The following is a 406,485-nucleotide window of genomic DNA, read 5'->3' on the forward strand; positions in this document are numbered from 1 at the left end:
TGCGGAACGAGGTATTGCCGCGACTTCCGGAAAGCTCGGAAAGTGACGTGGAAAGCAGCCTGGCGGCGGATTCGAAGCAAGCGCTGCTGGCGATGCTGCGAACCCTGCAGACCGTTTGGCTGCCGGAAAGTGGCAGTGGTGGCCTGGCTGACCTGTTACTCGACCGTCCTCAGGCCGAAGCCCTCGCTCAGGCGTTTGCCGAGCTGGAAGCGCGCTTGCTGAAGATGGAAGATCCCTTCGAGCTGGCCGCGCCCGCGGAACTGCAGCGCAGCCGCCAGCAGGTGGAGGTGATGATCGGGCTGATATCCGGGGAAACCCGGGTGCCAGCACAGGAGCAGGATATGACGCCGGTCAGCCTGAACAGCTCCGCGGAATAGTTTTGTTCGCAGTGGAAAGCCACAAAAAAACCCGGGCATTGCCCGGGTTTTTTTGTGCTTGGCTCGCGCCGTCTTACCAGCGGCGAACCGGGCCGGTGTCGACGTGTACGAAGTTGCTCTTCGGGTAGTAGCCTACACCACCAGCCTTGAGCTCCAGCGCCGCCTGGCGCAGTTTGGACAGCGGGACGCCCGGCATGCGGATATCCAGGGCCATGCCGCGAGTGTGGTAGCTGCGGCGGGCCACACCGCGGCCTGCGGCGCGCAGCTTGGCGTTGGTCTTGGCTGAACGGTAGCCGGAGATGATCTCGACTTCGCCGTTGTAGTTCAGCTTTTCCTTCAGTTTGTACACAATGTCGAACAGCTTCGGATCCATGCGCGTCACTTCGTTGGCGCGGTGGTCGCGCAGCAGTCGGTTGAACTGCTTGAGGCCGCTGCCTACGTAGTCGCCATCCGCCCAGTAGGCTGTGCTCAGGCGCTCACCGGTGTGGAGGTTGCGCATTTTCAGCGTGCGCGATTTACCTACCTTCGCCAGTGCCGGGCCGGCTGAAACCGCCGCCGCGGTTGCTGCAGAAACTGCTAAGAACCTGCGTCTGGAAACTTCTTTCATACCCTGTTACCGCCTCTACTAGTTGTGTTGAGTGATGCCTTTCTTGAGTTGCCTCCGGTGCCACTCGGTATGGGCAAACTGTACAAAAAATAATCTTTGGTTACAAACTGATCAGGGGTAATGACGAATTGATTGGAAGAATGGCTGGCGAAATTAATCCTTTGGCGCTAGCGAAAGAGAATTTTTGTTGCTTTCTGTTCACAGAATCCCCAGAAAAGTTCATGACAACGTTGTCACTTGGAAAACAAAATTCTTTTCTGACTACTTGGTTTTGACCGTTTGTCCTGTGGCGAGGCGGCGAGCAAAGAGTGATGGCTATTGGCAAAAGCGCTTAATTTAGGGGCCTGAGGCTTAGTTATTTGGCCTCAGTAGGATCAGATCCCTAACACCGAGTGCCGGACGTTCGTTGTTGCAGTCTTATGATGGCGGCAACATTCGCCTTCCTATATTGGCGCCAGGAGGTAGTCAGTCTTTTGTCGGCTCGCGCTGTGGCTGCACCGGACTCCCTCCCTGACTCTGGCGGGCCCTGACTGCTGCCTATAGAAGAAGGGGGGGTTGGCTCCGGGGCACTGGCGTTATGCCAGCGGCCGGCAGGCGCTGTCTCGACTCAGTGATCGTCCAGGTGATAGATATCCGGGCGAAACTGTAGCTGACCGTGAGGATCCACCCAGGCCGTGAAGTAGGTAATGAAGAGCGGTGGGGGATTATCCACTTTGATGGAGAGGGATTCATCGCCAGTGGTGATCTGGGCGATGCGGGTTCTGTCCCATCCCTGGTGTCCCAGCAGCGCATAGGCCAGCTCTTCCGGCTGCTGCAGGCGGATACAACCGTGGCTGAAGGCGCGATGGCGGTGTTCGAACAGGCTCTGGGCCTGGGTGTCGTGCAGATAGATCGCCTTCTTGTTCGGCATGACGAATTTGACCCGTCCCAGGGTGTTGCCGGGCCCGGCGATCTGGCGCAGGGTGGCCTTGCCCCGCGCCGCACTCTCGATCCCCGCGTCGGAGATCGGCTTGGTGCTGTTGGTGCCGTATTTCACCACCCGATAGCCCCGTTTGTGCATGGCCTCGGGATTGTTGCGCGCTTTCGGCAGCAGGTCGGTCAGGAGAATACTGCGCGGTACCGTCCAGGTGGGGTTGAACACTACCGAGGTGACTTTTGTGGTCATTTGTGGGGTTCGCTTGCTGCTTTTCCCCACCACGGTTTTCATGGCCAGGGTAACTTTCCGGTTTTCAACCAGCTGCAGCCGGTAGTCTGGAATGTTGACGAGGATATAGCGCGCGCCCGGAGTGGGAGGAAGCTTGTCCCAGCGATCGGCATTGAGTTCCATCAGGCGGGCCAGTTCGCCGGGCGGACGGGCGAGCGCCGCCAGTGTCGGCTTGTCAGCCTGGCCGGTAACCTCGAGACCGTGGCGGCGCTGGTAGGATTCGACAGCCAGCTGTAAACCGGCATCGAAGCGCTTTGGATCAGCGCCGCTGACCTGCAGCGGGCCGGGGTGACCGTTATAGTCGCCATATTGGCGCAACAGGGATCGCAGCTGTGCCACGCGCGAAGTCCTCTGCCCGGGATAAAGGGGGGCTCCAGCTTCCATGGGACGCCAGCTTTTCGCCAGATTGCGATATTGCTGGGCGTGCTGACGCAACTGGATGCCGGCCGACGCGAAATCCACTGCCTCTGCCATCGGTGGCCTGGCTGCAGTCGACTCTGAAAGCAGGGGGGCAACGCTGAGGGTAACGGCCGCGAGCAGAATGGGCCATTGTCGCCAGATTCGCAGGTTCGGCAATCGCAGCATCATGGCGGACTCCTTACTCCTGTGGCCCCGATTTTGCCAGTGACGATTGGCTGTCGCGGCCGTAGACATCCGGGCGGAAATTCAACAGTCCTTCCTCGTCGACCCAGGCTGTCCAGTAAGTGATGTAGACCGGAATGGGGCGCTCCAGCGCGACCCCGCGGGTACGGCTGCTGCCAGTGGTCATCCTGGCCAGCTTTTCCTCTGTCCAATTGCCCTGACTGGCGAGAACGATCTGCGCCAGCTCCTGGGGTTTCTCCAGGCGGATACAGCCGTGGCTGAAGGCGCGCTGGTTGCGGCTGAAAAGGTTTTTCTTGTTGGTGTCGTGGAGAAAAATCGCCTGGCGATTGGGTATCACGAATTTGAAGCGGCCGAGCGCATTGCCATCGCCGCCGCGCTGCTGGAGCGCCACGCTGCCGAGGCGCAGCGCGCGCAGGTTGCTGCCGCTAAAGGGCACAGATTTGCCGCGGTTGTTGACCAGTCGGTACCCTCCTGCAACCAGATTGGCACTGCCTTTCGGCAGCAGCTCGCGCAGGGCAATATTGCGCGGTACCGTCCAGGTCGGGTTGAACACCACGCGGGTCAAGCGGGTGCTCAATTGGGGTGTTTCGTGCTCGGCTTTGCCCACTACGACCCGCATGCGGTACTGCTCCTCCTCGCCGTGCATCAGTCGCAGAGTGAAGTCCGGGATGTTGACCAGGATGTAACGCTGGCCGAGGTCTTTGGGCATCTGGCGCCAGCGCTCCAGATTGGCCTCCAGAATTTCCAGACGCTTGTCGGGCGGCGTGTTCAGGTTAGAGAGGGTGGTGCTATCGACTACGCCGTCGGTGCGGAGCCCATGGCGACGCTGAAACCGCAGCACGGCCGCGCGCAGTGCCTCGTCGTACTGGTCGGGCTCGGTGGCCTTGTCGCTCTTCAACCTGCCGGCGCCCATATCCCCGCTGACGGGGTAGTCTCCATATTGCATGAGCAGTGAGCGCAATGCCTTGATGCGTTCATCGCGCATACCGGGTGCCAGGGACTGTCCCTTGGGCAGGGGTTGCCATATGTCCCCCTGCGCCAATGCGCGATAGCGTGCCAGCTCCTCCCGCATCAGCGCATATTGCCGCCCATATGGCGTGAACGGGCTGTAGTCGAGGGCATCCCCCGGCCGGGTGGTCTGCTGGCCCGGTGCCAGTTCGATGGCATCGCTTGTGGTGTTTCCGTGCTGTGGCTGACGGTCGCTTTCCGCAGCCTGGGCGGACAGTGACAAAAAGACCGCGGCGAGCGCGGCACGATTGAGAAGCGGATTGGCGGTGTGGTTGGCGCCCTTGAAACCCATGGCTGTACCCCTGAACCCGAACATCTGAAAGCCCCGAATATTAAAACGCCGTCCGGAACGGTAACCGGATCAGGCGACACAGCCGCGAGCGGCGGTGTTTATGTTCCTAATTGGTAACTTGTGACCGGGGTGGTGCCAAATTCGATTGGGGTATTCGCTGGGGAACTTTCCGTTGGATTCGGAATAAACGCCGGGCGGAGGGGCCGCCCGGCAGAAGGGTAAGGGATGAAAAGTTGAGGTTAGTCGAACTGGTTGGCGGCGAGGCCGTCCCGGCCGTAGATGTCCGGGCGGAAATGCATGCGCCCTTCGCCGTCGACCCAGGCGGTCCAGTAAGTGACATAGACCTTCACGTTCTGGCTCATTTTGACCTCGGTGGTTTCGTCACCGGTTGTCAGTTGCTCGATGCGGTAGCGGCTCCAGTCGCCGGGTTCGCTGCGCAGCAGGGCCTCTGCCAGTTGCCGGGGTTTCTCCAGGCGCACACAGCCGTGGCTGTAGTCGCGATCGGTGAGTGAGAACAGGCTCTTGGCGCGGGTATCGTGCAGGTAGATGTCGTCTGAGTTGGGGATCTCAAACTTGATCCGGCCGAGAATGTTCTGCTCGCCGCCTTTCTGGCGCATCAGGAACCCGCCGCTGGCTGCGGTGCGCAGGTTTTGCGGCGTCAGGGGGAGGTAGTCGCCGCTGCCGTTGACCACCCGGTACCCCATGTTTTCCATGCCGCCGGGGTTGGCGCGGGCCTTGGGCAGGATCTCGCTGACGAGAATGCTGCGGGGAACTGTCCAGGTCGGGTTGAACACCACTCGGGACACGCGGGTATTGATCTCCGGGGTCTCGTGGATCTTCTTGCCGACCACCACGTTCATCGACAGCTTAACGCGGTCGCTTTCCACATAGTGGAGGCGGTACTCCGGTACATTCACCTGGATGAAGCGCTCGCCCAGCTTGGAGGGCAGTTTCTCGCGGCGGCGGATATTCGCCTCGATGATGTGCGCGCGGGCGCTCGGGGAGATGTTCAGGCGCTCGCGCGTGGCTTTACCCACGATGCCGTCAGGGCGCAGGCCGTGGCGTATCTGGAAGCGCACTACGGCGTCGTGCAGCCGCTGGTCGAACTTGTTGCTGTTGGGTTCACTGCCATAGCTGTAGTAGTCCCCGTACAGAGACAGCATGTTCCGCAACAGCGCGACATTCTGGTGCTTGGCGCCGAGGGTCATGGCCGGACCGGCGGGCAGGGGGCGCCAGCGCCCGCTGGAGGCGATATTGCGGTAGAACGCCAGTTGCTCACGCAGGGCCTGGGCGTCACTGCCGTAAGGGGTATTTTCCTCGACCCACATGCCCTCGCCATGTGCGGGTGCCAGTCCGTCACTGCCGTCCTGCAGGCTGCGGAAGCGCGGCATGGAGCGGGGGTAGGACTGCGGGTAGGACTGTGGATAACTGCGCGTACTGTAGCGGGCGGAATGGCTGCTGCCATAGGTGGATGGGCGCGATTGGCGCTGGGTGTAGTAGCGCGAGCGATCGACAGACTGACTGCCCCGGTTATAACCGCGGAAGTACTGGCGGCCAGTATCATTGGCCCTTGGGGTAACGCGGGCGCTGGCCATCTGGAAGCCGCCCTCGGTCAGGTTGACCGGGGTCATGTTCCGCTGGCGCAGTGGCCGGTGCTTTCTCGGGCTCTCAGGCTTGAGCTTGTCGAGCTGGGTGTCCTGGGCATAGGAAATAAAAGCGTCGGTTAGCAGGACATCCAGTACGGCGGCCATCTGCAGTCGCTGCGGGGTGTCGCGCAGGGTGCGGTCGAAATAACCCAGGTGATAGCGGTAGTCCACCATGCTGCTGGGGTTACCGGAGCTCGAGGCGGTGAGTTGCTTGAGCAGGTCGTTGGCCGTGTCGCTCAGGCTGTAGTTGTCGAACCACAGCAGGCGGTAATCGGTGCGGCGGTAAATACGGCGCACGGCGACCGGATTGAAGATTGGGTCCTGTGCCGGCCAGGCGTCCGGATTATCCTCCAGCCAATTGAGCAGGTGGGGCCGCACGGCATTTTCCGGTAGTACGGGCACCGTTTTCTGGTTTGCAGTGTAGGCGTAATAGAGGGCAAACATACACAGACTGCCCAGTATCAACATGGGCAGTGGCGACTTGCGTTTGCGACGCTCTGGAATGAAATATGACATGGTACCTCAGCGATACAGCAGGGCGCCGGTTTACAGTGCGGAAGCCGGTGCCCGATCGTTCATACCTTCCCAACCCCGGCGCGCCTGTCCCCATGTGATCGACAGGATATTCCTGGCGACGGCGTGCCTGCGTCGAGCATCCCGCGCGACCTTCCTTTTATAGCGGCATCCGTAGAGCCCGCATTGCGCGAAACTCAACATCAGCCGGCCTGTGAAATTAAGTATGGCAACAAATGCAAAATTTGCTTGGCGCTGGAATCTTTTCACCTTAGGCGCGCACCCCGGCCGGGGTTAAAAAGAGTACTGAGGGGGCTGTGCAAGGGGCTGAAGGGGGTAGGGTAAGGAGTCGCGGGGCACAGAGAGCATAGGCCGCCAGGTGGATCTGAAGGCTCGCACGCCCTCAAGGCTCGCAAACGTAGTGCCGGATCGGGTCACTCAGGCGCCCCTCAACATAGGTCTGCTCCCACAATTGTGTGCGCCCGAGGCGGTCTACCGCGACCAGGGTGCTTGCTCTGGTGCCATAACCCGCGGTCAGGGGCTGGTCGCTTGCATCGGCACTGCTGATATCACCTTCGCGGATACGGACAAAAATTGAGGACAGCGCCTGCTCCAGCGCGGTACCTACGCCGGTGTCAGGCAGTTGGGCGACGGGCGCGCGGGTCTCATCCGCCAGTATTGCCAGCGCGGGTGCGACAAAGTTGTCGTCGCGGAGGTCAGCGTCAGGGGTACTCTGTAGTCGGGTGACCAAGCGCTCAAGGGCACTGCATCCGGCGTTCACCTTCGGCCATGGCGCATCCGGCGCCCCGTTGGAAATGCCGTGGAAGCCGGGTGAGAGTTCAAAGGGGCTGTGGCGATTACCGGCGCAGACAAGCTGCGGGCGCTCGGCGTGTGCGTACAGGAGTGCGTTGAAACCGCGGTAGCGGGGGGCCGGCAACACGCCGGCAAAGTCTTGTGGTGGCAGGCTGCTGGTGAGGAACTGTACCGGTATTTCACCCCGGGACAGCACGTCAGCCGGAGTGGGCGCGCCGGGCTCGCGCATATTGGTCACTGCGGCCACCCGGCCACCGGGTGCTATACCCATCCAGGTGCCGCCGGCCTCCAGGTCGCGCCCGGCGATCACAGCCAGATCCTGCCAGGGCTTGGCGGTGGCGGTAGGCCGGTGGTAGAACTCATCCCGGTTGGCCAGCAGAAGCAGCGGGTAGTCCCGATGCTGGCGATAGGCGATCAGAAGCAGGCACATGTTGTCTCGCATTCGTCAATTGCAAAGTGCCATAATAACGCCCACTTCGAATAACTGCGGTTTGAGCATGCTGACGTATCCCGAAATAGATCCCGTTGCTGTGGCTATTGGCCCTCTCAAGGTTCACTGGTATGGCCTGATGTACCTGGCCGGTTTTGCCGCCGCCTGGTGGCTGGCGATGCGCCGTGCCAGCAAGCCCTGGTCGCCGGTGATCAAGTCAGAAGTCGAGGACCTGATCCTGTTCTGTGCGATCGGTGTGGTGGTTGGCGGTCGCCTTGGCTACATGTTCTTTTACAATTTTGGCGAGTTGGTCGCCCATCCGCTCAGCCTGTTCAAGGTGTGGGAAGGCGGAATGAGTTTTCATGGCGGCCTTGTGGGGGTGATGCTGGCGGCGACCATCTACGCGCGCAGGATCGGTACAACCTTCCCCGATTTGATCGACTTCGTCGCGCCGCTGGTGCCCATTGGCCTGGGCCTTGGCCGCATCGGCAACTTCATTGGCCAGGAACTGTGGGGGCGCGAGACCGATGCCCCTTGGGGCATGGTGTTTCCACGGGATCCGGAAATGCTCGTGCGTCACCCATCGCAGCTGTACCAGGCCTTCCTGGAAGGGCTGGTACTGTTTGTGGTGTTGTGGATATTTTCGAGCAAGCCGCGCCCGCGTCTCGCGGTCGGTGGGTTGTTCCTTCTTTTATATGGCTGTTTCCGTTTCCTGGTGGAATTTGTCCGCGAGCCGGACGGCCACATCGGTTTTGACCTGTTCGGCTGGATGACTCGGGGGCAGCTGTTGAGCCTGCCAATGATTGCCACGGGTATCCTGCTGCTGGTGTGGAGCTACCGTACCCAGTCTGTACCTGAGGGACGCAGCGAAAGTAATGAAAACCTGAAAACCACAGCCAAGAGTGGCGCCAAGTAATGAAGCAGTACCTAGATTTGATGCGCTACGTGCGCGATAACGGCACCCTGAAAAGTGACCGCACCGGAACCGGCACCCGCAGTGTGTTTGGCTACCAGATGCGCTTTAACCTGGCCGAAGGCTTTCCCCTGATCACCACCAAAAAGTGCCACCTGCGTTCCATCATTCACGAACTGCTGTGGTTCCTGAAAGGCGATACCAATATCGCCTATCTGAAGGAGCACGGTGTGCGGATCTGGGACGAATGGGCGACCGAAGACGGTGACCTGGGGCCGGTGTATGGCTATCAGTGGCGCTCCTGGCCGACGCCGGATGGCCGCCATATCGACCAGATCAGCGAACTGGTGCAGCAGATCAAGACCCGCCCGGATTCCCGTCGCCTGATCATCAGTGCCTGGAACCCGGCGGACTTGCCCGACGAAGGCGTTTCGCCCAGCGATAATGCGCGCGCAGGCAAAATGGCGCTGGCTCCATGTCACGCCCTGTTCCAGTTTTACGTGGCTGACGGCAAACTGTCGTGCCAGCTGTACCAGCGCAGCGCGGACATTTTCCTCGGGGTGCCGTTCAATATTGCCTCCTACAGCTTGCTGACCCTGATGCTGGCTCAGGTTTGTGGTCTGCAGCCGGGGGAGTTCATCCACACCTTTGGTGATGCCCACCTGTATTCCAACCACGCCGAGCAGGTCGAGGAGCAGTTGTCGCGGGAGCCGTTGCCGCTGCCGCAAATGGTGCTCAATCCCGAGGTGACCGACCTGTTTGAGTTCCGCTTTGAGGACTTCGAACTGCGCGGTTACGAAGCACACCCGCACATTCCAGCTCCGGTGGCGGTGTGATGGCTGCGGCAATTGATACCCCATTGGCGATGATCGTGGCCATGGCGCGCAATCGTGCGATCGGCCGTGAGAATGCCCTGCCGTGGCGGATTTCCGGCGACCTGCAGTTTTTCAAGCGCACTACGCTGGGGAAGCCGGTGGTGATGGGGCGTAAAACCTTCGAATCCATTGGGCGGCCACTGCCCGGGCGGGAGAATATTGTTATCACCCGCAATCCTGAATGGAAAACGGACGGTGTCACGATTGCGCCCGACTTGGAACAGGCTTTGCAGGTGGCGGATACGGTCGCCAAAAGGGATGGCGCCGGGGAGATCATGGTGATCGGCGGCGCACAGGTTTACCGGCAGGCCATGAGTCTCGCTGCTCGCCTGTATATTACCGAGGTCGCTGCGGAAGTTGACGGGGACGCTTTCTTTCCTGAAGTCGACAGCAACTGGCAGGAAGCCAGCCGGGAATGTTACCCCGCCTCGGAGCGGGATGAATTTGCGTACTGCTTAGTTCAGTACGACAGGTTGAAATAAAAACAACTTGATCAATCCTTATTCTTTCGGGTAGGTTTGGTCAATGTTTGCACAGTAAGCGCCGCTGCAAATGTGTGCAGGCAACCCGGGGGTGTTACCTTGGTGTTACCTTGCTACCCAGGCGGAGCGACTCAGTCACTCGGCATTTGAATAATCAAATCGGCTGTTTACAATGTGCGGCTCTTAGCTGTCTTCAAACCAAAAAACTACCGCGTTGTGGCAGCTAACTCATCGCGACCATGTTGTGAAATATTGAACCCACTGGGGGGTCTAATGAAAACCAAGCGATTCATGGCTGTGGCGCTGACCACTGCGCTGTCTGCCGGCGCACTGTACGGTAGCGTAGCCACTGCGGATACACTCGATACCGTTCTCAAGGTCGGCGAGCAGAAAACTGCTGCTGCTACCGCATCTCAAAAGCGCATCGACAAGATTGCTCAGGAAACTTCCGATCTGCTCCAGCAGTTCAAGGTTGTTAATAAAGAAATCGACGGTCTGCGTGTGTACAACCGTCAGCTCGAAAAGCAGCTGGCTAACCAGTTGTCCGTGATCAAGGATCTCGACGAGTCTATCGACCAGGTTACCGTGATCGAGCGCCAGATCCAGCCGCTGATCCTGCGTATGCTGGAAGGCCTGGAACAGTTCATCGAACTGGACGCTCCGTTCAAGCTGGCCGAGCGTAAAGCCAACCTCGAAGGCGTTAAGAACGCTATGGACCGTTCCGATATCACTGTAGCGGAGAAATTCCGTCAGGTGCTGGAACTGTACAAGTTCGAATCCGAATACGCGCGTAAGATCGACACCTACGGCGATACCCTGAACGTAAATGGTCAGGATCGCGAAGTGAGCGTGCTGCAGATCGGCCGTATTGCACTGGTAGCTCAGACTACTGACTCCAAAATCTCCCTGGCTTATGACAAAGAGCAGAAAGCATGGGTTGAGATTGACGATGGTGAATACCGTCGCGCCATCATGCAGGGTCTGAAAATCGCCAAGAAACAGGCTACTACCGACATCATGACTATGCCGATCCCGGCTCCGGAGGCTGCGCAATGAAAACCTCTATCGCCAAACGCGTCCTTGCAGTAGCAGCGGCTGGCCTGTTCAGCGTTTCTGCTGTAGCCCAGGACAAAGCTACTTCCCTGGATCAACTGTTGAAGATGGTTCAGAGCTCCAAGATCGCTGAATCTGCTGAGCACAAAAAGCGCGAAGCGGATTTCCGTCGCCAGAAAGCCAACCAGGCTTCCCTGCTGACTCAAGCGGAAAATACCCGTACCTCCGAAGAAGCCCGCTCTGCGGCGCTGGAGAAGAAGTACGAAGAACAGGAACTGCTGGTTCAGCAGAAGCGTCAGCAGCTGGACGAGCGCCTCGGCTCTCTGAAAGAACTGTTTGGCCACCTGACCTCTACCGCTGGTGACCTGCGTGCAAACCTGGACACCTCCCTGGTTTCCGCCCAGTACCCGGGCCGCGCCCAGTTCCTCGATCAGCTGATCGACAAAATGAACTCCGCGACCAAACTGCCGACCATTCAGGAAATCGAGCGTCTGTGGTACGAACTGCAGCGTGAAACTGTTGAATCCGGCAAAGTTGTTAAGTTCAACAGCACTGTAATCCTGCCCGACGGCGAGCAGGTTGAGCAGGAAGTTGTACGTGTTGGTAACTTCAACGTTGTTTCCAACGGCAAATACCTGGAAATGAACGACAAGCAGAAACTGGCCGAGCTGATCCGTCAGCCTGATGGCAAGTACCTGAGCATGGCTTCTGACCTGCAGGCAGCGACCAGCGGCTTCAGCGCCTTCGGTGTTGACCCCACCGGTCCTACTGGCGGTTCTTACCTGAAAGCCATGATCGCTAGCCCGAGCATCGTTGAGCGCTGGCATCAGGGCGGCATCGTTGGCTACATCATCTCTGCTGTGGGTGTGGTTGCGGTACTGCTGGCTCTGTGGCGTCTGCTGGTTCTGTCTGGCGTAAACGCGAAAGTTAACGCGCAGCTGCGTTCCTCTACTCCGAACACCAACAACCCGCTGGGTCGTGTTCTGTCCGTAGCAGAAGAGAACAAAGGTGTAGACGGCGAGACCCTGGAACTGAAGATGGAAGAAGCGGTGCTGAAAGAGCGTCCGGCCATCGAATCCGGTCTGAACCTGCTGAAGATCATCGCCATGGTTGCCCCGCTGCTGGGTCTGCTGGGTACCGTTACCGGTATGATCATCACCTTCCAGGCAATCACCATCTTCGGTGCTGGCGATCCTAAAGCAATGGCTGGCGGTATCTCCTCTGCACTGGTAACCACCGTTCTGGGTCTGGTAGTAGCTATCCCGACTGTACTGCTGCACACCATCGTGAACGGCCGTGCCAAGCGCATCCTGCACATCCTGGACGAACAGAGTGCCGGTATCGTTGCAGAAAACGCCGAGCGTAAATAAGAGGAGGCGGCAACATGCACGCATTAAATGACGCATGGGCCGCCGTCAACGCCTTTATGGCGTCGGGCGGGCCAGTACTACTTCTGATCGCCGGCCTGACCTTCTTCATGTGGACGCTGATTTTTGAGCGGGTCTTTTACTTCAACGGCGGCCTGAAGCGCGATGTTCAGGGCGCCGTGGACACCTGGGAGGCGCGCCCCGAGCGCAAATCCTGGGGTGCACACCAGATCCGCTACGCGCTGATTTCCCGGGTATCCGAGAAGATCCAGAGCAATATGGACATGATCCAGACCTGCGTAGCCCTCGCGCCGTTGTTCGGCCTGCTGGGTACCGTATGGGGCATGATCAACGTGTTCGAAGTGCTCGCGATCACCGGCGGTGGTGATGCCAAGCAAATGGCCAGTGGTGTATCCATGGCCACCATCCCGACAATGGCGGGCATGGTGACCGCACTGTCTGGTGTATTTGCCAATACCTACATCACCCGTACCGCTGAGCGTGAAACCCAGCTGCTGGAAGACCATCTGACGATGGATCACTGACGGCACCACAGTCAAAGTGCCAGGTTCCGGCGACTGCGCCGGGCCAGTCACTGAGAAGGTTTAGCCAATTCATGAGGCTTTCACTACCACCTGGTGCGTAGTGGAGGCTTCCAAGGCCAAATCTCGCTAATAGCATTTTCGCTAAAGAGAGTTGCAATGAGCAGAAAAAAGACTACGGCGGAAGAAGAGGGACAGGCGATCGACCTTACGCCCATGCTGGACGTAGTGTTCATCATGCTGATCTTCTTCATCGTCACCGCGACCTTTATCAAGGAGCCGGGCGTCGATGTTGTTAAGCCGGAAGCGACCACCGCTGACCTCAAAGCCGCCTCTATTCTGGTAGCGATTAACGACAACGACGAAATCTGGATTGCCAAAGAGCAGGTGGACGACCGCCAGGTGAAAAACACCCTGGAGCGTCTCTACGCGGAGAACCCGAAAGGGTGGTTGGTAATTCAGCCCGATAAAAAAGCGAGTATCGAGAAGGTTGCCCTGATCGCTGATGCGGCCAGGATAATTGGTATCGAGAAAGTGTCGGTCGCTACAGAGAAGAGTTAACAACTATGAACCCGGTAAGATTAGTTGGGGCGGGTGCGCTGGCGATAGCCACCACTTTTGCCCTGATCTTCACCATGCATGCGCTGATCGAAGCGAACTTGGGTGCTCCGAAGGAAGAAGAGCAGATCAAGGTAGCCGACGTTGTCATGCCGGAAACGAAGATCGAAACCCAATACGATACCAGCAAGCCGGAAAAGCCTGACGAGCCTGAGCAGCCGCCGCCCGAAATGCCGGAGCCGGAGTTTGACCAGCCTGACGTAGACAATGCGCTGAGCATGTCTGCACCAGCGGCCAACGCCGACCTGAACGTAGGTAAGCTCGGTGGTTTCGCGAGTGAGGGTGACTACCTTCCAATTGTGAAGGTTCAGCCTCAGTATCCGCGTCGTGCCCTGCAGCGTGGCATTGAGGGCTGGGTAATTGTTGAGTACACCGTAACCAAGAACGGCTCTGTACGGGATCCGCGTGTGGTGGAAGCGTTCACCCTGGACGGTAACCCCACGACAATCTTCAACAGTGCGGCGATCAAGTCTGCGTTGAAGTACAAGTACAAGCCTCGGGTTGTTGACGGCGAGCCGATTGAAGTGCCTGGTGTAAAAACCAAGATCAGCTTCAATATGGCCAAGAACTAATAGGGGACGCATATGAATATGACGACCGTGACGAAAGGACTTTCCAAATTCGTCCTGCGCACGTCAGTGGCGCTGCCCCTGGTACTTGCTCCCGCTGTAAGCGTTACTGTTCTGGAAGCTGTTGGCGTTTCCGCTCCTTTTGCCCAGGCGCAAGCTGCTGAGCAGAAGACCCGCAAGACACCGGCAATGCGCGAAAGCGCGTTCAAGTACCTGGGTAAAGCGCAGGAAGCTGCCGATGCCCAGAACTGGCCGGCGGCACTGGCGGCGCTGAAGGAAATGGAAGCCGGCAAGAGCAAGCTGAACGGTTACGAAGCCGCGCAGATGTACTACTTCTACGGCTTCGTTTACTACAGCATGGAGAAGTATCCGCAGGCGATTACCTACTACAAACAGGTGCTGCAGCAGGGTGAAGAAAACCTGCCGGTGGCTCTGGAGGTAGGTACACTGCAGACCATTGCACAGTTGTACTTCGTAACTGAAGACTACAAGCAGGCGGTGAACTACCTGAACAAGTGGTTCGCGGCATCCGACACCGTGACTGCTGACTCGTACGCGTTGCGTGGCCAAGCTTATTACCAGATGGGCGACAACAACGACAAGGCACTGGCCGATATGAATCAGGCCGTGTCAATGTACGAGAAAGAAGGCAAGGTGCCCAAGGAAAACTGGTACAGCCTGCAGCGTTTTCTCTACTACGAGAAAAACGATTACAAGCAGGTTACCAATATCCTCGAGAAGCTTGTGAAGCACTACCCGAAAGGCGAGTACTACAAGCAGCTGGCGGGCATGTACGGCGAACTCAAACGTGAAGACGATATGCTTCACATGATGGAAGCCGCCTACGTTGCCGGTGCCCTGGAGAAAGAGAAAGAGCTGTTGAACATGGCTTATCTCTTCATGGGTGCGGAAATGCCTTACAAAGGGGCGAAGGTGATCGAAAAGGGCATCAAAGAGAAGAAGATTGCCCGCAACTCCAAGAATCTGGAAACCCTGGCTCAGGCATACCAGATGGCACAGGAGCTGCAAAAGTCGATTCCGGAGCTGGAAGCTGCGGCAAGCATGTCTGACAAAGGCGATCTCTATTCCCGTCTGGCCGGTATCTACCTGGATCTGGACAAGAATAAAGAAGCCGTCAGCATGGGCGCCAAGGCTCTCAAGAAAGGCGATATCAAGCGTGTAGACCAGCTATATATCGTTCTGGGCATGGCGAATGCCAACCTGAAGAACTACGACGACTCGTTGAAGTACTTCAAGAAGGCACTGGATGACAAACGTTCCGAGAAGTTTGCCAAGCAGTGGATTACCTTTGTTCAAAATGAGAAAGAACGGGAAGCGCAACTGGCCATGTAAGTCAGTGTTTTCCGGAGTTTTCGAGGCCGCACATTGTGCGGCCTTTTTTTTGGCGAATTTTTGCGCGCTATACAGAAAATAAATGCGATTTATTTGCAACTACGCGTATTCCAACTAAATACTGTAAGTAGCTGATCAGCTTTTCCAACCACATGGCCCTGCCGTGTGATCACTAAACACCTGAAAATAATTAGGAGGGGTGTTATGGAACAGGCTTATCCGCGTAGTACCATTTCTGCATTGGCCAGTCCCCCATTTTCACTGTCTTTCAAAACTGTCGAGCTGTTGCGCAGCGGCGCCTTTGCGCTGGGGGTAACCGGCCTGCTACTTGTGGGTATGACACAGCTTATCGCTACGGACTATCGCGCGCCGCCGGATGAAGAATCCCCCAAAGTTGCGTCAATCCACATGCCGCCGGCAACGGTCACCGTGATCAAAAGCGAGCCGCCCTTAAAGCCCCAGGAAATACCGCCGCCGCTGCCCCGGGTTTCGGTAGATCCGAAAGTGGAGCCCGGTGATTTGCCGGCGATCATTGATCGGCCGACCCTGACTGACGAGGAGCAGGGGCCGGTTGTGCTGAACTCTGACCCGCTACCCATTTACAAACCCGCGCCTCGCTACCCGCGGCGGGCGCTGGCGAGAGGCCTTGAGGGCTACGTGGTGGTTGAGTTCACGATTGCGAGCAACGGCAGTGTTCGCAATCCGAGTGTCGTCGGCGGGTTCGATATGAGTGGTGTACCTACGGATGTATTCAACAGTGCCGCCCTGAACGCTGTGGCGCGATTCAAATATCGGCCGCCGCTGGTCGACGGCGAGCCGGTTGAGCAACACGGCGTGCGCAACCGGATAACCTTCCGCATGGCCGAATAGATCCCCGGACTTTTCTGAATAAACAGGAGAAATAAAAAAGCGAGCCGAAAGGCTCGCTTTTTTATGTGTGAAGGAGAAGGAGCTCTCGCTCAATCGATTTCCCGCACGGCTCCCCGGTCTGCGCTGGTAGCGAGCAATGCGTAGGCTTTGAGTGCACGGCTTACCTTGCGCGGGCGGTGTTTGACCGGCTTCCAGCCGTCCGCCCCTTTGTCGTTCATGGCCTGGCGGCGGCGCTCCAGCTCCGCTTCAGGGATATCCACCTCGATCAGACGCGCGGGAATATCGATACGCACCAGATCGCCGTTCTGCACGAGTCCGATATTGCCGCCGCTGGCGGCTTCGGGAGACACGTGGCCTATGGATAGACCTGAAGTTCCCCCGGAGAAGCGACCGTCGGTAATCAGGGCACAGGATTTACCCAGCCCCTTGGATTTGAGGTAGCTTGTGGGGTACAGCATCTCCTGCATTCCCGGCCCACCTTTGGGGCCTTCATAGCGCACGATCACCGCTTCGCCTTCTTTCACCCGGCCTTCGAGAATATTCGCCACCGCGTCTTCCTGGCTTTCCACAATGTGTGCGGGGCCTTCGAACTGCCACAGTTCTTCCTCCACCCCGGAGGTTTTTACCACGCAGCCGTTGGGCGCGAGATTGCCAAACAGCACGGCAAGCCCGCCCTCGGCGGAATAAGCGTGTTCAGCCGAGCGGATGCAGCCGTGTTCGCGGTCGCCATCGAGATTGTTCCAGCGGCACTCCTGACTGAAAGCCTGCTGGGTGGGGATCCCGGCCGGACCTGCGCGGAAGAATTTGTGCACCTCGGGATCGTCCGTGCGCCGGATATCCCATTGCTCAAGCGCTTCACGGAGGGTGCTGCTGTGCACGGTGGGCTGGCTGGAATCCAGCAGGCCTGCCGCGTCGAGCTCACCGAGAATCGCCATAACGCCACCGGCGCGGTGTACGTCCTCGATATGGTATTTCTGCGTGTTGGGCGCGACCTTGCACAGCTGCGGGATCTTGCGCGACAGGTGGTCGATATCTGCAAGGGTGAAGTCCACTTCGCCTTCCTCTGCTGCTGCCAGCAGGTGCAGGATGGTATTGGTGGATCCGCCCATCGCGATATCCAGCGCCATGGCATTGCCGAAGGCTGCGCGGTTGGCGATGGAGCGCGGCAGTGCAGAAAGATCGTCTTCTTCGTAGTAGCGCTTGGCCAGCGCCACAATCTCGCGCCCCGCGCGCAGGAACAGCTGTTCGCGATCCGCGTGGGTGGCCAGCATGGTGCCATTGCCCGGCAGCGAGAGACCCAGCGCTTCGGTCAGGCAGTTCATGGAGTTGGCCGTGAACATGCCGGAACAGGAGCCACAGGTAGGGCAGGCTGAGCGCTCGTACTCGGCGACCTGTTCGTCGCTGGCGTCGTCGGTGGCTGCGATCACCATCGCATCGACCAGGTCGAGCTTGTGATCCGCCAGCTTGGTCTTACCTGCTTCCATCGGGCCGCCGGAAACAAAAATGACAGGAATGTTGAGGCGCAATGCGGCCATCAGCATTCCGGGGGTGATTTTGTCGCAGTTGGAAATACACACCAGGGCGTCGGCGCAGTGGGCGTTGACCATGTACTCCACGGAGTCGGCAATGATCTCGCGGCTGGGCAGGCTGTAGAGCATGCCGTCGTGCCCCATGGCGATGCCATCGTCCACCGCGATGGTGTTGAATTCCTTCGCTACGCCGCCGGCCTTCTCGATCTCCCGCGCTACCAGCTGGCCCATATCTTTCAGGTGTACGTGGCCGGGAACGAACTGGGTGAACGAGTTGGCCACGGCAATGATGGGCTTGTGAAAATCCTCATCTTTCATGCCAGTGGCACGCCAGAGCGCGCGGGCGCCGGCCATATTACGGCCGGCAGTGGAGGTGCGGGAGCGGTACTGGGGCATAGGGACTCTTACTAATTGATTTCAGATCGCAATCGAATACATGGTATGCCTGGTCGTCAGGCGGGGCGGCGAGCCGCCCACTGGCGCGAAAGAGTAGCAAAATGGGAGGAGTTTTGCGCGTTTGGCAATTTCGAGCGAGAACGCCGAAATATACATCCGCACAGACTGTGCGACGACGCAAAACTATTGCGGGACTACCCGCTTGCGCAAAATACGCGAATTACGCTGGATGTTGTACAGGGATTGCCGGCTGCTGGGCAGGTCGCTGACGTCGACCTGGGTAAAGCCGCGTTCGATAAACCAGTGCTCGGTCTGGGTCGTGAGCACAAAAATCTCGGGTAATTCCAGTGTGCGTGCCTGGCGTTCCAGGTGTTGCAGCAGTTTGGCGCCGCGGCCGCCCCCGCGAAAATCCGGATGAATGGCGACGCAGGCAATCTCCGCGGCCACCGTATCGCCCTGATCGTCGAGAATCGGATAGAGCGCCGCGCAGGCTACCGGCGTGCCATCGACTTCCACTAGGGTGAAGTGGTCAATTTCTGCCTCGAGCTTTTCCCGCGAGCGCCGCACCAGTACACCCTGCTTCTCAAGCGGACGTATCAGGCCCAGGATGCCGCCGACATCGTTAATGCGGGCGCGGCGAATGACTTCATAGCTGTCGCGGTAGATCATGGTGCCGGCGCCTTCCCGGCTAAACAGCTCCTGCAGGAGTACGCCGTTTTCCGCATAACTGAGCAGGTGAACCCGCTGGGTACCGCTGTTACAGGCGGCGATCGCGTAGTTGAGTGTCTCGCTGTCGAGGGTTTCCGCCACCTCCTCAGCCTGGTTGATGCTCAGGTCGTATACCGGGGCGCCGTTTACCTCCAGCTGGGGTGCATCCCGGAACAGGATCAGTTTTTCCGCACCGAGGGCTTTGGCGGCCTCGGCAGCCAGATCCAGATAATTGAGGTTGAACAGCTCGCCGGTCAGCGAGGTTCCGATGGGGGACAGCAGCACCAGGGCGTTTTCCTCCAGTGCACGGCGCATGGCCGCGGACTCCATTCTCCGTACGCGACCGGTCCAGCGCATGTCCATGCCATCGATGATGCCGACCGGGCGCGCGGTGACGAAGTTTCCGGAAATCACCTTGAGTGACGAGCCCGCCATCGGCGAGTCGGGCAGCCCCTGGGAGAAAGCCGCTTCGATTTCGAAGCGCAGCTTGCCCAGGGCGCCCTTGATGACCTCGAGTGTTTCACGATCGGTAATGCGCGTATTGCCGTGAAAGCGGTTTTCGATACCGGCCTGTGCCAGTGCCTGGTTCACTTGCGCGCGCGCCCCGTGCACCAGTACCAGGCGCACGCCGAGGCTGATCAACAGGGCGAGGTCGTGTACCAGGTTGCGGAAGTTTTCGTGCTCGAAGCCTTCCCCGGGAATGGCAACCACCAGGGTTCGCCCGCGCAGGTCATTGATATAGGGCGCGGCGTTACGGAACCAGTTGAGGGTGGTGTTATCAGTATTCACAGCATTCTACTTGTGCAGATAAATCAGGAAACGGCGAATATACCGCATTTGATGCGGTTTATGTGGCTCAATTAAATAGATTCTTGCAGGCAGAGCCGGCCGATCATGCCGCGGAGGACTTCAACCATGGGGTTGATCCGCTCGAGTCCCAGGTATTCATCCGGCTGGTGCGCCTGATCGATATCGCCCGGGCCGAGTACGATGGTCTGCATGCCCAGCTGCTGCAGAAAAGGCGCTTCGGTGGCGAAGGCCACGCTTTCCGCACTGTGTCCGGTCAGTGTTTCTGCAACCTTCACCAGTTCCGATTGCGCGGGCTCTTCGTAAGCGTCCACGTCGCCGATCAGTGGTTCCAGGGTGAAGGAAATCTTTTCCCCATGGATCGCCTTGTTCAGTCGCTGGTGCAGCTCACCGCGCAATTCATCCATGGGCATCCCCGGCAGGGGGCGCAGGTCGAATTGCAGTTCGGTGTGGCCACAGATGCGGTTGGGGTTGTCGCCGCCATGAATACAGCCGAGATTCAGGGTAGGCACCGGCACCGCAAAACCGGGGTTTTGATAGCGCTGCTGCCACTCGCTGCGCAATGCCAGGATTTCTCCTACGGCGCCGTGCATGGCCTCCAGTGCACTGGCCCCATAGTTGGGGTCAGACGAGTGGCCCGCCTGCCCGGTGATGCGCAGTGCGTGCATGGTCATGCCCTTGTGCATGCGAATCGGTTTGAGGCCGGTGGGCTCGCCGATGACTGCATAGCGCGCCTTGGGCCTGCCTGCCTTGACCAGCGCGCGGGCGCCAGCCATGGACGTTTCCTCGTCGGCGGTGGCCAGAATAATCAGGGGGTGCTGCAGCGGCTTGTCGACGAACGCTTTGGCCGCTTCGATGGCGATGGGAAAAAAGCCCTTCATGTCTGTGCTGCCGAGACCGTACAAGCGGTTGTCGCGCTCGCTCAGCTTGAACGGGTCGGACTGCCAGCGGTTGTCGTCGTAGGGCACGGTATCCGTGTGGCCCGCGAGTACCAGGCCGCCATCGCCACTGCCGAGGGTGGCGATCAGGTTCGCCTTGTGCGGCTGGCCTTCGATGGGCATGATTTCCACCCTGAACCCGAGGGTTTCCAGCCAGGCCGCCAGCAGGTCGATTACGCCGCGGTTGCCCATGTCCAGTTTCGGGTTGGTGGCACTGACGCTGGGGCTTGCCACCAGCTGGTGCAATTGCTGCTGCAGACTGGGCAGGGTGCGCGCATTCATAGTCAAAATCCTTATGGGCTGTCGCGATGTTTTCCGTTGCGGGCTCTACTGTGCCATTCACTCAACACGACCGCCAGAACAATGATCACTCCTCCGGTCGCCAGCCGCACAAGGTTGGCGTCGCGATTCCAGATCATCAGGTTTACCAGTAATCCGGCGGGGATCAGCGCATTGTTCATCGCGGCCAGGGTTCCGGCAGAAACCTGGGTGGCGCCCTTGTTCCAGAGAAAATAGCCGAGTCCTGAAGCGACTGCCCCCAACCACAGTAAAATACCCCACTGCACGCCGGTGCCCGGAAACTGCGGCTTGCCCAGTATCAGCCAGGCAGTCGTGGCGACGAGGCTGGCACCAATGAAAAACCAGCCAAAGGTCTGGCGCGGTGCCAATGTCTGGCCACGGCCGTAGGCGGATTGCATAAACTGCTTGTAGGCCACCTGACCCGTGGCGAAACACAGGTTAGCGCCCTGGACGACGAAAAAGCCCAGCCAGTAATCACCACTGAGGGTGTCCCAGCGGATGATGGCGGCGCCGGCCACGGCCGTCGCGGCGACCAGCAGATTCCAGATTGAGAACCTGCGCGCCAGCAGGTCGTAGATCAGGGCAATGTACACCGGGGTGAAAATGGTGAACAGCAGGACTTCCGGCACGCTCAGCAACAGAAATGACTGGTAGTAAAACAGGTACATCAGCCCGAGCTGCACCGCGCCAATGGCCATCAGGGTAAATGCCGTTCGCGGTGGCGTGCGCCAGTTCAGGAATGGCAGAAAAACCAGCGTGGCGAGCAGCACGCGGGTAAGCACGGAGAAATAGCTGTCCACCTGGCCGGCGAGATAAACGCCGATCAGGCTGAAAGAAAATGCCCACAGCAGGGTGACTAAAATCAACAGAATCATGGGGAATAAGGTGTGTCAGTGAGTATGCCTACAGATTACAAACGGCTGGAGGCGCTGGCGCAACTCTGTGAGCGATTGAAGAAAGTGCGCGCGTTCAGTTTTTCCGCGAGCAACGGCCCGGGATCCAAAACCAATTGGCGGGGGCATGGTCGTGGGGAGGTTGCGGTTACCTGTCAGGGTGCGCATATCGAGTTTGCCGAAGTGGCGCAGTTTACTGACGCGGACGGCCACAAAGTCGAGCTGCAAAACCGCTACCGCTGGATCCGTTGCCTGGATTCCGTGCGGCTCGAGCACCTGCGTCGGGAAGAGCCGGTATTGCTGTTCAATCTGGTACCGGTCACCGAGCACGGCTTCCGACACCAGGCGCCACACCTGTGTGGTGAGGATACCTATACCGCTGAACTGTTGATGCACGACGATGAAATTGAGCTGATCTGGCAGATTCATGGGCCGCGTAAAAATGAGCGGCTGCATTACCATTACTGGTAGCCCCTCTTTCCATTCCTCGAGTCCTCCGACGTTTCCTTCCGCTGCCGATATCGCTCCACTGCTTTTCTCTTGAAAACGGGTTACTCTCAATCCTTTTTTAATTTGGCGCGTTTTTCTGCGTCAATCAAACAGTCAGCCCAGCCGCTGTCCACTGAACGCGGGGAGAAATCGCCATGCCGACCAAACGCCAATTATTGAAAGCCGCCGCACTGCTCGCGGTTACCCCGGGATTACCGCTGCGCGCAGCGGCTGAGTCTAACGTCTCGGGCGAGGCCAAAAAGCCTGAATCCCAGCTTGCGGGTATTCAGCCGATCAGTGTCGCCGAGCGTCAGGCCCGGGTCGCGCGCGCCCAGGAGCTGATGCAGAAATCCGGTATCGACGCCATCGTGCTCGAGCCGGGTGCTGCGATGCTGTATTTCACGGGTATCCGCTGGTGGCGCTCCGAGCGACTGACCTGCGTGGTCATCCCAAGGCGTGGCGAGCTGGCGGTGGTAACGCCGTTTTTCGAAGAACCCTCTGTGCGCGAGTCCATGACCTTTGGCGAAGACGTGCGCACCTGGAACGAGCACGAGAGCCCGTTCGAGCGCGTGGCGGGGGTGATGAAGGATCGCGGTTTCAAGTCCGGTGTGATCGGCCTGGAAGCCTCTGTGCGCTGGTTTGTGGCTGACGGTATCCGCGGCGCACTGCCGGCCTTCAGGCTGGAAAGCGCGGATCCGGTGACCCGCGGTTGCCGGATGATCAAAAGTCCGGCGGAACTCGCCCTGATGAAAAAGGCCAACGAAATCACCCTGGCGGCCTACGGCAAGGTATACGAACAGTTGCGCCCGGGAATGACACCGGCAGACGTCAATGGCCTGATGCGTGAAGCGCAGACGGCTCTGGGCGGGCAGGGTGTCTGGACCATGGCGCTGTTTGGCGAGGCTAGTGCCTACCCCCATGGTACGGATCAGCCACAGCAGATCCGCGAGGGGCAGATCGTCCTGATGGATTGCGGGTGCAGTGTGGAAGGCTATCAGTCGGATATTTCCCGTACCTTCGTTTATGGCGAGCCAAGCAAGAAACAGCGCAAAGTCTGGCAGCTGGTGCGCGAGGGACAGGACGTGGCGTTTGCCGCGGCAAAACTGGGCGCTCCGGCGGGCAGTGTTGACGATGCCGTGCGGGCCTTTTATCTCAAGAATGGCTTCGGTCCCGACTATCGCTTGCCGGGCCTCTCCCACCGCACCGGCCACGGCATTGGTATGGAAGGGCATGAACCGGTGAATTTTGTGCGCGGTGAAAACACCAAGCTGGTGCCGGGAATGTGTTTCTCGAATGAACCGGGCCTGTACCTGCCGGGCGAGTTTGGGGTGCGCCTCGAAGACTGCCTGTATATGACCGAAGACGGGCCGGCCTGGTTTACCGTGCCCCCGGAAAGTATCGCCAAGCCTCTGGGGCGCTTGGCTTGAATGAAGGCGGTGCAGGCGGGTAACGCCTGCACCGCAACAGTTAAAGGGAGATTTCACCGCGCAGGTAGGTTACCGCCCGCCCGCGCATCAGTACCCGCTCACCGGATAACTCGCAGTCGAGCTCGCCGCCGCGAGGGGAGATCTGTTTGGCGTTGAGGCGGGTTTTATCCAATCTGTCGGCCCAGAAAGGCACCAGCCGGGTATGCGCGGAGCCGGTTACCGGGTCTTCATCGATACCGATGGCGGGAGCGAAAAAACGGCTGACAAAGTCGCAGTCATATCCATCGCCCGGCGCGGTACAGATCAGCCCCTTGTAGGGCAGCTTCAGCAGTGCGCGCATATCTGGTTCCAGGCTTGCCACTTCAGCAGCACTGGCAAATTCCAGCAGCAACTGATCATCGGAACCTGGAACCTCCAGCGCCAATATTGGCTGTGCGCCAAGTGCCTGTGCGTATTCAGGGTTAAGGGGAATTTCCTGGCTGCGCTGCGCAGGGAAGTCCAGGGGCAACAGGATGCCTTCCTTACGAACGATCAGTTCACCGCTGCGGGTATGGAAGTGAATTTCCGCTTCACTGAATCCCAGTTCAGTCCACAGCAGGTGTGCGGTTACCAGGGTGGCGTGGCCGCACATGGGAACCTCCTCACCGGGAGTAAACCAGCGCAGCTCGAAGCCGCTGCCCTTGGGTACCGTAAACGCCGTTTCCGCAAGGTTGTTCTCCGCGGCAATTTCCAGCATCAGCTCATCCTCCAGCCACTCAGTCAGTGGAACGTAGGCGGCCGGGTTGCCTTTAAACAATTCGGAGGTGAAGGCGTCAGCCTGGTAGATGGGCAATTGCATCGGAGTTTCCTTCTCACATGGGCAAAAAAACAAATAAAAAAGGGAGCGCAAGGCTCCCTTTTTAACAGCTGCGGACAGCCGGTTCCATGGTCAGGCGATGCTTACCACCCAAACACGCCCTTGAAGAAGAAGAAGAACAGGATCGCCAGACCGGCGCCGGCGGGCAGGGTGACTACCCAGGACGCGACGATGGTGGTGATCATGCGCAGGTTCAGGGCGCCAATGCCGCGGGCCAGGCCTACGCCGAGTACCGCACCCACCAGCGTGTGCGTGGTGGAAATCGGCAGGCCGGTACCGGAAGCCACAACCACGGTGGAGGCCGCACCCAGCTCGGCGGCGAAGCCACGGCTGGGGGTAAGCTCGGTGATCTTGCGGCCGATGGTGGCCATGACCTTGAAGCCGTAGGTAGCCAGGCCCACAACGATACCCGCGCCCCCGAGCAGCAGAATCCAGGAAGGCATGGAGGCCTTTGCGGTTACTGCACCCATCTGTACGGTGTTGACCACTGCAGCCAGCGGGCCTACCGCATTCGCCACGTCGTTGGAGCCGTGGGCGAAGGCCATGGCACAGGCGGTGAATACCATCAGGATCGCGAACACTCGCTCCACGTTGGCAAAACGGTTTTCGCGCTCGCGCTCCGGATCCCGCTTGATACGCTTCAGCATGGCGATACCCACGCCCATCACGACCAGGCCTGCGAGGCCGGCGATCAGCGCGTCCTGCCAGAAGCTCAGGGAAATATTGGCATCCTTGAGCACGTGCTTGAGGCCCTTGGTCAGGGTCACCATGGCGATCATCCAGCCCACCGCAAACATGTAGAACGGGATGTAGCGCTTGGCGTTGGTGAAGGGATCCTCGGTGTTGAGGATCAGGCGCTGCACGCTGCGGAACAACATGAAAGAGATGGTGCCGGCGAGCACGGGTGAGACCACCCAGCTGGCGACGATACTGCCCACCTTGCTCCAAGCCACAGCATCCGCCGAGATGCCCACAGCGGAAAAGCCGACGATGGCGCCCACAATCGAGTGGGTGGTGGAAACCGGCCAGCCCAGGATACTGGCAATCATCAGCCAGGTACCGGCGGCCAGCAGTGCCGAAAGCATGCCGTACACCAGCAACTCCGGGCTGTCAGTGAAGACATCCGGCGAAATAATGCCTTTGCGGATGGTGGCGGTAACCTCGCCACCGGCGAGATAGGCACCGGCAAACTCGAAGATCATGGCGATGATAATCGCCTGCTTGATCGTCAGTGCGCGGGAGCCCACCGAGGTGCCCATGGCGTTGGCGACGTCATTTGCGCCCACACCCCAAGCCATGAAGAAACCGAAGACACAGGCCAGAATCAGGAAAATGTGGCCGTACTGGTTAATTATTTCCATCGTGCTTTCCTCTTTAACGCGCTAGCAGCAGCTGCAGGCGGTTACCTACTGCGTGGGCGCGATCTGCGAGGTCGCCGACCCATTCGATGACACGGTAGAGGAAGATCACGTCCACCGGTGGCAGTGTTTTCTCAATCTGGAACAGCGCAGAGCGGATTTCCACTTCGAGCTTGTCGGATTTGCGCTCGAGTTCGTCGAGCTCTTCGGTCATGCGCTGGGCAATGTCCACTTCGCGGCCGGCAAAGCCACTTTCCAGCAGCTCGTCGAGTTCGTTGATGGCGGTCAGCGCCTGGGCGGAAGCGGCTACGGCGCTCTCAACGAAAATCTGCATCTGCTCCCGCATTGAGTCCGGCACCTGCATCTGGCGGCCGATGGCGAGACCGGCGATGTCCTGTGCAGTATTTGCGACTTCATCCTGGGCATGCAGCAGTTCCAGCAGGTCAGTGCGGGAGACTGGCATGAACAGGCTGTCTGGCAGGTGCAGGCGCAAGTCCCGCTTGATGTCGTCCGCGCGGTTCTCGCTCGCGGAAATGCGTTGCTGGAGGGTTTTGGCCGTGCTGAAGTCGCCCTTCATAAGGGCGTCAAAGAAGGGCACCAGATCCGCTGACGCTTTGTGGGCAGTCGCCATGTGTTCCTTGATCGGCTTGATCGGCGAGCGGCCGAACAGGTTGGCGATGTTGGACAGGGGCATGGTCTGTTCCTTTTTCCGGTCCTGACAGGTTGAAAATTGACCGCTGGGGCGGCCGGGTGGCGGCATGGTACCCCAAGCTGTGCAAAGGTCACAGTGACCTGTTGGTTCAGCCGTTAATCCTGCACTTTTTCCGCTGGCTAATAGAGCTACAATGCGCCTTCACACTAAGCCTAGACGGCGAATCAAGACTGCAGCATAAACGGGGATAGCGTATGGCGAGCAGACTGGCGGATCGGGTACTCGACCTGCACGGGCTATTGGAAGATCTGGTCGGCCAGGGGTTCGTAAGCCGGCAGGATGCCAACCGCCTGATCGGCACCCCGCGCACGGCGGAGCAGGCGCAGATGCACCCGCTCACCTATATCGCCAGTTGCGAGCTGGAAAACCAGAAAGCGCCGGGCAAGCTTCTCGAGGCTGGCGCGCTGACCCAGTGGCTGGCGGAGTCTTCCTCCCACGGCCTGTACCATATCGATCCGCTCAAGGTGAATGTGGCGGCGGTCACCGAGGTGATGAGTTTCCAGTTTGCCAAGCGCCACCAGATCCTGTGCGTGGAAGCGAGCAAGGACTCCCTGCTGGTGGCGACGGCACAGCCCTATACCCATGGCTGGGAGGAGCAGCTGGAGCACACCAGCGGCCGCTCTGTGCGGCGGGTGGTGGCGGATCCGGCCGATATCAAGCGCTATGCCACCGAGTTCTATTCGCTGGCCAACTCCATTTCCGGTGCCAGTGGCCTGAAGGGCAGTTCAGGCGCCAACAACTTCGAACAGTTGCTGGAGCTGGGCAATCTCAAGGACCCGGAAGCCAATGACCAGCATATCGTCAACATCGTCGACTGGTTGCTGCAGCACGCGTTTGATCAGCGTGCCAGTGATATCCATATTGAGCCGCGGCGGGATATCGGGCGTATCCGCTTCCGTATCGACGGGGTGCTGCACCCGATCCACGAGCTGCCGGACCAGGTCAACGCTGCGGTCACCAGCCGCCTGAAGATCCTCGGGCGCATGAACGTGGCGGAAAAGCGCAAACCCCAGGATGGCCGTATCAAGACCAAGCGCCCGGATGGCAGCGAGGTTGAACTGCGTCTGTCGACGCTGCCCACGGCGTTCGGTGAGAAGCTGGTGATGCGGATTTTCGATCCGGAGGTGCTGGCGCGCTCCTACCACGACCTCGGCCTCGGCGGCGAAGACCTGGCGCGCTGGCAGAAAATGCTCGGTCGCCCCAACGGTATCGTGCTGGTCACTGGCCCCACCGGCTCCGGTAAAACCACCACTCTGTATACCGCGCTCAAACAGCTGGCCTCCAGTGAGGTCAATGTGTCCACCATCGAGGATCCGATCGAGATGGTGGAGGAGAGCTTCAACCAGACCCAGGTGCATCACAGCATCGGGCTGGATTTTGCCGCCGGTATTCGCACCCTGATGCGCCAGGACCCGGACATCATCATGGTGGGCGAGATCCGCGACCTGGAAACCGCGCAGATGGCGGTACAGGCGGCGCTTACGGGGCATCTGGTGATCTCGACCCTGCACACCAACGACGCGCCCACCGCCGTGACCCGCCTGCTGGACCTGGGTTTGCCACACTACCTGTTGAAGTCCTCTGTGCTCGGCGTCATGGCCCAGCGCCTGGTGCGGACACTGTGCCCCAGCTGCAAGCGCAAGGCGGACATAAGCGATGAAGACTGGCAGGCACTGGTGAAGCCCTGGAAGGCGCCCAAGCCGGAGGTGGTGTACCAGCCGGACGGGTGCCTCGACTGTCGCAACACCGGCTATCGCGGCCGCCAGGGTATCTACGAGATATTGCCGTTTACCGAGGCGGTTCAGGCTCTGGTCACTCACGACTGCGACCTGCAGCTGGTGCGCCGCCAGGGGATGCGCGAGGGCATGAACAGCCTGCGCTTGTCGGGTGCGCGCAAGGTTGCGGCGGGCATCACCACTGTGCAGGAAGTGCTCAGGGTGGCGCCGCCCCCGGATATCGCGTTCTGAACGGGTTGTCCGTGGAATAAAAAACCCGCGCAGAGCGCGGGTTTTTTATTGGCAGGCGACTTTCGGTCAACTCTGGGCGCCATCGTCGGCTACCGCCTCCGATTCACCCTCCGCGGTCTGCTCGCTGTCTTTCCGCTCCACCAGCACCAGGTCTGCAAATCGCTGTGGAACCACGCGATCAAAATCGTGCTTGGTGATTTCAAATACCTGTGCGCGGTCACTGCGGCGCACGAAGTATTTGTCATCGGCCTGGGCGAAATAATAGCGAAGCTCGCCAGAACCGGACTGCACCAGGATTTCCGTTTCCTCCACCTGCGGCGCTTCCGGCACCGGCGCAGTGATACGCAGTGTTTCCAGTGCCGCGGCCAGGCTGCGCACCTTGCCGGAATCCACGGCCGGCGCTTGCTGTTCACTGCCGTTTCCGGTGCCGGCCTCAATGCTGGTTTTGGCAAAGCGCCAGCCGTCGTCGCCCTTTTCCAGGGCGTAGTCCGGGCCCTGGATTCGCTCGAGCGCTCCCGCGGCCAGCAGGGAGGTATCCAGCCAGCTGTCTGCCTTGGCGGGCAGGTCGAAGCTGTTTAACTCCACCGCGTAGATGGCATCGTCATCCGCGCGGCGCAGGTGCACTTTGCGGAATCCGGGCGAGGTTCCGAGGTAGAGCTCGAGTGCCGGCTCACTGTCCTCACCGGTATAAAGCTTGAGGCGTTTGCGGAACTTCTCTTCCGCCACCTCAAAGCGCTCGCGAGCGCTGCTGCTGGTGGCCACCGGCCAGATGCCCTTGAGTGCGTTGAGCTTGTCCAGCAGGGTGTCGAGCTTTTCGCCGTTCACTGGCAGGTCGAGCAATCCCGGCAGCTGCCACTGGCCATCCACTCGGGCTAGGGTCACGCTGTCATCGTCGCCGGTGATCTCCAGCCGTTGCAGTTGCTCCGGTTCTGTCTGCACCAGGAGCGCCGGTTGCGCGGCGGCCTGTTGCTGCGCACTGGCGTCCCAGAACAGGCCGGCTGCCAGCACCAGCTGCAGGGCCAGTACGCCACTCAAAGCTTTTTGCAGATTCTTCACGGTTCAGTTCCTCCTCAGCCGGCCAGCAGCTGTTGATAGCGCTGCTGGCGGGCGCGGTTGCGCATTGTCTGGATCAGGGCCACCAGGCCCAGCGCCAGCAGTGCGCAGATGTAGTTCAGGGTTTCCCAGAACAGGCGGCTGTCCTGCTCCATCGGTGGCAGGGTGCGGTTGAAGTGGCTGCGGGCGCGGATGCTCAGCAGGCCCGCGTCCTCCAGAGACCAGTCCACACTGTTGGCCGCCAGCTGCAGGGTGTTGAGGTAGTCGCCGCCAGCGGCCGCACCGCTCATGCGCACTACCTGGTCGCGCAGGAAGTCGTTGGATGCGAACAGGATGATGCGTGCGGATTCCGGAGAGCGGGTGATCTGGCCGGGCAGGTTTTCCAGTTTGTGGCCACTGTCCGGGCTGTCGGAGTCATCATCTTTTACCTCCTCCTGCGGCTGCTGTACGAGGGGGGACGGCTTGCCGGCAAAGTAGGAGTCAAAGCGCCCGGTACTCGCCACGCCGAGGAGGCGCGACTCCCGTTCGCCCTCCGGGGTGAAGGCACTGATCCGTCCGTCCACATAGCGCGGCATCACATTGGTACTGCTGGACTGCCAGGATTCTGCAGAGCTCTGCAGCAGCGGGGTGACGCTGCGCTCGGCAGACTTTTCCGCATTCACACGAATCGGCGATGCCCAGCTCAGGGTGGCCTGGGGCAGGTTGGCGGTGATGGGGTTGTCGCCATTCAGGCCCGCGCCACGCACATCGATAAAGTAGGGGTAATCCAGCATGCGCAGCTCCTGCAGCTGGAAGCCCCCAACGTTGCGGGTGACCGGCACCGGGAAGGCGCTGTTCTGCGGATCCAGTACCAGCGTGTCGTCGATCTCGAGGCCCATGTGCGCGAGCCATTGCTCAAGGCCGCTGTTGACCCGGTTCAGGCTGAGGCTGCGGTTCGACAGGTTGGCGCTGTAGGGTGAGGTGGCGGCGATCACGGTGCCGCCCTGCATCAGGAACTGATCCACCGCATAGAGGGCTTTCTCGCTCAGGTTGCGCGGCGACAGCAGCATCAGGATATCGGCGTTGCCGGAGACGCGCCCATCACTCAGATCCTCGCGCTCCACATTGAGCTCAGTGCCGAGCAGGGTTTCCAGCTGGCTGAAGCGGGCGCCGCCGCCCATGCCGTGGCTGAAGTCGTCGGCCGGGGTCACCAGCGCCACGGTTTTGGTGAAACCGCTGGCAAAGCGCTTGATGCCCGCTTCCAGATTGCGTTCGAAGGTGTCCGCGCTCAGGTCATCCAGCGGAATCTGTACCACCTGCTCGTCCCGCGCCAGGGTCAGGTAAAAATAAAATGGGCGCCCGACCAGGCTCGCAGCCATGGGCTGGAAACCGTAGTCCTCGGCGATCTGCCGGGCGATCTTGCCACCGTCCGCTTCCGGGTCGATGAACTCGGCGCTCAGGCGCTCCCCCGAACTGGCCTGCATGTTTTCCACGGTTGCGCGAATGGACTGCTTGAACTCGGCCAGCTGCTGCGGCAGCTGTTCGTCGGCGGAGACATAGGCGGTGAATGCCAGCTTGCCCTGTACCGTGTCGAACAGGTTGCCCTGGCTCTGGTAGCTCTGCAGCACTTTTCGGATCGCGCGGGTGAGGTCGTATTCCGGATTGCGCAGCTGCACATCGATATCAGTTTCGCGCTCCGCGTTGACTTCGATCAGGTCGCGGAAGCCGAGCACTTCGTATTCATCCCCGTACTGCACCAGCACGTCGAAGTAGGAGCTGACGATGGCGGCCTGATAGCGATCCGCCACCTGGAAGGGCACAGGGGCGATACCGTATTTCCGGTTGGCCTCTTCTTCCAGCTCTGGTTCCCGGGTGGGATCGATAATTTCAACCCGCACGCGACCGTCACCCGCCACTTCGTATTCGCGCAGCAGGTCGCGCATCTGCGGAACCAGCGGCGCCAGCAGGGGGTGAGTTTTTCCACTGAAATAACCGCGGATCAGCAGCGGCTCCTGCAATTGTTTCAGGTATTGCTCGGTAGCCGGGGAAATGGAATAGAGGTTGCCCTCGGTGACATCCGCGCGCAGGGTTTTCAGCTGCCCGAGCCACAGGTTGGCACCGAGCGCGTTGATCACCAACAGGGCGGTGACTGTGTGCCAGGCCTGGCGGTGCTTGCGGTCGCCGCCAATGGCCCAGCGTTCGCGCTCCAGTACCAGCGTGTTGAAGGACAGGAATACCGCGCACAGGCTCAGGTAGTAATACAGGTCCGGCAGGTCGATCACGCCGCGGGTGATCGCGTCAAAGCGTGCGCTGGTACTCAGGCTGCGCAGCCATTCGCCGGTGCTGTTGCCGAAGAAGTCGGTGAGCAGCGGTGTGCCGAACAGATAAAACACCCCACACAGGGCAGAGGCTGCGATCAGGCTGACGATCTGGTTGCTGGCGCGGGCCGACACGAACAGGCCGATGCTGATATAGGCGGCCCCAAGCAGGAAGGTGGCGAGGTAGCCGGCCCACACCGGCCCCCAGTCCAGTTCGCCAATCAGCGCCACGGTGACCGGCAGCGGAATCGTGATGGCGAGCGCAACGCCCAGCAGTGCCAGGCAGGCGACAAACTTGCCCACGACAAACTGCCACAGCGGTGCGGGCTGGGTAAGGATGTGTTCCAGCGTGCCCTTGGCGCGCTCCTCACTCCACAGGCGCATGGTGAGTGCGCTGCAGAGGAAAATCAGCAACAGCGGCATCCACTCAAACAGTGGGCGCACGTCGGCTATATTGCGCGCGAAAAACGCTTCGCCCCAGAAAAACACGAACAGGCTGATGGCGGCGAAGGTGGCGAGAAACAGGTACGCCACCGGCGAGGCGAAAAACAGGGTGAGTTCTTTTCCGGCCACGCGCTGTACCCGTTTTTTTCCGCTGACCGGCATTGTGTGTTCAGGCCGCATGGTTCACTGCCTCCGATTGTTTTTGTTGTTGATCCCGGGTGTTGTCCATGACCTGGCGGAACAGGCTTTCCAGGTCTCGCTGCTCCGGCTGCAGGCGATAGAGTTCACCGCCTGCGGCAATCAGGGTGCGGGCGATGACCGCGCTGGCACTGCGCAGGTTGGTACCTTCGCTGAGTGCGATGCGGAATTGTCCGGCGGTGTGCATCGGCTCGATGCTATCGAGTCCCTCATCCCTGCCCAGGCGACCGAGGACTTCGCGGGCGTCGGTGGCGGACGTTTCGAGCAGGATGCTGTTGGTGCGGCGCAGGCGTTCGAGCTTTTCGTCTACTGCGAGGTGACCGCCGTGAATAATCAGCACCCGGTCACACAGGGCTTCCACCTCCTGCATGATGTGGGTGGAGAGAATGACGGTGGCTTCGCGCGCGATATCTTTGATGAGGGCGCGCATCTGTCTTGTCTGGGTGGGGTCGAGCCCGTTGGTGGGCTCGTCGAGAATCAGCAGGCGCGGGCGGCCGAGAATGGCTTGTGCGACGCCGACGCGCTGCTTGTAGCCCCGCGATAGCGTCTGGATCCGCGTGTGCAGTTTTTCAGTGAGCGCGGTTGCCTTGATGGCACGGCGGATTTCGTCGATTTTCTCCCGGCCTTCGAGGCCCTTCAGGGAGGCCGCATAGTCGAGGTAGTCGGCTACGGACATCTCTCCATATACGGGCAGGCTTTCAGGCAGATAGCCCAGTTGCCGCTGCAGGGTCTTGGGCTTGTCGGCCATGCTGATGCCATCAATTTTTACGCTGCCGGTGTCCGGTTCCAGGTAGCCGGACAGCATTTTCATGATGGTGGTTTTACCGGCGCCGTTGTGGCCGAGCAGGCCGACAATTTCGCCTTTGCCGATTGTGAAGCTGACGTCGTCTACGGCCTTGAAGTCGCCATAGCAACGACTGAGGTGGGTGACTTCCAGCACCTTGTCCTCCTTTTGCTTTGGTTGTCAGGGGTTGGACTGCTTAACGGTTTCCTTGTTAGTGCCGCAGCCGGGTGCCCGGGCAGATTCTGCAGGGGCAAAACCTGCCCGGGGGCTGTAAGAGAACGCCCCGTTACTGTGGAATCAAAGCGCGGTACCCGGCAGCGGTTCTGGCGTTGAGCACGAAAAAAGAACGCCAACTAGCTGGTTGGTGGCGGACGCGAAACAGGCAGGTAGATGGGCAGGCGTCGCAAGGCGCGACGATAGGTCGTCGCGAGCTGGGGGTGCTTTGTGTAATCAGTCGAAATATTCATTGCTTGTAAAACGGATTGGCCCGCAATAAAAACAAGTTTCAGACGAAAGATCGCTTGGTATTTATCGTCGCTTAGATAGGGACGTGTAGTGAAAAGTTCAAGGGGCGGGGCGGCACCGGGTGAAGAATGGGGTGGCCGCCGGTGTACACTTGGGTTCTGCTCTCTTTAAACTGGCTTTGCTGTAGGGAATTTTGATGGAGTCGCCAATGTCGTTGATGGAAAACTGCCCGCCAAAACACCAGGAGATTTTTGCCCAGAGATGGGGTACTTGGTGTGCCGCTGTGGGGCCGGAGCAGGTGGCAGCGGTAGAGGCACTGCTGGGGGATGCGCAATCTGCGCAGGCGCTGGTGCGAACTTTTGTTGGCTCCGATTTTTTTGTGCAGCAGAGTTGCCGCCAGCCGGGTTTACTGGCGCAGTTGCTCGAGCAGGCGGATTGTGGACTGGCTGTACTGGAACTGTCCGAGCTGGAAACCGAGGATCAGTTGGAGCGCGCACTGCGCCAGTTGCGCAACCGGGTCAATTGCGAGGCCATCTGGCGGGACTTTGCCGGCCAGTGGGATATCCCCGGCGCGTGTGCGCGGCTGACGGCGCTGGCGGAAGTCACCATTCAGGGCGCACTGGACTGGCATCGGCAAAAAATGGTGGAGCGCCACGGTGAGCCGCGCAGCCGCACGGGTGAAATCCAGCCGATGATCGTGCTCGGCATGGGCAAGCTGGGTGCGCGCGAGCTGAACCTGTCTTCGGATATCGACCTGATCTTTGCCTACCCGGAGCCCGGGCAATCGGATGGGGACAAGCCCCTGGAAAACCAGGCGTATTTCCAGCGCCTGGGCCAGCGCCTGATCAAGTCCCTCGATGCAGTCACCGCGGATGGATTCGTTTTCCGGGTAGACATGCGCCTGCGCCCCTATGGCGACAGTGGCCCGCTGGTGAGCCACTACGCTGCGCTGGAGGATTACTACCAGACGCAAGGCCGGGAGTGGGAGCGCTATGCGATGATCAAGGCGCGCCCGGTGGCCATGGCCGGCGAGGGCGCCGCGGAAGCCGCGGAAGAGTTGATGGAGCTGCTGCGGCCATTTACCTACCGTCGCTACATCGATTTCAGTGTGATTGAGGCGCTGCGGGAAATGAAAATCCTGATCCAGCGTCAGGTACGCGCGCGCGGTCTGATCGACAATATCAAACTGGGGCGTGGTGGAATCCGCGAGGTGGAATTTATCGCCCAGGCGTTTCAGCTGATCCGCGGGGGACGCGAACCGGCGCTGCGAGAGCGCAATATCCTGAACATATTGCCGCAGCTGGAAGAGGGTGGACACTTGCCGGAGGGAGCTGCAGCGGAACTGCGCGGAGCCTACCTGCTGTTGCGGCGGGTAGAGCATGGCCTGCAAGCGGAGCGCGACCAGCAGACCCAGACCCTGCCGCCGGAAATGGAGCGCCGCGAGCGCCTGGCCTTTGCCCTGGGTTACCGCGACTGGCCTGCACTGGAAAGCGAACTGATTGCTGCGCGCACGGTGGTTGAGCGGGAGTTCGATGAGGTCATCGCGCCGCCGGAAGAGAGCACGGAAATTTCCGCCACTGATCGCTGGCAGCTGCTGTGGGCCGGTTGCGAGCGCGAGGAAGAGCGCGACAGCTGGCTGGAGCAGTTGCACGAAGGCGGCTTCCAGCCTGCCGCCAAGGCACTGGAAGCGCTGGTCAATTTGCGCAGTGACCGCATTGTGAACGCACTGCCGGCATCCGGGCGCGCGCGTCTGGATCAGACCATGCCGTTATTGCTGGCCGCCGCTTCCGATGTTGGCGAGCCCTTACTCGCGCTTGAAAGGGTGACCCCGCTATTGCGTTCCATTTTGCGCCGCAGTGCCTATCTGGTACTGATCAATGAAAACCCCCCGGTACTGGCCCAGCTGTTGCGGCTCTGCAGTGCCTCTCCTTGGATTGCCGAGCAGCTGGCGCGCCACCCGATACTGCTCGACGAGATGCTCGACCAGCGTCGCCTGCTGGAGCCCTCCACCGCCCAGGACATCGCCGACGACCTGCGCCAGGAAATGTTGCGGGTGGATGAAGACGACCTGGAAGCGCAGATGGAAGCCCTGCGCCTGTTCAAGCAGGGGCAGAGCCTGCGTATTGCCGCTCAGGAAGTCACCGGTGCCCTGCCGCTGATGAAGGTCAGCGACTCGCTGACCTGGCTGGCCGAGGCGATCCTGCAGCAGTCGCTGGTGCTGGCCTGGCAGCAGGTCACGGAAAAGCACGGTGCGCCGGCTGGCACCAGTGCGGACGACATGCGTTTTGCCATTGTCGCTTACGGCAAGCTTGGTGGGCTGGAGCTGGGGCACGGCTCCGATCTCGATATCGTCTTTGTCCACGACGCCGAATCCCAGCAGTACACCGACGGTGAGCGCGCCATCGACAACCTGAGTTTTTACACCCGCCTCGCCCAGCGCCTGATTCATATCCTGCAGACCCGAACCCTGAGCGGGCCACTGTATGAAGTGGATACGCGGCTGCGCCCCTCGGGTAATTCCGGGCTGCTGGTGACGTCACTGACCGCGTTTGAAAAATACCAGCGGGAAAGTGCATGGACCTGGGAGCACCAGGCGCTGGTGCGCACGCGCACCGTGGCTGGCAGCGAGCGCCTTGGCAAAGACTTTGAAGCGCTCCGGCTTAAATTGCTTTGCGAGCCGCGAGACGAGCAGAAATTGCGTGAAGAAGTGGTTGCGATGCGCGATAAAATGCGTGCGCAACTGGATAAGAGCAATGATCAGCAATTCGACCTGAAGCACGGACCGGGCGGTATTGTCGATATTGAATTTTTGGTTCAATATGCAGCTCTGGCCTGGGCGCAACGCGCGCCATCCATCGTGCGATATACCGATAATATTCGCATCCTTGAGAGCCTCACCGAGGCAGGCCTGATGCCGGCCCACCAAGCCGGGCATTTGATCGACGCCTACAAAGCCTACCGATCTGAAGGTCATCGCCTGGCATTACAACAGCAGCCAGGGGTTGTATCCGGTGACCAATTCGACGCGGAAAGAAAGACCGTTGTAACAACTTGGCAGCAGATACTGGGTTGAGCCACCTGCCGGATGGCTGTTGCTCCCCGGATATGTTCCGCTGCCCGATTAAACTGTTTTTCATCAGGCTCTGTGCTGTAGGAGCCTGCCTGCAGGCGAAAAGGTTCGATCCGGCATTGACCGTTCCACCCCTTCCCCAGGCCGCTCCTACAGAGTGCAAAATAGAATTCTTGTAGGAGTTTCCCATGTCTTTTGCCGATCGAGACGGCGTTATCTGGTTTGATGGTGAGCTGGTTCCGTGGCGCGATGCCCGGGTGCATGTACTCACCCACACACTGCACTATGGAATGGGCGTGTTCGAAGGCGTACGCGCCTACGAGACGGCGGATGGCGGCACCAGTATTTTCCGCCTGCAGGATCACACCCGCCGCTTGTTCCGTTCTGCCAAGATCATGAATATGCCGATGCCGTTCGACGCTGAACAGCTGAATGAGGCGCATCGCCTGGTGGTGCGTGAAAATGGTCTCAAGGAAGCCTACCTGCGTCCGATGGTGTTTTACGGATCTGAAGGTATGGGACTGCGCGCTGACAAATTGCAGTCCCACGTCATCGTGGCGGCCTGGGAGTGGCCGAGCTACATGAGCCCGGAAGCCCGTGAACTTGGCATCAAGGTGAATACGTCGTCCTACACCCGCCACCACGTCAATATCGCCATGTGCAAGGCGAAGGCGAACGGCAACTACATCAATTCCATGCTGGCGCTGCAGGAAGCGATCCGCAATGGCTGCGAGGAAGCACTGCTGCTGGATCCTGAAGGCTATGTGGCTGAGGGCAGTGGTGAGAACTTTTTCCTGGTCAGCGACGGTGTCATCTACACCCCGGAACTGACTTCCTGTCTCGACGGTATCACCCGCAAGTCCGTCATCCAGCTGGCGGAAGAGTGCGGTTACAAGGTTGTGGAAAAACGGATTACCCGCGACGAAGTCTATATTGCCGACGAGGCCTTCTTTACCGGCACCGCGGCGGAAGTGCTGCCAATCCGCATGCTGGATGGACGCACCATCGGTGCGGGCCGTCGCGGCCCGATCACCAAGCGCCTGCAGCAAATGTACTTTGATGCGGTACAGGGCAAGAGCTCCGCGCATATGGGCTGGCTGAGTGATGTGCATGAAACCTGCGCGCCGGTTCAGGCCGCCTCCGCCTGACATTCTGCTGACCCTATAAAAAAGGCGGAAACCGCAAGGTTTCCGCCTTTTTTTGTTCCGGGAATACCGGTCGGCTCTGGGCAGGTAACGCTTACTGGGGGCGTACCACTTGCGGGCGGCCAACGCAGTAATAGTCGAAACCCGCTTCCGCCATGTCCAGTGGGTGGTACAGGTTGCGGCCGTCAAACACGACGGGCTCACTCAGCGCATCGCGCACGGTGCCGAAATCGAGGGTTTTGAACAGCTGCCACTCGGTGGCGATGATCAATGCATCCGCACCGGCCAGGGCGCTGTCGCGGGTGCCGCACAGTTGCAGGTCATCGCGGCTGCCGTAGATGCGCTCGCACTCCTGCATGGCTTCCGGGTCGAAGGCGCGCACCTTGGCCCCCATCTGCCACAGGTTTTCCATCAGTACCCGGCTGGGTGCCTCGCGCATATCGTCAGTATTCGGCTTGAACGACAGGCCCCACAGTGCAAACGTCTTGCCGCTGAGGTCGCTGCCGTAGCGCTGCACAATCTTGTCCAGCAGGTAGAGCTTCTGGCTGGCATTGCGGTTTTCCACTGCATTGAGTACCTGCGGCTCGATGCCCAGCTGCGCGGCAGTGGTTTTCAGGGCCTGTACGTCTTTCGGGAAACAGGAGCCGCCGTAGCCGATACCCGGGTAAATAAAGTGATAGCCGATGCGTGGATCGGAGCCGATACCCTGGCGCACCGCCTCGATGTCGGCACCGACGCGATCGGCGATCACGGCCATTTCATTCATGAAGCTGATTTTGGTGGCCAGCATGCAGTTGGCTGCATACTTGGCCAGCTCCGCACTGCGCACGTCCATGACAATCACCTTGTCGTGGTTGCGGTTAAACGGGGCGTAGAGCTGGCGCATCTTCTGCTCGGATGCGTTCTCCGAGGTGCCGATAATGATGCGATCAGGCTTCATGCAGTCGGCTACCGCAGAGCCTTCCTTGAGGAATTCCGGGTTGGAGATCACATCAAATTCCAGGTTCAGCGCATTGCGCTCCGCCAGGGTGCGGGTCACTTCTTCGCGCACCTTGTCTGCGGTGCCAACCGGAACCGTGGATTTGTTGATGATGTATTTCTTGCCGTTCATATGCTCGGCAATAGTGCGGGCCACGGTGAGCACATAGCGCAAATCCGCGGATCCGTCTTCATCCGGTGGGGTACCGACCGCAATGAAAATCAGCTCACCGTGGGCCACGCCGGCGGCGGCATCAGTGGAAAATGCCAGGTTCCCGGATTCATTGTTGCGCTTGACGATCGGCTCGAGCCCCGGCTCGAAAATGGGGATATGTCCCTGCTTCAGGCGCTCAATCTTGTTCTCATCGATATCGATGCAGGTTACACGGTGGCCCGCTTCCGCAAGTACTGCGGCCTGTACAAGTCCGACGTATCCGGTTCCAAACACGGTCACGTTCATGGGTTGTGTTCTCCATTTTCTGGCCGCCTATGTGCCGCTGACCTGGCATATAAAAGCGTATTTCAAAGGGTAATTATGACAGCTGCCTCAAGCACAAGGCGAGCCTGTTGTGCGCCGGGCGTGGATTACCGTGGCGCCCATACATAATCGTGGGTAAAGGGTACTTCCGTAGCTGCCTCGACGATGTACTGGGCGTACAGGGTATTGTTGATTTCCCGGTGGAAAAATGCCCGGCAATTGGAAGCCCAGTGCTGGCGCTTCGCATCGTCGCAGTGAAATTCGGCTACCAGTTGCTGCAGCTCCGACTCATCGCGGAAGTAGACCAGTGTTTCACTGGGCATGAACTCGTCAAATCGGGCGGCAGCGTGGGTAAATACCAATAATCCATTGCCGGCCATTTGCGCGATGCGCGCCGAGGAATACCACTGATAGCCTTCCTGGCGATTGAGGTTCAGCCCCATTTTACTGTGTGCCAGTTTGCGTTCGTAATCCCGCCCCCACAGCGTGGGCTGGTCGAACATGCCGGGGGTATGGAAGCGAAACCCCTCCGGCAGGGAGTTTTGCAAATTGGATACCAATTGCCCCCGCTGTGTATGCTGTTGCGATTTGCTGCAGAACAGCAGGTCTGCTTCCAGGGCCGGGTCATCGGTGGGCAACCGGCTGGTATCCGCACTATCGATGCTGGGATCCACCGGATTTGGCATGTGCCAGAGGCTGGCCCGCTTGCCTGCGAAGATGTCCAGCGCCTCGGGGCCGGTCGACACGAACATGGCATCGGCGACTTCGCAGCGGGCGTCGATATTGGCCGCATTCCTGGGCACGAACAGAGGATCGTTATTGCAGGCGGCGAGGACAATATCCGGGTGGCGCCGGCGGATTTCGGCAAAAGTGCTGTTCTCTATCAGATCGCAATGACCAAAGATGATCAGCTCCGGCTCAAAGGCTTCTACGGTTTGCAGTAACCGCAGGTTGGTTTTCTTCTTGCCGAGCTCGCGAATGCCGAGTGGCGCCTCGAAAGCGGCTACGTCCCGGTCGCTGAAGGCCAGAACATTGTGACCGGCCCGTATCAAGCCTGTATAGAGCTTGAGTGCCCAGCTGACCCTGATGTGCCCATACTTGCGTTGCTGGTGGTTGTCGATGTGAAGAATGCGCATAGGTATAGGTTCGAAAGGCCAGCAGTACCGGTATGCCTTATCGGCGGGAAGGTGTATCGGGCGAAGTTGGTCAGTTGTCGGGCATTATACCGGCGGTCCCCCGCGGTTCAATTGTGCCGGCACGAACCGGTGGCCCAATCGCTGTATTAGCACCGATAGCTGGGGTAGCATGCCCGCTTTCATACCGGGTGGGGACACGGGAGGCCGGCGGTGCTTACAATCTGGCGTTTTCTGGACGGCAATCGCGCGCACGAAAAGCAAAGTGCCGCCCTGGTCAGCGGGCTTCGCAGTTGCCTGGGCCCGGAGCGGGTGGATTGCCGGGATCTGTCCTGCAGCGAGATTCAGGTTCCCCTGTGGGGGAGGTTACCCGAGACGCTGCACCGCCTGCCAAAGCCGGATTTCATCCTGGGTGCCGGCCATCGCAGCCACTGGGCGGTACTGCGGGCCCGTCGCTGCTTTGGCGGCCGCAGTGTCGTGATTATGGCCCCCAGCCTGCCGATTGACTGGTTTGATTTTGCCATTATCCCGGAACATGACCGCCCGCCTTCCGTCGAGAATGTGATCCTGACCCAGGGCGCGTTGACCGAGCCTCTGCCGGACTTTCCTGTCGAGCCGAACCGCGGACTTTTGCTGTTTGGTGGCCCGAGCAAGCATTTTCACTGGGATGCCCAGAAAGTGCTGGCGCACGCCGAGCGGTTGTTGCAGCAGCCCTTGCAGTGGGTGGTTGCAGACAGTCGTCGCACCCCGGAAGGGACACTCGACCACTTTGCGGACAGTGGTGCAGGGCTCTACCCCTGGCAGCAGTGCCCGCCGGGCTGGCTGGCGGAGCAGATGGCGCGTGCCGGCCATATCTGGGTCACAGGAGACAGTGTTTCGATGATTTTCGAAGCGCTGCAGAGCCGGGCGCGGGTTGGCATCATCAGCTTGCCCAGTCGCAATCCCCGCAACAAAATCCGCAGTGCGGTTCAGCGCCTTATTGATCAGGGGCTGGTAACCGAGGACATCGCTCTGGAACCAGCGTTATTGCCGACACGCAAGCCTTTTAACCAGCAGGTAAGCTGCGCCCGGGCACTGTTGCTGCGGTCGGGCTTTTCCGTGGCCGGGGATAAGTTCAGTGCGTGAGCACGTGACCCATTTGCGCGCTGATGGCCGCGTGACGCCGGAGGGCAATACCGCGGAGCGTCCGGTGCTGAGAATCTGCCACCTGTTTTCCAGCCAGGAAGTGGGCGGGCTGGAGAAACATGTGCAGGAGCAGTGCAGCTGGCAGCTGCACAATACCACTGCTGAAGTTTATGTGATTGCACATCCCCGTTATCGGGCGATGTTTCCCGCTGGCGTTCACTTTCTGGCGTTGAATACTGATCGCAGCCGCCGCAATCCGTTGCTCAGTTTGCAGTTATTGCGGCTACTGCGCCGTCACCAATTCGACCTGGTGCACACCCACGGTGGCAAACCCGCGAACCTGATGCGGGATTTGCAGCGGTGGATCCGCGGGAAAGTGGTGATAACCCGGCACAATATCCCGCACCCCAGAGACAGCCTGGCAAAGCACTTCCCGCACCGCATCGCAGTGAGCCACCGCGCAATATCCGATTCAGCGCTGGAATGGCGGGTGATCCCGAATGGCACCACGCTGCCACTACCGGGGACAAGTTATCGCGAGCATTTGGATGCGGGCCGGGCCGCGGTGATCTCCGTTGCGCGCTTGGTGCCCGCCAAAGGGCTGGATACCTTGCTGCGTGCCTGGGCGATGGCGCAGGTAGGGGATGCTGTGCTCTACCTTCTGGGCGATGGGCCTCTTAAAGGCGCGTTACAGCAGCTCGCAGACGAATTGAAACTCGGTGACCGCGTACGCTTTGTCGGCTATCAACCGCAGGTTGCCGACTGGTACTCAGCGGCAGACCTGATGGTGATCGCCTCCCGCTATGAAGGTGGACCCTACACGGTGGCAGAGGCGTTATTGGCCGGTTGTCCGGTGGTGTCCACGGATGTGGGTTACGTGGCGGAAAACATCCCTGCGCAATACCTGGCCGGGATTGATGACGTGCAGGGGCTGGCCGTGTCATTGACGGCTGCACTTGGGGATCGGGAAGCTTTGCGGGATAACTACAGCCCTTACTTCGCGCGCGCCCGCGCGCGCCTGACCCTGGACGCGATGGCAAAAGAGACCTGGCAGGTGTACCTGGAGGCTTTAGGGCAGTCCGGCATTAACGCCGGCGGCTGAGCTTTTCCGCCTGTTTCCAGGTCAATGCCCGATCCGACACTTCCCACTCCACTCGCGCCCACATCCGCTGGATGCGACGTTCGATATAGCGGGCGCCGGAGCGATCAAGCAGCAGTGCGGACGGCAGGAAGGTGCCGCGCCCCAGGCCGTCGATCAGTACCAGTTGCAGCTGATCTCCCGACTCGCGAATGACCAGGTTGTGGGGCAGGATGTTTTTCGTCATCACCCTGGTGGCTCTCAGCCATTGGGCGAAGCGATCCAGCGCGCCGCGGATGGGTTCGTCCAGCCCGTGTTCCTGCAGGTAGTGTTCGAGGGTGATGGCAGGGTTTGCATCGCTCCCGAGGATTAGCTCGGATACCGCGCCCGGCCCTTCCGTGGTTTCTTCCATCCCATACCAGCGCGGCAAATGCTGCCAGACTGGACTGTCCGCGGGCACATTGTGCAGGGCCGGCTGGCTGTACCCCTCAACTTCGCGCACATTGTCGTCAAACTGGGCGTCACTAAAAAACGTTTTGTACCAGGGGGCACGTTTGCGCAGGCGCGCAATCCGGCCCGGGAGCATGACTTTCACACAGCGATCCGGAAAGTGCGGGTGGCGATAGCAGTGGCGGTTGCCTCCGGATGCGAATGGCAGTGACTTGCTCAGGTCGATCAATTGCATGCTCCGTTTCCAGCGCGATTCTCCGCGAGCATTTTCTCGTACAGCGCGATGGTGCGTCCGGCCTGCTCGGCAAAGGTAAAAGCGGGGGCGAGTACTGGTTTTTCATCGCTTTCCAGCAATCGATGGCTGGTCTCGAGCAATGCTTTCAGGTTGCCGTTTTCCACCAGACCAGCGGGGAAACAGCCGCGGAGGGATTCGGCGGGGCCGCCGATGTCGTAACCAATGATTGGCGTGCCCATGGCGGCGGCTTCAATCACTGTGCGCCCGAAAGGTTCCGGTTTCTTGGACAGGTTGTACACCAGCGCGGCGTGGCGGTACCACTCGCGGATGTCACTGCGGTGACCGACAAAAGAAACGCGGTGTGCCACCCCGAGCCTGTGGGCAAGTACCTGCAGTTCTTCGGCAAAGTGCTCTTTGTTCTTTTCCGCCCCGCCGAGCACAACACCGTGAATATCGCTGCGGCTTTTTGCCAGCTCGGCAACCAGCTGAATAAAGTCTTCCTGCCCTTTCCAGCGCGTCAGTCTTCCGGGCAGCAGCAGCCAGCGCTTGCTGCGCAATGCGGGGAACGCTTCCAGCGTGGTATCGAGCCAGCCCGCTGGCGAGGGGATGTCGGGGGAAAACTCGCTGGTGTCGACGCCGCGGTAAATGGTTTCGGGTTCCGCGTGCAGGTAATCGCGATAGTTATCGAGCAGGTAGTTCTTTACGCAGTCGGAAATGGCGATGACCTGTTCGGCTTTTGCCATGATGGCGCTGTAGCGATTGATGGAATACAGGCCGTGCGCGGTACTTACCAGGCGCGGCCTGGATTTATGCGACAGCTTTTTCCAGGCGAGGTACGTAAGCCAGGCGGGCACCCGGGAGCGCACATGCAGGATATCCGGTTGCAGCTCCTGTATCAGCCGGCGCAGGGGGCGCACCTGGCGCAAACTGGTCAGGGACTTTTTGTGCACTGGCAACGCGATGTGCCGGCTGCCTTCGCGTTCCAGTTGTGCCACCAGACGGCCGCCGCTGGATACGACGATAGACTCGTGTCCAGCGCTCACCAGAGCGCGAGCCAGATCCAGGGTGCCGCGTTCAACCCCGCCGGAATTTAACGCAGGCAATAACTGGATTACTTTCACAGAATACTTCCCCGCCGTGGTATGAGTTTCAGGCGCGGATTATAGGGGAACATGCCAGTTCAGTCCGTGTTGGGGGCACACCTGGCCCCGCTTGCCGCGGCCGCCAGCTGGCGCTTGGCTGCCCATAGCTGGGTCAGCAGTCCCCCGCCAACAATCGCCAGCAGCAGCCTGCCACTGTCGAAGAACAGGTACGATTCGAAGCAGTTGATAATGGCGAACAAGACTGCAAACGAGAAGGCGAATGTGAGGTTGCTACCGGACAGCAGTCCCGCGCGGTAATAGCGGATGCAGCGACTGGCGAACCAGTAAGCCATGGCGGCCAGCAGCAGTAACCCGAGCAAACCGAAACTGACCAGTAGATCCAGGTAGCTGTTGTGCAGGTGGCCAAATCGCTGCTTGATCTCCGGCGGCAGGTTTTCGGAATGCTCGAAGATCAGGCTGCGCCCGTTCCCGCCCCAGCCGACAATCGGGTGCCGGGCTATCCAGTGGGTGGCCTCGACCCAAGTGTGAAGGCGAATGCCGGTGCTGCTGAAGGGAACCTTCTCCAGGTCGCCCTCCTGCATGAGTTCCAACGTCTCCTGTTCGGCTTCCAGGCGATGGGTGACGATATCCCCAAGGGATAAATAGCCCGCGAGGAGTGCAGCACAGCCGGCGGCCGCGATTGCAGTGGCGAAATAGCCGCGATGGCGCTTGAAATGCTTGTTCAGGGCAACTGCACTGGCACCGAGCAAAACAAGCAGTGCTGCCAGGAAGCCGGCCCATACCCCTCGGGTCTGGGTGAGGATTACTGCACTGATACTGATGGCGAGGGCGAGAAACCATCCCAGCCGAACCAGCCATGCGTATTTGCGCCGGCGTAAAATCGCCGGGGCAAATGCGAGCAGCCCGAGTGCGGCGGTGGCAAACAACATCGCTGTGTGCTGGGCATTGTGCAGGCCGAAGTCGATGCGCGAACCAGCAAAACCCTGTTGCCACTCCTCCAGGCCACCCCCGGAAATCCACGGCGATAGAAGCAGGCCGGCGAGCGCTACTGCCCACAGGATATGGGCATTGCGCGACTGCCCGCCGAGAATGACGGCAACGGGAATCATGGCGAACCAGGCCGTAAGCCGATGTACCTTGAAGGAGGACTCGGCCCATTGTGGATGCCACAGCCTGGAGGCTATCCATGAGACGAGCGCGATGCCTATGGCGGTCAGGGCCAGCCAGACAATGGCCGATCTGCGCAGGGATACGCCGTCAACCGGCTTGCCGTAAATGGCCAGCATCGCGAGCCCGCAGAGGTTGGCAAGTATGGCGGCTTTCTCTGGAACCGAATCGAGGCTGATTCCAAAAAAGGCAAATACGAGCAACGCGAGAACCCCGGTGGCTTGCAACCAGGGCCGCGATGCCATCAGCTGGTTTGGCTGCCAGCCGGACTTGCCGAGCCAGTGGTGGTGCCATGGCGAATACACGGCAGGCGCCGGGTTGTTGTCGAGGGTTTCAGGACTCGGGTTCATAGACAAATCTTCTGATAGTGCTGGAGCACCTGTTCTGCTACGTGTTGCCAGGTAAATTCAGCGGCGACCCTCTCCAGGGCGCGCTGCCCCATGGCCTCGCAGTCATCCGGCCGCTTCAGCAGCCGCTCAATGGCATTCTGGAGTTGCTGGGGCGACTCGGCGTCTACCAGCAGTCCGGTGGACTCGTGGCGGATGATATAGGGGATACCGCCTACATCCGAGCCGATCAGTGGCAGGCCACAGGCCATGGCCTCGAGGCCTGCAATACTGGTCGCTTCCATGAGTGATGGCAGCACACTGGCGTTGGCTGCGCGATAGATATCCGGCATCTGCGCATTGTCCACTGCGCCCAGCATGTGAACCAGACCGTTCTGGATCTTGTGCTGCAGTGTTTGCTCGATCTCCGCCCGCTCGTTACCGTCCCCGGCGATCACCAGGTGCAGGCGAGGATCGGCTATTTCCGCCACGGCCTGGGCGAGGTAGCGAACCCCTTTTACCGGAACCAGCCGGCAGGCAATCGCAATGACAAATGCATCTTCGGGAATCCCCTGCTGCTTCCTGAAATCTGATGGGCCGGGGCTGAACAGGGCGTTGTCGACCCCGTTGGGGATAAAGGTGATTGGGCCGGCGTAGCCGACGGCGCGGGTTTTTTCCGCAAGTATCTCGCTGGGTGTCAGCACACTGGCGACAGGTTTAAGGAGTCTGGACATCTTGTCGCGCGTGCGCTGGCTATGTTCGGCCCTGCGCACAAACGAGGACGTATGATTGGTGAACAGTGTCGGCACTTTCTGTCTCGCGCAGGCCCGCAATGGGCGCATGCCGTGGACATGGGTGAGTTCGAATCCTTCCTGCTCGATCAACTGTCTCAGTCGTCGCCCGAGGCGCCAGTCGTAGATCAGGTGGTTGTCGGGCAGGGAAAGTCGCTCAACCTCAATGCCCTGCAGTTGCTCGCTGGCGGGTGTCGAGTTATCGCGCCGGCGGCAAAGTACCCGAACCCGGTGCCCAAGTTGCACCAGTGCGCGGGAGAGTTCGAATACATGGGTCTGCACCCCGCCAACACTGGGCGGGAACTCATTGCTGACCATCAATATATTCATTGGACAATTGGCTCATTTACAGCAGAAACGGTACTGCGGGAAGTAGATCGCACCAGCATGGCGCGGAGATGGAGTAGAATGCTACCAAACGCTCGGGGTATTTCCACGGAAATCGTTCCCCGGTAGAAAGTCAACAAAATCTCGTTTCAAATTTGATGCGCCACCTTTACACCTGGTTGTTCAGGCTCTCCCTCCCGTTCATGTTGTTGCACCTGTGGTGGCGCGGCCGGGCTGATCCTGCCTACCGCAAGCGCTGGAGTGAGCGCTTTGGCATGGTACCTTCAAGGCCTGGAGGGCGGCGCCGCTGGCGTGAGCGTTTCGGTGTGGTGCCTGATCGCGCGAGCCGCGCCCCCCTGATCTGGATTCACTCGGTCTCCGTGGGTGAAACCCTCGCGGCCATCCCTTTGATCAAGGAGCTTGCCGCCCGCCACCCCCGCTGGCAGTGGCTGGTGACGACTACAACCCCCACCGGTTCCCAGAGTGTGCACGACGCGCTGGAACCTATCCTCAACGGTCGGCTGCTGCATTATTACCTGCCGTTTGATTTGCCCGAATGCCTGATGCCCTTTATGCGGGCGTTGCGGCCCAATATTCTGGTCACTATGGAAACGGAACTGTGGCCGAACCTTCTGGCCGCATGCGCCGGTCGGGGGATCCCCGCGGTACTGGTCAACGGTCGTCTCAGTACCAAGTCCGCCAAGGGCTATGGGCGGATCTCCCGCCTGAGTCGGGATATGTTCAGCCATCTTACCAAGGTGGTCGCACAGTACCCCGCCGATGCGGCCCGGTTTGTCGAGCTGGGCATGCCAAAAGAAAAAGTCGTGGCGGCAGGCAGTATCAAGTTTGACCTGCATATTGGCGCCGGGTTGGTGAGTGAAGCCCAGGCCCTGTCCCATCAGTGGCGCGGGAGCCGCCGCCGACCGGTGTTGCTGGCGGCGAGCACGCACGCTGGTGAAGATGAGGTAGTGCTCGACGCATACAAATTGTTGCGCGAACAGTTCCCGGATTTGCTGCTCGTACTGGTGCCCAGGCATCCGATCCGCTTCGATGGCGTAGCGAGAATGTGCAGAGAGCGGAAGCTCAACGTGGCTCGGCGCAGTGATGGGGTAGCGCCAGCGGCCACGGATCAGGTTTTGCTAGGGGATACCATGGGTGAATTGTTGCGGTTTTACGGCGCTTGCGATGTAGCCTTTGTGGGCGGCAGCCTGGTTCCCGTGGGTGGACACAATATGATTGAGCCGGCGGCCTGGGGTGTGCCGGTCGTCTGCGGGCCGTACCTGCATAATTTCAGCGTGGTTTCTGATCTGCTCAAGGAGGCAGGTGGTCTTGCCGTGGTGGACTCTGCGGAGCAGATGGCCCAGCAGGTGGGAGCATGGCTGGCGGATGATGACAGCCGTGCGGCCGCAGGGTCCCGTGCGCGGGAAGTGGCTGCGCAAAACACCGGGGCCCTGGCGCGTACTGTGAGGGAAGTCGAAGCCGTGATGCAGGGTTAAGTACCGGGATTGATTGCGTACTAACGCCTAAAACCACAAAAAGCCTGGCATTCCAAATGCCAGGCTTTTTCATTGCTGAGTGAATGCTGCCGCCGGCTCAGTGCTTGTCTGTGGCCTTGCGCACATTACTGCGGATCTGGGTACTCAGCTTGCTGCCTGTATAACGGCCTTTGCTGACATGGCGGATGCGGTAAACACCTGGGATCTCCAGGGGGACGCCCTGGGAGCCCAGCAACCAGCGGAAAGCGCGGTCTTCATGGGCTTTGCACCAGCCTGCTGCGGGTTTCTGGTAATAGGCCAGGCTGTTGCAGTAGCCGCCGGCGCGGGCGATATCGCCGTGGGCGATCTGCAGCGGGCCGGTGGCGCGATCCCGGGTCTGCTCGATGAAGCGGGAGTCATCGATATCAATGACTCGCAGATCCTTGGGGTCAAAGTTCAGCATCGGGTCGTCGTCCGCCAGCAGTGAGGTTATCCGCTCACGGGAAGGGAACACGAGGCTGTCGGTACGCCCCTGCAGCAGCTCTGCGAGCTGGTCGATACAGTTTTCCCGGAACATCAGGTCACAGTCGGTAAACCAGATCCAGTCGGCCTTGGTGGCCAGTGCCGCTTCATTGCGGCCGATTGCGCGCCGGAACAGGCTGTTTTTCGGGAGCTCGCGCCAGTTCCAGGTTACCCCGTGTACCTGTTGCTTGCCAAAGAAGTCCAGTACAGCTGCTGTGCGCGTATCTTCACTGTTGTAGTACACGGTCATGGTCACTGTGGCTTTGGTGGGCGGGTACAGCGCCAGTGAACTCAGTTGGTAAATCAGGAAGTGGGAGTACTGCCAGCAGTGGCTGACAATTTCTATGTCCAGCTTGCCGGTACGTGCAGCGCGGGCCTCTTTTGCGGGCAGTGGTTTCTGGAACAGCGATGCGGGTACCCAGCCGCTGGCGGCTGCACGCAGAAACAGTTCGACGATCGAGTCGGACCAGTGCTTTTGGGGAGTTTTGCTAGTCATATTTTGTTTGGTTTTGTAGAACGCTAGTCGGGCCTAAGTGGCTTGAACGACGTGTTTACTCCGGCCGGTAACCGCTTTCGGTCAGCTGGCGGATGCCCTGCGGGGTTTCGATGATACCCTCACGCGCCACGCGCAGGCGCATCGCCTTGTTGCGGGCGACAATCTCCCGGTCGGCATAGCCGCGGGGGTGATCCAGGTGGATACAGATTGCATCGAAGCGCACATGGCGTGGCTTGATACCGGCATTTTCCAGGCGGACGCCAAATTCGCGATCCAGCCCGCCCCAGGCCATCCGTTCTTCGAAACCGTTTACCGTCAGTATGTCGCTCAGCCATGCGGAGGCATTGGAACCCTTCAGGTTGCAGGCCGTGAGCGTGAGCCGGTTCAGCAGCGGCGCCCAGCGTTCGCCGGCGCGAATTTTCATGGTCTTGCGTTTGGTTTTGAGGCCGTTCTCCCGGAGCCAGGCGTAGTCGAAACAGCGCCCGGAGAGGATGTCGTCCTTGGTGATGGCTTCACTGGTGCTCATCGGCAGCTTGAAGTAGCTGCCGGACAGAAAGTACCCCGGCTCGGCGCGGCGTTTGTGCACCGCCAGGAAATCTGCGCGCGGAATGCAGTCGCCGTCGGTGAACACCACGTAGTCACCACGCGCGTGCAAAATGGCCTTGTTAAGAATCCGGCACTTGCGAAAGCCGTCATCTTTCTGCCAGACATGGCGGATATCAAGGCCCGTTTCTTCGCGCATGCGGGCCACCAGCTCAGCGGTTTCGCTGGTAGAGCCGTCGTCGGCAACAATGACTTCCAGTGGCTGCTCAGTCTGGCAGCTGTATCCCCACAGAACCTTCTCGAGCCAGGTCGGGGAATTGTAGGTTGTCATGATAACGGACAATTTCATGGGCATTCTGCGGTTGGCTGTGTGCATAGCGGGTTTTGGAGTCGGGGGAGGATATACCAAGCCTTAGGGTAAAGCGAACCCGCCGGCGACCGGCGGTTCAGAGTTGATATCCGTAATATCCGGCAGCGTCTTCGAGCTCTTTGCGGAGAGAACTTGATAGCAGTTCGAGGGTAATGTCTTCGCGCTTTTGCCCGCGGGTATTTACATTGCATGGGAGGGCTTCGAAGGCCTGCCGTAACTGCTTTCCATCGTGTGCAAAGCCCACCTGATCCAGAATGTTCTGCAGCAGGTGAAGGTCAAGCTCTTCGATGCGATAACGCTGGTAACGCTTGCCCCCTGCCCGTAATTCCACCATCGCGTTCCAGTCTATCCAGAAACGGGCCAGCCACGCCGCCTGTTCTGCGAGTGGCAACGCCGCGAAGCTGGTTTTACTCATACGCGGAATATTGGGAAGGTGGCGGCTGCGGAAGCGCCCGTGCACCCAGCCTTTTTTCTGGCGCGAACGAATGAAGGCCAGTGGATGGCGCAGCTGGTGGAAGACCAGTGTGTCATCCGGGAGGTGCGGCAACCAGGGGGCAGCCTCCCATGCGGCCTCTCCGATGACTGCTGATTCCCAGTTGAGTTGGCGCAGGCCGCTGCGAGCCATCAGTGTCTGCAGCGCACTAGGCCTGCTTCCAGTGAAAAATTGCTCGTGGGTACAGTGGCAGCCTACCTGGCTCAGTATTTTGGCCGTGTAGGTAGTGCCAGAGCGGCCGCAGCCGGTGATAACGAATCGCTTGGTCATGCTGGTCTCGGTGTTATTAATATGCCGAGTCCATGGCGTGATGCTTAAACAGTCTATGGAGTTTGCCGATCAGAGTTAAATGTTCGACTCCAGAATGGCCGTTCTGTTCACCAGATTGCGACGTTGTTCACTGGTTTGCGACTGAATAACGGGGTTCTGGTATGCTGCGCCAAAATTTTTGGACAGAGAAAAATGCACATTTTTGTCTTTTCGTATAATCGGGGCCCGTTTCTCGAGAACTGCATTCAGTCCATCGAAACCTGCGCGCCGCACTGCCGGTTGACGGTGATTGACGACGGCAGCGATGACCCGGACACCCGCCGTGTACTGGCGCAGATTGCCACTCGCCACCAGGTTATCGACAAAACAGCAGAATCCGGTCACAAGTTGGGCGGGCTCTATGCGAATATGCAGGCCGCCTACGAAATGGCCAGCGACGACGAGCTGATCTGTTTCCTGCAGGACGACACGCAAATGGTGCGCCACCTGAGCGAAGCGGACATCCTGGAGTTGCGCGAGCGTTTCGAGCAGCAGCCGGATCTGGGATTTATCTCTCCGGCATTCGTGCGTGGTTTCTCACTGAAAAAGCCGGCCAATCGCGATTTCCGCTTTGATAAAGAGCGTGATTTCTGGTTCTGGTACCCGGGCAAGCGCTCCACCGGCACCTGGTTTTCCGCGCTGCTGATTGCGAATACAGCGCGGTTGCGCCAGGTCGGCTGGCAGTTTGAGGTCGGTGAGTCGGTGAATAATCGCAAGGCAGCGAAAATCTTCTGCCGCATGGCGCGGATGCGCGTACCTTTTTCCATGTGGTTGCCCAATGGCCGGGCGTATCGTGGAAAGCAGAAGTCACTGGCGTTGCGCTTTGGGGAGTGGTCCCGTCGCTGTGGCCTTTACCCGCTGGAAATCATGACAGTTGATGAAGTGACTGCGTTGCAGGCCCAGGAGCCACCCAAATTGCCTGTGGCCGAGGATTACCTGAAGGTTCGCGGTGAGCACCAGTTGAAGTCGCCCTGGGCGTACGACCCCATGCAGGGGGCGGGGTGGCTTAAGGTGCTGGACCGTATCGAGCGCAAAATACGCGGCCTTTTTTCCTGAGGCTGTGGCTTTTCCTGAGGTTATGGCGCGGACGTTTGCGCGCTTGAATATTCTTAATCCAAGAGTTTGTGCAGCGCTGGTTGGCGCATGGGAGGGGAGTCCTCGTGGGGTACCGACAATTCAGGAGTAAACTGGCGAGAGTAATCTACGATGATGAAATCGTCGGCGCCGACTGCGAGAAGCTGTTTAACCGCGAGTGGCTGCAGGCCAACAGTGCGTGTGCCCAGGTCGAACGCGGCAAGGCGGTCATGTTCGAGTACAAAGGCGTAGAACTGGTATTCAAGCAGTATCACCGCGGCGGCCTCGCAGGGCGACTGGTGGAAAAGTCCTATCTGTACAGTCGGCTGGCCAATACCCGGGTGTGGCGGGAGTTCAATATACTTCGCGAAATGCGCAAGCTGGGCCTGCCGGTGCCGCGCCCGGTGGCGGCGCGCTGTGTCAGTGTCCCGCCACTGGCGTATCGCGGAGCGCTCATTACAGAGCGGGTGCCGGACTCTGAAAATCTCACGGAAAGGCTGTGCCGCGAGCCCCTGGATAACGCACTGTGGAGCAAGCTCGGTGCGTTGGTTGCGCTTTTCCATCAGCACAATATCTATCACCCGGATCTCAACGCCAGCAATATTCTCCTGACGGAAAACGGCGATTTTTACCTGATTGACTTTGATAAGGGGGCTATCCGGAACGCGCCCTCAAATCAGGAGGCGGAGGCCAATATTGCGCGCTTCCGTCGCTCCCTGGACAAGCTGATGGGGCGCCATCCGGTGTTTCATTTTGACGATCGCAACTGGGCGGCCCTGGAAGAAGGTTACCGCAGGGCAATGGCAGGCTGAGCCGGCCGTTGCCTGCCGGCACAGAACAGAGGGGCTTCACACTGAGTAGTAGCTTCGGTACCAGTCCACGAATTTTTGTACACCTTCCCTGACCCCGGTTCCCGGTTTGTAGCCAATCGCCTGTTGCAGCCTGGTGGTATCGGCGTGGGTATCGGGGATGTCCCCTTTCTGCATGGGCAGCAAATCCTTGATGGCCTTTTTCCCCAGAGACTCCTCCAGTGCTTCGATATACTCAGACAGCTGAGCCGGGTCGCCGTTGCCGATATTGAAAACGCGGTAGGGCGCGTTACTGGTTGAGGGGTTCGGGTCAGCACTGGACCAGTTGCCGTCTTCACTAGCGATCTGGTCACTGGACTTGATAACACCCTCAACGATGTCGTCGATATAAGTGAAATCCCGGCTGTGGTGACCGTGATTGAATACGGGGATCGCCTTCTCCTCGAGGATCAGTCGGGTGAATTTAAACAGTGCCATATCCGGCCTGCCCCACGGGCCATAGACGGTAAAAAAGCGCAGGCCAGTGGTCGGCAGCTTGAACAGGTGGCTATAGCTGTGCGCCATCAGTTCGTTGGCGCGCTTGGTGGCGGCGTAAAACTGCAGTGGGTGGTCGGCGCTGTGATCCTCGCTGAATGGCATGGTGGTATTGCCACCATAAACGCTGCTGGTGCTGGCGTAGGTCAGGTGCGGGCTGGAAGCGTGGCGGCAGGCTTCCAGCAGGTTGGCGAAACCGATCAGGTTACTCTCTACATAGGCTTCCGGGTGCTCGATCGAGTGGCGAACGCCGGCCTGTGCTGCGAGATGAATTACGCGGTCGAACTGGTGCTCGCTAAAGCATTGGTCGAGAAAGCTTTTGTCGGCGATATTGCCGCGGTAGAACCGGTATTCGACATCGGTGCCTTGCTGGCCGGCGACATTGTCCAGCTCCCGCAACCGGCTTTCCTTGAGGCTGGTGTCGTAATAGTCGTTTACATTGTCGATGCCGATAACGGAATCGCCGCGTTCAAGCAGGGTTTTGGCGACATGGAAACCGATAAAGCCTGCGTTTCCGGTTACAAGACACTTCATGGACGACCTTTGGTCACTACTGAATAGATGGCTGAATAGGGCTGGCGGTTCGGGCCGCCGGGGGCCCGGCAAAGCGTTCCAACATTGTAGCCCGCGGTTGATCGGGCACCTTGCGCAACACGGCCCTCACAAAAAAGGCCGGCACTATAGCAGTGCCGGCCTTTTTTTTCTGCGGTATCAGTAGCGGTTATTTACTGAATGGAACCGCGCCGGTATCCAGAATGTGCGCACGGGATACGGGGTCGCCGGGGTTCAGGCTGCTGTCCAGCTCCTGCAGGTCCTGCGGCGCCAGCAGGCCGGCCACCAGTTTCAGGTTCAGGGTGTTCAGGACATAGTCGTACAGGGCGTTGGCATAGTCGGTCTGCGACTGGGCCAGGGTGCGCTGGGCCAGCAATACGTCGACAATGTTGCGGGTGCCCACTTCGTAGCCGGCCTGGGTGGCATCCAGTGCGCTTTTGGCGGAAATAACCGCCTGTTCGCGCGCTTCTACACGGGATGCGTCGGTAGTAACGGCCCGGTGCAGGGTGCGGGTGTCCTGAATGGTGTTGCGCTCGGTCAGGTTGCGCACGTCCTCGGCGCGGAAGGCCAGGTTGCGGGCTTCACGACGGCTGGCGCTGAGGCGGCCGCCGGTGTAGAGCGGCATGTTCAGCGTAATCGCGGCAATCCTGGTTTCGATGTCGTCGTCCACCGGAATAGAGGTACCAAAGGCATCGGTATCGCCTTCACTGGTGGCCTTGCGGTAGCTGAGCGATCCGCTCAGGGTCGGCAGGTGATCGGCTGCCGAGGCGCGGGCGCCCAGGCGCGCTGCATCAGAGTTCAGGCGCGCCGCTTTGAGACTGAAGTTGTTCGCCAGGGCAAAGTTGACCCAGGATGCGCGATCGGCCGGATTTGGCGGCGCGACCGAGAAGCTCTCCACCAGCGGGGCCACGGTATCGTGGTGCTTGCCGGTCAGCACAGACAGGGCGTCAAAATTGCTCAGCAAATCGTCCTGGGCGGTGAGACGGCGGGCACGGGCGCTGTCGTAGGCGGAGCGGGAATCGTACACGTCGGTAATGGCGGTGAGGCCAACTTCAAAGCGCTGCTGGGTTTGTTCCAGCTGCTTGGCCAGGGCTTCTTCTTCCGCGCGGGCCGCTTCGAGCACGTCGTGGGCACGCAGTACGTCAAAGTAGGCGCTGGCGACCCGCACCATCATGTCCTGCTGGTTGGCACTGAATTCTGCTGCAGCCTGCTCGCTGACCTTTTTGCCCTGCTTGTAGCCAAACCACGCGGGCAGGTCGAACAGTGCCTGGCTCAGGCTCGCGGAGTAGGTCTTGTCATCAGTATCGGAGCTGGTCGAGATTGGGAAATTGATCAGCTGGGAAGTGGTATTGCCGGTTACTTCGTCAACGACTTCCTGAAGCTGGGTGCGAACAGTGGATGCGTCGGTTTCGACCCTGGCTACTTCCGCGGAAGCATTGACCTGCGGTAGCAGGGCAGAGCGCCCGAGGTTTTCGGCTTCGAGGCCGGCGCGGTAGGCGGCGCGATCCGCGGCCAGCTGCGGGTCGTTGTCCAGTGCCTGCAGGTAGATTTCCCACAGGGTGTCGGCCTGGGCCTGCATGGCGCCAAAACCCATCAATGCGGCGGCGAGCAGGGATTTAAGCGGGCGCAGAGTGCGCTGTTTAGCACTTCTTGTCATTACTATTGAGTTCCTGTGACGGCTACGGTCTTCAAGTTTCCGGCGCTGCGGCCGGGTCGGGTGGCGCGGGCCACCGCAGGCGGCTGCCTGCTTTTCCTGTAAACCATGGTGCCAGTCTGTATTGGTGCTCTTAAGGCGGTGCTGGCTTGGCCCCGGTTTGTGATTCTTTACTTATGCGTTGAACGCAACAGGGCCGACGGTCGCGAAAGTGTACCTCCCGGCTGCGGGAGCGTCGAGGCGACGGGCACTGCATTTTGGTATATCTTCGTTAAATCGACGCGATTAAGCGTTCAGTAGCAATTTATCAGCCGCCGCCCACCATCGTCGCAACTTAACGGTATTCCGGCGTCGAATGCCTTTTTTGCCTCGGGTACCATCTGGCATTGCCCCGAATATCGAAACAGACGCCGCGAATCGTCGAATCAGATGCGGGGCAGGCTCATTTTGGGGCCGAAATCAGGAGTTGGGTGTGGGCCATGCTGGAAATCATCAGTACAGAGGCGATCCATGGCCCCGTTGTTACAACCTTCACCGCATGGCGCAGGCAACTCGTTACATTGCTGGCGGCGGGCCTGCCATCAGTGTGACCTTTTACTGACAACACTCACGGCTCCCCGGGGCTGCAAGCTGGTGTGCCCGCGCTGTGGTGCGACCCAGCACCGCAATATGGAGCGCAGTATCGCGCACACCCTATCGCTCAGCATTAGCGGAATCCTGTTGTTTATCCCTACCGCGACTTTGCCGCTGCTGGAGTTTTCCCTGTTTACCTTTGGCGCCGAAAACACTTTGATGAACGGTGTTGAAGCGCTGTTTGCGGCAGGTTATCTCTGGTTGGCGTCGATTGTTTTGTTTTGCAGCGTGATTGCCCCACTGGGAAAGTTTGTGATGCTGACGTACATCTGCCTGGGCAGTGCCTGGGGGCGGCTGCGGAAGTCCGTGGCCCGCACGTTGCGCTGGTATGAGCACTTGCAGGAGTGGGGCATGCTCGATGTCTATATGCTGGGCATACTGGTGGCGTTGGTGAAGATGTCGGATCTGGGCAAGATGGAGGTCAAACCCGGCCTCTATTGTTTTGTCGCCATGATGGTGGCGGCGAGCGCCGCACAGGTCTCGTTTGACGCGGAGACTGTGTGGGAGCGCCTCGCCCGTCGGCAACGGCAGTCTCGGCCCTCCGGTGATCACGCCCCCGAGGTTGGTCAATGAACCGGCCGGCACGTGCCCTGTCGGAAGGGTTGTGGGTCTGTCTCGGGTGTCGGCTGTTGCTTGCGCCACCAAAAGGCGCCGCAAGCTGTCTGTGCCCTCGTTGTGGGGCGCGGGTACACGCCAGGATCGAACGCAGCCTGATGTTGACCTGGGCACTGTCGATTACCGGGGCCCTGCTGCTGATACCGGCGAATATTCTGCCGGTGATGACGGTGATCTATCTTGGTTCCGGGGAGCCCAGTACGATCATCGGTGGTGCGCTGGAGCTTTATGATGCCGGGCTGTGGGGAATCGCGCTGATAGTGTTTGTCGCCAGTATCGCGGTACCGGTGATGAAACTGGTGGGGCTGGCGATGCTCTGCCTGATTGTGCAGTGGCGGCTGGATGTCTCGCCCCGGCAGGCCATGCGGGTGTATCGGGTGGTCAACGCGATCGGGCGCTGGTCATTGCTGGATCTGTTTATGATTTCGATCCTGGTCGCGCTGGTGGACATGGGGGCGATTGCCGAGGTGCAGGCTGGTCCCGGCAGCACGGCATTTGCCACGGTCGTGGTGGTCACCATGTTTGCCGTGCGGGCGTTCGACCCGCGCCTGATCTGGGACATGTACGAGGAGCGCGAGCTCGAAGTGGAACGAGCCCGGCGAGAGGCTGTCCAGAACAGCGACCAAAATAATGGCCAGAATTGCGATAGGGAGAATGGATGAGCGAGCCACAAGCGGAGTACCAGGCGCAGCCCGAGGGGCTGGCGCGGCGCAGCCGCGGCCTGTCTCTGGTATGGCTGTTGCCTCTGGTGGCCGCGATTATTGCTGCCTGGCTGCTCTATCGGGATTTTACCGAGGGGGATATCAAGGCCACCATTCTGTTTCCCACCGGCGATGGCCTGGTGAAGGGCAAAACCGCCGTAAAATACTCCGGCGTCGATATCGGCGTGGTGGAGAATTTCCGCTTGATGCCCAATGCCAAGGATCTGAATGGCGCAGATGGGGTTCTTGCCGAAGTCAGTTTTAACCGCAGCGCGGCTTTCCTGCTCACCAAGGGCAGCAAATTCTGGCTGGTAAAGCCCCAGGTCTCACTTACCGGTGTGCGCGGGCTGGAAACCCTGGTGTCCGGTAACTATATCGCCGTCGATCCGGGCAGCGGTGAGCCGCAAAGGCACTTTGTTGCGGCGCCTGAGCCACCGGTTTATGTGCGTGGTGACGGATTGCGGGTAACGCTGACGTCGTCGCGTCTCGGCTCCCTGAACCGGGGGTCACCGGTGTATTACCGCCAACTGGAGGTGGGCCAGGTAGAAAATTACCGGCTCTCGGAAGATACCAGAAAGGTTGAAATAGAGCTGTTTATCCGCCGCGAGCACGCAGACCTGGTGCACCGCGGCAGTCGGTTCTGGAATGCCTCCGGCCTCTCCGTGCAGGGCGGGATCAGCGGTGTGAATGTCGAGCTGGAGTCTCTCGCCTCGCTGATTGCGGGCGGTGTCAGCTTCTACACGCCGGAATCCCAGCTGCAGTCACCCCTGGCGACAGATGGCACCGAATTCAAGCTGTACAAGAGTTTCGCCGCAGCGGATGCCGGTATCCCGGTGACGTTGCAATTCGACCGCGGGGTGAGTCTCACCGCCGGCAGTACCCAGGTGGTGTACCAGGGAATCCAGGTAGGGGAGGTGAGCCGGGTCAAGGCCAATCGGACGATCGATGGCATGGAGGTCGAAGTGCTGATGGATCCCAGCACTGACGACCTGCTGAGTGAGAACACCCGCTTTTGGCTGGCGCCGCCGACACTGGACTTCTCTTCCGGGGTCAACGACCTGTTGCAGGGCAACCGGATCGAAGTGGACCTGCGCCGGGGAGAGCGCTCCCTGCGCACCTACAGCGCAAAATCCAAGCCACCGGCAAAAGATCCCAGGGCGCCTGGCTTGCACCTGAAGCTGACGGCCAGAAACACCGGCTCCTTGCAGCGCGGTGCCTCGGTTTACTATCGGCGGGTGCCGGTAGGGCGGGTGCAGGGGATGGAATTGAAAGGTGACGGAACCGGTGTCGAGGTGTATGTGGTGATCGAGCCCGAGTATGCGCACCTGGTCAATTCGGAGAGTCGCTTCTGGAATGTGAGCGGCCTGCGCGCCAATGCCAGTCTGCAGGGCATTGAAGTGGAAGCAGACTCTTTGCTGTCGATCGTGCGCGGTGGCATCGCGTTCGGCAGTGGTCCCAGAGCCTCCAAGATTGCCACCCCCGCGCAAAATGGCGAAAGTTTTCGCCTGTACGCGAGCCTTGAAGATGCGATGGAAGAGGGAATCACCATCTATATCGCGCTGAGCGGCAACGAGGGCCTGAAGGAGGGCGCGCCGCTGCGATACCGGGGTATTCAGGTGGGCGAAATTACGCGTATGTACCTGAACCGGGAGCTGGATGGAGTCCGTGCCCGTGCGAGGCTGTTCACGCGCGCGGAGCAATTCGCCCGCGGTGGAACCCGCTTCTGGATCGTGGGGCCCAAAATTGGCCTGGGTGGTGTGGACAATCTCGAGACCCTGATCACCGGTCCATACCTCGAGTTGGAGCCCGGTGAAGGCGAGCCACAGGTGGAGTTCAGGGCATTGCCGGCAAAGCCGGAGTTGGATCTGGCGGATTACATGATGAAACCGGGACTGGCGCTGATCCTGGACGCGCCGCGCCGCGGTTCCCTCAAACGTGGCAGCCCTGTGTATTATCGGCAGGTACAGGTCGGCCAGGTCACCGGCTATCAGCTGGGGGAACTGGCGGACCGGGTTTATATCTATGTGTATATTGAGCCCGAATTTCGCACCCTGGTGCGTGAGCACACGGTATTCTGGAATGCCAGTGGCGTGGAGGTGAATTTTGGACTGAAGACCGGGCTGGATGTGCATACCGAGTCCACTCAGGCACTGCTGGCCGGTGGCATCGCGTTCGCAACGCCGAACAATGCAGAAATGGGACTTGAAGTGGAGTCCGGGAGCCACTATCCCCTGTATGGCAAGGCCAAGCCCGAGTGGCTGCTGTGGAGCCCAAAAATAGAGTTGTACCCGAATATCGAGGATGGCTTTAAATAGAGCCGTCTAAACCTCAGTGAACACACATAACTCCAACTGCGGAAAGGGAGAACGGATGCGTATTCCATTTGCCGGCCTGATGGCCGCACTGCTGGCTCTGGCTGGCCTCACGGGTTGCTCGCCAACCCAAGTCGAAAAAATCCAACCACGCAGTGCACCTGTTGCCTTTTCGACCTACGCCTGGGGTACGGAAGCACTGAGCGCTACGTCCGGCTCGTCCGCACAGCTGGTGGAGCTCGATGCAGAGCTGCGTCAGGTGGTCGGGGCCCTGATGGCCGCACGGGGCTATCGTCAGCTGGACAATCCAGCTAATGCCGATATGGTGGTTGATTATCAGGTAGCGATTATTGAAGAAGAGTTCGCGGGTGACCCGCAAAATGAAAGCTGGGACGCCCAGTTTGACAGCAATGCGCAAGCCAATGTAGTAGAACTGCCAACACGCACTGGTGCTCCCAGGGTGACCCTCGGGGTTGGCATCGGCCCGGCAAATGGCGCCGCGATCTGGGGCGGCAGGGCGACCAAACTCATCACGCGCCCCGAAGACAAGGCCGAGCGGCAGCGGATTCTGGATCGGGCTGTCGCGGAAATCCTGGAAGATTTGCCTCCTGCCCGCTAAGGACTGCGGCTAACGGCTATAGCTGAGTTTTAGCCTGGTATTAATTCCAAGTGTATTCGGCAGGGACGCCGGTACTCTCAATGCATCTGTGGGAGAACTTATGGCTTCACTGCTAAGAACTATCGGTATCGTGCTGCTGGGCCTGTGGCTCGGCGGTTGTACAACCCCCAACCCGGTCGCCGTGGATTACGACCCCGGGTTCAAATTCGCCAACCTGCGCAGCTACTACCTGCTCGATCCACTCGCCACCGGAACCGTATCCCCCTTCGAGATCAAGCGTGCCGGCCAGGCTGTGGATAATCAGTTGCGCGGACGCTATAGCAAGGCCGAGAGTCCGGAAACCGCGGACTTTCTGGTGCGTGTACAGCTGCTCAGCAATGACAAGGTCGCGGTGTATGAAGACCCGTTCAGTATCTATGGCGGCTACCGCTATTTTGGTTTTGGCTGGCGGGCGCCACTGCGGGTGCGGCAGTATCAGGAGTCCAATCTGATTGTTGATGTCCTCGCGCCGGATAACGCGCCTTTGTGGCGTGGCAGCCTGCCCTCCAGCGCGGCGCGTCACGATGAGCCGGAACACCAGATGCAGCAGCTGAACAAAGAGGCGGGACTGATCATTGGCCGCTTTCCTCCATACAATGACGTAGGTTATGACTGAGCGATACGCTTGGTGAATGGTCGCCTGGAGCTTTATGAGCAGTAACGAAACGGATCTGAAACCGCCTTTTACCCGCGGTGCGGTCGATGTGATTTCACGTAAGGTGGCCTATGACGGCTTCTTCAAAATGCACAAGCTGCGCCTGCGCCACCGCTTGTTTCGCGGTGGCTGGAGCGCCGAAATGGATCGCGAGCTGTTCGTGCGAGGAAACGCAGTGGGGGTGCTGTTGTATGACCCGGAGCGCGAAACCGTAGCCCTCGTCGAGCAATTTCGTGTTGGAGCCCTGGAGCGGGATCAGGGCCCCTGGTGCCTGGAGCTGGTTGCCGGCATGGTGGAAGAGGGGGAGTCCCTCGAAGAGGTCGCGCGTCGCGAGCTGCAGGAAGAAGCCGGGCTGGAGGTGGCTAAGCTGCACTTTATTTGCAGTTACCTGCCCAGTCCGGGAGGCTCCAGCGAGCGCATGCACCTTTTTTGTGCGGCAGTTAACCTGAACGGTGCTGGTGGTCACTTCGGTCTGGCCGACGAGCATGAGGATATCCGCTTGCGGGTTATCCGTTTGCAGACCGTGCTGGCGGCGCTGGATGATGGCTCGGCAGTCATTGATAACGCAGCCTCGATAATCGCCCTGCAGTGGTTACAATTGCACCGTGAAAAACTGCACGAAGGGCAATAGATTTTCCCTAATGGCAATCACCAAAGGGTAGTGCCACCCTTGGGGACGCGATAGGCCGCTCGCTATATGCGATGAATGTGCGCGACCCTGCAAGCAAACTGAGAGATCAATCACGGCGCGAACTCAACAGGAGTGTCGATAATGGCGGTACCGGTAAACACGAACCGGAAAGCAGTTTCGGTGTCCCCGCGAGGGGGCTCGAGTGCGATGTGCCGGAGGGGCAAACCACGTTATCAGGTGGATCTGCCCAACTATCATGCCGACTGCGATGCCAATTATCTGCGCCTGTGCAAGTTGATGCCGGAGTTGGCGAGTAACCACAGTTGGCGTTACCGGATGCCTGAGTGCACTCTGGAAGTTTCGGTAGTCGAGCGCAGTAGGTATACCACGGAAGTAAGCTTACTGGCGTGTTCCGGCAGCGAAGGCGCTAAACAATGGCTTACCCCGCCCCCGATCACCGTGCGCCTCTATCACGATGCGCGTATGGCTGAAGTGGTATCGGTGGACGGGCAGGGGCCGGTGGGTGGTGACGGTCTGAATTTCCGTTACCCGAACCCGGCCATGCACAATGAAGACGAGCGCCAGCAGGTCAATCGCTATTTGAGTGAATGGCTGGCGCACTGCCTGGCAAATGGTCGCGCTGAAGCTGAAATTCAATTGGGAGGTCAGCGCTTCTGAGTGCCCCGGGCGCACAGGGACGTATCGGCAAGGTGAAACAGTGACTTCTGAGGCAATCACATCCAAACACAGGTTGATCCAGATTACCGACCCCCATATTGGCGGCCGGCAGGATTATCAGTTGCTGGGTTTGGATACCGGCCACACTTTTGACGAAGTACTTAATTCGGTGGCGGCGGAGCCGCACAAGGCCGAATTGATGATCGTGACGGGCGATGTGTCGGCCAATGGGTCTGAAGATGCTTACCGCCGCTACCTGCGCAAAATCCAGGCCTTTCCCATCCCCTGGTTCTGGCTGCCGGGAAACCACGATAATCCTGCGCGAATGGATCAACTGGCTCCGCGCCGCCGGCCGGAAGTAGCCAGCATCGGCAACTGGCGGCTGCTGTTGCTCGATACCAGCGTGCGCGGGCAGATTTGCGGCGGCTTTGACGAGGGTGAGTTGGCGCGTATCGAAGTGCTGCTTGAGCAGTATGCCGATCACCCGCTGATGCTCATGATGCACCACCAGCCAGTGCCGGTGGGCAGCAACTGGATTGACGGGCACATGCTGCGTGAAGGCCGCGATCGCTTTATCGAGCTGGTCACGGCCGCCAAGCAGGTTCGCGCAATTGCCTGGGGGCATGTGCATCAGCAATTTGATGAAAGTCTTGGGGATATTGGCCTGCACGCCACCCCATCCACCTCCGTGCAATTTACCCCCGGCAGCGGCCCCTTCTCTGTCGACAGTGAAATGCCGGGCTATCGGTGGTTTGAGCTGAATGACGACGGCAGTTATGAAACCGGCGTTGAGCGGGTTCATATTAGCGAATACAGCGTGGATCTTGCCTCTTCAGGGTACTGACAGCTTGGGCTGCCCGCACGCTCACATTGACTGGGTTTGTCCTGCACTCATCGCAGCCACATTGCGATAATTTCCCCCGCCCCACTTTTATTTATGACTCAGCGTTCTAGAATGGTGCCGGAGTTACGCTCGCGCTGACAAAAATCCACGTATATGCTGGAAAGGGAAGGCTGAGGGTCATTATGAAAAGTCGCAAGTTCAATAAATTCCTGATGTTCCTGCTGTTACCACTCGCGCTGGTTGCGGGCTGCGCGCAGCAGGGATCGGTGGATGGCATCGATGCACAGTCTGTGGACGATGGCCTGTTGCCAAGAAAAACTGGCCTCGACAGTGTCAGTGCCGCTTATGCGTTTGATCTGGGTGGGGCCAAGGTGTTTCTTGAGCCGGTCAACATCGAGTATCGCAAGCGTTACCACAGTATCGGCTCCCCGCTCAGGGACAAGGATTATGAGCTGGAAGACAAGGATCTTGCCAGGCTGCAGGAACTGATGGGAGAGACTCTGGCGGAGGCATTCCTCGCGCCCCGACGCAGCGAGCTGGTAGAAAACAGAGCCGATGCCGACTACGTACTGCAACTGGATCTGAAACGCTTCGCACTGGCGGCACCGCTGGATCCTTCGGCGTGGATTACGCGCGTCTACGCTGACAATAGCGCGGACGGCACGCTGGTCGGTGAACTGAAAGACAGCGAGGGCAACCCCGTTATGCGCTTCAGCGACCGCCGCGAGATTGGTGATAATCTCGGCGCTTTCGGCACCATGAACCGCTATGAACGCTTTAATCGCGTCACTTTCTGGTCCGATATGAAAATCGATATGCGCCGTGCCTTCTCCAGTCTGGACAAGTCGCTGCGATAGCCATATTGCAGTGCTGCCGGTACATCTGCCGGCAGCATCGCTATAATCCCGCCCATGCCAGATATCACTCAATTACCCGATCAGCGCCCATTGCTGATTTACCTGCATGGTTTCCTTTCGTCACCGCAGTCCTTCAAGTGTCAGCTACTCAAGGACTGGCTGCGGGATAACCATCCGGAAATCATTTTTTATGCCCCGCTGGTCTCGCCCTATCCGGGTGAGGCATCCGCGGCGCTCGGTGGTATGCTCGAAGCGTTGTTGAGTACACATCAAGGCCCCATCGGGCTTGTCGGCAGTTCCATGGGCGGGTTCTGGTGTACCTGGCTTGCCGAGCAGCACAAGTTGCCGGCGGTGCTGGTAAACCCTGCCGTTCGACCTGCGCGGTTTATGCCCAAATATATCGGGCAGGATCTCCTGCCCTATAGTGGAGAGCCGCAGACCTATCGCCTGCAGGCGGCAGATGTGGATACTATGCAGCGGCTGGAACAAACAATCCCTGAAGACTTGCAGGGGCGCTACTGGCTGTTGGCCCAGCGGGGGGATGAAACCCTCGATTGCCGAGAGGCTGAAGCGTTTTATATGGGGCAGCGCCAGACCGTGGAGGAAGGCGGGGATCACAGTTTCCAGGGATTTGCCCGCTACAGTGCGGCACTGGTAGATTTCCTGTTTACGAATAACAACATCTAAATAAATTGCAGTAGGCGCCGGCGCACGGCGAACAGATGCTATGGCCAATTATTCCGCAGAAGATATTGAAGTACTGACGGGCCTGGATCCGGTGCGAAAGCGCCCGGGCATGTATACCGATACCACCCGTCCGAACCACCTGGCTCAGGAAGTGATCGACAACAGTGTCGACGAAGCTTTGGCGGGCCATGCAAAGAAAATCGAAGTGGTACTGCACAAGGATCACTCACTGAGTGTGAGTGACGATGGGCGCGGTATGCCAGTCGACGTACACCCGGAGCAGGGGCGGCCCGGGGTTGAGGTTATCCTGTCGACGCTGCACGCGGGCGGCAAGTTCTCCAACAAAAATTACCAGTTCTCCGGTGGCCTGCACGGCGTTGGCATCTCTGTGGTCAATGCGCTTTCCAAAGTAGTTGAGGTCACTATCCAGCGCGATGGCAAAGTGCATCGCATAGGCTTCCAGAACGGCGAAAAAGCATCAGACCTGGAAGTGATCGGTGAGTGCGGCAAACGTACCACTGGTACCAGTGTGCGCTTCCTGCCAGACCCGCAATATTTTGATTCCGCCAAGTTTTCAGTGCCGCGCCTGCGCCACCTGCTGCGGGCAAAGGCTGTGCTTTGTCCGGGCCTGACCGTTACCTTTATCAATGAACACGACGGAGAGTCCGACCAGTGGTTTTATGAAGACGGCCTGAAAGATTACCTGGCCGCTGCCAACCAGGGTTGGGAAGTCCTGCCGGCAGAACCCTTTGTCGGCAATTTTTCGGCCCAGACTGAAGCTGCAGACTGGGCGGTACAGTGGTTGCCGGAAGGCGGTGAGGTAACGGCCGAATCCTATGTAAACCTGATCCCGACCGCCCAGGGCGGTACCCATGTCAATGGACTGCGAGCAGGCCTGCTGGATGCCATGCGTGAATACTGTGAGATCCGCAACCTGCTCCCCCGCGGCGTCAAGCTTGGGCCGGAAGATATCTGGGGCCAGTGTTCATACGTCCTGTCTGCGAAGCTGGCGGATCCGCAGTTTTCCGGGCAGACCAAGGAGCGCCTGAGCTCCCGTGAGGCCACCGCGTTTATCTCGGGCGTGGCCAAAGACGCCTTCGGCCTGTGGCTGAACCAGCACACCGAAGAGGGCGACAAACTCGCCGAACTTTGCATCAGCAATGCGCAGAAACGCCTGCGCTCGGCCAAAAAAGTCGCGCGTAAAAAAGTCACCCAGGGCCCGGCGCTGCCCGGCAAACTGGCGGACTGTTCCAGCGGCGACACTTCCCGCTCGGAGCTGTTCCTGGTGGAGGGGGACTCGGCCGGTGGTTCCGCCAAGCAGGCCCGCGACCGCGAGTTTCAGGCCATCATGCCGCTGCGAGGCAAGATCCTGAACACCTGGGAAGTGGATTCCAACGAGATTCTGGCCAGTCAGGAAGTGCACGATATTGCGGTGGCACTCGGCGTGGATCCCGGTAGTGATAACCTGGAAGGGCTGCGCTACAACAAGATCTGTATTCTCGCGGACGCGGACTCCGACGGTTTGCACATTGCCACGCTGTTGTGCGCACTGTTCCTGCGCCATTTCCGTCCGCTGGTCACCAATGGCCACGTCTACGTCGCCATGCCACCCCTGTTCCGCATCGACATCGGCAAAGACGTGTATTACGCGCTCGACGACGCTGAACGCCAGGGCATCATGGATCGCATCGCGGCGGAGAAAAAGAAAGGCAAGATCCAAGTCACCCGATTCAAAGGACTGGGTGAAATGAACCCGCTCCAGTTGCGGGAAACCACCATGGATCCGAACACCCGCCGCCTGGTGCAGCTGTACATTGACGCCGGTGATGACAGCAACCAGCTGCTGGATATGCTGCTCGCCAAGAAGCGTGCCGGCGACCGCAAACAGTGGCTTGAGAGCAAGGGTAACCTGGCTGAAGTTAGCTGATAAAAGCCCCGCAATGCGGGGCTTTTTTCTGGCGTGATGATCGCATGTTATAGCGAGGTCGGTTTTTCGGCTGCCGTCCCGCTGTGACCCATACGTAAGCTCAAATCATGGAAATCTACCGATACAACGTATTTGGCAGGGACCTCCTGGTACAGAAAGATGCCGCCGGCTGGTCGACGTTTTATCCGGGTGCTGAGGGGAAGCGCAGGCGCGCCGGCATCGTTATACCCGTGGAAATTAGCGCTGCGGAGCTTACGCAGTACTTGTCTGATCTGTGCCATGAGTGGGCCTCGGAAAAACACCCGGAAGTAGTGTGTCTTGAACAGAAGTGATTTTTCCCGGTGTGTTCACGAGTTTTGGGGCTTCTTTGCTCTCAAGCAGGCATAAGCCTGTATTTATGGTGGCTTTCTGCTGGCCGTAATGCTGGTCACCAAAGTCTGGTATCCCCTCGAAACTAATCACCGCTACGACGTCATCCCTGTCGCTGTGGCACTTTGTTGACCAGTTGGTCACGGCTTTCTACGCCCCGCCCGGGGAGGATGGCCTCCCTTGCCGCTGTTGCGAAAATGCGTGCATGACCAGAGTGCCCTATCCACGTATGGCCTCGCCTTATGCATACAATAACCAGAGCGGTCCCAGCGATGAAAAAACAGCCCAAACTCCCCTTCTGGCAGGTGTGGAATGTCAGTCTCGGCTTTCTTGGTGTGCAGTTCGGCTTCGCCCTGCAGAACGCCAATGCCAGCCGGATCCTGTCTGACCTGGGGGCGGATCTGCACTCCCTGTCCCTGTTCTGGATCGTGGCGCCGTTGATGGGGCTGATTGTGCAGCCGATCGTCGGCTCTGCGTCAGACCGTACCTGGGGCCGCTTTGGCCGTCGCAACCCCTATATCCTGTTCGGCGCCATCGCGGCAGCGGTGGGTATGGCGTTCATGCCCAATGCCGGGATCGCAGTGGCCTTTATCGCCCCGATCCTGTTTGGCGGGGTGATGCTGGCGCTGATGGATGCGGCGTTTAATGTGACCATGCAGCCGTTCCGGGCGCTGGTATCCGACATGGTGCCTTCCGAACAGCGCACAGTGGGTTATGCCGTGCAATCGCTGCTGATCAATATCGGCGCGGTCATGGGCTCCATGCTGCCGTTTATCCTGACCAATGTGATCGGGCTGGAGAACACCTCGCGCGGCGGCGAAGTGGCGCCCTCGGTAATCTGGGCCTTCTATATCGGTGCCTCGGTATTGCTGGGCTCGGTGCTGTGGACTGTGTTCCGCACCAAGGAGTACGCGCCAGAAGAGTACAACGCCTACAAGGGTATTGATGCCGAGGCGGTTGCACGCGAGCTGGCAGAGCGCAAGTCCCTGCCGCAGCGCCTTGCCGGCTTCTTCAAGCTGCTGGTGACCATGCCCAAGACCATGCGCCAGCTGGCGGTGGTTCAGTTCTTCTCCTGGTTCTCCCTGTTCATCATGTGGGTTTACACCACCCCGGCCATCACCCAGCACGTGTGGGGCGTGGAAGCCAAATGGTTTGACTCTCACTACCTTGAGACGGTGGGTGAAATCCCTGCGCATATTGCTGCCGCCAAGGGCGCTGCCGGTGATTGGGTGGGTATCATCTTTGCGGCCTACTCCCTGTTTGCGGCCATCTTCTCGATGGTACTGGCGCGGGTCGCCAGCGTGCTTGGCCGCAAGTTGACCTACTCGCTGTCCCTGTTGCTGGGCGGCCTGGGGTATATGAGCTTTTCCCTGTTCCAGGGTGGTGCCCCTACCGAGGTGAACCTGCTGATCACCGAGGTTACCGTGCCCGCGGGCGCACTGGGATTGCTGTTGCCCATGATCGGGGTTGGTATTGCCTGGGCGGCGATTCTGGCGATGCCGTACGCCATCCTGTCCGATACACTGCCGGCCACAAAAACCGGCGTATATATGGGGATCTTCAACTTCACTATCGCGGCACCGCAGATCCTGTCCGCGCTGGTGGCGGGACCGATTCTGGCGGGGTTGTTCGACAACCAGGCCATTTACATCATCATGCTGGCCGGTGCTTTTATGGTGCTCGGTGCCATCTCCGTGTTCTTTGTGCAGGAAGAGTCGACTCTGGCCGTGCCGGCGGATCCTGTTTCAGCCTGACTTCCTTCGATTCACAAAAAAGCTCCTCTCCGCAGGAGCTTTTTTGTGCGTGCTAGCGCGGGATAATTCTGCCGACAACGCACTATTCCCGCTTCAGCAAACCGCCGTCAGGTGGTTCATTCGCAGGAACCGCCTTCCTTGAAAGTGGAAAGCACAAGTTGCCGGGAAACTGAACCTGCAGGCAAACTTTTCCAGAGGTAAGGTGACCGGCAATCGTTTGAGATTTTTGCCCGCTTGCGCGAGTATGACGCATTCATTCTTTCGGGCTCTGCATTAATTCCATGTCATTTATCGAAACCATCGATGTCTTTCTAGCAACTTTTGTGTACTACGCCTGGGGCAAGCCATTGCTGATCCTGCTGGTTGGCGGTGGCCTGTTCCTGCTGATCAGCTCGCGCGCGCGGCCCTATCGCCACCTTGGGCACAGCATTGACCTGCTGCGCGGCAAATACGATGACCCCAATGATCCGGGCCAGGTACCGCACCGCCAGGCACTGTCTACCGCGCTGTCCGGCACGCTCGGGCTGGGGAATATCGCCGGCGTGGCGCTCGCCATCAGTACCGGCGGTCCAGGGGCGATCCTGTGGATGTGGGTTACCGCGTTGGTGGGGGTCGCGACCAAATTTTTCACCGCGACATTGGCGGTGATGTATCGCGGCCGCGACGCCGCCGGAGAATTACAGGGCGGCCCGATGTATGTGATTCGGGAAGGGCTCGGCAAGAAATGGTTGCCGCTGGCTTACCTGTTCGCCATTGCCGGGCTGTGTGGGCTGCTGCCGGTATTCCAGTCCAACCAGACCGTGCAGTTGTTGCGTGAATCGTTCGCGTTACCGCTGGGCTGGGTGGGAGCGGACAACGCGCTCTCGTTCGACCTCACCGTGGGCGTTATTCTGGCGATTGCCGCGATGGCGGTTATCGTCGGGCGCATTCAGCGAATTGGCCGCTTCGCGGTGCGCATTGTGCCGGCAATGGTGGTGTTTTACCTGGCATTGACGCTGATCGTCATCGGCTATTTCTGGGATCAGGTTCCTGCCGCGTTTGCGCTGATTTTTACCGATGCCTTTACCGGCAATGCGGTGGTGGGCGGCACTCTCGGAACTGTGGTTGCCACGGGAATCAGCCGGGGTGCCTTCTCCAATGAAGCCGGTATCGGCTCGGAATCGCTGGCTCATGGAGCGGCCAAGACCACTGAACCGGTGCGCGAGGGCGTGGTGGCGATGGTGGGGCCGATTGTGGATACGCTGGTAGTGTGTACCTGCACCGCACTGGTAATTCTTCTCACCGGTGCCTGGCAGCATGGCGAAGGTGTGGAGGGGGTTTCCCTGACTGCCAGCGCGTTTTCTCAGGTGTTCGGGCACTGGGGGCCGTTGCTGTTGCTGGTGATGGTGGTACCCCTGGCGTTCAGCACCATCGTCACTTACTGGTACTACGGGGTAAAGTGTTTCAATTTTCTGTTTGGCCCGCGTTGGCAGTGGCTGTATTCCGCGCTTTATATCGTGTTGATCGTACTTGGTGCGGTGGCATCGCTGAACATTGTGAATAACGTCATTATCGGGATGTACGCGGTCATGGCGGTGCCAACGATGGTGTCGACACTGATTCTTTCCGGAAAGGTCAACCGTGCGGCGGATCGCTATTTCGCCAGTTTTGACCCGAATAAAAACAAGGCTTAATTCAATCCCGCTGCCCCGTTCCACTCCATGCTGCACAGTTGCAGTGCAGCATGGATTTGCTGTCGCATTTCTTTGTTGCCGATTCTGCGCACAAACTTGAACCAGTACAAAGCCGGGTAAATTGACTGCTTTTTATCCGCCCCTCCCAATTTCGGCCTTAGCCCCTTTTGGCTATTTGTGATAGTTCTCACAAACCTGGCGTGTTTATTTTAGATTTCACGTTTTTGCTATGGGAACGTTTTAGGAAAAAAGCTAAAAACGCTAGCTCGAAAAAAAACAATATCCTACTACGGTTACTTTTAGGTGGAATAATGGCCAACCCTCTCGACCCGAAGCCAGAAGCCAATCTGGAATCCAACTCTTTCCTGTCCGGTATGAACGACACTGGTGCGAGCCAGCGCCCCTTCGCTGACAAGCTGGAATCCACTATGGCCAAGGATCGTTCCGTAATCGGCAAGAACATCAAGTTTCGCGGTGAACTGATCGGTACCGAAGACCTGCACATCGAGGGCACCATCGAAGGCACCGTGATCATGGAAGGCCACGACCTTTCCATCGGCCGTGAAGGTGAGATCAACGCAAATATTCACGCACAGAATATTGTGATTAATGGCACCCTGACCGGTGATGCGCTGGCAGACGAGCTGATCGAAATCCGCAACACAGCAGTAGTAAAGGGCAACCTGATTGCTCCGCGTATCCAGTTGGACGACGGCGGTAAGTTCCGCGGTTCCATGGATATGGTGGATACCGACGATGAGATGCGTGCGCGTCACAGTGAATTCAAGGAAAAACTGGTGCACCCCAACCTGCCGCCAAAAGACGGCATGGCTGCAAGTGCGCCGGCGCCGGCGAAGAAATCCTTCGCAGCCAAAGACAGCGCCAAGGATGCGGCCAAAGAAGTGGAGCTGGCTGACAGCTGATAACCCTGCCGGGGCGGAGCCTTACCTGACTCCGCCTCATTTCATCCCTGGCAATTGCCCCAATATTTGCGATCACCGATGCAACACCGTTCTTTTGGCCTCGCTGCGTTAACGACCGAGATGGTCAAAAGCGGGGACAGAATTCTTGATCTCGGCCCACTCTCCTCCGGAACTACCCAGGCCTTTCTTCAGCTTAACTGCCAGTGTCATATCGAAGACCTGATTGAATACCTGGCTGAAAACCAGAGTGCCGAAGATCCCCTGGCCGCGCTGGAAGACCATCTGCTGCCCAAGCCGGCAGGTCTCAAGTTCGATGTCATTTTATGTTGGGATATCCTTAACTTCCTCGAGCTGGATGTCATCCGCCATTTGGTTCGCCTTCTGCAGCCGCACCTGAAACAGGGAACCATCCTGCATACCATGCGCTATACCGGGCGCAACCAGCCGCGGAAACCCCGGCGCTTCCGCCTGCTGGATAATTTCTGTTACGAATATATCGATGACCCGGAATATCCAACGGTGCCCTCCAAAGGGCACTCCACGGTAACGCTGCTCAAGTGTATGGATCGGTTCAGCCTGTTCAATTCACTGATGAAGCGCGAGGGGATGGATCAGAACGTTACCGAGCATTTCCTCGAGTACGACAGCGTTACCTCGCGCAACCAGGTTCGCAGCGGGGGTGCTTCGGATGTCAGTGCTTATTTTCGCAGCGTGCGTGACGATGAGCGCATCGAGATGCCCGGAGTGGAAAAAGCGCTTGCAACGATCAGTGAAAGTTCAGGGGCGCCCACAATGCTCGAGTGCGGCCGGAAGAATGGTCGCAATATTGATGCATTAAAGAAAAAAGTGGCTGCGCTCTATGTTGAAGACCTGCACGCATCACTTGCCTGGCAGAAGAAGCTGCACGGCGAGGAAACCGGATTCAGTACCTCCATATTCAGCCTTGATCCCGGCACACGTCTCGATGGTGTATTCCTGTGGGACCTGCTGAATTATTACAGCGGTGCGCAGATCCAGCAGCTCGGTGAGTTGCTCGGGCAGCGTATGACGCCCGGCGCGACGCTACATTTTGTGATGTACAAATCGGCACAAATCCCCGAGCGCCCATCCACATTTGAAGTGCTGGATGACAACCGGGTAGCGGTTACCGGGATCTCTGCGGGGAAGCGCCTGCGGACACTCAACAGTACAGCGGATCTCATGCGACTTCTGCCCGGGTACCGCCTGTATGGCCACCATATCGGAAAGCTGCCGACTGGCGAGGCTTTCCAGGAATTTGTTCTGCAACTCAAACCCTGAGAACTTTCCCAAATGTCTGAATTTTTGCGAAACGTATTTCTTGCCCTCAGTCCGGAAGCGGTTACCGAGGGTTTCCTGTGGGGCATGCTTGCGGTATTCGCGCTGGCCCTGAGCGCACGCCTGCTGTCCCGCGGGGTGGAATTTGTGGATCAGGCACCTGGCCTGCTGACCTCGCTCGGTATTCTAGGCACCTTTACCGGCGTGATTATCGGGCTGTTTGAATTCCAGCTTGCGGATATCGACAACAGTATCGAAACCCTGCTCGACGGATTGAAAACTGCATTTATCACCAGTGTGTGTGGTATCGGCCTGTCGATACTGCTGCGCGCTTTGACGCGCTTTGTCGCGTTGCCGGGCAAAGCCGAAGCCAAGCCTGTCGAGCTGGCCGATATCCAGCAGTCTCTTGAATCGCTGCAGCATACCCTGGCGCAGGGGCAGGAGCGTCAGCTGGAACAGAACGCGGAACTGATGCGTAACTTTGCCGCAGACTGCACCAGTGCGCTGGTCGGGGAAATGGAAAAGGTAGTTGCCAATTTCAATGCGCGGGTTGAGTCCCAGTTCGGTGACAACATGGCTCGCTTTGGGGAAAACTTCGCGCAGTTTGATGAAATGGTCGCAACCCTGAGCAAAGAGTACAAAGCGCACGAAGAGCGTGTGGAGTACTGGTCGGAGCACTGCGACACCACCGTGGTGGGGCTGGTCCAGGTAGCTCGTGATCTGCAGCAGGTACACACTCAGCTGGCTGAAATTCCCCAGTTCCTGTCAGGGATGCAGGAATTTGGCAATGAAGCCCGTGAGCAGATCGTTGCACTGAATGCGCAGCTGGACAGCTACCGCGAGGTGAGCGAACAGGTGCGTGTGGTGATGCCGCAACTTGGCGAACGCATCGAGCAGTTCGTGCGTGGCCTGGATGTGGTTCAGCAGGTGTTGGACAGCGACATGAAGCAGTCGCTGGTGAGCATCAGCAAACAGAGTGAACTGCTGGGCGCGCAGATCGAAGCGGTATCCGGAGCCTTCGAAAAAATGTCGAGCCTGGATGCGGACTTTATCCAGTCGCTGGTGCAGGAAACCATCACCACCCACCGCAATGGTATGCAGGAGCTTGCGCTGCAGCAGGCGCGCACGCACAAGGAAATGACCGATGCCCTGAGCCATTTGATCCGCAAGAGCATTGGTGATTCCGAGGCTTCCATTGGCAAGCAATACCAGCTGGTGGAGCGCCGCATGGAGGAAGAGATTGACGGCGTCATCGCCGCAATGGGCCAGGCACTGGCCGCGATCAGCGGGCAGTTTACCCGGGATTACCGCCAGCTGATCGCACAGATGCAGCGTATCACCGACGCTGGTGCAACGGCGGCTGAACGTGCCGAGCAGAGGGAAATGGCTTGATGGCGGGGCGTCATGGCCTCGGCTCGCGGAACGAAGACGAGGCATCCTGGATCAGCGTTTCCGACCTGATGGCAGGACTGATGATGGTGTTTCTGTGTATCGCTGTGGCGATGATGCGCTCGGTGATGATCGAGCGCGAGAAAATCCGCACCATTGCCATGTCCTACAAGGAAAACCAGCTGGCGATTTACGAGTCCCTGCAGCGCGAGTTCCGCGATGACCTGGGGCGTTGGGGGGCGGTGATTGACCGCGATACATTGACCGTGGCCTTTATCAATTCCGATGCGATGTTCGATACCGGTGCCGCCCATCTGAACCAGCACTATCAGGTTGTGTTTGAGGAGTTCTTCCCCCGCTACATGAATGTGCTGGCCCCGTTTAAATCCTCGGTGGAAGCCGTGCGGATTGAGGGACATACCAGCTCCGGCTGGGGGTTGATGAGCAGCGACGCCGATGCCAGTTATTTCAATAATTTGCGTTTGTCGCAGGATCGGGCGCGTTCGGTGTTGCGGTTTGTATACACCCTGGACTCGGTTGCCGCGCACCACCAGTGGATGATGCAGAATGTGGCGGCGGTCGGATACTCGTCTTCCAGGCCGATATACAATGCCGACGGCAGTGAAAATATCGATCAATCCAAGCGGGTAGCGTTTCGCGTGATTACCAACTCTGAAATGAAAATCCACAGCATTCTCGAGGAATCCTTCTGATGCGTGCCTGGAGCCGGCATCTGGAAGCGCTCACTCGCGCCATCTCGCCGCTGAAGGCGGAAGAAGCGCACGAAACGGCTGCTGCTGGGGAAGCTGAGATTACGGCTGTCGGTGAACCAGAGCTGGCGGAAGCGGTGGCACCGGACTCCGTCGAACAGGCGCTGGTGCGCGGGATGCAGGTATCCCTCGGTGACCTGGAGCCCACACGCAATGGCTGGTTGTATCGCGGCCAGCCGGTGATGGTGTTTGCCGTGGATGTGCCTGCGGTGTCGGATCGCAATGTGCGCCGCGAATTCCTCCATCGAATCCATGTGAGTGCCTGTTGTGGTGCGCTGGAAGATCCAGCACAGCCGGTGTGGATCGGTACGGCACGGGATCAGTTGGCGGCTCCGGATCTGGAGCAGGCACCGCACGCCTGCGAGTACTGTCTCGCCAAAGTGAACCACCAGGGTTTTCGCAACCTGCCCGTCCGGGAGCGCAGCCGCACCGCGGGCAATTTCAATTTTTTCTGGCATGTGAGCCAGTACGCCAGCGAGTACTTTCCTGCGGATGTTGCGACCTTCTGGACGCCGGGGCTGGCGCCCGAGGTCATCGAGCCAGTCGCCGCGAGTGAAGCGCAGAGTTGCCGTCACTGTGACTGGCAGTCCTCTGCACAAGAGCCCTGGATGATTTCCGCCGACGATGTGCCGGTGTTGGGCATTGACGGCGATTGCTGTGTGATCTGCGCCCAGCAGCAGGCCCGCGGAATTCTGGCGTTGCCGGAATCTCTGGCGCTGGCTGCGAGCCGCGCGCGTTATGTGGCATTTTCCCTGGCTAAAAAAGAGAGCGGTGAAGAGGAATCGGATTTACCGGGTTCGTGGGGCGAAGTTCGCCGCTGGTTGCCCCTGTCGTGGCACCCGCTAACGCTACAGCTTGAGAGCCGCCTGGGGCCGCCGCAACTGTTTCAGCGTTTTACCGGCTATGAAGGCGTGGCGGTGCTGGCGTGGCCGGATTACCGACGAGGAATCATCACCGACGAGTCCGCCAGGGCGGCGCTGCCCGAAGGGTGGGATTTCTGGCCGAGGGATCAGGTGGTGCAAAGCCTTGGGTGAACAAACTCGGAAGTAATATTTTCATAATAAAAAGGGCGACATCAGTCGCCCTTTTTAATTGGGGTTTGCCCGTTAAGGAGGGAATGGGTGCCGCGCGATTTCGGGATTCGCTGTGCCATACTTTTCGCAGGCGGTTGAATTTTCGCATTGATTTCGACGACTCAAACGGCCGCCAGCTGCGCAGATACAGAGCGCATGGAGTTGTACTGACGCCTTGATCACGGCGTCGAGAGGAAGGGAAGTGAGCTCATGGAAGGCACGACTAGCCGCAGCCGCGCAGGCCTGATTTTCTGGACTGTCGTTGTTTGCATATTTGGTTCTCTGGCATTGATGGCGGAACCAGCCAGCACTGCGCCGAGTAAACCGTGCACACCAGTATCCGAAAAGACCGAGGAGGCTTAAGCCTCCTCGATTTTTTACGCTAAATTATTGGCGAATCGTCACTTTGGTGCCCATCGGCGCATTCTCGTAAAAGATTTTCGCCATATGCCACGGTAGCCGAATACAGCCGTGAGACTCCGGACGTCCGGTAACCTTGCCGGCATGCATGCCCACCGCGCCATTTACCCGCATGAAAAAGTCCATGGACGCTCCCTTGAATACTGTGCCCGGAGGGCGTTTGTCGACACGCACATCGACGCTGCTTTTGCGCACGTAGCCCATTCGATCGACATAGTGTCCAAACAGGTTGGAGCGGTGGTCAATGTTTTTCTCGCTCACGCGAAAAGTGCCGGTAGGAGTTCGATAGCCGGCGATACCAGTGGCAACCGGAGAGATGCCTGCGAGGCGTTCCCCCTTGTAAAAATAGGCGCGCTGCTCGCTGAGGTCGATGATGATATGGGGCGTACCGCCGACCACGTCCCGGCGCCACCAGGCACTACCGTCGTGCATGGATCTGTGCTGCTGGTAAGGGTATGGATAGTCGCCAGCCTGTGCTACCGGGGCCAGCATCGCGGTTGCCGCAAGGATCAGGCTGCTGCCCAGAAGGAGTTTTTTAAGGAAAGTAGATTGATGTGTTGAACGGCGTTGCATGCGTACCTCATCTGCTCTTGCGAGCCAGTTGCAGGTTCCGGTGCACAACGGTTTCGGGCGGCGACAAGTCAATGACGGTCGGAATGCGGGGTGAAGAAACCCCTGCGCCCGATGTGCGCATACTGAACCTGTGTATTTCCCCAATGCGGCGCTCCGGTGTGTCCCGGTTTGGCCGCGGGATGAGCTTGCCCAAAGCCGATACGGCGCAGGGACAAGTGAGAGGCATGGTAGGGTCGGGGTTTGGCGCCTATTACATTTAAATGAAATAAAGGCCACTGGGCTTATTGCGCGATTTATTCTGGTGGCGGGCGGCGGATTCGGGGCAAAAAAAAGCCGGCTGGTTAGCCGGCTAGAACCAATCCAGAAATCTGGAAGGCGTGCTTTGACGAGAGAGCAACACAGTTTGACGATCTTATTGAGAGGTGCATCTTTGAGTGCCGGATGCGCCCCGGGTTCAGCAGAACCCGGCTAAGTGCGCGCCAATATCTCAACAAGCGTCGAATTTAATGAACAGGATCCGCTGATCAGCGGGTTTGTACGCGGAAAACCCGCGCGCCGGCGACCGGCAAATGGATTTCCGCGCCGTCCAGTTCACCGGCGAACAGTGCCGGGGTGATGTCATCGGCGCCGGCAAATTTCTCCGGCAGTGGCAGGCTTGCCGCTTCGCCGCCGAGGTTCAGGGCGACAAAGTAACTTTCCCCTTCCGCGGTGCGCTCGAACACCAGCAGGTCATTGCCAGTGTCGGCGATTGCCTGCTGTGCGGTGGCCAGTGCCGGTGACAGATCCGCGTGCCATTTCAGCAGGGTGCGGAAGCTGTTCAGCATGGAGTGTTCGTCGTCTTCCTGAACCGATGCCGCCAGGTGGTAGTGGGGCTCGGCAACCGGCAGCCACGGCTTGACCTTGGAGAAGCCAGCGTTGATCTCGCCGCCATTGAACCAGGGCATCGGGGTACGGCAGCCGTCGCGGCCCTTGAACTCGGGCCACAGGTTGATGCCGTAGGGATCCTGCAGGTCTTCGAAGGCCACATCGGCTTCCGGCAGGCCCAGCTCTTCGCCCTGATACAGGCACACACTGCCGCGCAGCATCAGTTGCATCAGCAGGAACAGCGGCGCGCGGGCCATGGCAGTTTCGGCGTCGAAGCCCTTGTTCCAGCGCGTGAACGAGCGCGGTACGTCATGGTTGGAGATGGACCAGCAGGGCCAGCCTTCTTCAATCACGCGGCGGTTTTTCTCCAGCGTGTCGCGCAGGAACTGCGCGCTGCACTCTTCCGACAGCAGGTCGAAGGAGTACGCCATATGCAGGCGGTGCTCGGTGGTGTAATCCGCCATGATCTTGTGGGTATTGTCGTCACCCACCTCACCGACGGTCACGCTGTTCGGGTACTGGTCCATAAGCGCACGCACGCGCTGCAGGAAGACCAGGTTCTCCGGCTGAGACTTGTCGTGGATGTGCCACTGGTATTCGTAGCTGTTCACCGGCGGCAGGCCGTCTTTGTTCAGCTTAACCGGGCGCGCGGGGTTGTCCTGCAGCGACTGGTTGTGGAACGCGTGGTTGATGGCATCCAGGCGGAAGCCGTCGACCCCGCGGTCGAGCCAGAACTTGAGGTCGGCCAGCAGCTGTTCCTGGACATCCGGGTTGTGCAGATTGAGATCCGGCTGTTCCTTCAGGAAATTGGTCAGGTAGTACTGGCGGCGACGGGTACACCAGCGCCAGGCGCTGCCGCCGAAATTGGACATCCAGTTGTTCGGTGCAGAGCCATCTGGTTTGGCGTCGGCCCATACGTACCAGTCAGCCTTGGGGTTGTCGCGGCTCTGGCGGCTCTCTTCGAACCAGGGGTGCTGGTCGGAGGTATGGCTGAGGATCTGGTCGATGATGACCTTGAGGCCCAGCGCATGGGCTTTCTCGATCACCTGGTCAAAATCGCCCAGGTTGCCGAACAGCGGGTCAACGTCGCGGTAGTCGGACACGTCGTAGCCGAAGTCAGCCATGGGTGACTTGAAGAACGGCGAGATCCAGATGGCGTCCACGCCAAGGGACTTCACGTAATCGAGCTTCTGGCAGATGCCAGGCAGGTCGCCGATGCCATCGCCGTTGGCATCGCAAAAGCTGCGGGGATAGATCTGGTAGATAACGCTGTTGCGCCACCATTCCCCACTGTTCTCGATGATAGTGTTACCGCTCATACCTTGAGTCCGCTGGGTTGCTGATTATTAGGGTAGGGTGAGTATGGCGATGGCAGCGGTGGCTGACCTCCTCCCTTTGAGGGGGGGGAGGGGTGCCAGGGCGCCGCGGAGATCCCCCCCTGCTGCGCTCCGGCCTGAATTGACGGGATCAGGGCTTGTCCTGCACCGACCGCAACAACTGCTCCGCGAGCGCAATGGCCTGCTGGCGGTCTTTCACGTCCAGCTTCTGGTACAGGCTGCGGATATGGGTCTTGATGGTACTCGGGGCGACTTTGAAATGGCGGGCGATGCGCTCGTTGGACAGGCCAGAGTGAATGGCATTCAGTACCTGCCACTCCCGCGGGGTCAGCGGGGAGTGGCGCAGGAAATCCGGCACCGCGTCGCTGGCGAGAATCTCGCGCACGATGGTCTCGTCCAGCTCGATACGGATGCCGCCGCCCAGCTCCGGTTGCTGCTGGGCCAGCTTGATCAGCTGCTGTGCCTTCTCGGCCCGGGCCTCGTCCAGGGCCTTGTCCCCGGTTTCCTCCAGCGCGGCTTTCAAGATCACGATCAGCGGCTTGCCGATTTGCAGGGCGCTGGCGGTGAGGTCGCTTTCCAGCAGGATCGTCAGCGCGGCCCTGATGTGCTCAAGGGCCGGTTCGCGGCGCTCGCGTAGCCAGGCCAGGTGGGCAGCGAGTACCCGGTTGCGCAGCTGGTCGGTGACCAGCCCGCAGTCTTCGGCCACCTGCTGCAGGCGGCTCAGCAGTCGGTTGGCGTCGGACCAGCGATGCATGGAGATCAGGGCGCGCACATGGTTGCGGCCGTGGCACTGCTCGAAGTGGTTGCTGGGGCGGTCTGCTACCGGCACCGCCTGTTCCTGCCAGCTGGCGATGGCATCGATATTTTCCAGCGCACGCCACACGCGCATCCGCGCGGCGTCGGCATTGGCTACCCAGTCGCGGTGGTAGTGTTCACCCGCCAGCAGTTGGTCGACCCGCTCGAGCCACTCCAGGCTCTCGTCCTTGTCGCCCCGCGCCAGTGCCACCTTCAGCAGCAGCGTATATTCCGGGAGTAACCAGCGTTCGCCCATCTTGCGATTGATCTGCATGCCGCGGCGGGCGGACTCCGCTGCGCCGTCCAGGTCGCAGGCCTCCCACTGCAGCTGCCCCTGCAGGCGACAAATAAACTCGGAGATTGGCAGGCCGATCAGGTGGTGCTCTTCCACCAGGCGCTGGGCGCGGGCCTGCAGTGCCGCGGCTTTCTTGAGTAATCCCTTGGCAAAGGCGATCTCGGTTTGCTGGCACATGGCCCAGGCGGCGCTCGGGATGTCCTGGCGGGCGAGGGTGGCCTGCTCGACCATTTCCATATTGTGCATCGCCTGATCCAGCTCGCCGAGGCAGAAGCTGGTCTCGCCGATGACCAGCTGGGCGGCGATACGCTCGCTGTCTTTCTCCACCGGCAGCAGGTCGAGGGCCTCGGTGGCGTATTCCTTGGCCTTGAGGATCTGCCCGCGGGCGACGGCTACCTGAGCGCGCATCGCCGCAAAGGCACCCTCGAAGGCGTCCCACTGTTCCGGGTCTTCCCGCTGCAGCCAGCTTTCGGCAGCAGCCAGCAGCTTGTTGCAGCGCTCGTAGTCAAAGCTGTCGCGGGCCAGCCGCGCGGCCAACAGGGTGAAGGGCGCGTGGCGTTTGAGCTGGTCTTCGCCGAGCCAGCTGAGGCTGTCATTCAATACCCGGAACTGGCCCTCGCGCAGGAACTGCTCGCCCTGCTCGTCGAGCAGCTTGCGCACCCGCTCGCGATCCTCGGCTACCAGGGCGTGGCGCAATGCCTCCAGGGGCTGGCCCAGTTCCTGCCAGGTGTCGCTGGCGATCTGGTGTTGCTGTACCAGCTGCCCGCGATCCGACAGCTGGCGCTGCAGGAAGCGCGCAAATACCGGGTGAAAGCGGAACCACTGGCGGCTGGAGTCCATCGCCTGCAGGAAGAGCCCGCGGCTGGCGGCCAGTTCCAGCTGCTGCTGGCCGCCGCTCTGGCCACTCAGACGCTCGGCCAGCAGACCGTTGACACGGGTGAGAATGGAGGCGTTTGACAGCAGCTGGCGCAGCTCCGGCTCCAGCCGCTCCAGCACTTCTTCGGCCAGGTAGTCGAGGATATGCCCGTGTCCCTGTTCCAGCTCTCCCAGGTAGCGGTCAACTTCCTCCTGGTTGCGCACGGAGAGGGCGAACATCTGCACTGCCGGTGGCCAGCCCTCGGAGAGCTGGTGGAGCTGGGCAATGCGATCACTGCCGAGTGCAAACGGCAGGCGCTGGGCCAGCAGTTGCGTGGTTTCTTCCAGGGTGAGGGCCAGGTCTTCGCTGCCCAGTTCCAGCAGCCGTCCCTGCAAGCGCAGTGAGGCGAGGCCCAGCGGCGGCTGGCTGCGGCTGGTAATCACCACACCGATGCCGGCGGGCGCATGCCGGAGCAGGAAGCGGGTGGTGTCGTGGATTTCGGGGTTGTCGATCTGGTGGTAATCGTCGAGAACGATGCGCAATTCGCTGGGCAGGTGGCGCAGTTCCGCAAGCAGTTGACTGATAACCAGCGCCGGATCTGGCATCTGCGGGGCCGCGAGCATTTTCCTGCTCTCGGGAACCCCGTTGCCGGTAGCGCGATGCACGCTCTCCACCAGGTAGCGACAGAACTGTCCGGGTTCGTTGTCGCCGCCGTCCAGTGAGTACCAGGCGACCGGGCTGTCCTGCTCCGCCGCCCAGGAGGCGACCAGGGTTGTTTTACCGTAGCCGGCGGGGGCGGTGACCAGTAACAGCTGGTCACTCTGACTTTCTTCCAGCAGTGTCAGCAGGCGCTGGCGCTGCAGGGTGTGCTCGGGGCAGTCGGGGAGGCTGTACTTTGAAGCTAGAAGCATGGTCTCGACGGTTTCCACGGGCTTTCAGGTAGGCGCAATTGTACTACGTTAGTGTGCCCTGCAGAGGTTGCCCCTGCCTCCCCCCTGCGGGGGGAGTATGGCGTTGATTCCTGGCCATGCGTATTGCGCCTAGCTGTCGCGGCCGGTCAGTACGCGCTGGATGAACTGAATCATATCGTCCAGCGCTGCCGGGGCATCCTCATCGAAGCAATTGCCCAGGTATTCATTGCAGCCGCTCTCGAGGAATGCATGGTTTTTACCCGGATAGACTTTGTATTCCACGTCCTGTCCCGCAGAGCGCAACTTATCCACAAACTGCTCCACCGCCTGCGGTGGCGTGGTGGTGTCCTTGCTGCCGACGTGGGCGAACACCGGAGGCAATTTGTATTCGGTGGCTTTCGGCACCAGGTACACCGGCGATACGGCTTTGTAGAGTTCTGGGTTTTGCTGCGCATTGTATTCCGCACCAAACATCCCCCGCGCCTTGGCACCGCCCATTTGCCAGAAGAAGTTGTCCGGACTTTCAAACCCTTCCAACGCCGCACTGTAGAGGTCAAAGGCGCCATAACTCAACACCGCGGCCTGCACCGCGAGGGCGTCGTGCTCCGCGATGTCTTCCGGCGTCTTGCCACCGGGTAAATAAGTGGGGGTGAACGCGAGACTTTCCGGTGAAAAACCCGCGCTGCTGAGGTTGCGTGCCGCGAGTAATACCATGGCGCTCAGGTGCCCGCCGGCGCTGTCTCCGGTGACCGCAATGCGCGAGGGGTCGCCGCCATAGCGGGCGATGTTTTCCTTTACCCAGAGCAATCCGCCGAGCGCATCTTCGACGATGTCATCCATATTGGTGGAGTTGGCGTTATCCCCCAGCAAGCGATAGTTCATGTTGGCCACCACAAAATCACCGTGGCTGGCGATATAGCGCGCAGCGGAATCCATGATGCGATTGCTGTTAATCAGCCAGCCGCCACCGTGGTAGATCACCACCACTGGTCGGGGCTCGGGGGCGTTTTCCAGCGGGGTGAAAATATCGCTAGTGAGTGCCCTGCCGTTAACTTCTGCCCAGGGGATGTCGCGGTGGATGGTGAGCGCCGCGGGCATTTCCGTGGCGCTGGCACTTTGTGGTGGAACCAGCGCGGCAAACAGGATTAACCACAGGGTGCGGTGCAACCGCAGGAAATGGCGCTTTCCGGACATCGGTATGCCTCACAATATTGACTGTGAGGCATACTCTATTTGTCGCGGAGACGAATTGCCACCGTGGAGTCAATTACTGTCAGGCGCTCGCTGCCATACTTTCATCGACTGCTTTTTTGTACAGGGATTTTTTCGGCTGTGCGAATACGCGCTTGAGCATTGGCTCGAAAAATTCCAGTGGCAATACCTCGGCTTCCGGATTGAACGCCGGCGCGTCGTATTTCTCGATAAATTCCAGCGTGCGCGCAAAGTGTTCGTGGTCGCGGTACTGGTCGCGCAGATTTCTTTCCATGCCCAGGTAGTGGAAGAAGTAATAGCCCTGGAAGATGGCGTGGTGCTTGATCATCCAGTGATTGGCTTCGCTGACGAAGGGCTCCAGCAGCACAGCGGCCACGTCGGCATGGTTGTATGTGCCCAGGGTGTCGCCGATGTCATGTAGCAGGGCGCACACGACATACTCTTCGTCCTTGCCATCCCGGTAGGCAAACGTTGCCGTCTGCAGGCAGTGGGTAAGGCGGTCTACCGGGAAACCACCGAAGTCACCATCAAGCAGTTTCAGGTGCGCAATAATGCGCTCCGGCAGCTTTTGCGCAAACGGGCCGAAGGCATCGGCAATACACTTCCAGTCTTCGGCGGTGCCGTCTTCCATTTGGGAAAACTGTGCGCGTTTTTCGTTGGTATTTTCCATTATTTTTTTCTCTCTCAATGTTTAAAACGGCCGGGCAATATCAGCGGCGGTAGCTGGGATCCATGCGGTCGAGTTTACGCAGCAGCGCAGGCCAGGCGATTTTCCCGCCCTGGTTGCTGGTGACCTTGTTCCCTTCCCCAATGATCTTGTCGATGATCGGTTGTGGCACCGGTGTCAGTGGGCGGTTACCGGCCAGTGCGGCGACCTGGATTTCGCAGGACTTTTGCAGGATGAACATTGCGAGGAAGGCATCAGCTACGGTTGCGCCGCAGGTGAGCAGGCCGTGGTTGCGCAAAATCATGTAATTAGCGGTGCCGAGATCCCGAACCAGGCGGACTTTCTCGTCTTCGCGGACGGCAATGCCCTCGTAGTCGTGGTAAGCAAGGTTTGACAGCGGGAACAGGGACTGCTGGGACAATGGCAGCAGTCCTTCACTGTGCGCTGCCACGGCTACGCCCTCGGTGGTGTGGGTGTGCATCACACACTGGGCGTCTTCACGGGCCTCGTGAATGGCACTGTGGATGGTGAAGCCGGCCGGGTTGACCGGGAAGGGACTGTCGTCGACCTTCTCACCGTTGACGTCGATCTTAACCAGGCTCGACGCGGTAATTTCTTCAAACAGGGCACCGAAGGGATTGATCAGGAAGTGGTGCTCCGGGCCCGGTATGCGCACCGAGAGGTGGGTGAATACGATTTCGTCCCAGCCATAGTGGGCGACCAGGCGATAGGCGGCGGCGAGGTCGACGCGCAACTGCCACTCTTCCGCGCTGACTTTGCCTTCGAGAGACGGAATGGAGTCAAAGTTCGGTTGCATGGTGTTCTCTCTGGTTATCTGGCTATTAGGTTTTTTTTAGCTCTACAGGCGCATTCTAGAAATGCCCCCGGGCCTGTGACTGTCAATTCGTTTACACTTTGCTTCCAATTTTCTGCCCGGTTTTCAGTTTGACCCTATGCGTGACCTGCTGACGATCATAGATACTTGCCCGCTCTTGGCGGGACTGAGCGAGAAGGCGCGGGCGACACTGTTGCCGCTCTGCCGCATTCGTACCTATTCGGCGGGCGAAATCATTTACCCCCCGGGCTCCATGCAGAGCAATCTGTGCATCATTGCTGAGGGCCGTGTACGTATTTGTTCCAGCAATGCCAAGGGACGCGAAGCAATGCTGGCGATTCTGGACGTTGGCGCCTGGTTTGGGGATACAGTATTTTCTCCGGGCATGCCGCGGGTATTTGGCGCCACTGCCCACGATGACTGTCGGGTTGCCGAAGTTTCCGGGGAGGGATTGCGGGAATTGCTGCAGCGCTTTCCCGAGGCCTATCCGGTGGTGCTGGATCAGGTGAGCCGCCGGCTGTGGTCTGCGATGTCGGTCATCCAGGATGATGTACTGCGGGGTACCGAGGCGCGGATTGGCCGACGCCTGCTGTTTTTGGCGCATATGCACAACCGTGTGGACGACAGCAGTGCCGGGGTGAGTTTTGCGCTTACCCGGGAGCTGCTGGCGAATATGATGGGGATGACCCGCCAGGGGGTGCACCGGGTGCTGAAAAACATTGAGGCGCAGGGGCTGATTGAGTTCGAGTACGGGCGCGTGACCATTGCGGATCCCGCGCGCCTGGAAAAATATGTCGACGGGCTGGAATGAAAACGCCAGCCCGTGTTTGCTGTAGTTAGGCTTCGCCCACCGCCTGGGTTTTCCCCGCGGTGTTATCTTCGATGTCATTTTTGCCGATGACGCGGCGGCCGTACGCGGCCAGCAGGAAGCCGATCGGGAACATAATCACCCCATAGATGGCCGACGGCACTGACATCTCACTGGATTGCATCAGTGTCAGGGTAACCATCAGCCCCAGGGTGCCATTCTTGATCCCAAGCTCCGTGGCCACCGCCAGTCCTTCGCGCTTGCTCAAGCCGGCCAGTTTTGCACACAGCAGCCCCAGGCCAATACCCAGCACGTTAAGCGCAATGGCCGCAGGGCCGGACTGGATCAGCAGGTCGAGGAAGCGGTCGCGAATGCCGTAGACAACGGCAACGATCAGTACTCCCATCACCAGGGCGCCGAAAAGGCTCACGAGACTTTCCGCACGAGCCGCCAGCGCCGGTTTGGTCGCCTTGATGACCATGCCGATGGCAACAGGCAGCAACACGATGACCGATAGCATCAACACCGTTTTCAAAAATGGCAGCGCGATTTCCTGTTGCGTGTCGTAGTAGGTTTGCAGCGCGTAGTTGGCGAAGAACGGCAGCGACATGATGGTGATCAGACTCGCGGAAACCGTCAGTACAATCGATAGCGCCACATTGCCGCGCGCCAGCAGGGTAAACAGGTTGGAGGTGGTGCCGCCCGGGCAGGCGGCAATGATCACAAGGCCAACGGCCATCGCCGGTGACAGTTGCAGCGCCCAGGCGATGGCAAAGGCGGCCAATGGCATGAGCAATATCTGGGTTAGTGTACCGATGATCAACCCGGTGGGCTTGACGGTTACCTGGTGGAAGTCACGTGCGGTAAGGGTCATGCCAATACCGATCATGATAATAAACAGCGAGATCGGCAGGCCAATCGAGGTCAGTGGGCCGGATTCCATAGGGTACTCCACACTTTTATTATTGGATTGAATTGTTATAGACCAGTGAAACTGGTTTGCATCGCTCCTGGCATTGTAGGAGGTCTACTGCGACCCAGAATGTAAATTATTTGACAGTCTGTCACGTGGCTGGCCGTGAGCGCACACAGCCGGTATATATGGCGAGAGCGGCAGCGTCTACTGCCGCAGTGAATGTTGACTCGTGTTGGGGGTTACTCGCGCAGGTGCAGGCTGTATCTGACCATGGTGTAGTCGCGCGGATCCGCGTGGCAGTCGAAGCCGAGCTCCCGGGCTACGTGGTCAATGGCATTGTTGCCGGCGGATTCAATGGAATAGATTTCTTCAAGGCCGTCGTCGCGGGCCGCCTCCACCAGTTCGTGCAGCAGGTGTTTGCCCAAGCCGGCGTTCTGCCATTCGTCCGCAACCATCACCGCACACTCACAGGAGCGGCCATCCGGGTCGCAGGCAAAGTTGGCGACACCAACGGCGCGCTCGTTACCGGCCTCGTCTTTGGCTAGGGCAATGAAGGCTTCATGCTGCGGGTCATTGTCGGTAAGGATTTTCATCAGCTGCTTGCTGATCTGGCCAATACCTCCGAGAAAGCGCATGCGGCTGGAGTCTGCGGAAAGGCCGCTGACCAGATCGCGTTCGAGATCTCCGTCTGAGGCGCGCACAGGGCGAATGAGCACCTGTCGGCCGTCCCTGAGCGTGTAGCGCGTACTGTAAAGATCTCCGTTGGCGTGCTTGTTCGTCGAGCCGGTCATTGCCGAATACCTCCCCGTTAACCACGGTTGAAACACCGTAACGTGCAGCGTGCTCAATCGGTGGTTCACTATTTTTCCGGTTACCGATTGTTGCGGCCAAATCAGGCCGGTCATGACTGAAGGGTACGGTGACCGGATATGCCTCCCAAGTGACTCGCGGGATTTAACCGGAAGATGCGGCCAATTAGCGTTGCGGTTGCGATCGGCAAAATAAAACTAGGTAGTCTGCAGCCTTGTGTTATAGTGCCGCGGCTGGCCATACCGCCAGCTGCGTCATCTGTAGGCCGGACTGTTTCCCGGCTCTGTTTCGGAACAATATTTCTCTTATTGTATCCGACCCTCTTCTACTGAATGCCGCAAAGCGCCAGAGAGGAATTTCTGGCTAACGCCCGCGGCGGCGTGCCCGGTGATGGTTCTGCAAAATGCGCACGGCGCACTGATACCAGCCTCGCACCTCCTGTGAATTTTCTGTCCGCGCAGACGACTTTTCCCACTATCGGAATCAGTGTACTGCGGGGCGCCCACAATCTATATCAAGCAGATTTATGTTATTTGAAGATCTCGGCCTTGCGCCGGAATTGGCCCGCGCCGTAGCGGAGCAGGGCTATACCCAACCGACCCCGATTCAGTCTCAGGCCATTCCGGTGGTTATGCGCGGCGGCGATGTGATGGCCGCGGCCCAAACCGGTACCGGTAAAACCGCCGGTTTTACCCTGCCTCTGCTGCACCGCCTCAGCGCCGGCGAGCGCGCGCGCAACAATCAGGTGCGCGCACTGGTGCTGACGCCGACCCGCGAACTTGCGGCTCAGGTGTTCGACAATGTGCAGAGCTACAGCCAGTATCTGCCGATGCGTCACTCGGTGGTATTTGGCGGGGTGAAAATCAACCCGCAAATGATGCGCCTGCGCGGCGGTGCCGACATTCTGGTCGCCACACCGGGGCGCTTGCTCGACCTGTATAACCAGCGCGCGATCAAGTTTGATCAACTGGAAGCCCTGGTTCTGGATGAAGCGGACCGCATGCTCGACATGGGCTTTATCCACGACATCAAGAAAATTCTGCGCGTCCTGCCGGCCAAGCGTCAGAACCTGCTGTTCTCCGCCACCTTCTCTCCGGAAATCCGCGCACTGGCCAAGGGGCTGGTGAACGATCCGGTTGAGATCGATGTGAGCCCGCGCAATACGACGACGGAAACCGTGCGCCAGAAGCTGCACCCGGTGGACAAGGCGCGCAAGCCGGCATTGCTGTGCCACCTGATTCGCGAGAACAACTGGCATCAGGCGCTGGTATTCAGCCGTACCAAGCACGGCGCCAACCGACTGGTGAAGCAGCTTGAGAGCAGCAAAATCAGTGCGGCGGCGATTCACGGCAACAAGAGCCAGAATGCGCGTACCAAGGCCCTCGCCGACTTCAAGTCTGGCAAGGTGCAGATTCTGGTGGCCACCGATATCGCCGCGCGCGGTATCGATATTGACCAGCTGCCACAGGTGGTCAACTTTGACTTGCCGAATGTGCCGGAAGATTACGTACACCGTATTGGCCGCACCGGTCGCGCCGGCGCGCGCGGCCAGGCGGTGTCTCTGGTTTCGGCGGATGAGATCAAGCAGCTGCGCGATATTGAAAAGCTGATCAACAAGCAGATCGAGCGCGAAGAAATCGACGGCTTTGAACCGGATCACCAGCTGCCGGAGTCCGGCGGCAAGATGGCGCGTGGAGCCCAGGTTCGTCGCGATGGCCCAGCCCGCAATAAGCCGGCTGCGCGTCGCAATGGATCCGGCGGTAATGGCTCCGGCAACCGTTCCGGCAATGGCGAGGGCCGCCAGGGCAACCGCGCCGATGGTCGCGGCAACCAGCCCCGCGGCGAGCGCGCGGAAAAAGGGGCCCGCTCCTCTGGTAATGGTGCCGGTAACGGCAATCGCAGTCGCCAGGACGGTGCGCGCAGTGGTAATGGCGGTAATGGCGAGCGCGGCAATCGCGCAGGCGGCGCTGAGCAGCGCAACCGTCCGCGCCGCCCACGGCGCACTGAGACCGCGTGAAGCAAACGCGCGGTTGGAAATATTTTATATTTAAGCGGGCCTTGAGCCCGCTTTTTTGTGAGCTGTCACTTACAGGGAAAAGTGTACCGACGCTGGCCCCTTACCTGTAGAAAATTCCCTCCCCCAAAGATCCTGATGGCAGAACCTGTCTTTCGTGACTTTATATCGTATGACTTCTGTGACCGCGGAGTATTAATATTTTTTACGCCAATGACAGCGTTGTCATTGGCGGTTCCGGTGTGACCTGTTTTGCCGGGTCACAAGCCGGCATTTTGAGCGTTCCCGCAGAGGGGCGTGAATGCAGTACTGGGGATCGCGGGCGATCCCGTATTTGGGGTAGAGTTATGTATCGATCTTTTCGTGCCAGTGCGTCCGCGCTGGCCCTGGCGGTTGCCGCCACATGTTCATTTTCCGTTTCCGCACAGTCCGTCCAGGTGAGCTGCACTGGGGTTTCCGATTGGGATCCCGCGAGCGCCTACTCCACCGGTACTCAGGTGACCGAGGGCGCTCAGCGCTACACCGCGAACTGGTGGAACCAGAATACCCTGCCTTCCACCCACAGCGGTGAGTGGGGCGAATGGTCGCTCGACGGTGACTGCCTGCCCGAATTCCATGAAGTCGTCATCGAGAAAGAGCTGATGATCCGTGATCTGTCGGTGGTGGACTCCGAGCATGCGATCAGCGGCGCCCTGTCGTGGAAGCATTTGATTGAACAGATGATGCCGCAGGAAAACCCTACTGATGCGGAAAAAGAGGCCTTTGTCCTGCACTGGCTCAACAGCTTTCTCAACCAGCAGGTGATCAACGAAGATGTGGTGCCTGCGCGCCCGGATATCGGGCCGCTGTTTATCGAACCCTGGCGTGGCGTCAGCCTCAGCATGAGCGAGGGCACCAGTGACGCGCTCAATTTTGATATCGACCTGTTTCGCCTGCTGGCCATTGTCTACCGCCCGGATCTGCACCAGCGCGACGCGGATGGCAATGTCATCAGTGGCGGGGAAGCCCGCTTTATCTACAGTTTCAACCAGCCCGCGAGCGGCGGGTCTCTGCCCGCCAAAGTGATTTTCGAATATGGGCTGGAAGCCAGCTCGGAAGAGGAATTGCTGGCCTGGGCTGAAGCCTTCCATGCGCTCGGCGCATTGGAGTTCGGCGAGCAGTTCAATCAGCAACTGATCGAGCTTACCGGCCGTTTTACCGGCAAAAACGCGGTGCCCCACAAGCCCAATGGCAGCGCGCTGAACCAGTTGCGCACCAACGAACTGCCGTTTGATGCACCCTGGCAGTTGCGCGAGTTCAAGCTGAGCGCGGAAACCGGTTTGCTGGAACCCGCCACTGTGGCCCAGACCCCGGCGGGCTCGCTGAACGGTACCCAGTTGTTTGCGGACTATGTAAACAGCGCAGAAGCCGAGATCCTCGATGGTAGCTATATCGTACCGCTGACGTTTGCCGGCCAACCGTTGCTGGGTGGTTTTTCTGATGTGGAGTTCGGTGCATTTGCAGCACCGGTTTCCGATTGGGACGGCCCGGGCATCGTCAATAACGAAGCGCGGCATATTGTCAGCCTGAACACCTGTAATGGCTGTCACGGTACTGAAACCAACACGTCTTTTAGTCACGTAGTCGAGCGTGAACAGGGTCAAGTGGCAGAGCTGTCTCCGTTCATGACCGGCGTCGTGCGCAATTTTGCGACCGGTGAAGACGACCCCTTCTTTGTTCAAGATCCGGTCACCGGAGAGCTGCGTCAGTTCCAGGAACTGGCAGATCGCGAATTTATCCTGAGTTGCCTGCTTGAAGCCTGCATGAATAGTGCTGCGGTACAGCCGAGGGCATTGCGCAGCTTCTCGCCCGTAATCAATAGCGACGCAGCGCGATACAAAGAGTTGATGCATTCGCGTCGCGCGCGCGCGCACTGATTTGTGTGAAGGCGCGAACAATCGGCCAGGGTAAACAGCCGATTGATGCGTTAGCCAAAAAAAACCGGAAGGCCCCTGTGCTTTCCGGTTTTTTATTTGTACCTGGTGATTGCTGGTTCAACGTCAGCCGGACAGCGCATCCAGCAACACCTTGGCGGTGCCTTCAGATGAGGCCGGGTTTTGGCCAGTGATCAGAAGGCCGTCGCGCACCACGTGGCTTTGCCAGTCGTCCGCTTTGGAGTAGTGGCCGCCATTTTTCTGCAGCATGTCTTCCACCAGGAATGGCACCACATCCGTGAGCCCCACGGCCTCTTCCTCGCTATTGCTAAACCCGGTGACCTTCTTGCCGGCCACCAGTGAAATGCCATTTTCGGCGCGTACATGACGGAACACCGCGGGGGCATGGCACACCGCCGCCACCGGTTTCTGTGCAGCAAAAAACTGTTCGATCAGTTCGATGGAGCGCTCGTCCTCGGCCAGATCCCACAATGGGCCGTGCCCGCCGGGATAGAACACCGCATCGAACGCATCCGCATCAACGTCTGCCAGGGGCAGGGTGTTGGCGAGCTGAGCCTTGCTGTCCGCGTCTTCGGCAAACCGGCGGGTCGCGTCAGTCTGCGCATCCGGGTCATCGCTTTTCGGATCCAGCGGCGGTTGGCCGCCCTTGGGAGATGCCAGGGTGATGTTGGCCCCGGCATCTTTGAACACGTAGTAGGGCGCGGCAAATTCCTCGAGCCAGAAGCCGGTTTTATTGCCGGTATCTCCCAGCTGGTCGTGGGATGTCAGCACCATCAGAATTTTCATAGGTCTACCTGCTTTACTTTATTTCAAGTTGGTATGTATTTTCGCGGTTGCCTCAGTCGTCGTCACCCACCCGGATGACCAGCTTGCCGAAGTTCTTGCCCTCGAGCAATCCGGCAAGGGCTTCGGGGGCCTGCTCCAGGTTGTCGACAACCTGCTCGCGATATTTGATTTTGCCCTCCGCATACCAGCGCGACATATCCTGGTAAAACTCATCGTAGCGGTGGCCGTAGTCATCGAAAATGATAAAGCCCTGTACCCTCAGGCGCTTGGTCAGGATCAGCCCCATCAACAGCCCGAGGCGGTCTGGCCCTTCCGGCAGGTTGGTGGCGTTGTACTGGGAAATCAGGCCGCATACCGGGATGCGCGCGCCGGTATTCAGAAGTGGCAAAACGCCGTCCAGTACCTTGCCGCCGACATTCTCGTAGTAGACGTCAATGCCGCTTGGGCAGGCCGCGGACAGCTGCGCGGCGAAATCATCTGCGTAGTGATCGACACAGGCATCAAAACCCAGCTCGTCCACCGCAAAGCGACATTTCTCCGCGCCACCGGCAACGCCGATTACACGACAGCCTTTCAGTTTGCCGATCTGGCCTACGGTGGCGCCCACCGGCCCAGTGGCTGCGGCAACGACCAGCGTTTCACCTTCCTTGGGCGCGCCGATATCCAGCAGGCCCATGTAGGCAGTAAAGCCGGGCATGCCGAGTACACCCAGTGCGAGCGACGGCTGTGCGGGACTTTTGCCTAGATTGATCAGCATGGTGCCATCCGACAGGGCGTAGTCCTGCCAGCCACAGGTATAGGAGAGCACCCAGTCCCCTGCCTCAAAGCCATCGAGGCGGGAATCCACAACCCGGTTTACGGTGCCGCCCACCATCACCTCACCGATGCCCACCGGTTCAGCGTAAGACGGCGCATCGCTCATCCGCCCGCGCATGTAAGGATCCAGAGAGAGGAAAACCGTGCGCAGGAGTACCTGGCCATCCGCCGGCTGCGGGATATCGGTCTGTTCGAGGCGGAAATTATCCGGGCCCGGTGCTCCGACCGGGCGCGAAGCGAGTACAAGGCGGCGATTGTGATCTTTGGACTGGTTCAGGCTCATGGGCGGTCTCCATTGCTGGTCTTAGTTGTAGTCGGAATTTTGTCGATTCCGTTCCATTCGGGTGTACTTCTAAAAGTTTTTGGCTATTAGAAAAGTGCTGAAGGTGCTGGAAATACTCATAAGTCAGTTCAATCGCGGCAGCACAGTATTGAGCAATGCCGACTGGCGGGCACTTTCCAAGGGGTGTTTTGCAGGAATATGCAATGTAGTTCACCCAGCTACTGGGAGGCTGTTGGCAGATCTTTTAATCGGACTGAGGAGTCTACTATCCCGGTTTTTGGGGCTCTGCTAATGTGGATTTTCCCGCCAAAGCGTGGGTTATGTTTTTTGAAATCAATTGATTCACCAGAATACAAATAATAAGGAATTAGCATTGAGAAATTTATTCAACGAGTACCGACGTATTTTTACGGCTGTGTTTGCACTGGCCAGCCTGGTGCTCCTGTCGCCGGTGGTGCAAGCCGCCAAGCTCAAGAATCAAAACCTGACCCAACTCATTCAAGCCTCGGAGTCGATAGTGGCCGGTGAAGTTGCCGGGGTACGTGACGGTTTTACCGAGCAGGGAATTCCCTATACCGAAGTGACGATTAACGTAGGCACGGCGGCAAAAGGTAACCACAAGGAAGGCAGCGAATACAGATTTCGCCAGTTTGGACTGCTGCAACATCGCACGCTGCCCAACGGCCACAAAATGCTTGCGATCACGCCAGAGGGATTTCCCCGCTGGACGAAAGGTGAATACGTGCTGGCGTTTATGCACGAAAAAGCCAGGCACACCGGGCTGCAGACCACCGCCGGCATGGCGCAGGGAAAGCTCAGTTTGACCAATGGCAAATTGAGTAATGAATTCAATAATGCCGGTTTATTCGATGGCGTCGAAATCAATTCATCCCTGCTCAGCCCGGAACAGCGCAACATGCTGTCTCAGACTGGTGCCGTTGATACGGCGGCGTTTATGGATTTGGTGCATACAGCGGTAGCCGAAGACTGGATTGGTAAAGGAGAGATGAAATAATGAAATTATCCAAAATTTCCCTTTGCCTCGGCCTCGCAATGGCCAGCAGCAGTACGCTCGCCGCAGGTCCCCTTTACACCACGGATAGCCGATCTCCTGTACCTCTGAAGTGGGATACCAGCGCCGGCCCCATTCCTGTGTATACCGATGGTGGCCCAGGCTTTACCGTGGCTGCTGACGGCCAGGTTCGGATCACCATCGACCGGGCCAACGAATTGACCGCTCTGGGCTTCAAGAGCTGGAGTGATGTACCAACATCCACTTTTTCCGCCAACGTACAAGGCACCATTGAGGAAAAACTGGGGATCGCCGATGTTACCGGAGACAATGCGTACCAGCTTTACGGACAGGAAAACGGCTACGGTTTCTGGGTGCTGTACGATACCGATGGCAGTATTCTGGAGGATGTCTTCGGGGTGCCTAAAGAGTCCATTCTTGGTATCGCCTTCCCGGAAATCAGTGATGGCAACGGCAATATTATTGAAGCCACTGCGGTGATGAATGGCTGGGCGGTTGCCCCAAATGACGACGGCAGCCAGATTGCCGGGGTTTTCACCCATGAATTTGGCCATGCAATCAACCTCTCCCACACCCAGGTCAATGGACAGCTCGCGTACCTGAGTTCTTTCCTGAATAAACTTTACCCCGGTGTTCCAGGTTGTGGTGTAAACCCGATTGCCGGTGGCGATCCGGCGATGATCGAGACCATGTATCCCTTCATCGATCACTACAGTGCCGGCGCAGCCCACCAGAGCACTGTTGAGCATCCAGACGATGTAGCAGCCATCTCTAACTTATACCCGAGCGCCGACTACGCCAGCTCCACCGGAACCATTACCGGCGTGCTGCGCCTCAAGGACGGTAGAACGGAGTACAGTGGCATCAACGTGGTTGCACGTAACGTCAATAATCCACTGTTCGACGCAGTGTCGGATATGTCCGGTTCCTCCACCCAGGGCAAGGTGGGCCCCGATGGTCGGTATACCATTCGCAACCTTACGCCCGGTGAGCAGTACGTGCTGTATATCGAGCCAATCGAGGCCGGCGGCTTCCCGACAATGCCGCAACCTTTACTTTCGACGGCGGAATACTGGAACGAGCGTGAAAGTAGTGATCCCCTCGCCGACGATGTGTGTGCGCGCACACCAATCACGGCGGAAGCCGGTGTTACCAAGGAAGCCGACTTTACCCTTAACGGGTATATGAAGGGCGTACAGGTGACGCCGCTCTCTTCGGTTACTTTCTCTGATATGTCCAAAAGCGGCCGCAAGGCCGTGGGCACCGCCGGCTTGAATGCCGTGATCTGGGATACCGACCAGGGCTTCGAAATTCTCCCCAGCCGCTATGTCGGCGCCGAGTCGCGCCTGAGCCGCAATGGCCAGCATGTGCTGGTGCAGCATGACCAGGATGGCAATGGCATCATGGAGCCCACGGTCTGGTCCGCGCAGCGTGACCTCTCTGTAGGTTACCTTGGTGACAGCCAGTGCCGGGTATCGACGTCATTCAGCGGGGTGAAAATCAGTGCACTCGGCTCTGCCATGGACGACTCGGGTTCGACTGTTGCGGGCCTGGCATACCGGGACCTGAACGGAAACGGCAACTGCCAGGAATACTTCAGCGGCGAAATGGCGCCCTTTATCTGGGATGAGAAGGGTGGTATCCGTGAGTTGGATACGAGCAGCGTCAACTGGAACCGCACCCTTTATGCCTTTGCCCATGGGTTGTCTGGCAACGGCAAGGTGGCACTGGGGCAGGTGAATTACAGCCAGGCGGTTGCCTGGGTAAATGAAGGGCCATTGCTGGATCTTACCTCTGCGTTCGGCGCCAAGCAGGCCAAGGTCGCCAATTTCGATGGCAGCCGCGTTGCCTTGACGAGTAACTTCGGGGTCAAACTCTGGGATGCGCGCAAGGGGCTCGCCGAAGACGCGGTCACCAATATCGGGTCGCTGCCCTGGTGTGAGGAAATCCAATACATCTTCTATTCCTGGAACCTGTGTGAATTGTTGACGCCGGAAGAACTCACCCAGTCCTACGGTGCCGTGCCGATGTCAGTCAGGGACATCAGCGATGATGGTCGCGTGGCGATTGGGCAGGCCGGTGGCAGCCGCTTCGGTTACTTTGGCGCCCTGTGGGTCGAAGATATTGGCTGGCTGGAACTGAGCCGTTTCCTGCGGGAACAGGGTGCTGCGGAACTCGGAAAGCTGGCCATGAGCAATCCGATTGCCCTGAGCGGCAGCGGCAGCCAGATACTGGGCGTCAGCGGTGGTCAGTCGTGGCACATGGATCTCAGTCAGGTCTATGTGTGCGAAAATAGCGAATCGGTTCTGGCCGGTTTTCCCGGTGGACTGCGTGAAGCTGTAGCCAATGGTGCAGAGATTGGCCGTTGTGAAATGATTCAGTAAACGGCTATCAGAAAAAAGCGGGGCTATTGCCCCGCTTTTTTTTGCGCTGAACTGGCAATGCGCAGCGGCGGATTATGCCGCTGCACGCATCAAAGCGCTTCATGCATTACTGCTGCTTGCTGGCCATATAATCCAGGGTGAGCTGGGTGAGCGCTTTAGTACCTACACTGAGGGCGCTTTCATCGACATAAAAACGCGGTGAATGGTTGCTGGCCGCGGTCGCTGGATCTGTGCCCTTGGGGGTGATCCCGAGAAAGTAATAGAAGCCCGGAACTTCATTGGCGAAGAACGAAAAGTCTTCCGCACCGGTTACCTTGGGAACCACGATTACCTTGTCCTCACCGGCGGCAGTCTTGAGCACCGGAACCGCCATTTCCGTGAGGCCGGGATTGTTACTGGTCACCGGGTAGCCTTCCAGGATTTCGACTTCAGCGATGGCGCCACTACTTTCCGCAAGCTTTTCCGCGGTCACTTTAAGGCGTTTGAAGATTTCCTGGCGGTTATCCATATCGAAATTGCGAATGGTGCCGTTGAGGAAAACGCTATCGGGAATGATGTTGTTGCGCACACCGCCGTCAATTTTCCCGAAGGAGACCACGGCGGGTTCCTTGGTGATGTCGATCTGGCGGCTGACGATGGTCTGGGTACCCATAACGATCTGTGCTGCGGCAGTGATCGGGTCTACGCCACCCCATGGACGTGATCCGTGCGTCTGGCGCCCTTTGACGTTGATACGGAACTCGTCAGAACTGGCCATCAGCGGCCCGGAGCGGTAGCCGATAACGCCGCTGGGCAGGCTCGAAGAGACATGCTGTCCAAAGGCCACTTCCGGCTTGTACTTCTTGAACAGGCCTTCTTTCAGCATCAGCTCCGCACCGCCTTCTTCACCGTCTGGTGCGCCTTCTTCGGCGGGCTGGAAGATAAACAGCACATTGCCGGCAAGTTCATCGCGCATCGCCGACAGCACCTGCGCCGCCCCCATCAGCATGGCCACGTGGGTATCGTGGCCACAGGCGTGCATTACCCCAACTTCTTCGCCGTTGTACTGGGTTTTTGCTTTGGAAGCGAAAGGCACATCCACCTGCTCGGTCACCGGAAGCGCATCCATATCCGCGCGCAGCGCTACGGTAGGGCCGGGCTTGCCGCCCTTGAGCAGACCGACTACGCCGGTATGGGCGACTCCGGTCTCCACTTCAATGCCAAGGGATTTGAGGTGAGCAGTAATGTACTTGGCGGTCTCGAACTCCCGATTCCCTAGTTCCGGGTTCTGGTGCAGGTGTCGGCGCCACTCGATGACATTATCTTCAGCCTGAGCAAGCAGGGTAGCCGGGTTCGCTACTTGGGCTTGAACGCCTGTGGAGGAGGCGAGGGCCAGGGCAAGGGGAAGCAGAGCCTTTGTCACAGTAATTACCTGTTTTTACGGTTATTTTTTGTTATGGCTATAGATGGGCCGCCGTCGTAGCTGCAAAAGTATCACGCGAAATACGCATTTCGCCAGTATGCCACCTATGACTTTTCCGATCATAGAGCGTTTGTTCGTGTAGTTACAGGCTGAGTTGGGCTCATGACTCAGAATGATATCGCGACCACTTGCGGTCTCGAGAAAAGCTCTAGAACAGAGATAACATGCAGGTAATCATCCTGAGATGTCTAAAACTTCGTGGAGGAAAATATGCGGGTGCGCTGGCGTTCAGAAATGCTGACTGGAAATCCGCGCTCGCAAGCGTAACGCGGATTCCAGGACGACCAACTTTGGAAAAGCGACATCAAGCCGGTATGGCGACTTTGGTTTAAACTTGTCGCAGCAAAAACCGCATACCGGCGTTTTTCTCCAGGCGGTCAATCAGATTGTTGCCGAAAGCAGACGCAGGAGTGTGAATACCCGGCGAGATGTTGTCACGGTTTTCCATAAGGCAAAGGGTGGACTCGGTAACCATTTTTGCGGTGGAGTGATACCCGGGGTCAAAGTCGCTTTCGACAGAGGTTATGACTCGGTTATTATTAGAATCTTCACCAATAAACTGGATCTTGTAGTAACCATCCGCGCTATCGTCATTGATATTATTGTTTTTTGCCATATCTTTGTCGGAGGCGATCGCCTTAGCTGTAGCTTCTCCACGTGTTCCTGGGCCGGTCATCCACATCTCATCGTAAATAAAAGCGTTTCCGTAAGGATATCCAAGGAGATAGTTGGAGCGGTGCACATTTTTTGTATTGATTACAGCCATCATGAACGGCGCCACCCAGGAATCAATGTCCTCCTCATATTTTGGAACCACACCCGAGGGTTGTCTGGGGCCGTTATTTCCCTCGCAGAGTGCGAACGGGTTTAATAACTGTTTTAGTAAATCTGGATCCTCGTGGCCGGATCTTACAGTTGCTGCAAGGCTCTGCGTAGTACCATCTGAAAAATTACCGACCATTTTTTCAATTCTTGCTCGCACCCTGGGTACAGGTTTTCCCAAATGTTTTATAGCTACATTTTGCAAATGGTGAACGCCAATATCTGAAGGTATTGAGTCAAATCCACAGCTGAATATGATTCTTGAGCCATTTTTTTTGGCAGCATCTGAGTGGCTCGAGATCATTTTATACATCCAGCCTGGTTCTCCGCATAAGTCAATGTAATCTATGCCTTCGCGAATGCACGCTGATATCACATAGTTGCCGAGGTCGCTGTAAGGGCCGACAGCGTTAATGATCAAACTGGAAGACTTGGCCAGCTTCCTCAGGGAAGATGGGTTTCTGACGTCCACTAAATGAATATCGACTTTTGATCCGTACTTGGACTGTGCAGCCAAGTTCTTAAGCTTATTTTCATCTCTTCCTGCAATCGCCAATGAAGTTTCATTTGTTACGGATCTGGAAAGATTTTTAAAGATTAAACTTCCAGTGACACCGGTCGCGCCGATAAGAACTATGTCGTTACGATTCATGAATCCTTCCAGAGAAATACAGCACAAAACTGAGATGATGAGTGCGCCAAAAGGAAAAAGGCGCTTTACTTGAGTGACGTTCAATTCATTAAATCACGTTTTTTATTTCCGGGTAAACGTGTGCGCAAAATTTGTGTTTCACCCGCGACGTTTTTAGCACGATCGTATCATCGGTGTGAGGCAAAAGGTCCTCGATTGGAAAAGTGTCACATGCTTTGTGTTAGAAATTATTGCGAATCTATTCTTTAAGTTTTCTGAATTAAGTTTTATTTGAGTTTATTTGCCATGAAACAGGATGTTGAAGGGATAAGCGTTGTAGTACCAACGTACAACTACAGGGATCTTCTGAGGAAAACACTGGATTCCCTATGTGACCAAAGCCTGGATAAGTCACTCTATGAGGTTATCGTGGTAGACGATGGCTCGTCGGATAATACGTTTGAGGTGATACATGCTTATAAAGATAAGATAAATATTCTGTATCTTTACCAGCCGGATTTCGGGTTCCGAGTCGCCGCGGCGAGGAATCTTGGGATTGTGCAGGCGAAGTATGAAATCGTTCTTTTTTTTGATTCGGGAATGATTGCTTCTAGGTATCTTCTTGAAGAGCACCTAAAAGTGCATTCGGACGCGCAACCGGCGGCCGTTATCGGCTTATCGTATGGGGTAAATGAGTTTTGTTCGAGCAATTTCAAAAAGCTGAGTGAAATTTTGCAGGAACCCAAAGATACGATCTTTCAATTGCTGAGCATTTCTCCAGAACTTTACGACTGTCGCTTTGAAATTTTCAGTAATCTGGAAGGCGGAAATTTGGAAGGTCACAGTGCGTGGGTCACATTCTGGACTGGAAACGCTTCAGTGAGGCGAGCAGATTTAATAAAGATAAATGGGTTTGATGAGTGGTTTAGATCCTGGGGCGGCGAAGATGTTGAGCTGGGAATCCGTCTGCAAAAAGCTGGCTGCGCATTCAAATTATTGCCGGGGATGGAAGCTGTGCATGCCCCCCATGAAAAGGACTCGGAGCAGAAGGTTCGAGATTCAAGAAATAATATTCAATACATCTGCAAAAAACACCCTGAGCGCGAGTATCAAACATTAAAAACTCTGGCTTGGCAGGAAATAATCGAAACCGGGTTTAATCACTCCTACGTAAATGCAGAGTCGTCATTAGCTTAAATAAATGGATTTGGATTTTGTCATGAAAGACAGCGCTGTCAAAAGTTCTGATATAGCAATTATTGGTCTCTCCTGCCGTTTACCTGGTGGGAACAACTCTCCTGAAGAGTTTTATGAATTTCTGTTAAACGGCGGCGATGGAATCATCGATGTACCTGCGGATCGCTGGGAAAACGATGCGTTTTACGATCCGGATCGAGAAAAGACCGGAAAAATGTTTGTTAACCAGGGCGGGTTCATAACAGGACTCGATCAGTTCGATCCTCAGTTTTTCGGCATATCCCCCAAAGAGGCGCCACATATAGATCCCCAGCATCGCTGGTTATTGGAACTTACCCAGGAGCTGATTGAGAACGCTGGCATCAAGGCAGCGGATTTGAAGGGTAGCGACACCGCGGTATATATCGGTCAGTTCATGCACGATTATGAGCAAATTCAGCTCGATCCTATGGCCCATGAAAATATCAGCAGTCACTCGGCTACCGGGCCTTCCATGACCCTGACATCAAATCGTATTTCCTATGCATACGATTTCACCGGGCCGAGTGTCACATTGGATACGGCGTGTTCCTCCTCGCTTGTTGCTCTTGATCTTGCCTGCAAGGCGATCCTAAATGGCGATAGCCGCTACGCTATTGCTGGTGGTGTGAACATCTTGTTGCGGCCCGAGCTTACGGTGTCGATCTGCAAGGCCTCCATGTTATCCCCTGACTGCCGCTGCAAGAGCTTTGACGCATCAGCCAATGGCTACGTCCGCAGCGAGGGTGCGGGCCTCGTCATGGTCAAGCGCTTGCAAGACGCCATTTCAGATAATGACAACATACTTGCGGTGATCAAAGCGAGCGGTGCTAACCAGGACGGACATACTGTCGGGATCACCGTCCCTAATGGTGAATCGCAAAAAAAACTGCTTGCCAAAACATTATCCTTTGCGCAAGCGCCTGCTCATACCATTCAGTACGCTGAGGCGCACGGCACGGGGACTGCCGTAGGCGATCCCATCGAGGTTAACGCATTGGGAAGTATGCTGGGGCAGCCTGAAGTACGACGGGGGCGTTGTGCTGTGGGGTCTGTCAAAAGCAATATTGGCCATACCGAAGCTGCAGCAGGCGTTGCCGGTTTGATCAAAACGGTAATGGCCATGAAGCATGGCGTTATTCCGGGCAATATCCATTTCAATGAAGTCAACCCGGAGATTGATCCGGAAAAGCTCAACATTGATATCGTTTCGAAGAACATGCCGTGGCCGGATGTGGATGGCCAGCGCCGCCGCGCAATCGTGAATTCCTTTGGTTTTGGTGGTACCAATGCGAATGTGGTTATCGAGCAGGCCCCCCCCAAGCCCGAAGAATTGTCCCCCCAGGCACCATTGTTCAATAGCGAATTCACGCTATTACCTGTCAGCGCAAAAACTGAAAATGCGCTGAAAGACCAGGCGGAGAAATGGGTTGATTTCCTGCTGGATAGTGAGGATCAGGAAAGCAGTGCCGATCTCCATAACATCTGCTATACAGCCGCCACCAAGCGTGAGCATTTTAAATACCGGCTTATTGTAAGTGGTCAGAACAAGCAGGAGCTGGTTATGGCTCTTGAAGATTATCTGGCCGGATCCGCGAGCGCCAATTACGCCGCAGGCTCTGTGAATACCGATGATGGCAAGCGGATTTGTTTTGTGTTCTCTGGGATGGGAACCACATGGGCAAAAATGGGCTTGGAACTCTACCGGCGCGAGCCTGTGTATAAAGCGGCGATTGATCGATGTAGCGAAGCGCTTCAGGAATACTCGGGATGGAGCCTGGTCGCTGAGCTATTTGAGGTGGATGACACTGATCGTATTCATACCACATTTATTGCTCAGCCGGCGATATTTGCCTGTCAGTATGCCCTGGCTGAGCTGATGGCGAGCTGGGGCATCAAACCGGATGCAGTGGTCGGGCATAGCGCGGGAGAAGTCGCCGCCGCTTATGTGGCTGGTGCTCTGAGCTTTGATGATGCAATCAAGGTCATCTACCACCGCAGTTCTTTGCAGCATACCACCGAAGGTCTTGGCAAGATGCTTGCTGTGGCCCTGACCGAAGACGAGCTAAAACCGCTCCTGGCCGGCATTGAAGACAGGGTGTCGATTGCTGCGATCAACAGTGACGACGCGCTGACGCTGGCCGGCGATGAGGGTGAACTGGCGAAAATTGCAGAAAAGCTTGATGAGGAAGGTATCTTCGCCCGTTTCCTCAGGGTGGAGGTGCCGTACCATAGTCCGGTCATGGATCGTCTCAAGGCACCGTTGACTGAGGCATTGCAAAGCATTACGCCGATGCTTCCCCACACACCTCTGTATTCGACAGTAACCGGCGAGCGGGCAAAGGCTGGAGATTTCGGCTGCGATTACTGGCCTGAAAATGTGCGCGAACCGGTTTTGTTCAAGCGGGCCATCGAGCGCATCGCGAAAGATGGCTTTGGAACCTTCCTGGAGATGGCGCCACATGCTGCTCTGGCCAGCTCCATCGCCAAAAATATTGAACGCAATATGAATAGTGGTGGCGTCGTTACGACCCTCAAGCGCGATCAGGATGACGTGCTTATGGCCATTATGGCGATTGCCGGTTTACAGGCTGTAGGTTATGACATTGACTGGAATCTTTTGTATCCACAGGGCGGTAAAACTGTACCCATCCCTAATTATGCGTGGCAGCACGCTCGCTATTGGCATGAAACTGAAGATGTCGCGGCATCGCGCCTGAAGAACGTCCGTAAGCAGGGCGGATTTCTGGAGCCGGTTCACGAGCTGTTGGGGGCTCCGCTCAACTCCACAGCTCTGATCTGGCACAACGCTGTCGATTTGAAACAGCTAACTTACCTGCGCGGTCACAAGGTAGAGGGTGAAGTTGTATTTCCTGGAGCTGCCTATATCGAAATGGCACTGCAAGCTGCCAAGAGCCAATCGACCGCTGATGCAGTCAGTTTGAATCACGTGGAATTCAAGCGCGCTCTATTTTTGAATGACAGCGCTATCACACTCGCCGAGACGCAACTGGACAGTCAATCCGGCCATTTTGCTATCCGGGTGCAGGACAACACGGATCGCCAATGGCGTATTTTCAGTGAGGGCCATACGCTGACTTCGGGTTCTGTTATGGAACCGCCTGCGCTTGACTTATCCGCGCTTAAAAGCAGTCTGGATAATGAATACGGCAAGGAGGCGTTTTACCAGCATTGCCGGAAGCTGGGGCTCCACTATGAAGAGGAGTTTCAGGCGGTTCAGCATTGCTGGTTCAGTGAAGACTGCTCGCTGGTTGAGATATTGGTCAGTGATGCTGTCGAAAAGTCTGTCGAAAACTATCTCCTGCACCCCTGTGTGCTTGATAGCGCCTTTCAGGGGCTGTTCCCGACGATCGAGTCCGGCTATCTGCCAACAGCGATAGAGCGCCTGAATTATCTTAAAAAGCCGGTCGGCCGCTGTTACGGCCATCTCACCTCCCGCAGTCGCAGTGCATCCGAAATCGTTGGCGACGTGACTCTACTCGATGAGGCCGGTAACACGCTTGCGCAGGTGCTGGGAATCACTTTGAAAGCCAGCAATATGCAAGATGGCCCTCAGGTGGGTGCCGAGCTCTGCTATGACTACGAGTGGCAGGCGCTCGATATCCAGAACGTCGAAACCTCTGGGGCTGCAAATTGGCTGGTGCTGCGCGGTAGCTCTGATCGCGCTATAGAAATCGAGAAGGCGCTGGCATTGCATTGGCCAAACGTATCGACACTTGTACTGGATCCCAGTGCTGTCGAAGCGGGGCTGGAACGGCTCTCCGGCTTCACCAAGGACACGAGCCATATCTTGAACCTGGTCGCGCTGGACTTTGCCGAAGTCGCTGACGACTACCAGCAAGTTCTGGCGCTAAATGAAGTCACGCTTAAAGTGGGGCAGGCGCTTGCAAGCGTCGATTGGCGTCATCAAGCGGCGCTGATATTCGTGACTGAAAATGCTCAGCGTGCAGTTGCATCTGATCACATGGTCGCGCCGGAGCAGGCGTCAGTGTGGGGCTTTGCACGGGTATTTGGGTCAGAATTTCCTGATTTCAAGCTAACATTGCTCGACCTCGACAAAACACCTGTCAACGACTCGTTCGTTACTTTATCGCAGTGGCTGGCGAGTGAAGGATATGAGCAGGAAGTCGCGCTGCGAAGTGGGGCCGCGTACTGCAACCGCCTGCGCCAGTTAAATACCTCGATTATGCAGCAACGTTGTGAATCGACAACGGCGCTTCGCGATGGTGAGCAATTTAGCCTGCTTGCCAACGAAGGCTCAGGATCCTTATTGGTGGTGCGTGAAGCAGCGAGACAAGCCGGTGATGGGGATGTGGTTATCCAGGTGGAAAGTTTCGCAACAGATCCAGCGATCGGAGGGCGGGCAGCCTATGGTGTCGTTGGTCAGGTAGTTGATGCGCTCGATACCGCGCAAATAGGATCGCGTGTATATACCATTACTGAACAGCCGCCGTGCTCACAGCTGGCTGTACAAGTCGACCGGATCATCCCTTGGACGCGAGATGCGATACAAAGCGTCGGTCTTACTTCCAGCTTGCTTGCGGCCCATGTGATTGGCCTGGCTCGCCCGGATACCGGTGGTGAGGGTATTTTCATTACCGGTTACTGGGACAGTTTTACAGCGGCGTTACACCGGGTTGCTTGCGAATTTGGAATAAACATCTGCTTTGGAAGTGATCGCCCTGAGGAGCTTGAGCGGGCAAGAGCGCAAAATGCAGCAACGGTCGCAGCGGATAGTGTGAATCTGGTTGGAGCCGCACGGCGAGCCAATGGCGATAAGCATTACGCAGCCATTGTCTACCGAGGCTGCTTTGATGTTCGCGAAAAAGCCTTGGATCTTCTGGTTGACGGCGGGCGCTGGCTCGATTTGTCAGATGAGCCGTCTCAGCTGCCAGGGCCATTGTTCGCTGCATTGTGTGATAAGTCTGCGATTTACCAACCGCTTTCTGTGCGAGCTGTCAGTCAGAAACCTGTTGAAAATATTAGATCCCAGATCGATTACCTGTTGTCTACGCCCGCCAGCCAGCCGGCCGACGCAATTGAACAGCTATCGGTCACCGAAGCGCTAAATCGCGGTCGACTACCCGATGGAATTCTCATGTTTACGGATCGACCGGGCACTGCAGCCGATCGGGTAAACGAGCAGGTAGTTCGCGCTGGCGTCAGCTATCTGGTAACGGGTGGGCTCGGTGGCCTTGGTCTCGAGATCATGCGTTGGCTTGCAGCCCACGGGGCGAGTTCGATTGTGCTGATAGGCCGTAGTTCACCAAACCCCGATGCACAGGCGCAGATCGAGCAGGTGCGGTCTAAGGGAGTGGTTGTCACGGTTATCAAGGCGGACGTTTGTGTAATTGAAGACATCGAGCGTGTCGTCGCGCATATCGGTGATGAGCTTCCCAGGTTGGCGGGGGTGATTCATTCCGCTGGCGTTCTGGCCGACGGCACTATACCGCAACAATCTTCTGACCAATTTGACCGCGTGTTAAAGCCCAAAGTACTTGGTAGCTATAACCTGCACCGTGCCACACAACACCTGAGTCTGGACATGTTTGTGTGCTTTTCCTCGATTGCGGCAATAGTTGGGTGGGCCGGTCAGTGTAACTATGCGGCTGCCAACGCCTATATGGACAGTTTCTGTCACTGGCGCCAGCAGCAGGGACTGGCCGCGTTGGCCGTAAACTGGGGGCCCTGGGCAAACGCGGGGATGGCTGCGAGCCTGGACGCCAGAGATATCCAACGGATGGAGGATGCTGGCATGTCTGCCCTGACTACAGAGCAGGGGATGGGCGCTATGGAAAAGCTGCTTCGGTACCGGCTGCCACAGGGCGGGGTTTTCAATCTCGACTGGAGCAAAATTCTCAAACAATTCCCGGATCCGGCTAAGAAGACAGTTTTCGCTGACTTCTTTAATCCGGAAGATGCGCAGAATAGTGTCGATTATACGCAACTTCTTGCCAGTGTAAGCCCGGATGAAAAAGTCCAACTGCTTATTCAACTGAGTCGAGAAATATTTTCTGACGTGCTTGGTCTGGATACACCGGAAGCAATTGAGCCAGCGGGTAACGTATTTGAGTATGGCCTGAATTCCCTGATGGCTATGGAATTCAAAAATCGATTGCAGGGGGCTCTGGGACTGAAGTTGCCTGGTACGCTGGTAGCCAAGTATCCATCAGCAAAAGCACTGGCGAATTATGTGGTCGATGAGTTCTTGAGCGGTCAGTCTGAGCCGGATATTGACGAAACTGGGCAGCTTGGGGAGTTGCCGTGGCTGCCAAGCCGTTACAGTGTCTACCATAATTTGCTGGATGGATGTGAAAAATCCGAGCTTAACCATTGGACGAAAAGTTTTGTGCGTCCATTGCACAATGATTTTTCCATTGAGGTGTTTAGCCAGGCATTCGACGACGTCCTTGCGGCAAACGATGGACTGCGAGTCGTTAATGATATCGAGCATCAATATGGCACGGCGAGAATTGTTGAAATGAAAGCCAAAGCCTGTATTGAATCGATAAGTGTGGAAGATATTCGAAATCCGCAACAATACGCCGCATGGATCAAGGAGATAAATCTAAATTCCTCTCCTCTAAGGGTGAAAATTATCCGATCGGAATCATCCGGCGAAATCATCCTGCTGCTTATGTTCCATCAGCTGTTGATGGACGGTCTGAGTGCCATGCAATTCCTTGCTCAAATTGTGGATAGTTACGAAGCGAGAATGAAAGGGAATTCCGCCCGATTATTCAGCGGATCGATGTTTGATTATTCCCATCAACTCGATGCATATGCGAATAGTGACGCCTGCAAGCAGAAGATGGATGGCTTGATGTCGTCAAGTTGGCGGGAAGTCGACTTAATATCGACAGATTATGATCTTCACTCGGAAAACAACCGCTATGGAAACAGTAAAACCGAGCTGCTAAAAGTTAAGCGAGTAAAAGGCCATCACATTGACGAAAGCCGATACGCAATTATAGCCATTGCGCGAGCTATTAGCGGATGGTCCGGGATCCGCCACCTGCAGTTTGACCTGCAGCACCATGGTAGACGCCAAAATGACGCCCTTCCTGAAGTGACAAGCACCATTGGATACTTTACAGAGGATTATCCGATCCTGCTGGATACTCACCGCGACGACTGTGTAGAGCAGCTTCAGCGGGGTATGGTGCAGAATTCGGAGTTTGGTTTGCTTAAATATTTGTGTCGCGACGAGGTGATTCGTGAGCAGATTGAGAACATAAAGCCATCCCAGGTAGCAATCAATATCGTCCCCTCAACCAGTGATAGTCACCTTGGAAAGGCGAATACCCTATTTGCGAACAGCGCTGAACATCGGGCCGTTAGTGAATGGTACGAGGATCAGGTCGCCGGAGAATACTGGGCAAGTGAAGCGCTGAACAGGCAGGTTCTGTTCTACTTCGAAGTGTATATCAAAGACGATTCCTATCATGTACATATGAACTATAACCGGGAGGTCTACAAGCCGGACTCAATAGGTCTATTGAAAGATGCCATATTACTCAGCCTGGGCGGTGAACTCAGCGAAGCTGATATCGAATCCGCTTTTGAGGGGGCGTAAGCAATGGATTATCCATACCTAACCGGGAACACAAATGTTATTGCTCTACATCGTGTTCTTGAAGAAGCTGATCTGGCGAGAAATCTGGTGGAAGTCCCATCAATGGAGCTGTCTTCGCGAAAGCTTCGCGATTTCATTTTAAGACTCAGGGAATCTGGCTACCAGTTTGTGAGTCTCGATGAGGCGATTTTCCTGGATGCCCCGAAAGGGGCAAAGAGGATCGCTTTGACCTTTGATGATGGATACATCGATTTTTTTGAAGTCATCTTCCCTTTGCTCAAGGAACTCGAGGTGCCCGCCTGTTTATACCTGGTGACCGGTTATCCGGATAAGGCATGCTTCCACTGCTTTGGTATCCTTGAGGATTTCGTGCGCAGAGTTGAATCTGTTGAATTTTCCTGGATGGGTAAGGGCTATCGCCTGGCGTGCCGGGATCAAAGCGAAAAACGCGAAACACTTTTATGGCTCGACCGATTCGTTGAGTCACAGGTAAATGGTGTTGCCGAAGTGCGTAAGCTATTCGACGCAATCGGGGTTGAAGACGATGATGTGGATAAGATAAGGGCACTGGATTGGGAGAAAACTATCCAGTTGCACCAGGATCCGCTGATCACCATCGGGTCTCACACGCTGTCACATCCGCGCCTGAGTCAGATGTCGACCGATAAAGCGAAGAGGGAAATTGTCCAGTCGAAATTGCGCCTGGAAGAGAAACTAGGTGCAAGGGTAGACCACTTTTCATATCCCTATGGTGACTACGACCGCAATGTGGCGAAGTGTGTGGAGGATGCGGGTTATCTTTCAGCCACTACCGTTCAGTCCGGCTCTTACGATGGAGGGGATCGTTTCTCCATAAAGCGTCACTGGTTGGATGCAGAATTGAATCCGGTTGGATAGTGCAATGCCCAAGTCTTTTCTGGTTTTCTGGCTGTCCACGGCTGTCGCCTCCATCGGTGGTTTTTTTACCGTTGTAGCGATTCCATGGCTGACATTGTCGTTCACTGATAGCGCACTGGTACTCAGTAGTGTTATCGCGTGTATGTCGCTGCCGCATAGCGTATTCATTTTGTTCGGAGGGGCGCTATCAGATATCTATAGGCCAATTCACGTATTGTTGTTTGCACGCCTGTTGTTAAAGGCAACACTGATTGTTTTGTGTGCGCTTATTTTCAGCGGGGAACTGGTCTTGTGGCACCTCTATCCCGTTGCCATTCTCCTTGGATGTTCGGGGTCTATCGCTGCTTCTGCGGCCCAGGCAACGCCGCCGTTTCTTGTTCAATCTCATAAGCTTCAGTTGTGTAATGGTATCTTGATGGGGACAAATCAGGCGGCCCAAGTCGTCGGTCCCGCACTGGCAGCCTGGTTGATTTACTTTTCCCGGGAAAACCTGAGTGTCGGCACGGATAACCCGGATCGCACTGCCGTAGGGTATGCGCTGCTGGTGGACGTTTTCGGGTTGGCGGTTTCAATTCTGTTGGTTGCCAGGGTGCGACTGGATACATGGGTGAGGAGTGCAGATAGCAGAGTCGTTGAATCGTTAAAGAAAGGGATTCGCTGGTGTATTAAGGATCAGGCAATGTGTCTGGTACTGTGTTACCTGGCACTGGCCTCGTTGTTTATTCATGGGCCCCTCGCCATAGCGCTACCGTTGTTGGCCAAGTCTCATTTTTCAAATGATGTGACTGATTTCGGCCAGCTCTATTCATTTTTGGGTGGCGGCGCACTAATTGGCTCTATTGTCGCCATTAAATTAACGATTCCCGCGAGGCTGCTTAGCCTTGCGGTAATTGCTGGCGATTTGATTTCGGGAACCATGCTACTAGGCGTGGCCAATGCCCAGTATTTATGGGTGGCATCAGTAAATATATTTCTTATCGGATTTTCCCTGGGAATGATATCCGTATCGGGGATTACATGGTTCCAGCAGCGAACCCCGGGTGTGTACATGGGGCGCGTAATGAGCCTGCTTTTATTTGCAGTGTTCGGCTTGACCCCGCTGTCGACAGCCTTGTCCGGCGTGTTTGCTGACTTTTTCTCAATCCAAATTTTGCTAAAAGGGTCTGCGGTAATATTGATTGCTTTAGCTCTTGCCGGGCTGTCAATTCCCAAGTTTCGCCAAGCGGGAAATTTTCCTGCACAAACTGTATAAATAAGGATTAACAATGATTAAGCAGTTGATCATGATTTCGGTAATGCTGGCGTTGCCAAGCGCTGTATTTGCCGGGAAGATCGAAGGGATTCCCAGATTGGATAATTTTTACAATTATCCTTTCTTGTATGACAGGTTGCAGGTTCCATTTTCTGATATGCAGAATCTGACGTCGCACCCGGTTTTCAAAAGCGCCCAGACCGATGCTGGTTCCTATCCGGAAAATAGCATGCAGGGTTTTCCGGTCACTGCTGCGACTGAGTTAGGCAATTTTGAAAAAATTGCACTGCAGGCCTACCTAAATAACCCTTCAGATGCCCGGTTGAGCAAGATTCTGGCGCTATACAGCTTGTCCAGTTCGATATTGAACAAGCCTGTAAGCGGGGAGTCCATCAGGTACACGATATTTTCCCAATACTTCCTGGAGCGTTCGTTAAACCTGGACTCGGCTTCCAGCAAATGGGTGTCTCATGCCCATAAACTGGTCGACCAGGCACTGCATAATCACAGTGCCTCTGAAGCGGTATATCAGCAAGAAACTAATTCCCATAAAGCGTTTCTATTCGCGTTCAATCATGAGGAAGGTCAGCGTATTCAAATCGTTGATCAGCTGCTTGAAGACTACAGTCGTCATCCTGGTAATGCGTTGACGAGCGCATATTTGACAGCAGCAAATATTTGGGTGGGCGGCGAAGCTGAATTTTCGGATCCATCCGTTTTGTACAGCTTTGTTTTGAGTAGCTACTTTTCTGTGCGCAGTGTTGCGATGTCGGAGCGTCTTGAAAAGTTGTGGCTGCAGGATCCAGAAAGTTACCAGCGGGTCAGGTTGGCGCCGATTCTCGGCGGGTGGACAGTCCCGGCCAGGCGTTGGCTTGCGCAGTTGCACGGTGATTCGGCAGCAGTCGAAACGCTCGATGCTGAACATGATGAATGGTTTAAACACTATCCGGCATTTCATGCCGCCAGTATCGGCCTAATGTACTTCAATGAGCCAGAACATCTCATGCAAGGCTGGGATGCCTGGTGGGCGGGATTTGGGCACTGCATACAGGTTCCTACTATTCGCGCCTGTTTGGATCGGCCGCGGTTTTCGTTCAACAATCTGTCGTATTTCCTGGGTGCTGTGGATTACATGGTGAAACTTGGCGAACTTGAAATGGCCACGCAGTTTCTCTCCTTTAATCAAAACCCTGCTTTTGGCTGGAGCAGCTGGGATTACGGCCGAGATGCATGGGAATATCGTCAGGCTAATCTTGAGGAGATCTTCCAGCTATACCGCAATGATGATCCAAGTGATGACCCAACCAATTTTCTTTTAAAGCAGCATCAATGGGGGCCGGATACGATCACCTGTCAGTATTGTCATCAAGTTCAGTCGCGTCAGTGGGCAGAAGAAGATGTGAACACCGTCTATTTGCCCGATGAAAGTATCGCCACACTCTACGACTGGCCAGAAGTGACCACAACCTGGTTCGGAGGCTCTCAGGCTTCAGCCGGAGACTGCTCAGGTATCGAGGCCTGGTCGCAGGGCACGACGTATGGCGCCAACGACACTGTGCGTTGGAATGGCGCTAAATACACGGCGAAATGGTGGAATGTAAATCAGGAGCCCAGGAATCCTGACGTCTGGGATGTCTGGAACTTTGATGCCTCTTGTTACGCTGGTGCTCAATAACATCTGGAATTTTTCACAATGATCATTCGTAAATTAAAGTGCGCGCTGGCTGCGCTTGTTTTTGTGGGCGCCTATCCCGCTTTGGCCTCAGTGCCTGGTATGCCGCTCAGTGAAGTCACAGATTTCATTGATAGTGACGATCAGAGAGAACTTTCGGCCTATGAAACCCAGCTACCGGATACAGCCTGGAATTTTATCCCCGAAGGTGAGCGGCGCCTGCTGATTCGCTACCTGGAGAATCCGGGAAGCGCCCGTTTCGCAAGGTTAAATGCGCTTTTGCATATCGAGAAATCCAATATTTTTGATTCAAATGATGCTTTGGGTAGTGTTGAGAAGGCCGATCTACTGGATCACTCTATTTATGCCCTGTACTTTGTCTCCCGAAGCTGGCTCCTGGGGGCCGAGGATACATGGCTCAAAGAGGCGCAGATTCGTCTGCGTCACAGGCTGGAGTCATGGTTGCCGGCCGTCGATCAGGTCGATACTTCAGAGGGAAGGCAGTCTCATGATGACTTCTTTTTGGCATTTAACTACAAGGAGAATGACCGCTATAAAGCTGAGCGGTCATTGATGCTGGATGTACTGGAAAATCCAGAAAATATCACTTCCAATTTGTATCTGGCGGCAGTTAATCAGTGGATAGGTGGGGAGTCTGACTATAACGATCCTGGAACGCTGTATGCCTTTCTGAAGGCAAGTTATTTCGCAAAGCGCACTACGGAAATGGCGCAGAAGCACCAGTCGAATTGGGAGTCCGACCCGCAGAATACTTCGCTTTATCGCTTGGCGCCGGCGGTAGGCGGGTTCAGTGTGCCTACACGGCGATGGATTGCAAAATTTCACGGCGATGTCGAGGCTGTTGCTTCACTGGATCGCGAAGTTGGTGAGTGGTTCTCCATGTATCCACAGTTTTACCTGTTTCCAGCCAGTATTTTTTCTTTTAATGAGCCGGAAAATTTCGACCGCGGCTATCAATATTTTCTTGACGGCCAGACTGCGTGTTTCGAAAACAATAACATTTTTTGTGAGGATCACCCTAGGGCGACGTACAACATAATATCTTTCGCCACCCTTGGTTTTGATTATATGGCCAAGGCGGGCGACCTCGACGGCGCGTTGAATTATCTGAGCTACAAATACGTACCATTTTTCAACTATGAGAGCTGGAATATTGGGCACGATATGTGGCGGCACAGGGAACAAAATGCGAGTGATATTTATGCCTTGTATCATAACGGCTCTTCGCAGGATGATCCGGTAAATGGTTTTTTGAAACGGCACAAGTGGGGCCCTGAATCATCAACCTGTCAGCTTTGCCATCAGGTGCAGGGAGCTAGCTGGAGTGACGAAGAGAAAGCAGAGGTTAAAAGCTTGCCTCATGATCAGCTTTACGTGAAACACTGGCCGGATTTTCAGGTGGACTGGGAAGGGAGCGTTGGCGCCGGGTTGGTCGATTGTGATGGCTATGTGGAATGGTCCGGTGGTCGGGTTTCCAGGCAGGACGCCAACGTTGTACATCATCGGCAACTTTATCGTGCGAATTGGTGGACAGGAAGTGAACCTCAGGTGCGCCCCGGTAAATGGGATGACTGGTCCCTGGTGGGGCGTTGTAAGCAGCGCAACTAACACAGTCAACGACTGAGTTTCTAACTGTATTGCGGGCTGGGATTGGGGATGGAGTTGCACCATCCCCATTTCTCGTCGCCAATAAATGTATTCCACGGACGTCTTGGGCACCGGGCATTGAGAAATGAATGATTGGCTGTTAATTCCAAAACTGAAACCTGAATCTTCCCATCGCCTTGTTTGCTTTCCCTATGCCGGCGGTACCGCGGCAACTTATATTCGCTGGGCTGACTGGCTGCCTGATTCTGTCGAGTTGATTGCGGTTCAGCCTCCCGGCCGGTCAAGCCATATCCATGTGCCGCCATGCCTGACCATGAACGCGTTGGTAAGAGGGGCGCACAAAGCGCTTGAAAGCTATCTCTCCGATAAACCCTACTCGATTTTTGGGCACAGTCTTGGCGCCCGGGTGGCATTTGAGCTTGTTAAGCGCCTTGAGCGAACAGGGTGTGCCCTGCCCAGCCACCTGTATGTTTCCGCCAGCAGGGCGCCCCACCTGACGACACTCAGGAACCCCTCGTTTACGCTTCCAGATGAAATGTTCCTGGATAAAATGCGGCGTATGGGAGGTATGCCCGACTCGATATTGCGTGATCCCGAGCAGTTAGCGTTATATCTTCCCTCGCTCAGGGCTGACTTTCGGATTGTGGATACTTATAGGGGTAAAGTGAGTCAGGTGCCGGTACCGATTCATTGCTTCTACAGCCGCGACGACGAGCATATCGATGTCGAAGATGCGCTGGCGTGGATCGACTATTCCCGCTGTGGCTTCAGCAGTGAAGAAGTCGGCGGTGGACATTTTTACGTCAATGACTGTGCGGAGTTTTGGCGAGCGTTTACAAATACGCTGGAACAGAGAATTCGTGAGGCTGGCTCTTGCCCGAGCAGCGGGCGGGCGAGGAACGAGGTGAAAAGTGCTACTGGCGCCGTGCGCCCGTAGCACTGCTGCAGGGTCAAAACTTGTAGCCGAGTCCTACCGAGTACACCCAGGGGTCGATATCCACATCGGTCTCGATACGCACCCAGTTGTTGTCGCGGTCACGGAAGTCGACCCTGGCATCTGTATCTATGTCCAGGTACCACACCGCGGCATTGAACAGCCAGTTGCTGTCGCGGCCGAAGGCGATGTCTACCCCCAGTTCACCGGCCAGCCCCCAGGAATCGTCCAGCCTCAGCCCCGCATTGCTGAGTGCGCCGAGTACATCCTCGAAGTACTCCTGGGCGACGTCGCTGATGTCTTCATCCATAAAAGTGGTGAAGTTCACGCCCAGGCCCACATAGGGCTGCACCCAGGATTCCTTGCATACCGGGAACCACTGTACTGTGAGGGTGGGTGGGAGGTGCTCGATGCTGCCCAGCGGGACTTTGCCCAGAGCCGGAGCGCCGATAGGATCCACCGGATCCGGCAGGCCGCTGACGTCCAGGTCGTGCTCGAAAGGGGTGGCTACCAGCAGGCCAAGCCCAAAGTGGTCTGCAAACAGCCAGGTGCCGGTAAAGGTCGCGGCGTCGCCATCATCCACATAGACGCGGGTTTCCGGCAGGATTACGGTGTCATCGATCAGCAGCCTGTCGGAGTCATCCTCCGGCTGCACGGTGCCCCAACCAACGCGGACGATGAAATCACCCTGTTCGTAATCGGCCAGGCACTGGCCTGCACCCAGCGAGGCGGCCAATAATGTGGTGATGAGACTGAAGACTTTCATGTGAGATCGCTCCTTGAACTGCGGAAAGGGCCAACAGCAATGGTTTCAGTCTAGTTGCGGGGGAAGCTTCGCAATGTTTTTACGTTTGATCAGATGACGCCACGGGTGCAAAACCTGTGTCATAATGGAAAAATGTGATCACAAATATACTGTGTCTGAGAATTGGTGGTACTAATAATGAAGATTGGTGTACTAAAGACGGATGATGTGCGTCCACAGCTGGTAGGGGAATTTGGTGAGTATCCAGAGATGTTTGCCGATCTGCTGCGCAGCGAGGATCCTTCACTGGAGTTTCAAACCTATGAAGTGCAGCGCGGCGAGTATCCACAGGATCTGGACGAAGTGGATGCCTACCTGATTACCGGCAGCAAGACAGGGGTATACGACGACCAACCCTGGATTCCGCCATTGATGACTTTCGTGCAGGAGCTGCATGAACGCAAGAAACCCACTCTGGGTATTTGCTTCGGCCATCAGCTGATTGCTCACGCTCTGGGTGGTGAAACGAGGAAGTCCGAGAAAGGTTGGGGCGTCGGGGTTCACAGCTACGAGATCCAGGAAACCCCGGCGTGGATGGGGGAGCCCCAGGAATCGTTCAGCTTGTTGGTCAGTCACCAGGACCAGGTGGTTACGCCAGCGCCGGGCACCAAGGTGATAGCGTCCAGTGATTTCTGCCCCTATGCACTGCTACAGGTTGGTGAGCACATGCTTACCATGCAGGCACACCCGGAGTTCACCAAGCCTTATTCGAAAAGCCTGATGGAGTTGCGCAAGGAGGTGTTCGGCGCGGATATGGTTGAGAAGGGTAAAGAATCCCTGCAAAACGACATCCACACCAGCGCAGTGGCCCGCTGGATGCTGGCGTTTTTGAAGAGCGCTGTATAAGCCGCCGAGGTAACCGGGGGTAAATTCAGGTGAGGTGTGGCGGGTGAAGATTGTTATGAGTGCCACAGCTGGCGGCAATGTTCGCCCGGCCCGCCGCTTGCCCCCGAGTTGCCGTTGGCGCTTGGAGGAAATTCCCGCACGGGGTCATTGTGTGTCCAGCACGCTCATATAGGCTTCGTCCTGGTAAAAGCCGTATTCCTCCAGCGCGCTGTAAGCCAGCTTGATAACGTGGTCATCCTCACTGCCAAGGGCCTGGCTCTTCAGTGCTTGCTGTCGTTCGCTGATTGGTTCTAGTGCCTTTTGTTCCTCGCGCGTGGTCAGATCCTTGGGGCCGGTACTTAAATAAGCGATTACCAGCCCCTGCCAGAAAAAGCGCAAAGCCAGCTCCGGCTGCTGGCAGTGGGGAAGTATCAAGCGCAGTGCGTGGCAGCCGGTAACACCGTGCAGGAGGGTGAAGTCTCCAGTGCTCAGGTAGGCATTGAGGGCCACGTGCGCTATGTCTTGCAGGCTCAGGTGCTTTGGTTGGACCGGCGTATCGAGCCAGCCGGGTTGGCGTGTCACGCACTGCATGTGATCGGCAATGTTGCCCGGCGCGAGGGCGACGTCGGGAAAGGTTTTTGCCACCCGGGTCAGAACCGCTTCCGCGGTTTCCGAAGTTTCCTCATTGCTGCCGGGGAGGGCGTGGTACTCCTGGTTCCAGTAAGCCAGTCCCATGGCGATTTCTTCCAGATGGCCGGCATCGATTCCGTAGGCGGTGCGAATTAGCCCGTGAAACGCGGCGGTGGCGATGGAGGGGAGAAGCGGTGGCAATTCCTGGTGCAGGCACTGGGCAATGCCGAGTTGTCGCAATTGCTGCTCATAATAATGCAGCGCCGAGGGAAACAGGTCGTCGCGATTGCGGCAACTGCGAATATCGCGGATCTCCATTACCGGGCTGCCGGGGCGAAGTTGCAAATGCGGGGTAGAGCGGTCGAACGCGTGTCGGAGCTGCGCGGGAGTCGCGCCCAGTTTATCCAGCGCGATCAATACCATCGGCAGGTGATTGGCGAGGCGATCACCATACTGCACATGATAGCGACTGCCCGCTTCCAGCAACTGCGCACAATTCCGGGTTATGCCCATTAAGCCTCCGTTTGTCGCCGTAAGTGGCTATTCCGCCCGAACTTTATCTCCCAAGTGTATGCTCATGGCCTTATCGATGCCAAAAGCAGGCGTCAGGTTCATGCCAAAGTAAATTTGGCCATCTTTTTCGCTGCGGCGGTATTGAGCAAGCGTGCGCAGCGGTTCTTTCTGTGCGCGGCCGGTAAATGGATGCAGCCCCGGAATGGCGCAGCGAGCGCAGGGGTGCGTACACTCGAGTATGAGGGGGCCGTCACTGGTATAAATGGTCAGGGTTTTCCACTGGTCTTCAGCGAAGGGCTCGCAGCCGCTGACGACGAGGTTGGGGCGGAAACGCAGCATGGAAACCGGATCCGTCAGGCGGCTGTTCAGGTCATCAAGGGACGCCTGGCTGATGACCAGCAGTGGTGCCGCATCGGCAAACCCCACCTGGCGATCTGCGCGCGGGGCCTGCAACGGGCGCCGGAATTCCTCCCCCATCGCGACCAGCCGCACCGCTGTCTGCAACTGGTCACTGAGCCAGCTGGCCGCATCATCACCGGCATCCCGCGCGATGACATCGTCGTTCCAAACGCGCACGGTCCTGAGACTGGCTTCAGATCCGGGGTGGTGAATATGGATCGAGGTACCCTCAGGATTTTCCAGTTTCACGCCCTGGGGGGTAACCGTTGCCTTGAGCTGGGCCATGGCGCGCAGTCGACGCTGAGTGAGGAACTGGTTGTTCTCATCAACCAGCATCCAGCGCCGGTCGTTTACCGCTCCAAATACATCCATTGCCAGCGCTTTGCCTTTGTGACCTTGGAGTGATTTTACCGGGAAGTGGTACAGCGCGGAGATGTGCACGGATTGCTCCAGATACTGAAAAAATGAGAGCGCTAGAGTAAAGCCTGCCGCCCTGACAAAAAAGGGGCATATCCACTGCGCTTCCACCGAAATAATCGAATTGGAATGAATGGCAAAAATTGAAGCGCGTGCGCCGATATGATTATCGATATGCCAGTTGTCGGAGAGACCGCGCGGGAATAAATCGCATCGTCAGTCGTCGCGGCGGGTAAATAGATTGCGGCACAGGAGATAGATGATAACCTGTTAGGCCGCATATCCGGCCGGTTCATGCGGTAAACGGCGATCACTTTGGCAGGCTTGGCGGCATGTTATTTGCTTGGCGATAGGGACAGGACGTTAAACAGAGGGGCTCATGTTAGAAGTTCAGCGAATCGACGGGATTGAAGTGGGCAATACGCTCGGTGAGAGTGTGCTGTGGAATTCCCGGGAGCACAGTGTCTGGTGGACAGACATCGAAGCGTGCAAGTTATACCGGCTGAGCTGGCCTGGGCGCGAACTGGAAGTGTTTGAAACCCCCGAGCGCCTGTGCGCCTTTGCGTTCACTGACCGTGATGATTGTATCGTGGCGGCGTTTGAGAGCGGTTTTGCACTGTTTGATTACCGCCAGGGAAAGGTGCTGTGGCAGAAGACGTTACTGGAGAAAGGCTCGGGACTTCGTTTCAATGACGGCAAGGTAGACCGTGAAGGGCGCTTCTGGGTGGGCACCATGGTGACCGCTGCGACGGATGAACCAGCGGGGGTGCTTTATTGCCTGGAGCCAAGTGGTGTTGTCAGTGAACATGCCAGAGATATTTTTATCTCGAATGGGTGTTGCTGGGATTTGAATTCCAGTCACTTTTATTTCGCCGATTCGAAACGGCGGATTATCTATCGCTATAAGTTTGATGCGCGCCGTGGTGATATCAGTCAGCGGGAAGTATTTGCGCGCACCATGATCGGCCGTTACCCGGATGGCGCCACGGTGGACAGTGAAGGCTATCTCTGGTCGGCCCAGTGGGGTGGGGCCCGTATCCAGCGCTATGCGCCGGATGGGCATTTGGCGGGTGCCATCCCGGTGCCGGTAAGCCAGCCCACCAGTGTTACCTTCGGTGGGCCGGATATGAACCTGATGTTTGTGACTTCGGCCAAACAGGGGCTGAACGAATGGAACCTCGCTCGGGAGTGGCAGGCCGGCCACCTGTTTGTGTTGGAAACACCTTTTAAGGGCGCGCTCGGGTTCCGCTTCAGTACCACTCAGTTGCTGGAAAAAACCGCATGTCAGGAGCCCACGTGACGCCTGGCCAGGGGCCTCGGCAAAGAGGCAGGCCGCAACAGCCGGTTTGCTTCTTTTGTATGTACCTTCACTGTTTTCCATTTACCGGTAACGACTGAAACCGAATCTCGCTTTCCTGGCATCCAGTTCAGCGGAATCTCAGTAGTCGGTGATGTAACCAATAATGCCTAGCCTGTGGCACTCCAGAACCCTGTCTTATTTATTTCCGCACTTGCCGCTGTTCTCATCACCTTTTGCCGGTACAAGATTGAGCTGGTCAACATGGCCATTTCGAGCCCCGTTGTGTTTATTTTTGTCGGTATTGACCGGTAATCGCGGACTGGCTGTTGAGAGTTGAGGGAAAAAAGAATCCTGTCGCGCTTGGTGCTGTGAAATCGCATAACTCTGGTGTGGTAATATGCGCCGTTAACTGAATAAAAAATACATGCTGGGAGCTTGGGTATCGCGATGACTGTCGCTCGCTGGATCTGGATAGCGCTGCTGTGCACCCTGTCATCCGTGATTTGGGCTGCGCCCATGGTCGTTGAGCCAAATCAGCCCCCGGCTGCGCTCACCGCATATCTGTCACTTCTGGAGGATGACCTGGGCGAGTTGAGCCTGCGTGACATACGCTCACCGGTACATCAGCAACGCCTGCAGCCAATCGCCGGCCACCAAACCAATTTTGGATTTACCCGAGCCGCTTACTGGGTTGCATTCACATTGCATAACCCGACGTCATCCCCGATGGGACTGGTGATTCGCCAGGACTACCCCCTGATTGATCAACTGGATTTCTGGTTTCAGGATGCCGAAGGCCGATGGCAGCAGGTGGCCACCGGGGATCGGCGTACGTTTGACTCACGCCCTCTGGATCTCAGGGATTATGTATTTCCGGTTTCGTTGCCAGCAAATAGCAGCCGTACCTATTATCTGCGCTATGCGACACAGGGGTCGATGAATATCGGCCTCAGCGTCAGTAGTGAAACCGCATTTTTGCCCAAGCTCGCGCAGGAACAGTTGCTGCTGGGAATTTACTACGGTGGCTTCCTGGTTCTCGTGGTATACAACCTGTTCCTGTTCCTGGCTGTGCGTGATCGGGCCTATGCCTTTTATATGGGCTATGCGATCTGTTACGGGCTGTATTTTGGTGTCCACAACGGTCTCTCCTTCCAATACGTGTGGCCGGGGAACCCATGGCTGGCCAACCAGAGCCTGGTGATACTCCTCGGGTTCACGTTGATCTTTTCCATACAGTTTGTCCGGGCGATTTGTAACGGCCCGCAACTGGCGCCGCGCACCGATAAATGCGCGCGCGGGTTGCTGTATGCGGTAATCCCGTTAACCGCAATTGCGCCGCTGGTCAGCTATGGGCCGATGATCTTGAGCATGGCATCCCTGACCTTGCTCATCACGCTGCTGTTTATGGTGATGGGGGTGATAAGCCTGTTGCGAGGCTCCATTTTTGCCCGGTATTTCCTTCTGGGGTGGACCACATTGCTGGTCAGCGTTGTGGTTTATATGCTGAAAACATTCGGTCTGCTGCCGCACAACAGCTTTACCCACAATGCCTTTCAGGTCGGCGCACTGGTGGAAATGGTGCTTCTGTCGCTGGCACTGGGGGCCAGGATGAGCGAGATCCAGAAGCGTGGCTATATCGATGAGCTTACCGGCCTGTACAACCGGCGCTATTTCGATGAGCAGCTGCCGCGGGAATTCAATCTCGCTGCTCGGAGCACGCACCCGCTGGCACTGTTGATTCTCGACCTGGATCATTTCAAAAGTATTAATGACCGTTACGGACATGCTCGCGGTGATGCCGTTCTGAGCGCTGTGGGCCTGCTGGTCAGCAAGCAGGTACGCAAGCCGGTATTGGCCTGTCGTTATGGTGGTGAGGAGTTTGCCATTCTTCTGCCCCGTACGAGCCTCTCGCAGGCCTCTGTCATCGCCCAGCGTCTGGTCAGCCTGGTGGCGGAGCTTGAGCTGGATGATATGCCGCTGAGCGTGAGTATCGGTGTTGCCGGATTTGAACAGGGTAATTACGCGTCGGCAGTGCAGCTGTTTGAAGCCGCTGACGCCGCGCTCTACCGGGCAAAACAGGCCGGCCGCAACCGGTTTGAGATCGAAGTCACCGGTCTGGTTGCCGGTGGAGAGACCTCGCCGGCGATTGTTGCCCCGTAAACAGGTCGCCATCGATTGGCGAATCAATCAGTAAAAGTGAGTTGATCCTTATGAACACTGCCATACGGCTGTTACTCGTTTGCCTTTTTTCACCGGTTGCATTGTCTGCAGAATTCACCAAGGGGCCAGTGATTAAAAACTATGGCGGCGTGGCCGAGGTGATACAGAGCAGTCCGCTCACGGGAGAAGAGCGCTTCAAGGTGGCGTTTGATGTGGCGGAGCAGGGCGAAAGCGGCAAGGCGAATCGACGCTTCGAAAGCCTGGCCCGCTTTCTGAATATGCAGGCCCGCGCGGGTGTTCCACCTGAGCAGGTCGAACTGGCGCTGGTCGTCCATGGCAAGGCTGGCTTCGATCTGCTTGCCAGCCGGCATTACCGCGAGAAATTTGGTGGCGATAATCCCAACGCACCGCTCCTCGCGGCGCTGCAGAAATACAATGTGCGTGTCTATCTGTGTGGGCAATCTGCGGCCTATCACGGAATTGAAAACGCGCAGCTGCTACCCGGTGTGAATATGGCTCTCTCCGCCATGACGGCCCATGCGCTATTGCAACAGCAGGGATACACGCTAAATCCATTCTGACCGACAGCGCCATCGCCCGCGCACGATTACCGGCAACCGGGGACGCGCGCGTACCCAGGGGAGATTTCGCAGGCTTAACGCAGCAGCAGCTCGTTTTCGATGGGAATGAATTCGCTGGCTGCGTTAATCAGCGTGTCTGCAGTAAGCGCCGCGACACCGTAGACTTCCACCTTCTTGCCGCGATCGATTCTCAGCTTTTCCACCAGCAGATCAAAATCACCATCCCCGGATACCAGGATGATGCAGTCGGCGTCTTCTCCGTATTCCAAGGCATCTATGGTGATCCCCACATCCCAGTCTCCTTTGGATGAACCGTCGGATCGCTGGATATAGGGCTTCAGTTTGACCTCGAAGCCGATGGCCCTGAGTATGTTCTGGAACTCCTGCTGCTTGCGATCACCGCGGTCGATCGCATAGGCAATGGCCTTGGTGACCTGTCGATCTTTGCCGGCCTTTGCCCAGAAGCGGTTGTAGTCAAAATTGCAATTGAAGGCTTGCCGCGTGGTGTAATACACATTTTGAACATCAACAAATATCGCGACTTTAGGTATGGCAGGTATGGTAGGCATTACGGTTGAACCTTCGACAGCGAGACAGGCGGGCTTGGCGTGCCCGGCTACTATAGCACCCGGGCGTTTTGCCCACTCTTATGTGTCGCCTGCAGGAAAAGTTGGGGGTATCTGTTCCCTTAAGCGAGCCTGCTCATGAAATTGGTGGATTTCTGTGCGGTGGATTGGCTCAGTCTATAAGGGTAATACCCAAGAGCTATCAGAATCCATTTTTAGATTGTGGTTATTAATGAGGGCGATAACAACGTCTAATTTCAACGTGATTGCGTGACCCTATAGGCTTCTCTCGTCCGATTGATGAGACTATAAGGAACGCAATCCCATGCTCAAGAAAGCCCTCCCCCTGGCGGTGGCCCTGGCGACCGCCATCTCCGTCAACGTAAACGCCGCTCCGGCGAATGACGCCATGTCCAACCAGGACTGGTGGCCGAACCGAATCGACCTGCAGCCGCTGCGCATGAACGCGGAAAAGTCCAACCCGATGGGTGCCGACTTCGACTACGCCGAAGCCTTCAGCAAGCTGGATCTGGACGCGGTCAAAAAAGACCTCGAGCAAGTCCTTACCACTTCCCAGGACTGGTGGCCGGCTGACTACGGTCACTACGGCCCATTCTTTATCCGTATGGCCTGGCACAGTGCTGGCACCTACCGTGTATACGACGGTCGCGGTGGCGCCGGTGGCGGCCAGCAGCGTTTCGAGCCGCAGAACAGCTGGCCGGATAACGTGAGTCTCGACAAGGCCCGTCGCCTGTTGTGGCCGGTGAAGCAGAAATACGGCAACAGTATTTCCTGGGCAGACCTGATGGTACTCGCCGGGAACGTATCCCTCGAGTCCATGGGTTTCAAAACCTTCGGTTTCGCCGGTGGCCGTGAAGACGACTGGGAAGCAGACATTGTGTACTGGGGTTCCGAGCGCGAGTGGGTTGCCAACGACAAGCGCTTCAATGGCGATGTTCTGGAAAAGCCGCTGGCAGCGGACCACATGGGCCTGATCTACGTAAACCCGGAAGGCCCGAACGGCAACCCGGATCCTCTGGCTGCCGGTCACCGTATTCGTGATACCTTCGCCCGCATGGCGATGAGCGACGAAGAGACCGTTGCCCTGATCGCCGGTGGTCACACCTTCGGTAAAGCCCACGGTGCGCACAAGCCGCAGGAATGTGTTGGCGCAGCGCCGGGCGGCGCCCCGATCGAACAGCAGGGCTTCGGCTGGGAAAACAAGTGTGGCAAGGGCCACTCTGAAGACACCATCACCTCCGGCCTGGAGGGCGCCTGGTCTGCCAATCCGATTGCCTGGAGCTCCCAGTTCCTGGACAACCTGTTCGGTTTCGAGTGGGTGAAAACCAAGAGCCCGGCCGGCCACACCCAGTGGGAACCGAAAAATGCCGAGCAGGTGAAGTTCGTTCCGGATGCGCACGTTGAAGGCAAGCGCCACGCGCCGATGATGTTCACCACCGACCTGTCCATGCGCTTCGACCCGAAGTACAAGGAAATCGCTGAGCGCTTCCACAAGAACCCGGAAGAGTTCCAGCAGGCTTTCGCCAAAGCCTGGTTCAAGCTGACTCACCGCGACCTGGGTCCGCGCGCGCGCTACCTGGGTGACGAAGTACCGGCGGAAGTGCTGAGCTGGCAGGACCCGATCCCTGAAGTGGATTTCAAACTGATCAGCGATCGCGACGTGAAAAACCTCAAAGCCAAGGTTCTGGACAGCGGACTGACCGTTCCCGAACTGGTGCGTACTGCCTGGGCTTCCGCGTCCTCTTTCCGCATTACCGATATGCGCGGTGGTGCCAACGGCGCACGTATCCGCCTCGCTCCGCAGAAAGACTGGGCGGTGAACAACCCACAGGAGCTGGACAAGGTTCTGGGCCAGCTGGAGAAAATCCAGCAGGAATTCAACAGCAAAGCCTGGGGTAACAAGAAGGTGTCCATGGCGGACCTGATCGTTCTCGGCGGTGCCGCTGCGATCGAGCAGGCGGCCAAGCAAGCCGGTTACGAGGTTACCGTGCCGTTCAAGCCAGGTCGCAACGATGCCACCCAGGAAATGACCGACGTTCAGTCCTTCGGTTACCTGGAGCGCAAAGCGGATGGCTTCCGTAACTACTACAGCAGCGACGCACACATGATGCCGGTGGATATGCTGATCGACAGCGCCAACCTGCTGGATCTGAGCGTGCCGGAAATGACTGTGCTGGTCGGTGGTATGCGTACCCTGGGGGCGAACTACGACGACTCCAGGCACGGCGTTTTCACCGACAAGCCGGGCACCCTGAGCAACGACTTCTTCGTAAACCTGCTGGATATGGACACCAAGTGGTCCAAGTCCTTCAAGGAAGATGGCCTGTACGAAGGTAAGGATCGCGAGACTGGCGAAGTGAAGTGGACGGCCACTCCGGTGGACCTGATTTTCGGTTCCAACTCGGAGCTGCGTGCGCTGTCTGAGTTGTACGCCACCAACGACAATGGCGAGAAGTTCGTAAACGACTTCGTCGCTGCGTGGACCAAGGTGATGACACTGGATCGTTTTGACCTGAAGTAATCCGATCCTGCGCAGTAGGGAAGATTGCCACATTCACGTTGTGGTACTTAGCGGCACTTAAAAGGGGCGACCTTCGGGGAGCCCCTTTTTTTATTTCTCCATTGGATTCAGTTGCCAGAGGAAGCTCTGAAATTTCCTGATATTAGACTGTGGTATCATTTGTACGCATTATATTTTTGGAGATAACGCTGATCAGCTGGGGGAAGGCGACCGGTTTGGTCAGGTAGTCGTCCATCCCTGCACTCAAGGCAGCGCTTTGCTGTTCACTAAAGGCGGCAGCTGAAAGTCCGATGATCGGAATATTACGAATCTCCGGTATCTGCCGAATTTTTTTTGTGATTTCGATGCCGGTAATTCCAGGTAAATGTACGTCCATCAAAATGATATCGGGGCGAATTTCCAGAGCTCTTTCTATCCCTGTCGAGCCATCGGTGACGAACGTGACATTCACGTTCTGGTCGTCGCAGAATGCGTTCATTAACGCTCTGTTAACCGCGTTATCCTCAAAAATCAGCAGGTGGATGCCATCTAGAGTCTTGAGAGTTCCCCCTTTATCTGCAGGTTTCTGATCTTCCGGATCTCCCTCTGCCAGCGGAAGCTCCACCCTGAAACGTGTGCCGATATTTTCAGTACTTTGCATACTGATGCTTCCACCGAGTAGCTCTACCAGACTGCGGGCAATTGGCAGGCCCAGTCCGGTTCCTCTGGATTGGCCGTCAGGGGATTTATCCACTTGTTCGAACGGCTCAAAGATAGTCGCTTGCTGTTCAAGCGGGATCCCAATGCCGTGATCGATAACCTCCAGATACATCCTTTCGCTATCGAGATATTGCAGCCTGAGATCGATGGCGGTATTTTCATGAGAAAATTTAATCGCGTTGCCAATCAGATTGATCAAGATCTGCGAGAGCTTGCCGCGGTCTATTCGAATAGTCTCAGGGAGGCGAAGATCGATATTGCTATTGAGTCTGAGATTTTTACTGACCGCCTGGGGCTCACAGGAAACCAGAATACTTTTGACCAGACTTGGTAGATGAACATTTTCATCCACGGCTTCTATTTTCCCAGCTTCGATGCGTGAAATATCCAGTACGCCGTTCACCAGTTCCGCCAGCCTCTGGCCACTAATGGCTATTTTTTCCAGGCGCTCCTTAAATTCCTGTGGCAGGTTGATAAGTCCGCTGCGATTCAGTAATAGCTGGCTGAATCCGACGATGGCGTTGAGCGGTGTGCGTATTTCGTGGCTCATGTTGGTCAGGAACTGGGTTTTGGAGCGGCTGTAAAACTCGGCTTTTTCCTTTGCCTGAACCAGTTGCCGCTCCAGCGCCTTGCGCTCGGTGATATCGAGAATCACACCGATCAGGCCGCCCAGTTGACCGTCTTTTGTTTCGTAGGCTGCCTTATTGAAGATGACGTCGTGCAGACTGCCATCGGCATAGACTACGGATGATTCGTAAACCTGATGGCCTCTCTGGTGCATCAGTTCCATATCTTTCTCGTGATAAACACGGGCTTGGGGGCCGGGAGAAACACCGTAGACAGAGCGGCCAACAATCTCCTCCCGAGGTTTGCCCAAAAAAGCTTCAAATGCACGGTTGCAGCCACTGTAGATACCTTCCGCATCCTTATAAAAAATGGGGGCGGGAATGGCGTCGATGAGTATCTGTAGAAATTGCAGCTGGTTGGAGAGCGCCTGTTCGGTTGTTTCGTGCTCGCCAAGCTGCTGTTGATAGGTTTTGTTAAGGTCTTCCTGGTGGGCAAGCTGCGCGATTAACTGCTCGATCCGGTAATGGTACTTGCAGTACAGGAGGTAGGTGATGACGGCAAATGCGGATGAGGCCAGGAGAATGCGTAGGATTGAGCCAAGCAGTAGCGCATCTTGAAACCATCTTGTAATCATCCATTCACAAATGCCCATTAAGAGCAGAATGGCAAGAGAGTTCGCTGCAGCATGGCGAGAAAGTGGCAACTGCAATCCAGATGAAAGCGGCATGGCATGATCGTTGTTAGCGTTGGTATTGAATCAAACACTACTCAAACTATTGAATGCCGGCAATATTTCCGGTCTTGTCCCTCAAGATGGCATAGCGCATACAAAAAAGCCCGCAACATGTGCGGGCTTTTCGCGTTCAGACCAATCAGGTCTTGAGCTTTTTGTACTGCATGCGGTGTGGCGTGGCATTCTCACCGTTGCGCGCCACGAAGTCCTCGTGGTACTCGGTGTAGTTGCCCTCAAAGAACACCACGTTGCTGTCGCCCTCGTAGGCGAGGATGTGGGTTGCCACGCGGTCGAGGAACCAGCGATCGTGCGAGATCACCATGGCGCAGCCCGGGAAGCTCAGCAGGGCTTCTTCCAGCGCGCGCAGGGTTTCGATGTCCAGGTCGTTGGATGGTTCGTCCAGCAGCAGTACGTTGGCGCCCTGCTTCAGGGTGTAGGCCAGGTGCAGGCGGCCGCGCTCACCACCGGAAAGCTCGCCCACGCGCTTCTGCTGATCGCTGCCCTTGAAGTTGAAACGGCCGATATAGTTGCGCGAGCCCACTTCGTAGTTGTTGATCTTCAGAATGTCCTGACCATCGGAAACGGCTTCCCATACGGTCTTGCTGTCGTCGAGGTTTTCGCGGCTCTGGTCGACGCTGGCGATCTTCACGGTTTCACCGATCTTGATCTCGCCGGAATCCGGCTTCTCGGTGCCGTTGATCATGCGGAACAGGGTGGACTTACCAGCGCCGTTACCGCCGACGATACCGACGATGGCACCCTTGGGTACGCGGAACGACAGGTTGTCGATCAGCACGCGGTCGCCGAACGACTTGCTCACATTCACCAGCTCGATCACGTTGTCACCCAGGCGCTCGCCCGGTGGAATGTAGATCTCGTTGGTCTCGTTACGGGCCTGGAACTCCTGCGACTGCATTTCTTCCAGGCGGGACAGACGGGCCTTGTTCTTGGACTGGCGGCCTTTCGGGTTCTGGCGGGCCCACTCCAGTTCTTTCTGCATGGCCTTGGCGCGGGCCTGCTCACCTTTCTGTTCCTGCTCCAGGCGCTTCTCTTTCTGTTCCAGCCAGGTGGTGTAGTTACCTTCCCAGGGAATACCGTGGCCGCGGTCGAGTTCCAGAATCCAGCCGGCGACGTTGTCGAGGAAGTAGCGGTCGTGGGTAATGGCGACCACGGTGCCGTCGAAGTCGTGCAGGAAGCGCTCGAGCCAGAATACGGATTCGGCGTCCAGGTGGTTGGTCGGTTCGTCGAGCAGCAGCATGTCGGGGCGGGACAGCAGCAGGCGGCACAGGGCCACACGGCGCTTTTCACCACCGGACAGGTTGTTTACGTCCGCATCCCACGGCGGCAGGCGCAGGGCGTCGGCGGCCACTTCGAGACGGTGCTCCAGGTTGTGGGCGTCCCAGGCCTGGATAATGTCTTCGAACTTTTGCTGTTTCTTGGCCAGGGCGTCGAAATCTGCGTCAGGCTCGGCGTAGTCGGCGTAGACCTGTTCCAGACCGGCGAGGGCGTCGATGGCTTCACGCACGCCGTCTTCCACGTTGCCGCGTACATTCTTGGCGGGATCCAGCTGTGGCTCCTGGGGCAGGTAGCCGACCTTGATGCCGGGCATGGCACGAGCTTCACCGTTATAGTCCTGATCGACGCCGGCCATGATGCGCAGCAGGGTGGACTTACCGGCGCCGTTCAGACCCAGTACGCCGATTTTGGCGCCGGGGAAGAAGGACAGGGAAATATCTTTCAGAATTTCACGCTTGGGCGGAACAACTTTGCCCACGCGGTTCATTGTGTATACGTATTCAGCCATTAGAGCTCGATTCCAGTCGGTCAGAATTTGCGCGCAAGTTATCAGTTTGTTGGAAAACTTCAACCCGCTGTTTGGCAGAGTTCAAAGGGGATGTCCCACGATGATATTCGGGTACCTCAGAGGCGGCGCTGCTACCGGCAAAACCTATGCGAGACACACCGTGAACCCATCCATGGGGGCTCTTCTAAAACATCCCTGTTTTAGAAGGTCTCGCATAGGTTTTGCCGGTATCAGCACCTTCGCATCACGCGCATTGCTTTCGATTAGCTTCATGCTGTCAGGCTACGAAGAGCGAGGCTCTGAAATGAAGGTGGAGTGGCGGGTGAAAGGTTTCAAAAGCGTCGGCGCCATGGGCCGAAGGCGCCGTGAATACATGGAGCGGCCGGGCCACGGCGCCGACGCAGCTTACAGGGATGTATTTACAGGGGGGCGCCTAGCCCGGTTTTGAAACCTTTCACCCGATGCTTTACCGCCACAGGGCTCGCGCTAGCGGGAACCACCGGGCCAGAAGTGCTCAACACTCGTCCTAAACCATATGAGGGAGTTGGTGCCACTCGCTCTCATCTATGTTTAACTTTGTCCCAAATAAGTAAACAGCCGGGACCCAGTATGACCCAGGACTCTCCAATCATCGTTGAGCGCCAAGGCCCGATCGGTAAATTGACGCTGAATCTGCCCAAAGCCCTCAATGCCCTCAACCTGGACATGATCGACATCATGGCCGCACAGCTCAGCGAATGGGAACAGGACGACAGCGTCGCCTGTATCTGGATTGAAGGTGCCGGAGACAAGGCCCTGTGTGCCGGCGGCGATGTGGTCGCGCTGCACCGTACATCTGGCAGCTATGGCGAGCAGGGGGCCAGTCAGTTCGTGCAGGACTTCTTCACCCGCGAATACCGCCTCGACTACCGTATCCACACTTACCCCAAGCCGATCATCGTCTGGGGCAGTGGCATTGTCATGGGCGGCGGCATCGGCATCATGAGTGGCGCCAGCCACCGCATCGTCACCGAAACCACCCGCTTGGCCATGCCGGAAATCACCATCGGCCTGTTCCCGGATGTGGGCGGCAGCTGGTTCCTGAACCGCATGCCTGGCCGCACCGGGCTGTTCCTCGGCCTGACCGGCGCTCAGTTCAACGGTACCGACGCCCTCTACTGCGGTATGGCCGATCGCCTGCTGCCCGCCGCCGGTAAAGACGACCTGCTGGCGGGGCTGGCCGGCCTCGATTTCACAACCGACTCAGGGCACAACCATGTCCTCGTCAGCAAGGTCGTCCAATCCCTTGAAATGGCCGCCAGCGAGCAGCCTGCCCCCAACCTGCGCACCCACTACGACGTCATCCAGGAGCTCACCGATGGCGCGACCCTGCCTGAGGTCTATCAGGCCATTGTCAGCTACAGTGGCGATGATCCGTGGCTGCAGCGCGCCGCCAAGACCCTGTCTGCCGGGTGCCCGCTGACCGCCTGGGTGGTGTGGGAGCAGTTGCGCCGTGCGCGGCATATGTCGCTGGCGGAGGTATTGCGTATGGAACTGGCCCTGGCCGTCAACATGTGCAGTAACGGTCAGGTTAAAGAAGGTGTGCGTGCACTGCTGATTGATAAAGACCGCAACCCACAGTGGCAGCCGGCCACCTTGCAGGACGTGACTTCAGCGCATGTGGCAGCCTGCTTCGGATCACCGTGGGAAGGGCAAAGCCCACTGTCAGACCTTCGCTGACCTGGACTGCATTAGGTCAACACCAGAACCACAACACCAGAGCCAGAAAGGGCTTGTCGCAAAAGAATAAACGGCCCGGATTGAGTCGGGTACAAATAATCGATACGTACGGATCACGTAAGGAAGCGATCAATGAATGAGAATAATAAAAACATAGCCTTTATCGGCCTTGGCAATATGGGCGGTCCTATGGCCGCGAACCTCGTGCGGGCCGGATTTACCGTGGTTGCATATGATCTGTCGGAAGCAATGCTGCGGCGCGCGGCCGATGCCGGCTGCCGGCGGGTGGCCTCGGCCCATGAAGCCGTAGAGGGGGCGGATGTTGTGGTCTCCATGCTGCCCAATGGCGAGGCCGTGCGCACACTTTATCTGGGCGCGCGCGGACTGCTGCAGACCATGGGGCCAGAGACGCTGCTGATTGAATGCTCCACCATTGCTGCCAGCGATGCCCGCCAGATTATTGCCGCGGCATCGCAGCGCAATATCGCCGCGCTGGATGCGCCGGTCTCCGGGGGAACCGCCGCGGCAGCCGCCGGCACACTGTCCTTTATGTGTGGCGGCGACGCGCAAGCACTGGAGCGAGCGCGGCCGGTGCTGGCGGCGATGGGAGCCAATATCTTCCACGCCGGCCCGGCGGGTAGCGGGCAGGTGGCCAAAATCTGCAACAACATGCTGCTCGCGATCCACATGATTGGCACCGCCGAGGCACTGCAGATGGGGGTGGACAACGGGCTGGATCCGAAAGTGCTGTCCGAGATCATGTGTGCCAGTTCCGGTGGCAACTGGTCGCTGGAAAAATACAATCCCTATCCGGGGGTAATGGAAAACGTGCCCGCTTCTCACGACTATGAAGGCGGATTTTCCGTGGCACTGATGCTGAAAGACCTGGGGCTGGCCATGGATACGGCGGCCGGCAGCGCGTCCTCCACGCCGCTGGGTGCGCTGGCGAAAAACCTGTATCAGCTGCACGGTGGTGACCCGGTGAATCGCCAGTTGGATTTTTCCAGTATCCAGAACCTGTTCCGCCGCCCGGTCGGCAACTGAATCGCTCGCTTTTAAAAACTTCCCATCCAGATCAATTTTTCGGGGCGCGTGTCGCCCCGAAAACTTTTCGCTGATTTACTTCTGCTGCTTTCTCCATAAAGCTTAAGCCTCAATATTTTATTTCCGATTTTGCACGCAAAACCTACCGTGTTTTTTACGTGGTGATCGTTTGATTTGAATCAAGAGCGCGCTGGCCCCCGCTGGTTAATCTGCACCTGCCTCGATGGAACGCCATACCTATAACGCTAAATCGCCTGTCCACGAGCTGCATAGCAAGGATTCAAACATTGGAGATAAACATGAAGAGAATGGCGTTTGGTATCGCTCTGGCCACATTGGTTTCCGGTTCCGCTGTGGCTTACGATGGTGGTGATTTTATTCTGCGCAGTGGCGTTGCCACGGTGAGCCCGGATGTCAGCTCCAGTGCACTGGCACTCGGTGGGACACAGTTGGATGGCACGGCTGCCGCTGTGGAAGACGGCTCCGCGCTGAGCCTGATCGGCACTTACATGCTGAGTGATCGCTGGGGGGTTGAAGTGGTTGCGGCAACACCTTTCAGCCATGACCTGCAAGTGTCGGGGTTGGGGGAAACATTCGACCTGGGCGAAACCAAACACCTGCCGCCTACCGTGTTATTGCAGTACTACCCGCTGGCACCGGCTTCCGCCGTGCAGCCCTATCTCGGCCTCGGTCTTAACTACACCGCCTTCTTCGATGAAAAGGTCAGTGGTACCGCGAATGATATTTTCGCGACCCTTGGGGCTACCGGTGACGCAAAACTTTCCTTGAAAAATTCCTCCGGGGTTGCCGCCGAAGCCGGCGTGGATGTCGCGTTCGGTGCGGATCAGCGCTGGTTGTTCAACCTGGCCGTGTGGTGGATGGATATCGACACCCGGGCCAGAGTGGATGTGCCTGGCGTAGGCAAGGTGACTGCCAATGTGGAACTGGACCCGCTGGTCTATACCGCCGGATTTGGCTACCGCTTCTGAAGCACAGCATAGATTCCCCCGGATCCCGGGAAGTCGTCACTGAAAGCTGCCGGCGTTTGATCGAGATCAAGCGCCGGCAGCGCTTCTGCAGGTAATTTCCCCCCGATCCACTTACCCAGACCAGAATTCAGAACCCGAGGTTCTCCGCAGATGGCCAATTCTTGCGATAGCGCAATGCCCGCTTCGACCAAACCCGACGCGCCGGGGCTCTCTCCGGAGCTACTGGCACGCTACGCCGGCCCCTGCCCGCGATATACCTCCTATCCCACGGCGGACCGCTTTGGCCCGCTGGAAGGCGACGAGCCCTGGGCCGCGTTGCAGCAGGTGAAAACGCTGTCGCTGTATGTGCATATCCCGTTCTGTCGTTCGCTCTGCTATTTCTGCGCCTGTAACAAGGTAATTACCCAGCAGTACGGCCTGGCCTCCAGCTATCTGGAAAATGTGTTGCGCGAGGCCCAGTGGTACCGCGACCGTGTAGCCAGGGCGCCGGTTGTGCAGTTGCATCTCGGTGGCGGCACGCCCACTTTCCTGAGTGATTCGGACTTGCAGCGATTGGTCAGTGGTCTCGGCGAGATCTTTGACCTGCGCCCCGGCGAGGATGTGGAGTACAGCGTGGAGGCGGATCCCCGCACGCTGGAGCCGGAAACCCTCGATACCCTGCGCGCGCTGGGCTTCAATCGCTTGAGCCTGGGTATCCAGGATTTCAACCCGGGGGTGCAACAGGCGGTCAACCGTGTGTGTACCGCTGAACAGGTGCGGGAACTGACCGAGCGGGCGCGCGAGCGCGGCTTTGGCTCGATTTCCTATGATCTGATTTACGGACTGCCCGGGCAGGATGTTGCGAGTCTGGAACACACCGTGGATAAAGTGCTGGAGCTGGCGCCGGATCGCATCGCCCTCTACCACTACGCGCATTTGCCGCATCGCTTCAAAGCCCAGCGCCTGATCGATTCCGACCTGATTCCGTCGCCGTCGGCCAAGATTGCCATGCAGCTGGCGGCGACCGAGAGGCTGACTGACGCCGGGTATCAGTTCCTTGGGATGGATCACTTCGCGCGCCCGGACGACAGCCTTGCGCTGGCGGCACAGGAGGGGCGTCTGGCGCGCAACTTCCAGGGTTACACGTTGATGCCGGCTGACGCTCTGGTCGGGCTCGGTGCGTCCGCCATCAGCTACAGCCGCGACGGTTACTGGCAAAACCAGCACAGTCTCAAAGAGTACGCCGCGGCCATCGCCGAGCGCGGTGAGGCCATCTGCCGCGGCTGGCAACTCAACGACGATGACCGCGTGCGCCAGTGGTTGATCATGGAACTGATGTGTCACCTGAAGGTGAGCAAGCAGGCACTGGAGGCGCGCACCGGTGTGCCGTTTGCGCAGTATTTCCGCGACGATGTGGCACGCCTGCGACCAATGTTCGATGACGGCCTGCTGCGTGACAGCGCAACTGACCTCTACGTCACCGAGCGCGGGCGCTGGTTCCTGCGCAACGCTGCCGCGGCATTCGACGCCTATCTGCACGGGGCAGCGAGTAATGCGACTTATTCCCGGGTGCTTTGAGTCAGCGGGACATTGCAGACTTATACACAGGCTTATCAAGGGTTTTTAACGGGGCGGGTGCTTTAAATTGGTGATGGGGATACAATCGGCCGCAATTCCAAGGGCGAGAACGCGGCGTAAACCGAACATGAAAGAAACTTCTTCTGCAGTCAGTTGTGGCAATTGCTCAGTCCGAAGACTGTGCCTGCCCGTGGGGCTGGCGGACGAAGATATCCAGCGCCTGGAGCAGGTCACGCGCAAGAAAAAGATCCTCAAGGCTGGGGATGTGCTGTTCCGCGCGGGCGACTCCTTTTCCAATTTGTATGCGATCCGCTCCGGCAGTTTCAAATCCGTGGTGATCGGTGCCGATGGCGATACCCAGGTGACCCACTTTGCCCTGCCGGGCGAGTTGCTGGGACTGGACGGTTACAGTGGCAGTGCCCACCCCAGTTACGCCGAGGCGCTGGAAGACAGCAGCGTGTGCGTGTTGCCGTTTAATCAGCTTGAGGGCCTTGCGCAGCAGGTGCCTGCCCTGCAGAAGCAGATTTACACCATTTTTTCTGAAGAGTTGAAACAGGAAAATGATGTGCTGCTGTTACTGGGCAAGCGATCTGCTGACATGCGCCTGGCGGCGCTGTTGCTGAATATTTCCAGCCGATATGCGCGCCGCGGTTATTCTGCCAGCGAATTTGTGTTGTCGATGCCGCGCACCGATATTGCCAATTACCTTGGCCTTACCGCAGAAACCGTCAGCCGCCTGATCTCCCGGTTCCAGAAACAGGGGCTGATCAAGGTTCAGGGGCGCGCGGTCACCATCCTCGACCTGATTGCCCTCAGTGAACTGGCGGGCACCCACTGCAGCTACGAAAACTGATCTACAAAAGCACAGGTAAAAGGCCAGCTATTCAGCTGGCCATGGCGGTGACTGTGCCATTTTCGGTGTCGGTGAGGTTTTCCAGCAGGGCCTGATAAAGCCGTTTTACGCCCTGGTGAAAGTGCACGCTTTCTTTTTCGTCCAGCTGCAATTCAATTTCTTCCCAATCCGCCGCGGTCAGGTACTGGGCCACCAGCGGCAGTAAAATCTCATTTTCTTTTTCCAGGTGTTGGCGTTGCAGGTCGATATATTCCTGCGCTGCGCCATAAAGCTGGGAGCGCTCCACGGCCGCATCATTGGCAACGGCATAAAACAGGGTGTTCATCCGCCGTGTGGCTGCGGCAATTGCCTGGTGTTCCCGCAAAACGTCTTCGACTACATCACGTATGTCGACAGGCTTACCCAGGAGGCGTTCAAAGACGAGATCCTCGACCGGGTGATGCCACTGATCGGGGTAGACGGAAAAGTAATCCAGTGCGTCAAGGATTAAGGTTAACGTTGCCGGATCGCGTTCTCGCTTGCCAAGCTGGTGCAGCAGCTTTTCGAATACGTCGAGCAATTGCTGCATGTGTTTGTGGTCATCGCATAGCTGCCAGAAGATGCCATTCATATCGCGCTCCTTGACTGAATATGATTATGTGCATCTACATTGTGGTGTGCCGGCAGGGAAGTGGCTTGATATGAATCAAGCCGCAGCTGGATCATGCTGCGGCTTGCGCCAGGTGAGAATAACGCGTTGATAGCTGCGTTTTTTGCGAGCGGCGCTCGGAATCAGAAGAAGTAATCTTCCAGTTCGATTTTTTCCCAGTCGTATATCTGGCGTTCGCCCCGGGCGGTGACAAGGTGTACTTTTGCAGCGGCAATACACTGTGACCAGTCCACCCGGTTCATGTCGACCAGTTCGGCGTCATCGCCCACGGGGATAATGGCATCCTCCCAGACCTGTGTGCACTGGTTGGGAATCTCGCCCTCGATCGCCAGCGTTTTGCCCACATAGCGGCCGTAGCGCAATTGCGGCATAGCATTCAGAAAGTATTTGTTGTCTGCGCTCTTGAGGTAGTACTTGCCATCCTCTTCCAGCACGGTGCCGCGCACAGAGATCCTTTCTGGCTGAATGGTTGCGCACGCGCTGAGCAGCAGCGCGCTAAGGCCGGTTGCCATGATGGCAACCGCAGGTTTTAACTTGATTCGCACTGTTGTGCCCCCCAGATTCTTTGTTTTGATCGGCATCGCCCGCTGGTGGTCGATGGCGGCAACCATAGCAACGGAATGGTTAAAGACCGGTGACATAAATATTGCAGAGAGAACCTCCCGCCACAGCATGATGGGAGAAAAGCTCTGATTGCCACTCAATCGACTGGCGCTTTACGGCCAGGTATTCGAACCCATTTCGCCGTGACCATCTTTCTGGTGCAGCAGTGGCGCTCCAGTGCCGATCAGGGCTGTATTAGATATCACAGAAGCCTTACAGCCCGCTTTCAGGTTGGCTGCTCGCCCTGAAAGACCGGAAATAAACCGCTGCAAGTTGCCGGCGGCGGCTAAATCGCGGCCAGCGCGTGGCTATGGCGGGCTATCGCGCCTTGCTTTAATTTGTGCTCGATTGGTCGATTTTTGCGACAACTGGTACTTTCGTGCAGATATATTCCGCGGATGCCCCCAACATGAGCGGAGCTGGACGCTGAAATGAATTTCTTTCATGTCCGGGCTTTGCGCCCCAGTCCCCCGCATGGTGTACAATGCGCCGCTTTCTGGGGCGGGCGGACCGGCCGGACATCTGGTGTGTACTGGATGTGTACCAATAGACCGGATGAATAGGTAAGCCCCTCTGTCGAGATTATGCTTAGTCGCTATAGCTGGTAGCGGTTCAACTGCCAGCGCAATTTCCGAGGGAATACCATGTTTGATAAATCAGTCACTCTTGCCTCTTACGATGCGGATCTGTGGGAAGCAATTCAGGACGAAGACCGTCGCCAGGAAGAACACATCGAGCTGATTGCCTCGGAGAACTACACCAGCCCGATGGTGATGGAAGCTCAGGGCACCAGCCTGACCAACAAGTACGCGGAAGGCTACCCGGGCAAGCGCTACTACGGCGGTTGTGAGTACGTCGACAAGGTGGAAGCCCTCGCGATCGAGCGTGCCAAAGCGCTGTTCGGCGCCGATTACGCCAACGTGCAGCCGCACTCCGGTTCCCAGGCCAACGCCGCGGTTTACCAGGCGCTGTGCGCCCCGGGCGACACCGTACTGGGCATGAGCCTGGCACACGGTGGCCACCTCACCCACGGTGCCAAGGTGAACTTCTCCGGCAAGATGTACAACGCGGTACAGTACGGCCTGAACCCGGAAACCGGCGAAGTGGATTACGACGAAGTCGAGCGCCTGGCGCTGGAGCACAAGCCGAAGATGATCGTGGCCGGCTTCTCCGCCTACAGCCGTATCATGGACTGGGCCAAGTTCCGCGAGATCGCCGACAAAGTTGGCGCTTACCTGATGGTGGACATGGCGCACGTTGCCGGTCTGGTTGCCGCAGGCGTTTACCCGTCACCGGTGCCCCACGCGGACGTGGTGACCTCTACCACGCACAAGACCCTGCGCGGTCCTCGCGGCGGCATCATCATTGCCAAGGCGAATGAAGAGATCGAGAAGAAGCTCAATAGCGCTGTATTCCCGGGTGGCCAGGGCGGCCCGCTGATGCACGTCATCGCGGCCAAGGCGGTTTCCTTTAAGGAAGCCATGACCCCTGAGTACAAGGCCTACCAGAAGAAAGTGGTAGAGAACGCCCGCGCCATGGCCGAGACCTTCCTCGATCGCGGTATCAACATCGTATCCGGCGGCACCGATGACCACCTGATGCTGGTTGACCTGATCGGCAAGGAATACACCGGTAAGGATGCGGATGAGGCGCTGGGCAATGCCAATATCACCGTGAACAAGAATGCGGTACCGAACGACCCGCGCTCTCCGTTCATCACCAGTGGCCTGCGTGTTGGCACCCCCGCCATCACCACCCGCGGCTTTGGTGTGGAAGAGACCAAGCAGCTGACCCACTGGATCTGCGACATTCTGGATGCACTGGAGAAGGGTGACGCCGAGGCAACCATTGCCCAGGTGAAAGCCAAGGTACTGGAAATCTGCGCGCAATTCCCGGTATACAAAGGCTGATTGCCAAGTTTGCCAGTCTCCAAAAAACGGCCCTTTTCAGGGCCGTTTTTCTTTTCCCCTTCCAAATCTTGGGAAATTGTCTGCAAGCCTGAGAAATGACCGGTGGTTTCTGGTTTAATACGCCCCCTTATAAGCCGGAGCGAAGTTCAACTTTTGTGCCGGCGGGTTCGGTGCATTTTTTGCACTGAGAATAAATAGCATCAAGGATGTGCTGCTAATCGCCCTGTGTACCCGGTTGGGTGCCAGGCACTTTCGGGTCCAAGCGGTTTCAGGATTCGACGCTTCCGTGCAGTGGCTGGAGAGCTCTGCGGAAGCTCTGAAGTAACCGTGCAGTATCACTGCGGAGCGAGAGTAGAGCATGCGCCCAATATCCAAAATATTGGCCACCCTGTTGGCTATCATTGGTTTCAGCCTGAACGCTCAGGCAAAAGAATTGCACTTCGCCAACTGGTCGGAGTCCATCGCTGAAGACACCATTGCGGACTTCGAATCCGCGACCGGCATCAAGGTGCACTATTTCGAATTCGACGATATCGAGGAGCTGGAGCAGGTCTGGCTTAAAGAAGGTCGCCAATTCGATGTCATCGTGCCGGGCTCTGACAACATCCCCAAATATATTGCCGCGGGGCAGCTGCAGAAGCTGAATCGCGACCGTATCGACAACTGGCACCAGAACGATCCCAAGTTCATGGAGCGCCTGGCCCTGTTCGATACCGGTAACCAGTATGCGATTCCCTATCTGTGGGGCACGGTGGGTATCGGCTACAACGTACAGGCGGTGGAAAAAGCCTTTGGCGGGGTGCTGCCGGAAGACAGCTGGGACCTGCTGTTCGACCCCGAATACCTCGGCAAGCTCGACCACTGCAACGCAACCCTGATGCGCTCTCCCGAAGAGATCTTCGATGTAGCGCTCAAGTACCTCAATAAAGATCCCAACTCCATGAGCGTTGCCCACCAGTACATGGTGGCGAACCTGTTGTCCAAGGTGCGTCTGCACATCACCGACTTTGATTCCGGTGAGTATGTGGAAGACCTGGCCAGCGGCAAGCGCTGTATTGCCCACGCGTGGAGCGGGGATGTGCTGGAGGCCCAGCAGCAGGCCCGGGATGCCGGTAAGCCGTTCGATATCCGCTACGTCATGCCGAAAGAGGGTTTCCCGCTGTGGATCGATGTCGTCTCCATTCCCAGCAATGCCCAGAACGTGGATGCCGCCTACCAGTTCCTGAATTACCTGATGCAGCCCAGTGTCATTGCCAATATCAGCAATGAGACCCAGTACGCCAACGCCAACATGGCGGCGCAGGAGCTGGTGGATCCAGAGTTGCTGAACAACCCCATCGTTTACCCGCGCCCGCAGGAGCTGGAACGCACCTGGATCCCGGCCGCCACCAGCAACCGCGTTTTGGCGCTGCGGCATAAGCTGTGGCAGCGGATTATTGAGCGGGAGGAGATCTAATTGGGTTTAAGACTCAATTTTCCACTCTTGCCGTGTGCTCGTTAGTCACGAAGTGCAGGAGCTCAATGCGAAGCAAGGGTACAGGGTAGGGCTTTTCAAAACCGTCGTCGCCATGGATGGCGGCGCCGGAGCGTACATGGATGTACTCGCAGCGATTTTGAAAAGCCCTGCCCGGTGCCCTTGCGCCACATTAGGTGCTTCAGAATAAGGAGTTGTTGGGCAGATAAGTGGCAGCATCGATGCCGGGTGTGCTCTTACGGGCCACGGGCTGGGCGCCCCCCCTTACACCCATCCATGGGGGGCTCGGCTGCGGCCATCCAGGCCGCAGACGGTCCTGCAAGAGCACACCCGGCATCGACGCTTTCGCCCAAGGCTGGTGCTACTTGGCTAGTCTGTGCGCTTTTCAGGCCTAATTTGTCGCCATGTGGTAAACTGCCGCCCATTTTCTGATAGGGCCAACTCCCCATGCACTGTCCGTTCTGCAGCGCAGAAGAAACCAAAGTCGTAGATTCCCGCCTGGTGGCCAATGGCGACCAGGTGCGCCGTCGTCGCGAATGCCTGCAGTGCCACGAGCGTTTCACGACCTTTGAGACCGCAGAACTGGTACTGCCGCGGGTCGTCAAGCAGAACGGCCAGCGCGAGCCCTTCAACGAGGACAAGCTGCGCGCCGGTATCCAGCGCGCCGTGGAGAAACGCCCGGTCAGCACCGAGCGGGTCGAAGCCGCCGTCGCCCAGATCAAGCACGCCCTGCAGGCCACCGGCGAGCGTGAACTCCCGGCCATGCATATCGGCGAGCTGGTGATGGAGCAATTGCGCGAGCTCGACCAGGTCGCCTATGTTCGCTTTGCCTCGGTTTACCGCCGTTTTGAAGACCTCAGCGAATTCAGCGACGAGATCGAGCGCCTCACCACCCGCGGCAAATCCAGCGCAGAATCCGGAGACGCCAAGTGACGCCAACAGAACTCATGGCCCGCGCCATCCAGCTGGCCGAGCGCGGCCTGTATACCACCATGCCCAACCCCCGGGTCGGCTGTGTCATTGCTGACGCCGACGGCAACATCCTCGGCGAAGGCTGGCACCAGCGCGCCGGTGAGGGGCATGCGGAAGTCGAGGCGTTGAAGGCGGCCGGGGACAGCGCCAAAGGCAACATCGTCTACGTTACCCTGGAACCCTGCAGTCACAGCGGCAAGACCGGCCCCTGCGCCGATGCCCTGGTGGCCGCCGGAGTGGCCAAAGTCGTATTCGGTATGGAAGACCCGAACCCCAGCGTCAGCGGTAAAGGGTTACAAAAACTGCGCGATGCGGGTATTGAAGTGGAAGGCCCGTTGCTGGAAGAATCCTGCCGCGCGCTGAACCCCGGGTTTATCAAGCGCATGACCCAGGGCCTGCCGTTGGTGCGCAGCAAGTCGGCCATGAGTATCGACGGCCGCACCGCCATGGCCAGTGGTGAATCCAAGTGGGTCACCGGCCCCGCCGCCCGCGCCGATGTGCAGAACCTGCGCGCGCGCAGCTGTGCCGTGGTGACCGGTGTCGACACCGTGCGCCACGACAACCCGAACATGAACGTGCGCCCGGAGGAAATGGCGTTGCCGCCGGAGCTCGCCGCGGCCGCCGCGGAGAAGCAGCCCCTGCGGGTGATCGTCGACAGCCAGCTGCGCACGCCGGCCAAAGCCTTTATTTTGCACGGCACTGGCCCCACATTGGTGGTCACAACGGACGCCGCAGACAGCGAGCGCCGTGCGCGGCTGGAGAAGACCGGCGCCGAGGTACTGGTATTGCCGGCGGACAAAAACGGCCGGGTTCACCTGGGCGAGCTGCTGAAAGAACTCGCGCGGCGGGAGTGCAACGAGGTGCTGATCGAGAGTGGCGCGACCCTCTCCGGTGCCTTCATGTACCAGGGGCATGTGGATGAAATCATCGTCTATGTGGCGCCAAAGATCCTGGGCTCCAGTGCGCGGCCACTGTTTGAACTGCCGATCGAGCGCATGGGTTCCATGCTGCCGATCACCATCACCGATATGCGCGCGGTGGGCCACGATTGGCGCATTACCGCGACCACAGATATAGAGCGCTAATGTTTACCGGAATAGTAGAAGCCGTTGGAGAAATCACCGCGCTGCAACCCAGTGGCGGAGACCTGCGAGTGCGGGTCAAGAGCGGCAAGCTGGATCTCTCCGATGTAAAGCTCGGCGACAGTATCGCCACCAATGGTGTCTGCCTGACCGTCGTGGATTTACCCGGTGACGGTTACTGGGCGGATGTTTCAGCGGAAACCCTGGCCGTTGCCACCGTTGGCAGCTGGAAGCTCGGCGACAAGGTCAATCTGGAAAAGGCCCTCACGCCCCAGACCCGCCTGGGCGGACATATGGTGAGCGGCCATGTGGATGGCAGAGGCGAGGTAGTGTGGCGCAAAACCACAGCCCGCGCCGAGCAGTTCCGCCTGCGCGCGCCAGACGAACTGGCAAAGTACATTGCCCACAAGGGCTCGATCACCGTGGATGGCACCAGCCTGACGGTGAACGCGGTTGATGGCGCTGAGTTCGAACTCACCATCGTGCCGCACACCATTGCCGAAACCGTGATCGGCGGATACCAGGCTGGCACCCAGGTGAACCTGGAAGTGGACTTGATAGCCCGTTATCTGGAGCGACTACTCTTGGGAGACGCCGCAGCCAAGTCCAAGGATGAGGGGCTGACCCTGGAATTCCTCGCCCAGCACGGGTTTTACAAAGCGTAAAGCCGACAGCCCCTCTTAATTAGGGACTCTTCAGGGACTCTACGAGACATACGTGACGGGCGTCGGGCCCGTCGAACAAACCAGAGGTTTTATGGAACTGAACAGCGTTGAAGAACTGATCGACGATATCCGCCAGGGCAAAATGGTAATCCTGATGGACGACGAAGATCGCGAGAACGAAGGTGACCTCGTGATCGCCGCCGAGCAGGTTCGTCCGGAAGATATCAATTTCATGGCCACCCACGCCCGCGGTCTCATCTGCCTGACCCTGACGGCAGAGCGCTGCGAGCAGCTCGACCTGCCTCTGATGTCCCGCGACAATGGCGCCCAGTTCAGCACCAACTTCACCGTTTCCATCGAAGCCGCGGAAGGGGTTACCACAGGCATCTCCGCCGCTGATCGCGCACGCACCATTCGCGCGGCCGTTGCCCGCAATGCCAAGCCCTCTGACATCGTCCAGCCTGGGCACATCTTCCCGATCAAGGCGCAGCCGGGCGGCGTACTGAGCCGTGCCGGCCACACTGAAGCGGGCTGCGACCTCGCGCGCCTGGCCGGCTTTGAGCCCGCCGCCGCCATCGTTGAAATCATGAATGAAGACGGCACCATGGCGCGCCGCCCGGATCTGGAAAAATTTGCCCAGCTGCACAATCTCAAGATCGGCACCATCGCCGACCTGATCAACTACCGGGCCCTGAACGAGAAAACGGTCGAGTGCGTCAATGACCGCAAGGTGCACACCGAATTCGGCGAATTCAAACTGCGCACCTACCTCGACAAAGCCCGCCGCGAGCGCCACTTCGCGTTCTGCCTTGGTGACTTCAGCCCGGAAGAGCCGACCCTGGTGCGTGTGCACGTGGCCAGTACCCTGCGCGATGTGTTCAGCCTGCGCCGCGGCGATGAAAAATATGCGCCCTGGACGTTCCGCAGTGCCCTGAAAAAGGTCGCGGAAGAAGGCAAGGGCGTGGTGGTGGTGATCTGCCACAACGAAACCACCGATGAAATCGAAGAGAGCATCGACTGGCTGATCAGTGGCAAGCAGCAGCGCCCCAGCCAGGATCTGGTGTACAAGCAGGTGGGCACCGGCTCGCAGATCCTGCGTGACCTCAAAGTGCGCAAGATGCGCCTGATGAGCGCGCCGTTCAAATTCAGCGCTATTTCCGGTTTCGACCTGGAAGTAGAGGAATACCTTAACGCCGAAGAGATTTAGGAAATCTCTGAAAAGCTACTGCGCGTGTGCCTGGCGGCAGCCGGCAGTGCTCGGAATGCTTATCAGCGACTTCCCCGAGTTGTAAATAATGGGTTGTACAAGCCCATAAATGTGAATCGAAGGCAGAGTGCCGGGGATGGTTTTTCAGGAGTGTCGGCAACATGGATGTTGCCGACGCAGCGTACAGGGACGTATTCACAGCGATCCTGAAAACCCATCCCCGGTGCGCTGCCGCCACTGCACTGGATCCGAAGCTCAAAATGGGTTGGCAGTGGATTAGCAAAAATGGAAAACGTCATGAGCAATATCAAAGTGATCGAAGGGGATTTCATTGGCAGCACTGGCAAATATGCACTGCTGGTCAGCCGCTGGAACAGTTTTGTGGTAGAGAGCCTGAAAGACGGCGCGCTGGATACCCTGCGTCGCAAAGGCATCAAAGAAGAAGACATCACCATCTACTACGCCCCGGGTGCGTTTGAATTCCCGCTGGCCGCGCAGAAAATTGCCGAGACCAAGAAGTTCGACGCGGTGATCGCACTGGGTGCCGTTATCCGCGGTGGTACCCCGCACTTTGAATACGTCGCCGGCGAGTGCACCAAAGGCCTCGCGCAGGTATCCCTGAATACCGGTGTTCCTGTGACCTTCGGTGTCCTGACCGTAGACTCCATCGAGCAGGCCATCGAGCGCTCTGGCACCAAGGCCGGCAACAAAGGCTGCGAAGCTGCGGAAACCGCGCTGGAAATGGTTTCCCTGCTGGGCAAAATCTGATTTTGAGACTGAATTGAGATGACTGTAACTGCATCCGCCCGCCGCAAGGCTCGCCACTACGCCATGCAAGCCCTGTATCAGTGGCAAATGGCCGGCGCCAACCTCAATGCCATTGAGGCCGAGTTTCATGCCGACAACGACATGAGCAAAACCGACGTAGCTTACTTTCGCGAGCTGCTGCACGGCGTAGCAAAAAACCTCGACGACATTGAAAACACCTATGCGGAATATCTGGATCGCAAGGTCGATGATCTGGATCCGGTTTCCCGCGCCTTGCTGCGTATGTCCACATACGAGCTGCAGAGCCGTATCGATGTCCCCTACAAAGTGGTGATCAACGAAGCGGTAGCGTTGGCGAAGAAATTCGGCCCAACCGACGCGTACAAGTACATCAACGGTATTCTCGACAAAGTCGCCGCCAAAGTGCGCAGCGTCGAAGTTAAAGCCGATAAAGGCTGATCCCCCAGTTATGGCCGGTCCCGGTGAGTTCGAACTGATACAGGAATACTTCCTGTCGCAGTTTTCTGGATCGGATCCCGCGGCCGGCGTTGAGCTGGGGATTGGCGACGACTGTGCCCTGCTGATCCCGCCGCCCGGAAAAATGCTCGCCACCAGCGTCGATACACTGGTGGCGGGGGTTCACTTTCCCGCAGATGCCGATCCCTACCGTATTGCCAGTCGCGCGCTGCGGGTCAACCTCAGCGATCTTGCCGCGATGAATGCGGAACCCCTGTGGTTTACCCTCGCACTCACGCTGCCGCAAAGTGATGCCGCCTGGCTCGACAGCTTTGCGCGCGGGCTGGTGGATACCGCGCGTCAGTTCAATATCACTCTGGTTGGGGGCGACACCACCAAGGGCCCGCTTTCGATCACCATTCAGGTCACCGGCGCTACCGGGCAGCCACTGCGGCGCAGCGGCGCGGGCGAGGGGGATCTGGTGTATGTCAGCCACAGCCTGGGCGCAGCCGCAGCCGCCCTGCCATTGATTCTGGGCGAAACCGCGGGAAGCTCAGAACAGCAACAGCAGGCGGATGCCGCCTACTACTTTCCCGAACCGCAGTTTGAACTGGTGCGGCAAATGGGCGTTTTTGCCAGCGCCGCACTGGATATCTCCGACGGCCTGCTGGCGGATCTCGGGCATATCTGCAGTGCGAGCCAATTGGGGGCAGAGATCGATCTGGGACAGCTGCCAATTGCAGCCCTGGCTCAGGCGGCTGGAACCGAGCGCGCGCTGCAACTGGCAGCGGCTGGCGGCGACGACTACCAGCTGTGTTTTACCGTGCCGGAGCGGCACCAGGCAGCGCTTGCGCAGCTGCAATTGCCAATTACCGCAATCGGCAAAATGACAGCAGACAACGGGGTTCGCTGCACTTATGGCGGCCAGCCCTGGCTGCCGCAGCAAACCGGCTACCAGCATTTTTGAGCGGCAGGAAAAAATACAATGAATACGCCGACCTTCTCACAACTCCGACGCAGCCCCGTGCTGTTTCTCGCCTTTGGCTTCGGCTCCGGGCTCGCCAAAAAGGCACCGGGCACCTTTGGTACCCTTGCCGCAGTTCCGCTGTGGTGGGGAATGCAGTTCCTGTCGGTGCCGGCATACGTCGCGGTTGTGGTCGTGGCGGCGATCCTCGGTTGCTACCTGTGCGGCGAGGCTTCCCGCAAGCTCGGAGTCCACGACCACGGCGGCATCGTCTGGGATGAGTTTGTCGGTTACTGGATCACCATGTTTCTCGCGCCCGCTGGCTGGCTATGGGCGCTCTACGGGTTCGTGCTGTTCCGTATTTTCGATATCGCCAAGCCCCAGCCCATCGGCTGGGCGGATCGCCGGGTACACGGTGGTCTGGGAATCATGCTCGACGATATACTGGCGGGTATCTACGCGGCGCTGGTGCTGCAGGGTACCGCATTGGCACTCACCGTAATGTGACTGGACTCTGAGGCGGGATGCCGATGAAAACCTTTCCTGTTTTGGCTATCGCGCTGCTGGCCGCGTTCTCGGGCAATGTTGCAGCGGCGCAGGATGTAAGGCTGCAGGCCATTTTTGGCAGCAGCGCCATGTTCGAAATTGACGGGCGCAAGCGCGTGTTGAAATCCGGTGCCAGCTCCCCGGAAGGAGTGAAGCTGCTGAGTGTCACCAGTGAATATGCACTGGTCTTGATTGACGGCCGCGAGCAGCGCCTGACACTGGATGCGCCGGTCGCCACGAGCTATGCGCAAGCGGGCCGGGCCGAGGTGCGCCTGACGCCAGACAGCCGTGGACATTACAGCACCACGGCCTGGATCAATGGGCGCAGGGTGCCTGTCATGGTGGATACCGGCGCGACCAGTATCGCGTTCAACTACCCCACTGCCCGCAACCTGGGGCTGGATTTGAGCCGGGCCCGGCCGCTGAATGTCTCCACCGCCAGTGGGGTTGAGCGCGCCTATAGCCTGCAGCTCGACAGCGTCACGATTGGCGGTATCAAGGTGCATAACGTTCAGGCGACGGTGCTGGGGAATGATTTCCCGCAAGTCACGTTGCTGGGTAACAGTTTTTTAAGCCGCGTGGATATGCAGCAGCAGGATGGTTTGCTGTTGCTGCGCGCGCGCAATTGATGGATTGACGAGGTATCAGCTTGACCATTCGCTATGTGGAATCCTCCAAACTGCCGACGTCCTGGGGCATGTTTGCGATGCACGGTTTTGAAGAAGTGGAAACCGGCAAGGAACATGTTGTCCTGACTATGGGCGACCTGGATACCGACGAGCCAGTGCTGGCCCGCATTCACTCTGAGTGCCTGACCGGTGATGCGCTGTTCTCACTACGCTGTGATTGTGGTGCGCAGCTCCAGCACGCGCTGCATCGCATCGCGACGGAAGGCCGTGGTGCGGTGTTCTATCTGCGTCAGGAGGGGCGTGGCATTGGCCTGCTGAACAAGATCCGCGCATATAAACTGCAGGACTGTGGCGCGGATACCGTGGAGGCCAATGAGCAGCTGGGCTTTGGCGCCGACATGCGCGACTACTCGATCCTGAAACCGATGATCGAGCACCTGGGGATAAAATCGATCCGCCTGATGACGAACAACCCGCGCAAGGTGAAAGCACTGCAGGATCTCGGTATAGAAGTTACCGAGCGTCTGCCGCACCAGTCCGGCCGCAACCCGCACAATGTGAATTACCTTTCCACCAAGAAAGGCAAGCTCGGTCACCTGTTCGACGACGAGGAAAATACGGAAAAATAACCGGGCAGTGTTTCCCGGCTGTTGCCTCAATAAACCAGATGAAAAAGCCCCGATGCAGCGTCCTGCATCGGGGCTTTTTTTACCAAGGTTGCCTGGCTTCCTCCTGATCTGCCGGAGTGCGGTTCTTCATTCCTGTTAATACACTGCTGGCCGCTCAATCACCTGGCGTGCATATTATTTTGCGTTGCGAACCTGCACAAAGACGGCAGTAGTTCTTCCCGGCAGGGTAAAGCTTCCCGTGCCTTGGTCGAACGATGCTCCACGCAGCTCCGGATCGGCGGAGTGACGCTGCTTTGGATGCAGCTTCAATGCCTTGCCGGCCAGGACGTCGGAGGAAAACTTCACTTTCTCTTTGTCGCCATTGAACAGCACCACGATACGCTCGTAATGTGCGTCGATCTCACCGTCCACATCTTCCAGCTGCATGGCGATCAGCCCCGGTACCTGTTCGGAACCGGTATTGAGGAAACTCAGGTGCTGCTGGATCGCGTCCGCGGTTGTCATGCGGAACAGGGGAGAGCTGTTGCGAATGGCCAGGTGCTCGCGGAAGATCGCGTTGGTCTGCAGTCGATGATCCTTGCGCGGTGCCAGATCCGGGTTTGCCAGCAGCGGCTGCATGATCCACCAGCTGTCCTGGTTCTTATCCGCGATCGGCAGGCCCTTGCCCCAGTTGCCGCGCATAAAGGTAAAGTCCAGTGCATTGAACCAGTCGCCGGAGTTGTAGCTGTCGCGATCCATCGACTTCGAACGCAGGAAGTCCTGGCCGGCGTGGATAAATGGCACGCCCTGGGCGAACAACACCAGCGCGTTGCTGAAGGCCTGAATACGTGCGCGATCCTCGATTGTCGCCGTGCTGTTGGCCTTGATCTGGATGCCGTCGAACAGGGTTTCGTTGTCGTGTGCGGCGATGTAGTTGATGGATTCCTGCGGGTCTTCCGTATAGCCGGTGGGCTGGCCGTTATAGATTAATTGCTCGCCGGTTATTTGGTTGCCGTAGGAGTCCGTAAACGAATAGCCCTTCAGGTTACCGGCAAGGGATACGCGCACTTTGTCTGCGAGTGTGAGCAGGGTCTGGCGCTCGTCGCCCCAGAACTTGCCATTGCTGTCGGTATACAGCCCGGTGCCGAAGCCCTGTTCCTCGAAGCCGCCAAAAGGATTGCCGCCGCGGACGCTGTCGCGCAGCCGGTCGTTGAAGGTACCTATGCCGGTGCCGGCCATGTTGCTTTGGCGGGCCTGTTTGAAGCGAGCATCGTTGGCAACTTCCCCGAAATTCCAGCCTTCGCCATACAGGTAGACCTTTTTGCCATCGACTCCGTCTGTCTCTGGCGTCAGCGCGTCGAGCATGGTGCGGGTACTCAGCAGGTTATCCAGGCTGTGGTGGCCCATCAGGTCGAAGCGGAAGCCGTCAACCTTGTAGTCTTTCGCCCACACCTCCATTGAGTCGAGCATCAGCTTTTCCATCATGCGATGTTCACTGGCGGTATTGGCGCAGCAGCTGCTCATCTCCACACTGCCCTCGCCATTGCGGCGGTGGTAATAACCGGGAACGATCTTGTCCAGCACCGAATTCCGGTATTGGCCGTAAGAACTGGTGTGGTTGTACACCACGTCCATCACCACGCGCAGGCCTGCATGGGATAGGCCCTGAACCATTTCCCGAAATTCGCGGATGCGTGCCGTGCCGCTGGCATCGGTGCTATAGCTGCCCTCGGGCACTGTGAAGTGCAGTGGATCGTAACCCCAGTTGAAACCGTCGGTATCGCGAATGGCGTTGACCGCGGCCTGCTGTTCGCTGCTGTCGGCGGCGTAACTGCTGAGATCCGGGGTTTCCTGCTGTTGTGCGCGCTCCTCATTCACGGTGGCGAAGTCGAAGGCCGGCAACAGGTGGACATGGGTCAAGCCGGCCTGAGAGAGTTTGCGCAGGTGCCGCATGCCGCGGCTGCTGTGACGGCTGAAAGCCCTGAAGGTACCGCGCTCGACCTCCGGCACGGAGTGGTCGGCGATGGAGAAATCACGGACGTGAAGTTCGTATACCGCAATATCCTCTGGGTTTGCCAATGCGGGCTTTTGCAGCTGGGGCCAGCCGCGCGGCTTCAGGTCGCGGTCATCCAGGTTGATCACCTGGCTGCGGCCGCTGTTGATGGACAGGCTCAGGGAGTACGGATCGGTAACCAGGTTGGTTTCCACCGCGTCGGAAAAGTAAGAGAACACTTCCACTTCATACAGGTAGTAGGCGCGATCCCACTCTTTGCCGGTTTTTGCCTGCCAGGTTGCACCATCGCGCTGCATGGGGATGACCATATCTGCTGCTGCCGCTTGCGGATCTGTGAACAGATGCAGTTTTACCGAGCGGGCCGTCGGGGCCCAGAGGCTGAAGTCGATATGCCTGTCGCCAACCCGCGCGCCGAGGGGGCCATCAAAGGCGAACTGCTGATCCAGCAGGCCGGCGATTTGTATGCCGGTCGCATCTTTCAGGTTCCCGTCGCTATCGTAAAGTGCCAGTGCCAGTTGGCCGGTAATCAAGAGCGGGGTGTCGATTGCGTCTTGCAGTGCGAACGCCCTGTGCCCGGCGAGGTGGGGAAACTTCTGCTGTGTTTCCGGGGGTAGGGAGCCGATGCTGCGCAGGGGATATTCCGAGTCGACAGCGCTGATGCCGTCCGGTGTGATACTGAGAGCTGCGTCACTGCTGTAGAGAAGTTTTATTGTGTCCCCATCGCTGATCGCCACGGGCCAGGCAAATTGTTCTGCGTCCAGCCAGTATGCCTTTTCCTGTGTCAGGTCACCCCGGGGGATGCCATTGGTGCTGACGGTGACCTGTTTACTGGCGATGTCGAACGCAAAGTAAATTTCGTCACCGTCTTCCTCGACGGTAAATCCGATGTTGCTGCCGTTATTGCCGTAGCTTTCACTCCAGCCTTCGTTGAGGGCGACCTTGAATTCGTATTGGCCTGCATTGATGCCCGTGGTGAGGAAGGTATAGATTCCGTCGCCGTCACTGTCCTGCATCCAGCTGCGCAGGCAGTCTGGTTGCCAGTCGCCGGGACAGCCCAGTTGCCACTGGAAATTGCCGGCAACGGTGGCGATGGTGCTGTTGACGTTATCCGTTATCCAGTGCGTCTCGTGATCGTAAATAAATTGCACCGCGCGGCTTTCGCCAAGTTGCAAAGGAATATTGGCACCATTGCGATAACCATTCAGGCCGTAGTTTTCGTCCCAGCTGTTATTGAGTGCGGCCTTGTATTCCCAGTTGCCGGCCGGCACCTGAAAGCGGCCCTGCCATTTGTCATCGATGGCATCGTAGTGCAGCTGGGTATTGGCACATTCCGGTTGCCACATACCGCTGCAGCCAAGTGCCTGCTGCAGGTTGCCGGGTATATTCACCTGTGCAGGGGCTGGTGTATCGGCGGCACTGGCGGCAAGGCCGTGCAGGATGGAGAGTGAAAATAAGCCGGCAGTCATGGCCAGGCGGGTGGCGGACGTCGCTTGCATTGAGGTTCTCTCAGTTCAGGTTATTGTTATTGGATTTGGTGAGGGCATCGCACCCATGGGGCCATTGAACGGGAGTTGCGCAATGACGTCCTCCTCCCCTTGCGAGGTTGAAGGAAAAAGGCGCCAGAGGTAGGGGGCTGGATGTCACAAAGTCTTCACAAAACCGTCACCGCCGGGAAATGAATCAACGCCATTCTATTCCTGAGCAAGACGCTGATCCCGGGAGTTGCCATGGAAGCGCAAGTACAGTCACTCAGGGAGTGGCGGGGTCAGGGTGTACGTCTATACTCATTCAGTCTGAACACTGTTGGTCGAGAAAGGTGATGTACCGACAGTGATCCGATATAGAGGCCGGCTTAACGCCGGCTTTTCTTTTTTAAGCGTACTGAAAACTGCGCCCTGTCGCGGTATTTCACCCGGAAAGGAACCCGTGCACCCGGTATTGTGATTATCGAATATGCCTGTTAAATTTCGCGCAATTCCACCCGCGGAGGCTTGTTGATGACTGTATCCAACTCCCGCCGGGCCAGCCGCGACTGACTCGCCACCTGCCCGGCAATCGCTTGTTTTTGTCGGGTTTCCCCAAACTGGAAACCCTTTCGAATACCGCCCAGACTGATGAGGTCTGTGGCCCATTGATGCGTACCTGTTAAACAAAGAACCACAGGGCGCCACTGAGGGTTTAGAACCTTGAGCAAATCTCTTATTTCACGCCGCCCGGTAATTCGTCGCGGTGCAACGTCTGGTGCTCCACGTGAGCCGGGTGCAGGAGAAAATCCTCTGCGCCAACTGGGCTGGAAGCCATTTTTCCAGCAGCAGTTGTCTCTGGAGGAACTGGGTGATTGTGACCCGGTGCGGGTGATGGCGGTGCACCGCAGCCAGATCGAGGTTGCGGGCGAGCGCGGGGAAGAATCGGTACTGGTTAGCGGCGCACTGTTCGACGACGCTCAGGAAAAGCCGACCGTCGGTGACTGGCTGCTGCTCAACCGCGACAGCCGCAAACCGGTGCGTCGCCTGGAGCGCAGCAGTCTGTTCCGGCGGATGGCGCCGGGTGCCCATGCCGTGCAGCTTATCGCTGCGAATGTGGACAATGTGCTGATCGTCTCTTCCTGCAACCAGGATTTCAATCTGTCGCGGGTCGAGCGCTATCTGGCGCTGGTGCGCGAGTCGGGATGTCGCGTCTGCCTGGTGCTGACCAAGGCCGACCTTAGTGATGATCACGAGACGTATCGCGAGGCGTTACGCAATCATCGCGATCTTCCGCTTGTGCTGGTGAATGCGCTGGATGCCGAGAGTATCGCGCCGCTGCGCGACTGGTGTGGTCGCGGGGAAACCCTCGCCCTGCTGGGTTCGTCGGGTGTTGGCAAATCCACCCTGCTCAACAGTCTCGCGGGCGTCGAGCTGGCCGCGACATCTGCTATCCGCGAAGACGACAGCAAGGGTCGCCATACGACCCGCCACCGGGCTCTTTATCCGATTTCCGGCGGCGGTCTTTTACTGGACAGTCCTGGGATGCGCGAACTCGGCCTGGCGAATGCAGAGCAGGGACTGGCCGATGCATTTGCAGATATCAGTGAACTTGCCCAGCGCTGCCGGTTTGCCGATTGCGCCCACGAATCCGAACCCGGGTGTGCAGTGCGCAAGGCGATGGGAACCGGAAAGCTGGATGAGCGCCGCCTGCGCAACTGGCACAAGCTCGGCCGGGAAATGGCGCGCAACAATCGCACACTGGCAGAAAGCCGCGCCGACGATCGCGCACTCGGACAGTTCTACCGTTCGGTGCAAAGTGATGCCCGGGCGCGCAAGCAGGGTCGCTCGGACTAATACCGAACGCCCAGTCCTGATCCTGTCACAGGCGCACTTGAGTTAAATCGCGCCTGTGGCGGTATACGCGGCTGAGTAAAGACGGGAATGATTAAAACCTGGTGTGGAGTTCTATCCGGGTTTATCAGGGCGCCCCAGCCGGGAGCGCCCTTTTTTACTTGCCGTGACCAGTCTATTCGCGGTTACTGGCTCTCAGCTTGGCGAGATTTGAGCAGAGTCTGCCGCCGCTTCGGCATTTTTCCTGCCGCTAAGCTCTCCGCCCTGGGACTCAATCCAGGTGTTCATTCGGCTTTCCAGTACATTCAGGGGCAGTGCACCGGCACCTAGCAGGGCGTCGTGGAACTGGCGGATATTGAAGTTGGTTCCCAGGGCCTTTTCCGCGCGTGCGCGAATTTCCTTGATTTTCATCTGTCCCACTTTGTATGCCAGCGCCTGCCCGGGCCAGACCAGGTAGCGGTCGATCTCTACTTTTACGTCATGCTCCGGTTTGGCACTGTTATTCATAAAGTATTCGATCGCCTCATCGCGGCTCCAGCCCAGCTGATGCATGCCGGTATCCACAACCAGGCGAACCGCCCGCCACATATCGTAGGTCAGGGCACCAAACTCATTGTACGGATCCTTGTACAGCCCCAGGTCGTAACCCAGGCTTTCTGAATAGAGGCCCCAGCCCTCGACGAAACCGGTATACATCTTGGTGCGGCGCAGCGGATGAATGTCGGTCTGCTCCTGTGCCAGTGCGATCTGCAAGTGGTGCCCGGGCATGGCCTCGTGCACGGTGAGCGCTTCCATTTCCCAGGTCGGCCGGCTTTTCAGATCATAGGTGTTGGCAAAGAACACACCGGCACGCCCGGCTTCCATGGATCCCGGCTGGTAATAGGCGGTTGTCTGGGACTTTTCCGAGTAGCTCGGGATGGGCTTCACCCCGTAGGGCAACCGCGGCAGGGTGCCGAACAGGGCCGGCAGCTCACCGTCAATGCGTTTGGAGATATCGCGGTAGTTTTTCAGCAGGTCCTCTTTGCTGCTGTAGTAGAAACGCGGATCTGTGCGCAGGAACTCGGTAAATGCCTTGAAGTCACCCTCGAATCCGGTTTTCTTGATGATGGCATCCATCTCACCGCGGATGCGGCGCACTTCCTCAAGGCCGATACGGTGAATCTCTTCCGGGCTCAGGTCGGTGGTGGTTTCCTCGCGGACTTTGTGGGCGTACCAGCGAATACCGTCTTCGTTTTTGGTGAAGGCGGTTTCTGTGCTGGCTTTGGGGATGTAATCGCGCTCCACGTACTCGGCGAGGTTTGTCCATGCCGGTACCAGAGACTTCTGGTAGATGCTGTAGGCGCGAGTGCGCAGACGGTTCTGGTGCGCCGCTGAAATGCTTTTGGGCATTTCGTTGAAGGCTTTGAGCAGCGGGCTCTGTCTGGGATCCGCCGGAATCAGCGCACGGATCTGCGCGGGGAGGTCGCGCAGGGTGATCTGCGGCGGTGTGAGGTTTCGTTTTACACCGCGCTCCATCAGGATTTGGGTCTGCTCGATGAGTACCGGCAGGCTGTCCAGTCGCGCGAGGATATTTTCATAGTCTGCGCTGGTGCGCCTGGCCATGGCGTTCAGTACGGCGGGTACATTGCGCTGGATACCGCTCATATGATTGACCGGCAGCAGGTGCTCGGGGAACTGGTAGCCCTTTACCTGCAGCAGCAGATCCTGGTACAGCAGCTGGTAATCGAGCTGTTCGGCCTCGGGGAGTTTGTCCTTGTCCAGGTGGCGGCTGGCGGTGAGCAGGTCACGGGTCTGGCCTTTGCGGCGTTCGATGCCGGCGTTGGATTGATCGGTCCAGTTGCGCTCGACACCCGGGTAGCCTTCGTAGGTGGCAGATTCCGGGTAGCTTTCCATGATCCAGCGGTAACGCAAATCCTGCAGGGCCTTGAGTTGCGCGCTGGGGTCGTTTTTCGGCAGAACCTTCATGGCCTTGTCGAAAGCTTTGGGATCCATAGCCTGCACGTTCAGGCTCGCGGCCATAATCGAGGCGGCAATATAAGTGACTTTAGAAGTCAGAACTTTTTTAAAAGATTTTGAAAAGGACATCGTACTTCCTGTCTCTGTTTATATTTTCTTAACGTGCGGTAGCAACGAAGTTGTGAGCTTGAATTTAAGGCGGGGCGCAGGGCAAGGCTTTTCGGAAGCGTCGGCGACAGGGATGTATTTACAGCGGTTCCGAAAAACCTTGCCCTGTGCTCCGACGCCACTTCGTTTCTTTCGGAGTCCTAAATAGGAGCTCGGTTCGAAGTGCAGTGGCGGCCGGGCACCGGGTGCGGGTTTTCAGGACCAGGCTAGGCGCCCCCCTTCAACCCATCCCCGGGCGTTTTGGCGCAAACATCCTGTCTGCGACGATCCTGAAAACCCGCCCCCGGCACCCGGCCTTAAGTTCGAGTTCTTCGCTTCGTAAGCTTTATATCGCCGCAGCTTGCCCGTTTGATTGCGCCTGGTGCATTAGCAATTGGCGTTCGCGGATTTGTTCTTCAATGCCACGGGCATCAAGCCCGATTTCCGCTAACAATTGCGGGTGCTTGCCGTGCTCGATAATTTTATCCGGTAAACCGAGCTGCAATAGCGGCACCGGCATTACGCGGCTGTTGAGGTATTCCGCCACCGCACTACCGGCACCGCCGGCAATGGTGTTTTCCTCCAGTGTTACCAGCAGGTTGTGGCTGTCGGCGAGTTCGTCGATCAGCGCTTCGTCCAGCGGTTTTACCCAGCGCATGTCGACCACAGTTGCTCCCAGTTTTTCGGCGGCTTCGCGCGCGGGCGCGAGCAGGGTGCCGAAGCTCAGGATCGCGACGTCTTTACCTTCCTGAACCACACGACCCTTGCCGATCGGCAATTCCGTCAATGCCCGCTCAATATCCACACCCGGGCCTGTGCCGCGGGGGTATCGCACAGCGGCAGGGCCGTTGTACTGATAGGCCGTGTGCAGCAGCTGGCGGCACTCGTTCTCGTCGCTGGGCGCGGCAATGATCAGGTTTGGCAGGCAGCGCATAAAGGTCAGGTCGTAGCTGCCGGCGTGGGTCGGACCGTCTTCGCCGACGAGGCCGGCGCGGTCGATGGCAAAGGTTACATCCAGGTTCTGGATTGTTACGTCGTGCACCATCTGGTCGTAGCCGCGCTGGAGGAACGTGGAGTAAATCGCGACCACCGGTTTCTGGCCTTCGCAGGCGAGACCGGCGGCAACGGTAACCGCGTGCTGTTCAGCAATGGCGACGTCGTGGAAGCGCTCGGGGAAACGCTCGGCAAAATTGACCATGCCGGAGCCTTCACACATGGCCGGTGTGATGGCAATCAGTTTGTCGTCGGCTTCTGCGGCATCACACAGCCATTGGCCGAAGATGTCCTGGTACTTTGGTAATTTCTTCGTGCTTTCTCCCGGCACAGTCACCTGTACCCTGGGTTCCGGCTCGAGCTTGTTCAGTGCATGGTAACCCACCGGGTCTTCTTCCGCGGGGCCAAAGCCCTTGCCCTTGGTGGTGACGATATGCAGCAACTGAGGACCGCGCTGGCTGCGCAAATTGCGCAGGGTGTGCACCAGGTCCTGCATATTGTGGCCGTCCAGCGGGCCCACGTAATTGAACCCCAGTTCTTCAAAGAGGGTGCCCGGGGTGATCATGCCTTTCACATGCTCCTCGGTGCGCCGCGCCAGTTGCCAGGCCTTGGGAATGGCGGACAGGATCTTGCGGCTGCCCTCGCGCATGTTGAGATAGGTCTTGCTGGCGAGGATCCGGGCGAAATAGGTGGCCAGACCGCCCACATTCTTGGAAATGGACATGCGGTTGTCGTTCAGCACGACGAGCATGTCCTTGCCGGTGTGGGCGGCGTGGTTCAGTGCTTCGAAGGCCATACCCGCGGTCATGGCGCCGTCGCCAATCACGGCGACGACTCTGCGCTCATCCGGGGAGCCCAACGCCATGCCGAGGGCGGCGCTTATGGAGGTGCTGGAGTGTCCGACGCCGAAGGTGTCGTAGGGGCTTTCACTGCGCTTGGGGAAACCGGACAGGCCGCCCTGCTGGCGCATGCTGAGCATCTGCTCGCGGCGGCCGGTGAGGATTTTATGCGGATAGGTCTGGTGGCCTACATCCCATACCAACCGGTCTTCGGGGGTGTTGTAGATATAGTGCAGCGCAATGGTGAGCTCGACGACGCCGAGGCCGGCGCCGAAGTGGCCGCCGGTCTGGCCGACGCAATAGAGCAGGTATTCGCGCAACTGGCGCGCCACTTCTGGCAGCTGTTTTTCCGACAGGGCGCGCAGCTGGGCCGGGTCATCGATCTGGTCGAGCAGCGGCGTAAACGGGCGCGTGCGGGGTATCTGGTCGAACATCAAAAGTCCTGGAATTCGGGCATTTGGGCTCCGTTTCCTGTGCCGGTTACCGGCACTGGGCCCAAAGTATCAATTGCAACTGATAATGGTAGGGGATTGTATGCCCACAGGCGGTAGATTGCATCCTGTGGGGCTCCCCCGAGCCGCTCTGGCTTCAATCTGGAGGACTGTACTTCTTAAGGAATAGCCGGAGGAGGCGCTAGTGATCCCGGTGCACGATATAGTCCGCCAGTTGCTGCAGTATCCGTGTCTGTCCGCCGAGCTCAACCAGTGCTTCGCTGGCCTCCCGGTGCAGCTCGTCGGCCTTGGCGCGCGCGCCGTCGAGTCCCAGCAGCGATACATACGTGGGCTTGTTGCGGGCAATGTCGGCGCCCTGGGTTTTACCCAGAGTGGCAGTGTCTGTGGTGACGTCTAGGATGTCGTCCTGAACCTGGAAGGCGAGGCCGATGGCCTTGGCGTAGCGGGTGATGGCATCCAGCTGGGTGCTGTCGGCACCGCCGATCAGTGCGCCGATTCTGGCGCTGGCCAGGATCAAGGCACCGGTCTTCAGGCGGTGCATCTGTTTTAACTGATCCAGTGTCAGGGCTTTGTCCACCGCCGCCAGATCGACAGCCTGCCCGGCAACCATGCCGCGGGCGCCGGAGGCGTGCGCCAGTTCAGCTATCAGCTGTACCTTGAGGTCGCTGGTCATCGGCGCGCTCACCAGCAGTTCGAACGCCTGGGTTTGCAGCGCGTCACCCGCCAGGATGGCGGTGGCCTCGTCGAATTCGATATGGCAGGTGGCGCGGCCGCGGCGCAGGGCGTCATCGTCCATGGCGGGAAGGTCGTCGTGCACCAGTGAATAGGCGTGAATGCACTCCAGTGCCGCTGCGGCCGGATCACAGGCAGTGAGCACTTCTTCACTGGTCAGCGCCTGAGCGGTGGCGTACACCAGTGCCGGACGCAGGCGTTTGCCGGGGCCGAGGGCGGAATAGTTCATCGCTGCAAACAGGGTGTCAGCGGGGGACTTGTCGGAAAGGGCCTCTTTCAGCGTCTGCTCAACGCGGGCGTTGGCGGTGCGCAGAAATACCTGCAGGGCTGCAGGCATAGTGTTGGAAGCGCTCACTTACTCCACGTCTCCCGGAAAGTCGTCTTCGGCATCGAAGGGCAGCTCCTGGATCTTGCCGCCTTCCTCCATCAAAATTTTTACTTTTTGCTCGGCACTGGCCAGCTTCTGCTGGCATTCGCGGGTCAGCTTCACGCCGCGCTCAAAATCTGCCAGCGCTTCATCCAGCGGCAGGTCGCCGCTTTCCAGGCGTTCCACCAGCTGTTCCAGTTCTTCCAGTGCGCTCTCGAAGGTAGCGGCTTTCTTCTTTGCTGCCATGGCCTTGTCTCTCTACAGGGGCTCTCTCAGTGCGGGGCAACCTTAGCCGCTGCAGGTAAGGGGGTCAATTGGTGCGTGACCTGTGCCGGCGCCATCGAACCGCATGGGCGAGACCGCCCCGTGATCGGTGGCAACCTGCCCAGTGCCGGATGGTATGGGGCCCTAGCGTAAATAATCCTGGGGTTCCCCCGGGCTCCCCTGACTGTGCAGCTCCCGCTCCATCAGGTAGTGGGCGAGGGCGCGCTTCTGGCTGTTGCTGAAGCCATAGTTGGGCATGGGCGGCGTGGGGGTGTCGAAGTAGTCTGCCAGCTGTTTTAGCGAGTACTTGCGGGAGAGGTCGCGCAGCGGTGCCTGGGTGTGGCAGCGGGCACAATCGCGGCGCGCGTAAATCTGCGCGCCCTGGCGGGCGGCATCGCCGTCGATCGCGAGGGGTTTCTTGGGGGCGCTGATTGGTGGCCGCGAGACCACGGATACCTCGTCTGCGACACCGGGCTGTACCCGGTATACCGCGCCAGCGTAATCATCGGAAATGTATATGTTGCCACGCACATCTTCGACGACGTCGACCGGGCGGCCCACGACGTTACTTTTGCTGCTGTCGAGAAAACCCCACAAGAAGTCTTCTGCGTGGATTTTGCCGCTCTCGTCCCAATGCAGCGACACCACCTTGTAGCCGTCCTTTTCATCCCGGTTCCAGGAGCCGTGCAGCGCGACCAGCGCTGCTTCCCGGTACATCGGCGGCTGTTCGGGACTGCGTAAAAAGCGCATGCCGAGGGGCGCATTGTGGGCGCGGAACTCGAATGCCGGCGGTGTCGACTGGGCGATGCGCTGTTTCACTTCCTGGCCTTTTCCAGCGCCAAAATCCGGATCGGGCACACGGTTGCCGTTGGCGTAGGGCCAACCGTAGAAGTGACCTTTCTCGATACGGTTGAGCTCGCACGGCGGGAAGTCATTGCCGAGCCAGTCGCGTCCGTTATCGGTGGCGTAGAGCGCGCCATCCTTGGGCGACCAGTCGAAACCAACGCTGTTGCGCAGGCCGGTGGCGTAAATTTCGAAATCGCTGCCATCCGGCTGGAAGCGCATGATCGTGGCCCGCTGGGGATCTTCTTCTATACACACGTTACAGGTAGAGCCACTGGACAGGTATAGCCAGCCGTCCGGCCCGAGGGCGATGGTCTTGGTCCAGTGATTTCCGGTATCCCCAAGACCATTGACGATTCTCTGGTAGCGACCGGCAAGGCGCCCGTCAGAGTGATCGAACGCGACCCGGCCGACGCCATCACTCTCGGCGATATACAGCCAGTCTTCGTAGAGCGCGAGCCCGTGGGGGCGTTTCAGGTTTTCGATCAGAATCCGTTGCCCATCGGCCTGCCCATCGCCATTGCGATCTGCCTTCAGCAGGCTCACCTGGCCGAGCTTTGGCTGGGACACCAGTAAATCGCCATTGCGGGTTGTGGCCATAAAGCGGGCGTTGGGAACATCCCGGCTGAACAGGTCGAGGCGGAAACCCGTGGCCACCTTCAGTTCTTGCTCAACAGTCTGCTGGTCTGTGCTGGCACCAACGAGTTGTTTCCAGGGTACATTGACACCGGGTATCCAGCCGCTGACCGCAGCGAAGATCAGTCCGGTGACGGCAGCAACTGCGCTAATCGCAACTGTGGTAATAAGTGGCGTTAATCTCAACGACCTGTCCATTATTGTCTTGAACTCGTAACAAAAGTAACTATAGTTGGGCGCAGCATGCCGCACACAGGTACCAAATGTGCAGTGCGCCAGCTCCCCGCTCGAAGAACCCGTCTAAAAATGTGATATCGGTCACACTCGTGTAAGACATCTCTTACATCAAGTTCAGCACTTTCCCACTACTCTAATTTTCCCAAATGTCCATAATGTAATTGCAAGGACGAGAAAGGGAACACACCGGCGGCAAGGGACTGACCTCCAAGGAATGGAGTCGAGCCGCCAGCCTAAAGGATTAGGCACCATCCTGTGAGACGCACCGCTTGGGCCGGATTGCCCAGGCGGTGTTTTACATTTTGCACTGTGATAAATATTTCGCCAGTGCGCATTATTCCTTATCCCGCTCTACTTCATTCTTTTTCAGCGTTATTTCTGCACGGTTTTCCCTGTGTTGTATGGAAACCGTAACAATACTCCGCTTTAATCACCACAAGCCGGTCGAAATTCACCGACCGCGGAGGATGAAGCATTCAGTAATTTATGCCAGCCACTGATACTCCCACAACCGCCGGGTAATGTCTGGTGGTCAGGGCTGCATCGCCTCCAGTTTTCTGCAGTTTCCTTCCCGATTTACGTTTTCCCCCAGAAGTACGTTTCTTTTTTACAAAGCCCCGCCGGCTCTACCGCGGGGCTTTATTGTTTTCAGCATTCTCAGCGGACAGCGAAACAGGAGGTCGACGCATGCAAGCGCAAATACTCAGGCTGAACCTGGCGGGGCAACCACTGGAGTGGCTGAGCTGGGAGGACGCAGCTTGTCTGTATGTTCGTGAGCTGGTGACATGGACGCTCGGCGGCGTCGTGCAGACCGTTCACGGGGGGATCAATCGGCGCGGCGAGCGCTCACGGTTGGAACTGGCGGCAATCATTGCCTGTGGCGGCGAGCGAATGGCGCGGCCGCGTACCCGTCCTCCGCTGACCAACCGCGCACTGTTTGCGCGCGACGAGCATACCTGTCTGTACTGTGGGCAGAGCTTTTTCGTCAGTGAGCTGACCCGCGATCATGTACACCCGGTTTCCCGCGGCGGCAAAGATATCTGGGAGAATGTGGTAACCGCCTGCCGCCGGTGCAATCAGCACAAGGGTAATCGCCTGCTGCAGGATATTGAGATGGAGCTGCTGGCACTGCCGTTTGTACCCAATGCGGCTGAGTACCTGGCACTGACCAACAGTGTGCGGATTCGGGGGGATCAGATGGAATTCCTGCGCGGCCAGTTTTCGCGGCCGCGACAGGAGCGATGGTTACGGGCGTGCTGAAGGCCGGGTTGCGCTGACTCAGGCGTGCACGGCTTCGCGGATCAGTGCGCCAAGGTATACGCGGAAATCGTGCCCCTGATTTTGCAGCATTTTGGGGAACATGGAGATCGGGGTCATCCCCGGAAATGTATTGACCTCATTCAGGTAGATATCACCCTCGTCTGTCAGGAAAAAGTCGATGCGGGAGAGATCTTTCAGTTGCAAGCCAACGAAAGTGCGTCTTGACGCTTCGTGAATCCAGCCGAGCTGGGCATCGCTGAGTCCCTGCGCCACAACGTGCGTTTGGGCGCGGCTTCCCTCTGCGTACTTTTCCTCGTAGCTGTAAAAAGTGTCCGATGGTGCACACACTTCTCCGGGCGCAGTAATAATCAGCTCCCCTTCGTAGGTATAGGCCGCGACCTCCAGCTCCCGAACCTTGAGGCTTTTTTCAATAAGCACATAGGGCGACAGCGAGAAGGCTTCGTCCAGCACCGCTTGCATCTCTTCTTCCGAGGACACTTTGTAACAACCGACTGAAGAACCCTGATTGGACGCCTTAACAAATACAGTGCCCCACTCCTGCAGCGCCTGCCGGGCCTTGCCGGTTTCCTCTGTGGTGTTGCTGCACAGGAACTGGTAGGGCGTATTGTCGACACCGAGGGCACTGAGCCACAGCTTGGTGGTGACCTTGTTGAAGCAGATCTTGCTCGCCTCGGGGCCACAGCCGAAGTAAGGAATACCGAGGATTTCCAGCTGCGACTGCAGGTCGCCGGTTTCGCCGGGGTAACCGTGGATCGCTGGCACAACATAGTCCACCGGCTGGGCGCTGCCGTCGCTGCTGTAGAGCAGCTTGTCGGAGCGCAGCTCGTGCACGCGCTGCTGCTCGTCGCGCAGTTGTCCCGCCCCATCCATAGTGACGCGCTGGATACGAAATTCCGGTGACTTACCCAGCTCGCGCTGAATAAAGTCTGCGGTGCGCAGGGATACGTCGTGCTCGCTGCCGCCACCGCCGCAGATCAGCAGCACATTGATTGTTGTTTCAGCCTTGTTATTCATGGGGCTCTCATCTTTCCGGAATTATTGGTCTGTCAGCTATTTGTCGATCAAGCTGGGTGGTGCGTTCATCACCTGTTCGCATCTGGCGGGCATGGGCGGCGGCTCAACCGGCTCGGACGGTTTCGGCCGCTCCGGTGCAGTGCCGTTAAGCATGGCGTAAAACTCCTCGCCAAACCACCAGTCGAGATCCTTGCCGCAGGGCTCACCGCGCACTGGCGCCTGGGGCGTGCAGCCCTTGTCTCCCGGTGGGCAGTTGAGGCGCACATGGAAATGATAGTTGTGTCCCCACCAGGGGCGTACTTTGCGCAGCCATTTGTTGTCGTCTCCAGCCATCTCACACATTTTTCGCTTGATGGTCGGGTGCACGAAAATGCGTGCTACCCGGTCGTCTTCAGCAGCGAGGCGCAGGATCCTGGGGACACGGGGATCCCAGTTTTCCGCAATCAGCTGGTGTGCCCGCTCATCGGCGAGCGGGATTGCGGAGATATTATCCCGCTCCCAGGGGGTAAGCGGGCGCTTTGCCGCGCGCGCATCCTGTGAGTACCAGATGTCCGCATCCAGTCCCATCTGGTGGCTGCGGTGGCCGCTGCTGAAAGGACCGCCCCGGGCCATGGACATATCGCCAATCTGCAGCCGGCCGAGGCTGGCACTTTCTACCGCGTTGGAAAAATCCTTGAGGAAATCGATCAGGTAGGGGTTGCCGAAGTGGCGGTTGCGCCCGGTGCGGACCAACTGGAAACCTTCACCGCGCAGTGGCATTTGCTCTGCGCCACTGAGGCAGCCATTGGTGTAATTACCGATGCTGGCCGGGGGCTGGCTGGATGGCGTGGCGATGGACTCCCAGGGGTTTGCAGCCAACGCAACAATGGGCAGGCTCGCAAGCAGGGCGGTCAGGATCAGGTTTGGATAAAAGCGGGCGATAGGCGACATAAAAACAACTATGCGTCGGTTGTGGATGGCATTTCCGGGCAATTATAGAGGTTTAGACAGCCAGTTCTGTGGAATGCTCCGCTTGCAAACTGTGGTGCAGCCCGGCCGCTACACGGCCGGGCCCTGTGACATGTGCGGCGTCTCCACCGCGGGCGCGCCTTGTCTAGTGCGACAGGATTTCCTTGCATGCGCCAATCAGAATGTCCATTTCCTCGTCGGTTCCGATGCTGATACGCAGGTAATCACTGATACGCGGCTTGTTGAAATAACGCACCAGGATATTGCGTTGCCGCAACGCCTGATAGAGCGACTCGGCAGACTCTACCGGGGGCCTGGCAAATATGAAATTGGCGGTCGAGGGCACAATATCGAATCCGAGCGCAGAGAGCGCCGCACAGCAGCGCTCCCGGGTCGCGATGACCTTGCCGCAGTTGTCGGCAAGCCAGCCCCGGTCGGCGATCGCGGCCGCGGCTACGCGCTGGGCAATGCCGTCGATGGGATAGGAGTTGAACGAGTTTTTAGTGCGGTTGAGTCCCTCGATGAGGTGCGCTTGACCCAGTGCGTATCCCAGGCGCAGTCCCGCCAGGGCATGGGATTTCGACAGGGTGTGGATAACCAGCAGGTTGGGGTAGTCCGCAATCAGTTTGCTGGCACTTTCACCACCGAAATCAATATAGGCCTCGTCGATCACCACGACCCGTTGCGGGTGCAACTTCAAGAGCTTTTCGATCTCGGCCAGCGGCAGGTAGCGCCCGGTTGGCGCATTGGGGTTGGGCAGGATTACCCCGCCGGCGCCCGCCACGGCGTAGTCGTCCACACCAATGCTGAAGTCATCGCGCAGTGGCGGACACTGGAACTCGATGCCGTACAGCTGGCAGTACACAGGGTAAAAACTGTAGGTAATATCGGGAAACAGCAGTGGCTCGGGGCGCTGAAAAAAGCTGTAAAACGCATGCGCCAGTACTTCGTCGGAACCATTGCCAACGAATACCTGCTCCGGCGCGAGCGCGAACTGGTCGGCGATGACCGCGCGCAGCTCGCTCGATTCCGGGTCGGGGTAGAGGCGCAACTTGTCGCCCAGATCGCCTTCCTGCAGCACGGCCTGCGCGCGCGGAGAAGGCGGGTAGGGGCTTTCATTGGTATTGAGCTTTATCAGCCGGTCGGTACTCTTTGGCTGTTCGCCGGGGACATAAGGTTCCAGGCGCGCGAGCGCCGGGCTCCAGTAAGGATTAGTCATGGGTTCACTCCTTGTGCGGTGCGAGCTACTGCAGCCCATGTGCACTGATACTGTTTATTCTCTCGCAATTGCCGTGCGCTCAGGACTCTTCGTTTGATCCCGTTTCGCCATCGGTTGCGGATTTCTGTGTTGCCTTGTCACTGGCCTTGTCTGAGTCTTTTTCCCCTAGCGGAATATCGAAAAGATCCGGCGCCTGGGCGAGGAAGTCCTGCAGTGGTACGGGTTTGCGCCACAGCAGGTCTTTGTATTTGAGCTCCTTGGAGACTTGGGGCGATTCGCTGAATTCATCCATCTCGCCGATCTGCATGGCCGCGGCCAGGCCGAGAAAGCACCAGGGCACGAGGATGGCCGCGGCCAGGCGCCAGCGCGGTGTCAGGTTGAGTGCCAGGTAGGCCGCGCACCAGAGTACCACCGGGAGCAGAATGCCGAGCGCCACGGTATTCACCAGCGGCATCGCCTGTGAAATGGAAAAATTGTAATCGAGCAGGGTGCTGAACCATTGCCAGCCTGTGAACAGCAGCACTGCGGCCCCGGCGATGGACAGGTGGGCGAGGAAGTGGGATTCGTGGCGAACCACGCGGCCTATAAACGACCAGGCTGCCGCGTATATCAGCAGGCCGATGATCGTATTGGTAATGACTTCAATGCCCTTGGTCCAGGGAACCTTGTTCGCCGTTCCGAGATAGCCGAGCCACAGAGAGAGACCGGCGACCAGCAGGCACAGCCCGACGGCCACCATCGGCGTCGCCAGGCGGTCGAATACGGTCTCCGCAGAATGCAGCGGAATGGCCGGCGCGACGCTGTTATCCGTGTCGGTAAAGCGCAGGCGGCTCTTGCCAATCTGGATTTCGTCCCCGGACTGGATGAGGTGCTCCGTGACCACGGCGGGCTTGACCGATTTGTCGCGGCAGTTGCGCAGCAGCTGAACCCCATTCAGGCTCTGCAGGTCACGCAGCACATAGCAGCCGTCTTCATCGCGAATGACTTCGGCGTGTACCGGATCGACGTGAGGATCCTCCACGATCACCGCATTGTTGAAGCTGCGGCCAAGCGTCGCGCGGTCTTCTTCCATCCGGTGCCGGGTGTGTACCCGGTGGGCTCGACTGATTTCTTCGATAATCAGTGCCATTCGATTTCGCTCACAAACTTCTTGGTAAAGGCGCTGGCGGATTCTTCGGTAAACCCGGACAGGGTGAAATGGCTCACCAGTGCGCGCTTCTCCTGGTCCACGGTCAGGCTGACATAGAACACGTCATACAAATCCGGGAATTCCTTGTAGCGGCGCACACAATAAGACGTTCGCGCCACTACCGGATCGCGGTTGCCATTGGCTTTTGGCGGCTTCTGGTTTTCTTCGCTCTGGGCGGATGTTTCGCCATTTACCCCTTCACCGTTGTCGGGCTGCTTGCTACTGATGCGCGGCTGAGTGGTGAACTTCTGCTGGCACTTGTAATTGGTGACGTCGTCGTCGCTTGCGCTATTGCCGGGAAAGAACCCGCTCATCTCGTCTTCATACGCACTGTAAAAGCGCGATGAGGTGAGCGCCTCATCGCCTTCGAGCCAAAAGAATTCGTACTCGACGCGCCCGGTATCAAACTCCTCGGACAGATACACCACGTCCTGGCCGGTGCAGCCCTTGGCAATCTGCTCCAGGGTTTCATCCTCGTTTTCGCTGGAATTCCCCCAGCACTGTACCGAGGGCACAATCTCGCCGACCACCATGGCGTCGCCGAGGGGGCGGAGTTTCCAGTCGGCATTCAGGATGGCGTCGATAATACGCTGCTGGTTATTGCGCAGCTGGCGGTGGATAACCGGCTGCAGTTCCAGCGCACCGTTGCCCTGGCTACCCGACTCCTTATGGTAGTCCTCCAGCAGGCTGACCAACTTATCCACAGGCACCAGGAAACTGATCTGGTTGCCTGCCGTGGCTACATTGATCCCCACCACTTTGCCACTGCGGTTGATCACCGGGCCACCACTCATCCCGGGGTTGATCGAGCCTGAAAAGTGAATGCGGTCGTAGAAACTGCCGCCGGCGATACCGTTATAGGTGCCCGGCACCAGGGTCATCCCCAGATCCAGCGGGTTGCCCAGGGCCACGATGGTTTCGCCCTTGTTAGGGGTCTGCTGTGCCAGTACCAGGTGTTGCTTACCGACCGTGCCTTTTTGCCGCAGTATTGCCAGGTCATTGATGACGTCCACATCCAGCAGCTCGAGCTCGCCTTCCTGCCCGTCCACCGACAGGTAATTCAGGCTGTATTTTTCCGGGTGGCTGACGGCTTCAGAAACGACGTGATAGTTAGTGGCGATGAGCCCGTTGGCGGATATCTGGAACCCCGAGCCGAGGCCGGCCTTGGAATTGGAGGAGCGCTCAATAAGGCGGATCTGGTACAGGCTGTCACGATAATCACTGTACAGCTGCTCGTAACTCTGCGCCTGCGCAAGGCCAGACGAATAAACCGCAAGCAGTGAAACCAGGGCGGCGCATCGGGTTAGGCGCGTAAATATTCTCAACATCGTGGATAAAACAGCGCTGCTTAATTTGTGGGCGAAAAGACGCCTGATATTACGGGATCGGCCGCACCCCAACAAGGGAAGCAGTACTCTGCTTAGGGTACCGCCATATAAAAAGGACATTAGTAACGCGGAAAATATACGGAGCACAGATCCATACCGGTAAAAAAACAGGCAACCGATTCGACAGTGTAGTGAATCTGCCCGGAATCGCAGTGTGGATAACTGGCGCTTTAGTTCCTCGAAAAGTGTGAACAGGTTCTCTGGGTGTTGAAATGGCGTGTAATTGCCTGTGATCGACATGTAATGGGTTTGTTCTTAAAGTACCTGCCAAGGTTGAGGGGGACATGGAGTGCACGGCAACGGGTACTCCGGCAAGGTGGATTGCAGACACCCAGCGTGATGTGACCGTTATGGAAGACGGAAATCGGGGGGCGATGGAATTGTCTCCCGGGCATCAGCTGCGCCGTCCCTTCAGCCAACATACCAATGGATTGGTAGCTGTGAGCCGCCGCAGGGAAGATGTGAAGGCTTACAGTGGATCAGGAAGACTTTCAGCGCAAGCTGAATTGCCAGATCGCTCCGGCCGCCTTTTGAGCCTAGGCAGTCGGGGATTGGGAAGGGTCTGGCAGAGGCATGGATGCCTCATTTTCGCTCTTGATAGTGTTGTTGTAACCGTGGATGGCTGGGACCATCTATTTATACCGGCAGTAAGCGTGCTTACTGCCGGTTTTTTTTTAATCAAAATGTGATGGAATTCCGGTATCGGCTTGTTTTAAGCTGTAGCGCGCAAATTTCATTTCCTATTGGAAATTGAAAATTTTTAAGACCTGATAACACCCTGGCGGTTTGCCGGGATAGCGAGCACTCACACGCTCGATGACTAAGAAAAAGGGATGACACTGTGAAAAAAGAAAAAAGTGCAGCAAACGTTTGTGACAGTCTGCCAGTATTGGATATTCAGGTTCCTGCCGACACGCTGGAATTGAACATGGTATTGCGCCCGGTAGAGCCGGTAAATGGCGAGCCCCAGTACTGGCCTCTGTTTGAGAAAAACAATCCGGAAGAGCATTTCGGCAACATGGACTTCCATTTTGGTGGCCGTGGCGGCAAGGTCAAAATCAAGCTGACTCTGGATCTCTCTGCAGTGCCGGGCCGTGATCTCGAATTTACCCGCAGCACCAGCCGTAAGTTGGATGGCCTACTGGCGCTAACCTCGGATTTCAAACACCAGTTTACCGCCAAGGCGAAGCGGGTTGAAGGTAAGTACACCCAGCTGGTAATCACCGTAAAGGATAAGGAATCCAAGCCTGACAATTTCGCATTTTATTGGTTGTGCGAAACGGTAGACGGTGGAATGCATTTTGTTTCAGGTGATCCCAGAGCACGTATCGTTCCAGCATAAATTAGTTGCAAATAGATCTTTTGACTATTTCAGATGTATGAGGCTGAGTGCAAAGTCTTTGGTATGCAGGAAGCTGAAACCAGGCTGCACTCATGCCTTGATTTAGCAGGCCCTCTATATGGTAGCTTGCAGAGCGTGCTTCACTTGAGAGGGCGTACACCTGAGCTGCGGTGTGCTGAACATAAGTGTCTTCAGGGGCTTCTCGGAGAAGTTGATTTATAATATCAATGGCTTCACTTTCCTTGCCTAAATTAGCTAGAGCTAGAGCTTTATATTGGCGCGCCTCGAAATTGTCGTCATCTTCAGTAATTGCAAGCAGTTTTTCGTAATGGTTAAGAGCGGATGATTGATCCTCTATTAATGTGTACGATTCTGCAATCTGGCTAATTGTTCCTGGATCGTCTGGGATCTCTGAAAGTACAGCCTGAAATTGGTCCAGTGCTTTATTTGGCTCATTTTTCAAGAAATAAACGACTCCAAGATTGGATTTTGTCCGCCAATTTCTCAAGCGCTCAGGTATTGCCTTGATCGCAGACTCAGCCGCGACTAGGTTACCTGTTTCAAGCTCGATAACACCAAGAAGGGAGTGTGAAGACCAGTGTTTGGGGTGCGTTTGAACGATTTTCTGTAAGGTGTCTCTTGCAGCCAGGTAGTTCCCGGTGGCGGTATAAATTGTTGCGTTTAAATACCTGTTTTCTAGAGAAGGGTTTAATGCAACTGCTTGGTTTGCGTAGGCTTGCGCTTCTTCATAGTTTCCAGAAGTGAGCATGGAGCGGGATATCTCAGCTAGTAAGTTAGCTGATGGAGAATCATGTTTCTTTAGCTTTATTAGCAGTGCATCGATTTTTTTTCTATCGTTACTGTGGACCCTCAGTTTCATTTCTTGTTCAAGAAGTGCTTTTTCGTCGATATTGTTGGAGCGCGCAAACTCCAGCATTTTCATACCTTTGGATATATAGAGGGTATTACCTGTTTTTACGAATAGAGCGGCAGATATGATGCTGTATGCGGAATATAAATTGGCATTTTTAGGGTATTTTTCTATCAGCAATTCGAGGGTTTCTAAATCCCGGTGGGCTACATCTTTCTGCTCAGTTTTAGCTAGTATTTCCAGTAGTTGGTTGTAATCATCATCCGAAACTACTAGCTTGGAAATGGCTCCCTTTCTGTAGTTTTTTGGAAATATTGTTTGCGCTCTATTGCGTATTCGATATTCAGATTCTTGGCGGTTTTCTGCCAGAAATACAAAACTTGTTTGATTTAGAACTTGGGCGTTTTTAGGTTTTATACGTTGCAGCTCAATTTCGCATCGGGCTTGTGCACATTGAAGTCTAGCAATAAGAGCGTCAGTTACCCCTTTATCTGTTAATGCTTGTAACTGAGAGTCAAAGTCCTCTCCAGTTTTAGGCGTAAAACTCACCAGCGCACTGGCCTTCAGTTGCGAAACCGAATTCATCAACGCCTGCCGCACCATGGTTCTGGTCAGCGCTATGGCATTTTCCTCGCCGCGGATCTCGCCGCTAATCTCCACCGGCATCACCGCAATATATTGCGGTTCCAGCCGGGTGAAATACGCCCAGCTCCAGTAGCCGGCGCCACCCAGCAACAGTGTGCCTGCAATACCGGCCAGCGCGCGCTGCCAGCGGCGGCGGCTTTTTACCTCGTGGCGGGTAAACAGGTCGGTCATGGTCGCGGTGTAGTCCTCGTCTTCAGCTTCCACGCCCTGTCGGTGGAGCAGGGCCAGGCCCTGGTAGACCACCTGGGCGTGTTCCGGGCGCTGGGTGGGATCCTTGGCGAGCAGCTTGTCCAAAAGGATTGCCAGTGGCTCCGGAATGGCCGGCCATGCCTCTTTAGGCGGCATATGTGGCTCGTTGGCGATACGGTTGGCCATGGCCAGTGCGCCGGCGGCGTCTTTCTCGAACGGGCGGCTGCCACACAGCAGTTCAAACGCAATGCTGCCGAGGCTGAAGAGGTCACTGCGGGTATCCAGGGTTTTGCCCTGGATCTGTTCCGGCGACATGGCGGTAACGGTGCCGGCCAGCTGGTTTTCTGCGGTGAGGGTTTTCTCGTCCAGCTGCTCGGATTTGGCTATGCCGAAGTCACTGATTTTGGCGGTGACATGGCCGTTGCGGCTGGTGGCAATCAAGATGTTGTCGGGCTTCAGGTCCCGGTGGATGATCCCGAGGTTGTGGGCCTGCTGCAGGCCTTCACAGATCTGCATCAGCAGTTGCAGTTTCTGTTGCAGGTTCGGGGTGTGCTCGCGCATCCAGGCACGCAGGGTGGTGCCCTCGATATATTCCATCACCAGGGCGATATTGCCGTTCTCTCCATCTTGGGAGCCGTCCAGCACATCATACAGGGCAACGATATTGGGGTGGTTCAGCCGGGCCAGCAGGCGGGCCTCCTGCTGGATCCGGTCGCGGGCGCTGGGGCTGGTAACGTCGTCCCTGAGCTTTTTGATCGCCACCTGGCGGTGCAGCTTGAGATCCTCGGCCAGGTATACGATACCCATGCCGCCGGCACCGAGGGTATTCAGGAGGCGATAGCGGTCGCTGTTTCCTGTCGCAACTTCTGCACCGGGCGCAAGGGTGCCGGTTTCGGGTTCTGCAATATCCATCTGCACGTTTCTTGTTATGAGTTGAGCCTGCGGCCGGCTGTGCGCCGGCCGTGACAGCGTCAGAGCCTGGGAGCGCCGTCGCTGTTGCGGGCAATCTGGGAATTGCCCTTGTCCCCGCGGCAAAGCTCCGGGTATTGCTGCCGAAGATCCTCAAACGCGGGAAGAGTGCAGATTTTGGCAAAGCGCGGAGTGCAATACCAGACCGGCGAGCTACCTTGCTCCAGTGTTTTGCGAATATGGGCTTTGGCCGAGAGCAGATCGCCGGTGCTGATATAGACCTGGGCGCGGGCATAGTTGACGTAAAGGTCGTCTGGCGCGTCGCGGCGGATCATCATCAGGTTCTCCACCGCTTTTTCCGCTTGGCCCAGGTCGGCGTAGGCGCGTGCCCGCATCAGCACGCCTTCCCAGTCGGTTCGCTCAGCGGTTATGTCCAGGGCGCGCCGGGCAAGCGCATCGGCTTCTTCCGGGCGCTCCAGCGCGCGGGCAATTTCAGCCTGGTAGAGCAATGGTGATGCGTCTTTTGGCGCCATTTGCGAGACACGCTCCAGGCACTCGAAGGACTCGGGGTACTGTTTCTCAACAAAATGCGCGAGGCACAGGTTGTAGGTATCCATGGGGCCCAGGTTATCCAGGCCAATATTCGTCAGCAGGCGGATGGCCTCTTGCGCCTTGCCGTTGTCGATCATATTGGCGGCCAGCAGGGATATGGCATCGAGGGATTCGCTGTTTAGCGCGATGGCCTGCTCGAGGACGGCATTGGCGCCAGCAATATCGCCGGTAAGGGTGAGGGTGAGGGCCTTCTGGTAGAGGTAGTTGTAGCTGGTGCGCAGTGCCAGGGCTTTTTCGATTTCTGTCAGCGCCTTGGTGTAGTCGCCACGCAAGTCGTGGTAGTTGGCATTCAGGTAGTAGTAGCTGGCTTCGTCCGGCAGCGTGAGCTTCAGACGTGCGAGCAGGGCTTCCGCCTCGCCCGGTTCGTTGCGCAGCAGTGCCAGGCGCAACCGGGTGTTCAGCACCTCTGGTGCTTCAGCAATTTGTGGGGGCACATTTTGCAGGATGCGCTCCAGCCGTGCCGGGCCTTCGGCGCTGCGGCTGTTATCCTCGAGGTCGACCACCATGTCGGTATACAGGTCGTACAGTGGCGTGAACGCCGGGGCTTCCTGTTGCAGCTTTTCTGCCTTGTCGAGCAGGTCGGCTAAATTGCGGTAGTCGTGGCGCTGCTCATATAGCTCGAGATACTGCTGGTAGCCTTCTGCGCTGATCGCCAGCTCTTCCGCGGCGCCCTGTGATGGGTAATCCGGCAGCAGGTAGTCCAGTTGCTGCAGTGTGCGCGCGCGGCTGCCGAGTAATTCATTGATGGAGAGGCGGGTGCTGCGGCTGGCAATGACGGCAAGCTTGTCCGCTTCCACCAGCTCCAGGGTAAGCTCGCAGCTATGACTCGCGCAGTGCAGATCGGGTACAAGCAGCAGGTCGGCATTGAGCGACCTTGCCTGCTGTGCCAGCGGTTGGCCACTGAACCTCTGGGATTCGGTATAGGGAATCAGGTAAAGCCCCTCGCGTCCGGACAGGCCCTGCTTGAGTGCACCCTGTACATTGCTGGCCAGCAACTGTTGTTCGCGGTCTTTTTCCGTGGGGGACAGGATGGTAACGGCAATGTACTGGTGTTGTTTTGCCAGAGGCGTGCCTTCCCAGAGCATAATGCCAGCGGCCAGCGCGGATCCGAGTCCGAGAACGCCGGCAGCCAACCCGATTTTGCGCCGCAGCTTTTCGCCAATACCGGGGCGTCGCTGGAAAAATTCCTCAGTGGTCACCGTGGCGGTAAGGCTGTGTGTGCGCGTGAAGCTGCTGGTGTGCCCCAGCTTCAGGACGGCGTCGAGCTCTTCCGCCACCACGGTCGCATTGATCGGCCTGTGCTCGGGCTTTTTGGCCAGTAAGCGATCCAGCAGGTTGCAAAGTGCGGGCGGAAGATCCGGGCAAAGTCTGGCCGCCGGCAGCTGCTGGCTGTTGACGATGCGATCGACGATGACATACGGACTTTTGTTATCGCCAAACGGGTTCTGGCCGCAAAGCAGGCGGTAGGCCAGAACGCCCAGCGCGAACAGGTCGCTGCGGTGATCCAGGGGTTTGCCCTGTGCCTGCTCCGGTGACATGGCGCCCCAGCTGCCGGCAATATGCTGCTCACGGGTGAGGTCACTTTCCTCCAGGCTGCTTTTTGCGATGCCGAAGTCGGTGATTTTTACCGTATTGCTGCTGTCTACAAGGATGTTTTCCCCTTTCAGGTCGCGGTGGATAATACCGGCCGCATGCGCGCGGCCAAGTCCGGCGCAGACCTGTTTCAGCAGTTGAATTTTTTGCGTGAGGTCGGGGGTGCGTTCGCGCTGCCAGCGCTCCAGTGAGCAGCCGTCGATGTGCTCCATGACCAGCGCGATATCGCGTTTGCTCTCCACCACATCATAAATCTGGACGATATTGCTGTGGTTCAGCTGCGCGAGCAGCAGTGCCTCCCGGCGAATGCGCTGGTGTGCGTTACGGCTGTTGGGGTTACTCAGCAGTTGCTTGATCGCTACCTTGCGCTGCAGTCGCTCGTCGGTGGCAAGATAAACCACTCCCATACCGCCGGAGCCGAGTTTGCCGGTGACGAGGTAACGACCAATATAAAACGGTGGCTCTTTGTGGGTCATGTCCGTAACTGCTTAAACTGACTGCTGACCAGTGTCGCCTTGTGGAGATTGCAGGTTTTCATTGTCGGTGTCGACGGCTGAACTTCCAATCCTGTCACAATACCGTAACGGCGTCCGTGCTGCTTTCGACAATTTCTTTCTGCGAACCTTTGAATATATCCAGCTGACTGCAGCCGAGCCGCATTTCATAGGCGCGACGTTCCACCAGACGGGACGTGTCGATGGCGTCTGGCAATCCGTCGGCGATCTGCTTGCGCGCACGGAAAATCTGCGTGTTCAGGTGATTTACTGTGATGCCCAGTTCGCGCGTGGCGAGATCGATAGCCACCCAGCCCTGGTCTGCCGGGTTGACGCCGCGCTGGATGTCCTTCGCGCGGGCGCGAGCCAGGTAAAGCAATAAATAATTGTGTGTGCGCGCAGCGAGGTCGAGGGTCATGTCGCCCTGGATCAGTTGCAACTGAATGTGCTCTTCGTGGTGGCTCACTGTGAAGCGCAGCCGGAAATCGGAAACACAGAGGTTCTGGGTGGAAAGTTCCGTGGTGGTGCTTTGGCTGTTGCCCAGAAACAATTCCCAGCTGTTGTGCGCGCAATCTACGCGGCCTTTATGGGTTACGACACGGGCTGTCTCACCGTTTTCGGAGCCATCCAGCAATTCGTAAACCCAAACGCCATTAATTGGGTTGAAGTGCAGGCTGGCAAGGGGCTCGTGCTCGTCAGGGAGCAGGTGGTAAGACTCCAGGGGCTGTGCTTCACCGGTATTGATATCGATCAGCAGGTTTTCCGGCGGATCCAGGCTTTCCACTTTCCACACAGGGTTGTTCGAGCGGCCGAAACTGATCTTGTCACCCAGGTGCAGTTGCTGGTTTTTTGCAGGAATAAGTTGCTGGCCGTTTACCCATGTGCCGTTGCGGCTCAGGTCGCGAATGACCCAGTGGCTTCCGGTCCATTGAATGGCTGCGTGAATGCCGGAAATTTCCGGCAGGGTTATGCGTGTATCGGTCGCGCCCTGGCGGCGACCGATCGTGTGGTGCGCCATCAGGAAGACAGGTTGATCCCTGTCTGGATGCTGCAAGCAAGCCATGTTAGATCCCTTCCCCTAAATAAAGCCGTGACATCTCTCATCACAGGGTCGTGCCAAAACAGGGCGTACGCATGGCTTAAATCGTGGTACAGCCTTGTACCCTTGCGCTAAACAAAACTGAGGGCCCCGGGGTGATTTATGTCTCTGCCTGCTTGGCAGCTAACTCACTTTCTTTAATAGGGGACGTGCTCACTTCGTAATGACGCCGCCGTCTTGGTATGTAAGTGCCAACTTAATGGGCGGCACTTGCTTTTAAATTATCGGCACATTTATACCCAACTGTTGCATGAATGCAATCTCTGGATGCGAATTGCTGGCAATTGGCGCCGGGTATGACCTGAAAGGGCTAACGGATTGGGATTCTGGGTTTGATCAGTCGCTGTCTTGGTCGTTGTCCTGATCCGGGAGTTCGCGGCTGTCTTTGCGATCGAGGTCGCCGACGTCGAGCACTGGTGATGCATCGATATGTTCGGCATCCATCATCAGCGCCACACGCTGCAGTGACGAAATGATCATGCTCTGCTCCCATTCCCGCAAGTCGCGAAACTGACGTACGAAATGTTCCTGCAGTGGTGTTGGTGCATCGCGAATTATTTCTGCGCCCTTGTCCGTCAGGTAGGCATGTACTTTGCGCTTGTCTTCCGAAGATCGCTCCCGGTAAACGAGTCCGCGCTTTTCCAGTCGGTCGAGGATTGTGGTGACGGTCGCCTGGCTCAGGCTGATCTCTTTTGCGAGCGCGCCGATGGTGACCTGGCCGTGTTCGCGGATGGCCTGCAGCAATAGGAGCTGTGGTGCGGTAAGACCGGCCGTTTTGACCAGCTGCTTGGAGTGCAGGTCGGTGGCGCGAATCAGGCGGCGCAGGGTAATCAGTACTTCTTCAATCTTGTCCATCAGCAGCAGGCTCTCAAGTTCGCGGCGGGTCATTTGTCTCGGCCCGACTTTATGCGCTGCGTCGCTTTTGTCAATTCCGCTTGTCGACCTGCCGGCTCGGGCACTCGCTTCGCGCCTGCTCTGGGGGTTGCTGCGGGCGTGCGCTTGCGTGGTGGGTTGTTCGTGCGCGGCTCTCGAGACGCTGGAAGCCCCGGCTGGCGGGCCTTCTGGCGTGGCGGCGCCTCCCTCGTTTACGCGTGAACTGGTCGAGTTCTGATCAAATTGCATGAGGCTTGGTCTTGCGCCCTCGATAATGTTTAGAGTACTATGCTTTCAAATATTTAGAGCAGTAAATATTTTTTTAGAGAAAAGGTCAACTTTTCAGCAGAATCGAACGTTTCAAAGGGGTTGCCTGAGACTCTCCGTGAGGTTTCTGCTGGTAGACCTAGAGATAACATTTCGATGACTAAAGGTATTGTTTTGAGCGCCACAAGCGAAGCTATAGAAGAAGGTTCTACCGACGACAAGGTCATCCCGGCGCAGGCAGCTGATGAAGTTGTACTGCGCCGCCCAGTCAGCGAAGACGGTGCCAGCGTGCATCAGCTGATTGGTTCCTGCCCGCCCCTGGACGAAAACTCCCTCTACTGCAATTTGCTGCAGGCCAGTCATTTCTCCGCTACCAGTGTCGCCGCCGAGCTAAATGGCGAGCTGGTTGGATTTATCTCCGGTTACATCATCCCTGAGCGCCCGAACACGCTGTTTATCTGGCAGGTGGCGGTGGCCGAACAAGGCCGTGGTATGGGGCTCGCCGGACGCATGCTGCGTGAAATCCTCGCGCGTGAGGTGTGTCGCGAAGTCGCCTACCTGGAGACCACCATTACGCCAGACAACGATGCATCCTGGGCGTTGTTCCGCAGCCTGGCGCGCAAGCTGGAGGCTGATTGTAAAGATTCAGTGATGTTCGATCGCGAACGCCACTTCAAAGGGCGCCACGACAGCGAAATGCTGCTGCGCATTGGGCCGTTTGTTTCCGGCCCCGTTACGTAGGCGTTAAAGGTTCGGCAAATACTGCAGCCTGCCGCTGCACTGCTTTGTCAGAACCCAACCCAATTCCCCTTTTTTAAGTTTTGCTTCAACCAAATAAACAAAGGTTGCCAACATGAAAGTGTTTGATGAGATTGAATCCGAAGTGATGAGCTATGCCCGTGCTTTTCCGCGGGTATTTAACAAGGCCCAGGGCGAATACCTCTACGACGAAGAGGGTAACCAGTACCTGGATTTTCTCGCGGGCGCCGGCACCCTGAACTACGGTCACAACAACCCGATCTTCAAGAAAGCCTTGCTCGAATACATTGAGCAGGATGGCATCACCCACGGCCTGGATCTGCACACCAAGGCCAAGCGTGAGTTCCTGGAATCTTTTTACGAGCACATCCTGAAGCCGCGCGACATGACCTACGTCATGCAGTTCACCGGCCCTACTGGCACCAACGCGGTCGAAGCGGCACTGAAGATTGCGCGCAAGTACAAAGGCCGTGAGAACGTGATTTCTTTCACCAACGGCTTCCATGGCTGCAGCCTCGGTGCGCTGTCTGCTACCGGTAATTCCCACCACCGCGGCGCCGCCGGCGTGAGCATGAGCAGTGTTGCGCGCATGCCGTACGACGGTTACCTCGGCGACGAAATGGACACTACCCAGTACCTGGACAAGGTGCTGTCTGACTCCTCCAGCGGTATCGATCATCCCGCGGCGGTGCTGGTCGAAACCGTGCAGGGAGAAGGTGGTATCAATGCCGCAAGCACCGAGTGGCTGCGCAACCTGCAAGACGTGTGTAAGAAGCACGATGTACTGATGATCGTCGACGATATTCAGGCTGGTTGTGGCCGTACCGGCAGCTACTTCAGCTTTGAGGAAGCGGGTATCGATCCGGATATCGTCACCCTGTCCAAGTCCCTGAGTGGTTACGGCCTGCCGTTTGCGGTTGTGCTGATGAAGCCGGAGCTGGATCAGTGGAAGCCGGGCGAGCACAACGGCACTTTCCGCGGTAACAACCTGGCATTCGTTACCGCCAAGGCGGCGATCGACCACTACTGGAGCGATGACAAGTTCGCCAAGGAAGTAAAACGCAAGGGCGATTACATCGAGCAGCGCCTGCAGAAAATTGTCGACAAGTACGGTGATGGCAACATGACCACCCGCGGCCGCGGTATGTTCCGAGGTCTCAACTGCGTGAGTGGTGAGCTGGCGGATCGTATTACCACCGAAGCATTCCGCAATGGCCTGGTAATCGAAACCAGTGGTGCCGACGATCACGTCGTGAAAACCTTGTGTCCGCTGACCATCACTGACGAAAACCTCACCAAGGCGCTGGACATTGTTGAAGCGGCTGTGGCCAAGGTATTGAAAGGTGAGGAAGTGCCGGAAGAGCACGATTTCTTTGCGGACGATACTGCGCAGGAAAGCACCCTCGCCGGCGCAGCCTGATCTGCAACCTTTGATTTGATAGGCGGCCTGTAATCAGGCCGCATTTTTTCAAGACCTTAATTGAAATACTGAGTATAGAAAGAGCTAGTAATGATCGTAAGAAAACTGCAAGAAGCCGAAAAAACCGACCGCCGCATTGTTTCCGAGGGCTGGGAGAGCACTCGCCTGCTGCTGAAGAACGACAATATGGGCTTCTCTTTCCATATCACCACCATCTACGAAGGTGCCGATCTGCACCTGCACTACCAGAACCACCTCGAATCTGTGTACTGCATCTCCGGTGAGGGATCCGTCATGGCGGAAGCCGATGGTGTGGTTCACGAGATTACTCCGGGAACCATCTACATCCTGGATAAGAACGACAAGCACGTACTCAAGGCCAAGACTGAAATGAAAATGGCCTGTGTTTTCAATCCGCCATTGCACGGCAAAGAAGTGCATAACGCTGAAGGCGCTTACGAGCTGGATGCGGAAGCGGTACAGGACGAAAAATAAGCCGGCCAATAACATCATTCCGATGCATAACAAGGCAGCAGAGTTCTGGGGTACCAGCCGGGCATATTTCGCTGGTACCTCGCACTTGCAACTCGAAAACGGTCAACGCAAGGATCCCATGAAAGCACATACGGTAGAGAAGATCGGCGGTACGTCCATGAGCGATTACCGCGCAGTACGTGACAACATCATTCTGAAAAACGGCAGAGCGAAAACGGAAGGGTTGTACCAGCGTGTTTTCGTGGTATCTGCATACGGTGGCATTACCGACATGCTGCTGGAACACAAAAAATCCGGCCGTCCCGGCGTATTCGCCCTGTTTGCCGGTGCTGACGACGAACGCGAGTGGTCTGATGCGGTGGCAGGCCTGCGCCAGCGCATGGAAGAGATCAACGCAGAGCTGTTTACTGACCAGGTGATGCTGGCCAAGGCAAACCGCTTTATCGGCGAGCGCCTGGATGACGCAGCCAATTGCCTGGGCGACCTCGAGCGGGTGTGTCAGCACGGACATTTTGCGCTGGAAGGCCACCTGGATGTAGTGAGCGAAATGCTCGCCAGCCTGGGTGAAGCGCACAGTGCGTGGAATACCGTGCAGCTGTTGAAGCAGGAAGGTATCAATGCGCGCTTTATCGACCTCACCGGTTGGCGCGACGGCGAACATATGTCGCTTGATGCACGTATCGAGCGCGCCTTTGCGGATGTGGATTTTGCCACCGAGCTGCCTATCGCTACCGGATATGCGCACACGGCGGATGGCCTGATGAAGACATTCGCGCGTGGTTACAGTGAGATGACATTCAGTCGCATCGCCGTGATCACTGGCGCCAGCGAAGCGATTATCCACAAAGAGTATCATCTCAGCAGTGCCGATCCGCGCCTTGTGGGCGAGGAGCAGGCGGTACCCATCGGCCGCACCAACTACGACGTGGCGGATCAGCTTGCCAACCTGGGGATGGAAGCCATTCATCCGCGTGCGGCAAAAGGACTGCGCCAGCAGGAAATTCCACTGCGGGTGATGAATACCTTTGAGCCGGAGCATCGCGGCACGCTGGTGACTGGCGACTATGTCAGCGAAACCCCCCAAGTGGAAATCATCGCGGGGCGGAAAAACATCTATGCTGTTGAATGTTTCGACCAGGACATGATGGGCAGCATGACCAGTTACGACCGGGCGATCAATGAAATCATTGCACGCTTCAAGGGCAGTGTGGTGACCAAAGACACCAACGCCAACACGATTACCCACTACCTCGGCAACAACCTGAAAACCGTCAAGCGGATAAAAAGCGCCATCAATGAGCTGTTTCCCGACTGCGATATTCAGGTGCGTAAGGTGGCGGTGGTTTCAGCCATTGGCAGCGACATGAAAATCAGTGGCATGCTGTCGCGTGCGGTCAGTGCACTGGCCAATTCCGGCATCAGTATTCTCGCTGTTCACCAGTCCATGCGCCAGGTCGACATGCAGTTCGTTGTCGATGAGAGCAATTACGAAGATGCGGTCAAGAGCCTGCATGCAGCGCTGGTTGAGGTGCATGAGCACGGCGAAGCGATATGCGCAGCCTGATGTCTCGTATGTGGTGCCTACTGCCGTCAGCATTGCTGGCGGCAGTGTTGCTTGTAGGGGGCGTGTTTGTGTTCCCGGGCAATCTGGCCGTCGCCCAGGGGCAGGAGAGTGTGGCGCCGCCCGTGGTTACCGCGGAAGAAAAAGAGGATAACCAGCAGAAAGTTCAGGAGCTGGAGAAAGCTGCGGAAGCGGTGGATAAGCTGGATAAGGCGCTTTATTCACCATTCATTGAGCGCTATGTGCTGGATGAACTTAAGCAGTTGCGCGTCGATATGGCTGCGCAGAAGGTGTCCCTGACTGAAAACATCGTTGACCGCCAGTTAAGCGCGGCGGACAAGGCGATAACCTACGCCACTGATACCATCACCTATTTCTTTTACTTGATTGCCGGATTCAGTTCCCTGCTGGTGATCATGGGGTGGACATCTATCCGTGACGTAAAAGAAAAAGTACATACGCTCGCCAACCAGGAAATCTCCAAACTGGTGGAGCAATACGAAGCTCGCCTGCGCAGTATTGAAGAACAGTTGTCGGAAAAAACCCGGCATATTGAAAGCAACCGCGGTGAAATTGAGCTGACCCAGGAGATCCATTCACTGTGGCTGCGTGCCGGTCGTGAGCAGACTCCAACTGGCAAGATCGCTATTTACGATCAGATTCTGAAATTGCGTAAGGATGATGGCGAAGCACTGACCTACAAGGCGGATGCTGTGCTCGAACTGGACGAGCCGCAGTGGGCTATCAACCTGTGTCTGCAGGCCCTGCAGATCGACAGCCAGAACGGCAATGCCTATTACCAGCTGGCCTGCGCACACGCCTATCTTGAGCAGTGGGAAGAGGCGGTGGATTACCTGTCGAAAGCGCTGGATATTTCCTCAGCCTACCGTGACGAGGCGCTGGAAGATCCCGCGTTCAATGAGCTGTACGACAAGCCTGCGTTCGCAGAACTGATGGGGCTTGGCCGAGCCCTGGATGGGGATAAGGATACCGACGATCACTGACCCCCATTGCCTCGACGCTCCAGCGACGATTGCAATTTCACACAGCAATAAAAATAACAAGCAAGAAAAACAGAATATTCAATACTCGGGGAGGGTTGCATGCTCATCAGTTTCCTTTTTTTTCTCAGCCTGTTTGCGGCGGTGGGCATCAGCTCCTATCGCAAAAGTCGCGGAACCAAAAAAGACTATTACCTCGCGAGCCAGGATATCTCGCCGATGCTCGTGGGGTTGTCAGCGGTCGCGACCAATAACAGCGGGTATATGTTTATCGGGGTCATCGGCTACACCTACGTTACCGGGCTGGCTTCGATCTGGCTGATGATCGGCTGGATATTGGGGGACTTCCTTGGCTCCCTGTGGATGCACAAGTCGCTGCGCGAGGCGGCGAAGAAAACCGGTGAATCCAGCTACGCAGGTGTGCTGGCGTGCTGGAGTGGTACGCGCTTTGGCGCCTGGCAGAAGCTGGCAGGGGTGCTGTCGCTCATGTTCCTGCTGGCATACGCCAGCGCGCAGCTGGTTGCGGGCAGCAAGGCGCTCTATGTGGTGCTGGACTTGCCAATCTGGAGCGGTGCGGTCATCGGTGGCGTGATTGTTGCCGCATACTGCCTTGCTGGCGGCATTCGTGCGTCAATCTGGACCGATGCCGCCCAGTCTCTGGTGATGGTGGTGGCGATGGCGCTGCTGCTGATTGTTGCGGTGCAGTCGGTTGGTGGTCTCGATGCCGCGTGGCAGCAAATGGGGCAGGTGGAAGGCTTCCTGAACTGGTATCCGCAGGATCTGTTATTGCCGGGGCTTGCTGGTGGTGTGCTGTTTGCGCTGAGCTGGCTGTTTGCGGGCATTTCTGTTGTCGGCCAGCCCCATGTCATGGTGCGCTTTATGGCGCTGAACGATTCCGGGCGTATGCTGCAGGCGCGCTGCTGGTATTACCTGTGGTTCACGATTTTCTATTTTATGGCGACAGGGGTGGGCATGCTCTCGCGCATTCTGTTGTCCGATTCCGGCAGCTTTGATGCGGAGCTGGCCTTGCCGATGATGGCGATGGAGCTGCTGTCGCCTGTGTTTGTCGGTCTGATCCTCGCCGGTATTTTTGCCGCAACCATGTCGACCGCCGATTCCCTGGTGCTGAGCTGCTCGGCAGCGCTGACCCACGACCTGTTGCCCCAGCGCACGGAAAATACCCGTCTATTGAAACTCGCTACGCTGGGTATCACTACGGCGGCGGTGGCTTGGGCGCTGTTGAACAAGCAGAGCGTATTTAGCCTGGTGGTAATGTCCTGGTCTGCGCTGGCATCTGCCTTTGCACCTCTGCTGATGGTTCTGGCTGCCGGTGGCCGTCCTTCACAGAGACTGGCGATTACCATGAGTGTGTTGGGCCTCACGACTGCGCTCGTTTGGCGTTGGCTGGAGTGGCACAGCCATATCTATGAAGGTATGCCGGGGATTCTAATGGGACTCGCTGTGTTTGCTGTCGGTCGGCTTCTGGTTCGGGAGCCTGTGGCTAAAGCTGTTAATGCCTGAAGGTTATGGGATTCGGTTTATTTGAGCCCTGTGGCGGCAGATCGGTGGGTATTCGTTTTTGATCAAATTGCCGGGAGCAATTTGAGACGACGAAGTCGCCCGAAGGGCTGGGGGCAGGGATGTATTCACAGCGATCCTGAAAAGGAATACCCGGTGCTTTGCCGCCACAAGAAGAATAATGAGTTCATGCCCCCACCGCGCTACCACGAAACCCAAAAACAAGAAACCCGGCACTGAGGCCGGGTTTCTTGTCCATCCAGTGCGACGGAAATCAAACGATTACTGGCGGATACCTTCTACATCCAGAATCATTTCCACGGTCTGGGAAGCCGGGCCCAGGTCGTAGTCAATGCCGAAATCCTTCAGTTTGAATTCGGTGGTGCCGGTGAAGCCCTGACGGTAGCCGCCCCAGGGATCCTTGCCGCCGCCGATTTCGGTTACGTCGATGCTGATCGGCTTGGTAACACCGTGCAGGGTCAGGTCGCCGGTAAGGACGGCTTTGCCATCACCTTTCGGCTCGAAGCCGGTGCTCTTGAAAGTAGCGGTCGGGTACTTGGCTACGTCCAGGAAGTCCTTGCCGCGCAGGTGCTTGTCGCGCTCGGCGTGGTTGCTGTTCAGGCTGGTGGTGTCCACGGTCACGCTCACGGAAGATGCTTCCGGCTTGCTTTCATCGTAGACAAAGTTGCCGTCGAACTTGTCGAAACGGCCGTACAGCCAGCTGTAACCCAGGTGCTTGATACGGAACTGGATAAAGGCGTGGGCGCCCTTGGTGTCGAACTGATATTCAGCGGCCTGTGCTGCGGCACCCAGCAGGGAGGCGAACAGGAGTACTGCGAGTTTTTTCATTGTGCATTCCTTTATTTACGTGTGAACGGTTAGTGGTAGAACCAGGGTTTTCAGGCATTGCCGCGAGCGCCGATGCCGAGCATTTTGCGCAGCGTCGCATCGCGGTTGATGAAATGGTGTTTGAAAGCGGCGAGCCCGTGCAATACGACCAGCCCCATCAGCGACCAGGCAAGCCATTTATGGATTGCGCCGGAGATGTCCTCCTGATTCTCAAAGCCCTGCAGGGTCGCCGGTACATTGAACCAGTTGAACACCTCGATCGCGCGGCCGTCCGCGGTGGAAATCAGGTAGCCGGAAATGAAAATAGCCAGCAGCAGGCCGTAGATCAGCCAGTGGGCGGCTGCCGCCGCCCGCTGTTGCCAGCGGGGTGCCGGTTCCGGTCTGGGGGCAGGGTTGGCCCAGCGCCACAGCAGGCGCGCAACCAGCAGGATCAGTAACAGGATACCCACCGACTTGTGGATCTCGGGGCCCTGACGGTACCACGGATCGTAATAACCCAGGCCGCGCATCCACCAGCCAAGCGCAAACATACCGATGATGGCGGGGGCCATCAGCCAGTGAAAGGCCACGGCTACCCAGCCGTAGTGAGTGTCACTGTTACGAGTCTGCACGATCCACTTTCCTGAATTGGTAATTTGTGTGATTAGCGCATTATAAAAATTCTACGGCGCGGGAATAGTGCAAAAAACGGGAACTATTTTTCGAAAAATTCGCAAGGGAGAGGCAGGGGAGGATTGCGGGCCGGTCGCAAAACGCACGATTTGGGGGCGCCGCTGCCTGTGCGGCGCGTTTGCGCCGCAATACAGGCGCGATTATGAGTGGGATTCGTGCTGGCGTTCTGCCGCGTGGAGGACTCTACCCAGCAGCGCCGGATCCAGGTGGGCCCGGTGACTCAACTGGTGGGTAAGCCAGTCCAGATCGTGCTTCGGTGTGCTCGCGTCGCCGTTTTCCAGCGCCAGCTGTTCCAGTTGCCAGATCACATCCAGCAGCAGGTGTGGTTCAAGCTCACTGGTTTCCTCCTCGGTAAACAGGTGGCCTTCCAGAAGCTCCAGGTCTCCGCGCCTGACCACCAGCTCGGCGAAGTTCGGATACCAGCGACCGCTGAAGGGTTCCGGGCGGCGCTGCAGGTCGAAAGTGATTTTCAGCAGGTTGCCATCGGGATCCTGCAGCACGGGGGTGTCGTTTTCATCCGCCGGCAGCGCCGGGCGCTGGCGCAAGATGCCGGCGATCGCCCGCCAGTCGTTGCTGTGATCCGGGCACAGGCGCAGAGGTTGCTGGAGTTCAGTGGTCGGCCAGTTGGGCCGGTGCAGGTAGCGCAGCTTTTGACCCGGCCGGTACCAGTAGAGGTCGAGCTTGTGCTCTTCAGCCAGGCGCGCCAGGTCATCACTGGTGATGGGCTCCTCGGACAGGGCACTGAGGTGGTTTACTGCCTGCTGCACGCTGAGCCAGCGTCGCATGTGGAAGGGTTTGCCCCCGTTGCCAGCTTTGTTACTGCCCGCCGTTGCCATGTCGCGTCCGCGTCCCTTTGGAATTTTCAAGCCTCTAAAAGGTTAGCAGTTGGCGGTGATTTGGTGGCGCGGTGAGGTTGAATTGGGGGGCGTTACAGCCACCCCTTTTTCTTGAAGTACAGGTAGGGTGCCATACCCGCCATCAGCATCAGACCCAGCGCCCAGGGATAGCCCAGCAGCCACTGCAGTTCCGGCATGTGCTCGAAGTTCATACCGTAGATGCTTGCCACCATGGTGGGGGGCAGGAATACCACTGCGGCGATGGAGAAGATCTTGATGATCTGGTTCTGCTCGATATTGATGAAGCCCTGGGTGGAGTCCATCAGGAAGTTGATTTTCTCGAACAGGAAGGTGGTGTGAGACATCAGGGTATCGATGTCGCGCAGAATACCCCAGCAGCTTTCGCGCAGCTCCGGGTCATCCTTCAGGTGGCGCTGGAGGAAGGCGATGGAGCGCTGGGTATCCATCAGGCACAGGCGGATCTTACCGTTGCTGTCTTCCAGTTTCGCCAGGTGATCGATGGCTTCTTCCAGCTCGGCGTCTTCGTCTTCCAGCACCAGATGGCTGACTTCCCCGAGCTTGAGATAGTTATCCTCCAGTGCGTCGGCGAGGTTTTCCACCTTTTGTTCAAACAGCAGGATCAGCAGTTCCTGGGCGCTGTGGGCTTCCACCTGGCCGCGGCGGGCGCGCATGCGCAGCAGGCGGAAGTCCGCGAGTTCGGATTCGCGCACGGTAATCAGGCGCTGGGGCTGGAGAATAAATGCCGCAGTGGCGGTATTGTGGCGCCCTTCGCTCTGGGTGAGGTAGAGGGAGTGCACATGGATGCCAGCGGTATCGATAAAGTATCGGGCGGAGGATTCGATCTCCTCCACGTCCTCGGATTCAGGCAGCTCGGTACGCAGCAGCTGTTCCAGCAACTCGCGCTCGTCTTCTTCCGGTTCCTGGAGGTCGATCCAGGCTGCCTCAGACAGCTGTTTGTTTTCGTATTGACCGCCGGAATTGGATTCTCGGATTTTGCCGCGCTGGATTTCGAACAGTCTCAGCATTGCCGCTTCCTTGATATTGATTTTGCTGCGGGCATGTTCGCAATCTGCCCGTCACAAATCAATCGCCGCCAGCAACCATCGGCTTGCTGGCGGCGCTCATCCCTTGTCTGGTGGGCGTTACAGCCAGGTAGGCAACTGCGCGCGTATCTCCTCAGTATCACAATTGGTGATGTTTTTGCGGGACTCGCCGGCAATGGTGGCGAGGGTAGGGGCCGTCATGGACATGCGCAGGCTACCGGCCATGGAAGGCTCGGCGACAATGTAGAGCTTGTCATACCGTCCCTCCTGCCGCCCTTTCTCGAGCGCGTGAGCGATGTCGCGCGCAAATTTCTGAGCGCCCTGCTTGCGCAGATCCGTCGGCGAGCTCATGGCGTGGCGGCCCAGCCCTAGGCTGTCGAATGAGCGCCCCGGCGCATCGCTGAGCAATTCCTGCCCCTTCATGCGTCCTTCCGGATAAACCATTGCTTCAATTTCCCTCAGTGCACCAGCTCGATTTTCCGCTTCGAACAGGCGTGCATGAGTATGGTTGGCTACCAGAACCCAGGCTTTTGCCATGACCGTTTACCTCTCGTTTTTCTTCCGTTCCTGCTTCAAATCTTAGGGCGTGCCGGGAGGAGTCCGTAGTCATTCCTGCGCTGGTATCACTCACTATACTGGCATGTAGATCAACGAGTGCGGAGGTGTGAAATGAAGGTTGAGCAAGCCATGCACCGGGGTGTGACCTGGTGTTCACCGGATACGCCCCTGTGGAAAGTGGCGCAGCTGCTGCGGGATCACGACGTGGGTGCGATCCCGGTGGGCGAGAATGACCGCCTCATCGGAATGGTCACAGACCGGGATATTGTCTGCCGCGGGCTGGCGGAAGGAGGCGATATGCGGGAGATGACCGCCCAGGATGTGATGACTGAGGGTATTGAGTACTGCTATGCGGACGAACATATCCAGGAAGCAGTGGCACACCTGGAGCGGATGAAAATTCGCCGTATGCCGGTAGTGGATGGCGCTAAACGTATGGTAGGGATGTTGAGCATGGGGGATATTGCCCACGCCGTAAACGACAGTACCTGCCATGATTATGCGGCGGCAGTCTCTGCGCACCACTGATGTGGCCACGCGGGCAGCCTGTCATCAGGTTGCCGTAGCAATTGCATAAGTTGCGGGCTGGCTATCCAAGTCTGCCCAAGCCTGCCCGCAGCTCAATATCACAACTCTTTGTTCTTTCCCTGCGGGCTTACTACCGGAATCACCGGATTCTGGAACGTTCGCATGTTCTCTGGTGGCCGCAATGAAATGGAACTGGGGGCATGACTACGCAGGGATTCAATAATATGCCAGTGCGCGGAGATGTATTACTGGGTCGCAGGCTCATATGCGCGCGCAATGGCACACGCGAGCGCATTTCCTCTGGTGAAAGGATTCCACTCAAAAAGTGAGCATTATTAAGTGAATATACCTCGATAATGAATTATTGAGGTACGTCTCATTTGAAGCTGTATGGTCTGTGATATTTTTTGATGTCGCAAAGGTCGTTTGCGGATTTTAAAAGTCTGTAACTTTGGCGCGTAAAATTTTATTCTTTAAGTGGCCCGTTGGTTGCAGGGAAAAATCTGATTTTTCCTAATTCACATGGATCAACAAACCTCGGATGCTAAGGAGTTATAGCGCATGCCCTCAGATAGACCATTTTTATCGCAGTTCCCTCGCCTGTTTTTTGCGTGGTTTTTTTTCCTCCCTACACTTTTTGTGGCATTTGACGCCAACGCGGGAAGCCTGGATGGCTGGCCTCGACTCGCGACCAATGATCCCGCCATCCGTCTCGAAATCGCACCTGTTGAAGTCACCATTGAAGCGCCGACGCCCCTGACTGGAAATAACCTGAACTTGCTATTGGCGTTATCCGGCACTAACGGTGGGCTGGGTGATATGAAGAAACAGGCCATGCAGGATTTTGCCGACTACTTGACGCAGCAGGTACAGTTAAGGTTTGGTGAATTTTTTGTTGATGAAGAAGTACTGTTGGTGACAGAAGGCGCTCCAGTTGTTCTCTACACAAGCTTTGACATTGTCATTCGCCAGAAGATGAATGACATATTCAGTGGTGCGGAGTTCGATATTGAAAAAGGCGTGATGAACGCTTATGGCAGCTTTCAATACCGGATACAGGGGCGCAACGGAACTCGCCAGGAGGGTCTCCGCGAGGGCAAGGTTGAAATTGCCAAACTGAAATTGCGGAGAAACTATGTCACTCGCGCGCCGAAAGACGGTGGAGTGGTTGAAGATACGACGCAAGAGGCGACCGAATATCTATTGGCAGAGATTGCCAAAGAAGTACTCGACCAGATAGAAGATGATCTGGAAGCTTCTTCGCTGTTGAAATTGGCCGGTCGTTAATTTGGTGCTTGGTTTCGTGGCCACTGACTTTATCGGGTGATTGTCAGGATAATATCGGTTGGCCCCGATATATTTTTCGCGGGGTAGCGCATGCCCCACGGCCATTGTGCAATGCCAGTTCCTCGCCATAGATCATTTCATAAATATCTTTTCTTTCCGTCTCCTGCAGAATCTTGTGCCCCCGGTACAGCCTTTGCGGCGGTTCTTCGCCGGTCAGGAAGGGGCTGCCGCGGAGACACTCCAGTTCAGCGATGAGCTGGAGGCTGTCCTTGTCTTTGGTGTGATGTTTGAGCCTGGCCAGTTGTCCTTCGAAATCGAAGTCGGAAAAGCGCAGGTTCAGGCCGAACTCGGCATGGATGCGTTTGCGCAGCTTACGCAGTGCATTGAGGGCCTGGGAATTCATCAACCACTGGTGGTCGTTCATCGTCATCTCCCCATTTGTTATTTTCTAGCGGTCTGCTGGGTCGCCCCATTCAAGCTGTAGCAATTTGCAGGCCAATTAAAGTGTCACTCTGTTTGGCGCCCTCTGGCAGGCGGCCCGCGAATTCGGGGCATACCTTATGCACCGTTAGTGTGCAAAAAAACGTCAAACCGCGCAGTCCGCTGGCGTGTGGTATCGATCCGAGCCATCAATCAGCAGCTGATCTGTTAAGCTGTCAGCCAAACCCGGCGGTGACCGGGAAATGCCAATAGAGGAAAATTCATGTCTGCTGAGACCATCAAGTGCAAGGCCGCAGTGGCCTGGAAGGCGGGTGAGCCGCTGACGATCGAGGAAGTAGAAGTTGCGCCACCGAAGGCGGGTGAAGTGCGTATCAAACTGATCGCCACCGGCGTGTGTCACACGGATGCGTTTACCCTGTCTGGCGATGACCCCGAGGGCGTGTTTCCTGCAATCCTCGGCCACGAGGGCGGCGGTATTGTGGAATCTGTGGGCGAAGGCGTAACCAGTGTAGCGGTGGGCGACCACGTGATCCCGCTGTATACCCCTGAGTGCGGCGAGTGCAAATTCTGCAAGTCCGGCAAAACCAACCTGTGCCAGAAAATCCGTTCCACCCAGGGCCAGGGCCTGATGCCGGATGGCACCACCCGCTTCTCCATCAACGGCCAGCCGATTTACCACTACATGGGTACATCGACCTTTTCTGAATACACCGTGCTGCCGGAAATTTCCGTCGCCAAGGTGAACAAGGATGCACCGCTGGAAGAGATCTGCTTGTTGGGCTGCGGCGTCACCACCGGTATGGGCGCTGTCGCCAATACCGCCAAGGTGGAAGAAGGAGCGACGGTAGCCGTTTTCGGCCTCGGTGGCATCGGCCTCGCCACAATCATCGGTGCACGCCTGGCCAAGGCATCACGGATCATCGCGGTGGATATCAACCCCAGCAAGTTCGAACTGGCCAGGAAACTGGGCGCGACCGACTGCATTAACCCGAAGGATTACGACAAGCCGATTCAGGAAGTGATTGTCGACCTGACCGATGGCGGTGTGGATTACTCCTTTGAATGTATCGGTAACGTCAACGTCATGCGCTCTGCCCTGGAGTGCTGCCACAAGGGCTGGGGCGAGTCTGTCATCATCGGCGTTGCCGGTGCCGGCCAGGAAATCTCTACCCGTCCATTCCAGCTGGTAACTGGCCGCGTGTGGCGCGGAACCGCCTTTGGTGGCGTCAAGGGGCGTTCGCAACTGCCGGACTATGTAGAGCGCTATCTGGCCGGTGAGTTCAAGCTGGATGATTTCATCACTCACACCATGCCGCTGGAAAAAATCAACGAGGCCTTTGACCTGATGCACGAAGGCAAAAGCATTCGCAGCGTTATTCACTACCAATAAGCCGGAGGCTGCATGTCGATCGAACTAGTCAGCGAAACCCGCTGTTTTGACGGCGCGCAGCGGCAGTATGAGCACCAGTCACAGGTGCTCGACTGCAAAATGCGCTTTGCCATTTATCTGCCACCCATTGCGGCGGATACCAAAGAAACGGAGCAGAAATTCCCGGTGCTGTACTGGCTCTCGGGGTTAACCTGTACCGATGAAAATTTTTCCCAGAAGGCCGGCGCCCAGCGTATGGCGGCGGAGCTGGGCATTGTGCTGGTGATACCGGATACCAGTCCGCGCGGTGATGAGGTTGCCGATGATGAGGGTTACGACCTGGGCAAGGGTGCCGGCTTTTACCTGAACGCCACCCAGCAGCCCTGGAAACAGCACTACCGCATGTACGATTACATTGTGGAAGAACTGCCGCAGCTGGTTGAAGCGCATTTCCCGGTCAGCGGACGCCGCGCAATTTCCGGCCACTCGATGGGCGGGCACGGTGCCCTGACAATCGCACTGAAAAACCCGGGCCGCTATACCTCGGTATCGGCGTTCAGCCCGATCTGTAATCCCATGGCATGCCCGTGGGGCGAGAAAGCCTTCTCGGCCTATCTGGGTTCCGATAAAACGTTGTGGGAAGAGTACGATGCGACGGTGCTGCTGAGTCGTGCTACTGAACGCATGCCGATGCTGATTTCACAGGGGGAAGACGACCAGTTCCTCGAGCAGCAGCTGAAGCCGAATGCGCTGGAGGCTGCTGCGGAAGCGGCGGGTTATCCGGTCAAGGTCGAACACCATACCGGGTACGATCACAGCTATTACTTTATCGCCTCGTTTATTGAGCAGCATCTGCGCTTCCACGCGGATTATTTGCTCGCGCATTAAATTGACCTTGTTGCCACGGCTTTTCTAGTTTTTCGGAAAGAGCTGTGGCGGCACCGCTACCGGGTATGGTCTTGCGTGACACGCCGTAAACCCATCCCTGGGGGCTCGGATGCGGCCATCCAGGCCGCATACGGTCACGCAAGACCACACCCGCTATCGGCACCTTATCCCAACGATTTGCAGATTCTACTGGCCTTAGATAACTTCCAATTGTTGGAAATGCGTCAGACGGCGATACCTACCTGCAACGTCGCCACATAACCGTTTTCCACATCCCCGGCTACTTCTGCCAACTGGAAACTCACCCCATCACTAAACACATTATCAGCGGAAAAGCTGCTCACCGAGCTGTTCTGTCCGTGGTCTGCATAGAGTGTGGAATCGTACACTGCGCGGGTAATTTCTTCCGGGAAGGCAATCTGTGAAGTGGCAGTTGCGGTGCCGCTGCTGAACAGGAATACCTGGAAGTGAATGTGGGTAATGCGACCGGTGTACCAGCCCGGGTAGATGGTTTCAAACAGCACCATGCCATCACTGTCCACATCCTGGATACCGCGACAGAAGGTTTCACCGCGGGCATCTGCACCCGGTTGTGAATAACCGGAGTACACACCGTCCTTGTCGCAATGCCAGACATATACGGTCGCATTGGTAATGGGAGCGCAGTCGTTGTTTACGTCCACCAGGTTTAGTGCCAGTTTCAACGGTACCCCGGTTTTGCCCTCGGTGATATCGGCGCGCACCATAGCGGAATTGCTCAGCACTGCGGTCAGAGGGTAGGGCCCTTCGGTTTCTTCCGGAATCAGCGTACAGCTGCCTGGTGTGGTACCACCGGAGCTACTGCCCGAACTGCTTGAAGAACCGCTGGAAGACGAACTACCAGATGAAGAGCTGCTACTGGAAGAGCCGCCGGAGGAGGAGCTACTGGAAGAGCTGCCGGAACCTGAACCGCCGCCAGAACCGCCACCATTTTTACAGCCGGCCAACAGTGCGGCACCGGTCAAACCCAGTGTGGAAAGTACCTGCCTGCGGCTAAAGGGCTTTTCGGTTGCGGTCTCGACCGATGGCAAGGTGGGAACTACCGGCCCATTTGGTTTTTCGTTGTCCATTGTGTTCTCGCCTTGTGAGTCGTTGATTTTTACTTATTGGTTTGGGTCAGCCCGCGCGGCACTCACCCTTGATTTCCACAGAACCCTGCTGGGTGTTTTTCTCGATAACAAACCAGCCGTGCCGGCAGTAATTGGTGCTGGTGAGTACTTCCTCGAGGCGTTCCTGGGCAGCCTTGTCCGGGTCTATGCGCATCTTGCTGGACATGCCGCCACCGGGTCCGCCACCCATACCACCACCGGGTCCACCGCCCATACCGCCGCCGGGTCCTCCACCCATGCCACCGCCAGGGCCGCCACCCATACCGCCTCCGGGACCGCCACCACCAGGGCCGCCTCTGCCTCCGCGACCACCAGGGGCTTCACCGCCGCCTCCGCCGTTAACCGTGGCGGTGTAAGTGAACATGCGGTTGCCCTGTTCAGTGATATTGGTGATCAGTGACTCGGAAAATACCGGCGGAGCCTTGGGGGTGCTGGAGCACGCCGCGAGTGAGGCAATGGCTGCAATGGCCGCGATATATTTCATGGAATTTGCTCCGTAATTATCAGAGCTCATGTGACCATAAAATAAGCGTTCTGTTGGTTCACCAGAAGTAAAGTTGGGTTAACGATTGTTAAGTGCGCGATTTTTGGAGGCTATTTGGCAGGGGAAAGGAGACCCGCTTTGCAAGTAAGGGGGGCTGTTCCTGCGGCGTTGGCTGTTGCCGCAGGGGCGACCGGGAGATCAGAGGTACGAGCCGGCAGTGGCAATCTGTTCCAGTTGCTGAAGAAACACTTCTGTTTCCTGGGCGCCGCTGATGGCGTAATCGTGATTGAACATGAACAGCGGAACCCCCTGGATTCCCTGCAGCACCAGCTGCTCTTCACGGGCCATGGTCTGGCGCGCCATGGCCGGGTCGTCGAGTGCTGCGGCGGCGGCTTCCCGGTCCAGGCCCACGGCTTCTGCCGCGTCGAGCAAGATACTGTCGTGGCTGAGGCATTTGCCTTCGGTGAAGTAGCCGTTGAACAGGCGCAGTTGCAGATCGGTCTGCTTGCCGGTGGGTTCAGCCCAGTGCATCAGGATATGGGCGCGGCGGGTGTTGTAGATGCGCATATCGTCAGTGAAGTTGAAGTCGAAACCGAGATCCTGTCCAAGGGATTTCAGGTGTTGGCGATTACCCTCGCTTTGCTCGGTGGAAATCCGGTATTTGCCAGTGATGTGTTCCTGCAGATTCTCACCGGCTTCGACCATGTGCGGGTTCAGCTCGAAAGGGTGCCAGACAATGTTGATATCGAACTGGTGAGGGCTGGTCTGGATGGCCTGTTGCAGGCGCAGGTAGCCGATGGCACACCAGGGGCAAACAATGTCAGAGACTATGTCGATTCTCAGGTAGGGCCGGCTCATGGTCGCCTCGTCATCTCTCATCTGTTCTGACATTACATAATGGCGGGCACTGCTTGGCGTGTAAATGCTCTTGATCAATTCCTTGGTCGGATAATCTCTTTTTGGTCACCAGGGAGACAGGGTAGAGGCATCGCGGCTTCTCAGGGTCTCTCGGGCAGATCGCGCACGCCATTTCTTCCGTTGAACTGCAATCCAATCTAGCTGGCCTGACCTTGGGGGGCGGTTTGTCTGCCGTTGGCCTGTCCAAACTGTGACACAGTTGACGCATTTCGCCGGCTATTTCCCTGTAATCCGACGTGGCCATCGGTGGCGGAAATGCCCGGTTGGCGCTCATTTCAGCGAAATACAGGCTGGCTATGAAAATTTATACCAAAAATAATTTTAATTATTGAAAGTTATTTTCCTGATTGATATGTTTTCCTTACGCGCTGGCATCGCCAGTCACTCATTATGAGCCACCTTGTACCGCTCGTAGTCGGGTACCTCCGCCAGCTTCGCCATTTGCGGGGGAACCCGGAGCTTCTTTTTCGCGCCGGTTCGCGATGGAGAAACTGATTCGTAAGTGGTGTGGCGATCGCGCAAGACTTTAGGAGAGGTAATAAAGAAAGCACTGGGCAGGGAGTGCCTGGGGTAGTGCTTTCTCACCAATAAAAATGAACACCACCGAGGGTTAGCCATGCCAAGGAAATTCAATCACAAGCTTCTGAGTATCGCGGTTTGCAGTGCCGTGTATGGCATCCTGCCGGCTCAGGCTGTGGCTCAGGAAGCGGAACCGTCTAGCGGCGAGTCGGTAGAGGAAGTTGTTGTTTACGGCGATATCCGCGCAACACTGCAATCCGCACAGGCGATGAAGCGCGATGGTGATACCGTCAAAGACGTGATCACTGCATCGGATATCGGCGCACTGCCGGACAAGTCCGTCACTGAGGCTCTGCAGCGGGTGCCCGGTGTCAGCATCGAGCGATTTGCTGCTTCCGATGACCCCAATCACTATGCCGACGAAGGTACCGGGGTGCTAGTACGCGGCCTTGACCGCGTGCGCAGCGAGATCAACGGGCGTGACTCCTTCAGCGCCACCCGCAATGGCGGCCTCAACTTTGAAGATATTTCCCCGGAATTGTTGGGCGCGGTGGAAGTAGTGAAAAACCAGACCGCGGATATGATCGCAGGTGGTGTCGCCGGCACGGTCAACCTGATCACCCGCAAGCCCCTGGACTCCGGTGAACAGATGATTGCCGGTACTGTAAAGAGCAACTACGGTGATTTCCGCGAAGAGAGCACGCCGACTTTCTCCGGTCTGTTCAGCGACGTGTGGGAGACCGACGCCGGTGACTTCGGCTTCCTGGTGTCGGCCTCCCACGCCGAACTAGCCACCCGCGGCGACGGTGTCGGTGTAGCTAATTTCTACTCCCGCGGCGACGCGCACATCAACATTCCGCCGGCTTGGGACAGTACCGGAACCGTAATCGGTGGCACCGCGTCGGATTCTCCGGTGGAAGGGCCGGTCGCCTTCCCGGAGCAGCCTGCTGGCAGCGTCTACTACACCCCCGGTCAGTACTCTCTGCGCACCGCCGAGAACGACCGCGAGCGCACCGGCTTCGCCACCTCCTTCCAGTGGCGGAGTCCGGATGACAGCGTTATCACCACGCTGGAGTACGTGCGCTCTGATGCCTCCCTGACCTGGCGTGAAAACGTGATCGGGCCACAGGCGCAAGGCTTCGAACCGGTGCAGTGGTGGGATCACCGCATTCGCACTGATGCCACTGTTTCTGCAGACCAGATGCCCACCTGGGATGAGAACAACAGGTTCACCAGCGGCGTTCTGAGTTTCGGCGGCGAGATGCCAACGCACCTGTCCTCCCGATTCAACAATGAGGAGTCCTCGGTCGAGGATCTTTCGTTCAATGTGGAGTGGCAGGCCACTGACCGCCTGAAGCTGGCGCTCGATGTGCAGCGCGTGGATGCCACCGAAGAAATGATCAACAACGGCATCAACGCCCGCGCCCAACACACGGTATCCGACGTGTACCTGGATCTGCGTGGCAGCACCCCGGCGGTCGAGTTCCTGAGTGATCGTATGTTCGAGCCGGATTACACGCAGAATTGGGATGGATTGCGCCCGGATGTGTTTCTGGCCACCGCGATCGATACCGCGATCGATGCCGATGCCACCATGGATGCGATAAAACTGGATGTGGAGTTTGAAATTGGCGACGGTTGGGCGCGTACCCTGAGCGGTGGTGTGTACAGTTCCGACAAGGATCTCACCGTGCGCGACACCGAGTACTCCAACTGGGGCGCAGTCAACACCCCATGGAATACAGCGCTGTCCAACAACGGCGATTTCTACGTGATCCCGGAGGAGTTCGAGCGCCAGGACTGGAGTGACTTCTACGACGGCGACGTGCTGAAGGGCCGCAGCGATTTCCTGTTCATTAAGATGGACTCTGCCGAGGACTTCGCCAACTTCATGCGCCGTGCCTGCGAGAACGGCTTCAATACCGCGCCCTATGGCAGTGAACCTGGCGCGGTACCGACACCAGGCCTCGGTCAGAGCAATCCCAACTGCTACCAGGCAACCGTGGACATGGCCGGGCGCATTGCACCGGGCAGCCCTTTTGCACCGCACGACGTAACCTCCAGTAACGAGAAGCGCGCGGAAGCCTATGTGCGTTTCGACTTCGCCGATGACACCCTGGATATGCCGTACCGCGGCAACATGGGCCTGCGCTATGTGAGCTACCAGCTGCAGTCCACGGGTTACACGGTGATGCCGACCGCGAATGGGGAAGGCGCGGAGTTTCTGAGCGAGGAGTTGCTGGCGTTTGCCGACGGTCAGGGTTCCGTGGCCACCACCGACGGCACTGACTACAGCACCGTGCTGCCGAGCTTAAACGTGGCGGTGAATGTCAAAGACGATGTGATCATGCGTTTCGGCGCTTCCCAGAGCCTGTACTTCCCGAACCTGCAGGACACCCGCAGTTCGCGCGTGATTGATGTGCGTTACGAAGTGGAGCGCTCTGAGGTGGGCGGTCCAGTGGTTGGCATTGTTCCCGGCAGCGTGGAGCTCTACGGCTCCGCCCGCAACCCGTTCCTTGAACCGGAAAAGGCCACCAACCTGGATCTCAGCACCGAGTGGTATTTCTCCGACACCGGCTCGCTGACACTGGCGCTGTTCCGCAAGGACATCGACAACCTGTTCCGCGAGCGTCCATTCCTGACAGATATCACCAATCCGCGCACTGGTGTTACCCAGCAAGTGTCCTTCAACGGTCCGGCGAACGACGGTGAGGGTTCCATTCAGGGCTTCGAGATCTCCTACAGCCAGTTCTTCGAGAATTTGCCGGGTGCCTGGAGTGGCCTGGGTGTACAGATGAACTACACCTACATCGACCAGAACAACCTGAACGATCCGATGAGCGACGAGCAACTGGGTGCAGTACGCTTCGATAACAACGGTGAGCCGGAGCGCGACAGCCGCAACAGCTTCCGCGCCTTCACCGACCTGCCGCTGCCGGGCTACTCAGATGAAAACTACAACATCGTGGGTATGTACGAGTACGGTGATGTGTCTGCACGCTTGGCCTACAACTGGCGCTCCGAGTACCTGGTAACCCGCCGCGACTCCAACGAGTTCGCGCCGGTTTATGCCAAGGCTGCGGGCTTCCTGGATGGCTCGGTTTATTACGACGTAACGGATTATATTCAGGTCGGTTTGGAAGCAAGCAATATCCTGAATACGGAAACCCGCACCCAGTTGCAGCTGGATCAGAATGGTACTCGTACCGACTCTCTGAACTTCATTACTGACCGGCGTTATGCCCTTGGGCTGCGTGCGAAGTTCTAAAGCCTGAAAACCGAGCCGATTTACCTCTCGGCTGCGTGAATTAAAAAGCCCACCCGCCAAAAGCGGGTGGGCTTTTTGTGCTTGTAGGTAGACTGGTGGCGGTGCCGCTGCTGGGCACAGCCTTGCCAGACACGAGCTAGGCCCCCCCCCCGTGAACCCATCCATGGGGGCTCTTCCGCGAGGTCGCTCTGCGGAAGGTCTGGCAGGCAAGGCTGCACCCCGCAGCGCCACCGCTAAAATTTTTTAGAACTTCGTAGAGAAGTGTTCGATGGCACCGCGCTTCTGCATAGTTACAAAAGCACTCCGACCATCGAGGCTAAAGGCAATATTGGTGGGGTGTTGTCCTTGTAAGTGAATAGTACGCAAAACCTCTCCTTCCGGAGAAACTTTCAATACCACACCAGCACCATAACGGGTGATATACAGGTTTCCTTCAGTATCCGTTTTCATGCCGTCTAACCCGTGGTCATCAAACTGCATGAAGAGCTGCTTGTTGGCGAGATCACCACTGTCCAGCACATCGTACACATACACCGTGCGCTGCACGCTTTCATTCACGTACAGCTTCTTGTTATCCGGGCTCAGCTCGATGCCGTTGGTGGTGCCCATGTCTTTTTCCAGCAGGGTAAAAGTGCCGTCGGTATCAAGCCGCCACAGTTGACCGCTATTGGTAGACCAGCTGGGGTCACTCGCATAAATTGTGCCGTTTGCGGCCAGCGCCAGGTCGTTGGGCTGGTGCATGTCCGGGTTGTGGTAGGTCTGCAGGATTTCACCGCTGTTACTGTCGATACGGAAAATATTGTGGCCCACATAATCCGCCACAAACATTTCGCCCTGCTGGTTGAAGCGGATACTGTTACCCACACTGTTGCCGGGCAATTGCAACCAGAGTTCACCAACGCTCTCGCCGGATATCTTGCCAATGGTGCCCTGCTTTTCATAGTTGACCACATAGAGGCTGCCATCAGGCCCACTCGCCGGCCCCTCGATGCCTGTAGTAAAACTGCCTTGTGGCATCCAGTCCCGGGTGTCTATCGAGGACTCCGCTTCACCCGGCACACAGCCCTGGATACTGAGCGCAAGCAGGCCAGGAAGGCAGTAGTGGAAACGAGACAGCTTAAACATCGGTGGATTCCTCATTGGTTATTTTTTCCGGTGCCGTGATCGAATACTGTAACAGGTCGCAGAGCTGTTCCAGTACATAAGCGGCGGGGAAGGCCATTTCATGGTGCATACCATTAAGCCGATCGAGTTTTTCCCGGACTGCAATTTCTTCATCGTGGCTGTAAGGGCGCTGATCCGAATACCGACTGACAATCTCGAAGCCCAGTTCCGACTGCAGTATCGCAAGCTCTGCAATTTTCTGAATCTCGTCACTTCGCTTTGATTGTGGCAGGGTTGTCAGTATCTGCTCCGCCGCCTGCGCAGCGCGCCACAGATGGAGAAGGCTGTGCTGAAAAATTTTCCAGTCGGCGTTGTGTTTGGGGTTAAGGGTTAGGGATTGTCCGAGATTGCGGAATTCGCGCAGGGCCAGGCTTTCCACCGGCAGGGAATCTGCGAGCAGGTTCAGCGGGTCGCGGCGCGAATAAGTGGCGTGAGCCGACTTTTCATGATGGCGATGGTAGTAGTGGGCGGGCTCGAGAACCGCGCTCAGGTTGATACCGGCGTCGACCAGTTCCGGTGACAGCAGCCGCGCAAGTGCCTGCTGTTGCTGTTGCCGATGTTGCAGCGGCAATGCGCTGGCTGCCCATTGTTCAGCAGCTTGCATGCGCCGGTACAGTTCGTCTTCATCGCGGGCGGGCTGTCCGGACCAGAGCCGTTCGGCCACCGCGAACGTGCGCGGCCACAGGCGCAGGTCGATAGTGCGCTCGTCCACCATTTCCGCCCACAGTGCCGCCTCGCCGCCGAGAATATTTTGCTGCTGCTCGCCCGTCAGTGTTATGTCGGCACCGTGTACTTGCGGAGCATGACCTGTATCAAGAAAACTTCCGGTTACCGGGTAGGGCGCGTTGCCCACCAGGAAGTCGCCGGACATTTGTTGCTCTTCGAGTTGCACACGGGCACTCAATGGTCCCATCCAGGTATCGACGGTAAAGCGGGTTAGTGGCCCCTGCTGTGAAATATTCATCAGCGGCTGGGATCGTTGGCCAGAGAAAGTAATAAAGCCCCGTGTCACTTTGCCGGCAGTGCTGAATAAAGTCAGTTGCCCGCTGATGGCACTGCCGCGTTTGCGCGGAAATTCAAACGCCCAATGATGCCATATGCCATCTTTGGACGAGGGGAGGGCAGGGGCATCCTGCGGTGTTATCCGGTTGCGGTAATGGTAGGCGGTGTACTGGGGTTGATCGAGATAGAAGCCGGTACTCAATATTGCCGGGTGGCCAGCGCGGGCGGCATCCGCCAGCGCGTCTGGGCCGCGCCAGGATTGCACAGCAACTTCTTTATCGAGATCCGGGTGCAGGACCTCATCCCAGCCGATCATGCGCCGGTTCAGTGTGCGCAGGATAGCTGTCAGCTGCAGGTTGAAATGGTTGTGCAGATCCTGCGGCGTGTCGAGCTGGTGCTCGGCCATATAGGTCTGGATTTTCGGATTGTTTTGCCAGTGTTCCGGGTTTACCTCATCGCCGCCGATATGGATATATTCGAACGGGAACAGCTCCGCGACCTCCGCGAGGATCTTCCCCGCGAATATCAATACGTCCGGGTTTGCCGGATTCAACAGCGGCGTATGCACACCCCAGCGGTCTTCCGGCTTGTAAGGGCCGGGGGCTGACATCAATTCCGGGTACGCCACTGCGATGGCACTGGCGTGGCCGGGCATATCAATCTCGGGAACCACCACGATACCGCGCGCTGCGGCATAGGCAACGATGTCCCTTACCTGATCCCGAGTGTAGTAATTGCCCCCGGAGGCGACTTGGTGCAGGCGGGGATAACTAGGGGATTCCAGGCGCCAGCCCTGATCGTCGGTCAAATGCCAGTGGAAAACGTTCAGCTTGGCCGCCGCCATACCATCCAGTTGGCGCTTGATGGTATCGACAGAAAAGAAATGGCGTACGGAATCCAGCATCAAGCCGCGCCAGCGGTACAGGGGCTGATCCTCTATCCGCATCGCCGGGATGGGAGCTGATTCGCTGTCGATAAGCTGTGAAAGGGTGTGCAGGCCGCGCAATATGCCCAAGGGCTCACCTGCACTAAGCGTGACTTGCTGCGGGGATATGTGCAGTTGGTATTTTTCACGCTCCTGCTGCAGCTGCGCGAGTGTTAGTGGCAAAGCACCGGTTGTTGGGCTTTGCGGCAGCTGAATCAGGATCTCCGTTGCTTCAGGTCCGGATGTCCCGGAAGCACTTCCGCCTACATCTAACGTGAGATTTCGCTGTTGGCCTAGCCGCTGCAGGAAGCGTTCAATGGCGGCGTCCAGTAACGACGTACTGTCGCCGATGATCCGAATACGGGTATCCCTATTGAGAGTAAAGTTTCCGTTCTCCACAACGACGTGTTGCGGATAGGGCATCAACGGCAAGGATGTCGTTCGCGGCATATTGCTCTGCGCCGCTGCAGCGCATTGGAGTGGCATTAGCAGGCCGCAGCAGAGTGCTAGCAGAAGCGGGCGGAGAGACTGAAATTTCATGATTATCTTTTTATTTGGCGTGTTTGATATTTGCATAGACAAGAAACACAGAGATCAGAAATATGTATCCATTGCTTCCAGTACATTGTATTGATCGTCCACCAGCAGCACTGTTCGCCACTTGTCAAAGGTCAGGCATGGGTGGGAAGTAGAGAGCGCGACAATATCGCCGACTTCGAGATCGCAGTCCGCGGAAATCTTTAACATCGCGTGCTGATCCATGATGGCGGTCACTTGCCAGTTATCCGGCGCTTGGGTCGGCAGTGGGTCGCTGTTCGGGCGAAAATGCAGGGTTGGCTGCGGTAGTCCGGCATCAAACGCTGCGTCGCGTTTGCCTGCAGTGAGAATGGCCATTTCCGGTTCCGGTCGCGATTGCACATAAGCCCATACTTCCAGGCTCGACTGGAGATCCCCTGCAGGCCTGCATGTTCTGTGCAGGCGCTGCATCACTTCGGTTTGTGCGCTTTGATAGATACCGCGGTCGTGAATCAGGTAACAGCCGGGGCGAATAAGCGTTTTTACCCTTGCTTCATTGTGGTCATTAAATATCTCCGCGACCACGTCATACCAGGCGGAACCCGCGCCGCTGAGCAGGACGGTATCGGTGCTGAAGCAATCGTCATGCAGTAAATCGAGGCACAGTGCCCGCACCATGGTCAGGTGGGCGCGTACTCGTAATTCAGCATCTTCGCCGTGAATCAGGCCCTCGTAGGTTTCCAGCCCGGCGAGCTCCAGGGCTGGGAACAGCTGCAGCATTTCGCAGACGGTTCTTACCTGCTGGTAGTTACGGCAACCGGTACGGCCACCGGGAACACCGATCTCGAGTAGCAGTTTGGGCGCTCTGGCCTGTTCTTTTCTATCGCAGAAAAACGATCCCAGTTGCCGCACCCCGGCTGCGGAATCCACCAAGCAGTAAAAATCCAGGTTGGGAAAGTCCACCAGCAGGGACTCGATCAACGCAAAGTTCTGCCGCCCCACCAGTTGGTTTGCCATGAGGACACGTTCTGCTCCAGCCTCAGCGGCAACGCGCGCCTGCTGCGGTGTGGCGATGGTCATTCCCCAGGCGCCGGCCGCCAGCTGCTGCTGAAACAGCGCCGCGGTCATGGTGGTTTTGCCGTGGGGGGCAAGGAGGATATCGCGCTCGTTCGCGAACTCCTGCATCCAGTGCAGATTGTTGGTAATGCGAGATTGGTAAATCACTGCCGCCGGAAGCGCGACATCTTCATGCAACAAGTTTGGTTTGCGTTGGTGCTTATTGGTTTTCATGGCGCTCCCTGCTCACAGACTACGAATGGTACGAGTTGGCACTCTTGGTAGAAAATATCACAAAATCAAAGTTGGTGTTGAAAATAACAAACACGATACCTATACTGGCCCGGCTTGCGTAGTATCAATATCCGGTCGGCCCATTCGGGTCATGTTATTGAAAAACCTAAAAAAACTGGGAAACGCTGTGAGTCACGAACCGGATATTGTTTCGAAGATCCATGCCCACTACGGCCAGTTGCGCGATGCCGAACAGAAAATTGCCCGGCTCATACTGGACGATATCAATTTCGCGGCCCATGCCAGTATCAGCGAACTGGCGGGCAAGGCGGGGGTCAGTGAGGCCACCATCACTCGCTTTGCGAAAGCAGTGGATTGTAAAAATGTGCGCGACCTCAAGCTTCGCCTTGCGCAGGCACTGGCGGTTGGGCAGCGTTTCTACACCGAAGTAAAAACCGAGCCGGGTGCCAATTATGGCGTTTACGACGAAATCAAGGCTGCGCTGGATCACAATGCGCGGCTGATTACTGAAGCAGTTATCGAGCCGGCCGTGGCTGAGCTGGTCAATGCCAGGCAGGTATTGGTCTTTGGTGTTGGTGGGGGTTCCACCGTAATGGCCCAGGAATGCCAGCATCGTTTTTTCCGACTCGGCTTCCCGGCTACGGCCTATTGCGACCCCATGCTGATGCGCATGGCGGCGTCGACCATCGACACAGGTGACGTGGTGCTGTGCCTGTCGCTGGGAGGATACAGCCCGGATGTGCAGGAGGCGGCGGAAATCGCGCGCGATTATGGTGCCGCGACCGTGGCGATCACTGTGGCGGAATCACCGCTGGCGAAAGCTGTGCACCATGTGATTCCCATCGAGCCGCTGGAAACGGATTACATTTTCAGGCCGAGTGCCGCGCGCTACGTGATGCTGGCGGCAATCGATGTGTTGGCCACGGAGCTGGCGGTTAAGCAGAAACGCAAGAGCCGCGAGGCGCTGCGGCGACTCAAGCATACCCTGGACAGTCACAAGCATGGCGAGGATCGTCTGCCGCTGGGGGACTGACCGGCATTACTCACAGGACAGTGGATGAGCTTCAAATCGGTAATTCGCAACGCGCAGGTTTTCGATGGTAGCGGTGGATTGCCATTCTGCGCAGATGTTGCTGTCAACGGCGGGTTCATCGAACGAATTGAGCACGTTGACAAGGGGGGCATTCCCGAGCGGGGTGACGAGGATATTGAGGCGGAAGGCCGGTGCCTCGCCCCGGGCTTTATCGATGTTCATACCCATGACGATCTGGAAGTTATCCACAACCCCCTGGTACCTGCAAAGATCAGCCAGGGGGTAACCACGGTTATTGTCGGCAATTGCGGGATCAGTGCCAGCCCGGTGACCCTCGATACGGAGCCCCCGGATCCACTCAACCTGCTGGGGCGGCGCGAGCAGTTTTCATTTCCGTACTTTTCAGACTACGCGCGCGCGGTGCAGAAAGCGCGTCCCAACACGAATGTGGCTGCACTGGTGGGCCATACTTCCCTGCGCAACAACCACATGCCGGATCTACAGCGCAGTGCCTCCTCTTCGGAGTTGCAGGCTATGCGCGCCCAGTTGCGTCAGGCGCTGCAGCAGGGTGCATTAGGGCTCAGTTCCGGTCTCGCGTATGGCAGTGCGAACGCCGCAGATACTGCGGAAGTATTGGCCATGGTGGCAGTGCTCGCAGAGCAGGGCGGTGTATACACCACTCACCTGCGAACTGAATTTGACCGCATTATCGATGCCATTGATGAAGCGCTGGTGACTGCCGGCGAACACCGCGTGCCGCTGGTAATTTCCCATCTCAAGTGTGCCGGGCGCGGCAACTGGGGCCGCAGTGGCGAAGTACTCGCCGCACTGGAGCGGGCTGCGCAACATCAGCAACTGGCGTGTGACTGCTATCCCTATACCGCCAGTTCCAGCACACTTGATCTCGCCCAGGTGACCGACGATACCGAAATTTTCATTACCTGGTCCACGTCTTGTCCGGACCAGAGTGGCAGGCCACTTGCGGACATTGCAGAAGACTGGGGCATTTCCTGCCTCGCTGCCGCAGAGAGGCTTCAGCCCGCGGGTGCGGTCTATCACTGCATGAGTGACGCCGATGTGCGCAACATTCTCAGCCACCCCCTGACCATGGTGGGCTCTGACGGCTTGCCCAATGACCCGCATCCACACCCCCGTCTGTGGGGCGCATTTCCGCGGGTACTGGCTCATTACAGTCGCGACCTCGGGTTGTTTGACCTGGCTACCGCGATCCACAAAATGACAGGGCTTTCCGCGCGAAACTTTGGCTTGAAACAGCGCGGATTTATTCGCGAAGGGTATTGTGCGGATCTGGTGTTGTTTGACCTTGATACATTGGAATCTGCGGCGAGCTACGCGGAACCCCTGACACCGGCACGGGGAATTTCCCGGGTTTGGGTCAATGGTACCTGCGCATATCGCGATGGCGATGTACTCGACAGCCGCAGCGGCGCATTTTTATTTCGGCACTGATTCGAAAGCCGGCCCGCGGGAACATGATCCCGTGGCCCGGATGTTTGTTGACTGGTTATTTTCAGGGGGAAGGTATGATTCAAAGGTTTGGTGCGGAAGGTGGAACAGGTACCGGCGGGCAACACCTGCCATTTTCCAGCGCAGTGGAAGCCGGCGGCTTTCTGTATGTCTCAGGGCAGACCCCGATGCGCGATGGCGAAGTGGTTGAAGGCGGTATCGTGGCGCAGTCCCAGCTCGCCATCGACAACTGTTTTGCAATCATGGATCAGGCCGGCTACAGCGCGGCAGATGTGGTGCATGTAACGGTGATCCTGACTGATGCCCGCTATTTTCAGTCGTTTAACAAAGTCTTCAAGGAAAACTTTGGCGCAAACCCGCCTGCGCGAATTTGTTCCGTGAACGATTTGGTGGTGGACTGCAAAGTGGAGGTCGGTGTGGTGTGTTACAAGGCGCCTGCTACCTGATAATTCCAGAACGCCATCCCGGTTACTCGCGTTCAATAACAATAAATCCCGACAATGAATGCCACATTTTTTCTCAGTATTTTCGCGCTCTATATCGCTTTTCTGATCGCGGTGGGCTGGTTTGTCAGCCGCCGCCAGAGCAGTGGTGACGACTTTCTACTGGCCGGGCGCAGCCTGCCGCTATTGCTGACCGTAGGTACTACTGTGGCCACGATGGTCGGCACCGGCTCCTCCATGGGCGCGGTGGGTTTCGGTTATGAAAATGGCTGGGCCGGGGCGCTGTACGGTATTGGCGGCGCGGTGGGGATACTGTTGCTCGGCGTACTGTTTGCGCCGGCGCGCGCGCAGCGTTTCTCCACAATGAGTGAAGAGCTGGCCCATTATGTCGGTGATCACCCGCTGGTAAAAAAAGTAGTGGCACTGCTGATTTTTGTCGCCTGTCTGGGCTGGCTGGGTGCGCATATTCTCGGTGGCAGCCTTTACCTGTCCTGGGTTGCAGGGATCGACCTTCAATTGTCAAAACTGATTGTGGCGGCAGGTTTTGCCATATTTGTGATTATTGGCGGTTACCACGCGGTGGTGTGGACCGATACCTTGCAAGCTTTGGTACTGTTCGTTGGCTTTTTACTGATGGCTTTTTTTGCTCTGGACCAGGTCGGCGGCTGGCAGGGTATGCTGGCGGCGCAAGCGGAAACTGGTAGTGCGGCGCCGCTAGCGATCGGGCTTGTGCCCGGTGTTTCCCTGGCGCTGGTGATCGCGGTTGGAGTGTTGGCTACGCCGTCATTTCGCCAGCGTATCTACTCTGCGCGCAGTGTTGCTTCTGTGCGCCGCTCATTTTATCTCTCCGGCATTTTGTACTTCGGTTTTTCGCTGGTGCCTGCGGTGATCGGTATGTGCGCTTTTGCCCTGAACGGGGAGCTGGAGAACCGTAACCATGCGTTTCCTTTCCTGGCGCTGCAGGTACTGCCGGTTGGCATCGGTGTGGCGGTACTGCTTGCCGGGCTGTCGGCCACTATGTCCAGCGCCAGTTCCGATGCCATCGCCGGTGTGAGTGTGCTGGTGCGGGACTTTTCCACTCGGCAGTCACAAACCACACCGGCCGACGGCATCCGCCGTTCCCGCTGGGGCCTGGTTGTGGTCATTGGCGCGGCCCTCGGGCTTGCACTGCTGTCGGATGACCTGATCGGCTACATCGGCAAAATGATTTCCACCATCATGTCGGGCCTGTTTGTATGCGGCCTTCTCGGGCGTTTCTGGCCTGGATACTCCTGGCGGGGAGCGCTGGCTTCCCTGGTGGCGGGTTCCCTGACTTCCATCCTGGTCATGGCTACCGTCAACTCATTCTGGGGAAATCCGATTATTCCCGCGGTGCTGGCCGCCCTGCTGGCCGGGGTTGTCGTGAGCTGGGCGTATCGGCCAGCGGCTTCTGTGGATAAAACCGATATGGAGTCTGTTGATCAGCGTGCGACCTAGGGGCGGCGGTGGGACGAAGTGGCCACAGACTGCGGGGAGCTGAGGTTCCCTATGCGGCATGGGAGAAGGGTTTCGCGTTAGAATGAGGGAAATGACGCCGCAGCGATGTGCGGTTTTATCCCCAAACTACGTGTGACCGATTCCAAAACTATGAAGCGTCTTGTTCTCCCCCTGATTCTTGCCGGGATTTCCGGATATTCGTCTGCTGAAGAGTTGACGATCGACAGAATATTCTCAGATCCTGCCCTGAGCGGCGCCAGCCCCCGCGCACTGCAGTACTCACCCGACGGCAGCCGGGTGACCTTCCTCCAGGGGCGCAAAGAGGATTACAACCGCTACGACCTGTGGGAATACAGTATCAAGGACGGTGAAACCCGGATGCTGGTCAACTCCGACCGGTTGCACAAGGGTGAGGAGAACCTTTCCGACGAGGAAAAGGCCCGTCGCGAGCGCCAGCGTATTTTTGGCAGCGGCATTATGGAATACAGCTGGTCCAAAGACGGCAAGTCGCTGCTGTTCCCGCTGGCCGGGGATGTTTTCTACTACGACGTCGCCAACGCCAAGCCAAAACGCCTGACCGAAACCGAAGCATTTGAAACCGATGTGCGGGTTTCCCCCAAGGGCCATTTTGTCTCCTTTATCCGCGACCAGAATATTTTCGTGGTGGACCTGAAAACTGGTCAGGAGCGCCAGCTCACCACTGATGGCGGCGCGAAAGATGGCGCGATCAAAAACGGTATGGCCGAGTTTGTGGCCCAGGAAGAAATGGGCCGTATGACCGGCTACTGGTGGTCACCGGATGAAAAGCAGATAGCTTATCTGCAGGTGGATGAGTCCCCCGTCGACGAAGTGACCCGCAGCGAAATCTACGCGGATCGCATCGACATGATCCAGCAGCGTTACCCCGCAGCGGGCCGCCCCAACGTCAAGATCAAACTGGGGGTGCTGGATCTCGCCAGCGGTAAAACCCGCTGGCTGGACCTGGGCAAAAATGAAGATATCTACATTCCCCGCGTCAAATGGGCGCGCGACGAACTGCTGAGCTATCAGTGGCAGGATCGCAGCCAGCAGACCCTGGAGCTGCGATTTGTCGATACCGCCACTGGCAAGACCCGCACCGCGCTGACTGAGCGCAGTGACACCTGGGTGAACCTGCACAATGACTTGCGCTTCCTCAAAGACAGCGACCGTTTTATCTGGGCATCCGAGAAAGACGGTTTCAAGCACCTGTACCTGTACGACTTTGCCGGCAAGCAACTGGCGCAGCTGACCGCTGGTGACTGGGCCATCGACGAGCTGGAAGCGGTAAACGAGAAAGCGGGCAAGGTGTATTTCAGCGGACGCAAAGATACGCCGCTGGAACGGCACCTGTACGTAGCGGGGCTCGACGGCAAATCCGGCATCGACAAGATTTCGTCCCGCGCCGGTATGCATTCGATCGAGTTTGCGGATGATGCATCCGGTTATATCGATACTTATTCAAACCCCACCACACCGGCCCAGGTGAGCCTGCACGGAACTGATGGCAAGCGCGTAACCTGGCTGGAAGAAAACAAGGTGGAAAAAGGCCACCCGCTGTACCCGTACATGAGTGACTGGATCGCGCCTGAATTCGGCACCATCAAGGCACCGGAAGGGCATACGCTGTACTACCGCATGTACAAGCCGGCGGACTTTGACCCGAAAAAAACCTACCCGGTTATGGTGTTCCTGTACGGCGGACCGCACGCACAGCTGGTCACCAACGGCTGGGATCGTCCGTTCAACCAGTACATGGCGCAGCAGGGCTATGTGGTCTTTACCGTAGACAATCGCGGCTCCGCCAACCGCGGCAAAAAGTTTGAAGACCCGATCTTCAAGAAAATGGGCTCTGTCGAGGTGGACGACCAGGTGACCGGGGTTAAATTCCTGCGCACCCTGCCGTTTGTGGATCCTGAGCGCATCGGTGTCTACGGCCACAGCTACGGCGGCTATATGGCACTGATGACCATGTTCAAGGCCGGGGACTATTTCAAGGCGGGGATTTCCGGCGCGCCGGTGACTGACTGGGGCCTCTACGATACCCATTACACCGAACGCTACATGGGCAACCCGAACCAGGTACCCAAAGCTTACGAGGCATCGTCGGTATTTCCGTATGCGAAAGACCTCAAGGGCCCGCTGCTGATCTACCACGGGATGGCGGATGACAACGTGCTGTTCTCCAATACCACTCGCCTGATCAAGCAGTTGCAGGACAACGGCCAGCAGTTTGAACTGATGACCTACCCGGGCAAGAAGCACAGCCTGCGCGGCAAGGAGACTCGCAAGCACTGGCACCAGATGATGAAAGACTTCTTCGATCGCAACCTGTAAGTCTGTTCAGGGTTTAGTGACATTGAATGAAAAGGGCTTCGCGATGCGAAGCCCTTTTTTATTGCCGGCCTGTCCGGCAGGTTTTCCGGATAACGGCTGTCCCGGTATTGGGGCAACCGTTATCCATGCCCATTCCTGAGCCGCCGGTAAAGCCGGTCTTTCATATGCGCGCGACGGATTTTCAGTTCATTGAAATGATTGTCGTCGGTGGCAACGCCGCGCTCTTCCAGACCGCGAATTTCCTTGTCCAGTTTGTTGTAGTCGTCGCTCTCTATCTTGAAATCCACATCTTCCTGGCGCATCTGGCGGATGGTTGCGGCATATTCGGGGAAGTCGGCTTCCAGGGTGTGAGCGCGAATGGGCATTGGCGTGATCTCCAGACTGTCGGTTTGAATGGGTGGTTTCAGGGTACTCCCTGATTACAGTTTAGCGGTTCGTTTACGCGCCATAAGTCCACGATTCTGGTGTTTCGCGTGCAATTTGGTGACAGCTGGCGCCCCGTTTTATGTCTATACGAATGACAATTAGTTGCGAAAACATGCGGTGTGACCTCGGCTCCGATCTCTTGGACGACATGCAGACCCACGGGCCGTGGCCTGTAGATCCTGGATACCCCGCGGTTCATTTTCGCCACCACTGGCTTCCGGAGCAGCGTCGCCAATACTCCAGCGCCTTGCCATATGTAGTTTCACCGGGGAATCGAGTTTGATAGCATCGTTTTTGGTAAGACCAAATAATGAATTCTGTCTGACAGGTGCTTGTGTGAAATTTAGCCAACCGCTGACTGCTGCCTTTGCTTCCCTTGTGCTCCTGGCCGGATGCTCTGGTGATTCCAGGGCTGTGGAAACGGCCAACCCTGCCCGCACAATGCAGGAGTACCGAGCACTGTCTGAACACTTCCATGCGCTGGATCAGAATGCGCTGAAGAGGGAAGTGCAGCAGAGCGGCCTCAAGAGACCCCTCGCGGCACCAGCTGCGAAACGCTTCGGGTTCGATGCAAAGCTGGCAACCGGTGATGCCGTGTTTATCGCCAGCGCGGAGGGGCGGCGTATTGCGGATGTGGTGCTGTCATTCCAGACCCCTTCCGGCGGCTGGTCGAAGCGCACCGATATGGGGAGTGCGCCGCGCAGGCCGGGGCAGGAATTTGGTAAGGAAAAAGACTATGTGCCCACCTTCGACAACTACGCCACCAGCGTTCAGTTCTGGGTGATGGTGAATGCCTGTAATGCCACTGCGGATAAGCGCTATTGTGATTCTGCGCTGCGTGCACTGAAACTGGTGATCCTCGCCCAGTACCCCAATGGCGGCTGGCCGCAGACCTTTCCCCTGCGGGGAAAATACCACGATGACATCACCTTCAATGACGATGCCATTGCCAACCTGCTGAATATGGTGGGGGCCGTGGCACGCGGAGATGAACGTCTCGCATTTGTCCCGGCGGCCCTGAGGCGGCAGGCGCAGGCGAGCCTGCAGCGCGGTTTGCAAATGCTGGTGGATACCCAGGTGATCATCGATGACCGGCCGACTATCTGGGGCGCTCAGCACGATGCCGCGACACTGCAACCGACGTCAGCGAGGGCCTTCGAGCCGGTGGCCCTGGCCACCAGTGAAAGTGCGGATCTGGTGCTGTTCCTGATGGCTGTGGATAACCCGCCGCCAGCGGTTGTGCGCGCGCTCGAACACGCCGTCGAATGGTTCGAGCAGCACAAAATAAACGGCTTCCGCTACGAGCGCGCCAGGTATGAATACAAGGAACTGATTGCGGATGATGACGCGAGCCCGCTATGGGCACGCTTTTACGATATCGACAGCGACCGTCCGGTATTTGGTGATCGCAACGGTGAAGTGTATTTCGAATTGGGCCAGGTGTCAGAAGAGCGCCGCGCGGGATACGGCTGGTATACCGAACGTCCCTACAAGGTCCTGAAGGAATATGCGAAGTGGAAAAACAAACACCGGCCCTGAAGCCGGTGTTTGTTTCCATTGTTCCGCCGTCTAGTTCGCTTCAGTAATAGTGTAAATCCGTGGCTTTGCCGCGGAATACCCGATATGAAAACGCGGTGTACAGCAGAATCACCGGCACTACGACCACCGCGCCCACCAGAATGAACTGCAGGGATTCCCGCGCGCTGGCCGCCTGCCAGATATCGAGCTGACCTGGAACGATTTCCGGGAAAAAGCTGAAGGCGAGGCCGCTGAAGCTCAGGATAAAAATACCCACCACAGTATAGAACGGCAGGCTGCAATGGCGGTCATCCGCCTTCGGCAGCCGGCGCAGCAGAATGTCATTGGCAATAAATGCAATGAAACACAGCGTGGGTATCAGCAGCACAAACATCACCAGCGGGAAGGTAAACCAGCGGTCGAATACCCCCGGGTTCACCAGCGGGTTGACGACACACACGGCCACTACACCCAGAAGGGCAGCGCGCCCGGCCTGAATACTCCATTTGACCGCGCGCTGTTGCAGGGCGTTTTCCGTTTTCATCACCAGCCAGGTTGCGCCGATATAGGTGTAGGCCGCAGTCACTCCCAGGGCACTCACGACACAGAAATAAAAGGCGGACCAGCTGCGATCAAAGCCCATCACGTACTGCCCGAGCATATAGCCCTGGGCGAGGGTGGTGATCAGTGAGCCGAGCTTGAACGTGCGATCCCAGGCGAGCTTGTGATCCACTGCCGCCTTGGCGCGGAAGTCGAACGCCACACCGCGCATGATCAGGCCGATCAGCATGATCGCGGCGGGGATATAAAGATTGGTGAGCACAATACTGTGGGCGGTGGGGAAGGCGATCAGCAGCACGCCGATAGCCAGTACCAGCCAGGTTTCGTTGGCATCCCAGAAGGGGCCGATCGACGCGATCATGATGTCCCGCTGGCGCTCGTCGGCCTCTCCCATTGGCAGCAGGATACCGACGCCGAGGTCGTAGCCGTCGAGGATTGCATAGACCACAACCGCCAGCCCCATCAGGCCGATAAACACCACCGGCAGCCAGTCATTACCGGCCATGGTTGTTACAACGTCACTCATTGAACACCTCCTTGAGTGCTGTGACCGGGCGTGGATGAAGTTGCCTCTCTGGGCAGGTTGGTCAGGCTGCCGTCGGCAGCCGGTTCACTGGTTTCGAACTCCTCGACTTTTACGGACTTCAACGCCATCACCCTGAGGGTGTGGATGTAGGCCCACATGAGCACCACATAGGTGATCAGGTAAAGGGTCAGCGAGAGGCCGACATTTTCCGGTGCCACCGGGGTCACCGCTTCGGCGGTCTTCAGGATGCCGGTGACCAGCCAGGGCTGGCGCCCCACTTCAGTGACATACCAGCCGGCGAGGGTGGCCACCCAGCCGGAAAAGGTCATGGCGACCAGTAACCGGAGCATCCAGGTGGGCAGCTCGCCGCGCCGGCGCATCAGGAAGATGGCTCCCCACGCGGTGACCAGCATCAGCAGGCCGACGCCGACCATGATGCGGAAACCGAAAAACATCGGTTTTACCGGCGGATGATCACCCTCGAATTCGTTCAGCCCGCGAATAACGCCGTCCGTTTCATGGGTGAGGATCAGGCTCGCCATATTGGGGATGCCGATACTGAAACGGTTGGTACGCAGCTCTTCGTCCGGGATCGCGAACAGCAGCAGTGGGGCGCCGGCCTCGGTGTCCCAGACGCCTTCCATTGCGGCGATTTTCTGCGGCTGGTGTTCAAAGGTGTTGAGCCCGTGCAGGTCGCCGACGAACGCCTGTACTGGTGCGAGTATCGCCGCAAGGATCAGGCCGGTCTTGAGGGCCAGCCGCGGCGCCTGTTTGTCGTCACCTTTCAGGATCCGGTATGCGGAAAGGCCGGCGACAAAGAACGCGGCGGTAAGCCCGGATGCCAGCAACATGTGCGCGAAGCGGTAGGGGAACGACGGGTTGAAGATGATCGCGAGCCAATCCGATGCGTATACCACGCCGTCGCGGATTTCGTAGCCGGCAGGTGTCTGCATCCAGGAATTGAGCGCGAGAATCCAGAAGGCGGACAAGGTGGTACCGACGGCGACGATCAGCGCAGAGAGCGTGTGCAGGCGGCTGGAAACCCGGTTGATGCCGAACAGCATGATGCCGAGGAAGGTCGCCTCAAGGAAAAACGCGGTGAGTACCTCGTAGCCCAGTAACGGGCCGGCGATATTGCCGACTTTTTCCATAAAGCCGGGCCAGTTGGTACCGAACTGGAAAGACATGGTGAGGCCGCTGACCACACCCAGGGCGAAGGTGAGGGCAAAGATTTTTACCCAGAAGCGGTAGGCCCGCATCCACACCGGGTTGCCGGTGAGATCGAAGCGCAGCTTGAAAAAGAACAGGATCCAGCAGAGCGCGATGGTGATAGTGGGAAAGAGAATGTGAAAACTTATATTGGCTGCGAACTGTATTCGCGAAAGGATCAGTGTATCCAGCATGCGCACCTCACAAAACACTGACAGCGCCCGGGCCGGGCGCCGGTAAATTCCTGCTACGCCCTATTTTTTTCCAGAGCCACCGCTGGCTTTGGACTTGAGTTCCAGCAATTTGCTGAGGCCGGATCCCAGTTTCATCAGTTTGAGCAGGTCCTTCTGATCCAGCCTGCTCAGGGTATTGGCAAACTGGTCGAGCATCTCCAGCAGGCTGTAAACCTCCTGGATTTTTTCCTGCGCCAGCGCTTCCTGTTCGTCGCGTGGATCGGCCAGCAAAAGCTGGCGCAGGAGTGTCAGGGTCGGGTCGAGCTCACGCTTGCGGCGCTCCTCGAAAACGGTGCGCGCCAGGTCCCAGATGGAGCCGGCTGCGGTGAAGTAATCCTTGCGGTCGCCGGGCTGGTGGTGCAGTTCCACCAGGCGCCAGGCCTGTAATTCTTTGAGTCCCATGCTCACATTGCCGCGGCTGATCTTGAGCGCTTCGGCGAGCTGGTCGGCATTGAGCGGTTCGCTGTGAATGGTGAGCAGGGCAAACATCTGTCCCACGGTGCGGTTGAAACCCCACCGGCTGCCCATTTCCCCAAAATGCATTACGAATGCTTGTGCCTGACTGGAAAGTTTCATTGTTTTCTTAACTTTCAGAAATTTCTGAAAATTCTAAACGTAAATTGATGTGTGTCAACTGTGGGGGGCTATTTTCTAGGGGAGTAGGCTGTTGGGGGCGAGGGTTACTGGGAATTCGTAGAGTTTACGTAACAACTACTTCGAGGCGGTGCCGCTATCGGGTAGAGCCTTGTGAGACACGCCGTATACCCATCCATGGGGGCTCGGCTGCGGCCGTCCAGGCCGCAGACGGTCTCACAAGGCTCTACCCGATATCGACACCTTCGCACCGGACTTATACGAGAGAACGAAATCGGGGGTTGTTCTGTTGGAGCCTAGGTAGTGGCCCAGCCCCGCAGCAGGTTGTGGTAGATCCCGGTGAGGGATTTGACCTGTGGATCCTGGTGGCCGCGATCCATGGTCAGGGCCTGGATGCACTGGTCCAGCTCGAACAGCTGCTCCCGCTGGTGGTCGTCGGCCACCAGGCTCTGGATCCAGAAGAAGCTGCAAATCCTCTCGCCCCCGGTGGTTGGGGTCACCTGGTGCAGGCTGGAAGAAGGATAGAGCACCGCACTGCCGGCATTCAGCTTGACTGCCTGGGCACCGTAGCGGGTCTCAATCATCAGCTCGCCGCCGTCGTAGGTTTCCGGCTCGCTCAGGAACAGGGTAATCGACAGGTCAGTGCGCAGGGATTCCCCATTTGGCAGCTGCATAATGGCGCTGTCTACGTGCAGGCCATAGTGGCCGCCGTCTCGGTAGCAGTTGAACTTGGGGGGGTAGATTTTTTGTGGCAGCGCCGCGGAGACAAACAGCGGATTGCGGCCGAGGCGCTCCAGCACCTGCTGGCGCAGTTGTTGTGCCACCGGGTTGCGGTCGTCCATTTGCAGGTTGGCTTTCACTGACGCCGCCTGACCGCCGGCGGTGGCGATGCCATCCAGCCAGGGTTGCTCCACCAGCTGCGCGCGCAGTTGCGCGGCTTCTTCGGCGGTAAAGAGATTTTCGATCACGGTCAGCATGATATTTCCTATTCGAACTTTCTCAGGATCCTGTGACGGCATCAGGCTGGATACTGCGGATGTCGGGTCGCCCGGACAGCGCCATGGCAATTTCCAGTTCTTCGCGCAGGATGCGCAGCAAGTGGGCCACGCCGAGGGCACCGGCGGTGGCGAGAGCATAAAGATATGGCCTGCCCAGCAGCACGGCATCCGCGCCGAGAGCGAGTGCCTTGAATATGTCGGTACCGCGGCGGATACCGCTGTCCAGCAGTAGCGGCAGCTCGTTGCCGACGGCCGCGCGGATCGCGGGGAGTACGTCAATAGTGGCCGGCAGGCCGTCCAGGGTGCGGCCGCCGTGATTCGACACGATGATGCCGTCGAGTCCGGTTGCCCGGCACTGTTCAGCATCTGCAGGGCTGAGTACCCCCTTGGCCAGTAGTGGCAAATTGCAGTGTTCACGCAGCCACTGCAGATCCTCCCAGCGGGGTGCATCGGCCATAAAGCCATTCAGTATCACACTGCTGCCCGGCGCCAGGTTGCGCGGCGCGGGTGGTTTATACCCCGCCGTATTGGGGGTGGGGATATGGGCGGGCAAGGTGAAACCGGCGCGCTGCACCCGGTTGCGCAGGCCGCTGATCGGTGCGTCGAGGGTCACCACAATGGCCTCGTAACCCGCGGCTTCGGCGCGCTGCAGCAGGTCGAGGGTCTGTTCCCGCGTCGGCTGGAAATAGAGCTGGAACCAGGAAGGCTGTTCGCTTTCGGCGGCAATGGTTTCCAGTGGCGTGGATGCCAGTGTGGAAGCGATGAACGTGGTTTCCAGGGCGTTGGCTGCCGCCAGCGTGGCCAGTTCTCCCTGCGGGTGCAGGAGTTGCTGGTGGGCGATGGGGGCAATCAACAAAGGGAACTTATGGCGGCGGCCGAACAGGTGTACGCCGGTATCTGCTTGGCGAAAATCCGCCAGCAATCTGGGAATGATGTCCAGTGCATCAAAAGCCGAGCGGTTTTTCCGCAGGGTGAGTTCATCGCCGGCGCCACCGGCAATCTGCGCCCACACCGGATCGGAGAGCCGCTGTCTCGCTTCCTGTTCGTAATCGCCGGCGCTTACCAGGTGCACAGGAATGTTTTCGAGGAAGCCTGTTTGTTGGGATTGGTTTGTCATTTGCCTGGCCTATTTATCAGACCTGAATTTTCTGGCCTTATAAAGACAGGCCGGGGGTAAGTCCCCGGCCTGTTTACAGCGATGTGTGGATTACAGATCGTAAGACACGGTCAGCGCAGCACTGCGGGCATCGCCAATGTAGGTGAAGGCACCGCTGCGGTATGTCGCCAGGTAATAGTCTTTATCAGTGACATTGTTAACGTTCAGCTGTGCTTTCAGTTTCTCGCTGAATTGGTAGCTGGCGAACAGGTCGAAAGACGTGTAGCTGGGGACGCGGTAGGTATCACTGGCCGCGGAGTCCGGCTGACCGGCAAAGATTTCGCTGGAATAGTTGGCGGAACCGCCGATGGCGAGCGCGCCGGTGGCCTGGTAGCGCAGCTGCAGGAAGGCGCTGTCGTCCGCGAAGTTTGCCAGGCTTTCGCCAATGCTTTCTTCGTTGGTGGATTTCAGGATTTCCGAGTCCATCATGGTGAGGCCAAACTGGGTGCTGAATTTGTCGCTCAGGTTTCCGACCAGCGCAACCTCAAAACCCTGCACGCGATTTTTGCCGGTGTTGATGCTGCCGGCATCATCATAACTTGAGCCAAACGGCAGGCTTTCCATCACGTCGTCTTTGGTGATCTGGAAGAGGGCACCGGTCAGCAGCAGTTTTTCGCCGTTAAGGTTCCACTTGGTACCCAGTTCCAGGTTGCGGGTGGCTTCCGGGTTGGGCGCGCCTACGTTCTCGCTGTCGGTACAGATACCACCGTAGCCACAGTTTGCGCCTACATCGGATTCACCGCCGTTAATGTTGGTGGCGGTGCCGTAGGTGAAGTACACATTGCCGAGGTCGCTGAAGTTGTACACCACACCAGCGTGACCGTTCACCAGGGTATCGGAGTACTCGTAGTCGGTGGCTTCGCTGGCGCCGCCTCCGAAGGCCGAGTTGCTGTAGTCGAAGCTGTCCAGGCGTACACCAGCGTGCAGGGTCCAGAATTCATTCAGGTCCACGGTATCCATGAAGGAGACAGATGCGGTCTTGATCTGGTAATCGGAATCCCAGTCGCCGCGGGTAATGTCGCGGCCCATCAGGTTGCCGTTATCGCTGATGTAAGCGCCGTTCTCGTCCACGATGCAGTAACCGGGATTGGCTCCGCCGCGACCATTGGTGACGCAGTTGCTGGTACCGGTATTTTCCATATTGAACACCCCGTTCAGAACCGCGAGGTCGGAATACTCGGCGCTGATCAGGAACTGGTGCTGCACGCCGCCCAGCTGGCTGTTGATAAACAGGTTGGCCTGGTTGACGAAGTAATCCACGTCCTGCCAGCCCTGGTGGGTGCTCAGGGATACGGTATCTGCGCCCGGTGCCATCGGGTCAGTGTCTGCGCGCGAGGTGCCGCGGGCGCCGGTCACTACGTAGCCGTTCTCGGTGGTGCCGTAACGGGTGGCATTCTGGAAGCGCAGGTTGTCACTGATGTCATAGCTGGCGCGGAAGGTAAACGTCTGCACCTCGGACTCGAGGAAATCCTGATCCTGGGTGTAGCTGGGCAGGTCGTGTACCGGACCGCCTTCAGGCACGATGTAGGTGCCGAGATCCGGCTTGTCTTCGGCTTCCAGGTAGTAGAAGTCACCGGTCAGGCTCAGCTTGTCGGTAGTCTGCTGGGTGAGGGACAGGGCCACACCATTGCGCTCGCGATCTGCCGGTGCGCGGTCCGGCACTTCCTCGTAGCCGTGCAGCAGGTTGACGCGCGCGGCCAGGGTGTCAGAGAGCTTGACGTTGCTGTCCAGGGTCAGGCGGCGGAAATCGTTGGTGCCGAAGCCCGCTTCCACATTGTTGAAGTCGTAGTCGGTGCTGGCCTGCTTGGTCACGCTGTTGACCGCACCACCGGTGGAACCGCGGCCGGCGAAAGTCGCGCTCGGGCCTTTGGTGATTTCGATCTGCTCGACGGCAAAGCTTTCGCGGGTGGTCATACCCGGGTCACGCAGGCCATCAACATACACATCGCTACGCGCTTCGTGGCCGCGGATGATGTAGCGGTCGCCGAAGGCGTTGCCGTTTTCACCGGTGCCGAGGGTCACACCCGGTTGCGCGTCCAGTACTTCACGCAGGTCACTGCGGCCTGATTCCTTGATTGCAGTCTGGGTCAGTACGCTGATGGTTTGTGGGGTCTTGGCGATTTCTTTTACGCGGCGCGCATCACCGGAAACCTTCGCTTTATAGGGCGCACCTTCTTCCGCGTAGGGGTTGGTATCACTGGTGCGCTCGGTGATCTGCATGGTGTCCAGAACGATCGCTTCTTTTTCGGCCAGCGCGGCCTGGCCCATCAGCAGCATGGGCACGCTCAGCGCAAGCGCGGTTGTGTTGACGTTCAGGCGCGGCTGCGCGGATTGTCGCAGGGAGGCCGGTGCCAGTTGCTTTCCTTTTTTCATGCTCTACTCCGTGAATTTCCGGTTTGTGATCAGTGAATATTCCACCGGGATAACCAGCTTGATGGTCTCCCTGTTCATGGATTCGGGTATCGGCGGCACCGGGGACGCATTCTGCAGCATCGACATCGCCGCCGCATCCAGCTCTGGGTGGCCGGAGCTTTTCTTGATAGCTGCCTGGGTAATATCGCCATTTTTTGCAATGGTGAATTCCACGGTGACTACGCCCTGAATTTTTTCTTTCTTGAGCGCCGCCGGGTAATCCTTGAAGCGGTTCAGCCAGGCCATCAATGCGCTGAAATAGGTTTTGGCATTACCCGCCGTAGCCCCCGCGCTCTGGTGATCGTGGCGCCCGGTAGCGCGCACGGACGCGGGCCTCGGCTCCGGCTTTTTCTCTTCTTGCGCCGCAGGCTCTTCCGCCGCTGAGGTTTCCGCATTGGCCTCCACCGTCGCCACGGCAATCTGGCTGACTTCAGCGGTTTTTACCGTCGTTAGCTGCGGTTGCGGTTCTGGCTTTGGCTCAGGCTCCGGTAATTTCGGCTTTAACAGCAGTTCTTCTGGAGGCTGTGTCGCTTGCGGCTTGGGTTTCGGCTCTGGCTCCTTTTCCGCTTTTGGCGGTTCGGCGGGCGCGGGCTTCGGTTCTTTTTCGGGTTCCGGCGGCTGCAGGATTTCCTCGTAGCTACCGAGCATCCCGAGCCCAACGTCTACACCACCTTCCCCTGTATCCACGGCAACGCCAGCCACCGGTTGCTCGAAGTAAAAAAAGCCGGCGGCCAACAGCAGGTGCAGCACCAGTGCGATAAACAGGGATGAAATCCACTGGATGCTGTTCATAAGCTGCCGCCGCCGGACTGAACTTCAGCGTGCTCGCTGTACAAGGTGATCTGCTCCACACCGGCTTCCCGCAACAGATTAAACACAGCGTCGAGATCTTTCGCCTGCAGGTCGCGATCCGCTTTGACATAAATCTGTATACGAACCTGGGGAAGGGTGGCCGCCAAGGTTTCCAGGGTTACGGCCTTGCCGTCGAACTGAAGCTGGTTTTCTTCATTGATTTTCAACACCGCAGGGGTGATGTGCACCGGCTCCCGACTTTGCGAAACCGGTGGCGTGATCGCATCCTGCTGGTCGTTACTGATCTTTCCCGCAATCATGAAAAAAATAAGCAGCAGGAACACGATATTGATCAGCGGGATCATGCTGTCGTCGGCGCTTTTGCGCGGGCGTGCGGTATGCAGTTGCATTATTTCGTTCCCGCCTTTTTTACCTGGGCTTCCGGCAGGCTCTTGCCCAGCGTCGCGCGGTGCAGGCCGGCCTGTTGCAATGCTTCCAGCGCACTGACGATATCCTGAACGCGCACGCTCGCTTGCGGTGCCAGCAGCACGGCGGCATCGCGCTCAAAGTGCTGCAGCATCGCCGGGGAAAAATCCCGGTAATGGGCGAGATTTAACTCACCATTGGCGAGGCGCAGGCGTTGGTCTGCCTGCAGGATCAGTATCTGCGGTGCCGCGGGCTTTTCTGCCGTTACGGCCGCCTCCGTTGGCGAAAAGAAATCCACCGCACGCCACTGGCTGAAGCTGGACGTCAGCATGAAAAACATCAGCAGGATGAACACCACATCGATCAGTGGTGTCAGGCTGATACCCCGGCGGCGGGACTGAAACAGCAGCGGTGTTTCCGCGGCCTGATCTGGGTAGGTGGATTCCATTTCCATTTGCCTGTTGTTCTGGTGTCAGGCCGGCTGCTGGCTGATATTTGATTTGGCTGCGCCCGCTTTTACAGGCTCGCTGCTGTCCGCCTTGCGGCAGTCTTTTTCCGCAAGCCAGGTAAACAGGCGCTCGAGATCGTTCTGGATTTCCCCCGCCTGTACTTCCACTTTGCGTTCCAGCCAGCTGTGGGCGAGGGAAACCGGAATGGCGACGGCGAGGCCGAGCGCCGTGGTGAGCAGGGCCTGCCAGATACCGCCGGACAGCACTGCCGGGTTCACCTGGGTGCCGGCGGCTTCCATCGCCTTAAACGCTTCGATCATGCCGATCACGGTACCGAGAAGGCCGAGCAGCGGGGCGAGGGTGGCGATGACTTCCAGCGGACGCAGGAAGCTGTTGAGCTGGCTGATTTCCACCCGGGCCAGGCGCAGGCTTTCGTTGCGGATTTTGTCGGTGGGCAGGGTCTGGCGCTCAATCATCCCCAAGGTAAGCGCAAGCAGACGCGCGCGAGGGTTGCGTTGCCCCTTGGTCAGTAGCAGGGCCTGGTTGCGCGCACCGCTCTCCAGATGCTGGAGCGCACGTTCGGCACTGGCGCCGGGCAGCGTCCGCAGTTGCCAGAACTGCCAGAGTTTTCGCAGAAACAGCGTTGTGGCTGCTACGGAAAAGGCGCACAACAGCCAGATCACCACGCCACCCTGAAGAAATAGTGCTATCGCGTGCTCCATCGTGCCGGCTTCCTTGTGTCAGTAATTGTAAACAGGTTGCGGATAATAATGATTCGCATTTATATCTGCAACAGGGTTGGGGCCGATGTGGGGACTTTTTTCGTTAATTGCGTTTTTTGGAGAGGATGTGGGGTGATATGGCGCCACACCGTGCGGAATCTCTGGTGAATGCGCGCGGGAGTGACAGATCTGGTGAACGGGATATCGCTATCGGTGGCCGCTCACAATCCCCGTTCGAGTGCTTGCTGGTGCCAGTCGGCGGGCACGATAAAACCCCGGGTAAACTCCCTGCCGTTGTGGGTACCGGCGACACAGACGGGGCCGCGGGCAAGAATGTTTTCATCCAGAGGCCGTTGCTCACCGTCACCCTGAGTATTGCCGGCGGTGAGCGGGGCCAGCCAGGCGCGTTTCGGCAGGTAGTGCCAGCGACAATTGGCGTTGCGCCCGTTGTGGATAAAGGTCTCCAGTGTGCACCACCAGTAGTCGCAAGCCGACTCGGGCAGAGCTCCCGAATCCGGGAGCGGGCGAAAGAGCCGTCCGGGCATCAGCGTCCACTGGCGAACCGAGGTTGGTCGGCGCTGCATTTGCTGCTCCGCCAGTGAATCGAGCGCCCTGTGGCCGGTACTGGTATGCAGTACCGGAAGCTGGTGATTGAGCATGCGCTCGAGCTTGATATCCAGCCGGTCTTTGAGGCCGGGGCCAATCCAGTCGTCACCAACCTGCAGGTAAAACTTGACCGCCACTTCCCAGTGCTCATATGTGGCATCCGGCAGGTGCTCCACCAGAAAATCCAGTTCACCGAGGGTTCGGGTTCCGTCACGCAGAGGGAGGTTGCGGGCCAGCAGGCGGTAATCCGGGTGATGCTCAAAGGCGAACGCCCACAGGTTTTCAAAATAAATACCCAGCCGCCGGCTCGCGCTCGCTTCCAGTGCTCGTTGCAGTGGATTGTGTAGCGCGTTGCGCATGGCGGGCGTGGAAAAATAATCGTAGAGGCGTATTCGCCGAGACAGCGGAAGCCAGGGCAGCGAAGGGGCAGTACTGATGTCCGCGCTGCTGATCGCCCACAGGAAGTTGGCCCAGTGATCGGGCTCTGCGGTACTCAGAAATCGTTCGGAATTCGGCGGCATGCCGCGAGTATAGGGAAATCAGGATCGAGAGAAAGCCCTGTGATCACCACTTGAAGCGAAAGCCAAGCCTTACGCTGGCGCCGTAGCTGTCTCCGGGATTGTCGAAGCTCGTGCTGTAGTCCACTTCGGTATAGAAAGAACAGTGATCGCCGCATTCATCGTAGGTGGCACCGACGCCGATCTGTCCCCACCAGTCGTCGCGTGCCTGGTACAGGTAGGTGCCGGATACATTCACCCGGGTTTCCGCGTCATAGTAATAAATCGCGTTGGCGATCGCATAGATGTTGATCCGCTCCAGCAGCAGGATACCGTACATATTCGCCGGGGATTTACGCCGGCTTATCCGCTGCTCGAGGGCGACACCAAAGCGCGCGGCGCCGCCATGGTTTTCGGTATCTTTCATATATACGCCGTAGGCGTCGTAGATATCGTCCACTTCTTCCGCGTTATAGGTCAGCTGCACCTGGGGCGTCACGGCGAAGAAATCGCACAGTTTTATCGTGTGCCCGGCTTCCGCGGAAAGGCTAACACCCACCGCGTCGTTGCCGGTGGCGAGGTAGTAGAGTTCATAGGAAAGCAGGTCGGTGTCGAACCAGTTGACCTGGGCCTGCAGGTCCACATAAGTGCCCTGGTGCCCGTACCAGGTTGCGGTGCCGCCAACACCGTAGTTTTCAGTATCGAACTGGCCGTGGCTGAAAAAGGTATCCAGTTCGGTATCCGCATAGGCGTACTGCCCGAACAGGCCGAGGATCAGGCGGCCACCGTAGACAGAAGGATCCACGGAGAAGTCCACGCCCACCTGCACCTGTCCGTAGTCCTGCTGCCACTCGGCGCGGCCACTGGAGCGTTCCGGGGCAAAGTCGTAATACTCGCCCGCCACGCGCATCCACAGACCGCCGCCGTCGATGGTTTTTTCCGTGGCTTCGGTCAGGCAGCAAACACCGCGGTCGAGATAACTGGTGCCGGCCCAGAAACGATTCCCGACACGTTGTCGCAAGGTATTGGGGCGGTTCATGTTACGCAGAACCTGGGCGTAGGTTTCGTACATGACCGCGCCCGGTTGCCAGCGGGGGATCAGGTTGCCGCTGCCGTCGAAGGGGTCGAGCAGGGTGGAGCGCAAATACCAGTTGCCATCTTCGGGGTCGCTCAGCCCGTTGTGGTGCAGGGTATATCCATAGGGACCGCCGACCGTGACATCCTGACGATCGGCGCCCCAGTAATCGCCATCCATTACAAAGGCGTCCGCGGGGGAGTCGCCCTGTATATCGATCACCTTGATACCGTCGCCGGTGGTGAGGGCACCGCTGCCTCCCAGGTTGTATACCCGTACAAACGTGGTGCCGCGAGCGTCGCCGAGAATATTGAGTTGATCGGTCGGCGAGTTATCCCCGGCCAGGCGTGTATCCAGCCACAGGCGACCATTGCGGCCGATGTAGTGACCAAAGCGCCCGTCGTCGTGGGAGGCTATGGTCACCTGATTGAAGCGTTCGTCCTGTAAATAGAGCGTCCCCGCATTAACCACATTCCCCTGGATCTCAAAGCCTCGCGGCAGGAACTCGACAATCCCGCCGAAGCGAATATCCAGCCCCAGTTCTTCGCCATCAGGATCCTGTCCTCCCCCCACCGCGAGAGCGCCAAACAGATCCAGCTTGGAACTGCCATTGACGATGATCCGTTCCCAGTTACGCAGCAAGCGGCCATCGATTTGGTGGTCCAGCTTGAAGCGCAAGGTGTCGATGTCGCCGTCGTCTGCGGTCAGGTCGTCGCCGCCGTCAAGGATGGCGTCTCCTTCGTAGGAGTAGGCGTCGATCTCGAGATAGTCCGAACCGGTGCCGCCCCTGAAGTCATTGATGAGCCCTTCATCCCAGTAGAAGTAATCGTCACCGGCACCGGTATCCAGGAAATTGAAAATAAATCCACCTTCGAGGATGACTTCATCGTCTCCCTCTCCGGTGAGGAGATCGAACACCAGTCCGTCGTAAATGTGAACGTGGTCGTTACCGGTTCCGGTATCGATTCCGCCGCCAAAGAAGGAGCCCACTTCCGAGTCGCGATTTTCCATGACCACGGTGTCGTCGCCATCACCGGTGAGCAGATCGCCTTCGATCAGTGCCCCGTTGATATTGACCGTGTCATTACCGGCACCTGCGTCAACGGTGCCGATTTCCCCGCCGTTCAGATCCAGGGTGTCGTCTCCAGCCAGGCTGTTTACATCGGCGCCTTCGGCATTGTTGTCTTCGTCGCAGAGAATGGTGTCATTGCCGGCGGTACCGGTATTGGATGGCGCGCATTCGGAAACCGCCGGGGATGGAGAAAGGCCCGCGGCCAGCGTGATGACCAGCACAGGTAGAAACCGCAGGCCGTTCAATCCCGCGGAAGAGAAAAAAAGACGCGCTAGATAAATCACAAATGCTCCCGGGGGATGGATTATCGATTGTTATCCGGAACTGGCCTGGGCACTAAAATTCGTAGGTAACCCCAAGATTAAGCGTCCATGGGCTGTACTCGAAGTCGGCGTACAGGCGGTCATAGCCTGGCGAGATGGGAAAAGTTACCGCGCCGTCGGTATCTGTATCGGTATACATCACCGCGGCATTGATCAGCCAGGCGCGGCCATGCCCGAGCCGCCAGTCCAGACCGAGTTGCGCACTGGCGCCCCAGGAATGTCCCATACCGAATTTGGCGAGACCGGTGGCCAGGCCGCTGTCCATCAGGAATCGCTGCATCTCCGGGTTGAGTTCGTCATCGTAGAAATCGGTGTAATTGACCCCGATGCCGAGATAGGGCTGGCCGAGGCAGGTCTCATCCGTCATGTACCAGTTGACGAACAGATTGGCCGAGGTTGTGGCAAAGCGCCCAAAATGAATATTGTCGCGCCCGGGATAGGCATTGAAACGCGTGAGGTCAGCGCCGTGGGTGGCTTCGCCGATATAGAGCAATTCCACGCCGAGGTAATTGAGTGGTCGCCAGACACCGGAAACATTCCAGGTGGTGTCGTCGTCAATTTTCCAGCCGGTCCGGTACAACTCCCAGTGTTGCAGTACATCAAACTTCAGCGAGGTATTGTCATCATCGGGATAGACGAAGCTGGCTCCCAGGCGGACATAAAATCGGGTCAGGTCGACATCGGATACCGGTATCTGTGCCAATGTCACCGCAGGCGAGATGAGTGCCACAGCGGCAGCCAGCGTGAGCTTTTTCATCGTTAACTCCGTTTGACACCAGTTGGCGCCGGGCGAGAATCCCGTATTCCAGCTGGAGGAAAAGCTTTTTCGTGGCGCGGCAATTATTGCTTTAAAAACTGCCGTAGAACTTGCGCGAGCATCAGTAAAAGTAGCATGGGGGTGGGATTTTGCAGGAGCGGTATGCGAGCTCTGTTACTGGGAAAAGATGACCAGTAAAGCAGTTTTCTTCAGCCCTTGATTGCTGGACGCCAGTGTACAGTGGTGAGCTTGCGCCAGGCTGTTCGCGTAAATGAAATGCGCCTGATCTGCCGCAGTGACTTCTGGGGGGAATTCAGGCGACTGCGCGCCACTGCCTGGGTGAACACCCAACCTTGCGCTTGAATGCGCGGGAAAACGCGGCCAGTTCCGAGTATCCGAGAATATCGGCAATATCGCTCAGGGGCAGAGTAGTATTGCGGATGTATTTCATCCCCAGTTGAATGCGGAGTTTGTCCGATGCGGCGCGGAAGTTGGTGCCGAGTTCCTCGCGCAATCTGCGATGCAGGGTACGCGGAGACATATCCAGTGATGCGGCCACATGCTCCAGCGAGAGAGTTCCCTGCTCGACTGCTTCGCGGGCTACCCGGAGGAACGCATCCTCAAAACTTCCCGACAGTACCTGTTCGCTGACTTCCAGTGCTGACTTCAACTGCCGGTAGCCGGACTCGCTGTTGTCGGCGTTTGGTTTTTGCAGCACGTCACTGGTAAAGCACAGGCAGGAAAACTCCTGTCCAAATAAAACCGGGCAGCGGAAGAACTGTTTGTAGGGGCGTACATCTTCGGGTTGCGCGTGGTCAAACTGAACCCGGGAGGGCAGCCAGCCGGAGCCCAATAACTGCCTCAGGATATTAAAGGCGAGCCCGACGGACAGCAGGTGCTTCTGTTTCAGGTCCGGTGCACCCTCGAGATCCACCGCGATGCGCCAGGTGGCAATGTCGTTCTCGACTTCACAGATCGCCCGCGCACCGTTGATATGGACTTTCAGGTGTTCGCCGATGTCAGCAATGGCCTGGCCGACGGTGGGTGCCTCTGCGGCAACAGCCCCGAGCAATCCCATGGTGGTGAGCGGCTGGCGCTTTGCCACCAACAAGCCGAAGTGGGGGGTAGCTGTTGCGTCGGCCAGAGAGTTCAGCGTATCGATCAGTGCCGTGTAGGGAAACCGGGCATCCGGGCTGCATTCGCCGGCAGCGGGGAGAGAGTTGCGTCGGAAGACCGGCTCGGGATCAACGCCCAGCTCGAGGGCGGCTTCGCGAATGCCATCGAAGGAGGCGAGTCGGACTGAGTGCATGGTCATATCTGGCAAAACCTGTTCCGGCATTGCGGCAAAATGCGCGCGGTGGCGAAAAGAGTCAAGTCTTGCCAGTCACTCTCCCGGTCACTGCCGTCGCGCCGACACAATGAAACATCGGCGCGACAGTGCTCAGTCCGCAATTCCTACTGGGGTGTCGGTTGCGCTGGCCGCTGCGGCAGTGCTGCTGCGGCAGATGATCCCGTGCAGGTCACCGTTGCCGGTCAGCGTCGAAACACTGCCGGGCAGCGGGTTGGAAAAGCTCACCGGGGTGATTTTTTCCGCGCGCTCGCGGTTGAATACTGGTGCCTTTGACCAGGCGTATTCACTTAGCGCGAGAATGGTCAGCGACGGGTTGACCCCCAGATTGCCGGGAATCAGCGAGCCATCGATCACGCGCAGGTTCTGGTAACCGAACACCGCGCCGGTGTCGTCTACCACGCCGTTGCTGGCGCTGGTGCCGATGGCCACGCCACCCATCAGGTGCGCGGTGCTGGGAGCGCCGGTTAAAACCTCAGTGACCACATTGCCGGCGGTACCGCCGCCGGCGGCCTCCACATAGTGGCGTGCGGTCTCATGTGCAATGGGGAAGTAATTCGATAGCGGCGCATCGCCGGGTTCCTGGGTGACGCGCCAGCGGAATGGCCATTTGCCGGACTTCACGTGCACAAAACTGTCTTTGGTCTGCATGACCAGAAATATGATGCTGTTGCGGGATTTGCCAATGGGATTGAGCATGCGCAGCGACTTGAGTGGATGTCGCAGCATATTGGCCAGCATGCTGATCTGCCTGGGCACACGCCCATTGGATTCGGTAATCGGCACCGCACTTTGCAGGGCAAAGTTGAAATCACCGTATGGCGCAAAGCGCACGATTTCAATCCGGGTCTCGTCGTCCGGGTCAAACATGCTGGTGATGGCCGGGCCCTCACACACTTCGCGCGGCTTGCCGTCCCGATCCTTGAAGTCGCTGGTGGCAACGATCAGTGTCTCGGAGTTGGTGCGCACCTGGCGGCCAAGCTGCGCCGAGATATTTGGCAGGGTGCGATCCCTGTCCCGGGCCTTCAGCAACAGCGGGATGGTGCCGAACACGCCGGCCGATACCACCACGCCGCGGGTGCGGATCTTGTACGGCTTCTTGAACAGGAAAGCGGTAGAACTCTGTACGGTCAGCTCGTAACCGGCGCTGCCATCGCGCACACCATCGGCATCGGCCAGGGGCTCGATGCGGGTGACCTCGCTCTCCGCGCGGATCTCCACGCCATTGCGTTCGGCAAACCAGAGGTAGTTTTTCTCGAGGGTATTCTTGGCGTTGTGACGACACCCCATCATGCAACCACCGCAGTGGCGGCAACTGTTGCGCCTGGGACCCTCGCCGTCGAAATAGGGGTCGCCGCGGTCTTTGCCCGTGTAATCCTCGGGGTTTTCCGGGAACAGCACGCCGGTGTTCACCACCTGGAAGGAGTCTTCCCGTCCCATGCGCCGGGCGGTTTCCTGCAGGGTTTCATCGGCGGCATTGCCGTAGGGGTTTTTGGTGACGCCGATCATGCGCTGGGCCAGGCCATAAAACGGCAGCAGGCGTTGCTTCCAGTCCTTGTGTACCCGTGACCAGGGCTCGGAATCGAACACTTCGTCGGTCGGGATCAGGTGCACATTGGCGTAGATCAGCGAGCCACCACCAACACCGGCGCCGTGCAGTGCAGTGACCTTGCTGGTGAGACTTACCTGCATGGTGCCGGTCAGCCCAAGCCTCGGGGCCCACAGGAACTTCTTGATGTTCCAGGAGTTGTCCGAGAAGTCCTTGTCCTTCCAGCGCTTGCCTTTTTCCAGTACCAGAACACGGTGGCCCTTTTCACTCAGGCGCAGCGCGCTGCAGGAACCACCGAAGCCAGAGCCGATGATGACCTGGTCGAAGTCAAATCTCTCGTCCATCGCAGATACTCCTCAGGAGGCGGCAATCATTTTTATTGTGGGGAACAGTTAGCCGAGCATAGTGGAGGGACAAAAGCCCAATTTGATATTTCTCGCCAAGTAGCCCAGTGGTTAATGGCAGGAGTGATTGACTGAGCGGTCAATTCAATGGCAGGCCCGACAGGCTTATTCAGGTAGCGAAATGGTTGGGGCGCGTGACGGTGGCTTAGCGGTGTTTCACGGGGGGCGTACAGGCTAACTTGGTCCTATGTGGGAGATGACCAGCCGGCCCGAACCCAGTCTGGGATTTCGAATTTCCCCGGGTGTAAAATCCGCGGTTTCGCGCTCCATGCGTGACACTTGATTGATACCCAAATCAACTCCCGGTCAGGGTTCAGCATGAACCGGGCTGTTGCTGCGGCACTAGGTAAGCCATGTATTCCACGATGTACACCCGCCTGAGGGATCAGGAACTCGCGAAGTCCACCAAACCGTTCCTCGCCAAAGGCAAGAGCGTAAAACGCTGTAACGACTGCCAGATGGGCGAGTTTGCCTGTATGTGTGAATGGCGGCCGACGGCTGAAAGCGATGTGGATTTCGTACTGCTTATGCACCGCAAGGAACTGTTCAAGCCTACCAATACCGGCCGGCTGATCGTGGATGTGTTTCCGCAGACACCGGTTTTCCTCTGGAACAGGCTGGAGGCGCCAGCAGGACTGAAAGACCTGCTGAATGACCCGGATCGCGAATGCTTCGTGGTGTTTCCCGCGGATGGCACCGTGAACTGTAACAGGCCAGTGGTGCAGGCCTTGCCCGCCAGCAACAAGAAAATCACCCTGATTCTGCTTGATGGCACCTGGAAGCAGTGCAGCCGGATGGTGGGTTTAAGCCGCTGGCTGGACGCGACTCCGTGCCTCAGTTTGCCGGAAACGCTGGTGCGCTCCTATGCGGTGAGGGATTCAGGAAAGAGTGACCGTTTTTCGACCGCAGAAGCGGCGATAAGCTGCTTGCTATTGGCGGGAGAAGAGAGCCCTGCTGCTATCCTCCAGCACTACTTTTCAATATTTAACCAGCATTATCTGGCGACACGGGGGGGGCATTCACCGGATCCTGGGGAGAGCCATCGAGTGTTGCAGGCTCTTTGCCTGTAGCCCAGATCGTATCAACGCAATGCTTCAGGGCGCGGCACCGAGTTCGCCTGAAGCGTGAGTGCGTCTCAGGCTTCAGGCTCAACTGCTCAATAGAATTTAGTGTCCATCCCTAAACCAAGCAGGTGGCGACCATAGGTTTGGGAGGCGATGGAGTAGTCTGTTTGCGCATGACTGCCAGTTATCCGGATGTCGCGAAAGAGTCGCTGCATTTCATTGCTGGCAAACCAAGCGTTACCACCGGATACCAGGGACAGCCGGCTTACCGCTTCAATAAGCGCTTTAATGGCATAGGCTTGTTGGCATCGCCAGTTGAGAACATCGTCTGGTGAGGGCAAGTGTTGTGCTGAAGCCCTATCCATCATTTCCTGCCAATCATTTTCTAATAGCAGCTGAATGGACTTTATCTGGTTGGCCGACTCCGCGAGCGCCATTTGAGCGGGAGCATTGTTTATCTCCTTAGCCCCGGAGTAGGCTCTGGTCCGGGCTCGTGTTTTTTCGGTGAATAATTGAACAAAACGGCGAGCAATTCCCAGCGCTACCGCTGCGAATCCAATTGAAAATACCGGCGAAAATGGCGTGAAAAAAATGTCGCCGCTGTGGCTTTTATATCCCCGAGACAAACCAAAGTTAAGCCCGAACAAAGACTCGGTACGGTAGTCAGGTACAAAAACATCCTTTAACAACAAGGATTTACTGCCTGTGCCTCGCAGCGCCATTGTGTCCCAATCGTCTAGAATTTCGTAATCGCATCGAGGAACCACGGCAAAACAGGGGCCGGCTTGCCCCATATTGTTTCTACCCATGTAGCCAAGTACAGCCCAATCTGCGTGATCACAACCGGATGACCAGCCAAAAGTTCCGGAAAGTCGAATACCGCCTTCTACTTCCTCCCATTGCCCGAGTGGCGCGACAGAAGAGCTGATCAGGGCAGCCTGATTCTTACCCCAGATTTCCTCTTGTAGCTGAGGTGAAAACAAACTGATAGCGTGAGAGTGGTTTGCAAGTAGCCCGCAAGCCCAGGCTGTGGAGGCACAGCCTTCCGCTAATCGCGCAATACAGGCGGCATAATCGGGAAAAGGTACTTCGAGACCGCCATAGGCCTTAGCTTGCAGGGCACGGAAAAAACCGGCGTGCCTGAGCAGCTCGACATTTTGTTGGGGAACCATCCCTGCTTTCTCACAGAGGGACGAATTGTCACGTATGACAGGCAGTATCTCATTGATATTGTCGAGTAGCTTCATGGCTTCCTTACGTAATAGCTAGCCGTGCCGATACCTGATACAAGGTCGAGTCGACAAGGCTGGTCCCTTCCTGGACGCGAATTTACGGGAACAATAATTACTGGCAAAAAATATCGGGCTATGGCTAAATCGATGCCGTTTGGATTAACATCTGTTAACCAGGCCACTGTCGGATAGTGATACAGCACACGGAATATGCCATATGACAGTCAAGCAGGGCAAGGATATAGCCCTAATCATTGGTGCCGGAACCGGGGGCCTGCTGGCCGCAGCAGCACTGGCACCGCACTTCAAAACCATTCGTATTCTGGAACGGGATACGTTGCCTAATTTGCCTGCAATCCGTAAAGGTGTTGGTCAGGCTGCCCATTTGCATAGCTTGCTACTTGGCGGGTTGCAAATAATGGAGCGCTTTCTTCCAGGAATCACTCAGGATCTTGTAGATTCCGGTGCGAAGCGCTTGCGCGCAGGTATAGACCAGCAAATACATGAATATGGTGTATGGCTACCAGAGCGCGATTTGGGTTGCAGTATCCTGGCGCAGTCAAGACATTTACTTGAACATGTAATTCGGCGGCGGGTAGCGCAGCTTGACAATGTTACCATCCTCGACTGCGCGCGCATCCAGAACCTTACACTAAACGATGCAAGTTGCGTTACTGGCGTAAGGCTCCTGGGCCCAGACGGCCATACAAAGAATATACCAGCGGATATTGTGGTTGACTGCTCCGGACGCGGAGGAAAGTTTGTAAGGCAATTAAGTAAAACCTTTCCCGGTATGAGCCGGGTTGACGAGATTGCTTCAAATATTGTCTACGCTTCAGCATTGGTGGATAAACCAGAAGCACTGGCTGACAATAATGAAAATATCCTGATCATTGCAGAACCTGGCGCCTCCGCAGGCGGAGCTCTCATCGATATTGAAGATAACCGTTGGTTTGTATCTTTGCATGGCCGAAATGGCATGCAGCCGCCAACGACAGTAGATGAATGGGTAGAGTTTGCCAAGCGGCTTCCGTCCGACCGAATTTACCAGCGCTTGCTGAACGCTGAGAAAGTGCATCCCATCGCGTTATACCGAAAACCACTATCTACCTGGCGCCGATTTGATTTGATGCCAAGTCTCCCGCAGAACTACTACCCGTTGGGAGATGTGGTTACGAGTGTGAACCCAACCTTTGGGCAGGGTATGACTATTGGATTTGGTCATGCAGCAGCGCTCGATGATGCGTTTTCAACTGAAGAAAACGCAAAGGCGATTCAGAAGAAATATATAGATTCGTCGGCTTCCTGGTCACAAAAAGCTTGGCGAGTATGTGCGGCTTATGATGCTTCTTTTGGTAGTGATGTTCAAAAATCAAATAAAAATTACCAGATTTTAAAGGCGCTCTCCTTAAAAAAGCAGTCGGAAATAATCGCGGACACTGCGGCACATATTGGTTGGTTTCAGAGTGCGCAGTTATATAGTGTTTGAAATGCGGCGGACGGTGTGTGCATGGGAAGCATGAAGAATGCTGTTGTAATTGGTTCAGGTGTTGCAGGACTTGCATCGGCTGCAGCGATATCACCATTTTTTAAAAAGGTCACAGTTCTCGATAAAGATACACGAGCAGTAGCTTCTGGTGAGTTTCCATCTGGTATTCGTAAGTCAGTTCCTCAAGGCGCGCATATCCATATCCTCTTGAAAGCAGGTCTGGAGCGCTTGGAAAGTATTTTACCGGGCATAGCCTCACGCCTGGAGAGTCGGGGCTCGGTGCGAATTTGCTGCGGAACTGAACAGCAGATTTATGAATACGGCGGCTGGATGCCATGTCGAGACCTGGGGATGTACTTTTTGTCACAATCACGGCCATTGCTTGAGAGCGTTGTTTATGAATGTGTTGACGAAATAGGAAACGTCGACATAAAGCAAAACTCTAGAGTGGTAGGAATGGACTTTGCCAATTGTTCTGATCGGCCGAAATCTACCGTTTTTCTAAAGGATGGTTCGGAAATATCTGCTGATGTGATTGTTGATGCAGCGGGAAATGGAGCTCCATTTCTTCGTTTAATGAACGAGAAATTATCGGAAAACATTCCTATAGAGGAATCACCGATTAATCTATTCTACGCGACGCTTTATTTCAGGAAGAAGGCTCTATGGCAAGGCAAGCAGGAAAACATCCTTGTCAATCCCGAGCCGGGAGTTTCGAATTTTGGCGGATCGCTTATTTCTATAGAAGATGAATCCTGGTGTGTGTCTTTGCATGGTGCCAATGGTGAAAAGCCACCTAAAGACAAAGACGAATGGATGGCGATGGTGTCGACACTCGCTAACGATAGAATTTGGAACCGTATCCAAGGCGCCGATATTGTAAGTGATTTGAAAATCTACAAGAAGGCAACTTCTATTTTTCGTCGTTTTGACCTTGTCGAAGGTCTCCCAAAAAGCTACTTCCCGATAGGGGACACTATTACCAGTTTCAACCCGATTTACGGCCAGGGAATGACCGTCGCCTTGGGGCATGTTATCGCGCTTAAAAATTCTCTATCGGGGAATGTGGAAGAGTTACATCAAATACATTCAGAATATCTAAAAAATTCTATTGAGGTGTCTAGGCCTGCATGGGATAGAGCTGCATTATTTGATGAGCAGGGAAAGATATTGTCACGAAAAGTTGGAAGGGTCGATACTCTCAGGAAGATTACAAAGGCAAAACACAAAAGGGCCGAGGCGGAAATCGACTATCATCTGGAATTGGCTAAGAAAGTGCACATGCTTACATAAATGCTTGGTTTATAGGCTGTCTGACTGGTGACGGTTGGTGGGATTTCCGTTCCGGAATTTTTAGTGTTGTCCATCCCCAACTTTTGTAAGGTTCTGCTATGTAGGGGATATTTGGTTGTCGCGAACGCCAGTTTTTTGGTTTTCCAATGTTTTTTATAAAAGCATGCGAAATGGATAGCAGAGAGAACAAACAAAATAAAGATATGGGTCGCCAAGATGACAGTGAGTGAATGCCAGGTTAAACACCCTCGTATAGATGACGCAATCCTTAAATATTCAGATCTTACGCCGAATAATACTGCTATTAGATTTGAAAATGGAGTGGTGACCTTTGCTGATCTGTATAAGCGAGTGAATGCTTTGGCATTCTACCTTTACACGACAGGTGTGGGTCCTGGGAAATTCGTGACTGTGTTACTCGATCCTTCAGAGGATGTGGTAGTCGCTATGCTCGCCATTTTCCGCGTCGGAGCCATATACACACCTTTGGATCCGCTTCACCCGGATTCTCAAATCGTTGACCGCGCACAAGAAATTTTACCGTCGATTACGATAACTCAGTCACGTCATAGAGAAAGAGTTGAAGCACTTGATTTGCCATCGGTATTCGTCGATGAAATGAAAGATGTAGAAGTGCCCGGCGTATGGCGACTGGATTCACAACAAAGCGATCCTGCCTGTGTTTTCTTTACATCTGGAAGTACAGGAAAAGCAAAGGGCGTTTTGGGGAGCTATGAAGCTCTTTCAGCTGCGATCATAGAGCCGAGTGAATATTTAGGGGTATCTTCCAGTGACACCCTAAACTCCATTGCGAGATATGCATGGAGTATAAGTATGCTCGAGCTTCTGGGTGCTTTGGTGCAAGGCGGAAGTACCCTGATACTTGATCGGCAGAAGGCGCTTGATCTTGATTGGCTCTCCAATATGGCTGGAGAGTGTACCGCATTTCATTGTCCCCCTGCATTACTCAAAAATCTTGCTGAGTATATTGATCGTGAAAAAAAATATGAAATTTTTTTTCGTGTAAAACTTGTCTGGTACGGCGGGGATGTTTTTGACTATGCCGCAATTGATCTCCTCCAGAAAGTTTTTCCAAATGCTCGTGTAGCTACTGCCTATGGTACAACTGAAATATTCGGATTGAGCCACTGCTACTTCTATCCTCGGCAAAATGACTTGAAAAAGGTTCTCATTGGTAAGCCGGTCGGGTCTATTAAGCAAAAAATTCTTGATGAGAAAGGGGCTGAGATCTCGGTTGACGACGTGGGAGAGATATACATGGGAGGGCCACGAGTAGCGCTCGAGTACTATGGCAATCCGATGGCCACCAAAAACAAGTTCGTTTTTCTGAATGGGGAGCGCTATTTCGCAACCGGCGATTTTGCCAGGCTAGATCAAGATGGGAACCTGGAATATCTTCAGCGCACTGATGATCAGGTAAAAGTTAGGGGCATTCGAGTATCCCTCGGTGAAGTTAATGATTATATAAAAGAATATGTCACCGTAAAAGAATCTGTCGTTTTAACTAAGGAAAATAGCGCGGGAACAAATGAAATTCATGCGTTTATTGTCTTCTGGCCGAGTGCAGGAGGCCGGGTATCTGATCTCAGAAAGTATCTCTATTCCGTGCTTCCTGACTATATGGTTCCTGCGACGCTGACGGAACTAGATACATTTCCATATACGGAAAACTTTAAAATTAACAGAAAGGCGCTTATCTCAGAAGTATTGCAGAAAAGCAATTCTGTAATTGCGCATTTTAGTCATCCTGCATCGATCATTGCTGGATTGTGGGTTCAAGCGGGAAATGTGGTTGCTTCGTCAGAGAGAGATAATTTTTTTGAAGTTGGCGGAAATAGCATTTCCGCAATTGCCCTTGCTTCATTAATGAGTAGTGAGCTAGGGGTCCGCGTACAAGTTGCAGATATTTACAGAAATCCCAGCTTGGAACTCCAGGTTGAATTGGTCTCTAAAGAAAATACTCTGCAAGGTAAACCTTCCCATGAAGAAGAAGTTCGAGGAAGCTTCGCCCAAGTTGGGTTGTTTTTTAGGGAGATTTTCGACAAGCGAGATAGTTCAATAACCTGTACGCGTTATATCATCAGAGATGAAGGGTTTGATGATGATTTGGTTAGAAAGTCTCTCGCAGCTTTGATGGAAAGATATAAAACACTTAGGACTACGATAAAACCCAGTAAGGGATCGCTTAAGCTAAGTCTAACAGAAACGCCATCCACAGAAGAGGTTCTACTGGAGCGAGTTGCCGGTGTTTGGTGTGTCTCGGAAGATGCAGGGGCAAACAGAATTGTTAAGCGCGATTATAAATTCAATCTCGCTAATGGACCGCTTCTGGCAGCATTTTGCTTTCGACTGGATAGTGGTGCTGAGTTGATGCAACTTAGTGCGCATCATATAGCGGCTGATGATAATTCTACGGGTAGAATAGCGAAAGATTTTGTAAAAATTTATGACGCACTTTCCCGAAGCTCTGGATTAGAGCTAAGTCCTATTAAGAACGAATATTCAGAATTCCTTGAGGATCAGAGAAAGCGATTTGAAGCAGGGCTATATGATGGCCGCGCGAAAATAATCGGAGAAAGGCTCATTGAACACCTTTCTAATTCCACTGCTGATCCATTAATTTCTGCAGTAGAGAATGGTGCCGGAGTTGTTAGCGTCAGCTTTAGGTTGTCAGATAAAAAGAATTGTGCAGTAACCTTTGTCGACGTAGTCGCATCTATGTCGTGGGCGCTGCATGGAAATTTTTCACGAAATAAATTCGTGTTTTGTGTTCATGTTGCACTGCGCAAAGATACCGATCAGGATCCACAGGTGGGTATGTTTGTAAATTTGGTTCCTGTATTTATTTCTGTTTCCCCTGATCTGGCTTACTGCGCTCATGTAAAGCAAGTTAGGCAGGCCTTCGAAGAGGCAATGTCTGATAGTGACGTACCTTATGAACTTATTATTCGGTCTCAAGAAGATCTAAGAAGGCTTGGGCGCTTCCCTTTTGACGGGTTCATTAACGAACTGCGCTTCGATGATGAATATCTGCCTGGATATAAGTCTGTCGTTATCCCGAGAACTCTGTCTACGGATACAGGAGAAATTAGCTTGTCAGTAATTCGCTCCAATTCTGGAGTGGAGCTAAAGCTGGAGAGTCCAAGTTTTCAAAAAGGAAAAGAAGTATTGTCTAAGGTGATAACTGAAATTGCAGAGAAGTTGCCTGCTCAAGCTGCTGATGCATAAAAATTTACTTGTGCACTTCTGGACAATTTTACGTTAAGAATGCCATTAAAAAAACAATTTAATCCGGCCGTACGGAGAGTGCATAAGATGAACAGGACGTTGGTGGGCCAGTTGTCACACTTTGCTGAATCACTGGCGGGACATGTTGCTATATCCGATACGCTAGGCAATGAGCTTACTTATTGTAATCTATGGAATACTGCGTCCGAAATCGCGCGTAGGATGGATGAATTTAGGGGGAAGATTGATTTTGCTTTCGTGATGGCGAATCGCGGACCTTTGCAGGCCGTAGCGATATTGGCTGCTCTTATTAGTCGTACACCATTGGCGCTCTTGGATATTCGGCAGGGGAGTTCCCGTATAGCAACGATGCTAAATCAGGGGGAAAGAGTTGTAGGTATCGTAGATACCATCGGTGAAGGCTTTCTAGGAAAGATTGACTCTTTGGAAGGGCTGTCGAGTGTTACTGACTATTTGAAGGTAGATATTGGCCGACTTGACATAGAAGCTATCGAATTTCCATCTGCTGTTGGCTCTCGCGATGATGTCCGAACTGGAAGTTGTATACCGTCCGGTACCGCTTTGATTATTTATACTTCGGGCTCCTCTGGCGTGCCTAAAGGTGTATGCATCGGTGGCTCGGATCTTGATGCTCGTGCATGGGTTGAGAAAGACTGGTTTGGTTTGCAAGAGGGTGACTCAGTTTTAGGCGTTTTGCCCGTAAATTTTGATGTGGGTTTGACCCAATTGTTGGGAACGCTTATTTCCGGTGGGCAATATATTTTTTCTAATTCCTGGTTTCCCTCAGAAATACTAGCGCAAATTTCTGCTAGGAAGCCCTGTGGTATTGCAATGTCGCCAATGGTCTGGAAAGGTCTCTTGCGGATTAGGGATAAAGATGAGTTGTGGGCTGGGATCAATAGGCTCCGGTATGTAACTCTTTCTGGCGGTACACTTCCCTGCGAAGACCTGCGTGAAATAGTGGAAAACGTAAAAAACACTAGTTTTATAAAGACGTATGGCCAAACCGAAATGTTTCGAATTGCTTCCTGTAAGGTTGGTTCTAACCCGGCTGACCTGACATCAGTAGGTGCTGTATATCCTGGCGTTGAAATTTCGATCGTCAATGATTTGGGAGAGCCACTTTCGATTGGTGTTGAAGGAAATATTGTGGCGGCAGGGCTAGGTCGCATGATTGGTTACGTGGGCGGTGAATCGCTGAATCCCGAAGATACCGTTAATACTGGAGATCTCGGTTATATGGATAGTACCGGCCGGCTCTTTGTTTCCGGAAGAAAGAGTGAAATGATAAAAATTATGGATCAGAGAGTCTTTCCTCAGGATGTGGCTAGCAGTATTAAGGCGGTTTTAAATGTGTCCGACGTCGTAGTGCTCGCTTCGTCCGGTGAGGATCCAATATTGAGCGCTGTAGTCGAGTTGGGTGGAAAGGAAAGTTTGGATGAGAGTACGTGCTACAGCGTTCTTCGGCAAAGACTGGCCTCGCATATGGTACCAAAGAAAATTTACTTTATAAGAGAAATTCCGACCACGATAAGTGGCAAGGTTGATGTTCCAGCGCTGAAGGACTTTATGCGAATTCAGGATGAAGTCCGGAAATCGCAGAAGACTCACTAAGGAAAAAGTTTATGAATTTTGATGAATTTTCAATCGAAGCTATTTGCGATGCTGGGAAGAAATTTGGGACGCCGTTTTATTTTTATGACCTGGATATACTAAAGCGTAATATCGGAAAGCTGAAGACGGCAGCTAGTGGATTCAAAATACGATACGCGGTAAAGACAAATCCAAACCCGTTTATTTTGAGGTGGCTTAAAGATCATGTCGATTCTTTGGATGTTTCTTCATCCGGGGAGATAAATCATGCTTCAAAGAATGGCTGGCTTGGTGAAGATATGGAGTTTACCGGGCCAGCTAAAAAAAATTCAGATTTGAAACTGGCGCTTGATCTAAACGTTAAATCTATCGTGATTGAAGATTTAGGAGAGGCTGTTGCGCTAAATAAATTAGCAGAAGATCGCGGGTTGGTTGCTCGTGTTCTAATACGAATTGCTCCTTCCCTGGCGGAAGAGAATTTTGGTGTCCGCTTAGCTGGTCGGCCCACCCAGTTTGGTATTGATCAGGATAAATTACCTGAAGTGTTCGCCGAGTTAAGGCAGTTGTCAAATATTCGGGTTGCTGGTTTTCACATCTATTCGGGAAGCCAATGCCTGAATGATGAATCTATCGCGACGCACTTTGGCAATATGTGGTCTATTTTTAAACAAGCAATACACGATTGGGGGGCACCTATAGATGAGCTCGTGTTTGGAGCCGGTATGGGTATCCCCTATCACGATGGCGACAACGCCCTGAAGTTAGATCATCTTCCAGAAGTGGCTGAGTCGATCATAGAAGACGTTAGATCTATAAGCGATGAAATAGACTGCCATATTGAAGTTGGGCGCTTTCTCATTGGCACCGCAGGGCTATTTGTTACAGAAGTAGTCAGGGTCAAAGAGTCAAAAAATTCAAATATCGCAATTTGCGATGGTGGAATGAATAATAACCTTGGGGCATGTGGCCATCTTGGCGGGATTTCGCACCGACATTACTCAATGCTCAATGTAACAGGTCAGAGTGGAGAAAAAGAGAAGTACAGAGTAGTGGGGCCACTGTGCACAGCTATTGATACGCTTGCTCATCGCGTGATGCTTCCTAAAGTCTCGGAGGGTGACCTTATTGCTGTTGGATGCTCCGGGAGCTACGGGCCAACGGCGAGTCCACTATTCTTCATAGCGCACGACCTGCCGAGAGAGGTTGTCTTCACTGAGAGCGAGGGCAGAGAAAGTAAGTTCGAGGATGCTACCTGGATTAAACATTCGTTTTAATAGCATAAAGTATCGCTGTGATTGAACGTAATTGCTGTTTGAGGTCGTTGAGGTTTAAATGTTGCTGTAACGCATACTTATTTTAGGCAGATGTTGTTAAACAGAGAGCTATAAGATGGTTGCTATAGATATTCGCGACGATATAGGGACACCCGTCGTCGAGCGTGAGAGCGGGAATTCGATGAAAACCATAAGTGACAAGAGTCTCGTTCTTGATTTGGATAAAAAACCATCAGAAGGGCGCGTTCCAATTTACATGATTTCCGGTATTGGCGGACATGTCATGTCGTCGCAGCTCATCGCGCGTGGAATATCAGAAAAATGGAAGGCTTACGGTCTGTTACATCCAGTGTTTACAGGGTACGAGTACAGTACAATTGAAGATAATGCGCGGATATTGAGCGAGCATCTTGTGCAAGCCCAGTCTCTGGGGCCATACAATCTGATTGGCTACTCTATGGGGGGGCTGATCGCGATCGAAATGGGGCGCCTGCTTTCAGAGCAAGGCCTGGATGTGAGGGTGGTGTTGTTGGATACCAAGCCCCCCCAACTTCCACCTTTAAAGCCTCCTATAGTGCGGCTGTCAATTTACTTACGCTGGTATTTGAAAAAGTATGGGAACATACTGCTGAATAGAAAATGCCCTGATGATGGGAATGGGGCAAACATAACCTACGATCAGCACAAATCGATCCCCAACTTGCCAAAGGCCTTTAGAAAAGCCTTTCAGCTTGGTCGTGAAGCGGTAGATAATTATGTTGCAACGCCTTGTCCATTGCCGTCAGTACTGGTGAGAAGTGAGCAAGTTAGCTGGTGGGAAAACCTGCGAGAATGGACTTCTGACTATGGCTGGGCCAGTTATATTGACCTGAAGCAGGTTATTTTTTGTCCGGGAGGGCACCTGGATTTAGTCAAGGCCGATCAATACTGGCAATCAACAGGCGCGGCATTAGAAGAAGCACTCACTCTTCTGGAAGGTGTCCAGGGTGTAGGAGTTACTGGAAAGTAACCTTTTGTAGTTGTATAGGGAAATTTAAATGATTGAGTACAAAGAAAAAATAAAGAATTACATTGCTTCCGATCTCGGAATAGATATGTCGAAGACAGGTTATGCAGATCCCCTCTTTACCAGCGGATTGATGGACAGCTTCGCGCTAATTGAGCTCCTTGCGTTTATGGAACAGGAGCTGGGAGCTGAGGTCGACGTGTCGGAAATCTACATCGATAAAATTGATAGCATTGATTCTCTCTCGGCCCTGATTAAGTAGTTTTTCAAGGAGGAAAAGCTATGGCTTGGAACAGTGGCTCAGGGTTAGATGATGCTCGAATTCTCGCATATGTACGAAAGTTCGGGTTCGAAGAGCATGAAATCCTCCAGAAATGCCGGCTGGAAACGTTTAAGAATCGTACGGATGCAACGATGATGACGCCTCCTGAGGAGGCTGCATTTATTGCCTTTATTGTTAAGTTAACCGGCAGTAAAAACTGCCTGGAAATCGGTGCATTTACTGGTTATTCGAGTCTGGCGATTGCATTGGCACTACCTGATGATGGCGAACTCACGGTCTTGGAGCTGGATCGAGAGTTACTGGAGGTGGCGTCTAATTATTGGTACGAGGCTGGTGTTGAGCACAAGATTCGTGCATTCAATCAGGCCGCTGTTGAGGGGATAAATTCTTTACTCGCCAGTGGTGCCGCCAGCACTTTCGATCTGGTCTATATCGATGCTGACAAAGTAAGTTATCCAACCTATTTCGAATTGTCGCTGGAATTATTGAAAACTGGTGGGATTATTATCCTCGATAATATGCTTTGGTCCGGAAAAGTCGCGGATAGATCTGACAAAAGTGCCACTGCAGTTACTTTAAGAGAGCTAAACGCAAAGATTTTGGAAGACTCTCGCGTTGAGTCAATTTTGACGCCGCTCGCTGATGGGGTGACCTTCGCCATCAAGCGTTAAATTAGTCACCGTTTTGAGCGTAGCCTTGGTAACTTATAAAGGATAACTAAACCGGAAACCTTCATTACCGCGAAGGTTCGGAGTCCCAGCCCATAACGGCGCCACCGGTAATCAAAAGGCCATCGGCCCGGCGTATGGCTTCCGCCGCGCGGGCGGCCAGTGCTATCAGATTCAACGTCTGTTCTCTCCTGAAATCACCAAAGCTCTTTGGGCGCAACCTTTTTGACGCCACCGCAAGTATTGCAACGAAATCTTCGCCAGCGGCGTCGCGCCTGGGAGTATCCATCGGAGTTTATCGGTCTGCAATGGTGGCACGGTTCCAAACTCCGATAGTCGCGTAGGGCGCATCAATCGGCAGAAGTCTTTTCCAATAAAGTGGTCGCACAGTGACGGAAATGACGACTCGCGCGCGGTCGTCTACAGTCCCTGTTAAAACTCCGTGTTGTGTGAACTTTTCCGGGCATCAGGCGAGGCGCATATTTCTATGAACATCACCATGTTTAGCACCCAGGGATTTGAGCGCACTGCCTTTGATTCTGTAAACGAGAACCTGGGGCACCAGATCAATTATTGCGAAGCGCGTTTGGGGCACCACTCGGTGGATCTTGCTCGGGGCAGCGATGGCGTGTGCGTGTCGGTTAACGACCAGGTGGATGCGGCGGTGATCGCTACCCTGGCCAAGAGTGGCTGCGGGGTAATTGTCACACGTTCCATCGGCTTTAATCAGATCGATCTCGACGCGGCAGACAAGGCAGGTATACCGGTAGCACGGGTTCCGCACTACTCCCCGCATTCGGTTTCAGAATTCACTGTGGGTTTGATCCTATCACTGACCCGCAAAATCCATCGTGCTTTTCTGCGCAGTCGTGAATTTAATTTCAATATCGACGGATTGATGGGCACTCAGTTATCGGACAAAACGATTGGCGTTCTCGGTGCCGGCCAGATAGGAGGGCTGGTGCTTAAAGCGTTGAGTGGCTTCGGCTGCCGCCTCATCTACCACGACCTGCAGCGACAGCCAGAACTTGATGATGTCGCAACCTGGTGCGACGTGTCCACGTTAACGCGGGAAAGCGACATCCTTGTGCTCAATCTTCCGCTCACTCCGGAAACACGCCACACACTGAATCCAACGACGGTGCCACAACTCAAGCCTGGGGCGCTGATCATCAATACCGGGCGTGGCGGGTTGATCGATACCCGCGCTCTTGTTGATGGCTTAAAAAGTGGCCACATCGGTGGCGCTGCGATCGATGTCTACGAAGATGAAGCTGGCTTGTTTTATACGGATCGCTCTGCCGACGTTCTGCAGGATGATACTTTCTGCCGCCTTTTAACTTTTCCCAACGTGATTGTGACCTCCCATATGGCCTTCCTGACGGATCACGCGCTGGAAGATATTGCCACCACGACGCTGCAGGCTTTCACCGATTATGAACAGGGCAGGCCGCTGGCGACCAGAATTGAGCGTTCGCCCGGTTGAGGCCGGGCGATGGCTTTACGTCTAATTTTGACTCTGCAGGGCGCTTAGGGAAGCGCCTTAGAACGAAAATTTTATTCCGGCAAACAAACCGCTCAGATCCAGGTCGTCAAAATAAGGCGAGCGGTCAAAATTCCACTTCAAATAGCGATAGCCGCCGACAAAATCGTAGCGGTAGCAGCGATAATTGATCGCAGCCAACGCCTGCCAGGTGGAGTCGCTGTCGCCGCCACCGATGTCCGCGTAGTAGGTCAGATACCAGCGCTCGTCGAGATCGGTCTTGCCGCGCAGGCCCACCACACCATCCCAGACACTGTCGGAGTCAGAAAACCTGAAGCGGCGAAAGCGGTCGAAGTTCCCCCTTACATCCACATCGAGCCATAAGTAGCGTGCGCCGAATGTCAGGTTAAGCCGCGTCAGATCCGACTGATAGAAGCGATAGGCGCCTCCCAGCGTGGAGACAAAGCCCTGCAGATCAATATCGGCGCCGACGCGGAACAGGTCGCCGCGAAAGCGGACGGTTTGCCGGATATCGTCTGATGCATCAAGGTAGATCATGTCGGCAAACACCGTCCACTCATCCCGGCTTGCGGCGAGGGTGCCCATAAAGCCCATTTCCAGATCTTCGAGCAGCTCATCAAAGCCGATATCAATGTTGTCACCACTTCTCGTATCACCACCGATACTGGCGCCCCAAAGATACACCTCAGCCCCCAACATCCAGCGATCCGGCGGGCCGCCGCCGAACGTCTCAGGCGGGCCGTAGCTTTGTGCCTGCGCCAGGCAGAACGGAAAGCAGAGTAGAATTAGAACCAGCACGCGCTTCATTGGGAATCTCCCTGTGGTTTTGTCACCGTGGACACGCTTTTAGAATTACATGTAATGAGACTTTCCGGGCTTCCAGATAGCTGACCTGCCCGCCTTTTGATAATGCACTGGATCGGAGTGTTTAAATTTCCTGTGCACTTCACCGGAAACTTCGAAATCGGATACGAAGTTGAACTCCTATACCGACGCGCCCGCTGCCAGATACAGTTTCCGGCAGGTATTGAAGATCCTTGCTGTGCATGGCGGTCATCACGCTCGTGAGCGCGGCGCTTTATTATTCTCCTGACGCGGTGATTACACAGCGCGATAACACCTGAGAGCTTTTGAAAAGCACAGTGAATGAATCTCCAGATCTTGGCTGAGATTGTGCGCGGCAATGTGGCTTTAACTGACGATTTATCTCGGTAGCACGAGAAGGCACGCTATCGGTGCTATCAACCACAGCAGTGGTCCTGGCTGCGGTACTGGCCGTGAAACACCGGCTTCACCAAAAACGTCAGGATCAGATGTGGGCTGCCGCCAGTAAAGCGGCAGCCCACAGCTGGTTAGCTCATTCGGGCGTATACCAGATCGGCGATGTCCACGCGCGTTCCTGAATGCTCACGGGCAGGTCGTCCGGGCGCTTGAGGCCGGTGCGTGCGGCGTCGTAAGTGGACCAGCGCGGTGTCGGGATTTGCAGGACGCGTGCATAGTAGAACGCGGGCTGCGAGGCATCGAAGTCCGGATCCGTCCAGGTCGCCATCAACTGGGTGTCGCCAATGCTGTTGGTATAGGTAGCGTCTTTCTCGTTGACGGTATTACCCACAGGTGGGATCTTGCCGTCCGCGTTGGGTTTGCGATCACCGGACAGGGCCACGTCATAAATCTTCGACTGCTGCTCACCGGACGCATCTACCCAGCCCTTGATAATCTGGATGCGGTCGAGGTTGGCTCCGTCTGCTTCCTTCAGCGCCTGTACGATGAAGGTCGGGGCCTTGTCACTGGCCGCCGGCAAATCGCCACCCATCGGTACGCCTTTGGCGTAAGCCTGCTTGACTCCATCGGCGTTGCCGAGGGTTATTCCCGCCATATCGAATCCGCCGAAGAACCGTACCATTGGCCGGGGGCCGGAGGTTGCGTAGGTTTCCTTGCGCTTGATCGCTTCGAAAATCCCATCGCGGGTATTGCTTTCCGCCCACACCGCGGCGACGCCGCCAGAGCTGAAATGCCGCACCTGTTTCGCGCCTTTTTCATCCACGCCGGGAGGGCCTTCGAGCCGATGCTTGGGATCGATCTCGAAACCAAACTTACCGGTGTAGTTATCTTCCTCAATCGCGGAGGCGCCATTGTGGGTGTCGGAATCGCCGATAAAGCCGTACTTGAACGGGTTTCCGTTACCCTCACTCTGCAGTTTGAGGCCGCGAATCAGGGCCTCTCGCACGTAGCCGCCTTTCTTGTGCTCGGGGGGCGTGGCGGTTGGGGCGAGGGTATAGTCCCACAGTTCGAAATCGCCGAATTCGTCATTGGGGAACAGGGCGGGGTGCGTTTCCGAGGTGCCCTTGATCTGGGTGAGCTCGTACACCGGCTCATTGCGCATGCGGGTTTCCGCGTACTCCTGGTTCAGCGCGCTACCGCCGAAGGTCTTATCCACAGGGAACATGAGCCCGTCGCTGGCATTGCCGTTGTGGGCAATAGCGAGAAGATCGTTGCCGGAATCCCGCTGTGTGTCCATCCATTTCCACAGGTCTTCCGGTTTGCTGGAGTCGAGTGCTGAAAAGGGGGCATCCGGCACTTTGGCTGAGTCGCGGAAGAACACTACCCGGTGGAGATTTCGCCAATCAGGATTTGAGGTCCACTCATAACCGGGCATGGTAGTGAACTTCCCCGGCGCGTAATGGGCGTTCGCTATTTCCACTACCTCCGACCAGAGCGTCCTTGCCAGTTTTTTGTCTCCGAGAATGGGGTCCACTCTCTGATAGGAAATGCCATCCAGAACCTTGCCATAGGCATCGAATGATTTTTTGGGATCGTCGCCGGAGATATCTGCGGCGAGGGGGTGCTTGCTGATCGGACTGTTCGGATCCTCCATAAGGGGGAGTGCACCCAAGTATTCTGCGTGGTCAGAAACGATATACCAGTCGAGCGGCCTTTCTATTTTTATTGGCTTTCCATGTTCCCCTCCGGAAATCTCTTCGCCCTTGGCCCAGCGGTAGGCTGCGTCGGGATCGAGCCAGGCTTCGTTGATGTAGGCGTCGAAAGACCAGCGGGTATGCACATGCAGGTTGCCAAAATACACATCCCGGTTGGGGTTTGACTGTACCTCTGTATTGGTGTCGTCAGCGGCCGTGCCTGCGGAAGATGGATCTGCACCCGTTGTATCGGTGGCTGCACTGTCTTCGGTTGCCGGGGCCGCGGGCGTCTCACTGACATCTTGTCCCGCGTTGCGGTCCTGATCTGCACCGCATGCCGATAGCAGTGCGACAAACAACAGGGAATAGTGATGTGTTCGCATGGCCTAAGCACTTCCTGACTGGAGAACAACGGATATTCGGGTAACTTACTAATAGTCCATTGTGGAGTTTTCGGTGGCGGCCGCAGCGCGTGTGGCGCACCGTACGCTTTTAACAAGGCCTGGAATTCGCACCCATCACATAGGTGGCGGGGAAGTCGACAAGGCGATTATTGACGCTGTAATGAACTGCACCCGGTTCGTTGTCACTAGATTCCATAGGTAATCGAATGATGAGGACGTGTGAAATGAAAGCTGTGAAGTACAGTAAGGCGAATTACCTGTTGGTTGCTCTCATGAGCATCGCGCTTTGCTCGGCAAGCTACGCGGGCCAGGAATTCACGTCGATGCAGATGCAGGGTGTCGAGCTGGTGGACGTTCAGGTTGATGTAGACGCAGCGGCAAAGCGACTGTCGAAGGCTGTTCAGTTTCCAACGATTTCCAATCAGGATCGAAACGATTTTGACGTAAAGGCTTTCGAGGGTTACCACCAATTCCTCGAAGAAGCCTATCCAAATGTGCACAAAACCCTGAAACGGGAAAAACTGGGCAAGCCCCGGGCTTACAGCCTGCTGTACACGTGGACGGGTAAAGACCCGTCTCTTCCGCCTGCGGTGTTCATGGCACATCAGGATGTGGTTCCGATTGCCGAAGAGTCCAGAGACCAGTGGAAGCAGGAGCCATTTTCCGGTGCGATCGCCGATGGCTATATCTGGGGGCGCGGTGTCCTGGATGACAAAAACCAGATCCACGCGATCCTGGAAGCCGCGGAAATGAAAATCAAGGAGGGCTTCCAGCCGGAGCGCACCATCTACTTCGTGTTTGGCCACGATGAGGAGGTCGGCGGCCCGGAAGGGGCCAGGCATGTGGCCGATGTGCTTGAAAAGCGCGGTATTAAGCAAATCGCCTTTGTGATTGACGAGTCTGCGCCGCTGATACCGGGCGTGTTTCCCGGTATCAAGGAGAATTCCGCGCTTATCGGCATCGCCCAGAAAGGCTACATGAGCCTGGAACTATCGGTAAATGGCGAAGGTGGCCACTCCTCCCAGCCGCCTGAGCACTCAAATATTGGGATATTGGCGGCGGCGATCACGAAGCTCGAAAATGCGCAGTTTCCTTACAGGATAAACAAGGCCGTGCGCTACCAGTACCGCTTTATGGGGCCAGAACTCGCGAAAGACAAACAGCCCATGTATGAGGCTGTCGCGTTCGGGGATGACGACAAAACCACAGAGCTGGAACAGAAGTTCATCGAAGAAATGGCAGCAGACCAGGTAACCCGGGCCATGCTGCATACCACCATTGCGGTCACCATGTTCAATGCCGGTATCAAGGACAATGTACTGCCGCCTTCGGCGACCGCCGTGGTCAACTTCAGAATTGCCCCAAGTGATAGCAAAGAAAGCGTCATCGCCCATGTCAAAAAGGCGATTAATGATGATCGCGTTGAGGTCAGGGATATCTCCGCATCCACGCCCCCAACCAATATTGCAGACCCGCATGGGCAGGGGTACAAGATGCTGGAGAAGACGATCCGCCAAACCTGGGGAAACGACCTGATTGTCTCGCCCTTTTTTGTTATCGGCGGCTCGGACTCAAAGCATTTCCAGGCGCGGCCGTTTGCACCGAATGTATACACCATTACCGGGATACAGCTGGAATCTACCGCGGAGTTCGCCGGGTTTCACGGGGTGAATGAACGAATCCTGGTAGATGAGTATGGCCGCTCGATCGTGTTTTTCTATCAGTTAATGAGCAACCTTGAAGATCTGTAGCACTGAAAATCACAGAGAAACACGATCAAAAAAGCCCGTCACCTTGCGGTAACGGGCTTTTGAGTTCGGAATCGCGGGAGGTTTGTTCTTCCCCCTTTGCGTTCTATCCAGCCAGTGCAAATTCGATTTTGCGCCTTTCCATATCTACGGCCATAACGCGCACCTTGACCTTGTCACCGATAGCAAAGCGCGTATTGCTGCGCTCACCAACAAGCCGCTGTGAAGCCGGATCAAAGGTGTAGTAGTCGTTTTTTAGTGCGGATATGTGCACCAGGCCTTCCACCTGCGTTTCGCTGATCTCGATAAACAGGCCGAAGCTCGTAACGCTACTCACAGTTCCGTGAAAGGTATCGCCGATAAAGTCCTGCATATATTCGCATTTCAGCCACGCTTCGACATCCCAGCTCGCCTTGTCCGCTCGGCGCGAAGCCGTAGAGCAATGTTCAGCGAGGGTTTTCATCGCCGCCTTGTCGTAGGGGTAACTTTTGCTGGCCGCGATGGGCTTTGCGTGTTCAAAACGCTGCACCGGAGTATCACCTGCGCCGAGCACAAACGTGAGCGCGCGACGAAGCGGGTTACGCTGCTTTTCCTGGCGGATCACGGAGCGGATGGCTCGGTGAACCAGCAAGTCCGGGTAGCGGCGAATAGGCGAGGTGAAGTGGGCATACGCGGAATAGGCGAGACCAAAATGGCCTCGGTTTTCCGGGCTGTACTCCGCCTGGCTCAGTGAACGCAGCATCATGGTGCGGATAGTCTGGGCATCGGCGCGCTGCCCAATACTGCTCAGTAGCCGGTCGTAATGTGCAGGGGAGGGCTTGTTGCCGCCGGCCAGCTTGAGTCCACGTTCATTCAGGAATGCACGCAGGCTGCTGAGCTTTTTATCCCGAGGTCCATCATGCACCCGGTAGAGTGCCGGCATCTTCTGCTTTCTGAGGAAATCTGCGGTCGCCACGTTGGCACTCAGCATAAACTCCTCAATCATCTTATGGGCGTCGTTGCGTATGACTGGCACTATGCGTTCAATCTTGCGGTCTTCGGTGAAGTGGAATTTCACTTCTGGCTTTTCGAAGTCCATAGCCCCGCGTTTTGTGCGCGCATCCTTCAATACCGAATAAAGCTGGTGCAGCGCCTGAATGTGCGGGTCTGTCCCATGGAGGTGACGGGCAGCGTGCCGCCCGGAGCGCGAATTCGGTGATGTGATGAATGCATTTACCTGGTTATAGGTAAGACGGGCATGCGAGTGGATCACACCTTCGGAAAAGGTGTAGCCGGTCATTTTGCCGGACTTACTGATGGCCATCTCACAGACTATAACCAGCCGGTCTACCCGGGGGTTGAGTGAGCACAAACCATTGGACAGGGATTCCGGCAGCATCGGCACAACGCGTCCGGGAAAATACACGGAGGTTGCGCGCTTCTCAGCTTCCAAATCCAGTGCACTTGCCGGCGCTACATAGTGGGATACATCGGCAATTGCCACGAACAGGCGCCAGCCGCCGGCTGCGTTTTTTTCACAATACACCGCATCGTCAAAGTCCTTGGCGTCTTCACCGTCGATGGTCACAAACGGCAATTCCCGCAAATCGGCGCGGTGCAGTTTGTCGGCTTCCGGCACGGTACTGCCCAGTCGCTTTGCTGCTCGCACTGTTTCCTGTGGCCAACTGTGGGGAATATCGTGGCTGCGGATGGCGACGTCGATCTCCATACCGGGCCCCATGGAATCGCCCAGAAGCTCGGTCACGCGACCGAAGGCGTTGTAGCGACGATTGGGGAATTCGGTGATCTCGACGAACACATACTGCCCGGGCTGCGCGCCCATCAACTCGTCGCGATCGAGGTCAATCTCATGGGAAATTCGGCTATTTTCCGGCTTGAGAAAATAGTGGTCATCTTCGAACTGCAACCGGCCCACCAGATGTGTGGTATTGCGTTCCAGTACCTTGACGATAACGCCGGTTTTACGGCCGCGGCGATCGGTACCGCTGATACGTGCCTGCACGCGATCGCCGTCGAAGACGCCCAGCATTTCGTTATCGGATAAGAACAGGTCTTCGGCGGAGTCATCGCTGGTCAGAAAGCCGAAACCGTCCGGGTGACCGATTACCCGGCCGCTCACCAGTTCTTCCGGTTTGACCAGACTGTAACCTTTTCGGTGTTCGAACTGAATCTGTCCGTCGCGCTCCATGGCACGCAGGCGGCGTCGCAAAGCCTCTTTCTGCTCCTCTGAAGAGAGGTGCAGGACTTTCGCCAGCTTGTCGCGATCAAGCGCATTATTGCTTTTTTTGAGCAAGCTCATAATGAACTCGCGCGCGGGAATCGGGTGGCTGTATTTTTCAGCGTCCAGCGGATTAAACGCAGCTATTGGGGATTTGCTCATGATTTCCTCTTGGGAAAACCGCCAATAAAATTGCGCTTGGTAAAAACTGGATTGATGTGTCAGGGCAGATCAGGTGTTACTCGGCAAGGTATGCAGGCGGAAGTTACTCAACGGTGTTGAGAGGTATTGCAGTTGGGCATTCACACTGTAACCAGTCTGAATGCCCGTCTTACCGGCTGAGGTACCTGGCGGTAGCTCAACCGGAGTGGCCTTTAGAGCCACTCAGCAGTGAACCCGTTCATGGGTAACTGCTTGTGCGAGCAGTGGCTCAAGCGCAAACGATGTTTTCAGCTTGCGGGCCTTTGGGGCCTTGAGTCACGGTGAACTCCACGGCCTGACCTTCGGTCAGGGTCTTGAAGCCCGAGCTCGCGATAGCACTGAAGTGTGCGAACACGTCAGGGCCGGATTGCTGTTCAATAAAGCCAAAGCCTTTGGATTCGTTAAACCACTTAACAGTGCCGGTCGTTGTCTTGGACATGATAATTTCCTGTAAACAAATAAGGGTATGCCTTCATGGGGCATGAATAGCAAAAAAAGACTGGAATTTAGATGCTACAGGACGAAGAAAAACTGATGCGACGAAACTGAGGATTTAAACAAGAGACTTACTTTTGACTAAAGGCACTGTAGGCCTCTCTGTGAGCTAAGTCAAAGTATTTCTCAAGGGTATGGATGGGGGGGCAGGACTGCGGGGCGGCCACTGAATGACGACAGGTAGGCGGAATCCACCACTGGGTATGAAGTGTGAGAACTCATAAGTCACGTATGGCGGGGCAGGTATGCGCTAACGTTGCCATACGTGCCTGATACGCAGTATGAAAGTGCGCAGGATGGCAGGGGTTGCTCAAAATTCGTCCATACAGTATTGTGCCGACAGCTGAGGGAGGACGACCTCCCGGATCCAGTACCAGTAATGCCCAGGACGACCTGGCCCTGTTTGTAAAACGGAGCAGTCAATGCCTTGGCTTTACCTTCTCGCCGCCGGCGTCCTGGAAGTGATTTGGGCGTTCTCCATGAAGCAGTCTCACGGCTTCAGCCGGCTCGTACCTTCCCTTATTACCCTGGTCACTATGCTCGGCAGTTTCTGGCTGTTGTCCATTGCCATGCGGTCTATTCCTCTCGGTACGGCGTACACAATCTGGACCGGCATCGGTGCAATCGGCGCTTTCCTTGTGGGAATCATGTTTTTGGCGGAACCGGTGAATGCCATGAGAATCGTGGCCGCCATCCTGATTGTTTCGGGGCTGGTGCTGATGAAACTTGCCTCTGCCTGAAATCAGCCTCTTTGGCGTCGAGATCCAGGGTAGTGGATCTGCTCGGGAACAGGGCCATTCGGCTGTAATATCCAAAGTTGGCCGAGAGAGGTGTTTCGGGGGCGTGGATACTTTGCACAGCGCGCCGGGTACCCGGACGCCACTTTCCTGCGTCCGGGTGCTCTGCCTGGTTAGTTCGTGTGTCGAACGGCGGTTCCATTGGCTGGCCAATACCTCCGGTACCAGCAAGGACATTTAGCAATCAAGGATAGATCTCGCCACAGAACCAGGTTCCCGCTTCCACCCAGTCATTGCCAGAACCTCCCCAGCCTTGATTGACGTAGAACCAGCGATCTGTGACTTCGTCATTCCAGCAGAATATAAAGCACCGGCGTACAACCCTGCGCCGCCAGGCATAGCCGTAAGCCAGCGGATAATGGCTCAGCCAGCCAGTGCCGATAATAGCTGGTGTGCGCCGGTCACGAATCGACGCGACTGCACGATTGCGCAGCCCGTTTTCGTGCCAGCCAATACTGTTCCAGTGGCAGACCTGCCGGGTGTATGTCCGTCCGCTCAGGTAGCGCCACGAACCGTCCATGTTCCAAGGCGCAGTCGCGCCGTTACCAAAGGCGCAAAACGTGTTGATCTGTCCACGAAGTTCGCGAATGACGTTTCTTATCCCGTTGCTCATGGCGTTGGGCGCGACGGCATTCGCGCCGCGCCCGCCATCCTGCCGGTAGAGACCAAAGCGCGGTGCCCAGTAAGGGTTCCCGCCCTCTGCCTGGCGGTCGCCCCAACCGAACAGCATTGCCCAGGCCACGGCACCGCAGCCAACCTGGCAGCCGCCGAATTCGAACTGGTTGTACAGGGGTTGCGCGCTGTGAGCGCCGGCTGCCCAATAATAAGTCCATGCCATGGTTAGGCCTCCTTTTCACAAGTGCAGGGCTTGCCTACCCGGCTGTTTGTTGGGGTATCTTCGCTGACAACAAAGAAGCGGAGGCGCTCGCTGTCGTTATCGGGATACTTCAACGAGACCATCAGATCGGTTTCTTCGTCTACCTGCGTGTCGCTTGCGTGGAGCACGAGGGTCGGGGGCCCGATCTGATTATCTTCAATATTGGCCCGGATGAGCTTCGCGCCCTCACCGTAAATATCTATTGAGGCTTCATCCAGCAGGGCAACACGATGGGTGGTTCCGGTAAAAATACCTTCCCCGAACTCGGAAATTGCGTCCTCAACTTCCCAGGCACGACTGGCACGGTGGCGCAGGGCATCCAGCAGTGGCCCGAAGGCGTCGGCATAGCGTGTCTTGTAGTTTTCCCAATCCCCATCTTTTTCGAACTTGACCTCGATGGACTCGCCCCTGCGGGTATATTCGTGCTCTGAATTTTCCGCGGCGTGGTCATCCTGGTGGGCAGTGAGTGGTTTGGCCTCGGAACTAGCAATGGCACCGGCGTGCTTTTCAAGAGCGTGTGGTAGGCCGGAAAGTAATGCCGGAATTTGTCCTGTAACGCCGGTGATCCGACCACCGGAATCCTCTGCAACATACGCCAGCGTGTCGAGCTTGTAGAGTTTGTTTACAGCGCCAGAGCTCCCACTTTCTTCGTTCGTTTCAGTTTCACACGCCGTATCGGTTTGCGCTACCTGCAAACTGGGGGGCAGCCGATCCAGGCTCCAGTGTGAGATTGGGAAGTCGTCGCGGCCTGCACTTGCAATAATAAATCCGGCGGGTTTGGGAAATGCCCGCTGGTGCTCTTGAGTATCCTGCTTTTCTCTTTGTCCACTTTTCTTGCAGTTGGCCGCATCAAAACCGCTCGATGTAAGTGTCTTTCGGGTTTTGCTGGATGGGGTTAGGTGGAATTCGTAGTACGCAACTTCCTCCTTGTCAGGGCGATAGATAGGTACCGCAATATCGCCAATCGACAATTTTTTACATATATCTGAAAGATCGGAATCGCGAAGCGATTCAAGATGCTGCGCGACGCGGCGTCGAATATCTAGTGGAACTTTTTTGAGTGGAATCTCCATGCTTACAACTCCTGAGTTAGATTTTTAAGAGTTAGCAGTCATATATTTCAAATTTAAGTCGTACGATGGTTCAATCTGGGAGTCCTTCTTGCGTCGAGTCAATTGCATATGAATGATGTGCGAAGAAGTCGGAGAGTTCATTTTGTATTGATCGCGACAATCAGGGTAGGCCGCTCATGGCTGCAATGTCTATTCGTGATAATTAAATAGGTGTCATATAGCTTATATTTTTTATGAATTTATATGGGATTGTGAGCGTGTTCTGGTTTCTTCTGAATACGAGGTTTCGTTCTTTGGATCTTCGTGCGAATAAAAACGACAGTGGGCTGGTCGTAGAATCAATACCGCTGTACGTTTGAGCTTTCAGGTGGAATGAAAAGGGAAGGGAGGATGCCGTGTTGGAGTATCTGGGAATTTTCCTGTGGTAGGCAACTCTGAGAGCGCTGACGCATGTGAACATCGGTTTATCTGATTGAGTGCACCTTTAGTATCCGACTCTTTTATTGCCGGAAAAACATAGCGCGGTTGATCGCTCCCGGTGAGGCTTGAAGATCCCAAAGGTCAGTAAGCTGGTCCCCGACTGGGATTTCGACAGTATCGTTCTGCACCACTCGGGAAGCTCGGGCGAGAAAGACCCGAGAGCGACCGAAGCTAAACATATGCAGGATCAATGAACAAGCTCAATCGGATGAGGAACAAGCATGGCCTTAACAAACTTTAGACTACCGCTGGCTTTGTTAGTCATCACCGCGCTATTGCTGATGTTGAAGCTGTTTACCGCGATCATCATGTTGCCCGATGATCCGGCGAGCTTTCTGATTTTCCGCTTTTCCCCCTCTCTGGAAAATTACCTCAGCGGCTTTCCCGCGGGGATAAAATACACTGTGCTGCTTGCAGACGAGAACGGCGTGATCGGTGAGCCCTTCTACCAACTTCTGGTTCGCTACCTGTGGTGGCTCTTTGCCGCTGTTGCGCTGTTGGTTGTGCTTGCACGCAAGCCGTGGCAGAAAGGCTAATAGAGGTTACCCAGGCAGACGCCAGTGCACGCGGGGGGGAAGGAGTTGGCGTTCAGTCTTGAGCTGGACACAGTCTTCGCCTGTCTTGGCGCACGGGGCGCTCTGATTGAACCCGCGTCCGCAGGCTTTATGGGGCGAGTGCTTTGGGTGGATTATCCGGCTGCTTTTACAACTGGCGTAACATAAAAGGCGCCGCTCGAAAAACGGCAGGATCTCAGCCATAGACAGCGCTACAGGTTCGGCTGGTCGTAGAGGTCGCAATAGGAGTAGTCTTCAGCCACGAAGATCTGCCTGATTTTCTACCGGGCCGCCTATCTGTCATAACCAGGGTGTATTCCGCATCAGCCACACTGTGGCCGCCTATAGTGACCTGCTTGACTGCTTCGATCTTAAATTTTTTGGGTGGTGCTTACTGATCATGTACACCCCATTTTAGCCAGTTTATCTAACGGAAAGGAGTCTAGGAAACTAGTGGCGATTCGATAAACGAAGAACAGAGGCGATGACAATCTATTAACCTTAAGAAGTTTTTTATGCAGGCCTTGATTATTTTAGATGCCATTGAATTTAACGTGGTTTACGCTCAAAAAAGCCCCGGTGAATGACTCCACCGGGGCTTTTTATTGGACTTTTAGCGGGTCAATATTGTATCGAGTGTCTCACTGGAACTGATAGCTAAAACGAACGCCTGCAGTTCGTGGTTGAGGCAGAGTCACGTTGGCGCCAAAGGTCAAACCCAGGCCTGACATTGTTAACGGCATGTGGCCATAATCGGGATTGCCTATCACGGAACGAGGTGTGTCGTTATCCATGACATTATCGACATAGAGAATAGCCGCCCAATTATCTTCATGTAAGCCGGCAGACAAATCCCAAACGGAGTATTCTGGAACCCAATTCTGGTTGCCTTTTTCATAAAAACGCTTGGATTGATACATGCCGGAAAGCTCTATGAAGTAATCCATTCCATCGCTCAAGTCGTCCTCAAAGCGAATGCCCAGATTGGCTGCATGCTTGGCAGAAAATGGCAGTGTTTTACCCGAAAAATCACCCTCAATATTGCCAGCTTCGAGTTTTTCGGTGGTAGAAACCGTAATCGGTCGACCAAAGCCGTCTATCTTTCCTTCAATAGCATCGCTGAGATTGAAGTCTTTGAATTCAGCATCTGAATATGTATAGCCCGTCCAGAGGATCAGATTGTCTGTCGCCTGGAATCGGGCATCAATTTCAAAACCAGTGATTTGTGATTCACCAGCGTTAGCAATAGCGTTGTTCAACACGCCGAGGTCATTGGTGTAGTTGTATGCAATTTGTTGATCAGTGTAAATGTTGTGAAAAATTGCACCATTGAGTTGTAGGCTATCATCTAACCACATGCTCTTAGCGCCGATTTCAAAGGCAGTCAACTTCTCGGGATCGTATTGGCCTGTTCGCATGTCACCGCTGGCACCCGTGGTTGCGGTACCGCCGGGCTTAAATCCAGTGGCTATATTACCGTAAGCAAAAACATCATCGCTAACTTTCCAGTCGAGTGTAATGCGGGGCAAAAAGGCTTCATCTTCCCGTGAGCTCTCAGTCATTAAATTAAATGACGGGTAGAGAAATGCCCCTTGGATGGTGATTTCATCAGCGTCACCTTTGTAGTCGATTTTTTCCGTTAAATAGCGAGCTTCCAGGGTTAATCGGATGTCGTTACTAAAACTGTAGGCGGCGGATCCTGCCAGTGAAGTGTGCTTGGTTTCCCGGTACATTGGGATAGACACTTTGAAATTCGGATCGGTGTTGATGTTGTTAATGCCTGCGGGCGTTAAATAGGGAAGTAAGGTTGGTAAGTCGGCGCCGTCACGCAACCACCAGGCGGAATCCAGAGTTGAGGTTAACTCCTCGTGCCAGTAAAGGGCGCTGACCATCCAATCCCAGTTGCCGATATTATGTGACAAGCGTAATTCTTGACTAAATTGTTCCAGTTCGTGTTTGGTGTCAGAGTCACTGGAAAATCCAATTTGCGATGCGTACGGGGGGTAAGCGACTAAAGTGTAATTGGTTACATCAAAATCTTCTTGAATGTGAGAACTATTTTTGTTGTAACCGGTGAGGGAGGTGACATTCAGGTCGTCATTAACGTCCCATGATATTTCTGCATGGGTGCGAAAGTTTTCAACGTTAGTGCCCGGGTAATCTTTCCCTGTATTTGGATCAGGAGATAAATCAATATCAGATTCTTGAGCACCTTTTCCAATAGCCCCAAATAAATATGGAAGACAGTCACTTGAATATGTGGGTGTTGCACCACAACCACTGGTTCCTGGAACGCTAGCCCACTCGGCATTATTTGCCAAACTGCCAATCAGAAATGGGTCGGAAAATGGATCACTGACGGCATTACTTAGTGCTGTGACGAACACTAACGGCCGTGATGTGTATTCTTGTTCGGAGTATTCTATTCGAGAAAATGCCGAAAGGTTATCTGTTGGCGTCCAGTTCAAACTGATTGCAGCCCCTGACATTGTACTGCCGCCGAGCTCACCCCCCGTATTGGGGTTTTCGTAATTTCCTTCACCTTTTGAATAGGCCAGGTTAATACCAGCTGCCAATACATTATCAATTAAACCGCCAGAAGCGGAGAACTTTGTGCTGTTGGAGCTGTATTGATCCACATCCACATCAACATGTACATCTGGTGCGAAAGTTGGCCGTTTGGTGACGTAATTAATGGCACCTGTGAACGCGCCGCGGCCATAAAGCACACTTTGCGGTCCTTTGACGACCTCGACTCTTTCTAAGTCCATCAGCGCGACATTGGCACTGCTACCGCCACCGCCGGTGGTCATAGCTTCGCTGGATATATCAATGCCATCTACCAGCACAGCCACGTTAGGGCGCCCACGCTCTGCGGATAAGCCGCGAATTACAGGGCGTGTATCGTTGGGTAATAAGCCGATATCAAAAACGAGTCCTGGCGTCAGCTTGGCGACGGATTCTAGGTCTTGAATATTTTTTTCTTTAAGAGTGCTGGCTGATATCGCATCAATTGCTAGAGGCACTGATTGTAAGCTTTCGACTTTTTTTCGTGCAGTAACAGTGATCTCTTCGATCATGTTGCCAGATTGGCTATTGACCGATGCATTAGCTGATTGCATTGATGCAACAGTTGCAACAGCTAAAAACAATTTATTGCGAACATTCATTACAGAGCCCTTAAAATTAGTTTGTATTATTTTTATTTCATTCGGCGTGGTTTATTTGAATAATTCCAAAGCTGTAGGTCAGACTATTATCGTGTGCCTGAAAGACCAATTCTGGATTTATAGAAAATATGATTTTTATCAATTTTCAGGTTTTTCAAAGTGATCCAAAATCGGGTGTGATATAGGGTTGTTGTCCCCAGTCAACCTCATCCCAGCGTATCCCTGCGGTTTCCGGGGGGCGTAGCATGGTGTGTGACTGCCATTCGACTCGGCAGAGGGTAGTGCGCCTGATGTCCTATGCGTGGTTGTCAAACGCCTTAGAGCGATGGATCTCAAAACAGTCTGTGGCAACCTGCTGAAAGCTAGTCTGGAGGGCATCCCCTGCGATAATCGCAAGCCGCCGCCGGCGTTCAGCCGGGTCGACTTCCTGCGCTGATAGTCTCCAGGCTTTCAGTATGGCCTTGCGGGTGGCAGCCAATGAGACGGAAGCGTAGGTGCCGAGACTCAGGTAGGCGCATTTCTTGGTGTGGGGTCGGTAGTAGTTGAGTAGCCAAAGCCTGGAACCGTTCGGCTTTACCCGCAGGCGCAGACTGTTGCCATCGACAAGGTTGTACTCCTTCACACGGGGCTTGGCCTGTTTGGTCTCGGTATTGGCAAGGGCTAGGTTGTCCGCGCCATTGGGTAACCTGTGGTATAGGAACACTGAGTTGAGGGGTGCATTGATGTTCCTAATGCTGCGCCTAAAGGTCGCGGTTTTTACAGTAGCTTGACGATGCTTAACGGTATAAAAAAAAGCCGCTAACCTAAGTGGTTGGCGGCTTTCACGGAGCTCAACGGTTGTCTTGGATCCTGGTGTTGGTGGGATGGCGGGAGTCGAATAGTTCTTTGTAGGCGCCGTATTATCTGTGGTTTTGCTCTGCATGGTCAGCTAACCCCACAAATAACCCCACCGCTTGAGCAATGTGCTCGTATAGGTGCGGCTTTCAGTTAGTTCATTCTCATCATTAGCCTGTCCAAATCATTCGTCCTTTTTGGGCTTCGCTTCCTTATCGGCGCCCTTGCGGTCATAGGCGCCGAACAACTCTGGATCGAGGCCTTTGCGGTCAAAGATTCCCTTGAGGGCGATATTTCCTATCTGGGGGCCCTCCTTGGTCATGGTCACCCACATGATGTGATCCACGTTGCCGGGTCCTTCTTGGTGGAAAGAGGCACCGGCGGGGCCCATCGTGATGTGCTCGGAACCATCGAATAAATCGTAGTCGTAGTAATGTAGGTGACCGGCGAGAAATGTATGCTTACGCGCCTTGAGAATTTTCTGGATCGCCTTGAAGCTAGCAGACGCATTTTCCCAAGCGGGTTCATGGAGGAACAGGAATGTCCACCGAGCGTCCGGGTTGTCAGCGAGTGTCTTCTTGATCCATGCCATTTGCTCGTCACCAAACTCGACTGGCTTACCGAGGGCGGCGACAACCGCCTCGTCGGCCATAAACTCTGCCAGCATCTCCCTGGCCTTGGCCGGGTCTTCGACCTGCAACCTGTTGTAAAGCTCCAGTTTATCCTTCATACCCTCGGGCGCCGCACGGGGCGGGTCCTCGCTATCAAGAACCATGAACAGGACGTCCTTGTAGACGAAGTGGTAGTAGGTGGCGCCATGCCTATCCTTCCAGACCTGCTGTGCGGTCTTGTTTGCGATGTCGTGGTTGCCTGGCGTGCGGACGAACGGCATTTTGAGCTTGCTCAACATCTCGTCGACTTCATCCCACTCGGCATTCAGTTCCGCCTTGTCATCACTATATCCCTCGATCAGGTCACCGACATTGATGACAAACTCGGGCAGCAACAGATTGAGTTGATTGATGGCGAGTTTGAAAGTGCCTTCCTGGTTGGCTCCCCCGGTCCGGTCGCCGATGACGACGAACTGGAACTCGGCGGGATCATTCTGTATCGGCTGAGATGTCCAGGGCTTTGCCCCGGGAAGTCGTTCCTTATCGTAGGAGAAGCCGCTCGTTGTTTCCTCGGCCCAGAGGTTTGTAGAGAATATCGTGAGGGCGACTGCAATACATGCTGAGGAAAGCTTCATGTCTTTTAGAGTCCTTACTCTTGCTGCGTCGTCGAGCGGGTATGTTCGGCTAACCCCGGCGTTAAGTCGCCGGCCGGATCATCGTCGCGCCTGGCTCCGGCCATATCACAGAGCCATTGCTTTTTTACCGTATCGCCAATGCTCGTAGTGCTCTTGGTAATACTTGTGAATTAGCCGCGCTTTCAGGTATGCCGTAATACTCCAAGTGAGTGATAGCAGGTTTTCGATGGGTGCGGGCAAAGCTAGGTGGTGGGAGGTGTCAAGGCTGGCGTTGAATAATTGGGGTCAGTGTAAAGTTATGGCAGGAATATCCTTCAGCCCAGATATTTGATGCAACTTGAGTGGTCGCTGATCGTCCGATGGCGGGAGTGATTCGGTGCTTGCACCTCACCCCTTCGGGGCGGCCCTTCGGCCGTCTTAACGCGCGTTGCGCGTTGATCGAACCCTCGCTAAGCGTTCCACTCGCGACAGCTCGCCAAATTAAAAAGGCCCGTTACCTTGCGGTAACGGGCCTTTTTAATTTGGTGGAGATGGCGGGAGTCGAACCCGCGTCCGTCAGCACTCTGCCAGAGGCTCTACATGCTTAGATCCGCCTATTGATTTAGCTCTCTACAGCCCAGCGGGCAGGACGTAAAGAGCGAGCCTGAATAAGTTTTAGTCCATCCGCGTCAGGCACGCTTCAGGGCGATCCAGTTCTGTATGACAGCCAGCAGCGCGGTACTGGAACCTTGCTGAAGGCCGCTAAGGGGCGAACCCTTAGTAGTGCATCACGGGCTGCTTACGCAGCCAGTTGGGCACCGTAGTTGTCGTCGTTGGCAACTAATAAAATGCAGCTTTGGATTTACGTGATTCGCTACCCTCACGGCATGCACCCATGGTTTCGCAACCAACGTCGAATCCAAGTCATCCCCGGAATCGGCGCAGCGAGCAGTGTCTGCAAGCTGGTCACTACGAAACGCATTTGCGTGACGCGGAGTATACCTCAAGGTCTGTGGCCACCATAGGGTGACGGTACAAATTTATGACCCTTTGGTTACCCGCGTTCAAACAGGGCAATGGATTCCACATGGGTGGTGTGGGGGAACATATCCATCACTCCTGCTTTGGTTAGACGATAGCCGCGCTGGATAAGTTCCGCGGTGTCGCGCGCCAGGGTGGCCGGGTTGCAGGACACGTAGACGATGCACTTGGGATTGAAGCGGGCGATATTGCGCACCAGTTCCAGCGCGCCGGTGCGGGGTGGATCCAGCAGCACTTTGTCGAAGCCGCCGCGGGCCCAGGGGCTGGTGGCAAAGTCGGCGGTGAGGTCGGCGCCCTGGAAGCGTACGTTCTCTATTCGGTTGAGCTCGGCGTTTTCCCGCGCGCGTGCGGTGAGCTCGGTTGCGCCCTCCACACCAATGACTTCCTTTGCCCGCTTGGCCAGCGGCAGGGTGAAGTTGCCGAGGCCGCAGAACAGGTCGAGCACGCGCTCGTCCGGCTGTACGTCCAGCAGTTCGACGGCGCGGTGCACCATCTGGCGGTTGATGTCGAAATTGACCTGCACGAAGTCCTGCGGGTGGAACTGCAGGGTGAGGTCGAACTCGGGCAGCTGATAGTGCAGGCGCTCGGCGCCGTCTTCCGGGAAGACCTTTTGGGCTGTCTCATCCGCCTGCAGGTAGAGGTGCCAGCTGCGTTCGCGCACGAAATCCAGCAGCCGGGCGAGGTCACTTTCCGGCAGCGGCTGTAGGTGCCGCACGACCAGGGCGATGGCATCTTCGCCCATGGCCACTTCGATATGGGAGATATGCCGGGCCTCGTCACAGTCTTCCAGCAATTGTCGCAGTTGCGGTATCTGCCCGGAAAACTCGGCGGGCATCACGGGGCATTGCTGGATATCAGTGAGGTCGTTGGAACGCTTTTCCCGGAAGCCAAACAGCAACTGTCCGCGACGGCCTTTCTCTCGACCGAAGCGCACGCCGATGCGGGCCTTGCGGCGATAGCCGAAGGTGTCTGAGGTCAGGGGCGGCAGCACCTCATCCGGGCGCGCATCCGCAAAGCGCTGCAACTGATCCAGCAGGATCTTCTCTTTGGCCGCGATCTGGGCCTGTGGCTGCATGTGCTGCAGGGCGCAGCCACCGCACAGCTCAAAGTGCGGGCATGGCGGTGACTGGCGTTCGGGCGCACTTTCCAGGATCTCCGTGGCCACGGCCTCGTCGAACTTGGCGCGGTTGGCCAGATAGCGAACCTTGACGGTCTCCCCGGGCAGGGCGTTATCCACAAACAGGGTTTTCCCCTGCACCCGCGCAATGCCGCGCACTTCGTGGCTGAGTGCGTCGATGGTGACCGTGGGCGTGCTCGTAGACGGCTTGCCGCCGCGCTTGGGCGGAACGGGTTTGCGGGACTTGCTGGCAGTGGGGAAGGGCGGACGTTTGGATCGCATGGACTAATGGGTTCTGTTTTACAGCGGAATGGTCGCGCCAATGATAATCCGCCGGGGGCAGAAATGCGCGCTTGCTGGCGCCGGGATGGGAAGAGAGGGGTGGCAGCTGTAGCGGTGCCGGGGGTGCGGGGAGAGGCGACCGCAGGGATTCCTGCGGTCGCAAAGAGGTCAGAGTACGGTCTGGGCGAACGCGGCGAGGATCAGCAGCGGGCAGGCGATGCGTACGTACCAGGGCCAGATTTTCCAGAACAGGGTCTGCTCGATCTCCGTGTGGCCTTCCTTCATTTCGGTGAGCAACTGGTCGCGATTCCAGATCCAGCCGGCGAACACACACAGCACCACGCCGAGCAGCGGCTGGCCGTATTCGGTGGCGATGGAGATCACCAGGCCAAACAGCGCTTCGAAATTGAAGATGATCACGGTACTGATGGCAAAAATGACCAGGCCCATCATCAGTGTCGCCGGGCGGCGCTGCATGCCGAGGTTTTCGATGGTGAACGCCACCGGCACTTCCAGCATGGAAATGGACGAGGTCAGGGAGGCGATGACCATCAGTGCGAAAAATGCGATGGCGACGAACAGCCCAGAGGTACCCATGCTGTCAAACAGGGCCGGCAGAACCTGCAGGATCAGGCCGGGGCCGGCGATCAGTTCGCCGGCTTCGGAGTAGATCTGGGTGCCGGCTTCCTGGGCCACGTACATGGCGGGCAGGATCAGCAGGCCAGCGGTGAAGGCAATGCCCACGTCGATCAGGGTCACCAGGGCGCCGAGGCGCGGCAGGCTTTCCTGTTTGCTCAGGTAGGAGCCGTAGATCAGCATGGTGCCGACGCCGAGGGACAGGGAGAAGAAGGCCTGGCCCATGGCGGAGAGCAGCAGTTCCGGCGACAGCTTGCTGAAGTCCGGGATCAGGTAGGCTTCGAGGCCCCGCATGGCGCCGGGCTGGAAGAGTACGTAAGCAATCAGCATCAGCAGCAGGATGATCAGCGCCGGCATCAGCAGGGTAGACCAGCGCTCGATCCCTTTCTCAACGCCACTGGCGATGATAAGCATGGTGAGACCACTGAAGATTGCGGTGAAGGTAAAGTTGCGCGCGGTGCTGTCGCCGGTCAGCCAGTTGGCCGTCTGCTCGGCGCCAAACAGGGTGGCGAAGGGATCTGCAAGATGCGCAACCATCCAGCCGGCAACGATGGCGTAGAAGCTGAGAATCAGCGATGCCACCAGAATGCCACTAAAGCCGGCAATGGTACCCACACCGCGGCTGACCGGGCCGGTCGAGATGCCGCGCAGGGCCTGTACCATATTGCGCCGGGCGTGGCGGCCGATGGAGAGCTCGGCCATCAGTACCGGGTAGGCCAGCATAAAGGCCAGCAGCAGGTACACCACAACGAATGCAGCACCGCCGTTGGCGGCCACGTTAGTGGGGAAGCCCCAGATATTACCGAGGCCGACGGCAGAACCGGCTGCGGCCATCAGGAAACCGAAGTTGGAGCTGAATTGTCCTCGCGGAGCACTCATGAAAAATCCTGTAATTATTGTTCTGGTGAATAGAATTTCGGTCTTGGTGAATAAGCGTTCGCCAGTCGCTGGTTAGCGGTGCTCGGTGCGCACCAGGCGCTGCTTCTCGCGGTTCCAGTCACGCTCTTTCGCGGTCTCACGCTTGTCGTGGGAGGCCTTGCCCTTGGCCAGCGCGATCTCGCACTTGATCAGGTGTTGTTTCCAGTAGAGCGCGGTACACACGCAGGCGTAGCCCTTCTGGTTGACGGCCGCCACCAGCTTGGCGATCTCGCGCTTGTTCAGCAGCAGGCGGCGGGTGCGATCCGGTTCGGTCACAAAATGCGTGGAGGCGCTGGCAAGCGGCTGGATACGCGAACCCAGCAGCCAGGCCTGGCCATCCTTGAACAGCACGTAGCTGTCGGTGAGCTGGGCCTTGCCTTCGCGGCAGGATTTGACTTCCCAGCCTTGCAGTTCCAGTCCTGCCTCAAACTTTTCCTCGATGAAGTAATCGTGTTTCGCCTTCTTGTTGAGGGCGATGGTGTTTGAGGCCGGTGCCTTTTTCTTTTTTGCCATAGGTACAACTTAAATAAGATTCAGCAGGCTGGTATTGAAGAACTTCAACAGCACGGTGTTGATAAATACCAGCAGCAGGATCGCCGGGATAAAGGTTCCGAGGGCGAAGTTTACATATTTTTGCGACAGCGAGCCGGCGAAACTGCTGTCTCCTTCCTGGAGCTCGCGATCCAGGTTGGCCTTCTTCCATTTGTAAATCACAAAGATACAGACCAGGAACCCGTTGAGAGGCAGTATGGTGTCGTAAAACAGGATTTCTACCAAGTCGAAGAAGGATTTGTTGGCGCCGCCGATGCTGATCAGTTCCGTCAGCGGGCCAGACATGCCGAATGACATGGCGCAGGCGATAGCCAGAACCAGCTGGACGGCGGCAATGGCATAGATGGCTTTCTTGCGACTCATGCCGCGCTCGTCGCGCAGGGTGGCGACAGGCACTTCAATGATGGACACCAGTGAGGTCAGGGCTGCTACCAGAACCAGGAAGAAGAAGGTCGCCGCCACGATGCTCGCGCCGATGTAGCCGATGCTGTCCTGCAGTGAGAGGAATATCTTGGGCAGGAACAGGAAAATCATGCCGGCCGAAGAATCACTGAGGGTCGCCGGGTCAATCTGCGGGTTGAAGTGGAAGATACTGGGCAGGATCAGCAGGCCGGCGGTAAACGCCACCAGTGTATCGGTCAGTGCCACGGCTTTGGCGGAGCCCGGGATCGAATCCCGCTTCTTCATGTAAGAGCCGTAGGTGATCATGATGCCCATACCGAGCGACAGGGAGAAGAAAGCCTGTGCCATCGCCTTGCTGACGACTTCCGGGGAGATTTTGGCGAAGTCCGGGATCAGGTAGTACTTGAGGCCGAGCACCGCATTCTCGCGGGTCAGTACAAACAGTACCAGTATCAGAAGCATCACGAACAGGATGGGCATCAGGGTCTTGGCTGCGCGCTCGATACCGTCTTTTACCCCCATGGCGAGTACGCCGTTGATGATGATCATCAGCGCAATGAGATAGACGAAGACTGCGTTGGAGTTGATGAAGGCGCCGAAATAGGCCTCGGTGGTGAGACCGGTCAGGTTGCCCTTGAAGATTTCCACCAGGTATCCCAGCACCCAGACGGTAACTACCATATAGAACACCGCGATCATGAACGGGGTGATCAGTGCCATCCAGCCGGGGATGCGCCACAGGCGCGAGCCGCCGGAGAGCTGGCGGTAGGCGCCCACGGGGTCTTTGTCGGATTTACGCCCCAGTGCCAGTTCGGCCATCATGACCGGCAGGCAGATAAGAAAAACGAACAGTGCATACACCAGCAGGAAGGCGCCGCCTCCACTCTTGGTGGCCGCCACCGGGAAGGAAACGAGGTTGCCGATGCCCACGGCGGAGCCGGCTGCGGCCAGGATGAACCCGATGCGGGAGCCAAAATGTTCTCTTGGAGCGGACATATTTTTCTCACTTGCCTGTTATTCTTGTCGCCAGAGTGCGCTGAGCGGGCGGCGTGGCCGATCCGTCAGCGAAAGACCGATTGTTGCAGGAATTACCCGCCTTGAGTAGCGCCGCTGTCCAAAATGGCCTTATGCCTCACAGGATAGGCAAGAAAGCTGCTGAAGTCGGGCAAGGTTTGATCAATGACAAATATTGAACGCAGCGCGCTGGTGATGTTCAGTGCGGAGCAAATGTTCGACCTGGTAAATGACGTGGCGAGCTATCCCCAGTTCCTGCCCGGATGCCGTGGCGCTGAAATTCTCCAACGGGATGACAATACGCTGGAGGCGCGGCTGGATCTGGCGCGTGCGGGAATCAGCCAGAGTTTTATCACCCGCAATACACTGCACCGCCCCGAGCGCATGGATCTGGTGCTGGTGGACGGGCCGTTCAGTGAATTCAACGGTGCCTGGACCTTCACGCCGCTGGCGGAAAATGCCTGTAAAGTGGCCTTCTCCCTGAGTTTCAGTGCCAAGAATCGGCTGCTGGGCGCCGCGGCAGGGAAGCTGTTCAGCGGTATTGCCAACCAGATGGTGGACGCCATGTGCGAGCGGGCCAAACAGATCTATGGAGTTGCTTCATGACAAACCAGAAAACCATCGCTGTGGAAGTGGTGTATGCGCTGCCGCACGAACAGCGCCTGATTAGCCTGCTGGTGGAGCCGGGTACAACCGCGTTACAGGCACTGGAGCTGTCTGGTGTCCCCAAGGAGTACCCTGAAGTGGATCCCCAGACCGCCAAGCTTGGGATTTTCGGGCAGGCACTGGGTACCAAGGGGCTGGCGGTAGCCTCGGAGTATGTATTGCAGCCGGGAGATAGGGTAGAGGTGTATCGCCCACTGATTGCAGACCCGAAAGAGGCGCGCAAGCAGCGGGCGGAAAAAGCGAAGCGCCAGGCTCGGGAGAGCAGCGCAGAGTAACCTGTGGTTTAGCGCGGCCAGCCGGCGGGCTGCCAGTCGCCGCTGGTAGCCATCAGCATTTCACCGTTGAAGTACACGGTAAACCGCTTCTGGGTCTCTTCGCCCTTGGGGCTGCGCACACGGTTGATGTAGTCCCAGCGGTTTGGGTTGAAGGTGTCTTCCACCAGCGGGGTGCCGAGTACGAAGCGCACCTGGCGGCGGGTCATGCCGGGCTTGAGCTGGTCAACCATTTCCTGGGTAATGATATTGCCCTGCTGCACCTCGATACGGTGTACGCCGGGGAATTTGAACAGGCTACAGCCGCTAATCAGGCTGAAAAGGCCAGCCACCGCGAGAATTCTTACAACTGATGGCATTGAGTGCTCCATCTTGAATTTTTATTTCGATCCAACTTTGTCCGGGACAGCATAGCTTCTGTTCTCGCCTGCCCCCCGATCATGGGGCTTGCCAGGACAGTCTGCACCGCGCTCTCTGAGACAGTGTTCCCCAAGAAAGGTGCCTGAGACCCGCTCACGTCCCCCGGTTTAATGAGTTTTGTGACCAATCAGACAATCTGCTCTGATTGTTAACTGGGGTTCCGCTGCCTTCACTGTGCGTGGATAATACCCGAACTGTCCGCCAGCCGACAGGCGCGGGCCACTGAATACGAGCATACATACCCGGAAAGCAATTACCCATGTCGAATGAAAATCAGGAACTGCGTAAAGCAGGCCTCAAAGTCACCCTACCGCGAGTCAAAATTCTGCAACTGCTGGAGAACGCCAGCGAGCAGCACCTGAGTGCGGAAGATGTGTACAAGATGCTGCTTGAGGCAGGCGAGGATGTGGGCTTGGCTACGGTCTACCGGGTGTTGACCCAGTTTGAGAGTGCAGGCCTGGTCATACGCCACAACTTCGATGGTGGCCACTCGGTGTTCGAGCTGGATCGCGGCGACCACCATGACCATATGGTGTGCACGGACTCCGGTGAGGTCATCGAATTTCACAACGAAAAGATCGAAGAGCTGCAGCACCAGATCGCCGAAGAGCACGGCTACGAGCTCACCGGCCACAGCCTGGTGCTCTACGTTAAGAAGAAGGAAGGTTGATCATCAAGCGCTGATCAATAAAAGAACAAAAAAAGGGTGGCCATGGCCACCCTTTTTTGTTCGCGACGTTTTTTACTGGTTGTAATTTAATCGCATCGATTCAGATTGGCGCCGTTTCAGATTGGCGCGGTGTAGTCGTCCGGGTACTTGCCGACCTTGCTGGCATAAAACGCGCCGAATCGCGCCAGTTCCTTGGCCAGGTTCTCACCCATCTCCATTACTGGCCCCAGGCCAGCTTCCTTCTTGGAGAAGTCGATAAAGCCACACACCACCGGCACCGCAGCACCGCGGGCGATGTGGTAGAAGCCGGTCTTCCAGCGCTCGGCGCGGCCGCGGGTACCCTCCGGCGGCACTGCAATTACCAGCTCTTCGCGCTCGTTGTACTGGTTCACCGTGGCTTCCACCAGATTGTTGGCCTTGCTGCGATCCACCGCGATGCCGCCAAACCAACGCATGGTATGGCCGAGGGGGAATTTGAACAGTTTGTCCTTGCCCATCCACTGCGGGTTCACCTTGAGTTTCAGGGCCGCGAGTATGAAAAAGTAGCCGTCCCAGTTGGAGGTGTGCGGCGCTGCCAGAAGCACATACTTCTTCAGCTTGAGTGCGCGCTCGTCTGCCACGACCTTCCAGCCGTGCAGTTTCAGCAGCAGTCGTGCGACCAGGCGCAGGGCGGGAGTGAGGATGGGGGTGTTGAAGATGGTAATTTGCATGCTGTAACCGAGTTAACTTCTTTCCCGGATTGTAGTCCCGGGATCCTGAACAAAGGCGCGGCAGTATAAAGTGAATCTACTGCCGCTTTCGGTCAATTTCGGTCTGTGGCGGGTATTACCGGCGGTTTTTCTGTGACCGCTCAGGCACGGCTCAGCATTTCCTCGGCGTGGGCCAGCGACTGTGGTGTGGGTTCGCCGCTCAGCATGCGGGCAACTTCGATGCTGCGCTCTGCGTCCTTGAGTTCGCGCAATGCGACAAAAGCCGCCTCGCCATCGCTGTGCTTCTCCACCAGGTATTGCCGGTGGGCGCGGGCCGCGACCTGTGCGAGGTGGGTAACGCAGATGACCTGGCCGCGCTCGCCCAGTTGCCGCAGCAGGCGGCCGACCACGTCGCCGGTGGCGCCGCCGATACCCACATCCACTTCATCGAACACCAGGGTGGGGGTGCGGGAAGTCTGTGCGGTAACCACCTGTATGGCCAGGCTGACCCGGGACAGTTCGCCGCCGGAGGCAATTTTGCCCAGCGCCCGCGCAGGTTGCCCGGGGTTGGTGGAGATCAGTATCTCAACTTCCTCGAGGCCACTGGCAGCGGGCTTCTCCAGCGTAGTGAGCGCCAGCTCCACACGGGCGTGGGGCATGGCCAGATCCGCCAGCTGGGCATTGACTGCTTCGGCCAGCTTCAGCGCGGCTGCCGATCGCAGCTTGGTCAGTTTGGCGGCGCTCTTGCGGAACTGCTGTTCCAGCCGTTCACATTCCGCGGCCAGCTTGTCGAGGGCATCGGGCGCGCCGATTTCGTCCAGTTCCTGCTGCCATTGCTGCTGCAGCTCGGGCAGCTGGTCGGGCTGAACCCGGTGCTTGCGGGCAATGGAGTAAATTGCCGACAGGCGCTCCTCGACTTCCGCCAGCCGCTCCGGATCCATTTCAAACCGGTCGATGTGGCGCGAAAGGGTGCTGGCGGCTTCATCGACCTGGATGCGGGCGCTGTCGAGCATTTGCGCCACATCGACCAGCGCCGGGCTCTGCTCCGGCATCGCGCTGACCAGCTGCAGGGCGCGGTGCAATTGCTCGGCAATATCGCCCTCGCCACCATTCAGCAAGGCGGCCAGCTGGTAGCTGCCGCTCAGGATGTCCCCGGCATTGGCCAGCTGGCGCTGCTCACTTTCCAGTTCTTCCAGTTCCCCGGGTTTCAGGGCCAGCTGATCCAGTTCTTCGAGCTGGTATTCCAGTAGGTTGCGGCGGGCCTGGGTTTCCTCAGCGCTGTCCGCCAGTTTGCGGTAGCGGCGGTACTGATCCTGCCAGGTCTTGAAGTGAATGCGCACTTCGGCGCCCTGCGCCTCGGCGTGGGCATATTCGTCCAGCAGGCGCCGGTGCGTTTCCTTCTTCAGCAGTGACTGGTGCTCGTGCTGGCTGTGGATATCAATCAGCTGCTCACCGAGGGTGCGCAGTTGCATCAGAGTGACCGGCTGGCCGTTGATATAGGCGCGCGAGCGCCCGTCGGCGCCGATGGTGCGACGCAGGATCACTTCGCGCCCGGCATCGAGCTCCTGCTCTTCCAGCCAGTCGCGCGCGTCCTGATGCGCGCTGATATCGAATGTGGCGTGAATATCGGCGCGGTTGGCGCCAGCGCGAACCAGTTCGGCGTTGCCACGGTCGCCCAGCGCGAGGCCGAGGGCATCCAGGGTGATGGATTTGCCCGCGCCGGTCTCACCGGTAAGGGTGCTGGTGCCGGGGCCGAACTCCAGCTCCAGCTGGTCGACCAGGGTGAACTGACTGATAGACAGGTGCAGCAACATATGAAAATAGCTTCTATGGCCATTCGGATAGTGGTTGTTTATACAGTATTTGGTGTCGGACTTTCAATCACTGCGGGGCCTGAATGTGTGTCAGTCGCTTAATCCCCAGGGCGGCGGAGCGGAATACCCGGCTGCCGGGGGCGCTGGAGAAAACGTATTGGGTGTCCTTACTTGAAGTGCTGGCGGGTGCCCCCATATAGCTGAGCATTGGCAGAGCCGGCACCCGTGTGGGGCCGGCCTAACTATTTCGACTTTATTGGCAGTAGCCCACGGACACAGACGGAGAGAGCAGTGGCCAAAGAGCGCAGCGAAGAAGAGCAGATTGAGACCGGCGAGCAGGCCGCGGAAGTAGAAAACCCGAGTGCGGAAGAGCAGCACGCAGCGGAAGAGGCTCTGCAGGAAGAGCTGACTGGCGAGAGTGCGCTGGAAGTGGAAATCGCTTCCTTGCACCAGCAGCTGGCGGAGCACAAGGACATGGTTATGCGTGCCCAGGCGGATGTGCAGAATGCCCGCCGCCGCGCCCAGCAGGACGTGGAAAAGGCCCATAAGTTTGGGGTGGAGAAGTTGCTGAAAGACCTGTTGCCCGTCGTGGACAACCTGGAGCGCGCACTTTCCACCATCGACAGTGAGCACGAGGCCCACAAGTCCGTGGTCGAGGGAATTGAGCTGACCCACAAGTCTTTCCTCGACACCCTTGGCAAATACAGCGTGGAAACCATCGATCCCGCTGGCGAGCCCTTCGATCCGGAATTGCACCAGGCCATGGCGCAGGTTCCGAATGGTGACGTCGAGCCGAATACTGTTCTCGAGGTGTTCCAGAAGGGTTACCGCCTGAACGGTCGCCTGGTGCGCCCGGCGATGGTCGTCGTCAGCAAGGCGCCGTAACAGGGCGATAAAACCTGCGGTGCCGCCCTTGAAAACAAGACGGCGGCACCAATATAAGCAAACAACCGAATACAACCGCGCAGCACCAGGCACAGAGCCGGCGCGCGCAGCCAAGTGAGGAATCAGACAAATGGGTAAAATCATCGGCATCGACCTGGGTACTACCAACAGCTGTGTGGCGGTACTGGACGGCGACAAGGCTCGCGTAATCGAGAATGCTGAAGGCGATCGCACTACGCCTTCCATCGTCGCGTTCACTGATGACAACGAAGTACTGGTAGGTCAGTCAGCCAAGCGCCAGGCGGTGACCAACCCGACCAACACCCTGTTTGCCGTCAAACGCCTGATCGGCCGCAAGTTCAAAGACGACGTTGTGCAGAAAGACATCAAAATGGTGCCTTACTCCATCGTTGAAGCCGACAACGGCGATGCCTGGGTAGAAGTGAAGGGCGACAAAAAAGCACCGCCGCAGATCTCTGCCGAAGTACTGAAAAAGATGAAGAAAACCGCGGAAGACTTCCTCGGTGAGAAAGTGGACGCAGCGGTAATCACCGTACCGGCCTACTTCAACGACTCCCAGCGTCAGGCTACCAAAGACGCCGGCCGTATCGCAGGTCTGGATGTGAAGCGCATCATCAACGAACCGACGGCTGCGGCACTGGCTTACGGCATGGACAAGGCCGGTGGCGACCGCACCATCGCGGTATACGACCTGGGTGGTGGTACCTTCGATATCTCCATCATCGAAATCGCTGACGTCGATGGCGAGAAGCAGTTTGAAGTACTGTCCACCAACGGTGACACCTTCCTCGGTGGTGAAGACTTCGACCTGCGCCTGATCGACTACCTGGCCGAGCAGTTCAAGAAAGATCAGGGCATCGACCTGAAGGGCGATCCCCTGGCCATGCAGCGCCTGAAAGAAGCCGCGGAAAAAGCCAAGATCGAGCTGTCTTCCAGCCAGCAGACCGAAGTGAACCTGCCGTACATCACTGCAGACGCCACCGGTCCCAAGCACCTGGTTGTAAAACTGACCCGCGCCAAGCTGGAGAGCCTGGTGGAAGACCTGGTTACCCGCTCACTGGAGCCGGTAAAAATCGCCCTGCAGGACGCGGACCTGTCTGCTTCCGGTATCGACGAGGTGATCCTGGTGGGCGGCCAGACCCGCATGCCGCTGGTACAGGCGAAAGTAACCGAATTCTTCGGCAAAGAGCCGCGTAAAGACGTGAACCCGGACGAAGCGGTTGCCGTTGGCGCTGCGATCCAGGGTGCGGTACTGGGCGGCGACGTGAAAGACGTACTGCTGCTGGACGTAACCCCGCTGACCCTGGGTATCGAGACCATGGGTGGCGTGGCGACTCCGCTGATCGAAAAGAACACCACCATCCCGACCAAGAAGTCCCAGGTGTTCTCCACCGCAGACGACAACCAGACTGCCGTGACCATTCACGTGGTGCAGGGTGAGCGCAAGCAGGCGGCACAGAACAAGTCCCTGGGTCGTTTCGACCTGGCCGACATCCCGCCGGCACCGCGCGGCATGCCGCAGATCGAAGTGACCTTCGATATCGATGCCAACGGTATCCTGCACGTGCACGCCAAAGACAAGGCGACTGGCAAAGAGCAGTCCATCGTGATCAAGGCCTCTTCCGGTCTGTCCGATGAAGAGATCGAAAAAATGGTGCGCGACGCCGAGGCCAACGCCGAAGCGGACAAGCAGTTCGAGGAGCTGGTAACCACCCGCAATACCCTCGACGGCCTGATCTCTGCCACCCGCAAGACCCTGGAAGAAGCCGGCGACAAGGCGACCGCGGAAGAGAAAGCCGCGATCGACGCAGCCCTGGCCGAAGCCGAAGAAGCGGTGAAAGGCAACGACAAGGCAGCGATGGAAGCGGCAACCACCAAGCTGACCGAAGCTTCCGGCCCGGTAGCACAGAAGATGTACGCGGAGCAGGCGCAAGCCGGTGAAGCGGCTGCCCAGCAGGCCGAACAGGCCCAGTCTGGTGGTGACGATGCCGTGGACGCTGAGTTCGAAGAAGTCAAAGACGACAAGAAAGAAGACAAGTAACTCATCAAGAGTATCACCCACTTGTCTTCGCCCTCTGATGCAGGGGCCAGCACGCTGGCCCCTGCAGGGGGGGATAAAAAAGGCGCGGAAGTCCGGTGAGGGGTTTCGCGCCTTATGCAGTTAAAAAAGAACACACAGAGTTATGTCCAAACGCGATTACTATGAAATCCTCGGTGTAGCCAAGGGTGCGGACGAGAAAGAACTGAAAAAGGCCTACCGCCGGGTAGCCATGAAGTTCCATCCGGACCGCAACCCTGACGACAAAGAGGCGGAGAACAAATTCAAGGAAGCCAACGAGGCCTACGAAGTCCTGTCCGATCCGCAAAAGCGCGCGGCCTACGACCAGTTCGGTCACGCGGGCGTTGATGGCCAGGCCGGGCACGGTGGTGCCGGCGGCTTTGGTGGCTTCTCCGATATCTTCGGTGATGTGTTCGGCGATATCTTTGGCGGCGGCGCCGGTGGCGGCCGCCGCGGCCCGCAGCGCGGTTCCGACCTGCGCTATGACCTGGAGCTGGACCTGGAAGATGCGGTGCGCGGCACCACGGTCAAGATCAAGGTCCCGACCCTGGCCAACTGTGGTACCTGTCACGGCTCCGGTGCCAAGGCCGGTTCCAAGCCGCAAACCTGTGGTACCTGTGGTGGTGCCGGCCAGGTGCGCATGCAGCAGGGCTTTTTCTCCGTACAGCAGACCTGCCCTAACTGTCGCGGGCGCGGATCCGTGATCACCGATCCCTGTGGCAGCTGCCATGGCCGTGGCCGCGTCGAGGAAACCAAGACCCTGTCGGTCAAGGTGCCGCCGGGTGTGGATACCGGTGACCGTATCCGTCTTGCTGGCGAAGGCGAGGCTGGACCCGACGGCGGACCGGCCGGCGACCTGTACGTACAGGTAATGGTGCGCGAGCACGAGCTGTTCCAGCGCGATGGCAAAAACCTCTACTGTGAAGTGCCGATCAGCTTTGTGACTGCAGCCCTGGGCGGCGAAATGGAAGTGCCGACCCTGGACGGCAAGGTCAAGCTCAAGATCCCCGCAGAGAGCCAGACCGGCAAACTGTTCCGCCTGCGCGGCAAGGGGGTGACCCCCGTACGAGGTGGCGCACCCGGTGACCTGCTGTGCAGGGTGGTGGTGGAAACCCCGGTTAACCTGACCACCAAGCAGAAAGAACTGCTGGAAGAATTTGCCGGCACGCTCAGCGAAAAGAAAAATTCTCCGCGCCAGACCGGCTGGTTTGAAGGCGTGAAAAACTTCTTTGGTGATATGAAGCTGTAACTCAGCACCTATAAAAAAGCCCGGCAAACTTGCCGGGTTTTTTTATGGCGCGAGGAATGGCTGCAACGCCTATTGCGCTAGTCCAGATAGCATACCTGTGGCGGTGCGTGCATCAGGAAATTCTGATGTGAAATATTCCACGCGTATGCACCGGCCAGAGGAAATACCAGATAGTCCCCGATAGCCAGTTCGTTAACCGGTTGCCGTGCCGCCAGCACATCCTTTGGTGTACAAAGCTGCCCGACGAGTGTAACGGACTCGTGACTAATGGCCTTACCCCGTTTGCGGCCTTCCAGCACAAAAAATGGATGGTCATGGGATTGCGCCGCCGGTGTACGAAAATGGTGGGTGCCGCCGTGCCCGATTGCGAAGTACTCCCCGTGATTGTGCTTGATATCTAATACTTCCATCACGTAGTAACCACAGGCCGCGGTAATGAAGCGGCCGCACTCAAAGCGTACCTTGGCATCCCCCAGGTTTGCTTCGTCCATCAATACTGCCAGCCCCCGGCAGAATCTCTCCCAGTTGAAATGATTTGCCTGTTCGCCATAGTCTATTCCCATGCCGCCGCCGACATTCAGTATTGGCAAGTGCAAACCATATCCTTCACACCACCGTCGGAACGTGGAGAAGTAAAGCTCAATCAACTGGAGATGGGAATCTGCACACAATTGATGTGACATCATGTGGAAGTGAAACCCCTGCAGTGACAGCCCCGGATTGTCGCGGATCAGGGCGAGCGCGTTGTCCAGATCCTGCGGATCGAGTCCGAAAGGACTGGGCTTGCCGCCCATGGCGAGCTTGGTGAGGGCGATCCCTTCCAGTGGAATGTTCATTCGTAACAGAATGGGAACCTGCTGGTCTCTTTGCGTGCTGAGCTGAGCGAGCCTGTGCAACTCGGTGAGGCTTTCAACATGAAAGTATTCGACTTGCTTGTCCAGAGCACTGGCAAGTTCGCTTTCCAGTTTCCCCGGCCCGCCGAAAATCAGTGACATCTCCGGGTGGGTTTCATAAAGCCAATCGAGCTCGCCTCCGGACGCCGCTTCAAAGCCTTCCACCCAGGGGGCAAGTGCTGCGAGGATCCTGCGGTCTGGGTTGGCTTTTGCGGCGTAGTACAGCTGCGTATTTTCCGGCATTACTGAACGCATGGCTGCGATGTGCCGCTGGAGATCTGCCAAATCGTAAATATATGCGCAGACAGGCTGCGATGCAGAAGCCACGGATTCAATGGCCTGTTTTAATCGGTGTTTCACATTAATTACCTGTTTCTATCTGGTGCGCAATGTGTGTTCTGAGCTTTGATGGTTCTGGCTTATGGGCAACAGCACCAGCGGGTTTTTCAGATTGGTGTAGCCCGCCTGGAAATCCGCTTGCTTTAACAACCGTGTCGTAAAGTTATTTTTGGATGGTATCGTCTCCCCGAGCAGTAGTCGGTTCAGCTCAGGCTGAGCACCATTTTCATCCTGCCACTGATCAACGGCCGTTCTTAGAAGTTGCCAAAGCTCGCACTCGAGTCTTATGTTTTCCTGGCAGTTATCTTCATCATGCCCTGCCGCAAGGTGGAAGATGGCCTCACTAAAATTATTCACCAGAAGGCAGTAAGCGATGCGCTTCCATCCCTTTTCCCGCTCGTAATAGACCGACTGTCGCGCCCGCGCTTGTAATTCGGAGAGCCGTGTAGCAGGCCAGAACTCGGGTAACAGCTTGGTGCCTTCGAGATCGCGAATCCAGATTTTATGGGGAAGGCCATTGTGAAACCCGATTACCGTATTTTGCAGGTGAGGCTCAAATACGACCCCCTGCTTAAAAAAGTAATAAAAGATACCGCGCAGGCTTATTTCTATGTATCGCTGGAACCAGTCCATTGCGATTTCTCGATAGCTAATACCTGATTGACGGCAGTGGTACGCTAGTTGAATGGCAATGATGCTGTTTCCGCGAGCGTCACAGGTGAACAGGCTGGCGGCCAGTTGCGGTCGCAGGTTTTTATTAGTGCGGGCGCTCAGGTTTTCCCGGAAAAGGATACCGAATGATTCCATGCAATCTCTTGCAGAAGATTCATTCATGCCGAGCTCCCTGGCCAGGGCACCCAGGTCTAACGTGCTTGCCAGTGGTTCGTACATCACCTGGAAGTCCGGACAGTATTCACGGGCTTCAGTAGCAAGCGGTCGTAGCAAGCCTGTCAGCGATACCGCGCTGTGCAGCTCATACCAGGCATTTTTTCGAATGCAGTTGGTCAGTCTCACATGAATGGAAAATTTCATCTGAAGATCAAGGTCTTCCCGATAAACCGTTCGCACCGATGACGTTGGCTGTACGGGATTGCCCAGCTCGCCTCGAGGCTTGAGTAATCCCTGTTTGATTGCCGCCAGTATCAGTGGCTGCTTCAACAAGTATTCCGCCTCCCAGGGATGACAGGGATAGAGATACCCACTTTGGCCGTGTAAATTTCGCAATACATTCTCTGCCTTTTCGGTCTGATTCCCCAAAATTCGGATCAGCTCCGGTGAGACTTCAAACCAGAAAAGCGGAAAGCTTGCAGAGATTTCAGGTGAACACTGCAGGAGGGTTTCGAGAGGCACACCGTGCCGGCTTTTCGGGCTGGGGTGCAGTGCATGCCCCCAAAGCAGGCTTTGCTCGGCACGGATAAAGCTATTTCCAGTTTGATCTGGATTGACTTTGCTGCTGCCGAGAAATGCCTGGGTAATGTCTCGGCTATTTTGTACCTGCTCGAGCAACTCTTCATTGAACTCTGCGGGCAATATCAATGAAAGGTGGTTCAGAAGGAAGGTACATAGCTCCAGGGTTTCCATTGCAAGCCAGGGAGAGCCTTCCTTTTTCACGAAGGGCTTTCCCAGGAAACGACAGCGGCCGATGTTACTGACCTGTTCGGCAACGGCGAGCAGACGGGCGCCGGACTGTGGAAAATTGAGCAAGACCCATTGGCCACTGGATTGCGCTTTGAGTGATCGCAGCGAAAGTGGGCAATCGGCAAGTTCGTGATGAAACGACACTTCATTGGCGTTCATTGCGCACTCGCGGATATAGCAGTTCAGCAGGCAGGTGGTGGCATTTTTGTCAGAGAGCTCTGCATTGATCTGGGTCTGAACTGATTCAATAAACTTCCGTATTTCCATGGGTTTTCATACTCCCGGTTTTGAATGCAAGCAGGGTAATAGCTATCCCGCAACTTACTGCGGATAGGAGGAAAGGCGTGGCACTGTACTGGATTGACGTCGAGGCGGCGGCACCAAGCCCTGCCAAGACGCCGCCCCACTTGCCGGCAGAATCGATAAGGCCAAAAGTGCGTCCGGCCTGAGCTTTGTCGACTTGAGCGCTCAACAGGCGATTGAGTCCGGTATACGCAAACACTACGCCGATGCCGAACAGCAGCCTCAACGGCCAAAGCTGTTCGAGTGATACCGCCAGGTATTGTCCCGTACAGGACAATCCCAGGCACAACAAGCCAAGTAACGCCTGGCCCTGCGCAGGCAGCCGTATTTTTCCAGCGGGTACAATCAGTAGGATGTACACGACGTGTGGCAGGCTATATAGGAGGCCAACAAGTCCCTCTGTTGTCACACCCAGCGTACCGGCATAGGGCAAGAAATAGGGGTAGGTAGCGACCATGGCGAAGCAGAACAGGAACTGGAGAATGAAAAGCAGGTGTAGTGCCCGGGGGGGAGGAATGGCTCCCGCTCTCCTGTTGGAGCTCGTATATGGCGTGTCCGCCGGTAGGTTCAGCGTAATGAGTACTGCGATAAATGGCAGCATTGCGAGATAGCGATAGACCTGTAACGGCGCTATCCATTGCAAAGTCACCCCGAGCAGTATCGGCGCAACTATGAGAGCCATTCGTGCGGAAACCTGAGTGAGGTTCAGACTCTTTGCGAGCGTCTCGCCTTTCTGTTGGGTAGATAAAAATGCATTGGACGCGGCTATGGTCCCGCCACATGCGCCCTGCACAAGAAGCCCGATGGCGAATGTGGAGATGGATTCCGCAAAACCGCACAAGAGGAAGCCAATGATCAGCCCCAGTTGCGCGCGAAGCAGCGACGTACGCTTGCCAAAGCGATCCGCAAAGCGGCCCCAGAGGGGCGCGCTCAGGGCGGTACACACACTTGGCAGGGTAAACAGCAGGCCAACCCAGTAGCCCGGAAGGTTGGCATCCAGGTTTTGCAATATTCGCGGAATAAACAGCGTCATGCCCAGCACGCTGAAGGCTGAGAGGAAGTGGCATAACAGGACGCTGCCCACGAAGGCATTCATGTTACTGCGCATTGGTCAACCTAAGGAAATTTGGTGCAGATTGACCGTAATGCTTGTTGATGTCAGCGGCACCTGAACGACTTTTGCTGAGCAGGCTTCCGGCGCTGAGCAGGTACTTTATGGGGAGGAATTCCTGTCGCAGCAAGGATTGAGTCGCGAAAGTGGTATCCACTCCGTCACGTTGCAAGGAATCGAGCTCTACCTGTAAATATTTTCTTAATTTTTCATACAGGGGGCGCCGTCTGGCCAGACCGCGCTGGCAAACCGCCTCGATAATGACCGCAATATTCAACTGTAACGTGATGGTGCAAAACATTTGTGCCAGTGGCAGTTCTTCGTCAACGCGAATGCGTACATCACGAAAATCTTCGATGATTGATTGCAACTCGGGTGCCGCGGAAATACAGCGAGAAGACAAGATGCGGGCCGAGTCATTGTCTTTCATGATCAGGCCGAGGGGCCTGCCCTCACATAAGTTCAGTACAGCGTTTTGCTGGTTGGCCTCAAGCGCGATGCCGTAAACAAGCCACAGGCGCAAGTGCACCTTGAGCATCAGGGATAGATATGCATCGAGCCAGGCGTGCAGGTCTCCTCGGTAAAATTGGTCGACCAGATGTTCGAGATACAGCCTCCCATCAGGCATCGGGCTCGCCAGCGCTGCTACCGGTACCAGCGTCGATTCCTGCAGTTGCTCAGCGGGGTAGCGGCGCAGGATGAACGCAAGCTCGCGAGATTCTCCGCAATGTCCGCCGGCCTGTTCGTCGCAGTGCAGATAGCTGCCGCGCAATACCGGGTCGCGCTTTGCTATCTCCGTCAGTAGGTGGGAAAAAGCATGGCCGTCATACAGGGTTGAGGGCTTGATCGAACGGATATTTTTGGCCCCCAGCGTACTCATGCTGAGGGGTATTTTGATATGCAGATCCGGCTGGTCTACAAACATGACCGTTCGAACCGAGAGGGTAGGCAGGACTTCCCGTGCGCTATTGGGGGCCCGGATGATCCCTGCGTGTGGAAGCTTCAGATGCTCCCAGGTCAACGGGTGTACCGGTAACAGATAGTGGCTGTGTGAAAAGTCTTCCGGTAAACCGACCTCGCTAAATGATGGCCAAACGGATGGCAGCGGCGCGGTCAGGGTAAGTAGGGGTTTTTCTACGGCCAGCCACCGCAGTGCAAAGCTCGACATAAATTCCGGGGCGTAGCGGCGCAGGTCCTCGTCGTCCAGACCATGCTTTGCCCTGGCAGTCGGGTAAAAGGGGTGGTCGAGGTACGAGGCAACCTGCTCGCTGTATAGCAGTCGCTGCCACCAGTGTGGTCGTGCGGACAGGGGCAGGCTTAACACCGCCTCTTGGTTGCGGTACGCCTCGAGACATAAATCGCGATGACGTACCGCGGTCTCCGATTCTTGGCAGTACGCGGAAAAAAGTGCCTGGGTTTCCTCATCCTGTGTACATGCAAGTAGGGACAACCAGTGGCGATACCCCCGCTGCTTAAGCCATTGGTTCTTGCTTTGCACCAGCCACTGGTCGCCAGTAGCGTGCCAGCTTTGCATAAATTCATGTTGTTCAACTGGCAGATAAACCGTGCCCTTGCCGGTGGTAAATGTCAGCCAGTAGTCGCTATGTAGCGCTACTGTAGATTGCACTGCCGATGTTGGACATTCGCGCGTGACAGCGGCGTGGGCAAGGTCACCAATTTGTTCGCGAACGCAGGTGTTGATGATACGTTGCGTAATGTAGCTTTCGGCCGCTTCGCTCATGCTTGGATTCTCCACTCGAGAGTGCTGCAGAATTCCTCGACGGCGCTGTGGAGGTCGGTAGAGGCGCTGGCGATAGCGGTCACCACGCCAATGTAGTCTTTGTTGGAGCGCGATAAGCGGATGGTTTCCCCTTGTTTACGGAGTGGCTGGTAGCTGAATTTCACACCGTTTTGTTTGCGTTGAATTTCTCTTGTCTGCTCGACCACTTCACCTTCTTGCTCCGCTATCAGATAGTGAATGATTGCCTGGTCCTTTGGCGCGCTAAATGCGGGGAGCGGTTCACCTTGGTGGAGTTGCAGGATGGGTATGAACCAACCTCCTGGCAGCAGTTCATCGAGTAGAAATTCACGGCCATCGCCGATGCTCCGGTAATTGATTTCTACCAGTTTCGGCCCGGATTCGGTCGCAATGAACTCGCTGTGGCAGACGCCGAAGTGCATACCGAATTCCCGCAGTTGTGCCAGTGCCTGCTCGCGGTACCGCATACTGTTTTTTCCATTCCATACCGCGCTGTGCTCGATGAAATCCGGTGGCTCGGAAAGTGTCACATCAAAACCACCAACCGCCATCAAGTCATGCCCGTCACCCAGGGTTTCCAGTGTGAACAGGTCTCCCTGCATATATTCCTCCAGCAGAACGGGAGTGATCGGATTGGCGCGACGGAATACTTTCAGGTATTCGGTGAGCTCTTCCGCGTTCTGACACATGCGCACATGCATGCTTGCCACGCCCTCGCGGGGTTTTGCGACGACCGGATAGCTGAGTTGTGTGGGAAGACTCTGGGTTGGCAGCAGCAATTCAGAGCGGGGTGTCGGGAGTCCTAGTTTTTCCAGGCGATTGCGCATAGACGCCTTGTTCTTGGCGGAATAGCAGCGGCGCCAGTTTTTGCCGGGTAGAGAGAAATACTCGGCCACCAGGGCGGTGACCGTCTGCAAGTGGTCACTATTGCTGAACACCATATCCGGTGAGAGGTCGTGGCTGCTCAGGAGGTCAATCACGGCAAGGGGGTTGAATACATCACACTCGAGAATGGTGATGGGTAGCTCTACTGACTGTTCGACAAGGTGCTGTTTGTGCGCCAGGCCGCAATCGGTCACAAGTGTGACTTCATAGCCCAGTTCCAGGCTCGCGGGGAGGAAGCCGCGCACAGTGGCGGGATGGAGGATATGCGTAATCAATACCATTTGACGGGACATTGCGATCTCCGTTGCAGATTGTGGAAACCGGGGAGCAAATTGCCCCCCAAAGCTCGGCTGCCGCACCGTCGGATTACGCCGTCATCAGATGAATTTAATTCCGCATTTTTTCAGGGGTTTTCAAACTGATGACAAAATTATTTCCTCTGTGCCAATCCGTCGGTACAGGTAACGGTGACGGAGCATACATAGGGAAATTCCACTTGTATACCTAAGTGATAATACTTATCATTAGCTTTAACTGTTCTGAGGCAGGCGTCCCAATTTTTGTTGTCGGGCGCAGTTAGTGGGATCAATTCACTCGTAGGTGACGGCAAGTTACTTGCGAAAAGTAATACGGGAAAAGGAAGTCGAAGCCGTGCTTCAAAAAAATTCGGCCAAGGAAAAAATGCTTCGCCGGCAAGAAGTGTTTGGCATTCTGAATTCTGTGCCCTCGCCGCTAGTTTGCGAAATGATCGGCGCTGCAGGCTACGACTTTATTATTCTCGATACCGAGCATCTGCTGGTGAATCCCGCGGAGCTGCAGCACTGTATTCGTGCTGCGGAGTCTTTCAATATAACGCCCCTGGTGCGTGTGCCGAGTAGTGACAACGCCCTGATCGCACGCGCATTGGATGCTGGTGCCCAGGGCATAGTGATTCCGCGTGTTAGCAGTGTGGCTCAGGCGCGTACAGCAATTGAGGCGGTGCGATTTCCTCCCCGTGGGCGACGCGGAATTACCGGAGGGCGTAATACGGGCTTTGGAGCCCTGAATCTCGATGAGTATATGGCGCGGGCCGACCGCGAAGTTTTACTGGTGTTGATGATCGAGGATCCTGAAGGCGTCAGCGCGCTGCCAGAGATTCTCACGCTCGGTGGCATCGACATGATTCTCGAAGGGGCGCTGGATCTCAGTATTGCAATGGGCCATGGCAGCCAGGTCCAGCATGCATCCGTACAAGCGGCACTCCAGACCATGGCGGGCGCTTGCTTTGAAGCCGGCATTCCATTCTGTGCCATTCCCCGGCAGCCAGCCCAGCTCGATGCGTGGCGGGAAATGGGTGTGCATACCTTCGTTACCGGCGAGGATCGTGGAATTCTGTTTCGCCAGTTGAAGGCACACCTCAATGATTTCAAATCACCAGGCTCCGCGCGGTCCCCTTAATCCCTGCTAATCCCAACTAATCCCAATGTTTGATTTCCTGATATAGGCCAAGGACATTCCTATGCAAAATACGTCGAAATTCTTTCCGCGCTCAATGCTGAGCTGCGCTATCTTCGCTTCCGCTATCGGCGCTATCTTCGCTTCCGCTATCGGCGCTGTCGGAGTGCAAGCTGCAGATCGTGAGGGCGAGCCCACAAAAGCCGAGCTGGAAGAGGTTCAGGTTACCGGCAATGTGTTGGGCAACTCGCTGCCGGAAGAAGTGCTCACTTATCCCGGTAATCGCAGTCTGTTGACCGCCGAGCAACTGCAGAAAATGGCCACTCTGTCCATTGATGATGGCCTGCAGCGGGTGCCGGGCGTCAAGATTCAGGATGAAAGCGGCACCGGTGTTTTACCCAATGTCGCCGTGCGCGGCCTCAACGCCAGTCGCTCGGGTTATACCCAATTTCTGGTTGATGGGATTCCACTGACACTGGCTCCCTATGGCCACACCGGTCAATCACTGTTTCCCGCTGCCCTGAAAAGCCTCGATCGTATTGATATTGTGCGCGGTGGTGCGGCGGTGCAATACGGTCCCAATAACGTTGGTGGTGTAATCAACCTGGTTACCAAGCCGATTCCGCAGCAGTGGGAAACCAGTCTGCAGGAGAAACTCACCGGTTTCTCCGGTGGCAATAGGCTCACTGATACCTACGCCCGTACCGGTGGTGCACTAAACGACCAGTTTGCCATTCAGCTCGAGGGTAACCTGATTAGCGGTGATTCCTTTCGGGATCATTCGGATACCAGTGTCAAAAACTGGCTGGTAAAAAGTCGCTGGAGTATCGATGCTGGCAAGCAATTGGATCTGGTGCTGCAGCGCTACGACGCCGATACCGAAATGCCGGGTGCATTGACTTCGGATGCATATGCCGAGAACCGGGAACAGTCACTGAGGCCCAACGATGAATTCCAGGGGGATACCACCCGCTTCAGTGCGCACTACAAGCAGCAGCTGGGTGAGCTGGGCTTCGCTGATGCAGGCACCTTTGAGTGGATGACGTTTGCACACAACTCGATGCGTAATTTTCAGTGGGACTTCAGCACTGATCCCAGCGCCAATCACTGGGCGGACCCGGCTGCGCCAGCCACGCTGCTGCGCAGTTCACCGCGTGAGTTTGATGTTTGGGGCACCGAGCCGCGGGTGAGTCTGCAGTTCGCAGGCGATGTTTCGCATACCCTGACTTTTGGTTCGCGTCTGGTAAAAGAAGAAGTGGATTACAAGCTGGTTCAGACAGTGATCGATACCGGGGCTACCGCGACTCCGCGGGACTGGTTGCTGGAAACCAGTGCGATTGCCGCCTTTGTCAGTGACGAGATTCGCCTGCTGGATAAACGCCTTAGCGTTACACCGGGGCTGCGCTACGAAAGCGTCGACATGGATTTCACCGACGTGGGGAACGACTCTGCCACGGATAACCGCATCACGGAGCTGCTGCCGGGGATCAGTGTGGGCTTTGAGGCCAGCGACAAGCTCTTCCTCTACGCCAATACCCAGCGCTCTTTGCGCGCGCCACAAATCGCCGTCATCCGCGGCACTGGCGACGAGGGGGCGGAGCTGGCGTGGAATTATGAGGCGGGGATACGATTCGAGCCGGCGGAAAGTGCGAGTGTGAGTGCCTCACTCTACCGTATCGATTTTACCGATCAGCTGCTCTACAACAGCAGCGAGCAGAGCTTCGACAATGTGGGCGAGACCCGTCACCAGGGCTTGGAGCTTGAAGGTGCGATTTCCCCCAGCAGCCTGCCGGCACTGCAGTTGCACATGGCCTACAACTATCTCGATAGTGAGCAGCGCGAGGGCGCCAATATCGGCAAGGAATTGCCCTACGCTTCCGAGCACCAGTTGAGCTGGGATGCGAGTTATGCACTGGCGGATGTCGATATCACACTGTCCGGCTTCTATTTCAGCAGTGCGTACAGTGATCAGGCCAACACGGAAGAAGAGCTGGCATCCGGTACCACCGGGAAGCTGCCGGCCTACACTGTGTGGAATCTGCAGGTGAGCAAGGTGTTTACCCAGGCGAATGGCTCAGAGTTGTACACCGGTCTCTCTGCGAACAACCTGCTGAACGACGAGTATTACTTCCGCGGCATTGATGTGAGCCCTTCCGGTCGCTATCCAGCACCGCCGCGCTCGATCAGCGCAGAACTGAAGTATACCTTTTAATTAGGGGGGATTAGTAACGGGCCGGTTCAACAGGGGGGCAGTGGCCGGGCGGGCGCCGTGGCCACCTGGCGTAGTTCCGGCCTGCGCTATGACCTGGAGCTGAATTCAGTTTTCCGCCAGTTTACTGCGGAAACTTTCGTGAAATTCCTGCTGGATCTTTTTCAGCTCTGCCAATTGATCCTCGTTCAGGATTCTCACCATCTCGGCGCGGGTCGCCGCGCGCGCCGCAATGATTTTCGCATCGATCTCTTCCTTCTGCTCCCGGGTCAGCTTAGGCATCTTGCCCTGGGAAAACCCGTAGTCTTCCAGAATCTTCAATTGAAGCTCGAAGCTTTTTTCCATCAGTGGCAGAACCTTGGTTTCCTGCTCGGGGGTGAGCTTCAGGCGCAGGGTCACCCAATCGGTAATATCTGCATATTTTTCCCAGAAGTCATCGCTCAAATCATCACTGTCAGCCGCCTGGCCTGTGGTAACGATGCTGAACAGGAGGAGAGCGCATAGCGCTGCGGAAAAACTGGACCAGAATGGGTCGCGGGCTTCAGCGTGCATGTTTGGCGCTCCAATCGACTCGATACTGAAAGCGTAGACGACGAATGCAATGGCGCAAGAAATACCCGGCAGTCAGTGGCGTTGCGGGGCAATTCCGGTAAATCCTGTGAGACCGAGTATTCTCCTGTAATGGATACGCGGTAGAATCCGCGCCTTTCGCCGCCAGGGGGCACCCCCTTGGTGGCGGTCCAGGTTATCCAGTCGCCAGAATCAGGAGGAAGAGCGATGACAGTGAAAGTGGCAGTGACCGGTTTTGGCGGGCGCATGGGGCGGGCTCTGGCTGAGGCCCTGAAACAGGCCGGGGAAGCCGGCAAAGCGGAATTGTCTGCGGCGATCGTGCGCCCGGGCTCCAGCCTGGTCGGTGCTGATGCCGGCGAAGTAGCAGGCATCGGCCGCAACGGGGTTGCCATTGTGGACAGCCTTGAAAATGCCGACTTTGACGTGCTGATCGACTTCACCGCGCCCCAGGCCAGTATTGATAACGCGGCGTACTGTGCGCAACACGGTAAGGCGATTGTGGTCGGTACCACCGGTTTCACCCCCGAGCAGAAGGCGGCCATGCTGAGTTCGGCAGATAAGGCGCCACTATGTTTTGCCTCCAACTTTTCTACCGGTGTGAACCTGTGCTTTAACTTACTCGAAACCGCGGCGCGCGTTCTGGGCGACGACGTGGATATCGAGATTGTCGAAGCACACCATCGGCACAAGTTGGATGCGCCCTCTGGCACCGCGCTCAGCATGGGCGAGGTTGTGGCCGATACCCTCGGGCGGGATCTCGCCAAGGTGGCTGTCTATGGCCGCGAGGGCCAGACTGGTGCGCGCGAACGCGAGACCATCGGATTCGCCACCGTGCGCGGCGGAGACGTCGTTGGTGAGCATACAGTCACGTTTTTTGCCGACGGAGAGCGTGTGGAGATCACCCACAAGGCCAGCAGCCGTCTGGCGTTTGCCCGCGGCGCGGTGCGCGCAGCGGTATGGTTAAACGGTCGCGCCGCGGGACACTACGATATGCGCGACGTACTGGCGCTCAAATAAGCAACGCCAAATTCTTTCAGGAGTTCAGGTTGGAAAAGAAAATCATTGTCGGTAGTGAGGAGTGGTGTGCATTCCCCGGTCTTGGCATTCCCGCGATCAAGGCGCGAGTGGATTCGGGCGCAAAGACGTCCTGTTTGCACGCCTACAACATCCAGACATTTACTCGCAATGGCGAACCGTGGGTGAGCTTTGAGGCCCACCCGCTGCAGAACCTGCGCCGCCCCCGCGTGCGCTGTGAGGCGAAGGTACTGGATCGGCGCACGGTGCGCAGCTCCTCCGGCGACGCTGAAAAGCGCATTGTCATCAAAACTGGCCTGAGTATCGGTGGCAGCGTCTGGGATATCGAACTCACGCTGACCAACCGCGACTCCATGGGTTATCGCATGCTGCTCGGGCGCGAGGCCATGATGGGGCGTATGCTGGTGGATCCGTCCGAGAGTTTTTGCCTTGGCGATATGCCGCCGAGCCAGCTCGAAGAGTACTATCGCGACGAACATCATATTGCCGGTACCGGCCTGCGCATCGGCGTGCTCGCATCGAACCCGGAGCTGTATAGCAACCAGCGCATCATGGAGGCCGGCGCCGAGCGCGGCCACCGGATGACGTTCCTGAACATTCGCCAGTGCTACATGAAGCTGGACGCCGCGGAGCCGGAAGTGCATTACCGCGACGGGCGCATTCTCAATAACCTGGATGCGGTCATCCCGCGGATTCGCCCCAGCCAGACATTCTATGGCTGCGCGCTGACCCGTCACTTTGAAAGCATGGGGGTGTATGCGCTCAATGGCTCCCAGTCCATCAGCCAGTCGCGGGACAAGCTCTACTCCCTGCAGCTGCTGCAGGAAAGCGGCCTGAATATCCCGATATCGGGTTTCGCCAACTCGCCGATGGATACCAACGAGCTGATTGAAATGGTCGGTGGTGCGCCGCTGATCGTAAAGCTGCTGGAAGGCACCCAGGGGCGCGGTGTAGTGTTGGCGGAGACGCGCAAGGCGGCGGAATCCGTGATCAATGCGTTCAAGTCCCTCAAGGTAAACCTGCTGGTGCAGGAGTTTATCCGCGAAGCGCAGGGCAAGGACCTGCGCCTGTTCGTGGTGGATGGCAAGGTGTTTGCCGCGATCCAGCGCGAGGCGGCGCCGGGCGAGTTCCGTGCCAATATCCACCAGGGTGGTACGGCGTCGGTGGTGAAGATCCTGCCGGAAGAGCGCAAGCTGGCGATCAAGGCGGCCAAGGTGCTGGGGCTGAAAGTGGCGGGCGTGGATATCATTCGCTCGAAAAAGGGGCCGTTGCTGCTGGAAGTGAACTCGTCGCCGGGTCTCGAAGGCATCGAGAGCGCCACGCGCAAGGATGTGGCGGGTTCGATGATCATGGCGATCGAAAAGGCCCTGAAGTGGGCCCCCACCGTGGGAGGTATCGAGCCGGGCGAATAACCCGGTCAACCGTCGGGCCAGCGCTGGCCCGAGTGCCAGCCTTTTTAATTTGGCGCTTGCCTGCCGTTAGTCCGTTGGTCGCTCGACCACAGCGGTACTAATCTTGTTAGGCCTCGTCCCGGTAACGGAAAGCGTTGCCGGCGCGGGGCTCAGCAGTTGGTAACCGCCAGACATGCCTATATCCAGTTTCATATTTCAAAGATCCAGTAAGCGCCAGGCAGGTTCCGGGCAAACCCGGTTGCTGTTCCTGGTGGCACTTATTTCCCTGATTGCTTCCCTGGCACCGCTCAGGTCGGTCGCGGCACAGGTCTCGGATACGGATACCGGCCGCGAGGTGATGGTGGATTATATCGTCCACTTTGCGCACCACGTGCAGTGGCCGATTGAGGTGTTTAACGGCACCGGCGCGCCCTTCAGGATGTGCCTGATGGGTGAGGTCGAAGTGGCCGCGCCGCTGGAAAAGCGCATGCATCACCGCCGGATTCAGGGGCGCATGGTCGCGGTTGAGAAAATCAGCAAGGGCGAGATCATGCGCGCGCGGGGATGCCAGATCGTGGTGATGGGTGGAATGGATCACGCGAGCCTGGTGGAAGTGGTCACTGCGCTGGAGTTTTTCCCGGTACTCACCATTAGCGACGAATCCCGCTTTGCCGTGCTCGGGGGGATGATCGAGTTCGCGGGCAGCGGCGCAAGCATGGCGCTGCAGCTCAACAAGACCCGGCTGGATCGCGCGGAACTGAAGGTTGGTAGCAGTCTGTTCAGACTGAGCCGTCAGGTGAGTCTGGAAGGTCGGCCCTGAAACGACAGTTGACGCATATTTATACTGGCGGTCGCGGCCATTTTACCGTAGAATCTGCGCCCGGCTTGGAGAGGTCCCACAGTAGTCGCCCGCGCCAAATGTACGCAGTTATTTGCGCTTGGATGCAGGGCCCGTGGCTTTCCCGCCCAGTGAAGTGCCGGCGGCAATTGCCGGCCAAACAGTGAGAGCCCCTAGGCAGTTCCAGAAAATTGGTTAACCCAGGAAGCCTTTGCTTGTCAGCTTTGAGAGCCGCGCGTGAAGAATTTTATAAGAAGCGAGATGAAGCAGCAGTTTCATCTCGCTTTTTTATAAGAGGCACCCGGTAAAAAGTTACAGGTGCAACCGCAGCCGAGGCTGTGCACTCACCCCGCCCGAGAGCCGTTCTGACGACTGGAGATTGAATTGAACAACGCTGTTCCCACGCCGGAATCCCTGATGCCCAGCACTACCCCGGCTTTGCTGGTGCTCGCCGATGGCAGTGAATTTCACGGCCGAGCCATTGGTGCTGAAGGTTCAACCGTTGGTGAGGTGGTTTTCAACACCTCCATGACCGGTTACCAGGAAATCCTGACCGACCCGTCTTATGCCCGCCAGATCGTTACCCTGACTTATCCGCACATCGGCAACACTGGTACCAACAGTGAAGATGAAGAGTGCGCTGATATCTGGGCCGCGGGCCTGGTTATCCGCGACCTGCCGCTGCTGGCCAGCAGTTTCCGCAGCGAGCAATCACTGGAGGATTACCTCAAGGCGCGCAATATCGTCGGCATCGCCGATATCGATACCCGCCGCCTGACCCGCATCCTGCGCGACAAAGGCGCCCAGAGCGGCTGCATTGTTGCCGGCGACAACATCGACAAGGAAGCCGCTCTGGCCAAGGCCCGCGAATTTGCCGGTCTCAAGGGCATGGATCTGGCCAAGGTCGTCTCCACCAAGGAGAAGTACGACTTCAACGAAGGCACCTGGGTGCTGGGCCAGGGCCACAAGCCAGCGCCGGCCGCTCAGCCGCACAAAGTTGTCGCCTACGACTTCGGCGTGAAGCGCAATATCTTGCGTATGCTGGTGGATCGCGGCTGCAGCATCACCGTAGTGCCGGCGGAAACCCCGGCCTCCGAGGTGCTGGCCATGAACCCAGATGGCGTATTCCTCTCCAATGGCCCGGGCGACCCCGAGCCCTGTGACTACGCGATTGCGGCGATCAAGGAAATTCTCGGCACCGGCTTGCCGGTATACGGCATCTGCCTCGGCCACCAGTTGCTGGGCCTGGCGGTAGGCGCGAAAACCGCGAAGATGAAATTCGGCCACCACGGCGGCAACCACCCGGTTCAGGATCTCGGCAGCCGCAAGGTGATGATCACCGCGCAGAACCACGGTTTTGCAGTGGATGAAGACTCCCTGCCGGAGAACGTGGAAGTTACCCACAAGTCGCTGTTCGACGGCACCCTGCAGGGCATTCGCCTGAAGGACAAGCCGGCGTTCAGCTTCCAGGGACACCCGGAAGCGAGCCCAGGCCCCCACGATGTGGCGCCCTTGTTCGATCAGTTTATCGAAATGATGGAAGCGCGCCGCTAAGCGAAGCCTCCCGGGGGTAGGAACCTGCACGCAAGTTCCTACGATGCAGACCAGAATTTTATCCGCCGGTTAATTTCGGCGTGAAACGGAAGAAAGATGCCAAAACGCACAGACATTAAAAGTATTCTGATCATCGGTGCCGGCCCCATCGTTATCGGCCAGGCCTGTGAATTCGACTACTCCGGTGCCCAGGCCTGTAAGGCGCTGCGCGAAGAGGGGTACCGGGTAATCCTGGTTAACTCCAACCCGGCCACCATCATGACCGATCCGGCCATGGCCGATGCGACCTACATCGAGCCGGTGGAATGGAAGACCGTTGCCAAGATCATCGAGAAAGAGCGCCCCGACGCGATCCTGCCAACCATGGGCGGCCAGACCGCACTGAACTGTGCACTGGCGCTGGACAAGCACGGTGTCCTGGAAAAATTCGGCTGTGAGCTGATCGGCGCCGACAAGAATGCGATCGAGAAAGCGGAAGACCGCGACCTGTTCGACAAGGCGATGAAAGCCATCGGCCTGGAAACCCCGCGTGCCAAGATCGTGCACTCCCTGGAGGAAGCGAAGAAGGTACCGGAAGAGTTCGGCTTCCCGGTGATCATTCGCCCGTCCTTCACCATGGGTGGTTCCGGTGGTGGTGTGGCCTACAACTGGCCGGAGTTCGAGGAAATCTGCAAGCGCGGTCTCGACCTCTCCCCGACCAACGAACTGCTGATCGACGAATCCCTGCTCGGCTGGAAAGAGTACGAGATGGAAGTTGTTCGCGACAAAAACGACAACTGCATCATCGTGTGTGCCATCGAGAACTTCGACCCGATGGGCGTGCACACCGGCGACTCCATCACCGTGGCCCCGGCGCAGACCCTGACCGACAAGGAATACCAGCTGATGCGCAACGCGTCCATCGCGGTATTGCGCGAGATCGGCGTGGAAACCGGCGGTTCCAACGTGCAGTTCGGAATGGATCCGAAAACCGGCCGCATGGTGGTGATCGAGATGAACCCGCGGGTGTCCCGCTCCTCCGCACTGGCCTCCAAGGCCACCGGCTTCCCGATTGCCAAGGTCGCGGCCAAGCTGGCGGTGGGTTACACCCTGGACGAGCTGCAGAACGACATTACCGGCGGTGCGACCCCGGCGTCTTTCGAACCGTCCATCGACTACGTCGTGACCAAGATCCCGCGCTTCACCTTCGAGAAGTTCGGTGAAGCGGATGCGCGCCTGACCACCCAGATGAAATCTGTGGGTGAAGTCATGGCGATTGGCCGTAACTTCCAGGAGTCCCTGCAGAAAGCGCTGCGCGGCCTGGAAGTGGGCTCTTTCGGCTTCGAGCCGAAACTCGATCCGGCGGAAGTGGGCTCTGTAGAGCGCCTGCGCCGCGAACTGTCCGTGGCCGGTGCCGAGCGCATCTGGTACGTGGGCGATGCCTTCCGCATGGGTATGAGCATCGACGAAGTGTACGAACTCTCCGGCATCGACCCCTGGTTCCTGGTACAGATCAAGGAACTGATGGAAATCGAAGAGCCGCTGAAGTCCATGCCGACCTCCGCGCTCGACGCCAAGACCATGCGCTTCCTCAAGCGCAAGGGCTTCTCCGACAAGCGTCTGGCCGACCTGCTGGGCGTGAGCCAGAAGACTGTGCGCGAATTCCGCCAGAAGCTGGGTGTGTTCCCCTCGTACAAGCGGGTGGATACCTGCGCGGCCGAGTTTGCCACCAGCACTGCGTACATGTACTCCACCTACGATGAAGAGTGCGAGTCCGAACCTTCTGACAAGAAGAAAATCATGGTACTCGGCGGTGGTCCGAACCGTATCGGCCAGGGCATCGAATTCGATTACTGCTGCGTACACGCGGCACTGGCAATGCGCGAAGACGGTTACGAGACCATCATGGTCAACTGCAACCCGGAGACCGTTTCCACCGACTACGACACTTCCGACCGCCTCTACTTCGAGCCGGTAACCCTGGAAGACGTACTGGAAATCGTGCGCAAGGAAAAACCGGAAGGCGTTATCGTGCAGTTCGGCGGCCAGACTCCGCTGAACCTGGCGCGCTTCCTCGCTGCAGAAGGTGTGCCGATCATCGGTACCACCCCGGAGCAGATCGACCGCGCGGAAGACCGCGAGCGCTTCCAGCAGATGATTATGCGTCTCGGCCTCAAGCAGCCGCAGAACGCGATCGTGCGCTCCGAATACGAAGCGATCCAGAAAGCGAAGGAAGTGGGTTACCCGCTGGTGGTGCGCCCGTCCTACGTACTGGGCGGCCGCGCGATGGAGATTGTCTACAAGGAAGACGAACTCAAAACCTACATGAAAGAGGCGGTCGAAGTCTCTGAAGATGCGCCGGTGCTGCTGGATCACTTCCTGCACTCCGCCATCGAGGTGGACATCGACGCAGTGTCCGACGGCAAGGACGTGGTCATCGGCGCAATCATGCAGCACATCGAACAGTGTGGTGTGCACTCAGGTGACTCCGCCTGTTCCCTGCCGCCCTACAGCCTGCCGGCCGATGTGCAGGACAAAATGCGCGAACAGGTTAAAGCCATGGCGCGCGAACTGGGCGTGGTGGGCCTGATGAACACCCAGCTCGCCTACCAGGACGGCGAGATCTACGTGATCGAGGTGAACCCGCGCGCGTCCCGTACCGTGCCGTTCGTCTCCAAATGTATCGGTACTTCCCTGGCGAAAATCGCAGCACGCTGTCAGGCGGGCATGACACTGGCGGAGCAGGGTTTTACCACGGAAATCGTACCGGACTACTACTCCGTGAAGGAATCCGTGTTCCCGTTCAACAAGTTCCCGAAAGTCGACCCGATCCTCGGCCCGGAAATGAAATCCACCGGTGAGGTTATGGGTGTCGGCGAAACCTTTGCAGAGGCCTTTGATAAGGCGCTGCTGGGTGCCGGTGATGCGCTGCCGGAATCCGGTAAAGTGTTCATTTCCGTGCGCGATGTGGACAAGGCTGGTGTGGTTGATGTGGCGCGCGAGTTGTCGAAGCTTGGCTTCGAGCTGGTGGCCACCCGCGGCACAGCCAAGGTCTTGCAAGAAGCGGATATTACCGTTACAACGGTGAACAAGATGAGCGAAGGCCGTCCGCATATCGTCGATATGATCAAGAACGACGAGATTGCACTGGTGGTGAACACCACTGAAGGACGCCAGGCGATTCGCGACTCTGCCGATATTCGCCGCAGCGCGGAAAACCACCAGGTTTGCTATACCACAACCCTGGCGGCGGCCAAGGCCATGGCGATGGCCATGCAAATTGCCGAGCCGCTCAATGTGCGTCGACTGCAGGATCTGCACCAGCGCGTTGTGCGCCTGCAGGGCTGATCGAGCTGACTGTTGCCGGCCGCCTTTCGGGGCGGCCATTTAAAAAGCTCTGCCTGATGGCAGAGCTTTTTCGTTGAAGAAACACTGATAAAAACACTGAGATTTTGGAGGTTCCCTTGAACCGCGTACCAATGACCGTTGAGGGCGCAGAGACGCTGCGCGCAGAACTGGAAGACCTGAAAAAAGTACAGCGCCCGGCTGTTGTACAGGCAATCGCGGAAGCCCGCGAGCACGGTGACCTGAAGGAAAATGCCGAATACCACGCCGCCCGTGAAAAGCAGGGTTTTATCGAAGGCCGTATCCAGGAAATCGAAGCCAAGCTGTCGATGGCGCAGGTGATCGACGTCAAAGCGATTGAGCCAAGCGACAAAGTTATTTTCGGCACCACTGTGACCATCATTCACGTGGAGAAGGATACCGAGGTGACGTACAAGATTGTCGGCGACGACGAAGCCGATGTGAAAAAGCAGAAAATCTCTGTGAACTCGCCCATTGCCCGTGCATTGATCGGCAAAGAGGTTGGGGATATTGTGGTTGTAAACACCCCCTCAGGTTCTGTTGAATATGAAATTGATGCCGTTGAGCATATTTGATTTCGTGCGGAATTGAAGGGTAAAAGCCTTGTTATGAGGTATAAAAAAGGCGGCCATAGGCCGCCTTTTTTATGAAAAATAATTACTGTTGAATAATTGCCGTGTTGCCGTAACCCACCTGGTTGATGATGGCGGTTTCGGAGAAACCGTTTTGAATGACGGTCGCCCTGTTCAGGCCACCCATCTGGTGAACGATGGCCTCGTGGCTGCCAACACCGAGTTGTATGACGTCTGCACGGTTGAACAGGCCATCCTGGATGATACTCGCGGAGTTGTACCAGGAAACCTGGGTTACGTAGGCTTCGTTGCCATAGCCGTTTTGCAGGATATCCGCTTCGTTGTAGAAACCCACCTGACTGGTGATGGCTTTGTTCATCACCCCGCCCTGAGTGATCGATGACATGTGTCCGGTGCCACTCTGAATAATCAGGGCGTGGTTGTCCGTACCGCTCTGCATCACATAGGCTTCAGAATCGTTACTGAAGAACTGGCCGATATAGGCATTGTGAACCGAGCCCGCCTGCTGAATCATGGCGACGTTACCGGCACCGCCAAACTGGTCGATATGGGCTTCGTTATTGAAGCCCTGCTGCTGGATGATTGCATGGCTGAAGTAGGTTCCGCTCTGGAAGGTACTGGCATTGTTGCCAGCTCCGGATTGCTCTATCCGCGCATGGTTGCTGGCCCCGCCGGTTTGCAAAGAATAGGCGTCATTCATATGGCCATCCTGAACCTGGTAGATACTGCTACCGGTTTCAGCGACCTGCTGGGCGTGCGCGTTATTGGCAACGCCGTGTTGCGATTGCCAGATCAGGTTTCCATAGGCGCCGGCATCATCCTGATCGGCTGATGCCGTATTGGCGATACCGCTTTGATAGGTAATGGCGGTGTTCTGGTCTGCGGAAGCCAAACCGCTTACAAGGCCAATCAACAGCGCGGCAGTGGGGGTAAGTGACTTCACGTTAACTCCCTTACATGTGATAACAAAGGAATTGAAAGAATCCTGCGTGCCATCCGGCAAAATCGTGTTTCACGCTGTGGCCACAGAGAAAAAGGCGGCCCGGTAGGCCGCCTTTTTCCATGGCGGATCGGCAGGCTTACTGCATGATCACGCCAACGTTTAAGACACCGGTTTGGGTGGCTACGGCAGTTTCAAAAGCGCCGGTTTGGGTGGTCAGGTGTCCGTTCAGCAGGCCCGCTTGCATGGTCGTGGAATTGTGACCGAGGCCCACTTGCAGGGTTGCCGCGCCGTTCAGGATGCCCCACTGGTTAGTGGTCTGATGGTTAAACTCACCAACCTGCACCACGCCGGCCAGGTTCACGATGCCGTTCTGCATGACCTTGGACGAGTTGAACGCGCCAGCCTGCTCGACACCCGCGATGTTCACCAGGCCTACTTGCATGATGTCGGAGTCCTGAGCGAAACCGCTTTGACCCGTGGCTGCGATATTGCCGATCCCGACTTGGGTAGTGTTTGCTTTAGAAGCAATACTCCCTACTTGAGCGGTCAACTGGTAGTTGCCCAAGCCCACCTGATAGACCGTTGCCGAGTTGAAGGCACCGGCCAGCTGGAGGATGTCAGATTTGTTGAAGAACAGTACTTGGGTGGTAGAGGCGGAGCTACCGAGCTGGGCTATTTGCACGGTGCTGGAATGGTTGCCGACACCGTACTGATAGCTGCTGCTGTTATTGAATGCGCCAAAGGACTGCAGCGCGTAGGCGTCGTTAAATGCGCCATCTTGCTTTTGATAGATGGTACTCAACAGCTGCACGCTCTGCGTGGCGTCAGCGTGGTTCAATAATCCGTCTTGATCCTGAATAATGGTATTGAAAAAGGTGGCTGGGCCAGCCTGATTCGCGGTTGCTTGGTTGAGAAAGCCGTTCTGTGTTTGCATAGCTGTATTGCCAGCGGCAAACGCAGTACCGCTAACAGCGAGAAGGACGGCAGCGGCGATTGGGGAAAACGTCTTCATGAGTTGCTCCTTTACTTCGGACGTTAATACAACCAGTCCCGAGGGTACTGATTAACAATGGCTCTGGAGGCAGTGCCATATTCCATGCGGGTGAAGTCATGCGGACAGTCATCGATATCAATGTTGGGAGAGACTTCATACCCAAATCACTGAACACTGTTTCTACAGCCGGCGGGGATAAGCCCCTTCGGCTGCAAGGTGATCATTTTGTTTGAAAAGTGATCATCTTGTTATTGAGTGTTGTCGCTGGGGAGGGGTGTCGCTATAGGAGGGAAGTAATGAAACCCTAGGAAAAAAGTACAGTTTTTGATCGCTTGTGGTGCTCGTTTCGCCTGCCTCTCATTGCTTACGCGCCAATGGCACGAATCATGTTCTAGAGAGCAAGGATGCTGCGAAATCCAGTATTGGCCGTGGAATATTGTGCCGCGGCAAGGAGCCGTCGCAATCAACGCACCGTTTAGTGCGAAAGAGAGACAGAGTTACCGGCCCCTGATTGGCTGATTACTGCAGAAGAAGACGCGCCTGTTTGTACAAGCGTCGTTGAGTTGCGTTCACCGGATTGCAGAACAATGGCCTGGTGGCTGCCGCCCATCCCGTATGCACCATGCTGGCGAATGTCGATGGAATTTAAATATCCATCCTGACTCGTGCTCGCACCGTTATATGCATCTTCCTGAATAACCAGAGTCTGGTTGGCAAACCCACTTTGCAGGATATTGACCTCATTGGTGTAACCCTGCTGCTGACTCAATGATTGATTAAGCGTGCCGTACTGATCCGTTGCGCTGAAGTTGCCAGAACCGGATTGTCCGGCAGATGCCGTATTTTCCGAACCGCGTTGCTCGATGTATGCCTTGCCGAAATTACTGTTCGCCTGCGCCACCAGGGCGCTGTTCAGGGCACCGCGTTGAAACGTCTGAGCGCGGTTCCCCACCCCGAGTTCCTGCCCGACATAAGCCATATTGTGATAGCCGCCCTGCTGCGTGGTCACCGCGCTGTCCAGCGCCGCTGTTTGTGTCGTATACGTTTCATTGGCCGTGCCGACCTGATACACCGAGATACTATTGCTCGCGCCATACTCCTGTTCTGCGCCCGCTGTATTCAGCTCGCCGATCTGGGTTTGGGATATCTGGCTGTTTAGTTCGGCGGTCTGGCTGGCGAGCGACTCGTTCAGAGTGCCTTCCTGACGTAGCGATACCGTCTTCTCTTTCGAGGCATCCCGCTCCTGCTCGATGGCATTTAACACGCCGGGATCTGTTTGCTCATGCCCGGCGGCTGACTGGTCTGCGCACACGGGGGCAGCAATGAGCGCAGTGAGGGTGGCGGCAAATAACCGCCCGGCATACACGCGGAAAGTTGGATTCATAGTGGCTAAGCGGCTTGTCGCCGCGGTTTCATCGGGTTAGTCATATTGGTTGACGATGGTGGTGATAGAGGCACCAGTCTGTTTGACTTCCGTATGCAGCCCGCTACCACTCTGATAAATGCTCACTTCATGATACGCGCCGATCTGGCTGACTTTGGCCGAGTTCTGCACGCCGAATTGGGAAATTCCCGCCCTATTTCCGTAACCGATCTGTTCCAGCAATATCTGGTTTTCATAGCCGATCTGGATTAATGCGGCGATATTGATATCGCCTTTCTGGTGGGAAAGGGCAGAGTTCTCGCCACCGGACTGGGTTAACGACAGCAGGTTCTGTTGGCCTTGCTGGGTGATCGACAGGTAATTGACCTGTCCGTATTGCCTAGCGGCAACGTGGTTGAAGTTGCCTTCCTGCTGAATGACGGCGATATTCGCTGCGGAATAGCCACCACCGGAATCCAGTTCACTGGCGGAAGTTAACTCAGAATCGACCTTCAATTCCTGAGCCGTAGCGCCTAAGCACAGAACAATGCTCAATGCATGAAGTGCGGTGATGCGGCGTTTTATATTTTCTTGAGAGGATCTGGGCATATCCGGTATTACATAAATGTTGTGGTTTCGTTCAGGTAATACTGCAGAACAGGGCTGTTGATGTCGTCTGGGTTCTGTAGTGCCCAGGAGTTGTTAATGATGCCATCGGCAATCAGGTGGATGACGGCGGATTCCATAGCCGAGAGCGTTGCCAGTTGTGCCGGTTCATTGGTAGTGGTGCCCATTTCAATTTCCAGCAGGCGCTTGAATTTCACATATCGGAAAACGTCCGCGCTGATGGCCTTGGAGTAAACGGTCTTGGATGTGAGTACCGAGTGCAACACCCGCCCGGAACGAATGTCCACGGCGCGCAGGTTTACCGTGACCTGATCCACGCGATACTGCTCGTCGGCGCCGATACCAAAGTACCGGGCACCGGCGCCACCGGTGCGGATATTGGTATCGTAAGCAACAATGCCGCCTTCAATCAGTACGTTGGCGGCCACCAGTGAAGGCAGCATCGGATTGTTTTCAGGTGCTTCGGGCTTGGCCAGGGCGGCGCGAATAATCTTTCTTTCGGTAAGGAGGTTTTGTAAACCCTCGCGCTCAAGCGGGATGAACCAGCCAGATTCGTTCATTACATCCATCAGCATGGATGCCGCACCCTGGGTAACTGCAGTGGAGAAGCTGCTCGCGGGCGCCGGTTTGTATTGGCCGGTTTGGTCGCGAAAGCTGTAAACCGCAGCGAGAATCTTGCCTTTGGGTTGAGGAAGATTCAGGAGATCCCGGTAGGTATCATTTCTTGGGGTTAGTTGGGCGTCGCTTCTCCCCTGGCCGAAAATGGCGTCGCCCGTATTTTTGACCACCGCACAGCCGCTCAAGGTGGTTGCGAGCGACAAAGCGATAGCCGCGATCCTATGACCTGTAATACGCATCACGCTTGTCTCCAATATTATTCGCGATTATTCAGGATTCTTAGCTCAGTCCGGATGCATCTTGTTGGACTGGATAACTATTCTATTCAGCGGGATTAGTTCGTTGGATTTAACCCGCTCACGATAATTTCACTTTTGTCACCAGTGGCCCGATCGGTAATCAGTACCGTCAGGACGCCATCGTTATCGACAATCTGCACGATAAAATCGTCGGTAACCAGTTCCCCGCTATTGCCATTGCCAACATCGGTAAGCAGCTGGTTAAGCAGGCGGGTTTCCAGAGAATCGGTAAACCGATCCAGCGCGCTTGGCTGCTCATACAGGTCTTCCGGTCGATCGGGATCCTTGTGGTCATCCTGGGACTGGGCGTTGGAAATGAGGAAATTTCCATTCAGGGGGTTGCCGCCGAAATTGGGATTGACCGGCTCATAGATCAGCTGGCTGGCCGCGACATGGGTAGCTGTCAGGCTCAATACCAATGCAGGTAAGCAAACAAAAGCGGTAGGTATTTTTAGGTTCATTAGAGTTCGTCCTTGCCTAAGTCAAAGTGGTCAGTCAATGCCTGGCGGAGTCTTTCCTGTAGCACCATTTCGTGAATCATCCTTGAGGCATCTTCCGCCAGTGCCCGAATGTTATTGGTGCTTGGACTAATAAAACGTCGAAAAACTGTTTTGTTGTTGTAGGTGATCCAGATCAGGTTGCCCCACCTGGCAGAGGGACGCTCTTCGATGGTGAGATTGTATGTGCTATCTGGAAAGTTAAGGTTGCGGTATTCGCTCATAAAGCGAGCGAAGTCATGACCCGTCCGGGTAATGGTCTGGTCAATATTGAAGCCGCTGATTTCATCCTCAATCTGTCCGCTGTCTTCCTGGGCCGGAGTATCTGCGTTATTTTCCAGGGTCATATCGTCATCCGCCGCCTGGGCCAGGCAGAGATTGGAAATGACAACCAGCGTCAACAGCCAGAATCTCATATGCGTTCAGCCTGCAAATGCAGCTTGGCCCAGTTGCTCGCTTGCAACCGGTTTTTTACCCCGATCTTCCGGAAGATGTTGTACATGTGGTTCTTCACGGTGTGTTCGCTCAGGTGGAGGCGTGACGCAATAATGCTGTTTGGGTCGCCGGTGGTGAGCTGTGTCAGTATTTCCTGCTCTCGCTTGGTCAGGAGTAGTCGTCCCTTGCCGTTGGCTTCGCTATTGTTCTTTGTGTTCTGCAAAGTGAACTCGAGCTTGCCGAGTAAATCCTTCTGGCTGCTTCTGTTGTCGCAGAGGAACAGGAACTTCCTTTCCTCCAGGGGGCGACTCAAATTGCTGGGTAAGTCCGTCGAAAAGTTGATCAGAACCACCCTGGGGTGGATCATGTTTTTGATATAGATGAATTCAGCGCTTGGAGCTGACTTGGATGTCAGTGACAGGCAGTCAACGACGACAGCTTCGTAGTAGTTAAGGCAGTGTTTCTGCTTTCCAAATTCTGCCCTTTCCCATTCCATGGGAATGGATTCAGAAATCAGTGAAAACAGTAAGTCCCCGTGAAGTCCCGAATCGCTTAGAAAGAGAATCGGCATAGATTACCCCATATTTTACCCAATTGGCTCTCAAGCAGATTTTTCGATATCCGGGGCTGGCCATAATTTTTATCCCGGATTTTCAATGTCCGGGAATGCTGCCAGGTGACCATTGCTTTTTTTGATATTTATGCCTGTCGCACAGCCGGATTAAGTGGAAAATCTCATTACTTGAGAAATTTGTATGGAGTGTAGTAGTGATCTGAGAGGCTGCTGCTAATTAAGGTGACAGCCATTCATGATTTTTTGGTCTTAAAATAGGATTTTTTAATGCATAAAAACTCGCTAAAAACCGTTTTTAGAATTTCGAGGAATATTTTCCGTTTCGGTTTTGATCTGGCGTTCAGGTACACTTGTCGTCACATGGCATTACGCCCGAAAAGTGGTTTAACGCGGCGGACGTGCTCTATCCGGAATGGGAAAGCACAGTAAAGGTGAACTTTTTGCGTTGTCACTTGAGAGTCAACGGGGCGCTAATCGGGTTGTTGCTACTGGTTATCTCTGGATGTGGCGAGCAGCCGCCTGCCGCGTTGGGCACCCTCGAATGGGATCGAATTGCGCTGCCGGCGCCGGTGGCGGAAAAAATCATCGAAATTCGCGTTGCAGAAGGTCAGCGAGTGGCCGCTGGCGCGGTTTTGCTGGTGCTGGATCCACGGCAAACCCAGGCGCAGTTGCAGGCGGCGGAAGCGGAAGTCGCCCGGCAGCAGGCAGTACTATCGGAGCTGCAGGCGGGGCCGCGGACCGAAGAAGTAAAGCGCGCCAAAGCAAATCTGGATGCAGCCGAGGCGGAAGCCGTTGATCGCCAGGCGGATTACCGTCGCCTCAAGAATCTGTCGGGGAAAGATTTTGTCTCCAAGTCCGATGTGGACGGTGCGAAGGCGGCCGCTGAAAGCGCCCAGGCGCAGGTACGTGCGGCACGGGAGCAGTTGCTGGAACTGCAGCGCGGATTCCGGGTTGAGGAGATCGAGCAGGGGCAGGCTGCGTTGCAGCAGGCTTTGGCGCTGGCTGAAGCGCAGCGGGTAGTTCTTGGAAAACTCGTGATCCGCGCGCCAAGAGCCGGTCTGGTCGACAGTATCCCCTTCAAGTTGGGCGATGAGGCGCCAATAGGGGCTTCACTCGCGGTTATGCTCACAGGAGGTTCGCCCTATGCCCGGGTCTATGTTCCGCAGCCCATGCGTGCGGGGGTCAAGCGTGGCCAGCGGGCGGTGGTGTATCTGGTTGGCAGCGATAAAGGTTACCCCGGCAGTGTACGAATGGTAAGGGATGACCCGAGCTTTACCCCGTATTACGCACTGACCGGTGATGACGTTGCACGCCTCAGTTATATCGCAGAAATCCAGTTGCAAAAGGATGCAGCAGATCTTCCCGCCGGGTTGCCGTTACGGGCCGAATTTTTGCCGGGTATCTCGCAGGGCCCCGAGCCTGCAGCGGCGGATGACATATTACCTGCTCTGGAAGGCCGTGGCGGGGATCTGGAAAATCCCGCGCAAGCAACGCCACAGATCCATGGCGAAACTGAAACGGATAGCGCGCGAGAACACCTGCCCGGTGAGCCGGACGCGGACGGCAGTGTGCCAGGGGATTTTTCCAAATGACCGCGACGGATAGCGGTAACAGGAGCGATTTCGCAATCCGCGCGCGGGGGCTGAGCAAAACATTCGGCCGCCTGAAAGCGGTTGACGATGTCGATCTCACGGTGGCGCATCGCCAGATCTACGGATTCCTCGGACCCAATGGTTCCGGTAAGTCCACCAGCATTCGCATGCTGTGTGGCTTGTTGACGCCAACCGCAGGGAAAATTGAAGTGCTGGGTTTTTCCATTCCCGCAGATGCCGACGCACTGCGGCAGCATATCGGCTACATGACGCAGCAATTTTCCCTGTTTACCGATCTCACTGTGCGGGAAAACCTGGAGTTCCTCGCGGCGGTGCAGAATATGTCGCGTCGGGCGGCGCGTCAGCGCATCGATGAGCTGATTGAGGAGTACCATTTTTCCGATCGGGCTGACCAGCTGGCCGGTACCATGAGCGGCGGTCAGAAGCAGCGACTGGCACTGGCTGGCGCAGTTATCCACAAGCCGGAGCTGTTGTTTCTCGATGAGCCCACCAGCGCGGTGGATCCGGAATCGCGCCGCGACTTCTGGGAAAAGCTGTTCGAACTCACTGACGGCGGTACCACCATTCTCGTATCTACCCACTATATGGATGAAGCAGAGCGCTGCCACAAGCTGGCGATTCTCGATCGCGGGCGCTTGGTGGCCGATGGCAGCCCGGCGGAGCTGACTGGCGCGCTGCAAGGGCGGACACTGCTGGTGGAAACCGATCAGCAGCGCAGTGCCAAACGTGCGATTGTTTCGGTACCCGGTGTCATCAGTGCGGCGCAGATTGGTAACAGCCTGCGGGTGCTGGGCGAACCACAGCGGGATTGTAGTGATGACATCCGGAATGCCCTGGAGTCTGCCGGGATTGCAGGGCAGGTCAGCACCATCGAGCCCAGCCTTGAAGATGTATTTGTCGCGGTGACCCAGCAGCAGCCGGCGCAAAGTGATACGGAGGCTGAAGTGTGAACCTGCGGCGCCTGTTTGCGGTTCTGGTCAAGGAGTTCCGGCAGATGCGGCGGGATCGGATGACGCTGGCGATGATCATCGGCATCCCTATCATGCAGCTGATCCTGTTTGGCTACGCCATCAACCTGAACCTGCGTCACTTGCCTGCGGCCATTGCGGACGAAGCTGGCACCAGTGCCTCGCGCCAGATGGTCATGGATATGCTCGCGACGGGAGTGATCGAACCGGTGGCAGACGCGCGTACTCCGGATGAGCTGATGGCATTGTTGCGCCGCGGCGAGATCAGCGTGGGCGTGGCGGTGCCGTTTGACTATGAACGCCGCCTGGCGACAGGTGATCCCGCGGTGCAGATCCTGGTGGATGGCAGTGATACCGTGGTACAGAGCGCTGCCGCGCAGCTGGCGCAGATGCCGATCAGACTGCCGCCGCCGGAGAACAATATCCGGCTGCCAGATCGTCAGAAGTCGATTCCGCTACCGCAGGGCAGCGTCAGTATTGTCAGTTTTTACAACCCGCAGCGGGTATCTGCGATCAATATCGTGCCCGGCCTGATTGGCATCATCCTCACCATGACCATGGTGATGTTTACCGCCGTCGCCATTGTTCGCGAGCGCGAGCGGGGCAATATGGAGTTGCTGATCGCCACGCCTGTGAGCAGCGCAGAATTGATGATCGGCAAGGTGGTGCCCTATGGCCTGATCGGCCTGATCCAGACCAGCCTGATCCTGCTGCTGGGTACACTGTTGTTTCAGGTGCCAATCCGCGGCAGCCTGCTGGATGTGTATATTGCCGCTCTGCTGTTGATTCTGGCCAACCTGGCCATGGGGCTGCTCATTTCCACCCGCGCCCAGTCCCAGTTCCAGGCGATGCAGATGACTTTCTTTGTGTTTCTGCCCTCGATCCTGCTGTCCGGATTTATGTTTCCTTTTGATGGCATGCCGAGGGCCGCCCAGTGGCTGGCGGAAATTCTTCCCCTTACCCACTTCCTGCGTTTGATCCGGGGCGTTATGTTGCGCGGCGCGGGAATTTTTGAATTGTGGCCCGATCTATTGGCATTGGTTGCCTTTATTGCCTTGATGATGTCTTTTGCGATACTGCGTTTTACTAAGCGGCTCGATTGAGTAGTGCCATTCTCAACTGGGCGATTAGCATCCTTTTATTAACTATTTGTAAAACCGTACGATCGTACCCATATCATTAATATTCCTTCTTGCTAATGAAATTTTCAAATGCTCTTGATAGAGTGCGCCGCCATATCAGTTGAGTCTTGGCTCATCGCTAAAAATTAATTTATATCTGATCTTTTTCTTTGGGAGCCTGAAATCTCTTGGGCAGAGCTGTTTGTTTTTTATGTTGTTGGTGAACTTTTGAGGTAAGACATGGATGTAGTGGTTGGCTTCATATATCGAATTCTCGCTGATAAGCCAATTGGAGGCGAGGTGTAGTGGTTTACTTGAAAGAAATACAGGGGGTTAGGGCTGTTGCGGCACTGTTGGTTGCCGTGTATCACATTTGGTTTCAGAAGGTGTCGGGAGGGGTAGATGCCTTTTTTGTTATATCTGGTTTTTTTGTATTTCGTACTTTTTCCAAATATGAAGCAGTCAGTTGGGATATCATATTTTCCTACTATAGGAAAACGTTTTCCCGAATAGTTCCGAGTGCCAGTATTGTTATACTGTTCACTTGCCTTGGGTATTTGATGATCGGGATGGAGAGTAAGTGGTCTGATCAAGTCAGGTCCGCGATTGCCGCCATATTTTTTGTTGAAAATTGGTGGCTTGCTATGTCAAGTGTGGACTACCTGGCTCAAGGGGGAATTCCCAGTCCCTTTCAGCAGATGTGGGCGCTGTCTGTTCAGATGCAGATTTATATTTCTATGCCCGTTCTTCTTTTTATGATATCTGCAATTTCGGTTAAGTATAAATTGCGTCGCAGTAGTGTATTTGCGATTTTAGTTTTTCTCTTTTTGGTATCCTTTTTATATGCGCTAGTCGTTACATATCTGGATCAGCCTAGGGCCTATTTTGATACCGGGGCCCGTTTATGGGAGTTTTTGATTGGTGCGATGTTGGCTGCTCGTTTTTCCGAAATTAGGTTTTCAAGGTTTTTTGCGGCAGTATTGGGGTATTCCTGTCTTTTTATTTTTATGATATTTGCTGCCGTTATACCGGTAAGTGAATATTTTCCTGGCGTCGCGGCGTTGATTCCAGTGCTTGCCACTGTTGGGATTATATTGGCGTCGTCGAATTCAGCGGGCATTTGGCTTCTGAATAACGCAGTTATGCAAAAGGCAGGAAATCTTTCATTCACCTTCTATTTATGGCATTGGCCGTTGCTTACGGCTTACTGGCAGTTGTCTGGTAATGGCGACGTCGGAGTTGTGCCTGGATTGGCGATAATATTTTTGTCTGGAGTATTTGCCTACCTGACATACGCCTTTGTCGAAAAACCATTCCGAAAATCCTCATTGGCAAATGGGAAATTTTTGCCCGCCATGGCTGCGTGCTGTGCAGTTATGGTTCCCGCTTTCGTTATGGTTGGGGTTTGGGGCGGGCAATATGTTTCCGTTAAAGAGAGGGCCGAGGAAGATGTCCGGCTATTTTGGAGGGGAAAAAGTACTGCGGATCTCGTTCCTGCTTCTGTTATAGCAAAGTCGGACGTGCCGCAAGCGTACAGAAATGGCTGTAATCAACGCTGGGGTAATTCTGAACTCATTGAATGTGTCTTTGGGAATAAAAATGGAGAGAAATCGGTTGTACTTGTAGGTGGCTCTCACTCTTTACATTGGTTGCCGACCCTTCAGGAAATTGCAAAAATCGATCAGTCTATAAAAATCACGACCATGACCAAGGGGAATTGCCCATTAACTCTTTCCGGGGAGTCTCTGGGGCTCCCAGAAAACGATGTGTGCATCGAGTGGAGTAAAAAGGCTATCAGTCGGATTAATGAGCTAAGGCCTGAAGCTGTTTTCACATTATTGACTTCAAGCAGAGATGATGCAGGGCTGGAGGGTGATTATATTCCTGTTGGTTTTTACGAAGCCTGGAAAGGTATTCCAGATCTTCCGATTATTGCGGTGAGAGATACACCTCGGGCAGAGTTTGATTTTGTTCTCTGCGTGGATAGATTTGGACCAACCTCGGATCAGTGTTCGGTAGACAAGCGAAAAAAGCTGGATCCTGAAATTACTGCAATGATTCAGTCGAATCACATCGCTAAGCTGGGGCTGCCCAAGAATGTGCACCCGATTGATCTTACTGATCTGGTGTGTGAAGGTGAAAGTTGCAATGCGGTTGCCAATGGTGTGTTGAAGTTTAGGGATCGAACTCACCTCACGGCGACCTATGCTCGAGTCCTGGCTCCTGCCTTATATGAAAGAATAAAGAAATCCGGTGTATTATTGGAGAAAAGCTTACGGGCGCCTGTCTATTTAACCGAAAATCAACATGGCACGTTTTGAGGGAGTAAACTTTGATTCCAGAGCGTGCCTTCCTGCTGACTAGCGCAATATTGCGTAAAAGGTATCGGTATTAGGTTCAGTGGCGCATTCACGCTGGATTGCTTGAACTTTGGATGTCTAGCCTGAGGTTAGGTTGGATGTACTAGCACTTCGGACTGATGTCAGGTCTGTACACATAAAACGTTGCTGCTCGTCAGCAGGGAGGAAGATGTACCATGGCCGAAATTATCCACAGCATGCCGCCCTGGTTGTGGCTCGTGATTACACTCTTCGCGCTGTTTCTTGCGCGCAAGCCCGTCCATCAGGGCATCTATGCCCTCGCACGTTTTTTCCACCAGGCACTGCGCCTGGGGGCCAATGCCGTCGCTGCCGCCGAGGGGCGCCTGCAATTACGTAATCGCGAGGTGCTGCTCGCCGCTGGCCGCGAGGCGACTGAGCGCCACATCGAGCGGGAATTCGACCGTATCGAAAGTGCGATGAAAAAGGAGCTGGCCCAATACCCGGCCCTGCATCGCAGGTTATGCGAGCAACTTACCGCAATTGACGAAGACTATGTGCGCAGTGCCGAGGTACCGCCGGAGCCGACCAACTGGGCCAAGGCGATAAAGGCGGTGGCGGAGATTCCGGCCAAGCAGGATCCGGTCGTGGGGGATGTCCTCGAGACCATTCACGGTTCCATGCGCAAAGCCGAAGCCAAGGCTCTGGAGGCCTACCGGGAGTCCGCACGTGAACGCCATCAGCTGCTCAAGCGCATGATGCCGGCCTGGCGTGCGATCCTGAACAGCCTCGGTCGGGTCAATAAAACGGTTACTGCCATACAGCAGCGGGCCAAGGCCATTGACGGCCATATGGATCGCTACGAGGAGATCCTCCAGAGCAGTGATCGCGCTCAACGCATGCTCTCCTCGTCCTCCCTGAGCCAGTTCTTTATCTCGGCCTTCGTGCTCGCCATTGCCGTGGGGGGCGCCCTGATCAATTTCCATCTGATAGCGCGCCCGATGACGGAAATGGTGGGTGGAACCAGTTATATCGGTAACTTCAAGGTGGCCGACATTTCGGCGCTGGTGATCATCCTGGTGGAGATCACCATGGGCCTGTTTGTGATGGACTGCTTAAGGATCACTCGCCTGTTTCCGGTCATCAGCGCGCTTAACGACAAGTTGCGCACCCGCATGATGTGGGCCGCCTTTGTGTTGCTATTTTTCCTCGCCAGCGTGGAGGCCGGTCTCGCGTTCATGCGGGAAATCCTGATGCAGGAAGACCTGGCGGTAAGTGCCCAGTTGCGGGGAGAAACGGTTGCGACAGCCGCCGGCATTTACTGGATCACCACCGCTGCACAGATGGGCATGGGCTTTATCCTGCCGTTTGCACTGACGTTTGTGGCGATACCGCTGGAAAACTTCATCGCCTCGGCGCGTACCGTGATTGGTGTTTTGGCCGCGTTTTGCCTGCGCCTGCTGTCGGTTTTTCTGCGGCTTGCCGGCACCGGGATTCTGCGTATGGGCGCCATGCTGGTGCGGGTGTATGACATCGCGATTTTCCTGCCCCTTTGGCTGGAGGTGCGTTATCTGAATCGACGTGAGAAGGCGGCACCTTCCGCAGTATCCGAATTCCCGGGCGAAAAGGCCGGGGAGGCGCCGGTATGAAGATCCAGCGAAGTGTGCTCTTTACTCTGCTCACCCTCTGCTCGGCACTCGCAATGAGTGGCTGCGGAGAGCCCGTCGCGCGTAACCAGGGGGTGTATATGTTGATCGACACTTCCGGAACCTATACCGAGGAGCTCGGCAAGGCGCAGCAGGTCATTAACTACACGCTGGCCAGGATGAATCCCGGTGATAGCTTTGCGGTGGCCAGTATCAATACCGGCAGCTTCAGCGAGAAGAATATTCAGGCCAAAGTGACGTTCGACGATCGCCCCAGTGTGACCAACAAGCAGAAACAGGCTTTCCAGAACGCCATCGACAGCTTCGTGCAGAATGCAAAGCCGGCGGCCTATACGGACATTACCGGTGGCCTGCTGCAGGCGGTGGAATTCCTGAACGAAAAGCAGCCGGGTCGCAAGACGATCCTGATCTTTTCCGACTTAAAGGAGGAGCTCAAGGAAGGATACAATCGCGATATCCCACTGGGCCTTGAGGGATTTGATCTTGTCGCGTTAAATGTCACAAAACTGCGCACGGACAATCTTGATCCCAGCGAATATCTCAATCGCCTGCAGCAGTGGCAGGAAAAAGTGGAGCAGGGCGGTGGCAGCTGGCGGGTGGTCAACGATCTGGAACGGCTGGAAAAAATTCTGCACTGACAATAGTCGCCGGAGCTGAAAAGCCCATAAGTATTACCGGAGTAAAGTTTCATGAGCAGTGTCTGGCGCCGCCAGGATGGCAATCCCATGGTTATTGCACATGGGGACGAATCCGGCAATGGCCTGTACCCCGGCAATACCCTGCTGTATTTACAGAAAATGGTTGCGCTTGGGGTCGATGCGCTTGAAATGGACTTGAACCTCACCGCTGATGGTCGCCTGATTCTGATACACGACGCCACGTTGGATCGCAGCACGGATGGCCGAGGGGCGGTTATCGACAAGTCACTGGCGGAGTTGCGTGCGCTGAATGCGGCGTATCACTGGAGCTCCGATGGGGAGAGCTTCCCCTACCGCGAGAAGCCGCAGCGCCCGGTAACCATCGATGAGGTGTTTGCCGAGATTCCTCAAACGCCGATGATTATCGAACTCAAGAACCGCGAACTGCAGGCGGCCAGGGCGCTGAGTGAGGCCATTGATCGCGCCGGATGCGGTCATCGTGTCATTGTCTCCTCTTTCCACCACCGTGTGATCCAGGAGTTTCGCAGGCTCCAGCCGCAGGTGCATACCGGTGCGACCATGCGCGAAGCGCTGACATTTTTTCTGGCCCAGCTATTTGGTATGGCGCGGTGGTTAAAGCCCGCTTTCAAAGCGATGCAATTGCCGGCGCGATATTTTGGTCTGAAAGTATTTACGCCGCGCTTTGTTCGCGCTGCACGCTCGTGCGGTTTACATCTTTCCGTATGGACCGTCGATGAGGTGGAGTCAATGCGTCACTTCATGGCTCTGGGGCTCGATGGCATAGTCACCAACAGGCCCGATCGACTTATGGCGCTGATACGTGAAGGCCAATAAGCGGCACGGAAAAAATTTTAACTAAGGTCGGATTCATCCCGGTAGCAGATATTGTGAAAAAATTACTGGTGTTTACCTTCGCGGCGACTCTGTTGTTTGTCGGCTGGCGCTGGCTTGCGGCGCGGCCCGCTGCCGATACGGGCCTGCAGTTCCCCCAATACCCCGCGACGGGCTTCCAGCGCCCTCTGGTTATCGCACACGCCGATGACTCCGGACTGGGGCTCTATCCTGGCAATACCATGGAGTTCCTTCAGCAGATGGCGGCAATGAATGTCGATGTGCTGGAGATGGACGTGCATGAAACGATGGATGGCGCACTGGTGTTGATGCACGACGCCACGGTGGAGAGAACCACCGACGGCGAGGGCGCCATCAGCGCACTGACTTTGCCGGAATTACACAAGCTCAACGTGGCCTATAACTGGACGCGGGACGGTCAGACTTACCCTTACCGGGAGAAGCCGCAGCACATCGTGACGATCGATGAGGTGTTCCAGCAGTTTCCCAAATACCCGATGATCATCGAACTGAAAACGCCGGATCCGGAGGCTGCCCGATCCCTGTGCCGCAAATTGCAGGCATTCAATAAAAGTAATCAGGTGATCGTATCGTCATTTCACCAGGCGGCCATTGACCGCTTTCGGGAAGATTGCCCCCATGTGGCCACCGGTGCTGGCGCCGATGAAGTTCGTGTATTTGTACTGGCATCGAAGTTCGGGGCATTCCGCCTGCTCAGTCCGCGCTACCAGGCACTGCATATCCCCATAGAGCACGATGGTATTACCCTGGTGACGCCCGCCGCGGTAAATGATGCGCAGTCGCACGGGGTACGCGTGGATGTGTGGACGGTGAATGAGGAAGCGGAAATGCGGCGCCTGATTGAGATGGGGGTTGCAGGGATCATGACCGATCGCCCTGACGTCCTGCTAAGGCTTATTGCCGAACTGCAGGAGTTCGAGGATATGAACGAGTCCTGAAGTGAAATAGAGCCGACTATTCTGCCCCGGTTAGTGAGCAGGGCCACGTATCCTCATCACTGTGGGTGGCCCTGCCAGTACTTATTTGTTGTTTCTTTTCCTTTTTCCGGCGTTAGCGCCTGACCAGCTTCAGTCGGCGGCCGAAATGGGCCAGCCTGTCTGCGAGGCGGCTTGCCCGCTTCTCAGCACTGCTGGATGTTTTCCGGCTTCCGTCCTTGTCATCCTCGGTGATTCGGAACCATGCTGCGTACAGCGCGGGGAGGAACAACAGCGTCAGTGCGGTTGCGACAATCAGTCCGCCCATGATGGCTACCGCCATAGGGCCAAAGAAGTCGCTGCGGGAGAGGGGAATCATCGCCAGCACGGCGGTAAGTGCGGTGAGCACGATGGGGCGGAAGCGCCGCACCGTGGACTCGATGATCGCGTCCCAGGCGGAGAGCCCCTGTTGCCGATCCTGCTGAATCTGGTCAACCAGAATCACGGAGTTGCGCATGATCATACCGGCGAGCGCGATGGTGCCGAGCATGGCGACGAACCCGAACGGCTGGCGGAAAATCAGCAGGAACAGGGTGACGCCGATGATGCCGAGCGGTGCGGTGAGAAACACCATGCCGGTCAGGGAGAAGTTGCGCAGCTGAAGCATTAACAGTGTAAGCACGACCAGCAACAGCAGCGGCATGCCCGCATTGACCGAGGCCTGGCCGCGCGCGGATTCCTCCACGCTGCCGCCGACTTCCAGCAGGTATCCCGGCGGCAGGGTCGCGCGAATATCTGCCAGCTGTGGCCACAGTGCCTTGACCACGCTATCCGGTTGCTGCTTGCCGTAGATATCCGCGCGCACGGTGACGGTTGGCAATTGGTCGCGGTGCCAGATAACGCCTTCTTCAAAGCCGTATTCCAGTGTTGCCACCTGGTTGAGCGGGATGCTGTGGCCGTCAGTGGTCTGCACGGCGAGATTGCCCAATTGCTGCAGGGCGTAGCGCTCACGCTCGGCACCGCGAACCTCCACCCCGATCAGCTCATTGTCTTCCCGGTACTGTCCTACTGTGGTGCCAGACAGGGAGCCCTGCAGGGCGCGCGACAATTCCGCGCTGCTGATACCAAAGCTTCGCGCGCGCGCCTGATCTACCTGCAGGCGCACGACTTTATTGGGCTCCTCCCAGTCCAGGTGTACGTTGGCAACGGCCGGGTTTTCACGGACTTTACTGGCCACCGCGCGGGCGATATTACGCACTTCACTGATGTGCTCGCCGGATACCCGGAACTGCACCGGGTAGCCCACCGGGGGGCCGTTTTCCAGTCGCGAGATCCGTGTGCGAACGCTGGGAAACTGTTCGCGCAGGGTGGTAATCAGCCAGCCTCGCACCGCCTCGCGGGCTTCGATGGAAGGCGTGTTGATAACAAACTGGGCAAAACTTGCAGCGGGCAGCTGCTGATCAAGCGGCAGGTAGAAACGGGGCGAACCGGTGCCCACGTAAGCCACGTAATTTTCCACCTGCGGGTGTTCGGCCAGCAGCGCTTCCAGGCGCTTTGCCTGTTGCTCCGTGGCGCTCAGCGAGGCACCTTCATTCAGTTTCAGGTCTACCATCAGCTCCAGCCGCGCGGATGATGGAAAGAACTGCTGGGGCACAAAGCGGAACAGCATGATCGAGCTGACAAAAACCGCCAGCGTGGCCACCAAAACGGTCTTGCGATAGCGCAGGCACCATTCCAGCACTTTACGAAAACGGCGGTAGAAAGGTTTGTTATACGGGTCGTGTGTGGCTTTATTGTGTTCGCTGGCGGAAAAATCCGGCAGCAGCCGGGCGCCAAGAAAAGGTACAAAGATCACTGCCGCGACCCAGGAGGCCAGCAGTGAAAGCGTGACCACCTGGAATATCGAACGGGTGTATTCGCCGGTGCCGGATTCCGCGGTGGCAATGGGCAGGAAGCCGGCGGCGGTGATCAGGGTTCCGGTGAGCATCGGGAAAGCGGTACTTGTCCAGGCGAAACCGGCTGCTTTCAGTCGACTGAAGCCCTGCTCCATTTTGATCGCCATCATCTCCACGGCGATGATGGCATCGTCCACCATCAGTCCCAGCGCCAGTACCAGGGCACCGAGGGATATCTTGTGGAGGCCGATGTCGAAGTAGTGCATCAGGGCAAAGGTCATCGCCAGCACCAGGGGGATCGACAGGGCGACCACCAGTCCGGTACGGAAACCCAGCGAAAAGAAACTCACCAGCATGACAATGGCCAGGGCTTCCGCGAGCACCTTGAGAAATTCGCCCACACCACGCTTTACGGCGGCAGGCTGATCGGAAACCTTGCGCAGCGACAGGCCGAGGGGCAGATCCTGCTGCAGGCGCGCAAAGGCGGCATCGAGGTTTTCCCCCAGCTGTAGAATGTCGCCGCCTTTTTTCATTGATACGGCAATGCCAATGGCCTCTTCGCCCATAAAACGCATGCGCGGTTGCGGCGGATCGCTGAAGCCGCGATGGATTTCCGCGATATCTCCCAGGTGCAGGGTGCGTGCGCCGGCGTGAATGGGGAAATCCCGGATCTCGTTCACGGAGCGAAACTGCCCGCCGACGCGAATGCGTACCCGGTCACTGCTGGCTTCGACAAAGCCGGCGTCGGCGACGCGGTTCTGCGCCTGCAGGGCCTGCTGTACTTGAGCCAGGGGAATTCCCAGTGATGCAAGCTTGGTATTGGATATTTCGACCCAGATTTTTTCATCCTGCAGGCCGACCAGTTCGACCTTGCCGACATCGTCCACCCGCTGCAGCGCGAGCTGCAGGCGCTCGGCGTAATCCTTCATCAGTGCATAATCAAAGCCCGGGCCGCTGAGTGCATAAATATTGCCGAAGGTCGCACCGAATTCGTCATTGAAAAACGGGCCCTGGATATCCGGCGGCAGCGTGTGGCGAATGTCGCCGACTTTTTTCCGCACCTGGTACCAGAGATCGGGGATTTCGTCCGAGTGCAGGCTGTCTCGCGCCGCGAACATGACCTGGGACTGGCCCGGGCGGGAGAAGGAGGTGATGCGATCGTAATCACCGGTTTCCATCAGTTTCTTTTCGACCCGCTCGGTGATCTGGCGTGAGACCTCTTCGGCGGTGGCCCCGGGCCACACGGTATTGATCACCATGACCTTGAATGTGAAAGGCGGATCTTCGCTCTGGCCCAGTTGGGTATAGGAGACTGCGCCGATGACGCTCAGCAGGATCATGGCGTAGAGCACCAGCGGGCGGTTGCTCAGCGCCCACTCAGAAAGGTTGAATCGCATGTCGGTAGTTCCGGACTGAAATCAGGAGGATAGAGGTCAGCGGGACGCTGTTGCCGTCAGAAGCCTTGCGCCAGGTTTGCGCCGAATTCAATGGGCCGGTTCTGTCGATCCACCGGTCGCACGCGCTGGCCGTCCTGCACCAGTTGGGTGCCGGCAGCGAGAATCCAGCTGTCCGGTGTCAGAGGGCCCTGGATTTCCGCAGTCTCGTCGCCAAAGCTGATTACGGTAATGCTGACTTTTTGCAGCGTCAGGGATTGCGGATCGAGCGCCCAGACATAGGCCTGGCCATCGTCTGCTGTGACCGCGGCCATGGGCACACTCAACCGGCCGCTGGTCGAGGGACTCTGTACAAACACCCGCGCGCTCTGACCCAGTTCGGCCTGAACCTGGTGGTTATCGAATGCGATGCGTGCTTCAAAGGTGCGAAGGTTCGGATCCGCTGCCGGTGACAGCTCGCGGATCTGGCCAGTAAATGGCATATCGGGGCGCGACCAGAGCTCCAGTGTGACCATTTGCCCGACCGCAAAACGGGTAAAGTCCTGCTCCGGCAGGTCGATGCGGACTTCCCGCTCACCATCGGCAGCGAGGGCGAACACGCTCTGGCCTGCTGCGACTATCTGCCCGGAATCCACCATGCGCCGGGCAATGATGCCGTCGCGCGGTGCCTTGAGGGTTGCGTAACCGACCTGGTTTTCCGCGACGTCCAGTTGGGACTGGGCATGGGACAGCTGGGCCGCACTCGAATCAAAGCGGGTTTGGATCGCCTCAAACTGGGATTCGCTCACCAGTTTCCGCGCGAGCAGGTCGCGATAGCGCGCAAGTTCCGCGTCGGCATTGCGATGCTCGGCTTTGGCTGCCGCCAGTTGCGCACGGGCGCTGTCCCGTTGCAGCAGCAGATCCCGCGCATCCAGCTTCGCCAGGGGCTGCCCCGCCTTGACTCGATCGCCGGTTTCCACCAATCGCTCAGTGAGTTCGCCACCGACACGAAAGGCCAGCGTGGGCTCATGCCGTGAGTGCACCTCGCCGGGATAAACGGCTAACTGCGCGCCGGATAAGGTCGGCTGGGCCACAATGGCCGGGCGGGGGGGCTTCTGCTGGCTGGACTCCGGGGCGGAGCAGGCGGCGATGGCCAGGGCCGCCACAGCGAATGCGTAGTGGCAAAGCTGGCGTGCGAGGGATGGTCTCGACACAGCGTTCATGTGTACCTCACTCCTTGTGGTTGACGTTTTCCCGGCAGGGCTCGATACCTCTGGCGCTGCGTTTATCGGCGGAAAAACTGGTACCCTTGTGGTTCTGATGTATTGCGAACAGGTAGGTGCCATTACAGGCGCCTTAAATACTATACTGGGCAGTATAGTAAGTATATTGAACTCATGAGTCCACTAATTGTGTGGGGCCGTTTGCGTGCTCGCGTCGTTGCCGCGGAAAGCGCGCTCTGATCGGGTTCACTGGAGGGTTCAGCGGAGAGAAAGTTGAGTAGGCCATGTCTGAACGAATGCTAACCGAGCCAAATACCGCCCGCGGGCGCCCGAAAGACCCGGCCAAACGCAGGGCGATACTGGAGGCAGCGAAGACGCTATTCCTTACGCACGGATTTGCCGGCACGAGTATGGACGCCGTAGCCGCGGAAGCAGGTGTGTCCAAACTGACGGTTTACAGCCATTTTTCTGATAAAGAGACGTTGTTCAGTTCTGCTGTCGCCGCCAAGTGCGAAAACCAGATGCCAATGCCGATGTTTACCCTGCGCGAGGGGCAGCCGGTAGAAGTGCTGCTGCAGCAAATTGGCGAAGCCTTCCTGGAAATGATCTACAGCGACGACTCGATGCAGATGATGCGCCTGATCAATGCGGTAGGTACGCAGGATCAAACCATGGCGCAGTTGTTTTATGCGGCGGGACCACAGCACATACAGAGCGCCATGTCGCAGTTGCTCGAACAGACCAATGCACAGGGGCAATTAAACATTCCCGATACCCTGCACGCCGGAGAGCTGTTTTTTGGCATGTTGCAGGGCGGATGCCGGCATATTCAGATCATGCTGGGCTGTAAAAACCCGCCGGCGAAGGAAGAAAACCGTGTCCATGTGGCGGAGGTCGTGCGCATCTTTATGCGCGCCTATGGTTGCTGAAGCCGGATAAGACCAGGCAAGAAAAAGGCCCGCCTGTGCTGCGGGCCTTTTTAATGTGCAGGGGTTTTCCTGATACTCCGGCTCAGCTGCGGATTTTGTAGCCGGTTCGGAAAATCCACCAGATTCCCGTCATACACAGCAGCAGGAACAGCAAGGTCATCCCCAGGCTCACCACCACATTGACATCGGAAATGCCGTAAAAGGCCCAGCGGAAGCCACTGATCAGGTACACCACCGGATTGAACAGGGTCACCTTCTGCCAGAATTCCGGCAGCATGTTGATGGAATAGAATGCCCCACCGAGAAAGGTCAACGGAGTGACGACCATCAGCGGAATTATCTGGAGCTTCTGGAAATCATCCGCCCAGACACCAATGATGAAACCGAACATGCTGAATGTCAGTGCCGTCAGAATGAGGAAAGCCACCATCCAGAAGGGATGGGCAATCTCGTAGTCTACAAACAGTCGCGCGGTGACCAGGATCAGCAGGCCCAGAATGACCGACTTGGTGGCCGCTGCGCCGACGTAACCTGCTACCACTTCAAACGCGGATACCGGTGCCGACAGCACTTCATAAATGGTGCCGGAAAACTTTGGAAAGAAGATGCCGAAAGAGGCATTGGAAATGCTCTCCGACAGCAGCGACAGCATGATCAGCCCGGGAATAATGAACGCGCCGTAGCTGACACCGTCGATATCGCCCATACGTGAACCAATGGCCGCACCGAATACGATGAAATAAAGCGAGGTGGACAGTACCGGTGAGGCAATACTTTGCATCAGGGTGCGCCAGGTACGCGCCATTTCAAATTTGTAGATGGCTCGGATGCCGTAGATATTCATAGTTACTCCTGATTCTTCACCCGGCCTGCTGGCGTTCATTCTGGTTCTGGTGCACCAGATTCACGAAAATTTCTTCCAGTGAGCTTTCGCTGGAGTGCAGATCTTTGAACTCGATACCCTGCTGGTTGAGACTGCGCAGCAGCTCGGCAATGCCGGTGTGCTCGCGCTGGGTGTCGAAGGTGTAGATCAGCTGATTGCCTTCGTCGGCAATTTCCAGGGCAAACGCCTGGAGAGCTTCCGGCAATTCGGTGATTGGCGCTTGCAACTGGATGGACAGCTGTTTTTTGCCCAGCTTCTGCATCAGGGTGTTTTTTTCTTCCACCAGTACGATCTGGCCGTGATTGATCACGCCGATACGATCCGCCATTTCTTCGGCTTCTTCGATGTAGTGGGTGGTGAGGATGATGGTGACACCAGATTCCCGCAAGCCGCGTACCATTTCCCACATATCCCGGCGCAGTTCCACATCGACACCGGCGGTGGGTTCATCCAGGAACAGGATGCGTGGTTCATGGGACAGCGCCTTGGCAATCATTACCCGGCGTTTCATGCCTCCAGACAGCGCCATAATGCGGCTGTCCTTTTTTTCCCACAGGGAAAGCTGGCGCAGGATCTTCTCAATGTAGGCGGGATCGGGTGCCTTGCCGAACAGGCCGCGGCTGAAATTTACGGTGGCCCAAACACTCTCGAATGAGTCTGTGGATAACTCCTGGGGGACAAGGCCGATTTTACTGCGGGCGGCACGGTAATCGCGCTGGATGTCGTGGCCGTCGGCGGTAACAGAGCCTGAAGTGGCATTGACGATGCCGCAGATGATACTGATCAGCGTGGTCTTGCCGGCACCGTTGGGGCCGAGCAGGGCGAATATCTCCCCTTTGTTGATATCCAGGCTGACGGATTTGAGTGCGGTAAAGCCACCGGCATAGGTTTTGCCGACGTCCTGTATGGATATGATCGGTTGCACGCTTCCCCCTGCTTGTTGTTCGGCGCCGGCCATTGTGCCCCGAAGGTTATAGCCGACGCCAGCGTGGGGCGTATTTTAATAATGTGCCGCGAATCGCTCTCAGTAACCGAAGATCTTGCGATAGAAATTCTGGGCGCTTTCGTAGGCGTCGTTGGCGGCTTCTTCGTTATAGGCGAGCGGGATACCGAACTTCTCACCCCTTGCGGTGGCGGCGGGATTGGTGAATCCGTGTTTGACGCCGGGGTAGCTGAACAGTTCGAAGTGCACACCGGCGGTTTGCATTTCGGTTACGAAATTGGCGACATCCGCAGCGGGGATCATGTCGTCACTGCCGCCGGTATGTACCTGCAGTTGCGCTTTGACATCGCCGGGCTTGATTTTGACATCGGTCTGCAGGGCGCCGTGGAAACTGACAACGCCTTTAAGCGGCAGACCGAGGCGGGCCATGGTGAGGGCAACCGCGCCGCCGAAGCAGTAGCCCTGGGCGGCAATCTCGCCGGGCTCTACGGTTTCGTGCTGGTTGATGAGGTCGAGTGCGGCCTGGAAGCGTTTCAGCGGTGCACCTTCGGTTTCCAGTGTCTTGTTCATCAGTGCGGCGGCGTCGGTGGGGTTGTCGGCACCGACGTTCGTGCCATACATGTCGAGGGCGAACGCGGTATAGCCTTCGGCGGCGAGGCGCTCGGCTTCTTCCCTGGTAAAGTCATTCAGGCCCCACCATTCGTGTACGAGCAGGATCGCCGGGCGCTTGCCTTCAATGCTCTCGTCGTAAGCCAGGTAACCGGTAAAAGATTCGCCGTCGACGGTGTATTCGATTTCTTCGGTGTACACGTTGTCCTCCTTGGTTTTGGGGATTCGAAAATAGTTTGCAGAGGTTAGTCGGGTGCTTTGAGCAAAGCAACGACGAAGGGCACTTTGTGGGTGGCAGTTCCTGGGCCCTCTCCGCGGGAATTGGCGCTACTGATTAGGCTGTCGGTATCTTGAATCTGTTGGCGGAATAATATCGCCGTCCTCGTCCAGCTCAGGAAAGGGCAGTCCGTGTTTTTCGCAGTACTTCACCATCTTCGGGTGCATCCAGCGGAACAGGATGTCCTTGATTGCCGGGTCTTCTTCATCGATTGTTTTATTGTCGTACATGCCGGCCTTCTGCCGCTGGTGCATGGCTTCCTGCAGGATGATCGCGGCGGCAACGCTGACGTTGTAGCTTTCCACCATGCCGATGATGGGGATGGTGACGTGGTCGTCGGCGTGCTCGGCGGCGTAGTCGCTGAGGCCGAGCTTTTCGGCCCCCATGATCAGGGCGAAAGGGCGGGTATAGTCGGCTTCGCGGAAGTCGATAGCGCGGTCGGACCAGTGGGCGGCGTAGAGGTGCATGCCGCGACTTTTAAGTTCGGCCATGCCGCTCTGAATATCCGGATAGACGCAGTTACCAGTGAATCGGCCGCTGCCGCCGGCGGTGTTGTGGTACAGGATGTGGCCGTAGCTGGGCTGCACCATATGGATCTCGGGGATACCGACAGCGTCTGCGGTGCGCAGCATGGCGGAGATGTTCTGGCCTTTGTGCACCTGGTCGGTGAGCAGGGTCATGTCGTTCTGGCGCTGGCGGAGCACCTGTTTGAATTTCTCGTAGCGGGCGCGGCTCATGGTACTTCTATCTGATTCGGTCTTTGATTGGCCGCGGATTATAGCATTGTGGGTTTGTGGTCCGTACTTGCCGGACTTTGTTGACGCGAATGCGCCCCCCTTAAACCCATTCCTGAACCCTCAATACCCGGTGCGTTACCTTCGCATCTGAGAGGTTACAGTTCGACGATCGAGTAGTGCTCTACTTCCGGGAATGGATCGTAAAAATGGTGGAGCAGGGCTTTCCAATCCTGGTATTGGGAGGACTTCCTGAAGCCTTCAGTATGGTCCTCGAGCGTTTCCCAGTTCGCCAGAAGTAGGTAGCGGTTTTCTTTCTCTACACATCTCTGTAGTTGGTGATTGATATGGCCCGGCATGGAGGAAATGATGTTTTGGGCTTGGGCAAACGCTAATTCAAATTCTTCATGCAGTCCGGGTTTAACATCCAGTATTGCCACTTCAAGAATCACAAGGCTACTCCCTGGCCAAAATATAAAGTGGCTCAATCAAAGCACAAAACGTGGAACAAAGGCAAAGTGCTGGGGCGGGGTTTCAGGATCGTCGCAAACAGGATGTTTGCGTCGAAGCGCCCAAGGGTGGGTTTACCGCGGTCCTGAAACCCGCCCCCAGTAATTTGCCGCAACAGAACCATCTTACTCGGAACCACAAGGCTACTTTAACGGTGCTGCAAAGGGCTCAACAGTAACCCAGTCCCCGGTTGCGCAGTCGCTACCCTCACGGGGCAAGACCACAAAACAGTTGGCCTGGGCAAAGCCGGAAAGAATGTGGCTACCCTGTATGCCCCGCGTTTCCACAACCTGGATCCCGTCTTCATCACAATAGGTGTAGCCTCGCTGGAAATCCGTCCGTCCCGGCTTTTTGCGAATACTGTTTAACAGGCGCGCCCGGGTCTGTAGCGGCGGCTGGCGTTGTGTATCCGCGGTGCCGCGGAGCTTTTCCAGTGCCGGAATCACGAGTTGGTAAAGGGTGACAATGGCGGACACCGGGTTGCCGGGCAATCCAAAGAACAGCGTTTCCCCGCTTGCCTTCGGCAGTTTGCCAAAGGCAAAAGGTTTGCCCGGCTTGATTGCCAGTTTCCAGAACCCGATCTCGCCCAGCTCCTGAAGTACGGTCTTGGTGTAATCCGCCTCGCCAACCGAAACCCCACCACTGGTGAGTACAAAGTCAGCATTGTCCCGCGCGTGCATGAATGCCTCGCGAATTTTGCCCGGCTCATCGGGCCAGCAGCCCAGGTCGAGGATCTCCACATCCAGCTGCTCCAGTGCAGCTTTCAGGGCAATACGGTTACTGTCGTAGATATCACCATCGCCGAGCTCGGATACCGGGGTGCCGATAGGCCTGAGCTCGTCGCCAATAGACAGCAGCGCCGCTTTGATGGGGCGCAGAACCGTCACTTCCGCGACGCCCGCCGCTGCGAGCAGCGCAATATGCGGCACTTTGATTTTGCTGCCGACCGGGATCAGGCATTGGCCGGTATGCACATCCTCACCGCGGCAGCGGATATTTTCCCCCGGACTGGCGGCACGGCTCTGGGTGAGCTGGTCGCCTTCAAGGGTACAGTTTTCCTGCATCTGTACCCGATCGGCTCCAGTGGGCACTGCGGCGCCGGTCGTGATACGCGTGGCCTGTCCCGGCTCAAGGCTGCCGTTAAACGGGTGGCCGGCGAGGCTTTTGCCAATCACTGTATAGCGCTCAAAGCCGCCACTAAGGGCATACCCATCCATGGCTGAATTGTCGCAGGGGGGAAGATCGAGGGCGGCCAGCACGGGTGCGGCCAGGACTTTTCCACAGGCTTCGCCCAGCGGGATGGTTTTGGTCTCGGTGATGGGGGTGATGCTGTCGATCAGCATTTGCTTTGCCGCTTCTACAGAGCGAAGGCCGTTTTCTGCACAGGTGTCTGACATTGCGATAGCCGTATTTTTTGTCTTCTTGCAGGGGAAGATAGCCGGACAACATTAGTCCTGCCAAGTGGCAGCTGCAGCCAATGAGGGGGGAAGGTGGGACACGTCTCGCTGGGAGCGTGCGGACGGTAATTTTCAGATCACTTTTAAGGATCAGAACTTGAGTTCGAATTGCAGCCAGAACTTATCCGTATCCGTGCTGAAATCGTCGGCATCATATGTAGCGTATTTGGCCAGTACTCCGATGTTTTTGCTAATCGCGTAGGTGGCAACCAGATCCAGCTCGTTGCCGTAATCCCGGCTATTGCGGTCGCTATAGAACTTATGCAGCGTGGCAGCGAACTTGATGTCGTACACCGTTACTGTGCCACCCGCGTAGAAATCGCGGATGCCATCAACTGGCGTGGTGAGAAATTTGTCGTCATAGCCCTGGAACTTGTGCAGGGTGGCCAGCGGGGTCTGGTAGGACCACTCGTCGTCCCCGGTGAGCCATTCGGTTCCGGCCAGCGCGGTAAACTTGTACGTTTGCAGGGGCTTGGTAGAGATTTCGGCGTTGTAGTATTCGGCCTGGTAGTCGAGCGGGTTTTCACCGGTATCTTTTTGCACCGCCGCACGCAGGTGCCAGCGAAAACTGGCGCAGTCCACGGCCCACTTGAAGCCGAGGGTTGAGCTAGCCAGCCGCTCCTGGTCATGGAAGTTGAGGCCGTAGAAAAATCCGCTCAATGTGTGACCGGGCCTGACCTTGTAATCGACCGTCAGGGCATTGACCGGTCCGGTGATGTCGCTGTCGTCGCCATCCGGACCAAAAATCCGGTTGACGTTCCAGACGTAGAAATAGTCTGTGGACAACCGATCGTTAAAACTCCACTGGGCGCGAAATGCGTCGTACGTCTGTTCGTTTTGCCGCCAGCCAACACCGCCAAAGAAACGTTGGTCATCCAGGTTGATGCGTTGCCGGCCAGCCGTAAACAGGCCACTATCCGCCGCATAGCTGATCTGGGCGCGATTCATTTCGCTGTAATCGGGATCGGCAATGACCGGAAAATCCGTCCTGCCGTTTTCCGTATTGTTGAATTTCTCACTACTGATATAGGTGACATTGTCGCCCTCCAGCAGTACCTGTAATCCCTGGAACCTGGCGCTGGTCCAGGTGAGCTGGCTGCGCAGGGTGCCGGCGGTTGCGTGGTGGGGGAAACTGACTTCGCGAACATGCTCATAGCGGGGACGGAAATTCAGGTCGACGGTGCTGTCACCAATCATGTCTCCAGCGGTTTTTGCGATATTCTCGTCGGCCAATGCCGCAGGAGAGAGCGCATTGGCTGCAATAGCCGCGGCTTTGGCACTGAAAAGAAAAAGGCGCCAAGTGTGAAAATTTCCGCAAGGCATGAATTTCTCCCTGAAAGCATGCGTCATGCCATTGGATTGCGATGTATTCATCGTCCGTACGGCACATTCCTTGACTCAATCTAGCCGATATATGGCGAATGTCGCGAGGTGGGGGGAAGTGCGGTATTTTCGCAGGTGGGTTCCACGGCTTTCCGGTAACCATATCCGCATTAAAACAGCACCTGCGCGGGCATCCGGCTCGATCATTGCAACTGATTTCACCGCATAAGCGCGATAAATTGACTATTTACATCGGCGCCAGAGTCAGGATCGCGTTAGTATCCAGCTCTGTGGCATGGTAGTTGTTGTAATGCGTGCGACGCGATCCGCTGATATCAATGATTTTTCCGCCAGCGGATCCTGACCGTATCTCTCACGGGGAAACGTGATTAGCTATCTTGATAAGTAAGTAACTCGAACAATCTGGCAAAAACACCGAGCCTTCCGCGCTAAGTGGGAGCTGTGTACCGGAGCTTCCGGGCACCGCGACTATAGGTGCTGTGGGCCGTGGGCAAGTCAAACTGTCCACCAGGGCCGGCGGAGAAATCTTCCGGCCTCCCGACTTGGAAAGGCGTTCAATGCTGACAGACAACCACGGCCGCAGGTTTTATTACCTGCGCCTATCCGTGACCGACCAATGCAACTTCCGCTGCAGTTACTGCCTGCCGCAGGGGTATCGGCAGACGGACTTCAATCCAACACTGACGGCGGGCGATATGCTTACCGTCGTGCGCGCTTTTGCCCGCCTTGGTACTCGCAAGGTTCGCCTTACCGGGGGCGAGCCCTCTTTATTCCGGGAGTTGCCCTGGGTCATTGAGCAGGTGGCAGCAACGGCAGGTATCCAAAAAGTCGCGATAACCACCAATGGCTACAAGCTCCCGAAAGTGATCGATGACTGGCACAGGGCCGGCCTCGCGCAATTAAATGTGAGTATCGACAGCCTGGACGCTGCCGAGTTCGCCAGCATGACCGGACATGACTGTCTACCGGCGATACTGAACGGTATCGAGCGGGCGCTGGCGTTGGGAATCACCACCAAGGTCAACGCGGTATTGCATCACGAGGGCAGCCGCGAGCGCCTCGGGCGGTTTATGGGGTGGTTGGCGGATACGCCGGTTACCCTGAGGTTTATCGAGCTGATGCAGACCGGTGAGAATCGCGATTATTTCGTTAGCAATCATCTGCGCGGGAACGAAATCGAATCCCATCTGCTCGAGACCGGCTGGCGCATGGTGCCCAGGGCGCTGGACGATGGCCCGGCCCGAGAGTATTGCCACCCGGACTATCGCGGGCGGATAGGTTTGATTACGCCCTACGCAACGGATTTCTGCCAGACATGCAACCGGCTGCGGGTCTCGGCGCAGGGACGGCTGCATTTATGCCTGTTCGCCGACCAGGGAATCGAGATGCTGGATGTAATCCGTGAAGGTGACAGCGAGGCGTTGGCACAGCATATTCAGCAGCTGATGTCCGGCAAGGCTGCCAGCCACCAGCTTCATCAGGGACAGGTGGGACAAACCCGCAACCTGGCAATGCTTGGGGGGTGATGTATTCACGGCCTTGGCACCAGGCGTTTGCACCATCAGTGTCGCTCACTGGTGTCGATGAACCAATAATGCGTGGGTCGCAAGGATGACGTTACCAGAAGTCGGTTCAAATACGATCAATGTCTGCCCGGTAGTCCTGGCCGGAGGATTATCCAGCCGCATGGGGCGCGATAAGGCCCTGCTAAAATTACCCAACGGACGCACGATGCTGGAGCAGGCCAAAACCCTGCTGGGAGAGCTGGCCGCCCCGGCTGCGGTCGAGCTGCTGCCAACCGTGGTAAGCGGCACGCGTCCCGGAGGCGTGCCGGATCGCTTTGAGGCTGCGGGGCCGCTTGGTGGCCTCTATTCGGTCGCACTGCATTTGCAGGAGAACGCCACTGACTGTGAGGCGCTGTTAGTGGTTCCCGTGGACATGCCCTTACTGCGGGCGGCACATTTGCGCACGCTGTGTGTGGCTGGCCGCTGTGTTGAGCAGGCGGTGTTTTTCGAAAATTACTTCCTGCCTTGTTGGCTGCCGATGAATCTGCGGTGTATCGAGTACCTTGAGGCGGCGGCCCGGGGGGACAGTATTCCCTCGATGCGCGCACTGTTTGGCTACCTGGGCTGTATGCAGTTGCCCGCGCCCAGTGGCGACTGGCATATGAATGCCAACCGTCCGGAAGAATTTGTTCAGATCATGAACTTGATTGAGCGCTGAAAGTGATCCGAGCCAGTCACAGCCTGGCGGGGGAGCGAAGCGGGATTTTGTGAAGACCAAGAGAGCAAGATGACAAACCAAACAACAACCTCCACGTCCGGCCACGGTGGCGGGGCTTTCAAACCGCTAAATATTGCGGTGCTGACGGTTTCTGATACCCGTACCGAAGCCAATGACACCTCCGGCCAATACCTTGCCGAGGTATTGCAACAGGCCGGGCACTGTCTCAGTGATAAGGCGATTGTTCCGGATGATATCTATATTTTGCGGGCGCAGGTTTCCGCGTGGATTGCGGATCCTGAGATTCATGTGATCCTGTCCACCGGCGGTACCGGATTCAGCGGGCGGGATTCCACGCCAGAAGCACTGGCTCCCCTGTTCGACAAGCAGGTGGAGGGATTTGGTGAGGTTTTTCGCGCAATCTCCTATGAGGAGATCGGATCCTCCACCATCCAGTCCCGTGCACTGGCCGGGTTAGCCAATAACACCCTGATCTGCTGCATGCCGGGTTCCACTGGTGCCTGCCGCACGGCCTGGGAAAACTTGCTGCGGGAGCAGCTGGATGCGCGGCACAAGCCGTGTAACTTCGTGGGGCATTTGACTAACCCGAAGCGCTGAGTGGCCAGGCGCATGTGGGAGATCCGTCAGCGCCTGTTACTCGCCCTGCCTGGTTGCGGCTATCTGGCCGCGCTATTCATTTCTTTGTTGCTGGCGCTTACGGCCTGTAGTGAGCGCCAGTCCAGGACACTGCGGCTCGCGGTCGACGCGAGCTTTGTGCCCGCGCTGGAATCTTTACGAGAAGATTTTGAGCGCAATTGTCGATGTACGCTCCATATCACTGGTGCCGCCTCTGGACTGTTGTACGGCCAGATCAGGGCGGGCGCCGACTTCGACATTTTTCTCTCCGCCGACGGCGTGCGCCCCGCTCTGCTTTACCGGGATGGGCTTGCGGTTCCTGCCAGTCTCCAGACGTATGCCCGTGGCCAGCTTGCCCTTTGGGTAAGTCGCCGGTTGATGGCAAGTGTTGCCAGTCCCGAAATTCCCGACATTTCCATGCTGGCCAGTTTGCCGGCCGCAGAGTTGACGCCCCGGCAACTGATACTGGTATTGGGGCGGGGTAAACACAAGGTTGTTGTAGCCGACCCCCAGCTGGCGCCAGACGGCGATGCGGCGGTAAAAATGTTGAAAGCGCTCAGGCTATGGCCCCGCATGCGTGAGCGCATGGTGTATGCCAACCATGGCGGGCACGCACAAATCATGTTGTTGCAGGGAGAAGGCGATATGGGGTTGGTGCCCTACAGCCAGGCCTTGCTTTCCGGTAGCGGCGGAGAATATATGCGTGTCCCGGGACGATTCTATCCGGCGATTAATCAGCAGCTGGTCATCCTTAGGGGAACCCGGGAGCGCACCCTGGCGATTAAGTTTGTCCAATTCTTGTTGTCCAGTGAAGTCCAGCAACGCTTGCCTGAAGTCGGATTCCTGCCCGCAAACCCGGGAAAAGGTAGTTAAATTACACGGAAGCGAATATCGAATGACACGTTTCGCCCCGCGCCGCTGAAAATTGACTACCAGAATAGTATGGAAAAATTAGGGGCAGGCATTTAACGCACCACTATTTTTTAAATTAATAGTCACGTATTCCATTGCTGAATTATATCTATGTCAAATGGTTATTCGGCAGCAAAACGAATTGGAATGTTTAATTAAATATTTCCTTATATGTGACTTTCTAGCACTGCTGCTGATTGCTTGTTTATTGGTGAAAACGAAATTAATTTGTTCGAATGACACAAATAAGCAGCAAACTGGTTGCGTCTGTAACGTAATTAGCGCTTTTTTATCCAGATTTCGCGTTTCTCAATAAAAAACAATAAAACGATTAATAAGAATCCTCTATTTCCTTTGGGGGTTATATTTACTTCTAATGCTCTGGCTTACCGAAATGTATTTAATGCTTCCGCGGAATTCTTTTCCGGGGGTGCTCGAATTCACCCCGAATTCAGTATTAAATGTCAGCGGTACCTATCCGCTCCAATTTTTGTGGAGCGCTATAACAACGACAATTTATAAACGGGAGCTAAAACGGTGATTATTGCCATACCGAAGGAAACTGCGCCAGGCGAGGCGCGGGTAGCGGCAACGCCAGCCAGCGTAAAACGATTACAGGCGCTTGGGTTTGACGTTGCGATTGAAAAAGGTGCCGGGGAGGCTGCCAGCTTTCCGGATGCTGAATATGAACAGGCTGGCGCCAAAATTTGCCAGAATGCTGCCGAGTGCCTGAGCGAAGCTGGGATCGTACTCAAGGTACAGGCTCCGAACGAAACCGAATTGGACTTGATCCCCAGCGGTGCAACCCTGGTGGCATTCCTGAAACCAGCGCAAAACGGCGAGCTGCTGCAGAAACTCGCTGACCGAGATATCAATGCCCTGGCAGTGGAATCCATTCCACGGATCTCCCGTGCACAGAAGATGGACGCGCTGAGTTCCATGGCCAATATCGCCGGATATCGTGCGGTGATCGAAGCCGCACACAATTTCGGTCGCTTCTTCACCGGGCAGATTACGGCGGCGGGCAAAATCCCACCGGCCAAGGTGCTGGTTATTGGTGCCGGCGTAGCGGGACTTTCTGCCATTGGTACCGCCAAAAGTATGGGCGCGATCGTGCGTGCATTCGATACCCGTGCGGAAGTGCGCGAGCAGGTAGAGTCCATGGGCGCAGAATTCCTCACGATAGAAATCGAAGAGGAAGGTTCCGGTACTGGCGGTTATGCCAAGCAAATGTCCAAGGAGTTTATCGATGCAGAAATGGCCTTGTTCCGTGAGCAGGCCAGAGAAGTCGATATCGTCATAACCACAGCCCTGATTCCGGGCAAGCCGGCACCGAAGCTGTGGTTGGCAGACATGGTGGATTCCATGGCTGAAGGTTCCGTGGTTGTGGACCTGGCGGCGGAAATGGGTGGTAACTGTGATTACACCGTAGCAGAAGAGCGGGTAGTGAAAAGTGGTGTGACGATACTCGGCTACACCAATCTGCCCAGCCGCGCGGCCACCCAGTCTTCGACCCTTTATGCCACCAACCTGTGTCACCTGCTAACGGATATGACCCCGGAGAAAAACGGCGAGATTGATATCAATTTCGACGATGAAGCGATCCGCGGTGCCACCGTGGTGAAACAGGGGGAAATCACCTGGCCACCGCCCCCACCCAAACTGTCGGCCGCGCCGCAGCAGGCGAAGAAACCCGAACCGCAGATTCAGGTTGAACCGAAGCCCGAGAAGAAAACCTCGCCGTTGTCACTGGTGGCCTTCTGGGCGGTTGCAGGCCTGCTTCTGCTGTTACTGGGCAAATCTGCGCCGGCTGATTTTGTGGCGCACTTTACCGTGTTTGTATTGTCGATCTTTATCGGCTGGCAGGTGATCTGGAATGTGTCCCATGCCCTGCATACGCCGCTGATGAGTGTGACCAACGCCATTTCCGGCATCGTGATTATTGGTGCGCTCCTGCAAGTGGGGGCTACTGGTTCCTTCCTGGTAACCGTGATGTCATTTGTGGCTGTACTGTTTGCCAGTATCAATATCTTCGGTGGTTTTTTCGTAACCCACCGTATGCTGAAAATGTTCCGTCGCTAAGGGGAAGCAGGTATGAATAGTGTAATTTCCATGGCTTATCTGTTCTCCGCGGTGATGTTCATCCTGAGCCTCGGCGGCCTTTCCAGCCACGAAACCGCACGTCGCGGTAACATTTACGGCATGGTCGGGATGGCCGTTGCCATCATTGCCACGGTTGCCGGCATAGCTTCCGGGGCCTACCTGCTGGTCGGGATTGCTATGGCCGTTGGGGCCGTGATCGGTATCCACCTGGCACGCAAGGTTGAAATGACCGCAATGCCACAGCTTGTAGCCCTGCTGCACAGTTTCGTCGGCCTGGCTGCTGTGCTGATCGGCTGGGGCGGCTATCTGGATCCGCGCGTGAATCTCGAAGGGGCTGCCCATATTGTTCACAATTCCGAGATTTATATCGGCGTGTTCATCGGCGCGATCACCCTGACCGGCTCGATTGTCGCGTTCGGCAAGCTGCAGGGGCTTATTTCCGGTAAACCGCTGATGCTGCCGGCACGGCACTGGCTGAACCTGATCGCAATCCTTGCATGTGTGGTATTGGGGGCGCAGTTCATCCCGGCGGATGTGGGCCCGGCGACCATCATCAATCTGCTGGTAATGACTTCCATCGCGCTGCTGCTGGGGATTCATCTGATCGCCGCCATTGGCGGGGCGGATATGCCGGTGGTGATCTCGATGCTCAACAGCTATTCCGGATGGGCGGCCGCCGCCACCGGCTTTATGCTGAGCAATGACCTGCTGATCGTGATCGGTGCGCTGGTTGGTTCCTCCGGTGCCATCCTCAGTTACATCATGTGCCGCGGCATGAACCGCTCCTTTGTCAGTGTCATCCTGGGCGGGTTTGGCTCAGATGGTGGTGAGGCCGCCGGCGATGGCGAAGTGGAAGGCGAAGCCGTTGCAACGACCTATGATGAGCTGGCTGAGGACCTCAAAAATGCCGGCAGTATTGTCATCGTGCCGGGGTTTGGTATGGCGGTGGCCCATGCGCAGCAGGCGGTGAGCGATCTGACTGAAAAGCTGCGCAAAGCGGGCAAGACGGTGCGGTTTGGTATCCACCCGGTTGCCGGTCGCCTGCCCGGGCACATGAACGTGCTGCTGGCGGAGGCCAATGTGCCCTATGACATCGTGCTGGAGATGGAAGAGATCAACGATGATTTCCCGGAAACAGATCTGGTACTGGTTATTGGTGCCAATGACACGGTGAACCCGGATGCCGTGGAAAAGCCTGGCTCCCCGATTGCTGGAATGCCCGTGCTGGAAGTCTGGAAAGCAGGAAAAGTGGTTGTGCTGAAGCGCTCCATGGCCTCCGGCTATGCAGGCGTTTCCAATCCACTGTTTTATAAGGAAAACTCGCGGATGCTGTTTGGCGATGCGAAAGACAGTTTGCAGACTGTGCTTGGCAAGCTGACACCCGCTTAACAGGCGCTGTTGTTGATAAGACTGCGGCCGGGTGCCCAATGGGGTCGCCCGGCGCTCTTGTCGGTGGTAATCTCTGATGCTTGCATATCAATTAATAAGAAAGATCCCATGATGCAGGCACGCACATCTACTGGCACTTTCCGTGCAATTTACACCCCGCTTTTCGTTTTCTGCCTTTCTGCGTTGAGCGCTTGTGGAGGCGGCGGGTCCTCGTCGTCATCGTCAAATTTGAACGGCGGTGATATCGGCGCGGGAAGTGGCGATTCCGGAAGTGACAATACCAGTTGGGAGTCCGGTGTTTTTCTCCCGGCCGAAACCTTCGCCAATCGCTGCGAATCGCCGCGCTCGGGGATCAACCCGTCCACAAATCAGGCTTACGCCGATGTGAAGGGCAGTACCCTGGATGAAAACTACTGGCTGCGGAGCTGGAGCAACGACCTGTATCTCTGGTACAGCGAAATTCAGGATCGGGATCCCGAGGGCTACAGCACGGAAGAGTATTTCGACCTCCTGAAAACGACGGCACTGACCATGTCGGGAACGCCGAAAGACCAGTTCCACTTTGCCGTGCCAACAGATGAGTGGATCGCGCAATCCCAATCCGGTGCATCGGTAGGTTACGGGCTGGAGTGGAGCCTGCTTCGGGCAACGCCGCCGCGCAAAGCCGTAGTGGCTTATACCGCACAGCAGGACGCAGCCGGCCTGCCGCCGCGCGGTGCTGAGATTCTGGCCATCGATGGCTACGATATCGACGTAAACACAGAGGTCGGTATCGACGCACTCAACGCGGGACTCTTCCCTTCCCGGGAAGGTGAAGTTCACCGCTTCCGCTTCCGCTACCCGGACAGCACGGAAGTGGAGTTATCACTGACCGCGGGTGTGGTGATTTCGGATCCAGTCCAGTACGTCAAAGTGGTCGACGGGGCGATGCAGCGCAAAGTGGGGTATATGCTCTTCAATGACCACATTGCTACTGCGGAAAAGGAGCTGGTTGACGGCGTGTCTACCCTGAGAGCCGAAGGCATCGATGAGCTGGTGCTTGATCTCCGCTACAACGGTGGCGGTTACCTGGCCATAGCCAGCCAGCTTTCCTACATGATTGCCGGTGAAGCAGCGACGGCAGGAAAGGTCTTTGAATCACTCCAGTTCAATGACAAGCATCCGGAGACCAACCCGGTCACCGGAGAGCCGCTGATTCCAGCCCCTTTCTACAACGAAACCCTGGGCTTTTCTGCCGCAGGCGGTGTGGCGCTGCCTACGCTGAATCTCTCCCGTGTCTTCGTGATTACCGGGCCAAATACCTGCTCTGCGAGCGAGTCCATCATCAATAGCCTGCAGGGTATCGACGTGGAAGTGGTACAAATCGGTGCTACTACGTGTGGGAAGCCCTATGGCTTCTACCCTGAAGACAACTGTGGAACCACTTACTTCAGCATCCAGTTTCAGGGTGTAAACGACAAAGGCTTCGGCGATTACGCCGATGGTTTTGCGCCGAGTGGTGCGGGTGGCCCCGGTGTGGAGGTTACCGGTTGTTCAGTAGGTGACGATTTTGATCACGCACTGGGGGACATCAATGAGGCTCGCTTTGCGACGGCGCTGGAGTATATCAACTCCGGTTCCTGCAGCAGTATGTTTGCTGCCAGCGCAGCGCAAACAGCGACGGCCAGCCGCCTCTCGGCGGATGGAAATGTTGTGAAAACCGCCTGGCGGGAAAACCGTATTTATGTGAGGTGACCGGCATGAAAGCTTCTACCGCAAGGTTTATAGCCTGCACCGCAATGATGGGCGCTCTGATTTCCTGTGGTTCACTTAACGCCACAAGCCCTGAGCGGCCAGCCATTATTGTTGGCGCGACGTCCGAAGGCCGAGCGGAATTGCAAAGAGTGCTCGAGGAGGCCAACTATGGCGCGCCGGTTACAATTTCGGAGTCGGCGTTTACCGACAGCAGCCAGTTGATTCTCGAGCAGGGGCGCTTGTTGAACCCGACTCAGCGTATGCTTAACGGCAGGGATCTCGGCAAGCCGCGGATTTTCCACCTGGTCTCCAGGGCCGAGGAATGTTGGCTGATTCGCGCTGCAGATGGCCAGCGTTGGCGCCTGACCAATATCAATTGCGTACCCGAAAGCTGATATGGAACGCCTGAACCGTTGTTATATGAGAGAGGTTTTGTTGTGAAAGCGCTGAAGAACAGCATTCTTCTGGCAGCTGGACTGTTGGCTGGCTCAATGGCCAGTGCCGAGCCCGTTACCCAAGTGTTCATGGCCGGTGACTCGACCATGGCCATTAAAGAGATCAAGGATTATCCGGAAACCGGCTGGGGTGTCCCGTTCGCCTATTTCTTTGACGACAGTGTGAAAGTGGAAAATCGGGCGAAGAATGGCCGCAGTACCCGCACCTTCATAGAAGAGAAGCGTTGGGCGGGCATAATGCAGGAACTGAAGCCCGGGGATTACGTGATTATTCAGTTTGGCCATAACGATGAGTCTGAAAGCAAAAAGGATCGTTACACGACGCCGGAGCAATACAAAGACAATCTATCCCGTTTTATCAATGATGTACGCAGCGCTGGCGCTGAGCCTATACTGCTGTCGCCGATCACCCGCCGGTATTTCGAAAGCAGAAACAAGATCAAGCTCACCCACCCCTACGCACCGCTGGTTCGTGAAATTGCCGCAAGGGAAAAAGTGCAGTTTATCGATATGGAGGTGGTAACCCGCGAGTACTTTCAGGCAATGGGAGATAAGGATTCGGCGCTGCGCTTTATGCATATCGCCCCTGGCCTGCACCCGAATTACCCCGTTGGGGTGCGCGACGACACGCACCTGAACCAGCTCGGTGCTCGGGAAGTGGCACAGCTGGTACTGGCGGAATTGCGCAAACTGGATCATCCACTGGTCAAGCGTCTGCGTACTGCGGATGCAAAGCACCTGGCTCTCAAATATTAATTCAAGAATTAAAACGAAAAAGGGCCTCCCACTTGCCGTTGGAGGCCCCTAGTGCTCAGTAAGGATAAAAGCAGGTCGCAGGTGTCAAGCGGCCATGCTTTCCATGCCAGATCAGCGGAGAAGGTTGGAGAGGCGCGCGTTCGGCTTGTCTGCCTTGCGCAGGATCAGGGCGATCTTGCCGATCTCCTGAACCAGCTCGGCGCCGCTCGCCCGGCACAGCTCGGCGATCAGTTCCTTGCGCACGTCCCGCTCATTCACGGCCAATTTGACCTTGATCAGCTCGTGGTCATTGAGTGCTCGGTCGAGTTCTTCCATGACGCCCTCGGAGAGGCCTTTGTCGCCAATGGTCACGATAGGTTTCAGATTGTGACCGAGTGTGCGCAGGGCTTTTTTACGGTCGGCGGTTAAAGGCATACAATACTCCATCCTTACAGCAGGAATTCACAGTAGGATTAATGGGCAGGCTCCGGTTTGGAATGTAAAACGGGGGCTTGCTGAACGGCGAAGCAGGTGGTCACGGAATGAGGTGAGCCTTCTGCTCAGTCGCCACACTCGCCCGGGTACCAGTCGGTCATCCAGAAGATGCCGCAGACCCGTGACCAACCCAATTAATGATGTATTGTAACTGATGGCCCGATCGAAGAGCAGCCACCGCTGGCTGCGAGAACATTTTAACGACCCCTACGTCAAGCAATCCCAGAAAGATGGCTACCGCTCCCGTGCCTCATATAAGCTGCAGGAACTGCAGGAGAAAGACCGCCTGTTCCGCCCCGGCATGACCGTGGTGGATCTCGGGGCGGCGCCGGGTGGCTGGTCACAGGTGGCGATGGAACTGGTTGGTCACAGTGGCCGGGTTCTGGCGTCCGATATCCTGCCGATGGACCCGCTGGCGGGGGTTGACTTTGTACAGGGCGACTTCACAGAAGAGAAGGTCTTCGAAGAGCTGCTGCAAAAGCTGGGTGAAGAGCGCGCCGACCTTGTGATTTCGGATATGGCCCCCAATATGAGTGGAGTGCGTGCAGTTGACCAGCCTGCATCTATGTACCTGGTCGAGCTGGCGGTTGATATGGCCCGCCAGATCCTGAAACCCGGCGGCGCTTTTGTTGCCAAAGTGTTCCAGGGCGAGGGTTTCGACGATCTGATTCGGGATTTGCGGAGTAATTACCAGACCGTGGTAACCCGCAAGCCTGGCGCATCCCGGCCGCGTTCTCGCGAGGTCTATGTGGTAGCGCGAGGGTTCAAGGGCTGATTCGCGGATTTGGGCTGGATCGCCCGCTGTGGTAAAAGGACGCGCGAATTGAATTCTGACCCGCTGGGTCTCATCGGTGGTGTAATTTGTGCCACCGAAACCGATTTTTAGAGCCGCCTATACTGGGTGGAACGGATTTACCTGCTAAGGCAATGGCAAGAGGGCAAACCCTTTGAACGATATGGCAAAGAATCTGGTGTTGTGGCTGATCATCGCCGCGGTGCTGCTGATGGTCTTCCAGAACTTCAAGCCGCAATCCCGGGATGAGTCCATCAGCTATTCCGCCTTTGTGCAGGATGTGCAGTCAGGCCAGGTCAAGAGTGTTCTGGTGGATGGGCTGGTCATCACCGGTGAGAAGGCCGATGGCAGCCATTTCAAGACCATTCAGCCACAGATCATCGACGATGAGCTGACCAACGAAATGGTTCGGGGGGGCGTGAAGTTCAACGGTCGCGAGCCGGAATCCCCCAGTATCTGGCAGCAACTGCTGGTGGCGAGCTTTCCAATCCTGATCATTATCGCGGTGTTCATGTTTTTCATGCGCCAGATGCAGGGTGGGGCAGGCGGACGCTCAGGCCCCATGGCCTTTGGCAAAAGCAAGGCGCGCCTGCTGGGTGAAGACCAGATCAAGACCACGTTCGCCGATGTAGCCGGTGTTGATGAGGCGAAAGAGGATGTGCAAGAACTTGTCGAGTTCCTGCGCGATCCCTCCAAGTTCCAGCGCCTTGGCGGCAATATTCCCCGCGGTGTACTGATGGCGGGACCTCCTGGTACTGGTAAGACCCTGTTGGCCAAGGCGATCGCCGGTGAGGCCAAGGTGCCCTTCTTCTCCATTTCCGGTTCTGACTTTGTGGAAATGTTCGTGGGTGTCGGTGCCTCCCGGGTACGCGACATGTTCGAGCAGGCCAAGAAACAGGCCCCCTGCATTATCTTTATCGACGAAATCGATGCTGTCGGCCGCCATCGTGGCGCTGGCGTAGGTGGTGGTCACGACGAGCGTGAGCAGACCCTGAACCAGCTGCTGGTGGAAATGGATGGTTTTGAAGGCAATGAAGGCGTAATCGTGATTGCCGCGACCAACCGTCCGGATGTGCTGGATGCGGCGCTGCTGCGCCCGGGTCGTTTCGACCGCCAGGTATTTGTCGGCCTGCCGGATATCCGCGGCCGTGAGCAGATCCTCAAGGTACACATGCGCAAGGTACCACTGGATGAGCGCGTCGATGCCCAGACCATTGCGCGGGGCACGCCCGGCTTTTCCGGTGCGGACCTGGCGAACCTGGTTAATGAAGCGGCACTGTTCGCTGCCCGTGCCAACAAGCGTATGGTAACCATGGACGAGTTCGAGCGCGCCCGTGACAAGATCATGATGGGGGCCGAGCGCAAGTCCATGGTGATGAATGAGAAAGAAAAGACCAATACCGCCTACCACGAAGCTGGTCACGCGATTATTGGCCGCCTGGTGCCCGAGCACGATCCGGTGCACAAGGTGACCATTATCCCCCGTGGACGGGCGCTGGGTGTTACCCAGTTCCTGCCGGAAGAAGACAAGTACAGCCTGTCCAAGCGTGCCCTGGAGTCGCAGCTCTGCTCACTGTTTGGTGGCCGTATCGCCGAGGAAATGACCCTGGGCGTGGATGGTGTGACTACCGGTGCCTCCAATGACATCGAGCGTGCCACCGATATCGCCCGTAACATGGTCACCAAGTGGGGCTTGTCTGAAAAGCTTGGTCCGCTGCACTACGGTGAAGACGAAAGCGGTCAGCCCGGTCACGGTAACCCGATTTCCGGCAAGACCTCGAATGAGATCGACGCAGAAGTACGCCGTATCATCGATGACTGCTATGCGCGTGCCAGCAAGTTACTGGAGGAAAACCGGGATATTCTTGAGGCGATGAAAGATGCGCTGATGGAGTACGAGACCCTGGATGCAGAGCAGGTCGATGACCTGATGGCTCGTCGCAAGGTACGCCCCCCCAGAGACTGGCATAACAACGACTTCGGCCCTGGAGATGGCAATGGCTCCACTGGCCAGCCGGAAGATGCCACGGACACCGCCAAAGATGGTGACAGCTCGGTTGGTGGGCCTGTTAACGGCCACTGATACGGCGTCTATAAACCCTGGGATTCCCGGTTACCGGCCGGAGTCCCCTCTCGAGCGGGCTAATAGCCCGCTTTTGCGTGCCGGGCTGGCACCTCCACCGAAATCAGTAGTTTCCTACCCATGCAATTAGTCTGCGGCAACCGTACCCTCGATCTCACCACCCCTCAGGTGATGGGCATACTTAACACCACCCCGGACTCGTTTTCCGATGGGGGCAGTTATTACCAGGGCGGAAAGCTGAGCCTCGATATCGCACTGCAACGGGCTGAGCAGATGTGTGAAGAAGGGGCGACGCTGATCGATATCGGCGGGGAGTCCACACGCCCCGGTGCTGAGCCGGTGACCGAGCAGCAGGAGCTGGATCGCGTGGTACCGCTGGTGGAGGCGATCAGCCAGCGCCTTGATGTCGTGATCTCCGTCGACACGAGTACTCCCGCGGTGATACGTCAGTCGGCGTCAGCCGGAGCAGGGCTGGTCAATGATGTGCGTGCCCTGACGCGCGACGGCGCTCTGGAGGCCGCGGTGGCAACAGGCTTACCCGTATGCCTTATGCATATGCAGGGTGAGCCCGGCACCATGCAGGCCCAGCCTGAGTATGCAGATGTGGTGGGCGAAGTCAGGGGATACCTGATGGAGCGGATGGCGGCCTGCACCGCCGCGGGTATTCCACGGAATAAGGTCGTGCTGGATCCGGGATTTGGTTTTGGTAAGAACGACGTTCACAACCTTACCCTGCTGCGTCGCTTGCGTGAGCTGGCGCCCGCGGATGTGCCACTCTTGGTTGGCATGTCGAGAAAGTCGATGGTCGGTCGCTTGCTGAACCGGGAGGTTGGCGAGCGGCTACCCGGCAGCCTGGCACTCGCCATGCTCTCGGCGCAACGGGGGGCGCGCATCATTCGTGTGCATGATGTGGCGGCTACCGTGGACGTGCTGCGGATGCAGCAATTAGTGGACCTGCATTCAGATGTATCGGCTGGTTGAAAATCAACAACTTACAACAACAGTCAATCGAATTCGTAGAGCTAAGGCGAAGTGATCATGGCGAGAAAATATTTTGGTACCGATGGCATTCGAGGCCACGTTGGGGAAGGGGTGATCACTCCGGACTTTATGCTCCGTCTGGGGTATGCGGCAGGTAAGGTGCTTGGGGCCGGCAACCGTGCCGGCGGCCGGAGCCGTATCCTGATCGGCAAGGATACCCGGGTGTCCGGGTATATGTTTGAAGCGGCCCTCGAGGCTGGTCTGATCAACGCCGGCGTCGATGTCGGATTGCTCGGGCCGATGCCAACCCCTGCCATTGCCTATCTCACGCGCACCTTCCACGCGCAGGCGGGTATTGTCATCAGTGCCTCCCACAATCCCTATCAGGACAACGGTATCAAGTTTTTCAGTGGCGACGGCAGCAAGCTCCCGGACCAGGTTGAGCTGGAAATTGAAGCGGCGCTGGACCTGCCAATGACAACTTCCAAGGATCTCGGCAAGGCCTGGCGTATCGATGACGCAGTGGGCCGCTATATCGAGTTCTGTAAAGCCAGCACGCCGTGGCGCTACTCCCTGGAAGGCCTGAAAATCGTCCTCGATTGCGCCAATGGGGCGACCTATCACATTGCGCCAAAAGTGTTCCGCGAACTCGGCGCAGACATTCACGCAATCGGCACCCAGCCTGATGGCCTGAACATCAACCTGAACTGCGGATCCACCAAGCCGCAAGAGCTGCAGAAAGCTGTAGTGGAGCAGGGGGCAGACCTCGGTATCGCGTTTGACGGTGATGGCGACCGCGTGATGTTTGTAGATCGCCACGGTGCCCTGGTCGATGGGGATCAGCTGTTGTTTTTGATTGCGATCCACCGCCAGCAATTCCTCGGCGGTTGCAGTGGCGTCGTCGGTACTCAAATGAGCAACTATGGCTTCGAGCTGGCCCTGCGTGAACGCAAGATTCCGTTCGGCCGTGCCAAAGTGGGGGATCGCTATGTGCTGGAGATGATGCACGCCAATGGCTGGACCCTGGGCGGAGAGTCTTCTGGGCACATCGTCTGCACCGACGTGACCACCACTGGCGACGGTATTATCTCCGCGCTGCAGGTACTGCGGGCGGTCAGCGATTTTGGCGAGTCCCTCGACCAGCTCACCCAGCGTATGCAGATGTTGCCCCAGCACATGATCAATGTGCGCCTGGCGAGCCGTGAAGGAGTACTCGAGGACGCGGAGGTGCAGACCGCCGTCGCGGAGGCTGAACGCGAGCTGGCCGACAATGGCCGTGTACTGCTGCGCCCTTCTGGCACCGAACCGTTGATCCGGGTTATGGTCGAGGGCAAGGATGCGGCCTTGGTCGAGCACCTGGCTGCCGGTATTGCGAAAGTAGTTGAGCGTATCGGCAACCGCTGACAAAATCCCGGCCACCCAGCTGGCCTTGTCAGATGGGTGGCCGGAAGTTATTGATATTTCGATAAATAGTGTGATTTTCCGGTTGTATGTTGCCGGCAATATCGCTAAGATTTGCGCCCCTTGGAGGAGCACTGATGCGCACACCCCTGGTAGCAGCCAATTGGAAAATGCACGGCACGCAAGCGTTCGCGCGGCAACTGCTGGCTGATCTGGAAAAGGGTTTTGCGTCGAGCAGCTGCTCTGCGCAGGTTCTTATTTGTCCGCCATTTCCTTACCTGTCACTGGTCGGGGATGTTGCCGGAGAAACTGTAGCCCTCGGGGCTCAGAACCTGAGTGAGCAGAAAAATGGTGCCTTTACTGGTGAAGTATCTGCAGAGATGCTTCTCGATTGTGGCGCCAGTTATGTGCTTGTCGGTCACTCGGAACGTCGCAGCCTGTATGGTGAGAGCGACGAGCTGGTGGCAAAAAAGTTTGCTGTGGCCAAGTCCAGCGGGCTGATCCCGGTACTCTGTATCGGGGAATCGCTTGAAGAGCGCGAAGCCGGTAAAACCCTCGAGGTGGTTGCCGGGCAGCTCAACGCGATAGCTTCCCAGGGGCTCGAGAGCCCTTGGCAGGATACCGTGATTGCCTACGAGCCGGTTTGGGCGATTGGTACCGGAAAAACCGCCACGCCGGAGCAGGCGCAGGAAGTGCACCGGTTCATCCGGGAGCAGCTTGGTGAAGCTGGTGTCAGCACGCAAATCCTCTACGGAGGTAGCGTAAAGGCTGATAATGCGGTTGAGCTTTTTGCGCAGCCGGATATTGATGGCGCGCTGGTTGGTGGTGCGTCATTGAAAGCAGAAGAATTCGTAAGTATCTGTTGCGCAGCGGACTAAGCGGCGCCAGGTCAAAAATTTAAACGGGCAGAGTCCCAGCACAGCAGGTTTTCTGGACAATGGAAAAACTGGTTTTAGTGGTTCACATTCTGACAGCCTTGGCTATCATTGGCCTGATTCTGATTCAGCAGGGCAAGGGTGCAGAAGCGGGTGCCTCCTTCGGTGCGGGTGCGTCCCAGACCGTTTTTGGTAGCCAGGGTAGCGGAAATTTCTTTTCCCGCTTGACAGCAATTTTTGCGACAGTATTCTTCGTCACCAGCTTCGGCCTGGCCATCCTCGCCAGCAACAAAAACGAAGCTAGCGTGGATGCGGATCTGCCAAGCATCCCGGCAGCGGTAGAGCAGCGCGGTGAAGCACCGGCAGTGCTCGAATCTGATATCCCTGAAGTTCAGGAGCAGGCTCCGGCCGCAGATGAACTTCCTTCTGCTGAAGAAGCTCCGCAAGCTGAAATGCCGGAAGCTGACAGCGAAGAGCAAACTGAGGAGCAGCCTCAGTAAGCCGGAAGGCTGAATAAAACTGCAAGTTTTTGCCCAGGTGGTGGAATTGGTAGACACGCTATCTTGAGGGGGTAGTGCGCTATGCGCGTGCGGGTTCAAGTCCCGCCCTGGGCACCACATTGAAAGCCGGCTTGATCCGGTATCCTTCCGAAAGCCCCGCACTGCGGGGCTTTCGTGTTTCTGGGATGTCTATCTCCCGGCCACCAAGCGGTGGTATCTGCGTATTTAGGCAGCTCTGTAAGGTACGTCCTAAATAACCTTCCTGTGCTAGAGTCGTACAGCCGCTCCTTCAGGCGGACTCGGCCACTGGGGCTGAGAGAATTCTCGATAGCTCGTCGATCAGGTTTTGCCCGGCAGGCCCAAGGGTTTTACGGCGCGACCAGATAAGGTCGGTGCAGTAGGGGTAGGGCGTTAGCTGGAAATCTGTCTTCAGTATTTTGATAGCGCCACTGGCTAGATGGGGGCGCGCAATATGCATCGGGACAAATCCCCAACCAAGTCCCGCGATCAACGCCGTCATGAACATGGCATAACTTTCCATATACCAGATACGGTCACTGAGATCGTTCTCCGGCAGCGTTGCCGGGTCACTGCCGGCACTTATGCGGAAGTGCAGGTGATTGTGTAAGTCCTGGATGCTGATCTGGGGCAGTGTCGTCAGCGGATGTGAGCCTCCGGCGACGAGCACAAACGAGCAATTGCCCACACCGCGAAAATTGAAGTCCTCCGGATAGTCCCCCTGGCTGAGTACAATTCCGATATCGGCCTTGCCCTCCCGCACCGTATTTGAAGCCCTGTTCCCTGAAGCGTGCAGCAGCGAAACAGTCACAGTTGGATAGTTCTGGTTGAAGCGCTCCAGTGCCTGCATAAGCTGTTCGGCATCTATGGCCGATTCATCGACGGCGACCGTCAGAGCCTCTTCAAGCCCCGCATTTAGACTTCGGCTTTTGGCCTCGAAGCGGGAGTAAGAGTTGAGCAAAGAGCGCACATCCTGCAGTAATGCACGCCCCTGGGGCGTGAGTTTGGGTTCCCTTCCACTGCGATCGAACAGGCTGAGGCCGGTATCGATTTCCAAATTGCTGATCAATCCAGAAATGGTAGATTGCGCTTTGCCCAGGGCTCTCGCCGCTGCGGAAAATGAGCCGCTGCGAGCCGCAGCCTCAAACGCTTCCAATTGTTCTGGAGCGATAAATATGCGGGATTCCATACGTCATCATCTCGTGTTATTGGCGTTCTGCTGGCGAGCTGATCATGTTTCAGGTGCTATCGGTAAAACCGATGAATGGCCAATGTAGCAGAGTTCGTTGGGCTGCAAAATGCTGATGTTATCGTGCTTACCTGCTTGCTGGTGGTTGCTCAGGTTGGCAATCGCTAGCGTTGGGCTGTTAGCCGCCGGCTTGTATCGATGCGGTAAAAAATTGATATAAATCAGTGATTTTCTTAATTTTCTTACCGTATTAATAACTTTGTACCTTCATGGAGGGGGCGCAAGATTTTTCAGGTTCTACTTACTTTCGTCGGCTCCGCCCCCCTTCACCGCGCATAGCCTGAGGCCAGCGTAAATCATCCTACCCGGCTTTTAACTCAACCTATCGTCAGTACCGATGGGTTATATCTTTTCAAGTCTGTATCAAAGGAGGAACCTGCACACAGGGTGAATGAGTCACCGCGCCCGGAAAGTAACAATTCAATAATAAGGATTTAGGGTATGTTGCCATTCCAAAAAAGGCCATTAACCGCAGTTATATCTGCTTTGGCATTGAGCATATCTACGGGTGTTTATGCTCAAACGTCGAAGAATGATAGTAAAGCTGAACAGGAAGCCGAGCTTCTTGAGCAGGTCGTGGTAACCGCCACACGCCGCGAAGCATCAGTTGAAGATATTCCCATCAATATCTCAGCCATTGGCGAAAGTGAGCTGCGTAAACGGGCAATCACGGATCTAAAAAGCCTGATTGCGGATTCTGTTTCCATCAGCGCCCCGGCCAACTCGCCGCGCGTCGCCGACTCGGTGACTGTGCGAGGCCTGAATGTCTCATCTGTATCGCAGAACAACCTTGAGTTCTTTGTGCGTTCCACGCTTGCCTACTATCTGGATGAGACTCCGCTGCCCAATATCGGCTACCGGATCAAAGACATCGCCCGGGTCGAAACCATGCTTGGGCCTCAGGGTACTCTCTATGGTTCTGGCAGCCTTGGCGGCACGATCCGCTACATTACCAACCAGCCGCAGTTTGACGAAGCGACGCTGACAGTAAATACTGGCATGTACCAAACCCGTGGTGGCGGGCTGAGTACTGATAGCGATTTCGTAATCAACCAGCCGTTGGGTGAACGCCTAGCGGTGCGGGCTTCATTCGCTTACCTGGATGAGGCCGGATTTACCGACCGGGTAATTTCACCGGCATTTCGTGATATCCCTTGGAACAACCCGAATGGTTCCGCTAAAAGCCGCTACAAAGACGACGACTACCAGCATGTCAGTACCGGAAAGGTGGCACTGGCATGGCAAGTTAATGCGGATGCCAAGCTGACACTTACCCACGCGCAGCAGAGCCAGCTTGCGAACGGTTCCCGTGGAACCACACTGGATCCGAATGCAGAGAGCGATGTTCCACAATATGGCGAAGATGTGGTGGTGGGCAGATATCGGGAATATTCCGATCGTGGCTTCAAGCTCGACTCTGTAGACCTGGAGTGGGATTTTAGTGCCGTTGCGCTGAAGTCCAGCACCTCATACTTTGAGGACACGCGGAAGGGGCAGACCAACTACGGTATCGGGTTCCTGTATTACGGTTATTGGGGATGGAGCAGTTTGCAGCCAGATAATACCGATGCGTCCCCTTACATGGTATTCGACAACACCTACTCGGGCCTTAGCCATGAAACCCGGTTTGTTTCACTGAACGACGGGCCGCTGAGCTGGATTGGTGGTATTTACTATACCCAGCAGGAGCGAAGTCTCGCATTTAATGAGATATTCCCGACGCTGGATGACGTGGGTGGCATTGATCGCACCGCGATAGGTGGCGCTGTGGATGTCGGCTATGGCGAAGACATCAATACAGATTATGAGGAACTGGCTCTTTTCGGGGAATTGACCCTGGCACTGTCTGAACGCTGGGACGTCACGGTGGGGGCTCGGGTTTTCAATTACTCCGATACTGCTGATCCCCGCATCACCGACTATGCATTTGGGCTCGTAGATACCAAGGGCGCAACTGAAAGCTCCGAAAGTGGCAAAAAGTTCTTCAAGTTAAACACTTCATACGATCTGAGCGACGATGTTTTGCTGTATGCAACCGCATCACAAGGCTTCCGGCGTGGCGGGGTCAACGGTTTCAAATCGCAGGGCGATACTGAAGTCAATTCTTCGGCCCAGAACTACGAGCCGGACTCTGTGGATAACTTTGAAGTTGGCTTGAAAGGCACATTCCTTGACGATCGCCTGTATCTGCAGACGAGTCTTTACAACATTTTATGGCACGACGCCCAGACCTATTACGATCAGTCGATCAATGGATTCCCGCTAAATGGCACCGCGAACGGCCCGACCGCGAAATCGCAGGGTTGGGATTTATCCTCGCGCTTGCGCCTGACCGATAGCCTTTCCTTGACCTATGAAACTGCGTTTACAGAGGCTGAGTGGGCGGAAACCGAAGAAGTCTGTCTCTATGAGGATGGCACCAGCTGTCGCACCTGGAGTAAAGGAGGGTTGCTGGGTGGTTCGCCGGAGTGGCGTCACAACCTGGGGGTAACCTACTACCGCGATCTCGCCAATGGCTTGACCCTTTCCACAGGGCTGCGCGGATCCTATACGGGTGATATCCAGAGTGATCGAGCAGATTCCCCGGATGAAGACGTTTATCGCTATGACTCCTACACGCTTTACAGCGGTGATCTGGCGATCAGCGGGGATCAGTGGAGTGCCGGGCTATGGGTGCGTAACCTGACCAACGAGCGCGCTGAGGTGTCCTATCAGGAGGAACTCTACGTCGGAAATCGCCTGATTCAGACGATGCCGCGGACTATAGGTGTCAATGCTTCTTATGATTTCTGAGACATAGAAAGTATGACATGAGCAAGTGTTTAAGGGGGCGGTAAGCCCCCTTTTTTCGGCAGAGTTTTCCCGGGTTCAATGACTCAGCCCAGGATCCGGTTCGGATACTTGTGGCGAATCCATCGGTCATGCCTGTGGTTAATCATTTATCAGCTGATGCCGAAGCATTCACACTTGCCCGCATAGGAAAAAAGAACAGGTGCATGATGGGAACAGAATTATGTTACTTGGATGCCTGCGAAATATTACGACTATTCAAGCAGCGAGCCCTGTCACCCAGAGAAGTTTTGGCAGCGCAGATAGAGCGCTATGAGGAAGTCGGGGCCGAGATCAATGCGCTGACGTACACCCATTTTGAGCGTGCTAACCAGCAGGCAATTGCCGCGGAAAAGGCCTACAAGAACGGCTCCGCCCGTCCACTGGAAGGGGTTGTTACTGCGATCAAGGATGAAACCTATATCCGGGGTGAAATCACCACCAATGGTTCCAGGCTGCTGAGAGAAAATGTTGCAGATATAACGGATCCGGTACCGGAACGGCTGCTTGAGGCCGGTGCAATTATTCACGCGCGCACCGCGACACCAGAATTTTCCGTCGCAGCTTTTACCTGGTCTGACTTGTGGGGTATCACGCGCAACCCGTGGAACCTCGACATAACGCCCGGGGGTTCTTCCGGCGGATCCGCTGCCGCATTGGCGGCGGGGCTGTGCACCATTGCCAATGGCACTGATATGGGGGGCTCGGTGCGGATTCCTGCAGCCCAGTGCGGTCTTGTTGGACTCAAAGCGTCCCACGGGCGGATCCCGGAAATTCCTCCTTACAACATCGACCCCTATGTGCACCACGGCATGTTGACGCGCAGTGTCCGGGATATGGTGTTGTTGTATAACCTGATTTCCGGGCCGCACCCGATCGATCTTGTGTCGCAACTGCCGAAGCAGGATGTTGCGGCGATGCCACTGGATTTGCGCGGGATCACCATCGGACTCTCGCTGGATCTTGGCTTTTTCCGGCTAGACGAGGATGTGCGAGCCAACACCCTGGCAGTTGCGCGGCAATTGCAGACTCTCGGTGCAGAGGTGGAGATGGTTGAACTCGGCTGGGATGAGCGCTGCATTCGCACCGCCCAGATGCACCAGGGCGCGCAGATGGGACGTCTGTTACGGGAGAAATACGAAAATTCCGCGAGTTACGACCAGCTGACAAGTTATGCGCGGCATTATTTTTCCCTGTCTGCCGAGGCGGGGCCTGAACGGGTTCAGGAAGCCAACGATTACGCCCAGCAGATGTGGCAGTCTCTGGAGCATGTTTTTCGCCACTGCGATTTCCTGCTCTGTCCAACGGTATGTACCACGCGGGTACCCGCGGATTTCGACTACAGCTGTGACCGGTTGGAAATTGACGGGATGTCGGTGGATCCGGTGAAAGGCTGGTTCATGACGTACCCCTTCAACACCCTGGGGCGCTGCCCGGTGATATCGTTACCCAGTGGCTTGGCTAACAATGGCGTGCCTACCGGTGTGCAGCTGGTGGGACAACCGTATCGCGATGGGGATCTGCTGCAACTGGCGCTGGCGCTGGAAGCTGCGCAAGGCCCATTTATTCACTGCCACCATTTTCCGCTGCAGAATCAGGCGGTCACTGCATGATCAGACAGTGCGCAAATGTGATCCGGGCGGAAATACGCGAGGGGCGCTTCCGCGGCCCCACTTCCGGTCTCGCCGCCGGTTTTGTGCAGGCAAATATCGTCATACTGCCGATAGCGCATGCGCAGGATTTTATCGACTTCTGTGCAGGCAATCGTTGTGCATGCGCACTACTGCATCGTTCCCGTCCCGGAGAATATTTATTGCCAGCGCTAGGGGAGGATATTGATGTCCGGACTGATGTCCCGCGCTACCAGATACACCGCGCTGGCAGCGATATCGAAGAGGTCACGGACATTCGCGATATCTGGCGTGATGACCTGGTCACCTTTGCTTTGGGTTGTTCTTTCTCGTTTGAAGAAGCGCTGATCAGCGCGGGACTGGAAGTGCGGAATATTAGCGAAGCGCGCAACGTACCCATGTACCGAACCAACCGCCGCTGCAGCGCCGCCGGAGTTTTCCAGGGCAACCTGGTGGTGAGCATGCGCCCATTCAAAGCCGATGACCTCGAACAGGTCTGCGCGATTACCGGGCGCTACCCGTTGGTTCACGGTGCCCCCGTCCACATGGGCGAGGCGTCAGGCCTTGGCATTGACGACCTCGACCAGCCGGATTTTGGCGATGCGGTAACGGTGAAAACGGACGAAACTCCGGCATTCTGGGCTTGCGGTGTTACTGCCATCGAAGCCCTGCGCAATGCGGGACTGGAATTTTGCATTACACATGCGCCGGGGCATATGTTGATTACGGATCGACTTAACAGTGAGCTGGATAACTCGGCAGACGCGCAAACTTCAGCGTTCACCGAAGAATGTTTTCTCAACCAGCAGGAGTGCCGGTAATGAATGCTGTGGTTCTCGACCGCCATCACCACTCCCATACTGTCAGCCTGGGGATGCAGCTGGAGGCGCTGATGGTGGCCTGTGATCTGCGTGGTATGGCCACGGTGCGTAATCGTGGCTATAGCGGCTACCTGTTGCGGGCAGTCAAAACCCTGCTGCGCCACCGCACCCGGGTTGCCATTGTCAGTGGCTTCCCTGTCAACAACGGGTTTGAAACGGATGGGCCGGCAGGTGCCATTGCGCTGGCGCAAGGCCTGCGGCAGCTCGGATCCAGCGTAGCCCTGCTGGGTGTGGACGAATACATATCAGCAATGGCTCGCAGTGAGCCGCATCTGCCGGCAACGTGTTTTGTTCCCATAAGCAAAGCCCGGAGCGCGGTACAGTTGCGGGAATTTGTGACGGAATTTCGCCCGACGTTACTCATCTTTATCGAGGTGCCCGGGCAATGTACCGATGGCCTCTATCGGAATATGCGCTTCGAGAATATCAGTGATCGCACGCTGCCGTGGGAGCCATTACTGGACATGGTGGACTGCCCGAGTGTCGCCTTTGCTGATGGTGGTAACGAACTGGGTATGGGGCGTATTCGCCACCAGCTGAAAGGCTTGCCCATCGCCTGTGCCCGCACGGAGACGGATGAGCTGGTGATTGCCGACGTTTCCAATTGGGGGGTATACGGAGCACTTGCGCTGGCATCGGTATGTGTAGGCCAGCCGCTTTTGCAGGGCTTTTCCGTCGGCAAATGCCTGGAAGCACTGGTTCAGCAAGGCATGGTTGACGGCGTGACCGGAGCACGTACGCCCACGGAAGACGGCCTTGCGCAAAATCGCAGTAGATCCCTGCTTAATGGGCTGGTGGGAATGGTCGATCCGTTACTGCAGTTGCCCACAACCCAAACCGTACATGCATACCCGAGCTGCGTAGAGGGTGAGCCCGCTGTGTCCTTGTCGTCGCTGGTTCCGGCATGATGGATTAGCCTGCGAGTGGCCGCATCGCGCCGATACCCCGGGTTGCAGTGACTGTTACCGATTTTCCTGGTGCTTTCTTACGGGGTTTGGCATAGCGCGTCCTTCAGGCGAATTCCAGAATCGAAATCTTCCACCGGGATTTTGTTGATCTTTACCAGTCCCTCATTGGAGGTCATACGGTGGATGTAGCGACCGTCACCCAGGGCTATACCCACATGGGTGAGTACACCATCGGCCCAGTCGCCATAGGTATTTTTCAGAAACACTAGGTCGCCGGGAATGAGTGCGGCAACGGTGTGGACTTTTTCCCCGAACTCATCGCCCGCAAGGGAATCGACATGTTCCGGTAGTAATTCATCCCCGGGGCCGAGGAGATGTTGATCCCAGGGGGTTTTGGTTTCCAGGCTGGCAAAATGTCCACCGCAGGCAGCGACCAATACCTCCCGCGTCCAGTTCATGCACTGTTCCGCTTTGCCCAGCCGGTACTCGCGGTTTTCCCAGGGCAGCGCCTCGCGAACCAGTTTATCGGCGAGACTCTGCTCCGGCTGCGACGCGCGGCTTTCGGAGGATGATTCGGATGCGGTAGCCGGCGCGGAATCGCCACAGGCGGTTACGGAAAGCTGCATCGCAAGTACCGCGAATAAAGCGAATCTTCTCATGGGAATTGCACCTCTACACAATTGTTGCTTCTGCGCGTATCGGGGGTCAGCCATAAGGGGTCAAGACAGATCCCGGCCAGTGACAGTCCGGCCGCAACCGGCAGGCGCAGGTTAAGTACGCCGTGTTGCGCTTTCATCCAGGTCTGCGCGGGCAGGTCTATCGCAAAGCGCTCACCGTTCGCCATTCGCAGTTCGATGGGTATCGGCAACAGCCCGGCACCGCTGTTGGACAGGGTGAGCGTGTACCAGTGGCTGTCCGGTTGCGTACTGAGTGTCAGGGGCGTGGCTTCCGCCGGCAACTGCGGTAACGGGCGTGTGTAGCTGTCGGCGAGAGCCGGCTGCTGGTCAACCACAAATGTACGCAGGCCCCCTGCGGTCAATGCAATTGCGGGGGAATCTTCCATATCAACAGGCGTGAGAGCGAGCCGCTGCCCGTCGAGTGTGAGACCTTCCACGCCCAGGTCGATACTGTGGTTTTGGTAGAACCAGCTGCGCCAGAACCAGCTCAGGTCAGCGCCGGCGGCGGTCTCCATCGCGCGGAAAAAATCTCCCGGGGTAGGGCGCCTGCCCTCCCAGGCTCGTGCAAATTCTGCGAGTGCCCCGTCGAAGCGCTCTGTCCCCAGTACCAGATGACGGAGGCAGTTGAGGATGCTGGCGGTTTTGTTATAGGCATTGTCGATCTTCATCCGCAGATGATCGGCGCTGGTCATGATCGGCTGGTGCTCTGCACTGGCCGTGTAAGCGGCAATGGATCGGGGTTCGCCGTAAATCACATCGAAATTGGCCTCCCAGGCATGCTCGGCACGATATTCGATAAAACTTACCAGTCCTTCATCCAGCCACGCCCACTCTCGTTCGTCGGTGTTGATGTGCATGGGAAGATAATTGTGGCCAACCTCATGTATCACGCTGCCGATAAAATCGTACTTCGTTTGCGCCTCCCAGGCCGGAAGTCCCTCGCTGCCTTCGCTACTTTCGCTGCGTTCGGGCCGCGCGGCTACAGTGGCAAAGCCCGGATATTCCATGCTGGTGCCCTCGGTGTTCACCACACTGACACTGGGGTCGCTGAGTGGCATAAGCGCCGCGTCAAAGATGCTCAGGGTGTGCTCGATTGCTGCCAGCCCGAACTTTTCCCATAGTGGCGCCGCCTCGACGGGGAAAAATTGCTGCAGGCGTCGGCCGCTGGCATCGCGCTTGCTCTGCCACAGAAAGGCCGGGGAGGCGCTGAACGCGAAATCCCGCAGCCTTTTGCCACTAAATTGCCACTGCAGGAAGTTGTTTCCGGGATCAGTGCGTCGCTGCTGGGCGCGGTGGGCATCGATCAGCCAGATGGGCGCCTGTGCTGCCGAGCGCCAGGCGACAAGCTGCTGTGCGTCGAAAATGTCTTCCGGATTTTTGAGTTCGCCACTGGCAGCCACCGTATAGCTGGCGGGTACTTCGATCGACACGGAATAGTCGCCAAACTCTGTGGAAAACTCCCCTTGTTGCAGGAACGGTTTGAGCTGCCAGCCAGCGTAGTCGGTGTAGGCCATTGCGCGTGGAAACCACTGTGCGGCGAGGTAAATACGGGTGTTGTCCGCGAGGGTTTCAAAACCGCTGCGCGCACCGGTAGCGCCCTTTTCCGTAAGCGGCAGTGTCCACTCGAAATGCAGTTGTTCGGTGTGGCCCGGAGGTAGTGGTTCTGGCAGCGAGATTTGGAGCAGTGTGTCGCGTACCTGCCAGGACAGCGGCTGGCCGCGGGAACCTTCCACGCGCGTCAGTTTAAATCCCGAGGCGCTCCCCGCATCGAGTGCGCGCGCGCGCTGATACGCATGATCGCTTTGGTCAGCGGAGGCCGCGAGCCGCAACGTCGCTGCTGAATCCGGTTTCAGTGCATTGTGATCCAGGGCAAAAAACAGGTGGCGCAGGCTGTCGGGGGAGTTATTGTGATAGCTCACTGTGGCACTGCCCGTGAGGCGGCTGTTGGCGGGATCAAGGCGCGCGCTCAGCTGATAATCCACCTGCTGTTGCCAGTAGGATTCTGCCGGGAATCCATTGCGGGCACGGTAAGCCCCCAGATTTAATTCGGTCTGGGTCAGGCGGCGAAAGGGATCGGCTGCCGGATCCGTTGCAAAGGTACGCTCGGTTGTCGCGTTGGCGGTGAGGGCACCGGTGAATAGGTACAAGCCAAACAGGACGTACCGGCGCTGAACCATAGGCCGGTTCCTGAAAATACCGAGTCCTGAAACTAGCCTTTTCAGCATGGCTCGCCCACAGGTGACGATGTCCTGGCTGCAGGGCGGGTTTCCGTGGTCGCGGCCATCGCCAGGGTCACCGCCATACAGGCGATACCGAGCCACAATACGGCAACGACATTGCCTTCCCCCATCAGCATTGCCGCCAACGGCGGCCCGATAATTTCGCCCACCTTGAATGCGCTGGCGCAGAGCACGATAAAGCGCCCGCTGTCGTCCACCCGGTTGAACTGATCCATCAGCAGCGGCAGGGAAAAACTCCAGAAGAACTGGAACACGATCGTGGCACCGGCATACAGCAGGTAGGATCCGGCACTGTCCGCCGCTGTCCCGCCAACGCCGCCAATGAGCCAGGCCATGGTGGCAACCTGAACCAGCATCGCCAGGCTGATGGCGGCGGTGCGACCAATGCGCGTGCTGAGCCAGGGCGTGGCCAGGGAACCGAGACCACTGATGGCGAAGCCGATACCCAGCAGGTCGCCAACCTGGGAGCCACTCAAGCCGAGATGGATGCCAATGCGCTCCAGATAAGCCCAAACGGCAGAGACTCCGCAGTAGTAAACCACCGTGGTGGCAAATACCAGCAACGACCTGCCGTGAGCGAGCCCTCGCAGGCCCCGGCGGTGCAATGCGGTGTCGGCCTGTTTCTGTGAGCGGGGAAAAGCCAGTGCACACAGGGCAAGTGCCAGTGCCAGCCAGCCGTTCAAATAGTGGAAAAACCCATTGATGTGGGCGAATTCCATTATGCGTGGGACGGCGAAGAATCCGATTGTGCCGAACACTACCTGTGCCGTGACCATCAGCCCGAACGCGAGTGGTGGTGAGCGATGATCACCCAGCCCCGCGAGCGCGATCGCGTAGGCCGAGCCGCAGCCGATTCCGGCGATGATGCGGGCTGACATCAGGCTGCCAAACTCGGTAAGGCCAAGGCTGGCGATATTGCCCAGGAAAAACAGCAGCAGCCCTCCGAGCACCACGTTTCGCCAGGGTACTCTGCGCACCCACAGTAGCGCCGAGGCCGAGCTGATAAATATGCCCATCACATCCGCGGCCGCCAGCCACCCGATTTCCTGGGAGGTGAAATGCCCCTGCTCACTGAGCGCGCCCACCCACAGCGGCAGCAGGGTAAGTATCGAGGCCCCCATCATGGCCACAACCAGCAGGCTGATGAGGTTGGGTAAATAGTCCGGCGAGGTCTTCATAACTTTTTCTTATCGTTTTCGGGCAGTCCCGCGCAGCCGCCAGTCAGTACCTGGCGGAGATGAATACGCCATCAAACCGGTGAGTTTAAGATGTCCGCTGGCTTTTCCGAATGATCGCCTATAGGTCAGAGCGATAAGTGCTGGCGTTTATTCGTACTCGGAAATTGATAGGATCGGTTTTATACCTGTCGGTCATGGATTGCAATCAATCAGGAGTATGGCTCCGGAGGCATCGTGAAACCTAGCCCGCTTATCACCACCTGCCTGCTTGCCGCGGCACTCATGGCGACGGCCTGTGACGGCAATATGGCCGAAACAGGCCACGCGGAAATTCCGCAAGAATCACCAGAATTCGCAGCGGTAGAGGGTGACAACGTAAAGGTCGCCCTGCGCTACTTCCGCGGCGACAATCTTGTCGGCGAGCGGTTGGATGGCTATGAAGCGAATCGCTGTCTGCTGGCTGCAGAGGCCGCAGAGGCACTGGCGCGGGTGGCCGAGCGACTGGCGGAAGAGGGGTTGGGCCTGGAGTTGTTCGACTGCTACCGGCCGCAGCGCGCGGTTGACCATTTTGTACGCTGGGCGGCAGCGCCTGAAGATCACACCACCAAGGTGGCATTCTACCCGCGGGAAGAGAAGTCTCTTATGTTTGAACGTGGCTATATCGCCGAGCGTTCGGGCCACAGCCGCGGTGCCACGGTCGATCTGGGGCTTTACGGACTTGCGACAGGTGCTGCTCTGGATATGGGAACCGGTTTCGACTTTATGGACGAGCGCTCTGCCACTGACTATCCGCTGGAGAGTGAGAAGGCGCGCACCAATCGAATGCTTCTGCGCGACGCCATGCAGCAGCAGGGTTTTGTGAATTATTCCCAAGAGTGGTGGCACTATACCTTCAAGCCCGAGCCCTACCCGGAGACCTACTTCGATTTCCCGGTGCGCTAGCGGCGGTGTGTCGCGCACCGCGCGGCCTGCCTGCAGCCATTTTGCTGACTATAAAAAAGCCCCGCTCGGCGGGGCTTTTTTATGCATAAATCCGCGGGGTCTCAACCCATACTGGATCGGTCTCGCCGGCATTTACAGCGGCGGGTTTTCCACGTTGTGGTATACCGCCTGCACGTCTTCCAGGTCGTTGAGCATGTTCATGAACTTCTCGAACAGTGCCACATCGTCGCCGCTGATTTCGGTGTAGGTCTGGGGCACAAACTGGATTTCGTCTACTTCAAAGTCGATATCGCCAAAGGCCTCGATCAGCGCTTGCTTGGCTTTGAAGTAATCGGTGTGCGGCGCGAACACAGAAAGCTTGCCGTCTTCATTCTCGATATCGGTGACGTCGACGTCCGCTTCCATCAGTGCTTCGAGTACTGCTTCTTCGTCGTCGTGCGCGAACACGAGGATCGCCAGGTGATCGAAGCTGTGGCTGACAGAGCCTTCGGTTCCGATCTTGGTTTTGGTTTTGGTGAAGGCCTGACGCACGTCACCAAATGTGCGGTTGGGGTTGTCGGTCAGGCATTCGATGATCGCCATGCAGCCGCCGGGGCCGAAGCCTTCGTAGCGGGCGCGGGAGAAATCTTCGCCGGCACCGCCCTTGGCCTTGTCGATGGCCTTCTCGATCACATGGCTGGGCACCTGGTCTTTCTTGGCGCGCTCAATCAGGCTGCGCAGGGCCAGGTTGCCGTTGGGGTCGACGCCTCCAGACTTCGCGGTCACATAGATCTCGCGGCCATAGCGGCTGTAGACCCTGGCTTTCATGTTCGAGGTCTTGGCCATCGAGTCTTTGCGGTTCTGATAGGCTCTGCCCATGGGGTTATGCTCCGGTATCGCTGGGATTCACTGGGTATTATTGAAAGGAGGCGATTTTACTGGCCGGCGCGGGGGAAATGAAGCTGTATGGAGGGGGCTAATTTGTAACAGCGCAAGTCCGGGGCCGGCAAAGCCGGTCACGGGCCGCTGCGGATATGCCGGTACCCCGCGTGCGGCTCAAGTCCATTGCCGATCGAGGCCCGTGGGAATAAGATTTGTGGCTATTTGACACTTTGGTGCGCCGTGAGCGAAGAAGAATATTTATCCACATATGACAAACGCGCGTTCGATACGCCCCTGCTGAGCGTAGATGCGGTTCTGTTTACATATCACGAAGGGCTGCTGAAGGTTCTGCTGGTGAAACGCTCCGCACACCCGGAAATGGGGAAATGGGCGTTGCCGGGCGGTTTCGTGTCTGAAGCCGAGGACAGCACCCTCGAAGACACGGTGGTTCGCAAGTTGAAGGAGAAGACCGGCGTTGTACCACCCTATGTGGAGCAGCTCTATACCTTTGGCGGCAAGGCCAGAGACAAGCGGGGCTGGTCCGTCACGGTCTGCTATACCGCGCTCATTGCCCATCAGGTGTGCCAGAGCCATGTCGAGACTGTGGCGGATGCCAGCTGGGTGCCACTCGATCGGGTCGGGAAGATGGATCTCGCGTTTGACCACCAGGAGATTGTCCGCTTTGCCCACGAGCGCCTGGTGCAGAAAGCACTTTACAGCATCGTGCCCGCATACGCGCTTCCGGAAAAATTTACCCTGCCGGAACTGCAGCAGGTGCACGAGGTAATCATCGGTAAGCCCTTGCAGAAGAAGTCGTTCCGACGGCGTATCGAGCAGGCCGAGCTGCTCGTTGATACCGGTGAAAAACGTTCGGAAACCGGGCGCCCGGCAACGCTTTATCGTATGCGGGCCGACTCGGGCAGCCATACCTTCGTGCGCAACCTGGAGCTCTAGGTCAGCGCCTAAAAAAAGAAAAGCCGGTCAGCCCGGCTTTTCCTGTGCCTGTGGACAATTAACCTGCCCTCGCCAGCTCGTTAGCGGTAGCGGGTACCGCGGCCAATGCGCGGACGGCTTCGAATGTCTGGTCTATCAACAGCTCGCCATTGCGGAAAACTGTCTGCAGCAGGTTGGTGCGATTGCCCAGATCCTGCTCGCGAATGGTGTGCAATGTGCCATTCCCGCGGGTAACCAGGGCCAGGCGGCCTTTCTTAGAGCGCTTGCCAGTGTCGGTGATCGGGTCTTTGAATACATCCCTCCAGAGGCCGTTGACGCGCACTGCGCTGGCCTTCATGGCGAATTTCATGGTGTCCCGGTTTACCTTTTGCAGCAGCTCAGCCCCCATGCCAAAGGCAACGTTATCGGCGCTTTGCTTGCGCGCCTTCATGGCCGCGAGGATGCCCTCTATGGTGTGCAGTGATACACCATCTCCCTGGATGACCCGGATATAGTCGGGCAGAACCCGGTATCCCTTGTCATTGATCCGTGCACCGAAAATCCGCATGAGGCGCTCTACGGTTTGCGTCACTACATCGACGGGATCACCGCTATCGGGGCGGATCACCAGCGTGCCTCCGCTGTTTTCAACCTGTTCCTTGAGCTCGCCGCCCCAGATATTTTCAATGGCATGCCACAGGTCGTAGCTGTCGCTCACTACCGCGACGATACCGCCGTCACCGCCAAACTGGGTCAGCATGTTTCTGTAGGCGTCGGCCTCGTGGTCGCGTCCCCAGCTGGTCATGGTGCTGTGCTCTGCTGCCGGTATAGAAAACCCTGCCATGGGGGCGTTGTAGTAGCGCCGGCCGGCAAGCAGTGCGCCGATGGTATCGGTGCCCTGGAAATTCACCAGGTGCGCCAGGCCTCCGATGGCCGCAGTTTCCGTGCTGCTGGCACCGCGCGCACCGAAGTCATGGAGTTTGAACGGAAGCCCGTCGATTGTATCTGCGGTCTCTTCCAGATAGCGCTGGATGATTTTTTTGGCCTCGCGGCTCTGGGTGGCAACCGTGGTTGGATACCAGACGGCCCGCAGCAGCGCAGTCTCGATATAGCTCGTCAGCCAGAAGCACGCGGGATCGGTGTTGATGACCTGTGCGAGTACGTTCTGCACGGGGACCAGAGTGCCTTCAGGTACCGCCTGGATTTCAATGGGCAGGTAACCGCCGTGCTGCTCGACAATGTATTCCCAGCCGGCGCGGTGAAAAGGGACACCGTGAACGGTACAGACTTCCTCGGCCTCGTCGATGTCCGCCGCGGTGATGGGCTGCATCAGGTATTGCTTGATGAAGGCTTGCAGGCCGAAGAAAACGGCCTCTTTAAACTGCCCGCCACGGCTTTCTATGTAGCTGCTTACGTACTGCGTGCCTTCCGGATATTGCAGGTAGTGGCTGGTTTTATAGCTGTCGACATTCAGGATCGGGTTGTAGTCTTGCATCGCGGAAATCCTCCGTGAGAAATGTTGGCACCGGTCTCTCCAGCGCTTTTGCCTTATTAGTGTCTGTCAGTCACTAACTGAGGGTATAGTGTCCTTAGGGCACTATGGAGTCAAGCGTTTTTTCGAACAGCCTTTGAATTGGGGTGTATTTGCGCGCCAATGGCGCAGTGGATATACGCTTGGTGGCATGGCCGGTGGGTTAGGGGGCGCGCCTGGAGGTGATTTACTGCCGCTTTTATGCGGCGGTTCCCGGGCAGGTTAGCTCGCGAGAGCCTCGTTTAAACAGAGGATGCCGAGTTTCTCGCCGGGCTCGCCCCGGTAGATGTCGAGAAAATGGCAATTGCCGACGTTTGTGGCGAATGGCACATAGGAGTGCCCCATAAATACCGCATCGATACCGCCAACCTGGAATGGAGACAGCGAGTGCTGGCCGAGCCGCTCCATTCGAGCTTCCCGCTCGAGAAAAACGCGCTTCAGGTCTGCGATGTCCCTCTTGCCAATCTGCAGCCCGACAATATCCCGGTACAGCTGCCGTATCAGGCCCCGGTTCCACAGGAGAGGCTGCGCCGCGGCTGAGATGTCTGATTCGGAGAAGGGAGCACCCCCGGCCCAAGCGGAGCCGATATCTCGCAGCAGTTGCTTCACGGTATTCCAGTCACTGTCAGGCACATCGGCGTGGACGAGCCCGGCAGTGCCCCGTGGCGCCTGAATTTCTGCAGCCCAAGGCCATTGCCTGACTTTGTCGACAAGAGTTTGCTGTTCAGCAGGGGAGAGGCGGTAGAACCACTCGCCACCGTTGGCAGCGTGCATGGCAACGGCTTCGGGATCCTCAAACCCGGCGATCATCATCGCCTCGTGGTTGCCAAGAATGCTGAAGTACACCTTTTGGTCGATCATCTCGACCATGGCGGCGCTGTCCGGACCTCGGTCGACAATATCTCCGAGGCAGAAGAGGCGATCACACGCAGGATTAAACGCGAGTTCTGCCAGTTGGTTTTGCAGCTGCTGCCAGTGACCGTGTACATCGCCGACCACGAAGTCCCGGCCGGACAGGTTTTGGCCAATGTTCCAAAAAATTGCCATGGGTACGACGCGCTTCCCTGATACAACGAGTAATGCTGGCAATGGGGGCCAGGATGAGCCGGCGGGCCATATCAGGCCCCGCCGATCAAATTCTGGATGATGTAGTAGTGATCCTCAAATAATTCCTGGGGATTCAGCGATGCCAGCGGCAGCCAGCGGGCATGCCTGGCATCATCGCCACCTTTTACCTTGGGCAGCTGCTGGCTGGGCTCAAGTTCAATGTAATAAGCGTGCGTGATGGTTCGTCCCCGGGCTGAGCGGTGCGGTTCATCAAAGACCCCCTGCCGCTTTATCGAACCTTTCAACACCGGCGCCGGTACCTTCAGGCGGGTTTCTTCTCGCAGCTCGCGCAGGCAGGCGTCCACCAGTTTTTCACTGGGGTCGACGAAGCCACCGGGCAGCGCCCAAAGTCCTTTGCCGGGGAAGGCTTTCCGCTCAACCAGCAGCACATGCCCGGATTGCACCACCACGGCGTCCACGGTGACGTGGGTCGGCGGATAAGGTGCCGCAGCCCAGGAAGATTTATAGCGCTTGATGAAGGCCATTTCTTCCCGCATTGCACCGTACGCCGGATCCATGCTGATGAACCGTTCGAGAAGCGCCCCGACGGTCGCCGGTACCACCTGATCGTTGACCAGCGCCTGCAGATAGGCAGTGGCATCATCGGTTAAAAGTCCTTCCCGCAATGGCGTAGCGCTGACTTCCCGGAAATTATCCACAGGGACTGAATCCCACTGGGGAAACAGGTTCAGGTAAAAACCGGTGTGGTCTTTATGGTGTCCGATCAGGGCAATTTTGGGAGGCCGGTGGGGAATGGCGTGGTGGGCGGTCACGATACCGTTGACGGAATCCTGCACATTGCGCACCCAGAGCTCGTCGTTGTAGGGCACATCCATCAGCGGCAGGCACAGCAAGCGCTTGTTGTCCTGTTCTGTCAGGCAGGAACGGATAAAGGCCTCGCGTTCCTCGTGTGTCCAGGGGTTGCGGGAATTGCGCGGCTGGTAGGCCGAGCCGATCAGTACCACGAGCCGGTTGGCCCGCGCGAGGCCTTCTTCGACCACTTTTAGGTGGCCTGAGTGGAACGGTTGGAAACGGCCAATAAAGACCGCGAAATCATACTCTCTGGACATGGCAGCAAGCTCCTTGCTGATTTACAGGCTGGTCTATCCGGGGCTGTGTGGTTGGTTTGTGCCATTATGTGTCTTATAGACACTATGTCAAGCGGCAGTCTTTTGCTGCAGGCCGCAGACACAGGCATGGGCCGGCCCCTGTTGCGGGGTTACCTGGTTAAACAGGCTTGGTTGGTTAACTAAATAGGCACCTATAGTTACGCGAGTTTCTGGCACGATCGTTTCGCTCGTCTAGGCTCGCTCCATGGATAAAAATGCATGGAATGCACTGCTGCGGCCGTTGATGCAGGCGTTATCGCTGGCGGCCGTTTTATGTGCGCCCGCTGTCGCGGGAACACTGTCTTTTCAGTTAGAAAACGACTCCTTTGATGGCGCCAGTGATGCTAATTACACCCAGGGAATGCAGCTGGCGTATTCAGCGGATGTTGCCCCGGAATGGCCGCGCAGGTTTATGCCGTGGCTGGCTGCCAAGCAGGAGCTGGCAGCGCAATATTTCCTGGGCCAGGCCATTTTTACGCCCTATGAAATTGAGGAAACCGAGCTGATACTGGACGACCGCCCTTACGCTGGCTGGCTGTATTTTGGCCTGTCGCTGGCTTCAGGTCGGCTGCATCCGGCAAGTAATTTGAAAATTGTTGACCGTCTCGATCTCAGTGCCGGCATTGTCGGCCCTTCCTCGGGGGCGCAGCAGGTACAGCGCGGGTTGCATGGGCTGGCAGACACTTACGAAGTGAATGGCTGGGACAATCAGTTGAGTGATGAGCCGGCTGTGTTGGCCGGTTATGCGCGCAAGTGGGCATTCATCCATTCCTTGGGCCGTTCGGACATGGATTGGGAGCTGTCGGCCAATCTGGGCGGCAACCTGGGGAATGTTTCCACCCAGCTCGCCGCGGGCGTCGGGCTGCGCTTCGGGCGAGATCTCTATTCCAGCGTGTCTTTGGATGGCGCGCCGCCCCTGACACAGGCGCCGGGATTTGGTGGCAGTAAACTGGACAGTGGCTGGTATGTCTTTACAGACTGGCAGCAGCGCTTTGTGGCGCGAGATATCTTTCTTGATGGCAACAGCTTTAAAGACAGCCACAGTGTTGAAAAGGAATCGAGCGTAGGTGAGTGGCGATTTGGACTGGTGCTTGCGACCGGTCGTTTCCGCTGGTCCGCCTATCATGTGCGGAGAACCCGGGAGTTTTCCGGCCAGTATGACAATTTGAATTTTTCTGGATTTGGCTTGATGACTGCCTTCTGAAAGCGGCCAGGCACGTCGGCAGAGCCATACTCTCGGCCCGGCGCCAATCTCTGCGATCCACGCATACGCACGCATTTTTACAGGACGTGCATATGCCTGTCACATCAATACTTCCCCTGCCCATTGCGCGCCGCTGGTTTCACGTAAAGGAACTAAGATATTGCATATTTGCGCAAATATCTCGCGCCCTGCATATGCTGTTGCGGGTTGCTGATCGCTGTGAACGTGGCAGCTTTTCCATGGCTGAAGGCCTGGGCAGTACCAAACGGAGATTCGAGTGAAGCACGACCAGTCCGGTTTCTTTCAGCGTTTTTTCAGGCTGCGTGAACACAATTCCTCCGTAAAGCAGGAGGTCATCGCTGGGGTCACGACCTTTGTGACAATGGCCTATGTCATCTTTGTCATTCCCAACATGATGACCAACGCCGGCATGGATCACGGCGCGTCTTTTGTGGCTACCTGTGTTGGCGCGGCTATTGCGTGTTTTTTGATGGGGTTTTATGCCAACTGGCCGGTTGGCCTGGCGCCAGGAATGGGGCTCAACGCCTTCTTTGCCTATACGGTGGTGGGCGACATGGGCTACAGCTGGCAGGTGGCGCTGGGAGCGGTATTCCTGTCCGGTATCCTGTTCATGATCTTGAGCCTGTCGCGGATACGGGAATGGCTGCTGGGCGCCATCCCCCTCAGTTTGCGGTTTGCGATGGGGGCGGGGGTCGGCCTGTTTCTGGGGCTGATTGGGCTGAAAACCGCCGGCATCGTGGTGCCCAATGAGGCGACCCTGGTCAGCCTCGGTTCTTTTCGCGAGCCCGAGCCACTGCTGGCCGGGCTGTGTTTTCTGCTGATTGCGATCCTCAGCCAGCGCAATGTGTTCGGGGCGATCCTGATCAGCATGGCGACGGTGACGCTGATCGGATGGGGGCTCGGGCTGGTGGAGTACCAGGGGATAGTGTCAACGCCGCCGAGCCTGGCGCCCACCTGGCTGGCCATGGATGTAAAGGGCGCGCTGAATGTGGGGATGGTCAGTGTCATCCTGGCGTTCCTGTTTGTGAACATGTTTGACACCGCCGGCACGTTGATGGGGGTTGCGCACCGGGCCAACCTGATCGATGAGCACGGCAAGATAGAAAACCTGCCCAAGGCGCTCAAGGCGGACAGTACCTCCAGCGTGGTCGGCGCGCTGTTTGGCTGCGCACCGGTAACCAGTTATCTCGAGAGTGCGTCCGGGGTGGCCGTGGGCGGGCGTACCGGGCTGACGGCGGTTGTTGTCGGTATCCTGTTTGTACTGGCGATGTTCTTCACACCGCTGGCGGCAATGATTCCGTCCTTTGCCAGTGCCGGCGCGCTGATTTATGTGGCCATGCTGATGATGGGGGCGCTGGCGCATATCGACTGGAAGGACCAGACCGATACCATTGCCTCCATTGTCACCGTAGTCATGATGCCGCTGACGTTTTCCATCGCCAACGGTATCGCGCTGGGTTTCCTCACCTACACCATCCTCAAGGTGTTTACCGGTGAGTATGAGAAGGTTTCGATCAGCCTTTATGTACTGAGCGTCATTTTTATTGCCAAGTTTGCCTTTTTGTAAGCGGGCGCCATAGGGTGAGGGTGGGCGAGGGGCGCACGCCCAAGTGCAGACAAACCGATAACAAAAACAGGAGTGGGTTTTATGGAGGCATTGCCGCGCATCGAGACGCTTGCGACACCTGAAGAGTATTCCGCCTGGCTGCAGGCACTGGCCACGCTGGCGGTTTCTGCCGTGCACCCGCAGCAGCTATTGCCCGCCGAACTGCCGGTGCCGCCGGAGGGGCGCACGGTGATTGTGGGTGCCGGCAAGGCAGCGGCGGCGATGGCGGCGGCCTTTGAAGAAGCCTGGTACGAACAATACCCGCACGCAGACCTGTCTGGCCTGGTGGTTACCCGCTACGGGCACGGCGCACCCTGTAAAAAAACGGAAGTGCTGGAGGCCTCGCACCCGATGCCGGACAACATGGGTGAAATTGCGGCAAAGCGCATGCTGGCGGCGGTCGGGAACCTGGGGGAACGCGATCTGGTGATTGCGCTGATTTCCGGGGGTGGCTCGGCCCTGATGACTCTGCCTGCGCCGGGAATCACCCTGGCGCAAAAGCAGGCGATCAATAAGGCCCTGCTGCGCAGCGGCGCGCCCATTCGCGAGATCAACACGGTACGCCGCCATCTGTCCGCGATCAAAGGCGGGCGCCTTGCTGTCGCTGCCCATCCTGCACGTGTTGTTACCTACCTGATTTCGGATGTGCCCGGAGATTCCCCCACCCTGATCGCCTCCGGCCCGACACTGCCGGACTCCTCTACTCCCGCCGATGCGCTGGAAGTCCTGCAGCGTTACGGTATCGATATTGACGACAATGTGCGTACTCACTTACTGGGCGATACTGATGCGCCCAGGCAGGGGGATGCCGGCTTCTCGCGCGACACCGTCAAGATGCTGGCGAAAGCGAAGGATGCCCTGGATGCCGCCAGCAGCGCCGCCCGGGCAGCGGGTGCCGATGTGCGGGTACTCGGGGATAACCTGGAGGGCGAGGCGCGGGCGCTGGGGCACAGGCACGCGCAGCTGGCGTTACAGGTACAGCGGGAAATCTCGCGGCCGCTACTGATACTTTCCGGCGGCGAAACCAGCGTAACCGTGACAGGGAACGGCCGCGGCGGGCGCAACGTGGAATATCTGCTGGGTCTGTTCAGCGCCCTCGCCGGTGCCCCCGGTATTTACGGACTGGCCATCGACACCGATGGCATCGACGGATCCGAAGACAACGCGGGGGCCTGTTTTTCTCCTGCGGACTGGGCGAAGATGCAGGCCCAGCGGCTGGATCCCCGGGACTATCTCGCCAATAACGATGCCTACAGTTTCTTTGCCGAACTGGAGCGCCTGATCGTCACCGGCCCCACCCGCACCAACGTAAACGATTTTCGCGCGCTCCTGATATTGCCGCGCGCTTGAGCCAGAGGTTCCTATGAGTCAGATCCCCGCCATTGAACGCACCGCCAATCCGGTGCGCCGTACCAAGATCGTCGCCACCCTGGGGCCGGCCAGCGACAAAGACGGCGTACTGGAAAAACTGCTCAAGGCGGGCGTTGATGTCGTGCGGCTGAATTTCTCCCACGGAACCGCGGAAGACCATCGCCGCCGCCTGCAGCAGGTGCGGGAAATTGCTGCCCGGCTGGGCAAGGCTGTCGCCGCACTGGGCGACCTGCAGGGGCCGAAGATCCGCATCGCGCGTTTTCGCGACGGTGCCGTAACGCTTAAGGAAGGGCAGAAGTTTGTCCTCGATATGGCGCTCGGCAGCGATGACGGTTCGCTTGAGCGGGTAGGGTGTGATTACAAATCGCTGGTCGAAGACGTGAAGGCCGGCGACCGCCTGCTGCTGGATGACGGCCGCGTGGTGCTGGATGTGGAGCAGGTCAGCGGTACCGAAGTGATTACGCAGGTAGTGGTTGGTGGCAGCCTGTCCAATAACAAGGGCATCAACAAGCAGGGCGGTGGCCTGTCTGCCGCCGCACTGACGGAAAAAGACAAGGCGGACCTGAAAACCGCCATCGATATCGGTGTGGATTACCTCGCGGTGTCCTTTCCCCGCAGTGCCGACGACATGCGCGAGGCGCGGGCGCTGCTGGGCGAGGCCGGCAAAAACATTGGCCTGGTGGCCAAGGTAGAGCGTGCCGAAGCGGTGGAAAACGAAGCAACCCTGGACGAAATCATCGAGGCCTCCGAAGCGGTGATGGTGGCCCGCGGGGATCTCGGGGTGGAGATCGGCGATGCCGCATTGATCGGGGTGCAGAAGCGCATGATCAAGCGCGCCCGCCAGCTCAATCGCGCGGTGATTACCGCGACCCAGATGCTTGAAACCATGATCAAGGCCCCGCTGCCCACGCGCGCGGAAGTATTCGATGTGGCCAACGCCGTACTGGATGGCACCGATGCTGTGATGCTGTCTGCGGAAACCGCGGCCGGGGATTATCCGGTGGAAGCGGTCGAGGCCATGCACCGCCTGTGCATGGGAGCGGAGCGCGAGCGCTCCGCACAGGAATCCGGGCACCGCATGCACCAGGGTTTCTCCCGTATCGATGAAACCATCTCGCTTTCCGCCATGTATGCCGCGAACCATCTGGCCGGGGTTACCGCCATTGCGTGTATGACCCAGACCGGCTACACGCCCTTGATCGCCTCGCGCATCCGGTCGGGCCTGCCCATCGTCGGGCTGGCCCATGACCCCATCGCCCAGCGGCGCATGGCGCTGTACCGGGGGGTGATTTCCCTGCTGTTTGAGCCCGGCGACCAGAGCGACAAGGAGCTGAACCAGCGTGCGCTGGATGTGTTGAAGGAGCGGGGCATCGTAAAGGTGGGCGATCAGGTGATCCTGATTCGCGGCGACCTGATGCAATCCCACGGTGGCACCAACACGCTGAAAATCCTCGAAGTCAGTGATTGATCACTGACTTGTGCCGGGCCGCCGTCCGCTGGGCACACGTATCCAGTCTGTAACGAATCGCAAGCCGGAAGGTGCGGGCCCCGCCCTGTGTTGGGTACACTAACCGGCAAAACGAAATACAGGGATACGAGCGTTATGAGTCTCACCCATCTCAACCAGCAGGGCGAAGCCAGTATGGTGGATGTCACCGACAAGGACATCTCCGATCGCAGCGCCCGCGCGGAATCGGCAGTGGTCATGTCGGCGGAGGCCTTTGCCCAGCTCAGGGCCGGCAACAACAAGAAAGGCGATGTGCTCGCCACCGCCCGTATTGCCGGCATCCAGGCCGCCAAGAAAACTGCCGATCTGATACCTCTCTGTCACCCCCTCGCTCTCACCAAGGTACAGGTGGATTTTGCGCTGGATGAAGGCAGCAACTGCGTGCATATCCAGAGCTACTGCCGGCTTGCCGGGCGCACCGGGGTGGAAATGGAAGCCCTGACCGCGGCCAGTGTGGCGGCGCTGACGATTTACGACATGTGCAAAGCCGTGGATCCGGCCATGGTCATCGGGCCGACGAAACTGCAGGAAAAAACCGGTGGCAAACGCGGTCACTGGGTCGCGGAAAGCGCGGAGGTGAGCCAGTGATCAAGGTGCTGTTTTTTGCCGGGCTGCGGGAGCAGTTGGCCTGCGACAGCCTGGATGTGGACGCCGAGGGCGTATCCACGCTGGGGGAGCTGCGCGAAGCGCTGCGCAACAAGGGAGAAACCTGGCGGCTTGCCCTGGGCAATGACCAGCTGCAAATGGCGTGCAACCAGCAACTCAGTCATGCCCAGGCTGCGGTGCGTGACGGTGATGAAGTGGCCTTCTTCCCGCCGGTAACCGGGGGGTAAGGGAATGACTGATATTTCGATTGCCGTGCAGGCCGGGGGCTTTGATCCGGGAGCCGAGTACACCCTGCTGCGGCAGGGCAACACCAGCGATGGTGCCACCGCAATGTTTGTCGGCAATGTGCGGGATTTTTCCCCGACTGCAGCAACACCGGGATCGGCTGTCGAAACGCTCGAACTCGAACACTACCCGGGGATGGCGGAATCCGCCCTTGAGGGGATTGCACGCGAGGCGAGCCAGCGCTGGCCCCTGGGCCGGGTAAGGGTGATCCACCGCTATGGCAGGCTGGCGGCGGGTGACGAGATTGTTTTTGTGGGGGCAACCTCCGCACACCGGCGGGCGGCGCTGGATGCCTGTGCCTTTATCATGGACTTCCTCAAGAGTCGCGCCCCCTTCTGGAAAAAGGAACTGGTCGCGAGTGACAGCGCCGGGCAGTGGGTCGAGGCGAAAAAAAGTGATGAAGCGGCGCTGCAAAAGTGGTGAGTCCAGTTCGATGTTTGAGTTGTGGCCTGTTGCCCCAAACGGATCGAACGGCGTTCGCGTTAACCGGGTTATCTGCGAACCCGGTCACACAGAATAGTGTGATGTGGTGCGTGATACCTGTCACAACTTCGAGAAAAAACCTCTTGTCCATTGAATTTAAAGAAAAAATTCACCTCTAGTCCGATGCGCGAGATTTGAAGCGCCTCACATATCCCCTCGCCTTGGTTGCAATACAATCCCACCGCTAAGCACGCGCTGTGGCCTCAGTGCTGTGTTTTTTCTAGTCACGGGGCGGGCCGGAGGTATGAAAAGGGATATGTGCAGAATTCTGATATCGCTGACAGCAGCACTGCTGATGTCACTGTCTTCACTGGCCAGTGCTCAGGATGTGAGCCGCGAGGAGATTCGCGGGCTCGACGAGCAGATCCAGGACGTTAAGCAGGATGTGATCAGCCTGACTTCTGAGCTGAATCGACTCGAAGAGAAACTCCTGTTTCCCTCGAACACGCAGGCTGCGTTTTTCATCTCTCTCGCGGGTAGCGAGGATTTCAGCCTCGAATCGGTCGAGGTCAAGCTGGACAACCAGGTCGTTGCCCACCATCTGTACACCTATCGGGAAATCGAAGCCCTGCAACAGGGCGGTGTACAGCGCATTCACACCGCCAACGTGCAGACCGGTGCTCACCCACTGGTGATCAGCTACTTTGGCAAGTCAAAATCAGGCAAGGAGTATCGCGGAACGGCGACCTACAGCGTGGAAAAAGCAGTGGGTCCCAAGTTCGTTGAAATCCAGATTGCCGGCACCCAGTCCGCGATCAACTTTAAGGACTGGTAACCATGTCTTCCCGTCTGGCCCGTGCAATCGCCGGCGCAACCCTGTCGGCGTTGTCTTCGCTGTGCGTTGTCGCCGTGCCTTTGGGGGTGACATCTGTCGCGCAGGCGAAAGAAACACTCGACCCCACCGCACTGCATACCGATGAGCTGAAAGACCTTTTCTTCGGCGAAGCCCTGTTTTATGCGCATCAGGATGCCCATTTCGATGCGATCACCGGGCTGGATACCGAACTCAAGCAGTTCCGTTTGCTGGATGATCCGGCACTGGATCCATTCAGCATCCACTATGGCCAGGCGGAATTCGCCGTAGGCGACCTGGAACTTTCCTACCGCATGCACCGGGAAGCCGGCCGTGCAATCGAAGCGGTCCTGAAAGGCAATGTGTCGCAGGCGATCAAAAATGAAGCGGCATTCCGGCTCGCGCGTATTCATTACCAGAAACAGCAGTTCGCCAATGCACTGAATGCATTGCAAATGATCGAGGGGCGTGTGCCCGAAAGAGTGCGCGCGGAAGAGCAGTTCCTGCGTGCGCGCGTGTATATGCAACTGGGCCGCTTCGAAGAGGCGATTGCCCTGCTGCGGGATCTCAAGGGGGAGAAATCCCTTTCCGGTTTTGTGGAATACAACCTCGGTATCGCCCTGTTGAAAGCCGGTGATACCGAACGTGGTGTGCTGGAGCTGGATGGCCTCGGGCGCAATGCCGGTGCCAGCGAAGGCATGCAGGCACTGCAGGATAAAACCAACCTGCTGCTCGGTTACCAGTTGATGGAAGCCAAGGAATATGAGCGTGCGCGCACCTACTTTGACCGGGTGCGGCTGTCAGGCCCGTTTTCCAACCAGGCGCTGCTGGGTGCCGGTTGGGTGGAGGCTAATGCGGGCCGCTACGACCGGGCTCTGGTACCCTGGCAGCTGCTGAAAGAGCGCCAGCCAACCAACAAGGCCGTGCACGAGGCCGTGCTTGCCGTACCCTATGCCTACGGCAAGCTGGATGTACACAGCACCGCGGCGGTGAACTATGGCCAGGCTCTGGATCTGTTCGGTGAGCAGGTCGACGTGCTTTCCCAGTCCATTACCAGCATTCGCGAAGGCAAGCTGCTGGAGGCACTGCGCCGCAAGGAAGCCAATCAGGTGAAGAACTGGGTGGTGGAACTGCGCAAACTGCCCGGCGCTCCGGAAACCCACTACCTGCTCGACCTGATGGCGTCCAACGATTATCAGGAGTTCCTGCGAAACTATCAGGATCTGAACGACCTGTTTGAGCGCAACAAGGCCTGGTTGGAAAGCCTCGATTCCTTTGACGAAATCATCGCCCTGCGCCGCGCCTATTACGAACCGATACTGCCTGGCCTGGACGTCCAGTTCCGGCAGATTGATGCGCGCATCAAGATGCGCCTGGAGCAGCGCCAGCGCCTGGCGAGCCGTATCGAAAACCTGCTGGTAAATCGCCGGCCGGAATTGCTGGCCAAAAGCGAGGAAACCGACGCGCTCCTGCGGTTGGAAAGACTGCGCAACCTGCTGGCACACAATCCAGACCTGAACAGCGAAGAGACCGAATCTCGCATCGCACGCCTGGAAGGGTTGTTGCGGTTCAAACTCTCGAAACTGTTTGATGACCGCCTGACCGAAGCCTACAAGAACCTGCGCGAGCTGGACGGGGTGATCGCGACCCTGCAGGAAACCTACCAGCGCTATGTGCGCAGCCGTCAGGCCGCGACCCACAGCTACGAGGGCTATGGCGACCAGATCGTACAACTGCGCAGTGGCCTCAACCAGGCGCAGGACAGGATCGACCAGTTGATGGCACGTCAGGGTCGCATGCTGGAGCAGCTGGCGATCAACGAACTGGATCAGCAGCGGGCCCAGCTCGAGAGTTACCAGATCAAGGCACGCTTCGCACTGGCAGACAGTTACGACCGCGCCAACGAACTGCAGGAGCAGCGCCTGGATGCCCGGAAAGTTGAGCAGTACCAGGAGCAGATGGAACAGTTGAAACAGGCCGAGCCTGCATCCAACCGCGATGGTGAACCGCTGCCTGTGGATAACCCTCCGGAACTTGAGGCTCCTGTGGAGAGCGGTGAGGGCGCAGACAGTGAATAAGAAAGTACTAAGTGCCCGCTTTAATAGCCTGAGCCTTGCCACTGCGGCATCCGCGATGCTGTTGCTCAGTGCCTGCGCCAGTAACAGCGGCAACACCATTGGCAGCCTGAAAAACGTCGATATTGAAATCCGCGAGACACGCATTGAAGGCAGCCTCGAGAAGGCGCTGGCCAGCTATCAGAAGTACCTGCAGGAAACGCCGGAAACTGCACTGACGCCGGAAGCGATTCGCCGCATAGCAGACCTGAAGATCAAGCAGGCGCATCGCGCGGAAGCGGGTGGTGCCACCGCGTCGACGGCCACGCGCATTCTTTCCGAAGAAGAGGTGGCTGCAGCAACCACTAATGCCGCGCGCCGCGCGCAATCAGGCCAGGCACTGGGCCAGCCAGCCTTGGATGCACCAGAAGCGGCGCAGCTCGCAGCGGCCAGCCAGCAGGCGCCGCTGGCTCTCGACGGCGTTGCGCGCTCCAGTGGCGAAAGCGAATCGGACTTCGAGGCGCGCGCCAGTTCGAACCTGGCCATTGACAGCAGTCAGACCGCAGCCACAGACCTGAGTGGCAGCTTGCCCGGCGATGACCCGGATGCGCTGCTGGCGGCCAATGCCCGCGAGGCGATCGCCCTGTACAAAAAACTTCTGGCGGAATACCCCCAGTACGAACGCAACGATCAGGTGATGTACCAGCTTTCCCGGGCCTACGAGGAAACCGGGGAGATTGATGCGGCGGTACAGGTGTTGCGCCAGATGGTGGCCAAATACCCCGCATCCCGCCATGTGGACGAGGCCTTTTTCCGTCTCGGTGAGTACTACTTTACCCGCAAGAAATTCCTGGATGCAGAGGAGTCCTATGGCCGGGTAATTGACATGGGGAAAGTGTCCAGCTTCTACGAGCTGGCGCTGTACAAGCGCGGCTGGGCGCTGTTCAAACAGGAAATGTACGAGATGGCGCTGGACGATTTCGTGCGCATGCTCGACGTCAAGGTCGCCGATGGCTACGACTTCGAACAGCAATCGAACGAAACCGAGCGCAAGCACATCGAAGATACCTTCCGGGTTATCAGCCTGAGCTTCTCCTACCTCGGCGGTGCCGAGTCCATTGTGGATTATTTCACCCGCAAGGGCGCGCGGGATTACGAGTCCTACGTTTACAGTCACCTGGGTGAGTACTACCTGGACAAGCGTCGCTATCAGGATGCGGCGGAAGCCTATACCGCGTTTGTGGAGCGCAACCCGCTGCACAAAGTGGCTCCGGACTTTTCCATCCGTGTGATCGAGATTTACCAGAAGGGCGGTTTCCCGCGTCTGGTACTGGAAGCGAAAAAAGACTTCGCCAATACCTATGCGCTGGATGCCGAGTACTGGACAGTATTCGATATCCAGGAATACGCCACCGCGGTGGAGTTCCTGCAGACCAACCTGATCGACCTGGCGAGCCACTACCACGCGGCTTACCAGAACAAGAAGCTCAAGGACAAGAAAGGCGAGCACTACGCCGAGGCGATTCACTGGTATCGCCGTTACCTTGGCTCTTTCGCAGATCAGCCCAAGGCGCCGGAGATCAACTATCAGCTGGCCGGCCTGATGCTGGAAAACCGCGACTTCATGAACGCGGCGCAGGAATACGAGCGCACGGCATACCAGTATCAGGCGCACAAGGATGCCAGTGAAGCGGGCTATGCCGCGGTATTCGCCTATCGCGAGCACCTGAAAAACAACCTGGCCCAGGGCAGTACCGCCGAGAAAACCGCGGTGCAGAAAGAGATTATTCGCTCCTCCCTGACCTTTGCCGAAACCTTCCCGGAGCACGGCAAGGCGCCGCAGATTCTTGTGGGTGCCGTGGATGACCTGTACAAGCTGAAGAACTTTGCCGAAACCATTCAGAACGGCCGCCTGCTGCTGGAAAAATTCCCGGCCGCAGATCAGGAAATCCGCCGTTCCGCCTGGCTGCTGGTCGCGCACGCGTCGTTTGATACCGCCGCCTACGTGGACGCAGAATCCGGCTATCGCGAAGCGCTGGCACTTACCGCGGTTGACGCCAAGGATCGCGCGGATCTGATCGACAACCTGGCAGGCTCCATTTACCAGCAGGGCGACGTGGCCCGCAAGGCGGAAGATCACACGGCCGCTGCCGAACACTTCCTGCGTATCCGTATGGCCGCGCCGGGTGCCAGCATTCTTGCAACGGCGGAATACGATGCTGCCGCATCGCTGATCCAGCTGCAAAACTGGGTGCGCGCGGCGGATGTACTCAAGGCGTTCCGCACCAACCACCCGCAGCACGAGCTGCAAAAAGAAGTCACCAAAAAGCTGGCGGTGGTGTATCAGGAAAGTGGCCAGCTGCTGCTCGCCGGCGCCGAGTTCGAGCGCATTGAGCAGGAGTCACAAGACGACGATGTGCGCCGTGAAGCACTGACCCAGGCCGCGGATCTGTACAGTGCCGCGAAGAGTTACGACAAGGCACTGGCGGTACTGAACCGCTATGTGAAGCTCTTCCCGAGCCCCATGGAGCCGGCGCTGGAGACCCGGCAGAAGATTGCCGATATCTACAACAACAGCGGCAACCGCAAGGCCTACTTCAATACCCTGCAAGACATGGTGCGCATCGAGCTGCGCGGCGGAAACGAGCGCAACGACCGCACCCGCTACCTGGCCGGTACCGCCGCACTGCAGCTGGCGGAACCCAAATACGATGCGTTCCGGGAGATTGCCCTGGTTGCGCCGCTGGAGCAGAACCTCAATGCCAAGCGCACGCGGATGAAATCTGCGGTTAACGCCTTCTCGGATCTGATCGACTACCAGGTGGCGGATGTCACGGCGGCTGCGACTTTCTACCTGGGCGAAATTTACCTGCATTTCAGCCGCGCACTGAAAGAGTCGGAACGACCGACCAATCTCAGTGCCCTGGAGCTCGAAGAGTACGAGCTGGCACTGGAGGAGCAGATTTACCCGTTCGAGGAAAGGGCGATCTCGGTACACGAGAAAAATATCGACCTGATGGCTGCCGGTATCTACAACCAGTGGGTTGCGAAAAGTATCGAGCAGCTCGCCGGCCTGGTGCCTGCGCGCTATGACCGCAAAGAGGATGCGGGCAATATCCTCACCACCATTGTGCCGGTACCGGTTCAGCCTGAAGTGGCTGCCCCTGAAGTGAATGCCGAAGTCGCGGAAGCGCCTGCAGGCGATACAGCACCGCAGGTGGCTGAAACCGAAGTTCCGGCTGCTGCGTTGACTGCGGATGTGAACCCATCAGCAGAGGCTGGAGAAGAGGGCGGTATCGAGGAAACTGCGGCAGAGATTGAAGGATCGGAGCAAATTCCCGAGCCTGAACTGGTCGAGCCTGAAGTAGCCGAGCCTGCACCTGCGGTGATTGCGGAAAATGAATCCGAGGAGGATCAGGGCTGATGAGTTGGAATAATTTCCTGCGCCCAGTGGTATGTGCCGCGGTATTGCTGCTGGCCGCCTGTGCCAGCGGCCCGCAAACCTCCAACCGCCCGGTAGACCCGCTGAACGTCAAGGTTTCCGGCAGTGTGAACCGCGACTTTTTACAGGCGGTGGAGTACCTGCAGGGGGAGCGTTATCCGGAAGCTATTGAACTGCTGCAAAGTGTTGTCGCCCGCGAACAGCGTCTGTCCGCGCCCTATGTAAACCTGGGAATCGCCTATTTCCGTACCGGCGACGAGAAGCATGCAGAAGAGGCCTTTCTGGAAGCCCTGCGTGCGGCGCCGCTGGATCCGGTCGCCAGTAACGAACTGGCGGTACTCTACCGTCACCAGGGCCGGTTTGACGAAGCGCGCAAAACCTATGCGGACTCCCTGGCAGTGCATGCGGACAATCTGCCGCTGATCAAAAATCTCGGGATCCTTTGCGACCTCTATCTCCAGGATGTGAATTGTGCACTCGCACAATTTCAGCTCTACCTCAATCATGCGCCAGATGACACGAACGTATCCATTTGGGTAGCAGATCTGAAGCGGCGGGCAAACTGATGCAGTTGAGCAAAAAGAACCTGAAAGTAGTGCTGGCCATGACCGGATGCCTGTTGCCGTTGCCGGCGTTTGCGGCGGAGGATACGGCTAAAGGCACGGAAAAGAAGGTCGATAACCAGGTAAAGGAGCTCTCCGGTATTTCCATCATCGGAAACAAGGAGGCGCCCAAGTCACTGTACATCGTGCCGTGGAAAAGTTCCGAGGTGGGTGTGGAGAGCGGTTTGAATTCCACGCTGCTCGATCCCACGCTGCAGCCGCTGGACAAAGAAGTATTTATGCGCGAGCTCGAGTTTTACCAGCTCAGTCTTTCCGAGGAGTGACTGGGCACAGGACTCGAGGTCGCAGTCAGTAAGTGGCGCTGTACCCCTGGGGGCCGGCGCAGGCAAATAAGTTACTAACCATAGATTGACCATAAAGGTCGCAACAACAGAGGTTAAGCGGGCAGCCGCGCAACCGACAAAGAAAACCTAGAGGGCTTGTGATGGATTTCTTTAACAGCGTAATCGCGTTTTTTCAGACTGGTGGTGTGTTCATGTACCCCATTCTGGTGGTATTCGCGCTGGGCGCCGCGGTGGCGATCGAGCGTTACATTCGCCTGGCCTATGAACGCCACACCAACCGTGCGACTTGGGACAAGTTGCAGCCGGTATTGAATTCCGGCGACTTCGATCGCGCCCGTAACCTGGTCAAAGATGACAACACCGGTGTTGGCCGCCTGTTGGCCATGGGGCTTGAGCGCCAGGGCGCGGTGCGCCGTCGCGAAGATATCGAAATCGCGATGGAAGAAAGCATCATGGAGAGCATCCCGCAGCTGGAAAAGCGTACGCCCTACGTTGCGCTGGGCTCGAATATCGCCACCCTGCTCGGTCTGCTCGGTACCATCATGGGTCTTATCGAAGCCTTTACTGCGGTGGCCAATGCCAACCCGGCCGAGAAAGCGGATCTTCTGTCTGCGAGTATTTCCGTGGCGATGAACACAACGGCTTTCGGTCTGATGGTTGGTATCGCGCTGCTGATCGTGCACGCATTCCTGAACTCCCTGACCGGGCAGATCGTTGACAGCCTGGAAATGGTTTCCGTTAAAGCCCTGAACATCATCTCTAGCAGCACCCGCCGTCGCAGCGAAGTGCCGCAGGAAGAGGGCGCCGCTGGCAAGCCGGTTAATCAGGACGTCGTACAGACTCAGCAGGCCAAAGCCGCGCGCAATGCCGATGCGGAGCAGTCCGCTGATCAGGCCACCGAGAGCAGCAAGCCGGAATCTGTGTAATGAGAAGCAGGCGTCACGGTAGAAACAAAGAAGCTCCAGAACTGGACATTACCGCCTTCCTCAACCTGATGGTGGTACTGGTGCCGTTCCTGTTGGTTTCCGCAGTATTTTCCCGCGTGACCATCCTGGAACTCAATATGCCCAGCGGCGCTGGCGGCGGCGCACCGGATAACCCCAGTGTGACGGTCGAGGTTGTGGTGCGCAAAGATGCGCTGGAAGTCAGCGATGGTGAAAAGGTTATCGCCCGCTTCACCAACCTGAACCAGGACGGCGAACAGACCGCGGATGCCCCGGCTGATGCCGCGGTGGCAGAGGGTGGAGACCCGGCGGAAGTAGCGCCGGTACTGCCTACTGCGGAAGTCTACGACCTGGCGCGACTGCGTGAATTCCTGGTTCGCATCAAGCAATCCTATCCGGACAAAACCGATTCCACTCTGCTTATGGAGCCGGATGTGGCTTATGAGCACCTGGTTGGCGTGATGGACGCGGTACGTGGAGCTGATGTCATTCCCGAAGGCACAACCGATCCGGAAGCCAAGCCGGAACGGATGGAACTCTTCCCCGATATTTCCCTGGGAGATGCGCCGTGAAACGTGAAAGCAGACGCATGAAGCGCATGGCGCGAAGCCGCAAGCGCAAAACACCGGGCATGAACCTGACTTCGCTGATGGATGTATTCACCATTCTGGTGTTCTTCCTGCTGACCAACAGCGCCAGCGACGAAGCGATTGAAGCGCCCAAGGTCATCACCCTGCCGGACTCCGTGGTGGAGTCCAAGCCGCGGGAGACCGTTACCCTCATGGTCACCCACGACGAGGTGCTGATTGAAACCAAGTCGGTCATGACGACCGAAGAGCTGTACCAGAGTGAAGAGCTGGTGATTGAAGCGATCCAGCAGGCCATGATCGAAGAGGTCGGTAAGGCCATGACCATGGCCGAGGATGAGCTTGAGAAAGCCAAGGCAGCATTGGCTGCGCGGGCTGCGGCCGGCGAAGATGTTGCTGCCGAGGCGGCCGAGCTGTTGGCCGAACCGCCGGAAGTAAACATCCTGGCGGATAGATCCGTACCGTTCAGCGTACTGAAGAAAGTCATGTCCAGCTGCACCAATGCCGGATACACGCGAATTTCCCTGGCGGTTATTCAGAAAGCATCTCAGAGTTAGTGAAAGTTTGTGAGTAATTTTCATCAGCAAAAGCAGGCACTGAGCGCACAGCAGGAAGCTGTCCGCCGTCGACTGGACGCGCTTGAGTCCGAGCGGGATCAGGTCGATGGCAAATTGCAGGCCCTGCACAAGGATGAGGCCAAGCATCAGCTGCTCGACGAAATCTCCGACCGTCTCGACAAGCTCGAGGCTGCCGGTGCCGGGGAACTGTTCTGGGCGGAACACTACAAGGAAAATGCGTCCAAGGCGCTGATTCACCGCCTGCAGAAGACCGTCAGTATCTATCACGCAAACCTCGACCTGTTGAATGAGCGCCATAAGCGCATTCAGGATCAGATCGACGAATGCCGCGATGACCTGTTTGACCTGGATGCCGAGTTCCGGGAAATCCGTCAGCAGGAAGAGGATGTGCACTACGAGTATGAAGTGACGCGGGAGCTGGAGCCCTCAGCATTCCGCAACGCGATCATGCCGTGGAACACCGATGGAGAAGACGAGCGTCGCTTCCGTCGCAGTTTGCTCGCCTGTTTGCTGATCGCATTCTTCCTGGGGTTCGGTGCCTATACCTGGCAGCTCCCGGAGCCCGATGAAGAGGAAGTAATCGAGGTGCCGGAGCGTCTGGCCAAGCTGGTGCTGGAAAAGAAAACCAAGCCCAAGCCGCCGCCGGAGCCGGTGGTGAAAAAGCCGGAAGAGAAAAAGAAAGAGCCTGAGAAAGCCAAGCAGGAAGTGGCCAAGGAAGAACCCAAGCCTTCCAACGTGGAGAAGAAGCAGGTTCGCAAGAAGGTTGAGCGCGCCGGTGTTCTGGCCTTCAAAGACAACTTCCAGGATCTTATCCAGGACGATCTCGACAACCGTCTGGGGCAGCAGACCCAGTTGAGTACCGCAGGCAAGAAAGAGAACCGCAGTCAGCGTTCACTTATCACCGCCGCGGCGAAATCCGGGTCTGACGGTATCAATACGGCTGCACTCAGCCGCAATGCCGGTGGCGTGGGCACGGCGCTCGACGGGGTGAGTTTCTCCAGGGTATCCAGTGGTATCGGTACCGAAGGCGATTTTGCCGGCGAAGAGCGTCCGCTCAGCGATGGCATGGGGCCGTCCCGTACCGACGAAGAGATCCAGATTGTCTTCGACCGTTACAAGTCGGCGCTGTACCGGATCTACAACCGCGAGCTGCGCAACAACCCGGCCCTGCAGGGCAAGATGGTGCTGCGTATCACGATCGAGCCTGATGGATCGGTGTCGCTGGCGAAAGTGGAGAGCAGTGATATGGATTCGCCGGCGCTTGATACCAATATCATTGCGCGGGTGAAACGCTTCAACTTTGGGGCCAAGGACGGGGTGCCGACCATCACCATCCTGTACCCCATCGACTTCCTGCCTGCTGCGTAATGTGACGGTTTGCACCGCCCCGGTTTTCCCGGGGCGGTGCATGCGTTGGCATTTCTTAAGAAATTACCTGAGGTTTGCCTGAGAACTGCTTGGCAAACGAAGAAAAAGTTCCCTTCTGGCGCCGCAATTTTGACTTGCTTCACGGTGCCAAATGCTCCCTTCCAATAAAGTTCCGCGACCGGGTGTCTCCCGGAGCCGCCGCACGCGTGGTGGCTGGAGAATCAATTTTTACTGATTGGCAGCGGAAAGCGATGAAGTCTGAAGTAGCAGGGCGAAAATCTTTCAAAAATGCACTGGCGGGTCTATTCCTGACCTGCTTGGGGGCTTTCTTGCCAGCTGCCGGGGCCTGGGCGGCCGCACAGTATTGTCCGGATCCCAATGTTCAGGTCACGCTCAATACCGGCTACTGCGAACTCTGTGGCGGTGGCCAAATCCAGCTGACCATCAGCAACAATACGGGCTGGGATGCGGTCAACCTGCCGGCGCAAAGCCAGACGCTGGATTCCGGTGATCGCGGATTTGACGATGTAACCGTTGTTGTGGATATACAGCAGGTTGCTACGGTTTATGGCACCAGTGGCCACTCTGCTGGTTTCGCTGGCCAGAGCGGCTCGCAGCTGACCTGGAACCTCGGTGATATAGGCCGCACCGGAAGTAGGACGATCAGTTTCAATCTGGATGAACGGGATTTCGATCAGGAAAAGCTGGTTGCTATTTCTCGAGCCATTTCCACCCGTGTAGAGTTTGACTACGGAAACTGTCAGGGTGGGGAATTTCGTACTCGCACCGGGGGGTGGGGAAGTCCGAACTGGCAAACGTACAGCTACGGTGGAGCACCTTATGCTGAGGGCCCGTTCTTTAATAATTTCACCCTGGCGATCGAAGAGCCTCGCCCGGGCATCGCCAAAGCCGGCCGTAACGTAGATGCGGGTATGCCCCGCGGTACCTTCTCGAACGACCCCGACCTGGCCGGTAATACGATTTTTGGTCACGAAGATGACGGGATTATCTGGCGGGTAACCATCGACAATTACAATGGCGCAGAACCCATGTACGACGTCATCTTTGATGACTCCATGGCGCCGACGGTCAATATGGATGTGCTCGCGGTCTGCCGCAGCGAGGCAGATGCGGAGAGTGTCGCTCAGGGCGGGGCCCCCAGCGCAGGCTCATGTACAGCTATTTCCGGCGATGAACTGAACGGCCGGCATCTGCAAGATGATTTTGGTTTCCCGCTGCCGATTCAACCGGGCGATGAGCGCGAGATATTTATTGCCGGTACATTGCGTAATTCCTGTGTTGACCAGGTTAACGTTGCTGACAATGTGCAGTGGGGCTGTCTGGCACTGAATCGTATAACCAAAGTTGATGGTGAAGCCGGGATTACCCAGAGCATCGAAGGCGGTTTTCCCCGATACGGCGCGGTTAATCAGTCTAGTCTTGAAGTGAGTTCCACCCCAAGTCTCGTTCCTGGGCTCGGCGGTACGGGTGACTTCAGCAACACCAGTGAGCTCAACTACGACGTCACCTTTACTGGTCTCAATGCGAATGAGCCGGTTGGTATGCGTGGCCTGGTCACCATTACGATTGAGAACCGCACGGGTGGTACGGTCAATCAGGTGGAGCTGACCAATACCCTGCCGGATGAATACATTCTCGACCCCAATTTCGAGCCGCAGTTCACCATTTCCTCCTTTGCGGATAATTACAACAACTACGCGGGCCGTGTGGCGGGGATCGACTGGCGCAATCGCGTAACCCCGTCCGCCGATCAGACCACTTATCTGAATAATCCGGCTCTGAAAGCGCCTAACTTCTACCTTTCCAGTGTGGGTAACCCGCTGGGTGAAACTGCCAATGGGGTTGCTGAGCAAGAGGATCTGTTGCGCCACGGTGATGTGGCGACCATCACTTTCCGTATCGTGCAGGTTAATCAAAATGGTTCACTGACCTACTACGATCGCATGGCGGATCTGGACGAGAATGATGAAAGCCTGAGCCCCGGAACGCTTGATCCGCAAACCATGGGGCCACTGACCAATAGCCTGCGTGTACAGTGGGGCGATTTCTGTGACAGCAACGGAAACGGCTCGGTGCGCTCTGATGAGGTGGTGACCCAGCAATTTACCCCCAACCCGGAAAACCTCAACGTCGATATTCCCGAGCCGCTGTATATCATCCGGGATACTGGCCCTACCGCAGTTAGCGTGGATTTCCGCAACAGCGGTGGCCACACCGCATCCGACTACCTGCTGTATGTGACGTTCGGCAACGGCCTCGCGGTAAGCCCGCCTTCATCCTGTAGCATCACATCCAATCCGCCGCAGCATCCGGATGGCACCGGGCAGGTGCCTCTGTGGAATACACCTCCATCTGACGGCTCGACCGACCACAATGCCGATGGCAATCCGCTGCCCCAGGGGGCGTCAGTTTTCCGCTGCGATCTCGGCGCGGTAGCGCCGCTGCAGGAACATGAACTGATCTTTGCGGTAGAGAAAAACCACGGTGCCACCTATGACGACATCACCATGCGCGCTGATGTCGTGGGTGAAGTGCGCCTGGCGGACAATAATGACCGCAATAATCCTCAAGGAGTGGGCGAGGCGCTGGTGTATCCGACACCGGCAAACCTGAACGACCCGATCGCCGGTACCACGCCGTCTCAGCAGTTAGCGAATAATTACACCCTGGATGCCGTGCGTGCACGGGCACTGGGCTTCAACCTCCTTAAACGCTACGTACCGGGCTCTTGCGTGGAAGCCGGAAACCGAGTGAGCGGAGACGGTAACGGCCGTGATATGCCGCCACAGATTCTGGTGGGCGAGGATTGTGAGTTTGAAATTTTTGCCGGTGGTTGGTTCGGTTTCAAAACCCCGGGCTGGGATATCACCGTTGACAGTATCCAGGTTGCGGACGCAACGCCGGATCACGCGGGGGGGGATGACAGTAACACCGGCCGCCAGGGCTTTATCAGCGAGACACGACAGGCCTGTAACAGCTCCGGACTGAACGCACTTTCACCCAATTCCCAGTGCGACCAGATCATTGCACCGGTGAGCTTTACGCCGGGCGCTCAGTTGAGCGAAGAAAGCCTGATTTGGGATTTTGGTGGAACCCAGGTTACCGAGCGCAATTACTGGTTCCTGGCCGGGATGACTTCGCGCCTGCTGAACAACGCCGTGGATCAGGTGGCAGGCCCCAACCAGCACAGCAACCTCAGTGTGGATTACGGTCGCACCAGTTTCCGGGTTACCTATGAATCGGAGAAGCAGGTCGCCGGTGTTCCGGAAATCATTTTCGACGAGACCGTCGCCAACGATGGCAGCGGCGGTCAGGCTGCGTGTTTCAAGCAGGGGAATGACTGGAATCCCCTGGCCACTAACCAGTGTAACAGCACCTACCCGGGTTACCCGCAGTGGCCGGACTGGACAGCGCAGTTGCAAATTACCGAACCGAAACTGCATATCGTCAAGGAAGTGTGTAACTTCAGCCGTGCCGGTGAAAACCTGGGCGCTTGTGTTTGGGAAGATCTGGAAGTCGAAGGCAGCAAGTTCGATGACTTTGTCTATCGCCTGACGGTCACCAACGAGCAGGAGAGTGGCCCGGTTGCCGCGCCGGCTTACGATACGGTGATAACCGATATTCTGCAGAGCCCGCAGATGTGCGTATGGCCGTTTGCAGAAGATGGCCTGAACAACACGCCAGAGGGTGATAATGGACTGGTGGGCATCAACAATGTCGGTGCCGATGACTACCAGTACGATCCTTCCAACCCGGATGCGGATATTCACTGTAGGCTGAATGGTGATCCTGCCCATATCACTTTCAGCTATGAATCTTCCGCTGCCCTGCAGCAGATCAATTCCGGTGACAGTGTGCAGTTGTACTACCGCGTCACCCCGCACCGTACGGTGGTTCCGAACCAGACTTTTGCCAATACCGCGGCAATCTTCCGCTATGACAGCTTGAGTGCACTGGCGGGCAATCAGAACGACCAGCGCATTGAGAATATCAACCAACCCGATGCTACTGGCGTTGTACCGGACCGGGGGGCGCCGCAGGATCAGTGGATCGGCGGTGCGAGAATCTATTGTGCCAACGAAGATACCACCGGCCACTGTGGCACCGATGATGCGACCATGCGTATCGTAAGCGTTGACGCTGAGCCTAAAGCCGTCGTTGAGGTTTCCACCACGGCAACCGGCACGCCTACTCAGCCTGGCGTGAGCCCGAGCACTCCGGTTATTGGCCCGGACGATCGCGTCAATGTGGTCGTGGGCGAAGAGGTCCGCTTCCGTCTTATTGGTACTGTACCTGCCGCAGAGCTGCGCAACCTGACCTTCCGCGATGAGCTGCCGGAAGGGCTGCGCTGTGTGGAAGTGGATGCGGTCGACCTGCGGGATCTGGATCCGGATGCTACCTGGAACCCCGGCGCTGGCGACGGTGCGACCACCCCGAAAAATGGCACTACCTGTGATGAAAATGTGGTCGAGTGGCGCTACGGAAGCCAGTTCCTGACCGATTATGATCCATCAAAATATCCACAGTACGACGGGTTATTCCCTATCGAACTGACCTTTGTTGCGCGCGTTGAAAACAGTGACGTCACTTTCCACGGAGCAACACTGACCAACCCGGGCGGTGTGGCCCAGATGACGTATGAGGATCAGAACGGCGTCCAGCAGGAGCCGGCTGTTTTTGATCCCATCAGCCTGAACGTACTGGGTCCACGCATTACCCTGACGAAGGAATTCACCGTTGAGCGGGTAGATGCGGATGATGTCATCACCGTAAACGTGACCGCGACCAATGCGGACAACGAAGATGGTGCGACGTCTGCAATCGCGTACAACCTGAAAGTCCTGGATGATCTGCGTAATACCAAATACCGCTATGTAGAAGGCAGTGAAGAAGGCCCCGCTTCCCTGGAAGTCGCGTATCTCGATGGCGATACCAATGCGCCGGTCTTCCAGTTCCGCGACGATACTGAAACAGATCGCCACGCTAGCCCCTATGCGATAGGTGTTGGTGAGAGCGTCTCGTTCAGCTTTAAGGTGCGAGTGGTCGGTGAAGGCGACAGTGGCGTCGATGTGGCCGCGCACGAAGTGCTGGCGAATACCATCGAAGCGCGTTGGCAGTCACTGCCGCACAATACCATCGCCCTGAACGCGACCGGCACCATAGGTACTGACGGTGCCATTGATGGTATGCGTATCGGTGAACTGGCAAATACCGGCAACGCCACCAACGACTATGAGATCAGTGCGCAAGACTCTACTGAAGTCGGTGGCCTGGACTTGCTGAAAGAAGACGTTACCGAAAGCGGTGACACGGCAGAGTCCCGTGCAATTGGCGCCCACCGTACTTTCCGCCTGGATATCACTCTGCCGGAAGGCGTGACCGAAAATGTGGTGGTCACCGACACCCTGTCACCGGGCTATGTGATCGCCAACCCGGCACACGGGTATGAAGTCCGCTGTGAATATGATGACACCATTCTGGCAATCAACGACCAGGCACCGGATGCCGGCTGTGAGGCGTTCCTTGGCGCGCTGCCGCAAAGTGGTGATACAGGAACGATCACCTGGGATATCGGCAAAGTCGCCACGCATACAGAAGACGACACCAGTGACGCGGCGACTTCCGCGATTGATCCGGTGATTCATATTTATTACGTCGCACGCGTTGAGAATGTCGCGAGCATTGCTGCGGGTACCCAGCTTAGCAACACCGCAGAGCTCACTTACCTGAATGCAGCGGCAACCGAGACTGCGGCTGTAGGCCCGATCGCGGTAGCGGAGCCGGTGCTGACGGTAACCAAAACGGCCAGCGCCACCAGCGCGGTCAGCGGTGACACACTTGACTACACCGTGGTAATCACCAACGCCTCCGGTAGCGATGTATCCACCGCGTACGATGTGAATATTGCGGATCGGTTGCCGGAGCAACTGCGTCTCGACAATGCCACCATCAACGGCATCGATGCCATGCCGGGAACCCGCAGCAGTGATGGTGCCTTTGTATGGGGCCGTGAAAACGGGGATAACAGCCTGGACATCGCACCGGGTGAAACCCTGACCTTGGTGTACAACACAACAGTAATGTCCGCATTCGACGGCATTATCGAAAACACAGTGTATGTGGACTGGACGTCTCTCGACCACGGTGTGCCTGGGCAGGATACTTATCCCGGCGATTACCAGCGCCACGGTGAAAACTGCCCGGATACCGTGGTACCGAACGAGTACTGTGTCTGGATTAATGAAACGGTAGATACCCAAGACAACACGGACTTCACCAAAACCGCAATCTCCGATGCCTGGGGTGCTGCGGATCGTGCCCGTATCGGCGACACCGTACAGTACACCCTGAACCTCGGCCTGCAGCCGGGCATCACCCGCAATGTGGTGGTCACCGATCAGCTGCCGGAAGGCCTGCAACTGGTTTCTGTGGATAACATCGACTGCGGCGTGAAAGGCTTTACCTGCTCGCAATCACCGGCTGACCTTCCTGCCGGTACCACCGGAACCCTGCAGTGGCAGTTCGGTGACATCAGCGCGGAAAGCGATTCCACACCGCCGTTTACCATTGTGTATACCGCAGTGGTACTCGACGATGAAACGGTATTCCCTGCAGGCAGCGGTGAGATTGAGCGCATCAACGGCGCTGAGCTGACTTACGACGGCGCTGCTGAAATCCTGCAGAACCAGGCCAGTATCTGGGTGGTGCAACCGAACATCACCGACCTGGTTAAAAGCGATACGCGCTCCGGGGTAACCAGTCCCTACACCGTTGTGGATATCGCCAACGAAGTGATGAACTTCCGTCTGGAAGCGCTCAACACCGGTGGCGCGCCGGCCTACGGCGTGGTGGTGACTGATACCCTGAATGTCGACCCGGCAAATCCGGAGTTTGATGAATCCACTATCAATATTGTGCAGGTGCAGGTCGCGGGCCAGCCTGCGAATTACGAAGTTGCCATCAATGGCGGCATCATCGAATTTACCCTGACCGATCCGGTGCCGGAAAATGCTGCCGTCCTGATCGATTATCAGGTTGGCCTGAACACCGCGATTCCCAGCGGCCATACCTGGTACAACCGCTTCCACATCGATCGCTACAACTCCAGTGATATCGACGCTGCGCCGGATCGCGAATACCTCGGTACGGCGCCGGATTGTGCCACATCGGCAGTGGATAACTGCTTCACGCTGATGACCCCGGTGGCAAATCCGGAAGACCTTACCCTGCAACTGCTGACGCCTGTTGATGGGCGCGCGCCGATTGGCGAGCCAGTGAGCTATCGCATTACCGTGCCGGCAAGTCCCATCGCAACGTCTGCCCTGGCGGATGTGGTTGTGGAAAATGTTGTGCAGGGCCGCGATACCGCCATTGTTCTGGATGCCGTCACTGTCGACGGAAATCCGGTTACTGTGGCTGATGGCGAAACCTTCACCATCGATGTCGGAGATATCCCACCGAATGAAGTGCGCGAGATCCTGGTCACCGGCTGGGTTGCGAACGACATCGCAGCGCAGGCGGGCCAGACTTACGATATCAGCGCGACATACACCTACAGCGAAGCCGGTGTGGTCACCGAGATGGGCGGCGAGAGTGCAGCGATCACCATCGTCGAGCCCGAGCTGGCGCTGACCCAGTCTGCGGTGAATCAGAGCGGTAACCCTGAGCCGGTTGCCGGCGATATCTACCGCTTCAGCCTTGCACTGGCGGAGCAGGGGGCCAATGGCTCCACCGCTTATGACCTGACCGTACTGGAAGAACTGAGCACCGGCTGGGCGTACGAGCCCGGTAGTGCCCTGTTCAATGGTGTTGCCATTGCCGATCCGGCCATCACCGGTGATGGCATCAACACGGCCCAGACCCTGGCCTGGAACGCGGTGGCCAACACCGACATTCCTGTGGGCGAAACCCGCACCCTGGAGTTTGATGTGCGGGTGCTGGATTCCGTGCTTGCTGGCCAGGAACTGACCGGCGCTACCTCCGCACAGTGGACCAGCCAGGCCGGTGCCCCGGTGCAGGTGGAACGCGACGGATCCGGGATGCCGGATCCGGCAGCGCTGAATAATTACTTCCTCGGCCCGCAACAGTTGCCGGCACTGGCCATTGGCAACAACGCCACCCTGGCGAAGAATGTTCTGGCCGAAACCGCACCGCTGAACAACGGCGAGCTGCGTATCGGTGACCTGGTGACCTACGAGCTGCGCCTCGGTGTGCAGCGCGGAACCCTGCCGAATGCGGTGGTTACCGACACCCTGCCTGCCGGCATGGTGTTCGTGGATACCGTCTCCATTGCTGCGGACGGCATGACCTACGACCTGACCCAGGAGCCGGTTGCGGAAGTATCCGGACAGGTAAGCTGGAATCTCGGATCCCTGGTAAACAGCACCGGTGACGAGCTGGTGATTACCTATCGCACACGGGTGCAAAAGGATGTCTTGCCGCTCAATGCCGCCAATACCCCGCTGCGCAATGAAGCGAGCTTCCAGTTCGATACGGCCACAGGCCCAAGCACGCCGCTGCTCGCGGAACAGACGCTGAACCTGTTGCAGCCGGATCTGACCTTTGCGCTGGTGGCGACACCGGATGGCAGCGCCGCGCTGACACCTGCACAAACCATCACCTTCACCGCGACCATGACCAACACCGGAACTGCACCGGCGTACGATATTGTGCTGCGCGATGTCATCCCGGCCGGCATGCGCCAGGGCGGTGTGCAAACCGTCAGCATCAACGGCAGTACCGCTAACCTGGTACAGCCCAGCTTCGACAGCGCGACAGGTGATGCCATCTGGAATTTCGCTAACGAAATTCCCGTGGGCGGCACTTTTGAAGTGGTTTACCAGGTGGTGACCGACAGCGACATCGGTGCCGGCCTGCAGATCAGCAATAACGCCTATCTGGAGTGGTATTACTCGTTCGCCGAGAGCGATATTCCCGAAGGCGCGGTGCTGGAAAACCGTCAGCCCTACGGGCCGAGCGATGCGGTAAGCGTGCAGTTCAATACCCCGGATGCGCAGCCGCTGCAGATCGCCGTTGAACCCACGACCCGTGACAAAGCGTCGATTGGCGAGCCCTTCGTGTACCGCCTGACGATTCCGGCCGTGGGCACGCTGAACGACGTCGCGATCCAGATGGATCTGGCGGACTCCGGTATCGACCCGGTGGATCTGGCGTTTGTCAGCGCCGCGCAGGTGTCCGGCAATATCGCATTCAATCCACAGGGTTCGGTGGCCGGCACTGTGCTGACCATTGAAGGCACCGGCAATGGCATCGATATCGAGGCCGGCGATGCAGCGGTGATCGATGTCACCCTGCGCCTGCGTGATACCGCCCTGAACCAGTTCGGTAAATCCTTTACCGCGCGCGCCGGTTACAGCTACAGCTACGCCAATGACGACCCGAATGCGGGCCGTGGCATGGGCGAGGTCAGCGAGTACTCCGCGGCCATTCAAATCGTCGAGCCCTACGAACTGGTGCTGACCAAGACTGGCGATGCGCAGATCCAGGCGGGCCTGCCGGCGCGCTTCCTGTTGGATGTGCACAACCGCGGCACCGGCCCGGCCTGGGATCTCACTGTACGTGACTTCCTGCCGAACACCGCCCAGGGCGGCATGTGCGAAACCGCACCGGCGAACTTTGCCGCGACCATCGTCGACGGTGCCGGCAATACCGTGGCGACCCTGAGCCAGGGCAGTGACTTCACCACCGCCTTTGACGCTGACGCCTGTACGCTGACGTTCACTACCGTGGGCGCAGCAGCGGCGATCGCAGCGGATCACCATGTGCAGTTTGGCTACGATGCTTACCTCGATGCCGACACCGTTGACGGCGCCACGCTGGACAATGTTGCCGGTGCCGAGCGCTGGTACAGCTGGGACAGCACTGGCCCGGATGCGCGTATTTACGAGCGTACCTATGCCAGTGATCCGGCGGATGGCACACCGGGAATCGAAGACCACGAGGACGTGTTCACCATCACCGCGGCGGTGCCGAGTGTGGTGTTCGAAAAAGTGGTGGCGAATATCACTTCCGGCGACAGTCCGGCCACCGTTGCCACGCCCGGCGATGTACTCCAGTACACCCTGACCCTGCGCAACCTCAGTGATCTGGATGTGGAAAACATCGCGATCACCGACGAGCTGGATCGCCTGAACAGCCCGGCGCATTTCGCAGCGGGTACCCTGCAGTTGATTACCGCTCCGGCGGGCAGCGACAGCAGCGCCACCAGTGCCAGCGGCGGTGCCAACGGCAGTGGCCTGCTGGATGTGCGCAATCTGGTACTCGGCGCTGCAGGCAGCGGCGGTGAGGAAATCCAGCTGGTGTATCAGGTGCAGCTGGTCAATGTGATCGACAGTGGCGCCGCCGTGCTCAACCAGGCCCAGGTACAGCTGCCGGGCCAGGCGCTGATCGACAGTGACGACCCGAACATCAATGGCAGCGCCGACCCGCTGACCGCGGGCGATGAAGATCCTACTCAGGTACTGATCGAGTCGGCCGCGTTGCTGAAAGTGGAGAAGACCTCTGACGATCTCACCGGTGAACCTGACAGCCTGATGCCCGGTGACACCCTGCGCTATACCCTGCGGGTGGAAAATATCGGTAACGAAAACGTAATTGAGGCCAGCCTGCGCGACCAGGTGCCGGCCAACACCACTTATGTTGCTGGCTCCACCACGCTGAACGGCGCGGCCGTGGACGATGTGAATGGCAGCACGGCACTGGCAGATACGCTTGTTATCCAATCCCCCGGTGCAGAAGCGGGCGAATTGCTGGCAGATCCGGCCGCATCCGGCAGCCAGGCGGCGATCATCACCTTTGATGTCACCATCAATGACGTCAACGATGGCACCGTGATTTCCAACCAGGGCTTCGTGAACGGCAACGGTGCGGGCGGTGCAAATACTCCGCTCGACGAAAAACCTTCCGACGACCCGGCGACCCAGGTTGCAGACGATCCGACGCTGGATATCGTCGGTAATGTGCCGCTGTTGCGGGTACAGAAAACCGTCGCGCTGGCAGTGGATAACCTGACTGCCGGTATCGTCGATCCCGAAGACGTACTGCGCTACACCATCACCGTTACCAATATGGGCGGCAAAGACGCGAGCGAAGCGCGCCTTGTGGACCTGGTGCCAGAGCACACCACCTATGTGGCCGGCAGCACCACCCTGAACGGTGAAGCGGTTGCCGACAATGGCAGCGAGTCGCCACTGATCGCCGGTATTGCCATCAGCAGCGACGACCTGACACCGCCGCTGCCGGCAGCGGGCGAGGGCGTGATCACCACCGCACAGACTGCCACCATCGTGTTCGATGTGATGGTGAATGCGGACACCGAGCGCGGTACCGTGATCAGCAACCAGGGCAATGTGTACAGCCTGGAACTGCCGCTGACCCTGACCGATGCGGACGGCAACAGCAGCAATGGTGCCCAGCCTACCGAAGTGGTGGTGGGCGATGCGCAGCAGCTTTCCATCACCAAGGAAGTGGCGGTTGTCGGCGGCGGTGCGGCGGAAGCCGGCAAGGTACTGGAATATCTGGTGCGGGTCACCAATATCAGTGCGGTGCCTGCGAGCCTGGTATCCATCTACGACGACCTGCTGGTTGCCGGTGAAGGCGTACTCACTTACGTGGACGATTCCGCGCGCCTCAACGGCCAGCCCACCGGCGTCATGGTGAATGGCTCGGTGATCAGTGCGGACTACAGCACCAATTACGGTGATCTGCAGCCGAGTGAAACCATCACCCTGCGCTTCCAGGCCAGGCTCGCCGAAAACCTCGCCATCGGTTACACCGTGGTGAATACCGCCGAGGTGAAATGGAACGATCCGCCGGCCTATAACGAGGCCACCGTCACCATCGATATCGGCGGTACGCCGGGCATTGCGAACGTGAGCGGTTACCTCTGGCACGACGTGAACTTCAGTGAAACTGCCGACAGCGAAGAGCGCCTGCTCACCAACTGGACCGTGGAGCTGTACTTCAACAACGCACTGCTGGAAACCGGGCAGAGCGATGAAAACGGCTACTTCCAGTTTGCCGGCCTGGTGCCGAACATGGATGGTGCCGGCGCGAACGGTGCTAGCTACGAGCTGCGTTACTCCGCCCCGGATGCGGTGGACTCCACCGCTTCCCTGGGTAACACCAGCTCCGACTTCACCAATGGGCCGCAGCAGATTCGCGATATCTATATCGGCTCCGGCGCCAACCCGCAGAACCTGAATCTGCCGATTACCCCGAATGGGGCCATCTACGATTCGGTCATGCGCCAGCCCATTGCCGGTGCACGGGTACGTATGCTGCGTGCCTCCAGTGGCCAGCCGCTGCCGGATGCGTGTTTCGACGATCCCAAGCAGCAGAACCAGATCACCCTGCCGGGCGGTTACTACAAGTTCGACGTGAACTTCTCGCGCGCGGAGTGTGCGGTGAACGCGGACTACCTGCTGGAAGTGGATGTGCCGAGCGCCGACTATGTGTCCGGCCCGTCCCAGATCATCCCGCCGCAAACCGGTGCAGATACCGGCAGCTTTGATGTGGCCGCCTGTCTCGGCAGCGCTGCGGACGTGATTCCGGCGACCGCGAATCACTGCGAAATCCAGCTCTCCGAGCTGCCGCCGGTGATCGATGTGGATGCGCGTGGAGACGAAACCCACTACTACCTGCGTATCAACCTGGATGACAGCAACCAGCCGGGCAGCAGCCAGCTGTTCAACAACCACATTGCCCTGGATCCGCAGCTGGAAGGCGCGCTCGCGCTGACCAAGACCGCGGCCATGACCAATGTGACCCGCAGCCAGCTGGTGCCGTACACCATTACGTTCACCAACACGCTGCCGGTGCCGCTGACGGATCTGCAGCTGGTGGACTACTTCCCGGCCGGCTTCAAATATGTGGCGGGCTCGGCGAACCTCGACGGCGCACCGGTGGAGCCGGAAGTGAACGGCCTGCAGCTGCAGTGGCCGCACCTGCGCGCGGAAGGTGAGCAGACCCACACCCTGAAACTGCTGCTGGTCGTGGGTTCCGGTGTGGGCGAGGGCGAGTACATCAACCGTGCGCGCATGTTCAACGAGCTTTCCGGCCAGCAGACCTCCGGTGAAGCTTCGGCGACGGTGCGCGTCGTGCCGGATCCGACCTTCGACTGTACCGATGTGATCGGCAAGGTGTACGACGACAAGAACCTCAACGGTTACCAGGATTCCGGTGAGGGCGGTGTGCCGGGTGCACGGGTGGTCACGGCCAATGGCCTCAAAGCCACGACCGATGCCCACGGCCGCTTCCACATCACCTGTGCGGCAGTGCCGAACCCGGATCGCGGTTCCAACTTCGTACTGAAACTGGACGACCGCAGCCTGCCGAGCGGCTACCGCCTGACCACGGAAAACCCGCGGGTACAGCGCGCGACCCGAGGCAAGATGCTGGAATTCAACTTCGGTACCAGCCTGCACCGCGTGGTGCGCCTGGATCTGGCCGAAGCGGTGTTCGAGCCGGGCACCAGCGAGCTGCGTCCGCAGTGGGAATCACGCACAGAACTGTTGCTGGAAAAACTGCAGGATGCACCGTCGGTACTGCGTCTCTCCTACCTGGCCGAGAATGAGGATCCAGCACTGGTGGATGCACGACTCGCCGCCATCAAGGCGCAGATTGCCAACGAATGGGCGGCGCTGGATTGCTGCTACCCGCTCAATATCGAAACCGAAATATTCTGGCGCCGTGGCGCGCCGCCCAGCCGGGGCGGATTGCTTGATGGCCTTAAACGCAGTGTGGATCGCGCATTAGGTAATGATCGCGACCAGGGAGGATTCCAGTGATGTTCCATCCTTCAAAGTTGACTCGTGCGATCCGCAGAAACTGGATACCGGCGTGCGCCGGTATGACGAAGACTCTGGAACAAACTTCACCGTCATCCCGGCGCATGCCGGGATCCAGCTCCATCGAGCTTTCCGGCAAGCTCCGCAATAGTTTATTGGCACTGGCATTGTTGCCAGTAGTCCCGGCTTTTGCCGCAGAAGCCGAACAGCAAGCCCAAGTAGAAAGCGCCTGGTGGCAGCTGATTCCGGGCCTTTCTACCGACGGCGAACCCACTGCGGATTTCAGTGAAAGTCCCCTGGGTAACAATACGGAATCTTCATTGATTGCTGGCGCCGCCAGTCGCTGGGTGCAGGATGCGGAAACGTTTGTTGCCCCGGAAGAAGCCGTGGTGGAAAAAGACGTGTTGCCGCCCCTGCTGTTCCGCACAGTGGACGACGAAATCGATCCGGCGTTGCTGGAGCAGCTGCGAGAAAAACTTGCTGCGCTCGACAATGCGAACGAGATGCAGCTCATTTTTATCGGCCACACGGACAGCGATCCGCTGACCGAAGACGAGCTGGCGGGCATTGAAGATAAGGCGGCCTTTACCGAAGCGCGCGCCAGGCAGGTTGCGGAATATTTCCAGACTGCACTGGATTTGCCGGAAGACGCCGTGGTGTTTGAAGGTCGTGGCGACAGCGAACCGCTGTCAGAAAACATTACTGAGAAAGGGCGCGAACTGAACCGCCGTGTTGAGGTTCAGCTGCGTTATTTCGAGCTGGATCAGGAAGCGCGCGCCGCCCAGCGTCGCGCCCAGGCACTGCAACTCAACCGGGTTCAGGTGTGCCGCCAGGAGACCGTGTGTAAGCTGCACTACACCGCCGGCACTGACCAGCGTGCGCGCCTGAAAAACCTGGTGACGCCCCTGCGCCTGCAGCCGGGACAGGCGGACCTGCCGGAGGCTTTCGTGCGCCGTATCAGCGAGGTGCGCAACACCCTGCTGGACAAGCCCAATCTCACCATTCACTTCGTCGGCCATACGGACGGGCAGCCGCTGCCGGAAGGCCCGGCAGAGCTGTACGACGACCAGATGGCGCTGTCCCGCGCCGAGGCCAGGCGTGTCGCACTGGCGGTGGCGGATCAGCTGAACCTGCCGGGCTATATGGTGACCAGCAGCGGCAAGGGCGCGACTCAGCCGATCGCGGCCAACGACACTGCCAAGGGCCGTGCGCTGAACCGCCGCGTGGAAGTGGAATTCTGGTACGACGACTTGCTGGAGACTGCCGCCGATGGCGTGCAGGCGTGTCCGGAATCCGCCGCTGCGGAAACCATCACCATTACCCACGAGTCGCCCACCGGCGCTATCCCGCCGATTTTTATCCGCGGCGGTGAGCCGCAGATCAGTGCCGCGCAGCTGGGTCAGATGCAGCGGTTGATGGAAGAGGTGGCCGGCAAGCAGGGCGTGCGCCTGAGTTTCGTCGGCTACAGCGATAACGAGCGCATGGAGCGCCGCGAAGCCATGGTCTATGGCGACGACGTGGGCCTGTCCCGCGCGCGCGCGCGGAAAACCATGGAGCTGGTACAACAGCAACTGGGCCTTACCGACGAGCAGGTGGCTTTCGAGGGTCGCGGCTTTGTGGAATCCCCGGACGTGGTCCAGACCGGATTTATCCACATGGATGGTGCCCGGGTGGAAGTCGAGGTGCTGTACGACGAGCTCGCGGTGCTGGCGGAAAGCGATCGCCTGGAAATCGAACGTATCCAGCGCGAGGCCGAAGCGCACAACCCCTACGCGCTGAACCTGATGCGCATTACCGTGGACGGCGCACCGGAATACGATCCGTACAGGAGTTCTGCGGATCTGCAGCGCTGTACCGACGTGGCCCTGCAGAAAGCCAATATCCAGTTCCGCTTCGACAACCAGGCCATGCAGCCGCGCCTGAACGTCACTGCGTTCCCGACCACCATCCGCTATGCGGACGATCCGGAAACAGAATTGGCGGAAAGCCGGGTGCAGTTCAAGCGCTACACCAACTATCCGTCGTATATCACCCGGGCCGAAGTGCGCATCTTCGAGGAAGAGCAGTCCCTGCGCGACGAGCCGCTGGCGGTCGTGACCCTGGACCAGAATGGCGAGGGCAGCTGGGAGGCGGACTTCGAGGCGTTCCAGGCACCGCTGAAGAAATTGCAGTATGTGGTGCGGGTTTACGACTGGAAGCAGCGCTACGATGAGACCCGCCCGCAGACTCTGTGGGTTGTGGATAACTTCGAGCCGCAATTGCAGGAAACCACCACCGAACAGGAACTGCTGGTAGGCTACGGTGAGAACCGCCTGGCCGAGCAGAATATTCCGGTGGATGGCAATGCGGTACTGGTGAACGGCGAACAGATTCCGGCGAATCACAGCGTGTGGCTGGCTGGCCGCGAAATTCCGGTGAGCCGTGACGGCAAGTTCGTGGCGGAAGAGATTTTCGCCAAGGGCCTGCACACGGTGGAAGTGGCAGTACTCGATGACCAGGGCAACGGTGACCTGTTCTTGCGGGATCTCGAATTCACCCGCGACGACTGGTTTACCGTGGGTATTGCCGACGTCACCATCGCCAGGGATTCCACCAATGGCCCCGCGGCACTGGTCACCGGCGATGAAACCCATTACGACAACTCCGCCAGTTACGACGGCCGCCTGGCGTTCTATACCAGCGGTACGTTTGGCGATGGCTGGGAACTGGGCGCAAGTGCGGATACCCAGGAAGGACCGGTAGACGAGCTGTTTTCCAACTTTATGGAAAAAACACCGGACGCACTGTTCCGCCGTCTCGACAGCGACCTCTACTATCCCACCTTCGGTGACGACTCCACTGTGGTGGAAGATGCGCCGACCTCGGGCAAGTTCTATATCAAGCTGTCGAACTACGACGATTACGGCCTTTGGGGTAACTTCAAGGCGTCCTACACCGACAACGAACTCGCGCATATCGACCGCGCGCTCTACGGTGCCAATTTCCACTTTGAAACCGATGACGTTACCGACTTCGGTGACAAGCGCTTCCAGGTGGATACGTTCAGCGCGGAGCCCGGCACTATCGCCGGCCGCGATGAATTCCGTGGTACCGGCGGCTCGCTGTTTTACCTGCGCCACCAGGATATTCTCACCGGTTCCGAACGCCTGCGGGTAGAGGTGCGGGACAAGAATTCCGGCCTGGTACTGGGCGTGAAAAACCTGACCCCGGTGATCGACTACGATGTGGATTACATTCAGGGCCGCGTGTTACTGAACCGTCCGCTGTCGGCCATCGCCAATGACAACCTGATCATTCAGGACGGCGCCTACAGCGGTAACCCGCAATTCCTGGTGGCCCGCTATGAATACACCCCGGGCTTCGACGATATCGACACCCTGGCGGTGGGCGGCCGCGCCCATTACTGGGCCGGCGATCATGTGAAGATCGGTGTGAGCGCCAGCCAGCAGGACGAGGAAGACAACGAGTCGTCCCTCAACGGTGTCGACCTGACCCTGCGCAAAAGCGCCGGCAGCTGGGTGAAAGTGGAAGTGGCGGAAAGCCAGGGCAACACCCTCGACAGCCTGTCTTCCCTCGACGGCGGTTACAGCTTCAGCCAGAACGGACTCACACAGGGCGAGCCCTTCGACCCCAATGCCAAGGCCGGTGCCAGCAAGTTTGAAGCGGCACTTCAGGTAAGTGATTTCTTCGAAGGCGTGCGCGGTTCCGGTTCTATTTATGCCCAGCAGCGCGATGCCGGTTTCTCGGCTCCGGGCCAGCTGGTGATGCGGGAAACCGAGCAGTACGGTGCAACCGTGAATGTGCCGATTGGCGAGCGCATTGATGTGGGCCTGAAAATGGACACCAGCGAACAGGTTCAGGGCCTGCAGACATCGGCGATGGATGTGGAGCTGGGATACCGCTTGAACGACAACTGGCGTGTCGCCACCGCCGCGCGCTCCGATTCCCGTGAAGACTTCTCACCGGTGGTGCCGGTCACCCAGAAGCAGGGTGACCGTACCGATGTGGCGGTGCAGGCGAGCTACGACTCCGGTGCCAACTGGAGTGCGTTTGGCTTCGTGCAGCGCACCGCGGAACTGTCCGGCAGCCGCGAGGAAAACAACCGGGTTGGCTTCGGTGGTGCTTACCGGGTAAGCGAGCGCCTGACCGTAGACAGCGAACTGTCCGGCGGTGACCTGGGTACCGCGGCCAGCCTCGGCACCGACTTCCTGGTGACCGACCGTACCAACCTCTACCTGAACTATGCCCTGGATAACGAGCGCACCGATACCGGCGTGCGCGCGCGCAAGGGCAACCTGAACACTGGTTTCCGCAGCCGCTTCTCCGATACCACAAGTATTTACGGTGAAGAGCGCTATACCCACGGTGATGTATCCACAGGCCTGACCCATGCGCTGGGCGTGGACCTTGCACCCAGTGACAAGTGGAATTACGGCACGAGTCTCGAAGCCGGTACCCTCGAAGATCCGCGCACGGGTGCCGAAACCGAGCGCCGCGCCATGGGTGCCAGCATGGGCTTCAATGACAGCGCCCTGCGCCTGTCCACTGCGGTGGAGTACCGCGTGGACAATATGCAGATGCTGATTGACCCGGAAACGGTGCAGGACAGCGAGCGCAAAACCTGGTTGCTGAAAAACGCCCTGAGTTTCCAGATCAATCCGGACTGGCGTCTGGTCGGCAAGCTCAACTATTCCGACAGCCAGAGTTCCCAGGGTGCGTTCTACGATGGCAAGTTCACCGAGGGCGTGATGGGCTACGCCTACCGCCCTGTGGATAACGACCGCTGGAACACCTTGCTGAAGTACACCTACTTCTACAACGTGCCGACCACGGATCAGGTACTGGTGGCCAACACTGCAACCGAGTTTGTGCAGAAGAGCCATATCTTCTCGGTGGATACCAACTACGACCTGACCCGGCGCTGGACTGTGGGTGCCAAGTACGCATACCGCCTCGGCCAGTTGAGCATGGAGCGTGAAGACCCGCAGTTCTTTGACAGTACCGCGAGCCTGTATGTGCTGCGCGCCGACTGGCACTTCGTGAACAAGTGGGATCTGCTGCTGGAAGGCCGCATGCTGGATCTGCCGGAGGCGGGGGACAGCAAGAGCGGTGCACTGCTGGCGCTGTATCGCCAGATGGGGCGCAACTTCAAGGCGGGCATCGGCTACAACTTTACCGACTTCTCCGATGACCTGACGGATCTGGATTACGACAGCCAGGGTGTATTCATCAATATGGTCGGCAAACTTTAACGCTGCCTTCATTGGAGCGTTTTCGCGATATGGCCACTGCAGGATCCCCAAGACGGGATCCTGTAGTGGCCTTCTTCACAGCAGGCTGATCAAGTCCCTCCTTTCCGGCCAATACCTGCGTGTTGCATCCAGGTTCTTCCTTACCCCTCCCCGATCCACCCCGATGAAAAAAAGCGCGAGTATTCCTGGGAAACAGGCAAGAAGTGCAGAAGAACGTATATTGATTGCTGTCTGCGCTTGCTCTACTTTGTTATGCATAAAAAAAGCGAGCGGAGCAGCTAATGATAAATCTCACCATCAACGGCGAGCTTCGCTCGCTGGATGTACCCGCTGACACCCCAATCCTCTGGGTATTGCGCGATACATTAAAGCTCACCGGTACACGTTTTGGCTGCGGCATGGCGTTATGCGGCGCCTGCACCGTGCATTTGGATGGCAACCCCATCCGCTCCTGCACTACGCCCATCTCCGCCGCCGAGGGCAAGCACATCACCACCATCGAAGCCATGGCACAGGATCCAGTAGGTCGCCGCGTGCAGCAGGCGTGGATGGACGAAGCGGTGGCACAGTGTGGTTACTGTCAGGGCGGACAGGTGATGAGCGCGGTTGCCCTGCTGAAAAACAACCCGAACCCCGATGACGCGCAGATCGACAGCCAGATGAGCGGCAATATCTGCCGCTGTGGTACCTATCCACGCATTCGCAAAGCCATACAGCGCGCGGCCAAGGTGGCAGAAAAAAATGCGGCCAGTGTCGGCGAACCCCTGTTTACGGAGGTGAAGGTATGAGCAATGGGAATGAAAACGCACCGGATATTGCCAACGTCAGTCGCCGCAAATTTCTGAAAGGCCTCACCGCCACTGGCGCCCTGGTCATTGCCGCGCGCTGGACGCCCGCATCTCTGGCCCAGGATGCTGAAGGTCCAGACGACAAAACAAAATACGGCGCAGATGCCATGAGCCATGGCTGGGTGGATAACCCGGATGTGTTTATCAGCATTGCTCCTGACAATACCGTCACCCTGATCAATCATCGCGGCGAAATGGGGCAGGGTATTCGCACCAGTGTGGTGATGGTTTTGGCCGACGAATTGGGGGCCGACTGGCAGCGAGTGCGCGTCGAGCAAGCGATTGCCAATGAAGAAAAATACGGCAACCAGAATACGGATGGCTCCCGTTCCATGCGCCACTGGTTTGACCCGTTGCGCCGCGCCGGTGCCGCGGCGCGAACCATGCTGGAACAGGCCGCTGCGAAACAGTGGGGCGTGCCGGTAACGGAGTGCCGCACCGGCGTGCATCAGGTGATCCATGTGCCGACCAAACGCACGCTCTCGTTCGGTGAGCTGGCGACGGCGGCCGCCGCCCAGCCGGTGCCGGATCGCAAGTCGCTGAAGCTGAAAAGCCCGGACGAATGGCGCTATATCATGCGCAAACCGCAGGATTTTCCCAAAGCCAATAACCTCCAGCCACTGGCTGTGGATGGTATGGATATCCTCACCGGCAAGGCGCAGTTTGCCGCCGATGTCAGCTGGGACAATATGCTGTATGCGGTGATTGCGCGCCCGCCTTCCTATGGTGCCGCGGTGAAATCATTCGATGACAAAAAAGCACTGGCGGTGCCCGGCGTGGTCAAGGTCGTCGAGTTGCCCACTGCGACCCAGCCATCGGGCTATGAACCCATGGGCGGCGTTGCGGTGCTGGCGGAATCCACCTGGGCGGCGATTCAGGGACGCAAGGCGCTCACCATTGAATGGGACAACGGCCCTGCCGGTGCCAACGCCACCTATGACTCGGTCGCCTTCCGCGAGCTGCTGGAAGAAAGGGCAAAAAAGACCGGCAAGATCGAGAGCCAGAAAGGCGATATAACCGCGGCCCGCAAGACTGCGGCACAGTCCCTGAGCGTCAATTACTACGCGCCCCACATGGCCCAGGCGCCGATGGAACCCATGGCGGCCATTGTGCGTATCGATGGCGACAAGGCGGAGGTCTGGACTTCGGTGCAGAATCCCCAGGTCGCCCGCGACGGTGTGGCCAAACGGCTGCAACTGAAGCCTGAAAACGTCACGGTGCAATGCGGCCTGATGGGCGGCGGTTTCGGGCGCAAGGCGAAACCGGATTATGTGTTTGAAGCAGCCGACCTTTCCAAAGCGATGGACGGGAAACCGGTGCGGGTACAGTGGACCCGCGAGGATGATCTGCACAACGGCTTTTTCCACGCCGCGGCTTTGGAACACATGGAGGGCTACCTGGATGACAACAAGCGGGTAGTCGGCTGGCTGCACCGTTCCCTCGCCCCCAGTATCTCCTCCCTGTTTGCCCCCAATGCGGAATACCAATCGGCCGCGGAAATGGGCATGGGTATCCGCAACATCCCGTTCGATATCCCGGCGTTACAGATCGAGAATGGCGAGGCGGAAGGCCATATCCGTATCGGCTGGTTCCGTTCGGTGTACAACGTGCCCCACGCGTTTGCGATCCAGAGCTTTGTCGCAGAGCTCGCGCACATGGCGGGAAAAGACCACCGCGACTTTCTGCTCGAGTTGCTGGGCCCGAACCGGCAAATCGACCCGGGCAAGGAAGGCATATTCAATTACGGCGAAGACCCGGCGCGCTATCCCATCGACACCGCGCGTTACCGGGCGGTTATCGAACGGGCCACAAAAGAAGCGGGCTGGGGCAGGAAAATGCCGCCCAACCGCGGCCTCGGGCTCGCGGTACATAACAGCTTTGTTTCTTACTGCGCCATCGTGATGGATGTGGAGGTCACCGAAGGTGGCGACGTTATCGTGCACCGGGCAGATGTTGCTTTCGATTGCGGCCCACAGATCAACCCGGATCGTGTCGCTGCGCAGATGGAAGGATCCTGTGTAATGGGCACAGGTATCGCGCTGATGACACAGATCACCGCCAAAGACGGACGTATCCAGCAGGATAACTTTCACCAGTACCTGGTGCCGCGTATGAATGAAGCGCCGAGAGAAATTCGCGTGCACGCTGTGAATAATGATCTGGACATCCCCATCGGCGGCGTCGGCGAACCCGGCCTGCCGCCGGTGGCGCCGGCGCTGTGCAACGCGATCTTTGCAGCGACCGGCAAACGCATCCGTAGCCTGCCCGTGGCTGACCAGTTGAAGAGCTAACCGGAGCACATGTAATGCAACACCTCGATGTACAGGTGGTAGAGCAGGGACTGGCGTGGTTGAACGCCGGTGAAACTATCTGGTTATGTACTGTGCTTTCCACGTTTGGATCCTCGCCGCGGAAACCGGGATCGATCATGGTGGCACGCGGGGATGGCCGCCATGTGGGTTCTCTGTCTGGTGGCTGCGTCGAGGAGGATTTTCTCGAGCGGGTTCAGCGCGGCGAATTCAACCAGCGGGTGTGTGTCGAGCGCTACGGTGATCCGCGCGACGAAGCCTCAAGTGAACGACCGCGCGTGCAGTTGCCCTGCGGTGGCATTCTGGAAGTATTGGTGGAGCGCCTGTCTCCCGAGGATGACAACCGTCAACATATGGCCGAGTTACTCGGGGTACTGCGCGGGCAGCAGCAAAAACTGCGCACGGTTTCTTTGAGTGACGGGCACTGCACCTTGCGTCCGGTTGTGGAAGCGGGTGGCGAAACCGTTGCCGTCACCGCCGGGTGTGTGAGCCTTCGCGTGGGCCCCGCTTCGCGCCTGATTATTGCCGGTCTCTCCAGCGTTGCCAGACCCTGTGCTGAGTTTGCCGTGGCGCTGGGTTATGAAGTGATCGTGTGTGAGCCGCGGGAAGAGGAATATCGCGATTTCAATCTTGCCGGTGTGCGTCTGGAGAAGATTTTTCCCTCCGTGTTTATTGCCGGGCCTGGCAACTGCCACCAGCAGACCGCGGTGGTGGCAATGACCCACGACCCGCGCATCGATGACCTGGCAATGATGGAAGCGGTCAGAACTGACGCATTCTATATCGGCGTGATGGGGTCACGGCGAACCTCGGATAAACGGGCAACCCGGCTTTTATCGTCTGGAGGCTTGAGCGCAGCAGAAGTGGAGCGCATCCATATGCCCATCGGCCTTGCCCTGGGCAGCAAAACCCCGGCGGAAATTGCGCTGGCGGTGATGGCGGATATCCTGCGTGTGCAGCGCGGCATCCGGCGCGATGCACTCTGATGCTCGCCAATGCACCTGTTGCCAGGCTGGACTTAAAATTATTCCCAGCCGCTTAAAACCAGCTTGCCAATGGTGCGCCCGGTTTCCAGCTGCCGGTGCGCCAGGCGCAAATTCGCCGCATTGATCGGTTCCACTGTGTCACTGACGGTGGTGATCAGCGTTTCGTCATCCACCAGTTCCGCTATGCGATTCAGTATCCACCCCTGATGATCCATATCCTCGGTTTCAAACATGCTGCGGGTAAACATGAACTCCCAGACAAAGACGGCGCTTTTGGGTTTCAGCAGGTTCAGGGGCAGGGGATCGCGGTTGTCCACCACGCAGCAGATTTTCCCCTGGGGCCTGATGGCGTTTGCCATGGCGGAGAAGTGTTGGTCGGTATCGGCGAGGCAGAGTATGTAATCCACCATCGGGATACCGATATCGCACAGTTCTTTATCCACAGGGTTGCGATGGTTCACTACATGCTGTGCGCCCATCTGTTTTATCCACATGCTGGACTTGGTGCGTGAAGCAGTGGCGATCACATTGAGCTTGCCGAGATTGCGCGCCAGTTGAATGGCGATGGAGCCGACGCCGCCTGCGCCGCCGATGATCAGGATCGATTTGCCCGCATCGTCTCCGGTTGAAGATATCCCGAGTCTTTCAAACAGCGCCTCCCAGGCAGTCAGGCTGGTCAGGGGCAGCGCCGCGGCCGCCGCAAAATCCTGGGTGCGCGGCATGTTGCCGACAATGCGTTCGTCCACCAGCTGGTATTCGCTGTTGCATCCGGGGCGGGTAATGTCGCCGGCGTAGAAAACCTGGTCGCCTGCCTGGAAGTGGGTGACCTCGCGGCCAACGGCGATGACCTCACCGGCCGCGTCCCAGCCCAGGATTTTGGGGGTGGTTTCCACCACGGGCTCGGTCTTTGGCGCCCGTACCTTGGTATCGACAGGGTTGACCGCAATCGCCTTTACCGCCACCAGCAGGTCGCGCGGCCCGGGTTCCGGGCGGTCTATCTGGAAATCAACCAGAGATTCTTCATTATCAATGGGCAGATACTGATGCAGGCCGATGGCTTTCACGGGTGGACTCCCTTCCTGTGTGAATGCGGTGGAATAGTGCGGATGGCAGGTGGCACGCCAAATCCCTGACATTGCTACCACTGCGCCATTGTTCCGTCAGCAGCAGATTTTAGGCAAGCGTTGCGTGTGGCGCTTTGATCTAAGTCAGATGTTCACAGCGCTGCCGGGGAGGTGGGCGCCGGGGCGGGCGCAGGGGGAGTCTTTGTCCGCGGATTAGTGGCGCGTTGCTTGAGCCTGCGCTTTTTCCACCACAGGTACAGTCCGGTGCTGAACAGGATTGAGGGGGTGACGCCGGCCAGTAATATCAGCCAGCGTCCGAAGAGCCCGAGTGCATCGCCATTATGGAGAGGGAACTGCCAGCGCAGGATCCGGTTGCCGAGGGGGATCTCGGTGACGTTTTCCGTCATCAGCACTTCGCCGGAGTACTGATCGAGGCGCACAAAGCTGGCGCCATAGTTGCTCCAGACTTCCCCGGCAGCGCGGTAGGACAGGCCATAACTGTCGGCGCTGTTGCGCGGCAGGTAGATACGTTTCAGTTCGCCGCCGGGAAATACCCGCGCGCCGATGGTTGCCGCGGCATCGGCGGAAATTGGCGTGCCGTCGCTGCTGCGGGATCCCGGCAGTGCTGCGAGAGGTTCAGTGGTAAACAGCGTGCCGACTACGCTGCGCACCTGCTGCGGAAATACCATGGCAACGCCGGAAAAACTGATCAGCAAAAGGAGTGGCAGGAAGTAGATGCCGAATACTTTGTGCACATCAAAGTAAAAGCGGAAGCGATTACCGCTGCGGGAGATGGTAAAGGCCCGCTGCCAGCGTGATTTACCGGGTGTTGCCGCGCGGAGCTTTTTGGGCCACCACAGGATGAGGCCAGTGAGGCAAAACACCATCAGCAGCAGCCCCATAAAGCCAACCACGGTCTTTCCGGTACCGCCTGCCAGCAGCGTGTAGTGCAGGCGATAGATCCAGGTCATTGGCGCGGACGACAAATCGCCCCAACCGCGGATCGCGAGCACCTCGGCATCGGTCGGGGATACGCTGACCTCAATCGGGCCGGGGGCGCCTTCCGGCCCGGGAAACCGCACCACAAACGGGCTGCCCGGCTGTCGCGGTGTCATCAACCGCGTGGGCTGAGGGTTGCCCGCTACCGCGGCCTGGGCCGCGGCAATAACCTCCGCGAAGGTGGCGGGATCTTCGGACGGCGTGAAGGTCACTGTTTCCGGCGCGAGCTTTTCATCCAGCGCATGATCGAACACCAGCATACTGCCGGTGAGGCCGATCAGTGACAGCAGCAGGCCCAGACTCAGGCCTGCGTACTTGTGCAGGATAAAAAAACTGCGCCGCACGGTTTAGAAAACCTTCGAGTAGGACAGGTTCACATTGCGGCCCAGGCCCTTGAAATTGCGGGTGTTGTTACCCGCGGTCTGGGAGTAGTAGGTGAAGTAGTCCTCATTGGTCAGGTTCTGGATCCCCACAGAGAATTCACCGCCCAGTGCCTTCAGCTGTGCGCTGGCATCGATGATGGTGTAGCCGTCGAATTCCGTGGTGACTTCACCCGCCGCATTTTCGAAATCGCGATCCAGCAGCCAGTTGGCCTGCAGGCGGGTACCGAAGTTGTCGGTCCAGTTGCGGGTCCAGCTCAGGTTGAAGCGGTTGGGGGCGATATTGCGGCCGTCCAGGTCAGTATCAACTTTGCCGTCACCATCGTCGTCGTAGCGTCCCTTGGTATAGGCATAGCGGACTTCGATGGTGTCGGTGTCGCTGGCGAACCACTGGCCGCGCACTTCGATGCCGTCAATTTCGGTCTGCTCGCGTTTTACGCTGTAGATGCCGTCGCTGCCCAGGGCCAGGCGCTGGCCGAAATCGGAATCCGAGGTGTAATAGGCGACCTGCGCGGTAAATACATCTCCGTTGAACTCCAGTCCAAGTTCCTGGTTTTCGGTGAGGATCGGTTGCAGGTCGAGGAAGCTCTCCACATCCTGGCCCGGCTGGTTGATGCCGCGCAGCACTCGGCCCACGTCCGGCATGGAGAAGCCTTCGGAGTAGTTGGCGTAAACGCGGAGGCCGTCGCTGATGGCGTAGGTGGCACCGATGTTACCCAGCGTCTCGCTGAACTCCGGGTTGCCCCCCTTTACCGACTGGCTGCCGTAGGAGTAGAGAGTGGTGAAATCGTCCACCTTCAGCTCGGAAATCTCGTGGCGCACACCGGCGGTCACTGTCAGCTTGTCGATGCCAGTGAATTCTGCCTGGGCGTAGGGCGCGATGTTCTTGTACTGCGTGGGTGGTACCCAGGCGCGGCCGGTCATGATCAGTTGCTGCCAGGTTTCATCTTCCAGCAGATCCACACCGTAGGCGAGGCTCACCGGGGCGCCGGCAATCTCATCCTTGATCAGGGTGAGTTTCAGGCCCAGCTTTTCGGAGTTGTTCTGGGACTGATCGTAAATATCCGTGCCAAAGGCCGGATCCTCGAAAGTATCAAAAATACCGCCACCGTAGGTGCCGGCAAAATCCTGGGAAAAGACCTGCGCGCGCAGTTTCTGCCCGAGGAAGTCTTCCTTGCTGTATTGCAGGTTGATGGTGGTCACTTCGTTGGACGGGGCCTTGCCCGGTACATCCGCCTCCACCGCGGTGGTGGGGATGCCAGCATCAATGTCGCCATCAACGCTCAGCCAGTTGTTGTTGCCTTCAAGCAGGTAGTGGTTGACGGTCAGCTGCAGGCGCTGGTCATCCCAGCTGTAGCCGCTCTTGATAAATGCATTGATGGAGTCGGCGTCCATGGTGTCGCCCTGGGTGTTGTCGAAGCCGACGATGTCCCCATTGGCGTCGTAGCTGATGCCGCTGTTGCGGTATGTGACGCTGGCCAGCACATCCACCGCATCGACCATGCCGGAAATGCTGTAGCTGCCGTTGTAGCCCAGGGTATCGCCGACCTCGTCGGGCTGCAGCGCAGACTCGACCCGCACGCTCTGCTGGAATTCTTCGCCGGGCTTGCGGGTCACCAGGTTGATGATACCGCCGGACGCGCCCATGCCGTGGATGGCATTGGCACCGTGAATGACTTCAACACGCTCCAGCATCAGCGGGTCGATAGTGTGGCCATCGCGCCCACCATCGCGCAGCGGGTTGGACTGGGGCACACCGTCGATCAGGTACAGGGGCTTGCGGCCGCGCAGGCTCTCACCGGAGCTGGTCATTTTCTGGCGGCTTGGGGCGAAGCTCGGAACCAGGTTGCCGAGGATTGTGGACAGGTCGCTGGTTGCCGCCAGCTGCTGGGTCAGGGCTTCTTTACCGATCAAGGTCACAGTATTGGGAATGGCGCTGAGTGGCTTCTCGGTACGGCTGGCGGTTACCACCACTTCTTCCTGTACCCGCTGGTCGGAAGTCGTGGTGTTGTCGGCAAAGGCGGCGGTACTGGCGGCCGCAACGGCCAGGGCGAGCGAAGTTTTCAGGCAGCGCATTCTGCGAAGCTCCTTGAAACAGAAAAGTGAATTATTAGAGGGAATTGTTAACTGGTAACCCGGGTTGGTATGGCGGCTGGGGGAAACCAGCGCAATGCGACGGGTCGCCATAATTCTGGGTGGCGATACTAAACAAAATGAGAATCGATATCAATCGCAAAAGTAAGGGCGTGTACACTACACGTGCATGCATCAGGTGACCTAAATTTTCCCCACGTTTTGGCGCGGGGCCTTCTTATAATATGGGGCGCTGGCAGGGAGAGCGGGGCTGGCACATCGGCTTGGGCTGCCGATGTGAGAATTAATGCCAAAAGTGGCTTGACTCACCAAGGCCTCCCCCCTAGAATGCGCAGCCTCTTGAGCAGTCGGGGCAACCCACTGCAAGAGACCGAAGTCTTACCAGGTTCGGTCTCTGGGTTTGTTGGTGCGGGGTGGAGCAGCCTGGTAGCTCGTCGGGCTCATAACCCGAAGGTCGTAGGTTCAAATCCTGCCCCCGCTACCAAATTTCCATTTATACTCTCGGGTGTGAGTGGTTGTTGAACCCCAGGATGTTGTTGCGGGGTGGAGCAGCCTGGTAGCTCGTCGGGCTCATAACCCGAAGGTCGTAGGTTCAAATCCTGCCCCCGCTACCAA

314 protein-coding genes, 3 tRNA genes, 1 other RNA gene and 1 riboswitch (1 of these 319 cut by a window edge) are annotated in these 406,485 nt (G+C 57.2%); of the genes, 176 read left to right on the forward strand and 142 right to left on the reverse strand.

Annotated elements, in window-relative coordinates:
* Nucleotides 1-377 carry the 3' portion of an imelysin family protein gene (locus tag ACNKU7_RS02240; protein ID WP_418295328.1) on the forward strand. Its footprint begins 826 nt before the window's first position, so the window shows 377 of its 1,203 coding nt (coding positions 827-1,203); its start codon lies beyond the left edge, outside the window; it ends in the stop codon at nt 375-377.
* Nucleotides 378-450: 73 nt separating this feature from the next.
* Here ACNKU7_RS02240 and mepK read toward each other — a convergent pair whose 3' ends face one another.
* The 5 genes from mepK to ACNKU7_RS02265 all read right to left on the reverse strand — a co-directional run bounded on the left by mepK (nt 451) and on the right by ACNKU7_RS02265 (nt 7,493).
* A complete protein-coding gene (gene mepK / locus ACNKU7_RS02245) occupies nt 451-984 on the reverse strand; it encodes a peptidoglycan L,D-endopeptidase MepK (protein WP_418295329.1) in 534 nt (177 codons plus the stop codon).
* 607 nt (nt 985-1,591) lie between these two features.
* The gene (locus tag ACNKU7_RS02250; protein ID WP_418295330.1) at nt 1,592-2,776 is read right to left on the reverse strand and encodes a L,D-transpeptidase family protein; all 1,185 of its coding nucleotides are present in this window, start codon (nt 2,774-2,776) and stop codon (nt 1,592-1,594) included.
* Between the two features lie 10 nt (nt 2,777-2,786).
* On the reverse strand, nt 2,787-4,091 hold the full coding sequence (locus ACNKU7_RS02255) for a L,D-transpeptidase family protein (RefSeq protein ID WP_418295331.1): 1,305 nt from the start codon (nt 4,089-4,091) through the stop codon (nt 2,787-2,789).
* Between the two features lie 239 nt (nt 4,092-4,330).
* Entirely contained in the window at nt 4,331-6,253 is a 1,923-nt protein-coding gene (locus ACNKU7_RS02260; protein ID WP_418295332.1) for a L,D-transpeptidase family protein, read from the reverse strand.
* A gap of 400 nt (nt 6,254-6,653) precedes the next feature.
* Nucleotides 6,654-7,493, reverse strand: a complete 840-nt coding sequence (locus ACNKU7_RS02265; RefSeq protein WP_418295333.1) for an NRDE family protein — start codon at nt 7,491-7,493, stop codon at nt 6,654-6,656.
* A 67-nt stretch (nt 7,494-7,560) separates the two neighbouring features.
* Here ACNKU7_RS02265 and lgt point away from each other — a divergent pair, with 67 nt between their 5' ends.
* The 10 genes from lgt to ACNKU7_RS02315 all read left to right on the forward strand — a co-directional run bounded on the left by lgt (nt 7,561) and on the right by ACNKU7_RS02315 (nt 16,135).
* Nucleotides 7,561-8,409: a prolipoprotein diacylglyceryl transferase gene (gene lgt, locus ACNKU7_RS02270; RefSeq protein ID WP_418295334.1), complete on the forward strand. Its 849-nt coding sequence runs from the start codon at nt 7,561-7,563 to the stop codon at nt 8,407-8,409.
* Nucleotides 8,409-9,242 (forward strand): thymidylate synthase, encoded by an 834-nt coding sequence (locus ACNKU7_RS02275; RefSeq protein ID WP_418295335.1) that lies wholly within the window; start codon nt 8,409-8,411, stop codon nt 9,240-9,242. Before lgt ends, ACNKU7_RS02275 begins: the two co-directional genes overlap by 1 nt.
* Entirely contained in the window at nt 9,242-9,763 is a 522-nt protein-coding gene (locus ACNKU7_RS02280) for a dihydrofolate reductase (protein WP_418295336.1), read from the forward strand. The genes ACNKU7_RS02275 and ACNKU7_RS02280 overlap by 1 nt, the downstream gene beginning before the upstream one ends.
* A 273-nt stretch (nt 9,764-10,036) precedes the next feature.
* Nucleotides 10,037-10,819, forward strand: coding sequence for a DUF3450 domain-containing protein (locus tag ACNKU7_RS02285; protein ID WP_418295337.1), 783 nt, complete (start codon nt 10,037-10,039; stop codon nt 10,817-10,819).
* On the forward strand, nt 10,816-12,186 hold the full coding sequence (locus ACNKU7_RS02290) for a MotA/TolQ/ExbB proton channel family protein (RefSeq protein ID WP_418295338.1): 1,371 nt from the start codon (nt 10,816-10,818) through the stop codon (nt 12,184-12,186). Before ACNKU7_RS02285 ends, ACNKU7_RS02290 begins: the two co-directional genes overlap by 4 nt.
* Before the next feature lie 14 nt (nt 12,187-12,200).
* Nucleotides 12,201-12,728: a MotA/TolQ/ExbB proton channel family protein gene (locus ACNKU7_RS02295; RefSeq protein ID WP_418295339.1), complete on the forward strand. Its 528-nt coding sequence runs from the start codon at nt 12,201-12,203 to the stop codon at nt 12,726-12,728.
* A gap of 156 nt (nt 12,729-12,884) precedes the next feature.
* Nucleotides 12,885-13,286, forward strand: coding sequence for an ExbD/TolR family protein (locus ACNKU7_RS02300; protein ID WP_418295340.1), 402 nt, complete (start codon nt 12,885-12,887; stop codon nt 13,284-13,286).
* A 5-nt stretch (nt 13,287-13,291) separates the two neighbouring features.
* The gene (locus tag ACNKU7_RS02305) at nt 13,292-13,915 is read left to right on the forward strand and encodes an energy transducer TonB (protein ID WP_418295341.1); all 624 of its coding nucleotides are present in this window, start codon (nt 13,292-13,294) and stop codon (nt 13,913-13,915) included.
* Between the two features lie 12 nt (nt 13,916-13,927).
* Nucleotides 13,928-15,265, forward strand: coding sequence for a tetratricopeptide repeat protein (locus ACNKU7_RS02310; RefSeq protein ID WP_418295342.1), 1,338 nt, complete (start codon nt 13,928-13,930; stop codon nt 15,263-15,265).
* A gap of 204 nt (nt 15,266-15,469) precedes the next feature.
* Nucleotides 15,470-16,135, forward strand: a complete 666-nt coding sequence (locus tag ACNKU7_RS02315; RefSeq protein WP_418295343.1) for an energy transducer TonB — start codon at nt 15,470-15,472, stop codon at nt 16,133-16,135.
* A gap of 89 nt (nt 16,136-16,224) precedes the next feature.
* On the opposite strand, the gene ilvD is transcribed toward ACNKU7_RS02315, so the two are convergent.
* From ilvD to ACNKU7_RS02335, 4 genes are all read right to left on the reverse strand, one after another.
* Nucleotides 16,225-18,060, reverse strand: coding sequence for a dihydroxy-acid dehydratase (gene ilvD / locus ACNKU7_RS02320; RefSeq protein WP_418295344.1), 1,836 nt, complete (start codon nt 18,058-18,060; stop codon nt 16,225-16,227).
* Between the two features lie 183 nt (nt 18,061-18,243).
* Nucleotides 18,244-19,557: an amino-acid N-acetyltransferase gene (argA, locus tag ACNKU7_RS02325; RefSeq protein WP_418295345.1), complete on the reverse strand. Its 1,314-nt coding sequence runs from the start codon at nt 19,555-19,557 to the stop codon at nt 18,244-18,246.
* A gap of 71 nt (nt 19,558-19,628) precedes the next feature.
* On the reverse strand, nt 19,629-20,795 hold the full coding sequence (gene argE / locus ACNKU7_RS02330) for an acetylornithine deacetylase (protein ID WP_418295346.1): 1,167 nt from the start codon (nt 20,793-20,795) through the stop codon (nt 19,629-19,631).
* Between the two features lie 11 nt (nt 20,796-20,806).
* Complete coding sequence (locus ACNKU7_RS02335) at nt 20,807-21,688, reverse strand: DMT family transporter (protein ID WP_418295347.1); 882 nt, start codon at nt 21,686-21,688, stop codon at nt 20,807-20,809.
* A gap of 24 nt (nt 21,689-21,712) precedes the next feature.
* Here ACNKU7_RS02335 and ACNKU7_RS02340 point away from each other — a divergent pair, with 24 nt between their 5' ends.
* Together ACNKU7_RS02340 and ACNKU7_RS02345 are read left to right on the forward strand one after the other, a co-directional pair.
* Nucleotides 21,713-22,177 carry a DUF6314 family protein gene (locus ACNKU7_RS02340; protein ID WP_418295636.1) on the forward strand — a complete coding sequence of 155 codons (465 nt, stop codon included), beginning with the start codon at nt 21,713-21,715 and terminating at the stop codon, nt 22,175-22,177.
* A 173-nt stretch (nt 22,178-22,350) separates the two neighbouring features.
* Nucleotides 22,351-23,622, forward strand: coding sequence for a M24 family metallopeptidase (locus ACNKU7_RS02345; RefSeq protein WP_418295348.1), 1,272 nt, complete (start codon nt 22,351-22,353; stop codon nt 23,620-23,622).
* A gap of 40 nt (nt 23,623-23,662) precedes the next feature.
* On the opposite strand, the gene ACNKU7_RS02350 is transcribed toward ACNKU7_RS02345, so the two are convergent.
* The 3 genes from ACNKU7_RS02350 to ACNKU7_RS02360 form a co-directional block, all read right to left on the reverse strand.
* Nucleotides 23,663-24,460, reverse strand: coding sequence for a PhzF family phenazine biosynthesis protein (locus ACNKU7_RS02350; protein WP_418295349.1), 798 nt, complete (start codon nt 24,458-24,460; stop codon nt 23,663-23,665).
* Between the two features lie 101 nt (nt 24,461-24,561).
* Nucleotides 24,562-25,839, reverse strand: a complete 1,278-nt coding sequence (locus ACNKU7_RS02355) for an inorganic phosphate transporter (protein WP_418295350.1) — start codon at nt 25,837-25,839, stop codon at nt 24,562-24,564.
* Between the two features lie 13 nt (nt 25,840-25,852).
* On the reverse strand, nt 25,853-26,530 hold the full coding sequence (locus ACNKU7_RS02360; RefSeq protein ID WP_418295351.1) for a TIGR00153 family protein: 678 nt from the start codon (nt 26,528-26,530) through the stop codon (nt 25,853-25,855).
* A 212-nt stretch (nt 26,531-26,742) separates the two neighbouring features.
* Between ACNKU7_RS02360 and tfpB the strand changes: the two genes are divergently transcribed.
* Nucleotides 26,743-28,515, forward strand: coding sequence for a type IV pilus assembly ATPase TfpB (tfpB, locus tag ACNKU7_RS02365; RefSeq protein ID WP_418295352.1), 1,773 nt, complete (start codon nt 26,743-26,745; stop codon nt 28,513-28,515).
* A gap of 66 nt (nt 28,516-28,581) precedes the next feature.
* Here the strand turns inward: tfpB and ACNKU7_RS02370 are convergent, their stop codons facing one another.
* The 3 genes from ACNKU7_RS02370 to ACNKU7_RS02380 are packed head-to-tail and all read right to left on the reverse strand — an operon-like array spanning nt 28,582 to nt 33,447.
* Nucleotides 28,582-29,571: a DUF4340 domain-containing protein gene (locus ACNKU7_RS02370; RefSeq protein ID WP_418295353.1), complete on the reverse strand. Its 990-nt coding sequence runs from the start codon at nt 29,569-29,571 to the stop codon at nt 28,582-28,584.
* A 14-nt stretch (nt 29,572-29,585) separates the two neighbouring features.
* Entirely contained in the window at nt 29,586-32,438 is a 2,853-nt protein-coding gene (locus ACNKU7_RS02375) for a Gldg family protein (protein WP_418295354.1), read from the reverse strand.
* A 40-nt stretch (nt 32,439-32,478) separates the two neighbouring features.
* Nucleotides 32,479-33,447, reverse strand: a complete 969-nt coding sequence (locus ACNKU7_RS02380; RefSeq protein ID WP_418295355.1) for an ABC transporter ATP-binding protein — start codon at nt 33,445-33,447, stop codon at nt 32,479-32,481.
* 517 nt (nt 33,448-33,964) lie between these two features.
* On the opposite strand from ACNKU7_RS02380, the gene glnE reads away from it, so the two are divergent.
* Nucleotides 33,965-36,829 carry a bifunctional [glutamate--ammonia ligase]-adenylyl-L-tyrosine phosphorylase/[glutamate--ammonia-ligase] adenylyltransferase gene (gene glnE / locus ACNKU7_RS02385; RefSeq protein ID WP_418295356.1) on the forward strand — a complete coding sequence of 955 codons (2,865 nt, stop codon included), beginning with the start codon at nt 33,965-33,967 and terminating at the stop codon, nt 36,827-36,829.
* Nucleotides 36,830-37,014: 185 nt separating this feature from the next.
* Entirely contained in the window at nt 37,015-37,974 is a 960-nt protein-coding gene (locus tag ACNKU7_RS02390) for a branched-chain amino acid transaminase (protein WP_418295357.1), read from the forward strand.
* A gap of 91 nt (nt 37,975-38,065) precedes the next feature.
* On the opposite strand, the gene ACNKU7_RS02395 is transcribed toward ACNKU7_RS02390, so the two are convergent.
* A complete protein-coding gene (locus ACNKU7_RS02395; RefSeq protein WP_418295358.1) occupies nt 38,066-39,409 on the reverse strand; it encodes a UDP-glucose dehydrogenase family protein in 1,344 nt (447 codons plus the stop codon).
* Between the two features lie 125 nt (nt 39,410-39,534).
* Nucleotides 39,535-40,563 carry a glycosyltransferase family protein gene (locus tag ACNKU7_RS02400; RefSeq protein WP_418295359.1) on the reverse strand — a complete coding sequence of 343 codons (1,029 nt, stop codon included), beginning with the start codon at nt 40,561-40,563 and terminating at the stop codon, nt 39,535-39,537.
* Between the two features lie 210 nt (nt 40,564-40,773).
* On the opposite strand from ACNKU7_RS02400, the gene ACNKU7_RS02405 reads away from it, so the two are divergent.
* Together ACNKU7_RS02405 and ACNKU7_RS02410 are read left to right on the forward strand one after the other, a co-directional pair.
* A complete protein-coding gene (locus ACNKU7_RS02405; protein WP_418295360.1) occupies nt 40,774-41,685 on the forward strand; it encodes a mitochondrial fission ELM1 family protein in 912 nt (303 codons plus the stop codon).
* Nucleotides 41,678-42,787 (forward strand): glycosyltransferase, encoded by a 1,110-nt coding sequence (locus ACNKU7_RS02410; protein WP_418295361.1) that lies wholly within the window; start codon nt 41,678-41,680, stop codon nt 42,785-42,787. Before ACNKU7_RS02405 ends, ACNKU7_RS02410 begins: the two co-directional genes overlap by 8 nt.
* Here the strand turns inward: ACNKU7_RS02410 and ACNKU7_RS02415 are convergent.
* From ACNKU7_RS02415 to ACNKU7_RS02430, 4 genes are read right to left on the reverse strand one after another with little or no spacing between them, the layout of a single operon-like run.
* Entirely contained in the window at nt 42,771-43,448 is a 678-nt protein-coding gene (locus ACNKU7_RS02415) for a YrbL family protein (RefSeq protein ID WP_418295362.1), read from the reverse strand. The two genes, ACNKU7_RS02410 and ACNKU7_RS02415, sit on opposite strands and share 17 nt — an antisense overlap.
* Nucleotides 43,439-44,569, reverse strand: coding sequence for a glycosyltransferase (locus tag ACNKU7_RS02420; RefSeq protein ID WP_418295363.1), 1,131 nt, complete (start codon nt 44,567-44,569; stop codon nt 43,439-43,441). The genes ACNKU7_RS02415 and ACNKU7_RS02420 overlap by 10 nt, the downstream gene beginning before the upstream one ends.
* 59 nt (nt 44,570-44,628) lie before the next feature.
* Nucleotides 44,629-46,068: an O-antigen ligase family protein gene (locus tag ACNKU7_RS02425; RefSeq protein ID WP_418295364.1), complete on the reverse strand. Its 1,440-nt coding sequence runs from the start codon at nt 46,066-46,068 to the stop codon at nt 44,629-44,631.
* Nucleotides 46,065-47,165: a glycosyltransferase family 4 protein gene (locus ACNKU7_RS02430; protein WP_418295365.1), complete on the reverse strand. Its 1,101-nt coding sequence runs from the start codon at nt 47,163-47,165 to the stop codon at nt 46,065-46,067. The genes ACNKU7_RS02425 and ACNKU7_RS02430 overlap by 4 nt, the downstream gene beginning before the upstream one ends.
* 200 nt (nt 47,166-47,365) lie before the next feature.
* Between ACNKU7_RS02430 and waaA the strand changes: the two genes are divergently transcribed.
* Complete coding sequence (gene waaA, locus ACNKU7_RS02435) at nt 47,366-48,658, forward strand: lipid IV(A) 3-deoxy-D-manno-octulosonic acid transferase (RefSeq protein WP_418295366.1); 1,293 nt, start codon at nt 47,366-47,368, stop codon at nt 48,656-48,658.
* Between the two features lie 97 nt (nt 48,659-48,755).
* On the opposite strand, the gene ACNKU7_RS02440 is transcribed toward waaA, so the two are convergent.
* The 3 genes from ACNKU7_RS02440 to ACNKU7_RS02450 form a co-directional block, all read right to left on the reverse strand.
* Nucleotides 48,756-49,655: a glycosyltransferase gene (locus ACNKU7_RS02440; protein ID WP_418295367.1), complete on the reverse strand. Its 900-nt coding sequence runs from the start codon at nt 49,653-49,655 to the stop codon at nt 48,756-48,758.
* Nucleotides 49,656-49,710: 55 nt separating this feature from the next.
* Nucleotides 49,711-50,547 (reverse strand): glycosyltransferase family 2 protein, encoded by an 837-nt coding sequence (locus ACNKU7_RS02445; RefSeq protein ID WP_418295368.1) that lies wholly within the window; start codon nt 50,545-50,547, stop codon nt 49,711-49,713.
* A gap of 97 nt (nt 50,548-50,644) precedes the next feature.
* Nucleotides 50,645-51,331 carry a hypothetical protein gene (locus ACNKU7_RS02450; protein WP_418295369.1) on the reverse strand — a complete coding sequence of 229 codons (687 nt, stop codon included), beginning with the start codon at nt 51,329-51,331 and terminating at the stop codon, nt 50,645-50,647.
* A 192-nt stretch (nt 51,332-51,523) separates the two neighbouring features.
* On the opposite strand from ACNKU7_RS02450, the gene ACNKU7_RS02455 reads away from it, so the two are divergent.
* Nucleotides 51,524-52,426 carry a glycosyltransferase family 2 protein gene (locus ACNKU7_RS02455; RefSeq protein WP_418295370.1) on the forward strand — a complete coding sequence of 301 codons (903 nt, stop codon included), beginning with the start codon at nt 51,524-51,526 and terminating at the stop codon, nt 52,424-52,426.
* Between the two features lie 104 nt (nt 52,427-52,530).
* Complete coding sequence (locus tag ACNKU7_RS02460) at nt 52,531-53,256, forward strand: 3-deoxy-D-manno-octulosonic acid kinase (RefSeq protein WP_418295371.1); 726 nt, start codon at nt 52,531-52,533, stop codon at nt 53,254-53,256.
* Between the two features lie 36 nt (nt 53,257-53,292).
* Here the strand turns inward: ACNKU7_RS02460 and ACNKU7_RS02465 are convergent, their stop codons facing one another.
* Both ACNKU7_RS02465 and ACNKU7_RS02470 read right to left on the reverse strand, forming a co-directional pair.
* Entirely contained in the window at nt 53,293-54,321 is a 1,029-nt protein-coding gene (locus tag ACNKU7_RS02465) for an NAD-dependent epimerase (RefSeq protein WP_418295372.1), read from the reverse strand.
* 187 nt (nt 54,322-54,508) lie between these two features.
* The gene (locus tag ACNKU7_RS02470) at nt 54,509-55,996 is read right to left on the reverse strand and encodes a TolC family outer membrane protein (RefSeq protein WP_418295373.1); all 1,488 of its coding nucleotides are present in this window, start codon (nt 55,994-55,996) and stop codon (nt 54,509-54,511) included.
* Between the two features lie 666 nt (nt 55,997-56,662).
* On the opposite strand from ACNKU7_RS02470, the gene ACNKU7_RS02475 reads away from it, so the two are divergent.
* From ACNKU7_RS02475 to ACNKU7_RS02565, 19 genes are all read left to right on the forward strand, one after another.
* Entirely contained in the window at nt 56,663-57,199 is a 537-nt protein-coding gene (locus ACNKU7_RS02475) for a paraquat-inducible protein A (RefSeq protein WP_418295374.1), read from the forward strand.
* Complete coding sequence (locus ACNKU7_RS02480) at nt 57,196-57,903, forward strand: paraquat-inducible protein A (protein WP_418295375.1); 708 nt, start codon at nt 57,196-57,198, stop codon at nt 57,901-57,903. Before ACNKU7_RS02475 ends, ACNKU7_RS02480 begins: the two co-directional genes overlap by 4 nt.
* Nucleotides 57,900-60,257, forward strand: coding sequence for a PqiB family protein (locus ACNKU7_RS02485; RefSeq protein ID WP_418295376.1), 2,358 nt, complete (start codon nt 57,900-57,902; stop codon nt 60,255-60,257). Before ACNKU7_RS02480 ends, ACNKU7_RS02485 begins: the two co-directional genes overlap by 4 nt.
* Before the next feature lie 55 nt (nt 60,258-60,312).
* The gene (locus ACNKU7_RS02490; protein WP_418295377.1) at nt 60,313-60,873 is read left to right on the forward strand and encodes a DUF4136 domain-containing protein; all 561 of its coding nucleotides are present in this window, start codon (nt 60,313-60,315) and stop codon (nt 60,871-60,873) included.
* Nucleotides 60,874-60,973: 100 nt separating this feature from the next.
* Nucleotides 60,974-61,528 carry a DUF4136 domain-containing protein gene (locus ACNKU7_RS02495; protein ID WP_418295378.1) on the forward strand — a complete coding sequence of 185 codons (555 nt, stop codon included), beginning with the start codon at nt 60,974-60,976 and terminating at the stop codon, nt 61,526-61,528.
* 34 nt (nt 61,529-61,562) lie between these two features.
* Nucleotides 61,563-62,198, forward strand: a complete 636-nt coding sequence (locus ACNKU7_RS02500; RefSeq protein ID WP_418295379.1) for an NUDIX domain-containing protein — start codon at nt 61,563-61,565, stop codon at nt 62,196-62,198.
* Between the two features lie 237 nt (nt 62,199-62,435).
* A complete protein-coding gene (locus tag ACNKU7_RS02505) occupies nt 62,436-62,876 on the forward strand; it encodes a DUF1249 domain-containing protein (protein WP_418295380.1) in 441 nt (146 codons plus the stop codon).
* 40 nt (nt 62,877-62,916) lie between these two features.
* Entirely contained in the window at nt 62,917-63,720 is an 804-nt protein-coding gene (locus tag ACNKU7_RS02510; protein WP_418295381.1) for a metallophosphoesterase, read from the forward strand.
* A gap of 182 nt (nt 63,721-63,902) precedes the next feature.
* A complete protein-coding gene (locus ACNKU7_RS02515) occupies nt 63,903-64,577 on the forward strand; it encodes a hypothetical protein (RefSeq protein WP_418295382.1) in 675 nt (224 codons plus the stop codon).
* Between the two features lie 54 nt (nt 64,578-64,631).
* Nucleotides 64,632-65,264 (forward strand): YqiA/YcfP family alpha/beta fold hydrolase, encoded by a 633-nt coding sequence (locus tag ACNKU7_RS02520; protein ID WP_418295383.1) that lies wholly within the window; start codon nt 64,632-64,634, stop codon nt 65,262-65,264.
* A 40-nt stretch (nt 65,265-65,304) separates the two neighbouring features.
* A complete protein-coding gene (parE, locus tag ACNKU7_RS02525; RefSeq protein ID WP_418295384.1) occupies nt 65,305-67,191 on the forward strand; it encodes a DNA topoisomerase IV subunit B in 1,887 nt (628 codons plus the stop codon).
* 107 nt (nt 67,192-67,298) lie between these two features.
* On the forward strand, nt 67,299-67,523 hold the full coding sequence (locus tag ACNKU7_RS02530) for a DUF7661 family protein (protein ID WP_418295385.1): 225 nt from the start codon (nt 67,299-67,301) through the stop codon (nt 67,521-67,523).
* 309 nt (nt 67,524-67,832) lie between these two features.
* Nucleotides 67,833-69,314, forward strand: coding sequence for an MFS transporter (locus tag ACNKU7_RS02535; protein ID WP_418295386.1), 1,482 nt, complete (start codon nt 67,833-67,835; stop codon nt 69,312-69,314).
* 281 nt (nt 69,315-69,595) lie between these two features.
* Complete coding sequence (locus ACNKU7_RS02540) at nt 69,596-70,987, forward strand: alanine/glycine:cation symporter family protein (protein WP_418295387.1); 1,392 nt, start codon at nt 69,596-69,598, stop codon at nt 70,985-70,987.
* A gap of 311 nt (nt 70,988-71,298) precedes the next feature.
* The gene (locus ACNKU7_RS02545; protein ID WP_418295388.1) at nt 71,299-71,910 is read left to right on the forward strand and encodes a bactofilin family protein; all 612 of its coding nucleotides are present in this window, start codon (nt 71,299-71,301) and stop codon (nt 71,908-71,910) included.
* A 78-nt stretch (nt 71,911-71,988) separates the two neighbouring features.
* Nucleotides 71,989-73,209, forward strand: coding sequence for a methyltransferase domain-containing protein (locus tag ACNKU7_RS02550; RefSeq protein WP_418295389.1), 1,221 nt, complete (start codon nt 71,989-71,991; stop codon nt 73,207-73,209).
* 12 nt (nt 73,210-73,221) lie between these two features.
* Nucleotides 73,222-74,598 (forward strand): hypothetical protein, encoded by a 1,377-nt coding sequence (locus ACNKU7_RS02555; RefSeq protein WP_418295390.1) that lies wholly within the window; start codon nt 73,222-73,224, stop codon nt 74,596-74,598.
* On the forward strand, nt 74,598-75,308 hold the full coding sequence (locus ACNKU7_RS02560) for an OmpA family protein (protein ID WP_418295391.1): 711 nt from the start codon (nt 74,598-74,600) through the stop codon (nt 75,306-75,308). The genes ACNKU7_RS02555 and ACNKU7_RS02560 overlap by 1 nt, the downstream gene beginning before the upstream one ends.
* Nucleotides 75,308-76,399, forward strand: coding sequence for a hypothetical protein (locus ACNKU7_RS02565; protein WP_418295392.1), 1,092 nt, complete (start codon nt 75,308-75,310; stop codon nt 76,397-76,399). Before ACNKU7_RS02560 ends, ACNKU7_RS02565 begins: the two co-directional genes overlap by 1 nt.
* A 426-nt stretch (nt 76,400-76,825) precedes the next feature.
* On the opposite strand, the gene ACNKU7_RS02570 is transcribed toward ACNKU7_RS02565, so the two are convergent.
* The 6 genes from ACNKU7_RS02570 to ACNKU7_RS02595 form a co-directional block, all read right to left on the reverse strand.
* Entirely contained in the window at nt 76,826-77,431 is a 606-nt protein-coding gene (locus tag ACNKU7_RS02570; protein WP_418295393.1) for a L,D-transpeptidase family protein, read from the reverse strand.
* Between the two features lie 524 nt (nt 77,432-77,955).
* Nucleotides 77,956-79,614 (reverse strand): alpha-amylase family glycosyl hydrolase, encoded by a 1,659-nt coding sequence (locus ACNKU7_RS02575; protein ID WP_418295394.1) that lies wholly within the window; start codon nt 79,612-79,614, stop codon nt 77,956-77,958.
* Nucleotides 79,615-79,762: 148 nt separating this feature from the next.
* Nucleotides 79,763-82,489, reverse strand: a complete 2,727-nt coding sequence (gene malT, locus ACNKU7_RS02580) for an HTH-type transcriptional regulator MalT (RefSeq protein WP_418295395.1) — start codon at nt 82,487-82,489, stop codon at nt 79,763-79,765.
* A 129-nt stretch (nt 82,490-82,618) separates the two neighbouring features.
* A complete protein-coding gene (locus ACNKU7_RS02585) occupies nt 82,619-83,683 on the reverse strand; it encodes an alpha/beta hydrolase (RefSeq protein WP_418295396.1) in 1,065 nt (354 codons plus the stop codon).
* Nucleotides 83,684-83,762: 79 nt separating this feature from the next.
* Nucleotides 83,763-84,371 carry an HD domain-containing protein gene (locus tag ACNKU7_RS02590; protein ID WP_418295397.1) on the reverse strand — a complete coding sequence of 203 codons (609 nt, stop codon included), beginning with the start codon at nt 84,369-84,371 and terminating at the stop codon, nt 83,763-83,765.
* Nucleotides 84,372-84,411: 40 nt separating this feature from the next.
* Nucleotides 84,412-85,185 (reverse strand): class II aldolase/adducin family protein, encoded by a 774-nt coding sequence (locus ACNKU7_RS02595; protein WP_418295398.1) that lies wholly within the window; start codon nt 85,183-85,185, stop codon nt 84,412-84,414.
* Nucleotides 85,186-85,321: 136 nt separating this feature from the next.
* Here ACNKU7_RS02595 and ACNKU7_RS02600 point away from each other — a divergent pair, with 136 nt between their 5' ends.
* Complete coding sequence (locus tag ACNKU7_RS02600; RefSeq protein WP_418295399.1) at nt 85,322-86,014, forward strand: Crp/Fnr family transcriptional regulator; 693 nt, start codon at nt 85,322-85,324, stop codon at nt 86,012-86,014.
* A 25-nt stretch (nt 86,015-86,039) separates the two neighbouring features.
* Here the strand turns inward: ACNKU7_RS02600 and ACNKU7_RS02605 are convergent, their stop codons facing one another.
* Nucleotides 86,040-86,954, reverse strand: a complete 915-nt coding sequence (locus ACNKU7_RS02605; protein ID WP_418295400.1) for a bile acid:sodium symporter family protein — start codon at nt 86,952-86,954, stop codon at nt 86,040-86,042.
* A gap of 212 nt (nt 86,955-87,166) precedes the next feature.
* Entirely contained in the window at nt 87,167-87,718 is a 552-nt protein-coding gene (locus ACNKU7_RS02610) for a GNAT family N-acetyltransferase (protein ID WP_418295401.1), read from the reverse strand.
* A gap of 545 nt (nt 87,719-88,263) precedes the next feature.
* Between ACNKU7_RS02610 and ACNKU7_RS02615 the strand changes: the two genes are divergently transcribed.
* Nucleotides 88,264-89,754 carry a DEAD/DEAH box helicase gene (locus ACNKU7_RS02615; protein WP_418295402.1) on the forward strand — a complete coding sequence of 497 codons (1,491 nt, stop codon included), beginning with the start codon at nt 88,264-88,266 and terminating at the stop codon, nt 89,752-89,754.
* A gap of 344 nt (nt 89,755-90,098) precedes the next feature.
* Complete coding sequence (locus ACNKU7_RS02620; protein ID WP_418295403.1) at nt 90,099-91,667, forward strand: hypothetical protein; 1,569 nt, start codon at nt 90,099-90,101, stop codon at nt 91,665-91,667.
* A 123-nt stretch (nt 91,668-91,790) separates the two neighbouring features.
* Here ACNKU7_RS02620 and ACNKU7_RS02625 read toward each other — a convergent pair whose 3' ends face one another.
* Both ACNKU7_RS02625 and ACNKU7_RS02630 read right to left on the reverse strand, forming a co-directional pair.
* Nucleotides 91,791-92,471 (reverse strand): type 1 glutamine amidotransferase domain-containing protein, encoded by a 681-nt coding sequence (locus tag ACNKU7_RS02625; protein ID WP_418295404.1) that lies wholly within the window; start codon nt 92,469-92,471, stop codon nt 91,791-91,793.
* Nucleotides 92,472-92,523: 52 nt separating this feature from the next.
* The gene (locus tag ACNKU7_RS02630; RefSeq protein WP_418295405.1) at nt 92,524-93,570 is read right to left on the reverse strand and encodes an NADP-dependent oxidoreductase; all 1,047 of its coding nucleotides are present in this window, start codon (nt 93,568-93,570) and stop codon (nt 92,524-92,526) included.
* Nucleotides 93,571-93,907: 337 nt separating this feature from the next.
* Between ACNKU7_RS02630 and ACNKU7_RS02635 the strand changes: the two genes are divergently transcribed.
* Together ACNKU7_RS02635 and ACNKU7_RS02640 are read left to right on the forward strand one after the other, a co-directional pair.
* Nucleotides 93,908-94,585 carry a hypothetical protein gene (locus ACNKU7_RS02635; RefSeq protein WP_418295406.1) on the forward strand — a complete coding sequence of 226 codons (678 nt, stop codon included), beginning with the start codon at nt 93,908-93,910 and terminating at the stop codon, nt 94,583-94,585.
* Nucleotides 94,585-96,987, forward strand: coding sequence for a hypothetical protein (locus ACNKU7_RS02640; RefSeq protein WP_418295407.1), 2,403 nt, complete (start codon nt 94,585-94,587; stop codon nt 96,985-96,987). The genes ACNKU7_RS02635 and ACNKU7_RS02640 overlap by 1 nt, the downstream gene beginning before the upstream one ends.
* 106 nt (nt 96,988-97,093) lie before the next feature.
* Here ACNKU7_RS02640 and ACNKU7_RS02645 read toward each other — a convergent pair whose 3' ends face one another.
* Together ACNKU7_RS02645 and ACNKU7_RS02650 are read right to left on the reverse strand one after the other, a co-directional pair.
* Entirely contained in the window at nt 97,094-98,389 is a 1,296-nt protein-coding gene (locus ACNKU7_RS02645; protein ID WP_418295408.1) for a M20 family metallopeptidase, read from the reverse strand.
* Between the two features lie 388 nt (nt 98,390-98,777).
* A complete protein-coding gene (locus ACNKU7_RS02650; protein WP_418295409.1) occupies nt 98,778-99,923 on the reverse strand; it encodes a saccharopine dehydrogenase family protein in 1,146 nt (381 codons plus the stop codon).
* A 285-nt stretch (nt 99,924-100,208) separates the two neighbouring features.
* On the opposite strand from ACNKU7_RS02650, the gene ACNKU7_RS02655 reads away from it, so the two are divergent.
* The 7 genes from ACNKU7_RS02655 to ACNKU7_RS02685 all read left to right on the forward strand — a co-directional run bounded on the left by ACNKU7_RS02655 (nt 100,209) and on the right by ACNKU7_RS02685 (nt 115,101).
* Nucleotides 100,209-101,099, forward strand: a complete 891-nt coding sequence (locus ACNKU7_RS02655) for a glycosyltransferase (protein ID WP_418295410.1) — start codon at nt 100,209-100,211, stop codon at nt 101,097-101,099.
* A gap of 22 nt (nt 101,100-101,121) precedes the next feature.
* The gene (locus tag ACNKU7_RS02660; RefSeq protein ID WP_418295411.1) at nt 101,122-108,714 is read left to right on the forward strand and encodes a type I polyketide synthase; all 7,593 of its coding nucleotides are present in this window, start codon (nt 101,122-101,124) and stop codon (nt 108,712-108,714) included.
* 3 nt (nt 108,715-108,717) lie between these two features.
* Nucleotides 108,718-109,611, forward strand: a complete 894-nt coding sequence (locus tag ACNKU7_RS02665; RefSeq protein ID WP_418295412.1) for a polysaccharide deacetylase family protein — start codon at nt 108,718-108,720, stop codon at nt 109,609-109,611.
* 4 nt (nt 109,612-109,615) lie between these two features.
* Nucleotides 109,616-110,863: an MFS transporter gene (locus ACNKU7_RS02670; RefSeq protein ID WP_418295413.1), complete on the forward strand. Its 1,248-nt coding sequence runs from the start codon at nt 109,616-109,618 to the stop codon at nt 110,861-110,863.
* Nucleotides 110,864-110,876: 13 nt separating this feature from the next.
* Nucleotides 110,877-112,538 (forward strand): carbohydrate-binding protein, encoded by a 1,662-nt coding sequence (locus ACNKU7_RS02675; RefSeq protein WP_418295414.1) that lies wholly within the window; start codon nt 110,877-110,879, stop codon nt 112,536-112,538.
* 18 nt (nt 112,539-112,556) lie between these two features.
* The gene (locus ACNKU7_RS02680) at nt 112,557-114,164 is read left to right on the forward strand and encodes a hypothetical protein (RefSeq protein ID WP_418295415.1); all 1,608 of its coding nucleotides are present in this window, start codon (nt 112,557-112,559) and stop codon (nt 114,162-114,164) included.
* Between the two features lie 124 nt (nt 114,165-114,288).
* Nucleotides 114,289-115,101, forward strand: a complete 813-nt coding sequence (locus tag ACNKU7_RS02685) for a thioesterase II family protein (RefSeq protein WP_418295416.1) — start codon at nt 114,289-114,291, stop codon at nt 115,099-115,101.
* A 13-nt stretch (nt 115,102-115,114) separates the two neighbouring features.
* Here ACNKU7_RS02685 and ACNKU7_RS02690 read toward each other — a convergent pair whose 3' ends face one another.
* Nucleotides 115,115-115,864 carry an OmpW/AlkL family protein gene (locus ACNKU7_RS02690; RefSeq protein ID WP_418295417.1) on the reverse strand — a complete coding sequence of 250 codons (750 nt, stop codon included), beginning with the start codon at nt 115,862-115,864 and terminating at the stop codon, nt 115,115-115,117.
* Nucleotides 115,865-116,041: 177 nt separating this feature from the next.
* On the opposite strand from ACNKU7_RS02690, the gene ACNKU7_RS02695 reads away from it, so the two are divergent.
* Complete coding sequence (locus ACNKU7_RS02695) at nt 116,042-116,749, forward strand: glutamine amidotransferase-related protein (protein WP_418295418.1); 708 nt, start codon at nt 116,042-116,044, stop codon at nt 116,747-116,749.
* Between the two features lie 144 nt (nt 116,750-116,893).
* Here ACNKU7_RS02695 and ACNKU7_RS02700 read toward each other — a convergent pair whose 3' ends face one another.
* Together ACNKU7_RS02700 and ACNKU7_RS02705 are read right to left on the reverse strand one after the other, a co-directional pair.
* Nucleotides 116,894-117,871 carry a questin oxidase family protein gene (locus tag ACNKU7_RS02700; RefSeq protein ID WP_418295419.1) on the reverse strand — a complete coding sequence of 326 codons (978 nt, stop codon included), beginning with the start codon at nt 117,869-117,871 and terminating at the stop codon, nt 116,894-116,896.
* Between the two features lie 27 nt (nt 117,872-117,898).
* Complete coding sequence (locus ACNKU7_RS02705; protein ID WP_418295420.1) at nt 117,899-118,711, reverse strand: MOSC domain-containing protein; 813 nt, start codon at nt 118,709-118,711, stop codon at nt 117,899-117,901.
* Nucleotides 118,712-119,066: 355 nt separating this feature from the next.
* Here ACNKU7_RS02705 and ACNKU7_RS02710 point away from each other — a divergent pair, with 355 nt between their 5' ends.
* The 3 genes from ACNKU7_RS02710 (at nt 119,067) to ACNKU7_RS02720 (ending at nt 122,728) form a co-directional block, all read left to right on the forward strand.
* Nucleotides 119,067-119,987 (forward strand): SMP-30/gluconolactonase/LRE family protein, encoded by a 921-nt coding sequence (locus tag ACNKU7_RS02710; RefSeq protein ID WP_418295421.1) that lies wholly within the window; start codon nt 119,067-119,069, stop codon nt 119,985-119,987.
* A gap of 447 nt (nt 119,988-120,434) precedes the next feature.
* The gene (locus tag ACNKU7_RS02715) at nt 120,435-122,147 is read left to right on the forward strand and encodes a diguanylate cyclase (protein WP_418295422.1); all 1,713 of its coding nucleotides are present in this window, start codon (nt 120,435-120,437) and stop codon (nt 122,145-122,147) included.
* A 50-nt stretch (nt 122,148-122,197) separates the two neighbouring features.
* A complete protein-coding gene (locus ACNKU7_RS02720; RefSeq protein WP_418295423.1) occupies nt 122,198-122,728 on the forward strand; it encodes a DsrE family protein in 531 nt (176 codons plus the stop codon).
* A 74-nt stretch (nt 122,729-122,802) separates the two neighbouring features.
* Here ACNKU7_RS02720 and ACNKU7_RS02725 read toward each other — a convergent pair whose 3' ends face one another.
* Nucleotides 122,803-123,297, reverse strand: a complete 495-nt coding sequence (locus tag ACNKU7_RS02725) for a LabA-like NYN domain-containing protein (RefSeq protein WP_418295424.1) — start codon at nt 123,295-123,297, stop codon at nt 122,803-122,805.
* A 322-nt stretch (nt 123,298-123,619) separates the two neighbouring features.
* Here ACNKU7_RS02725 and katG point away from each other — a divergent pair, with 322 nt between their 5' ends.
* A complete protein-coding gene (katG, locus tag ACNKU7_RS02730) occupies nt 123,620-125,836 on the forward strand; it encodes a catalase/peroxidase HPI (protein WP_418295425.1) in 2,217 nt (738 codons plus the stop codon).
* A 142-nt stretch (nt 125,837-125,978) separates the two neighbouring features.
* On the opposite strand, the gene ACNKU7_RS02735 is transcribed toward katG, so the two are convergent.
* On the reverse strand, nt 125,979-127,829 hold the full coding sequence (locus ACNKU7_RS02735) for an ATP-binding protein (protein WP_418295426.1): 1,851 nt from the start codon (nt 127,827-127,829) through the stop codon (nt 125,979-125,981).
* 145 nt (nt 127,830-127,974) lie between these two features.
* On the reverse strand, nt 127,975-129,639 hold the full coding sequence (ettA, locus tag ACNKU7_RS02740) for an energy-dependent translational throttle protein EttA (RefSeq protein ID WP_418295427.1): 1,665 nt from the start codon (nt 129,637-129,639) through the stop codon (nt 127,975-127,977).
* A 609-nt stretch (nt 129,640-130,248) separates the two neighbouring features.
* Between ettA and ACNKU7_RS02745 the strand changes: the two genes are divergently transcribed.
* The 5 genes from ACNKU7_RS02745 (at nt 130,249) to fnr (ending at nt 135,801) form a co-directional block, all read left to right on the forward strand.
* Entirely contained in the window at nt 130,249-131,358 is a 1,110-nt protein-coding gene (locus ACNKU7_RS02745) for an enoyl-CoA hydratase/isomerase family protein (protein ID WP_418295428.1), read from the forward strand.
* Between the two features lie 132 nt (nt 131,359-131,490).
* Nucleotides 131,491-132,402 carry a 3-hydroxyisobutyrate dehydrogenase gene (gene mmsB, locus ACNKU7_RS02750; RefSeq protein ID WP_418295429.1) on the forward strand — a complete coding sequence of 304 codons (912 nt, stop codon included), beginning with the start codon at nt 131,491-131,493 and terminating at the stop codon, nt 132,400-132,402.
* A 299-nt stretch (nt 132,403-132,701) separates the two neighbouring features.
* Nucleotides 132,702-133,391, forward strand: coding sequence for an OmpW/AlkL family protein (locus ACNKU7_RS02755; protein WP_418295430.1), 690 nt, complete (start codon nt 132,702-132,704; stop codon nt 133,389-133,391).
* 174 nt (nt 133,392-133,565) lie between these two features.
* A complete protein-coding gene (gene hemN / locus ACNKU7_RS02760; RefSeq protein ID WP_418295431.1) occupies nt 133,566-134,948 on the forward strand; it encodes an oxygen-independent coproporphyrinogen III oxidase in 1,383 nt (460 codons plus the stop codon).
* A 127-nt stretch (nt 134,949-135,075) separates the two neighbouring features.
* Nucleotides 135,076-135,801, forward strand: a complete 726-nt coding sequence (gene fnr, locus ACNKU7_RS02765) for a fumarate/nitrate reduction transcriptional regulator Fnr (RefSeq protein WP_418295432.1) — start codon at nt 135,076-135,078, stop codon at nt 135,799-135,801.
* Between the two features lie 31 nt (nt 135,802-135,832).
* On the opposite strand, the gene ACNKU7_RS02770 is transcribed toward fnr, so the two are convergent.
* Together ACNKU7_RS02770 and ACNKU7_RS02775 are read right to left on the reverse strand one after the other, a co-directional pair.
* Nucleotides 135,833-136,411, reverse strand: coding sequence for a hemerythrin domain-containing protein (locus ACNKU7_RS02770; RefSeq protein ID WP_418295433.1), 579 nt, complete (start codon nt 136,409-136,411; stop codon nt 135,833-135,835).
* A 161-nt stretch (nt 136,412-136,572) separates the two neighbouring features.
* A complete protein-coding gene (locus ACNKU7_RS02775) occupies nt 136,573-136,962 on the reverse strand; it encodes a hypothetical protein (protein ID WP_418295434.1) in 390 nt (129 codons plus the stop codon).
* On the opposite strand from ACNKU7_RS02775, the gene ACNKU7_RS02780 reads away from it, so the two are divergent.
* The 13 genes from ACNKU7_RS02780 (at nt 136,961) to ribA (ending at nt 148,355) form a co-directional block, all read left to right on the forward strand.
* Nucleotides 136,961-137,143 carry a hypothetical protein gene (locus ACNKU7_RS02780; protein ID WP_418295435.1) on the forward strand — a complete coding sequence of 61 codons (183 nt, stop codon included), beginning with the start codon at nt 136,961-136,963 and terminating at the stop codon, nt 137,141-137,143. The two genes, ACNKU7_RS02775 and ACNKU7_RS02780, sit on opposite strands and share 2 nt — an antisense overlap.
* Nucleotides 137,144-137,697: 554 nt before the next feature.
* Nucleotides 137,698-138,963, forward strand: a complete 1,266-nt coding sequence (gene glyA / locus ACNKU7_RS02785; RefSeq protein ID WP_418295436.1) for a serine hydroxymethyltransferase — start codon at nt 137,698-137,700, stop codon at nt 138,961-138,963.
* Nucleotides 138,964-139,321: 358 nt separating this feature from the next.
* The gene (locus ACNKU7_RS02790; RefSeq protein ID WP_418295437.1) at nt 139,322-140,419 is read left to right on the forward strand and encodes an extracellular solute-binding protein; all 1,098 of its coding nucleotides are present in this window, start codon (nt 139,322-139,324) and stop codon (nt 140,417-140,419) included.
* Between the two features lie 465 nt (nt 140,420-140,884).
* The gene (gene nrdR / locus ACNKU7_RS02795; protein ID WP_418295438.1) at nt 140,885-141,370 is read left to right on the forward strand and encodes a transcriptional regulator NrdR; all 486 of its coding nucleotides are present in this window, start codon (nt 140,885-140,887) and stop codon (nt 141,368-141,370) included.
* A gap of 14 nt (nt 141,371-141,384) precedes the next feature.
* The gene (gene ribD / locus ACNKU7_RS02800) at nt 141,385-142,494 is read left to right on the forward strand and encodes a bifunctional diaminohydroxyphosphoribosylaminopyrimidine deaminase/5-amino-6-(5-phosphoribosylamino)uracil reductase RibD (protein ID WP_418295637.1); all 1,110 of its coding nucleotides are present in this window, start codon (nt 141,385-141,387) and stop codon (nt 142,492-142,494) included.
* Nucleotides 142,494-143,156: a riboflavin synthase gene (locus tag ACNKU7_RS02805; protein ID WP_418295439.1), complete on the forward strand. Its 663-nt coding sequence runs from the start codon at nt 142,494-142,496 to the stop codon at nt 143,154-143,156. The genes ribD and ACNKU7_RS02805 overlap by 1 nt, the downstream gene beginning before the upstream one ends.
* Nucleotides 143,157-143,247: 91 nt before the next feature.
* A complete protein-coding gene (ribBA, locus tag ACNKU7_RS02810) occupies nt 143,248-144,363 on the forward strand; it encodes a bifunctional 3,4-dihydroxy-2-butanone-4-phosphate synthase/GTP cyclohydrolase II (RefSeq protein ID WP_418295440.1) in 1,116 nt (371 codons plus the stop codon).
* A 297-nt stretch (nt 144,364-144,660) separates the two neighbouring features.
* Nucleotides 144,661-145,131 (forward strand): 6,7-dimethyl-8-ribityllumazine synthase, encoded by a 471-nt coding sequence (gene ribH, locus ACNKU7_RS02815; protein ID WP_418295441.1) that lies wholly within the window; start codon nt 144,661-144,663, stop codon nt 145,129-145,131.
* A gap of 18 nt (nt 145,132-145,149) precedes the next feature.
* Nucleotides 145,150-145,590, forward strand: a complete 441-nt coding sequence (nusB, locus tag ACNKU7_RS02820; protein ID WP_418295442.1) for a transcription antitermination factor NusB — start codon at nt 145,150-145,152, stop codon at nt 145,588-145,590.
* 10 nt (nt 145,591-145,600) lie between these two features.
* Nucleotides 145,601-146,554, forward strand: coding sequence for a thiamine-phosphate kinase (thiL, locus tag ACNKU7_RS02825; protein ID WP_418295443.1), 954 nt, complete (start codon nt 145,601-145,603; stop codon nt 146,552-146,554).
* Nucleotides 146,555-146,572: 18 nt separating this feature from the next.
* Nucleotides 146,573-147,058: a phosphatidylglycerophosphatase A family protein gene (locus ACNKU7_RS02830; RefSeq protein ID WP_418295444.1), complete on the forward strand. Its 486-nt coding sequence runs from the start codon at nt 146,573-146,575 to the stop codon at nt 147,056-147,058.
* A gap of 23 nt (nt 147,059-147,081) precedes the next feature.
* The gene (locus ACNKU7_RS02835) at nt 147,082-147,726 is read left to right on the forward strand and encodes a retropepsin-like aspartic protease family protein (protein ID WP_418295445.1); all 645 of its coding nucleotides are present in this window, start codon (nt 147,082-147,084) and stop codon (nt 147,724-147,726) included.
* A 20-nt stretch (nt 147,727-147,746) separates the two neighbouring features.
* Nucleotides 147,747-148,355, forward strand: a complete 609-nt coding sequence (gene ribA, locus ACNKU7_RS02840) for a GTP cyclohydrolase II (RefSeq protein WP_418295446.1) — start codon at nt 147,747-147,749, stop codon at nt 148,353-148,355.
* A gap of 174 nt (nt 148,356-148,529) precedes the next feature.
* On the opposite strand, the gene pulA is transcribed toward ribA, so the two are convergent.
* Complete coding sequence (gene pulA, locus ACNKU7_RS02845; protein WP_418295447.1) at nt 148,530-151,844, reverse strand: pullulanase-type alpha-1,6-glucosidase; 3,315 nt, start codon at nt 151,842-151,844, stop codon at nt 148,530-148,532.
* 690 nt (nt 151,845-152,534) lie between these two features.
* Here pulA and rsgA point away from each other — a divergent pair.
* Nucleotides 152,535-153,668: a ribosome small subunit-dependent GTPase A gene (rsgA, locus tag ACNKU7_RS02850; protein WP_418295448.1), complete on the forward strand. Its 1,134-nt coding sequence runs from the start codon at nt 152,535-152,537 to the stop codon at nt 153,666-153,668.
* Between the two features lie 192 nt (nt 153,669-153,860).
* Here the strand turns inward: rsgA and ACNKU7_RS02855 are convergent, their stop codons facing one another.
* The 5 genes from ACNKU7_RS02855 to ACNKU7_RS02875 all read right to left on the reverse strand — a co-directional run bounded on the left by ACNKU7_RS02855 (nt 153,861) and on the right by ACNKU7_RS02875 (nt 161,080).
* On the reverse strand, nt 153,861-155,750 hold the full coding sequence (locus ACNKU7_RS02855) for a DUF885 domain-containing protein (RefSeq protein ID WP_418295449.1): 1,890 nt from the start codon (nt 155,748-155,750) through the stop codon (nt 153,861-153,863).
* 364 nt (nt 155,751-156,114) lie between these two features.
* A complete protein-coding gene (gene dxs / locus ACNKU7_RS02860) occupies nt 156,115-158,034 on the reverse strand; it encodes a 1-deoxy-D-xylulose-5-phosphate synthase (RefSeq protein ID WP_418295450.1) in 1,920 nt (639 codons plus the stop codon).
* 199 nt (nt 158,035-158,233) lie between these two features.
* On the reverse strand, nt 158,234-159,121 hold the full coding sequence (locus ACNKU7_RS02865; RefSeq protein WP_418295638.1) for a polyprenyl synthetase family protein: 888 nt from the start codon (nt 159,119-159,121) through the stop codon (nt 158,234-158,236).
* An 18-nt stretch (nt 159,122-159,139) separates the two neighbouring features.
* Nucleotides 159,140-159,397, reverse strand: a complete 258-nt coding sequence (gene xseB, locus ACNKU7_RS02870) for an exodeoxyribonuclease VII small subunit (protein WP_418295451.1) — start codon at nt 159,395-159,397, stop codon at nt 159,140-159,142.
* Between the two features lie 162 nt (nt 159,398-159,559).
* The gene (locus ACNKU7_RS02875) at nt 159,560-161,080 is read right to left on the reverse strand and encodes a PQQ-dependent sugar dehydrogenase (RefSeq protein WP_418295452.1); all 1,521 of its coding nucleotides are present in this window, start codon (nt 161,078-161,080) and stop codon (nt 159,560-159,562) included.
* 738 nt (nt 161,081-161,818) lie between these two features.
* Here ACNKU7_RS02875 and ACNKU7_RS02880 point away from each other — a divergent pair.
* Nucleotides 161,819-162,391 carry an HNH endonuclease gene (locus ACNKU7_RS02880; protein ID WP_418295453.1) on the forward strand — a complete coding sequence of 191 codons (573 nt, stop codon included), beginning with the start codon at nt 161,819-161,821 and terminating at the stop codon, nt 162,389-162,391.
* 18 nt (nt 162,392-162,409) lie between these two features.
* On the opposite strand, the gene ACNKU7_RS02885 is transcribed toward ACNKU7_RS02880, so the two are convergent.
* The 5 genes from ACNKU7_RS02885 to ACNKU7_RS02905 all read right to left on the reverse strand — a co-directional run bounded on the left by ACNKU7_RS02885 (nt 162,410) and on the right by ACNKU7_RS02905 (nt 168,110).
* The gene (locus ACNKU7_RS02885; protein WP_418295454.1) at nt 162,410-163,426 is read right to left on the reverse strand and encodes a D-alanine--D-alanine ligase; all 1,017 of its coding nucleotides are present in this window, start codon (nt 163,424-163,426) and stop codon (nt 162,410-162,412) included.
* Nucleotides 163,427-163,462: 36 nt separating this feature from the next.
* Nucleotides 163,463-164,356, reverse strand: a complete 894-nt coding sequence (gene mepA, locus ACNKU7_RS02890) for a penicillin-insensitive murein endopeptidase (RefSeq protein WP_418295455.1) — start codon at nt 164,354-164,356, stop codon at nt 163,463-163,465.
* Between the two features lie 163 nt (nt 164,357-164,519).
* Entirely contained in the window at nt 164,520-165,593 is a 1,074-nt protein-coding gene (gene hisC / locus ACNKU7_RS02895) for a histidinol-phosphate transaminase (protein ID WP_418295456.1), read from the reverse strand.
* Nucleotides 165,594-165,672: 79 nt separating this feature from the next.
* Nucleotides 165,673-166,722, reverse strand: a complete 1,050-nt coding sequence (locus ACNKU7_RS02900) for an FHA domain-containing protein (RefSeq protein ID WP_418295457.1) — start codon at nt 166,720-166,722, stop codon at nt 165,673-165,675.
* Nucleotides 166,713-168,110: a S1C family serine protease gene (locus ACNKU7_RS02905; RefSeq protein ID WP_418295458.1), complete on the reverse strand. Its 1,398-nt coding sequence runs from the start codon at nt 168,108-168,110 to the stop codon at nt 166,713-166,715. Before ACNKU7_RS02905 ends, ACNKU7_RS02900 begins: the two co-directional genes overlap by 10 nt.
* 901 nt (nt 168,111-169,011) lie before the next feature.
* On the opposite strand from ACNKU7_RS02905, the gene ACNKU7_RS02910 reads away from it, so the two are divergent.
* Nucleotides 169,012-169,512, forward strand: a complete 501-nt coding sequence (locus ACNKU7_RS02910) for a hypothetical protein (protein ID WP_418295459.1) — start codon at nt 169,012-169,014, stop codon at nt 169,510-169,512.
* Nucleotide 169,513: 1 nt separating this feature from the next.
* On the opposite strand, the gene ACNKU7_RS02915 is transcribed toward ACNKU7_RS02910, so the two are convergent.
* The 4 genes from ACNKU7_RS02915 to ACNKU7_RS02930 all read right to left on the reverse strand — a co-directional run bounded on the left by ACNKU7_RS02915 (nt 169,514) and on the right by ACNKU7_RS02930 (nt 176,779).
* Nucleotides 169,514-172,129, reverse strand: a complete 2,616-nt coding sequence (locus ACNKU7_RS02915; protein ID WP_418295460.1) for a protein kinase domain-containing protein — start codon at nt 172,127-172,129, stop codon at nt 169,514-169,516.
* Between the two features lie 59 nt (nt 172,130-172,188).
* Nucleotides 172,189-174,807: a protein kinase domain-containing protein gene (locus ACNKU7_RS02920; RefSeq protein WP_418295461.1), complete on the reverse strand. Its 2,619-nt coding sequence runs from the start codon at nt 174,805-174,807 to the stop codon at nt 172,189-172,191.
* 94 nt (nt 174,808-174,901) lie between these two features.
* Nucleotides 174,902-175,888 (reverse strand): FHA domain-containing protein, encoded by a 987-nt coding sequence (locus ACNKU7_RS02925; RefSeq protein WP_418295462.1) that lies wholly within the window; start codon nt 175,886-175,888, stop codon nt 174,902-174,904.
* Nucleotides 175,889-176,260: 372 nt separating this feature from the next.
* The gene (locus ACNKU7_RS02930) at nt 176,261-176,779 is read right to left on the reverse strand and encodes a MarR family winged helix-turn-helix transcriptional regulator (protein ID WP_418295639.1); all 519 of its coding nucleotides are present in this window, start codon (nt 176,777-176,779) and stop codon (nt 176,261-176,263) included.
* Between the two features lie 459 nt (nt 176,780-177,238).
* Here ACNKU7_RS02930 and ectA point away from each other — a divergent pair, with 459 nt between their 5' ends.
* The 6 genes from ectA (at nt 177,239) to ACNKU7_RS02960 (ending at nt 183,821) form a co-directional block, all read left to right on the forward strand.
* Nucleotides 177,239-177,805: a diaminobutyrate acetyltransferase gene (gene ectA, locus ACNKU7_RS02935; RefSeq protein ID WP_418295463.1), complete on the forward strand. Its 567-nt coding sequence runs from the start codon at nt 177,239-177,241 to the stop codon at nt 177,803-177,805.
* 112 nt (nt 177,806-177,917) lie between these two features.
* Nucleotides 177,918-179,243: a diaminobutyrate--2-oxoglutarate transaminase gene (gene ectB / locus ACNKU7_RS02940; RefSeq protein WP_418295464.1), complete on the forward strand. Its 1,326-nt coding sequence runs from the start codon at nt 177,918-177,920 to the stop codon at nt 179,241-179,243.
* Between the two features lie 90 nt (nt 179,244-179,333).
* The gene (locus ACNKU7_RS02945; protein WP_418295465.1) at nt 179,334-179,738 is read left to right on the forward strand and encodes an ectoine synthase; all 405 of its coding nucleotides are present in this window, start codon (nt 179,334-179,336) and stop codon (nt 179,736-179,738) included.
* A gap of 118 nt (nt 179,739-179,856) precedes the next feature.
* The gene (locus ACNKU7_RS02950; protein WP_418295466.1) at nt 179,857-181,302 is read left to right on the forward strand and encodes an aspartate kinase; all 1,446 of its coding nucleotides are present in this window, start codon (nt 179,857-179,859) and stop codon (nt 181,300-181,302) included.
* Nucleotides 181,290-182,303 carry a tetratricopeptide repeat protein gene (locus ACNKU7_RS02955; protein ID WP_418295467.1) on the forward strand — a complete coding sequence of 338 codons (1,014 nt, stop codon included), beginning with the start codon at nt 181,290-181,292 and terminating at the stop codon, nt 182,301-182,303. The genes ACNKU7_RS02950 and ACNKU7_RS02955 overlap by 13 nt, the downstream gene beginning before the upstream one ends.
* A gap of 99 nt (nt 182,304-182,402) precedes the next feature.
* Nucleotides 182,403-183,821: a sodium/proline symporter gene (locus ACNKU7_RS02960; RefSeq protein ID WP_418295468.1), complete on the forward strand. Its 1,419-nt coding sequence runs from the start codon at nt 182,403-182,405 to the stop codon at nt 183,819-183,821.
* Nucleotides 183,822-184,100: 279 nt separating this feature from the next.
* Here the strand turns inward: ACNKU7_RS02960 and ACNKU7_RS02965 are convergent, their stop codons facing one another.
* From ACNKU7_RS02965 to ACNKU7_RS02985, 5 genes are all read right to left on the reverse strand, one after another.
* A complete protein-coding gene (locus ACNKU7_RS02965; protein WP_418295469.1) occupies nt 184,101-184,667 on the reverse strand; it encodes a YceI family protein in 567 nt (188 codons plus the stop codon).
* Between the two features lie 50 nt (nt 184,668-184,717).
* The gene (locus ACNKU7_RS02970) at nt 184,718-185,278 is read right to left on the reverse strand and encodes a cytochrome b (protein ID WP_418295470.1); all 561 of its coding nucleotides are present in this window, start codon (nt 185,276-185,278) and stop codon (nt 184,718-184,720) included.
* Between the two features lie 201 nt (nt 185,279-185,479).
* Complete coding sequence (locus ACNKU7_RS02975; RefSeq protein ID WP_418295471.1) at nt 185,480-186,175, reverse strand: hypothetical protein; 696 nt, start codon at nt 186,173-186,175, stop codon at nt 185,480-185,482.
* Nucleotides 186,176-186,267: 92 nt separating this feature from the next.
* Entirely contained in the window at nt 186,268-187,221 is a 954-nt protein-coding gene (gene corA, locus ACNKU7_RS02980) for a magnesium/cobalt transporter CorA (RefSeq protein WP_418295472.1), read from the reverse strand.
* A 117-nt stretch (nt 187,222-187,338) separates the two neighbouring features.
* On the reverse strand, nt 187,339-187,776 hold the full coding sequence (locus ACNKU7_RS02985) for a host attachment protein (protein WP_418295473.1): 438 nt from the start codon (nt 187,774-187,776) through the stop codon (nt 187,339-187,341).
* A gap of 132 nt (nt 187,777-187,908) precedes the next feature.
* On the opposite strand from ACNKU7_RS02985, the gene ACNKU7_RS02990 reads away from it, so the two are divergent.
* A complete protein-coding gene (locus ACNKU7_RS02990; RefSeq protein ID WP_418295474.1) occupies nt 187,909-188,325 on the forward strand; it encodes a CBS domain-containing protein in 417 nt (138 codons plus the stop codon).
* Between the two features lie 561 nt (nt 188,326-188,886).
* Complete coding sequence (locus tag ACNKU7_RS02995) at nt 188,887-189,612, forward strand: hypothetical protein (RefSeq protein WP_418295475.1); 726 nt, start codon at nt 188,887-188,889, stop codon at nt 189,610-189,612.
* A 43-nt stretch (nt 189,613-189,655) separates the two neighbouring features.
* Here ACNKU7_RS02995 and ACNKU7_RS03000 read toward each other — a convergent pair whose 3' ends face one another.
* Complete coding sequence (locus ACNKU7_RS03000; protein WP_418295476.1) at nt 189,656-190,036, reverse strand: hypothetical protein; 381 nt, start codon at nt 190,034-190,036, stop codon at nt 189,656-189,658.
* Between the two features lie 279 nt (nt 190,037-190,315).
* Between ACNKU7_RS03000 and ACNKU7_RS03005 the strand changes: the two genes are divergently transcribed.
* Together ACNKU7_RS03005 and fghA are read left to right on the forward strand one after the other, a co-directional pair.
* Complete coding sequence (locus ACNKU7_RS03005) at nt 190,316-191,443, forward strand: S-(hydroxymethyl)glutathione dehydrogenase/class III alcohol dehydrogenase (protein ID WP_418295477.1); 1,128 nt, start codon at nt 190,316-190,318, stop codon at nt 191,441-191,443.
* Nucleotides 191,444-191,455: 12 nt separating this feature from the next.
* Nucleotides 191,456-192,310 carry an S-formylglutathione hydrolase gene (fghA, locus tag ACNKU7_RS03010; protein WP_418295478.1) on the forward strand — a complete coding sequence of 285 codons (855 nt, stop codon included), beginning with the start codon at nt 191,456-191,458 and terminating at the stop codon, nt 192,308-192,310.
* A gap of 224 nt (nt 192,311-192,534) precedes the next feature.
* Here fghA and ACNKU7_RS03015 read toward each other — a convergent pair whose 3' ends face one another.
* The 3 genes from ACNKU7_RS03015 to ACNKU7_RS03025 all read right to left on the reverse strand — a co-directional run bounded on the left by ACNKU7_RS03015 (nt 192,535) and on the right by ACNKU7_RS03025 (nt 194,800).
* On the reverse strand, nt 192,535-193,419 hold the full coding sequence (locus tag ACNKU7_RS03015) for an intradiol ring-cleavage dioxygenase (RefSeq protein ID WP_418295479.1): 885 nt from the start codon (nt 193,417-193,419) through the stop codon (nt 192,535-192,537).
* A 46-nt stretch (nt 193,420-193,465) separates the two neighbouring features.
* Nucleotides 193,466-193,942 (reverse strand): hypothetical protein, encoded by a 477-nt coding sequence (locus ACNKU7_RS03020; protein WP_418295480.1) that lies wholly within the window; start codon nt 193,940-193,942, stop codon nt 193,466-193,468.
* Between the two features lie 198 nt (nt 193,943-194,140).
* Complete coding sequence (locus tag ACNKU7_RS03025; RefSeq protein ID WP_418295481.1) at nt 194,141-194,800, reverse strand: DsbA family oxidoreductase; 660 nt, start codon at nt 194,798-194,800, stop codon at nt 194,141-194,143.
* A gap of 676 nt (nt 194,801-195,476) precedes the next feature.
* Here ACNKU7_RS03025 and ACNKU7_RS03030 point away from each other — a divergent pair.
* Nucleotides 195,477-198,647 carry a TonB-dependent receptor gene (locus ACNKU7_RS03030; RefSeq protein WP_418295482.1) on the forward strand — a complete coding sequence of 1,057 codons (3,171 nt, stop codon included), beginning with the start codon at nt 195,477-195,479 and terminating at the stop codon, nt 198,645-198,647.
* A 243-nt stretch (nt 198,648-198,890) separates the two neighbouring features.
* Here ACNKU7_RS03030 and ACNKU7_RS03035 read toward each other — a convergent pair whose 3' ends face one another.
* The 3 genes from ACNKU7_RS03035 to ACNKU7_RS03045 form a co-directional block, all read right to left on the reverse strand.
* Nucleotides 198,891-199,772 carry an SMP-30/gluconolactonase/LRE family protein gene (locus ACNKU7_RS03035; RefSeq protein ID WP_418295483.1) on the reverse strand — a complete coding sequence of 294 codons (882 nt, stop codon included), beginning with the start codon at nt 199,770-199,772 and terminating at the stop codon, nt 198,891-198,893.
* Nucleotides 199,765-202,188: a beta-N-acetylhexosaminidase gene (locus ACNKU7_RS03040; protein ID WP_418295484.1), complete on the reverse strand. Its 2,424-nt coding sequence runs from the start codon at nt 202,186-202,188 to the stop codon at nt 199,765-199,767. The genes ACNKU7_RS03035 and ACNKU7_RS03040 overlap by 8 nt, the downstream gene beginning before the upstream one ends.
* A 144-nt stretch (nt 202,189-202,332) precedes the next feature.
* Nucleotides 202,333-203,544, reverse strand: coding sequence for an amino acid deaminase (locus ACNKU7_RS03045; RefSeq protein WP_418295485.1), 1,212 nt, complete (start codon nt 203,542-203,544; stop codon nt 202,333-202,335).
* Nucleotides 203,545-203,731: 187 nt separating this feature from the next.
* On the opposite strand from ACNKU7_RS03045, the gene ACNKU7_RS03050 reads away from it, so the two are divergent.
* The 5 genes from ACNKU7_RS03050 (at nt 203,732) to ACNKU7_RS03070 (ending at nt 210,360) form a co-directional block, all read left to right on the forward strand.
* The gene (locus tag ACNKU7_RS03050) at nt 203,732-204,598 is read left to right on the forward strand and encodes a MurR/RpiR family transcriptional regulator (RefSeq protein ID WP_418295486.1); all 867 of its coding nucleotides are present in this window, start codon (nt 203,732-203,734) and stop codon (nt 204,596-204,598) included.
* 24 nt (nt 204,599-204,622) lie between these two features.
* Nucleotides 204,623-206,068, forward strand: coding sequence for an N-acyl-D-amino-acid deacylase family protein (locus ACNKU7_RS03055; RefSeq protein ID WP_418295487.1), 1,446 nt, complete (start codon nt 204,623-204,625; stop codon nt 206,066-206,068).
* Nucleotides 206,069-206,142: 74 nt separating this feature from the next.
* Nucleotides 206,143-206,532: a RidA family protein gene (locus tag ACNKU7_RS03060; RefSeq protein ID WP_418295488.1), complete on the forward strand. Its 390-nt coding sequence runs from the start codon at nt 206,143-206,145 to the stop codon at nt 206,530-206,532.
* A gap of 54 nt (nt 206,533-206,586) precedes the next feature.
* The gene (locus ACNKU7_RS03065) at nt 206,587-208,005 is read left to right on the forward strand and encodes a sodium:solute symporter family protein (RefSeq protein WP_418295489.1); all 1,419 of its coding nucleotides are present in this window, start codon (nt 206,587-206,589) and stop codon (nt 208,003-208,005) included.
* Between the two features lie 150 nt (nt 208,006-208,155).
* Nucleotides 208,156-210,360, forward strand: a complete 2,205-nt coding sequence (locus ACNKU7_RS03070; RefSeq protein WP_418295490.1) for a S9 family peptidase — start codon at nt 208,156-208,158, stop codon at nt 210,358-210,360.
* 119 nt (nt 210,361-210,479) lie between these two features.
* Here ACNKU7_RS03070 and ACNKU7_RS03075 read toward each other — a convergent pair whose 3' ends face one another.
* On the reverse strand, nt 210,480-210,725 hold the full coding sequence (locus ACNKU7_RS03075) for a YdcH family protein (protein WP_418295491.1): 246 nt from the start codon (nt 210,723-210,725) through the stop codon (nt 210,480-210,482).
* Between the two features lie 397 nt (nt 210,726-211,122).
* On the opposite strand from ACNKU7_RS03075, the gene pelA reads away from it, so the two are divergent.
* Nucleotides 211,123-212,325 (forward strand): pectate lyase, encoded by a 1,203-nt coding sequence (pelA, locus tag ACNKU7_RS03080; protein ID WP_418295492.1) that lies wholly within the window; start codon nt 211,123-211,125, stop codon nt 212,323-212,325.
* Nucleotides 212,326-212,365: 40 nt separating this feature from the next.
* Here pelA and ACNKU7_RS03085 read toward each other — a convergent pair whose 3' ends face one another.
* The 15 genes from ACNKU7_RS03085 to ACNKU7_RS03155 all read right to left on the reverse strand — a co-directional run bounded on the left by ACNKU7_RS03085 (nt 212,366) and on the right by ACNKU7_RS03155 (nt 229,953).
* Nucleotides 212,366-213,391 carry a cytochrome d ubiquinol oxidase subunit II gene (locus tag ACNKU7_RS03085; RefSeq protein ID WP_418295493.1) on the reverse strand — a complete coding sequence of 342 codons (1,026 nt, stop codon included), beginning with the start codon at nt 213,389-213,391 and terminating at the stop codon, nt 212,366-212,368.
* A complete protein-coding gene (locus tag ACNKU7_RS03090) occupies nt 213,388-214,794 on the reverse strand; it encodes a cytochrome ubiquinol oxidase subunit I (RefSeq protein ID WP_418295494.1) in 1,407 nt (468 codons plus the stop codon). Before ACNKU7_RS03090 ends, ACNKU7_RS03085 begins: the two co-directional genes overlap by 4 nt.
* A 60-nt stretch (nt 214,795-214,854) precedes the next feature.
* Nucleotides 214,855-215,409: a GbsR/MarR family transcriptional regulator gene (locus ACNKU7_RS03095; protein ID WP_418295495.1), complete on the reverse strand. Its 555-nt coding sequence runs from the start codon at nt 215,407-215,409 to the stop codon at nt 214,855-214,857.
* A gap of 314 nt (nt 215,410-215,723) precedes the next feature.
* Nucleotides 215,724-216,404, reverse strand: a complete 681-nt coding sequence (locus tag ACNKU7_RS03100) for a Fe2+-dependent dioxygenase (protein WP_418295496.1) — start codon at nt 216,402-216,404, stop codon at nt 215,724-215,726.
* A 22-nt stretch (nt 216,405-216,426) separates the two neighbouring features.
* On the reverse strand, nt 216,427-217,542 hold the full coding sequence (locus ACNKU7_RS03105) for an alpha-hydroxy acid oxidase (protein WP_418295497.1): 1,116 nt from the start codon (nt 217,540-217,542) through the stop codon (nt 216,427-216,429).
* A gap of 90 nt (nt 217,543-217,632) precedes the next feature.
* Entirely contained in the window at nt 217,633-219,954 is a 2,322-nt protein-coding gene (locus tag ACNKU7_RS03110) for a TonB-dependent receptor (protein ID WP_418295498.1), read from the reverse strand.
* Nucleotides 219,955-219,957: 3 nt separating this feature from the next.
* Complete coding sequence (locus ACNKU7_RS03115) at nt 219,958-220,785, reverse strand: energy transducer TonB (RefSeq protein WP_418295499.1); 828 nt, start codon at nt 220,783-220,785, stop codon at nt 219,958-219,960.
* Nucleotides 220,782-221,195, reverse strand: a complete 414-nt coding sequence (locus ACNKU7_RS03120) for an ExbD/TolR family protein (protein WP_418295500.1) — start codon at nt 221,193-221,195, stop codon at nt 220,782-220,784. Before ACNKU7_RS03120 ends, ACNKU7_RS03115 begins: the two co-directional genes overlap by 4 nt.
* Nucleotides 221,195-221,659: an ExbD/TolR family protein gene (locus ACNKU7_RS03125; protein WP_418295501.1), complete on the reverse strand. Its 465-nt coding sequence runs from the start codon at nt 221,657-221,659 to the stop codon at nt 221,195-221,197. Before ACNKU7_RS03125 ends, ACNKU7_RS03120 begins: the two co-directional genes overlap by 1 nt.
* Before the next feature lie 24 nt (nt 221,660-221,683).
* Nucleotides 221,684-222,382, reverse strand: a complete 699-nt coding sequence (locus ACNKU7_RS03130) for a MotA/TolQ/ExbB proton channel family protein (RefSeq protein WP_418295502.1) — start codon at nt 222,380-222,382, stop codon at nt 221,684-221,686.
* A 221-nt stretch (nt 222,383-222,603) separates the two neighbouring features.
* A complete protein-coding gene (locus ACNKU7_RS03135; protein WP_418295503.1) occupies nt 222,604-223,509 on the reverse strand; it encodes a DUF1853 family protein in 906 nt (301 codons plus the stop codon).
* 43 nt (nt 223,510-223,552) lie between these two features.
* A complete protein-coding gene (locus ACNKU7_RS03140; RefSeq protein WP_418295504.1) occupies nt 223,553-225,916 on the reverse strand; it encodes an autotransporter family protein in 2,364 nt (787 codons plus the stop codon).
* Nucleotides 225,917-225,968: 52 nt separating this feature from the next.
* Nucleotides 225,969-226,712 carry an OmpW/AlkL family protein gene (locus tag ACNKU7_RS03145; RefSeq protein WP_418295505.1) on the reverse strand — a complete coding sequence of 248 codons (744 nt, stop codon included), beginning with the start codon at nt 226,710-226,712 and terminating at the stop codon, nt 225,969-225,971.
* A 313-nt stretch (nt 226,713-227,025) separates the two neighbouring features.
* Nucleotides 227,026-228,021 carry an AraC family transcriptional regulator gene (locus tag ACNKU7_RS03150; protein ID WP_418295506.1) on the reverse strand — a complete coding sequence of 332 codons (996 nt, stop codon included), beginning with the start codon at nt 228,019-228,021 and terminating at the stop codon, nt 227,026-227,028.
* A 132-nt stretch (nt 228,022-228,153) separates the two neighbouring features.
* On the reverse strand, nt 228,154-229,953 hold the full coding sequence (locus ACNKU7_RS03155; RefSeq protein WP_418295507.1) for a GMC oxidoreductase: 1,800 nt from the start codon (nt 229,951-229,953) through the stop codon (nt 228,154-228,156).
* A 413-nt stretch (nt 229,954-230,366) separates the two neighbouring features.
* On the opposite strand from ACNKU7_RS03155, the gene ACNKU7_RS03160 reads away from it, so the two are divergent.
* Nucleotides 230,367-231,083, forward strand: a complete 717-nt coding sequence (locus ACNKU7_RS03160; protein ID WP_418295508.1) for a tRNA-uridine aminocarboxypropyltransferase — start codon at nt 230,367-230,369, stop codon at nt 231,081-231,083.
* 86 nt (nt 231,084-231,169) lie between these two features.
* Here the strand turns inward: ACNKU7_RS03160 and ACNKU7_RS03165 are convergent, their stop codons facing one another.
* Complete coding sequence (locus tag ACNKU7_RS03165; RefSeq protein WP_418295509.1) at nt 231,170-232,324, reverse strand: acyl-CoA dehydrogenase family protein; 1,155 nt, start codon at nt 232,322-232,324, stop codon at nt 231,170-231,172.
* Nucleotides 232,325-232,526: 202 nt separating this feature from the next.
* On the opposite strand from ACNKU7_RS03165, the gene ACNKU7_RS03170 reads away from it, so the two are divergent.
* The 9 genes from ACNKU7_RS03170 to ACNKU7_RS03210 all read left to right on the forward strand — a co-directional run bounded on the left by ACNKU7_RS03170 (nt 232,527) and on the right by ACNKU7_RS03210 (nt 244,671).
* Nucleotides 232,527-233,798 carry an FAD-dependent monooxygenase gene (locus ACNKU7_RS03170; RefSeq protein ID WP_418295510.1) on the forward strand — a complete coding sequence of 424 codons (1,272 nt, stop codon included), beginning with the start codon at nt 232,527-232,529 and terminating at the stop codon, nt 233,796-233,798.
* Nucleotides 233,799-233,819: 21 nt separating this feature from the next.
* A complete protein-coding gene (locus ACNKU7_RS03175; protein ID WP_418295511.1) occupies nt 233,820-235,091 on the forward strand; it encodes an FAD-dependent oxidoreductase in 1,272 nt (423 codons plus the stop codon).
* Nucleotides 235,092-235,307: 216 nt separating this feature from the next.
* A complete protein-coding gene (locus tag ACNKU7_RS03180) occupies nt 235,308-238,340 on the forward strand; it encodes an AMP-binding protein (protein WP_418295512.1) in 3,033 nt (1,010 codons plus the stop codon).
* Between the two features lie 87 nt (nt 238,341-238,427).
* Entirely contained in the window at nt 238,428-239,975 is a 1,548-nt protein-coding gene (locus ACNKU7_RS03185) for a class I adenylate-forming enzyme family protein (protein WP_418295513.1), read from the forward strand.
* 11 nt (nt 239,976-239,986) lie between these two features.
* The gene (locus ACNKU7_RS03190; RefSeq protein WP_418295514.1) at nt 239,987-241,228 is read left to right on the forward strand and encodes an alanine racemase; all 1,242 of its coding nucleotides are present in this window, start codon (nt 239,987-239,989) and stop codon (nt 241,226-241,228) included.
* Between the two features lie 115 nt (nt 241,229-241,343).
* On the forward strand, nt 241,344-242,237 hold the full coding sequence (locus tag ACNKU7_RS03195) for a thioesterase domain-containing protein (RefSeq protein ID WP_418295515.1): 894 nt from the start codon (nt 241,344-241,346) through the stop codon (nt 242,235-242,237).
* Between the two features lie 28 nt (nt 242,238-242,265).
* A complete protein-coding gene (locus tag ACNKU7_RS03200) occupies nt 242,266-242,496 on the forward strand; it encodes an acyl carrier protein (RefSeq protein WP_418295516.1) in 231 nt (76 codons plus the stop codon).
* Nucleotides 242,497-242,516: 20 nt separating this feature from the next.
* On the forward strand, nt 242,517-243,188 hold the full coding sequence (locus ACNKU7_RS03205; protein WP_418295517.1) for a class I SAM-dependent methyltransferase: 672 nt from the start codon (nt 242,517-242,519) through the stop codon (nt 243,186-243,188).
* 484 nt (nt 243,189-243,672) lie between these two features.
* Nucleotides 243,673-244,671: a 2-hydroxyacid dehydrogenase gene (locus ACNKU7_RS03210; RefSeq protein WP_418295518.1), complete on the forward strand. Its 999-nt coding sequence runs from the start codon at nt 243,673-243,675 to the stop codon at nt 244,669-244,671.
* Nucleotides 244,672-244,728: 57 nt separating this feature from the next.
* Here ACNKU7_RS03210 and ACNKU7_RS03215 read toward each other — a convergent pair whose 3' ends face one another.
* Nucleotides 244,729-245,496 carry a hypothetical protein gene (locus tag ACNKU7_RS03215; protein WP_418295519.1) on the reverse strand — a complete coding sequence of 256 codons (768 nt, stop codon included), beginning with the start codon at nt 245,494-245,496 and terminating at the stop codon, nt 244,729-244,731.
* A gap of 550 nt (nt 245,497-246,046) precedes the next feature.
* The gene (locus ACNKU7_RS03220; protein ID WP_418295520.1) at nt 246,047-247,987 is read right to left on the reverse strand and encodes a DUF3604 domain-containing protein; all 1,941 of its coding nucleotides are present in this window, start codon (nt 247,985-247,987) and stop codon (nt 246,047-246,049) included.
* A gap of 245 nt (nt 247,988-248,232) precedes the next feature.
* Here ACNKU7_RS03220 and ACNKU7_RS03225 point away from each other — a divergent pair, with 245 nt between their 5' ends.
* On the forward strand, nt 248,233-249,759 hold the full coding sequence (locus ACNKU7_RS03225) for a M20 family peptidase (RefSeq protein ID WP_418295521.1): 1,527 nt from the start codon (nt 248,233-248,235) through the stop codon (nt 249,757-249,759).
* A 103-nt stretch (nt 249,760-249,862) separates the two neighbouring features.
* On the opposite strand, the gene rnr is transcribed toward ACNKU7_RS03225, so the two are convergent.
* Nucleotides 249,863-252,136 (reverse strand): ribonuclease R, encoded by a 2,274-nt coding sequence (gene rnr, locus ACNKU7_RS03230; RefSeq protein ID WP_418295522.1) that lies wholly within the window; start codon nt 252,134-252,136, stop codon nt 249,863-249,865.
* Nucleotides 252,137-252,404: 268 nt separating this feature from the next.
* Nucleotides 252,405-252,614, reverse strand: coding sequence for a cold-shock protein (locus ACNKU7_RS03235; protein ID WP_418295523.1), 210 nt, complete (start codon nt 252,612-252,614; stop codon nt 252,405-252,407).
* 478 nt (nt 252,615-253,092) lie between these two features.
* Between ACNKU7_RS03235 and ACNKU7_RS03240 the strand changes: the two genes are divergently transcribed.
* Nucleotides 253,093-253,410 (forward strand): DMT family transporter, encoded by a 318-nt coding sequence (locus ACNKU7_RS03240; RefSeq protein ID WP_418295524.1) that lies wholly within the window; start codon nt 253,093-253,095, stop codon nt 253,408-253,410.
* Nucleotides 253,411-253,651: 241 nt separating this feature from the next.
* Here the strand turns inward: ACNKU7_RS03240 and ACNKU7_RS03245 are convergent, their stop codons facing one another.
* Together ACNKU7_RS03245 and ACNKU7_RS03250 are read right to left on the reverse strand one after the other, a co-directional pair.
* Nucleotides 253,652-254,305: a hypothetical protein gene (locus ACNKU7_RS03245; RefSeq protein WP_418295525.1), complete on the reverse strand. Its 654-nt coding sequence runs from the start codon at nt 254,303-254,305 to the stop codon at nt 253,652-253,654.
* A 2-nt stretch (nt 254,306-254,307) separates the two neighbouring features.
* Nucleotides 254,308-255,417 carry a hypothetical protein gene (locus tag ACNKU7_RS03250; RefSeq protein WP_418295526.1) on the reverse strand — a complete coding sequence of 370 codons (1,110 nt, stop codon included), beginning with the start codon at nt 255,415-255,417 and terminating at the stop codon, nt 254,308-254,310.
* Nucleotides 255,418-256,118: 701 nt separating this feature from the next.
* Here ACNKU7_RS03250 and ACNKU7_RS03255 point away from each other — a divergent pair.
* Nucleotides 256,119-256,433, forward strand: coding sequence for a hypothetical protein (locus tag ACNKU7_RS03255; protein ID WP_418295527.1), 315 nt, complete (start codon nt 256,119-256,121; stop codon nt 256,431-256,433).
* Between the two features lie 659 nt (nt 256,434-257,092).
* Here ACNKU7_RS03255 and ACNKU7_RS03260 read toward each other — a convergent pair.
* From ACNKU7_RS03260 to ACNKU7_RS03295, 8 genes are all read right to left on the reverse strand, one after another.
* Nucleotides 257,093-259,621, reverse strand: a complete 2,529-nt coding sequence (locus ACNKU7_RS03260) for a TonB-dependent receptor (RefSeq protein WP_418295528.1) — start codon at nt 259,619-259,621, stop codon at nt 257,093-257,095.
* A gap of 295 nt (nt 259,622-259,916) precedes the next feature.
* Entirely contained in the window at nt 259,917-260,543 is a 627-nt protein-coding gene (locus ACNKU7_RS03265; protein WP_418295529.1) for an integrase arm-type DNA-binding domain-containing protein, read from the reverse strand.
* A gap of 96 nt (nt 260,544-260,639) precedes the next feature.
* Nucleotides 260,640-261,701, reverse strand: coding sequence for a metallophosphoesterase family protein (locus tag ACNKU7_RS03270; RefSeq protein WP_418295530.1), 1,062 nt, complete (start codon nt 261,699-261,701; stop codon nt 260,640-260,642).
* A gap of 522 nt (nt 261,702-262,223) precedes the next feature.
* Nucleotides 262,224-262,612: a transfer-messenger RNA gene (ssrA, locus tag ACNKU7_RS03275) on the reverse strand.
* A gap of 122 nt (nt 262,613-262,734) precedes the next feature.
* On the reverse strand, nt 262,735-264,120 hold the full coding sequence (rlmD, locus tag ACNKU7_RS03280) for a 23S rRNA (uracil(1939)-C(5))-methyltransferase RlmD (RefSeq protein ID WP_418295531.1): 1,386 nt from the start codon (nt 264,118-264,120) through the stop codon (nt 262,735-262,737).
* Between the two features lie 168 nt (nt 264,121-264,288).
* The gene (locus ACNKU7_RS03285) at nt 264,289-265,635 is read right to left on the reverse strand and encodes a sodium-dependent transporter (RefSeq protein ID WP_418295532.1); all 1,347 of its coding nucleotides are present in this window, start codon (nt 265,633-265,635) and stop codon (nt 264,289-264,291) included.
* 72 nt (nt 265,636-265,707) lie between these two features.
* Nucleotides 265,708-266,187 (reverse strand): SsrA-binding protein SmpB, encoded by a 480-nt coding sequence (gene smpB, locus ACNKU7_RS03290; RefSeq protein WP_418295533.1) that lies wholly within the window; start codon nt 266,185-266,187, stop codon nt 265,708-265,710.
* Between the two features lie 9 nt (nt 266,188-266,196).
* On the reverse strand, nt 266,197-267,624 hold the full coding sequence (locus tag ACNKU7_RS03295; RefSeq protein ID WP_418295534.1) for a sodium-dependent transporter: 1,428 nt from the start codon (nt 267,622-267,624) through the stop codon (nt 266,197-266,199).
* A 183-nt stretch (nt 267,625-267,807) separates the two neighbouring features.
* Between ACNKU7_RS03295 and ACNKU7_RS03300 the strand changes: the two genes are divergently transcribed.
* Together ACNKU7_RS03300 and ACNKU7_RS03305 are read left to right on the forward strand one after the other, a co-directional pair.
* Entirely contained in the window at nt 267,808-268,248 is a 441-nt protein-coding gene (locus tag ACNKU7_RS03300) for a type II toxin-antitoxin system RatA family toxin (RefSeq protein WP_418295535.1), read from the forward strand.
* Nucleotides 268,245-268,583, forward strand: a complete 339-nt coding sequence (locus ACNKU7_RS03305; protein ID WP_418295536.1) for an RnfH family protein — start codon at nt 268,245-268,247, stop codon at nt 268,581-268,583. Before ACNKU7_RS03300 ends, ACNKU7_RS03305 begins: the two co-directional genes overlap by 4 nt.
* 8 nt (nt 268,584-268,591) lie before the next feature.
* Here the strand turns inward: ACNKU7_RS03305 and ACNKU7_RS03310 are convergent, their stop codons facing one another.
* Complete coding sequence (locus ACNKU7_RS03310; RefSeq protein ID WP_418295537.1) at nt 268,592-268,939, reverse strand: outer membrane protein assembly factor BamE; 348 nt, start codon at nt 268,937-268,939, stop codon at nt 268,592-268,594.
* A 320-nt stretch (nt 268,940-269,259) separates the two neighbouring features.
* Here ACNKU7_RS03310 and fur point away from each other — a divergent pair, with 320 nt between their 5' ends.
* On the forward strand, nt 269,260-269,670 hold the full coding sequence (gene fur / locus ACNKU7_RS03315; RefSeq protein ID WP_418295538.1) for a ferric iron uptake transcriptional regulator: 411 nt from the start codon (nt 269,260-269,262) through the stop codon (nt 269,668-269,670).
* Nucleotides 269,671-269,786: 116 nt separating this feature from the next.
* Here fur and ACNKU7_RS03320 read toward each other — a convergent pair whose 3' ends face one another.
* Nucleotides 269,787-270,380 (reverse strand): 1-acyl-sn-glycerol-3-phosphate acyltransferase, encoded by a 594-nt coding sequence (locus ACNKU7_RS03320; protein ID WP_226663397.1) that lies wholly within the window; start codon nt 270,378-270,380, stop codon nt 269,787-269,789.
* Nucleotides 270,381-270,520: 140 nt separating this feature from the next.
* Nucleotides 270,521-272,173: a DNA repair protein RecN gene (gene recN, locus ACNKU7_RS03325; RefSeq protein WP_418295539.1), complete on the reverse strand. Its 1,653-nt coding sequence runs from the start codon at nt 272,171-272,173 to the stop codon at nt 270,521-270,523.
* Nucleotides 272,174-272,464: 291 nt separating this feature from the next.
* Here recN and grpE point away from each other — a divergent pair, with 291 nt between their 5' ends.
* From grpE to dnaJ, 3 genes are all read left to right on the forward strand, one after another.
* A complete protein-coding gene (grpE, locus tag ACNKU7_RS03330) occupies nt 272,465-273,058 on the forward strand; it encodes a nucleotide exchange factor GrpE (RefSeq protein ID WP_418295540.1) in 594 nt (197 codons plus the stop codon).
* Nucleotides 273,059-273,188: 130 nt separating this feature from the next.
* Complete coding sequence (dnaK, locus tag ACNKU7_RS03335; RefSeq protein ID WP_418295541.1) at nt 273,189-275,120, forward strand: molecular chaperone DnaK; 1,932 nt, start codon at nt 273,189-273,191, stop codon at nt 275,118-275,120.
* A 142-nt stretch (nt 275,121-275,262) separates the two neighbouring features.
* A complete protein-coding gene (gene dnaJ, locus ACNKU7_RS03340) occupies nt 275,263-276,387 on the forward strand; it encodes a molecular chaperone DnaJ (RefSeq protein WP_418295542.1) in 1,125 nt (374 codons plus the stop codon).
* A 77-nt stretch (nt 276,388-276,464) separates the two neighbouring features.
* Here the strand turns inward: dnaJ and ACNKU7_RS03345 are convergent, their stop codons facing one another.
* Genes ACNKU7_RS03345 through ACNKU7_RS03365 form a run of 5 tightly spaced genes read right to left on the reverse strand, consistent with a single transcriptional unit; the run spans nt 276,465 to nt 283,608 of the window.
* Nucleotides 276,465-277,640: a type III PLP-dependent enzyme gene (locus ACNKU7_RS03345; RefSeq protein WP_418295543.1), complete on the reverse strand. Its 1,176-nt coding sequence runs from the start codon at nt 277,638-277,640 to the stop codon at nt 276,465-276,467.
* Nucleotides 277,641-277,655: 15 nt separating this feature from the next.
* Nucleotides 277,656-279,524: an IucA/IucC family protein gene (locus tag ACNKU7_RS03350; RefSeq protein WP_418295544.1), complete on the reverse strand. Its 1,869-nt coding sequence runs from the start codon at nt 279,522-279,524 to the stop codon at nt 277,656-277,658.
* Nucleotides 279,502-280,644 carry an MFS transporter gene (locus ACNKU7_RS03355; RefSeq protein WP_418295545.1) on the reverse strand — a complete coding sequence of 381 codons (1,143 nt, stop codon included), beginning with the start codon at nt 280,642-280,644 and terminating at the stop codon, nt 279,502-279,504. The genes ACNKU7_RS03350 and ACNKU7_RS03355 overlap by 23 nt, the downstream gene beginning before the upstream one ends.
* 13 nt (nt 280,645-280,657) lie before the next feature.
* The gene (locus tag ACNKU7_RS03360; RefSeq protein WP_418295546.1) at nt 280,658-282,412 is read right to left on the reverse strand and encodes an IucA/IucC family protein; all 1,755 of its coding nucleotides are present in this window, start codon (nt 282,410-282,412) and stop codon (nt 280,658-280,660) included.
* Entirely contained in the window at nt 282,409-283,608 is a 1,200-nt protein-coding gene (locus ACNKU7_RS03365) for an ATP-grasp domain-containing protein (RefSeq protein ID WP_418295547.1), read from the reverse strand. Before ACNKU7_RS03365 ends, ACNKU7_RS03360 begins: the two co-directional genes overlap by 4 nt.
* A 358-nt stretch (nt 283,609-283,966) precedes the next feature.
* On the opposite strand from ACNKU7_RS03365, the gene ACNKU7_RS03370 reads away from it, so the two are divergent.
* The gene (locus ACNKU7_RS03370; RefSeq protein WP_418295548.1) at nt 283,967-284,752 is read left to right on the forward strand and encodes an HpcH/HpaI aldolase family protein; all 786 of its coding nucleotides are present in this window, start codon (nt 283,967-283,969) and stop codon (nt 284,750-284,752) included.
* A 163-nt stretch (nt 284,753-284,915) separates the two neighbouring features.
* Nucleotides 284,916-286,961, forward strand: a complete 2,046-nt coding sequence (locus ACNKU7_RS03375; RefSeq protein WP_418295549.1) for a TonB-dependent receptor family protein — start codon at nt 284,916-284,918, stop codon at nt 286,959-286,961.
* 105 nt (nt 286,962-287,066) lie between these two features.
* On the opposite strand, the gene ACNKU7_RS03380 is transcribed toward ACNKU7_RS03375, so the two are convergent.
* The gene (locus ACNKU7_RS03380) at nt 287,067-287,510 is read right to left on the reverse strand and encodes a hypothetical protein (RefSeq protein ID WP_418295550.1); all 444 of its coding nucleotides are present in this window, start codon (nt 287,508-287,510) and stop codon (nt 287,067-287,069) included.
* Nucleotides 287,511-287,735: 225 nt separating this feature from the next.
* Between ACNKU7_RS03380 and dapB the strand changes: the two genes are divergently transcribed.
* The 6 genes from dapB (at nt 287,736) to greA (ending at nt 296,266) form a co-directional block, all read left to right on the forward strand.
* The gene (dapB, locus tag ACNKU7_RS03385) at nt 287,736-288,545 is read left to right on the forward strand and encodes a 4-hydroxy-tetrahydrodipicolinate reductase (protein WP_418295551.1); all 810 of its coding nucleotides are present in this window, start codon (nt 287,736-287,738) and stop codon (nt 288,543-288,545) included.
* A gap of 29 nt (nt 288,546-288,574) precedes the next feature.
* The gene (rimK, locus tag ACNKU7_RS03395; RefSeq protein WP_472439823.1) at nt 288,575-289,975 is read left to right on the forward strand and encodes a 30S ribosomal protein S6--L-glutamate ligase; all 1,401 of its coding nucleotides are present in this window, start codon (nt 288,575-288,577) and stop codon (nt 289,973-289,975) included.
* Nucleotides 289,976-290,147: 172 nt separating this feature from the next.
* On the forward strand, nt 290,148-290,774 hold the full coding sequence (locus ACNKU7_RS03400; protein WP_418295552.1) for a YfiR family protein: 627 nt from the start codon (nt 290,148-290,150) through the stop codon (nt 290,772-290,774).
* A gap of 435 nt (nt 290,775-291,209) precedes the next feature.
* A complete protein-coding gene (carA, locus tag ACNKU7_RS03405) occupies nt 291,210-292,346 on the forward strand; it encodes a glutamine-hydrolyzing carbamoyl-phosphate synthase small subunit (RefSeq protein WP_418295641.1) in 1,137 nt (378 codons plus the stop codon).
* Between the two features lie 96 nt (nt 292,347-292,442).
* On the forward strand, nt 292,443-295,673 hold the full coding sequence (gene carB, locus ACNKU7_RS03410; RefSeq protein WP_418295553.1) for a carbamoyl-phosphate synthase large subunit: 3,231 nt from the start codon (nt 292,443-292,445) through the stop codon (nt 295,671-295,673).
* A gap of 116 nt (nt 295,674-295,789) precedes the next feature.
* Nucleotides 295,790-296,266 (forward strand): transcription elongation factor GreA, encoded by a 477-nt coding sequence (gene greA, locus ACNKU7_RS03415; RefSeq protein ID WP_418295554.1) that lies wholly within the window; start codon nt 295,790-295,792, stop codon nt 296,264-296,266.
* An 82-nt stretch (nt 296,267-296,348) separates the two neighbouring features.
* On the opposite strand, the gene ACNKU7_RS03420 is transcribed toward greA, so the two are convergent.
* From ACNKU7_RS03420 to ACNKU7_RS03455, 8 genes are all read right to left on the reverse strand, one after another.
* Nucleotides 296,349-297,227 (reverse strand): hypothetical protein, encoded by an 879-nt coding sequence (locus ACNKU7_RS03420; protein ID WP_418295555.1) that lies wholly within the window; start codon nt 297,225-297,227, stop codon nt 296,349-296,351.
* A gap of 136 nt (nt 297,228-297,363) precedes the next feature.
* On the reverse strand, nt 297,364-298,239 hold the full coding sequence (locus ACNKU7_RS03425) for a hypothetical protein (protein WP_418295556.1): 876 nt from the start codon (nt 298,237-298,239) through the stop codon (nt 297,364-297,366).
* A gap of 457 nt (nt 298,240-298,696) precedes the next feature.
* Nucleotides 298,697-299,605: a hypothetical protein gene (locus ACNKU7_RS03430; RefSeq protein WP_418295557.1), complete on the reverse strand. Its 909-nt coding sequence runs from the start codon at nt 299,603-299,605 to the stop codon at nt 298,697-298,699.
* A 36-nt stretch (nt 299,606-299,641) separates the two neighbouring features.
* Nucleotides 299,642-300,100 carry a hypothetical protein gene (locus ACNKU7_RS03435; protein WP_418295558.1) on the reverse strand — a complete coding sequence of 153 codons (459 nt, stop codon included), beginning with the start codon at nt 300,098-300,100 and terminating at the stop codon, nt 299,642-299,644.
* Nucleotides 300,101-300,201: 101 nt separating this feature from the next.
* Entirely contained in the window at nt 300,202-301,068 is an 867-nt protein-coding gene (locus ACNKU7_RS03440; protein ID WP_418295642.1) for a CsgG/HfaB family protein, read from the reverse strand.
* Nucleotides 301,069-301,163: 95 nt separating this feature from the next.
* On the reverse strand, nt 301,164-301,589 hold the full coding sequence (locus ACNKU7_RS03445; protein ID WP_418295559.1) for a curli assembly protein CsgF: 426 nt from the start codon (nt 301,587-301,589) through the stop codon (nt 301,164-301,166).
* Entirely contained in the window at nt 301,589-302,041 is a 453-nt protein-coding gene (locus ACNKU7_RS03450) for a CsgE family curli-type amyloid fiber assembly protein (protein WP_418295560.1), read from the reverse strand. The genes ACNKU7_RS03445 and ACNKU7_RS03450 overlap by 1 nt, the downstream gene beginning before the upstream one ends.
* A complete protein-coding gene (locus ACNKU7_RS03455; RefSeq protein ID WP_418295561.1) occupies nt 302,038-302,631 on the reverse strand; it encodes a response regulator transcription factor in 594 nt (197 codons plus the stop codon). The genes ACNKU7_RS03450 and ACNKU7_RS03455 overlap by 4 nt, the downstream gene beginning before the upstream one ends.
* A gap of 482 nt (nt 302,632-303,113) precedes the next feature.
* Between ACNKU7_RS03455 and ACNKU7_RS03460 the strand changes: the two genes are divergently transcribed.
* The 8 genes from ACNKU7_RS03460 (at nt 303,114) to ACNKU7_RS03495 (ending at nt 312,791) form a co-directional block, all read left to right on the forward strand.
* Nucleotides 303,114-304,226: an HlyD family secretion protein gene (locus tag ACNKU7_RS03460; RefSeq protein WP_418295562.1), complete on the forward strand. Its 1,113-nt coding sequence runs from the start codon at nt 303,114-303,116 to the stop codon at nt 304,224-304,226.
* Nucleotides 304,223-305,197: an ABC transporter ATP-binding protein gene (locus ACNKU7_RS03465; RefSeq protein ID WP_418295563.1), complete on the forward strand. Its 975-nt coding sequence runs from the start codon at nt 304,223-304,225 to the stop codon at nt 305,195-305,197. Before ACNKU7_RS03460 ends, ACNKU7_RS03465 begins: the two co-directional genes overlap by 4 nt.
* Nucleotides 305,194-306,318 (forward strand): ABC transporter permease, encoded by a 1,125-nt coding sequence (locus tag ACNKU7_RS03470; RefSeq protein WP_418295564.1) that lies wholly within the window; start codon nt 305,194-305,196, stop codon nt 306,316-306,318. The genes ACNKU7_RS03465 and ACNKU7_RS03470 overlap by 4 nt, the downstream gene beginning before the upstream one ends.
* A 332-nt stretch (nt 306,319-306,650) precedes the next feature.
* On the forward strand, nt 306,651-308,657 hold the full coding sequence (locus ACNKU7_RS03475; RefSeq protein WP_418295565.1) for an acyltransferase family protein: 2,007 nt from the start codon (nt 306,651-306,653) through the stop codon (nt 308,655-308,657).
* A 215-nt stretch (nt 308,658-308,872) separates the two neighbouring features.
* Nucleotides 308,873-310,303 carry a hypothetical protein gene (locus ACNKU7_RS03480; protein WP_418295566.1) on the forward strand — a complete coding sequence of 477 codons (1,431 nt, stop codon included), beginning with the start codon at nt 308,873-308,875 and terminating at the stop codon, nt 310,301-310,303.
* Entirely contained in the window at nt 310,300-310,959 is a 660-nt protein-coding gene (locus ACNKU7_RS03485; protein ID WP_418295567.1) for a VWA domain-containing protein, read from the forward strand. Before ACNKU7_RS03480 ends, ACNKU7_RS03485 begins: the two co-directional genes overlap by 4 nt.
* A 51-nt stretch (nt 310,960-311,010) precedes the next feature.
* Nucleotides 311,011-311,814 (forward strand): glycerophosphodiester phosphodiesterase family protein, encoded by an 804-nt coding sequence (locus tag ACNKU7_RS03490; protein WP_418295568.1) that lies wholly within the window; start codon nt 311,011-311,013, stop codon nt 311,812-311,814.
* 53 nt (nt 311,815-311,867) lie between these two features.
* On the forward strand, nt 311,868-312,791 hold the full coding sequence (locus ACNKU7_RS03495) for a glycerophosphodiester phosphodiesterase family protein (RefSeq protein ID WP_418295569.1): 924 nt from the start codon (nt 311,868-311,870) through the stop codon (nt 312,789-312,791).
* Nucleotides 312,792-312,903: 112 nt separating this feature from the next.
* Here ACNKU7_RS03495 and ACNKU7_RS03500 read toward each other — a convergent pair whose 3' ends face one another.
* Entirely contained in the window at nt 312,904-316,059 is a 3,156-nt protein-coding gene (locus tag ACNKU7_RS03500) for an efflux RND transporter permease subunit (protein WP_418295570.1), read from the reverse strand.
* Between the two features lie 56 nt (nt 316,060-316,115).
* Nucleotides 316,116-317,258, reverse strand: a complete 1,143-nt coding sequence (locus ACNKU7_RS03505; RefSeq protein WP_418295571.1) for an efflux RND transporter periplasmic adaptor subunit — start codon at nt 317,256-317,258, stop codon at nt 316,116-316,118.
* A gap of 284 nt (nt 317,259-317,542) precedes the next feature.
* Here ACNKU7_RS03505 and ACNKU7_RS03510 point away from each other — a divergent pair, with 284 nt between their 5' ends.
* A complete protein-coding gene (locus ACNKU7_RS03510) occupies nt 317,543-318,187 on the forward strand; it encodes a TetR/AcrR family transcriptional regulator (RefSeq protein ID WP_418295572.1) in 645 nt (214 codons plus the stop codon).
* 82 nt (nt 318,188-318,269) lie between these two features.
* Here ACNKU7_RS03510 and ACNKU7_RS03515 read toward each other — a convergent pair whose 3' ends face one another.
* The 7 genes from ACNKU7_RS03515 to ACNKU7_RS03545 form a co-directional block, all read right to left on the reverse strand.
* Nucleotides 318,270-319,031: an ABC transporter permease gene (locus tag ACNKU7_RS03515; protein ID WP_418295573.1), complete on the reverse strand. Its 762-nt coding sequence runs from the start codon at nt 319,029-319,031 to the stop codon at nt 318,270-318,272.
* 16 nt (nt 319,032-319,047) lie between these two features.
* Nucleotides 319,048-319,995 (reverse strand): ABC transporter ATP-binding protein, encoded by a 948-nt coding sequence (locus ACNKU7_RS03520; protein WP_418295574.1) that lies wholly within the window; start codon nt 319,993-319,995, stop codon nt 319,048-319,050.
* Nucleotides 319,996-320,094: 99 nt separating this feature from the next.
* On the reverse strand, nt 320,095-320,823 hold the full coding sequence (locus tag ACNKU7_RS03525; RefSeq protein WP_418295575.1) for a dienelactone hydrolase family protein: 729 nt from the start codon (nt 320,821-320,823) through the stop codon (nt 320,095-320,097).
* 126 nt (nt 320,824-320,949) lie between these two features.
* Nucleotides 320,950-321,636: a tRNA (guanosine(18)-2'-O)-methyltransferase TrmH gene (gene trmH, locus ACNKU7_RS03530; RefSeq protein ID WP_418295576.1), complete on the reverse strand. Its 687-nt coding sequence runs from the start codon at nt 321,634-321,636 to the stop codon at nt 320,950-320,952.
* A 155-nt stretch (nt 321,637-321,791) separates the two neighbouring features.
* Nucleotides 321,792-322,085, reverse strand: coding sequence for an antibiotic biosynthesis monooxygenase family protein (locus tag ACNKU7_RS03535; protein ID WP_418295577.1), 294 nt, complete (start codon nt 322,083-322,085; stop codon nt 321,792-321,794).
* 201 nt (nt 322,086-322,286) lie between these two features.
* The gene (moeA, locus tag ACNKU7_RS03540; protein ID WP_418295578.1) at nt 322,287-323,540 is read right to left on the reverse strand and encodes a molybdopterin molybdotransferase MoeA; all 1,254 of its coding nucleotides are present in this window, start codon (nt 323,538-323,540) and stop codon (nt 322,287-322,289) included.
* A gap of 150 nt (nt 323,541-323,690) precedes the next feature.
* Entirely contained in the window at nt 323,691-324,923 is a 1,233-nt protein-coding gene (locus ACNKU7_RS03545) for an alginate export family protein (protein ID WP_418295579.1), read from the reverse strand.
* A gap of 421 nt (nt 324,924-325,344) precedes the next feature.
* Nucleotides 325,345-325,513, forward strand: a riboswitch (molybdenum cofactor riboswitch).
* Here ACNKU7_RS03545 and moaA point away from each other — a divergent pair.
* The 9 genes from moaA (at nt 325,502) to ACNKU7_RS03590 (ending at nt 335,152) form a co-directional block, all read left to right on the forward strand.
* Entirely contained in the window at nt 325,502-326,470 is a 969-nt protein-coding gene (moaA, locus tag ACNKU7_RS03550; RefSeq protein WP_418295580.1) for a GTP 3',8-cyclase MoaA, read from the forward strand. Its footprint overlaps the riboswitch before it by 12 nt.
* Before the next feature lie 85 nt (nt 326,471-326,555).
* On the forward strand, nt 326,556-327,167 hold the full coding sequence (gene mobA, locus ACNKU7_RS03555; RefSeq protein ID WP_418295581.1) for a molybdenum cofactor guanylyltransferase: 612 nt from the start codon (nt 326,556-326,558) through the stop codon (nt 327,165-327,167).
* A 69-nt stretch (nt 327,168-327,236) separates the two neighbouring features.
* Nucleotides 327,237-327,785, forward strand: coding sequence for a molybdenum cofactor biosynthesis protein B (gene moaB / locus ACNKU7_RS03560; RefSeq protein ID WP_418295582.1), 549 nt, complete (start codon nt 327,237-327,239; stop codon nt 327,783-327,785).
* Nucleotides 327,786-327,797: 12 nt separating this feature from the next.
* Entirely contained in the window at nt 327,798-328,676 is an 879-nt protein-coding gene (modA, locus tag ACNKU7_RS03565) for a molybdate ABC transporter substrate-binding protein (RefSeq protein ID WP_418295583.1), read from the forward strand.
* Between the two features lie 576 nt (nt 328,677-329,252).
* Nucleotides 329,253-330,797, forward strand: coding sequence for a Re/Si-specific NAD(P)(+) transhydrogenase subunit alpha (locus ACNKU7_RS03570; RefSeq protein WP_418295584.1), 1,545 nt, complete (start codon nt 329,253-329,255; stop codon nt 330,795-330,797).
* Between the two features lie 12 nt (nt 330,798-330,809).
* A complete protein-coding gene (pntB, locus tag ACNKU7_RS03575) occupies nt 330,810-332,207 on the forward strand; it encodes a Re/Si-specific NAD(P)(+) transhydrogenase subunit beta (RefSeq protein ID WP_418295585.1) in 1,398 nt (465 codons plus the stop codon).
* A gap of 228 nt (nt 332,208-332,435) precedes the next feature.
* Nucleotides 332,436-333,941, forward strand: a complete 1,506-nt coding sequence (locus ACNKU7_RS03580; protein ID WP_418295586.1) for a S41 family peptidase — start codon at nt 332,436-332,438, stop codon at nt 333,939-333,941.
* 5 nt (nt 333,942-333,946) lie between these two features.
* Nucleotides 333,947-334,336 (forward strand): hypothetical protein, encoded by a 390-nt coding sequence (locus ACNKU7_RS03585; protein ID WP_418295587.1) that lies wholly within the window; start codon nt 333,947-333,949, stop codon nt 334,334-334,336.
* A gap of 96 nt (nt 334,337-334,432) precedes the next feature.
* Nucleotides 334,433-335,152 (forward strand): rhamnogalacturonan acetylesterase, encoded by a 720-nt coding sequence (locus ACNKU7_RS03590; protein WP_418295643.1) that lies wholly within the window; start codon nt 334,433-334,435, stop codon nt 335,150-335,152.
* Nucleotides 335,153-335,263: 111 nt separating this feature from the next.
* Here the strand turns inward: ACNKU7_RS03590 and yhbY are convergent, their stop codons facing one another.
* A complete protein-coding gene (yhbY, locus tag ACNKU7_RS03595) occupies nt 335,264-335,566 on the reverse strand; it encodes a ribosome assembly RNA-binding protein YhbY (protein WP_418295588.1) in 303 nt (100 codons plus the stop codon).
* 214 nt (nt 335,567-335,780) lie between these two features.
* Between yhbY and rlmE the strand changes: the two genes are divergently transcribed.
* The 7 genes from rlmE (at nt 335,781) to ACNKU7_RS03630 (ending at nt 342,376) form a co-directional block, all read left to right on the forward strand.
* Nucleotides 335,781-336,401 carry a 23S rRNA (uridine(2552)-2'-O)-methyltransferase RlmE gene (rlmE, locus tag ACNKU7_RS03600; RefSeq protein ID WP_418295589.1) on the forward strand — a complete coding sequence of 207 codons (621 nt, stop codon included), beginning with the start codon at nt 335,781-335,783 and terminating at the stop codon, nt 336,399-336,401.
* Nucleotides 336,402-336,582: 181 nt separating this feature from the next.
* A complete protein-coding gene (gene ftsH / locus ACNKU7_RS03605) occupies nt 336,583-338,502 on the forward strand; it encodes an ATP-dependent zinc metalloprotease FtsH (protein ID WP_418295644.1) in 1,920 nt (639 codons plus the stop codon).
* A gap of 120 nt (nt 338,503-338,622) precedes the next feature.
* Nucleotides 338,623-339,483: a dihydropteroate synthase gene (folP, locus tag ACNKU7_RS03610; protein WP_418295590.1), complete on the forward strand. Its 861-nt coding sequence runs from the start codon at nt 338,623-338,625 to the stop codon at nt 339,481-339,483.
* 57 nt (nt 339,484-339,540) lie between these two features.
* Nucleotides 339,541-340,887, forward strand: coding sequence for a phosphoglucosamine mutase (glmM, locus tag ACNKU7_RS03615; RefSeq protein WP_418295591.1), 1,347 nt, complete (start codon nt 339,541-339,543; stop codon nt 340,885-340,887).
* A gap of 134 nt (nt 340,888-341,021) precedes the next feature.
* Complete coding sequence (gene tpiA, locus ACNKU7_RS03620) at nt 341,022-341,762, forward strand: triose-phosphate isomerase (protein ID WP_418295592.1); 741 nt, start codon at nt 341,022-341,024, stop codon at nt 341,760-341,762.
* Nucleotides 341,763-341,821: 59 nt separating this feature from the next.
* Nucleotides 341,822-342,259: a preprotein translocase subunit SecG gene (secG, locus tag ACNKU7_RS03625; protein WP_418295593.1), complete on the forward strand. Its 438-nt coding sequence runs from the start codon at nt 341,822-341,824 to the stop codon at nt 342,257-342,259.
* Between the two features lie 31 nt (nt 342,260-342,290).
* A tRNA-Leu gene (locus ACNKU7_RS03630) sits at nt 342,291-342,376 on the forward strand.
* A 172-nt stretch (nt 342,377-342,548) separates the two neighbouring features.
* Here ACNKU7_RS03630 and ACNKU7_RS03635 read toward each other — a convergent pair.
* Nucleotides 342,549-343,466 (reverse strand): LysR family transcriptional regulator, encoded by a 918-nt coding sequence (locus ACNKU7_RS03635; protein ID WP_418295594.1) that lies wholly within the window; start codon nt 343,464-343,466, stop codon nt 342,549-342,551.
* 501 nt (nt 343,467-343,967) lie between these two features.
* Between ACNKU7_RS03635 and ACNKU7_RS03640 the strand changes: the two genes are divergently transcribed.
* From ACNKU7_RS03640 to ACNKU7_RS03655, 4 genes are all read left to right on the forward strand, one after another.
* A complete protein-coding gene (locus tag ACNKU7_RS03640; protein WP_418295595.1) occupies nt 343,968-346,319 on the forward strand; it encodes a TonB-dependent receptor in 2,352 nt (783 codons plus the stop codon).
* 287 nt (nt 346,320-346,606) lie between these two features.
* Nucleotides 346,607-347,968 carry an amidase gene (locus ACNKU7_RS03645; protein ID WP_418295596.1) on the forward strand — a complete coding sequence of 454 codons (1,362 nt, stop codon included), beginning with the start codon at nt 346,607-346,609 and terminating at the stop codon, nt 347,966-347,968.
* Nucleotides 347,965-348,807 (forward strand): putative hydro-lyase, encoded by an 843-nt coding sequence (locus tag ACNKU7_RS03650; protein WP_418295597.1) that lies wholly within the window; start codon nt 347,965-347,967, stop codon nt 348,805-348,807. The genes ACNKU7_RS03645 and ACNKU7_RS03650 overlap by 4 nt, the downstream gene beginning before the upstream one ends.
* The gene (locus ACNKU7_RS03655) at nt 348,807-349,775 is read left to right on the forward strand and encodes a glutamate cyclase domain-containing protein (protein ID WP_418295598.1); all 969 of its coding nucleotides are present in this window, start codon (nt 348,807-348,809) and stop codon (nt 349,773-349,775) included. The genes ACNKU7_RS03650 and ACNKU7_RS03655 overlap by 1 nt, the downstream gene beginning before the upstream one ends.
* Before the next feature lie 77 nt (nt 349,776-349,852).
* On the opposite strand, the gene ACNKU7_RS03660 is transcribed toward ACNKU7_RS03655, so the two are convergent.
* The 3 genes from ACNKU7_RS03660 to ACNKU7_RS03670 are packed head-to-tail and all read right to left on the reverse strand — an operon-like array spanning nt 349,853 to nt 353,870.
* Nucleotides 349,853-350,434, reverse strand: coding sequence for an NlpC/P60 family protein (locus tag ACNKU7_RS03660; protein WP_418295599.1), 582 nt, complete (start codon nt 350,432-350,434; stop codon nt 349,853-349,855).
* Entirely contained in the window at nt 350,431-352,629 is a 2,199-nt protein-coding gene (locus tag ACNKU7_RS03665; RefSeq protein WP_418295600.1) for a M1 family metallopeptidase, read from the reverse strand. The genes ACNKU7_RS03660 and ACNKU7_RS03665 overlap by 4 nt, the downstream gene beginning before the upstream one ends.
* 41 nt (nt 352,630-352,670) lie before the next feature.
* On the reverse strand, nt 352,671-353,870 hold the full coding sequence (locus tag ACNKU7_RS03670; RefSeq protein WP_418295601.1) for an MFS transporter: 1,200 nt from the start codon (nt 353,868-353,870) through the stop codon (nt 352,671-352,673).
* Nucleotides 353,871-354,104: 234 nt separating this feature from the next.
* Between ACNKU7_RS03670 and ACNKU7_RS03675 the strand changes: the two genes are divergently transcribed.
* Nucleotides 354,105-354,812 carry a M15 family metallopeptidase gene (locus tag ACNKU7_RS03675; RefSeq protein WP_418295602.1) on the forward strand — a complete coding sequence of 236 codons (708 nt, stop codon included), beginning with the start codon at nt 354,105-354,107 and terminating at the stop codon, nt 354,810-354,812.
* Nucleotides 354,813-354,944: 132 nt separating this feature from the next.
* Here the strand turns inward: ACNKU7_RS03675 and ACNKU7_RS03680 are convergent, their stop codons facing one another.
* Complete coding sequence (locus tag ACNKU7_RS03680) at nt 354,945-355,670, reverse strand: YebC/PmpR family DNA-binding transcriptional regulator (RefSeq protein ID WP_418295603.1); 726 nt, start codon at nt 355,668-355,670, stop codon at nt 354,945-354,947.
* Between the two features lie 243 nt (nt 355,671-355,913).
* Here ACNKU7_RS03680 and ACNKU7_RS03685 point away from each other — a divergent pair, with 243 nt between their 5' ends.
* Nucleotides 355,914-356,627 (forward strand): NUDIX hydrolase, encoded by a 714-nt coding sequence (locus tag ACNKU7_RS03685; protein WP_418295604.1) that lies wholly within the window; start codon nt 355,914-355,916, stop codon nt 356,625-356,627.
* 58 nt (nt 356,628-356,685) lie between these two features.
* Here the strand turns inward: ACNKU7_RS03685 and ACNKU7_RS03690 are convergent, their stop codons facing one another.
* From ACNKU7_RS03690 to ACNKU7_RS03700, 3 genes are all read right to left on the reverse strand, one after another.
* Entirely contained in the window at nt 356,686-358,101 is a 1,416-nt protein-coding gene (locus ACNKU7_RS03690) for a nicotinate phosphoribosyltransferase (protein WP_418295605.1), read from the reverse strand.
* A 258-nt stretch (nt 358,102-358,359) separates the two neighbouring features.
* Nucleotides 358,360-359,184 (reverse strand): metallophosphoesterase, encoded by an 825-nt coding sequence (locus ACNKU7_RS03695; protein ID WP_418295606.1) that lies wholly within the window; start codon nt 359,182-359,184, stop codon nt 358,360-358,362.
* 71 nt (nt 359,185-359,255) lie between these two features.
* Entirely contained in the window at nt 359,256-360,314 is a 1,059-nt protein-coding gene (locus ACNKU7_RS03700) for a bifunctional nicotinamide-nucleotide adenylyltransferase/Nudix hydroxylase (RefSeq protein ID WP_418295607.1), read from the reverse strand.
* Nucleotides 360,315-360,558: 244 nt separating this feature from the next.
* Here ACNKU7_RS03700 and ACNKU7_RS03705 point away from each other — a divergent pair, with 244 nt between their 5' ends.
* The 21 genes from ACNKU7_RS03705 to ACNKU7_RS03805 all read left to right on the forward strand — a co-directional run bounded on the left by ACNKU7_RS03705 (nt 360,559) and on the right by ACNKU7_RS03805 (nt 401,333).
* Complete coding sequence (locus ACNKU7_RS03705) at nt 360,559-361,557, forward strand: lipid A deacylase LpxR family protein (RefSeq protein WP_418295608.1); 999 nt, start codon at nt 360,559-360,561, stop codon at nt 361,555-361,557.
* 277 nt (nt 361,558-361,834) lie between these two features.
* Entirely contained in the window at nt 361,835-363,145 is a 1,311-nt protein-coding gene (locus tag ACNKU7_RS03710) for an NCS2 family permease (RefSeq protein ID WP_418295609.1), read from the forward strand.
* A gap of 81 nt (nt 363,146-363,226) precedes the next feature.
* Nucleotides 363,227-364,534 (forward strand): glycerate kinase type-2 family protein, encoded by a 1,308-nt coding sequence (locus ACNKU7_RS03715; protein ID WP_418295610.1) that lies wholly within the window; start codon nt 363,227-363,229, stop codon nt 364,532-364,534.
* 13 nt (nt 364,535-364,547) lie between these two features.
* On the forward strand, nt 364,548-366,023 hold the full coding sequence (gene pyk, locus ACNKU7_RS03720) for a pyruvate kinase (protein WP_418295611.1): 1,476 nt from the start codon (nt 364,548-364,550) through the stop codon (nt 366,021-366,023).
* A gap of 135 nt (nt 366,024-366,158) precedes the next feature.
* Nucleotides 366,159-366,650: a cyclic pyranopterin monophosphate synthase MoaC gene (gene moaC / locus ACNKU7_RS03725; RefSeq protein WP_418295612.1), complete on the forward strand. Its 492-nt coding sequence runs from the start codon at nt 366,159-366,161 to the stop codon at nt 366,648-366,650.
* The gene (gene moaD, locus ACNKU7_RS03730; protein WP_418295613.1) at nt 366,647-366,895 is read left to right on the forward strand and encodes a molybdopterin synthase sulfur carrier subunit; all 249 of its coding nucleotides are present in this window, start codon (nt 366,647-366,649) and stop codon (nt 366,893-366,895) included. Before moaC ends, moaD begins: the two co-directional genes overlap by 4 nt.
* Nucleotides 366,896-366,899: 4 nt before the next feature.
* The gene (locus ACNKU7_RS03735) at nt 366,900-367,376 is read left to right on the forward strand and encodes a molybdenum cofactor biosynthesis protein MoaE (protein ID WP_418295614.1); all 477 of its coding nucleotides are present in this window, start codon (nt 366,900-366,902) and stop codon (nt 367,374-367,376) included.
* Between the two features lie 316 nt (nt 367,377-367,692).
* The gene (locus ACNKU7_RS03740) at nt 367,693-368,211 is read left to right on the forward strand and encodes a hypothetical protein (protein WP_418295615.1); all 519 of its coding nucleotides are present in this window, start codon (nt 367,693-367,695) and stop codon (nt 368,209-368,211) included.
* A 2-nt stretch (nt 368,212-368,213) separates the two neighbouring features.
* On the forward strand, nt 368,214-370,307 hold the full coding sequence (locus tag ACNKU7_RS03745; RefSeq protein ID WP_418295616.1) for a tetratricopeptide repeat protein: 2,094 nt from the start codon (nt 368,214-368,216) through the stop codon (nt 370,305-370,307).
* Complete coding sequence (locus tag ACNKU7_RS03750) at nt 370,300-373,707, forward strand: tetratricopeptide repeat protein (protein ID WP_418295617.1); 3,408 nt, start codon at nt 370,300-370,302, stop codon at nt 373,705-373,707. Before ACNKU7_RS03745 ends, ACNKU7_RS03750 begins: the two co-directional genes overlap by 8 nt.
* Entirely contained in the window at nt 373,707-374,291 is a 585-nt protein-coding gene (locus tag ACNKU7_RS03755) for a tetratricopeptide repeat protein (protein ID WP_418295618.1), read from the forward strand. The genes ACNKU7_RS03750 and ACNKU7_RS03755 overlap by 1 nt, the downstream gene beginning before the upstream one ends.
* Complete coding sequence (locus tag ACNKU7_RS03760; RefSeq protein ID WP_418295619.1) at nt 374,291-374,611, forward strand: hypothetical protein; 321 nt, start codon at nt 374,291-374,293, stop codon at nt 374,609-374,611. Before ACNKU7_RS03755 ends, ACNKU7_RS03760 begins: the two co-directional genes overlap by 1 nt.
* Before the next feature lie 161 nt (nt 374,612-374,772).
* A complete protein-coding gene (locus ACNKU7_RS03765) occupies nt 374,773-375,558 on the forward strand; it encodes a MotA/TolQ/ExbB proton channel family protein (protein WP_418295620.1) in 786 nt (261 codons plus the stop codon).
* On the forward strand, nt 375,558-376,148 hold the full coding sequence (locus tag ACNKU7_RS03770; protein ID WP_418295621.1) for an ExbD/TolR family protein: 591 nt from the start codon (nt 375,558-375,560) through the stop codon (nt 376,146-376,148). Before ACNKU7_RS03765 ends, ACNKU7_RS03770 begins: the two co-directional genes overlap by 1 nt.
* Nucleotides 376,145-376,720, forward strand: a complete 576-nt coding sequence (locus ACNKU7_RS03775; protein ID WP_418295622.1) for an ExbD/TolR family protein — start codon at nt 376,145-376,147, stop codon at nt 376,718-376,720. The genes ACNKU7_RS03770 and ACNKU7_RS03775 overlap by 4 nt, the downstream gene beginning before the upstream one ends.
* 9 nt (nt 376,721-376,729) lie before the next feature.
* On the forward strand, nt 376,730-378,109 hold the full coding sequence (locus tag ACNKU7_RS03780) for an AgmX/PglI C-terminal domain-containing protein (RefSeq protein ID WP_418295623.1): 1,380 nt from the start codon (nt 376,730-376,732) through the stop codon (nt 378,107-378,109).
* Between the two features lie 329 nt (nt 378,110-378,438).
* Nucleotides 378,439-391,938, forward strand: coding sequence for a hypothetical protein (locus tag ACNKU7_RS03785; protein ID WP_418295624.1), 13,500 nt, complete (start codon nt 378,439-378,441; stop codon nt 391,936-391,938).
* A gap of 62 nt (nt 391,939-392,000) precedes the next feature.
* Nucleotides 392,001-397,190 carry an OmpA family protein gene (locus ACNKU7_RS03790; RefSeq protein ID WP_418295625.1) on the forward strand — a complete coding sequence of 1,730 codons (5,190 nt, stop codon included), beginning with the start codon at nt 392,001-392,003 and terminating at the stop codon, nt 397,188-397,190.
* 281 nt (nt 397,191-397,471) lie between these two features.
* Nucleotides 397,472-397,978 (forward strand): (2Fe-2S)-binding protein, encoded by a 507-nt coding sequence (locus ACNKU7_RS03795; protein WP_418295626.1) that lies wholly within the window; start codon nt 397,472-397,474, stop codon nt 397,976-397,978.
* Entirely contained in the window at nt 397,975-400,329 is a 2,355-nt protein-coding gene (locus tag ACNKU7_RS03800; protein WP_418295627.1) for a xanthine dehydrogenase family protein molybdopterin-binding subunit, read from the forward strand. Before ACNKU7_RS03795 ends, ACNKU7_RS03800 begins: the two co-directional genes overlap by 4 nt.
* Nucleotides 400,330-400,343: 14 nt before the next feature.
* A complete protein-coding gene (locus ACNKU7_RS03805; RefSeq protein WP_418295628.1) occupies nt 400,344-401,333 on the forward strand; it encodes an XdhC family protein in 990 nt (329 codons plus the stop codon).
* Nucleotides 401,334-401,371: 38 nt separating this feature from the next.
* Here the strand turns inward: ACNKU7_RS03805 and ACNKU7_RS03810 are convergent, their stop codons facing one another.
* The 3 genes from ACNKU7_RS03810 to ACNKU7_RS03820 form a co-directional block, all read right to left on the reverse strand.
* On the reverse strand, nt 401,372-402,397 hold the full coding sequence (locus tag ACNKU7_RS03810) for a zinc-binding alcohol dehydrogenase family protein (protein ID WP_418295629.1): 1,026 nt from the start codon (nt 402,395-402,397) through the stop codon (nt 401,372-401,374).
* 152 nt (nt 402,398-402,549) lie between these two features.
* Entirely contained in the window at nt 402,550-403,740 is a 1,191-nt protein-coding gene (locus tag ACNKU7_RS03815) for a PepSY-associated TM helix domain-containing protein (RefSeq protein ID WP_418295630.1), read from the reverse strand.
* 3 nt (nt 403,741-403,743) lie between these two features.
* A complete protein-coding gene (locus ACNKU7_RS03820) occupies nt 403,744-405,852 on the reverse strand; it encodes a TonB-dependent receptor (protein WP_418295631.1) in 2,109 nt (702 codons plus the stop codon).
* A gap of 425 nt (nt 405,853-406,277) precedes the next feature.
* Here ACNKU7_RS03820 and ACNKU7_RS03825 point away from each other — a divergent pair.
* Both ACNKU7_RS03825 and ACNKU7_RS03830 read left to right on the forward strand, forming a co-directional pair.
* A tRNA-Met gene (locus tag ACNKU7_RS03825) sits at nt 406,278-406,354 on the forward strand.
* A gap of 53 nt (nt 406,355-406,407) precedes the next feature.
* Nucleotides 406,408-406,484: transfer RNA gene (locus ACNKU7_RS03830), tRNA-Met, on the forward strand.
* The last annotated feature ends 1 nt before the right edge of the window (nt 406,485 follow it).

The sequence above is a fragment of the Microbulbifer weihaiensis genome (assembly GCF_048323715.1).
Taxonomy (GTDB): Bacteria; Pseudomonadota; Gammaproteobacteria; order Pseudomonadales; family Cellvibrionaceae; genus Microbulbifer.

What these genes read in the sequence shown, in the direction of transcription:
- ACNKU7_RS02905 (WP_418295458.1), bottom strand. Translation starts at nt 168,110, where the DNA reads ATGTTGAGAATATTTACGCGCCTAACCCGATGCGCCGCCCTGGTTTCA.
- ACNKU7_RS02265 (WP_418295333.1), bottom strand. Translation starts at nt 7,493, where the DNA reads ATGTGCCTGCTTCTGATCGCCTATCGCCAGCATCGGGACTACCCGCTG.
- ACNKU7_RS03440 (WP_418295642.1), bottom strand. Translation starts at nt 301,068, where the DNA reads ATGCGTATTACAGGTCATAGGATCGCGGCTATCGCTTTGTCGCTCGCA.
- secG (WP_418295593.1), top strand. Translation starts at nt 341,822, where the DNA reads ATGGAAAAACTGGTTTTAGTGGTTCACATTCTGACAGCCTTGGCTATC.
- ACNKU7_RS02550 (WP_418295389.1), top strand. Translation starts at nt 71,989, where the DNA reads ATGCAACACCGTTCTTTTGGCCTCGCTGCGTTAACGACCGAGATGGTC.
- dnaK (WP_418295541.1), top strand. Translation starts at nt 273,189, where the DNA reads ATGGGTAAAATCATCGGCATCGACCTGGGTACTACCAACAGCTGTGTG.
- pntB (WP_418295585.1), top strand. Translation starts at nt 330,810, where the DNA reads ATGAATAGTGTAATTTCCATGGCTTATCTGTTCTCCGCGGTGATGTTC.
- ACNKU7_RS02915 (WP_418295460.1), bottom strand. Translation starts at nt 172,129, where the DNA reads ATGGATATTGCAGAACCCGAAACCGGCACCCTTGCGCCCGGTGCAGAA.
- ACNKU7_RS03515 (WP_418295573.1), bottom strand. Translation starts at nt 319,031, where the DNA reads ATGAATATCTACGGCATCCGAGCCATCTACAAATTTGAAATGGCGCGT.
- fghA (WP_418295478.1), top strand. Translation starts at nt 191,456, where the DNA reads ATGTCGATCGAACTAGTCAGCGAAACCCGCTGTTTTGACGGCGCGCAG.
- ACNKU7_RS03085 (WP_418295493.1), bottom strand. Translation starts at nt 213,391, where the DNA reads ATGAGTGACGTTGTAACAACCATGGCCGGTAATGACTGGCTGCCGGTG.
- ACNKU7_RS02495 (WP_418295378.1), top strand. Translation starts at nt 60,974, where the DNA reads ATGGCTTCACTGCTAAGAACTATCGGTATCGTGCTGCTGGGCCTGTGG.
- ACNKU7_RS02650 (WP_418295409.1), bottom strand. Translation starts at nt 99,923, where the DNA reads ATGAATCGTAACGACATAGTTCTTATCGGCGCGACCGGTGTCACTGGA.
- dnaJ (WP_418295542.1), top strand. Translation starts at nt 275,263, where the DNA reads ATGTCCAAACGCGATTACTATGAAATCCTCGGTGTAGCCAAGGGTGCG.
- ACNKU7_RS02700 (WP_418295419.1), bottom strand. Translation starts at nt 117,871, where the DNA reads ATGGGCATAACCCGGAATTGTGCGCAGTTGCTGGAAGCGGGCAGTCGC.
- ACNKU7_RS03135 (WP_418295503.1), bottom strand. Translation starts at nt 223,509, where the DNA reads ATGCCGCCGAATTCCGAACGATTTCTGAGTACCGCAGAGCCCGATCAC.
- ACNKU7_RS03755 (WP_418295618.1), top strand. Translation starts at nt 373,707, where the DNA reads ATGAGTTGGAATAATTTCCTGCGCCCAGTGGTATGTGCCGCGGTATTG.
- ACNKU7_RS02465 (WP_418295372.1), bottom strand. Translation starts at nt 54,321, where the DNA reads ATGAAGTGTCTTGTAACCGGAAACGCAGGCTTTATCGGTTTCCATGTC.
- tfpB (WP_418295352.1), top strand. Translation starts at nt 26,743, where the DNA reads ATGGCGAGCAGACTGGCGGATCGGGTACTCGACCTGCACGGGCTATTG.
- ACNKU7_RS03160 (WP_418295508.1), top strand. Translation starts at nt 230,367, where the DNA reads ATGTATTCCACGATGTACACCCGCCTGAGGGATCAGGAACTCGCGAAG.
- ACNKU7_RS03545 (WP_418295579.1), bottom strand. Translation starts at nt 324,923, where the DNA reads ATGCCTTGCGGAAATTTTCACACTTGGCGCCTTTTTCTTTTCAGTGCC.
- ACNKU7_RS03365 (WP_418295547.1), bottom strand. Translation starts at nt 283,608, where the DNA reads ATGTCCCGTCAAATGGTATTGATTACGCATATCCTCCATCCCGCCACT.
- ACNKU7_RS03170 (WP_418295510.1), top strand. Translation starts at nt 232,527, where the DNA reads ATGACAGTCAAGCAGGGCAAGGATATAGCCCTAATCATTGGTGCCGGA.
- ACNKU7_RS02885 (WP_418295454.1), bottom strand. Translation starts at nt 163,426, where the DNA reads ATGAATAACAAGGCTGAAACAACAATCAATGTGCTGCTGATCTGCGGC.
- ACNKU7_RS02620 (WP_418295403.1), top strand. Translation starts at nt 90,099, where the DNA reads ATGTATCGATCTTTTCGTGCCAGTGCGTCCGCGCTGGCCCTGGCGGTT.
- ACNKU7_RS02430 (WP_418295365.1), bottom strand. Translation starts at nt 47,165, where the DNA reads ATGAATATATTGATGGTCAGCAATGAGTTCCCGCCCAGTGTTGGCGGG.
- ACNKU7_RS03125 (WP_418295501.1), bottom strand. Translation starts at nt 221,659, where the DNA reads ATGGAATCCACCTACCCAGATCAGGCCGCGGAAACACCGCTGCTGTTT.
- ACNKU7_RS03250 (WP_418295526.1), bottom strand. Translation starts at nt 255,417, where the DNA reads ATGGAGATTCCACTCAAAAAAGTTCCACTAGATATTCGACGCCGCGTC.
- ACNKU7_RS03765 (WP_418295620.1), top strand. Translation starts at nt 374,773, where the DNA reads ATGGATTTCTTTAACAGCGTAATCGCGTTTTTTCAGACTGGTGGTGTG.
- trmH (WP_418295576.1), bottom strand. Translation starts at nt 321,636, where the DNA reads ATGAGCCGCGCCCGCTACGAGAAATTCAAACAGGTGCTCCGCCAGCGC.
- ACNKU7_RS02530 (WP_418295385.1), top strand. Translation starts at nt 67,299, where the DNA reads ATGGAAATCTACCGATACAACGTATTTGGCAGGGACCTCCTGGTACAG.
- ACNKU7_RS02310 (WP_418295342.1), top strand. Translation starts at nt 13,928, where the DNA reads ATGAATATGACGACCGTGACGAAAGGACTTTCCAAATTCGTCCTGCGC.
- corA (WP_418295472.1), bottom strand. Translation starts at nt 187,221, where the DNA reads ATGCTGAGACTGTTCGAAATCCAGCGCGGCAAAATCCGAGAATCCAAT.
- ACNKU7_RS02305 (WP_418295341.1), top strand. Translation starts at nt 13,292, where the DNA reads ATGAACCCGGTAAGATTAGTTGGGGCGGGTGCGCTGGCGATAGCCACC.
- ACNKU7_RS02920 (WP_418295461.1), bottom strand. Translation starts at nt 174,807, where the DNA reads ATGACCCACAAAGAGCCACCGTTTTATATTGGTCGTTACCTCGTCACC.
- ACNKU7_RS02830 (WP_418295444.1), top strand. Translation starts at nt 146,573, where the DNA reads ATGAATACGCCGACCTTCTCACAACTCCGACGCAGCCCCGTGCTGTTT.
- ACNKU7_RS02950 (WP_418295466.1), top strand. Translation starts at nt 179,857, where the DNA reads ATGAAAGCACATACGGTAGAGAAGATCGGCGGTACGTCCATGAGCGAT.
- ACNKU7_RS03015 (WP_418295479.1), bottom strand. Translation starts at nt 193,419, where the DNA reads ATGGACAACGAAAAACCAAATGGGCCGGTAGTTCCCACCTTGCCATCG.
- ACNKU7_RS02595 (WP_418295398.1), bottom strand. Translation starts at nt 85,185, where the DNA reads ATGCAACCGAACTTTGACTCCATTCCGTCTCTCGAAGGCAAAGTCAGC.
- hemN (WP_418295431.1), top strand. Translation starts at nt 133,566, where the DNA reads ATGCCCGCTTCGACCAAACCCGACGCGCCGGGGCTCTCTCCGGAGCTA.
- mepK (WP_418295329.1), bottom strand. Translation starts at nt 984, where the DNA reads ATGAAAGAAGTTTCCAGACGCAGGTTCTTAGCAGTTTCTGCAGCAACC.
- ACNKU7_RS02555 (WP_418295390.1), top strand. Translation starts at nt 73,222, where the DNA reads ATGTCTGAATTTTTGCGAAACGTATTTCTTGCCCTCAGTCCGGAAGCG.
- glyA (WP_418295436.1), top strand. Translation starts at nt 137,698, where the DNA reads ATGTTTGATAAATCAGTCACTCTTGCCTCTTACGATGCGGATCTGTGG.
- ACNKU7_RS02450 (WP_418295369.1), bottom strand. Translation starts at nt 51,331, where the DNA reads ATGACCAAGCGATTCGTTATCACCGGCTGCGGCCGCTCTGGCACTACC.
- ACNKU7_RS03635 (WP_418295594.1), bottom strand. Translation starts at nt 343,466, where the DNA reads ATGGAATCCCGCATATTTATCGCTCCAGAACAATTGGAAGCGTTTGAG.
- ACNKU7_RS02690 (WP_418295417.1), bottom strand. Translation starts at nt 115,864, where the DNA reads ATGAAAGTCTTCAGTCTCATCACCACATTATTGGCCGCCTCGCTGGGT.
- ACNKU7_RS03465 (WP_418295563.1), top strand. Translation starts at nt 304,223, where the DNA reads ATGACCGCGACGGATAGCGGTAACAGGAGCGATTTCGCAATCCGCGCG.
- ACNKU7_RS03155 (WP_418295507.1), bottom strand. Translation starts at nt 229,953, where the DNA reads ATGGACGAGAGATTTGACTTCGACCAGGTCATCATCGGCTCTGGCTTC.
- ACNKU7_RS02675 (WP_418295414.1), top strand. Translation starts at nt 110,877, where the DNA reads ATGATTAAGCAGTTGATCATGATTTCGGTAATGCTGGCGTTGCCAAGC.
- ACNKU7_RS03800 (WP_418295627.1), top strand. Translation starts at nt 397,975, where the DNA reads ATGAGCAATGGGAATGAAAACGCACCGGATATTGCCAACGTCAGTCGC.
- ACNKU7_RS02965 (WP_418295469.1), bottom strand. Translation starts at nt 184,667, where the DNA reads ATGAAAAAACTCGCAGTACTCCTGTTCGCCTCCCTGCTGGGTGCCGCA.
- ribD (WP_418295637.1), top strand. Translation starts at nt 141,385, where the DNA reads ATGGCCCGCGCCATCCAGCTGGCCGAGCGCGGCCTGTATACCACCATG.
- pulA (WP_418295447.1), bottom strand. Translation starts at nt 151,844, where the DNA reads ATGCAAGCGACGTCCGCCACCCGCCTGGCCATGACTGCCGGCTTATTT.
- ACNKU7_RS02695 (WP_418295418.1), top strand. Translation starts at nt 116,042, where the DNA reads ATGAAGATTGGTGTACTAAAGACGGATGATGTGCGTCCACAGCTGGTA.
- ACNKU7_RS03215 (WP_418295519.1), bottom strand. Translation starts at nt 245,496, where the DNA reads ATGAAGCGCGTGCTGGTTCTAATTCTACTCTGCTTTCCGTTCTGCCTG.
- folP (WP_418295590.1), top strand. Translation starts at nt 338,623, where the DNA reads ATGCAATTAGTCTGCGGCAACCGTACCCTCGATCTCACCACCCCTCAG.
- dapB (WP_418295551.1), top strand. Translation starts at nt 287,736, where the DNA reads ATGACAGTGAAAGTGGCAGTGACCGGTTTTGGCGGGCGCATGGGGCGG.
- ribBA (WP_418295440.1), top strand. Translation starts at nt 143,248, where the DNA reads ATGGAACTGAACAGCGTTGAAGAACTGATCGACGATATCCGCCAGGGC.
- ACNKU7_RS03350 (WP_418295544.1), bottom strand. Translation starts at nt 279,524, where the DNA reads ATGGAAATACGGAAGTTTATTGAATCAGTTCAGACCCAGATCAATGCA.
- ACNKU7_RS03640 (WP_418295595.1), top strand. Translation starts at nt 343,968, where the DNA reads ATGTTGCCATTCCAAAAAAGGCCATTAACCGCAGTTATATCTGCTTTG.
- parE (WP_418295384.1), top strand. Translation starts at nt 65,305, where the DNA reads ATGGCCAATTATTCCGCAGAAGATATTGAAGTACTGACGGGCCTGGAT.
- ACNKU7_RS03235 (WP_418295523.1), bottom strand. Translation starts at nt 252,614, where the DNA reads ATGTCCAAGACAACGACCGGCACTGTTAAGTGGTTTAACGAATCCAAA.
- ACNKU7_RS03380 (WP_418295550.1), bottom strand. Translation starts at nt 287,510, where the DNA reads ATGCACGCTGAAGCCCGCGACCCATTCTGGTCCAGTTTTTCCGCAGCG.
- ACNKU7_RS02445 (WP_418295368.1), bottom strand. Translation starts at nt 50,547, where the DNA reads ATGAAATTGTCCGTTATCATGACAACCTACAATTCCCCGACCTGGCTC.
- ACNKU7_RS03055 (WP_418295487.1), top strand. Translation starts at nt 204,623, where the DNA reads ATGAGCTTCAAATCGGTAATTCGCAACGCGCAGGTTTTCGATGGTAGC.
- ACNKU7_RS03490 (WP_418295568.1), top strand. Translation starts at nt 311,011, where the DNA reads ATGAGCAGTGTCTGGCGCCGCCAGGATGGCAATCCCATGGTTATTGCA.
- ACNKU7_RS03000 (WP_418295476.1), bottom strand. Translation starts at nt 190,036, where the DNA reads ATGAACGACCACCAGTGGTTGATGAATTCCCAGGCCCTCAATGCACTG.
- ACNKU7_RS02500 (WP_418295379.1), top strand. Translation starts at nt 61,563, where the DNA reads ATGAGCAGTAACGAAACGGATCTGAAACCGCCTTTTACCCGCGGTGCG.
- ACNKU7_RS02400 (WP_418295359.1), bottom strand. Translation starts at nt 40,563, where the DNA reads ATGCGCATTCTTCACATCGACAACCACCAGCAACGCAAGTATGGGCAC.
- ACNKU7_RS03590 (WP_418295643.1), top strand. Translation starts at nt 334,433, where the DNA reads ATGGCCAGTGCCGAGCCCGTTACCCAAGTGTTCATGGCCGGTGACTCG.
- ACNKU7_RS02605 (WP_418295400.1), bottom strand. Translation starts at nt 86,954, where the DNA reads ATGGAATCCGGCCCACTGACCTCGATTGGCCTGCCGATCTCGCTGTTT.
- ACNKU7_RS03265 (WP_418295529.1), bottom strand. Translation starts at nt 260,543, where the DNA reads ATGCAGAGCAAAACCACAGATAATACGGCGCCTACAAAGAACTATTCG.
- ACNKU7_RS03210 (WP_418295518.1), top strand. Translation starts at nt 243,673, where the DNA reads ATGAACATCACCATGTTTAGCACCCAGGGATTTGAGCGCACTGCCTTT.
- ettA (WP_418295427.1), bottom strand. Translation starts at nt 129,639, where the DNA reads ATGGCTGAATACGTATACACAATGAACCGCGTGGGCAAAGTTGTTCCG.
- ACNKU7_RS02955 (WP_418295467.1), top strand. Translation starts at nt 181,290, where the DNA reads ATGCGCAGCCTGATGTCTCGTATGTGGTGCCTACTGCCGTCAGCATTG.
- ACNKU7_RS02390 (WP_418295357.1), top strand. Translation starts at nt 37,015, where the DNA reads ATGTCTTTTGCCGATCGAGACGGCGTTATCTGGTTTGATGGTGAGCTG.
- ACNKU7_RS03105 (WP_418295497.1), bottom strand. Translation starts at nt 217,542, where the DNA reads ATGACAAACCAATCCCAACAAACAGGCTTCCTCGAAAACATTCCTGTG.
- ACNKU7_RS02295 (WP_418295339.1), top strand. Translation starts at nt 12,201, where the DNA reads ATGCACGCATTAAATGACGCATGGGCCGCCGTCAACGCCTTTATGGCG.
- ilvD (WP_418295344.1), bottom strand. Translation starts at nt 18,060, where the DNA reads ATGCCCCAGTACCGCTCCCGCACCTCCACTGCCGGCCGTAATATGGCC.
- ACNKU7_RS03005 (WP_418295477.1), top strand. Translation starts at nt 190,316, where the DNA reads ATGTCTGCTGAGACCATCAAGTGCAAGGCCGCAGTGGCCTGGAAGGCG.
- ACNKU7_RS03670 (WP_418295601.1), bottom strand. Translation starts at nt 353,870, where the DNA reads ATGAAGACCTCGCCGGACTATTTACCCAACCTCATCAGCCTGCTGGTT.
- ACNKU7_RS03305 (WP_418295536.1), top strand. Translation starts at nt 268,245, where the DNA reads ATGACAAACCAGAAAACCATCGCTGTGGAAGTGGTGTATGCGCTGCCG.
- ACNKU7_RS02335 (WP_418295347.1), bottom strand. Translation starts at nt 21,688, where the DNA reads ATGATTCTGTTGATTTTAGTCACCCTGCTGTGGGCATTTTCTTTCAGC.
- ACNKU7_RS02865 (WP_418295638.1), bottom strand. Translation starts at nt 159,121, where the DNA reads ATGCCTGCAGCCCTGCAGGTATTTCTGCGCACCGCCAACGCCCGCGTT.
- ACNKU7_RS03260 (WP_418295528.1), bottom strand. Translation starts at nt 259,621, where the DNA reads ATGAATGTTCGCAATAAATTGTTTTTAGCTGTTGCAACTGTTGCATCA.
- ACNKU7_RS03665 (WP_418295600.1), bottom strand. Translation starts at nt 352,629, where the DNA reads ATGGTTCAGCGCCGGTACGTCCTGTTTGGCTTGTACCTATTCACCGGT.
- ACNKU7_RS03505 (WP_418295571.1), bottom strand. Translation starts at nt 317,258, where the DNA reads ATGAACGCTGTGTCGAGACCATCCCTCGCACGCCAGCTTTGCCACTAC.
- ACNKU7_RS03430 (WP_418295557.1), bottom strand. Translation starts at nt 299,605, where the DNA reads ATGAATCCAACTTTCCGCGTGTATGCCGGGCGGTTATTTGCCGCCACC.
- mmsB (WP_418295429.1), top strand. Translation starts at nt 131,491, where the DNA reads ATGAATGAGAATAATAAAAACATAGCCTTTATCGGCCTTGGCAATATG.
- argE (WP_418295346.1), bottom strand. Translation starts at nt 20,795, where the DNA reads ATGAATGCGCGCACCCTGCCCAGTCTGCAGCAGCAATTGCACCAGCTG.
- ACNKU7_RS03145 (WP_418295505.1), bottom strand. Translation starts at nt 226,712, where the DNA reads ATGAAAAAGCTCACGCTGGCTGCCGCTGTGGCACTCATCTCGCCTGCG.
- ACNKU7_RS03455 (WP_418295561.1), bottom strand. Translation starts at nt 302,631, where the DNA reads ATGCCGATTCTCTTTCTAAGCGATTCGGGACTTCACGGGGACTTACTG.
- ACNKU7_RS03690 (WP_418295605.1), bottom strand. Translation starts at nt 358,101, where the DNA reads ATGCAAGACTACAACCCGATCCTGAATGTCGACAGCTATAAAACCAGC.
- ACNKU7_RS02670 (WP_418295413.1), top strand. Translation starts at nt 109,616, where the DNA reads ATGCCCAAGTCTTTTCTGGTTTTCTGGCTGTCCACGGCTGTCGCCTCC.
- ACNKU7_RS03480 (WP_418295566.1), top strand. Translation starts at nt 308,873, where the DNA reads ATGGCCGAAATTATCCACAGCATGCCGCCCTGGTTGTGGCTCGTGATT.
- ACNKU7_RS02655 (WP_418295410.1), top strand. Translation starts at nt 100,209, where the DNA reads ATGAAACAGGATGTTGAAGGGATAAGCGTTGTAGTACCAACGTACAAC.
- ACNKU7_RS03500 (WP_418295570.1), bottom strand. Translation starts at nt 316,059, where the DNA reads ATGCGATTCAACCTTTCTGAGTGGGCGCTGAGCAACCGCCCGCTGGTG.
- ACNKU7_RS03705 (WP_418295608.1), top strand. Translation starts at nt 360,559, where the DNA reads ATGGATAAAAATGCATGGAATGCACTGCTGCGGCCGTTGATGCAGGCG.
- ectB (WP_418295464.1), top strand. Translation starts at nt 177,918, where the DNA reads ATGAAAGTGTTTGATGAGATTGAATCCGAAGTGATGAGCTATGCCCGT.
- ACNKU7_RS03700 (WP_418295607.1), bottom strand. Translation starts at nt 360,314, where the DNA reads ATGTCCAGAGAGTATGATTTCGCGGTCTTTATTGGCCGTTTCCAACCG.
- ACNKU7_RS02805 (WP_418295439.1), top strand. Translation starts at nt 142,494, where the DNA reads ATGTTTACCGGAATAGTAGAAGCCGTTGGAGAAATCACCGCGCTGCAA.
- ACNKU7_RS03025 (WP_418295481.1), bottom strand. Translation starts at nt 194,800, where the DNA reads ATGAGCCGGCCCTACCTGAGAATCGACATAGTCTCTGACATTGTTTGC.
- yhbY (WP_418295588.1), bottom strand. Translation starts at nt 335,566, where the DNA reads ATGCCTTTAACCGCCGACCGTAAAAAAGCCCTGCGCACACTCGGTCAC.
- rlmD (WP_418295531.1), bottom strand. Translation starts at nt 264,120, where the DNA reads ATGCGATCCAAACGTCCGCCCTTCCCCACTGCCAGCAAGTCCCGCAAA.
- ACNKU7_RS03200 (WP_418295516.1), top strand. Translation starts at nt 242,266, where the DNA reads ATGATTGAGTACAAAGAAAAAATAAAGAATTACATTGCTTCCGATCTC.
- ACNKU7_RS03485 (WP_418295567.1), top strand. Translation starts at nt 310,300, where the DNA reads ATGAAGATCCAGCGAAGTGTGCTCTTTACTCTGCTCACCCTCTGCTCG.
- ACNKU7_RS02630 (WP_418295405.1), bottom strand. Translation starts at nt 93,570, where the DNA reads ATGAGCCTGAACCAGTCCAAAGATCACAATCGCCGCCTTGTACTCGCT.
- ACNKU7_RS03425 (WP_418295556.1), bottom strand. Translation starts at nt 298,239, where the DNA reads ATGAAGACGTTTTCCCCAATCGCCGCTGCCGTCCTTCTCGCTGTTAGC.
- ACNKU7_RS03040 (WP_418295484.1), bottom strand. Translation starts at nt 202,188, where the DNA reads ATGCCGCGAACGACATCCTTGCCGTTGATGCCCTATCCGCAACACGTC.
- ACNKU7_RS02275 (WP_418295335.1), top strand. Translation starts at nt 8,409, where the DNA reads ATGAAGCAGTACCTAGATTTGATGCGCTACGTGCGCGATAACGGCACC.
- ACNKU7_RS02260 (WP_418295332.1), bottom strand. Translation starts at nt 6,253, where the DNA reads ATGTCATATTTCATTCCAGAGCGTCGCAAACGCAAGTCGCCACTGCCC.
- ACNKU7_RS02680 (WP_418295415.1), top strand. Translation starts at nt 112,557, where the DNA reads ATGATCATTCGTAAATTAAAGTGCGCGCTGGCTGCGCTTGTTTTTGTG.
- ACNKU7_RS02475 (WP_418295374.1), top strand. Translation starts at nt 56,663, where the DNA reads ATGGAGCGCAGTATCGCGCACACCCTATCGCTCAGCATTAGCGGAATC.
- ACNKU7_RS03300 (WP_418295535.1), top strand. Translation starts at nt 267,808, where the DNA reads ATGACAAATATTGAACGCAGCGCGCTGGTGATGTTCAGTGCGGAGCAA.
- ACNKU7_RS02610 (WP_418295401.1), bottom strand. Translation starts at nt 87,718, where the DNA reads ATGACCGGCTCGACGAACAAGCACGCCAACGGAGATCTTTACAGTACG.
- ACNKU7_RS03115 (WP_418295499.1), bottom strand. Translation starts at nt 220,785, where the DNA reads ATGAACAGCATCCAGTGGATTTCATCCCTGTTTATCGCACTGGTGCTG.
- ACNKU7_RS03585 (WP_418295587.1), top strand. Translation starts at nt 333,947, where the DNA reads ATGAAAGCTTCTACCGCAAGGTTTATAGCCTGCACCGCAATGATGGGC.
- ACNKU7_RS03650 (WP_418295597.1), top strand. Translation starts at nt 347,965, where the DNA reads ATGATCAGACAGTGCGCAAATGTGATCCGGGCGGAAATACGCGAGGGG.
- ACNKU7_RS02540 (WP_418295387.1), top strand. Translation starts at nt 69,596, where the DNA reads ATGTCATTTATCGAAACCATCGATGTCTTTCTAGCAACTTTTGTGTAC.
- ACNKU7_RS02415 (WP_418295362.1), bottom strand. Translation starts at nt 43,448, where the DNA reads ATGCAATTGATCGACCTGAGCAAGTCACTGCCATTCGCATCCGGAGGC.
- ACNKU7_RS02685 (WP_418295416.1), top strand. Translation starts at nt 114,289, where the DNA reads ATGAATGATTGGCTGTTAATTCCAAAACTGAAACCTGAATCTTCCCAT.
- ACNKU7_RS02560 (WP_418295391.1), top strand. Translation starts at nt 74,598, where the DNA reads ATGGCGGGGCGTCATGGCCTCGGCTCGCGGAACGAAGACGAGGCATCC.
- ACNKU7_RS02425 (WP_418295364.1), bottom strand. Translation starts at nt 46,068, where the DNA reads ATGAACCCGAGTCCTGAAACCCTCGACAACAACCCGGCGCCTGCCGTG.
- mobA (WP_418295581.1), top strand. Translation starts at nt 326,556, where the DNA reads ATGACGTTACCAGAAGTCGGTTCAAATACGATCAATGTCTGCCCGGTA.
- ACNKU7_RS02395 (WP_418295358.1), bottom strand. Translation starts at nt 39,409, where the DNA reads ATGAACGTGACCGTGTTTGGAACCGGATACGTCGGACTTGTACAGGCC.
- ACNKU7_RS02615 (WP_418295402.1), top strand. Translation starts at nt 88,264, where the DNA reads ATGTTATTTGAAGATCTCGGCCTTGCGCCGGAATTGGCCCGCGCCGTA.
- rnr (WP_418295522.1), bottom strand. Translation starts at nt 252,136, where the DNA reads ATGAGCAAATCCCCAATAGCTGCGTTTAATCCGCTGGACGCTGAAAAA.
- katG (WP_418295425.1), top strand. Translation starts at nt 123,620, where the DNA reads ATGCTCAAGAAAGCCCTCCCCCTGGCGGTGGCCCTGGCGACCGCCATC.
- ACNKU7_RS02470 (WP_418295373.1), bottom strand. Translation starts at nt 55,996, where the DNA reads ATGACAAGAAGTGCTAAACAGCGCACTCTGCGCCCGCTTAAATCCCTG.
- ACNKU7_RS02440 (WP_418295367.1), bottom strand. Translation starts at nt 49,655, where the DNA reads ATGACTAGCAAAACTCCCCAAAAGCACTGGTCCGACTCGATCGTCGAA.
- ACNKU7_RS03445 (WP_418295559.1), bottom strand. Translation starts at nt 301,589, where the DNA reads ATGAACCTAAAAATACCTACCGCTTTTGTTTGCTTACCTGCATTGGTA.
- tpiA (WP_418295592.1), top strand. Translation starts at nt 341,022, where the DNA reads ATGCGCACACCCCTGGTAGCAGCCAATTGGAAAATGCACGGCACGCAA.
- ACNKU7_RS03240 (WP_418295524.1), top strand. Translation starts at nt 253,093, where the DNA reads ATGCCTTGGCTTTACCTTCTCGCCGCCGGCGTCCTGGAAGTGATTTGG.
- ACNKU7_RS03450 (WP_418295560.1), bottom strand. Translation starts at nt 302,041, where the DNA reads ATGAGATTCTGGCTGTTGACGCTGGTTGTCATTTCCAATCTCTGCCTG.
- ACNKU7_RS02880 (WP_418295453.1), top strand. Translation starts at nt 161,819, where the DNA reads ATGCAAGCGCAAATACTCAGGCTGAACCTGGCGGGGCAACCACTGGAG.
- ACNKU7_RS03185 (WP_418295513.1), top strand. Translation starts at nt 238,428, where the DNA reads ATGAACAGGACGTTGGTGGGCCAGTTGTCACACTTTGCTGAATCACTG.
- ACNKU7_RS02710 (WP_418295421.1), top strand. Translation starts at nt 119,067, where the DNA reads ATGTTAGAAGTTCAGCGAATCGACGGGATTGAAGTGGGCAATACGCTC.
- ACNKU7_RS03060 (WP_418295488.1), top strand. Translation starts at nt 206,143, where the DNA reads ATGATTCAAAGGTTTGGTGCGGAAGGTGGAACAGGTACCGGCGGGCAA.
- ACNKU7_RS02490 (WP_418295377.1), top strand. Translation starts at nt 60,313, where the DNA reads ATGCGTATTCCATTTGCCGGCCTGATGGCCGCACTGCTGGCTCTGGCT.
- ACNKU7_RS02985 (WP_418295473.1), bottom strand. Translation starts at nt 187,776, where the DNA reads ATGGCAAAAGCCTGGGTTCTGGTAGCCAACCATACTCATGCACGCCTG.
- ACNKU7_RS03270 (WP_418295530.1), bottom strand. Translation starts at nt 261,701, where the DNA reads ATGAAGCTTTCCTCAGCATGTATTGCAGTCGCCCTCACGATATTCTCT.
- ACNKU7_RS03205 (WP_418295517.1), top strand. Translation starts at nt 242,517, where the DNA reads ATGGCTTGGAACAGTGGCTCAGGGTTAGATGATGCTCGAATTCTCGCA.
- ACNKU7_RS02835 (WP_418295445.1), top strand. Translation starts at nt 147,082, where the DNA reads ATGAAAACCTTTCCTGTTTTGGCTATCGCGCTGCTGGCCGCGTTCTCG.
- ACNKU7_RS03715 (WP_418295610.1), top strand. Translation starts at nt 363,227, where the DNA reads ATGGAGGCATTGCCGCGCATCGAGACGCTTGCGACACCTGAAGAGTAT.
- ACNKU7_RS02735 (WP_418295426.1), bottom strand. Translation starts at nt 127,829, where the DNA reads ATGCCGCTTTCATCTGGATTGCAGTTGCCACTTTCTCGCCATGCTGCA.
- ACNKU7_RS02665 (WP_418295412.1), top strand. Translation starts at nt 108,718, where the DNA reads ATGGATTATCCATACCTAACCGGGAACACAAATGTTATTGCTCTACAT.
- ACNKU7_RS03220 (WP_418295520.1), bottom strand. Translation starts at nt 247,987, where the DNA reads ATGCGAACACATCACTATTCCCTGTTGTTTGTCGCACTGCTATCGGCA.
- moaA (WP_418295580.1), top strand. Translation starts at nt 325,502, where the DNA reads ATGCTGACAGACAACCACGGCCGCAGGTTTTATTACCTGCGCCTATCC.
- ACNKU7_RS02520 (WP_418295383.1), top strand. Translation starts at nt 64,632, where the DNA reads ATGCCAGATATCACTCAATTACCCGATCAGCGCCCATTGCTGATTTAC.
- carA (WP_418295641.1), top strand. Translation starts at nt 291,210, where the DNA reads ATGCCCAGCACTACCCCGGCTTTGCTGGTGCTCGCCGATGGCAGTGAA.
- ACNKU7_RS03735 (WP_418295614.1), top strand. Translation starts at nt 366,900, where the DNA reads ATGACTGATATTTCGATTGCCGTGCAGGCCGGGGGCTTTGATCCGGGA.
- mepA (WP_418295455.1), bottom strand. Translation starts at nt 164,356, where the DNA reads ATGTCGCCTATCGCCCGCTTTTATCCAAACCTGATCCTGACCGCCCTG.
- ACNKU7_RS03110 (WP_418295498.1), bottom strand. Translation starts at nt 219,954, where the DNA reads ATGAAAAAAGGAAAGCAACTGGCACCGGCCTCCCTGCGACAATCCGCG.
- ACNKU7_RS02780 (WP_418295435.1), top strand. Translation starts at nt 136,961, where the DNA reads ATGATGGCAACCGCAGGTTTTAACTTGATTCGCACTGTTGTGCCCCCC.
- ACNKU7_RS02545 (WP_418295388.1), top strand. Translation starts at nt 71,299, where the DNA reads ATGGCCAACCCTCTCGACCCGAAGCCAGAAGCCAATCTGGAATCCAAC.
- ACNKU7_RS02480 (WP_418295375.1), top strand. Translation starts at nt 57,196, where the DNA reads ATGAACCGGCCGGCACGTGCCCTGTCGGAAGGGTTGTGGGTCTGTCTC.
- malT (WP_418295395.1), bottom strand. Translation starts at nt 82,489, where the DNA reads ATGCTTCTAGCTTCAAAGTACAGCCTCCCCGACTGCCCCGAGCACACC.
- ACNKU7_RS03095 (WP_418295495.1), bottom strand. Translation starts at nt 215,409, where the DNA reads ATGAAACTTTCCAGTCAGGCACAAGCATTCGTAATGCATTTTGGGGAA.
- ACNKU7_RS02590 (WP_418295397.1), bottom strand. Translation starts at nt 84,371, where the DNA reads ATGGAAAATACCAACGAAAAACGCGCACAGTTTTCCCAAATGGAAGAC.
- ACNKU7_RS03225 (WP_418295521.1), top strand. Translation starts at nt 248,233, where the DNA reads ATGAAAGCTGTGAAGTACAGTAAGGCGAATTACCTGTTGGTTGCTCTC.
- ACNKU7_RS03795 (WP_418295626.1), top strand. Translation starts at nt 397,472, where the DNA reads ATGATAAATCTCACCATCAACGGCGAGCTTCGCTCGCTGGATGTACCC.
- ACNKU7_RS02280 (WP_418295336.1), top strand. Translation starts at nt 9,242, where the DNA reads ATGGCTGCGGCAATTGATACCCCATTGGCGATGATCGTGGCCATGGCG.
- ACNKU7_RS03660 (WP_418295599.1), bottom strand. Translation starts at nt 350,434, where the DNA reads ATGAGAAGATTCGCTTTATTCGCGGTACTTGCGATGCAGCTTTCCGTA.
- ACNKU7_RS03045 (WP_418295485.1), bottom strand. Translation starts at nt 203,544, where the DNA reads ATGAAAACCAATAAGCACCAACGCAAACCAAACTTGTTGCATGAAGAT.
- hisC (WP_418295456.1), bottom strand. Translation starts at nt 165,593, where the DNA reads ATGACTAATCCTTACTGGAGCCCGGCGCTCGCGCGCCTGGAACCTTAT.
- moaC (WP_418295612.1), top strand. Translation starts at nt 366,159, where the DNA reads ATGAGTCTCACCCATCTCAACCAGCAGGGCGAAGCCAGTATGGTGGAT.
- ACNKU7_RS02855 (WP_418295449.1), bottom strand. Translation starts at nt 155,750, where the DNA reads ATGTCCTTTTCAAAATCTTTTAAAAAAGTTCTGACTTCTAAAGTCACT.
- ACNKU7_RS02995 (WP_418295475.1), top strand. Translation starts at nt 188,887, where the DNA reads ATGCCCTCAGATAGACCATTTTTATCGCAGTTCCCTCGCCTGTTTTTT.
- ACNKU7_RS03020 (WP_418295480.1), bottom strand. Translation starts at nt 193,942, where the DNA reads ATGAAATATATCGCGGCCATTGCAGCCATTGCCTCACTCGCGGCGTGC.
- rlmE (WP_418295589.1), top strand. Translation starts at nt 335,781, where the DNA reads ATGGCCCGATCGAAGAGCAGCCACCGCTGGCTGCGAGAACATTTTAAC.
- ACNKU7_RS03090 (WP_418295494.1), bottom strand. Translation starts at nt 214,794, where the DNA reads ATGCTGGATACACTGATCCTTTCGCGAATACAGTTCGCAGCCAATATA.
- ACNKU7_RS03030 (WP_418295482.1), top strand. Translation starts at nt 195,477, where the DNA reads ATGCCAAGGAAATTCAATCACAAGCTTCTGAGTATCGCGGTTTGCAGT.
- nrdR (WP_418295438.1), top strand. Translation starts at nt 140,885, where the DNA reads ATGCACTGTCCGTTCTGCAGCGCAGAAGAAACCAAAGTCGTAGATTCC.
- ACNKU7_RS02535 (WP_418295386.1), top strand. Translation starts at nt 67,833, where the DNA reads ATGAAAAAACAGCCCAAACTCCCCTTCTGGCAGGTGTGGAATGTCAGT.
- ACNKU7_RS03790 (WP_418295625.1), top strand. Translation starts at nt 392,001, where the DNA reads ATGACGAAGACTCTGGAACAAACTTCACCGTCATCCCGGCGCATGCCG.
- ACNKU7_RS03400 (WP_418295552.1), top strand. Translation starts at nt 290,148, where the DNA reads ATGCCTATATCCAGTTTCATATTTCAAAGATCCAGTAAGCGCCAGGCA.
- ACNKU7_RS03820 (WP_418295631.1), bottom strand. Translation starts at nt 405,852, where the DNA reads ATGCGCTGCCTGAAAACTTCGCTCGCCCTGGCCGTTGCGGCCGCCAGT.
- ACNKU7_RS02360 (WP_418295351.1), bottom strand. Translation starts at nt 26,530, where the DNA reads ATGCCCCTGTCCAACATCGCCAACCTGTTCGGCCGCTCGCCGATCAAG.
- ACNKU7_RS03295 (WP_418295534.1), bottom strand. Translation starts at nt 267,624, where the DNA reads ATGTCCGCTCCAAGAGAACATTTTGGCTCCCGCATCGGGTTCATCCTG.
- ACNKU7_RS02715 (WP_418295422.1), top strand. Translation starts at nt 120,435, where the DNA reads ATGACTGTCGCTCGCTGGATCTGGATAGCGCTGCTGTGCACCCTGTCA.
- ACNKU7_RS03180 (WP_418295512.1), top strand. Translation starts at nt 235,308, where the DNA reads ATGACAGTGAGTGAATGCCAGGTTAAACACCCTCGTATAGATGACGCA.
- ACNKU7_RS02775 (WP_418295434.1), bottom strand. Translation starts at nt 136,962, where the DNA reads ATGGCAACCGGCCTTAGCGCGCTGCTGCTCAGCGCGTGCGCAACCATT.
- ftsH (WP_418295644.1), top strand. Translation starts at nt 336,583, where the DNA reads ATGGCAAAGAATCTGGTGTTGTGGCTGATCATCGCCGCGGTGCTGCTG.
- ACNKU7_RS02345 (WP_418295348.1), top strand. Translation starts at nt 22,351, where the DNA reads ATGCCGACCAAACGCCAATTATTGAAAGCCGCCGCACTGCTCGCGGTT.
- nusB (WP_418295442.1), top strand. Translation starts at nt 145,150, where the DNA reads ATGACTGTAACTGCATCCGCCCGCCGCAAGGCTCGCCACTACGCCATG.
- ACNKU7_RS02930 (WP_418295639.1), bottom strand. Translation starts at nt 176,779, where the DNA reads ATGGACAAGATTGAAGAAGTACTGATTACCCTGCGCCGCCTGATTCGC.
- ACNKU7_RS03655 (WP_418295598.1), top strand. Translation starts at nt 348,807, where the DNA reads ATGAATGCTGTGGTTCTCGACCGCCATCACCACTCCCATACTGTCAGC.
- ACNKU7_RS02900 (WP_418295457.1), bottom strand. Translation starts at nt 166,722, where the DNA reads ATGGCACTGATTATCGAAGAAATCAGTCGAGCCCACCGGGTACACACC.
- ACNKU7_RS02570 (WP_418295393.1), bottom strand. Translation starts at nt 77,431, where the DNA reads ATGCAACGCCGTTCAACACATCAATCTACTTTCCTTAAAAAACTCCTT.
- smpB (WP_418295533.1), bottom strand. Translation starts at nt 266,187, where the DNA reads ATGGCAAAAAAGAAAAAGGCACCGGCCTCAAACACCATCGCCCTCAAC.
- ACNKU7_RS03770 (WP_418295621.1), top strand. Translation starts at nt 375,558, where the DNA reads ATGAGAAGCAGGCGTCACGGTAGAAACAAAGAAGCTCCAGAACTGGAC.
- ACNKU7_RS02945 (WP_418295465.1), top strand. Translation starts at nt 179,334, where the DNA reads ATGATCGTAAGAAAACTGCAAGAAGCCGAAAAAACCGACCGCCGCATT.
- ACNKU7_RS02300 (WP_418295340.1), top strand. Translation starts at nt 12,885, where the DNA reads ATGAGCAGAAAAAAGACTACGGCGGAAGAAGAGGGACAGGCGATCGAC.
- ACNKU7_RS02575 (WP_418295394.1), bottom strand. Translation starts at nt 79,614, where the DNA reads ATGAGCGGTAACACTATCATCGAGAACAGTGGGGAATGGTGGCGCAAC.
- ACNKU7_RS02720 (WP_418295423.1), top strand. Translation starts at nt 122,198, where the DNA reads ATGAACACTGCCATACGGCTGTTACTCGTTTGCCTTTTTTCACCGGTT.
- ACNKU7_RS02565 (WP_418295392.1), top strand. Translation starts at nt 75,308, where the DNA reads ATGCGTGCCTGGAGCCGGCATCTGGAAGCGCTCACTCGCGCCATCTCG.
- ACNKU7_RS02455 (WP_418295370.1), top strand. Translation starts at nt 51,524, where the DNA reads ATGCACATTTTTGTCTTTTCGTATAATCGGGGCCCGTTTCTCGAGAAC.
- ACNKU7_RS02600 (WP_418295399.1), top strand. Translation starts at nt 85,322, where the DNA reads ATGCGTGACCTGCTGACGATCATAGATACTTGCCCGCTCTTGGCGGGA.
- lgt (WP_418295334.1), top strand. Translation starts at nt 7,561, where the DNA reads ATGCTGACGTATCCCGAAATAGATCCCGTTGCTGTGGCTATTGGCCCT.
- ACNKU7_RS02745 (WP_418295428.1), top strand. Translation starts at nt 130,249, where the DNA reads ATGACCCAGGACTCTCCAATCATCGTTGAGCGCCAAGGCCCGATCGGT.
- ACNKU7_RS02725 (WP_418295424.1), bottom strand. Translation starts at nt 123,297, where the DNA reads ATGCCTACCATACCTGCCATACCTAAAGTCGCGATATTTGTTGATGTT.
- ACNKU7_RS02315 (WP_418295343.1), top strand. Translation starts at nt 15,470, where the DNA reads ATGGAACAGGCTTATCCGCGTAGTACCATTTCTGCATTGGCCAGTCCC.
- ACNKU7_RS03320 (WP_226663397.1), bottom strand. Translation starts at nt 270,380, where the DNA reads ATGCAAATTACCATCTTCAACACCCCCATCCTCACTCCCGCCCTGCGC.
- ACNKU7_RS02290 (WP_418295338.1), top strand. Translation starts at nt 10,816, where the DNA reads ATGAAAACCTCTATCGCCAAACGCGTCCTTGCAGTAGCAGCGGCTGGC.
- thiL (WP_418295443.1), top strand. Translation starts at nt 145,601, where the DNA reads ATGGCCGGTCCCGGTGAGTTCGAACTGATACAGGAATACTTCCTGTCG.
- ACNKU7_RS02340 (WP_418295636.1), top strand. Translation starts at nt 21,713, where the DNA reads ATGCCTACAGATTACAAACGGCTGGAGGCGCTGGCGCAACTCTGTGAG.
- ACNKU7_RS03100 (WP_418295496.1), bottom strand. Translation starts at nt 216,404, where the DNA reads ATGCTGACCGTGATCGAAAATCTCTTTACCGCCGAAGAAGCCGCGCAA.
- ACNKU7_RS02660 (WP_418295411.1), top strand. Translation starts at nt 101,122, where the DNA reads ATGAAAGACAGCGCTGTCAAAAGTTCTGATATAGCAATTATTGGTCTC.
- moeA (WP_418295578.1), bottom strand. Translation starts at nt 323,540, where the DNA reads ATGTCAGACACCTGTGCAGAAAACGGCCTTCGCTCTGTAGAAGCGGCA.
- ACNKU7_RS02790 (WP_418295437.1), top strand. Translation starts at nt 139,322, where the DNA reads ATGCGCCCAATATCCAAAATATTGGCCACCCTGTTGGCTATCATTGGT.
- ACNKU7_RS03075 (WP_418295491.1), bottom strand. Translation starts at nt 210,725, where the DNA reads ATGCCCATTCGCGCTCACACCCTGGAAGCCGACTTCCCCGAATATGCC.
- fnr (WP_418295432.1), top strand. Translation starts at nt 135,076, where the DNA reads ATGAAAGAAACTTCTTCTGCAGTCAGTTGTGGCAATTGCTCAGTCCGA.
- ACNKU7_RS03120 (WP_418295500.1), bottom strand. Translation starts at nt 221,195, where the DNA reads ATGCAACTGCATACCGCACGCCCGCGCAAAAGCGCCGACGACAGCATG.
- ACNKU7_RS03805 (WP_418295628.1), top strand. Translation starts at nt 400,344, where the DNA reads ATGCAACACCTCGATGTACAGGTGGTAGAGCAGGGACTGGCGTGGTTG.
- ACNKU7_RS03695 (WP_418295606.1), bottom strand. Translation starts at nt 359,184, where the DNA reads ATGGCAATTTTTTGGAACATTGGCCAAAACCTGTCCGGCCGGGACTTC.
- glmM (WP_418295591.1), top strand. Translation starts at nt 339,541, where the DNA reads ATGGCGAGAAAATATTTTGGTACCGATGGCATTCGAGGCCACGTTGGG.
- ACNKU7_RS02350 (WP_418295349.1), bottom strand. Translation starts at nt 24,460, where the DNA reads ATGCAATTGCCCATCTACCAGGCTGACGCCTTCACCTCCGAATTGTTT.
- ACNKU7_RS02485 (WP_418295376.1), top strand. Translation starts at nt 57,900, where the DNA reads ATGAGCGAGCCACAAGCGGAGTACCAGGCGCAGCCCGAGGGGCTGGCG.
- ACNKU7_RS03065 (WP_418295489.1), top strand. Translation starts at nt 206,587, where the DNA reads ATGAATGCCACATTTTTTCTCAGTATTTTCGCGCTCTATATCGCTTTT.
- pyk (WP_418295611.1), top strand. Translation starts at nt 364,548, where the DNA reads ATGAGTCAGATCCCCGCCATTGAACGCACCGCCAATCCGGTGCGCCGT.
- ACNKU7_RS03130 (WP_418295502.1), bottom strand. Translation starts at nt 222,382, where the DNA reads ATGGAGCACGCGATAGCACTATTTCTTCAGGGTGGCGTGGTGATCTGG.
- ACNKU7_RS02755 (WP_418295430.1), top strand. Translation starts at nt 132,702, where the DNA reads ATGAAGAGAATGGCGTTTGGTATCGCTCTGGCCACATTGGTTTCCGGT.
- ACNKU7_RS02990 (WP_418295474.1), top strand. Translation starts at nt 187,909, where the DNA reads ATGAAGGTTGAGCAAGCCATGCACCGGGGTGTGACCTGGTGTTCACCG.
- ACNKU7_RS02975 (WP_418295471.1), bottom strand. Translation starts at nt 186,175, where the DNA reads ATGGCAACGGCGGGCAGTAACAAAGCTGGCAACGGGGGCAAACCCTTC.
- dxs (WP_418295450.1), bottom strand. Translation starts at nt 158,034, where the DNA reads ATGTTCGACCAGATACCCCGCACGCGCCCGTTTACGCCGCTGCTCGAC.
- ACNKU7_RS03165 (WP_418295509.1), bottom strand. Translation starts at nt 232,324, where the DNA reads ATGAAGCTACTCGACAATATCAATGAGATACTGCCTGTCATACGTGAC.
- ACNKU7_RS02515 (WP_418295382.1), top strand. Translation starts at nt 63,903, where the DNA reads ATGAAAAGTCGCAAGTTCAATAAATTCCTGATGTTCCTGCTGTTACCA.
- ACNKU7_RS02925 (WP_418295462.1), bottom strand. Translation starts at nt 175,888, where the DNA reads ATGGCTTGCTTGCAGCATCCAGACAGGGATCAACCTGTCTTCCTGATG.
- ACNKU7_RS03245 (WP_418295525.1), bottom strand. Translation starts at nt 254,305, where the DNA reads ATGGCATGGACTTATTATTGGGCAGCCGGCGCTCACAGCGCGCAACCC.
- ACNKU7_RS02625 (WP_418295404.1), bottom strand. Translation starts at nt 92,471, where the DNA reads ATGAAAATTCTGATGGTGCTGACATCCCACGACCAGCTGGGAGATACC.
- ACNKU7_RS03070 (WP_418295490.1), top strand. Translation starts at nt 208,156, where the DNA reads ATGAAGCGTCTTGTTCTCCCCCTGATTCTTGCCGGGATTTCCGGATAT.
- ACNKU7_RS02770 (WP_418295433.1), bottom strand. Translation starts at nt 136,411, where the DNA reads ATGAATGGCATCTTCTGGCAGCTATGCGATGACCACAAACACATGCAG.
- ACNKU7_RS02285 (WP_418295337.1), top strand. Translation starts at nt 10,037, where the DNA reads ATGAAAACCAAGCGATTCATGGCTGTGGCGCTGACCACTGCGCTGTCT.
- glnE (WP_418295356.1), top strand. Translation starts at nt 33,965, where the DNA reads ATGTCGTTGATGGAAAACTGCCCGCCAAAACACCAGGAGATTTTTGCC.
- ACNKU7_RS03190 (WP_418295514.1), top strand. Translation starts at nt 239,987, where the DNA reads ATGAATTTTGATGAATTTTCAATCGAAGCTATTTGCGATGCTGGGAAG.
- ACNKU7_RS03310 (WP_418295537.1), bottom strand. Translation starts at nt 268,939, where the DNA reads ATGCCATCAGTTGTAAGAATTCTCGCGGTGGCTGGCCTTTTCAGCCTG.
- ACNKU7_RS03035 (WP_418295483.1), bottom strand. Translation starts at nt 199,772, where the DNA reads ATGTTTAAGCTGTCTCGTTTCCACTACTGCCTTCCTGGCCTGCTTGCG.
- recN (WP_418295539.1), bottom strand. Translation starts at nt 272,173, where the DNA reads ATGTTGCTGCACCTGTCTATCAGTCAGTTCACCCTGGTCGACCAGCTG.
- ACNKU7_RS02960 (WP_418295468.1), top strand. Translation starts at nt 182,403, where the DNA reads ATGCTCATCAGTTTCCTTTTTTTTCTCAGCCTGTTTGCGGCGGTGGGC.
- fur (WP_418295538.1), top strand. Translation starts at nt 269,260, where the DNA reads ATGTCGAATGAAAATCAGGAACTGCGTAAAGCAGGCCTCAAAGTCACC.
- ACNKU7_RS03195 (WP_418295515.1), top strand. Translation starts at nt 241,344, where the DNA reads ATGGTTGCTATAGATATTCGCGACGATATAGGGACACCCGTCGTCGAG.
- xseB (WP_418295451.1), bottom strand. Translation starts at nt 159,397, where the DNA reads ATGGCAGCAAAGAAGAAAGCCGCTACCTTCGAGAGCGCACTGGAAGAA.
- ACNKU7_RS02255 (WP_418295331.1), bottom strand. Translation starts at nt 4,091, where the DNA reads ATGGGTTTCAAGGGCGCCAACCACACCGCCAATCCGCTTCTCAATCGT.
- moaB (WP_418295582.1), top strand. Translation starts at nt 327,237, where the DNA reads ATGACAAACCAAACAACAACCTCCACGTCCGGCCACGGTGGCGGGGCT.
- ACNKU7_RS03745 (WP_418295616.1), top strand. Translation starts at nt 368,214, where the DNA reads ATGTCTTCCCGTCTGGCCCGTGCAATCGCCGGCGCAACCCTGTCGGCG.
- ACNKU7_RS03680 (WP_418295603.1), bottom strand. Translation starts at nt 355,670, where the DNA reads ATGGGCAGAGCCTATCAGAACCGCAAAGACTCGATGGCCAAGACCTCG.
- carB (WP_418295553.1), top strand. Translation starts at nt 292,443, where the DNA reads ATGCCAAAACGCACAGACATTAAAAGTATTCTGATCATCGGTGCCGGC.
- modA (WP_418295583.1), top strand. Translation starts at nt 327,798, where the DNA reads ATGTGGGAGATCCGTCAGCGCCTGTTACTCGCCCTGCCTGGTTGCGGC.
- ACNKU7_RS03360 (WP_418295546.1), bottom strand. Translation starts at nt 282,412, where the DNA reads ATGAGCGAAGCGGCCGAAAGCTACATTACGCAACGTATCATCAACACC.
- ACNKU7_RS03285 (WP_418295532.1), bottom strand. Translation starts at nt 265,635, where the DNA reads ATGAGTGCTCCGCGAGGACAATTCAGCTCCAACTTCGGTTTCCTGATG.
- ACNKU7_RS02355 (WP_418295350.1), bottom strand. Translation starts at nt 25,839, where the DNA reads ATGGAAATAATTAACCAGTACGGCCACATTTTCCTGATTCTGGCCTGT.
- ACNKU7_RS03760 (WP_418295619.1), top strand. Translation starts at nt 374,291, where the DNA reads ATGCAGTTGAGCAAAAAGAACCTGAAAGTAGTGCTGGCCATGACCGGA.
- ACNKU7_RS02585 (WP_418295396.1), bottom strand. Translation starts at nt 83,683, where the DNA reads ATGTCCGGAAAGCGCCATTTCCTGCGGTTGCACCGCACCCTGTGGTTA.
- ACNKU7_RS02640 (WP_418295407.1), top strand. Translation starts at nt 94,585, where the DNA reads ATGAAATTATCCAAAATTTCCCTTTGCCTCGGCCTCGCAATGGCCAGC.
- waaA (WP_418295366.1), top strand. Translation starts at nt 47,366, where the DNA reads ATGTTGTTGCACCTGTGGTGGCGCGGCCGGGCTGATCCTGCCTACCGC.
- ACNKU7_RS02250 (WP_418295330.1), bottom strand. Translation starts at nt 2,776, where the DNA reads ATGATGCTGCGATTGCCGAACCTGCGAATCTGGCGACAATGGCCCATT.
- ribH (WP_418295441.1), top strand. Translation starts at nt 144,661, where the DNA reads ATGAGCAATATCAAAGTGATCGAAGGGGATTTCATTGGCAGCACTGGC.
- ACNKU7_RS03510 (WP_418295572.1), top strand. Translation starts at nt 317,543, where the DNA reads ATGTCTGAACGAATGCTAACCGAGCCAAATACCGCCCGCGGGCGCCCG.
- ACNKU7_RS03150 (WP_418295506.1), bottom strand. Translation starts at nt 228,021, where the DNA reads ATGCACTCAGTCCGACTCGCCTCCTTCGATGGCATTCGCGAAGCCGCC.
- ACNKU7_RS03175 (WP_418295511.1), top strand. Translation starts at nt 233,820, where the DNA reads ATGGGAAGCATGAAGAATGCTGTTGTAATTGGTTCAGGTGTTGCAGGA.
- ACNKU7_RS03255 (WP_418295527.1), top strand. Translation starts at nt 256,119, where the DNA reads ATGGCCTTAACAAACTTTAGACTACCGCTGGCTTTGTTAGTCATCACC.
- ACNKU7_RS03740 (WP_418295615.1), top strand. Translation starts at nt 367,693, where the DNA reads ATGTGCAGAATTCTGATATCGCTGACAGCAGCACTGCTGATGTCACTG.